This window comes from Rhizobium sp. AG855 (genome assembly GCF_003610655.1).
In the GTDB taxonomy this organism is placed as follows: domain Bacteria; phylum Pseudomonadota; class Alphaproteobacteria; order Rhizobiales; family Rhizobiaceae; genus Allorhizobium; species Allorhizobium wuzhouense.
The window spans coordinates 1-459616 of the sequence record NZ_RAQG01000004.1; the positions used below are offsets into that span (position 1 = coordinate 1).

The 459616-nt window shown below is 60.6% G+C and carries 423 protein-coding genes, 3 tRNA genes, 2 pseudogenes and 3 riboswitches; of the genes and pseudogenes, 232 read left to right on the plus strand and 196 right to left on the minus strand.

Annotation, left to right across the window (positions count from 1 at the left end; all coding sequences use genetic code 11):
* From DFO46_RS24050 to DFO46_RS16910, 5 genes are all read left to right on the plus strand, one after another.
* On the plus strand, positions 1–192 hold a 192-nt coding region (locus DFO46_RS24050), incomplete at its 5' end, for a hypothetical protein (RefSeq protein ID WP_210210641.1).
* A 181-nt stretch (positions 193–373) separates the two neighbouring features.
* Positions 374–1330, plus strand: coding sequence for an ornithine cyclodeaminase family protein (locus DFO46_RS16895; protein WP_120278297.1), 957 nt, complete (start codon positions 374–376; stop codon positions 1328–1330).
* Positions 1327–3798 (plus strand): ATP-dependent helicase HrpB, encoded by a 2472-nt coding sequence (gene hrpB, locus DFO46_RS16900; RefSeq protein ID WP_120278298.1) that lies wholly within the window; start codon positions 1327–1329, stop codon positions 3796–3798. Before DFO46_RS16895 ends, hrpB begins: the two co-directional genes overlap by 4 nt.
* Before the next feature lie 26 nt (positions 3799–3824).
* Positions 3825–5126, plus strand: a complete 1302-nt coding sequence (locus DFO46_RS16905) for an ActS/PrrB/RegB family redox-sensitive histidine kinase (protein WP_110791431.1) — start codon at positions 3825–3827, stop codon at positions 5124–5126.
* An 81-nt stretch (positions 5127–5207) separates the two neighbouring features.
* Positions 5208–5795: an ActR/PrrA/RegA family redox response regulator transcription factor gene (locus tag DFO46_RS16910; RefSeq protein WP_110791430.1), complete on the plus strand. Its 588-nt coding sequence runs from the start codon at positions 5208–5210 to the stop codon at positions 5793–5795.
* Positions 5796–5801: 6 nt separating this feature from the next.
* Here the strand turns inward: DFO46_RS16910 and DFO46_RS16915 are convergent, their stop codons facing one another.
* Positions 5802–6281 (minus strand): MmcB family DNA repair protein, encoded by a 480-nt coding sequence (locus DFO46_RS16915; RefSeq protein ID WP_110791429.1) that lies wholly within the window; start codon positions 6279–6281, stop codon positions 5802–5804.
* A 175-nt stretch (positions 6282–6456) separates the two neighbouring features.
* Between DFO46_RS16915 and DFO46_RS16920 the strand changes: the two genes are divergently transcribed.
* On the plus strand, positions 6457–7122 hold the full coding sequence (locus DFO46_RS16920; protein WP_110791428.1) for a L,D-transpeptidase: 666 nt from the start codon (positions 6457–6459) through the stop codon (positions 7120–7122).
* Between the two features lie 79 nt (positions 7123–7201).
* Here the strand turns inward: DFO46_RS16920 and DFO46_RS16925 are convergent, their stop codons facing one another.
* From DFO46_RS16925 to hslV, 6 genes are all read right to left on the minus strand, one after another.
* On the minus strand, positions 7202–9370 hold the full coding sequence (locus DFO46_RS16925) for a malate synthase G (protein ID WP_183041946.1): 2169 nt from the start codon (positions 9368–9370) through the stop codon (positions 7202–7204).
* 104 nt (positions 9371–9474) lie between these two features.
* On the minus strand, positions 9475–11478 hold the full coding sequence (locus DFO46_RS16930; RefSeq protein WP_120278300.1) for a hydantoinase/oxoprolinase family protein: 2004 nt from the start codon (positions 11476–11478) through the stop codon (positions 9475–9477).
* A gap of 98 nt (positions 11479–11576) precedes the next feature.
* A complete protein-coding gene (locus DFO46_RS16935) occupies positions 11577–12980 on the minus strand; it encodes a cytochrome P450 (protein ID WP_120278301.1) in 1404 nt (467 codons plus the stop codon).
* Positions 12981–13015: 35 nt separating this feature from the next.
* Complete coding sequence (locus tag DFO46_RS16940) at positions 13016–13945, minus strand: DUF1402 family protein (protein ID WP_245422652.1); 930 nt, start codon at positions 13943–13945, stop codon at positions 13016–13018.
* Between the two features lie 180 nt (positions 13946–14125).
* Positions 14126–15433 (minus strand): ATP-dependent protease ATPase subunit HslU, encoded by a 1308-nt coding sequence (gene hslU / locus DFO46_RS16945; protein WP_120278302.1) that lies wholly within the window; start codon positions 15431–15433, stop codon positions 14126–14128.
* A 68-nt stretch (positions 15434–15501) separates the two neighbouring features.
* Positions 15502–16029 (minus strand): ATP-dependent protease subunit HslV, encoded by a 528-nt coding sequence (gene hslV, locus DFO46_RS16950; protein ID WP_120278303.1) that lies wholly within the window; start codon positions 16027–16029, stop codon positions 15502–15504.
* Between the two features lie 200 nt (positions 16030–16229).
* On the opposite strand from hslV, the gene hisB reads away from it, so the two are divergent.
* The 6 genes from hisB to coaA all read left to right on the plus strand — a co-directional run bounded on the left by hisB (position 16230) and on the right by coaA (position 20431).
* Positions 16230–16826, plus strand: a complete 597-nt coding sequence (gene hisB, locus DFO46_RS16955; protein WP_120278304.1) for an imidazoleglycerol-phosphate dehydratase HisB — start codon at positions 16230–16232, stop codon at positions 16824–16826.
* Between the two features lie 83 nt (positions 16827–16909).
* Entirely contained in the window at positions 16910–17560 is a 651-nt protein-coding gene (hisH, locus tag DFO46_RS16960) for an imidazole glycerol phosphate synthase subunit HisH (protein WP_120278305.1), read from the plus strand.
* Positions 17561–17578: 18 nt separating this feature from the next.
* Positions 17579–18313, plus strand: a complete 735-nt coding sequence (gene hisA / locus DFO46_RS16965) for a 1-(5-phosphoribosyl)-5-[(5-phosphoribosylamino)methylideneamino]imidazole-4-carboxamide isomerase (RefSeq protein WP_120278306.1) — start codon at positions 17579–17581, stop codon at positions 18311–18313.
* 9 nt (positions 18314–18322) lie between these two features.
* Complete coding sequence (gene hisF / locus DFO46_RS16970; RefSeq protein ID WP_120278307.1) at positions 18323–19099, plus strand: imidazole glycerol phosphate synthase subunit HisF; 777 nt, start codon at positions 18323–18325, stop codon at positions 19097–19099.
* A 16-nt stretch (positions 19100–19115) separates the two neighbouring features.
* Positions 19116–19439, plus strand: coding sequence for a phosphoribosyl-ATP diphosphatase (locus DFO46_RS16975; RefSeq protein ID WP_110791419.1), 324 nt, complete (start codon positions 19116–19118; stop codon positions 19437–19439).
* On the plus strand, positions 19436–20431 hold the full coding sequence (coaA, locus tag DFO46_RS16980) for a type I pantothenate kinase (RefSeq protein WP_110791418.1): 996 nt from the start codon (positions 19436–19438) through the stop codon (positions 20429–20431). Before DFO46_RS16975 ends, coaA begins: the two co-directional genes overlap by 4 nt.
* A 15-nt stretch (positions 20432–20446) precedes the next feature.
* Here coaA and DFO46_RS16985 read toward each other — a convergent pair whose 3' ends face one another.
* The 3 genes from DFO46_RS16985 to DFO46_RS16995 all read right to left on the minus strand — a co-directional run bounded on the left by DFO46_RS16985 (position 20447) and on the right by DFO46_RS16995 (position 23237).
* Positions 20447–21076: an alpha-ketoglutarate-dependent dioxygenase AlkB gene (locus tag DFO46_RS16985; RefSeq protein WP_120278308.1), complete on the minus strand. Its 630-nt coding sequence runs from the start codon at positions 21074–21076 to the stop codon at positions 20447–20449.
* Between the two features lie 2 nt (positions 21077–21078).
* Positions 21079–21513, minus strand: a complete 435-nt coding sequence (gene arfB, locus DFO46_RS16990; protein WP_110791416.1) for an alternative ribosome rescue aminoacyl-tRNA hydrolase ArfB — start codon at positions 21511–21513, stop codon at positions 21079–21081.
* A gap of 113 nt (positions 21514–21626) precedes the next feature.
* Positions 21627–23237 (minus strand): phosphoenolpyruvate carboxykinase, encoded by a 1611-nt coding sequence (locus DFO46_RS16995; RefSeq protein WP_120278309.1) that lies wholly within the window; start codon positions 23235–23237, stop codon positions 21627–21629.
* A 343-nt stretch (positions 23238–23580) separates the two neighbouring features.
* Here DFO46_RS16995 and DFO46_RS17000 point away from each other — a divergent pair, with 343 nt between their 5' ends.
* The 12 genes from DFO46_RS17000 to trxA (DFO46_RS17055) all read left to right on the plus strand — a co-directional run bounded on the left by DFO46_RS17000 (position 23581) and on the right by trxA (DFO46_RS17055) (position 41152).
* On the plus strand, positions 23581–24309 hold the full coding sequence (locus tag DFO46_RS17000; RefSeq protein ID WP_205908159.1) for a response regulator transcription factor: 729 nt from the start codon (positions 23581–23583) through the stop codon (positions 24307–24309).
* 76 nt (positions 24310–24385) lie between these two features.
* Positions 24386–26140 (plus strand): sensor histidine kinase, encoded by a 1755-nt coding sequence (locus tag DFO46_RS17005; RefSeq protein WP_245408900.1) that lies wholly within the window; start codon positions 24386–24388, stop codon positions 26138–26140.
* The gene (locus tag DFO46_RS17010; RefSeq protein WP_120278311.1) at positions 26137–26598 is read left to right on the plus strand and encodes an HPr kinase/phosphorylase; all 462 of its coding nucleotides are present in this window, start codon (positions 26137–26139) and stop codon (positions 26596–26598) included. The genes DFO46_RS17005 and DFO46_RS17010 overlap by 4 nt, the downstream gene beginning before the upstream one ends.
* 115 nt (positions 26599–26713) lie before the next feature.
* Positions 26714–27115 (plus strand): PTS sugar transporter subunit IIA, encoded by a 402-nt coding sequence (locus tag DFO46_RS17015; RefSeq protein ID WP_110791411.1) that lies wholly within the window; start codon positions 26714–26716, stop codon positions 27113–27115.
* Positions 27116–27119: 4 nt separating this feature from the next.
* Positions 27120–27398: an HPr family phosphocarrier protein gene (locus DFO46_RS17020; RefSeq protein ID WP_110791410.1), complete on the plus strand. Its 279-nt coding sequence runs from the start codon at positions 27120–27122 to the stop codon at positions 27396–27398.
* 162 nt (positions 27399–27560) lie between these two features.
* A complete protein-coding gene (ahcY, locus tag DFO46_RS17025; protein WP_110791409.1) occupies positions 27561–28958 on the plus strand; it encodes an adenosylhomocysteinase in 1398 nt (465 codons plus the stop codon).
* Positions 28959–29201: 243 nt separating this feature from the next.
* Positions 29202–31745, plus strand: a complete 2544-nt coding sequence (locus DFO46_RS17030) for a PAS-domain containing protein (protein ID WP_120278312.1) — start codon at positions 29202–29204, stop codon at positions 31743–31745.
* Positions 31742–33271, plus strand: a complete 1530-nt coding sequence (gene tsaE / locus DFO46_RS17035; RefSeq protein ID WP_120278313.1) for a tRNA (adenosine(37)-N6)-threonylcarbamoyltransferase complex ATPase subunit type 1 TsaE — start codon at positions 31742–31744, stop codon at positions 33269–33271. The genes DFO46_RS17030 and tsaE overlap by 4 nt, the downstream gene beginning before the upstream one ends.
* Positions 33272–33276: 5 nt before the next feature.
* A complete protein-coding gene (locus DFO46_RS17040) occupies positions 33277–34011 on the plus strand; it encodes a nucleotidyltransferase family protein (protein ID WP_120278314.1) in 735 nt (244 codons plus the stop codon).
* Between the two features lie 2 nt (positions 34012–34013).
* On the plus strand, positions 34014–37202 hold the full coding sequence (addB, locus tag DFO46_RS17045; RefSeq protein ID WP_120278315.1) for a double-strand break repair protein AddB: 3189 nt from the start codon (positions 34014–34016) through the stop codon (positions 37200–37202).
* Positions 37195–40758, plus strand: coding sequence for a double-strand break repair helicase AddA (addA, locus tag DFO46_RS17050; RefSeq protein WP_120278316.1), 3564 nt, complete (start codon positions 37195–37197; stop codon positions 40756–40758). Before addB ends, addA begins: the two co-directional genes overlap by 8 nt.
* A gap of 73 nt (positions 40759–40831) precedes the next feature.
* On the plus strand, positions 40832–41152 hold the full coding sequence (gene trxA, locus DFO46_RS17055) for a thioredoxin (RefSeq protein ID WP_110791403.1): 321 nt from the start codon (positions 40832–40834) through the stop codon (positions 41150–41152).
* Between the two features lie 53 nt (positions 41153–41205).
* Here the strand turns inward: trxA (DFO46_RS17055) and DFO46_RS17060 are convergent, their stop codons facing one another.
* From DFO46_RS17060 to DFO46_RS17095, 8 genes are all read right to left on the minus strand, one after another.
* The gene (locus tag DFO46_RS17060; RefSeq protein WP_245422628.1) at positions 41206–42546 is read right to left on the minus strand and encodes a folylpolyglutamate synthase/dihydrofolate synthase family protein; all 1341 of its coding nucleotides are present in this window, start codon (positions 42544–42546) and stop codon (positions 41206–41208) included.
* A 40-nt stretch (positions 42547–42586) separates the two neighbouring features.
* Positions 42587–43483 (minus strand): acetyl-CoA carboxylase, carboxyltransferase subunit beta, encoded by an 897-nt coding sequence (gene accD / locus DFO46_RS17065; protein ID WP_110791402.1) that lies wholly within the window; start codon positions 43481–43483, stop codon positions 42587–42589.
* A 38-nt stretch (positions 43484–43521) separates the two neighbouring features.
* Positions 43522–44361, minus strand: a complete 840-nt coding sequence (gene trpA, locus DFO46_RS17070; RefSeq protein ID WP_110791401.1) for a tryptophan synthase subunit alpha — start codon at positions 44359–44361, stop codon at positions 43522–43524.
* Between the two features lie 2 nt (positions 44362–44363).
* Positions 44364–45584 carry a tryptophan synthase subunit beta gene (gene trpB, locus DFO46_RS17075; RefSeq protein ID WP_110791400.1) on the minus strand — a complete coding sequence of 407 codons (1221 nt, stop codon included), beginning with the start codon at positions 45582–45584 and terminating at the stop codon, positions 44364–44366.
* A complete protein-coding gene (locus tag DFO46_RS17080) occupies positions 45581–46255 on the minus strand; it encodes a phosphoribosylanthranilate isomerase (RefSeq protein ID WP_120278610.1) in 675 nt (224 codons plus the stop codon). The genes trpB and DFO46_RS17080 overlap by 4 nt, the downstream gene beginning before the upstream one ends.
* Before the next feature lie 72 nt (positions 46256–46327).
* The gene (locus DFO46_RS17085) at positions 46328–47086 is read right to left on the minus strand and encodes a SprT family zinc-dependent metalloprotease (protein WP_120278317.1); all 759 of its coding nucleotides are present in this window, start codon (positions 47084–47086) and stop codon (positions 46328–46330) included.
* A gap of 95 nt (positions 47087–47181) precedes the next feature.
* Positions 47182–47613 carry a DUF2852 domain-containing protein gene (locus DFO46_RS17090; protein WP_110791480.1) on the minus strand — a complete coding sequence of 144 codons (432 nt, stop codon included), beginning with the start codon at positions 47611–47613 and terminating at the stop codon, positions 47182–47184.
* A 143-nt stretch (positions 47614–47756) separates the two neighbouring features.
* Positions 47757–49040 (minus strand): polyhydroxyalkanoate depolymerase, encoded by a 1284-nt coding sequence (locus tag DFO46_RS17095; protein ID WP_120278611.1) that lies wholly within the window; start codon positions 49038–49040, stop codon positions 47757–47759.
* Positions 49041–49314: 274 nt separating this feature from the next.
* Here DFO46_RS17095 and DFO46_RS17100 point away from each other — a divergent pair, with 274 nt between their 5' ends.
* Positions 49315–49905 (plus strand): nitroreductase family protein, encoded by a 591-nt coding sequence (locus tag DFO46_RS17100; RefSeq protein ID WP_120278318.1) that lies wholly within the window; start codon positions 49315–49317, stop codon positions 49903–49905.
* A gap of 119 nt (positions 49906–50024) precedes the next feature.
* Here DFO46_RS17100 and gyrB read toward each other — a convergent pair whose 3' ends face one another.
* The 5 genes from gyrB to DFO46_RS17125 all read right to left on the minus strand — a co-directional run bounded on the left by gyrB (position 50025) and on the right by DFO46_RS17125 (position 55338).
* A complete protein-coding gene (gyrB, locus tag DFO46_RS17105) occupies positions 50025–52460 on the minus strand; it encodes a DNA topoisomerase (ATP-hydrolyzing) subunit B (RefSeq protein WP_120278319.1) in 2436 nt (811 codons plus the stop codon).
* Between the two features lie 141 nt (positions 52461–52601).
* A complete protein-coding gene (locus tag DFO46_RS17110) occupies positions 52602–52967 on the minus strand; it encodes a helix-turn-helix domain-containing protein (RefSeq protein WP_110791395.1) in 366 nt (121 codons plus the stop codon).
* Positions 52964–53527: a Smr/MutS family protein gene (locus tag DFO46_RS17115; protein WP_120278320.1), complete on the minus strand. Its 564-nt coding sequence runs from the start codon at positions 53525–53527 to the stop codon at positions 52964–52966. The genes DFO46_RS17110 and DFO46_RS17115 overlap by 4 nt, the downstream gene beginning before the upstream one ends.
* Positions 53528–54643, minus strand: coding sequence for a murein transglycosylase A (locus tag DFO46_RS17120; protein ID WP_120278321.1), 1116 nt, complete (start codon positions 54641–54643; stop codon positions 53528–53530). It abuts the gene before it with no gap.
* Positions 54640–55338: a Tim44/TimA family putative adaptor protein gene (locus tag DFO46_RS17125; protein ID WP_120278322.1), complete on the minus strand. Its 699-nt coding sequence runs from the start codon at positions 55336–55338 to the stop codon at positions 54640–54642. Before DFO46_RS17125 ends, DFO46_RS17120 begins: the two co-directional genes overlap by 4 nt.
* A gap of 148 nt (positions 55339–55486) precedes the next feature.
* Between DFO46_RS17125 and DFO46_RS17130 the strand changes: the two genes are divergently transcribed.
* Both DFO46_RS17130 and secB read left to right on the plus strand, forming a co-directional pair.
* On the plus strand, positions 55487–55981 hold the full coding sequence (locus tag DFO46_RS17130) for an FxsA family protein (protein ID WP_120278323.1): 495 nt from the start codon (positions 55487–55489) through the stop codon (positions 55979–55981).
* 84 nt (positions 55982–56065) lie between these two features.
* Positions 56066–56542, plus strand: a complete 477-nt coding sequence (gene secB, locus DFO46_RS17135; RefSeq protein WP_120278324.1) for a protein-export chaperone SecB — start codon at positions 56066–56068, stop codon at positions 56540–56542.
* A gap of 50 nt (positions 56543–56592) precedes the next feature.
* Here the strand turns inward: secB and dnaQ are convergent, their stop codons facing one another.
* From dnaQ to DFO46_RS17160, 5 genes are read right to left on the minus strand one after another with little or no spacing between them, the layout of a single operon-like run.
* Entirely contained in the window at positions 56593–57294 is a 702-nt protein-coding gene (dnaQ, locus tag DFO46_RS17140; protein ID WP_120278325.1) for a DNA polymerase III subunit epsilon, read from the minus strand.
* Positions 57287–57904: a dephospho-CoA kinase gene (gene coaE, locus DFO46_RS17145; RefSeq protein WP_120278326.1), complete on the minus strand. Its 618-nt coding sequence runs from the start codon at positions 57902–57904 to the stop codon at positions 57287–57289. The genes dnaQ and coaE overlap by 8 nt, the downstream gene beginning before the upstream one ends.
* Positions 57901–58761, minus strand: a complete 861-nt coding sequence (locus DFO46_RS17150) for a shikimate dehydrogenase (protein ID WP_120278327.1) — start codon at positions 58759–58761, stop codon at positions 57901–57903. The genes coaE and DFO46_RS17150 overlap by 4 nt, the downstream gene beginning before the upstream one ends.
* Positions 58754–59353 (minus strand): Maf family protein, encoded by a 600-nt coding sequence (locus DFO46_RS17155; RefSeq protein ID WP_110791386.1) that lies wholly within the window; start codon positions 59351–59353, stop codon positions 58754–58756. The genes DFO46_RS17150 and DFO46_RS17155 overlap by 8 nt, the downstream gene beginning before the upstream one ends.
* Before the next feature lie 36 nt (positions 59354–59389).
* The gene (locus DFO46_RS17160) at positions 59390–60211 is read right to left on the minus strand and encodes a pyruvate, water dikinase regulatory protein (protein WP_120278328.1); all 822 of its coding nucleotides are present in this window, start codon (positions 60209–60211) and stop codon (positions 59390–59392) included.
* A 402-nt stretch (positions 60212–60613) separates the two neighbouring features.
* On the opposite strand from DFO46_RS17160, the gene hemE reads away from it, so the two are divergent.
* From hemE to DFO46_RS17200, 8 genes are all read left to right on the plus strand, one after another.
* Entirely contained in the window at positions 60614–61645 is a 1032-nt protein-coding gene (gene hemE / locus DFO46_RS17165; protein WP_120278329.1) for a uroporphyrinogen decarboxylase, read from the plus strand.
* Positions 61638–62186: a protoporphyrinogen oxidase HemJ gene (gene hemJ / locus DFO46_RS17170; RefSeq protein ID WP_245422629.1), complete on the plus strand. Its 549-nt coding sequence runs from the start codon at positions 61638–61640 to the stop codon at positions 62184–62186. The genes hemE and hemJ overlap by 8 nt, the downstream gene beginning before the upstream one ends.
* A gap of 194 nt (positions 62187–62380) precedes the next feature.
* The gene (rho, locus tag DFO46_RS17175; RefSeq protein ID WP_110791477.1) at positions 62381–63646 is read left to right on the plus strand and encodes a transcription termination factor Rho; all 1266 of its coding nucleotides are present in this window, start codon (positions 62381–62383) and stop codon (positions 63644–63646) included.
* A 58-nt stretch (positions 63647–63704) separates the two neighbouring features.
* Positions 63705–65036: a tRNA uridine-5-carboxymethylaminomethyl(34) synthesis GTPase MnmE gene (gene mnmE / locus DFO46_RS17180; RefSeq protein ID WP_120278331.1), complete on the plus strand. Its 1332-nt coding sequence runs from the start codon at positions 63705–63707 to the stop codon at positions 65034–65036.
* Between the two features lie 36 nt (positions 65037–65072).
* Positions 65073–66935: a tRNA uridine-5-carboxymethylaminomethyl(34) synthesis enzyme MnmG gene (mnmG, locus tag DFO46_RS17185; protein WP_183041961.1), complete on the plus strand. Its 1863-nt coding sequence runs from the start codon at positions 65073–65075 to the stop codon at positions 66933–66935.
* Positions 66932–67558: a 16S rRNA (guanine(527)-N(7))-methyltransferase RsmG gene (rsmG, locus tag DFO46_RS17190; RefSeq protein WP_120278333.1), complete on the plus strand. Its 627-nt coding sequence runs from the start codon at positions 66932–66934 to the stop codon at positions 67556–67558. The genes mnmG and rsmG overlap by 4 nt, the downstream gene beginning before the upstream one ends.
* 15 nt (positions 67559–67573) lie before the next feature.
* Positions 67574–68368 (plus strand): ParA family protein, encoded by a 795-nt coding sequence (locus DFO46_RS17195; protein WP_110791380.1) that lies wholly within the window; start codon positions 67574–67576, stop codon positions 68366–68368.
* An 18-nt stretch (positions 68369–68386) separates the two neighbouring features.
* Positions 68387–69274: a ParB/RepB/Spo0J family partition protein gene (locus DFO46_RS17200; protein WP_120278334.1), complete on the plus strand. Its 888-nt coding sequence runs from the start codon at positions 68387–68389 to the stop codon at positions 69272–69274.
* Here the strand turns inward: DFO46_RS17200 and holA are convergent.
* From holA to leuS, 3 genes are read right to left on the minus strand one after another with little or no spacing between them, the layout of a single operon-like run.
* A complete protein-coding gene (holA, locus tag DFO46_RS17205) occupies positions 69271–70317 on the minus strand; it encodes a DNA polymerase III subunit delta (RefSeq protein ID WP_120278335.1) in 1047 nt (348 codons plus the stop codon). The two genes, DFO46_RS17200 and holA, sit on opposite strands and share 4 nt — an antisense overlap.
* An 8-nt stretch (positions 70318–70325) precedes the next feature.
* Positions 70326–70790, minus strand: coding sequence for a hypothetical protein (locus DFO46_RS17210; protein WP_245422630.1), 465 nt, complete (start codon positions 70788–70790; stop codon positions 70326–70328).
* A gap of 40 nt (positions 70791–70830) precedes the next feature.
* Positions 70831–73452: a leucine--tRNA ligase gene (gene leuS, locus DFO46_RS17215; RefSeq protein WP_120278612.1), complete on the minus strand. Its 2622-nt coding sequence runs from the start codon at positions 73450–73452 to the stop codon at positions 70831–70833.
* A 189-nt stretch (positions 73453–73641) separates the two neighbouring features.
* Between leuS and DFO46_RS17220 the strand changes: the two genes are divergently transcribed.
* Together DFO46_RS17220 and DFO46_RS17225 are read left to right on the plus strand one after the other, a co-directional pair.
* Complete coding sequence (locus DFO46_RS17220) at positions 73642–74301, plus strand: YggS family pyridoxal phosphate-dependent enzyme (RefSeq protein WP_120278337.1); 660 nt, start codon at positions 73642–73644, stop codon at positions 74299–74301.
* Positions 74302–74412: 111 nt separating this feature from the next.
* Positions 74413–76347: a propionyl-CoA synthetase gene (locus DFO46_RS17225; protein ID WP_120278338.1), complete on the plus strand. Its 1935-nt coding sequence runs from the start codon at positions 74413–74415 to the stop codon at positions 76345–76347.
* 90 nt (positions 76348–76437) lie between these two features.
* Here the strand turns inward: DFO46_RS17225 and DFO46_RS17230 are convergent, their stop codons facing one another.
* Complete coding sequence (locus tag DFO46_RS17230; RefSeq protein ID WP_110791374.1) at positions 76438–77145, minus strand: DUF1013 domain-containing protein; 708 nt, start codon at positions 77143–77145, stop codon at positions 76438–76440.
* A 232-nt stretch (positions 77146–77377) separates the two neighbouring features.
* Here DFO46_RS17230 and acs point away from each other — a divergent pair, with 232 nt between their 5' ends.
* Positions 77378–79330 carry an acetate--CoA ligase gene (gene acs, locus DFO46_RS17235; RefSeq protein WP_110791373.1) on the plus strand — a complete coding sequence of 651 codons (1953 nt, stop codon included), beginning with the start codon at positions 77378–77380 and terminating at the stop codon, positions 79328–79330.
* Positions 79331–79483: 153 nt separating this feature from the next.
* Here the strand turns inward: acs and bfr are convergent, their stop codons facing one another.
* From bfr to DFO46_RS24165, 5 genes are all read right to left on the minus strand, one after another.
* Complete coding sequence (bfr, locus tag DFO46_RS17240) at positions 79484–79969, minus strand: bacterioferritin (RefSeq protein ID WP_110791372.1); 486 nt, start codon at positions 79967–79969, stop codon at positions 79484–79486.
* Between the two features lie 225 nt (positions 79970–80194).
* Positions 80195–80542, minus strand: a complete 348-nt coding sequence (locus tag DFO46_RS17245; RefSeq protein WP_348627750.1) for a (2Fe-2S)-binding protein — start codon at positions 80540–80542, stop codon at positions 80195–80197.
* 72 nt (positions 80543–80614) lie between these two features.
* Positions 80615–83989: an error-prone DNA polymerase gene (locus tag DFO46_RS17250; protein ID WP_120278340.1), complete on the minus strand. Its 3375-nt coding sequence runs from the start codon at positions 83987–83989 to the stop codon at positions 80615–80617.
* Complete coding sequence (locus DFO46_RS17255; protein WP_281039961.1) at positions 83986–85557, minus strand: DNA polymerase Y family protein; 1572 nt, start codon at positions 85555–85557, stop codon at positions 83986–83988. The genes DFO46_RS17250 and DFO46_RS17255 overlap by 4 nt, the downstream gene beginning before the upstream one ends.
* A complete protein-coding gene (locus tag DFO46_RS24165) occupies positions 85457–86215 on the minus strand; it encodes a hypothetical protein (protein WP_245422632.1) in 759 nt (252 codons plus the stop codon). The genes DFO46_RS17255 and DFO46_RS24165 overlap by 101 nt, the downstream gene beginning before the upstream one ends.
* A gap of 352 nt (positions 86216–86567) precedes the next feature.
* Here DFO46_RS24165 and DFO46_RS17260 point away from each other — a divergent pair, with 352 nt between their 5' ends.
* On the plus strand, positions 86568–87011 hold the full coding sequence (locus DFO46_RS17260) for a metallopeptidase family protein (RefSeq protein WP_062281683.1): 444 nt from the start codon (positions 86568–86570) through the stop codon (positions 87009–87011).
* A gap of 140 nt (positions 87012–87151) precedes the next feature.
* Entirely contained in the window at positions 87152–87901 is a 750-nt protein-coding gene (locus DFO46_RS17265; protein WP_120278342.1) for an SDR family oxidoreductase, read from the plus strand.
* 31 nt (positions 87902–87932) lie between these two features.
* Here DFO46_RS17265 and ftrA read toward each other — a convergent pair whose 3' ends face one another.
* Positions 87933–88958, minus strand: a complete 1026-nt coding sequence (gene ftrA / locus DFO46_RS17270) for a transcriptional regulator FtrA (protein ID WP_120278343.1) — start codon at positions 88956–88958, stop codon at positions 87933–87935.
* A gap of 68 nt (positions 88959–89026) precedes the next feature.
* Between ftrA and DFO46_RS17275 the strand changes: the two genes are divergently transcribed.
* The gene (locus DFO46_RS17275; protein WP_120278344.1) at positions 89027–89437 is read left to right on the plus strand and encodes a rhodanese-like domain-containing protein; all 411 of its coding nucleotides are present in this window, start codon (positions 89027–89029) and stop codon (positions 89435–89437) included.
* Positions 89438–89494: 57 nt separating this feature from the next.
* Here DFO46_RS17275 and DFO46_RS17280 read toward each other — a convergent pair whose 3' ends face one another.
* Together DFO46_RS17280 and DFO46_RS17285 are read right to left on the minus strand one after the other, a co-directional pair.
* Positions 89495–89749, minus strand: a complete 255-nt coding sequence (locus DFO46_RS17280; RefSeq protein ID WP_110791365.1) for an Atu4866 domain-containing protein — start codon at positions 89747–89749, stop codon at positions 89495–89497.
* Entirely contained in the window at positions 89746–90324 is a 579-nt protein-coding gene (locus DFO46_RS17285; protein ID WP_245408890.1) for a hypothetical protein, read from the minus strand. Before DFO46_RS17285 ends, DFO46_RS17280 begins: the two co-directional genes overlap by 4 nt.
* 123 nt (positions 90325–90447) lie before the next feature.
* Here DFO46_RS17285 and DFO46_RS17290 point away from each other — a divergent pair, with 123 nt between their 5' ends.
* The gene (locus DFO46_RS17290; protein ID WP_120278345.1) at positions 90448–91353 is read left to right on the plus strand and encodes a LysR family transcriptional regulator; all 906 of its coding nucleotides are present in this window, start codon (positions 90448–90450) and stop codon (positions 91351–91353) included.
* Between the two features lie 21 nt (positions 91354–91374).
* On the opposite strand, the gene DFO46_RS17295 is transcribed toward DFO46_RS17290, so the two are convergent.
* The 10 genes from DFO46_RS17295 to obgE all read right to left on the minus strand — a co-directional run bounded on the left by DFO46_RS17295 (position 91375) and on the right by obgE (position 101340).
* The gene (locus DFO46_RS17295; RefSeq protein ID WP_120278346.1) at positions 91375–91908 is read right to left on the minus strand and encodes an RNA pyrophosphohydrolase; all 534 of its coding nucleotides are present in this window, start codon (positions 91906–91908) and stop codon (positions 91375–91377) included.
* A gap of 7 nt (positions 91909–91915) precedes the next feature.
* Positions 91916–93097 carry a divergent polysaccharide deacetylase family protein gene (locus DFO46_RS17300; protein ID WP_120278347.1) on the minus strand — a complete coding sequence of 394 codons (1182 nt, stop codon included), beginning with the start codon at positions 93095–93097 and terminating at the stop codon, positions 91916–91918.
* A gap of 82 nt (positions 93098–93179) precedes the next feature.
* Positions 93180–94499: a S41 family peptidase gene (locus DFO46_RS17305; RefSeq protein ID WP_110791361.1), complete on the minus strand. Its 1320-nt coding sequence runs from the start codon at positions 94497–94499 to the stop codon at positions 93180–93182.
* Complete coding sequence (locus DFO46_RS17310; protein ID WP_245422653.1) at positions 94489–95862, minus strand: murein hydrolase activator EnvC; 1374 nt, start codon at positions 95860–95862, stop codon at positions 94489–94491. Before DFO46_RS17310 ends, DFO46_RS17305 begins: the two co-directional genes overlap by 11 nt.
* Positions 95863–96037: 175 nt before the next feature.
* Positions 96038–96520 (minus strand): 23S rRNA (pseudouridine(1915)-N(3))-methyltransferase RlmH, encoded by a 483-nt coding sequence (rlmH, locus tag DFO46_RS17315; protein WP_120278348.1) that lies wholly within the window; start codon positions 96518–96520, stop codon positions 96038–96040.
* Between the two features lie 107 nt (positions 96521–96627).
* Entirely contained in the window at positions 96628–97038 is a 411-nt protein-coding gene (gene rsfS, locus DFO46_RS17320; protein WP_110791359.1) for a ribosome silencing factor, read from the minus strand.
* A gap of 134 nt (positions 97039–97172) precedes the next feature.
* Positions 97173–97763 (minus strand): nicotinate-nucleotide adenylyltransferase, encoded by a 591-nt coding sequence (locus tag DFO46_RS17325; protein ID WP_120278349.1) that lies wholly within the window; start codon positions 97761–97763, stop codon positions 97173–97175.
* Positions 97764–97800: 37 nt separating this feature from the next.
* On the minus strand, positions 97801–99084 hold the full coding sequence (locus tag DFO46_RS17330) for a glutamate-5-semialdehyde dehydrogenase (RefSeq protein ID WP_120278350.1): 1284 nt from the start codon (positions 99082–99084) through the stop codon (positions 97801–97803).
* On the minus strand, positions 99077–100252 hold the full coding sequence (gene proB / locus DFO46_RS17335) for a glutamate 5-kinase (RefSeq protein WP_120278351.1): 1176 nt from the start codon (positions 100250–100252) through the stop codon (positions 99077–99079). Before proB ends, DFO46_RS17330 begins: the two co-directional genes overlap by 8 nt.
* Complete coding sequence (obgE, locus tag DFO46_RS17340) at positions 100252–101340, minus strand: GTPase ObgE (RefSeq protein ID WP_120278352.1); 1089 nt, start codon at positions 101338–101340, stop codon at positions 100252–100254. Before obgE ends, proB begins: the two co-directional genes overlap by 1 nt.
* 87 nt (positions 101341–101427) lie before the next feature.
* On the opposite strand from obgE, the gene DFO46_RS17345 reads away from it, so the two are divergent.
* Entirely contained in the window at positions 101428–102291 is an 864-nt protein-coding gene (locus DFO46_RS17345; protein ID WP_120278353.1) for an endonuclease/exonuclease/phosphatase family protein, read from the plus strand.
* A 33-nt stretch (positions 102292–102324) separates the two neighbouring features.
* Here the strand turns inward: DFO46_RS17345 and DFO46_RS17350 are convergent, their stop codons facing one another.
* From DFO46_RS17350 to rplU, 4 genes are all read right to left on the minus strand, one after another.
* On the minus strand, positions 102325–102912 hold the full coding sequence (locus DFO46_RS17350; RefSeq protein WP_120278354.1) for a GNAT family N-acetyltransferase: 588 nt from the start codon (positions 102910–102912) through the stop codon (positions 102325–102327).
* Positions 102909–103547, minus strand: a complete 639-nt coding sequence (locus tag DFO46_RS17355; RefSeq protein WP_120278355.1) for a GNAT family protein — start codon at positions 103545–103547, stop codon at positions 102909–102911. Before DFO46_RS17355 ends, DFO46_RS17350 begins: the two co-directional genes overlap by 4 nt.
* A gap of 125 nt (positions 103548–103672) precedes the next feature.
* On the minus strand, positions 103673–103942 hold the full coding sequence (gene rpmA / locus DFO46_RS17360; protein WP_110791351.1) for a 50S ribosomal protein L27: 270 nt from the start codon (positions 103940–103942) through the stop codon (positions 103673–103675).
* A gap of 36 nt (positions 103943–103978) precedes the next feature.
* Positions 103979–104293, minus strand: coding sequence for a 50S ribosomal protein L21 (gene rplU / locus DFO46_RS17365; protein ID WP_110791350.1), 315 nt, complete (start codon positions 104291–104293; stop codon positions 103979–103981).
* Positions 104294–104570: 277 nt separating this feature from the next.
* On the opposite strand from rplU, the gene DFO46_RS17370 reads away from it, so the two are divergent.
* A tRNA-Ser gene (locus DFO46_RS17370) sits at positions 104571–104660 on the plus strand.
* Between the two features lie 228 nt (positions 104661–104888).
* Complete coding sequence (locus DFO46_RS17375) at positions 104889–105977, plus strand: Fic family protein (protein WP_120278356.1); 1089 nt, start codon at positions 104889–104891, stop codon at positions 105975–105977.
* A 140-nt stretch (positions 105978–106117) separates the two neighbouring features.
* Here DFO46_RS17375 and DFO46_RS17380 read toward each other — a convergent pair whose 3' ends face one another.
* Positions 106118–107377, minus strand: coding sequence for a PAN domain-containing protein (locus DFO46_RS17380; protein WP_245422633.1), 1260 nt, complete (start codon positions 107375–107377; stop codon positions 106118–106120).
* 171 nt (positions 107378–107548) lie between these two features.
* On the opposite strand from DFO46_RS17380, the pseudogene DFO46_RS17385 reads away from it, so the two are divergent.
* The 3 genes and pseudogenes from DFO46_RS17385 to DFO46_RS17395 all read left to right on the plus strand — a co-directional run.
* Positions 107549–108148, plus strand: a pseudogene (locus DFO46_RS17385) (site-specific integrase); the annotation flags it as partial.
* A gap of 173 nt (positions 108149–108321) precedes the next feature.
* Positions 108322–109434 carry a site-specific integrase gene (locus DFO46_RS17390; protein ID WP_120278357.1) on the plus strand — a complete coding sequence of 371 codons (1113 nt, stop codon included), beginning with the start codon at positions 108322–108324 and terminating at the stop codon, positions 109432–109434.
* Positions 109435–109601: 167 nt separating this feature from the next.
* Positions 109602–110522, plus strand: a complete 921-nt coding sequence (locus DFO46_RS17395; protein WP_120278358.1) for an RHE_PE00001 family protein — start codon at positions 109602–109604, stop codon at positions 110520–110522.
* A 125-nt stretch (positions 110523–110647) separates the two neighbouring features.
* Here the strand turns inward: DFO46_RS17395 and DFO46_RS17400 are convergent, their stop codons facing one another.
* From DFO46_RS17400 to DFO46_RS17415, 4 genes are read right to left on the minus strand one after another with little or no spacing between them, the layout of a single operon-like run.
* Positions 110648–111568 (minus strand): Kiwa anti-phage protein KwaB-like domain-containing protein, encoded by a 921-nt coding sequence (locus tag DFO46_RS17400; protein WP_120278359.1) that lies wholly within the window; start codon positions 111566–111568, stop codon positions 110648–110650.
* Positions 111569–111570: 2 nt separating this feature from the next.
* Positions 111571–112170, minus strand: coding sequence for a hypothetical protein (locus DFO46_RS17405; RefSeq protein WP_120278360.1), 600 nt, complete (start codon positions 112168–112170; stop codon positions 111571–111573).
* Positions 112155–113054: a hypothetical protein gene (locus DFO46_RS17410; protein WP_120278361.1), complete on the minus strand. Its 900-nt coding sequence runs from the start codon at positions 113052–113054 to the stop codon at positions 112155–112157. The genes DFO46_RS17405 and DFO46_RS17410 overlap by 16 nt, the downstream gene beginning before the upstream one ends.
* Positions 113055–113066: 12 nt before the next feature.
* A complete protein-coding gene (locus DFO46_RS17415) occupies positions 113067–114143 on the minus strand; it encodes a DUF4417 domain-containing protein (RefSeq protein ID WP_120278362.1) in 1077 nt (358 codons plus the stop codon).
* 36 nt (positions 114144–114179) lie between these two features.
* On the opposite strand from DFO46_RS17415, the gene DFO46_RS23950 reads away from it, so the two are divergent.
* The gene (locus DFO46_RS23950) at positions 114180–114317 is read left to right on the plus strand and encodes a hypothetical protein (RefSeq protein WP_183041949.1); all 138 of its coding nucleotides are present in this window, start codon (positions 114180–114182) and stop codon (positions 114315–114317) included.
* 23 nt (positions 114318–114340) lie between these two features.
* On the opposite strand, the gene DFO46_RS17420 is transcribed toward DFO46_RS23950, so the two are convergent.
* From DFO46_RS17420 to DFO46_RS17435, 4 genes are all read right to left on the minus strand, one after another.
* Positions 114341–114691 (minus strand): hypothetical protein, encoded by a 351-nt coding sequence (locus tag DFO46_RS17420; RefSeq protein WP_120278363.1) that lies wholly within the window; start codon positions 114689–114691, stop codon positions 114341–114343.
* On the minus strand, positions 114691–115254 hold the full coding sequence (locus DFO46_RS17425) for a DUF4325 domain-containing protein (RefSeq protein WP_245422634.1): 564 nt from the start codon (positions 115252–115254) through the stop codon (positions 114691–114693). The genes DFO46_RS17420 and DFO46_RS17425 overlap by 1 nt, the downstream gene beginning before the upstream one ends.
* A 432-nt stretch (positions 115255–115686) precedes the next feature.
* Positions 115687–117072, minus strand: coding sequence for a macro domain-containing protein (locus tag DFO46_RS17430; RefSeq protein WP_147412779.1), 1386 nt, complete (start codon positions 117070–117072; stop codon positions 115687–115689).
* A 14-nt stretch (positions 117073–117086) separates the two neighbouring features.
* On the minus strand, positions 117087–118502 hold the full coding sequence (locus DFO46_RS17435; RefSeq protein WP_120278366.1) for a DUF4433 domain-containing protein: 1416 nt from the start codon (positions 118500–118502) through the stop codon (positions 117087–117089).
* Positions 118503–118789: 287 nt separating this feature from the next.
* Here DFO46_RS17435 and DFO46_RS17440 point away from each other — a divergent pair, with 287 nt between their 5' ends.
* The 3 genes from DFO46_RS17440 (at position 118790) to DFO46_RS17450 (ending at position 123966) form a co-directional block, all read left to right on the plus strand.
* Positions 118790–119572: a DUF1837 domain-containing protein gene (locus DFO46_RS17440; protein WP_120278615.1), complete on the plus strand. Its 783-nt coding sequence runs from the start codon at positions 118790–118792 to the stop codon at positions 119570–119572.
* Positions 119559–123062 (plus strand): DEAD/DEAH box helicase, encoded by a 3504-nt coding sequence (locus tag DFO46_RS17445; RefSeq protein ID WP_120278367.1) that lies wholly within the window; start codon positions 119559–119561, stop codon positions 123060–123062. Before DFO46_RS17440 ends, DFO46_RS17445 begins: the two co-directional genes overlap by 14 nt.
* A 136-nt stretch (positions 123063–123198) precedes the next feature.
* Entirely contained in the window at positions 123199–123966 is a 768-nt protein-coding gene (locus DFO46_RS17450) for a hypothetical protein (RefSeq protein ID WP_245422636.1), read from the plus strand.
* Positions 123967–124015: 49 nt separating this feature from the next.
* Here the strand turns inward: DFO46_RS17450 and istB are convergent, their stop codons facing one another.
* The 3 genes from istB to DFO46_RS17465 all read right to left on the minus strand — a co-directional run bounded on the left by istB (position 124016) and on the right by DFO46_RS17465 (position 126872).
* Positions 124016–124810: an IS21-like element helper ATPase IstB gene (istB, locus tag DFO46_RS17455; RefSeq protein ID WP_120278368.1), complete on the minus strand. Its 795-nt coding sequence runs from the start codon at positions 124808–124810 to the stop codon at positions 124016–124018.
* Positions 124800–126320: an IS21 family transposase gene (gene istA, locus DFO46_RS17460; RefSeq protein ID WP_120278369.1), complete on the minus strand. Its 1521-nt coding sequence runs from the start codon at positions 126318–126320 to the stop codon at positions 124800–124802. Before istA ends, istB begins: the two co-directional genes overlap by 11 nt.
* A gap of 72 nt (positions 126321–126392) precedes the next feature.
* Positions 126393–126872: a DNA-binding protein gene (locus tag DFO46_RS17465; protein ID WP_120278370.1), complete on the minus strand. Its 480-nt coding sequence runs from the start codon at positions 126870–126872 to the stop codon at positions 126393–126395.
* Positions 126873–127150: 278 nt separating this feature from the next.
* Between DFO46_RS17465 and DFO46_RS17470 the strand changes: the two genes are divergently transcribed.
* The 9 genes from DFO46_RS17470 to cysG all read left to right on the plus strand — a co-directional run bounded on the left by DFO46_RS17470 (position 127151) and on the right by cysG (position 139458).
* The gene (locus DFO46_RS17470; RefSeq protein WP_120278616.1) at positions 127151–127744 is read left to right on the plus strand and encodes an ANTAR domain-containing response regulator; all 594 of its coding nucleotides are present in this window, start codon (positions 127151–127153) and stop codon (positions 127742–127744) included.
* Positions 127745–127778: 34 nt separating this feature from the next.
* Positions 127779–129050, plus strand: coding sequence for a CmpA/NrtA family ABC transporter substrate-binding protein (locus DFO46_RS17475; RefSeq protein ID WP_120278617.1), 1272 nt, complete (start codon positions 127779–127781; stop codon positions 129048–129050).
* 353 nt (positions 129051–129403) lie between these two features.
* Positions 129404–130702, plus strand: a complete 1299-nt coding sequence (locus DFO46_RS17480) for a CmpA/NrtA family ABC transporter substrate-binding protein (RefSeq protein ID WP_120278371.1) — start codon at positions 129404–129406, stop codon at positions 130700–130702.
* Between the two features lie 122 nt (positions 130703–130824).
* Positions 130825–131721 carry a nitrate ABC transporter permease gene (gene ntrB / locus DFO46_RS17485; RefSeq protein ID WP_120278372.1) on the plus strand — a complete coding sequence of 299 codons (897 nt, stop codon included), beginning with the start codon at positions 130825–130827 and terminating at the stop codon, positions 131719–131721.
* An 11-nt stretch (positions 131722–131732) separates the two neighbouring features.
* A complete protein-coding gene (locus DFO46_RS17490) occupies positions 131733–132530 on the plus strand; it encodes an ABC transporter ATP-binding protein (protein WP_120278373.1) in 798 nt (265 codons plus the stop codon).
* A 5-nt stretch (positions 132531–132535) separates the two neighbouring features.
* Positions 132536–134983, plus strand: coding sequence for a nitrite reductase large subunit NirB (gene nirB, locus DFO46_RS17495; RefSeq protein ID WP_120278374.1), 2448 nt, complete (start codon positions 132536–132538; stop codon positions 134981–134983).
* Positions 134984–134987: 4 nt separating this feature from the next.
* Positions 134988–135323, plus strand: a complete 336-nt coding sequence (nirD, locus tag DFO46_RS17500; RefSeq protein WP_102019279.1) for a nitrite reductase small subunit NirD — start codon at positions 134988–134990, stop codon at positions 135321–135323.
* Between the two features lie 30 nt (positions 135324–135353).
* A complete protein-coding gene (locus DFO46_RS17505) occupies positions 135354–138011 on the plus strand; it encodes a nitrate reductase (RefSeq protein WP_120278375.1) in 2658 nt (885 codons plus the stop codon).
* Positions 137983–139458, plus strand: a complete 1476-nt coding sequence (gene cysG, locus DFO46_RS17510) for a siroheme synthase CysG (RefSeq protein WP_120278376.1) — start codon at positions 137983–137985, stop codon at positions 139456–139458. The genes DFO46_RS17505 and cysG overlap by 29 nt, the downstream gene beginning before the upstream one ends.
* 657 nt (positions 139459–140115) lie before the next feature.
* Here cysG and DFO46_RS17515 read toward each other — a convergent pair.
* On the minus strand, positions 140116–141321 hold the full coding sequence (locus DFO46_RS17515) for a site-specific integrase (RefSeq protein ID WP_120278377.1): 1206 nt from the start codon (positions 141319–141321) through the stop codon (positions 140116–140118).
* Positions 141322–142015: 694 nt separating this feature from the next.
* Between DFO46_RS17515 and DFO46_RS17520 the strand changes: the two genes are divergently transcribed.
* Together DFO46_RS17520 and DFO46_RS17525 are read left to right on the plus strand one after the other, a co-directional pair.
* Positions 142016–143368, plus strand: coding sequence for an LLM class flavin-dependent oxidoreductase (locus DFO46_RS17520; protein ID WP_120278378.1), 1353 nt, complete (start codon positions 142016–142018; stop codon positions 143366–143368).
* A gap of 218 nt (positions 143369–143586) precedes the next feature.
* Positions 143587–144318, plus strand: a complete 732-nt coding sequence (locus tag DFO46_RS17525) for an ABC transporter ATP-binding protein (protein ID WP_120278618.1) — start codon at positions 143587–143589, stop codon at positions 144316–144318.
* Positions 144319–144342: 24 nt separating this feature from the next.
* Here DFO46_RS17525 and DFO46_RS17530 read toward each other — a convergent pair whose 3' ends face one another.
* A complete protein-coding gene (locus DFO46_RS17530; RefSeq protein ID WP_120278379.1) occupies positions 144343–145182 on the minus strand; it encodes a MoxR family ATPase in 840 nt (279 codons plus the stop codon).
* A gap of 378 nt (positions 145183–145560) precedes the next feature.
* On the opposite strand from DFO46_RS17530, the gene DFO46_RS17535 reads away from it, so the two are divergent.
* The 3 genes from DFO46_RS17535 (at position 145561) to DFO46_RS17545 (ending at position 148556) form a co-directional block, all read left to right on the plus strand.
* Positions 145561–145842, plus strand: a complete 282-nt coding sequence (locus DFO46_RS17535; RefSeq protein WP_120278380.1) for a cold-shock protein — start codon at positions 145561–145563, stop codon at positions 145840–145842.
* Between the two features lie 223 nt (positions 145843–146065).
* Entirely contained in the window at positions 146066–146719 is a 654-nt protein-coding gene (locus DFO46_RS17540) for a thiamine diphosphokinase (protein ID WP_120278381.1), read from the plus strand.
* Positions 146720–146723: 4 nt separating this feature from the next.
* Positions 146724–148556 carry an ABC-F family ATP-binding cassette domain-containing protein gene (locus DFO46_RS17545; RefSeq protein WP_120278619.1) on the plus strand — a complete coding sequence of 611 codons (1833 nt, stop codon included), beginning with the start codon at positions 146724–146726 and terminating at the stop codon, positions 148554–148556.
* A gap of 9 nt (positions 148557–148565) precedes the next feature.
* Here the strand turns inward: DFO46_RS17545 and DFO46_RS17550 are convergent, their stop codons facing one another.
* Positions 148566–150344 (minus strand): ABC transporter ATP-binding protein/permease, encoded by a 1779-nt coding sequence (locus DFO46_RS17550; RefSeq protein WP_120278382.1) that lies wholly within the window; start codon positions 150342–150344, stop codon positions 148566–148568.
* A 135-nt stretch (positions 150345–150479) separates the two neighbouring features.
* Positions 150480–150594: riboswitch (TPP riboswitch) on the plus strand.
* 45 nt (positions 150595–150639) lie between these two features.
* Between DFO46_RS17550 and thiB the strand changes: the two genes are divergently transcribed.
* From thiB to DFO46_RS17570, 4 genes are all read left to right on the plus strand, one after another.
* Entirely contained in the window at positions 150640–151665 is a 1026-nt protein-coding gene (gene thiB / locus DFO46_RS17555; protein ID WP_120278383.1) for a thiamine ABC transporter substrate binding subunit, read from the plus strand.
* Positions 151666–151673: 8 nt separating this feature from the next.
* Entirely contained in the window at positions 151674–153320 is a 1647-nt protein-coding gene (thiP, locus tag DFO46_RS17560; protein WP_120278384.1) for a thiamine/thiamine pyrophosphate ABC transporter permease, read from the plus strand.
* Entirely contained in the window at positions 153310–154053 is a 744-nt protein-coding gene (locus DFO46_RS17565) for an ATP-binding cassette domain-containing protein (protein WP_120278385.1), read from the plus strand. Before thiP ends, DFO46_RS17565 begins: the two co-directional genes overlap by 11 nt.
* Positions 154054–154303: 250 nt before the next feature.
* Complete coding sequence (locus tag DFO46_RS17570) at positions 154304–155803, plus strand: M48 family metalloprotease (RefSeq protein WP_245408885.1); 1500 nt, start codon at positions 154304–154306, stop codon at positions 155801–155803.
* A 70-nt stretch (positions 155804–155873) separates the two neighbouring features.
* Here DFO46_RS17570 and DFO46_RS17575 read toward each other — a convergent pair whose 3' ends face one another.
* Together DFO46_RS17575 and leuB are read right to left on the minus strand one after the other, a co-directional pair.
* Entirely contained in the window at positions 155874–156746 is an 873-nt protein-coding gene (locus tag DFO46_RS17575; RefSeq protein WP_120278386.1) for an RNA polymerase factor sigma-32, read from the minus strand.
* A 310-nt stretch (positions 156747–157056) separates the two neighbouring features.
* Positions 157057–158169: a 3-isopropylmalate dehydrogenase gene (gene leuB / locus DFO46_RS17580; protein WP_120278387.1), complete on the minus strand. Its 1113-nt coding sequence runs from the start codon at positions 158167–158169 to the stop codon at positions 157057–157059.
* 177 nt (positions 158170–158346) lie between these two features.
* Between leuB and DFO46_RS17585 the strand changes: the two genes are divergently transcribed.
* On the plus strand, positions 158347–159279 hold the full coding sequence (locus tag DFO46_RS17585) for a pyridoxal-phosphate dependent enzyme (RefSeq protein ID WP_120278388.1): 933 nt from the start codon (positions 158347–158349) through the stop codon (positions 159277–159279).
* A gap of 57 nt (positions 159280–159336) precedes the next feature.
* Here DFO46_RS17585 and leuD read toward each other — a convergent pair whose 3' ends face one another.
* The gene (gene leuD / locus DFO46_RS17590) at positions 159337–159942 is read right to left on the minus strand and encodes a 3-isopropylmalate dehydratase small subunit (RefSeq protein ID WP_120278389.1); all 606 of its coding nucleotides are present in this window, start codon (positions 159940–159942) and stop codon (positions 159337–159339) included.
* Between the two features lie 175 nt (positions 159943–160117).
* Positions 160118–160348 (minus strand): hypothetical protein, encoded by a 231-nt coding sequence (locus DFO46_RS17595; protein ID WP_120278390.1) that lies wholly within the window; start codon positions 160346–160348, stop codon positions 160118–160120.
* 110 nt (positions 160349–160458) lie between these two features.
* On the opposite strand from DFO46_RS17595, the gene DFO46_RS17600 reads away from it, so the two are divergent.
* The gene (locus DFO46_RS17600; protein ID WP_120278620.1) at positions 160459–161379 is read left to right on the plus strand and encodes a CoA ester lyase; all 921 of its coding nucleotides are present in this window, start codon (positions 160459–160461) and stop codon (positions 161377–161379) included.
* The gene (locus tag DFO46_RS17605; protein ID WP_110791321.1) at positions 161376–161582 is read left to right on the plus strand and encodes a DUF1737 domain-containing protein; all 207 of its coding nucleotides are present in this window, start codon (positions 161376–161378) and stop codon (positions 161580–161582) included. Before DFO46_RS17600 ends, DFO46_RS17605 begins: the two co-directional genes overlap by 4 nt.
* A 194-nt stretch (positions 161583–161776) precedes the next feature.
* Here DFO46_RS17605 and DFO46_RS17610 read toward each other — a convergent pair whose 3' ends face one another.
* Genes DFO46_RS17610 through DFO46_RS17645 form a run of 8 tightly spaced genes read right to left on the minus strand, consistent with a single transcriptional unit; the run spans position 161777 to position 169849 of the window.
* Positions 161777–162670: an intradiol ring-cleavage dioxygenase gene (locus DFO46_RS17610; protein ID WP_120278391.1), complete on the minus strand. Its 894-nt coding sequence runs from the start codon at positions 162668–162670 to the stop codon at positions 161777–161779.
* 9 nt (positions 162671–162679) lie between these two features.
* Positions 162680–164434 carry an FAD-dependent monooxygenase gene (locus tag DFO46_RS17615; RefSeq protein WP_120278392.1) on the minus strand — a complete coding sequence of 585 codons (1755 nt, stop codon included), beginning with the start codon at positions 164432–164434 and terminating at the stop codon, positions 162680–162682.
* Entirely contained in the window at positions 164427–165542 is a 1116-nt protein-coding gene (locus DFO46_RS17620; RefSeq protein ID WP_120278393.1) for a branched-chain amino acid ABC transporter permease, read from the minus strand. The genes DFO46_RS17615 and DFO46_RS17620 overlap by 8 nt, the downstream gene beginning before the upstream one ends.
* Positions 165543–165549: 7 nt before the next feature.
* Complete coding sequence (locus tag DFO46_RS17625; RefSeq protein WP_120278394.1) at positions 165550–166413, minus strand: branched-chain amino acid ABC transporter permease; 864 nt, start codon at positions 166411–166413, stop codon at positions 165550–165552.
* Entirely contained in the window at positions 166400–167119 is a 720-nt protein-coding gene (locus tag DFO46_RS17630; RefSeq protein WP_120278395.1) for an ABC transporter ATP-binding protein, read from the minus strand. The genes DFO46_RS17625 and DFO46_RS17630 overlap by 14 nt, the downstream gene beginning before the upstream one ends.
* A 3-nt stretch (positions 167120–167122) precedes the next feature.
* Positions 167123–167875: an ABC transporter ATP-binding protein gene (locus DFO46_RS17635; protein WP_120278396.1), complete on the minus strand. Its 753-nt coding sequence runs from the start codon at positions 167873–167875 to the stop codon at positions 167123–167125.
* A 49-nt stretch (positions 167876–167924) separates the two neighbouring features.
* A complete protein-coding gene (locus DFO46_RS17640; protein ID WP_120278397.1) occupies positions 167925–168980 on the minus strand; it encodes a maleylacetate reductase in 1056 nt (351 codons plus the stop codon).
* A complete protein-coding gene (locus DFO46_RS17645; RefSeq protein ID WP_120278398.1) occupies positions 168977–169849 on the minus strand; it encodes a dioxygenase in 873 nt (290 codons plus the stop codon). Before DFO46_RS17645 ends, DFO46_RS17640 begins: the two co-directional genes overlap by 4 nt.
* Before the next feature lie 98 nt (positions 169850–169947).
* Here DFO46_RS17645 and DFO46_RS17650 point away from each other — a divergent pair, with 98 nt between their 5' ends.
* From DFO46_RS17650 to DFO46_RS17665, 4 genes are all read left to right on the plus strand, one after another.
* Positions 169948–170898 (plus strand): LysR family transcriptional regulator, encoded by a 951-nt coding sequence (locus DFO46_RS17650; protein WP_120278399.1) that lies wholly within the window; start codon positions 169948–169950, stop codon positions 170896–170898.
* A 65-nt stretch (positions 170899–170963) separates the two neighbouring features.
* Positions 170964–171041: riboswitch (SAM riboswitch) on the plus strand.
* Positions 171042–171133: 92 nt separating this feature from the next.
* Positions 171134–172063, plus strand: a complete 930-nt coding sequence (gene metA, locus DFO46_RS17655; protein WP_120278400.1) for a homoserine O-succinyltransferase — start codon at positions 171134–171136, stop codon at positions 172061–172063.
* A 91-nt stretch (positions 172064–172154) separates the two neighbouring features.
* Complete coding sequence (locus tag DFO46_RS17660; RefSeq protein WP_120278401.1) at positions 172155–173339, plus strand: VWA domain-containing protein; 1185 nt, start codon at positions 172155–172157, stop codon at positions 173337–173339.
* A 44-nt stretch (positions 173340–173383) separates the two neighbouring features.
* Positions 173384–174394 carry an aldose epimerase family protein gene (locus tag DFO46_RS17665; RefSeq protein WP_120278402.1) on the plus strand — a complete coding sequence of 337 codons (1011 nt, stop codon included), beginning with the start codon at positions 173384–173386 and terminating at the stop codon, positions 174392–174394.
* Positions 174395–174396: 2 nt separating this feature from the next.
* On the opposite strand, the gene DFO46_RS17670 is transcribed toward DFO46_RS17665, so the two are convergent.
* Both DFO46_RS17670 and DFO46_RS17675 read right to left on the minus strand, forming a co-directional pair.
* Complete coding sequence (locus tag DFO46_RS17670; RefSeq protein ID WP_120278403.1) at positions 174397–175164, minus strand: SDR family oxidoreductase; 768 nt, start codon at positions 175162–175164, stop codon at positions 174397–174399.
* Between the two features lie 85 nt (positions 175165–175249).
* A tRNA-Gly gene (locus DFO46_RS17675) sits at positions 175250–175324 on the minus strand.
* A 275-nt stretch (positions 175325–175599) separates the two neighbouring features.
* Between DFO46_RS17675 and DFO46_RS17680 the strand changes: the two genes are divergently transcribed.
* The 4 genes from DFO46_RS17680 to DFO46_RS17695 all read left to right on the plus strand — a co-directional run bounded on the left by DFO46_RS17680 (position 175600) and on the right by DFO46_RS17695 (position 178109).
* Positions 175600–176103: a prolyl-tRNA synthetase associated domain-containing protein gene (locus tag DFO46_RS17680; protein WP_110791307.1), complete on the plus strand. Its 504-nt coding sequence runs from the start codon at positions 175600–175602 to the stop codon at positions 176101–176103.
* A 62-nt stretch (positions 176104–176165) separates the two neighbouring features.
* Positions 176166–177140: a thioredoxin gene (trxA, locus tag DFO46_RS17685; RefSeq protein ID WP_120278404.1), complete on the plus strand. Its 975-nt coding sequence runs from the start codon at positions 176166–176168 to the stop codon at positions 177138–177140.
* A gap of 86 nt (positions 177141–177226) precedes the next feature.
* Positions 177227–177904, plus strand: coding sequence for an LON peptidase substrate-binding domain-containing protein (locus DFO46_RS17690; RefSeq protein WP_120278405.1), 678 nt, complete (start codon positions 177227–177229; stop codon positions 177902–177904).
* A gap of 7 nt (positions 177905–177911) precedes the next feature.
* Positions 177912–178109 carry a Trm112 family protein gene (locus tag DFO46_RS17695; protein WP_110791304.1) on the plus strand — a complete coding sequence of 66 codons (198 nt, stop codon included), beginning with the start codon at positions 177912–177914 and terminating at the stop codon, positions 178107–178109.
* A gap of 30 nt (positions 178110–178139) precedes the next feature.
* Here the strand turns inward: DFO46_RS17695 and DFO46_RS17700 are convergent, their stop codons facing one another.
* On the minus strand, positions 178140–179432 hold the full coding sequence (locus tag DFO46_RS17700) for a ubiquinone biosynthesis hydroxylase (RefSeq protein WP_281039960.1): 1293 nt from the start codon (positions 179430–179432) through the stop codon (positions 178140–178142).
* A gap of 5 nt (positions 179433–179437) precedes the next feature.
* On the opposite strand from DFO46_RS17700, the gene tesB reads away from it, so the two are divergent.
* The 6 genes from tesB to DFO46_RS17730 all read left to right on the plus strand — a co-directional run bounded on the left by tesB (position 179438) and on the right by DFO46_RS17730 (position 186847).
* On the plus strand, positions 179438–180322 hold the full coding sequence (tesB, locus tag DFO46_RS17705) for an acyl-CoA thioesterase II (RefSeq protein WP_120278407.1): 885 nt from the start codon (positions 179438–179440) through the stop codon (positions 180320–180322).
* A 216-nt stretch (positions 180323–180538) separates the two neighbouring features.
* Positions 180539–180889, plus strand: coding sequence for a P-II family nitrogen regulator (locus DFO46_RS17710; protein ID WP_162750542.1), 351 nt, complete (start codon positions 180539–180541; stop codon positions 180887–180889).
* 27 nt (positions 180890–180916) lie between these two features.
* Positions 180917–182278, plus strand: coding sequence for an ammonium transporter (locus DFO46_RS17715; RefSeq protein ID WP_110791301.1), 1362 nt, complete (start codon positions 180917–180919; stop codon positions 182276–182278).
* A gap of 200 nt (positions 182279–182478) precedes the next feature.
* Entirely contained in the window at positions 182479–185130 is a 2652-nt protein-coding gene (locus DFO46_RS17720) for a DNA translocase FtsK (RefSeq protein ID WP_120278408.1), read from the plus strand.
* 114 nt (positions 185131–185244) lie between these two features.
* Positions 185245–185916 (plus strand): outer membrane lipoprotein carrier protein LolA, encoded by a 672-nt coding sequence (locus DFO46_RS17725; RefSeq protein ID WP_165826201.1) that lies wholly within the window; start codon positions 185245–185247, stop codon positions 185914–185916.
* Between the two features lie 124 nt (positions 185917–186040).
* Positions 186041–186847: an exodeoxyribonuclease III gene (locus tag DFO46_RS17730; protein WP_120278409.1), complete on the plus strand. Its 807-nt coding sequence runs from the start codon at positions 186041–186043 to the stop codon at positions 186845–186847.
* 8 nt (positions 186848–186855) lie between these two features.
* Here DFO46_RS17730 and DFO46_RS17735 read toward each other — a convergent pair whose 3' ends face one another.
* Together DFO46_RS17735 and DFO46_RS17740 are read right to left on the minus strand one after the other, a co-directional pair.
* Complete coding sequence (locus tag DFO46_RS17735; protein WP_120278410.1) at positions 186856–187311, minus strand: cyclic nucleotide-binding domain-containing protein; 456 nt, start codon at positions 187309–187311, stop codon at positions 186856–186858.
* A 128-nt stretch (positions 187312–187439) separates the two neighbouring features.
* Positions 187440–188123, minus strand: coding sequence for a response regulator transcription factor (locus tag DFO46_RS17740; protein ID WP_110791297.1), 684 nt, complete (start codon positions 188121–188123; stop codon positions 187440–187442).
* 147 nt (positions 188124–188270) lie between these two features.
* On the opposite strand from DFO46_RS17740, the gene DFO46_RS17745 reads away from it, so the two are divergent.
* Together DFO46_RS17745 and DFO46_RS17750 are read left to right on the plus strand one after the other, a co-directional pair.
* A complete protein-coding gene (locus DFO46_RS17745) occupies positions 188271–188804 on the plus strand; it encodes a L,D-transpeptidase family protein (RefSeq protein ID WP_110791296.1) in 534 nt (177 codons plus the stop codon).
* A gap of 154 nt (positions 188805–188958) precedes the next feature.
* Positions 188959–189789, plus strand: coding sequence for an aldo/keto reductase (locus DFO46_RS17750; RefSeq protein ID WP_120278411.1), 831 nt, complete (start codon positions 188959–188961; stop codon positions 189787–189789).
* A 58-nt stretch (positions 189790–189847) separates the two neighbouring features.
* Here the strand turns inward: DFO46_RS17750 and DFO46_RS17755 are convergent, their stop codons facing one another.
* On the minus strand, positions 189848–190354 hold the full coding sequence (locus tag DFO46_RS17755) for a nuclear transport factor 2 family protein (RefSeq protein ID WP_120278412.1): 507 nt from the start codon (positions 190352–190354) through the stop codon (positions 189848–189850).
* Between the two features lie 220 nt (positions 190355–190574).
* Between DFO46_RS17755 and DFO46_RS17760 the strand changes: the two genes are divergently transcribed.
* Positions 190575–191372, plus strand: coding sequence for a basic amino acid ABC transporter substrate-binding protein (locus DFO46_RS17760; RefSeq protein WP_120278413.1), 798 nt, complete (start codon positions 190575–190577; stop codon positions 191370–191372).
* 37 nt (positions 191373–191409) lie between these two features.
* Positions 191410–192231, plus strand: a complete 822-nt coding sequence (locus DFO46_RS17765; protein ID WP_120278414.1) for an amino acid ABC transporter permease — start codon at positions 191410–191412, stop codon at positions 192229–192231.
* 9 nt (positions 192232–192240) lie between these two features.
* On the opposite strand, the gene ppk2 is transcribed toward DFO46_RS17765, so the two are convergent.
* Complete coding sequence (gene ppk2, locus DFO46_RS17770) at positions 192241–193146, minus strand: polyphosphate kinase 2 (protein WP_120278415.1); 906 nt, start codon at positions 193144–193146, stop codon at positions 192241–192243.
* Positions 193147–193510: 364 nt separating this feature from the next.
* Here ppk2 and leuC point away from each other — a divergent pair, with 364 nt between their 5' ends.
* The 3 genes from leuC to DFO46_RS17790 all read left to right on the plus strand — a co-directional run bounded on the left by leuC (position 193511) and on the right by DFO46_RS17790 (position 196571).
* On the plus strand, positions 193511–194920 hold the full coding sequence (gene leuC / locus DFO46_RS17780) for a 3-isopropylmalate dehydratase large subunit (RefSeq protein ID WP_120278417.1): 1410 nt from the start codon (positions 193511–193513) through the stop codon (positions 194918–194920).
* Positions 194921–195116: 196 nt separating this feature from the next.
* Positions 195117–195947, plus strand: a complete 831-nt coding sequence (locus DFO46_RS17785; protein WP_110791288.1) for a DMT family transporter — start codon at positions 195117–195119, stop codon at positions 195945–195947.
* A 225-nt stretch (positions 195948–196172) separates the two neighbouring features.
* Positions 196173–196571 (plus strand): VOC family protein, encoded by a 399-nt coding sequence (locus DFO46_RS17790; protein ID WP_120278418.1) that lies wholly within the window; start codon positions 196173–196175, stop codon positions 196569–196571.
* 175 nt (positions 196572–196746) lie between these two features.
* Here DFO46_RS17790 and rplS read toward each other — a convergent pair whose 3' ends face one another.
* On the minus strand, positions 196747–197280 hold the full coding sequence (rplS, locus tag DFO46_RS17795; protein WP_110791287.1) for a 50S ribosomal protein L19: 534 nt from the start codon (positions 197278–197280) through the stop codon (positions 196747–196749).
* Between the two features lie 271 nt (positions 197281–197551).
* Between rplS and DFO46_RS17800 the strand changes: the two genes are divergently transcribed.
* Positions 197552–198298, plus strand: a complete 747-nt coding sequence (locus DFO46_RS17800) for a sulfite exporter TauE/SafE family protein (protein WP_120278419.1) — start codon at positions 197552–197554, stop codon at positions 198296–198298.
* On the opposite strand, the gene trmD is transcribed toward DFO46_RS17800, so the two are convergent.
* From trmD to ffh, 5 genes are all read right to left on the minus strand, one after another.
* A complete protein-coding gene (gene trmD, locus DFO46_RS17805; protein ID WP_120278420.1) occupies positions 198280–198981 on the minus strand; it encodes a tRNA (guanosine(37)-N1)-methyltransferase TrmD in 702 nt (233 codons plus the stop codon). The two genes, DFO46_RS17800 and trmD, sit on opposite strands and share 19 nt — an antisense overlap.
* A 6-nt stretch (positions 198982–198987) precedes the next feature.
* On the minus strand, positions 198988–199566 hold the full coding sequence (rimM, locus tag DFO46_RS17810) for a ribosome maturation factor RimM (RefSeq protein ID WP_120278421.1): 579 nt from the start codon (positions 199564–199566) through the stop codon (positions 198988–198990).
* Between the two features lie 122 nt (positions 199567–199688).
* Positions 199689–200063, minus strand: coding sequence for a 30S ribosomal protein S16 (rpsP, locus tag DFO46_RS17815; RefSeq protein WP_110791283.1), 375 nt, complete (start codon positions 200061–200063; stop codon positions 199689–199691).
* Between the two features lie 66 nt (positions 200064–200129).
* On the minus strand, positions 200130–200450 hold the full coding sequence (locus tag DFO46_RS17820) for a chorismate mutase (RefSeq protein WP_120278422.1): 321 nt from the start codon (positions 200448–200450) through the stop codon (positions 200130–200132).
* Positions 200451–200461: 11 nt separating this feature from the next.
* Positions 200462–202033 carry a signal recognition particle protein gene (gene ffh / locus DFO46_RS17825; protein ID WP_120278423.1) on the minus strand — a complete coding sequence of 524 codons (1572 nt, stop codon included), beginning with the start codon at positions 202031–202033 and terminating at the stop codon, positions 200462–200464.
* Positions 202034–202341: 308 nt separating this feature from the next.
* Between ffh and DFO46_RS17830 the strand changes: the two genes are divergently transcribed.
* From DFO46_RS17830 to DFO46_RS17880, 11 genes are all read left to right on the plus strand, one after another.
* On the plus strand, positions 202342–203427 hold the full coding sequence (locus DFO46_RS17830) for an MBL fold metallo-hydrolase (protein ID WP_120278424.1): 1086 nt from the start codon (positions 202342–202344) through the stop codon (positions 203425–203427).
* A gap of 47 nt (positions 203428–203474) precedes the next feature.
* A riboswitch (TPP riboswitch) is annotated at positions 203475–203595 on the plus strand.
* A gap of 92 nt (positions 203596–203687) precedes the next feature.
* Entirely contained in the window at positions 203688–205526 is a 1839-nt protein-coding gene (gene thiC / locus DFO46_RS17835) for a phosphomethylpyrimidine synthase ThiC (protein ID WP_120278425.1), read from the plus strand.
* Positions 205523–206506 carry a glycine oxidase ThiO gene (thiO, locus tag DFO46_RS17840; RefSeq protein ID WP_120278426.1) on the plus strand — a complete coding sequence of 328 codons (984 nt, stop codon included), beginning with the start codon at positions 205523–205525 and terminating at the stop codon, positions 206504–206506. Before thiC ends, thiO begins: the two co-directional genes overlap by 4 nt.
* The gene (gene thiS / locus DFO46_RS17845) at positions 206503–206700 is read left to right on the plus strand and encodes a sulfur carrier protein ThiS (protein WP_120278427.1); all 198 of its coding nucleotides are present in this window, start codon (positions 206503–206505) and stop codon (positions 206698–206700) included. Before thiO ends, thiS begins: the two co-directional genes overlap by 4 nt.
* A 1-nt stretch (position 206701) precedes the next feature.
* Positions 206702–207478, plus strand: a complete 777-nt coding sequence (locus tag DFO46_RS17850) for a thiazole synthase (RefSeq protein WP_110791276.1) — start codon at positions 206702–206704, stop codon at positions 207476–207478.
* Positions 207475–208080 carry a thiamine phosphate synthase gene (locus DFO46_RS17855; protein WP_120278428.1) on the plus strand — a complete coding sequence of 202 codons (606 nt, stop codon included), beginning with the start codon at positions 207475–207477 and terminating at the stop codon, positions 208078–208080. Before DFO46_RS17850 ends, DFO46_RS17855 begins: the two co-directional genes overlap by 4 nt.
* An 87-nt stretch (positions 208081–208167) precedes the next feature.
* Positions 208168–209076: a diaminopimelate epimerase gene (gene dapF / locus DFO46_RS17860; RefSeq protein WP_120278429.1), complete on the plus strand. Its 909-nt coding sequence runs from the start codon at positions 208168–208170 to the stop codon at positions 209074–209076.
* Positions 209077–209105: 29 nt separating this feature from the next.
* Positions 209106–210365, plus strand: coding sequence for a tRNA (N(6)-L-threonylcarbamoyladenosine(37)-C(2))-methylthiotransferase MtaB (gene mtaB, locus DFO46_RS17865; RefSeq protein ID WP_120278621.1), 1260 nt, complete (start codon positions 209106–209108; stop codon positions 210363–210365).
* Between the two features lie 19 nt (positions 210366–210384).
* Positions 210385–211758 carry a signal recognition particle-docking protein FtsY gene (ftsY, locus tag DFO46_RS17870; protein ID WP_120278430.1) on the plus strand — a complete coding sequence of 458 codons (1374 nt, stop codon included), beginning with the start codon at positions 210385–210387 and terminating at the stop codon, positions 211756–211758.
* A 12-nt stretch (positions 211759–211770) separates the two neighbouring features.
* Positions 211771–212412 carry a septation protein A gene (locus DFO46_RS17875; RefSeq protein WP_110791271.1) on the plus strand — a complete coding sequence of 214 codons (642 nt, stop codon included), beginning with the start codon at positions 211771–211773 and terminating at the stop codon, positions 212410–212412.
* Entirely contained in the window at positions 212409–212999 is a 591-nt protein-coding gene (locus DFO46_RS17880) for a DUF2585 domain-containing protein (RefSeq protein ID WP_110791270.1), read from the plus strand. Before DFO46_RS17875 ends, DFO46_RS17880 begins: the two co-directional genes overlap by 4 nt.
* 3 nt (positions 213000–213002) lie before the next feature.
* On the opposite strand, the gene DFO46_RS17885 is transcribed toward DFO46_RS17880, so the two are convergent.
* From DFO46_RS17885 to ccmA, 5 genes are read right to left on the minus strand one after another with little or no spacing between them, the layout of a single operon-like run.
* On the minus strand, positions 213003–213593 hold the full coding sequence (locus tag DFO46_RS17885; protein ID WP_110791269.1) for a DsbE family thiol:disulfide interchange protein: 591 nt from the start codon (positions 213591–213593) through the stop codon (positions 213003–213005).
* Entirely contained in the window at positions 213590–213769 is a 180-nt protein-coding gene (gene ccmD / locus DFO46_RS17890) for a heme exporter protein CcmD (RefSeq protein ID WP_110791268.1), read from the minus strand. The genes DFO46_RS17885 and ccmD overlap by 4 nt, the downstream gene beginning before the upstream one ends.
* Complete coding sequence (locus DFO46_RS17895) at positions 213766–214533, minus strand: heme ABC transporter permease (RefSeq protein WP_110791267.1); 768 nt, start codon at positions 214531–214533, stop codon at positions 213766–213768. The genes ccmD and DFO46_RS17895 overlap by 4 nt, the downstream gene beginning before the upstream one ends.
* A 59-nt stretch (positions 214534–214592) precedes the next feature.
* Positions 214593–215252, minus strand: a complete 660-nt coding sequence (gene ccmB / locus DFO46_RS17900; RefSeq protein ID WP_120278431.1) for a heme exporter protein CcmB — start codon at positions 215250–215252, stop codon at positions 214593–214595.
* The gene (gene ccmA, locus DFO46_RS17905; protein ID WP_120278622.1) at positions 215249–215896 is read right to left on the minus strand and encodes a heme ABC exporter ATP-binding protein CcmA; all 648 of its coding nucleotides are present in this window, start codon (positions 215894–215896) and stop codon (positions 215249–215251) included. The genes ccmB and ccmA overlap by 4 nt, the downstream gene beginning before the upstream one ends.
* 274 nt (positions 215897–216170) lie before the next feature.
* Between ccmA and acnA the strand changes: the two genes are divergently transcribed.
* Positions 216171–218864: an aconitate hydratase AcnA gene (gene acnA, locus DFO46_RS17910; RefSeq protein WP_120278432.1), complete on the plus strand. Its 2694-nt coding sequence runs from the start codon at positions 216171–216173 to the stop codon at positions 218862–218864.
* A gap of 179 nt (positions 218865–219043) precedes the next feature.
* On the plus strand, positions 219044–219814 hold the full coding sequence (locus DFO46_RS17915) for a thioredoxin family protein (protein WP_120278623.1): 771 nt from the start codon (positions 219044–219046) through the stop codon (positions 219812–219814).
* A 268-nt stretch (positions 219815–220082) separates the two neighbouring features.
* Here the strand turns inward: DFO46_RS17915 and DFO46_RS17920 are convergent, their stop codons facing one another.
* The 9 genes from DFO46_RS17920 to chvE all read right to left on the minus strand — a co-directional run bounded on the left by DFO46_RS17920 (position 220083) and on the right by chvE (position 230839).
* Positions 220083–220715: a 2-dehydro-3-deoxy-6-phosphogalactonate aldolase gene (locus DFO46_RS17920; protein ID WP_120278433.1), complete on the minus strand. Its 633-nt coding sequence runs from the start codon at positions 220713–220715 to the stop codon at positions 220083–220085.
* Between the two features lie 4 nt (positions 220716–220719).
* The gene (locus DFO46_RS17925; protein WP_120278434.1) at positions 220720–221649 is read right to left on the minus strand and encodes a 2-dehydro-3-deoxygalactonokinase; all 930 of its coding nucleotides are present in this window, start codon (positions 221647–221649) and stop codon (positions 220720–220722) included.
* Between the two features lie 10 nt (positions 221650–221659).
* Entirely contained in the window at positions 221660–223174 is a 1515-nt protein-coding gene (locus tag DFO46_RS17930; RefSeq protein ID WP_120278435.1) for an aldehyde dehydrogenase (NADP(+)), read from the minus strand.
* Positions 223175–223195: 21 nt separating this feature from the next.
* On the minus strand, positions 223196–224125 hold the full coding sequence (locus DFO46_RS17935; protein ID WP_110791261.1) for a Gfo/Idh/MocA family oxidoreductase: 930 nt from the start codon (positions 224123–224125) through the stop codon (positions 223196–223198).
* Between the two features lie 10 nt (positions 224126–224135).
* On the minus strand, positions 224136–225881 hold the full coding sequence (gene araD / locus DFO46_RS17940; protein ID WP_110791260.1) for an L-arabinonate dehydratase: 1746 nt from the start codon (positions 225879–225881) through the stop codon (positions 224136–224138).
* A 49-nt stretch (positions 225882–225930) separates the two neighbouring features.
* Positions 225931–226896 (minus strand): AraD1 family protein, encoded by a 966-nt coding sequence (araD1, locus tag DFO46_RS17945; RefSeq protein ID WP_120278436.1) that lies wholly within the window; start codon positions 226894–226896, stop codon positions 225931–225933.
* 10 nt (positions 226897–226906) lie between these two features.
* Positions 226907–228118, minus strand: coding sequence for a multiple monosaccharide ABC transporter permease (gene mmsB, locus DFO46_RS17950; protein ID WP_120278437.1), 1212 nt, complete (start codon positions 228116–228118; stop codon positions 226907–226909).
* Positions 228118–229653, minus strand: coding sequence for a multiple monosaccharide ABC transporter ATP-binding protein (mmsA, locus tag DFO46_RS17955; RefSeq protein ID WP_110791465.1), 1536 nt, complete (start codon positions 229651–229653; stop codon positions 228118–228120). The genes mmsB and mmsA overlap by 1 nt, the downstream gene beginning before the upstream one ends.
* 115 nt (positions 229654–229768) lie before the next feature.
* Positions 229769–230839 (minus strand): multiple monosaccharide ABC transporter substrate-binding protein, encoded by a 1071-nt coding sequence (gene chvE / locus DFO46_RS17960; RefSeq protein WP_120278438.1) that lies wholly within the window; start codon positions 230837–230839, stop codon positions 229769–229771.
* 173 nt (positions 230840–231012) lie between these two features.
* Here chvE and DFO46_RS17965 point away from each other — a divergent pair, with 173 nt between their 5' ends.
* Both DFO46_RS17965 and DFO46_RS17970 read left to right on the plus strand, forming a co-directional pair.
* Entirely contained in the window at positions 231013–231951 is a 939-nt protein-coding gene (locus DFO46_RS17965; protein ID WP_110791256.1) for a LysR family transcriptional regulator, read from the plus strand.
* Between the two features lie 108 nt (positions 231952–232059).
* On the plus strand, positions 232060–232458 hold the full coding sequence (locus tag DFO46_RS17970; RefSeq protein WP_120278439.1) for a DUF2794 domain-containing protein: 399 nt from the start codon (positions 232060–232062) through the stop codon (positions 232456–232458).
* 3 nt (positions 232459–232461) lie between these two features.
* Here DFO46_RS17970 and DFO46_RS17975 read toward each other — a convergent pair whose 3' ends face one another.
* On the minus strand, positions 232462–233013 hold the full coding sequence (locus tag DFO46_RS17975; protein ID WP_120278440.1) for a GNAT family N-acetyltransferase: 552 nt from the start codon (positions 233011–233013) through the stop codon (positions 232462–232464).
* A 433-nt stretch (positions 233014–233446) separates the two neighbouring features.
* Between DFO46_RS17975 and DFO46_RS17980 the strand changes: the two genes are divergently transcribed.
* Positions 233447–234481, plus strand: coding sequence for an aspartate-semialdehyde dehydrogenase (locus DFO46_RS17980; RefSeq protein ID WP_120278441.1), 1035 nt, complete (start codon positions 233447–233449; stop codon positions 234479–234481).
* 171 nt (positions 234482–234652) lie between these two features.
* A complete protein-coding gene (locus DFO46_RS17985; RefSeq protein WP_120278442.1) occupies positions 234653–235474 on the plus strand; it encodes a lytic transglycosylase domain-containing protein in 822 nt (273 codons plus the stop codon).
* Between the two features lie 112 nt (positions 235475–235586).
* Here the strand turns inward: DFO46_RS17985 and DFO46_RS17990 are convergent, their stop codons facing one another.
* Both DFO46_RS17990 and pdxY read right to left on the minus strand, forming a co-directional pair.
* Positions 235587–236240 carry a carbonic anhydrase gene (locus DFO46_RS17990; RefSeq protein WP_110791251.1) on the minus strand — a complete coding sequence of 218 codons (654 nt, stop codon included), beginning with the start codon at positions 236238–236240 and terminating at the stop codon, positions 235587–235589.
* 68 nt (positions 236241–236308) lie between these two features.
* Positions 236309–237190, minus strand: coding sequence for a pyridoxal kinase PdxY (pdxY, locus tag DFO46_RS17995; protein WP_120278624.1), 882 nt, complete (start codon positions 237188–237190; stop codon positions 236309–236311).
* A 189-nt stretch (positions 237191–237379) separates the two neighbouring features.
* Between pdxY and DFO46_RS18000 the strand changes: the two genes are divergently transcribed.
* Both DFO46_RS18000 and DFO46_RS18005 read left to right on the plus strand, forming a co-directional pair.
* A complete protein-coding gene (locus DFO46_RS18000) occupies positions 237380–242167 on the plus strand; it encodes an NAD-glutamate dehydrogenase (protein WP_120278443.1) in 4788 nt (1595 codons plus the stop codon).
* Between the two features lie 98 nt (positions 242168–242265).
* On the plus strand, positions 242266–243594 hold the full coding sequence (locus DFO46_RS18005) for an MFS transporter (RefSeq protein WP_120278625.1): 1329 nt from the start codon (positions 242266–242268) through the stop codon (positions 243592–243594).
* Positions 243595–243682: 88 nt separating this feature from the next.
* On the opposite strand, the gene purH is transcribed toward DFO46_RS18005, so the two are convergent.
* The 4 genes from purH to htpX form a co-directional block, all read right to left on the minus strand.
* Entirely contained in the window at positions 243683–245299 is a 1617-nt protein-coding gene (purH, locus tag DFO46_RS18010; RefSeq protein WP_120278444.1) for a bifunctional phosphoribosylaminoimidazolecarboxamide formyltransferase/IMP cyclohydrolase, read from the minus strand.
* A 103-nt stretch (positions 245300–245402) separates the two neighbouring features.
* A complete protein-coding gene (locus DFO46_RS18015; RefSeq protein ID WP_120278445.1) occupies positions 245403–247079 on the minus strand; it encodes a heparinase II/III family protein in 1677 nt (558 codons plus the stop codon).
* 196 nt (positions 247080–247275) lie between these two features.
* Complete coding sequence (locus DFO46_RS18020) at positions 247276–248667, minus strand: RsmB/NOP family class I SAM-dependent RNA methyltransferase (RefSeq protein WP_120278446.1); 1392 nt, start codon at positions 248665–248667, stop codon at positions 247276–247278.
* Positions 248658–249617, minus strand: coding sequence for a zinc metalloprotease HtpX (gene htpX, locus DFO46_RS18025; RefSeq protein ID WP_120278626.1), 960 nt, complete (start codon positions 249615–249617; stop codon positions 248658–248660). The genes DFO46_RS18020 and htpX overlap by 10 nt, the downstream gene beginning before the upstream one ends.
* Before the next feature lie 122 nt (positions 249618–249739).
* Here htpX and DFO46_RS18030 point away from each other — a divergent pair, with 122 nt between their 5' ends.
* Positions 249740–249946 carry a DUF1674 domain-containing protein gene (locus DFO46_RS18030; RefSeq protein WP_120278447.1) on the plus strand — a complete coding sequence of 69 codons (207 nt, stop codon included), beginning with the start codon at positions 249740–249742 and terminating at the stop codon, positions 249944–249946.
* A gap of 16 nt (positions 249947–249962) precedes the next feature.
* Positions 249963–250451, plus strand: coding sequence for a thermonuclease family protein (locus DFO46_RS18035; protein WP_245422637.1), 489 nt, complete (start codon positions 249963–249965; stop codon positions 250449–250451).
* A gap of 42 nt (positions 250452–250493) precedes the next feature.
* On the opposite strand, the gene DFO46_RS18040 is transcribed toward DFO46_RS18035, so the two are convergent.
* Positions 250494–251240 (minus strand): GntR family transcriptional regulator, encoded by a 747-nt coding sequence (locus DFO46_RS18040; RefSeq protein ID WP_245422638.1) that lies wholly within the window; start codon positions 251238–251240, stop codon positions 250494–250496.
* Between the two features lie 122 nt (positions 251241–251362).
* Between DFO46_RS18040 and DFO46_RS18045 the strand changes: the two genes are divergently transcribed.
* Positions 251363–252049, plus strand: coding sequence for a type 1 glutamine amidotransferase (locus DFO46_RS18045; RefSeq protein WP_120278449.1), 687 nt, complete (start codon positions 251363–251365; stop codon positions 252047–252049).
* Here DFO46_RS18045 and DFO46_RS18050 read toward each other — a convergent pair.
* Positions 252032–252967 (minus strand): LysR family transcriptional regulator, encoded by a 936-nt coding sequence (locus DFO46_RS18050; protein WP_120278450.1) that lies wholly within the window; start codon positions 252965–252967, stop codon positions 252032–252034. The two genes, DFO46_RS18045 and DFO46_RS18050, sit on opposite strands and share 18 nt — an antisense overlap.
* 122 nt (positions 252968–253089) lie before the next feature.
* On the opposite strand from DFO46_RS18050, the gene DFO46_RS18055 reads away from it, so the two are divergent.
* Both DFO46_RS18055 and DFO46_RS18060 read left to right on the plus strand, forming a co-directional pair.
* Entirely contained in the window at positions 253090–254022 is a 933-nt protein-coding gene (locus tag DFO46_RS18055; RefSeq protein ID WP_120278451.1) for a ring-cleaving dioxygenase, read from the plus strand.
* Positions 254023–254085: 63 nt separating this feature from the next.
* A complete protein-coding gene (locus DFO46_RS18060) occupies positions 254086–254694 on the plus strand; it encodes an alpha/beta hydrolase (protein ID WP_120278452.1) in 609 nt (202 codons plus the stop codon).
* Positions 254695–254756: 62 nt separating this feature from the next.
* Here DFO46_RS18060 and DFO46_RS18065 read toward each other — a convergent pair whose 3' ends face one another.
* From DFO46_RS18065 to DFO46_RS18095, 7 genes are all read right to left on the minus strand, one after another.
* Positions 254757–255773, minus strand: coding sequence for a zinc-binding alcohol dehydrogenase family protein (locus DFO46_RS18065; RefSeq protein WP_120278453.1), 1017 nt, complete (start codon positions 255771–255773; stop codon positions 254757–254759).
* A 79-nt stretch (positions 255774–255852) separates the two neighbouring features.
* Positions 255853–256824, minus strand: a complete 972-nt coding sequence (locus DFO46_RS18070) for an ABC transporter permease (RefSeq protein ID WP_110791239.1) — start codon at positions 256822–256824, stop codon at positions 255853–255855.
* Between the two features lie 50 nt (positions 256825–256874).
* Complete coding sequence (locus DFO46_RS18075; protein ID WP_110791238.1) at positions 256875–258428, minus strand: sugar ABC transporter ATP-binding protein; 1554 nt, start codon at positions 258426–258428, stop codon at positions 256875–256877.
* Positions 258429–258528: 100 nt separating this feature from the next.
* Positions 258529–259515, minus strand: a complete 987-nt coding sequence (locus tag DFO46_RS18080) for an ABC transporter substrate-binding protein (RefSeq protein WP_110791237.1) — start codon at positions 259513–259515, stop codon at positions 258529–258531.
* A 189-nt stretch (positions 259516–259704) separates the two neighbouring features.
* Complete coding sequence (locus DFO46_RS18085; protein WP_110791236.1) at positions 259705–260151, minus strand: RbsD/FucU domain-containing protein; 447 nt, start codon at positions 260149–260151, stop codon at positions 259705–259707.
* A 9-nt stretch (positions 260152–260160) separates the two neighbouring features.
* Positions 260161–261180: an aldo/keto reductase gene (locus tag DFO46_RS18090; protein WP_110791460.1), complete on the minus strand. Its 1020-nt coding sequence runs from the start codon at positions 261178–261180 to the stop codon at positions 260161–260163.
* A gap of 28 nt (positions 261181–261208) precedes the next feature.
* On the minus strand, positions 261209–262714 hold the full coding sequence (locus DFO46_RS18095; protein ID WP_110791235.1) for an altronate dehydratase family protein: 1506 nt from the start codon (positions 262712–262714) through the stop codon (positions 261209–261211).
* A gap of 249 nt (positions 262715–262963) precedes the next feature.
* On the opposite strand from DFO46_RS18095, the gene DFO46_RS18100 reads away from it, so the two are divergent.
* Both DFO46_RS18100 and DFO46_RS18105 read left to right on the plus strand, forming a co-directional pair.
* Positions 262964–263851 carry a GntR family transcriptional regulator gene (locus DFO46_RS18100; protein WP_120278454.1) on the plus strand — a complete coding sequence of 296 codons (888 nt, stop codon included), beginning with the start codon at positions 262964–262966 and terminating at the stop codon, positions 263849–263851.
* 3 nt (positions 263852–263854) lie between these two features.
* Positions 263855–264943, plus strand: coding sequence for a mannitol dehydrogenase family protein (locus DFO46_RS18105; RefSeq protein WP_120278455.1), 1089 nt, complete (start codon positions 263855–263857; stop codon positions 264941–264943).
* A gap of 11 nt (positions 264944–264954) precedes the next feature.
* Here the strand turns inward: DFO46_RS18105 and DFO46_RS18110 are convergent, their stop codons facing one another.
* Positions 264955–265878 carry a helix-turn-helix domain-containing protein gene (locus DFO46_RS18110; RefSeq protein ID WP_120278456.1) on the minus strand — a complete coding sequence of 308 codons (924 nt, stop codon included), beginning with the start codon at positions 265876–265878 and terminating at the stop codon, positions 264955–264957.
* A gap of 149 nt (positions 265879–266027) precedes the next feature.
* On the opposite strand from DFO46_RS18110, the gene DFO46_RS18115 reads away from it, so the two are divergent.
* The 10 genes from DFO46_RS18115 (at position 266028) to DFO46_RS18160 (ending at position 278363) form a co-directional block, all read left to right on the plus strand.
* Entirely contained in the window at positions 266028–267260 is a 1233-nt protein-coding gene (locus DFO46_RS18115) for an extracellular solute-binding protein (protein WP_120278457.1), read from the plus strand.
* 85 nt (positions 267261–267345) lie between these two features.
* Positions 267346–268254, plus strand: coding sequence for a sugar ABC transporter permease (locus DFO46_RS18120; protein WP_183041950.1), 909 nt, complete (start codon positions 267346–267348; stop codon positions 268252–268254).
* A complete protein-coding gene (locus DFO46_RS18125) occupies positions 268254–269105 on the plus strand; it encodes a carbohydrate ABC transporter permease (RefSeq protein WP_120278458.1) in 852 nt (283 codons plus the stop codon). The genes DFO46_RS18120 and DFO46_RS18125 overlap by 1 nt, the downstream gene beginning before the upstream one ends.
* On the plus strand, positions 269102–271207 hold the full coding sequence (locus DFO46_RS18130) for an alpha-galactosidase (RefSeq protein WP_120278459.1): 2106 nt from the start codon (positions 269102–269104) through the stop codon (positions 271205–271207). Before DFO46_RS18125 ends, DFO46_RS18130 begins: the two co-directional genes overlap by 4 nt.
* Positions 271200–272291 carry a sn-glycerol-3-phosphate ABC transporter ATP-binding protein UgpC gene (gene ugpC, locus DFO46_RS18135; RefSeq protein ID WP_120278460.1) on the plus strand — a complete coding sequence of 364 codons (1092 nt, stop codon included), beginning with the start codon at positions 271200–271202 and terminating at the stop codon, positions 272289–272291. Before DFO46_RS18130 ends, ugpC begins: the two co-directional genes overlap by 8 nt.
* Positions 272291–274222: a beta-galactosidase gene (locus DFO46_RS18140; RefSeq protein ID WP_120278461.1), complete on the plus strand. Its 1932-nt coding sequence runs from the start codon at positions 272291–272293 to the stop codon at positions 274220–274222. The genes ugpC and DFO46_RS18140 overlap by 1 nt, the downstream gene beginning before the upstream one ends.
* 117 nt (positions 274223–274339) lie before the next feature.
* Positions 274340–275197, plus strand: coding sequence for an SDR family oxidoreductase (locus tag DFO46_RS18145; protein WP_120278462.1), 858 nt, complete (start codon positions 274340–274342; stop codon positions 275195–275197).
* 42 nt (positions 275198–275239) lie between these two features.
* On the plus strand, positions 275240–276046 hold the full coding sequence (locus DFO46_RS18150; RefSeq protein ID WP_120278463.1) for an alkaline phosphatase family protein: 807 nt from the start codon (positions 275240–275242) through the stop codon (positions 276044–276046).
* A gap of 68 nt (positions 276047–276114) precedes the next feature.
* Positions 276115–276831: an SDR family oxidoreductase gene (locus DFO46_RS18155; protein WP_120278464.1), complete on the plus strand. Its 717-nt coding sequence runs from the start codon at positions 276115–276117 to the stop codon at positions 276829–276831.
* Positions 276825–278363, plus strand: a complete 1539-nt coding sequence (locus DFO46_RS18160) for a cryptochrome/photolyase family protein (protein ID WP_120278465.1) — start codon at positions 276825–276827, stop codon at positions 278361–278363. The genes DFO46_RS18155 and DFO46_RS18160 overlap by 7 nt, the downstream gene beginning before the upstream one ends.
* Positions 278364–278378: 15 nt before the next feature.
* Here the strand turns inward: DFO46_RS18160 and DFO46_RS18165 are convergent, their stop codons facing one another.
* Positions 278379–280124: a glucan ABC transporter ATP-binding protein/ permease gene (locus DFO46_RS18165; protein ID WP_120278466.1), complete on the minus strand. Its 1746-nt coding sequence runs from the start codon at positions 280122–280124 to the stop codon at positions 278379–278381.
* Positions 280125–280412: 288 nt separating this feature from the next.
* Between DFO46_RS18165 and DFO46_RS18170 the strand changes: the two genes are divergently transcribed.
* Positions 280413–281150, plus strand: coding sequence for a LuxR family transcriptional regulator (locus DFO46_RS18170; RefSeq protein ID WP_120278627.1), 738 nt, complete (start codon positions 280413–280415; stop codon positions 281148–281150).
* Positions 281151–281265: 115 nt separating this feature from the next.
* Positions 281266–284727 carry a pyruvate carboxylase gene (pyc, locus tag DFO46_RS18175; RefSeq protein WP_120278628.1) on the plus strand — a complete coding sequence of 1154 codons (3462 nt, stop codon included), beginning with the start codon at positions 281266–281268 and terminating at the stop codon, positions 284725–284727.
* An 89-nt stretch (positions 284728–284816) separates the two neighbouring features.
* Here the strand turns inward: pyc and DFO46_RS18180 are convergent, their stop codons facing one another.
* The 3 genes from DFO46_RS18180 to DFO46_RS18190 all read right to left on the minus strand — a co-directional run bounded on the left by DFO46_RS18180 (position 284817) and on the right by DFO46_RS18190 (position 295429).
* Complete coding sequence (locus DFO46_RS18180) at positions 284817–293312, minus strand: glucoamylase family protein (RefSeq protein WP_120278467.1); 8496 nt, start codon at positions 293310–293312, stop codon at positions 284817–284819.
* 286 nt (positions 293313–293598) lie between these two features.
* Positions 293599–294771 carry a pyridoxal phosphate-dependent aminotransferase gene (locus DFO46_RS18185; RefSeq protein WP_110791219.1) on the minus strand — a complete coding sequence of 391 codons (1173 nt, stop codon included), beginning with the start codon at positions 294769–294771 and terminating at the stop codon, positions 293599–293601.
* Positions 294772–294784: 13 nt separating this feature from the next.
* Positions 294785–295429: a TetR family transcriptional regulator C-terminal domain-containing protein gene (locus DFO46_RS18190; protein WP_120278468.1), complete on the minus strand. Its 645-nt coding sequence runs from the start codon at positions 295427–295429 to the stop codon at positions 294785–294787.
* A 145-nt stretch (positions 295430–295574) separates the two neighbouring features.
* On the opposite strand from DFO46_RS18190, the gene DFO46_RS18195 reads away from it, so the two are divergent.
* On the plus strand, positions 295575–296738 hold the full coding sequence (locus DFO46_RS18195; protein ID WP_245422640.1) for a M20 aminoacylase family protein: 1164 nt from the start codon (positions 295575–295577) through the stop codon (positions 296736–296738).
* A gap of 7 nt (positions 296739–296745) precedes the next feature.
* On the opposite strand, the gene DFO46_RS18200 is transcribed toward DFO46_RS18195, so the two are convergent.
* On the minus strand, positions 296746–297609 hold the full coding sequence (locus DFO46_RS18200; protein ID WP_110791456.1) for a DMT family transporter: 864 nt from the start codon (positions 297607–297609) through the stop codon (positions 296746–296748).
* 215 nt (positions 297610–297824) lie between these two features.
* On the opposite strand from DFO46_RS18200, the gene DFO46_RS18205 reads away from it, so the two are divergent.
* From DFO46_RS18205 to DFO46_RS18220, 4 genes are all read left to right on the plus strand, one after another.
* Positions 297825–299015, plus strand: a complete 1191-nt coding sequence (locus tag DFO46_RS18205; protein WP_120278469.1) for an MFS transporter — start codon at positions 297825–297827, stop codon at positions 299013–299015.
* A gap of 104 nt (positions 299016–299119) precedes the next feature.
* Positions 299120–299707 carry a TetR/AcrR family transcriptional regulator gene (locus DFO46_RS18210; RefSeq protein WP_183041951.1) on the plus strand — a complete coding sequence of 196 codons (588 nt, stop codon included), beginning with the start codon at positions 299120–299122 and terminating at the stop codon, positions 299705–299707.
* 108 nt (positions 299708–299815) lie between these two features.
* Positions 299816–301066 carry a flavodoxin-dependent (E)-4-hydroxy-3-methylbut-2-enyl-diphosphate synthase gene (gene ispG, locus DFO46_RS18215; RefSeq protein ID WP_183041963.1) on the plus strand — a complete coding sequence of 417 codons (1251 nt, stop codon included), beginning with the start codon at positions 299816–299818 and terminating at the stop codon, positions 301064–301066.
* A gap of 76 nt (positions 301067–301142) precedes the next feature.
* A complete protein-coding gene (locus DFO46_RS18220; RefSeq protein WP_120278471.1) occupies positions 301143–301808 on the plus strand; it encodes an OmpA family protein in 666 nt (221 codons plus the stop codon).
* Positions 301809–301869: 61 nt separating this feature from the next.
* Here DFO46_RS18220 and DFO46_RS18225 read toward each other — a convergent pair whose 3' ends face one another.
* Genes DFO46_RS18225 through DFO46_RS18235 form a run of 3 tightly spaced genes read right to left on the minus strand, consistent with a single transcriptional unit; the run spans position 301870 to position 304533 of the window.
* Entirely contained in the window at positions 301870–302502 is a 633-nt protein-coding gene (locus DFO46_RS18225; protein WP_120278472.1) for a LysE family translocator, read from the minus strand.
* A 59-nt stretch (positions 302503–302561) separates the two neighbouring features.
* Positions 302562–303617 (minus strand): histidinol-phosphate transaminase, encoded by a 1056-nt coding sequence (hisC, locus tag DFO46_RS18230; protein ID WP_120278473.1) that lies wholly within the window; start codon positions 303615–303617, stop codon positions 302562–302564.
* A gap of 1 nt (position 303618) precedes the next feature.
* Positions 303619–304533 (minus strand): polyprenyl synthetase family protein, encoded by a 915-nt coding sequence (locus tag DFO46_RS18235; protein ID WP_120278474.1) that lies wholly within the window; start codon positions 304531–304533, stop codon positions 303619–303621.
* Positions 304534–304695: 162 nt separating this feature from the next.
* Between DFO46_RS18235 and mtgA the strand changes: the two genes are divergently transcribed.
* The 4 genes from mtgA to DFO46_RS18255 all read left to right on the plus strand — a co-directional run bounded on the left by mtgA (position 304696) and on the right by DFO46_RS18255 (position 307008).
* Positions 304696–305415: a monofunctional biosynthetic peptidoglycan transglycosylase gene (gene mtgA / locus DFO46_RS18240; RefSeq protein ID WP_245422641.1), complete on the plus strand. Its 720-nt coding sequence runs from the start codon at positions 304696–304698 to the stop codon at positions 305413–305415.
* A 71-nt stretch (positions 305416–305486) separates the two neighbouring features.
* Positions 305487–306134, plus strand: a complete 648-nt coding sequence (locus DFO46_RS18245) for a glutathione S-transferase family protein (protein ID WP_120278476.1) — start codon at positions 305487–305489, stop codon at positions 306132–306134.
* A gap of 157 nt (positions 306135–306291) precedes the next feature.
* Positions 306292–306477: a 50S ribosomal protein L32 gene (gene rpmF / locus DFO46_RS18250; protein ID WP_016556742.1), complete on the plus strand. Its 186-nt coding sequence runs from the start codon at positions 306292–306294 to the stop codon at positions 306475–306477.
* Positions 306478–306612: 135 nt separating this feature from the next.
* Positions 306613–307008, plus strand: a complete 396-nt coding sequence (locus tag DFO46_RS18255; RefSeq protein WP_120278477.1) for a hypothetical protein — start codon at positions 306613–306615, stop codon at positions 307006–307008.
* Between the two features lie 46 nt (positions 307009–307054).
* Here the strand turns inward: DFO46_RS18255 and phaR are convergent, their stop codons facing one another.
* Positions 307055–307633, minus strand: coding sequence for a polyhydroxyalkanoate synthesis repressor PhaR (gene phaR, locus DFO46_RS18260; protein WP_110791207.1), 579 nt, complete (start codon positions 307631–307633; stop codon positions 307055–307057).
* 227 nt (positions 307634–307860) lie between these two features.
* Here phaR and DFO46_RS18265 point away from each other — a divergent pair, with 227 nt between their 5' ends.
* Both DFO46_RS18265 and DFO46_RS18270 read left to right on the plus strand, forming a co-directional pair.
* A complete protein-coding gene (locus DFO46_RS18265) occupies positions 307861–309042 on the plus strand; it encodes an acetyl-CoA C-acetyltransferase (RefSeq protein ID WP_120278478.1) in 1182 nt (393 codons plus the stop codon).
* Between the two features lie 153 nt (positions 309043–309195).
* Positions 309196–309921: a beta-ketoacyl-ACP reductase gene (locus DFO46_RS18270; RefSeq protein ID WP_120278479.1), complete on the plus strand. Its 726-nt coding sequence runs from the start codon at positions 309196–309198 to the stop codon at positions 309919–309921.
* Positions 309922–310166: 245 nt separating this feature from the next.
* On the opposite strand, the gene DFO46_RS18275 is transcribed toward DFO46_RS18270, so the two are convergent.
* From DFO46_RS18275 to DFO46_RS18285, 3 genes are read right to left on the minus strand one after another with little or no spacing between them, the layout of a single operon-like run.
* Entirely contained in the window at positions 310167–310421 is a 255-nt protein-coding gene (locus DFO46_RS18275; RefSeq protein WP_110791204.1) for a glycine zipper domain-containing protein, read from the minus strand.
* A 24-nt stretch (positions 310422–310445) separates the two neighbouring features.
* Complete coding sequence (locus DFO46_RS18280) at positions 310446–310598, minus strand: DUF3309 family protein (RefSeq protein WP_110791203.1); 153 nt, start codon at positions 310596–310598, stop codon at positions 310446–310448.
* 12 nt (positions 310599–310610) lie between these two features.
* Positions 310611–311606, minus strand: a complete 996-nt coding sequence (locus DFO46_RS18285) for an alpha/beta hydrolase (RefSeq protein WP_245422642.1) — start codon at positions 311604–311606, stop codon at positions 310611–310613.
* A 377-nt stretch (positions 311607–311983) separates the two neighbouring features.
* Between DFO46_RS18285 and DFO46_RS18290 the strand changes: the two genes are divergently transcribed.
* From DFO46_RS18290 to DFO46_RS18305, 4 genes are all read left to right on the plus strand, one after another.
* Entirely contained in the window at positions 311984–315031 is a 3048-nt protein-coding gene (locus tag DFO46_RS18290) for a helicase-related protein (protein ID WP_120278480.1), read from the plus strand.
* Position 315032: 1 nt separating this feature from the next.
* Complete coding sequence (locus DFO46_RS18295; protein ID WP_120278481.1) at positions 315033–315443, plus strand: RNA-binding S4 domain-containing protein; 411 nt, start codon at positions 315033–315035, stop codon at positions 315441–315443.
* A gap of 192 nt (positions 315444–315635) precedes the next feature.
* Complete coding sequence (fdxA, locus tag DFO46_RS18300) at positions 315636–315974, plus strand: ferredoxin FdxA (protein WP_110791200.1); 339 nt, start codon at positions 315636–315638, stop codon at positions 315972–315974.
* A 384-nt stretch (positions 315975–316358) separates the two neighbouring features.
* Positions 316359–316931, plus strand: coding sequence for a CarD family transcriptional regulator (locus tag DFO46_RS18305; protein WP_110791199.1), 573 nt, complete (start codon positions 316359–316361; stop codon positions 316929–316931).
* Positions 316932–317089: 158 nt separating this feature from the next.
* Here the strand turns inward: DFO46_RS18305 and DFO46_RS18310 are convergent, their stop codons facing one another.
* From DFO46_RS18310 to DFO46_RS18320, 3 genes are all read right to left on the minus strand, one after another.
* Positions 317090–317827 carry a Bax inhibitor-1/YccA family protein gene (locus tag DFO46_RS18310; protein WP_120278482.1) on the minus strand — a complete coding sequence of 246 codons (738 nt, stop codon included), beginning with the start codon at positions 317825–317827 and terminating at the stop codon, positions 317090–317092.
* A 160-nt stretch (positions 317828–317987) separates the two neighbouring features.
* Positions 317988–320534, minus strand: a complete 2547-nt coding sequence (locus tag DFO46_RS18315) for an ABC transporter permease (protein WP_120278483.1) — start codon at positions 320532–320534, stop codon at positions 317988–317990.
* Entirely contained in the window at positions 320531–321244 is a 714-nt protein-coding gene (locus tag DFO46_RS18320) for an ABC transporter ATP-binding protein (protein ID WP_120278484.1), read from the minus strand. The genes DFO46_RS18315 and DFO46_RS18320 overlap by 4 nt, the downstream gene beginning before the upstream one ends.
* Positions 321245–321318: 74 nt before the next feature.
* Between DFO46_RS18320 and DFO46_RS18325 the strand changes: the two genes are divergently transcribed.
* The 7 genes from DFO46_RS18325 to murA all read left to right on the plus strand — a co-directional run bounded on the left by DFO46_RS18325 (position 321319) and on the right by murA (position 327308).
* A complete protein-coding gene (locus DFO46_RS18325) occupies positions 321319–321966 on the plus strand; it encodes an arylesterase (protein ID WP_120278485.1) in 648 nt (215 codons plus the stop codon).
* A gap of 66 nt (positions 321967–322032) precedes the next feature.
* Positions 322033–322626 carry an RNA 2',3'-cyclic phosphodiesterase gene (thpR, locus tag DFO46_RS18330; RefSeq protein ID WP_110791194.1) on the plus strand — a complete coding sequence of 198 codons (594 nt, stop codon included), beginning with the start codon at positions 322033–322035 and terminating at the stop codon, positions 322624–322626.
* 128 nt (positions 322627–322754) lie between these two features.
* Positions 322755–323078, plus strand: a complete 324-nt coding sequence (locus tag DFO46_RS18335) for a 4a-hydroxytetrahydrobiopterin dehydratase (RefSeq protein WP_120278486.1) — start codon at positions 322755–322757, stop codon at positions 323076–323078.
* Positions 323079–323137: 59 nt separating this feature from the next.
* On the plus strand, positions 323138–323518 hold the full coding sequence (locus tag DFO46_RS18340; RefSeq protein ID WP_120278487.1) for a YkvA family protein: 381 nt from the start codon (positions 323138–323140) through the stop codon (positions 323516–323518).
* Between the two features lie 266 nt (positions 323519–323784).
* Positions 323785–324288, plus strand: a complete 504-nt coding sequence (locus tag DFO46_RS18345) for an invasion associated locus B family protein (RefSeq protein ID WP_110791455.1) — start codon at positions 323785–323787, stop codon at positions 324286–324288.
* A 236-nt stretch (positions 324289–324524) separates the two neighbouring features.
* A complete protein-coding gene (gene rlmN / locus DFO46_RS18350; RefSeq protein WP_120278488.1) occupies positions 324525–325760 on the plus strand; it encodes a 23S rRNA (adenine(2503)-C(2))-methyltransferase RlmN in 1236 nt (411 codons plus the stop codon).
* Between the two features lie 237 nt (positions 325761–325997).
* Entirely contained in the window at positions 325998–327308 is a 1311-nt protein-coding gene (gene murA / locus DFO46_RS18355) for a UDP-N-acetylglucosamine 1-carboxyvinyltransferase (RefSeq protein ID WP_120278489.1), read from the plus strand.
* A gap of 18 nt (positions 327309–327326) precedes the next feature.
* Here the strand turns inward: murA and DFO46_RS18360 are convergent, their stop codons facing one another.
* Together DFO46_RS18360 and DFO46_RS18365 are read right to left on the minus strand one after the other, a co-directional pair.
* Entirely contained in the window at positions 327327–327968 is a 642-nt protein-coding gene (locus DFO46_RS18360; RefSeq protein ID WP_110791454.1) for a LysE family translocator, read from the minus strand.
* A gap of 74 nt (positions 327969–328042) precedes the next feature.
* Positions 328043–328906, minus strand: a complete 864-nt coding sequence (locus tag DFO46_RS18365) for an SDR family NAD(P)-dependent oxidoreductase (protein WP_120278490.1) — start codon at positions 328904–328906, stop codon at positions 328043–328045.
* Between the two features lie 100 nt (positions 328907–329006).
* Here DFO46_RS18365 and DFO46_RS18370 point away from each other — a divergent pair, with 100 nt between their 5' ends.
* The 3 genes from DFO46_RS18370 to DFO46_RS18380 all read left to right on the plus strand — a co-directional run bounded on the left by DFO46_RS18370 (position 329007) and on the right by DFO46_RS18380 (position 330877).
* Positions 329007–329255 carry a type II toxin-antitoxin system ParD family antitoxin gene (locus tag DFO46_RS18370; RefSeq protein WP_110791189.1) on the plus strand — a complete coding sequence of 83 codons (249 nt, stop codon included), beginning with the start codon at positions 329007–329009 and terminating at the stop codon, positions 329253–329255.
* Positions 329252–329542, plus strand: a complete 291-nt coding sequence (locus DFO46_RS18375) for a type II toxin-antitoxin system RelE/ParE family toxin (RefSeq protein WP_110791188.1) — start codon at positions 329252–329254, stop codon at positions 329540–329542. The genes DFO46_RS18370 and DFO46_RS18375 overlap by 4 nt, the downstream gene beginning before the upstream one ends.
* Before the next feature lie 111 nt (positions 329543–329653).
* Positions 329654–330877, plus strand: coding sequence for an argininosuccinate synthase (locus DFO46_RS18380; protein ID WP_110791453.1), 1224 nt, complete (start codon positions 329654–329656; stop codon positions 330875–330877).
* 65 nt (positions 330878–330942) lie between these two features.
* Here DFO46_RS18380 and DFO46_RS18385 read toward each other — a convergent pair whose 3' ends face one another.
* Both DFO46_RS18385 and DFO46_RS18390 read right to left on the minus strand, forming a co-directional pair.
* Positions 330943–332133: a multidrug effflux MFS transporter gene (locus DFO46_RS18385; RefSeq protein WP_245422643.1), complete on the minus strand. Its 1191-nt coding sequence runs from the start codon at positions 332131–332133 to the stop codon at positions 330943–330945.
* A gap of 106 nt (positions 332134–332239) precedes the next feature.
* Positions 332240–332668, minus strand: coding sequence for a hypothetical protein (locus DFO46_RS18390; RefSeq protein WP_120278491.1), 429 nt, complete (start codon positions 332666–332668; stop codon positions 332240–332242).
* A 192-nt stretch (positions 332669–332860) separates the two neighbouring features.
* On the opposite strand from DFO46_RS18390, the gene DFO46_RS18395 reads away from it, so the two are divergent.
* From DFO46_RS18395 to DFO46_RS18405, 3 genes are all read left to right on the plus strand, one after another.
* A complete protein-coding gene (locus DFO46_RS18395) occupies positions 332861–334924 on the plus strand; it encodes a M3 family metallopeptidase (protein WP_120278492.1) in 2064 nt (687 codons plus the stop codon).
* Positions 334925–335081: 157 nt separating this feature from the next.
* Positions 335082–336908, plus strand: a complete 1827-nt coding sequence (gene typA, locus DFO46_RS18400) for a translational GTPase TypA (protein WP_110791185.1) — start codon at positions 335082–335084, stop codon at positions 336906–336908.
* A 187-nt stretch (positions 336909–337095) separates the two neighbouring features.
* Positions 337096–337602: a GNAT family N-acetyltransferase gene (locus tag DFO46_RS18405; protein ID WP_110791184.1), complete on the plus strand. Its 507-nt coding sequence runs from the start codon at positions 337096–337098 to the stop codon at positions 337600–337602.
* Positions 337603–337620: 18 nt separating this feature from the next.
* Here the strand turns inward: DFO46_RS18405 and DFO46_RS18410 are convergent, their stop codons facing one another.
* Entirely contained in the window at positions 337621–338247 is a 627-nt protein-coding gene (locus DFO46_RS18410; protein ID WP_245422644.1) for a hypothetical protein, read from the minus strand.
* 126 nt (positions 338248–338373) lie between these two features.
* Here DFO46_RS18410 and ppa point away from each other — a divergent pair, with 126 nt between their 5' ends.
* On the plus strand, positions 338374–338907 hold the full coding sequence (gene ppa / locus DFO46_RS18415; protein WP_110791183.1) for an inorganic diphosphatase: 534 nt from the start codon (positions 338374–338376) through the stop codon (positions 338905–338907).
* Between the two features lie 97 nt (positions 338908–339004).
* Here the strand turns inward: ppa and DFO46_RS18420 are convergent, their stop codons facing one another.
* Positions 339005–339295, minus strand: a complete 291-nt coding sequence (locus DFO46_RS18420; RefSeq protein ID WP_110791182.1) for a YggT family protein — start codon at positions 339293–339295, stop codon at positions 339005–339007.
* Between the two features lie 129 nt (positions 339296–339424).
* On the opposite strand from DFO46_RS18420, the gene DFO46_RS18425 reads away from it, so the two are divergent.
* The gene (locus tag DFO46_RS18425; protein WP_110791181.1) at positions 339425–340672 is read left to right on the plus strand and encodes an MFS transporter; all 1248 of its coding nucleotides are present in this window, start codon (positions 339425–339427) and stop codon (positions 340670–340672) included.
* Here the strand turns inward: DFO46_RS18425 and DFO46_RS18430 are convergent.
* The 6 genes from DFO46_RS18430 to hemC all read right to left on the minus strand — a co-directional run bounded on the left by DFO46_RS18430 (position 340657) and on the right by hemC (position 346506).
* The gene (locus DFO46_RS18430) at positions 340657–341391 is read right to left on the minus strand and encodes a glutamine amidotransferase (RefSeq protein WP_120278493.1); all 735 of its coding nucleotides are present in this window, start codon (positions 341389–341391) and stop codon (positions 340657–340659) included. The two genes, DFO46_RS18425 and DFO46_RS18430, sit on opposite strands and share 16 nt — an antisense overlap.
* Positions 341381–341860, minus strand: a complete 480-nt coding sequence (locus tag DFO46_RS18435; protein WP_110791450.1) for a TerB family tellurite resistance protein — start codon at positions 341858–341860, stop codon at positions 341381–341383. The genes DFO46_RS18430 and DFO46_RS18435 overlap by 11 nt, the downstream gene beginning before the upstream one ends.
* Before the next feature lie 13 nt (positions 341861–341873).
* On the minus strand, positions 341874–343499 hold the full coding sequence (locus DFO46_RS18440) for a heme biosynthesis protein HemY (RefSeq protein WP_120278494.1): 1626 nt from the start codon (positions 343497–343499) through the stop codon (positions 341874–341876).
* Between the two features lie 4 nt (positions 343500–343503).
* Positions 343504–344760: a mitofilin family membrane protein gene (locus DFO46_RS18445; protein ID WP_120278495.1), complete on the minus strand. Its 1257-nt coding sequence runs from the start codon at positions 344758–344760 to the stop codon at positions 343504–343506.
* A gap of 90 nt (positions 344761–344850) precedes the next feature.
* Positions 344851–345573 (minus strand): uroporphyrinogen-III synthase, encoded by a 723-nt coding sequence (locus DFO46_RS18450; RefSeq protein ID WP_120278496.1) that lies wholly within the window; start codon positions 345571–345573, stop codon positions 344851–344853.
* 3 nt (positions 345574–345576) lie between these two features.
* A complete protein-coding gene (hemC, locus tag DFO46_RS18455; RefSeq protein WP_120278497.1) occupies positions 345577–346506 on the minus strand; it encodes a hydroxymethylbilane synthase in 930 nt (309 codons plus the stop codon).
* Positions 346507–346578: 72 nt separating this feature from the next.
* On the opposite strand from hemC, the gene tsaD reads away from it, so the two are divergent.
* The 5 genes and pseudogenes from tsaD to DFO46_RS18480 form a co-directional block, all read left to right on the plus strand.
* On the plus strand, positions 346579–347673 hold the full coding sequence (gene tsaD / locus DFO46_RS18460; protein WP_120278498.1) for a tRNA (adenosine(37)-N6)-threonylcarbamoyltransferase complex transferase subunit TsaD: 1095 nt from the start codon (positions 346579–346581) through the stop codon (positions 347671–347673).
* Between the two features lie 2 nt (positions 347674–347675).
* Positions 347676–348659 carry an NAD(P)H-dependent glycerol-3-phosphate dehydrogenase gene (locus DFO46_RS18465; RefSeq protein ID WP_120278499.1) on the plus strand — a complete coding sequence of 328 codons (984 nt, stop codon included), beginning with the start codon at positions 347676–347678 and terminating at the stop codon, positions 348657–348659.
* 24 nt (positions 348660–348683) lie between these two features.
* Positions 348684–348977, plus strand: coding sequence for a YciI-like protein (locus DFO46_RS18470; RefSeq protein ID WP_120278500.1), 294 nt, complete (start codon positions 348684–348686; stop codon positions 348975–348977).
* A gap of 5 nt (positions 348978–348982) precedes the next feature.
* A complete protein-coding gene (locus DFO46_RS18475; protein ID WP_120278501.1) occupies positions 348983–349414 on the plus strand; it encodes an EVE domain-containing protein in 432 nt (143 codons plus the stop codon).
* Between the two features lie 12 nt (positions 349415–349426).
* Positions 349427–350071, plus strand: a pseudogene (locus DFO46_RS18480) (methyltransferase); the annotation flags it as partial.
* On the opposite strand, the gene DFO46_RS18485 reads toward DFO46_RS18480, so the two are convergent.
* Positions 350068–350424, minus strand: coding sequence for a hypothetical protein (locus tag DFO46_RS18485; RefSeq protein WP_120278503.1), 357 nt, complete (start codon positions 350422–350424; stop codon positions 350068–350070). The pseudogene DFO46_RS18480 and the gene DFO46_RS18485 sit on opposite strands and share 4 nt — an antisense overlap.
* Before the next feature lie 289 nt (positions 350425–350713).
* Between DFO46_RS18485 and sdhC the strand changes: the two genes are divergently transcribed.
* From sdhC to DFO46_RS18570, 17 genes are all read left to right on the plus strand, one after another.
* Positions 350714–351109, plus strand: coding sequence for a succinate dehydrogenase, cytochrome b556 subunit (gene sdhC / locus DFO46_RS18490; RefSeq protein ID WP_120278504.1), 396 nt, complete (start codon positions 350714–350716; stop codon positions 351107–351109).
* A gap of 11 nt (positions 351110–351120) precedes the next feature.
* On the plus strand, positions 351121–351501 hold the full coding sequence (gene sdhD, locus DFO46_RS18495) for a succinate dehydrogenase, hydrophobic membrane anchor protein (RefSeq protein WP_110791169.1): 381 nt from the start codon (positions 351121–351123) through the stop codon (positions 351499–351501).
* A 6-nt stretch (positions 351502–351507) separates the two neighbouring features.
* Positions 351508–353352 (plus strand): succinate dehydrogenase flavoprotein subunit, encoded by a 1845-nt coding sequence (gene sdhA / locus DFO46_RS18500; RefSeq protein ID WP_110791168.1) that lies wholly within the window; start codon positions 351508–351510, stop codon positions 353350–353352.
* Positions 353353–353367: 15 nt separating this feature from the next.
* Positions 353368–354147, plus strand: a complete 780-nt coding sequence (locus tag DFO46_RS18505) for a succinate dehydrogenase iron-sulfur subunit (RefSeq protein ID WP_110791167.1) — start codon at positions 353368–353370, stop codon at positions 354145–354147.
* Positions 354148–354327: 180 nt separating this feature from the next.
* The gene (locus DFO46_RS18510; RefSeq protein WP_120278505.1) at positions 354328–354852 is read left to right on the plus strand and encodes a protease inhibitor Inh/omp19 family protein; all 525 of its coding nucleotides are present in this window, start codon (positions 354328–354330) and stop codon (positions 354850–354852) included.
* A gap of 51 nt (positions 354853–354903) precedes the next feature.
* The gene (zapE, locus tag DFO46_RS18515) at positions 354904–356067 is read left to right on the plus strand and encodes a cell division protein ZapE (RefSeq protein ID WP_120278506.1); all 1164 of its coding nucleotides are present in this window, start codon (positions 354904–354906) and stop codon (positions 356065–356067) included.
* A gap of 179 nt (positions 356068–356246) precedes the next feature.
* Positions 356247–357209, plus strand: a complete 963-nt coding sequence (mdh, locus tag DFO46_RS18520; RefSeq protein ID WP_110791164.1) for a malate dehydrogenase — start codon at positions 356247–356249, stop codon at positions 357207–357209.
* A 45-nt stretch (positions 357210–357254) separates the two neighbouring features.
* A complete protein-coding gene (sucC, locus tag DFO46_RS18525) occupies positions 357255–358448 on the plus strand; it encodes an ADP-forming succinate--CoA ligase subunit beta (protein WP_120278507.1) in 1194 nt (397 codons plus the stop codon).
* A gap of 18 nt (positions 358449–358466) precedes the next feature.
* The gene (gene sucD / locus DFO46_RS18530) at positions 358467–359369 is read left to right on the plus strand and encodes a succinate--CoA ligase subunit alpha (protein WP_110791162.1); all 903 of its coding nucleotides are present in this window, start codon (positions 358467–358469) and stop codon (positions 359367–359369) included.
* A gap of 161 nt (positions 359370–359530) precedes the next feature.
* The gene (locus DFO46_RS18535; RefSeq protein WP_110791161.1) at positions 359531–362527 is read left to right on the plus strand and encodes a 2-oxoglutarate dehydrogenase E1 component; all 2997 of its coding nucleotides are present in this window, start codon (positions 359531–359533) and stop codon (positions 362525–362527) included.
* 57 nt (positions 362528–362584) lie between these two features.
* Complete coding sequence (odhB, locus tag DFO46_RS18540) at positions 362585–363805, plus strand: 2-oxoglutarate dehydrogenase complex dihydrolipoyllysine-residue succinyltransferase (protein ID WP_110791160.1); 1221 nt, start codon at positions 362585–362587, stop codon at positions 363803–363805.
* 12 nt (positions 363806–363817) lie between these two features.
* Positions 363818–364231: an MAPEG family protein gene (locus tag DFO46_RS18545; RefSeq protein WP_120278508.1), complete on the plus strand. Its 414-nt coding sequence runs from the start codon at positions 363818–363820 to the stop codon at positions 364229–364231.
* Between the two features lie 8 nt (positions 364232–364239).
* On the plus strand, positions 364240–364734 hold the full coding sequence (locus DFO46_RS18550) for a hypothetical protein (RefSeq protein WP_120278509.1): 495 nt from the start codon (positions 364240–364242) through the stop codon (positions 364732–364734).
* Complete coding sequence (locus DFO46_RS18555; RefSeq protein WP_120278510.1) at positions 364731–365480, plus strand: SDR family oxidoreductase; 750 nt, start codon at positions 364731–364733, stop codon at positions 365478–365480. Before DFO46_RS18550 ends, DFO46_RS18555 begins: the two co-directional genes overlap by 4 nt.
* Before the next feature lie 24 nt (positions 365481–365504).
* The gene (gene lpdA, locus DFO46_RS18560) at positions 365505–366911 is read left to right on the plus strand and encodes a dihydrolipoyl dehydrogenase (protein WP_120278511.1); all 1407 of its coding nucleotides are present in this window, start codon (positions 365505–365507) and stop codon (positions 366909–366911) included.
* A gap of 128 nt (positions 366912–367039) precedes the next feature.
* On the plus strand, positions 367040–367540 hold the full coding sequence (locus tag DFO46_RS18565; RefSeq protein WP_183041953.1) for a cytochrome b/b6 domain-containing protein: 501 nt from the start codon (positions 367040–367042) through the stop codon (positions 367538–367540).
* 38 nt (positions 367541–367578) lie between these two features.
* Positions 367579–368049 carry a DUF2867 domain-containing protein gene (locus DFO46_RS18570; protein ID WP_120278633.1) on the plus strand — a complete coding sequence of 157 codons (471 nt, stop codon included), beginning with the start codon at positions 367579–367581 and terminating at the stop codon, positions 368047–368049.
* Between the two features lie 13 nt (positions 368050–368062).
* Here DFO46_RS18570 and DFO46_RS18575 read toward each other — a convergent pair whose 3' ends face one another.
* Positions 368063–369157 carry a TraB/GumN family protein gene (locus DFO46_RS18575; RefSeq protein ID WP_120278512.1) on the minus strand — a complete coding sequence of 365 codons (1095 nt, stop codon included), beginning with the start codon at positions 369155–369157 and terminating at the stop codon, positions 368063–368065.
* 76 nt (positions 369158–369233) lie between these two features.
* A complete protein-coding gene (locus DFO46_RS18580; protein ID WP_245422654.1) occupies positions 369234–370160 on the minus strand; it encodes a tyrosine recombinase XerC in 927 nt (308 codons plus the stop codon).
* Positions 370161–370314: 154 nt separating this feature from the next.
* Between DFO46_RS18580 and DFO46_RS18585 the strand changes: the two genes are divergently transcribed.
* From DFO46_RS18585 to DFO46_RS18615, 7 genes are all read left to right on the plus strand, one after another.
* A complete protein-coding gene (locus tag DFO46_RS18585; protein ID WP_120278514.1) occupies positions 370315–372528 on the plus strand; it encodes a primosomal protein N' in 2214 nt (737 codons plus the stop codon).
* Between the two features lie 103 nt (positions 372529–372631).
* On the plus strand, positions 372632–373015 hold the full coding sequence (locus DFO46_RS18590; RefSeq protein WP_120278515.1) for a DUF4345 domain-containing protein: 384 nt from the start codon (positions 372632–372634) through the stop codon (positions 373013–373015).
* A 263-nt stretch (positions 373016–373278) separates the two neighbouring features.
* On the plus strand, positions 373279–373845 hold the full coding sequence (locus tag DFO46_RS18595; RefSeq protein WP_120278516.1) for a F0F1 ATP synthase subunit delta: 567 nt from the start codon (positions 373279–373281) through the stop codon (positions 373843–373845).
* On the plus strand, positions 373845–375374 hold the full coding sequence (gene atpA / locus DFO46_RS18600) for a F0F1 ATP synthase subunit alpha (protein ID WP_110791150.1): 1530 nt from the start codon (positions 373845–373847) through the stop codon (positions 375372–375374). Before DFO46_RS18595 ends, atpA begins: the two co-directional genes overlap by 1 nt.
* A 29-nt stretch (positions 375375–375403) precedes the next feature.
* Complete coding sequence (locus DFO46_RS18605) at positions 375404–376282, plus strand: F0F1 ATP synthase subunit gamma (RefSeq protein WP_110791149.1); 879 nt, start codon at positions 375404–375406, stop codon at positions 376280–376282.
* Positions 376283–376306: 24 nt separating this feature from the next.
* Positions 376307–377770, plus strand: a complete 1464-nt coding sequence (atpD, locus tag DFO46_RS18610; RefSeq protein ID WP_110791148.1) for a F0F1 ATP synthase subunit beta — start codon at positions 376307–376309, stop codon at positions 377768–377770.
* Between the two features lie 68 nt (positions 377771–377838).
* Complete coding sequence (locus DFO46_RS18615) at positions 377839–378246, plus strand: F0F1 ATP synthase subunit epsilon (RefSeq protein WP_062282344.1); 408 nt, start codon at positions 377839–377841, stop codon at positions 378244–378246.
* Positions 378247–378312: 66 nt separating this feature from the next.
* Here the strand turns inward: DFO46_RS18615 and DFO46_RS18620 are convergent, their stop codons facing one another.
* From DFO46_RS18620 to DFO46_RS18635, 4 genes are all read right to left on the minus strand, one after another.
* Entirely contained in the window at positions 378313–379926 is a 1614-nt protein-coding gene (locus DFO46_RS18620; protein WP_120278634.1) for a GMC family oxidoreductase N-terminal domain-containing protein, read from the minus strand.
* 8 nt (positions 379927–379934) lie between these two features.
* Positions 379935–381152: a mandelate racemase/muconate lactonizing enzyme family protein gene (locus DFO46_RS18625; protein ID WP_120278517.1), complete on the minus strand. Its 1218-nt coding sequence runs from the start codon at positions 381150–381152 to the stop codon at positions 379935–379937.
* 27 nt (positions 381153–381179) lie between these two features.
* A complete protein-coding gene (locus DFO46_RS18630; RefSeq protein ID WP_120278518.1) occupies positions 381180–382604 on the minus strand; it encodes an aldehyde dehydrogenase family protein in 1425 nt (474 codons plus the stop codon).
* Positions 382605–382705: 101 nt separating this feature from the next.
* A complete protein-coding gene (locus DFO46_RS18635; RefSeq protein WP_245422645.1) occupies positions 382706–383632 on the minus strand; it encodes a LysR substrate-binding domain-containing protein in 927 nt (308 codons plus the stop codon).
* Positions 383633–383821: 189 nt separating this feature from the next.
* Between DFO46_RS18635 and DFO46_RS18640 the strand changes: the two genes are divergently transcribed.
* The 9 genes from DFO46_RS18640 (at position 383822) to DFO46_RS18680 (ending at position 394210) form a co-directional block, all read left to right on the plus strand.
* Entirely contained in the window at positions 383822–384754 is a 933-nt protein-coding gene (locus DFO46_RS18640; RefSeq protein WP_120278519.1) for an L-lactate dehydrogenase, read from the plus strand.
* Positions 384755–384830: 76 nt separating this feature from the next.
* On the plus strand, positions 384831–385202 hold the full coding sequence (locus DFO46_RS18645) for a metalloregulator ArsR/SmtB family transcription factor (protein ID WP_120278520.1): 372 nt from the start codon (positions 384831–384833) through the stop codon (positions 385200–385202).
* Positions 385203–385225: 23 nt separating this feature from the next.
* The gene (locus DFO46_RS18650) at positions 385226–386164 is read left to right on the plus strand and encodes a LysR family transcriptional regulator (protein ID WP_120278521.1); all 939 of its coding nucleotides are present in this window, start codon (positions 385226–385228) and stop codon (positions 386162–386164) included.
* A gap of 68 nt (positions 386165–386232) precedes the next feature.
* Complete coding sequence (locus DFO46_RS18655) at positions 386233–386712, plus strand: formate dehydrogenase subunit gamma (RefSeq protein ID WP_120278522.1); 480 nt, start codon at positions 386233–386235, stop codon at positions 386710–386712.
* Positions 386709–388265 carry an NADH-quinone oxidoreductase subunit NuoF gene (locus DFO46_RS18660; RefSeq protein WP_120278523.1) on the plus strand — a complete coding sequence of 519 codons (1557 nt, stop codon included), beginning with the start codon at positions 386709–386711 and terminating at the stop codon, positions 388263–388265. The genes DFO46_RS18655 and DFO46_RS18660 overlap by 4 nt, the downstream gene beginning before the upstream one ends.
* A gap of 151 nt (positions 388266–388416) precedes the next feature.
* Positions 388417–391299 (plus strand): formate dehydrogenase subunit alpha, encoded by a 2883-nt coding sequence (gene fdhF / locus DFO46_RS18665; protein ID WP_120278524.1) that lies wholly within the window; start codon positions 388417–388419, stop codon positions 391297–391299.
* Positions 391300–391342: 43 nt separating this feature from the next.
* Positions 391343–392173, plus strand: a complete 831-nt coding sequence (fdhD, locus tag DFO46_RS18670) for a formate dehydrogenase accessory sulfurtransferase FdhD (protein WP_245422655.1) — start codon at positions 391343–391345, stop codon at positions 392171–392173.
* Positions 392151–392495, plus strand: a complete 345-nt coding sequence (locus DFO46_RS18675; RefSeq protein ID WP_120278526.1) for a formate dehydrogenase subunit delta — start codon at positions 392151–392153, stop codon at positions 392493–392495. Before fdhD ends, DFO46_RS18675 begins: the two co-directional genes overlap by 23 nt.
* 62 nt (positions 392496–392557) lie before the next feature.
* Positions 392558–394210, plus strand: a complete 1653-nt coding sequence (locus DFO46_RS18680; RefSeq protein ID WP_120278527.1) for an OFA family MFS transporter — start codon at positions 392558–392560, stop codon at positions 394208–394210.
* A 70-nt stretch (positions 394211–394280) separates the two neighbouring features.
* Here the strand turns inward: DFO46_RS18680 and DFO46_RS18685 are convergent, their stop codons facing one another.
* The 3 genes from DFO46_RS18685 to rocF form a co-directional block, all read right to left on the minus strand.
* Positions 394281–395126, minus strand: coding sequence for an asparaginase domain-containing protein (locus tag DFO46_RS18685; protein WP_120278528.1), 846 nt, complete (start codon positions 395124–395126; stop codon positions 394281–394283).
* Between the two features lie 137 nt (positions 395127–395263).
* Positions 395264–395740: a chemotaxis protein CheW gene (locus DFO46_RS18690; protein WP_062282390.1), complete on the minus strand. Its 477-nt coding sequence runs from the start codon at positions 395738–395740 to the stop codon at positions 395264–395266.
* 189 nt (positions 395741–395929) lie between these two features.
* Positions 395930–396865 carry an arginase gene (rocF, locus tag DFO46_RS18695; RefSeq protein ID WP_120278529.1) on the minus strand — a complete coding sequence of 312 codons (936 nt, stop codon included), beginning with the start codon at positions 396863–396865 and terminating at the stop codon, positions 395930–395932.
* Between the two features lie 122 nt (positions 396866–396987).
* On the opposite strand from rocF, the gene DFO46_RS18700 reads away from it, so the two are divergent.
* The gene (locus DFO46_RS18700) at positions 396988–397413 is read left to right on the plus strand and encodes an Lrp/AsnC family transcriptional regulator (RefSeq protein ID WP_110791135.1); all 426 of its coding nucleotides are present in this window, start codon (positions 396988–396990) and stop codon (positions 397411–397413) included.
* A gap of 109 nt (positions 397414–397522) precedes the next feature.
* Here the strand turns inward: DFO46_RS18700 and DFO46_RS18705 are convergent, their stop codons facing one another.
* The 3 genes from DFO46_RS18705 to DFO46_RS18715 all read right to left on the minus strand — a co-directional run bounded on the left by DFO46_RS18705 (position 397523) and on the right by DFO46_RS18715 (position 404063).
* Positions 397523–401686 carry a translocation/assembly module TamB domain-containing protein gene (locus tag DFO46_RS18705; RefSeq protein WP_120278530.1) on the minus strand — a complete coding sequence of 1388 codons (4164 nt, stop codon included), beginning with the start codon at positions 401684–401686 and terminating at the stop codon, positions 397523–397525.
* Positions 401687–401713: 27 nt separating this feature from the next.
* The gene (locus DFO46_RS18710) at positions 401714–403645 is read right to left on the minus strand and encodes an autotransporter assembly complex family protein (protein WP_120278531.1); all 1932 of its coding nucleotides are present in this window, start codon (positions 403643–403645) and stop codon (positions 401714–401716) included.
* A gap of 154 nt (positions 403646–403799) precedes the next feature.
* Positions 403800–404063, minus strand: coding sequence for a glycine zipper domain-containing protein (locus tag DFO46_RS18715; protein WP_110791443.1), 264 nt, complete (start codon positions 404061–404063; stop codon positions 403800–403802).
* Between the two features lie 319 nt (positions 404064–404382).
* On the opposite strand from DFO46_RS18715, the gene DFO46_RS18720 reads away from it, so the two are divergent.
* The 5 genes from DFO46_RS18720 to DFO46_RS18740 all read left to right on the plus strand — a co-directional run bounded on the left by DFO46_RS18720 (position 404383) and on the right by DFO46_RS18740 (position 410830).
* Positions 404383–404871, plus strand: coding sequence for a (2Fe-2S)-binding protein (locus DFO46_RS18720; protein ID WP_120278532.1), 489 nt, complete (start codon positions 404383–404385; stop codon positions 404869–404871).
* Positions 404872–405012: 141 nt separating this feature from the next.
* Entirely contained in the window at positions 405013–407379 is a 2367-nt protein-coding gene (locus DFO46_RS18725; protein WP_120278533.1) for a xanthine dehydrogenase family protein molybdopterin-binding subunit, read from the plus strand.
* 14 nt (positions 407380–407393) lie between these two features.
* Entirely contained in the window at positions 407394–408194 is an 801-nt protein-coding gene (locus DFO46_RS18730) for a xanthine dehydrogenase family protein subunit M (protein ID WP_120278534.1), read from the plus strand.
* Positions 408195–408417: 223 nt separating this feature from the next.
* Positions 408418–409632 (plus strand): 5-aminolevulinate synthase, encoded by a 1215-nt coding sequence (gene hemA, locus DFO46_RS18735; protein WP_110791130.1) that lies wholly within the window; start codon positions 408418–408420, stop codon positions 409630–409632.
* A 76-nt stretch (positions 409633–409708) separates the two neighbouring features.
* A complete protein-coding gene (locus DFO46_RS18740; protein ID WP_183041954.1) occupies positions 409709–410830 on the plus strand; it encodes a serine hydrolase domain-containing protein in 1122 nt (373 codons plus the stop codon).
* A gap of 3 nt (positions 410831–410833) precedes the next feature.
* Here DFO46_RS18740 and dxr read toward each other — a convergent pair whose 3' ends face one another.
* Positions 410834–412012 (minus strand): 1-deoxy-D-xylulose-5-phosphate reductoisomerase, encoded by a 1179-nt coding sequence (gene dxr / locus DFO46_RS18745; protein ID WP_120278536.1) that lies wholly within the window; start codon positions 412010–412012, stop codon positions 410834–410836.
* Between the two features lie 111 nt (positions 412013–412123).
* Between dxr and DFO46_RS18750 the strand changes: the two genes are divergently transcribed.
* Positions 412124–413965, plus strand: coding sequence for a heavy metal translocating P-type ATPase (locus DFO46_RS18750; protein ID WP_245422646.1), 1842 nt, complete (start codon positions 412124–412126; stop codon positions 413963–413965).
* An 18-nt stretch (positions 413966–413983) separates the two neighbouring features.
* On the opposite strand, the gene DFO46_RS23955 is transcribed toward DFO46_RS18750, so the two are convergent.
* Positions 413984–414343 (minus strand): BON domain-containing protein, encoded by a 360-nt coding sequence (locus DFO46_RS23955; RefSeq protein WP_183041955.1) that lies wholly within the window; start codon positions 414341–414343, stop codon positions 413984–413986.
* Between the two features lie 157 nt (positions 414344–414500).
* Between DFO46_RS23955 and DFO46_RS18760 the strand changes: the two genes are divergently transcribed.
* Complete coding sequence (locus tag DFO46_RS18760) at positions 414501–415001, plus strand: DUF892 family protein (protein WP_120278537.1); 501 nt, start codon at positions 414501–414503, stop codon at positions 414999–415001.
* Between the two features lie 53 nt (positions 415002–415054).
* On the opposite strand, the gene DFO46_RS18765 is transcribed toward DFO46_RS18760, so the two are convergent.
* The 3 genes from DFO46_RS18765 to DFO46_RS18775 form a co-directional block, all read right to left on the minus strand.
* A complete protein-coding gene (locus tag DFO46_RS18765) occupies positions 415055–416134 on the minus strand; it encodes a DNA topoisomerase IB (protein WP_245422647.1) in 1080 nt (359 codons plus the stop codon).
* Positions 416134–416655, minus strand: a complete 522-nt coding sequence (locus tag DFO46_RS18770) for a sigma-70 family RNA polymerase sigma factor (RefSeq protein WP_110791125.1) — start codon at positions 416653–416655, stop codon at positions 416134–416136. The genes DFO46_RS18765 and DFO46_RS18770 overlap by 1 nt, the downstream gene beginning before the upstream one ends.
* A 102-nt stretch (positions 416656–416757) precedes the next feature.
* Positions 416758–417021 carry a hypothetical protein gene (locus DFO46_RS18775; protein ID WP_110791124.1) on the minus strand — a complete coding sequence of 88 codons (264 nt, stop codon included), beginning with the start codon at positions 417019–417021 and terminating at the stop codon, positions 416758–416760.
* A 148-nt stretch (positions 417022–417169) separates the two neighbouring features.
* Here DFO46_RS18775 and DFO46_RS18780 point away from each other — a divergent pair, with 148 nt between their 5' ends.
* The 3 genes from DFO46_RS18780 to DFO46_RS18790 all read left to right on the plus strand — a co-directional run bounded on the left by DFO46_RS18780 (position 417170) and on the right by DFO46_RS18790 (position 418071).
* A complete protein-coding gene (locus DFO46_RS18780; RefSeq protein WP_120278538.1) occupies positions 417170–417532 on the plus strand; it encodes a hypothetical protein in 363 nt (120 codons plus the stop codon).
* 95 nt (positions 417533–417627) lie between these two features.
* A complete protein-coding gene (locus DFO46_RS18785; protein ID WP_120278539.1) occupies positions 417628–417807 on the plus strand; it encodes a hypothetical protein in 180 nt (59 codons plus the stop codon).
* A gap of 72 nt (positions 417808–417879) precedes the next feature.
* Complete coding sequence (locus DFO46_RS18790; protein ID WP_245422648.1) at positions 417880–418071, plus strand: hypothetical protein; 192 nt, start codon at positions 417880–417882, stop codon at positions 418069–418071.
* 18 nt (positions 418072–418089) lie between these two features.
* On the opposite strand, the gene DFO46_RS18795 is transcribed toward DFO46_RS18790, so the two are convergent.
* From DFO46_RS18795 to DFO46_RS18805, 3 genes are all read right to left on the minus strand, one after another.
* Positions 418090–418374, minus strand: coding sequence for a hypothetical protein (locus DFO46_RS18795; protein ID WP_245422649.1), 285 nt, complete (start codon positions 418372–418374; stop codon positions 418090–418092).
* Positions 418375–418449: 75 nt separating this feature from the next.
* Positions 418450–418526: transfer RNA gene (locus tag DFO46_RS18800), tRNA-Arg, on the minus strand.
* An 83-nt stretch (positions 418527–418609) separates the two neighbouring features.
* Positions 418610–419770, minus strand: coding sequence for a M20 aminoacylase family protein (locus DFO46_RS18805; protein ID WP_120278540.1), 1161 nt, complete (start codon positions 419768–419770; stop codon positions 418610–418612).
* Between the two features lie 200 nt (positions 419771–419970).
* Here DFO46_RS18805 and DFO46_RS18810 point away from each other — a divergent pair, with 200 nt between their 5' ends.
* On the plus strand, positions 419971–421029 hold the full coding sequence (locus DFO46_RS18810; RefSeq protein WP_120278541.1) for a D-alanyl-D-alanine carboxypeptidase family protein: 1059 nt from the start codon (positions 419971–419973) through the stop codon (positions 421027–421029).
* An 8-nt stretch (positions 421030–421037) separates the two neighbouring features.
* Positions 421038–422231 (plus strand): GTP-binding protein, encoded by a 1194-nt coding sequence (locus tag DFO46_RS18815; RefSeq protein ID WP_120278542.1) that lies wholly within the window; start codon positions 421038–421040, stop codon positions 422229–422231.
* On the opposite strand, the gene DFO46_RS18820 is transcribed toward DFO46_RS18815, so the two are convergent.
* From DFO46_RS18820 to DFO46_RS23960, 5 genes are all read right to left on the minus strand, one after another.
* On the minus strand, positions 422228–422470 hold the full coding sequence (locus DFO46_RS18820; protein ID WP_120278543.1) for a sulfurtransferase TusA family protein: 243 nt from the start codon (positions 422468–422470) through the stop codon (positions 422228–422230). The two genes, DFO46_RS18815 and DFO46_RS18820, sit on opposite strands and share 4 nt — an antisense overlap.
* Entirely contained in the window at positions 422467–423747 is a 1281-nt protein-coding gene (locus DFO46_RS18825; protein WP_120278544.1) for a murein L,D-transpeptidase family protein, read from the minus strand. Before DFO46_RS18825 ends, DFO46_RS18820 begins: the two co-directional genes overlap by 4 nt.
* Before the next feature lie 167 nt (positions 423748–423914).
* Positions 423915–424868 carry an acetyl-CoA carboxylase carboxyltransferase subunit alpha gene (locus DFO46_RS18830; RefSeq protein ID WP_110791115.1) on the minus strand — a complete coding sequence of 318 codons (954 nt, stop codon included), beginning with the start codon at positions 424866–424868 and terminating at the stop codon, positions 423915–423917.
* Between the two features lie 62 nt (positions 424869–424930).
* Positions 424931–425872, minus strand: coding sequence for a site-specific tyrosine recombinase XerD (gene xerD, locus DFO46_RS18835; RefSeq protein WP_120278545.1), 942 nt, complete (start codon positions 425870–425872; stop codon positions 424931–424933).
* A gap of 17 nt (positions 425873–425889) precedes the next feature.
* Positions 425890–426039: a hypothetical protein gene (locus DFO46_RS23960; RefSeq protein WP_165826195.1), complete on the minus strand. Its 150-nt coding sequence runs from the start codon at positions 426037–426039 to the stop codon at positions 425890–425892.
* Between the two features lie 146 nt (positions 426040–426185).
* Here DFO46_RS23960 and DFO46_RS18840 point away from each other — a divergent pair, with 146 nt between their 5' ends.
* Genes DFO46_RS18840 through DFO46_RS18850 form a run of 3 tightly spaced genes read left to right on the plus strand, consistent with a single transcriptional unit; the run spans position 426186 to position 429207 of the window.
* Entirely contained in the window at positions 426186–426776 is a 591-nt protein-coding gene (locus DFO46_RS18840) for a shikimate kinase (RefSeq protein WP_110791113.1), read from the plus strand.
* On the plus strand, positions 426773–427900 hold the full coding sequence (aroB, locus tag DFO46_RS18845) for a 3-dehydroquinate synthase (protein WP_120278546.1): 1128 nt from the start codon (positions 426773–426775) through the stop codon (positions 427898–427900). Before DFO46_RS18840 ends, aroB begins: the two co-directional genes overlap by 4 nt.
* Entirely contained in the window at positions 427900–429207 is a 1308-nt protein-coding gene (locus DFO46_RS18850; RefSeq protein ID WP_110791439.1) for an HlyC/CorC family transporter, read from the plus strand. The genes aroB and DFO46_RS18850 overlap by 1 nt, the downstream gene beginning before the upstream one ends.
* A 16-nt stretch (positions 429208–429223) precedes the next feature.
* Here DFO46_RS18850 and DFO46_RS18855 read toward each other — a convergent pair whose 3' ends face one another.
* Entirely contained in the window at positions 429224–429505 is a 282-nt protein-coding gene (locus tag DFO46_RS18855; protein ID WP_062282470.1) for a BolA family protein, read from the minus strand.
* A gap of 103 nt (positions 429506–429608) precedes the next feature.
* Here DFO46_RS18855 and DFO46_RS18860 point away from each other — a divergent pair, with 103 nt between their 5' ends.
* The 5 genes from DFO46_RS18860 (at position 429609) to DFO46_RS18880 (ending at position 434921) form a co-directional block, all read left to right on the plus strand.
* Positions 429609–430235: a DnaJ domain-containing protein gene (locus DFO46_RS18860; RefSeq protein ID WP_120278547.1), complete on the plus strand. Its 627-nt coding sequence runs from the start codon at positions 429609–429611 to the stop codon at positions 430233–430235.
* A 58-nt stretch (positions 430236–430293) separates the two neighbouring features.
* The gene (gene cobS / locus DFO46_RS18865; RefSeq protein WP_110791110.1) at positions 430294–431286 is read left to right on the plus strand and encodes a cobaltochelatase subunit CobS; all 993 of its coding nucleotides are present in this window, start codon (positions 430294–430296) and stop codon (positions 431284–431286) included.
* Between the two features lie 12 nt (positions 431287–431298).
* A complete protein-coding gene (gene cobT / locus DFO46_RS18870; protein ID WP_110791109.1) occupies positions 431299–433194 on the plus strand; it encodes a cobaltochelatase subunit CobT in 1896 nt (631 codons plus the stop codon).
* Between the two features lie 49 nt (positions 433195–433243).
* Positions 433244–434233, plus strand: a complete 990-nt coding sequence (locus DFO46_RS18875; RefSeq protein ID WP_120278548.1) for an esterase-like activity of phytase family protein — start codon at positions 433244–433246, stop codon at positions 434231–434233.
* A 121-nt stretch (positions 434234–434354) separates the two neighbouring features.
* Entirely contained in the window at positions 434355–434921 is a 567-nt protein-coding gene (locus DFO46_RS18880; protein ID WP_120278549.1) for a hypothetical protein, read from the plus strand.
* Positions 434922–434988: 67 nt separating this feature from the next.
* Here DFO46_RS18880 and DFO46_RS18885 read toward each other — a convergent pair whose 3' ends face one another.
* Both DFO46_RS18885 and rpmB read right to left on the minus strand, forming a co-directional pair.
* Complete coding sequence (locus DFO46_RS18885) at positions 434989–435627, minus strand: queuosine precursor transporter (protein ID WP_110791106.1); 639 nt, start codon at positions 435625–435627, stop codon at positions 434989–434991.
* A 156-nt stretch (positions 435628–435783) separates the two neighbouring features.
* Complete coding sequence (gene rpmB / locus DFO46_RS18890) at positions 435784–436074, minus strand: 50S ribosomal protein L28 (protein WP_062282487.1); 291 nt, start codon at positions 436072–436074, stop codon at positions 435784–435786.
* 235 nt (positions 436075–436309) lie between these two features.
* Between rpmB and DFO46_RS18895 the strand changes: the two genes are divergently transcribed.
* Genes DFO46_RS18895 through DFO46_RS18905 form a run of 3 tightly spaced genes read left to right on the plus strand, consistent with a single transcriptional unit; the run spans position 436310 to position 438647 of the window.
* Positions 436310–437083, plus strand: a complete 774-nt coding sequence (locus tag DFO46_RS18895; RefSeq protein ID WP_120278640.1) for a DUF3108 domain-containing protein — start codon at positions 436310–436312, stop codon at positions 437081–437083.
* Between the two features lie 32 nt (positions 437084–437115).
* Complete coding sequence (locus tag DFO46_RS18900) at positions 437116–437994, plus strand: EamA family transporter (RefSeq protein ID WP_120278550.1); 879 nt, start codon at positions 437116–437118, stop codon at positions 437992–437994.
* 11 nt (positions 437995–438005) lie between these two features.
* On the plus strand, positions 438006–438647 hold the full coding sequence (locus DFO46_RS18905; RefSeq protein WP_120278551.1) for a lysoplasmalogenase: 642 nt from the start codon (positions 438006–438008) through the stop codon (positions 438645–438647).
* Between the two features lie 7 nt (positions 438648–438654).
* Here DFO46_RS18905 and DFO46_RS18910 read toward each other — a convergent pair whose 3' ends face one another.
* Positions 438655–439077: a cupin domain-containing protein gene (locus DFO46_RS18910; RefSeq protein ID WP_120278552.1), complete on the minus strand. Its 423-nt coding sequence runs from the start codon at positions 439075–439077 to the stop codon at positions 438655–438657.
* Entirely contained in the window at positions 439077–439847 is a 771-nt protein-coding gene (gene gloB / locus DFO46_RS18915; RefSeq protein WP_120278553.1) for a hydroxyacylglutathione hydrolase, read from the minus strand. Before gloB ends, DFO46_RS18910 begins: the two co-directional genes overlap by 1 nt.
* Positions 439848–439935: 88 nt before the next feature.
* Here gloB and DFO46_RS18920 point away from each other — a divergent pair, with 88 nt between their 5' ends.
* The gene (locus DFO46_RS18920; RefSeq protein ID WP_110791101.1) at positions 439936–440688 is read left to right on the plus strand and encodes a class I SAM-dependent methyltransferase; all 753 of its coding nucleotides are present in this window, start codon (positions 439936–439938) and stop codon (positions 440686–440688) included.
* Positions 440689–440815: 127 nt separating this feature from the next.
* Entirely contained in the window at positions 440816–441739 is a 924-nt protein-coding gene (locus DFO46_RS18925; protein WP_120278554.1) for a prephenate/arogenate dehydrogenase family protein, read from the plus strand.
* A gap of 120 nt (positions 441740–441859) precedes the next feature.
* Here the strand turns inward: DFO46_RS18925 and DFO46_RS18930 are convergent, their stop codons facing one another.
* The gene (locus tag DFO46_RS18930; protein WP_120278555.1) at positions 441860–442873 is read right to left on the minus strand and encodes a DUF2125 domain-containing protein; all 1014 of its coding nucleotides are present in this window, start codon (positions 442871–442873) and stop codon (positions 441860–441862) included.
* A 49-nt stretch (positions 442874–442922) separates the two neighbouring features.
* Between DFO46_RS18930 and DFO46_RS18935 the strand changes: the two genes are divergently transcribed.
* Entirely contained in the window at positions 442923–443456 is a 534-nt protein-coding gene (locus DFO46_RS18935) for a gamma-glutamylcyclotransferase (protein WP_120278641.1), read from the plus strand.
* A gap of 12 nt (positions 443457–443468) precedes the next feature.
* Here DFO46_RS18935 and DFO46_RS18940 read toward each other — a convergent pair whose 3' ends face one another.
* From DFO46_RS18940 to ftsE, 4 genes are all read right to left on the minus strand, one after another.
* On the minus strand, positions 443469–444251 hold the full coding sequence (locus DFO46_RS18940) for a 1-acyl-sn-glycerol-3-phosphate acyltransferase (protein ID WP_110791098.1): 783 nt from the start codon (positions 444249–444251) through the stop codon (positions 443469–443471).
* A 77-nt stretch (positions 444252–444328) separates the two neighbouring features.
* The gene (locus DFO46_RS18945; protein ID WP_245422650.1) at positions 444329–445039 is read right to left on the minus strand and encodes a YdcF family protein; all 711 of its coding nucleotides are present in this window, start codon (positions 445037–445039) and stop codon (positions 444329–444331) included.
* A gap of 76 nt (positions 445040–445115) precedes the next feature.
* On the minus strand, positions 445116–446117 hold the full coding sequence (locus DFO46_RS18950) for an ABC transporter permease (protein ID WP_120278556.1): 1002 nt from the start codon (positions 446115–446117) through the stop codon (positions 445116–445118).
* On the minus strand, positions 446110–446769 hold the full coding sequence (ftsE, locus tag DFO46_RS18955; protein ID WP_165826207.1) for a cell division ATP-binding protein FtsE: 660 nt from the start codon (positions 446767–446769) through the stop codon (positions 446110–446112). Before ftsE ends, DFO46_RS18950 begins: the two co-directional genes overlap by 8 nt.
* 201 nt (positions 446770–446970) lie before the next feature.
* Between ftsE and DFO46_RS18960 the strand changes: the two genes are divergently transcribed.
* The 3 genes from DFO46_RS18960 to DFO46_RS18970 all read left to right on the plus strand — a co-directional run bounded on the left by DFO46_RS18960 (position 446971) and on the right by DFO46_RS18970 (position 448760).
* Positions 446971–447621, plus strand: a complete 651-nt coding sequence (locus DFO46_RS18960; RefSeq protein ID WP_120278557.1) for a hypothetical protein — start codon at positions 446971–446973, stop codon at positions 447619–447621.
* An 85-nt stretch (positions 447622–447706) separates the two neighbouring features.
* The gene (gene hpt, locus DFO46_RS18965) at positions 447707–448249 is read left to right on the plus strand and encodes a hypoxanthine phosphoribosyltransferase (protein ID WP_120278558.1); all 543 of its coding nucleotides are present in this window, start codon (positions 447707–447709) and stop codon (positions 448247–448249) included.
* Between the two features lie 151 nt (positions 448250–448400).
* Positions 448401–448760 (plus strand): response regulator, encoded by a 360-nt coding sequence (locus DFO46_RS18970; protein ID WP_110791094.1) that lies wholly within the window; start codon positions 448401–448403, stop codon positions 448758–448760.
* Positions 448761–448856: 96 nt separating this feature from the next.
* Here the strand turns inward: DFO46_RS18970 and DFO46_RS18975 are convergent, their stop codons facing one another.
* From DFO46_RS18975 to argH, 4 genes are all read right to left on the minus strand, one after another.
* The gene (locus tag DFO46_RS18975) at positions 448857–451520 is read right to left on the minus strand and encodes a TIGR02302 family protein (RefSeq protein WP_120278559.1); all 2664 of its coding nucleotides are present in this window, start codon (positions 451518–451520) and stop codon (positions 448857–448859) included.
* Between the two features lie 133 nt (positions 451521–451653).
* Positions 451654–452922 carry a diaminopimelate decarboxylase gene (lysA, locus tag DFO46_RS18980; protein ID WP_120278560.1) on the minus strand — a complete coding sequence of 423 codons (1269 nt, stop codon included), beginning with the start codon at positions 452920–452922 and terminating at the stop codon, positions 451654–451656.
* A 13-nt stretch (positions 452923–452935) separates the two neighbouring features.
* Entirely contained in the window at positions 452936–453124 is a 189-nt protein-coding gene (locus DFO46_RS18985; protein WP_120278643.1) for a lipoprotein, read from the minus strand.
* 109 nt (positions 453125–453233) lie between these two features.
* The gene (gene argH, locus DFO46_RS18990; protein ID WP_120278561.1) at positions 453234–454637 is read right to left on the minus strand and encodes an argininosuccinate lyase; all 1404 of its coding nucleotides are present in this window, start codon (positions 454635–454637) and stop codon (positions 453234–453236) included.
* Between the two features lie 24 nt (positions 454638–454661).
* Here argH and DFO46_RS18995 point away from each other — a divergent pair, with 24 nt between their 5' ends.
* Complete coding sequence (locus tag DFO46_RS18995) at positions 454662–455324, plus strand: TlpA disulfide reductase family protein (RefSeq protein ID WP_120278644.1); 663 nt, start codon at positions 454662–454664, stop codon at positions 455322–455324.
* 309 nt (positions 455325–455633) lie between these two features.
* On the opposite strand, the gene DFO46_RS19000 is transcribed toward DFO46_RS18995, so the two are convergent.
* The 4 genes from DFO46_RS19000 to DFO46_RS19015 form a co-directional block, all read right to left on the minus strand.
* Positions 455634–456515, minus strand: coding sequence for a 3-hydroxybutyryl-CoA dehydrogenase (locus tag DFO46_RS19000; protein ID WP_110791088.1), 882 nt, complete (start codon positions 456513–456515; stop codon positions 455634–455636).
* A 141-nt stretch (positions 456516–456656) separates the two neighbouring features.
* Positions 456657–457586: an electron transfer flavoprotein subunit alpha/FixB family protein gene (locus DFO46_RS19005; RefSeq protein ID WP_120278562.1), complete on the minus strand. Its 930-nt coding sequence runs from the start codon at positions 457584–457586 to the stop codon at positions 456657–456659.
* 25 nt (positions 457587–457611) lie between these two features.
* Positions 457612–458361, minus strand: coding sequence for an electron transfer flavoprotein subunit beta/FixA family protein (locus DFO46_RS19010; protein ID WP_120278563.1), 750 nt, complete (start codon positions 458359–458361; stop codon positions 457612–457614).
* Positions 458362–458543: 182 nt separating this feature from the next.
* Positions 458544–459425 (minus strand): rhomboid family intramembrane serine protease, encoded by an 882-nt coding sequence (locus tag DFO46_RS19015; protein ID WP_120278564.1) that lies wholly within the window; start codon positions 459423–459425, stop codon positions 458544–458546.
* Between the last annotated feature and the right edge of the window lie 191 nt (positions 459426–459616).

Genomic DNA, 459616 nt, shown 5'->3' on the forward strand with positions numbered 1-459616 from the left:
ACAGACGAGATACAAACCCCGTCAAAAAACCATCCCGCCAAGCCTGAACCCGGCAACCAATCAGCATCGCAGCCAATTTTTAAAGAGGTTTTCTCAAGAACGAAGGACTTCGTCGCTAGCAGCGCCGCCGCCCTCGTCAGTGAGCGGATGTATAGATTCCACCTCCCAACACGTCAACACTCGATTTCATAAAAAATGAGAAAAACAAACAAGCGACTGAAATTGAAAGGAATTTTTGGCGCGAGTTGATCCACAGGCGCAAATCGGCTGGTTTTGGCCCTTTCCCGATGCCTCCTGGCAGCATGGGCGAGCCAGCGTTTGCAAGGCCCTTGCAGCTTGCTAGTGTCGGCTTCCGTTTGGAGGTTCCCTTATCATGCGCATTCTCGATCAAGCTGCCACTGCCCAGGCTCTCGCCTTTCCTGCCCTCATTAATGCGATTGGCCAGATGTTCGCCGGTTCCTGCGTCATGCCGGTTCGGCACCATCATACTGTAGACGTTCCTGGCGAGAGCCCCGCGACGCTGCTCATCATGCCGGCCTGGCAGCCAGGTGCGTATATAGGTGTCAAACTGGTCTCGGTTTTTCCGGACAATCATATGCGCAGCCTGCCTGCCATTCATGGCAGCTATCTGCTCTCCTCGGGCAAGACAGGAGAACTGCTCGCCGTCATCGATGGGGGCGAGCTCACTGCACGGCGCACGGCCGCAACGTCTGCCCTTGCTGCACGCTATCTGGCGCGGGCCGATGCCTCGACACTGTTGGTCGTCGGGACGGGCCGACTGTCGCTCAATCTGATCGAGGCCCATAGTCAGGTGCGGCCTCTTACAAAGGTGCTGGTCTGGGGCCGTGACATCACCAAGGCCCAAGCGGTGGCGGATGAAGCCATTGCGCTTGGATACTCCGTCGAGGCTGTCGGTGATCTTGAAGCCGCTGCGCGCTCTGCCGACATCATCTCTTGTGCAACCCTGTCCCATTCGCCGCTCATTCGGGGTGGGTGGCTGAAACCCGGCGCCCATCTGGATCTTGTGGGCGCCTTCAAGAAGGATATGCGCGAAAGCGATGACGAGGCCGTGCTGCGAGCCACGCTCTTTGTCGACACGCGCGACGGCGCCTTTGCCGAGGCCGGCGACCTTTTGCAGCCCCTGGAAGCGGGGCTGATCACGCGTGACGATATCAAGGCGGAACTCACCGAGCTCGTAACAGGAGCCTTGCCAGATCGGCAGTCCGATGCGGAGATCACGCTGTTCAAATCGGTGGGGGCAGCGCTCGAAGATCTCGCCGGTGCGATCCTTGCCTATGAAACCGTATCGGGCGGTCCAAGCACGGCATGACGCGACATCATCTACCCACTCTGCCGATCACAGAACGGCTGACCGCGATCAGCGATCATCTCGCCACCGACAACCGGCTCGTGCTTTCGGCTCCGCCCGGCGCTGGCAAGACAACGCTTGTGCCGCTTCATCTGCTGGAGCAGCCCTGGCGGGGTGATGGGCGGATCCTTCTGCTCGAACCACGACGGCTTGCGGCGCGGGCTGCTGCTGCCCGCATGGCGAACCTCATCGGTGAGAGCGTCGGGGCGACCGTCGGCTATCGCATGCGGCTCGACAACCGGATTTCGGCGCAGACCCGCATCGAAGTGGTGACGGAAGGTGTCTTCGTCCGGATGATCCTCGATGATCCCGAACTCTCCGGCATCTGCGCCGTAATCTTCGATGAGTTCCACGAGCGCTCGCTCGACGCCGATTTCGGTCTTGCGCTGGCGCTCGATGCGCAATCGGCGCTGCGTCCGGATCTGAAGATCGTCGTGATGTCGGCGACGCTGGATGTGGAGCGGGTGACGAGCCTGCTGGGCCAGATGCAAGCGGTGATCAGCGAGGGACGCAGCTTTCCGGTGGAGATCCGTTATCGCGATCGGTCCGGCGACGAGCGGATCGAGGACGCCGTGACTTCCGTCATCCTGTCTGCGCTTGCGACCGAAGCCGGGTCCATCCTCGCCTTCCTCCCCGGTCAGGCGGAGATCCGCCGTGTCGCAGAACGGCTGGAAGGCCGCGTGGCGTCCGATGTGATGGTTACACCTCTTTATGGCAATCTGAGCCAGACGGAGCAGGATGCCGCCATTCGCCCGGCGCCCGAGGGGAAACGCAAGGTCGTTTTGTCGACCTCGATTGCGGAAACATCGATCACCATCGACGGCGTGCGCGTGGTGGTCGACAGCGGGTTGCAACGCCTTCCAGTGCATGAGGCCTCCACCGGTATTACCCGGCTGGAGACGGTGCGGGTCTCGCGTGCGTCGGCCGACCAAAGAGCCGGGCGCGCCGGGAGAACCGAGCCGGGCATCGCGATCCGGCTCTGGCATTCCGGGCAGACGGCGGCGCTGCCAGGCTTCACACCGCCGGAAATTCTCGCGACGGATCTGTCCGGGCTTGCCCTCGACATGGCCCATTGGGGCGTCAGCGATCCGACGCAGCTTGCCCTGCTCGACCAGCCACCTGCCGCTGCCCTTAACGAGGCGCGGCAGTTGCTGATTCAACTCGGGGCGCTCGACAGGTCGCTGCAGTTGACGGCGCGGGGTCGGCAGATGCGGGATTTTGGCCTGCCGGCCCGGCTTGCCGCGATGGTGCTGGCGGCAGCCGCGACCGGGGCGGCAAAACCGGCGGCGGAGCTTGCCGTTCTGCTGACGGAGCAAGGACTGGGTGGCAGCAATGTCGATCTCGACGAGCGGCTGCGGCAGTTTCGTCGCGAGGGCGGAGAATGGGCGAAAAATGCGCGCATGCTCGCGTCGCGGCTGGTCGCCGGATTGTCGAGGGGGTCACAGGCTGCTGAGGCAAGCCCTGAAACGGCCGGGACACTTCTTCTGCATGCCTTTCCGGATCGGATCGCCAAACGCCGCGGCGGGCGCGGACGCTTTGTCATGGCGAACGGGCGCGGGGCGGAACTGCCGGAGACGGAGCGGCTGGCCGGGGCCGACATGCTTGTTATCGCCGACCTGACCGGCAAGGCCGCCCAGGCCAGGATCCTGGCGGCCGCCGAGATCGACCGTTCCCAGATTGAAGAAAGCCTGCCGGGCGCAATCCAGACGCAAGACGAGAGCGGATTCGACATGGCGAGCCGCCAGGTACGGGCTCGGCGTGTGACGCGGATCGGTGCCATCGTCCTCGACGAGATCCCCTTGCCCAAACCCAAGGGTGAGGCTGCGGCGCGTGCGCTTTCAGATGGCCTCCGGTCTCTCGGGCTATCGGCTCTCCCGTTTTCGAAGGCTGGCGAGCAATTGCGCCAAAGGCTGGGGTTTCTTTATCGACTACACGGCCCCCCCTGGCCCGACACGAGTGACGAAGGTCTGCTTGCGCGGCTGGAAGACTGGTTCATTCCTTTCCAGAGCGGTGTGGCGGGGCTTCAGGAGATCTCGGCCAATAGCCTGCATGACGGGCTGATGGCCCTGGTGCCGCATGGACTGCAGCGGGAGCTTGAGCGCCAGGCGCCGACCCATTTTACGGCACCGACGGGGCAAGCACATCCCATCCGCTACGACGGAGCAGAGCCTGTGTTGCAGATCCGCGTGCAGGAACTCTTCGGCTTGCGGAGCCATCCGGCAATCGGCGGCGGCAAATTGCCACTGCTCCTGGAGTTGACGTCGCCGGCTCATCGACCCATTCAGACGACACGGGACTTGCCCGGGTTCTGGGCAGGCTCGTGGCGCGATGTGCGGGCGGACATGCGCGGCCGCTATCCCAAACACCCCTGGCCGGACGATCCGGCATCGGCCGAGCCAACCACCCGCGCCAAGCCACGCGGCACCTGAGCCGTGACAGAGAGAGGCATCTGCGAATGAACATGGACCTTGCGACCAAATTCGGTCCTTCCAGCCGGCGGCTGCGACTGGAGACCCTGGTCAGACTGCGTTGGGTTGCTGTTGCGGGACAGTTGCTGACGGTCGTTCTTGTCGCCTACTGGTTCGATTTCTCGATGCCCCTGATGACCTGCCTGGGATTGGTCGCGGCACTTGCCGCGGCCAACTCCCTGCTTTCCGTCGCCTTCCCCGCAACCTACCGTCTTGAACCAGCCGCTGCCTTTGCCGTTCTGTCGCTCGACCTTTTCCAGATGGGCGCGCTGCTGTTCATTACAGGCGGGCTCAGCAATCCCTTTGCACCGCTGATCTGCATCCCCGTCATCATCTCATTCGCCTCGCAGCCCAACCGGCATTCCATAGCGCTCTTCGTTACCGCACTTGCCTTCATCACGCTTCTCGCCTTCACCCCCTTTCCCCTGCCCTGGTTCGAAGGCCGGACGCCGGAGGTTCATCCGCTGCTGCAACTCGGGATGTGGAGTTCGATCGTCTCGATGATGGCCTTCGCGGCCTTCTATGCGTACCGGGTTTCGCAGGAGGCAACGCTTCTTGCCGATGCGCTGACCGCAACAGAGCTGATCTTGCAGCGCGAGAAGCATCTTCACCAGCTCGACGGCCTGGCAGCCGCAGCCGCGCATGAGCTGGGTACGCCGCTTGCGACGATCAGCGTGGTCGCAAAAGAAATGGAGCGGGAACTGGGGGAAGACGAACGCTACCGCGAGGACGTACAACTCTTGCGCAGCCAGAGCGAACGATGCCGTGACATTCTGAGGCGCCTGACAACGCTGGCATCCGAGGGCGAGGCGCATATGCGCGAGATGCCGCTTTCGTCCCTTATAGAAGAGGTTATCGCCCCGCATCGCGAATTCGGCATCAAGGTCGATTTGATCGAATTGGCAAGCCGCGCCGGCGAACCGGTGGGGACCCGCAATCCGGCGATTCTCTACGGCCTTGGTAATCTTCTCGAAAATGCGGTCGACTATGCGCGTTCGAAGGTCACCGTTACCGTCGATCATTCGCCCACCCAGGTTACCGTGGCCATTGAGGATGATGGCAACGGTTTTTCGCCGGGGGTGTTGCAACGGATCGGCGAGCCCTATGTTACCAGCAGGCAGAGCGACTCCAGGGCCGGAGGGCTGGGGCTCGGTCTGTTCATCGCCAAGACCCTGCTGGAACGCTCCGGCGCAAGCCTGCAGTTCCAGAATGGCGAAACGTCGGGATCCGGGGCCAGGGTCGTCGTGCAATGGCCTCGCGAGTTCATGGAGGCGGACACGCCCTTATGAACGCATATGACTTTACCCCCTCGGCTTTCCTCGCCATAACATCGCGAGCAGAGGCCAATCACAGTCTCAAGGTTGTCGAACATGACTGATGCCGCATCCACCAACGCGAAGGCGACTTCGCAGAACGAGGTCCATGATCTGGGCCCAGACCCGACGCTGCTGATCGTCGATGACGATGCTCCGTTCCTGCGTCGTCTGGCGCGTGCCATGGAGAGCCGCGGCTTTACAGTCGATCTCGCCGGGTCGGTTGCCGAAGGCATTGCCAAGGCCAAGGAAGCGCCGCCGAGTTATGCGGTCGTCGACCTCAGGCTCGGTGACGGCACGGGGCTTGACGTCATCGAAGCGATCCGGGAGCGTCGCTCCGACACCCGCATCATTGTACTGACCGGATATGGAAACATCGCAACTGCGGTTACCGCGGTCAAACTCGGCGCGCTCGATTATCTGGCAAAGCCGGCCGACGCGGATGATATCTTCCTGGCACTGACACAGCGGCCGGGTGAGAAGGCCGAAATCCCGGAAAATCCCATGTCGGCGGACAGGGTGCGCTGGGAGCATATCCAGCGCGTCTACGAAAGCTGCGAGCGCAATGTGTCTGAAACCGCACGGCGGCTCAACATGCATCGTCGGACACTGCAGCGGATCCTCGCAAAACGGGCGCCGAAATAGACCCTGTTAAAGCGGTGTGCGGGCAGCCCATTCGGCAAGCATCAGCCGCTGGGCTGCCGTTCTCGAGAACTCCAGGGTAACGGCCTTCCGGGTTGCTGGGGCAAGCCGGTGCTCGGGTGCTTCCCGATGCATGTGACCGGCATAGCCATCCGAGAGAAGAAGCCCGCAATCCTCCGGGAAAATTTCCAAAGGAACTCCGGGATGCGTGGCGAAGAAAAGACGGTCACAGTAGTGCCGATAGTCGGGCCATTTTCTGTCGACCTTAAAGTCCTCGATCGAGGATTTGATCTCGATGATCCAGATCTCGCCCTTTTCAGACAGAGCGATAAGGTCTGCACGGCGGCCATTCGACAAGGTCAATTCGGGCAGCATCGCGAATCGCAAATTCGCCAACAGCACCTGCACGCCGCGGCGCACCATCATGGCGCGATCGGACTGACGGCCATCAATTAACGGATTGTTAGTGGAAACAGAAAGTAAAGTCATGAATAGGTCCTGCGGGGCCGGGCTTCATGTTGCAAAAAAACAATGACGCGTCATTTTGCACCGCCGAAGACATTCGACGGATACGTGGCCCTTGCATGGGCGACATTAATCCAAAATAAACCATAATCACAGATGGTCACGACACCATCTTCCAGCCAACATTGATGAGCCCCCCATGCGCTTCCGCACACTTTCGATCGCGATCGGCCTTCTGGCAACCGTCGGCCTCGCGAGCTGCACGACGACATCCGGCGAGACCGACAAGGTTGCCGAAACCACCAAGGTCCAGATTTTCAGTGACGCGTATGGGAATGTGACCGATGCAGGCTTCGCCCTGCCGGCGATCCCGATCCAGAAGGTCGACAAGAAATTCCACCGGCAGATCGTCGATTACAAGACGAGCGAGAAGCCCGGCACGATCGTCGTGAACACCCGCGAACGCTTCCTGTATTATGTCCTGCCGCGCGGCCAGGCCGTTCGCTACGGCATCGGCGTTGGCAAGCAGGGTTTTGCCTGGGAAGGTGAAGCCTATATCGCATGGAAGCAGGAATGGCCGACCTGGCATCCGCCGAAGGAAATGGCCGAGCGCAAGCCCGAGATCGCACGCTATGTCGAAAAGGGCATGGATCCCGGCCTGAAGAATCCGCTCGGTGCCCGCGCCATGTATCTCTTCAACGACAAGGGTCAGGACACGCTCTTCCGTCTGCACGGGACGCCGGAATGGGCATCGATCGGTACGGCTGCATCGTCCGGCTGCATTCGCTTGATGAACCAGGACGTCATCGACCTCTACAACCGCGTCAAGCCCGGCCGCAGCGCCAAGGTCATCGTCCAGCAGTAAGACGACCATCACGGACGCAAAATTCAAAGGCCATCGGATCGATCCGGTGGCCTTTTTGCTGTGTCATCTCAAGTCCGAATTAGGCCGACGCCTGGGCCTTCAGTTCAAGACGGCGACGGTGCAGAACCGGCTCGGTATAGCCGTTCGGCTGCTCCCTGCCCTTCAACACGAGTTCCAGGGCGGCCTGGAATGCGATGGAGCCATCGTAATCTGCGGCCATCGGACGGTGGGCCGCATCACTTTCGTTTTGCCGATCCACGACAACCGCCATGCGCTTCATCGTTTCCTCAACCTGATCCTTCGTGATGACACCATGGTGCAGCCAGTTGGCCATATGCTGGGCCGAAATGCGCAGGGTCGCCCTATCTTCCATCAGGCCGATATTGTTGATGTCCGGAACCTTGGAGCAGCCAACACCCTGGTCGATCCAGCGCACGACATAGCCGAGAATCCCTTGCGCGTTGTTGTCGAGTTCGCGCTGGATCTCTTCCGGGGTCCAGTTCGGCCGGGTTGCGACCGGCACGGAGAGGATGTCGGCGAGCTTGGCGCGCGGACGGGACTTCAGGACCTTCTGTACCTCCGCGACGTTGACGCTGTGGTAGTGCGTGGCGTGCAGGGTCGCGGCCGTCGGAGACGGAACCCAGGCGGTGTTGGCGCCTGCCTTCGGATGCGCGATCTTCTGCTCGAGCATGGCCGCCATTAGGTCCGGCATGGCCCACATGCCCTTGCCGATCTGGGCGTGGCCGGAGAGGCCGCATTCCAGACCGATGTCGACGTTCCAGTTCTCATAGGCCGATATCCAGGCCGCCTGCTTCATGTCGCCCTTGCGGATCATCGGCCCGGCTTCCATCGAGGTATGGATCTCGTCACCGGTGCGATCGAGGAAACCGGTATTGATGAAGACGACGCGCTCCCGGGCAGCACGGATGCATTCCTTGAGGTTGACCGTGGTGCGGCGCTCCTCGTCCATGATGCCCATCTTGATGGTGTTGGGTGCCATGCCGACCAGTTCTTCTACCGCCGAGAAGATCTCGCAGGCGAAGGCCACCTCTTCCGGGCCATGCATCTTGGGCTTCACGACATACATGGAGCCGGCGCGGGAGTTCTTGCGGCGGCCGTTCGTGCCGATATCGTGCAGCGCGATGAGAGCGGTGATCGCCGCATCCATGATGCCTTCCGGCACTTCTTTGCCGTGGCGGTCGATGATCGCCGGATTTGTCATGAGGTGACCGACATTGCGCACCAGCATCAGGGAACGGCCGGGCAAGGTGACGGCCTTGCCATCTGTGCCCGTCAAGGTGACGTCATCGCTCAACGCGCGCGTGAAGGTCTTGCCGCCCTTCGAGACTTCCTCGGTCAGGTCACCCTTCATCAGACCGAGCCAGTTTGAATAGACGGTCACCTTGTCTTCCGCATCGACGGCGGCCACGGAATCCTCGCAGTCCATGATGGTGGTGAGCGCCGATTCGAGGCCGACATCAGCGATGCTGGCAGGGTCATCCTTACCGATCAGGCTGTCTGGATCGATGAAGACCAGGGTATGCAAACCGTTCGTGCGGAAATAGAGGCGGTAGGCCTGATCGTTTTCGCGCTTGAAGCCGACATACTGGGCAGGATTGGCAAGGCCGGTACGGCCGGCGGCAGTATCGACAAAGAGCGCACCGTTCTCGAATTCGAAGCCTGTGGCATCGGCCCACTGGCCGCCGGCCAGCGGCAAACTCTTGTCGAGGAAGGACTTTGCCCAAGCGATGACCTTGGCGCCGCGAACGGGATTGTAGCCCTTGCCCTTTTCCGCACCATCAGCCTCGGAAATCACATCCGTCCCATAGAGCGCATCGTAGAGCGAGCCCCAGCGGGCATTGGCAGCATTCAGCGCATAGCGGGCATTCATCACGGGGACGACGAGCTGCGGGCCGGCAATCGTCGAGATCTCCGGGTCGACATTGGCCGTCTCGATCTTGAAGTCGGGGCCTTCGGGCAGGAGGTAGCCGATGTCACGCAGGAAGCCTTCATAGGCTGCTAGATCCGAGGGAGCGCCGTTCTTGCGGTACCATGAGTCGATATCGGCCTGCAGGGCATCGCGCCTCGCGAGCAAAGCACGGTTCTTCGGGGCCAGATCATTCACGATCTTCGAGAAGCCGGCGAGGAATGCTTCGGCTTCGACCTCCGTTCCCGGGATCGCCTGGTTGACGATGAAATCGTAGAGACGCTTGTCGATCGAAAGACCGTGGGTTTCAATTGATGTCATGACGTCACTCCTCGCACTGATATCGTTGTCGCATCGCAGCATCGCTGAAACGCATTTTCAGTCAATCCGTTACAAATACGAAATATTGTTTCCAAAATCGAAAGCTAGCTTCGAGCGTTTCTTGGGCGTCCGGTGGCTGTGGCCGTAATGCGCGCTTCGACAAGCTTACGTCGCCCCTCGATCTCTGGCGCATCGAGTTGCTCCTTGAGGATCAAGAGGACATCGCCTGCCCCGCTCGCCTCGGCTCTTGCCCGGGCCAGTTGGCTCGCCCGCTCACGGGCCTTTTCTAGCGCTGCGTCCTCATCGGTTACCCGCTCACTGTCGCCTCCACCCGTGATGATGAAGAGGCCCTCTTCCGGCGAACTTACCGTTATTTCGACACTGCTACGGACCTGGCCGACCACGGCACCCACGGCGTTGGCTACATCAGCATCATCGGGGACCGCGAAGTCAGAGGTCAGCATTTCGGCAATGGCTGGGTAGTAGACGCCGGCCGATGCGCCGAGGCCGATGAGCGGACGATCGAGCGTCAGGTTGAAGCGCGCTATCCCCGCTTCGCGCTTCAACGCGCGGTCGATCAACACTGACCGCGCGGGATCGATATCGGCCAGTCCATCCTCTGCAAGGACCGCAGACAGAATGACTTCCGCCGACTGGCGTGTGAGGCGGTCGACGATGAGCCTGGCAAGGATATCCGGCGCCGACGCAATCGGCTGACCGGAGCCATCCTTCTGGCGGGTCGCCAGCATCATGCCTAATTCCGCTGCGTTGCGATCCCATTGCCCCTGCCTGCCGAGCACATGCATGGCATCGGACGGCGTAAGTCCGCAGATATGGACAAGGCCGCGGGCGACAAGACGGTCGAGGGTTGCCTTCTGCTGAGTGAAGCTGATCAGTTGGTCGAGCGGCAACGGCACCGAACCGATTTTCTCGAAAAGGGCCGCCTCCTGCGGCTGCAAACCGGCTGCAAGGTGATCAGGCACACCAGTCCGAACCGCGAAACGCCCGTCGTGCCGTCCGAGATGCGGCGCGCGCAGCTGCCGCTCAAGGGCATCGGTGATGGCGGTTCCATAAAGAGCTGCAGCAAGGCTCAAGGGCACGAGACGGCGCGGGCCGAGTTCGATTTTGGCGGCGAGGCCGCGATCGTCGAAGCGGACTTCCGAATCGCCACCAAGGCCGAAGGTGCGCATGGCCACGGCTTCCACCATGGTCCGGTAGCCACCAACCACGGCTCCGTCCTGATCCAGGCGGGGCAATCCCGCTTCCATAACCGCGACATCCGTCGTGGTACCGCCGATGTCAGAGACGACGGCATCGTCGAGACCGGTCAAATGTCGTGCGCCGACGAGGCTCGCGGCCGGCCCGGAGAGAATGGTTTCGATTGGCCGCAACCGGGCTTCGGCGGCCGAGATCAGCGCGCCATCACCCCGAACGACCATCAGCGGCGCATGAATGCCGCGCTCCAGAAGATAGCGTTCCGCCGAGCCGATCAGGCGGTCGATCATCGCGACCAGTCGGGCGTTCAGAAGCGTGGTCAGCGCCCGTCGCGGCCCGCCAAGCTTTGAGGAAAGCTCGTGGCTGCAAGTGACGGGCAGGCCCGAATGCCGGCGAATGATGTCACGCGCCCGTTGCTCATGTGCTGGATTGCGGACGGCGAAATAGCCAGCGATCGCGAAGGATGAGACATTGGCCGAAAGCTCCGGCAGTGCGGCTTCCAGCGCCGCCGAATCAAAAGGCGTTTCGTTACCGTGGACATCGTGCCCGCCAGCGATGAAAAGGACGGGATCATTGCCAAGTGCGTCGGCCAGGCCGTCACGCTTCAGGTCTTCGGGGCCGAAACCGATCATGATCAGGCCGGCGCGACCGCCCTGCCCTTCTACAAGCGCATTGGTCGCGAGCGTCGTTGACAGCGAGACGAGGCCGATCACCGAGGGATCGATCGCCGATTCGGACAGCACGCTTTCGAGCGCGCCGGAAATGCCGATCGACAGGTCGTGGCGGGTGGTGAGCGACTTCGCCTTCGCGATAATCCCATGCGTCTCGCTGTAGATCACGGCGTCCGTGTAGGTGCCGCCGGTATCAATGCCCAGCATGTAATCGGATGTCACGCAGTCTTCCCCTTAATGCCCGCCGGTTTGGCGCCACGTCCCTTATGGCACAGCCCTCGGCCCGATTTCCAGCGAAGGAGCGGCAGGATGACGCCGCATTACGGCTTGCGCGGGGTGATCCGCATGGGTAGCCCGCCGGCGGGCTGGGTTGTGAGCTTCTGTACAGGCCAGGGTTTCGTCTGTGGCGTCGTTTCGAACCGGTACTTCTGCATCAGAACGGCAAGCGCAATCACCGCTTCCTGCAGGGCAAAGGTCGCGCCGATGCAGACCCGCGGACCTGCCCCGAAGGGCAGATACTGGAAACGGCCGATCTTCTCCCGCTCGCCGGGCAGAAAACGGGAAGGATCGAAGATCCGCGGCCGGTCCCAATAGAGTTCGTGGCGATGGAGCGTCCAGGGCATGACGAGTACGGTCGTGCCCTTGGCGATCTCCACCACCTCACCATTGGGCGCCGTATAACGATCATCGGCGATCGCATCTCGGTTGATTGAAGGCGCCGGCGGATAGAGCCGCATCGCTTCCTCAAAAGAGGCCCGCACATTTGGCATCTGGTCGAGCCACTCCACCGGATCTGCGCCAGACGCAATCACCGTATCGATCTCTTGCTCCATGGCATCCCGAACATCGGGGCTATGCGCGACACAATAAAGCGTCCACGCAAGTGCCCGCGCCGTGGTCTCGTGACCTGCCCCGATGAAAGTCAGGATGTTGTCTTCAATCTCTTCCGGGGTCAGCCCGTCAGGACCTTCCAGTTCGAGCAGAAGCGTGAGGAAGTCGTCCGGTGCCTTTTCCCGATCCGTCTGGATCATCGTCCGGCGCTGATCCATCGTGCGGCGAACGAGGTCGCGGAACTTGCGCAAAACACCAAGGCCGCGAAGGCGTGTCAGGCGCGGAATCCATTTGGGCGCTCTCAGCAGATCGAAAGGATCGATACGTCCCATGCTATGCAGGAGATCGTCGACATCCTTGGCAAAATCACCCTTCTCGGAAACGATGCCGCCGGAGAACAGGGTTTCGGAGAGGATCGCATAGGTGAGTTCCGTCATGTCGACGGCGATATCGCGAACCACGCCATCCCCGTTGGACCTGTAACGATCAAGAAAGAGTTCGCTTTGCTCTCGCATCTGGCGAGCGAAACCGCGCGCATGGCGCGGGGTGAAGACGGGCGCCATGGCTTTGCGGGAGCGTTTCCAGACGGGACCTTCCGCCGTCAGCAGGCCATCGCGCAGAATGGGCCTGAGCACGAGCTGTCGGATCTCCGACATTTCGTAGTTCGCCGCATTGTCGACGAGCACATGGCGGATCAGTCCGGGGTCATTGGCGATGATGGTGGTCTGGCCGAAGAAACGAGTGACAATCCACGGCCATGTGTAGGACGGAAGCCCCCAGAGTTCGAGCGGGTTTTTCAAGACAGTACGGATGATTTCCAGTCGGCTGGGCGTCACGGTGCGCGGAACCGGTGCCGGTGGCTCGAAGCCTGCCCTCTTGGGAATACCATCCATGTCTCGCTCCTTAGGGCGTCAGGCCCCTTCAGGAGTTAGAGCAGGCCCTCCAGCTCGTCCAGTCGATCATTGATGAGCCATCCATAATAGTTCTCTTCCGGCCAATTGGCCGCACCGCCCGCCTTGCGTGCGGCGAGCGCCCTTGCCCGCTGCTGCGAACCGCCGATGTTGAAGAGTGTTGCGGTCACACCGGGATTGCTGGAGATATCGACATTGGCGATCGACTTGTAGTCGTCGATGGACTTGCGGATCACTGCTGCCATGTAGGCCAGCGAAATGTCCGGATCCATGATGGCCTTGTAAACGCCAGCGGCATCCGTTTCGTCCAGCTTCGGATAGCCGGACTTCTCGTGCACGAGGTCGGACAACATCAGGGCCGTCAGAGGGTTGATCTGCCCAAGGCCAAACGTCTGGCCGGCGTAGAAAGGCTGGAAGAAAACAGCGCTGAAGCGATTGTTTGGGAAGGAGGTGCCGCCCACCGACTTCCCGCGAAAGCGGTCCTGCCAGACATCTTCTCGGCAGGTCCACAGACGGTAGGAGTCGGTGAACTGGTCACATTCGGCAAATTCAGGTCGCTTTACAAAGGTCGCGATGCCTTCGTCCTTATATGCAAAGCGAAAGCTGTTGCCGGCATAGGATGCAGCCTTCACATAATAGCTTTGCAGGCTGTCATAGGCGTCGACGTTGTAGGTGTGCTCTCCAACGATGGCGCCGATCATGTGAATCGGCGCGATGCCATAGGCGGCAGCCGTCTTCTTGATCTTGCCCATCAGGGCAGAATCCGTGCGCAGAAGATCACGCACCTTTTCATATTTCAGGTCGAAACTGGTCTTGCCGGCCTTGGTGCGGCGGACTGAAGCGCCGGGTATAGGAGGCTGCTCGACATTCCGGTTGCCGGGCGGCACCTTGTCGGCAGCAAGCGAAACCGTGGAACCCGCACCCAATAGAGTGAGGGCAAGAATGATGATCCTGGTGATGCCTAGCACGATGCGCTGTCCCTGGACGCCTGTCCTTGAGCCGACATAGGCGGATTCGCCCGTCCGACAGCGTCAGTCCTTACATAAGTGTCGACTGCATTGTCGACCTGGGCCGCTCTCACTTTGTCGACAACGGAAGAGTGAAAGCGGCCAATAGATGCACAAAGATCACAGGATATAGCGGCTGAGGTCCGTGTCGCTGGCGAGGTCACCGACATGTTTCTGGACATAGGCGGAATCGATCATCAAAGCCGAGCCGCCCCGATCGGGTGCGTGGAACGAGATCTCGTCGAGAACACGTTCCATGACCGTTTGGAGACGACGGGCGCCGATATTCTCGACCGTCTCGTTGAGGCGAACCGCGACATCGGCCAGGGCATCGATGGCATCCTCGGTGAACTCCAGATCGAGTTCTTCGGTTTTCATCAATGCAATGTATTGGCGGATGAGGCTGGCCTCGGTTTCCGTCAGGATGCGGCGGAAATCTTCCTTCGACAGAGGCTTCAGTTCGACGCGGATCGGAAGGCGGCCCTGCAACTCCGGAAGAAGGTCCGAAGGCTTCGACACATGGAAGGCACCGGAAGCGATAAAGAGGATATGGTCGGTCTTCACCGGACCATACTTGGTCGCAACAGTTGTGCCTTCGACCAGGGGCAAGAGGTCGCGCTGCACGCCCTCACGGGAGACCCCGGCACCCATGGCACCTTCGCGCGCTGCGATCTTGTCGATTTCGTCGAGGAACACGATTCCGTCGTTCTCGACCGAACGAACCGCTTCCCGCTGAATGATCTCGTTGTCGATCAGCTTGTCGGATTCGTCGCGGATCAGATCGCCGTAGGAAGCCTTGACCGTGGTGCGGACCTTCTTGGTACGGTTACCCATCGCCTTGCCGAACATTTCGGACAGATTGAGGATACCGATATTGGCGCCGGGCATGCCGGGAACTTCGAAGCCGGGCGCGCCGGAACCGCTGTCGGCCACCTCGATATCGATTTCCTTGTCATCCAGTTCGCCGTTGCGCAGCTTCTTGCGGAAGCTGTCACGGGTGGCCGGAGACGCCGTTGCGCCAACGAGCGCATCGAGAACGCGCTCTTCAGCAAGGGCGTGCGCCTTGGCCTGAACTTCCTGACGTTTCTTGTCGCGAACCAGCACAATGCCGATTTCCACTAGATCGCGGATGATCTGCTCGACATCGCGGCCGACATAGCCCACTTCGGTGAACTTCGTCGCTTCCACCTTGATGAAGGGTGCGCCGGCCAGCTTTGCCAGGCGGCGGGAAATTTCGGTCTTGCCGACGCCGGTCGGCCCGATCATCAGGATGTTCTTCGGCATGACCTCGTCACGGAGATCTTCCGAGAGCTGCTGCCGGCGCCAGCGATTGCGCAATGCGATCGCAACCGCGCGCTTGGCGTCGTGCTGGCCGATAATGTGACGGTCGAGTTCGGATACGATCTCGCGCGGGGAAAAATTGGTCATCTGGTTTGCTCCTGATGATCCTTGGATTGGATCATCGCATGGGTTTTCGTCGCTCGGCCTGCCCAAGGTCAGGCGGCGTCGAGCGATTCAATGACGATGTTGCCGTTGGTGTAGACGCAGATATCACCGGCGATGGTCAAAGCGCGGCGGGCAATGTCTTCGGCCGATCGGTCGCTGTCCATCAGTGCTCTGGCTGCTGCGTAGGCGTAGTTCCCGCCGGAGCCGATCGCGATCGTGCCGTGCTCGGGTTCGAGAACGTCGCCATTGCCGGTAATCGCCAAAGTAATGCTCTTGTCTGCAACGAGCATCATAGCCTCGAGATTGCGCAGATACTTGTCGGTGCGCCAATCCTTGGCGAGCTCGACGGCAGCCCGCATCAACTGGCCGGGATACTGCTCCAGCTTCTTCTCAAGCCGGTCAAGGAGCGTGAAGGCATCGGCGGTCGCACCCGCAAAACCGGCGATCACATCGCCACCCTTGCCGATTCGGCGTACCTTGCGGGCATTGCCCTTCATGACCGTCTGGCCGAGGCTCACCTGGCCATCGCCGGCCATCACCACCTGGCCATCCTTGCGCACGGTTATAATTGTCGTCATTCGTCACCTGTTCGCCCGCCTCGCGGGCCTTGGTTCTGGCAGATGCCTGCCGATTTGTCGGATCCTATGTAAGTTGGCTTTCGACGATTGCAATCTTGCGCCAGCGCTGCCGCATGCGCCTTGCGGCAACGCAATGTAACTTCTGGATATTTGTCCGCCCTGCTGGTATGGGAGGGCCGTTATTTCCATGGAGCGGCCAGATGGCAGAACGTAAAGGCGAGATTTCCCGCAAGACCAACGAAACGTCGGTCTCGGTTTCCGTCCATATCGACGGCACCGGCAAGGGCAAGATTTCGACCGGGGTCGGCTTCTTCGACCACATGCTGGACCAGCTCTGCCGCCATTCGCTGATCGACATGGATATCGAGGCGAAGGGCGACCTGCATATCGATGACCACCACACGGTGGAGGACACCGGCATTGCGCTTGGCCAGGCGATTTCCAAGGCGCTGGGCGACCGCAAGGGCATCACACGTTACGCCTCGATCGACCTGGCCATGGACGAGACCATGACCAAGGCGGCCATAGACGTATCGGGCCGACCGTTCCTCGTCTGGAATGTGGCGTTCAGCGCGCCGAAGATCGGCACCTTCGACACGGAACTGGTTCGCGAGTTCTTCCAAGCGCTGGCACAGAATGGGGGGATCACGCTGCACGTGCTGAACCATTACGGCGCCAACAACCATCACATCGCTGAGACCTGTTTCAAGGCGGTGGCGCGGGCGCTGCGCACCGCGACTGAAATCGATCCGCGGCAGGCAAACCAAATTCCCTCCACCAAGGGCACCCTGGTTTAAGGGCATGCTCTCCTAAGAGAGCGCGCGACCTTGCTCCGGTTGAGGTGTTGACCTCATCCGTCGAGCGGAAAGGACTGGAAGACATGCGTGTAGCCATCATCGACTATGGATCGGGTAATCTGAGATCCGCCACCAAAGCTTTCGAGCGCGCCGCGCGGGAAGCTGGCCTCGATGCTGAAATCGAACTGGCTGACAAAGCCGACCGCGTTGCGTCAGCCGACAGGATCGTGCTGCCAGGCGTCGGCGCCTATGCCGATTGCCGTCGCGGTCTCGACGCCGTGCCGGGCATGCATGACGCAATCACTGAGGCAGTTGAAACCAAGGGGCGTCCCTTCTTCGGCATCTGCGTCGGCATGCAGTTGATGTCGTCCCGCGGGCTGGAGAAGACGACGACCGAAGGCTTTGGCTGGATCAAGGGTGATGTCGTCGAGATGACACCCTCGGACCCCAGCCTCAAGATCCCGCAGATCGGCTGGAATACCTTGACGCTCAACCGCCCTCACCCGCTGTTCGACGGCATTCCGACGGGACCGGATGGGTTGCATGCCTATTTCGTGCATTCCTACCACTTGGCGGCAGTGAACCTCGAGGACGTGATTGCGACGACGGAATACGGTGGCGCGATGACCGCCTTTGTCGGACGCGACACCATGGTCGGCGCGCAGTTCCATCCCGAGAAAAGCCAGGCGCTTGGCCTCAAGCTGATCTCCAACTTTCTGACCTGGGCTCCCTAAGCCGCTAGGACCTTTGCCATGATCCTTTTCCCCGCCATCGACCTCAAGGACGGCCAGTGCGTTCGCCTCAAGCTGGGCGACATGGAACAGGCCACCGTTTATAATCCCGACCCGGCCGCGCAGGCACGCGCTTTCGAAGATCAAGGTTTCGAGTGGCTGCATGTTGTCGACCTCAACGGTGCCTTTGCCGGTGAGAGCGTCAATGGTGCGGCCGTCGATGCGATACTGAAGGCAACGAAAAATCCGGTGCAGCTCGGCGGTGGCATCCGCACGCTCGACCACATCGAGAGCTGGCTGTCGCGGGGCCTTTCCCGCGTGATTCTCGGAACCATTGCCGTGCGTGATCCTGCCCTCGTCATTGAGGCCTGCAAGCGCTTTCCGGGCAAGGTTGCCGTCGGCATTGACGCCAAGGGTGGCAAGGTCGCCGTGGAGGGCTGGGCGGAGGCTTCAGAACTCGGCGTGATTGAGCTTGCCCAGCGCTTCGAAGGTGCCGGCGTTGCGGCAATCATCTATACCGATATCGACCGGGACGGCATCCTGACCGGCATCAACTGGACCTCGACGCTGGAACTGGCCGAGGCCGTTTCCATTCCTGTCATTGCTTCTGGTGGTCTGGCCTCGATCGACGACGTGCGCCGGATGCTGCAGCCGGATGCGAAGAAACTCGAAGGTGCGATTTCCGGCCGGGCGCTTTATGATGGCCGGATCGACCCGCAAGAGGCTCTGGCACTGATCAAAGCCGCTAAAGGCTGAGGACACAAGATGACACTCAAGGCCCGCGTGATCCCCTGCCTCGACGTCAAGGACGGCCGTGTCGTCAAGGGCGTGAACTTCGTCGATCTGATCGATGCCGGCGACCCGGTGCAAGCCGCCAAGGCCTACGATGCCGCTGGCGCCGACGAACTGTGTTTTCTCGATATCACGGCATCCTCTGACAACCGTGACACGATCTTCGATGTCGTGGCGCAGACGGCCGATCATTGCTTCATGCCGCTGACCGTCGGAGGTGGTGTTCGTGCGGTTGCCGATATTCGCAAGCTCCTGCTCTGCGGCGCCGACAAGGTGTCGATCAATTCGGCAGCCGTCAAAAATCCGGACTTCGTTGCGGAAGCCGCCGACAAATTTGGCAACCAGTGCATCGTCGTGTCGATCGACGCCAAGAAGGTTTCACGTGAAAACGAAAGCCCGCGCTGGGAGATCTTTACCCATGGCGGGCGCCAGCCGACGGGGATCGATGCGGTTGAGTTCGCCATCAAGATGGTGGAGCGGGGTGCCGGCGAGTTGCTGGTAACCTCGATGGATCGCGACGGGACGAAAAGCGGCTATGACATCGGCCTGACACGGACGATTGCGGACAGCGTAAGGGTGCCTGTCATTGCGTCTGGTGGTGTGGGAAATCTCGATGACCTGGTCGCGGGTATTCGCGACGGTCATGCGACGGCCGTTTTGGCCGCCTCGATTTTCCACTTCGGCACCTATTCGATCGCAGAGGCAAAGGCCCATATGGCTGCTGCCGGCATTGCCATGCGTCTGGACTGACGCGGAAAGACACGTGATGAGCAATTTCACCCTCGCCGATCTGGAAGCCATCGTTGCCAGCCGCGCTCAGGCGAGCCCCAGTGAATCCTGGACGGCGAAGCTCGTCGCTGGCGGCCAGAGCAAAGCCGCAAAGAAACTGGGTGAAGAGGCAATCGAGGCTGTGATGGCTGCGGTCAAGGACGACCACGAGAACCTCGTCTACGAGAGCGCGGACCTGCTCTATCACCTGATGGTCGTATTGAAAATTGCGGACATACCGCTACAAGACGTAATGCAGGAACTTGAGCGTCGGACCGCTCAGACGGGCCTGAGTGAAAAGGCCAGTCGGCAGGATCCATGACAATAGCTATGCGGGACCCCGAAACGCCAGACGTCCTCGATCATTTTCAGGCGAACGGCTATTCCCCCTATCTTTTCTTCGATTCCGAGGAATGGGCGCATTTTCGTGCAGACACTCCGCTGACGCTGACGGCTGACGAAGTGCATCGCCTGCGATCAATCGATGACCCGATCGATCTGGACGAAGTCCGACGGATCTATCTCTCGCTGTCGCGTCTGTTGTCCTCACATGTGGAATCCTCGCAGTTGCTGTTCGAGCAGCGCAACCGCTTCCTCAGCATGTCGGATGTGTTCAAGACGCCGTTCGTCATCGGAATTGCTGGCTCTGTTGCGGTTGGAAAATCCACGACCGCGCGTATCTTGAAAGAGTTGCTGGCCCGCTGGCCTTCAAGTCCCAAGGTCGACCTCGTGACCACCGACGGCTTCCTCTATCCGAACGCCCACCTGGTCAAGAACGGGATCCTCAATCGAAAGGGATTTCCGGAAAGCTACGATATCGGTGCACTCTTGCGGTTTTTGTCCGCCATCAAGGCGGGACTTCCAAATGTGAAGGCCCCGAGCTATTCGCACCTGACCTACGATGTTCTGCCGAACGAACACCGCGTCATCGACCGGCCCGACATCCTGATCTTCGAGGGCATCAATGTCCTGCAGTCGCGCAACCTTCCCGCCGACGGCAAGATCGTGCCAATGGTTTCCGACTTTTTCGATTTTTCGATCTATATCGACGCAGAAGAGAACGCGATCCATCGCTGGTATGTCGACCGCTTCATGAAGCTTCGCCAAACCGCTTTCCGCGATCCGAACTCCTACTTCCATCGCTACGCAACCATCAGCGAGGGCGAAGCAAAGGAGATCGCCGAAGGGCTCTGGGCCAACATCAACCTCAAGAACCTGCGGGAAAACATCCTGCCGACCCGCCCACGCGCGGATCTTATCCTGCGCAAGGGTAACAATCATCTGGTCGAAACCGTCGCCCTCAGAAAACTGTAGGCTATAGATCGCCGGCTATGGATTGACCCGGCGCAGCGTGAGGTTGATCCGACCACCCGCCTTTAGCAGCGTGGACGTGCCGGGATAAATTCGGTCGACGCCATGGAAGCAGAGACGGCCCTCCCCGCCGAGAATAAAGACATCGCCACTTTCGAGCTTGAGGGATCTCGTTCGGTCCGTCCGGAGGAGGCCACCTATTCGAAACAGGCACGTATTTCCCAGGGAAATAGACAGCACCGGTGCCGAGAAGTCCGTCTCGTCACGGTCCTGATGCAACCCCATCTTGGCCTCGTCAGCATAGAAATTGACTAGGCATGCCTCTGGGTCCTTCCCATAGCCCGCAATCTCCCGCCAGAGGTCGAGCAGCACGGCAGGGATTGGCGGCCAGGGTTCTCTCGTCACCGGATGCGTCGGCTGATACCGATAGCCTCGCTCCTTGTCCGTTACCCAGCCGAGCGGGCCGCAATTGGTCATGCGCACTGACATGGGCCGACCGCTGCCGGGCATCACCGGCACATAGAGAGGCGCGCGCTCCACGATGGCGCGGATCTGTTCGACCAGGCTTTCCTGGGCCGCGCGATCGAGCAAACCCGGAAGATACAGCAGACCGGGGGACAGACTGAGTTCCTTCCCTGCACTCGCCATGATCAATCTCCCGCAGGCTTGCTCCGCATCTTCTTGACGTCGGACCGCCCAGACTTCTCCTTCAAGCGCCGCTCGATGGAGCCCTTTGTCGGCTTGGTCTTCTTACGCGGCGGCGGTGGCGGCTTTGCCGCTTCGAGGATTAGCTCCTTCAACCGCTCACGCGCGTCTTCCCGGTTTCGCTCTTGGCTGCGAAAGCGGCTGGCTTCCAGCATCAAGACACCCTCTTTCGACAGGCGCTTGCCGGCGAGCTTCGCGGCATTCTCCTTGACCCGGTCGCTGAGCGACGGCGAGCCCATGAGGTTGAAGAACAGCTGGACGGCGGTCGACACCTTGTTGACATTCTGACCGCCGGGCCCACCCGCCAGAACGAATTGTTCCGTGAGTTCCCATCCTGCGATCGTGATGCGGCTGTTGATCTGAAGAGGGTCGCTGGCCATGTCGTCGGTTCTTCCTGTGTCCCGACCTCATATCGGCCGGGTCTTTTCCAAAGGCAAGCCCAACGCAAAAAGCCCGGCTCGCGGCCGGGCTTTCGTGCAGTATCAGGCGCCTGTTACTCGGCGGCGATCCGGATGCCGGGGGCAGCATCGCGAACCTTGCCATCGACATGCGGTTCGAACTTGGCGAAGTTGTCGATGAACATGCCGACCAGCTTTTTGGCCTGCGCGTCATAGGCGACGCCATCAGCCCAGGTCGAGCGTGGGTCGAGGATCTTCGTGTCGACGCCAGCGACAGACACCGGAACGGCAAAGCCGAAGTTGGCGTCAGTGCGCATGTCCACCTTCTTCAACTCACCGGTCAGAGCGGCCGTCAGAAGCGCGCGGGTGGCCTTAATCGGCATGCGGTTTCCAGTGCCGTAGGCGCCACCGGTCCAGCCGGTGTTGACCAGCCAGCAATCCACCTCGTGACGAGCGATCAGATCACGCAGCAGGTTGCCGTATTCGGTCGGGTGACGCGGCATGAACGGCGCGCCGAAGCAGGTCGAGAAGGTCGCTTCCGGCTCGGTCACGCCCTTTTCGGTGCCGGCGACCTTGGCGGTGTAGCCGGACAGGAAGTGATACATGGCCTGCTCGGGCGTCAGCTTTGCGATCGGCGGCAAGACACCGAATGCATCAGCCGTGAGCATGATGATTGTCTTCGGATGCGGTGCGCGACCCGTTTCCGACGCATTCGGGATGAAATGCAGCGGGTAGGCGCAGCGGGTGTTCTCCGTCAGCGAGCCGTCATTGAAGTCCGGAACGCGGTTTTCGTCCAGAATGACGTTTTCGAGTACGGTGCCGAAACGCTTGGTGGTGGCGAAGATCTCCGGCTCAGCTTCTGCCGAAAGACGGATGGTCTTGGCGTAGCAGCCACCTTCGAAGTTGAAGATGCCGTTTTCGCCCCAACCGTGTTCATCGTCACCGATCAGGGTGCGCTTCGGATCGGCCGAGAGCGTGGTCTTGCCGGTCCCCGAGAGGCCAAAGAAGACGGCCGCGTCGCCATCAGGGCCGACATTGGCCGAGCAGTGCATCGGCATGACGCCCTTCGACGGCAGGAGGTAATTGAGAACGGTGAAGACCGACTTCTTCATCTCGCCGGCATAGGAGGTGCCACCGATCAGAACGATACCGTTGGTCAGATCACAGGCGATGACGGTTTCGCTCCGGCAGCCGTGGCGGGCAGGATCGGCGCGGAAGCTGGGCAGGTCGATGATCGTCAGCTTCGGCACGAAACTCTTCAGCGCTTGGCGCTCCGGCCGGATCAGCAGATTGCGGATGAAGAGCGAGTGCCAGGCAAATTCGGTGACGACCCGCGTGGGGAGTGCATTGTCCTTGTCCGCACCGCCGATGAGGTCCTGCACGAAAAGGTCCTTGCCGGCTGCATGGGCCAGCATGTCCTGGTGCAACACGCGGAAATGTTCGGGCGAAAGCGGCTTGTTGTTGTCCCACCAGATCTGGTCGGTGGTCTTTTCGTCACGCACGACGAACTTGTCCTTGGCGGAGCGGCCAGTGTGCTGACCGGTTAGCGCTCGCAAGGCGCCATCGGCTGTCAGTTCAGCCTCACCTCGGCGAATCGCTTCTTCATAGAGCACGCCTTCAAGGAAATTGTAGCGAACACTCGCAGCCTTCCCCAAACCAGCTTCCGCGAGACCCGTTGCCGGGTTCCTGATGCCGAATTCCTCCATGATGCGCCGTCCTCTCGTGTGGGCCACAACTCTCCGATGGCCCAAACTTAAATAGATTGCAGGCACAACGCAAGCAGGCCATTCGGAAAAAATCAATGATATCAATTATTTAATCGATTTAAAACCGAAAAGCGCCTTTTTAAATCGTTTAGTTCCCGTTCTATTCCAATGCGTTTTTCTTCCGGTGACCGCTTCTGAGCGACTCCATCAGGCCCCGACACAGACAGAGGGTTTCCGTTTGCCACAATTTGTTCCACCTTTATACTCATGAAGCTGTCACTGAACCGGAGCTGGGCTGGGGTAGAGCCAGGAGCAGCGCTTAGAGATGATGGAGACCTATGTTATGCAGACGATTGCTCTGGTGGATGACGACCGCAACATTCTGACGTCGGTTTCGATCGCGCTCGAGGCCGAAGGCTATAAGGTCGAAACATACACCGACGGCGCTTCGGCGCTGGATGGCTTGCTGGCACGCCCCCCGCAGCTGGCAATCTTCGACATCAAGATGCCGCGCATGGACGGAATGGAACTCCTGCGCAGGCTGCGCCAGAAGTCCGACCTGCCGGTGATTTTCCTCACGTCCAAGGACGAGGAAATCGACGAACTGTTCGGACTGAAGATGGGTGCCGACGATTTTATCACCAAGCCCTTCTCTCAGCGCCTGTTGGTCGAACGGGTGAAGGCCATTCTGCGTCGTGCCGCAAGCCGCGAAAACCTGGCGGCAACAGGCGGCGGCGCAGCAAAACCCGGCAGCGAACAGCAGGCTCGTACGCTGGAGCGTGGACAGCTCGTCATGGATCAGGAGCGTCACACCTGCACCTGGAAGGGCGATGCCGTCACCCTCACGGTTACAGAATTTCTCATTCTACAGTCGCTGGCACAACGTCCGGGCGTGGTCAAAAGCCGTGACGCCCTCATGGATGCCGCCTATGACGAGCAGGTCTATGTCGACGACCGCACGATCGACAGCCATATCAAGCGCTTGCGCAAGAAGTTCAAAATGGTCGACACCGACTTCGACATGATTGAAACCCTCTACGGTGTGGGCTACCGCTTCCGCGAAGCGGCTTGAGGTCCCGGCATCTCCGGGTTCGGACCGGACACGGGCGAAAGGGTGAGGTTTGACCAGACCGGTTGACGATGGGAATCTGGAGGAGCTGGAGGGCGGCTCCGAGCAGCGGCGGCTGTTTTCCCATCCTTTCATCCTCATCCGGCGGATCTTCGGTCATGCGCTGTTTTCGAGCCTGACGCGACGGATCGTCTTTTTCAACCTCGCCGCCCTGATCGTTCTGGTCGGCGGGATCATGTATCTCAATCAGTTCCGCGAGGGGCTGATCGATGCGCGCGTGGAAAGCCTGCTGACGCAGGGCGAGATCATTGCGGCGGCCGTTTCGGCATCGGCGTCCGTTGATACGAACTCCATCACCATCGATCCGGAAAAGCTGCTGGAGTTGCAGGCGGGACAGAGCATTACCCCGGTTCCAAACGACGAGGACCTTGAGTTCCCCATCAATCCGGAACGCGTCGCGCCGGTTCTGCGTCGGCTGATATCGCCGACACGCATCCGCGCGCGCCTGTTCGATGCCGATGCCAACCTGCTGCTCGATTCCCGTCATCTGTATTCTCGCGGCCAGGTGCTTCGCTTTGACCTGCCGCCCGTCGACAATGACACATCCAGCCTGACAGACTGGATTACCAGGATGTTCAACACGATCCTGCAACCCGGCAACCTTCCAATCTACAAGGAGGCCCCCGGAGGCGACGGATCGATCTATCCGGAAGTGATGAATGCCCTCACGGGGGTTCGGGGTGCCGTGGTGCGCGTGACGGACCAAGGCGAACTGATTGTGTCGGTGGCGGTCCCTGTTCAGCGCTCTCGCGCCGTGCTCGGCGTCCTTCTGCTATCGACGCAGGCCGGCGACATCGACAAGATTGTTCATGCCGAACGTCTTGCCATCCTGCGCGTCTTCGGCGTCGCCACACTCGTCAACATCGTCGTGTCGCTCCTGTTGTCGTCCACCATCGCCAATCCGCTGCGCCGTTTGTCAGCGGCTGCTATTCGCGTACGGCGCGGTGCGAAGGAACGTGAGGAGATCCCCGACTTCTCCGTTCGCCAGGACGAGATTGGCAATCTGTCGATTGCACTTCGGGAAATGACGACCGCCCTTTATGACCGCATCGATGCGATCGAGAGTTTCGCGGCCGATGTCAGCCACGAATTGAAGAACCCACTGACTTCGTTGCGCTCGGCAGTCGAAACCCTTCCGCTTGCGAAAACGGCTGAGTCCCGGCAGCGGCTGATGGATATCATCCAGCACGACGTGCGACGGTTGGATCGACTAATCAGCGACATCTCGGATGCCTCACGTCTGGATGCCGAACTGGCGCGTTCGGATGCAAAGCCAGTTGATCTGGAAATCCTGCTCTCCAGCCTCGTCGATATCTCGCGCGAGATCCGTCATGGCAAGAAGGCCGTGCAGATCGACTATGTGATAGACCAGAAGCCAGGCTCCAAGCAGGGCTTCATTGTCAACGGCCACGATCTGCGGCTGGGCCAGATCGTCACGAACCTGATCGAAAACGCTCGGTCCTTTGTGCCTGAAGATGGCGGCTGCATCACCGTGCGCCTATCGCGGACGCGGACACGCTGCCTCATTCAGGTCGAAGACAATGGACCCGGCATCCAGGCCGAAAACATCGACCGGATCTTTGAGCGCTTCTACACCGATCGGCCAGAGGGAGAGAGTTTCGGCCAGAATTCCGGCCTCGGCCTGTCAATCAGCCGTCAGATTGCGGAAGCGCATGGCGGTACACTGAGGGCGGAAAACGTTCTTGATAGCACGCGCGGCCGGATTACCGGCGCCCGCTTCGTCCTCGCGCTACCGTTTGAGGCCGGGACATGAGCGATATGACAAACAATGCGCATGGAACTGCCATCGTGGTCGATGGGACGGGATTGTTCTTCTGCGGTCCCTCAGGCTGCGGGAAGTCGGGTCTCGCCTTCGACTGCCTGGCAGAAGCCACGCTGCGCGGCCTTCCAAATGCTCTCGTGGCCGACGACCAGGTGCTTTTGGCCCGGCAAAACGAGCGGATTGTGGCCAGAAGACCTGATGCGATAAGGGGCCTCATGGAGTTGCGTTACAGCGGAATTGTCGCGGTGAACAGCGTCGAGGAAGCCGAACTCCATTTTGCGATCCTGCCCGTCAATGCCGATGGAAATATGCGCCTGCCGCCCGAGAACGAACGCCTTTCCCTCACACCCGAGATCGATCTTCCTGTCATAAGAGTGCCATTCTGGAGTCGTTTTCCGCTGGCGCTCATCTTCGCACAAATCGCCACGATGCAAGCAAAGCGCTCTTAAGCACGCGGTTTTGGCTTGCACTTCCTGTTTTGATGGACAAGATGGCGTCCTATCGATGGACGAACCACTGGTGTTGCGCTATCTGGCGATTTTTTCCGCTAAGGGGCAGTAGAGAATGATCGGACTTGTGCTTGTCACACATGGCAAGCTGGCTGAAGAGTTTCACCACGCGGTGGAACATGTCGTCGGCCCACAGAAATGCATCGAGACCGTTTCGATTGGCCCCGAAGACGACATGGACCAGCGTCGTCAGGACATTCTCGATGCCGTCCTTCGGGCTGACGATGGCCATGGCGTGATTATTCTGACCGACATGTTCGGCGGCACTCCGTCCAATCTTGCCATTTCCGTCATGAACAATGGTCGGATTGAGGTGATTGCCGGGGTCAATCTGCCCATGCTGATCAAGCTGGCCGGGATCCGTGGGGACAACGACATGGATCGCGCCCTCGTCGAAGCCTCCGAGGCCGGCCGTAAATACATCAATGTCGCCAGCCGCGTTCTCAGTGGAAAGTAACGGAATGACCGCCTCGCTTGCCCGCGACCTGCTGATTGTCAACAAGCGCGGCCTGCATGCACGCGCGTCTGCCAAATTCGTTCAGACCGTCAGCGGCTTTGACGCAGCTGTTACCGTCTCCAAGGATGGCACCAGCGTGGGCGGAGCTTCGATCATGGGCCTGATGATGCTGGCTGCAAGTCCTGGCTGTTCGATCAGCGTGAGCGCCTCCGGCAACGAGGCGGAGGCTGTCCTTGACGCGCTGGAAGCACTCGTTGCCGATCGCTTCGGTGAGGAGATGTAAAGCATCTCCACATAAGGACATAAAGACTTCTTTATGTCTCATTGCCTTCTTTGACGATCCCTGCTAGGAACGACCCAAGCGCCGCGATATGCATTCGCGGGTCGAGCGTTCCTCGGTTCTGCCCCAGGCAGAGACCGGGCCCAGATCCAGCCGGAGACTCTCATGAGCAAACATGACTATGTCATCGCCGATATCGGTCTCGCCGATTATGGCCGCAAGGAAATCAGCATTGCCGAAACGGAAATGCCGGGCCTGATGGCCTGCCGCGCCGAATTCGGCGCCAGCAAGCCGCTGAAGGGTGCACGTATCACCGGATCGCTGCACATGACGATCCAGACGGCCGTGCTGATCGAGACGCTGGTCGAGCTTGGCGCCGACGTGCGCTGGGCTTCCTGCAACATCTTTTCGACCCAGGACCATGCCGCTGCCGCGATTGCCGCCGCCGGCATTCCGGTCTTCGCCATCAAGGGCGAGTCGCTCACCGACTACTGGGAATATACCGACCGGATCTTCCAGTGGACCGACGGCGGCGTGTCCAACATGATCCTCGACGATGGTGGCGACGCCACCATGTACATTCTGCTCGGCGCCCGCGCCGAGGCCGGTGAAGACGTTCTTTCCAATCCGCAGTCGGAAGAAGAAGAAATCCTGGTCGCCCAGATCAAGAAGCGTCTGGCCGCTTCGCCGGGCTGGTTCACCAAGCAGCGTGATGCCATCAAGGGCGTTACCGAGGAAACCACGACCGGTGTGCATCGCCTGTATGAACTGGCCAAGAAGGGCCTCCTTCCCTTCCCTGCCATCAATGTCAACGACTCGGTCACCAAGTCGAAGTTCGACAACAAGTATGGCTGCAAGGAATCGCTGGTCGACGGCATCCGCCGCGGCACCGACGTGATGATGGCCGGCAAGGTCGCGGTCGTCTGCGGTTATGGCGACGTTGGCAAGGGCTCGGCTGCTTCGCTGAGCGGTGCCGGAGCCCGCGTGAAGGTGACGGAAGTCGACCCGATCTGCGCGCTGCAGGCTGCCATGGACGGGTTCGAAGTCGTCACTCTGGAAGACGTCGTTTCTTCGGCTGATATCTTCATCACCACCACCGGCAACAAGGACGTCATCCGCATCGAGCACATGCGCGAGATGAAGGATATGGCGATCGTCGGCAATATCGGCCACTTCGACAACGAGATCCAGGTTGCGGCCCTCCGGAACCTGAAGTGGACCAATATCAAGCCGCAGGTCGATATGGTCGAATTCCCGAAGGGCAACCGCATGATCCTTCTCTCGGAAGGCCGTCTGCTGAACCTCGGCAACGCCACTGGCCATCCGTCCTTCGTCATGTCGGCGTCGTTCACCAACCAGGTTCTCGGTCAGATCGAGCTCTTCACCAAGACGGAAGAGTACAAGCCGGGAGTCTATGTTCTGCCCAAGCACCTCGACGAAAAGGTTGCCCGCCTGCATCTTGAGAAGCTCGGCGTGAAGCTTACGACGCTTTCGGATGAACAGGCTGCCTATATTGGCGTCACGACGCAGGGTCCGTTCAAGGCAGAACACTACCGCTATTAAAATATAGCTGGATAATATCTACATCTAGTGGACGGCGTCTTGACAAAGGCGCCGTCTTCTTTTTTGGGCCTCGGCCTTCCCGACCCATTCCATCGGCGGTATTGTTTTAGGACTTGATTCGTGGACTGCACGAGCGGTCCGCGAGCACGGATGTCTTGTCGACGATGCGGCACATAATGAGACGGAGACAGACCGAGAATGTCGGTAGATCAACGCGCCCCGCATTTGCGGGATACGGCCATTATGGCCGGGAACTCCAGCCTTTTGCGGCATAGTCCAGAACTGCCGGCCCTGCGGGGGAGAACGGTGGCCGCACCGCGGAGCCTCATCGGCTCGCTGCGGCAGCTTCTCGCTTGTGGGAGCATGCTGGCCGGCGTGATATACCCTGCTCTTGCCCAGGCTCAGACAGAGCATTCCATTATCGGCAATCTCAACCGCGTCGATGTCGCGGGCTATGCACTGCTGCTTGGTGCCCTTTCGGCTGCCCTTCTGTCAGCCGGATGGCTTGCCCGGCAACGGAACCGTCTCGAGTCTGAGCGACGTGACCTGCGGTCGGAGTTGTCTGTCAGCCAACACAAAATCTCGCGTTACCAAGCCTTCATTGCCGACAAGAATCGCCGTGTCGTGATCTGGGATGGTCAGAACGGCAAGGCAGAATTTCTCGGTCAGTTGCCGGGTGAAACCGGTGCACCACAGAACGACAGCGATTTTCTCGCTTTCGGTCGTTGGTTGACGCCGAACTCCGCCGGCGAAGTGGAGCGGGCAATCGAGGCTCTCCGCTCCAATGCAAGCACTTTCGATCTGGTCGTGGAGACCATTCGCGGCGAAGTCATCGAAGTTCAGGGACGCCTTTATGGGGGACGGGCCTATGCCCTGTTCCTGGCGCTGAACAACCTGCGTGCAGAACTGGCCGAATTGAAGATCGAACGCAATCGCCTGCGCAATTCGATCGCATCCTTCGAATCCTTGCTGGATTCGATCGAACAGCCTGTCTGGCAGAGAGATCGTGACGGCCGTTTGACCTGGGTGAACCAGGCTTACTGCGAAGCGGTGGAAGCGACCTCGCCGGGTCAGGCCGTTCAGGAAGGTCGGGAAATTCTCGGCACACTTACGCGCGAGAAGATCAAAGCGACGACGACGCCGGAATCCCCGTTCCGCGATACAGTCTCGACTGCGGTGCGTGGCGGACGGACCTTCTTCGAAGTGGTTGACGTGCGCGGCCCTGCCGGATCCTGTGGCATGGCAATCGACGTGTCTTCCGCAGAAACACTGCGTGAGGAACTCGTTCGGACGCTGAAAAGCCATGCCGAAACGCTCGATCATTTGGCGACGCCGGTTGCCATATTCGACGCCGATCGACGCCTGCAGTTCTACAACCAAGCCTTCGTCCAGCTCTGGGGTCTCGATACGCCCTTCCTGGAATCACGCCCCGACCATGCAGAACTCCTCGATCGGCTGCGCTCCGCGCACAAATTGCCAGAGCAACTGAGCTGGAAGGCCTGGAAAGAAAGCTGCCTTTCCGTTTATCGCGCGCTTGAGACACAGACCGATCTCTGGCATCTGCCCAATGGCCAGACACTCCGCGTCATCGCCTCGGCGCACCCGCAGGGCGGCGTCACCTGGATGTTCGAGAACCTGACCGAGCAGGTCAGCCTTGAGACCCGCTACAACACGCTGCTGCAGGTCCAGGGTGAAACCATCGACCACCTTTCGGAAGGTGTCGCAGTGTTTGGCCCGGATGGACGTATCCAGCTGTCCAACCCTGCTTTCCGGGCGCTGTGGGGCATCACGGAAGCCCAGGCTGCTGTGGGCACGCATATCCGCCTGCTCGAAGCTGCCTGCAAATCCTCGTATGACAAGGCGGATGGCTGGAAGGCCTTCGGCAAGATGATCACCAGCTTCGAGGATGAACGCCCGTCGAGCCAGGGCACGCTGGAACTCTATTCCGGCCTCGTTCTCGACTACGCCGTGACACCACTGCCCAACGCCCAGACCATGCTAACCTTCGTCAACATGACCGACAGCGTGCGCGCGGAACGGGCACTCAAGGAAAAGAACGAAGCGCTGCGCAAGGCGGACGAGCTGAAGAACGATTTCGTCCAGCACGTCTCCTACGAGCTTCGCTCGCCACTGACCAACATCATCGGTTTCACGGATCTGCTGAAGACCCCGACGATCGGGCCGCTTAATGAGCGCCAGGCCGAATATATCGACCACATCTCGACCTCCTCTTCGCTGCTGCTGACGATCGTCAACGATATTCTCGACCTTGCGACGGTCGATGCCGGCATCATGCAGCTCGACTATTCCGAGATCGATCTCAGCGATCTGCTCGATGACGTCTCGATGCAGATGACGGATCGGCTGCAGGAAGGCGGAGTTACACTGGAGATTTCGGCACCGGCGCAGCTCGGCCATATCATCGCCGACCGACAGCGCCTGAAGCAGATCCTGATCAAGATCCTGACCAATGCCGTGAATTTCGCGCCTGAGGGCACGGCTGTCAGAATGAAATGCTGGCGCGACGGTGTCGACTTCGTGTTCTCCGTGACCGACCGTGGATGCGGGATGGAAGCCGACATGGTGATGTCAGCCTTCGATCGATTCTCCACCAATCCCAAGGGTGGAAAGCGCAGCGGTCCAGGCCTTGGATTGTCAATCGTGCATAGTTTCGTCAACCTGCATCATGGCCAGGTGTCGATCGACAGTGCGCCGGGTCAGGGCACCACGGTCAATTGCCGCATTCCTTCCGCCAGTATTCCGCAAGTCATCGCCGCAGCCGAATGAAAGACCACCCCGATCTGATCGAGTTAGTCCTGCCTGACGAGACCGCAACGGTCGAGTTGGGAGAGGATCTGGCGCTCGCACTTCAGGCCGGTGACTGTGTCGCGCTTTGGGGAGATCTTGGTGCGGGGAAATCGACCCTCTGCCGCGCGCTGCTGCGTGCGGTGGCCGACGATCCGGATCTTGAAGTCCCTAGCCCGACTTTCACGCTGGTGCAGAGTTATGATCTTCGCCTGCCAGTCTCGCATTTCGATCTCTACCGGCTGGCAGATGTCAGCGAACTTGCCGAGCTCGGTTTCGACGAAGCACTCTCCAACGGTATCTGCCTGGTGGAATGGCCGGAAAGAGCCGGCAAAGCTCTTCCGAAGAGCAGGATCGACATTCGGTTCCAGTTTTCGAAAGAGGGCGGCCGGGTGGTCTTGCTCTCAGGGCCAGAGGCTAAACTGACGAGGCTTCGGCGGATCCTGCAGATCAGGCGCTTTCTTGAGGACAACGGCTTTGACCACGCTTCGAGACGCCACCTGACCGGCGATGCCTCCACTCGCGCTTATGAACATATCTATCCTGCGAACGGCGACGCTCGCCTCGTGCTGATGGACGCCCCGGCACGACCGAATGGGCCGCCGATCCGGGACGGAAAACCCTATTCGCAGATCGTGCACCTGGCAGAGGACGTGTATCCCTTTGTTGCCATTGATGAAGCTTTGCGCATGCGTGGTTTTGCGGCGCCGGCCATTCTTGCAACAGATTGCGCTTCTGGAATTCTGCTGCTCGAGGACCTTGGCACCGAGGGCGTTCTCGACGCAGCGGGGAAGCCGATCCAGGAGCGCTACAGGGCAAGTGCCGCCTGCCTCGCCGCCATCCACGATTCGCCTTTTGAGCGGGAGATCGCACTGCGTGGCGGACGGGTCCACGTCATCCCGGACTTCGACCGACCTGCCATGAAAATGGAAGTCGAGTTGCTGCTTGATTGGCACCTTCCCTGGAAGCGTGACGGCGTTCCTGTCAGCGCGGCAGAACGGGAAAGTTACCTGAATATCTGGGACAATCTGATCGATGAACTGGCGACGGTGGAGAAATCCATCGTGCTGCGTGACTTCCACTCTCCAAACATCATCTGGCGGGGGGAGCGGACCGGCCATGACCGGATCGGTCTCATCGACTTCCAGGACGCGATGATTGGCCCTTCCGCCTATGATCTCGTCTCGCTGGTTCAGGACGCCCGTGTGACGATCCCCCGACCGCTGATGGATCAGTTGATGGCTGACTACCTTGCTCTGCGGAACCGGACGGCGGAATTCGACGAGGCCACATTTCTGAAAAGCTGGGCGATCATGGCCGCACAACGCGCCTGCAAGCTGAACGGGCTGTGGGTTCGCCTGCTGAAACGAGATGGGAAACCCGGATATATGCGGCACATGCCGAGAACGCTCTGGCATTTGTCCGTTGCCTTCGAGCATCCTGTGCTTGCCCCCTTGCGCCGCTGGTGCGCAGAGGCTGGAATCGAACTCCCCGAATCAGCGGCGTAGTTCAAATGACCATCACCCAAGCCATGGTACTCGCGGCCGGTCTCGGTACGCGGATGAGACCCATCACCGAGACGACTCCCAAACCCCTGGTGAAAATCGGCGGCAAGGCGATGATCGATTATGCGCTTGATACGCTGAAGGAAGCCGGCGTGACGACCGTGGTGGTCAATGTCCACCATCATGCCGACCAGATGCAACGGCACTTGGCCTCCATTGATGGACTGGAGATCATCATTTCCGACGAGCGCGAGCGGTTGATGGACTCCGGTGGCGGCTTGGCCCGTGGTCTGAAGCTACTTGATCCAGCCATGCCGGCCTTGGTGATGAACGCTGATCTGTTCTGGATCGGCGAGACCAAGGGTGAACCATCCAATCTCACGCGGCTCGGTAAGCGCTTCGATCCTGAAATGATGGACATGGCGATGCTTTGCGTCGCGGAAAGCCAGACCACCGGCCACAATGGTAAGAATGATTTCTCCATGGCTGCCGACGGCGGCCTGACACGCTACCGCGTGGGCGATCCCGATCCCGTCGTTTATGCCGGCGCTCTAGCCCTGATGCCGGGGCTTCTGGCCGATGCGCCGAAGGAACCCTTCAACCTCAACATCTATTTCGACCGCGCGATTGCTGCCAGACGGCTCTTTGGCGAGCGCTTGCAGGGACATTGGCTGACTGTCGGCACCCCCGATGCGATAGCGCCGGCGGAGGCAAAGATTGCCCTTTCTCGGCAGGAGAGCTGACCGTGGCATCGAAAACTCCCCGCGTTTTTACCATTCCGCCGGGGCGGCCGTTTCTCAAGACGCTGACTCAGGCGCTGCTCGATGGTACCCTAGTCGACGGTTATCGCTACGATCCCGAAGATCCATTATCGCTGGCCAAAGTTACCGTTCTCGTGCCAACGCGCCGCGCGGCGCGCGTGCTCAGATCGGAATTTGTCGACCTCTTGGGGGGCCGTTCCGCGATCTTGCCAAACATCCGGCCGCTTGGCGAAACCGACGACGACAGCGGCTTTTTCGATCAGGACGCCCCGCTGCTGATGGATCTGGCGCCGCCTGTCAGCGGGATCGTGATGCTGCTGGAGCTCGCACGGCTGATCCTCGCCTGGCGCAATCAGCTGCCGGAGATCGTGCGCTCCATCCATAGCGACACGCCCTTGGTCGCGCCGGCAAGCCCGGCTGACGCCGTCTGGCTGGCGCGCGCACTCGTCGAATTGATAGAGGCTGCCGAGACGGAAGGCTGCGACTGGGAGAACCTCAACACCCTGCAATCGGCGGACTTCGGCTCCTGGTGGCAGCTCACACTCGAATTCCTGAAGATTGCAACGACCTTCTGGCCAGAACGCTTGAATGAACTCGTGCGCTCCTCCCCGGCACGTCATCGCGATGCCGTGCTACGGGCCGAGGCCGAGCGCATCAGGCGGACCGGATCAACCGGGCCGATCATCGTGGCCGGATCGACGGGTTCAATCCCGGCAGCGGCCGAGCTGATCGCAGCCATCGCTGGGCGAGAGAACGGCGTCGTGGTGCTGCCTGGCCTCGACCAGCAGATGCCGGACGAGGACTGGCTGAAACTGAACGATCGCAGTTCTTCGTTGATCGCACCGAACCCTGCCCTTCGCGGTCATCCGCAATATGGTCTCGCCCAGCTGCTTCGCCACATGGTGGTGGAACGTGCCGATATTCCGGCACTCGCCGACACCGATCCCGTTCTTCAGGATCGCGCGGAAATCCTGTCGCGGGCGATGGCGCCGGCGGAAGCGACCGACAGCTGGAAGTCCTGGCGCGACGATTTTGAAACAGAGCGAGTGCTGGCAGCCTTTGAGGACGTCTCGCTGATCGAGGCGGCCAATGAACGAGAGGAAGCGACCGCCATTGCAATCGCACTCCGGCTCGCCTTGGAAGAGACGGCCGGCGCGCCGGACAGTCGCGTCGCCCTGATCACGCCCGATCGCGCGCTTGCCCGCCGCGTCATGTCGGAACTCGCCCGGTTTGGCATCGAAGCCGACGATTCGGCCGGAACGCCGCTCACCGGCACGCTTGCAGCCATGCTGACGCAGATCGCAGCCGAAGCCTGCCTCAGGCCCGGCGATCCGGTGCCGATCGTTTCGTTGATTAAGCATCCACTGGCGCGCTTTGGTCTCTCCGAAGGGGACATGCGGAGGGCAGCAGACGCGCTTGAGGTCATCGCGCTTCGCGGCGGCATCCGCTCACTCGACCTTGCCGAGATGGAAGCGCTTTTCGAGCAGGGGCTGATTGATCACCTGGCCGATCGCCACAAGCCGCAATGGCGGCTGTCGGTCCCACCCGAAGATATCGAGCTTGCCCGGGTTCTGGCGAGAAACGTCACTGCTGCCGTCGAACCGCTGGTCTCTGCCGTTGTGCGCTCGGCCGATGGCGCATCGCTGACGCGCCAGTTTACCCTGGCGGAATGGGCCGAAAGAACAGGGCGTGTTCTTGAGGCGGTCTGTATGAACGATCGACGGGACCTCGCGGGCCTCTGGGGGAACGAGGGCGGCGAGACGCTTGCGCAGCTGCTCGGCCAGGTGCTGGAGGCTGATGGGCAGATCGAAGCGGACGGAGCGCAATGGGTCGATATCCTCACCGCTCTGATGGCCGGCCAAGCCGTAAAGCCGAGAGCGATGCGCCATCCGCGTGTGTTCATCTTCGGCACGCTGGAAGCACGTTTGCAGAATGTCGACATGATGGTGATCGGCGGCATGAACGAGGGAAGCTGGCCGAACCAGACCAAGAACAATCCGTTCCTGTCGCGCATGATGAAGACCGATATCGGGCTTGAGCCACCGGAACGCCAGACCGGACAGGTGGCGCACGACTTCCAGATGGCCTGCGGGACACGCAAGCTGATCTTCACCCGGGCACTCCGGCAGGGGTCTGCGCCGACGGTCGCATCCCGTTGGCTCCAGCGTCTGGTGGCACTTGGCGGGCCTCAACTGCAAGAGGCCATGAAGCGGCGCGGCCAGGTTTTTCGCCGCTATGCCGATCTCATCGACCAAGGAGAAAGCCAGGCACCGGCTCAGCGGCCCTCGCCCCGGCCGCGCCTCGAACTTCAGCCTCGCTCCTTCAGTTTTTCCGAGGTCGGGCGTTTCCGGCGAGACCCTTATGCCACCTATGCTCGGCGTATCCTACGGCTCGATGCCGTTGAACCGTTCAATCAGGATCCCGGAGCCGCAGAGCGCGGTACGCTTTACCACCGAATCGTCGATCGGTTCGTGCGTGAGGGCCATGATCCCAGCCGCCTCGACGCCGTCGATCTCCTGCGCACCATCACCGATGAAGAATTTCTCAACGAAGCCCTGCCGCTGCATCTCGATGTGGTATGGCGGCAGAGGTTTTATGCTGTGGCGCCTGAGTTCATCGAATGGGAGCGCAAGCGGCGGCCGGAACTGCGCCGGATCCTGACGGAAGTGCGGGGAAACGTGGTGTTGGAACCGGTCGGGATTACCATCAGTGGCATTGCCGACCGTATCGATCTTAAAGGTGGCGGGCATGCCGACATCATCGACTACAAGACGGGACTGGCACCGAGCGCCGCGCAGGCACGCAGCCTGCTCGACCCTCAGCTGGCGCTGGAAGCCGCCGCCCTGATGGAAGGGGCGTTCAAACCTGCCGGACAGGTGCGGCCGGACAACCTTATCTATGTGCGCCTGAGGCCTGGAGAGCGGTTCATCGTGGATCAGGTGAACAACGAACTCAGCGGACGCGCCGACAACAAGAAATCGGCAGCGGATCTGGCATTGCAGGCAGTCGAGGAACTCGGGCGTTTCGTCGCTGCGCTGCATAGCGGCGAGCGCGGTTATGTGTCGCGACTCATTCCGGCCGAACAGAACAGTTATGGTGGGGAATATGATCACCTCGCCCGCGTCGCCGAATGGTCCACGGCCGATACCGAGGAGGCTGCTGCCGATGACTGAGAGCGGTCTCGATATCGACACGCTGCCGAGCAGCAGTGATCCGGCCGTCTGGCTGGATTGGACCTCGCTGGAGCAATCGCGCGCATCCCATCCCGGCCAATCGGCCTGGGTGTCGGCCAATGCGGGCTCGGGCAAGACGCATGTGTTGACGCAGCGGGTCATCCGCCTGCTGCTGGCCGGTGCACGCCCCTCCTCCATCCTCTGCCTGACCTATACCAAGGCTGCAGCCTCGGAAATGTCGAACCGTGTCTTCCAGCGCCTGGCCGAGTGGGCGACGCTCGATGACGCGGAACTGTCGAAGCGGATCGCCAAAATCGAGCAGAGACAGCCGGACCGCGTGACACTCGCGGCTGCCAGACGTCTGTTCGCCAAGGCGCTGGAAACGCCCGGTGGGCTCAAGATCCAGACAATTCACGCCTTCTGCGAGGCACTGCTGCACCAGTTCCCGCTGGAGGCCAATGTCGCCGGGCATTTCAACGTGCTCGACGACCGCGCTGCCGTGACTGTGCTCTCGGAAGCCAGACGATCGCTGCTGACCGCAACCTCGACGGAAAACGATGCGTCGCTGGCGGACGCATTTTCCAGGGTCTTGGGTATCGCCGATGAAAGCGGGTTGGAAAGCCTGATTGGCGATATCGTGGCCAACCGCCATGCGGTCCGCGAGTTCCGGCGTGTGGCCGACAGGCTCGGCGGGTTGGAGCCTGCCCTTCGGCAGCGTTTCGGCATTTACCCGATGGAGACAGAACTGTCCCGGGCGGAAGACTACTGGCCGCTCGCCGGTCTCGCTGGCCCAAGTTTTGCTCATTACGTCAGGCTTGCGCTGGAGAAGGGCGGCGAGAAGGTTCGCACCGTTGCCGAGATCCTTGAGCGCGCGCTTGTCGAAACCGATCCATTGGCGCGCGCCAGCCTGATCGACAGCGCATTCCTGACGAGCACGGAAAGCCCCAAGGCCGACAGCTCGCTGATTGCTGCAGCGATGACGAAGGTCGCACCGGAGCTCAAGGATGCCGTCATTGCCGCGCGCGAGCACGTCGTTGCCAAACGCGACCGGCTGCGGATCTTCCGGATGTACGAGGCGACAAAGGCCGCACTTACCTTGGGCCTCAGGTTGGATGCCGACTATGAGGATCTGAAGAAACGACGCTCGCAGCTCGATTTCGAGGATCTGATCGTTCGCACAGCACAGCTGCTGACCCGCAGCGATGTCGGCGCATGGGTACACTACAAGCTGGACCAGGGCATCGACCACATTCTGGTGGACGAGGCGCAGGATACGAGCCCCGTCCAATGGGAGGTGATCCGCTCTCTGCGTGAGGACTTCTTCAGCGGGGCGAGCGCAAAAGCGGGTATCCGCACCTTCTTCGCCGTGGGCGACGAAAAGCAGTCCATCTACTCCTTCCAGGGCGCACGGCCGGAGCAGTTTTCTGCTGAGGCTAAGCAAACCCAAGCGGCAGTGTTCCAAAGCGGTCAGGCGTTCAACTCCGTCCGATTGCCCCTCTCCTTCCGCTCCACCGAATCTGTCTTGCAGGCGGTCGACCAGGTTTTCCAGGCGCCAGAAAATCGCCGGGGCCTGAGCGCTGGCGGAGACGACATCGTGCACCAGTCGAGCCGGATCGGGCAGCCGGGTATCGTCGATGTCTGGGACATGATCGCAGCCGAAAAGCAGGAGAAGACCGAGGACTGGACGGCTCCGTTCGACGCCACCCCGGAAAGCGCGCCCTCTGCCGTGCTGGCGCGGCGGATCGCCTTCCAAATCCGCGAGATGGTTGGACGCCAGACGATCATCGAAGATGGGCATGCGCGGTTGATCCGGCCAGGCGATATCCTGGTGCTGGTGCGCAAGCGCGACAGTTTCGTCAATGCGCTGACCCGTGCTCTGAAGCGGCCCTACAACATTCCGGTGGCCGGTGCCGACCGCTTGAAGCTGACAAGCCACATTGCGGTGCAGGACATGCTGGCATTGGGCCGCTTCATGCTGCTTCCAAACGATGATCTTTCGCTGGCAGCGCTTTTGAAGTGCCCGCTCTTCAATCACACAGAGGATGATCTTCTCGCATTGGCTGCGGAGCGGCCGGAGGGGGAAAGCCTCTGGCAGCGGCTGAAGCATGAGGCCGAGCCGAAGGGTTCAGCCTGGCGGCAGACCTGTGAGACACTAAGTCTGTTCTTCGAGCAGTCGCACCAGTTTTCCGTGCACGACTTCTATGCCCGGGTGCTCGGTGCTCATCAAGGGCGCAAGGCCTATCTGGCCCGGCTGGGTTCCGAAGTCAGCGACATCATCGACGAGTTCCTGAGTTTTGCTCTGGCCTTCGAGACCGCCGGCCTGCCCGGCCTGCAATCCTTCATTTCGACGCTGGAGATGGAAGCGCCGGAGGTGAAGCGCGAACAGGACAAGGAGCGGAACGAAGTCCGCATCATGACCGTGCATGCCTCCAAGGGGCTCGAGGCACCGATCGTGTTTCTGGTCGATGGCGGTTCCAAACCGTTCAACAGCAATCACCTCGCGAAATTCCGCCTGTTGGAGGCGGAGGACGGGATTGCGACGCCGTTCTGGGTGCCGGGCAAGTCGCTTACCAATTCGCTGACGCACAGGGACAGCGAGCGGCTGAGGGCCCTTGCGGAAGAGGAATACCGGCGACTTCTCTATGTTGCCATGACCCGTGCTGCAGACCGGCTCATCATTGCCGGTTATCGGGGTGTCAACGATCCGGGCGACATCTGGCATCGGATGATTCTTGATGCCCTGAAATCCGACGAGATGCGCTGCAAACCTGCGGAATATCAGGGACCGGATGGGACGTGGGGTGGCGTGTGTTGGAGCTTGCCGGATCGCGGCCGGGAGTTTCCGGAAGCGTCGGAAACCAGTGAGACCCAGGAAACAGTGGATCTGCCAGCGACACTGTGGCGTCCTCTTCCGCCGCCGGTTGCGCTTCCGCGTCCGCTCAGCCCGTCGACGGCAGGCGGCGTTCTCATCGACGATGACAGCGAGGATATGATCACCGCCTCGGCTCTCTTCGTGTCGGACGAGAAACCCGATATCGCCCTGCAGCGCGGCAGGCTCATCCATCGCATGCTGCAAAATCTGCCTGAGATCCCGGCGGCTGGTCGGCGTGATGCAGCAGAGCGCTATGTGAGCCGTGCGGCACAGTTCTGGCCGGCATCGGAACGGGAACGCCTCGTCTCGACCGTGCTGTCGGTCATTGAGAACCCTCACCTGACCTCGCTCTTTGCGGATGGCAGCCAGCCGGAAGTCTCTGTGATGGGAACGTTGACGCTGCGTGGCGAACAGCGGGCTGTTTCCGGGCGTCTCGACCGGATGGCTGTGCTTGCCGACAAGGTCGTCATCGCCGACTACAAGACCAATCGCAAGACGCCTCGCGATGCGGTCGAAGCTCCCCTCTCGCACCGCGCGCAGCTCGCCATCTACCGGGAGATCCTGCAGCCGCTCTATCCAAACAAGACAATTGAATGCTGGCTGATCTACACGGAAACGGGCAGCGTCATTCCACTCGATGACGACCTGCTTGCGCAGTCTCTTGCCGACCTCCAAACATCGTGAGATACCGCATATTGAAATAACCGCGACGCGGCATCACATATCTAGTCAATTCCAGTTCTATAAGGAGAGCCCCATGGCTACCGTGAAAGTCGACAAATCCAATTTCCAGGCAGAGGTTCTCAACGCGTCCGAACCGGTCGTTGTCGATTTCTGGGCAGAATGGTGCGGCCCCTGCAAGATGATCGCTCCGAGCCTCGAAGAGATCTCGAACGAAATGGCCGGCAAGGTGAAGATCGCCAAGCTGAACATCGATGAAAATCCGGAACTCGCCGCACAGTTCGGCGTGCGTTCGATCCCGACGCTCGCTGTCTTCAAGGGTGGCGAAGTGGCCGACATCAAGGTTGGCGCCGCGCCGAAGACCGCGCTCACCAGCTGGATCGCCGGAGCAGCCTGAACGGCTGCCACACGTCTATCGAGACAAGAAAGCCCGGTTTTGCCGGGCTTTTTTCATGTCGGGATGGAGCCGTTCTGGGCCAGCACATTGCCGGCGAGATAAAGTGACCCGCCAATCATGATGCGCGGCGGGGCAGAGTCCGCACTGCGTATGCGGATGGCTTCCAGCGCTTCGCCCACAGAACTCATAGGCAAGGCCTTCAACCCTGCCTCTGCTGCGGATTGGGCAAGAGCCACCGGATCCAGTCCAACATCCGAACCAAGGATCGGAACGGTATAAACATCGTGGGCGATGTCAGTGAAGGCTCGGAAATATCCGATCGGGTCCTTGGTGTTGATCATGCCGACAATCAGGTGCAGCGGGCGTGCCTGCTTTTCTTCCATTGCAGCCATGGCTTCGGCGATTACTTCACCGGCGCCAGGATTGTGTCCGCCGTCCAACCAGATCTCGGCGCCGACGGGGGCGTGATCGACAAGGGCACCGTCCGTCAGTCTCTGCAAACGTCCAGGCCATTCGACCGACAGCATCGCCTTTTCGGCGATTTGGTCGGTTACGGGGAAGCCAGCGGCTTTTACAGCGCGAATGGCGGTCGCTGCGTTGCCGATCTGATGACGCCCAGGCAGGCGGGGAAGCGGCAGATCCATCAGGCCGAATTCGTCCTGATAGACCAGGCGACCGAATTCTTCATAGCCGAGAAAATCCTGGCTAAACACGGTGAGCGGACAGCCGAGCCGCTCGGCGGTGCTGATCAGCACATCCTTTGCGCCGTCGAATTCCTGGTGGCCGATGACCACCGGCGCGCCACGTTTCATGATGCCTGCCTTTTCCGCCGCGATCAGTTCGACGCGATCGCCGAGGTAAGCCTGATGGTCGAGGGAAATCGGCTGGATGATTGACACAGCTGGCTTTTCGATCACATTCGTCGCATCAAAGCGGCCGCCCAAACCCACTTCAATGATCGCCACGTCGGCAGGCTGTTCCGAAAACAGAATAAAGGTGACGGCCGTGAGGATCTCGAAGACCGTGATTGGTTTGCCGCCATTGGCGTCGGCAACACGGCGCAAGGCATCGGCAAACAACTCATCCTCGACGAGCCTGCCAGCGCCGCCCTTGACTCCGATGCGATAACGCTCATGCCAGCGCACGAGATGGGGCGAGGTATGGACGTGGACCGAAAGCCCCTGCGCTTCGAGAAGGGCACGGCAGAAGGCTGTCGCGGAGCCCTTGCCATTGGTGCCGGCCACGTGAATGACGGGCGGCAGGCGCGTTTGTGGATTTCCCAGCACGTCCAGCAGACGGCGGATACGGTCGAGCGAGAGATCGTATCCCTTGGGGTGCAACCCCATGAGCTTTTCGATCTCTGCGTCGGCCAGGCTGACGATAGGGGCTGTCATCACATGTGTTCCGCTGCCGCGGCCTCGACGGAATGGGGTCTCAGGCCGACGCCTTGGCTGCCGGCACCACAGCTGCAGTGTCGTTTGCCGGACGCTTGGTCATAATCTTGAGAACGCGGGCGAGTGTGTCGGGAATGTCATGTCGCTTGACGACCATGTCGACCATGCCGTGCTCCAGCAGATATTCCGAGGTCTGGAAACCTTCGGGCAGCTTTTCGCGGATTGTCTGCTCGATGACGCGCTTGCCGGCAAAGCAGATTTCGGCACCGGGCTCGGCGATGTGCAGATCACCCAGCATCGCATAGGACGCGGTGACGCCACCGGTCGTCGGATTGGTCAACACGACGATATAGGGCTGGCCGGCTTCCTTCAGCATGTCGACAGCAACCGTCGTGCGTGGCAGCTGCATCAGCGAAAGGATACCTTCCTGCATACGGGCTCCACCGGAAGCCGGGAACATCACCAGCGGGCACTTTTCCTTGATGGCGCGCTCAAAAGCCTTCACGATCGCTTCGCCGGCGGCAATGCCGAGCGAGCCACCCATGAAGTTGAATTCGTGCACGACGGCAACGAGCTTCATACCCTGCACTGTGCCGACGCCAGCGAGGATCGTGTCTTCTTGCTCGGTCTTCAGACGGCTGTCCTTCAGTCGATCGCTGTATTTCTTCGAATCGCGAAACTTGAGCGGATCCTGGGCCACCTTCGGCTGCTGAAGCGCCTCGTACTGGCCACCATCAAACAGGTCGATCAAACGCGCCTTGCCCGGCATCTTCATGTGATAGCCGGAGGCCGGGATGACCCACTTGTTCTCTTCAAGGTCCTTGTGGAAGACCATCTCGCCCGTTTCCGGGCACTTGATCCAGAGATTTTCCGGAACTTCGCGGCGGCCGAGCATAGAATTGATGCGCGGGCGAACATAGTTGGTGATCCAGTTCACGCGGTGTACTCCTGACGTTTCCAGCTCATATGGGAAAGTTATTCGGCAGCAGCAAGGCGTGCACTGCGCACGCCGCTTGCCAGGCCGCGAACCAGCGTGACGACGGCCTGCACCGTATCCGCCGTGGCTTTCCCGTCGGTGGTAAGATTGGTGGCGACCTGATTGACGATGGCCGTGCCGACGACGACGCCATCGGCATTCGCGCCGATCAACCGCGCATGTTCGGCGGTCTTGACGCCAAAGCCGACGCAGATCGGCAGGTCGGTATGTGCCTTGATCCGCTGGACGGCGCCCGATACGCGGGACGGATCCGGCAGTGAGGAGCCGGTGATACCGTTCATCGAGACATAGTAGACGAAACCGGAGGTGTTCTCGAGCACCTTGGGCAGGCGCTTGTCGTCCGTGGTTGGGGTCGCCAGACGAATGAAGTTGATGTCGCGGCTGCGGGCTGGGATGCAGAGTTCGTCATCCATTTCCGGCGGCAGATCGACGACGATCAGTCCGTCGATGCCAGCGGCCAGCGCGTCGTCGAGAAAGCGTTCGACGCCGTAGACATAGATGGGGTTGTAATAGCCCATCATGACGATCGGTGTGTCGTTGTCGGTCTTGCGAAACTCACGGGCGAGATCAAGCGTGCGAACCAGCGTCTGGCCGGCTTTCAGCGCGCGCTGACCTGCCAGCTGGATCGCCGGGCCATCGGCCATCGGGTCGGAGAAAGGCATGCCCAGTTCGATGACGTCAGAGCCGGCTTCTGGCAGGGCCTTCATGATCGCGAGCGAGGTCTCATAGTCCGGATCGCCGCCCATGAAATAGGTGACGAGTGCCGGACGGCCCTCTGCCTTCAAGTCCGCGAAGCGCTTATCCATACGAGCAGTCATGATCAGAGCCCCATTCCCAGAATCTTGCCTACGGTGAAGATGTCCTTGTCGCCGCGACCGCAGAGATTCATGACTATGATCTGGTCTTTGTCCATGGTCGGCGCACGCTTGATGACTTCGGCCAGTGCATGGCTCGGTTCAAGCGCCGGGATGATGCCTTCGGTGCGCGTCAGCAGCTGGAAAGCAGCCAGCGCCTCGTCATCCTTGATCGGCACGTATTCGACACGGCCCATGTCCTTGAGCCAGGAATGTTCAGGGCCAATGCCGGGATAATCGAGGCCAGCCGAAATCGAATGGCCTTCCTTGATCTGGCCGTCGGAATCCTGAAGCAGATAGGTGCGGTTGCCATGCAAGACGCCCGGACTACCAGCTGTGAGCGAAGCGCAATGCTCTTCGCCTTCCAACCCCTTGCCGCCCGCTTCGACGCCGACGATGCGCACGCTGGCGTCATCAAGGAAGGGATGGAACAGGCCGATGGCATTGGATCCGCCACCGACGGCTGCGATCAGCATATCCGGCAGGCGGCCTTCAACGGCCATAAGCTGCTCGCGCGTTTCGCGTCCGATGACCGATTGGAAGTCGCGCACCATTTCCGGATACGGATGCGGCCCAGCCGCGGTGCCGATCATGTAATAGGTGTCATCGACATTAGTGACCCAGTCGCGCAGGGCCTCGTTCATGGCATCCTTGAGCGTGCCGTGACCCGCCGTCACCGGCTTTACCTCGGCACCCAAAAGCTTCATGCGGAAGACATTCGGCGCCTGGCGCTCGACGTCGGTCGCGCCCATGTAGACGACGCAAGGAATGCCGAAGCGGGCAGCAACGGTGGCAGAGGCCACACCGTGCTGGCCGGCACCGGTTTCCGCAATGATGCGTGTCTTACCCATGCGCTTGGCGAGCAGGATCTGGCCGAGGCAGTTGTTGATCTTGTGCGAACCGGTGTGATTGAGCTCGTCACGCTTGAAGTAGATTTTCGCGCCACCGAGCTCTTCAGTCAGGCGTTCGGCGAAATAAAGTGGGCTTGGACGACCGGTGTAGTGCGTATTCAGATGCGCCAGTTCAGCCTGGAATTCCGGATCCGTCTTTGCCTTTTCCCATTCTGCCTGCAGATCCAGGATCAGAGGCATGAGGGTTTCGGCAACAAAGCGACCGCCGAAGATGCCGAAACGGCCGTCTTCGTCGGGACCTTCCCGGAAGGAATTCGGTTTGGGTGACTGGTTCACTTCACACTCCCTGATACCGGCTGTGCGCGACTTGCCTCGGCAACGGCCGCAAAAAACTCGTCCATCATCTGCAGATCCTTGACACCCGGCGCGGATTCTACGCCAGAAGACACATCGATCGCACGCACTCCAGTCTCTCGCAGGGCCTCTGCGATATTGGCCTTGTTCAGGCCTCCGGAAAGCATGTAATCCACGCTGTCGTCAAGCGAACGCAGCAGGCTCCAATCGAATGTAACGCCATTGCCACCAGGCAAATCAGAACCTGACGGTGGTTTGGCATCGAAAAGAAAACGATCGGCAATGCCGATATAGGGCTCGATGCGCCTCAGGTCATCGGCGTCCCGGATGGAAAATGCCTTCATGATCGGAAGACCGGTTACAGCCTTCACGGTGAGAAGGCGTTCCGGGCTTTCGTGGCCATGGAACTGCAGAATATCCGGACGCATCAGCGCGATAATCTCGTCGAGATCGTCATTGTCCGCATCGACGGTGACAGCGACGCTCTTGACCCGGCCGCGAACGCGATCGACAAGCGTGCCGGCGATATCAGGCTCGATGTTCCGAGGGCTCTTTTCGAAGAAAATGAAGCCGATATGGCTTGCGCCACGGTCGGCCGCACGATCGACAGCCTCCGGCGTCTTCAGTCCGCAGATCTTTATATCGGGTCTCATGGCAGCGAAGTCGCACGAAATCAAAAAAGAGTCGAGCCAATTTGCGACACAAGCGGAAAGGTCGCGGGCCAGTCAGGCAAAGTCGATGGCGTGAAGGGCCGACCCGTGGCGCTTCAACCAGGCCTTTGCCTCGTCCATCCGTGGGCAAAGCTCCTTGCAGAGCGCCCAGAAGGCCGGGCCATGATTCATCTCGCGCAAATGCGCGACTTCATGGGCCGCGAGATAGTCGATGACTACAGGGGGTGCCATGACGATGCGCCAGGAGAAGCTGAGCTTGCCATCCCAGGAACATGAGCCCCAGCGGCTGCGAGTATCCTTGAGGGTCATGCTCTTCACCGGCTTGCCGACATTCCTCGCATGGAGTGCCACGAGACGCTCCAGATCACGACGTGCCTCCTTCTTGAGGAAATCGGCAACACGACGGGGCAAATGGTCCTCAAGACCGCTGACACTCAGGATATGGCCGATTTCACTGTCAATCGACTGGGTAAGCCCCCGCAACTGCCCTGTATGGACGATACGATGGGGAATACCTCGAAGCAGGATCTCACCACCATCTTCGATACTTCCAGCTGTTTTCTGTCGCCTGAGCTTGGTGCTAAGCCAGCCTTGGTGCCGATCGAGAAAGTCGTTGATGTCGCGTTCGCGCAGGCCTGGCGGAATCGTCATCTTCAGAGCACGGCCGCCCGGCTCGATGCGCAATGTAATCCGGGTCGCGCGACTGTTCTTGCGAATGGTCAGCGGAATGGACTGTCCGTCAACGGCAATCGCGCGCTCCAGCTGGATTGCCGGGGCTCTTTGCGGTTTCAGCTTTTTCAGCAAGGGAAACATGATGTGCGTTCTAGCCGATTCGTGCTGTTGTCGGTCAGCAAAAAAGGCCGGCGCAAGAGCGCCGACCTCGATCTTATCAGGAGGGGTTCAACCAATTAGTTGCCGGTGAAGCCCTGGGCCGACCCGCCCTCACCTGCCGTCTTCATCTGCTGACGGTCACGCATGAAGCGGTCGAATTCTTCCTGATCCTTGGCCCGGCGCAACTCGCGGGCATAAGTGTCAAAATCGGCCCGCATCTCGTCGAGACGGCGACGTTCTTCATCGAGACGCTCGAGTTCGGCCTTGCGCCAGTCGTCGAAGGCGACATTGCCGGTCGAAGCGGAGGCGCTGTAGCTGTTGGTGCGGCACCAGGCGAAAGCATTGTCTGCCTTGCGGTTGGCTTCCCGCTTGAAGCTTTGGAACTTCTCGCCGAACAGGATGTAGGCAAGCATGGCCAGACCGAGCGGCCAGAAGACCACGAAGCCCAGCACCATCAGGGCGACGGTTGCCGGAGTCCAATCCGGCCGAAGCAGTGCTGACTGGTTCATCATCGATAACCTCGTTTGCGCGAACGGCGGAATGCCGTCCGATGCTTTCGATGTGGGAAATGGCAGCCTGCGCTTCAAGAAAGAAGCGGACCCAATCGGAGAACCGACTGAATCCGCTTGTTAAATTCGAAATGACGAAAATGTCAGAGGGCTTTGCCGCCCTTGATGACGCGCTTGACCGGCGTCGTTGCCTTGGCCTTCTTGCCATGGGTCAGGGCAAACTGGATAATGCGCGGAGCAATCTCGCGGCGGAAACGGGACCCGTTGAAGACTCCGTAGTGCCCGACATCCGGTTGCATGTAGTGCATTCGCATGTGCTCGGGGATGTTGGTGCAGATTGTCTGCGCCGCCTTCGTCTGACCAACGCCGGAGATGTCGTCGTTTTCGCCTTCGACGGTCAAAAGCGCGACGTTGCGGATCGCTGTCGTATCGACACGCTTCGTGCGATGCATCATCTCACCCTTCGGCAGGGAATGCTTGATGAAGACTGTGTCCACGGTCTGCAGATAGAATTCCGCCGTCAGGTCCATGACCGCCAGGTATTCGTCGTAGAAATCGCGGTGCTTCTCGGCCGAGTCCCCGTCGTTCTTGACGAGATGCATATAGAAGTCCTTATGGGCAATCATGTGCCGGTCGAGGTTCATCGACATGAAGCCCGAAAGTTGCAGGAAGCCCGGATAGACCTGGCGCATGAAACCCGGCTGTGGCCACGGCACCTGCATGACGACATTGTCGCGGAACCATTCCAGCGGCTTATCCTGGGCCAGCTGGTTTACGGCCGTCGGGTTGATACGCGTGTCGATCGGACCACCCATCAGGGTCATCGAGGATGGCGCACAGGTATCACCGTCATATTCCATGACTGCCACGGCGGCCAGAACGGGAACAGAGGGCTGACAGACGCCGACAACGTGGGTGTCAGGACCAAGGTGGTGGAGTATGTCGATGACATAGTCGATATAGTCGTCGAGGTCGAAATCACCTTCGGTCACCGGCACCATGCGGGCATCGATCCAGTCGGTGATATAGACGTCTGCGCTCTGGATCAGAGCCTCGACAGTCCCCCGCAACAAGGTGGCATAGTGACCGGACATCGGCGCCACGATGAGAATCCTGGGGCCCTTGTCGACCCCTGCCGACAAATGTCGCTTGAAATGAATCAGATCGCAGAAGGGCTTACGCCACACAATTTCTTCCTCGACCGTGACGGTCTCGCCGTCGACGGTCGTGTTCGGCAGCCCGAATGCGGGCTTCCCATACCGCCGTGTGACCCGTTCGAAGACTTCGAAGCCAGCGGAGAAGGAGCGCCCAACGACCGTGTGCGACCAAGGGTTCAACGGGTTTTTCCAGGCAAGATTCATCGCGTCAGCGGATGCCCGAAATGGTGCCATGAATGCGTGGTTCAGTTCGTAGAGCTGATAGAACATGGGTTCTGTACCTTTTTGCAGGACCATGGCGGTCCGTGTTCATACGCCACACTAACAGACTTTGTGCGCTGCAAAAGCCCGGATTTTTCCTGTGGGCGCTGCAAAACAAGCCTGAGACAGCAGATGATGGGCGAAAAGCCTTAAGGTTCCATCCCCGACATCTGGCCAATTGGAAATCTTGAGTTCACCCGAAAGTGCGGGCTCTGCCCTTTTCGAGGTTTTCGAATTGATGTTTGTTCAGTTCGTCATCCCATGACACGAGTGAAGGAGCACCATGACCACCAGCAATCACCGCCAGTCCGAGTTCAATGTCGATCCGATCTTCCTCGATCGGTGGTCTCCCCGTGCCTTCGACGGGAGCACGATGCCAAAAGAAGACCTTCTTGCCATTCTTGATGCGGCTCACTGGGCGCCGTCGGCATTCAACTACCAGCCTTGGCGTTTCGTCTATGCGCTCAAGGGAACGGCGGAGTTCGAGAGGTTTCTCGACATTCTGGCGGAGTTCAACCAGGGCTGGGCGAAGAATGCATCAGCCCTCATCTTCATCTTCTCCGACACATTGAGCCGCCCGGCGGATGGTTCGGAGCCAAAGCCCTATCGGAGTCATAGTTTCGATGCGGGTGCCGCCTGGGGTCTTCTGTCACTTCAGGCCATCAAGTCTGGGTATTTTGCCCATGCCATGACCGGCTTCAGCTTCGACCGCGCGCTTTCTGAACTTGGTGCACCTGACGGCTTCCACATCAACGCAGCTGTCGCGATCGGCAAGCTGGGAGACAAGGAGGCCTTGCCGGAGGGTCTGCGATCAAGGGAAACGCCGAACCAACGCAAGGCATTGGCAGACGTCTCCTTCGAAGGAGGTTTCTGATCGCTTCTGTCATAGTTTCACGTGAATCACGTTAACCATGGTCGGCGATATATCCGTTCACAAGAAAATGGCCGCGTCTCACGACGCGGCCATTGTCATTTCCGGATTGCTCGAACGGATCAAATGTCGAGGTTTGCGACGTTGAGCGCGTTCTCCTGGATGAAGTCACGGCGCGGCTCAACTTCGTCACCCATGAGGCGGGAGAACAAACCGTCCGCATCGGTCGCATCGTTGACCTTCACCTGGAGCAGTGAACGGACGTTGGGATCGAGCGTGGTTTCCCAGAGCTGCTCGGCGTTCATTTCGCCCAAGCCTTTGTATCGCTGCATGGAGAGGCCCTTGCGGCCCGTTGCAAAGATCGAATCGAGCAAGGCGCGCGGCCCGGACATTTCCGTGCGGCCATCTTTTCGCATCAAAACCGGCGGCGCGGCATAGATGTCGCGCAGGCGTGCCGACATCTGATCCATATGACGGGCGTCGGCGGAACCGATAAGGGCCACGTCGACAGCAGCCACTTCCTTGACGCCGCGGACCATGCGTTCGAAGCGCAAACCACCTTCGTCGGTCACGAAGCCCTGCCAGCCACGCTCGGTCTCTTCTGCGATCATATCAAGTCGACGAGCGACTTCGGCAGCGGTCGCTTCTGCCTGCTGGCGATTTCCAGTCAACTCCGGATTCAGGGCGCCGGCAATGGCCGCCTGTTCGATGACATTGCGATTGTAGCGGGAATGCAGGCTGTCGATCAGCGAGCGGATGCGCAGCGCATCCTGGATCACGTCGCGCAGATCCTGCCCTGCCCTCACCTCGCCATTGGAGAGCGTCAGAGTCGCTTCTTCCAAGCCCATGGTGATCAGGTAGTCTTCCAGCGCCTTTTCGTCCTTCAGATATTGCACCGACTTGCCACGCGCCACCTTATAAAGCGGCGGCTGGGCAATGTAGAGGTGGCCGCGCTCGATCAGCGCCGGCATCTGGCGGAAGAAGAAGGTCAGGAGCAGCGTGCGAATATGCGCGCCGTCGACATCAGCATCGGTCATGATGATGATCTTGTGGTAACGCAGCTTGTCGGCGTTGAATTCGTCCTTGCCGATCGACGTACCGAGAGCCGTGATCAGTGTCCCGATTTCCTGGCTCGACAGCATCTTGTCGAAGCGCGCGCGCTCGACGTTCAGGATCTTACCGCGCAGCGGCAGGATCGCCTGATTTTCGCGCGACCGACCCTGTTTGGCCGAACCACCTGCGGAGTCACCCTCGACGAGGAAGAGTTCAGACTTTGCCGGATCACGTTCCGAGCAGTCCGCAAGCTTGCCAGGCAAAGACGCAATATCGAGCGCACCTTTACGACGGGTGAGTTCGCGGGCTTTGCGGGCGGCCTCACGGGCAACGGCAGCTTCAACCACCTTGCCGACGAGGATCTTCGCTTCGGTCGGATGCTCTTCGAACCAGGTGCTGAGGGCCTCATTGACGAGGTTTTCAACAACGGGGCGGACTTCCGAAGAAACCAGCTTGTCCTTGGTCTGCGAGGAGAATTTCGGATCAGGAACCTTGACTGACAGGACTGCCGTCAGACCTTCGCGGCAGTCTTCGCCCTGCAGCGAGACCTTTTCCTTCTTGGTGATCCCGGAGGAGTCGGCGTAGGAGGTAACCTGGCGGGTCAGGGCGCCGCGGAAGCCGGCCATATGGGTGCCGCCGTCGCGCTGGGGAATGTTGTTGGTGAAGCAGAGGACGTTTTCGTGGTAGCTGTCGTTCCACCACATGGCGACTTCGACCGTAATCCCGTCCTTCTCGCCCTTGATGGCAACCGGCTTGTCGACCAGTGGCTTCTTCGAGCGGTCGAGGTAACGCACGAAGGCTTCCAGACCACCGTCGTAAAGCATTTCTTCCTGACGGATATCGGACTTGCGCTTGTCGGTCAGAAGGATGCGAACACCGGAATTCAGGAAGGCGAGCTCGCGCAGGCGATGCTCAAGCGTTCCGTAGTCGAAATCCACATTGGTGAAAGTCTCGGTGCTGGGCAGGAAGGTGACTTCGGTGCCTGAGCGACCTTCATATTCGCCGATCACTTTCAACGGACCGTCGGCGACGCCATGGGTGAAGGTAATTTCGTGCAGCTTGTTGTTGCGGCGGATCTTCAGGTTGAGCTTGACCGAGAGCGCGTTCACGACCGAAACGCCCACGCCATGCAGACCGCCTGATACCTTGTAGGAGTTCTGGTCGAACTTGCCGCCGGCATGCAGCTGGGTCATGATGACTTCCGCTGCGGACACGCCTTCGCCTGTATGGATATCGGTCGGAATGCCGCGTCCGTTGTCGGTGACTGTTACCGATCCGTCCGCGTTCAAGGTAACGGTAACGATATCGGCATGACCGGCCAGCGCTTCGTCGATGGCGTTGTCAACGACTTCGTAGACCATGTGATGCAGGCCCGAGCCGTCATCCGTGTCACCGATGTACATGCCGGGGCGCTTTCGAACGGCGTCGAGCCCCTTCAGCACCTTGATCGAATCCGCGCCATATTCGGCCGGTCCGCCATTTTCCTCGATCGGCAAGTCGGTCATTCAGCAATCTTTCCAGTCATTTCTCAAAGGTTCCGCTGAACCGAATCAGCGGCTTCAAGCGCCTCGACTATAGGGGTTTTGGCAGGAGTTCCAAAGGCGAGAGCGTCGTTTCCCGTGGATAGCGCGGGGAATCGGACCCGTTCACGGCCGTTTTTTGGCACCATCAACAATATCCTGCAGATTTCTTAGCATGTCCGGCGGCAGGTTGCGAATCACCCGGGCCAGATCATTCGCGAAGGCCGTATATTCGGGTGGCATGCCAGAGGTATCGACCACCACACGAGGGTGAGAAACGGCCGCAACCGAGAAGAGTTCTTCGGCCTCGTCCCAGATGATATTGAAGTAGCCGGCCACTCTTTGCAGGAAGTCGAAATTGGGCACGCCGCGTTTGCCATGCTCCAGGGCCGAGAGATAAGCCGGAGAGACGCCGATTGCGGCGGCCATCTCCTTTTGCGAGACCCCCTTGCGCTTGCGCAGATCACGGACGGCATGACCAAACGGCGTCATCGCCTGCCCTGCCCCTGACGCGAGAGGCGCACATACATGGCACCATCGCCCCCATGCTGGCGTGCGGCCGGTTCGTATGACGAAATCAAGAAGCGAAACTCGGGCAGCGAGAACCAAAGCGGCACCGCGCGCTTCAAGGCGCCTTCGCTGCCGAGTGAACTTCCCTTGCCGGTGATCACCAAGACATGGCGCAGGCCACGTTCATGCGCTCGGATCAGGAAGTCGAGCAGCATGCCATGGGCTTCACTCTGGATCAGTCCGTGCAGGTCGATGCGCGCTTCCAGCGCCAGATGGCCGCGAGACAGCTTTCGCTTTACAGGACGTTCAAGAGGTTGATGGAGACGGACGGCCGTATTCCTGTTGATGGCTGAAGCCTGCAGGTCTTCATTCGGGCCGACCGGGGCGCGCGAGAGCGGGGCCGGCTCTTCATCGGTTATCGGCTCGAACTCCTGCTCGAACGCCACCAAATCCTCCAGACGGCCCGGCATGGGACGCGTGGAGCGGGCTACCTTAGCCCACAGAATTCGATCTTCCGGATTCAGCTTCGTCCCGCCCGACACTCAGACAAACCTCTCCGCCGCCTGCTTCGGAACGAGTATATAGAAATCCGCAGCATTGCGCACCGCGCCCGCCATGTCGCCGGCTTCCGGTCCGGATCCTGTAAAAATGTCGCCACGGGCCGGACCGACAATCGCAGAGCCGGTATCGAGCGCCAACATCAGCCTTGCAAAATCACGGCCGGCGTCCAGCCGGGTCAGTCCGCGCGCATGGACGAAGAATGGGAAGCCGAAGGTATGAATGCTGCGATCGACGGCGAGAGATCGACCGGCGATCAAGGGTACCTTCGCCGCAGCTACGGGTCCGCGTACCAGATCCGGAACGTCCACCTCACGAAAGAAAATGTAGGAGCGGTTATGCCAAAGGATTTCGTCAACGCGGTCCGGATGCGCAGCCAGCCAGGCGCGGATGGACTGCATTGAAATATCCTGCTCCCGGATTTCGCCAAGATCGATCAGGTGTCGGCCGATCCCAGAGAAAGGATGGCCGGCCTTGGCTGCATAGGTTATCCGAGCGAGGTGTCCGTCGGGATATCGCAGTCGCGCCGCGCCTTGGACATGGGTGAAGAAAACATCGACTTTCGACCTGGCCCAGGCAATCTCCAGCCCGCGATTTTCGAGATAGCCGCAATCAATTTCTCTACGGTCGGGATATGGCCTCACTCCAACTGCATCTTCGAGAGCAAAGGCATAACTCGCGTCCATTCCGGACGGTCTGTTGGCATCGGAGACATCGACGAGATCGTGGGGACGGGCATAAAACGGGTATCTATAGACCGCATCCGGCTGATCACTGACATCCACCTCCGGTTCGTAGAAGGCGGTAACGAGTCCCGAGCCCTGTTGCGGAACGATTTGCAGGACCTGGCAATTTGCTTCGAAAAACCTGCGCGCTTCTTCCGTATTTTTCGGAACCGCTCCGACGGCAGCTTCCAACAGAGGCAGCAAATCGCTTGTCGAGAGACCCAGCGAGCCACTGCGATACGGCTTTGCCTTTCGCAAGTGTTCCAGGCAATCCGCCATTGCGGGCCAAAGGACCAATGGATCGTCCTTCTCCCAGCCCGGAAGTTCATTGAAGCCGACCGGCTTCAGTCGGTATCCGACGGACGCCGCGCTCATTGTTCCGCTTCGGTCGCAATCAACTTCCAGTTCGGATCGCGCGAGCGAACGTCGCGGGCAAACGTCCAGACATCATTGACATCGGCCACCGCCTCGGCATCGCCATCAACCAATGCTCCGCTCTTGTCATAGGTCGCCGTGATCAACTGACTGAGGATACGGACGGTGATCTGCTCCTCATTGTCCTTTGCCAAGGCATGGGTGATTTCAGCCTTCTCGATTCCGACGAATGTCGACTTCATGGTCTCGCCGCGACTTTCGCGATCGGCGATGGCGCTTTCAAAACCTTCAAAGACTTCTCGCGACAGAAGTCCCTTCAAGGTCTTCCGGTCGCCCTCGGCATAGGCCAGAACGATCATCTCATAGGCAATCTTGGCACCGTTCAGGAATTCCTTCGGCGCGAACGTCGCGTCGTGGCGCAGCAGTTCGCGGAGCTGATCATTCAGCGGTGTCCCAACTGGCGCGTAAGCATCGATCGCAGCAAAGCGGTCTTCGGCATTCGCTTCATCACGGCGCTGCAATGTCACGACCTTGCCATCGTCGGCGCCCGGCGCCTTGGCCGCTTCCCGCTGAGCCAGGGTTTCAAAAGGCGACTTTTCGTTGCCCGTGCGGCGACCGAGGACGCTGCGAAGCTGAAAAAAGATCAGCACCGCGGCGACCAGGAAGAACAAAGTGACAAAATCGCTAGATCCCATGAATACCGCCAGGCTTGATTGAATTCGCTTTTTCTATCTCCCATATAGACTTGCGCGCCCCATCATTCAAATGGCGTGACGCATTCTTTGCAGCGAGTATGCGCCGGCTCTTGCGGAATATCGATCACGAAGGCGTTTGGAGATCGCGATGCGCCTTCCATTGGTGCTTTTCATCCTTGCACCACTTCTGGAAATCGCCAGCCTGATCTTGGTCGGCCAGGCAATCGGGGTTTTATGGACCCTGGCCCTTGTCGTATTTTCTGCGGCGCTGGGCCTGTTCCTGCTGAAACAGCAGGGTGCTGGAATTCTTCAGCGGCTACAGGAGGAAACCAGACGCGGGGTTGACCCAGGTCGCGAGCTCGTCCACGCAGCCTTGCTTGTGGTCGCCGCCTTCCTGCTGATCGTGCCGGGCTTCGTCGGCGACGTTATCGGTTTGCTCTTGTTCGTTCCGCAGCTGCGGGATCTCTTCTGGCAGATCTTAAAACCTCGGATCATCGTGCGGAGCCATTTCACCAAAAATGGGGATCACGGGCGCAATGGTGGCTTCGAAGCGGAGACGGTCGTGGACCTCGACAAGGACGAATTCACCCGCGAGCCTCGCAAAGATTCACCCTGGAATGGGCCGCGAATCGGCCGCGACTGAGACGCCTGTGGCCTGCTGCGAGGGTTGTAAGGTCAGGGTTCAAATGTTAGATGGCCATAGCAATTCAATTCAAGGACATGGCCTATGGCTGACAACACTCAGGGAACAGCTTCTCCGTCCCTCAACATTCTTGCCCAGTACATCAAGGACTTTTCGTTCGAGAATCCTGGTGCGCCGCGCTCACTTCAGGCGCGTGACAAGGCTCCGGCCATCAATATCAATGTCAACGTCAACGCCAATCCACTGTCCGATACCGATTTCGATGTCGTGCTGTCGCTGAATGCGGAAGCAAAGGAAGGCGACAAGGTCGTGTTCGTGACCGAACTGATCTATGGTGGTGTCTTCCGCATTTCCGGTTTTCCGCAGGAACACATGCTGCCGGTGCTGTTCATTGAATGCCCGCGCCTGCTGTTCCCGTTCGCCCGTCAGATCATCGCGGACGCCACCCGCAATGGCGGCTTCCCACCTCTGATGATCGACCCGATCGATTTCACGCAGATGTTCGCGCAGCGTGTTGCGGAAGAGCAGTCCCGCGCTCAGGCGCAATCTGTACCGAACTGAATATCGCGAACATCGCTGATCAAAACAAAGGGCCCTTCACGGGGCTCTTTTCAATTGGCGTATTTCGACCAGATCGCTTTCGATCCAAGCCCTGATACAAGCTTGGCATGTCCCTCCATTTCCTCGGGGGAAAGACGCGGGGCGAGCGCACGCGGCCGGTCATAGGAAATTTCGATGACCTCGGTTACCTCGACGACCTGGCTGCGCCGCGTGTCCACCGACGTCAAGCCAAGTGCAGCCTGACGGCCTCCCAGCATCTCGATATAGACTTCGGCCAACAGTTCGGAGTCGAGCAAGGCACCGTGCTTTGTCCGGTGCGAATTGTCGATGCCATAACGGCGACATAGGGCGTCGAGGGAGTTCGGGCCCATCGGGTGCTTGCGTCGTGCGAGCGACAAGGTGTCGATGACCAGGTCTGGTGCGACAGGCGGCAGGCCGAGCCGATCAAACTCGGCATTGATGAAACCCATATCGAAGGTGGCATTGTGTGCCACCCATTTGGCTCCGTCGAAAAATTCCTGCAGCTCTGGCACAATTTCCGCAAAGCTCGGCTTGTCCTTCAGGAAAGCGTCGGTGATGCCATGGACGGCCAGCGCATCAGGATGGACCTTGCGGTCACCGGGATTGATATAGACATGGAAGGTTCTGCCGGTCGGAAAGTGGTTGAGCAGCTCGACCCCACCGATTTCGATGACGCGGTCGAACTTGTTTTCCAACCCTGTCGTTTCCGTATCAAATACGATCTCACGCATTGTCCGTCTTCCCTGAACGAGAACTGCGAGCCCGCAGTGTCTCAAGAATAGTTTTCACCTGTCTCCTGGCATCGTCGATACCTATTCCAGTGTCCACGACAAAATCTGCACGCGCGCGTTTTTCGGCGTCCGGCAACTGACGCGACAGGATCAGATCCAGTTTCTCCTGCGTCATTCCCGGTCGTGACAGAACGCGCTGACGTTGGATGTCTTCGGCGCAACTGGCAACGACGATCACGTCCACCCTCTGCTGACCACCCGTTTCGAAAAGAAGCGGAATGTCGAGAAGGACAATCGGCTGGCCGGCGTGCTTCTGCTCGTCAAGAAAAACGCGCTCCCGCTCATGCACCAGCGGATGGACAATCGCCTCCAGCTTTATGAAGTTAGCCGGATTCTTCGCCAGATTCTCCGAAAGTTTCCGTCTATCGACTTCGCCGCCGATTACAGATCCTGGAAACGCCAATTCAATCGCCTGGGCGACGGCCCTATCCCGATAGAGGTCGTGCACCACCTGATCCGCATCATGCACTGGGATGCCTTCTTCGGAAAACAGTCCTGCAGTCGTGGTCTTGCCCATTCCGATCGAACCCGTCAGCCCGATCACAATCATGACTTGGCCCCGATGTCGGCAAGAATGAGTTGACGCAGGGCGTCGGTAACGTTTGGCCATCTGCCGAACCATTTTTCGAAACCGGGCACCGCCTGATGCAGCAACATCCCGAGCCCATCCACCGTTGCCAACCCGGCTTCTTCTGCCTTTGCAAGAAATGGCGTTTTAAGTGGCACGTAGACAATGTCGGTCACTAGGGCACCAACTCGCATGGTCTCGAAGGGAAGATCGGGCGCCTCGCTACCATCCATTCCAAGTGAAGTGGTATTCACGAAGAGGTCCGCATCCTTCATCAATTCCGCTAGTGCCTGTATCGGATGCGCGCTCAACGGCCCACCAAACCGATCGACAAGTTCCTGCGCGCGTTCCGCGGTGCGGTTGACCACCCGGATTTCCCGGATCCCCCTATCCCGCAGAGATTGCAGGATTGCCCGACTTGCACCGCCGGCACCCAGGACGATGGCGACTTCTGCTTTATCCCAACCCGGGCGAGCCGCATCGAGATTGCTTGCAAAGCCAATACCGTCCGTATTGGTCGCGTGAAGTGCACCATCAGCCAGCCAGAGCGTGTTTGCCGCACCCAGTTCCTCCGCCAGCGGATCGACGCGATCTGCCAACCGGCAGGCAGCTTCCTTGTGGGGGATTGTGATATTGCCCCCTACATAGCCGGATTCCTGGAGCTTGAGGCTCTGTATAAAGTCGGGGAACTCGTCCGGATTGACAGCGAGTTTTTCGTAGGATCCGTTGAGACCGAACTGATCAAGCCAGAAGCCATGGATCAGGGGAGACCTCGAATGTTTGATCGGGTAGCCGGCCACAAATGCCCGAGGCGGAATTGTTTCACGTGAATCACGCATGGTTAATTCCCAGTTTACGCAGCTCTTCCAGCAGCGGCAAAAGCGGCAGGCCGAGGATTGTGAAATAGTCGCCGTCGATCGTCTCAAACAGCTGGATGCCCTCGCCTTCCAACTGGTAGCAGCCAACACTTCCGAACAGTTTCTCACCGTTTCGATCGAGATAAGACTCCAGAAACGCGTCGCTGAATTCGCGCATGCGCATAATAGCGACCGATACATGACTCCACATGACCTCGCCGTGTCGGACAAGGCAGACTGCGCTGTTCAAGTGATGCGCCTTGCCGCGCAGGGTTTGCAAGGTTGATTTGGCACCCGCCCTGTCGGTTGCCTTGTGAAAGAGGGTTGATCCAAGAGACATCGTCTGATCACAGCCAATGACGATTGACAGCGGATGCCTAAGAGAGATGGCACGTGCCTTGGCAATTGCGAGGTGCATCGCAATCGATGTCGGCGTGCGATCTGCCTCGGGAATGTCCTGCTCAAGTTGCCTTTCATCGACGCTGGCCGCTTCGGCATCATAGCTCAAGCCGGCATTGTTGAGCAGTTGCCGACGCGCGCTGCTTGCTGAAGCCAGTATCAAGGAAGTCGCCATTCTCGCTCAGGCTCCGTTCGTTTACTTGTAAGGCGCTTAACGCAGCTTGGGACGCAGGGCAACGATGGCTGCCGCGGTCTCTTCGATCGATCGCCGTGTCACATCAATGACCGGCCAGTTGTTGCGCGCGCACAATGCACGCGCGTATTTGAGCTCTTCGGTAATTGACGCCCGATCGACGTAATCGCTTCGATCGTATCCCGGGGTATTTCCCAGCACACGATTTTCGCGCACCTGAGAAATACGGTCTGTCGTCGCAATCAATCCGACGACAAGCGGTCGAGTGGCTGCGAGGAGACTCTCCGGCAGAGGCACACCTGGCACGACTGGAAGGTTCGCAGTCTTGATACCGCGATTGGCAAGATAGATCGACGTGGGCGTCTTGGACGTCCGACTGATCCCGATGATTACAACATCAGCCTGGTCATAGTCCTCCTGCGCCTGACCATCGTCATGGTCCATGGTGAAGTTCAGCGCTTCGATCCGGGCGAAGTAGTCGGCATTCAGCACATGCTGTGCACCAACGCGGCCACGAGATGGTGCGCCGAGATAAGATTGGAACGTCTTGATGATCGGGGCCAAGACGTTGACGCAAGGAAGACCGAGTTCGTGGCATCCTGTCTCGACGAGTGCTGCGAGCTGATGATCGACGATCGTATAGAGAACAATCCCGGGTTCCCGGTCGATCGCTTCAATCAGGGCTTTGACCTGTTTTCGGCTGCGGATCAACGGATAGACGTGTTCGATAGCATTTGAGCCGCGGAACTGCGCAGCAGCTGCACGGCCAGCCGATATGAGAGTTTCTCCCGTGGAGTCAGAAATGAGGTGGAGATGGAAGAAGTTTTTCCGGTTCTCCACGATGTTCTCCTCGGCCTGTTGATAGTTCGGGATAAACACTGGTAGCGGTCCCACCCCGCCGTGGACAAGCGGAAAACCGTCGATTTATCCACAATGCGAAATCGCCCGGTGTCTCTCTAACGCGATCTGTGCATAGCGGTGAAAACGCGCAGTTGCAAAATCGCTTGCACACTTTGCGCACCACAGGACGGGCGTTAAGAATTTCCGAAGCCTCTGACTTCGTTCACGGAATCCCGCTTATCCCCATAGTTCACACTTTGGCTGGTCACTCGGAGGTTCCAAAGGAGCAACTTGCTTGGAAGACGGAATTCCTGTGCAGCGGGTTTAATCCTTGATAGTCACCGACTCTTAGAAATAGAAGAAGATTCAATATCTCTTTTCTTTATTGAAGGGGCATGTGCCTTGAGCAGTCAGAACCGCAAAGTCCTCGAAGTGCTCGACGGGAAAACGGTCACACCACCGCCAATCTGGCTTATGAGGCAGGCAGGCCGGTATTTGCCGGAGTATCGGGAAACGCGGCTGCAGGCCGGAAGTTTCCTCGATCTGTGTTATAACCCCGAACTGGCGGCGGAAGTGACGCTTCAGCCGATCCGACGGTATGGATTTGATGCAGCGATCCTCTTCTCCGATATCCTCGTGATCCCGGATGCCTTGAAGCGCAATGTGCGTTTCACGGAAGGTCATGGACCGCAGATGGATCCGATTGATGAGGACGGCATTGGCCAACTGAAGCCGGATCATGTCGCAGATCACCTGGAGCCTGTGATTGAGACTGTGCGTCGCCTGCGTCGCGATCTACCCAACGAGACGACGCTGCTCGGTTTCTGTGGAGCGCCCTGGACCGTTGCGACCTATATGATCGCAGGCCACGGCACACCGGATCAGGCCCCTGCCCGGCTGTTTGCCTATCGTCATCCCGAGGCGTTTGGACGGCTGCTCGACTTCCTGGCCGATGTCTCTGCGGACTATCTGGTTGCCCAGATTGATGCCGGTGCCGATGCCGTGCAGATCTTCGATTCCTGGGCAGGCGTTCTCGGGGAGGCTGAATTTCAGAAATATGCTGTGGTGCCTGTGCGTCGAATGATCCAATCCGTGAAGGCGCGGCGGCCGGCGGCGAAGATCATCGCATTCGCCAAGGGTGCCGGGATTCTTCTCAAAGACTATCGGCAGGCGACGGGTGCCGATGCAATTGGCCTTGATTGGTCGGTCCCATTGCGTTTTGCCGTTGAACTCCAGAAGGATGGCCCCGTGCAGGGCAATCTCGATCCGATGCGGGTGGTTGCTGGTGGCGTTGCTCTGCGGGAGGGGATAGACGCCGTGCTTCAGGCGCTAGGCCACGGTCCGCTGATATTCAATCTCGGCCATGGCATCACTCCGCAAGCCGATCCGGCTCATGTTACCGATCTCGTCAACCAGGTCAGAAGCTTTGGCTGAGAGTCGGGAAAAGCAAACGGATGAAAGACCCGGGCGCGCGGCTGCGAAACGTGCCGCCGGCGCGTTGGGCTTCTTTGCTTTGATTGGGCTCGGGGTCATGATTGCTGGTCCGGATGTTGCCTATCCCTGGATCAAGGCACTCCATGTCATCGCGATCATCTCCTGGATGGCGGGCATGCTCTACCTGCCGCGGCTTTTTATTTATCACAGCGATTGTAAGCCGGATTCAGATCAGGCGCGAACTTTTGCCGTTATGGAACGACGACTTGTCACCGTGATCATGAACCCCGCGATGATCGTCTCCTGGGTTTTGGGCTTGTATCTGGCCTGGTCCGTTTTCGAATTCCAGGGCGGATGGCTGCATGCCAAGTTGACGGGAGTTGTTGCCCTGTCTGCGGTGCATGGCTATTTCGCCAAATCTGCCCGTTCGTTTGGCGAGGGACGATACGTCAAGACGCCGCGCTTCTGGCGGATGATGAACGAAGCGCCGACATTGCTGATGATCGTCATCGTGATCCTTGCCATCGTGAAACCCTTCTGAGCAATTGAGAGGCGCGGCATTATTTTCAAGACCGTGGGCTTTTCGCTTGCGGTCAAATGCGTGAATCGCTATTTTCGCGCCACTTCTCCTTTTGGCTTGCGTAACATTCAGTCATTTGCGGCCCTCGCATTCGTACCGAATTCCAATCAGCTCGCCGCTCCCCTTAAAATTCCAGAATGACGTGGTCCCTCTTCATGGCTGAAATGAAGCTACAAGAACTCAAGAGCAAATCTCCGACTGATCTCCTGACCTTTGCCGAATCGCTCGAAGTCGAAAACGCGAGCACGATGCGCAAGCAGGAGCTGATGTTTGCGATCCTAAAGATGCTGGCGAGCCAGGATGTCGAGATCATCGGCGAAGGGGTTGTCGAAGTTCTGCAGGACGGCTTCGGGTTCTTGCGTTCGGCCAATGCCAACTATCTGCCGGGGCCGGACGATATCTACATCTCCCCGTCACAGATTCGGCGCTTCTCGCTGAAGACCGGTGATACGGTTGAGGGTCCGATCCGAGGGCCGAAGGAAGGCGAACGCTATTTCGCCCTGCTCAAGGTCAACACGATCAATTTCGAGGATCCTGAAAAGATCCGCCACAAGGTCCACTTCGACAATCTGACGCCGCTTTATCCGAACGAGCGCTTCAAGATGGAGCTGGACGTTCCGACGTCCAAGGACCTTTCCGCGCGGGTCATTGATTTGGTCGCGCCGCTCGGCAAGGGCCAGCGTGGCCTTATTGTCGCGCCGCCGCGCACGGGTAAGACGGTTCTTTTGCAGAACATTGCCCATTCCATCACGGCGAACCATCCGGAATGTTATCTGATCGTTCTTCTCATCGATGAGCGGCCGGAAGAAGTAACGGACATGCAGCGCTCGGTGAAGGGCGAGGTTGTCTCGTCTACCTTCGACGAACCGGCCGTACGTCACGTGCAGGTCGCCGAAATGGTCATCGAGAAGGCCAAGCGTCTGGTTGAGCATGGCCGCGACGTTGTGATCCTGCTCGATTCGATCACGCGTCTGGGCCGCGCTTACAACACGGTTGTCCCCTCTTCCGGTAAGGTTCTGACCGGTGGTGTGGATGCGAATGCTCTGCAGCGTCCCAAGCGCTTCTTCGGTGCTGCACGTAACATCGAAGAAGGTGGCTCGCTGACAATCATTGCGACGGCACTGATCGACACTGGCAGCCGCATGGACGAAGTCATCTTTGAAGAGTTCAAGGGAACCGGCAACTCGGAAATCGTGCTCGACCGGAAGGTGGCGGATAAGCGTATCTTCCCGTCCATGGACATCCTGAAATCTGGAACGCGCAAGGAAGACCTGCTGGTGCCGCGCCAGGATCTCCAGAAGATTTTCGTGTTGCGCCGTATCCTGGCGCCGATGGGCACCACCGATGCCATCGAATTCCTGATCGACAAGCTGAAGCAGACGAAGAACAACGGCGATTTCTTCGACTCGATGAACACGTGATTGACTATGCGGCTCGTTCTTTACGAGCCGCATATGTCGATCTGCGAGGACCGGTCTATTGGCGGCTTTGTCGGATACGATATTTGCGCTGTCGTCAGGCGGGCTGCCCTCCGGGGTTGCCGTCATCAGGATCAGTGGGTCTCAAGCGATCGAGATCCTATCCTGCTTGTCAGATGGTGAGCTTCCTCCGCCGCGTGTTGCGGGGCTTCGTAACCTTCGCCTCCCGGATGGCAGTTTTCTTGATCAGGCTCTGGTCCTGGTCTTTCCAGGTCCAAATTCGTTCACTGGAGAGGATTGTGTTGAGATCCATCTTCACGGAAGTCGAGCCGTTGTTTCTACCACATTAAACTTATTAGCCGGACTCAACGGACTTCGAATGGCGGAGGCCGGCGAGTTTTCCCGCCGGGCATTTCAGAATGGCAAACTGGACCTGGTCGAAGTTGAGGGGCTATCGGATCTCCTCGCTGCCGATACAGAGATGCAAAGACGCCTGGCCATCGAGCAATCCAGTGGCAAATTTTCTTCGGTTTACGAAGGGTGGCGGGAAAAGCTGATCTTCGCGCGTGCCATGATCGAGGCCGAGCTGGATTTCAGCGATGAGGGCGATATTCCGGGATCAATTTCGGACCGCATCTGGTCCGACGTTTCCCAGCTCCTCCATGAGATGGAGGGTGTGCTTCAAAGCCACAAATCAGGCGAAATCATCCGCGATGGCTTCTCGGTGGCTCTCGCTGGTCGTCCAAACGCGGGAAAGTCCAGCTTGTTGAATGCGCTGGTGCAACGGGATGTCGCAATCGTCACCGAAGTTGCAGGAACGACCAGGGATGTCATCCACGCCGAACTGGATCTGGACGGATACAAAGTTCACCTCTTCGACACTGCCGGTTTGCGTGATACCGATGAGGTGGTCGAAAGAGAAGGAATTAAGCGCGCCAGGAAATTAATCAGCGAAGCTGATCTTGTCTTACACCTTATTGACCTAAACGATCAAACCGAAGCGGATCCCATCAATAACCAATGCGTCTGGCGCGTTGGCACCAAGGTTGATGATGCTTTTTCTCCTCCTGCAGCGTCTGGATCTGAGTTCAAGCTGTTGGTTTCGGCAACAGAGGGAACTGGTTTGGACGCTTTACGCGAGGAACTGGCCTCGGAGGTAAAGCGACGGACGGCGGTTTGTAGCCTTGCGGTTCCCAGCCGTTTACGACAGGCACAGAATATTGTATCAGCAGCGGCTTATCTCCGTTCGGCAATTGACGGAGTCCAAAAACCACTGGAATTGCGTGCCGAAGATCTTCGACTGGCGTCAGATGAGCTCGCTCGACTGACCGGCCGAATCGATACCGAAACGCTTTTGGGAAAAATCTTCTCAGAATTCTGCGTGGGCAAGTGATTCACGTGAAACAAAGCCAAAGGACCTGCCATGGCGCTGCTGGATTTTGACGTAATCGTTGTGGGGGGGGGTCATGCGGGAACTGAAGCCGCAGCCGCTTCGGCACGTATGGGCGCAAAAACAGTACTCGTGACCCATAAGCTGGATACGATCGGCATGATGTCTTGCAACCCCGCCATTGGTGGCCTCGGCAAGGGCCACCTGGTGCGTGAGATCGATGCCCTTGATGGTGTCATGGGACGAGCTGCAGATCTCGGCGGTATTCAGTTTCGCATGCTGAACCGAAAGAAGGGGCCGGCTGTCTGGGGGCCGCGTACGCAAGCCGATCGCAAGCTGTATAAACAGGCAGTGCAAGGCCTCCTGAGTGCCCAAAAAAATCTGACTATTCTTGAAGGGAGCGTCGAGCAGTTTGTTCGAGTCGGAACCGAAATAAAAGGTGTTGTCCTTGCTTCCGGTGACATTCTGCATTCAAGAGCAGTCGTCCTTACTACGGGAACTTTCTTACGTGGCCTTATTCACATCGGCGACAAGAAATATGCGGCAGGGCGTGTGGGAGATGCGCCGAGCCTTGGGCTCAGCGCGGATCTGCAAGCACTGGGTCTTTCGCTGGGCCGATTGAAGACTGGCACGCCAGCGCGCCTGGATGGCAATAGCATTGTATGGAACGGCCTGGAAATGCAGGAGGCGGATGAGGTGCCCGTCCCCTTTTCCTTCATGACCGATCGCATCGTTGCTCCCCAGATCGGTTGCGGCATTACCCGGACGACGGCTGAGACGCACCGCATTATTCGCGAGAACATCCACCGCTCCGCGATGTATTCAGGGCAAATCGAAGGTGTGGGTCCGCGATATTGCCCTTCGATCGAAGACAAAATCCATCGCTTCGGTGATCGAGACGGGCATCAGATATTCCTTGAGCCGGAGGGGTTGGATGACAGCACGGTATATCCGAATGGCATTTCGACCTCGTTACCTGAGGATGTGCAAGACGCGCTTATCCACTCTATCCCAGGGTTGGAGGGCGCCCGCATTCTCCAGTATGGCTACGCGATTGAGTATGATTTTGTAGATCCCACTCAGCTCGACCTCTCGCTCGCCGTCAGACGTGCTACTGGGCTCTTTCTCGCCGGCCAGATCAACGGGACAACGGGCTATGAGGAAGCTGGGGCTCAGGGATTGGTTGCAGGCATTAATGCCGCGCTCTATGCATCCCGTCGCGAGACGATCCATTTCAGCCGCACGGATTCCTATATCGGTGTCATGATCGATGACCTGACCACGCGTGGGGTTACGGAGCCGTATCGCATGTTTACATCGCGCGCCGAGTACAGGCTTTCACTTCGGGCCGATAATGCAGATATGCGATTGACTCCAAAAGGTATTGAGCTTGGTTGTGTCGGAGTTGATCGCCGAGATCGCTTCTCAACTTATGCGCAGAAAATTGAAGACTTATCGGCGCGATTGGCCGCGTTGACTGTGTCTCCGAGCGAAATGGCTGGCCACGGCGTTCCGGTCAATCAGGACGGTCGACGCCGCACTGCAGCGGAAATTCTCTCCTATCCGGAGCGCTGTTGGGATGATGTTTGCCGAATTTGGCCTCAACTCAAGGAGGTTGAAACGAAAATCGCGGATGCGGTTTGCATTAATGCGGTCTACGCCGTCTATCTTGGACGGCAGGCGGCAGACATTGCCAGCGCTCAGTCGGAAGAGGCACGGGAGATTCCGGGTGATTTTGATTACGCGAGTCTCTCAGGTCTTTCGAATGAATTGAAACTGAAGCTTAGCCGACAGCGGCCACTAAACGTGGCGCAGGCCGCAAGGATTGAGGGGATGACCCCGGCTGCGGTCGCGCTGTTAATCACCCTGTTGCGCAGAACAAATGAACGGCTGGCATCTTGAATAAGTCAAGCTTAGATGGATTGAATGTTTCACGTGAAACGCGGGAGAGGCTCGACAAATTCGCAGCTCTCTTTGTAAAATGGGCAGGCAAAATCAATCTTGTTGCCCCTTCGACCACGGAAGCTCTGTGGAGTCGACACATTCAAGACTCGTTGCAACTCCGTAACATAGTCAAATCCCCTTGCCGCTGGATCGATCTGGGAAGCGGCGGCGGTTTTCCTGGAGTCGTCACCGCAATCACACTCGCAGAACTGCATGATGGGTGGGTTGACCTGGTTGAGAGCAACAACAAGAAGTGCGGCTTCTTGCGTATGGCATTGATCGAGACATCCGGCCGCGGCACAGTTCACCCTATTCGTATTGAGGAAGCACACAAGAAGCTTGGTGCTCCCGACGTCATTTCTGCTCGGGCGCTTGCTGAACTCGACCAATTGCTGGAGTTCAGTCATCCATGGGCCGTGCAAAATTCGGCTCTGAAGATGCTCTTCCATAAAGGACGGGATTATCAGGTCGAGATTGAGAAAGCGCGTGGTCGTTGGGCTTTCGATCTGGTAATACACCAGAGCGTCGTCGAGGCAGATTCCGTCATTCTGGAGATTACCTCGCTGGAACGCAGGGCCTAACAATTCGGGTGCCAGATGAGTTTCGCGAAAAACCGTATCATCACCATCGCCAATCAAAAAGGTGGGGTAGGCAAGACGACGACCGCCATCAATTTGGCGACTGCCTTGGCGGCGATTGGGGAGCGCGTCCTCATCGTTGATCTTGATCCTCAGGGCAATGCCAGCACGGGGCTGGGCATTGATCGCAGAGACAGGGTCCTTTCTTCTTATGATATTCTGATCGGAAGCCATTCCGTTTCCGAAGCCGTTCTCGACACGGCTGTTCCCAATCTCTCGATTGTGCCTTCCACTATGGATCTTCTCGGCTTCGAGATGGAAATCTCACAGCAAGCAGACAGGGTCTTCCGTCTGCGCAAGGCCCTCAGCCTTGACGATGCTAAAGCCTATAGCTATGTGCTCCTCGACTGCCCGCCGTCTTTCAATCTTTTGACGATGAATGCCATGGCGGCAGCACATTCGGTGCTCGTCCCATTGCAATGCGAGTTCTTCGCATTGGAAGGCTTGAGCCAGTTGCTCGAAACGATCAATCAGGTGCGCCAGACTGTGAATCCGACACTGGATATCCAGGGTATCGTGCTCACAATGTTCGACTCGCGCAACAATCTGGCGCAACAGGTGGTGAACGATGTTCGCGAACATCTGGGAGAGAAGGTGTATACTACGCTCATTCCGCGCAATGTTCGGGTTTCAGAAGCGCCTTCGTATGGGAAGCCAGCAATTCTTTACGATCTGAAGTGTGCGGGCAGTCAGGCTTATCTGCAGCTTGCATCTGAAGTGATCCAGCGTGAGCGGCTGCGAAAGGCCGCTTGAATCTAAAGGGTACGAGTAATGAGTGAAGACGTATCAAAGCGGCGCCTCGGGCGTGGCCTGGCAGCGCTTATCGGAGAGATGGATCAGCCCATCCCTGTCGGCGGTGAAACTCGTACCAGTGTTAGCCCTGATCGCACGTTGCCCATTGAGTTCGTCTCGCGGAGTCCCAAGAACCCCCGTCGCTACTTTGATGAAGCGGAACTACAGGATCTTGCGGGTTCCATCCGTCAGCATGGCATCGTCCAGCCTGTTGTGGTGCGTACAATTGCTGCTACCAACCGCTATGAGATCATTGCCGGTGAACGGCGCTGGCGAGCAGCACAGCTCGCTGGCCTGGTTGAGATCCCCGTCATCATCCGCGACGTTGACGACCGGACAGCGCTTGAGCTCGCGATCGTTGAAAATGTTCAGCGCGCCGATCTTAATCCCCTTGAAGAGGCGCTGGGCTACGACCAGCTGATTGCGGAGCATGGATACACCCAGAACGATCTGGGCGAGATCATCGGAAAGAGCCGCAGTCATGTGGCCAACAGTTTGCGTCTGTTGAAGCTGCCCGAGCCTGTACGCGACATGCTGGCCGAGGGCAGCCTTTCGGCAGGGCATGCGCGTGCTTTGGTCTCGACGCCTGATCCGGTCAGCCTTGCCAAAGTCATTACAGCCAAAGGCATGTCCGTTCGTGATGCTGAAAAATTGGCTCAAAACCACATCAAGTCGCAGGGCGTGCCGCAGCATCCGGAACCCCGTGAGCCTAAAGATTCAGACACGATCGCGCTCGAGCGCAGTCTGTCTGATCGACTGGGGCTCCAGGTGTCGATCAATCACAAGGGCGGCGGAGGTCAGTTGAAGATCAACTACACGTCGCTGGAGCAGCTCGAAGACATCTGCCGCCTGCTTGAGGCGCGCTAAGCGCGCCTGTTGCGCCGAGCCGCCTGGAGTGTGGTTGCGAGAAGTGTCTGAACTGCAGCATCTGCCTCAAGGGAGGCGCGTTGACGCCCGATCAGGATCGTCGATTGCAGCTTCGACGCTTCCTTTCCCAAATCGCTACTGTTCCACGTCCGTAACGTTTTCTCGATTATTGGTTTGCGTCGAAAATGAATGCCGCGTCCGAGGGACTGCATCACCTGAGAGGGCTGCTGCTGCCGTTCGTCCATTTCCAAGCGCATTGTTTCCAGCAGATGAAACTGCTTCATCGTTGATTGCAGTACCAGGAAAATCGCTGTTTTGGAGGCAATGACCTTCTGAACGGCATGGAGGAAGGCATCGACATCGCCGTTCAGAACGGCGTCAACGACCTCGTCCGTTGATGTCGCACTGGCGTCCCCTACGATGTCCAGAACGTGCTGCTCATCGATCAGATCTTGATGCAGGCAATAGAGAACCAACTTACGAATCTCGTTGCGTGACGCTATACGATCGCCTCCGATCGAATTGAGCAACAACTCACGCGCAGCCGGCGTAATGCGCAAGTTGGCGGACGCAAGCTCCTGGTCCACAAGCGCGTTCAACGCGCGAGAGTCATCCTGATAGCAGGCAATCGAGGCAATGGATCTGTTTGTCTCTCCAACTTTCCGAAGAGCTGCGCCCTTCTTCAAGTCGCCTGCCTCTACGATAACGTAGCTGCCCTGCGGCGGATCAGCGCCCAGGAGCTGAAGTGCGTCCACCAGCGGCTTTTCATTGGCAGCTCCGCGGACCCAGATCAGCTTTTCTCCCCCAAAGAGACCAAAGGAGTTCACTTCATCAAGAAGACGGCCGGGGTCACTCTGCATGTCGCCCACATCCAAGCGGATCAAAGCAAATCCATCGGATTGATCGACGCCGGTCAGCGCAGCTATGGCCGATGCCCGTTCAGCAACGAGGCCCTTGTCCGGTCCATACACGATGAAGACGCGGTAGTGCTTCGCTTGCTTCTGCAGAAAGCCGTCGACTTCGTGGGATTTGATCTCGACCATGGCCGCCGTTAGCGGCCCAAAGTCATCGTCAGATCCGCATAGATCACTTCAGCGAGTTCGCGAGCGGCCCTTGTCTCTGCATCGCGGACCGAACGAAGTTTGGCGAACTCCTGACGCGGATAGTCGAACAGGGCAACGGCCTGTCGGCGCCCTGACTTCAGGACTGTGTCATCCGAGATCCGCGTAAGGGTGTAGGTGCCGATTGCAACCGCACGGCCTGCGTTGGCCGTGTCGGCCGCCCGGTCGAGTAGAACACCCTCAACAGAAGCGGTGACATCGAGGTCGACACGATACTGGGGCGTGGAAGACTCAGCGCCGCCTGTCGTGAGGAAAATCAGACGGTTCCGCGTCTCCAGGCCGACTCGGGAGTTCGCCGGCGAGTAGGCAATTGCCGCCAGGGAAGCTCGTGTATGACCGTCAGTGTCCTGATAAAGAGGACGAGCCTGACATCCAGCCAAAAGCATGGCTGCCATAAGCAAAACCGTTCGACGAAGCATTTTTGATTTCCGAGATTCAGAGAACAATATTCACGATCCTTCCCGGAACGACGATGATCTTTTTCGGCGCTTGACCGTTCAATGCGTTACGCACCGCGTCGAGTGCCAACACGGCTTCGCTGACCGCAGTTTGATCCGCGTCTCGGTTGATTGTCAATTCCGCGCGCTTCTTGCCATTGATCTGCACAGGAAGCGTGACTTCGTTCTCTGCGACCAGTGCTTCATCATAGCTCGGCCATGAAGTCTGCGCCACAAGGCCTTCATTGCTCAGGACGGTCCAGCATTCTTCGGCGAGATGCGGCGTCATCGGTGCAATAAGGTGCACGAGAATCTCAGCAGCGTTACGAAGCGCTGCTTTCTGTGTCGTATCGGCCGTGCCGGAAGCAACCTGGGTCAAGGGAGATGCCAGCGTATTGACCAGTTCGTAAATCCGGGCAATTGCCTTGTTGAAGGCAAGCTTGTCCAGATCTGCCTGAACCGCCTTCAAAGTCTTGTGGGCGGCCTGAGAGGCCTCCAACGCTGGACCTTCCTTAGCCGGATTCGGCGAAACGTTCCGCAATTCCGAAGCGGCTTCGGAGATCAGCCGCCAAACCCGCTGAACAAAGCGATGAGCACCCTCGACGCCGGCCTCGGACCAGATCACATCGCGATCGGGCGGCGAATCGGAAAGGACGAAGAAGCGGGCCGTGTCGGCGCCATAGGATGAAATGATATCGTCGGGGTCGACGACATTCTTTTTAGACTTCGACATCTTCTCGATCGAGCCGATGCGGGCCTCCTGACCGTTGGACAGGAGGTAAGCTCTCCGGGCTCCATCCGCCTCTTCGATGCGCAGATCGGCCGGAGCCACCCATTCGCGCGTCAGGCCATCGCCGATGCTGTAGGTTTCGTGGACGACCATGCCCTGGGTAAACAGACCCTTGAAGGGTTCCTTGATGTCGACGTGGCCAGTCTCGCGCATCGCACGCGTGAAGAAACGCGAGTAGAGCAGATGCAGGATCGCATGTTCGATGCCGCCAATATACTGGTCGACCGGCAGCCACTTGTTTGCAGCCGCGACATCCGTCGGATTGTCTTCCCAAGGCGCTGTAAAGCGGGCGTAGTACCAGCTGGAGTCGACAAATGTGTCCATCGTATCCGTCTCGCGACGGGCATCCTTGCCGCAGCACGGGCAGGCCACATGGCGCCAGGTCGGGTGGCGGTCCAGCGGGTTGCCCGGCTTGTCGAAGGTAACGTCATCGGGCAGACGAACGGGAAGATCCGCCTTCGGGACGGGCACGACACCACAATCCTCGCAGTGAATGACCGGGATCGGGCAGCCCCAATAACGCTGGCGTGAAATACCCCAGTCGCGCAGGCGGAAGTTTACCTTGCGCTCGCCCTGGGGGGCGTTACCCAGGGTCTGGTTCGACAGACGGTTCGCGACTTCCTCGAAGGCTTCTGTGGTCGACAGGCCATCCAGGAAGCGAGAGTTGATCATCACGCCGTCGTCGGTGAAGGCGGTGTCTCCAATGGCGAAGGTGGCTGCGTCGTCGTCTTTCGGCATCACTACGGGAACGACGGGCAGATCATACTTGCGCGCAAAATCAAGGTCGCGCTGGTCGCCGGACGGGCAACCGAAGATCGCACCGGTGCCGTATTCCATCAGCACGAAATTGGCGACATAGACCGGAAGCTCCCAGCTGGGGTCCAGCGGATGCTTGACGCGGACGCCGGTGTCGATCCCCTTCTTTTCAGCCGTTTCCAGCGCGGCGAGGGAGGTGCCAGCGTGACGGCATTCGTGGCAGAAGGCATCGACGTCAGGGTTGGTCGCCGAGACTTCGCGGGCCATGGGATGATCGGCTGCGATCGCGAGGAAGGATGCACCGAACAGGGTGTCTGGACGGGTTGTGTAAACCGTGACTTCCTTCTCGGCACTGCCGGATGCGACTTCCCAGCGGACCAGCATGCCTTCGGAACGACCAATCCAGTTCTTCTGCATCAGCCGGACCTTTTCCGGCCACTGGTCGAGTTCATCGAGTGCGTCAAGCAGATCCTGGCTGAAGTCGGTGATCTTGAAGAACCACTGCGTCAGTTCGCGCTGCTCGACCAGAGCACCAGAGCGCCAGCCGCGGCCGTCAATGACCTGCTCGTTTGCGAGCACGGTCATGTCTTCGGGATCCCAGTTCACCTTGGAATTCTTGCGGTAGACCAGTCCCTTTTCCATAAAATCGAGGAAGAGGTGCTGCTGGCGGTGGTAGTAGTCGACGTCGCAGGTCGCGAACTCGCGGGACCAGTCGAGCGACAGACCCATGGATTTCAGCTGGCCGCGCATGGTGGCGATGTTTTCATAGGTCCAGGCCTTCGGATGAACCTTGTTCTTCATCGCAGCGTTTTCGGCGGGCATGCCGAAGGCATCCCAACCCATCGGATGCAGCACGTTATAGCCGCGCGCGCGCTTGTAGCGGGCCACGACATCACCCATCGCGTAATTGCGCACATGGCCCATGTGGATGCGTCCCGACGGATAGGGGAACATCTCAAGCACGTAATATTTCTCGCGCGGGTCCGCGTTGTCAGTCTCGAAGACCTTCTCCTCGGCCCATTTGGCTTGCCAACGGGGCTCGGCGTCGCGCGGGTTATAACGTTCGGTGGCCATGGTTTGCAGTTCCGGAAATAGCGTCAAAAAGGAGGGCTGACCTTCATCATGAAACCGGCCAAGCGTCAAGTTTTTGAGGTGCTTCCCTGATCCTCGATCGCAGTGTCTTGTCAGGCGGCGCAGAGACCCTTAACCCATGGTGCAGATGCCCGAGACACCTATTCGCGGGAATGATGACGAGGATTAGTCATGTCTGTTGAACAGAGACTGGGCGAGGTTCGCTCAAAGATTGCCATAGCAGCTCGCGAAGCGGGTCGTGAGCCGGATTCGATTACGCTTGTTGCTGTCTCAAAGACCTTTGATGCGCCGTACATTCAGCCGGCGATCGATGGGGGACAAAGGGTCTTTGGTGAAAACCGGGTCCAGGAGGCGCAAGGCAAGTGGCCGTCGCTGAAGGCAAAAGCGCCTGATATCGAACTCCATCTCATTGGTCCGCTGCAGTCGAATAAGGCTGCAGACGCAGTTGCGCTGTTTGATGTCATCGAAAGTGTGGACCGCGAAAAGATTGCCCGTGCGCTGGCCGCTGAAATGGCGGTGCAACGGCGCGCGCTGCGCGTTTATGTCCAGGTCAACACCGGCATGGAGCCGCAAAAGGCAGGCATTGCGCCTGATGATGTGTCGAGCTTCGTGACACTGTGTCGCGCGGAACTGGGCCTGCAGGTAGAAGGTCTGATGTGTATTCCACCCGTTGACGAGAATCCCGGCCCGCATTTCGCCCTGCTCGCAAAGCTGGCTGACGAAAACGGTGTGGCCAAGTTGTCGATGGGCATGTCTGGAGATTTCGAAACAGCCATCGGCTTCGGTGCCACCAGCGTTCGTGTCGGGTCTGCCATATTCGGCAGCCGCTGACCTGCAGGTTAGACCTTCGGCATAGCGCTTTGGTCTGGCTTCCCTCCCGCTGCCGGCAATCCTAATATTCCGATAAAGGCCGAACGGCCTCGATACCTCGGGAGGGTTGCCATGCAAGACAGTTATCAGGACACCTATTCAGCCTGGGAAGCGGATCCGGACGCATTTTGGGCAGGTGCTGCGCAGGACATTCATTGGTTCACCCCGCCAACGACAACCTTCGACGGCAGCATTGGCGCCTATGGCCGGTGGTTCGTCGGAGGAGAGACGAATACCTGCTACAACTGTATTGACCGCCATGTCGTGGCGGGGCGGGGCGCCGAGACGGCAGTCATCTACGATAGTCCGATGACCGGCCAGACCGCACGTTACGGTTATGATGCGGTCTTGACCGAGGTCTCGGCGCTTGCTGGGGTCCTTCGCAACCATGGGGTCAGCAAGGGTGATCGGGTGATCATCTACATGCCAATGATCCCCGAAGCTGTTTTCGCCATGCTGGCCTGCGCCCGTATCGGCGCTGTGCATTCCGTCGTTTTTGGCGGTTTTGCCGCGCATGAACTTGCCACCCGGATCGATGATTCGGGTGCCAAGGTAGTGATTGGGGCGAGTTGTGGCCTCGAACCTGGCCGTATCGTTCCCTACAAGCCGCTTCTCGACCAGGCGATCGACATGGCGAAGGCCAAGCCGGACTATTGTCTGGTGTTGCAACGGGACCAATATCACGCGCCGCTGCGCTACGAGCATGGCGATGTTGATCTCGCCCAGGCGATCGAGCAGGAAAAACTGACGGGCACAAAAGTCGACTGCGTGCCGGTGGCGTCAACCGATCCGCTCTACATTCTCTACACATCGGGAACCACGGGACAGCCGAAGGGTGTCGTGCGCGACACTGGCGGTCATATGGTCGCGCTCAACTGGACCATGCGCAATATCTATGGCGTGAAACCGGGCGAGGTGTTCTGGGCTGCGTCCGACATCGGCTGGGTCGTCGGCCATTCCTATATCGTCTATGGCCCCCTGCTTGCCGGCAATGCAACGGTGATCTTCGAGGGAAAGCCGGTGGGGACGCCGGACGCGGGGACTTTCTGGCGCGTCGTCAATGATCATGACGTCAAGGTGCTGTTCACCGCGCCGACGGCCTTCCGAGCCATCCGACGCGATGATCCTGATGGCGAGCACATGGCTCGCTACGATCTTTCAGGCCTGCGTGCGCTCTTCCTGGCCGGCGAGCGTGCTGATCCGGAAACGCTCAAATGGGCGGAAGCCAAGCTCAAGATCCCGGTCATCGATCATTGGTGGCAGACGGAAACCGGATGGGCGATCGCAGCCAATCCCGCCGGCCTCGGACTGCTTCCCGTCAAACATGGCTCACCTGCGAAGCCGATGCCGGGCTATGCGCTTGATGTTCTGGATGACGCCGGCCATCCAGTGCCGCATGGAACGCTGGGGAATATCGTTGCCAAACTTCCCCTCCCCCCCGGCTGCCTCGTCTCCTTCTGGAACGCCGAGGATCGTTTTCGGTCGTCGTGTCTTGAGGAGTTTCCCGGTTACTACAAAACAGCTGATGCGGGGATCATTGACAAGGATGGCTATGTCTTTGTCATGGCGCGCACGGACGACATCATCAATTGCGCGGGGCACCGTCTCTCCACGGGTGGCATGGAGGAGGTCTGTGCCATGCATCCTGATGTCGCCGAATGTGCCGTGATTGGCATCGCCGACGAGTTGAAGGGCCAGATCCCCTGCGGCTTCCTGGTGCTGAAAAAGAACGTCCACCGCGACCATGCCGTTATTGCGAAGGAAGTCGTTCAGCTCGTACGCGATGAGATCGGTCCTGTTGCCGCTTTCAAGATGGTGCTGATGGTCGATCGGCTGCCGAAAACTCGATCCGGTAAGATTCTACGGGGAACCATGCAGAAAATCGCTGATGGATTGCCTTGGAAGATGCCGGCGACGATTGATGATCCCGCCATTCTCGACGAAATAACAGCTGTTCTGCAAGCGCATGGACAAGTCCCGTCAGCCGGCAAGGTTGCCGTCGGCTGACGGCGTTCTTTTTGCGCGTGAGCTTTGCCCAAAAGAAAACCCCGGTCACCAGATGGTGCCGGGGTCCTGATGTCGCGCTCGTTTGAAAGCTTAGTACTGGTCGTCTTCGTCGTCGTTGCGACGGTCGGACTTGAGCGACTGCAGCTTGGCGAAAACGGCGTTGGCGTCGATTTCCTTTTCCTTCTCTTCCTCGCGGCCATAGCCGAAGGGGAGATTTTCGGTTTCGCTGGTCGACTGAAGCGTGGCGCCGAGTTCGGCAGCAGTCGGAAGCGGACGACCCTTGGATGCCTTTTCCACTTCCAGGTCGAGGTCGATCTGGCTGCACAGGCCGAGGGTGACGGGGTCCATCGGCGCCAGGTTGGTCGAGTTCCAATGCGTGCGCTCGCGGATCTGTTCGATCGTCGACTTGGTCGTGCCGACGAGGCGCGAAATCTGGGCGTCCTTCAGTTCCGGATGGTTGCGCACCAGCCAGAGAATGGCGTTGGGACGATCCTGGCGCTTGGAAACTGGCGTGTAACGCGGGCCGCGGCGCTTGGAGTCGGGAACCCGGACCTTCGGCTCGGAGAGCTTCAGCTTGTGGTTCGGGTCCTTCTCGGCCTTGACGATTTCGTCGCGCGACAGCTGGCCGGTGGCGATCGGATCGAGACCCTTGATGCCCTGCGCTGCTTCGCCGTCCGCGATCGCCTTGACTTCGAGCGGGTGCAGTTTGCAGAACTGCGCAATCTGGTCGAATGACAGCGCGGTGTTGTCGACGAGCCAAACGGCGGTCGCCTTCGGCATGAGCAGTGTCTGGGCCATGGATACAATCCTTCTGAACGTCCGCGCCGGTTGTCGCGGGCCGTGGGTTTAAACCACTATTTCCGGGAATTCGGCGTCCTTATAGCGATAATGTAACGAAATTGCAATTCTCCAAGACACGAATGACCTTTGTCTAATTGCTGGCTGAATTTCTCCTGATATGAATAGCCGCGATAGGCCGGGGAGGACGGTCCTGGTCATTTGGAGTGGCCCGTCAACATGGGAGGAATTCATGTCAGCCAAAACCTATCCGGTGCTGAAATCGGCGAAGGCGCAAGCACTGATCGATGAGGACAAGTACCTGAAGTGGTACGAGGAAAGCATCGAGAACCCGGAAAAGTTCTGGGGCAAGCACGGCAAGCGCATCGATTGGTTCAAGCCCTATACCAAGGTAAAAAACACCTCGTTCAAGGGAAAGGTGCCGATCAAGTGGTTCGAAGACGGCCTGACGAACGTCTCCTACAACTGCATCGACCGTCACCTGAAGACGCATGGCGAACGTGTGGCGATCATCTGGGAAGGTGACAACCCGTATATCGACAAGAAGATCACCTATAACGAGCTTTACGAGCATGTTTGCCGGATGGCGAATGTCTTGAAGAAGCACGGTGTGAAGAAGGGCGATCGCGTCACCATCTACATGCCGATGATCCCGGAAGCTGCCTATGCCATGCTCGCCTGCGCGCGCATCGGGGCCGTTCATTCAGTGGTTTTCGGTGGCTTCTCGCCTGAAGCTCTGGCCGGCCGTATCGTCGACTGCGAATCCACCTTCGTGATCACATGTGACGAGGGCGTGCGTGGTGGCAAGCCGGTACCTCTCAAGGAAAACACCGATATCGCCATCGACATCGCTGCGAAGCAGTATGTCATCGTCAATAAGGTTCTCGTCGTGCGCCGCACCGGCGGCAAGATCGGCTGGGCTCCTGGCCGCGACATCTGGCATCACCAGGAGATGCATACGGTCAAGGCCGAATGCCCACCGGTCAAGATGAAGGCGGAGGACCCGCTGTTCATCCTTTACACGTCCGGCTCGACGGGCAAGCCCAAGGGCGTAATGCATACGACCGGCGGTTATCTCGTTTATGCCTCGATGACGCACGAATATGTCTTCGACTACCACGACGGGGACATCTACTGGTGCACCGCCGATGTGGGCTGGGTGACAGGCCATTCCTACATCGTCTACGGCCCACTCTCGAACTGCGCCACCACGCTGATGTTCGAAGGCATTCCCACCTTCCCCGACCAGGGCCGGTTCTGGGAGGTCATCGAGAAGCACAAGGTGAATATCTTCTACACGGCGCCAACGGCGATCCGTTCGCTGATGGGTGCCGGTGACGATTTCGTGAAGCGTTCCGACCGCTCATCGCTCCGTCTGCTCGGCTCTGTCGGTGAGCCGATCAATCCGGAAGCCTGGGAGTGGTATTACAACGTCGTCGGCGAACAGAAGTCGCCCGTGGTTGATACCTGGTGGCAGACAGAAACCGGCGGGATCATGATCACCCCCCTGCCCGGCGCGACTCCGCTGAAACCCGGCTCTGCGACCCGCCCCTTCTTCGGCGTCAAACCTGAACTGGTCGATAACGAAGGCAAGGTGCTGGAAGGTGCGACCGACGGCAATCTCTGCATCACGGACAGCTGGCCAGGCCAGGCGCGGTCGGTCTATGGGGACCATGAGCGCTTCGTTCAGACCTACTTTTCGACCTACAAGGGCAAGTATTTCACCGGTGATGGCTGCCGCCGGGATGAGGATGGGTATTATTGGATCACAGGGCGCGTTGATGATGTACTGAACGTATCCGGGCACAGACTTGGCACCGCCGAGGTCGAATCAGCCTTGGTTTCGCACCATCTGGTCTCGGAAGCTGCAGTTGTGGGCTACCCGCACAGCATCAAGGGCCAAGGCATCTATTGCTATGTGACATTGATGTCTGGTCATGAGGGCAACGAGGCTCTGCGGGCCGACTTGGTCAAGCATGTGCGGTCCGAGATCGGGCCGATTGCCAGCCCGGACAAGATCCAGTTTGCGCCGGGACTTCCAAAGACCCGATCTGGCAAGATCATGCGACGCATTCTGCGAAAGATTGCCGAGGATGATTTTGGAGCTCTCGGCGATACGTCGACGCTTGCTGATCCGGCTGTCGTCGATGACCTGATTGCGAACCGACAGAACCGCAGCGCCTGATCGGCGTTGACATGATCCGGCGTCTTATCGACGCCGGATTTTATTCGCATCTGCGCACTAAAAAGCCCGAAGGTTGATTGCAACCTTCGGGCTTTTGAATTCATGCGTTGATCGATCGGCATAAACGATTGAGAACGTCGTCGCCGAGTTGCTTTACTCGGCCGAATCTGCGGATTCAGCGTTCAGAAGGCCGTATTTCTGTTCACCAATTTTTCCGAGAAGATCCAACTGGGTCTCCAGGAAGTCGATGTGGCCCTCTTCGTCCATGAGCAGCGTTTCAAAAAGCTTCATCGAAACATAATCGCCTGCAGCGTGACAGATGTCGCGCGAGGCCTTGTAGGCGGTGCGGGCGTCATATTCGCCTGCAAGATCGGCTTCCAGCACTTCCTTGACGTTCTGGCCGATGCGCAACGGCGCGACTGTCTGCAGATTGGGGTGACCCTCGAGGAAGATAATACGGTCGATGATCTTGTCGGCGTGCTGCATTTCCTCGATCGATTCGGCGCGCTCTTTCTTGGCGAGCTTCGTATAGCCCCAATCGTTGAGCAGGCGGTAGTGCAGCCAGTACTGATTGACAGCGCCGAGTTCGAGAAACAGCGCTTCGTTGAGCTGCTCAATGACCTTGGGATCACCCTTCATCTTTATCGTCCTTTACGTGATTGGAATTGGGGAACACTAGCGTCGGCAGCCCAATCTGTCGAGACCTCTTTTAGAAGGATTCTAATTTTGGCGGCGCTGCCGCAGATCGCTTCGCAGAGTGGTGACGGACAGGATGCCAGGTTTCAGCTTCTGCGATCCACAACAGGGCAATCACTCATGAAACGCCAATGTGACTAATATAGGAAAAGATAGCGGGGAGTGAACTCAGCCTGCGCGGCGGGCCGCAAGCATGGTCTGGCGACGCTCGGCGAGAGCTGCCTTCTGCTCTTCATGGAATTGCTTCAGACGCTCCATGAAATTGACGACCTCGGTTTCCTCGGTCTTGCGCGCAGCGTGATATTCAGCGGTGGTCTTGATGATCAGGTCAACGACATTTGGGAAACAGCCGCAGCAACGGCCACGTTTACCCATGGCGTGATAGACCTTGCCTGGAACGATCAACTGCCAACAGTCTTCATCCAGCAGTTCATGGATAACTGCCTTGATGTCCTTGTCGGTGATGTAATTGCAGCTGCAGACCAGCATGGGATCGGAGACCGTCAAACATGACACTTACTCTCTCCTTTCTGGTAAACCTAATGCTCTTTGTCAAGAAAATTCGCGGACACGCCAGTTACCCCTGCGTCAATGGAAATTTCTGCCCTTGGGCAGGAGGTCGGCCATAGCGCTTCGCCGTGGATGGCCGGGAGGTGGTGCTGCAACTGCCATAGGCTGCTTCTCCCGCTTGCTCTGGCGCTGATCGACGCCCGGCTTTCTGACCTCGTCAGCATGCGCCAAAGTATCAAATCCGGCCAAATCCTTTTGCAACAGGCCGAGACGTTGCGTGGCATCGACCAGATGATCGGCCACAATGTGAATCACACCATGAGCCTTTTGCAGGCGACCGCGAAGCGAAACGAGGCGGGCGCCCATCACGACAGGCCGGTAACGCTCGAAGATCTTCGGCCAGACGATGACATTGGCCGTGCCCGTTTCATCTTCCAAGGTCATGAAGATCACCCCTTTCGCCGAGCCGGGCCGTTGGCGCACTAGCACAAGGCCGGCCACGGTGACTTTGGCGCCGTGGGGCAGGCTTTCCAGATCCGAAGCCGATTTCAATCCGGCTCTCCGCATGTCGGGACGCAGGAAGGAGATGGGATGAGCCTTCAGCGAGAAGGTCAGCGTCCGGTAGTCGCTTAGAACCTCCTCGCCCGGCAGCATGCGTGGCAAAGTGACCTCGGCCTCCAGCTGTAGATTTTCGAGTGGTCCTGTCTCGAAAAGCGGCAGGACTTCGATGGCCGCTTCTGCATCGAGTGCCTGGGCTGCCCAGAGCGCGTCACGGCGGGACAGACCGAGCGAGGAAAAGGCGTCGGCATCGGCGAGCTTTTCGATTGTGCTCCGGGGAAGGCGGGTGCGAAGCCAGAGATCACGGACAGAGTCGTATCCCCTGCCCCTGCAGGCAATGAGATGGTCCATATCCGCTTGCGACAGGCCCTTGATCTGGCGAAAGCCGAGACGAACGGCCTTCTTGGTTTTGATGACAGTCACCATCGAACGATGACGTGGAGCCATCCGGTTCGGATCAAAAGCAGCGTCTTCCTCGGAACCGGCTTCAAGGCTGCAGTCCCAGGTCGAATGATTGATATCCACGGGTCTCATGTCGACACCATGTTCACGAGCGTCTCGCACCAACTGGGCGGGCGCGTAAAAACCCATGGGTTGGGAATTCAGGATAGCGGCGCAGAAAACGTCAGGGTAATAGGCCTTGAACCAGCAGGAGACATAAACCAGCAAGGCAAAGGAGGCGGCATGGCTTTCGGGAAAGCCGTATTCGCCGAAACCTTCGATCTGGCTGAAACAGCGGGCGGCAAATTCTGGGTCGTATTTGCGTTCGACCATGCCTTCGATCATGCGCTTCTGAAAACTCGAGACCTGACCGGTGCGGCGGAAAGTTGCCATTGCGCGGCGAAGCTGGTCTGCTTCTGCAGGCGTGAAACCCGCTGCCGTAATGGCAATCTGCATTGCCTGTTCCTGAAAGAGAGGCACACCCAGCGTGCGCTTCAGAACGCCGCGTAGTTCCGGGCTCGGATAATCTATCTTCCGGCCAGCAAGTTCGTCCTCCCGGCGCTTAAGATAGGGATGAACCATGTTGCCCTGGATCGGGCCAGGTCGCACAATGGCGACTTCGATGACGAGGTCGTAGAACTTTCGGGGTTTGAGCCTTGGCAGCATACTCATCTGCGCCCGGCTCTCGATTTGGAAGACGCCGAGCGTGTCGGCTCGGCAGATCATGTCATAAACCTCGGGACACTGCTGCCCGTTGACCGAGGCGAGGTTCTCGTGGCGATCATAATGTTGTGCCAGAAGCGCAAACGCCTTGGCGAGGCAGGTGAGCATGCCGAGTGCCAGCACGTCGATCTTGAGGATCTTCAGCGTGTCCAGATCATCCTTGTCCCACTCCACCATGTAACGACCATCGGCCGTATTCATGATCGGAACGACCTCGTCCAGCCGGTCGCGGGTGATGACGAAGCCGCCAACATGCTGGGATAGGTGGCGTGGAAAGCCCTGGAGAGCTTGAGCATAAGCCAGCACCCGCCGCGTGGTCGGATCCTTCAGGTCGAGCCCGGCAGCATTGGCCTGATCTTCGGTAAAATCGCTGGTCCACCAGCCCCAGATCGAACCGGCCAGTGCTGATTGGACATCCTCTGACAAGCCGAAAGCCTTGGCCACTTCACGGCCAGCCGAGCGAGCCCGATAGCTGATAACGGCAGCGGTGAGTGCCGCATGTTCTCGTCCATAGGTTTCATAAATGAATTTGATCACCTCTTCCCGCTTCTCGTGTTCGAAGTCCACGTCGATATCGGGCGGTTCGTCACGTTCGGTGGAAATGAAACGGTCAAACAGAAGCGTGGTGTTTTCCGGGTTGACCTCGGTGATGCCGAGGCAGAAGCAGACCGCAGAATTGGCCGCTGATCCCCGACCCTGGCAGAGGATGCCGACGCTGCGCGCATGGCACACGATGCGGTAGACGGTAAGGAAATAGGGTTCGTAACGCTTTTCCGCGATGAGCTTCAGCTCGTAATCGAGTAGACCCTGAACTTTTTTCGGAATGGTCCCGGAATAGCGGTTTCTCGCGCCTTCATAGGTCAGCCGGCGTAAGGCCAGTGCAGGCGATTCGCCACCGAAACTCTCATCGGGATATTGATGGGCGAGTTCATCGAGTGAAAAACAAAGCCGGCTAAAGAACTTTGCATTGTTGACGATCGCCTCCGGATATTCCTTCAGCAATCGTGCCATTTCGCGACCGCTCTTTAGATGGCGTTCTGCATGAGCGTGGAGCCGGAAGCCTGCCTCGGTCACGGCGACATGCTCACGGATGGCGACCAGCACATCGGCAAGCGGTTTGCGCTCCGGTGCGTGATAAATGGCGTCATTGGTGGCGATGAGTGGCAGGCGCAAGTTTTGGGCGATCAATTCCAGTTCGGCAAACGTCTTGCGGTCGAGACCATCATGACGTGGGGTGAGTGCCACATAGAGTTTTTCCTTCAAGGCCGGCAGAAGACGCTGAAGGCGGAGCTCAAAAGCACCGGCATGAGTGACCTCCGGCAAGGGCGGCGGCATGGCGACAAAAAGGAGATTTCCAGACCATTGCATGAGGTCTGCCTCGTACAGCGTGCACACACCTTTCTGCGAGCGCAGGTTTCCAGCGCTTAAAAGTCGACAGAGGTTGCCCCAGCCTTTGCGGTCGATGGGATAAGCAAGCAGTTGCGGCGTGTCGTCGGCGAAGACGAGACGTGCTCCGGGTCGAAAGGCAAGACCTTTCTGTTTGGCCGAGGCATGCAGGCGAACGACACCGGCGACCGTATTCACATCGGCAAGACCGATGCCCTCAAGCCCGAGGTCAAGGGCCTGTAAGACGAGTTCCTCGGCGTGCGATGCCCCATCGAGGAAGGAGAAATTGCTCTTCAGACCGATCTCGTAAAAACAGGGGCCGGTTGCCGCAAAAGAGGATGTCATGAGAACATCCCCTGAAGAAACCATGTAGGCCGGATCGTTGTCTCTCGTTCGTAGAGTCCCTTTCGGTACAGCCAGTATCGTTGACCTATCGTGTCTTCGATGCGGAAATAGTCACGTGGGGCGGCATCCTCACCATCGGCCCACCATTCGGGCGTCAGCCGCTCTGGACCTTCGGCGCGGGCGATGCGACGCTGCACCCGTCTCCAGCGAAAGCTGGCGGGTGGGCCATCCGGAACGGCGGACATCACCTCTACCTCTTCGGGACGCGCGAGAAGACGCAGCGGTCGTAAACCGCGTACGGGCGGTTTCATGCTTTGTTCGATGGCGTGTCGGCGGCCCAGTGTCTTCAATCCGTCGGTGAGCGGGGCATGGTTCGCTGCGCGATCCGGCCAATGACTGGCGAGTGACACCGGCAGTCGAAGCGCCCTCTCCCCAAGGCGCGCAAACACCTGATCGAGGAAGCGGGCGAGATGTTCACTTCCCTCTTCCTCTTCGACTAGGCCTGCCTGGTGGATTTCAAAGGGTTCACTCAAGAGCACATTGAGACGCAGCAGCTCGAAACCGAAGCCTGCCTCCAGCTCGTCATTGAGGACGGAGAGGCGATCCTTGAACAGCGCCTTTATACGATGAGGATCGCGCAAAGGAGCGGAGGTGCCGACTTCGATGCGAAAGACGCGGCCGTCGACGCGAAAGATCAGCAATTCGAACAGGCGCCCGCCTTCATTGCGGGCTTCCAGCGAAACTTTCAGGCCTGCAGCCAGGCGCCCTGCAAGGTCCAGGATATGATCTTCGGCGACGATCGGTTCTGCCAACCGCCGTTCTGCCGAGAGCAGTGCCGGCATTCGGCGGGGTGAGATGGGTTCTCCCTCCCGACCCAAAACCTGATCCAGCCGCAGCAGGGGCGCACGACCAAAGCGACGGGTGATGGGCGCGCGGGCAGCTCCAATGAGATCGCCGACGGTTTTCAGACCGACTCTTGCCAGATCCATGATGGTTTGCGGCTCAAGACGAAGGGCTGCCATCGGCAATGGGTTCAACAGGGTTGAGGCTTCTGGTCCGGCAATCACACGCGGCCCTGCGAACCGACTGGAGGCCCGCGCAAGACCCGGCGTCGGAGCGACTGACAGCTGCACGGCAAGGCCAAAAGCAGATAGCCGCCCGGCAAGGTCATCGACGAGACAGGTTTCACCGCCGAACAGATGGGCGCAGCCGGTGATATCGAGTGCTAGACCGTCGTCGCCATCCATTGCCACCAGCGGTGTGTAGCGATCACACCAATCGGCGATCGCCTCAAGAAAGGCTCGATCCGCTGCCGGATCGGCTTCGACCACATCCAGACTGGCACAGATGGCCCGGGCCTCTGCCAAACCCTGGCCGACGCGCAGGCCAAAACTCTCAGCCATCTCATCCAGCGCTGTCAACCGCATGGTATTGGCAGCACGGGCGGCACAGACGAGCGGCGTCCTTTCAGGATGCGCGGTTGAGCATGGGGCCGAACGCCACGACAGACCCCAGCGCCTGCGTGCGATGCGATCGGTCGCGAGCCGTGGAAAGTAGAGGGAGAGGATCCGGCGATCCGATGCCGGATGTTCCGGTATCAGCGAGGGGGTGAAGGCGGCGGTCATCAGGGTTCCACTCCAGGATGAGCTCGGTCTGTCCCGGAAATCGGGACTTCTCGGCAAGGATACGAAAAGCAGGAAACCCGATGCTGCCGCCCAGCAGGGTTCCGTTGGCGAGAATACGCGCCGCCGCCGGCGCGGTTTGGACAGACAAACGAAGTGAGGCGCTGGAGGCCTCTTCTTCTCCTGCCTGCCGCAGCACAAACAACCTGCCACCCGTGCCCCGCGCCTTGAGGCTAAGGCGCCGGCTCTCGGTCAGGCCGAATTTCTTTGGATTGCCATGCACCTCCAGCACGACGCTGGAAAAGGCGCGGGAAACCAGTGCGGCTTCCGCCAGCCAAAGCGCGTCTTCGATGCGGCGCGGCAGTGCGTGAACCAGTTCTGCCGGATCCAACCCGAAATCCACGAGGCCGGGGGCATAGACCAGACCCGCCTCTCGTACGACATCCGGATCAGCGATGAAAAGCAGGCGTTTAGAGCCACCCTTTGCCGCCTGATCGCCACCCATGATTGCCAGTGCCAGCGCAAACCCGGTGGTGGTACCGGCCTGCTGAAGTCGTTCACCGCGCAGCTCCACCATCAGACCGGACATCAGCAGTTCCACCATCAGATCGTCGAACCGGAGCGTCGAGGGGAATAAGTCAAAACCCTCACGCCCTGCCCTGCCCTGCGTTCCGGCTTGCCCCTCCTGGTCAAGTCCTGCTGCCAGACGAGCGGCATGGTCCGGCTTTCCCTCAATGCGGGCAATGGTTTGCCGCAGGGCAAAAAGCTCTCCATGCGCCTGAGGGCCAAGGCCCATGACGATCTCTCCTATCCCGGATGTTCTCTATATGTTCCTAGAGATTCCAGAGCTGGACAAAAGAGTCAACCGGATTCGAATAAGAATTTATTCCTCTTCGGGATTTGCTCTCGAAATGATCGGGCAAAACGCCTATATCTTCAACCAGTAAGGAGTAATCATGGCCCGTATTGACCAGAGCGAGGATTGGCGCGAACGCCATGCCCCGACGATCAGCACGTTCGAGTCGCTGGCGATCGAGGCCTATGGCCATCTGCCGCAGGAATTCCGCGACCTGACCAAGGATCTCATCATCGAGATCACTGATTTTCCGACGGATGAAGTGTTTGAGGACATGGCGCTGGAAACGCCTTTCGACCTACTCGGCCTGTTCGAGGGGCGGGGCATATCCGAACGCTTCACCATGGAAACTGGGATGATGCCGAACCGTATCACGCTGTATCGTCGGCCCATCCTCGATTATTGGGCCGAAAACGAGGAGGCGCTGGGGGATATCATCACCCATGTCCTGATCCACGAGATCGGCCATCACTTCGGCCTCTCCGATGACGACATGGAGCGGATCGAGGAAAGCGCAGAAGAAGCCGCAGCGACGGATCGCTAAGCCTCTCCGCTCACGCCCTCACCCCTCACGGCTGACTTGCAAGCAGCATCCTTAACGCGGGACGTGATCCGCAAGAAACGGGTGGGCGAAGCCCGCAGCCGGCGCCTATCACCAATCTCCCAACCAAGGAGATCATCATCATGAACAGTCTTAACGGCAAGGTTGCCATCATCACCGGCGCATCCTCGGGTATTGGTCTCGCGACGGCGCGCCTCTTTGCAGAATGCGGTGCCGCTGTTGTCCTGAACGCTCGGGGTGTGGGTGCCCTTGACGATGCCGCTTCGCAAATCCGGCGGTCCGGCGGCCGTGCCGTGACCGTTCCGGGAGATGTGGCCCAGACCGCGACGCATGCGAAAATGGTGGAGGCAGCGCTTGGCCATTTCGGTCGCCTCGACATCGCGATCAACAATGCCGGTACTGTTGGAAAGATCGCTCCCCTCGCCGAACTTGATACGGAAATGTGGCACGACGTGATCAATGTCAACCTGACCTCCGCCTTTCTGGCTGCGCGCACGCAGATCCCGGCCATGCTGCAGACGGGCGGCGGTGCCCTTGTCTTCCTCTCCAGCTTCGTGGGTACGAGCGTCGGCCTCCCGGGAATGGCGGCCTATGGTGCTGCCAAGGCCGGATTGATGGGACTTGTGAAGGGGATCACGGCGGATTACGGGGCCGAGGGCATCCGGGCCAATGCGCTGCTTCCGGGCGGAACCGATACGTCCATGGCCGGAGACCAAGCGCAGAAGGACTGGGCAGCCTCGCTTCATGCGCTCAAACGGATCGCGCAACCGGAAGAGATCGCCGCAGCCGCACTTTTCCTCGCCGGACCGATGGGAAGTTTCGTTGCCGGCTCGGCGCTCTACGCGGATGGCGGCAATGCTGCGGTGAAGTAGTCATGCTGCGTTTCTGCCCTATGGGCTGGTCTCAATCGACATGCCGGAAACGGGACCGGTAGGCGGCGGGACTCGTTGAAAGGCGGCTGCGGAAATGATGGCGTAATGTCGCCGGGGTGCCGAAGCCTGAGGCAAGGGCAACGTCATCGACAGAGATTGTAGCCTGCCGCTCCAAAAGATCGCAGGCTCGGCGCAGCCGGCGGGTGAGGAGATATTCGCCGGGGCTGCTGCCGGTAAGGTCGCGGAAACGGCGTTGAAATGTTCGCGCGCTCATTCCGGAGCGGGCAGCCATTTGCGCAAGGCTCACTTCCTGATGCAAGTTCGCGTCGATCCAATCGATCAGCGGACCAAGCCGCTGCCCCTCATGTTCTCTGGGCACGGGTGTCACGATGAATTGTGCCTGCCCGCCTTCACGATGCGGCGGTACGACCAGGCGTCTCGCAACGCTGTTGGCTGCGTCAGCGCCAAAATCGCGCCGCACGACATGCAGACACAGGTCAATGCCGGCGGCACTTCCTGCAGCGGTAAGGACGTCGCCTTCGTCGATATAAAGGACATCAGCATCAACGTGGATCTCGGGGTAAAGCGTTGCGATCGCTTCGGCATAACGCCAGTGTGTCGTGGCCCGGCGACCATTGAGCAAGCCAGTGGCAGCCAGCACCGCGACACCGGAACACAGCGACATCAGACGGGCACCCCTCGCATGGGCGGTGCGCAAGGCGTCAAGTAACGGGGCTGGAACGGGTTCGTCGATTCCGCGCCAACCCGGTACGACGATCAGGTCCGCCTCCTCCAGCATACCCAATCCACCTGTCGTTGTGGCGGTCAGGCCGCCTGCGGCGCGTAGGGGGCCCGGCTCGATTGCAGCCGTCGCATGGCGATACCAGTTTGTGCCCATCTCCGGACGGGCCAATCCGAAGACTTCTACCGCAACACCGAATTCGAAAGTGCACAGTCCGTCATAGGCGAGGGTTACAACGCGCGGGCCGGTGAGCGGAGAGCACGACAGGGGAGGCGTCTGTGGTGCGATTGGCGTGATCTTTGTGTATGTTGTCATTCTCGCCAGTTTCGCGGAAAACCTCGAAAAGGCAAGATCCGATCGTGTCCATCCGAAAGGAGCTTTTTATGTCCAGCATTGTCAGTGAAGTGCCCGCCGCCGAATCTGCTCTTGTCGCAGCCCATTATGCCGCTCGGCTTTCCTTCGAGACGGATTGTTGGGACGTGAATCATGCATTGACCACGGGAAAAGCCGACTTCGTGCTGCTTGATGTGCGTGGGTCGAAGCTGTTCGAGGTTGCGCATGTGCCGGGCGCCATCAATCTGCCGCATGGCAAGATGACCGAGCGGAAGATGGCGGAATGGCCTGAGGATACGCTGTTCGTCGTCTATTGCGCCGGGCCTCATTGCAACGGTACTGATCGAGCGGCGCTCAGACTCGCGCGGCTCGGTCGCAAGGTCAAGGTGATGATCGGCGGCATGACCGGCTGGGCGGATGAGGGTTTTGCCGTGGAAACCGGTGTCAGTGCCGCTGCCTGATGATGTGTGAGGCCAAAGGGCGGCTGGGAGGAGCCGCCCTTTTCTGGGCTATCGGGATCAGCGTTCCCGGTGCAAGACCATGCCGGCATGGTAGAGAATACCGTCGCGAAAATCGCCGTCAGCGGTAAAGCCCGTATCGTCCCAGTATTCGATATGGGAGCCGGTAACCTCGTAACGGCCGAGATAGGCGCGCTCACGATTGCCGCGGGCCTCGACATAGCGGTTGTCGGGCAGAAGTTCATGGCGGATATGCCGGTCCTCCGTCACCCACAGGCCTACATACGGATGGGTGGCCCGGGCTTCATCCGTCATGGCGCAAGCTCTCCCTTTCCCAGCACATCGGCAATGGTTTCGGGTTCGACGACCCAGGCATAGTTCAGCTCCTGGCGGATCTTCCAGGCGCCGTCTGTGCAGGTCCAGCCGAGCTGCGAACGGCCATCAAAGGCGAGCACTTCGCCATTCAGCCGCTCCAGACGACCGACAAAGCCGAGCGTGGTGGAGGCAACCTTGCCGTCGAGCAGCTGGTCATGGCCTGAGGTCAGCCCGTGACGGACGGAGCGGGCGGCATTTTGCAGATCTTCCCAATTGGCGCCGTAGCGGGCGGAATCGGTGAAGAGCTGCGTCTTGCCGGGGGCGAAGTTGTCGTAGAACACGCCCTTCGTCTGCTTCAGATCGTAATAGCGCTGCATCTTCGTGCCGAAGACAAAGGCAGGGTCGCCTTCGCGCCGTTCCCAGCCTTCCATGATCCAGTCGCGATGCAGTTCCAGCGGGCTTTCCGCGCCCGATGTGGCGCAAGCGGCGCCAGCGGCTGCTGCGGGTGTGAGAAAAATGGGGAAGGTGGCGAGGACAAGCGCGCCGGTTAGAATCGACCTGGTGTTGGTGGTCATTGGGAAATCCTCTCGTCTTGTGGGTCCGCGCGGATCGCGTCGCCGATGCAAGGGACCCTAGACGGATGGCGCTGTCGTCGGTATCCAGCTGACAATGACCAGATTGGTGAGTGTTTCTTTACAATGATGCTGGATTTGAACCTGCTGCCGCTGTTTCTCGCCGTTGCCGAAGAGCAGAGCTTTGCCGCGGCCGCCCGCCGCCTCGGTATCACCCGTTCCGCTGTCAGCCAGGGTGTTCAGCGGCTCGAAAATGCTTGCGGCATTGCGCTTGTCGTGCGCACTACGCGGAGCGTCAGGCTGACCGAAGCAGGGACAAAACTGCTGGCGATGCTCAGCCGTCCGATGGCGGACATCGGGGCGGCGCTGGAGGATCTCAGCGGCGATACGAGACCCGCTGGACATTTGAAGATTGCCGTCACCTCTATTGCGGACGCCTTTCTCTCCGGGCCGCTGCTCGGCAGCTTTGCCGAGGCGCATCCCGATATCACCATTGATGTGACGGTCACCGACGAGACCTGGGACATTGTCTCGCGCGGCTTCGATGCCGGCGTACGGCTGGGCGAGGTGATCGAAAGGGACATGGTCGCGATCCCGCTGACGGGCGAGCAATGCGAGGCAGTGGTTGCCTCACCCGCCTATCTTGCCAGTTACGGCGTGCCGCAACATCCGACGGAACTTGCCGGGCACCGCTGTATCGCCTGGCGACCGGCACCGGAAGAGGTGCCGGCACCCTGGGAGTTCGAGGAGGCCGGACGCAGCTTCGAGGTGGCGATTACGCTGCAGATCACCACCAACGATCTTCGATTGATGCTGCGCATGGCGGTCGCCGGCGCGGGGCTCACCTATGCCGTCCGCGAGACCTTCGAGCCCTTCATCGCAAGCGGAGATCTCGTGCCTGTGCTGGAAGCCTACCTGAAGCCCTACCCGGGCTTTTATCTCTACTTCCCTAACCGTCGGAACATGGCGCCAAAGCTTCGGGCTCTGGTCGATCATGTGCAGCGCTATCGGCGTGGCCAGAGTTGGGGTTGAAGACAGGCTCCATACTTGTGCTCATCCTACCAGATGGGCGAATTCGGCGATGACCTCTTCATAGACACGGCGCTTGAAGGGGACGATCAGGTCGGGAAGTTCCGTCATCGGTTTCCACGCCCAGGCGTCGAATTCCGGCTCGTGGCCGCCGGGGGGCGGGTTGATGGCGATCTCGCTTTCGTCGCCTTCGAAGCGGAAGGCGAACCAGCGCTGTGTCTGGCCGCGATACTTGCCCTTCAATCCGATGCCGATCAATTCTGCCGGCAGGTCGTAGTGGATCCAGCGTCCTGCTTCCGCCAACAGGGAAACGGTCTTTATTCCAGTTTCCTCATAAAGTTCTCTGAGTGCGGCAGGCAAGGGATCTTCGCCAGGATCAATACCGCCTTGCGGCATCTGCCAGAGTTGTGGAGAGCCGTCATACTCGGAATTGCCGATTGGGATACGGCGCCCGGACCAGATGAGGCCGGCTTTATTGAGGACCATGATGCCGACGCAAGGGCGATAGGGCAGATCCTCAGCCTTGACCTCAGGTCTTGTGGTTTCGTTCTTGCTCATGATGTCCTCAAGGTCTGTTTTCATTGGCGAGCGCCGAAACGCCGACGAATTCGATGCCGCGGGCTACCGCCTCGTTTCGCCATTCGGCAACGGCTGCAATGGTTTCGTCAAAGGCGGCACCGACGCCGATCGCCTGGCCATTGCGACGGGCAATACGTTCCAATTCGTCCAACTTGGCGAGGATCGCCGGGCGATCCACCTGACCATCGATAACGACGTCGGCATAGGCATGCGGAAAGCCGATCGCCTTGGCAAAATCGCCTGACAACGACCGCGCTGTCGAACCGTCATCCAAGAACATAAGGCCGCGATTGCCAATGTCGCGCATGACAGGGTCCATGGCCTTGTCGTCGGCGAGAAAGCGGGCGCCCATATAGTTCATGATGCCGGTATAGTTGGTAATCTCAGCCATGGCCTTGTGCAAATTCGCAAGGTTACCAGCTGCCCGCTCTTCCGCGAGAAGTGTACCGCGACCGGGATCATTGGATGGATAATCAAAAGGCTCCATCGGAACCTGCAGGACGATCTCATGACCCTTGCGGCGTGCATCCTGCATCCAGCGCTGCAGGCTGTTTCCGGTGGCAGCAAATGCGAGGGTAATGTCTTCGGGCAAATCGCGGATAGCCTTCTGGCTGCCCGTCTGGCTGAGGCCGATGCCGCCGATGACGATGGCTATGCGGGTGCCGCGCGCACCTGACCAGGGGCGGGCGTAGAAATCGAAAGGTCTCAGACCGCTCGAGGATATGATGGGCAGGTCGCCTTCGGCAGTTTGCTCAATCAGGTCTTCATTCGGCTGCCCGGCCAGCCGTGGATCCTGGGTCGTATTGGCACCGATGATGATCGGACCCTTGCGGCCGGTCGGGGAGAATGTCGTGACGACGTTGCCATCTGAGGTCTTGGTGTGACGGACATTGGCGCCATCCTGGGGACCGCTCGTCCTGATGCCGGCGTTTTCGCTTGCAGGGGGGGCGTCCGTTGGCGCTTCAGCGATTGGACCAGGCTCGGCTTGTGCCGCCGTCAGGCTGACCGGCGGATCGTGCCGCAGATGCAGGGGTGAAAGGGTTGTCCAAACAGAAAGACCGGCCAGGACGATGGCCGCGAAACCTGACGACAACGTCGAAAGGCGGAGGTACCGCTTTCTGCGGCCTCCGCCTTTTCGCTCAAGACCAAGCGGCCCATGCAAATCCATACGAGACTTCCAAGATCCTGACGGCTCTCAGACCCGACGCCTGCGCAACAAAACAGCCTGCGCAGGCGGTGGCTCCAGGTGTTTACTGCAGCGATGCCTTCTGCGGATCTGCCGGGAAGGCTGGGTCCGTCTTGTTGCCGCGCAGCAGGTCCAGTGCGTAGTTCAGCTGGATGTCATCCTTGGCTTCCGGCGGGACATAAGCGACGGAGCCTGAACCTTCCTCGGTCTCGGCATTGCCCTTGATATGACCGGGGAGAGAGGATTCGCCTTCCGTGCGCACCTTGCCCTGCAGATCTTCCGGCAGCGGCTGTTCAACCTTGATATCAGGCGTGATGCCGGTGCCCTGGATCGAGCGACCCGATGGCGTGTAGTAGAGAGCCGTTGTCAGGCGCAGCGCGCCCTTGTCGCCCATCGGGATGATGGTCTGAACGGAGCCCTTGCCGAAGGAACGTGTACCAAGCACGGTTGCACGCTTCAGATCCTGGAGGGCGCCAGCGACAATCTCGGATGCCGATGCGGAGCCGCCGTTGACGAGCACGATAACCGGTTTGCCATCTGTGAGATCGCCTGCGGTCGCGTTGAAGCGACGAGTGTCCTGCGGATCACGTGAGCGGGTGGAGACCACCTCGCCACGCTCCAGGAAGGCATCCGAGACGTAGATTGCCTGATCAAGCAGACCGCCCGGATTGAGGCGAAGATCGAGTACATAGCCCTTCAGCTTGTCGGCCGGGACTTCCTTCTTGATCTTCTCGATCGCTGCTTCCAGGTCGTCGTAGGTCTTTTCGGTGAAGGATATGACGCGGAGATAACCAACATCGCCCTCGACGCGCGACTTCACGGCGCGAATCGGGATGATTTCGCGATTCACGGTGATATCGATCGGCTTGTCGGCACCCTTCCGCAGAATCGTCAGTTTGATCGGTGTATTGACCGCGCCGCGCATTTTCTCGACCGCTTCCTCAAGCTTCAGGCCACGAACGGATTCACCGTTGATCTCGGAGATGAAGTCGCCGGCCAGGATGCCGGCCTTGGCGCCAGGCGTGTCGTCGATCGGGGTTATGACCTTGACCAGCTCTTCTTCCATCGTGACTTCGATGCCGATGCCGCCGAATTCGCCGCGGGTCTGGGTCTGCATGTCGGCCGCATCCTTGGCGTTCATGTAGACGGAGTGCGGATCGAGCGAGGTGAGCATGCCGTTGATGGCGCTCTCGACCAGCTTGTTCTCATCCGGCGGCGTGACGTATTGGGCGCGGATGCGCTCGAAAACGTCGCCGAAAATCGACAGTTCCTTGTAGGTGGAATTGCCAGCAGCCTGTGCCGGAATCCCTGCGGAGTAGATGAGGCTCATCGCGGTTGCGCCCATCAGAGCGCCAACGAGGAGAAGAGAGACCCTACGAATCATTCTGTGCCTTTCCAGAATCGCCTCCGACCCACCAGGGGCGGGAATCAACCGGTTTACCGTCTTTTCGAAGTTCAATGTAAAGTGTCGGGCGATCTGTTTCCAGCGCCAATCCAGTGGCGCTTGCCACTCTTTTCTCTCCCATGGTCGCCAGCGGCTCCCCTGACAGTACAAACTTGCCTTGGCTCGTGCTGATCCGGTCCATGCCTGACAGCACCATATGATAGCCGTCGCCCGTGTTCAGAATGATCATCTGGCCGTAGCTTCGGAAATTTCCTGCAAAAACAACCCATGCATCCGCCGGCGCGGTCACAAGCGATCCCGGCTGCGATGCGATAACCACACCTTGAGCCTGGTGGCCGGTTCCGTCCGGATCGCCGAACTGCCGCAGTGTTTCTCCGGCAACCGGTAGTTCCAGTTTCTGCTTCAATTCGGAGAAAGGATATGCGGGCGCAATGCGGTTTTTATCGGGCAATTCGGAGCGTGCGATCTCGCGTGTCCGGGCCTTATGCTCCTCGCTCATCTGGTCGCGTTTTGCCTCTTCGGCCTTGGCAAGTTCAGCTGCCTGTCGCACGGAGGTGATCTCGTTTTCAAGCGAGCGGATGAGGGCTTCCATGGTCGAAGCCCGTTCTGCAAGCGCCTCTGATTGCTTGCGTTCCGCTTGGAGCTGCAGCGAATTGGTGCGCGCCAGCCGATCGTTTTCCGCAATCAACAGATCCATGCGTCGCTCTTCTTCCTGACGGCTGGCCATGGCGGTTACAAGACCGTCCATTTCCTGTTTCCCGCTGTCTCGAAGGACAATCAACTCTTTGAGATCGTCGGCAAGCTTTTCCGTTTCGTGCCGGATGCCAGGAACCACCGCGCCCAGCAGGATGGCTGTACGGACCGAGCCGAGTGCGTCTTCGGGGCTGACGAGCAAAGCCGGAGGTGGATTGCGGCCCATGCGTTGAAGCGCGGCCAGGACTTCGGCCAGAACAGAGCGGCGTTCGCGGAAGGACTTTCGGATCGCATCCTCTCTGACACCGATCGAGGCGAGCCTTTTTTCTCCTTCACTGATCTGTTTTTCGATATCCTTGCGACGCTTTGCCGAGTCGATCAAAGCCGTCTTCAGGCTATCGGTGGTCTTGCTCAGCGCTTCGATGCTCTTCTCAAGCTCGGCAGCCTTCTCGCCAGACACCTGCATCGTGCGGGCGATTTCCTGCAGCTCACCGCTGACCTGGTCTCGTTTGGCCCTGAGTTCGAGCGTCGCATCGGTGGTCGCCGCCTCGGACGGGGTCTGGATGGCGGTGTCCACACTGGGCGGCACCGAGCCTGTCGATGTTTCCGGTTCGGCCGCCGTGCGCGCTTCCTGGGCCTCGATAGAGATCGGGAGCGTGGTCAGTCCACACGCCAGGAAAAGAGCGCGCAAAGTTGCGAGGCGCGATACGCGCCAAGGCAGTTTCCTGGTGTTTTTGGTGGCAAAGGCGTGCAAGGACGTTTCCCGGTTCGGCCGGAAAATACGCTGATTTGCTTTGAAGGCAAAGTGGCTTGCGCGCACAAGCTCAGACGCGGTGATAAGGGTGCCCGGTCAGAATGGTGACGGCGCGATAGAGCTGTTCGGCAATCAGGATCCGCACCAACTGGTGCGGCCAGGTCAGGCGCCCGAGATTGAGAACCAGGCGTGCCTTGTCGCGCAAATCCGGGTCGATGCCATCGGCGCCACCAATGACGAAAGCCATGTCTTTCTGGCCATTGTCAGCAGCGTCGCCGATAAATTTGGCGAATTCGGCACTGTCGAAGGCCTTGCCGCGCTCATCAAGAACCACGAGAAGCGCGCCATCAGGGATCTGGCGGGAAAGCTCCATGGCTTCCTCGCGCTTTCTGGTGTCGGCATTGCCGGCGCGGCTTTCGTTCAACTCGACCGAGCGTGTAAACTCCAGCCCGCATTGCGGACCCGCTTTGGCGAAGCGGTCCAGATATCGGGACGCGAGTTCCTTCTCCGGTCCAGCTTTCAGCCGGCCAACGGCGTAGATGCCAATTTTCATGCGGCAGCCTCAAGTTTTTCGGTCACAAAACCAGCTGTATCGGCAGGATCAACGCCTGCCGTGTCAATCCGGCATCGAGACCGTCCTTCAGGACGGCTGGCCGTTCTTCAGTGCAGGCGGTCCTCGATGTCCGGAGCCGACCACATCTTTTCGATGTTGTAGAACTCGCGGATTTCCGGACGGAACACATGCACGATGATGTCTCCGGTGTCGATCAAAACCCAATCGCCGGTCTCAAGGCCTTCGACACGGGCGGAGCCCAGTCCTTCGTCCTTCAAGTCGGAAATGAGGTGTTCGCTGATCGCCGAGACATGCCTGTTCGAGCGTCCGGATACGACCACCATGTAGTCGCCCAGCGCCGATTTCCCGGCAATGTCGATGGAGACAATGTCTTCTGCCTTCGAGTCCTCAAGACTTGCGAGGACCAGCTCAAGCGCACGGGCTGCGGCATCGGCGCCACGTTCCGGGCGTTTCGGGACGGCGACGGGCGCACGTCCGCGGGTGTGTACTGTTGTCAGAGTTCATCCTTTCTTTGGCAAAACAGAACAGCACGTCTGCGATTCCCGTCAGGGACCGCAATCAGAAGGTGGCACTGATCTGCCGTTGTTTCAAGAGATTCGGTGGTTTTGCCTGCTGCTGATGCAGTTCTGCCTCAGCTGTTATCTGTGGCGGCCCTGAGTGCCGTCGAGCTGAGGGTTGAACGTGGGCCGTGAATGAAGGTCCAGGCTGGTGCTTTCTTGCGCCAAAGAACACCAGCATCCTCCTCGTCGACACGGGCATAGTCGAAAGTTCTTGCCATCTTCGATGAGAGATAGGCCAGCGTCGAGCCTGGACGGTCTATGACAGCAATCGGGAAGGTGGTTGCAATCTTTTGCCACCGCTGCCACCGATCGAAACTGGCGAGATTGTCGGCCCCCATGATCCAGATGAAATGCACATCGGGGTTGCGCGCGCGGACGAATTCCAGGGTTTTTGCCGTATAGCTCGTGCCCAGCGCCTGCTCGAAGGCGGTCACCTTGATGCGAGGATCTTCCGCCAAAACTTCACAACTGGCGAGCCGTTCGGTGAGGGGGGCGAGTTGGCTGTGGCTTTTCAACGGATTGCCCGGTGTTACCATCCACCAGAGCTGGTCGAGTCCCAGTCGTCGCAAGGCGATCTCGGCCACGAGCAAGTGACCCTGGTGCGGCGGGTTGAAGGAGCCGCCGAAGAGACCGACAACCATCCCTCGCTCGACATGCGGCATGACCCGATAGCGATGGCTAATGGCCGCCCCCTCCACGTCAGGGACGAACCTGGCCGGTGCCGCGAACACGGTATTTGAAGGATGTGAGCTGCTCGACGCCAACAGGTCCCCGCGCATGCATCTTGCCGGTGGCGATTCCGATCTCGGCGCCCATGCCGAACTCGCCCCCATCGGCAAACTGCGTCGAGGCATTGTGCAGCAGGATGGCGGAATCGATTTCGTTGAAGAAACGTTCGACCACAGCGGGATCCTCGGCAATGACGGCTTCTGTATGGTTGGATGAATAGCGCGCTATGTGATCGATCGCTCCACCGATGCCGTCGACGATGGCGACGGAAATGATGGCGTCGAGATATTCGGTGCGCCAGTCGTCTTCGACAGCAGGCTTCAGGCCTGGCACTACCCTCAGCACGGTTGCAGATGCCCGGACTTCGCATCCCACCTCAGTCAACGCCTCGATCAGTGGCTGCAAATGCGTGCCGATTGCGGCGCTGTCGACGAGCAGTGTTTCCGCCGAGCCGCAGATGCCGGTGCGACGCATCTTGGCATTGACGACGATCTTCCTGGCCATCTCAAGGTCGGCTGAACTGTCTACATAGACGTGGCACAATCCTTCAAGGTGCGCGAAGACCGGCACCCGCGCTTCCTCTTGGACGCGTGCGACAAGGCTCTTGCCGCCGCGAGGCACGATCACATCGATTGATCCCTCCAGACCGGATAGCAGCGCGCCGACGGCCGCGCGATCCGTTGTCGGTACGAGCTGGATTGCATCGGCGGGCAGGCCCGCAGCCTGAAGGCCCTTCACCAGGCATGCATGTATGGCGCGCGAAGAGTTGGCAGAGTCAGATCCACCGCGCAGCACAACCGCATTGCCTGCTTTCAGGCACAAGGCGCCAGCATCGGCGGTCACATTCGGGCGGCTTTCATAAATCACCCCGATCACGCCGAGTGGGGTCCGAACGCGCTCGATATGAAGGCCGTTCGGGCGGTCCCATTCCGCGATGATGGTGCCGACAGGATCCGGAAGCTGTGCGATCTCGCGCATAGACTGTGCGATTGCCGCGACCCGAGCGGAGTTCAGCGTCAGCCGATCGATGAAGGAAGCGGCAAGACCGGTCTCTGCAGCATTCTTCAGGTCGGCTGCATTTGCGGCAATGATATCCGGTTCGGCAACAAGGAGTGCGTCGGCCATGGCGAGCAGGGCCTTGTTCTTCACTGCGGTCGATGCCGTTGCAAGCGGTCTTGCAGCCGCACGTGCGCGGCGACCGATATCCAGCATCAAGGCACCGACTGAATTCTGCTGTGAGACTGTGTCAAGCATGGGCCGCATCCTTTCGCTCCCCGGCAGCGGCTTCGCGCTGGCCGACGTCGGTCATGACGAGATCATCGCGGTGAATCATGGCGGCACGGCCGGCATATCCAAGGATTTTCTCGATTTCGTTAGACTTCCGGCCGCAAATGCGCCGCGCTTCTTCTGCGTCATAGCCGGCAAGGCCACGGGCTATCTCGCGCCCTTCCAAGCCGATGATCGACACCGTATCCCCCCGATGGAAATTCCCCGCGACGGCTTTGACACCTGCCGGCAAGAGGCTCTTGCCGGATTTCAGCGCGCCTTCTGCTCCTGAGTCCACCGTGATCATTCCTGCAGGCTGCAACTGCCCTGCAATCCAGGTCTTGCGCGCAGTCACCGGCGTGCGTGATGCAGCGAACCAGGAGTGACGGGCGCCATTCTCTATGCCCGCCAGCGGGTTCATCGTCTTGCCGGAGGCGATGATCATGGCGCAGCCGGCACTGGTCGCAATCTTGCCGGCATCGATCTTCGTTCGCATGCCGCCGCGCGACAGTTCCGAAGCCGCACCGCCTGCCATGGCTTCGATGGTGGGCGTGATTTCTTCAACGGTCTCGAGAAACCTGGCATCCGGATCGAGATGCGGCGGTGCCGTGTAGAGGCCATCGATATCAGACAGCAGAACGAGAAGGTCAGCGCCAGCCATGGTGGCGACACGCGCCGCGAGCCGGTCATTGTCGCCGTAGCGGATTTCCGTCGTGGCCACGGTGTCGTTCTCGTTGATGATCGGGACCGCACCGATCTTCAACAACTGTTGAAGGGTCGCACGCGCATTGAGATAACGGCGTCGTTCTTCGGTATCGCCAAGCGTGAGCAGAATCTGACCTGCGACGATCTGATGGCGCGAAAGGCTTTCCGCCCAGTGGCGGGCGAGCGCGATCTGGCCGACCGCGGCGCATGCCTGGCTTTCCTCGAGTTTGAGCGCGCCCGACGGCATCGAGAGCACGGAACGGCCAAGTGCGATTGCGCCGGAGGACACGACGAGCACGTCGGTGCCGCGCGCCTTCAAGGCAGAGATATCGTCACAGATGGCGTCGAGCCAGGTCTTGCGGATGCCCGTTGCCCGATCCACGAGCAGGGCAGACCCAATCTTGATGACGACGCGCTTGGCGCGGGACAGCGAGCGGATCCGGGTAGACATCAGTCTTCGCTTTCTCCGTCGAGGTCCCCTTCGAGATTGCCCTCACTGTCACGGTTCTTCCGATTCTTGTCTCGCTTGGCGGGAAGAGGTGCATTGCCCTGGGCAGCGACGATGATGTCGCGCAAGGCGCGCAGCGCGTCCGTCATGCCCTTGCCGGTGATCGCCGACAGCAACAGTGGCGTCTGGCCGCAGGCCTTCTTCAGTTCGGCCGCCTTCTTTTTCAGCTCCGCGTCATCAAGCACGTCGATCTGTGACAGGGCGACAATCTCCGGCTTGTCTTCAAGCCCGCCACCATAGGCATCGAGTTCGTGGCGAACCGTCTTATAGGCGAGGCCAACCTTCTCTTCTTGTGCGGAGACGAGGTGCAGCAAGACGCGGGTGCGCTCGACATGGCCGAGGAAGCGGTCGCCGATACCCACTCCTTCATGAGCGCCTTCGATCAGGCCCGGGATATCGGCCAGAATGAACTCACGTTCGTCAACTGTCGCCACGCCCAGATTGGGATGGAGCGTGGTGAAAGGATAGTTTGCAATCTTCGGCCGCGCACGGGTAACGGCAGCGAGGAAGGTCGACTTGCCGGCATTCGGAAGGCCGACTAGACCGGCATCTGCGATCAGCTTCAGCCTGAGCCAGACAGTCTTCTCTTCACCTTCAAGGCCTGGGTTCGCCCAGTCTGGCGCCTGATTTGTCGCTGTCTTGAAATGGGCGTTGCCGAAACCGCCATTACCACCCTTGGCGATGCGGAAACGCTGGCCCTCGACCGTCAGGTCGACAATGAGGGTTTCTGCGTCTTCCTCGAAAATCTGTGTGCCGACCGGGACTTTCAGGGTCACGTCGTCGCCATTGGCGCCAGTGCGGTTGCGGCCCATGCCGTGGGTGCCGGTCTTGGCCTTGAAATGTTGCTGGAAGCGAAAGTCGATCAGCGTGTTCAGTCCGTTGACCGTTTCAACCCAGACATCACCGCCACGACCGCCATCGCCACCATCCGGTCCGCCGAATTCGATGAACTTTTCGCGCCGAAACGACACAGCACCGGCGCCACCGTCGCCCGAGCGAATGTATACCTTAGCCTCGTCGAGAAATTTCATCTTGTTGCCGTCAATTCTTCTGTCAGGGTCTGTATGGAGAGTTGCGGCCATCGATATAGCCGCTTTGAGCGGAGGTCAAAGAGTATCGTGAAGTTCGTGAGCTACAACATCCAGTACGGCTTCGGTCAGGACGGGCGTTTCGACCCCGATCGCATTGCCGACAGCATCCGCGACGCGGACGTGATTGCGCTGCAGGAAGTCACCCGCGGTTATAGCAGGAACGATTACGTGGATCTCGTCGAGACCTTTTCTGCGCTCTTTCCGACCCATTTTGTCGCCTTCGGTCCGGCCTGTGACGTACTCGTTGACTATGCCATTGTGGATGGACGCCTGCGCGAGCGGCGCTTCGAGTTTGGTAACATGGTGTTGTCGCGTTATCCGATCCGCGCCAGTCGCAATCTGCTTTTGCCGCGCAACCGGACCTTCAACAAGTTGAACCTGCAGCGAGGTGCGCTGGAGACCGTGATCGACACCCCCGGCGGTGCTTTGCGCGTCTACTCCGTTCATCTCGATCATGTCTCGCCTGACGAGCGGTTGGCACAGATTGCCTTCCTGAAGGATCGTGCCTGCAGATATCTCGACGAGGGCGGAGTCTTGACGGGCGCGGTTGAATTCGCCGTTGCCGATCCGCCGCTGCCGCAAGATTTCCTGATCATGGGGGATTTCAACATGGAGCCCGAAGGGGCGGAGTACCTCGCCATGGCCGGCCGCAACGACGCCTATTATGGGCGAGCGCCTCGTGCAGGCTTCCCTACGGATGCGCAGGGGCACCTGAAATCCCGTCCGGCGGACGGATATACTTGGATCAGCGAAGATGGCGCGCGGCGCATGCATCTCGATTACTGCTTTGTCAGTGGTGGCCTTGCCAGTCGTCTGAAGGCCTGTCGGGTGGATACCTCCGCGCGTGGGTCAGACCATTTTCCTGTCTGGGTCGAACTTGCACAGATATGAAGTCCGGGCGCTGGGCGCCCGGAACATTGTCGGCTATGGACGTCTCTCACGTCCGGCGAAGTCGGCCTGTGACAGCCGAAATTCGACCAGCGGTCCCATTGTATTGCGGGCTTTCGAGAATATGTCCCTCACTCCGATGGTCTGGAAGCCGCAGGCCCCCAGCAATCGGAGTGATGCGGCATTGTCGGCAAAGGCGCCGCCGAAGACCTCGGCTCCCGGCATCCGCCGGAAAAATCGGTCGAGTGCTGCCTCGACCGCCTCGGACATGATGCCCTGGCCCCAATAGAAGCGGTTCAACCAGTAGCCAATGTGCCAGAGGCCATGGCGGAGCTCAAGCGAGACCACACCGATATGCACGCCATCGAGCGTGAGCGCGAAATGCCAGTCAGGCGCCAGGTCCGATGTCACCATATTCAACCAGTCGCGACCGTCCTCGCGGTCGTAGGGGACCGGCACACGGGTCAGCATGCGGGCAATGGCGAAGTCACTCAGCGAGTTCGCAATCGCATCCGCATCCTGCATCCGGTGAGGCCGAAGCACGAGGCGGGCTGTTTCGATGACCGGGCAGGGGCCAGGCATCGACGGAGCGACCGTCGGTCTTTCTGCCAGCATAGCGCTCATCGCATCTCCCCCCAGCTCTTCAGGGACAGCCAGGTCTTGCGGTCAAGCCTGTACCATTCGACGGGGACCGAGCCGCCCATGGCCAGATTGCCGACCATGCCGGTTCCCTGGAACTGGAAGCCGCACTTATGGATGACGCGGCGCGAGGCGATGTTGGTCACCCGGCAGCGCGCATCGATACGGCTCACCCATTCACGGGAGCGAAACGCCATATCGATGAGCGCATGGGCCGCTTCCGTCGCATAACCCTTGTTCCAGTAGGGCTCGCCCAACCAATAGCCGAGTTCCAATATGGTGTCGTCGACGGGATTGGGTTCCAGCGCGCAGCAACCGAGGAATTCGCCGTTGTCCGCTTTCGTAATGGCATAGACGCACTTGCCGATCTCGCCGATATTCGTGCGTCGCACGAAGTCGGCCGCGTCTTTCGCCGTGTAAGGATGCGGCATGCGGGCCACCATGGTGGCGATTGCGGCGTTGTTGGCGAGATGGGCAAGGGCGTCTATGTCTTCGATGTGGGGTGCGCGCAGGACGAGCCTTTGCGACAATAAGACAGGGCAATCGCTCCTCGGCCGATCGGGCCTTGGCCGTTCTTCGGGCGACCGTGATTGGTCATCCCTCAACATCAGACTTTGCATGGTTCAGTCTCCTTCGTTGGACAAGAAAAAAGGGGAGATGGCGTCCCATCTCCCCTTTTTCTGAACTGAACCTGGTGCGGTCAGCCGGGTCGATGAGACGCCGGCTGTTTTAGAGCGCTACCGGCTTATTCCGCTGCTTCGGCTTTCGGCATTACAGACACGAAGACTCGACCGTTCGACTTCGTACGGTAGTCCACATTGCCGGCCGTGAGTGCAAAGAGGGTATGGTCCTTGCCCATGCCGACATTCGCGCCCGGATGCCACTGGGTGCCGCGCTGACGCACGATAATGTTGCCCGGAATGACGACTTCGCCACCGAACTTCTTCACGCCGAGGCGCTTGGAATTGGAATCGCGACCGTTGCGCGAGGAACCGCCAGCTTTTTTGTGTGCCATGGGAGTTCTCCTTTAAACCTTGTAGTTAGACGCGCTTCAGGCAGCGACGATGTCAGTGATACGCACCACGGTGTGGTGCTGACGATGGCCGCGCGAACGCTTCGAGTTCTGGCGACGGCGCTTCTTGAAGGCGATGACCTTCTTGCCGCGCATCTGCTCGACGACTTCGGCCGTAACCTTGGCGCCAGCCACGAAGGGCGCGCCGATGGTTGCGGTTTCGCCTTCGCCGACGACGAGAATCTCGGTGAATTCGATGGTTGCGCCAGCTTCGGCTTCCAGCTTTTCGATGGTCAGCACGTCGTTGGCGTTTACGCGGTACTGCTTACCGCCGGTCTTGATGACTGCGAACATTTTTTATCCTTTCATGTTCGTTCCGGCTCTCCTCTTGCGAGGGGCCGTCTTTTTGCCAGTCGGAGGAGCGGGACTGAAAAATCCCCGCCGGTTAAGCTTCGCGGATCGCGAAGAACACAAGGCACAGTTCGCCTACGCTTTGGGTCGAGCGTCGCATACGTGAGGGCACCCAAGGTGTCAAGACAAAAGCAGGAAAAACCGTCACATTCGCTCTTGCGTGGGGGGTGAGTTGCCGCTATGAGACAGCCCGCGCCACCGTGCGCCGACCAATGTGACCGGAGAGGTGGCTGAGTGGTCGAAAGCACCGCACTCGAAATGCGGCATACTCGCAAGGGTATCGTGGGTTCGAATCCCACCCTCTCCGCCATAATGAACCTGGGTAGCCAGCGTTTCTCCGTTAAATATAGATCGCCTTGACAGTTGAATGTCTCTGCTTGTGCTAGGCAGGGCCACAACCGGGGCACTGCTCGGTCAATTCTGGTGCGCCAGCTAATCCGCTTTGTTCGCTTCTGATGTGTAAGCCAAACCCATTTCGTTTAACGTATGGGCGTGACGTGTTAAAAGAATGCGTATTTTTTAACGCATCGAGTCGCACATGTTAAAGTCATCCTACCAGTTGCCGGATCTCACAGAGATTGACGGATTGGAGACCGTCGAGGTTCTAAAGGCCCTGGCTTCTGCCAACAGATCTCTTGCTGAGCTGAAAGGGCGCGCGGCAGCAATACCCAACCAAGGCATTCTGATCGACACCCTTGCTCTTCAAGAAGCAAAAGCCAGTTCCGAAATCGAAAATATCGTCACCACCCAAGACGAGTTGTTTCAGGCCGATCTGTTTCCTGAAGGGCCTGAGTCGCCGGCTGCGAAGGAGGTCGCGCTCTATCGTGATGCGGTGAAATATGGATTTGCACAGCTGAGCCAGTTCGAGGGCTTGATTACCAATTCAACAATTATTGGCATGTTTCAGCTTCTCAAGCAGCGAGATGATGGGTTTCGGCGGACGCCAGGAACGGCTTTGAAGAACGACCGCACCGGACAAGTTGTCTATGTTCCGCCGCAGGACCAGCGGGAAATTGTTGCGGCTATGGATGCCCTGGAGCGCTTCATCAATGATGATCGCTTGTCGTCGCTCGATCCCCTCATCAAGATGGCACTCGTTCATCACCAATTTGAGAGCATACATCCATTTCCTGATGGAAATGGCCGGATCGGCCGAATTCTGAATGTGCTCTATTTGACGCGAGCCGATCTGCTCGAAATTCCGATCCTATATCTCAGTAGAGCGATCAATAATTCGAAGAGCGAATATTACCGCCTTCTGCAGCATGTGCGTGATACTGGAGAGTGGGAAGATTGGTTAGTTTACATTCTCAGAGCGGTTGATGAGACAGCGAGGACGACGCTAGATCTTGTCGAAAATATTCGTGACCAGATGTCTTCAATGAAGAGAAGGCTTCGGGAAGAGCTACCGAAACTCTATTCTCAGGACCTGTTGAACAATCTCTTCCGGCACCCATACACGCGGATCGAGTATCTTCAAAATGATCTTCGCGTCACCCGACAGACCGCAGCAAAATATCTAGACACTCTTGCGGAGCATGGCTTTCTTGAGAAGCATCAAAGTGGCAGGAATAACTACTACATCAATGAGCCATTGGTTGCTTTGTTTTTGAGCGTATCCGAATAGAGCGCGAGGTCCCAAAGCAAATAGCCGGAATAACCCTTGGCACCCCGCTGGGGGCATCCTACGCGTGACCTTCAATATCCGTTGGAGGTCACATGGCAACGATCCGGAACCTCAGAGGACGCTGGCAAGACCGGACGAACTCAATCCAGACTGATTATTTTAGCGGGCGAAAATGTTTCCAGCTTCTTCAGCCCTGATACCATGCCCCTGCCGAATATCGGGGTGCCGATCGCACCCTTCAACCAACATTCTTTTTTCGGCTTTATGTAAGTGAAGGCGACGCAGCTCTTTTCATCGATGCAAGCCAATCGGCAATCGAGAGGTGTCTTCGCCGAGCGTTCCGGCCGCCGTGAGAGATCGCCACCTGGTAGGTCGATGTCGTCGTAGAGAGCCGACTGAGGATCGATCGTTCCAAGCGTCAGGCTTGATGGGTCTTCTTCGGCCGCGCTGAGAAAGCGACCCGAGAAGGCGACGCTATTGCCATCGGCTCGTCCAGTGCTGGACTTCAGGAAGCAATTCGGCCCTCTTTTGATCTTGGGATTGGCGTTGAAGGTGAACGCCTTGCATTGGCCATCCATGACCAGGCAGCTTTTTGCGCACATTGCGGCGTCGTCAACTCGCAGCGAAGAAATGTCGTCACCGAATAGATCCAGTCCAGTGTAAATCGCGATCCGGTTGGGTCTCTTGGTGAACTCTTCAAGCGGAGAAAGCCTGGATTCAGTTTGAAGATCCGAAGTCATTGGCAACTCAGCCGTGGCGCTTGATGCAGTGGACGGCTGGGTCGCGGTGCCGGACGGTGCCGGCACGTCAACCACTGTTGCGGTTCCGCTTGGCTCATCTCCTGACCGGTTCAGATGATAGCGCTCGATTTCTTCCGAGGTGAAAACGTGCATGTCGTCTGGCGGCGTTTTGAACATCACATGCATGACGTCCATTGGAGTTCCGAACCGGTTCAGAACCTCGATTATGTCCGAAATGGCCAGCTGGGCTCCAACGAGATCCGGTGCGTCTGACGATATCTGGTGGACACCCAACTCGCCGTCGACTTTTCGCTCATTGCCTGCAAGGAAGACGAAGGAGCATGCGGAGTAACACTTGCTCCCCTGCGGGATATATGTGGCAAGCTTACGCTGATGGATATCGTCGGCAATCAGAAGGCCCATCTGCACATTGCCGCCTGGGCTGTTGAGGGTAACAAGCTTTGCATCCGGTGCCGTTTGAAGCGCGCGGCGAAAGCTGAGCGCTGAATTGACATCGATATCGCCGTTTAATGTGATGACGCTTTTGTTGGCATCGTCGACGATGAATGGCCCGAACGTCTTCTCGGCGGCCGACGCGCTGCCCGCTGAAACGAGAGACAAAAGAGCGACGGTGACGACAGCTCGAAATCTAATACGCATGAACGCAGCCCCTAACCCGACCTCATCAAACTATATTGGCTAAGCAGGAGCAAGCTACATGCGCCATCTACTTTTGATTGCAGTTAACTAAGACCTGGTCGTGCCGGGATAATCCTTGGCTCCCCACCGAGGGCGTCCTACGCGTGATCTTCAATAACCATTGGAGATCACATGGCGACGATCCGGAAGCTCAGAGGACGCTGGCAAGCCCAAGTGCGTCGTCGAGGCATGAAGCCTCGGTGCAAGTCCTTTGACACCAAGCAGGAGGCCGAGAAGTGGGCGCGCGATCTGGAAGCCCAAGTCGATCGCTTCGGCGCTGCCCCAGACACCAAGATCCTCGAAAGCACGACGCTGGGACAGCTCCTGGAGCGTTACCAGCGCGAAATCTCGCCCACCAAGCGCGGGTCAGTGCAAGAGATCCAGCGGATCGACGTTCTGCGTCGTCATGATCTCTCCTACCGGACGCTGATCGGACTGAGCCAGCAGGACATTGCGTCGTTCCGTGACGAGCGCCTGCAATCTGTAGCTCCATCTACGACCGTCCGGGAGCTAGCTATCCTGAGCCACGTCCTTGAGGTCGCTATCCGCGACTGGGGTCTGCCGATTGCAAAGAACGTGGTGAAGCTGGTTCGTCGTCCGGTGATCCGCAATGAGCGCAGCCGGAGACTGACCAGTGACGAGGAGCAAAGGCTTCTCGATGGCTGCGACGGCGGGCATACGCCATACTTCAAAACGCTGCTGATCCTCGCCATCGAGACTAATATGCTTCGTCATTTCAGTCGTGGATTGTGCAAATCCGACAGACTCGAATCCGAGCGCATCTCCCCAATCCTGGATGTCCAGCACTCAAGCGAAGCCGGCAGCAACAACCGCGCTGGCTACGGCTTCGCTCGCAAACCTCTCAGGCAATTTCAAATTGCCACATCTCATTGAAAGTCACACTAATGAACGCATCAGTAGACAACGCTAAAATTATCTATCTGTACCAGGGTGAGCTGAAGCATACAAAAGGCTTCCACCCCAAAACGATCGACGACATCCTGCGTCACATCTGGCAGTTTGAAAAACATACTGAATCTACAGATTTCAGGTCTGTGACCCGAAAAATGATCGAAGATTTCAAGGACGATTGGATCAGTCGCGCAGACAAGAGCGGGAAAGGCGGTTTGTCTGCTTCAACGATCGTTCATACATTTGGGCACCTGAAAGCATTCTTCGAATGGCTCGCTGTCCAAGATGGGTATAGGCGATCGATTACGGCGCAGCTCTACAATCACTTCAACTCGCCCATGTATCTTTCAGAGCTGGCCAGTGCGGCGGCACCAAAGTTTGTCCCCGCTCCCGAACAGATCAGGCTTATGCTCGACGGCATGCCGACCCAGCATCTTGCTCATCGAAGAGATCGGGCGATGATTGCTGCCCTTTTCCTGTTTGGGGTGCGTGACGGGGCTTTGATCTCTCTTTGCATCAAGCATGTCGATATCGACCAGAAGCGTGTTTTCCAGGATGCGCGAGAAGTGAAAACAAAATTCTCCAAAACAAGTATCGTTGATTGGTTTCCAGTAGGCGAAGATATCGAGCGTATCATCATCGACTGGATCACTGAGTTAAAGGCGATGGGTGCGTCGGAGGATGATCCCTTGATCCCAACGGCGCCATTCAAGCCTTGGATCGGCAGGCAGCGAATTGAGTTGGAGTTTCTAACTACTGCCGCGCCTGTGCGTCGGGTTGTACAAAAGGCAGCAGCTGCTGCGGGTGTTCCGCGCTTCAAGCCGCATGCCATTCGTTCAACTGTTGCGAAGCATTGCGACGAATTGGCTGGGTCCATGCGGGACTTCAAAGTGATTAGCCAAAATTTCGGTCATGAGCAGATCAGCACCACCACGAAATATTATGGCGAAGTGGATCCCGACACCAAGCAGGCGCTATTCAAGAAGATGCGAGCGAGACTGAATAGCCCCGACGCAGGCGATATCTTGGACGATATTGAGCAAGCTGGCCCAGAGACGCTCGATCTTATTCGGGCGGTCTTGAAGCACGCTTCAATTAGGCAATAGGAATATAGCCGGTGCGGCCTTGATCTCCATTTGCGGCCGCACGTTCCGCCATTCCGAAACCTTGCCGGGGCATGCCGGGCTTAGCGATGCTGCCGCTCAAAGGGCCAACTTATCCCTGGAGACCAGAGATAGCTACCAGCTATCAGAAGGATTTGTAGAACGGTGAAATGGACGCCACCCGCGATATTCGCACACCCACCCATGAGCTGACAATCGCCCGCGATGTGCTGCGAACCCGTCGGCGCATCGCCGGCCAATCCCCCGACTGGGCTTTCTCCGCCGACGGTATCCGCTCGCTGCGGAAAACCTCGGAGATCGGGGCGGGCGGCGCGGACGAGGCTACGACGAGCGGAGTCATTTGGCCGGCGATCGCGATCGACGCGGAAGGGGAGGGAGATGACGCCGACGACGCGAAAAATCTCCCTGGCGTCGACTATGCTGCTATCGATGCGCTGCTCGCGCGCTCTGACGCTGCGATCGAACGAGCCAAAAAGCCCGGCCGGGCTCCGGCCGATCCGCTGGTCTATGATCTCGACTGGGACGAGGATGCGCGGCTGGAGGAATGGCGTGCTGTGTTGCGCCAGGCCGAAAACTTGCCGGGGGTGCTGCAGGCCATCGTCGCCCTCGATGCCTGGAACGAGCTGGCCGTGCTGCAGCACGCCCCTTGGCTCGGCCGGCTATTTGTCGCCTCCATCCTGCGCCAGGCCGGCATCACGACCGGCGCGCACCTAGCCGCCATCAATCTGGGCCTCAAAACCATTCCGGTCGGTCGGCGCCGGCATCGCGATCGGGAGACCCGGTTGTTCGCCATCGCTCACGGTTTGTTGTCGGCGGCCGAAATCGGCATGAAAGAGCATGATCGGCTGACTCTGGCGAAAACGATGATGGACCGAAAACTGGAGGGAAGGAGGACGTCGTCGAAACTGCCGGAGCTGGTTGAGCTGGTGATGGCAAAGCCGCTCGTTTCGGCCGGGATGGTGGCGAAGACGCTCGACGTCACGCCGCAGGCGGCGCGACGGATCGTTTTGGAGCTCGGCCTCAGGGAGATGACGGGGAGGGGGAGGTTTCGGGCATGGGGAGTGCCGTAGATCACCATTCCGGCTACTCGGTTTCGGGATGTGGTTTTGGATAGAGGCCGCTAGCGCCCCAGACAAATCGGATCACTGCGAGATTGCGGATCGCAACAATGTCGCTACCACAAGCCGCACACCACTCAGTGAACCGGGGTTGTATCCGGAACGTCGTAGACGTTTTCAGAGAATGGCGATGTTAGGCGGTGGTCCAGAAACGCGCGGATGATGTCTACACATGACTCTTCGGTGGGGTCAATTCGACCTTGCGCATCGAAAACTAGTAATAATCCGAATTGCTGGTGTGTCTGTCTCAATCTATTCATGAATGCCGCGTTCCGGTAGTGGCCTTTCTGTCTAATAGCGCATACCCGCCGCAGATGAAGCTTATTCGTTCCCACGAAAGTGACTAGAGGGGCGATGCTGGAGAATAAGGAAGAAAAATCTTGCTCCGCCTGCAAGGCGATAAAGTCGTCTGCGTGAGCCTGCTTGTAACTCAGCACCGATTCGAAAGCCGCTTTATTCGTCATTAGCACGTCGTCCTCGAAAATAAAAAAGTCGACATGGCGAGACACTGAAAAGCTCGGTGACTCTTGTAGCGTTAGCTCATCGTCTTCAAAGAGAACTGTCAGATAATTGACTGCTTTTTTCGACTTCCATGACGCGTCCGTTTTTCGAATCGCGTAGAGGATAGAATCACCGCTAACGAGTTTGATGGCGTAAAAATCACTGTTTTGAACATCTTTCAAATTGCGCACTTTCTTTGTGGCAATCTCCGCGGCCATCTGTGCCGTCAGCAGCCCGGCGTGTGTGAGCAGGCCATCGATCCGGAGCGCGCTGTCCTCGTTATTTTGAGCCAGCAGGCCGTATTCATTGACTTCAAGAATTCGAGCCCGCTCTTGAATGACCGCTTCCTTTAGGGCGCCATCGAGTGCCTCGTCTGTTTGCACCCAGCGCCCTGTGAAAACAGGTGCCGCTCCCGGGCGAAATGATTTCTTGAAGACCCAAAGAGCGACGGTCGCTGCATTGATATCGAAATCCGTAAATGCTTGCGGTACAGCCATTTTCAATCATCCATGTTGCGAGTGGGCTTAACGATGAGAATATCTTGGATAGCAACCTGCCGATGACGCTCGCGGGTCGCGACTGCACCGTAGACAAGCGCATTGCTGGTATGTTCCGTCGCATCCCCGACGAATCGGTACGAGACATCATAAAGCCGCCACCCAAACGCGATCAGGATCGGGTTCAGAATGATTTGCCCCGAACGATATGTGATCCAAAACATCCAGCCCAGGAAGATGAGAAAGCCTACGAATTTCCCTGTCTCTTGATAGTCGATGCTCATAAAAGACACGACGTACGGCAATGTGTAGTTCATGAGATCGGCCGGCACGTGCTTCACTTCTGTCAGTTGAATTTCGTGCTTCGGCTGGACGAGCGTCAGGGCAACCAGTGTGACGATGAAACACAGAATGCAGGCCCCAAAAATTCCAAGTGCAAAGCCCGGGTTATTCAGCGGCAGCGAGCATCCCTGCTCCCAGAACTTCCAACATATTGCTTGATTCAGGCGCTTGTAATCGACGTTCTGCGCAAGCAGAATAAGGCTAAGGGGCAGGTACGAACCGACGAAGATGAATATCGCGCTAATCAGGCGAAGTTGCATACGGCACCCTCCTCATTTCTTCCGCAATAAAACCGGGTGTTCTGGCCCTTTCCTGTAGCGCATGGGGCATTTTCGCGCCAATATTGCATTAACGTCGATTGATTCATCCTATCCGATGGCTGGTCAAGGGCACGTCCAGTGTCGCCAGTGGTGGCATGGGGGTCGGGATTGTGTTGCGTTGCGAAAAAGAGCATTGGGGGATTTGCAAGGACGGCATGCAGGCGGCACGTGACATTGAGGGCAGCTTTGAGAATGCTGATGATCTGCTTTGGCAGGCTGTCTCTGGCCGACTTCCACAAGCCGGCGACATCCGCATCCGAAAATCGGGAAGAATTGGTCCTCTGATTGAACTGGCCATGGCTCGCCGCCTCTTGCCAGACGCATATCGAGCCGTGGCGTTCGAAGCGCGTTTCGTCGGGATGGTGGATCAAGCACTGGATCACGGCACCATTACCGGTAACGGGATTAATGACGTCGCGGGCGTTTTCCCCCTGTTCCGTCACGACCCTCAATCCGACGATCAGTCTCTCTGGGATCAATGGGCCAAACGCGCGGAGAATGCCGCAGCCGCGCGCAATATTCCGCGAAGACTTGTTGAAGGTCTTCTTGGTGCGCTGGGGGAGCTCCAAGACAACGTCTATACCCATAGCGGCCGGATTGACACCGGGCTTGCCGCCTATGCAGTAAGTGGCGATGCGTTTGAGTTTGTTGTTGCCGATGCTGGAAGGGGTGTTCTGGCAAGCCTCAGACAAAACGCCGAGTTCACACAACTTGAGCATTCTGGCCAAGCGCTGCGTGAAGCCATATCCGACGGCGCCTCGAGGTTCGGGCGCCAATCGGGACATGGCTATGGGATCGGTCAGCTTTTTCGTGCGCTGGCGCATGAGAACGGTGACCTACGCTTTCGTAGCGGGGATCATGTCCTCACGCTTAGTGGTGACAACTTGAGCCCGAATGGCAAGCTGAGCATTGTCAAAAAAGCTGATCTGCCCGGCTTCATCATTTCGGTTCGGTGCTACACCTTTCGTGCGCTGAACAAACCGCATCGGCTTTGACGGCTCTTGCATCGCCATTTCCATCGCCATGCGTATGACCTTGACGTTGTGAGCCAGAAGCTCGTCGAGGGGTGCCCCCACTTCCGTCGGTGACGGCGCCCAGTGCAAGCGCCCTGCCTCGTTGAGGTACGCGCGGCGCCGGCGCTGCGTTCGTGAAAACGATTGGGTTTCAAGGAGCGTTACTCGGCGGAACGCTTGCGTCAGCTGCGGCAGGATGTGGAGCCCGCCGCGGACGACCATATCGAGCGGCCGGCCAACCCGGCGTGCAAGCAACATCAGCTGCGAAGTATGGAAGGTGATGCGTTCGCCGCGGCCACAGCCGGTCGCGAATTCAAAGGCAACCACGCCGATCTCAGGGCGTTCCCGGATAAGCTCGGCCCAGCGCTTATAGTCGTGCTCGGTACGCGCATTCACATGGAGCGCCGCGGGCAGACCCGCCGCGGCAAATTCGCTCCAAACCATAAAAATGCGCTTCATGGCGTGGAGATTGTCTGTTCTTGGTACGTCAGTGAGAACGCTGTAGTTCGGCGCCGTCACCATCGTGATTCCAAGTTTGCGAAGTTGCGCTACTAGCACAGGGCGGTTGTCTAATTCCCACCAGCGCTCGATGATGGGGTCCTTGTCCACCCCGCTCACGATTATCGCAGCCTCGGCTGGCACCAGAAATCGCGCCGATAGTTCGTCCCGTGTGCGAACATGCAACTGTCCCCTTCCCAAATCGACAAGTTCGCAGAGGGGGATGGCCACGACCGCCTCGTTTAGCGGTATGGATCGGCTGTATTTGTGATGAATGAGCGGCACGACGGGCGGCAGGCTAGGTAGCGGCAGTTCTTCAAGACGTGGCAATGTGCCCAGGTCGAGACCGTCGATTTCGCGCATCCGCGCAACGAAATGGGTCGGATTGAAGCGGCAAACCATGTCGCACTTCGTCTTGTCAGTGCAGGTGCACAGGTCATGGCAGTCGAGAAATATCCCGGCTTCCGTGTGCAGGCCGCCGCAGATGCCGAAGTCTTTGCATCCGCGGCAGCCCAATGCTGGCGTATGAACGGCTGGATCATCCCAAAGTCGCTGTGGCTGCCGAAATATGCGTGACGGTTCATGGGCAGGACGTACGCTCATCTAAAATTTACCTCCGCCGTATCGCCAAAAAGGCCAACATGCGTCACGCGAGCCTCGATGAAGCCCTTGCCCGCTATGACGGCCGCAGAAATTTCACTGTTGGGGTTGCGAATACGGCCGACCGGGTGGAGCCCCATTGTCACCGCAAATTCATCACTGCCGCGTTCAACGATGCAGGTATCGCCAAGGTTGAGACGTGTGCCGGGAGCCAGCTCCACCGTAACGCTGTGGCTAGTCTCCGTGATCGAAAGGTCGAACAGCGTCGGTCTCTTTAGACGATCAAGGCCGCCATTCCAGCGCTTTTTCCACGGCTTGCCGGTATTGCTGCGTATGTAATCAAGACCCATCAGCCAACCTCCAACAGCGGCATAAAGTTCTTCGTCTTGCCAATTCGACGTTCAACAACAAGGCCCTTTGCCGCTAGCGACGCAAGGCGGTTGTTCCAGGCAGTAGGTTTAATTCCCCCATCTTCACCAAGCGCTGCGAGCTGAGGCGCGGTTGCTTCTCCAAGGCGTTTGATATGTTCAAAGGTCGCACGAAGGACGGGCTCAAGCTCACCCACCAGCTTGATGTCAGCCAGAGCACCAGCGTGATCGCGGGTGCATGACCAAAAAACGTCGCCTCGTTGCCGCGCAAAGAAATCCAGCTCCTCAACGACCGGGGCGCCTAGGTTCACGAGCACGGGATAAAGGTTCGCCTGGCCACTTCGGGCAAAGTCGCGAAAACCGACGACGCATTCACGCAGAAATGAGGACGTGGCCACTTCGATGCCGGCAAAGTCGAGAAAGACGATCTCGCCGCTCGCTTCAGGCTGGACTGCCGCGATGAGATCGGACAACACCTTCCGACCAGCCAAGCTGCCCGTCAGTATGCTTCTCTTGCCAGCTAAATCGAACACTGAAATCAACACATTCACTTCCTTCATTTTCAAAAATGAAAATAGTGAGGCGATGTGAGGACGTCAAGAGGGTCATTAAAGAAGTCTTAAAGGCCCTCCAAGCGGTCCGTCTGAAAGGATTGGATGTCCGGTCTGGCGTCCAACGTGTCCATAATAATCGGACCGGGGGAGGAGCCTAAGATGCTGGAAGAACGCCCCGTTTCGCTTGGAGGCTGCAATCAGCAAGCCGACGAAATCATTACTACGATATAGGCGGTTAAGCCGCTGTTCTCTCGGATGTAGCTTAGTTGTCCTCGATACACGGCCGGATGCCAATGTCCAAAGGATTAGGACACACTGATCGCGGCTTTCTAGAATATCAGGGACCCAGACGGACTCAGAGATAAGGCACTATTCGCGCCAGTTGGCGTTGTCGAAGCGCCCAGCGAGGTGATGACGCAACGCCTACTCGGCTGGCGGCAATGCTGGGCTGAAACCCAAATCAATAAGGCGGCGCCGCTCTTCTTCACTTCGACCGGGCGGCAATCTCACTGTTACCGCCAGATCATGGAGATCCATGTCGGCCAGAGCCCGCAGCAGAGCTGGCGTCAGTGTCTTCGAGTCGTCGAGCTGGACCGAAAGCACCTCACCATCCTGAACTGGCTTGGCGGGCGACAAATTCATTTGAGGATTGTTCCGCGGTAAACTCACACAGAACGGCTCAAGCAGGTGCTCAAGGTTGGGTGTACCTGTATCGCCGCGACGCCCGATCGCTGCTGCGCCGGCGGCTTGCAACGCGTCTCGCGTCGATTCTAAGGTTTCTTCATAGCGGACGAAGGAAATGAACGTCCTTTGCCATCTATCTAAGCCTTTTCCCGTTAGCCATTCCGGTTCCGGATCGGATATCAGCAGTGCCGATGCATTCAGTCGCAAGAGCTCCATGGTTTGTCCAAGGATTTGTCGGCTCCACTTCGCATTGGCAGGCGCGATAGAGGCGAGATTGATCAAGCGTTCTTTTCGCGCCGACTTAGCGATGGCAGGTCGCGCAGAAACACCGAACGGCAATAGGAGCAGCGTATCGATCCCGTGCTGGATAAAGAAATCCGCAATTTCATCGCTGACTTTAGAACCATGAATCAGCGCAACCGTCACATCGGCTCGAACCCGATTAAGCTCCCCAGCAATTGCCTTGAGTGCATGGACCTCTCGATCACCGGGCGATCGCGATGGTATAAGCGCTATCCACTTTCGGGATATGGCGGTCTCGTTGCCTTGGAAGTATAACGGTAGCGGCGTCTCCAATGGCAATGACTGGGTTTGATCCAGCAGTGTGTAGCCGAGGCGCTCTGCGCTGGCTCTTTCTTCGTCAGTTACCCCCGACGAAGACGATTGCCTTCCAGCGCGCACTGAGGCAGCCGGTTCGAACACGAAGACATGCGCGTCGACGCCTTCGAGCTTCTCACGGATCATTTTGGAGACGCGGCCCCAATCCAACCCACCATTGCCGCAGCCAAGCGCTGGGAGCCCGATGGAGACCGGTCCCAAGGTGTCGAGATAAGACCGCAGATCATCCAAGCCCGTCTCGATGTCTCCATATCGAGACGGCTCACGCCAATGTCGCTTCGTTGGGAAATTGATGATCCAGTCACCAGAAAGGGATTTCCAGACGTGCATTTTCCCGGGCCGAACTTCGCCGTTCTTGCAGTCGCGTTGGTAGTCCCGGAACATCGCAGGATAACGCTGCTTGAACGCAAGAGCAACGCCGGCTCCCATCACACCGACGCAGTTGACGGTGTTGACGCGAATGTCGACGGAAACGTCGAATATATCGCCTTCTACGAATTCAAGCATGATCAACCGCTATTTTAGAGAGTAGAAAGACACCGTGCGTACAACTGATCCGCCGCAGGCTGATTCCACCACTGCTCGACAAGTGACATAGCGTCTGCCTTTCCCAATGCAAACAGCATGTCCAGCTCATCCTTGTCATCCACGACATCAACGATTTGGCTTTCATCCCTGTTGCGGCCAAGTACGTCGCCAACCAGATCATGATAACATACAAGCTTAAGCAATGTTTTCGCCGTCGCCGGTTTGATGACGCCGATCTTCTCGGTCAAAATATCAGCCATCATGGGCATTGCGCCGACGGGATGATTTGGATCGACCCTTTGTAATCCTCCATTTGCTGCCCAGCGCGACCGGGGCCCCTTGCCGATATCGTGGAGATAGGCTGCAAGTTCGACCAGCTTTCTAGGCCGATCATCCAGCGCTAAATATTCGGGCGAGGCGACCAGGCGCTGCACGACATCCAGCGTGTGGACGTCCACGGTGTGCTTGTGCATGCCGTTGGCCGATTGTAGCCCAACCAGCTCAGCGGTTTGCGGCAAACAAGCAAAATCCTGGCGCAACATGTCACGGAGAGCGGTTATGTTCTTGAAGGGCGCCGTTGCGGAATGGTTGCCTGCATTTTTGACGACATAATCGCATGCGGCTGCATATATGGATGCAATCTCGCGCGGTCCGGTCACGGCGCTGGATCGGCTTTTATTGGCGAAATCCTTGAACCAATGGCGACGCTCTGGCCTTTCGAACTCGATTGGCGGGAATGGCCGCCCGTTCACGGTTTGCTCAACTCGCTCTTTCATTCCTTCGTTCCAGACAACGCACCTTGTAGCCGCTGTCACCGGCACCTGACCGTGAATCAGCACCTCCGCCATACGTCGGTGGTGGTGATCATCGCTTTCTTTCCCCCATTTTAGGCTGTCGATCGCAGACCAGTCCAACTGATCAAGTTGTGCAGGATCCGAGTAAAATTGCGGAGGCACCGCGGTATTTGCTGACGCATTGGTGAACACGGCATTCGCACCGTCGAGCAACCCAATCGGGAACTCAAAATAGAGGATCTCGTATTGATCGACGTTCTTCGCATTGATCACACTTAGGAGCATTGGGCTGCACGACCCGAAGTAAAATGGCACGTAGTCATGGACACAGCCGCCCGGAGGGCACTGGACAGCCATGGTGGCGCGCCGCGCTTGTATTCCAACAGCAGCGATGGAGCGGTGCTTCTTCGGAAATAAAGGGTGGTTGGTTGCAAGGAACCCGTTTTGCAATAGCCCGCCTAGATTATCGATATGGGAAAAGTGATAAAAGTAGCGATGCGCATGCTGAGCAGGTATCGGCAAATTAACCCCCATCGTCCTTGCACTTTTAACGATATATAGGAGTTGCAGTTCGCTTTCGCTAGGGTTTTCAAACGGGCGGAACACCAGCCTCATCGATCCCTCACATGCCCGTCGTCAGCGGGGTGGTGGGCCGTGTCGAGCGCGCCGTATGCCGGCACGCAGTCACTGCCTTAGTTGCGAAAATTCAAAGCCTTTGCCTGTATGCTTGGTCGTAAAGTTGGTCGGTCGCGGCTGCTGGCTCTCTTCTGAGTTCATCTGGCGGGTGGCGGGACCTTTTCTTTATAGTTTCTGCGGGACTGGGAGGAAGTCGATGTAGAATTCTTGAGACATGTATGCTTGATCTCAATAAGGCCGCGTTGGGAATGATTGTGGGGGAACGTGTGGGGCTTTATGAACGATGGTGCGATGCCACTAGGGTAGACGATAAACGCAAGCGTTATTGGACCTATACCGAGAGGGACGGCGGCCGCGATGAAATCCGCGACGACCTCACCGAGATCATTCGCTCGCATTACGACCGGCTGGAGCGCATTGCCGACGACGTAAGGCGGCTCGGCTACGAGGTCGCTGCTACGATTCTCAGGGAGGCGATGCCGCAAACGCCTAAGGGCCGCTCGGGCGATCTCGGCGAGATTCTCGCGACCGAATTGGTGGAGGAGGAGATCGGCCTGCGAGTTCCTGTTCGCCGCCTTCGCTACAAGGATGGCCGCAACATGGCCATGCGTGGCGATGACTTCATCGGCGCCGGGTACGACGAGGCTGGCGAAAAACTCTGGCTCCTGAAAGGTGAAGCCAAGAGCAACGAGAAACTCGGCAAGGCCACCGTTACGACCGCCCGCAAGGTGCTCGACCGAGACAACGGGCGCTGCACGCCAGATTCCTTACTGTTCGTCGCCAATCGTCTGCTGGACAGCAACGACCCGGACGACAACGCGCTGGGCCGCAGCCTCCGTGACGAGGTGGGCCTGAAGTCTCTCCGCGCCGATCGCATCGACCATATGCTTTTCACTGTTTCGGGCAATGGCCCGCACGCTTCGCTGAAGGAGGACCTCGACGCCACTGGGACCAACCGAGACCACTACGTGGTGAACATCCACGTCGAAGATCACCAGGACTTCATCGCGGCGATGTACCAGGAGGCGGAAGACCTTGGAGACGATTGACGAGCTGACCACGTTCCTAGAAGCCGCAACCGTCGACGGCATCCTCGGGCGCCTGCTCTATCGCGGCGCAGCCTGGTCGCTAATGCGCGAGGAAGGCGTGTTGCCGGCGAATGTGCCGCCGCTCGGTGTGACGATCGAGACCGATCTTGCAGAACACGGTTTTGCCCTGCTTCGAGGTGCGATGGCGCTGCGCGCTCAGGCTGGTCCGTCGGAATTGACCAGCAAGGCGTTCGAGCGCGCCGCCAATGCCTTCGAAGCCCTGGTACGCAACGGCGATCCGGGGGCGACCGATCGCGGTTTCCGCCGGACGATCGCCGCCGCTGCCTATCATCTGGCCGGATTCTCGGCCGTTGCCTATTCGCTCTTTAATGAGACTGTGGACGACCTCAATGTATCGCCGGGCGAGGCGGCAATCAGGCATCTGATCCTGCGCGATCTCGGCCAAATGCGTGCCTTCGTTCGTGATTGGTTGGATGATGCGGCCCACGGAGATGAGCAGATCGCCGAGGCGCTGACAGGCGAAGACCCCGACATAGACGAGGTTCTGTCGACCATCCTCAACGCGACGATCTGTCGGGCTCTCGCCCATTTTGATTTCGCGCTTGAGACAGGTGAACCCGAGCCGATTGAGAACGCACGGGCATTGCTTCGGACCGCCGTCAGTCTGGCGGACAACGCCGAGAATGTTCCGCTGTGGTGGATCTCAAACATCTCCCGCCATCTCATCGACGATCTCTGGCAGCATTCGCTGCACCAGAACCTGCCGACCGAGCCTCCAGAAGGAACAGAGGAGAGATACCCAGATCTGCGCCGAATGTTCATCTCGTCCCTTTTCGCCCGCAAGACATCAGAGGTAGAGCTATGGCCATCACAGCGCGAAGCCGCCCGGCGTTCCACGGACGTCACTGACGATTTGGTCGTCGCTTTGCCGACCAGCGCCGGCAAGACACGGGTGGCTGAGATCGCCGCGTTGATGACCCTGTCATCGGCTCGGCGAGTCTTGATCGTTACGCCGCTACGTGCCCTGTCGGCGCAGACCGAGCGATCGTTCAGAAAGACATTTGCGCCGCTCGGATTCAGCGTCTCCTCGCTTTACGGCGCCAGCGGCCTCTCGGCTGGCGATGAAGATGCGTTGCGCGCCCGTGAGATCATCATCGCAACGCCCGAGAAGCTCGATTTCGCGTTGAGGAGCGACCCATCGCTTATCGACGATGTCGGCTTGATCGTCCTGGACGAAGGACACATGATCGGCCCGAGCGAGCGCGAAATCCGCTACGAGACGCTCGTGCAACGCTTGCTCCGGCGCGCGGACGCGGGCGGACGACGAATCGTCTGTCTCTCCGCCATCTTGCCGAGTGGCGATGAACTTGACGATCTAACCGCATGGATACGCTCAGACGAACCGGGCGGACCGGTTCGGTCAGACTGGCGCCCCACGCGCCAGCGGTTCGGCGCCCTAACCTGGCGGGGCAAAAACGCGCTGCTGCGGCTGGACCTTGATGAGAACGGTCCCTTTCTCGACAAATTCGTTGCAGAAAAGCCTCCGCTCGGGAGAGAGAAGAATCCCTATCCGCGCCAGAACTCGCATCTCACTCTATTCGCAGCATGGGAGTTCGCAGGCCAAGGCAAGCGAACCTTGATCTTTTCCACCCAGGCGAATTGGGTAGAGAGCTATGGCAAACAAGTCGTGGACCTCTGCAAGCGCGGTTATCTTCAGTCTCTTCTGGAGGATGAAGCGTCGATCGCGCGCGCCTTGGAGGTCGGAAAGGAATGGCTGGGTGAGGATCATCCCGCCGTTGCCTGCCTGAAAGTCGGCGTTGCCATTCACCATGGCCGGTTGCCGAGTCCATTCCTGCGTGAGCTGGAGTCACTGCTGTCTGAGGGGGCGCTGAAGGTAATCGTCGCATCACCGACGCTGTCGCAAGGCCTCAACCTGAACGCCGCCGTTCTGTTGGTGCCGACGTTGTATCGGGCGTCCGAAAGGATCAAAGGAGAGGAGTTCGCGAATGTCGCAGGTCGCGCCGGCCGCGCCTTCGTGGATGTCGAAGGCCTCATCGTTCACGTCATGTTCGACAAGGTTGATTGGCGAAAGAAGGAGTGGCGAAAGCTCGTTGCTTCAGCCAAAGCCCGCACGCTCAAGAGCGGCCTTATCCAAATCGTCGCTGAGATTCTAGAGCGCCTGTCCCGAGAAGGGATTCTTGATCGCGAGGATGCCTGGGAATATCTCGCCAATGCCCGTGAAGCTTGGAGATCGCCCGACGAGGAGGCCTCCTTGGCAGAGCGCCTGGCTGCTTCGAGACAAAACGACGCCGACGTAGTCGACGTCGACAGTGATGATGACGAGGAGGAGGAGACGATTGAAGAAGAGCCGCTTTCTCAGATCGTTGAACGCCTCGATGCAACCGTATTTGGCCTGATAGAAGCACTCGACTCCGATAGCGCCGACCTGCCTATACTCTTGGATGAGGCGCTGAAAGGATCGCTCTGGGCTCGCCAGATCGCCCGCGAGGACGAGGAAGTCGCTCCGCTGCACAAGAAGGTTTTGGAAACACGCGCCGCCCTCATCTGGAAGACCACAACGGTGCCTGCCAGGCGGGGACATTTCGCTATGGGCGTCGGGCTTGAAGCCGGTCTTGCCATCGATGCCATGGCTGATGTGCTGGCCGAACTTCTTGACCGAGCCGATGCGGCGGCGCTGGCGGGCAACATCGACATCCTCGTCGATGCCCTTGGTGGACTAGGCGAGCGCGTGCTATTCATGAGGCCATTCATTCCTAGTAAGGCAAACGCGCTCCCGGCGAACTGGAAAGCTGTCCTACGCAGTTGGGTGGCTGGCGAGGATGTTGCCTCGATAGGACCGCAGAATATGCGCGTCGTGGAAGAGGCTTTCATGTATAGATTGGTCTGGGCGCTGGAAGCTGTGCGCACCCGCCGCATGTCGCTCGGTTGGTCGCCGGAAACCGTAGCCGGGGGCGCCGCAGCATCCGTCGAAACTGGTGTCCCGCAACTCATGATGTCGATGTTGATCCGCGCTGGCCTTCCATCGCGGCGTGCGGCCATGGCAGCGATCGAGGATGCCAAGCCGGTCTTTGTCACTCCGGCCGAGATGCGAGTCTGGCTCGAATCCGACGAAATCACGGCTTACACCGACGCCGGCAACTGGCCGACGCCTGAGACGGCCGCACTTTGGGCTCGTTTCCGAACGGAAGCACTGAGTGGCGGCATCCAGAAATGGTCGGTCGAGCACTACAGTCGTCTGCTCGACATCGCGGCCGCACCGCCTGCCGGTCTCTATCGGATCAACACCGATGACGGTGATGGGCGGACCTGGCTGACCACCCCTGACTATCAGCGGATCGCTGCGTTCAAGAAACCGGCAGTCGATCCCAAGCCCAGCCTCTTTTCAGGCCGGTTGCCGGGAAACACGAGACTGGTGGAGGCGTTGCGTATTGGACGAGGTAAACTGCGCTGGCCGAAGGCGGATGCCTGATGGGGGCGGTTGTCATGTCTTGTCTTTTGGGGTGCTGATCGTCAGCGCACGCTCACTTCGATGGGGGAGGGCGCGGCGTGCTGTGACGGCAGCGACTTGCTCACGGTAGTCTTGGCTTTGAATAAGGAAACAGGGCATGGCGGCTAACCTTCATAGCCTACTCGGCACCCTGCTGCAGGGGATGACTCATGCCCAGTTGAGCGAGGAGCCGTCACGGATTGCCGGACTGGTTGTCCCAAACGAGGAGGGCCTCTCGAAGCGGCAGCGAGTCGACCTGGCCCTGTCGAGCCTTTCAGAGGTGCAACTAGCGCAGTTCGCGCTGAAATTCGCTGCCGACCATGGAGACGTCGCCCTCGACGAGGCCGGCCGAAAGGTACTCGAGGCCGGCGAGCCGCCCCTGTCCCAAATCACACGGCGAGACGTTGCACGCGCCCTCGGAGACGATCTCGCGGGCGAGCGTGGCACGGTGGAGATCGTCGGACGCTACTTCCCTCTCTCCTCGCCCATCGACGACTTCCTTGGTAGCAGCGGTCGAAGCTTGCGGGACCAGATCGCTCGGCACATGGATCAAAACCCTGGCGACTGGACGGTGGAGCATCTGTTCTTTGAAATTGGCGCGTTCGACTGCTCCAGAGCGCGGTTCGCCGCATTGCTCGAAGAAGCCGTTCATCCCCTCTCGCGGTCAGGAGACGAGCAGCTTCAGACGATCGCTGCCCTTAACAAGATTCTTGAACGCGACGGATACGAGCTGGCGCAGGACAGCGAACTCTCCGGCCACCCGATCTTCGGGTTTCGTGCCATCGCGCGGGGGGGGTGGCGGCCGGCCCAAAAACTTGATCTTTGCCTCGCGGGGGTTGAAGCCAGAGATCGGTTTTGCCGACTGTTGGTTTCCACGCGGAAGTGAGCCGGTTTTTCCACCGAGAAGTGAGCCACCTCTAAGTATGGTTTTCTGATCAGGGTTTGGTCAAGGGATTGGTTTTTTCTCCTCTCTTCTGTGCTGCGGCGGCCGAACTGGCCTTGAAGCGGAAGCTGTCGTTGCCGGTTTCCAGGATATGACAACGATGGGTCAGGCGGTCGAGTAGAGCAGTCGTCATCTTGGCGTCGCCGAAGACCGTTGCCCATTCGCTGAAGCTAAGGTTGGTGGTGATCACGACGCTGGTGCGCTCGTAGAGCTTGCTCAGCAGGTGGAAGAGCAGCGCTCCGCCTGAGGGACTGAACGGAAGGTATCCGAGCTCATCAAGGATCAGCAGATCGAGACGTACCAGCGCCTCAGCGATCTGGCCTGCCTTGCCTTTAGCCTTCTCCTGCTCCAGCGCATTGACCAGTTCGATGGTCGAGAAGAAGCGGACCTTGCGGCGATGATGCTCGATCGCCTGGACACCGAGGGCTGTCGCCACGTGGGTTTTGCCTGTACCCGGTCCGCCGACAAGCACGATATTCTGCGCCCCGTCGATGAACTCGCATTTGTGCAATTGGCGCACCGTCGCTTCGTTTATCTCGCTTGCGGCGAAGTCGTATCCGGAGATGTCCTTGTAGGCTGGAAAGCGGGCGGCCTTCATATGATAGGCGATTGACCGGACCTCACGCTCGGCCATCTCGGCCTTCAGCAACTGAGACAGAATCGGTACGGCTGTATCGAAGGCTGGCGCTCCCTGCTCGATCAAGTCCGTGATGGCTTGGGCCATACCATACATCTTCAGGCTGCGCAGCATGATGACGACGGCGGCACTGGCAGGATCATGACGCATGACGGCCTCCCACGATACGGACGCGCAAGCCATCATAGCGTTCGACATTGGCTTTAGGTTCACGAGCCAAGGTCAGCGCTTGGGGTGTATCGATGTCAGGACCATCGGTCGTCTTACCGTCAGTCAACCGATGCAGCAGATTCAGCACATGCGTTTTGGTTGCCACGCCTTGATCCAGAGCCAGTTCCACAGCCCTGAGGACGACCTGTTCGTCGTGATGAAGGACAAGGGCAAGGATATCGGCCATCTCACGATCACCGCCGTGACGGCGAAGCATCTGATCTTGCAACTGTCTGAAGGCCAGTGGCAATTCCAGAAAGGGTGCACCATTGCGCAGGGCACCGGGCTTGCGCTGGATGACGGCAAGGTAATGTCGCCAGTCGTAAATCGTTCGCGGCGGCTTGTGGTGGCTCCGCTCAATGACCCGCTCATGCTCGCACAGGACATTGCCCTCGGCCACAACGACCAGTCTCTCGGGAAAAACCCGCAGGCTGATGGGCCGGTTCGCAAACGATGCTGGTACGCTGTAACGATTACGCTCGAAGGTGATCAGGCATGTCGGCGAGACGCGCTTGCTCTGCTCGACGAAGCCGTCAAACTTGGCGGGGAGCGACATCAATGCTGCCCGCTCATCAACCAAGGCATTCGCGATCGTGCCGGATAAGGTGCCATGCGCCGTCTCCCGCCACAGGTCCTGGCAATGCTGTTCCAGCCAGGCATTCAACTCCGCCAAATTTGGGAAGTCCGGCATCCGTTGCCACAGTCGCGAGCGAGCATCCTGGACGTTCTTCTCGACCTGCCCCTTCTCCCAGCCTGCCGCCGGATTGCAGAACTCAGGCGCAAAGACATAATGGTTCGTCATTGCCAGGAAGCGGATGTTGACCTGCCGTTCCTTGCCCCGGCCTACGCGATCGACCGCCGTCTTCATGTTATCGTATATGCCGCGGCCAGGTACGCCGCCGAAGACCCGGAAGCCGTGCCAGTGGGCATCGAAGAGCATCTCGTGCGTTTGCAGCAAGTAGGCCCTGACCAGAAAAGCCCGACTGTGCGACAACTTGATATGGGCGACCTGAAGCTTCGTGCGCTCGCCGGCGATCACAGCATAGTCTTCACTCCAATCGAATTGGAATGCTTCGCTTGGGCGGAAAGATAACGGAACGAATATGCCACGGCCCACCGTCTGCTGCTCAGCCCGCCACTCACGGGCAAAAGCGGCGACCCGACCATAAGAGCCAGTAAAGCCGAGCGCCACCAGATCAGCATGAACCTGCTTCAGCGTTCGGCGCTGCTTGCGCGATCGCCCGGCCTCTGTCTTCAGCCAGGCCGCAAGCTTGTCGGCAAAAGGATCAAGCTTGCTCGGTCGTTCCGGTACCGTGAACGTCGGCTCGATCGTACCAGCGCTCAAATACTTCGCGATCGTGTTGCGTGACAGCCCGGTGCGCCGGCTGATCTCGCGGATCGACTGCTTCTCGCGCAGCGCCATCCGACGGATGATATTTAAAAGTCCCATGTGGATCACTCCGTTGCCCCCGTCGCTCACCGCGTTGGGGGAAGGTTCACATGGCTCAATTCTCAATGGAAATTATGCGCCTAACCGGCTCACTTCTGCGTGGAAACCAACACCATAGGTCTCGATCAGGTCCTTTGTGTCCTCGGCTAGCCCTTCCATCGCCGTCTGTCGTTTGTCGAGCTTCGACTTCAACGCGAGCACATCCTTAAGGAGGGCGCGGCGGTGTTTGCCGACGTAGCGGAATGGCAGATCGCCCCGGTCCATGCGCAAGACGACGAGCGGACGGGAGATACCGAGAATGGCTGAAATTTCGCTCGGGCTCAGTTCCTGGTCCTCGGCCAGCACGGCAACGCGCTCTCCGCGCAGCATGTGCGCCAGAAGGGCTTCAACAGCCGCGGCGGCCGATTGCGGGATCGGGAGCTTCCGCTCTTTGCCACCTGCATCACGAACGTGGAGTTCCAGCCTGTCGCCGGCAACCAACTTTGGTAAGGGCGTTGCTATTTTTCGGTCGCGATCTGACAGTCTCGCGAAGTGAACAATCTGGCTGACCATGGCGATATCTCCTTGGCCGTCAATATAGCGAACAAGACCCCTAACTGCAATAACTGAAAGCACCAGTTGGCCACAATCGTGGTGATGGGAGCCAAAAATCTGGCGTGAAAATTGCTTGATGAGGGGAGATGTAAGTGGGAGACCGCATTGTCCGTACACACGACCACTCATGCAGTTGCAAGGAAGCCACGGCGCGTTTTGGACGCAGCAGTGGCTCCAGAGAGATGTCTGCGAACCACGCGGCACTCGTGGTTGTCCGTGGCAGCCGTGGCGTGAGCATGTCAAAATCTTCAACTGATCTGACGATCCTTGTCATTGACGAGAATGCCATTCGGGCCTCGATCATCGAAGAAGGGCTGAACGAAGCCGGGCATCTGAATGTCCGGGTGATCCATGAGATGCAGGGTGTCGCGCGGCTGATCGAGACGATGGATCCTGATGTCATCATCATCGACATCGAGAACCCCAATCGTGACATGATGGAGCATATGTTCCAGCTCACCCGGATGATTTCGCGGCCGATTGCCATGTTTGTCGATCGCTCGGATACTGCCGCCATTGAGGCTGCCGTCGATGCCGGCGTATCGGCCTATGTGGTCGATGGGCTGAAGAAAGAGCGTATCAAGTCGATCCTCGACATGGCGGTGAGCCGCTTCAATGCCTTCAGCCGCCTTCAACGCGAACTGGTCGAGGCGCGCAATGCGCTCGAGGAGCGCAAGGTCATCGAGCGCGCCAAGGGCATCCTGATGAAAATGCGGGGCTTGAGCGAGGAGCAGGCTTTCGCTCTGCTTCGACAGACCGCCATGAATGAGAAGAAGAAGCTGGCCGACATCGCCCAGAGCGTCGTGACGGCCGCAGGACTGCTGCTGTGAGCGCGGCGTGGATCGGAGAATGCTGGTGAGCGAGATGGTTTCAACCCAATCCGGCGATACTGTCATCCATGCGCCCGTGAGTGTGCGTGGCAAGGAGCAGAGAACGCTAAGGGCAGGGTACATCCCGTTGATGGATGCCTCGATCCTGATCGTCGCGGCAGAGCTTGGCTTTGCTGAAAGGGAGGGACTGCGCCTCGAGCTGGTCAGGGACGTTACCTGGGCGAATGTCCGCGACCGGCTTGCCTTCCGCCAGTTTGACATTGCCCACATGCTCTCGCCGATGCCCGTCGCATCCATGCTCGGGCTTGGCTCCAATCCCTCGCCGACGATCGCGCCCTTTTCCCTCGGTCGCGGCGGAAATGCCATAACCTTGTCCGCCCGAATCTTCGAACGGATGAAGACTTTGACGGGGCTGGCAGATGATGCCGATGCCTTGGCCAATGCCAGGGCGCTGGCGGCCTTGCTCGCCGACATGCGAACGCGGGGCGAACCGGTGCCCACACTCGGGATGACCTATCCCTTCTCCTCGCATAATTACGAGTTCCGCTACTGGCTGGCAGCGGGCGGCATCGATCCTGATCGGGACGTGAAGCTGGTGGTGGTTCCGCCACCGCTGACTTCGGATGCGCTCGCGGCCGGCGCGATCGATGGCTTCTGCGTCGGGGCGCCCTGGAACATGATTGCGTCGGAACGGGGCACGGGGCGCATCGTGGCTGCCAAGCAGGATATCTGGCCTCTGGCACCTGAAAAGGTGCTCGGCATGCGCCCCGACTGGGCCGATGCCAATGCCGATACGGTCTCCCGTCTGATCGTCGCGCTCGATCGGGCGGCGCGCTGGTGCGATGACCCCGATCACCACAACGAGCTTGCCGAGATCCTGAGTGCGCCGGAATACATCGCGGCGCCCACGAGCATCATTCGCCGCGTTTTAAGTGGCGAGTTCAGTCTCGATGCGCAGGGGACAAAACGGGTCGTCCCGGATTATTTCCTCTTCCATCGCGGGGCCGCCAATCATCCGCGGCCAGATCAGGCAAGCTGGATCTATAGCCAGATGCTTCGCTGGGGTCAGGCAGACTTCAGTGATGAAGGCATGATGCATGCGCGGAGCGCTTTCCGGCCTGACCTCTACATCACAGCGTTGGGGCAGGATGCCGCCATACCGGATGCGGCGAGCGAAAAGGCGTCCGGTGGCTATGATGGCTTCATGGATGGCAACCACTTCGATCCAGATGATGTGGAGGCTTACGTCGAGCGATTTCCGGTCCGATCAAGCTTGTCGTCGAGCCCGAGGACGGTCGATAGCTGATGCGCTGCGGTGCACAAACCTGAGGCATTTGCACGAAAAGCCAGGCCCTCGAACGAGCAGGCTGATCTTGTGACCGTCGAGAGGCGGTCGCACCTGCCCTTGAAACAGCGCTTGTTTTTCGGACGCTTAACCGTCGCCAGGTGAAACTGGCACGGCCTTTGCTTCACTCTCTATGTCCACGGTCAACGGCGATCGCGGGACGGATGAGCGCCTCAGAGGCGCAGATAACCATCAGACAATGACGTCGCAGGCTTCTTGCTGTCCGGCTCCTCCCGCCAGGACCCCGCAGGAAAGCACGCGGCGTTTTTTTCGTTTCCGGATCTCCGTCAACAGACAAAGAGGGGCAAACAGCTATGACCAAGACCACAGCAACGAGCATCAGCCGGCGTCAGATTCTCAAGATCGGCTCTGCCGCAGCACTGGCAAGTGCTGCCCGCCTTGCGTTTCCGTCGGGCGCTTTCGCCGCAACCGCCGGGCCTGAAGTGACCGGTGTGAAGCTCGGCTATATCGCGCTCACCGATGCCGCACCGCTCATCATCGCGCAGGAAAAGGGGCTGTTTGCGAAATATGGCCTCACCGAAGTGGAAGTTCTCAAACAGGCTTCCTGGGGAGCCACCCGCGACAATCTCGTGCTTGGCGGTGAAGCGAACGGCATCGACGGCGCCCATATCCTGACCCCGATGCCCTACCTGATTTCGACCGGCAAGGTTACCCAGAACAACGTGCCGGTGCCGATGTCGATCATTGCCCGCCTCAATCTCGATAGCCAGGGCATTTCCGTTGCCCAGGAATATGCCGAGACCGGCGTGCAGCTCGACGCCTCCAAGCTCAAGGAGGCCTTCGCCGCCAAGAAGGCAGCAGGGAGCGAAGTCAAGGTCGCCATGACCTTCCCAGGCGGCACCCATGACCTCTGGCTCCGCTACTGGCTGGCCGCAGGCGGCATCGATCCGGACAAGGATGTATCCACCATCGTCGTGCCGCCGCCGCAGATGGTTGCGAATATGAAGGTCGGCAACATGGACGCCTTCTGTGTTGGCGAGCCTTGGAACGAGCAGCTCGTCAACCAGGGCATCGGCTTTACCGCCTGCACCACCGGCGAGCTTTGGAAGGGCCATCCGGAAAAGGCCCTCGGCCTGCGCACCGACTGGATCGAAAAGAACCCGAACGCCGCAAAGGCGCTGATGATGGCGGTGATGGAAGCCCAGATCTGGGCCGACAGCATGGACAATAAGGAAGAGATGTCGACGATCCTCGGCAAGCGCCAGTGGTTCAATGTGCCTCCGAAGGATGTCGCCGGCCGCCTCAAGGGTACGATCAACTACGGCAATGGCCGTCTCGCCGAGAACACCGGGCTCGAGATGAAGTTCTGGAAGGACCACGCGTCCTATCCTTTCAAGAGCCACGACGCCTGGTTCCTGACCGAGAACATCCGCTGGGGCAAGTTCGCACCCGACACCGACGTCAAGGCGTTGGTCGACAAGGTCAACCGCGAAGACATCTGGCGCGCGGCAGCCGCTGATCTCGGCATTGCTGCCGCCGACATCCCGGCCTCGAGCTCGCGCGGTCCAGAAACCTTCTTCGACGGCAAGGTCTTCGATCCGGAAAACCCGAAGGCCTATCTCGACAGCCTGACGATCAAGACCGGAGCCTGATTTCATAGTCTCCCCCGCGGGGGAGGCTGTGGCCACGCATGGCCGGATGAGGGGAGCGACGCTCGGCGCATTTGCCTCCCCTCATCGCTGGCTACACACCAACCGCCCAAGAGGATCAAACCATGACCGCAACCGCCCGCAAGGCCCACACAGAGGCGACGGCCTCGTCTGTGAACAGGACCGGCACCGTCGTCGTGATGGCGCAACGTCCTGCTCGCGGGATCGATATGCGCAAAATGCTGGCACTTGTCTGTCGCAACATCCTGCCGCCGTTGGTGGTGCTCTTCGCGTTGCTTGCCATATGGCAGCTCGCCTGTTCCCAGCCCGGTGCCACCCTGCCGTCGCCGACCCAGGTCTGGGCTGACAGCTATGACCTCATCGCCTATCCTTTCTTTGACTTTGGCTCGCAGGATATCGGGCTTGCCTGGCGCGTTCTCGTCTCGCTCGAGCGCGTCGCAATCGGCTTTGGCCTCGCGGCCATCGTCGGAGTGTTTCTTGGCGCGGTCGTCGGTCAGTCGGTTTGGGCCATGCGCGGTCTCGACCCGATCTTCCAGATCCTGCGCACGGTACCGCCGCTCGCCTGGCTGCCATTGTCGCTCGCGGCCTTCCAGAATTCCAATCCGTCCGCGATCTTCGTGATCTTCATCACCTCGATCTGGCCCGTGATCATCAACACCGCCGTCGGCGTGCGCAACATTCCGGACGACTATCGCAATATCGCCCGCGTGCTGCGCCTAAACCCGATGGAGTTCTTCATCCGCATCATGGTGCCGGCCGCCGCCCCTTACATCTTTACCGGTCTTCGCATCGGCATTGGCCTGTCCTGGCTTGCCATCGTTGCCGCGGAAATGCTGACCGGCGGTGTCGGCATCGGCTTCTTCATCTGGGATGCGTGGAATTCCTCGCGTCTCTCCGACATCATCGTGGCGCTCGCTTACATCGGCGTGACCGGCTTTGTCCTCGACAAGCTCGTCGCGCTCCTCGGCAACGTCATCACCTGCGGCACCGCGAAGAACTGAGGAGAGCGACCATGACCGCCTATCTCAAGATCGACCACATCGACAAAAGCTTCGAACGTGGCGGCACGAAGACCGAAGTCCTGAAAGATGTCAGCCTCAACATCGGCAAGGGTGAATTCGTCTCGATCATTGGCCATTCCGGCTGTGGCAAGTCCACACTGCTCAACCTGATCGCGGGCCTGACGCGGGTTTCCGCAGGCGCCGTCCTCCTTGAAAATGTCGAGGTCAACGAGCCCGGTCCCGAACGCGCCGTCGTCTTCCAGAACCACTCGCTGCTGCCCTGGCTGACGGTCTACGAAAACGTCAATCTGGCCGTTTCCAAGGTCTTTGCCGGCAAGAAAACGCGAGCGGAGAAGCATGAATGGGTCATGCGAAATCTCGATCTCGTGCAGATGGCGCATGCCAAGGACAAGCGTCCGGCGGAAATCTCCGGTGGCATGAAGCAGCGTGTCGGCATTGCCCGGGCGCTTGCCATGGAGCCAAAGATTCTGTTGCTCGACGAGCCCTTCGGAGCTCTCGATGCTCTTACCCGCGCCCACCTGCAGGATGCGGTGATGGAGATCCACGCCCGCCTCGGCAACACGATGATCATGATCACCCATGATGTCGACGAGGCGGTGCTCTTGTCCGACCGCATCGTGATGATGACCAATGGCCCCGCCGCCCGCATCGGCGAAGTGCTTGACGTGCCGATCCCACGGGTGCGCGATCGCATCGCGCTCGCCGCTGACCGCACCTACCTCAAATCCCGCGAAGCCGTGTTGAAGTTCCTCTACGAACGCCACCGCTTTGTCGAAGCCGCGGAGTAACATCAATGGCTGAAAAACTCGTCATCATCGGAAATGGCATGGCGCCCGGCCGTATGCTGGAAGAACTGTTTGAAAAAGCACCCGGCCATTTCGACGTCACGATCTTCAATGCGGAACCGCGCGTCAATTACGACCGCATCATGCTGTCACCGGTACTATCAGGCGAAAAGGCATATGAAGACATCGTCATCCACAATGACGACTGGTACGCCGCCCATGGGGTGACCCTCTACAAGGGCGCCAGGGTCACAGAGATCGACCGCCATGCGAAGACGGTCACCTCGGCGAATGGCATCAGCGTCGCTTACGACAAGCTTGTCATTGCGACAGGCTCGCTGCCCTTCATCATCCCTGTGCCTGGCCATCAACTGCCCGGCGTGTTGCCGTATCGTGATCTCGACGACGTCGACGCCATGCTGAGGATCGCTGAAGGCAAGGGGAGGGCGATCGTCATCGGCGCCGGCCTTCTGGGTCTGGAAGCCGCTTATGGACTGAAGCAGCAGGGTATGGATGTCACGGTCATCCACCTGATGCCGACGATCATGGAACGCCAGCTCGACCCGGCCGCCGCCTATCTCCTCGAAAAGGCGCTTACCGAACGCGGCATCGACATCATCACCAAGGCCAATACCAAGCAGATCCTGGGCACCGAAAAGGTAGAGGGCATCGAGCTGGAAGATGGCCGCGTGATTGCAGGCGACATGGTGATCATGGCGGTCGGCATTCGCCCGGCATCGAGCCTCGCCAAGGAGGCTGGCATCGCCGTCAACCGCGGCATCGTCGTCGACGATGGCATGATGACCTCGGACCCCAATGTCTTTGCGCTTGGCGAATGCGCCGAACATCGCGGAACCTGCTACGGCCTCGTCGCACCGCTCTATGAAGCCGCCCGGGTCCTCGCCGACCGCCTAACCGGCGGCACCAGCGAATATCATGGCTCGGTCGTCAACACGAAACTTAAGGTCACCGGCATCAATCTGTTCTCCGCCGGCGACTTCGCAGAAGCGCCGGACCGCGAGGAAATCGTGCTGCGCGATGCCGCGGCTGGCATCTACAAGCGCCTTGTGCTGAAAGACAACAAGATCCTCGGCGCCGTGCTCTACGGCGAAACGGGAGATGGCTCCTGGTTCTTTGACCTGATGAAGCGCGGAACCGATATCTCGCAGATGCGCGACACCCTGATCTTCGGCCAGTCCTATCAGGGGGGCACTCCGCTGGACCCTATGGCGGCCGTTGCAGCCTTGCCGGATGATGCAGAAATCTGCGGCTGCAACGGCGTCTGCAAGGGGAAGATCACAGCGACGATCTCCTCCAAGGGCCTGACCTCGCTCGATGACGTGCGCGCCCATACCAAGGCATCCGCGTCCTGCGGCTCCTGCACAGGACTGGTCGAACAGTTGATGGCCCTGACGCTGGGCGACGGCTATAATCCCGCCGCCGTCACGCCGATGTGCTCCTGCACCGAACTTGGCCATGACGATGTGCGCCGTCTGATCAAGGCCAAGGGGCTGAAGACCATTCCCGCCGTCATGCAGGAACTGGAATGGAAGACCTCTTGCGGCTGCGCCAAATGCCGCCCGGCGCTCAACTACTATCTCGTCTCGGATTGGCCGGACGAATATGCCGACGATTATCAGTCGCGCTACATCAACGAGCGTGTCCACGCCAACATTCAAAAGGATGGCACATATTCCGTCGTGCCCCGTATGTGGGGTGGTGTCACCAATGCCGCCGAGCTTCGTGCCATCGCCGACGTCGTCGACAAGTTCGAAATCCCCATGGTCAAGGTGACTGGCGGCCAGCGCATCGACCTGCTCGGTATCGAGAAGGAAGACCTGCCCGCTGTCTGGGCCGATCTCGGCAAGGCAGGCTTTGTCTCAGGCCAGGCTTACGCAAAGGGCCTGCGCACCGTGAAGACCTGTGTAGGCTCCGACTGGTGCCGGTTCGGCACGCAGGATTCGACCGGCCTTGGCATCCGCATCGAGAAATTCATGTGGGGTTCCTGGACACCGGCCAAGCTGAAGCTCGCCGTATCCGGCTGCCCGCGCAACTGTGCCGAAGCGACCTGCAAGGATATCGGCGTCATCTGCGTTGACAGTGGCTTCGAGATCCATTTCGCCGGTGCCGCCGGCCTCGATATCAAAGGCACCGATGTTCTGGGCCTCGTGAAGTCCGAGGACGAGGCGCTGGAGCATATCGTGGCACTCACCCAGATGTATCGCGAGCAGGGGCGCTATCTCGAGCGCATCTACAAATGGGCGAAACGCATCGGCCATGACGAAATCCGCCGTCAGATCATGGAGGATGCCGACAAGCGCCGTTCCTACTACGACCGCTTCGTTTTCAGTCAGAAATTCGCCCAGGTCGACCCCTGGTCCGAGCGCGTCTCCGGCAAGGACAAGCATGAGTTCAAGCCTATGGCGACCATCAACTACAATCAGGCTGCGGAGTGAGGCGATGAACGGAAACTGGATCGCAATCGGCACCATTGACGATATCCCGCTACGTGGCGCGCGCTGCGTGAAGACCCCCCAAGGCAAGATCGGTGTGTTCCGCACAGCCGAGAACGAAGTCTTCGCCATCGAGGATCACTGCCCCCACAAGGGCGGTCCGCTCACGCAGGGGATTGTCCATGGCAAGGCGGTGACCTGCCCACTGCACAACTGGGTCATCTCGCTGGAAACCGGCCGCGCGCTCGGGGCTGATGAAGGCGAGGTCAAGACCATCCCCGTCCGCAACATTGACGGTCATCTCTCCATCATGCTCGACAGCATGCTGGTCGCGGCCGAGTAACTGGGATGATAAACACGCGGAGCCGCAGACATGGCCTGTGAAACCAAGACGACCTGCCCCTATTGCGGTGTCGGCTGCGGCGTAATTGCCGCTGTCGATGACCAGGGCAAGGTCAGCGTGCGAGGCGATCCGGACCATCCTGCCAATTACGGTCGTCTCTGCTCCAAGGGATCTGCGCTCGCCGAAACGCTCGACCTTGAAGGGCGCGTGCTTTATCCGCAAATTCATGGCCAGCGCGCCGGCTGGGACGAGGCGCTCGATCTCGTCGCCTCGACCTTCCAGCGGACGATCGCCGATCACGGCCCCGATTCCGTCGCGTTTTACGTCTCCGGGCAGTTGCTGACCGAGGACTATTACGTCGCCAACAAGCTGATGAAGGGGTTCATCGGCTCTGCCAATATCGACACCAATTCGCGCCTGTGCATGGCATCCTCGGTTGCCGGACATCGCCGTGCCTTCGGCGCCGATACTGTACCCGGCTGCTATCAGGACCTGGAGCTTGCAGACCTGGTGGTCCTCGTTGGCTCCAACATGGCCTGGTGCCATCCGGTCCTTTACCAGCGCCTGGCGGCGGCCAGGGCTGCCCGTCCTGCCATGAAGGTGGTCGTGATCGATCCCCGTCGAACCGCGACCAGCGACATTGCCGACCTGCATCTTGCTGTCCGGGCTGACGGTGATATCGCCCTGTTCAATGGCCTCTTTGCCTATCTGGCGGAGACAGGTGCGATCGACGAAAACTATGTCGGAAAGCACACCTCCGGGTTCGGCGAAGCGCTGCTCGCCGCTTCACGCCAAAGCATGGCAGATCTGTCTGAGGCGACGGGCGTCTCCGGTATGCTGCTGCGCCAGTTCTTCCGCCTCTTCGCGCAGACTGAAAAGGTCGTCACCTGCTACAGCCAGGGTGTGAACCAGTCGTCGGTCGGCACAGACAAGGTCAACGCCATTATCAACTGTCACTTAGCGACAGGGCGGATCGGTCGACCCGGTATGGGGCCGCTGTCACTGACCGGTCAGCCGAATGCAATGGGTGGCCGTGAGGTCGGCGGGCTCGCCAACATGCTCGCGGCCCATATGGCCATCGACAACCCAGAGCACCGCGAGCGCGTGCAACGCTTCTGGAAGTCGCCAGTCATCCCGGGGCAAGCTGGCCTGAAAGCCGTCGACATGTTCGAGGCGGTCGCCGATGGGCGGATCAAGGCGATCTGGATCATGTCGACCAATCCTGTGGTCTCCATGCCCGATGCCAATGTGGTCAAGGCAGCGCTTGAAGCCTGTCCTTTCGTGGTGGTCTCCGATATCCAAAAGGATACCGACACGGCGCGTCTTGCAAATGTTCTGCTTCCGGCCAGCGGCTGGGGTGAGAAATCCGGGACCGTGACGAATTCCGAACGGCGGATCTCCCGGCAGAGGCCATTCCTCTCCGTTGCAGGCGAGGCCCGCGCCGATTGGTGGCAGTTGGCGGAGGTCGGCAAACGCTTAGGCTTTGATCCTGGTTTCGGCTATCGCGGTCCGGCCGATATCTATGCCGAGCATGCGGCGCTCTCCGCTTTCGAGAACGAGGGCGAGCGCGATTTCGACATTGGTGCCCATGCCGATATCAACGCGGAAGACTATGACGCGCTTCTGCCGTTCCAATGGCCTTTGCGGCAAGACGGATCATCGACTGCCCGCTTTTTCGCCAACGGTGGGTTCTTCACTGCGGATCGGAAGGCGCGCTTTGTGCCTGTAACTGCACCGGCGACTGAAGAGGCCGATAAATGCCATCCCTTCACTCTCAATACGGGCCGGATCCGCGATCACTGGCACACGATGACGCGAACGGGGAAGAGCGCCCGGCTCTCCGCACATATCGCCGAACCCTACTGCGAGATCCATCCGGCAGACGCGGATGAAGCCGGTATCGGCGATGCCGATTTGGTGAATGTCGAGGGTGCTAACGGCAGATCGATCATCGTGCGGGCCCTGCTGACCGAACGCCAGAGGCGAGGCTCGATCTTCGTTCCCATGCATTGGACAGGCGAGACAGCACCCAGTGCTCGGGTCGATACCCTGGTCTCCTCCCGCGTCGATCCGATCTCGGGTCAACCGGCGCTGAAGATGTCGCGCGCGTCCGTCACCCGCCACGCGGCGAAGACCCACGGCTTTCTCGTATCGGCGAACCGTCCTGTTGATCTCCCGTTTGCCTACTGGTCGATCGCGAAAGCTGAAGGCGGCTACCGCGTGGAATTTGCAGGTGATCCACCTGCCGAGGGTTGGGAGACCTGGCTGCGGCGCAGCCTGCAGCTTGAAGATGGTCATGAATTCTCAGGTTACATCGACCAGCGAGCCGGTGACTACCGCTTGCTCGCCTTCGAGAGAGATAAGCTTCAAGCGGCGCTGTTCGTCTCGTCTGACCCTGTCTCGGTCTCGCGACAATGGGCGGTCGATCAACTTCGGGAGCGCCATCCGGACAACAGTGTGCGCTTGATGGTTATTGCCGGTCGACCGGCTGCCGGCCGGCCGGACAAGGGGGCGATCGTCTGCTCCTGTTTCTCGGTTGGCATCAACCAGATCAACACTGCGGCACGAGGCGGCTGCCGGTCGGTGGAAGCCATCGGTGCTGCCTTGAGTGCTGGAACGAATTGCGGCTCGTGCCGCCCCGAAATCAGGAGAATCCTGGATGCCACGCAATCCATTGCCGCCGAGTGACGGACAGGAACGTATTTCGGCGCTCGCCAAGCTTCCAGTGTTCTGGAACCTTCAAGGCAAGCGGACGGTCATCGCCGGCGGATCGGATGGCGCCGCCTGGAAGGCCGAGCTGTTGCAGGCCTGCGGCGCCAAGGTCGAGCTCTATTGCGAACCCGATGATCTCTGCGAGACCATGACGGCGCTGATTGCGCGCACCTCCCTGATCCACCATGCCCATCCCTGGCATTGCGGCATCTTCACCGGGGCCTCGCTGGCGCTCGCGGACTGCGAAACCGAGGACGAGGCGCGTGCCTTCTTCTGTGCGGCGCGTGCGGCGGGCGTGCCCGTCAACGTGATCGACAAGCCAGCCTTCTGCCAGTTCCAGTTCGGCTCGATCGTCAATCGCTCGCCGGTGATCGTCTCAATCTCCACCGATGGCGCTGCCCCCATCCTCGCCCAGGCCATCCGCCAGCGGATCGAGACACTGCTCCCTCCATCTTTGACGCAATGGGGAAGCCTTGCGCATCGGCTCAGAGATGCGGTCAATCGCCGGCTTGCGTCCGGTGGGCCAAGGCGGCTCTTCTGGGAGCGTTTCGTTGCGCAAAGCCTGATGACGAATGAACCGCCGACGGAAGAGACTGCGGACGAATTGCTGGTGACGGCGGAGCATATCGCGTCTGCTCCGTGCTCGGGATCGGTGACACTGGTTGGGGCAGGGCCCGGTGATGCCGAACTTCTGACGCTGAAGGCCATGCGGGCATTGCAGGCAGCCGACGTCATCCTCTTCGACGACCTCGTCTCGCCCGAGGTTCTGGAACTGGCGAGACGAGAGGCGAAACGCTTCCTCGTTGGCAAGAGAGGCGGTCGGGAAAGCTGCCGTCAGGACGACATCAACGAGATGATGGTGCGCTTCGCCAAGGCCGGCAAACGTGTCGTCCGGCTGAAATCGGGGGATCCGATGATCTTCGGTCGCGCGGGCGAAGAAATTGCAAGACTGGAAAGCGAGGGGATTGCCGTCGACGTCGTGCCGGGCATCACCGCGGCTTCTGCCATGGCGGCGTCGCTAAAGACCTCGCTCACCCACCGCGACCACGCCCAGCAGGTTCGTTTCGTGACCGGCCATTCCCGGAACGCCGAATTGCCGCGAACCCTGGACTGGCCCTCGCTCGCCAAAGCCAACCAGACATCCATCTTCTACATGGGTGGGCGGATGGCAGGGCAGATCGAGCAACGGTTGAGCGAGAACGGCATGACGTCCGACACGCCGGTTGTCGTCGTGTCCTCTGTCAGCCGCACGCAGGAGCGCCGCTGGGCCGGGCCCCTTGGAGGCCTGCCAGATGCCATGCAGACAATCGGCGTCGATGAACCTGTTCTGATAGGTGTCGGGGCGGTTTTTGGTGCGATAGCGGGGCGACGCTTTCTTTCTCATGAAGTCAGCACGCAAGAGCAAATGTCACGAATGATTTGAGCAGTGGCAGCCGAGGCCTTCAGTTGGGTAGTCCGTAGTGTAATGGCCTGTGCGAGTCGAAGGATCTGTTCGCCATGCGCGGTGCGCCGAGGCATCGCATCGACAAGCGTGTCCAGATTGAGGGGGGCATGCTCAGCTCTAAGTTACAGATCCCGCCATGCATTGCCTTTAGCGGCCAACATTTAGTTCGCGCGAAAACTACAACAAGCGCCTTCTGCCTCAGGTGCAATTCAGCTTAGTAAGTTTGTTCTATGGCGCCTAAACGGTCGTTGAATTATTGGCCTGGCCAAAAAAATGCCAATGATGAGGGTGCAACAACAGAGTCGATGGTTCGAACCAGCTCAAGGCGACTAAGTAAGCAGACCTATTCGCTTGTGCTGTAGGCGTGGTGGTTTGAACTGCCCCCGATTGAAAAAGCTGGCCGGCAGCGCCATTCCAGACCCCGCTGCCGTTTCACCTTGGGGAACAACTTAGCCAAAGACCAGCTTCGCTTCCTCATCTTGCTTGATGAGGAAGCGCGATCGGAAAACAGCGTCAGTTCACGCACCGCCGTCATCTTGCGCCGGGTGACTAGCCAGCGCTCCGATCAACCCATGGTTCCATAATGTTTGAGCCCGGGCAATACTCAAAGTGGTCGTGATCGGAATTCCGCTGCCGCTATGTTTGAACACAGTACTTTTCCCAATCCAACATCATGGGACGGCGCTGATCGAGAAGATCGGTTCGGTGGTAGGCAGCTTCGACCGCATTCTTAACGGTGTGGGCCAACGCCCTTTCAGCCAGGTCACGTGGGTAGCCGTTCTCGGATGCCCAATCGCGAAAGCTCGATCTGAACCCGTGTGCGGTCGCATTTCGCCCAGGGGTATCGCTTTCTACGTCATGGTCGTGCAGGAACTTCGTCAAGGCCATGTCGGTAACGGGCTTCTTCGTTCGCGACTGGAACACTAGTCCTACTCCGCGTTCCGATTGTTCAAGCCGTGCTTCAAGGATCTCGATGGCTCGAGGCCCCAGCGGAACGCGATGGGCAACCTTGGCCTTCATCCTCGGTGCAGGCACCGTCCAGATAGCTTGTGCGAAGTCGATCTCTTGCCATTCCATGTGCCGAAGCTCGCCGGAGCGGCAGGCGGTCAGGATGACAAGCTCCAGCATCTGTCGAGTGGTGTTGGCTTCGCCGGCACGCAGGACGTCATCGAAGAATGTCGGCAGCGATCTCCAGGGTAGGGCGGGTTGATGCTGGACCCGTTCGCGCTTGCCGGGCTGCTTGGGCAGTATCTTGTCTACCACGCCAACGGGACTTGCCACGATAAAACCGTTCGCAGCCGCCCAGTTCATGACGGCGTCACAACGCTGCTTCACCCGCGATGCTGTCTCGGGCTTCTCCAGCCAGATAGACTTGAGGCAGGCTGCAAAGTCGGCCGGGCCGAGCTCGTTGACGCGTGTCTTTCCAATCTTCGGGAAAACGAACCGTTCAAGTGTGCTGATCCATTGATCCCTGTGCTTCTTGTTACGAAAGCCTTCCGCCTTGTCAGCGTGGTGTTGGCGTGCAGCTTCGGCAAAGGTTGGAACCGTAGCGAGCCGAACGGCCTCTCGCTCCTGCTTGCGACGGATCTCCAGGGGATCATTGCCGCCATCAATCTCGCCCCGCGCCTCGAAGGCTTTCGTCCGGGCCTCCCGAATGGATGTCGTCGGATAACTTCCAAGACCCATTTCACGACGTTTGCCGGTGGCCGGCGATAGAAACCGCAAGATCCACTTTCCGCTGCCGGGGCTTCCTCCCGGCACTAGATAGAGCCCGGTGATGGTGCCGTCTGATACGGGTCTGTCGGTCGGTTTCACCTTCCGGGCCTTGGCGTCGCTGAGCATGTTTAACTCTCCTTCATGCGCTTCATGAAGGTTTGCTAGCCCGCCACTCAGCCCGCCACAAGAGCCGCGATTTGATGTTACGGGATGGTACGAGATGGTGTGTGGATAAGGAGAAAATTAGAGAAATGACTAACGAATACAATACGATATGAGAGGATATGGATTTGAATGAGCTGCGCCAAAAAGCGGCCACCCTCTCCGCCATTTTTGGACCTATTGGGGATGTCGCGTCCCCCCGATTATCTGACGTCTCGATCATTAAGATGAACGCTGTGGCAGGCACTGCCTTTCTTCGACGTCTTCTTGGTCCCAGATTATTTGCAGCTTAAAGTCACGGCGATGTCTGTGGCAGAAGCCGTGATTGCCCACAGAATGGAATCCGGTGATCGCTGCCCCGAATTTCCCGGGGTCGGGCTTGGACAACTGTATCCACGCATCAGAAGGGCACGCTCCCTTTGCCAAGAAGGTGTCGCATCCGTACCTCTGATCGATCGCAGGGGGGCGTGGCGCGATTGTGAACTGTTCGGCGCGGCATCTTATCAATTTTTCTTTTGACGCTGAAAAACCTGAGACCGCCCGGCCTACCGCAAAATCCTTTGCCGTGCTGCCGAATTTTAGCAATCTTATTTCTATATAGAATTGATAGACAATATAAGCTCGGCTCATTCGATCACATGAACGAGAGGACGAGCCAATGACGCGCAAGATCAAACTCGGGGCATTTCTTCCCGGTGGCGGCCAACATATTGCCTCCTGGCGGCATCCGGATCAGCCGGTTGACGGAGCCGTCAGCTTCGAGTTTCACAAACAGCTGGCATTGACCGCCGAGCGCGGATTGTTCGACGCCTATTTCCTCGCGGATGGCCTGGCCGTGGGGTTTGGCGGTGCGCGTGAAGGTGGCAATGCAAGGGTCGCAGGCTTCGAGCCCGTCACGCTTTTTTCGGCCCTTGCCCCGTTCACCACCCATCTCGGTTTTATCGCGACCGCCTCGACCACGTATGAAGAACCTTTTACCACCGCGCGAAAATTTGCTTCGCTCGATCTCATCTCCGATGGTCGCGCGGGGTGGAACGTCGTCACCACGACGGGTGACGCAACTGCGCAGAATTTCAATCGCGATCAGCAACTGCCGCATGCCGAGCGATACAAGCGCGCCGCCGAGCACGTCGACGTCGTCAAGAAGCTCTGGGACAGTTTCGAGGACGATGCCTTCATCCGCGAGAAGGACACTGGCGTCTTCTTCGATCCCAGCAAGCTGCATGACGCCGATCACCGGGGCGAGCATTTCAAGGTCAAGGGACCGCTCAACGTCTCGCGCTCCCGCCAAGGGCATCCCGTCATCGTCCAGGCTGGCCAGTCAGACGACGGTCGTGGTCTTGCTGCCGCAACGGCGGAAGTGATCTTTACCGCTCACCAGCATATCGAGACCGCACAGGAGTTCTACCGCGACATCAAGAACCGTGCACGCGGCGTCGGGCGCAATCCCCACCATGTCTTGATCATGCCCGGTGTTTCTCCCTTTATCGGTCGTAGCGAAGAAGAGGCACGCGAAAAATATGATCGCCTGACTTCGCTGATCCTGGAAGAAGACGGCATCGGCCTGCTCAACGGTCTGACAGGCGGTACGCTCGATCTGAAGGGCTTTGATCTCGATGGTCCGCTGCCGCCAGCTCCGCCGACCGAGGGCATGAAAAGCCGCCAGGCGCTGATCCGACAAATCGCAGACGAGAATAATTTTACCATTCGTCAGCTTTATCAGTGGGTTGCCTCGGCGCGGGGCCATTTTACCATCGTCGGCACGCCCGTGCAGATCGCCGATACACTGCAGGAATGGTTCGAGAATGAAGCGGCTGATGGCTTCAACATCCTGCCACCATGGCTGCCGACAGGTCTCGACGATTTCGTCGAACTCGTCATACCCGAGTTGCAGCGCCGCGGGCTGTTCCGCACCGCCTATGAGGGCCGAACCCTGCGTGAGAACCTCGGCCTGCCGTTCCCCATCAACCGCTACACCGCCGACCGCTCGGTCGTCCAGGCTGCCGAGTGAGGTCCGCCATGTCCTATGAAGATATCCAGCACGCAAGGGCCTACGGGATTCGTCTCTCGCCGGCTACGGTGCCCGCACAGCGCTGGCTGAACAACACGGCAGCGCTCATCACGCCTTACCTCGCCCGCTATGGCCTTGTGATCGTTTTCCTGATCCTCTGGCAGGCTTCGTCCAAACTCGGATGGGTCAACGCCTCGGTCTTTCCGCCGCTCGACCAGATCCGCCACCTCTCCAAGACCTTCACCCTCAACGGAAAGCCGCTGCCGATCCTGAAAGATCTGAACCTGACCATTTCGTCCGGCGAAAGCCTCGCTATCGTGGGTGCCAGTGGCTCCGGCAAGACGACACTTCTTCGGATCCTTGCGGGGCTGGAAGAGGCTGACGCAGGTGATGTGTTGATCGCCGGTCGGCGTATTCGCGGCGTCGGTACCGAACGGGCCGTGATTTTCCAGGAGCCGCGCCTTTTGCCCTGGCTGACTGTCATCGACAATATCGGCTTCGGTCTTGAAACGAGAGGAGTGTCCCGCGATGAGGCGCGTTTCATTTCGCAGCGTTATGTCGACCTCGTTGGGCTCAAGGGCTTCGAAACCGCCTATCCCCGCCAGCTTTCGGGCGGCATGGCACAGCGAGTCGGAATCGCCCGCGCGCTTGCCGTCCAGCCGGAAATCCTCCTGCTCGACGAACCGCTTGGCGCACTTGATGCGATGACCAAGATCGGGATGCAGCAGGAACTGGCCCGGATCTGGAAGGAGGAGGACGTGACGACTGTGCTGGTGACCCACGATCTCGAAGAAGCAATCTTCCTTGCCGACCGGATACTGGTGCTCCCCCGCGAAAAGGGCGGAGAGCCGCAGTTCATCGACATCGATATTCCGCGCCCGCGTGATCGCAGCACTCCGCACTTCGTTCGGCAAAGAGAAGAACTTCTGAGGCTGTTCGGTCTCCACTGAGTGGCTTCGATTGGCCTCTCTGTTCTACCGTTCGCGACGGGCCATGAAGGCAAGACGTTCGAAGAGATGAATGTCCTGTTCGTTCTTGAGCAGAGCGCCATGCAGCTTCGGGAGTGACTGTTTCGGATCTCCGCGCAAGTCTGCGGGATCGATGTCCTCTGAAACCAGGAGCCGGATCCAGTCGAGCGCCTCGGATGTCGACGGTTTCTTCTTCAATCCGGGTGTCTCGCGGATTTCGTAGAACTGCGTAAGGGCGTTGCGGATCAGGGTCTTCTTGATGCCGGGGTAATGGACTTCCACAATCCGCTCCAGCGTCTCTGCATCCGGGAAGCGGATGTAGTGGAAGAAACAACGGCGCAGGAAAGCATCGGGCAGTTCCTTTTCGTTGTTTGAGGTGATGATGACGATCGGACGCACACGCGCTGCCACGGTCTGGCCGGTCTCGTAGACATGGAATTCCATGCGGTCGAGTTCCTGGAGCAGGTCGTTGGGAAATTCTATGTCGGCCTTGTCGATCTCGTCGATCAGCAGCACCACCTTCTTTTCCGCTGCAAACGCCTGCCAGAGCTTGCCACGGCGGATGTAGTTGTGGACGTCGTTGACGCGCGCCTCACCCAACTGGCTGTCGCGTAGCCGCGAGACCGCATCGTATTCGTATAGCCCTTGCTGTGCCTTGGTCGTGGACTTTACGCTCCATTCCAAGATGTCGAGGCCGAGTGCCGAGGCCACCTGACGGGCGAGTTCGGTCTTGCCCGTGCCGGGTTCTCCCTTGACGAGCAGGGGCCGCTCCAGACGGATCGCGGCGTTCACAGCAATCATCAGATCCCTGTCTGCAACGTAATCGGCGGTTCCCTCGAATTGCATGGATCTATCTTGTCCCTCTCGCTGCCACGCCGATACCTGATTGCCGAGGCTAGCGAGGCGGCGGCTGGGGTGCAAGCTGCTGCACTGCGGACTGGAGGGAGGGTGAGATATAACTTGTATTTCCCCACAGATCTGACAGGCTGAAATAACAGAGTTTTTGCCTGTCCTTCTATGCTATGCCCACTCCTCTAGGACAGGTTTGGGCCTGAGGCATTCATCCAGGCGCCTCCACTGCCGATCCATCCGCTGCTTCATGCAGAGATCGTCAATTCGTGCCGCAACACACAAGTCGTGCCTTTCTCCGATGAACACACCGGTCTGCCTTCTAGCCGATCGGGCTTACCGTACCGCAGCGGAGGACGTGCGGAGGAGGCTCGCATGAGCAGACATAAATATCTGGTCGGCGCCATGATCGTCCTCAAGGACGGTCCCGTCCGTCTCGCCCGGACGACCGGGGTCTGCAAAATACTCGCAACCCTGCCGGAGACCGGCGGCGCTCTGCAATATCGAATCCGCTTTGAAAGCGAGGGGTTCGATCGTTGTGTAGCGGAAGACGACATCGACCCGGACCGCAGCCATGGCTGCGTGCCGGAACCAACGACGAAAAGCAAGGAACAGGTATCATGGCTAAAGGCCAGCAGCGTTCGAACCGCGAAGTAAGAAAGCCGAAGAAGGACAAGGAGAAGCCGTCATCCGCGCCGGTCTCCACCTTCAATACCCAGATGAAGAGCGCCGAGACGTCGGGCGCGAAGAAGCGGTAGTCGCGGGGCGCTGGCAGTTCTCGATGCCTGCCGGCCTGTTCTCTTTCATTGGCTTCCCGCCTCGTACCAGCATCGAGCATTCGCCTTTCCCTTTTGCCTGAAGATGCGCTAAGGGCAGGCGCATGAAACCTGCGTCCTTTACTATCCTCCTTGGCGGACATCTGACTGTGACGGACCGCCTTAAAGCGCTGACTGCGGGCAGCCGTGCGATCGCCGCCGACAGCGGTATGCGGCATGCATCCGCTCTCGGGATTGTGCCTGAGCTTTGGGCCGGCGACTTCGACAGCAGCGATGCGGCTCTTATCGCACAATGGCCGATTGTCGAGCGCAGAACCTATCCCGCGACCAAGGCGGCTACCGACGGCGAAATTGCTGTTGCCGAAGCCATTGCACGCGGTGCCACGCGTCTCATTGTCGCCGGTGCGCTCGGCGGCGAGCGGTCCGACCACGCGCTCCAGCACCATCTGAATGCTCTCGGCCTTGTCGAAGATGGATTCGAGGTCGTGTTGACCTCCGGTGAGGAAGAGGCCTATCCCTTTGCCGACGAAAGTGAGCTCGAACTGGAACTGCCCAAGGGAGCTCTCTTCTCGGTGCTGGGTTTTACTGCGCTTGAGGGGCTGACAATCCGCAACGCACGTTATCCGCTCACCGATTTCTCGCTGGCCTTCGGGTCGTCGCGTACCATTTCCAATGTTGCCGAAGGTCCAATTTCGGTCTCGCTCACCCGTGGCCGCGCTGTTCTTCTGGCGCGCCCTTACGATTTTTCCGGAGCCTGAAGCCTTGGCGCCTCCCATTCTGAAACTCGACGACATCTTCCTGTCTTTCGGTGGCACGCCGCTGCTGAATGGAGCCGGACTGCAGGTGGAACCCGGAGACCGTATCTGCCTGGTGGGACGTAACGGTTCGGGCAAATCGACGCTGATGAAAATCGCAGCCGGTCTTGTCGAGGCTCAATCGGGCGAAGTGTTTCGCCACCCCTCTTCGACGATCCGTTACCTTGAACAAGCGCCGGATTTTGCCGGCTATGCCACCGTGCAGGCCTATGCCGAAGCGGGGCTGGGACCGGGTGACGATCCCTATCGCGTGACCTATCTGCTCGAGCATCTCGGCCTTACCGGTCAGGAAGATCCGACACGCCTCTCCGGCGGCGAGGCGCGGCGCGCGGCGCTTGCCCGCGTGCTGGCGCCGGAGCCTGATATCCTGATGCTCGACGAGCCGACCAACCACCTCGACTTGCCGACGATCGAATGGCTGGAAGGCGAGCTGCAGAAGACGCGAAGCGCGCTTGTTCTGATTTCCCATGACCGCCGGTTTCTTGAGAAGATATCAACTGCCACCGTCTGGCTCGATCGCGGCCTGTCACGGCGCCTCGCCCGGGGCTTTGCCCATTTCGAGGAGTGGCGCGACAAGGTTCTGGAAGAGGAAGAAATCGAGCAGCACAAGCTTGGCCGGCAGATCGAACGCGAAGAGCACTGGTTGCGCTATGGCGTGACGGCAAGACGCAAGCGCAACATGCGGCGCCTTGGCAACTTGCAGGCTTTGCGGGCCGATTATCGCGGTCATAAGGGGCCGCAGGGCACGATCCAGGCTGCCGTCAGCGAAGGCCGCGAGAGCGGTAAGCTCGTCGTCGAGGCGGAAAAGATCACCAAGGCCTATAGTGAGCGGACCATCGTCGCCCCCTTCTCGATCCGCGTACATCGTGGCGATTGTATCGGCCTGATCGGTCCGAATGGTGCCGGCAAGACGACGCTTCTCAAGATGTTGACTGGCCAGTTGCAGCCTGACGACGGCGTGATCAAGCTCGGCACCAATCTGGAAATTGCGGTTCTCGACCAGAAGCGCGAGGACCTCAATCCGGATGATTCGCTTGCCCATTACCTGACCGATGGCCGGGGCGAGAATCTGCTGGTAAACGGCGAACAGAAGCATGTTACCGGCTACATGAAGGATTTTCTTTTCCAGCCGGAACAGGCGCGCACGCCGATCCGCAATCTCTCTGGCGGCGAACGCGCGCGGCTGATGCTGGCGCGGATCATGGCGAAGCCTTCCAACCTGCTGATCCTTGATGAGCCGACCAACGACCTCGACATCGAGACGCTCGACCTGTTGCAGGAAATCGTGGCGGGTTATGCTGGCACGGTCATTCTTGTCAGCCATGACCGCGACTTCCTCGACCGAACCGTGACATCAACCATCGCGCCGGCCAATCCGGATGCGCCTGACGGTCGCTGGATCGAATATGCCGGCGGCTATTCGGATATGCTGGCCCAGCGCAAGGGCGTCGAGGACGAGCGCAAGCGTGCGGAGAAGGCCGAGAAGGCCAAGACCCAGGACGCGGGCGGCGGAAAGCCGGCGGAGACGGGCTCGAAAGGCAAGGGAAAGCTGTCCTTCAAGCAGAAATTCGCGCTCGAAAACCTGCCGAAGGAAATGGAGAAGGCGGAAAAGGAGATCGCTGCACGCGAAGCGAAGATGGCTGATCCCAACCTCTTCACGAAGGATCCAGCGACCTTCAACACGTTGGCGGCGGAAATGGAGAAGCTTCGTGCCGACATCACGCGGTGGGAAGAGGAATGGCTGGAACTCGAAATGCTGCGCGAGGAACTTGAGGGGTGAGTTTCAGATTCAGGATGCGAGATCCGTCACGCGCTCAAGATGCACCAGCCTCGCGTCGGTGGCCTTAGCGAAAGCGGCGGAACGGCCGATGTAGAGCAGGGTCGTGCCGGTCATTTCTCCGAGCAGCGCTGCCAGACGAGCCTCTGTCTCCGGCTCCAACCCCTCCAGCACGTCGTGCATCACGATCCAGCGTGGTTTGCGCAGGAGAATGTTGGCGAAGGCAAGCGCCATCTGTTCGTCTTTGTCGAGAAGCCGTTCCCAGCGCGCGCGCTCATCGAGTCGCGTGCCGAGATGCTGCAGTCCGACCTTCTCCAATGCAGCCTTTATGTCAGCATCGGCAAAATTTGTAGACGCTACGGGATAGGCGAGCAGGCTGCGCAACCTGCCTTCCGGCAGGTAGCCAATCTGCGGCACGTAGAGGATGTCCGCCGTAGCGGGGAGAAGGATCTTTCCCGTTCCGAAGGGCCACAGGCCCGCAAGGGCATTGAAGAACAGCTTGCGATTGACCCCCTGGTCGCCATTGACCATCACATGCTCGCCGGGAACGATGTCCACATCCCGTTCGACGAGGCGAAAGGCGCCCGGATTGCCTTCGCCTGGTATGCGTGGCCCGATGACGATGCCCTTCAGACTTAGTGTTCCGTCCTTTGACGCACCGATCTGGATTCTGGGGGCATCCAGCGCCTCGTTGTCCATGGCAGCCAGAGCGGCACGGAATACCGTGACGCGGAGCAGGGCTGCGCGCCAGTCGGCAATCTGGCCGAAATTGTCGACATACCAGCGGAGAGCCGAATAGACCTGGGTGAAGGCCGCTGCCGCCATCATCAGGCCACCGAACGTGATGGTGCCGGAGAAATAGGCGGGCGAGGCGATCAGGATCGGGACGATGATCGCCAGCCAGCCAAAGCCCGCCGTCACCCAGGTGAGATTGGTGAGTGCCAGGGCCAGATGCCGTATCGATCCCAAAACGCTGTCCAGCGTTTGATGGATGTGACGGCTTTCGGTCTCTTCGCCTCGGGCGACGGCAATGGCCTCGAGGTTTTCATTCGCGCGCATCAGCGAAAATCGCAGATCGGCCTCGCGGGCATAACGTTCGGCGTTGAGGTTCGACAGCTTATGTCCGACAAGGCGGCTCAAAAGCGATGCAGCAAGCGCATACAAAATCGCGCCCCACACCATGTATCCGGGAATCCGGAAGCTCCATTCCCCAAGCTTGAAGACGATGTCGCTCGACAGGCCCCAGAGGACTCCGATGAAGCTGACCAGAAGGATGGTCGCGTTGAAGAGGCCGATCGACAACGATGTCGTCATTTCGGCGAGCTTGCGCGCATCTTCGTGCAGGCGCTGGTCCGGATTAACACCGAGTGGGCTCGTCATCGAAAGGCGGAAAGCGCGGCGCCCCTTGAGCCACTGATCGATGACGTCGCGCGTCAGGCCTTCCCGCATGTGTAGCGCTGTCATCTGGTTCAGCCATGCCTGCACGACGTTAAGGACAAGAAGCGCGCCCGCGATGGCAGCGAAATTGCGTAGCTCCTGGAGGAATGCCGGCAGGTTCCTCTGCTCCAGGGCATTGTAGAAGGGCGCATTCCAGTGGTTCAGCATCACCGTGCCATAGGCCGTGGCCAGGATGACCGCGACGAGCGCAAAGGCGAAGGTCAGAATGCGGTTGCGGATGGCCGAGTGCCAAAAGCTGTCCAGCGCAATGGCCATCTGGCGGCGGAAGCTTGCTTCGACGGAGGCGATGGTCTGATCAACGGAGGGCGACTTTCCGCTCATTTCACTCGTCATGCCTTCATGCCTTGGCTCGTTCAACTATACTCTCATTGTCTGCCTAGCATGGCGAGATTGCGTTTCGATTACCAGCGATGCGGCCGCGCAGTTTGAGCCACCTTGCACTCGGCGGCCCACCGCGCTATTTCTCCTTCTGCTCTAACGGGGTGCCCTTCGATCTTTCCGGATCGAAATGCTGAGAGGCGAAAGCCAACCCGCGGAACCTGATCCGGTTAACACCGGCGGAGGGATTAGACGCGTCGAAAGAAAACGCCCTATCCCCGATATCGATGAACTTTTGGAGGAGGGCGTCATGCCGTCATGTCTATCTAAAATTTTCCGCGCGGGCCTTGCCGCAGCCGCTTTGTCCGTCGGCCTCTCCATGCCGGTGCAGGCGGCCGACAAGGTTTTGACCGTCTACACCTATGAGAGTTTCATCTCCGAATGGGGTCCGGGGCCGAAGGTGCAGGAAGCCTTTGAAAAGATCTGCGCATGCAAGGTCCAATTCGTCGGCGTGGCGGATGGAGTTGCGCTCCTGACCCGGCTCAAGCTCGAGGGTGAAAGCTCCAAGGCCGATGTCGTGCTCGGGCTCGATACCAACCTGGTCGAGGAAGCCAAGCAGACCGGATTGTTCGACACGTCCGGGATCGACGCCTCAAAAGCGAAGGTTCCTGGCGGCTTTGCCGATGACGTCTTCGTGCCTTACGACTACGGGCATTTCGCCGTGATCTATGACACGCAGACGATCAAAACCCCGCCGAAAAGTCTGAAAGAACTGGTCGAGGGTGACCCCAGCCAGAAGATCGTCATCGAGGATCCGCGCACGTCGACGCCGGGTCTCGGCCTGCTGCTCTGGGTGAAGTCGGTCTATGGTGACAAGGCGCCTGACGCCTGGGCGAAGCTCAAGGGTCGCGTGCTGACCGTGACTCCAGGCTGGTCGGAGGCCTATGGCCTGTTCACCAAGGGTGAGGCGCCGATGGTGTTGTCCTACACCACGTCGCCGGCCTATCACATGGTCGCAGAGCAGACGGATCGCTATCAGGCGGCTGACTTCTCCGAAGGACACTACATCCAGATCGAGGTTGCCGGCATCCTCAAGAATGCACCGGAAAAGGTGCTTGCACGCCAGTTCCTCGCATTCATGCTGGAGCCCGGCTTTCAGGACACGATCCCCACCAACAACTGGATGATGCCGGTTGCCGCCACGTCCGAACCGCTGCCGGATGCCTTCGGCAAGCTCGTCCAACCGAAGACGACCTTCCTGATGAGCCCGGCAGAAGTGGCAGCCAATCGTCAGGCCTGGATCGACGAGTGGCTCAGGGCCATAACGCTGAACTGACGGGCCTGATGCTGCGCCCACTCCATCAGCTGAGACGCACGAGGCTGCCCGCTCTTGTGGGCGGTCTTCTCGTCTTGATGGCAGTATTGAGCTTTGTCGGCGTGGCGGTCGTCATGCTGCTATCCGGGCGTAAGGGTGGGCTGCTGCAGGCGTTCTCTGATCCGGTTGTTCGCTCGGTGCTGGGCTTCACGCTGTGGCAGGCTCTTCTCTCCACTTTGATTTCCGTCGGACTTGCCTTGCCCGTCGCCAGTGCGCTTGTCCGTCAGCCGTCGTTTCCTGGTCGACCATGGCTTATCCGGCTGATGGCGGTGCCGATGGGCATGCCTGTCCTGATCGGCGCACTTGGCCTGATTGGCGTGTTTGGCCGAAACGGCCTGGTTAATCACGTGCTCGCGGGTGTGGGGTTTTCTCAGCCGATCTCGATCTACGGACTTTCCGGAATTCTGATTGCCCACGTCTTCTTCAACCTGCCGCTTGCGACGCGTCTGATGCTGTCCGCGCTGGAACGTGTGCCGGCGGAATACTGGCGTTCGGCCGCCAGCCTGGGTTTTTCACCCCTGTCCACCTTCCGTTTCATCGAATGGCCGGTGCTTGCGCGGGTCATCCCAGGCGCCGCCGGTCTGATCTTCATGCTCTGCGTCACGAGCTTCACCCTCGTGCTTGTCTTTGGCGGCGGGCCGGCCGCGACCACGATCGAGGTCGCGATTTATCAGGCGCTGCGCTTCGACTTTGATCCGGCGCGCGCGGTCTCCCTTGCATTGGTCCAGATTACGGTGACTGGTTGCGTTCTCGCGGTCCTCAGTCTTTTGCCCGCAGCTGCTGATGTGGGCACGACCAGCGGCCGAGGCTTTGTCCGTTTCGATGGCCGGCACCCTGCCATCCGAATGATGGATGTGATGGTTCTGTTGTCCACCAGTCTGTTTCTCTTGCTGCCGCTTGGCCAGGTTGTCGTCTCCGGCTTGCAGGCCGACCTACTTCAATTGGTGGCCCAACCCGCATTCAGGCACGCAGCGTCGACCAGCCTTCTCGTCGCATTGGGCGCGGGTCTCGTCGCCACTTTTGGCGCCTATGGCATCATTGCAGCGCATAGCCAGCTATCCACTGACCATTCCGCATCTTTGCTCGCCCGCGTCTTCTCCATGAGTCTCGCGGGGGCTTCATCGCTGGTTCTGCTCATTCCAACCAGCGTCCTTGCCACTGGCTGGTTTCTGGCGTTGCGATTGCGGGGCGATGTGGCCGTCTTTGCGCCTGTTATCGTCATTGGCATCAACGCGTTGATGGCTCTGCCCTTTGCCGTTCGCGTGCTGGGGCCTGCCTTTTTTGAGCATCGCGCCCGTACCGGCCAACTTTCCGAAAGCCTGGGTCTGTCGGTCGGTCAGAGGTTGCGCTTCATCGACTGGCCGGTTCTGAGGGGGCCGCTCTTGACCGCGCTCGCCTTCGCGATGGCGCTTTCTTTAGGCGATCTCGGTGCCGTCGCGCTCTTCGGCTCTGAGAATATCTCCACCTTGCCGACGCTCATTTACGCGCGGATGGGCAGTTATCGCAGCAACGATGCCGATGGTCTTGCCCTGATCCTCGGTCTAATTTGCCTGGTCCTGGCACTGATCGGAGCGCCCCAAGCCATGAAGAAGAAGGAGCAGAACGATGCCGCCTAACGCGTCTGCCTCTGTCCGACTCGACAATGTTCGCCTCCTGCTTGGTAAGACCCGCTTTCATTTCGACTGCGAATTCAGGAGCGCCGCAGTCACTGCTGTCGTCGGGCCCTCGGGCGCGGGGAAGTCGACACTGCTGAACCTGGTATCTGGCTTTGAGCGCCCGGACAGCGGCGTGGTTCAGATCGGCGGAACTGATGTTACCCGTCTGGCGCCGGCAGAACGACCGATTTCCCTGGTCTTCCAGGACAACAACCTGTTTTCGCATCTGGATCTCTTCACCAATATCGGGCTCGGCATTCATCCCGCTCTCAGGCTGCGGCCAGCGGACCGCATGGCCATATCCCAGGCGCTCGAACGCGTTGGCCTCGCAGGTTACGAGCGACGCCTGCCCGGATCCTTGTCTGGCGGAGAGCGCCAGCGCGTGGCCTTTGCACGGGCGCTTGTGCGCCTACGCCCTGTGCTCCTGCTTGACGAGCCATTTGCCGCGCTCGACCCGGGCCTCCGATCCTCCATGGTCGAACTGCTTGCCGCTCTTCACGAGGAGACCGGCGCCACCGTGCTTCTGGTGACGCATGATCCGCGTGACCTTGAGCGCCTTGCCAGTCGCGTGGTTTTCATCGATGCCGGGAGCGTGCTGGTTGATGCGCCCACTGCAGCATTTCTTGCACGGTTCGATCTTCCTCCCGTCCGTGCCTTCCTTGGCGTAGCTCCTTCCGGGGAACCTTCGCCTTAATTTGGTCGTTCGCTCCTGTCATGCGGCCAGTGAATGGTTGCCCAGCGCGGCAGGGGCTTGGTCAATGCGGTTGCGGCCACTATGGTCTAGAGGATGCGACAGTTTCGCTTTATGGAAATGAGCCCATGGATCGATTCCAAACGATTCTGGAGCCAGGCAAACGGATGCTGCACCCGAGACCTGCCGACAGGGCGGAACCTCGGGCACAGGGTGAAGGGGCAGGATGCAGTTTTTCAGCCGGAACAGCGCGATGGCTGCCGATAGTGATCGGCGGCGCCGGCCTGCAAGGCTTGCGTCGACGGTGGCTGCGTTCGTTACGAGCGGGGTGATCCTGTCTTCCTGCCAGTCGCTGTTCGAGCAGGCCTATGAGCCTTCCGTCTCGCCTTCCAGCAATCCGCAGATCGTCGAGGAAGTCCAGAAGGGCGATCCCCGGGCCCAGATGGGTGCACGCGAGCATCCTCGCATCGTTGCATCGTATGGCGGGGAATATTCCGATGCGAAGACAGAACGCCTCGTTGCCCGTATTGCCGGGGCCCTGACGGCTGTCTCGGAAAACCCGAACCAGTCCTACCGGATCACCATTCTCAACTCGCCTGCGATCAACGCCTTTGCCTTGCCTGGAGGCTATCTCTATGTCACGCGCGGCCTGCTTGCGCTGGCCAATGACGCCTCTGAAGTCGCGGCCGTACTCAGCCATGAAATGGCGCATGTGACGGCCAATCACGGCATCGAGCGGCAGCGCCGAGAAGAGGCGGAAGTGATTGCGAGCCGGGTCGTCGCCGAGGTTCTCTCCAGCGATCTGGCCGGCAAGCAGGCGCTTGCTCGGGGCAAACTGCGTCTTGCCGCTTTCTCACGTCAGCAGGAACTGCAGGCCGACGTCATCGGGGTGCGAACCTTGGGCGAAGCTGGTTACGACCCTTATGCAGCTGCCCGGTTCCTCGATTCCATGGCCCGCTACAGCCAGTTTACCTCCGTCGATCCAGACGCTGACCAGAGCCTGGACTTTCTGTCGAGCCATCCGAACGCGCCGCAGCGCGTCGAGCTCGCCAAGCGCCATGCTCGCGCCTTCGGCCCCGAAGGCACTCACGGCGAAACGGGTCGTGACTATTATCTCAACGGGATCGATGGGCTTCTCTATGGCGACAGCCCGCAGGAAGGTTTCGTTCGCGGCCAGACTTTCCTGCATGGGCAGCTCGGCATTCGCTTCGACGTGCCCGTCGGTTTCCAGATCGACAACAAGGTCGAAGCTGTGCTCGCCACCGGTCCAGGTGATGTGGCCATCCGCTTTGACGGTGTGGCCGACAATCAGAAGATCAGCCTGCCAAACTATATCTCCAGTGGCTGGGTTACTGGCCTGCTGCCGGATACGATCCAGACGATTTCCGTCAATGGTCTCGAAGCCGCGACTGCAAAGGCTTCTGCTGACCGGTGGGATTTCGACATTACCGTCATTCGTATCGGACCGCAGATCTTCCGCTTTCTGACCGCTGTGCCGAAGGGCAGCCCTGCTCTCGAAACCACGGCTGCGCAGTTGCGCGCATCCTTCCGACGTATCACGCCCCAGGAGGCCGCGTCGCTGAAGCCGTTGCGGGTGCGTGTCGTGACCGTTGGCTCAGGAGATACCGTCGGGACTTTGTCTGCGCGCATGATGGGAACAGAGCGAAAGCTTGAACTCTTCCGCTTGATCAATGCTCTCGGTCCAACATCGACTGTAGCGCCTGGCATGCGGGTCAAGATCATTTCCGAGTAGGAAAAGGTCGACGCAAACGAAACAAGCCGGCGTTTCCGCCGGCTTTAGCCTTCCAAATCAATAGTATCGGTCAATAGGCCATCTCGTAGCGGGCGGCGGTCGGTGCCCTGTCGGTGAGGGCCATTTTGAGCTTTTCCAATGCACGCGTTTCGATTTGTCGAACACGCTCCTTTGAAATGCCGAGCTCCACACCGAGCTCCTCCAGCGTTGCCCCGTCTTCGGTCAGGCGGCGGGCCTTGATGATCCGATTTTCCCGCTCGTTCAAACGGTTCAGGGCATCTTTCAGCCAGCCGTTCCAGCGTTCTCCATCAATGATCGAGGTCACCTGTTCGTCCGGCAAGGCTTCTTTGCTTTCCAGCATGTCCAGCTGTTCGGTTCCTTCTCCGTTGCGCCCGGCAACTGGCGTCTGAAGCGAAGCATCATTTCCGGAGAGCCGGGCATCCATAGACTGCACATCCGAGAGGCTGACGCCGAGCGCGGTGGCAATTTCCTGATGGATCGCCTGATCCGAGAGACGATTATCGCCCTGCGCAAGCTTGGCGCGAAGGCGGCGGAGGTTGAAGAACAGAGCCTTTTGACTGGAACTTGTGCCGCCCCGGACGATCGACCAATTGCGCAGGATGTAGTCCTGCATGGATGCTCGGATCCACCAGCCGGCATAAGTCGAGAAACGCACTTCACGGCCAGGGTCGAAGCGGGCTGCGGCTTCCAGCAGGCCGATATATCCTTCCTGGATGAGATCGTTCAGCGGCAGGCCGAAACCTCGGAATTTTGACGCCATGGCGATGACAAGCCGCATGTGGGCTTGGGCAATCCGGTTCCGGGCACTCTGATCGTCGTGTTCTTTCCAGCGGATAGCGAGATCGAGCTCTTCTTCCCGTTCCAGATAGGGCTGGGACATCGCGTATCTGATGATGTGTCTGTCAGCGGATATGGCCTTCATCGAAACATCTCCCTGGGTCTTGGGGGGACCGCACGCCGGCAGCCCGTTTTCCGGCATTTCCTGTTGAACGGCCCAAAGCCGCTCATGTTCCAACCGATCCCTTTTGTGGATGGCTGGCATTGGCCTGCGAATGCTTTCTGATGAGGTTTACGCAAGCACTGGCGTGTCGGATTGCCGCCTGACCAATGGTTGGCGACTTCGGAAGGCCCTATCACGGAGAAGTGAGGTCGCTGGTCCCCTCAATCGGTCGACCAACGAAAAACGGCGCGGGTTGCCCCACGCCGTTCAATCGGTTTTGCCTTCAGTCAGATCAGGCGGACAGTGCCTTGAACTCTGCAAGGATCGCGTCACCCATCTCGACGGTCCCAACCTGGCGCGCACCGTCCGCCATGATGTCGCCGGTGCGGATACCCTTGTCGAGGACGTTGGCGATCGCCTTTTCCAGGCGGTCGGCTTCGGTCACCATGTTGAAGGAGTAGCGCAGGCACATGGCAAAGGAGGCGATCATCGCGATCGGGTTGGCGATGCCCTTGCCGGCGATGTCGGGAGCCGAGCCATGGACCGGCTCATAAAGCGCCTTGCGCTTGCCAGTCTTGCCGTCGGGAGCGCCGAGCGAGGCGGAAGGCAGCATGCCGAGCGAACCCGTCAGCATCGCAGCGACGTCGGAGAGCATATCGCCGAAAAGGTTATCGGTGACGATGACGTCGAACTGCTTCGGTGCACGGACGAGCTGCATGCCGCCGGCATCGGCCAACATGTGGTCGAGCTGGACGTCGGCAAACTTTTCCTTGTGTGTGGCGGTCACGACCTGGTTCCAAAGCACACCGGACTTCATGACGTTGCGCTTTTCCATCGAGCACACACGGTTGTTGCGGGTGCGGGCCAGTTCGAAAGCGACGGCCGAGATGCGTTCGATCTCGTAGGTATCATAAACCTGGGTGTCGACGGCGCGCTTCTGGCCGTTGCCGAGGTCGGTGATCGTCTTCGGCTCGCCGAAATAGACGCCGCCGGTCAACTCACGCACGATCAGGATATCGAGCCCTTCGACCAGTTCCGGCTTCAGCGACGAAGCGTTGGCAAGTGCCGGATAGCAGATTGCCGGACGCAGATTGGCGAAGAGTTCTAGATCCTTGCGCAGACGCAGCAGGCCGGCCTCCGGGCGGACGTCATAGGGGACGTCGTCCCACTTCGGTCCACCGACGGCGCCGAAGAGCACGGCATCTGCGGCCAGCGCCTTGGCCATGTCTTCTTCCGAAATCGCCACGCCATGCGCGTCATAGGCCGAACCGCCGACGAGGCCTTCATCGGTCACGAAGCCGGCACCCTGTTCCTCGTTCATGTAGGCGATGATCTTGCGGACTTCGGCCATGGCCTCGGGGCCGATGCCGTCACCGGGCAGCAGGAGAAGATTGCGAGCCGTCATGGAAACCCTCCACTCGAAAAAGAAGTCGCGGCTTCTTACGCGCCGGGCAGGGCCTTTTCAAGCGAGATAGGCCGGAAACGGTACGGTTCAGAGCGGGCGGTCGATGTTGGGACATGGTTGACCCGGCAGGTTCCTAGGTCCAAAACGCTGCATCCCTCCAGCCTGTTCGAGTGCCGCATGCCGCTTTCGCCCCTCCATATCGAAACACCTCTGCTTCGAACCGCCGCCGATTACAGTGAAAGCGGTCTGCCGCTGTGGTTGAAGCTCGATGCGCTGCAGCCCTCCGGTAGCTTCAAGCTACGCGGTGTCGGTCTCCTCTGCCAACATGAGGTCGCCAAGGGCGCCCGCGAGATCTTCTGTGCGTCAGGCGGCAACGCCGGTATCGCTGCCGCTGTTGCTGGGCGCGCGCTCGGGGTGCCGGTGACGATCTTCGTTCCGGAAACCACGTCGACCGAGGTTCGCACCCGCATCTCTGCTACCGGAGCAAAAGTGTTGGTACATGGGTCGGTCTTCGACGAGGCCAATGCGCATGCCGTCGCGCTCGCGGCCGAGCGCAAGGCGGCCTATGTCCATCCCTATGACCATCCGCTCCTCTGGGAGGGCCACGCCACTCTGATTGATGAGGTGGTTAAGGCTGGCGCCGAATTCGACTGTGTCGTGACGAGTGTCGGCGGTGGTGGTCTGTTGGCCGGCATTGTGGAGGGCCTCACGCGCAATGGGTTGCATGAGGTCCCTGTGATCGCGGTCGAGACGGAAGGGGCAGCTTCGCTTCATGCGGCTGTTCTTGCCAATGAACGTGTTACATTGCCGGCAATCACCTCCATTGCCAATTCGCTCGGTGCCCGTCAGGTCGCTCAGCATGTCTTCGATCTTCTGGATAAACATCCAATCGAAAGCGTCACGGTGACCGATGCTCAGGCGGTCAAAGCCTGCCTGAAATTTGCCGACGCGCAACGGATCCTCGTCGAGCCCGCCTGCGGCGCGGCCCTGGCTGTTGCCGACGTGCATGCCGATTTGCTTTCGCGTTTCAAGGCAGCGCTCATCGAGGTCTGCGGCGGTATAGGCGTGTCGCTCGCCGCGCTCGAAGCCTGGCGCGCACGCTTCCTCTGATCAAAGAAAAAAGCCGGGCACAGGCCCGGCTTCATCATCTCATTGCTTCAGTTCGCTTCAAGCCCAGGGGCGCTCAGCCGCGTTCGCCTTTTCGAAATTGGCGATGCTGTTCGCCTTTTCCAGCGTCAGGCCGATATCGTCGAGGCCATTCAGCATGCAGTGACGCTTGAAGGCGTCGAGCTCGAACGAAATCTTGCCGCCATCGGGACCGGTGATTTCCTGGGCTTCCAGATCGACGGTCAGCACGGCGTTCGAGCCGCGGCTTGCGTCGTCCATCAGCTTTTCGAGGTTCTCCGGGCTAACGACGATCGGCAGAATGCCGTTCTTGAAGCAGTTGTTGTAGAATATATCGGCAAACGAGGTCGAGATCACGCAGCGAATACCGAAATCAAGCAGAGCCCAAGGGGCATGTTCGCGCGAGGAGCCGCAACCGAAGTTGTCGCCGGCAACGAGGATCTGGGCGTTGCGGTAGGCAGGCTTGTTCAGCACGAAATCCGGGTTTTCCGAACCGTCTTCCTTGTAGCGAGCCTCGGCGAAGAGGCCGGTGCCAAGGCCCGTACGCTTGATCGTCTTGAGGTAATCCTTGGGGATGATCATGTCCGTGTCGATGTTGACGACCGGAAGCGGTGCAGCGACACCGGTGAGCTTTACGAACTTGTCCATCAGTCTGCCTTCAATCTGGCTTCAATGCTGTCGATGCCTCGCCCTTAGAGCAAAACCGCAGAAAATTGAAGGAGAATCTTGAGGCTGCCTCAGCGGCACCTGAAGTGCGAGCCGGCGCGCTAAAAGTTTATCACCCGAAATGCGGGTGATTGCAGTAGGCAGGACTTGTCTGCGATCAGAGGTCGATGATCGTGCCTTTGCCGTCGTTCCAGACGCGAACGTCTTCTCGACGCTTCGCCTTGGCGTAGACAGGCGCACGCTTCGTCTTGCCCATAAGCATGCGGGCACCGAGCGTTACGGTCAGGAGCGCACCAATCACCAGCGTCAGCGAAACCGCGAAAGCGGCTGCGAGACCGACAAAGGCAAGGGCCGCGATGGCGTAAGCGGCGGAACGGAAAATCTGCATGATCGTGTCCTTTCTCGATGACCAAGGTGGTCCTTATTCTCAAGCAATGCAAGGCCCTTTCACCCAATTGTCATCTTGCGCGGCAAGCCAAAGCTTGCCAGAACGCTCGTATGACATCCGAGGCTACTTCTTTTCGCGCGCATCATACGTCCCGGCTCCGCCGCTCGGTGCTGACGGTCCCGGCAATCAACGAGCGGGCCATGGCTAAGGTAGGCAGTCTGGATTGCGACGCCGTCATCTTCGATCTTGAAGATTCCGTCGCCGATGACCGGAAGGCCGAAGCGCGTCGCAATGTCCTCAAATTCCTGCAGAATTCGGCCCTTGGCCCTTGCGAACGCATCATCAGGACCAACGCAACGGACACCCCGCATTTCCGCGAAGACATGGCGCTCGTCCTCGAGGTTTTGCCAGACGCCGTTCTGCTGCCGAAGGTGGAGGAGCCGGTTACGGTCCAGGACGTTGCGGAAGTGCTTTCCGAACAGGATGCGGCGGAAGGTCTCAGGATCTGGGCCATGATCGAAACGCCCCGTGGCGTTCTCAATGCGGCGGCCATTGCCTCGTCCGGCCGGACCAGTGACAGTCGGCTGGACGCCTTCGTTGTCGGACTGAACGATCTGCGCAAGGCGACCGGCATCCCCGCAGCCCCAGGGCGCACATATCTCGTCCCTTATCTCATGCAGGTGGTGCTCGCCGCCCGCGCCTATGGCCTTGATGTCATCGACAGTGTGTCGAACGATTTTCGCGACCTAGAGGCCTTTGCGGAAGAATGTGCTCAGGGCAAGGCGATGGGTTTCGACGGGAAAATGCTCATACATCCGGCCCAGGTCGACGCTGCCAATTGCCACTACGGCCCATCCGAAACCGCCATCGCGGAGGCCCGCCTCGTCGCCGGCGCTTTCGCCGATCCTGCCCATGCTGGGCTCAATGTCATCAACATCGATGGGCGCATGATCGAACGGCTCCATGCGGAGCAGGCCGCTCGCTTGCTTGCCAAGGTCGCCCAAATCGACGCCAGAAAGGAAATGTCATGAAAGTCTACCGCTTCCTCACCGGACCGGACGATGCGAGCTTCTGCCACCGTGTCACCGATGCCCTGAACAAGGGCTGGGAGCTTCACGGGGCGCCCAGCCTCAGTTTCAATGTTGCGGAGAACAAGATGTTCTGCGGTCAGGCGGTGGTAAAGACCGTGCACGGCAAGGAATATCACCCGGATATGAAGTTGGGTGAGCAGTAAGATCGCTGTCGGCTGGCCGGGAAATGGGGCGAAAGGGCAAGTGCCCTCGGTCGCCTCCGGCCAAGGCGGGACGCTCGACGTCTTGAAACGTCTCTGCGTCTCCGCCATCCGGGACGAAGGACCTCAAGGTTAGCGTAGCATGAGGGCAATCGGCGGATGACTTCCTGCATGAGGCCCTTTGTGAGGAAAGGGCTTCATGCAAGCGCCTGATTCTCACGGGCAAGCACGAAGTCGTGGTGAACTGCCCAGAAACTTCCTTGGAAAGCGTAGCTCTCTGCGCGTACCGGGTCCTCAATCCTTTCGAATTTCGCGAGGAGGCTCTCCTTCACGCCGAAGACCGCATCCGAATGGATGTAGGGATCATCCGGATCGAAGATATGGGTGACGAGCGTCTCGTAGCCCTCGGCCTTGATGATGTAGTGCAGATGCGCTGGGCGATAGGGATGGCGGCCAAGCTTGCCGAGCAACTGCCCAACCGGACCGTCATCGGGGATCGGATAGAATTTCGGCTTCACCGCGCGGAACCAGTAATGCCCGTCAGGCCCGGTGCGGAAAACGCCGCGCAGGTTGAAGTCGGGCTGGATGCCCTTCTGTTGCACGTCGTAGAAGCCCTCGTCGTTCGCCTGCCAGACATCGATCACGGCATCTGCAATCGGCTTTCCCTCGGTGTCGAGGATGCGGCCCTCGATCACCATGTCCTCGCCCTTGGCATCGAGGCAGATATTGGCACCCATTGGCAGTTCAGGCGCGTCGGCCACGTGGAAGGGGCCAAGCACCGTGCTTTCCGAGGCGCCGGAGGGTTTGCGGTTGTTGACCGCATCCACCAGCATCGAAACGCCTAGCACGTCTGACAGCAGGATGAATTCCTGCCGCCATTCGTTGCACATCTGACCGGTGCGGGTCAGGAAGAGGATCGCCTCCATCCATTCGTCCTGGCTCGGCTCCAGTTCCTTGACTGCCTCGTGCAGCTTGCGGGTGATGACCTCCATCACCTGCTTGAGACGTTCGTCCTTGGCATTGGCATTGCGCCCAGTGACGACCTCGACGGAGGTCTCCTCAGTGAAGTAGCCCTTTTCATGCGCTTCCATGATCGTTCCTCACCGGTCCAGAATCGTTTTCAGGACGCGTCGCAGTTCGCTTTCGGGGTCCTTGGCGGCGGCTTCCGCGCGCCAGGCGACGTGATGGTCGGGGCGAACGAGCAGTGCACCTGAATCGCGGATTTCGCGGGCGCGTGCCCAGTCGCCAGAGAAGTCCTGCCAGGTCTGGCGGGGGCCGATATTGTGGACGGTGATCGGCAGGCCAAACTCCCTGGACAGGGCCATTGCGGCAGCGACCCAGCCATCGCCGCCGATGCCGGTCAGAACGGTGAAGACGCCATGACCGGTCAGGTCAAGGCTCGAGACCTTTTCGCCTTCCGGTCCGAAGAGCCAGACATGCGGCAGGCGGGCGCCGGGCCAGCTGGTCGGCTGGTAATGCAGTTCGGCGTCTTTCTCGAAGGCTGGTTCCGGCTGGCCATCGGTCACGACAGCGCCGGACTTGTAGCGCTGGTTCATCTCGACACCATGGGCGTCGAACTCATAGACCTTGGCGGCGATCGCCTGGCGGATCGCCTCACGCTGCTTTTCCGCATCTGATGTGTCGTTGCAGCGGGCGTCCATGTTTTCCTGCATCTTCACCGGGTCGACGGAATCGAGCAGGCCGAGCGCCTTGAAGATCGGGCCGAATTCCTCGATCGACTTGTTGGCGCGGGTGACAATCTGCTTGGCGACCGGGGCGCGTTCGGCCTGGTAGCTGTCGAGCAGGCCAATGCCGGCCTGGCCGCGGATGACGGCGGCAAGCTTCCAGGCGAGGTTGAAGGCGTCCTGGATCGAGGTGTTGGATCCCAAGCCGTTGGACGGCGGATGACGGTGGGTCGCATCGCCCATGCAGAAGACGCGACCGTTCGACATCGTGGTTGCGTACATGTTGTTGACGGTCCAGGTGGAGACCGACTTGATCTTCGGCTGCAGGTCCTGGACGCCGACGAGGTCGCGTACGACCTTGGTGGCGAAGGCATCATCGACGGCGGGTGCCGGCTGGTTGATGTCGTAGCCCCAGACGATCAGCCACTCGTTCCACGGGCGTACCATGCGGACGAGGCCCATGCCGATGCCGCCGACATCGGCGCCGGGCTGCAGCACCCAGTAGAGCACCGAGGGGCGGTGGGCGACGTAGCGCGAGAGGTCGCATTCGAAGAGGATGTTCATCGAGCCGGCGACGCCCATCTTGCCTTCGAAGGTGAGGCCGGCATGTTCGGCAACCTTGGAGTTGCCGCCGTCGGCGCCGACCAGGAATTTCGAGCGGATGGTGATGTCCTTGCCCGTCAGCCTGTCGCGGCAGGTGGTGGTGACGCCGTCTGCATCCTGCACGTGGCTCAGATACTCCGTCGACATGCGTGACTGCGCGCCGCGTGAACAGGCCGTCTTGAAGAGCAGCGGCTCCATATAGGTCTGCGGCAGGTCGTTCATCCGGCCGGGCGAGGACAGGAGATGTTCGGCGCGCGAGAGCGGATGGTTGCCCCAGCTCTGCATGCGGCCGATTTCTTCGCCGGCGACCGCCGTGCAGAAGACGTTCTGGCCCATCAGATCCTGTTCGGTCGCGAACATGTAGGCTTCGTCCTCGACGTCGCGGCCGAGATCGCGCAGCACCTCCATCGTGCGCTGGTTGGTGATGTGGGCGCGCGGCGTGTTGGCGAGCCAGCGGTAGCGGTTGATGACCATGGGCTCGAGGCCGCAGCTCGCCAGCAGTGCGGCGGTTGCCGAGCCGGCCGGCCCGGTGCCGATGATCAGGACGTCGGTGGTGATGTCAGCCATGTGGCCCTCCCTTTGTCGTTTGTTCAAGCGATCCACCCCTCAAGGTGCGGCGGACCGGAAAGAGTTCGATGCCGGTACGGTCGGTGATCAGACCCCAGATCCCGCGCGGCGCAAACAGCATGGTGATGATGGCAATCGCCCCGAGCAGCAGCAGGTACCAGGACCCGTAGCTCGACAGCGCGTTCTGCATCAGGAAGAAGATGATCACGCCGAGGATCGGGCCTTCGATGGTGCCGATGCCGCCGATAATGACGATGAAAAGCACATAGGCCGTCCAGTCGGTGAGCGAGAAGGCGGCATCCGGGGAGATGCGGGCTTTCTGCAGGTAGATCAGTGCGCCGACGACGCCGGTGATGAAGGCGGTGGAGAGGTAGATGATGAGTTTCAGCTTCTGGGCGTCCACCCCGAGCGCGCGGGCGGCCGTCTCGTTGTCACGTACGGCGGCCAGGCCCAAGCCCTGCTTGGAGCGCAGAAGGCGGTAGACGAACCAGATGGTCAGTACGAGTACGAGCAGCGCCAGCCAGAAGGCGATGGCGTCGGCGGCTGCTGCGGTTCGCATACCGAACCAGTCTTCGAGAAACGACACACCAAACATCTCGCGCGTCGCTTCACGGGGCAGCGACGTGCCGGTGCCGCCACCAAGCGCTTTCCACTGGGCAAACAGCAGGCGGCCCACTTCGGCGATAACCCAGGTGCCGATGGCGAAATAAGGGCCGTAGAGGCGGAAGGCGAAGAAGGCCGTTGGTATCGAGACCAGCGCGGCGAAAAGGCCGGCGAGCGGGATGGCGAGGATCGGATCAAGGCCGAGCAGGGTGACGAAGCCGAAGAGCGCATAGGCGCCGCAGCCGACATAGAGCTGCTGGCCGACGGAGATCAGACCGGCATGACCCGCCAGCAGGTTCCAGCTCTGGGCGAGCGCCAGCATGGTCAGGATGAAGAACAGGTCCTGAACCACGCCGCGCGAGACGACAAAGGGAGCCGCTGCCAAAAGCAGCACGAAGAGGATGGCTGCGATCGAAAACAGCGTGGAGAGGCGGGTGCGCGTCTCGACCCGCCAGGATGGTGAGGGGCGCATGACATTCGACAGGATGTCTCGGTTCGTGGTCATCGTCACCTCAATCGACGGCGCGCGGGAAGAGACCCCGCGGACGGAACAGCAGGACCAGCAGGAAGGCGATGTGGCCCGAGAGGATCTGCCATTCCGGATTGATGGCGGCTCCCAGCGTTTGTGCGACACCCAGAATGATGCCGCCGGCAAGCGTGCCCCAGAGCGAGCCGAGACCACCGATGATGACCGCCTCGAAGGCATAGATCAGACGCGCCGGTCCGGCCGTCGGGTCGAAATTGGCGCGCGTGCCGAGATAAAGCGCTGCGATGGTGACGATCACCATGGCGAGACCGGTTGCGATGGCGAAGATCTGGTTCGGGCGGATGCCCATCAGCCCTGCCGTCACCACGTCGTCGGAGGTTGCGCGGAAGGCGCGGCCCAACGCCGTCCGATAGATCAGCTGGTTGAGACCGACGATCACCAGGATCGCGGAGGCGAAGGTCAACAACGGCATGACGCCGGCATTGATGCCGCCGAGCGAGAGAGACGCCTGCTCCAGCGCGCCTGCGGGGATGCGCTGGCTGTCGGCAGTGAAGGCTTCAAGCAGGCCGTTCTGGATGACGATCGACAGACCGAAGGTGACGAGCAGCGGCGGCAGGATGTCCTTGCCGAGCGTCCGGTTGAGTAGCTGATACTGCAGCAGGTAGCCGATCCCGAACATCAGTGGACCGGCGATCAGGGCCGCAATGAATGGATTGAGCCCCAGCGTCGATACGAGCAGTAGGATCAGGAAAGCGGCAAAGACGATCAGATCGCCATGGGCAAGATTGACGAGCCGCATGATGCCGAAGACGAGCGACAGGCCTGCGGCGAAGAGGGCATAGAGCCCGCCGAGCAGAATGCCCTGGAGAATGGTATCAAGCCAGTTCATGGGGTTCCGCTCCGAAATAGGCCGCATGGATATCCGCGCGGTCGAGCTCTGCCGGGCGCCCTTCGAGCGTGACCCGGCCTTCCATCATGCAATAGACGCGGTCTGCCACCTTCAGCGCCTGAGCGATGTCCTGCTCGACGATGACGATGGCCGCACCCGTTTCGCGGATGCGCGGGAAGGCGGCGTAGATGTCCTTGATGACGACAGGGGCGAGGCCGAGGCTGAGTTCGTCGCAGAGCAGCACTTCGGGATTGGACATCAGCGCCCGACCGATCGCGACCATCTGCTGCTGGCCGCCAGAGAGTGCCGTCGAAGGATTGCGGCGGCGCTCCTTCAGGATCGGGAAGAGCTCATAGACGGTTTCGAGCGACCACGGACCATTCACCTTGCGGCCGTGGCGACCGACGAGCAGGTTTTCCTCGACCGTGAGCGAGGGGAACAGTCGACGACCTTCGGGCACCAGCGCGATGCCGCGGGCCATCACGTCGGGGGAACCAAGCGCGCCGATCGGCTGGCCACGATGCAGGATGGCTGTGGGTTCGTTGCGCAGGACGCCTGCTATCGAGCGCATCAATGTCGATTTGCCCGCACCATTGGCACCGATGACCGCGATCGTCTCGCCCGGATCGAGGACGATGTTAACGCCGAACAGGGCCTGGAAGTCGCCGTAGAAGGCAGTGAGGTTCTTCGTTTCGATGAGGCTCATCTGTCAGACCTCCATGCCCAGATAGATTTCGCGCACTTCGCGCGAATTCATGATGGCCTGCGGATCGCCATGGCCGATGACCCGTCCAAAGTTCAGGACAAGGATCTTCTCGGCGACCGCGTTCAAGGCATGCAATACGTGTTCGATCCAGATGATCGCCATGCCGCGCTGGTGGACCCGCTTGATCGTGGCGACCAATTGCCGGCACTCGCCTTCGGTCAACCCGCCGGCGATCTCGTCGAGCAGCAGAAGCTTGGGCTTGGTGGCCAATGCGCGGGCCAGTTCCAACCGCTTGCGCTCGAGCAGAGTGAGGCTGCCGGCCGGGCGGTTGGCCTTGGCGATCAGGCCGGTCTCGACCAGGATTTCGGCACAGAAATCGGACACCTCGGCTTCGCTGCTTTCGCTGCCGAAGGCGCCGGCGACGAGCAGGTTCTCATAGACCGTCAGCCGCTCGAAAGGCTGCGGGATCTGGAAAGTGCGGCCCATCCCGGCAAAGCAGCGCTGCATGGGCGGGACCTTGGTCACGTCTCTGCCATCGAAATTCACGGTGCCCTTGGCGACGGAGAGATTGCCGGTGATCAGATTGAACAGCGTCGACTTGCCGGCGCCGTTTGGTCCGATGATGCCCAGCGCCTCGCCGGGTTCGACGGAAAAGCCGATGTTTTCGGCGACAACGAGCGCGCCGAAGGACTTCGATACGCCATTCAGTTCCAGGATCGGCGTGGACCGTGCTCCGTCAGACCTGTTTCCTCCCATCATCGTCTCTCCTCCCAAAGAGTTCGGCTTGCTTGAGATGTCATGTCGATCAGTCGGGTCTGACGCCCTCCCAGGCCTTTTGCAGAAGTGTGCGAATTGACGCCCTGTCGATCGGACGCGGGTTCCAATAGGGGTTTTCGGTGGCGATATCGGCGGCGCGATCAAGATCGGCTTCAACGAGCCCGAATTCCTTGAGCGACAGCGGTGCGCCGATCGACTTGGCAAAGTCCCAGAGACCACCCCCGATCGAGCCACCGAAGAGTTCGGCGGCAGCGGCGAGTTCCGCTTGCGCCGCCTCGGCGTTGAAGGCGGCGGTGTGCGGCAGCATGACCGCATGGGTTTCGGCATGTGGCGCATCGAAAGAGCCGCCCAGCGTGTGGCAGATCTTGTGGTGCAGCGCCATGCCGACGGTGCCGAGCACGATGCCGCAAAGCCAGGCGCCGTAAAGTGCCTCCGCGCGGGCTTCCGTGTCTTGAGGGCTTCTGACCAGCACGGGAAGGCTGGTTGCAAAGGCGCGCAAACCATCGAGCGCCATCAAGGTTGAGATCGGATTGCGGTCCTGGGCGTAAAGCCCTTCGACCGCATGGGCCATGGCGTTCAGACCGCTGGTAACGCTCATTGGGACCGGCAGACCAAGGGTCAGGTCCGGATCATAGATGACGACTTCCGGCAGAATCCTTGCGTGTCGCACCGTCGTCTTCCGGCCCCCTTCGGTCTGGCCGAGGATCGGAGTGACTTCAGAGCCGGCATAGGTTGTGGGGATGACGACCTGCGGAAGATCGGTGCGGTAGGCGATCGCCTTGCCGAGCCCGGTGGTCGATCCGCCACCAAGAGATACGACGCAATCGGCGCCGGTCTCAGCAACGATCTTAAGGGCAGTTTCCGTCACCTCGACTGGGGTATGCATCACGGCGCCAGCATAGACGCCGACGGACAAGGCGCCGAGCCGTTCGGACAGGGCCTCTGCATCCGCCTTCTGGTGCGGTGTTGCGAGTACGAGCGCGCGGCGGCAACCGAGTGTCTCGACTGCACTGCCGACCTCCGCGCTCCTGCCCGCACCGAAGAGTATGCGGGCGGGGTTACCCGTATAGGTAAAGCGCGTCATTTGCTCCTCCCGGGCCGCGCTCTGACCATGACGAATGTCACGCTGACCTTCGGTCCAGGCTGGTCATCTGCGACACTAGATTCAAAGGGGCGTACCAGTTCCTTGCGAACGCCGAACAGCGCATCCTCCCCAAGCTTTGGGTCACTTGCATCATAGATGTGGGTTGTGATCGTTTCGAAACCCGGCGCGCGTACGACGAAGTGCAGATGGGCTGGGCGATGCAGAGGATAACCTGCTTGTGCCAGCAGTCGCCCGACCGGCCCATCATCGGGAACGCCGTAACCGGACGGTCGAACGGTCCGATATTGGAAGCGACCGTTCTGGTCGGTGCGAAACGTGCCTCTCAGATTGAACTCGGGTTGCAGGTCCGGCTGTTGATTCTCGTAGTAGCCTTCCGCATTGGCCTGCCAGGTAACAATCTCTGCGGTTGGAATCGGTAGGCCATCGAGGTCTTCGACACGGCCTTCGACCAGCAGCGGCTCTCCGATGCCGTCGAGCGAAATCGAACTGCCGAGCGCACGTTCGGGCGTATCTGCGCGGAAAAACGGTCCTCTGATCGTGTTAGGCGTAGCGCCTGAGGGGCGACGGGAATTGATTTCTTCCACGAGCGCTGAGGCTCCGACGAGATCGGAAAACAGCACCCATTCCTGCCGGCGTTCGTCAGAGGCATGACCAACCTCCGTCAAGAAGTCGATCACCTTGCGCCACTGCTCCTGGGTTGGGCGGAATTCCTTGATCAGTTCGTGCACATGGCCGACCACGGCAGACAATAGGCGAGCCGTTGCGTCGTCAGTCGCGCCAAATCGGCTTGCGAAGGCCTCGGCAGAGGTCGTTTCGTTGAAGGTGATGAGGTCTGCGGCCCGCGACATGCATCTCCTCCCAAATCCGCATTGCTGGTCAAGGTAAAGCTAGCAGCACCCGGATGCACGATTGATGATTTGTTTGGGAGGCAATATAACAATTCGTTATGAAGTTCGATGAACGACACCTCATTCAGCTGGCTGCCGTTGTAAAGACGGGCGGGGTCACCGAAGGTGCTGCTATGCTGGGGCTTGCACAGCCTGCGGTGTCGCGAACGCTTTCACTCTTGGAGAAGCGGATCGGCGAACCACTCTTTGTCAAAGGCAGGCGTCCGCTCCAGCCGACGCCGCTGGGGACCGCGCTTGCTGAACATGGTCTCGCCATGCTGGCAGCATCCCGCAAGGCCTCTGATTTGATGGAGAGCTTCCGGGTCGGAAAGAGCGGCGTGGTGCGTGTGGGTGGAAGCCCCTTCTTCATGGACTCGCTCATTGCAGGCATGTGCGCGGAGTTCCAGGCCACCCATCCGGATGTGCGGATCGATCAGTCCTACGGTTACTTCCCTGACCTGCGCGCTGCCCTCAAATCGGACCAGATCGATCTTGCCATTTGTCCGATCGATATCTTGGATGAAGGTTCGGGCCTCGCCTTTCAGCAGATCCTGCCCGGTCGCAACGTGATTGCCTGCCGAGTGACGCATCCGCTCCTCCTCAAACGTCGGCTGCAACCTTCGCATCTTCTCGACTATGCCTGGGTGGCCCCGCCACCCGGCAGCCCGTTGCTTGCGGATCTCAGGGCCCTGCTCCTCTCCTTTGGAGCGACGGAGATCCGGATCCGTTATTCGGGCGGTTCGCTCGCCAGCGTGGTCAACTATCTGAAGGCCGCCGATGCGTTGACCGTCATGCCGCACAGCGTTGTCTTTGCCCAGCGCAAGGAAAAGGCGATCACGGTATTGCCGATCAACATTCCGCATCCTGACAGGGCGCTTGCCATCCTGCGCCGTGTTGATGCAGCTCGCTCGCCTGCCGTCGAGCAGTTTGCAAGCTTCGTTCGATCCAGCTTCAACGACCTGAAGCACCTCATCAAGAGACACGAGGAAGCTGTAGTGTGGGGGAACTGATCCTGCGGGGTAGCTATGCTTCCGACCTTGCCCATTGATTCGCGCCGGAGACGGGCGTAAAGAAAATCCTGTTCCGTGGTGATTTGGCCGGCCGGCTTGCAGCCACGTAAAATAAGTCGCTAAAGGGCCGAGGCGAGTTCGAAGACTTTCCGAGGACCGGTGGCGATATGGAAGCTGCCGGTATTTTTGTTTCCGCGGTCCTCGAACCGCCGTGACAAGGAAAGTCGAGAGTAAGATGCCGATCAGGATCCCCGATACGTTGCCCGCTTTTGAAACCCTCGTGCATGAGGGCGTGCGGGTCATGACCGAAACCGTGGCCGTTCGCCAGGACATTCGCCCGTTGCAGATCGGCCTGCTCAACCTCATGCCTAACAAGATCAAGACCGAGGTGCAGTTCGCCCGGTTGATCGGCGCATCACCGCTGCAGGTGGAGCTGACGCTGGTCCGTGTCGGCGGTCACAAGGCCAAGAACACGCCGGAAGAACATCTCCTCTCTTTCTACCAGACCTGGGACGAGGTGAAGGATCGCAAGTTCGATGGCTTCATCATCACCGGCGCACCGGTCGAGACGCTGCCCTTCGAGGAGGTCACCTACTGGCAGGAACTCGAGGATATCCTCAACTGGACCGAGACCAACGTGCATTCGACCATGAACGTCTGTTGGGGCGGCATGGCCGCGATCTACCACTTCCACAGGGTGCCGAAGCATCCGTTGAAGGAAAAAGCGTTTGGCGTCTATCGCCATCGCAATCTCGCTCCGTCATCGGTCTACCTCAATGGCTTCTCAGACGACTTCCAAGTGCCGGTGTCGCGTTGGACAGAAGTCCGCCGGGCGGATATCGAGAGGGTGCCGGATCTGACAATTTTGCTCGAATCAGACGAGATGGGCGTCTGCCTGGTCCAGGAGAAGCGGGCAAACCGCCTCTACATGTTCAACCATGTCGAATACGACTCGACCTCGCTGGGTGACGAATATTTCCGTGACAAATCGGCCGGTGTTCCCATCAAGTTGCCTCACAACTACTTCCCGCACAATGACGACACGTTGACACCGCTCAACCGCTGGCGTGGGCACGCACATCTGCTGTTCGGTAACTGGATCAACGAGATCTATCAGATGACACCTTATGATCTGAACGAGATCGGGAACGATCTGAAGCGCTGACCGTCGGGGTGAGATGCTAGGATTTTGTCGGGACAGGCGGCCTCCTGTGTGACAGGATGCCGCCACCTCTGAACCGAGCCAAACCTGTCAGATGTTCCTGTCGTTTTTTCTGCGCCTGAAAGAAGAGAAGGTTCCCGTGACCCTGCGGGAATATCTCACCCTGCTGGAAGGTCTTCAGGCGGGCGTCGTCGATTTCGACACAGAGGGCTTCTACTATCTGGCCCGAACCACGCTGGTGAAGGACGAGCGCTTCATCGATCGCTTCGACCGGGTGTTTTCCGCGATCTTCGCCGGCGTTCTGGGCGAGGCCGGCACAGAAGGCGCCGATCAGCATGCGATTCCCGAAGCCTGGTTGCGCAAGCTTGCGGAAAAGCATCTCTCGGACGAGGACAAGAAGCTCATCGAGTCGCTCGGCGGTTTCGACGGGCTGATGGAGACGCTGAAGCAGCGCCTTGCTGAGCAGAAGGAGCGCCACCAAGGCGGCAACAAGTGGATCGGCACGGCGGGCACCTCGCCCTTCGGCGCCTATGGTTACAACCCCGAAGGCGTCCGCATCGGCCAGGACGAGAGCAGGCACCGCCGGGCTCTGAAGGTGTGGGACCAACGGGAGTTTCGCAATTTCGATGACCGCGTCGAACTCGGCACCCGCAATATCAAAGTGGCCTTACGGCGATTGCGCCGCTTCGTGCGCGAGGGGGCTGCTGACGAACTGGATCTTAGCGGCACCATCCGTTCGACTGCCGAGCACGGTTATCTGGACGTGAAGACTCAGCCAGAGCGCCGCAACGGTGTGAAGCTCCTGATGTTCTTCGATATCGGCGGCTCAATGGACGATCACGTTCGAGCGGTTGAAGAGCTGTTCTCGGCTACACGCTCAGAGTTTCGGCATTTGGAGTATTTCTACTTTCACAATTGCCCCTATGAGCGGGTCTGGAAAGACAATGTGCGGCGTCATTCCGACACGATCCCGACGCTCGACGTGATCAGGACTTTCGGATCGGACTACCGCGTGATCTTCGTCGGCGATGCCGCGATGAGCCCTTATGAGATCACCCATCCCGGAGGTTCGGTGGAACACTGGAATACGGAAAGCGGTGCGGTCTGGCTCACGCGGCTGACCGAGCATTTCCGCCGGCATCTCTGGATCAATCCTCTTTCGGAGACCCGTTGGGATTATACCATGTCTGTCGGCCTGATTCGGCGGCTGATTGGCGAGCGCATGTTCCCGCTCACGCTCGGTGGCCTGGAAGCCGCCGCACGCGAATTGGCGCGGTAACGACGATAAAAGACTTTGATGACACTCGGTGAGGAAACGACAGGATGACGAAATCAGTATTCGGCGCAATGCCCACAGGAGAGGCCGTCGAGAAGGTGGTGTTGACGGGGGGAGGCCTGACGGCTTCGATCATCACTTTTGGCGCCGTGTTGCAGGATCTTCGTCTCGACGGACATGATGCGCCGCTGGTTCTCGGCTTCGAAAACCTTGCAGACTATCTCGCTCATTCGCCCTATTTCGGTGCGACCCCCGGCCGTTGTGCCAACCGCATTGGTGACGGGCGTTTCACGCTTGATGGTGTCGATTACCAGCTGGAGCTGAATGAAAAAGGCATCACTCACCTGCATGGTGGTTCGGACGGGATGGGGCGTCAGAACTGGACGATCCTCGACCATGGGGCCGATTTCGTCGTGATGGAGGTTGTCGATTCGGATGGTCGAGCCGGTTATCCCGGCACGGCAAGGATCCGCGCGACATTCGCACTTAAGGAGGGCGGCGTCTTCTCCGCTCTTTATGAGACGGTTGCCGATAAGCCGACCATCGCCAATGTCTGCCACCACGCCTATTTCAATCTCGACGGGCGGGCCGATATTCTCGGCCACGACCTGATGATTGCCGCTGACCACTACACGCCCGTAGACGCGCGCCTCATTCCCACTGGCGAAGTCCGCTCCGTCGAAAACACGGCCTTTGATTTCCGCGAGATGCGGCCAATCCGTCTCGACGTGGAGGGAGAGCAGTTCGGCTATGACCACAACTTCTGCCTTTCAAGCACTCGTACTGCAAAGCGGAGCGTGGCGCTTGCACGGAGCGTGAATTCCGGTGTGTCGATGGAGGTTCTGACGACAGAGCCCGGCGTCCAGTTCTACGCCGGTGTCTATCTCGATGTGTCAGTCCCCGGCCTCGATGGGCGCAGATACGGGCCCTATGCCGGTTTCTGCCTCGAAACACAGATCTGGCCCGACGCGGTGAACCATGCCGCCTTCCCGACCAGCGTCCTGCGACCTGGCGAGGTGCTGCGCCAGGAGACGGACTACGTGTTTTCAAAGAACTGAGGTCAGATGGCCGTGAAGCCGTTGTCGACGAAGAGGTGGACGCCGTTGACGAATTGCGATTCGTCACTGGCAAGGTAGAGGGCGGCGCGTGCGACGTCCTCTGGTTCGCCGATGCGGCCCTGCTGTGCAGCAATCGCGGCTTCGGAGACGTCGACCCCGTGCGCTGTCAGTTCCGCTACTTCCCGCATACCGTGCGGCGTGCGGATGAAACCGGGGCAGACAGCATTGCAGCGGATATTGCGGTCTCGGAATTCCACCGCGATCGCCCGCGCAAACATGTGTACGGCGCCCTTGGTCGTGTCATAGAGTACCTCCATGGGGGTCGCCGCCACTGCCGAGATCGAAGATGTGCAGACGATTGAGCCGCCTCCGGCTGCAATCATGCCCGGCAATACCGCGCGGGTCATCAGAAACATTGAGCGGACGTTGACCGCATGCAGCCAGTCCCATTCCTCCAAGGTTGTTTCCAGGAAAGGTTTGATGACGATGGTGCCTGCATGGTTGAAGAGGACTGTAACAGGGCCCAGGGCTCCCTCCACCGCTTTGACTGCGGCGTTCACCTGCTCTTCGTCTGACACGTCCGCCTGAAAGACCTCGGCGATTCCGCCCGACGCGCGAATCATGTCCGCCGTTTCATCGGCTGCGGACTTGTTGCGATCGATGATCGCGACCTTGGCGCCTTCGCTGGCAAACAGCTTGGACGATGCGCCTCCCATGCCGGTCGCCCCGCCCGAGATAATTGCCACTTTTCCAGCCAGACGTCCTGCCATGTCATATCTCCCAATGGTTGGGCAGAATAGACAACGGGACGCCGTGGCGTGTCCAGTCAGTCTCTGATCAGTTCGGAAGAGAAAATGGAGCGGGTGAAGCGATTCGAACGCTCGACCCCAACCTTGGCAAGGTTGTGCTCTACCCCTGAGCTACACCCGCTCATAACCGCGATCCTGGGGTAGTGTCTGGATCGTGGGCCGTCCGTCTTGCGGCGACGGGCGGTATATGGCCCAATCGATTTTCAAATGCAACAGGGAAATGACGAGTCAGCACGAAAAAAAATCGAAAAGGTCGCAACGGGCTGACAAAGCTCAGCTTTTCCGGGCTTTTCGGGTGCTGAGAACGTTGCATGACGTCGATCCTGCGCCTATTGCTCAGAGGGAAACCCAGCAATTGGGCCGAATGTGCCCGGACAATCCATAGCGAGGCCAGACATGACGACACCCAGAACGGCGGATGATCTCTTCCGCTTTCTCGATGAACTCGGAATTGCCCATACGACGAAGACTCATCCACCCGTCTTCACCGTTGCCGAGTCTGTTTCCTTGCGTGACGAAATCCCCGGCGGTCACACCAAGAACCTTTTCCTTAAGGACAAGAAGGACAATTTTTTCCTTTTGACCGTCGAGGAAAATGCCTCGGTCGACCTGAAGGGCGTGCATGCGATCATCGGTGCTGCCAGCAAGGTTTCCTTCGGCAAGCCTGAGAAACTCATGGAGTATCTCGGTGTGGTCCCAGGATCCGTCACCGCGCTCGGCGCGATTAACGATACCGGGAAAAACGTTACTTTCGTGCTCGACCAGGACCTGATGGAGCATGACATCATCAACTGCCATCCCCTGTCCAACGATGCCACCACATCGATCGGTCGCGACGACTTGATCCGCTTCATGGAGGCGACAGGGCATACGCCGCTTGTCTTGAAAGTTACGGCCTGACATACGATCTTAGCGGCAAGGATGGCGGCTTCTTGAGGTCGCGAAACAGGCGGAGATACACGATGAGCGACTACGGCAATCCCTACGGTGGCTATGGCAACCAGACGATGACAGCCAAGGCACAGTTGGGTGATGCGCCTCAGAGTCCTCCCCCGGCTGGCGAACTCATCAAGGACACGACGACAGCGAACTTCGCTCGTGATGTCATGGACGAATCACGCAACCAGCCGGTTCTCGTTGATTTCTGGGCGCCATGGTGCGGTCCCTGCAAGCAGCTGACGCCTGTGATTGAAAAGGCCGTCAAGGAAGCCGGTGGCCGCGTCAAGCTGGTGAAGATGAACATCGACGATCATCCTTCTGTCGCCGGGCAACTGGGTATCCAGTCGATTCCGGCCGTTGTCGCCTTCGTCAATGGACGCCCCGCCGACGGCTTCATGGGCGCGCTGCCGGAGAGCCAGGTGAAAGCCTTCATCGACAAGATCGCCGGTCCGGCGGGTGCCGATCAGGCTGCCGAGATTGCGGCGGTGCTCGAAGAGGCTTCTGGTCTTCTTTCGACCGGGGATATCGACGGCGCAGCCCAGCTCTTTGCCGCAATCTTGCAGGCTGACCCCGATAACGTTCAGGCGATTGCCGGTCTGGCCGATTGCATGATCGGCGCCAATGAACATCAACGGGCGCGCGGACTGTTGACCCAGTTGCCTGAGGAACTTTCCAAAGCGCCGGAGGTGCAGGCACTGCTGAAGCGTCTCGATCAGATCGACGAGGCGCGCAAGCTCGGCGATCCCGTGGCGCTCGAACACACGCTTTCTCTGCATCCCGATGACCACGAGGCGCGCATGAAGCTCGCCAAGATCCGCAATGTGGAAGGCCGTCGTGAGGAAGCGGCAGAACATCTGCTGCTTATCATGAAGCGTGATCGGACGTTCGACGACGACGGTGCCCGCAAGCAGCTCCTGCAGTTCTTCGAGGTCTGGGGTACGAAGGATCCGGCAACGGTCATGGCGCGGAGAAAGCTCTCGTCGATCCTCTTTTCGTGAGCCGCTGCCGGCCTTGAGTTTTGGCCGACGCGACCCAGATAGAAGCAGGAAAGAACGCCGGAATTTTCCGGACAGGATGTGCTTCGATGCAAGTGGGAAATGCCAGATATCTGACTGCGGAAGATCTACCAGAAACGGTGCCGGTCTTTCCGATTTCCGGTGCCTTGCTTCTGCCGGGCGGGCAATTGCCGCTGAATATTTTCGAGCCGCGGTATCTCGCGATGCTCGACGCGGCCATGGCCGGAAACCGCTTGATCGGCATGATCCAGCCGGCATTGACGGAAGTGCAGGCGGATATTCTGCCGGAGCGTCCGGCGCTGGCGCCCGTCGGGTGCATCGGCCGCGTTACGTCTTTTACGGAGACTGGCGACGGTCGCTACATCGTGTCGCTCGCTGGCGTCTGCCGCTTCCGGCTTCTGGATGAGGTGTCGAGTTCCAAGCCTTATCGCAGCTTCCATATTGCGCCCTTTGTGGCCGACCTCACCTCTTCGGAAGACGAGACGCAGGTCGACCGCTCCGGACTTCTGTCGGCGTTTCGGGCCTATCTCGAAGCCAACAAGCTCGAAGCGGACTGGGAAAGCGTCGAGCGGGCGTCCAACATCACGCTGGTGAACTCCCTGTCAATGATGTCGCCGTTCGGCCCGGCGGAAAAGCAGGCGCTGCTCGAGGCGCCTGATCTCAAGACACGCGCCGAAACGCTCATTGCCATCACGGAAATCGTACTTGCCCGGAATTTCGGCGAGGGCGATACCATGCTTCAATAGGTGCATGATGGATGACAAGACGATCAGCCTGGTTGATCCGAAGATGCTGGAGCTGCTTGTCTGCCCCTTGACCCAAGGGGTGCTCAAGTTCGACCGTGAAAAGAATGAGCTCGTTTCTGAAAAGGCGCGGCTCGCCTATCCGATTCGCGATGGAATCCCCATCATGCTGGTTTCCGAAGCACGCAAGATTGAAATGCCGATCTGACTTGGAATGGCGGCCGGCGGGCCGCCCTCCTCAGATCTGCTGGCCTGCGAGAAGGCGCGGATTGTTGTTTCCCGCAGAGCCCGCCGCTTCGCGAATGAAATAGTTCTTCAGCGCCGGAAGCCCCTCGACTATGCCGAGGCCGAAATCCCGCAACACTCTGATTGGCGTGATGTCGTTGGAAAACAGGCGATTGAGTACGTCGGTCGTGACACCCATGCGGAAGGTGTCGAACCGCCGCCAGATCTGATAACGCTCCAGCACGTTGATCGAACCGATATCCAGCCCAAGTCGATCGGCTTCGACGACGGTTTCGGCCAGTGCAGCAACGTCCTTGAAGCCGAGGTTGAGTCCTTGTCCGGAAATTGGATGAATGCCGTGTGCTGCATCGCCTGCCAGCGCCAGGCGTGGGGCGATGAAAGCCCGTGCCAGGGTCAGGCCGAGCGGGAAGGCGCGGCGGTCGGGGGTTGCGCGGATCGTGCCGAGCTTATGCCCGAAGCGCCGTTCGAGTTCGGCCTCGAACACCAGGTCATCGGATGCCACCAGGCGATCCGCATCCTCGGTCCGTTCCGTCCAAACCAGCGAAGAGCGATTGCCTTTCAGTGGCAGAATGGCAAAGGGGCCGGCTGGCAGGAAGTGCTCCTCTGCTATGCCCTCATGTGGTCGTTCATGCTCGACTGTCGTCACAATGCCCGACTGCCCATACTGCCAGGTAACCGTCTTGATGCCAGCGAGGTCCCTGAGTTTGGAGCGGACACCGTCGCAGGCCACAATAAGCCGGGCGTTCAGCTTGCTGCCATCAGAAAGAGTGAGTTCAGCGGAAGGGCCCGTGTCGCGAAAATCGGTGGCGCGAAGACCGTGGCGAATCGTAATGCCACGGTCGGTGCATGCCCCCCTCAGTGCCGCGACCATGCTGACGTTCGGAATCATATGGGCGAAGGGGCGACCGTCTTCGACTGCACCGTCAAAGGTCAGGAAGACAGGGCGCACGGGATCAGAGGTTTTCGAATCGGTCACGATCATTCGGTTGATGGGTTGCGCATCCGGCTCGATGCGGTCCCAGATGCCGAACACATCGAGCATTTTGGTCGCGGCCGATATGATCGCCGAGGCGCGGGGATCTTTCTTCCAGGCATCTTCGGGGGCCGCCTCGATCACTTCCACAGCCAGATGCGGCGCGGCCTGCTTGATCGAGACTGCAACGGAAAGACCGACATAGCCACCGCCGACGACAACCACATCCAGCATGGCGAAATCCTTTGCTCTTGTAGACGCTAGGTCTCCTATATAGATCAGCCTTGAACGGGTGCCTATAAGCGGAGCCATGCATTATGTCGCAGCCAGCCGAACAGACGAAGCCGATGCAGGACCTGATCGGGCGCCTCGACCTGGAAAAGCTTGAGGAAAACCTGTTTCGCGGCAGCAGCCCGCAAAATGGCTGGCAACGGGTTTTCGGTGGCCTCGTGATCGCTCAGGCTCTGATGGCGGCTCAGCGTACGGTCGATCTGGACCGGTTCGTCCACTCGCTGCATGCCTATTTCATGCGTCCCGGCGATCCTTCGATCCCGATCGTCTATCAGGTCGAGCGCATCAGAGACGGTGCTTCGTTCACCACGCGGCGTGTCGTCGCAATCCAGCACGGCAAGGCCATCTTTTCCATGTCGGCCTCCTTCCAGCTGGAAGAGCCAGGCTTCGACCATCAGATCGGCATGCCCGACGTGCCTCCTCCGGAGCAGCTGATGGGTGAGGCGGAGTTTCGCGCGGCATTCCTTGCCCAGGCGCCTGATACGGTCAAGAAATACTGGGGGCGTGAGCGTCCCATCGAGATTCGCCCGACGTCGCTCGTGCATTATCTGTCGAAGGAAAAGCTGGAGCCCGAGGCGCATATCTGGGTCCGTGCTTCGGGTATCGTGCCGGATGAGAGGCACTATCAGGCGGCGATTCTTGCCTATCTCTCGGATATGACGCTGCTCGACACCTCGCTTTACGCCCATGGTACGTCCATTTTCGATCCTGAACTCCAGGTCGCCAGTCTCGACCATGCCATGTGGTTTCACCGTCCCTGCCGTCTGGACGACTGGTTGCTCTACACCCAGGACAGCCCGAGCGCCGCGGGCGCCCGAGGAATGACGCGTGGGAGTATTTTTACCCGTGAAGGCCATCTCGTCGCCTCGGTTGCGCAAGAGGGCCTGATCCGCAAACGGGCAAATGACTAAACTGTCATCAAAATCGAAAAGCTGCATAATTTTTGTGCGCACATTGTGCGCTCATCTGCACGTTTATTAGTGCCGCTTTACGAAGCCTTTACTTTTCAATGGGTTGCCAGTCGTCATCAAACTGGCACGCCATTTGAATGTCCCTGCTCGGTCGCTAGCGAAACAGTTCCTGCCAGCGGCAAGGAGAGTCGGCTCCGAGCCGAGGACAAGCAAAGGATGGGAAACCAGATGAAGATTGTGATGGCTATCATCAAGCCGTTCAAACTGGACGAGGTGCGCGAAGCGCTGACGGCTGTGGGGATCCAGGGCCTGACCGTGACCGAGGTCAAGGGTTATGGGCGCCAGAAGGGACATACCGAGATCTACCGCGGCACCGAATACGCCGTGAGCTTTCTGCCGAAACTGAAGATCGAGATCGCTGTCTCCACCGAACTGGCGGACAAGGCTGTCGAAGCGATTGCTTCCTCCGCCAAGACCGGACAGATCGGCGACGGCAAGATCTTTGTCTACTCGATCGATCAGGCCGTGCGCATCCGCACCGGCGAAACCAATACCGAAGCTCTGTAAGAACGGCTGTTAGGGGAGTTGTTACTGATGTCATTTGCCAAGTTGAATTCCAATCTCGTGCGCCTTGGCGCCGCGTCGGCAGCCCTGCTGGCGCCGGCCATCGCCTTTGCGCAGGAAGCTGCACCGGCCGCCGCAGCTGCGGCAGCTGCTGCCCCTGTTCCGAACAAGGGCGACACCGCCTTCATGTTCCTGTGCACCATCCTGGTCCTGTTCATGCTGGTCCCGGGCCTGGCCCTTTTCTACGGCGGTCTCGTTCGCGCCAAGAACATGCTGTCCGTACTGATGCAGTGCACGGTCATCGGTTCGGCGATCATGCTTGTCTGGGTTGTTTACGGTTACTCGTTCGCCTTTGGCGGTTCGACGAACGCCTTTTTCGGCGGCTTCGGTAAGATGTTCCTCGCCGGCGTTACGCCGGACAGCACCGCGGCGACCTTCTCCGACGCCGTCATTCCGGAATACATCTTCATGCTCTTCCAGATGACCTTCGCCGCCATCACGCCGGCCCTGATCGTCGGTGCCTTTGCTGAACGCATCAAGTTCTCGGCTGCAGTTCTGTTCTGCCTTCTCTGGGTCACTTTCGTCTATTTCCCGATCGCCCATATGGTATGGGACGCCAATGGTCTGATCTTCGGCTGGGGCGCGCTCGACTTCGCAGGCGGTACCGTCGTTCACATCAATGCCGGTGTTGCCGGTCTGATCGGCGCGATCATGGTCGGCAAGCGTACCGGCTACGGCAAGGATATGATGGCTCCGCATTCAATGACGCTGACGCTCGTCGGTGCTGCAATGCTCTGGGTGGGTTGGTTCGGCTTCAACGCCGGCTCCAACCTCGAAGCTTCGGGCGGTGCGATGCTCGCCACCGTCAACACCTTCATCGCGACCGCTGCTGCCGTCGTCTCGTGGGTTCTGGTTGAAGCATTCACCCGCGGCAAGGCCTCGATGCTCGGCGCCGCTTCGGGCATGATCGCCGGCCTCGTTGCCATCACCCCGGCTGCCGGCATTGCCGGTCCGATGGGTGCCATCGTCATGGGCCTGATCGTGTCGCCGCTGTGTTACTTCTTTGTGGCTGTGGTGAAGAACAAGTTCGGTTACGACGACAGCGCCGACGTCTTCGGCGTACACGGCATCGGTGGCCTCTTTGGCGCTCTGGCAACCGGCATCTTCGCGTCGGCTTCGCTGGGGGGCATCGGCTATGCGGAAGGTGTGACCATGGCTGGTCAGTTCATTACCCAGCTGAAGGCCGTCATCGTTACCCTGCTATGGTGCGGCATCGGTTCGATCATCCTCTACAAGATCGTCGACGTCGTCGTCGGCCTGCGCGTCCCGGTCGAAGCAGAGCGCGAAGGTCTGGACCTCGCATCGCATGGCGAGGCTGCCTATCACAGCTGATCTGCGATCAATCGATCCTAAAAATGCGAGCGCCCGGGCTTCATGCCCGGGCGTTTTGCGTTTCAGCAACGCCGCATCGATTCCATGCATGGTTAATGCGCCATTAACCGACCGTACCTTAGGGTGAGGACTGGCCATGAGGGTGCTGCGCGCCTTGCAGCATCCCGGCACACACGCCAACAGGACGGACATCGAGACCCATGAGCAGAGGCCATACGACAGCGCTTCCGGATCATCCGACCCGATTTGCGTTCACCGCATTCCTGTTTCGACAGCTGTTCGCCTTGCTCGGCTTCGCTCTTTTCTTCGCACTCGTTCTGGCGGTCGCTGCATTGGCAACCTGGAACGTGTCTGATCCCAGCCTGTCCTATGCGACCGAAAATCCGCCGACCAATATGCTCGGCCTGTCCGGTGCCGTGTTTGCCGATCTGATGATGCAGTTCTTCGGGCTTGGCAGCCTGCTCGCCCTCCTGCCGGTGCTGGCCTGGTCGTTTGCGCTGATCGGTGGGCGGAGACTGCATCGTATCCCGGCGCGAATCGCTGCCTGGCTTGCGGGCGCTCTGGTGGCTGCGGCTGCCGTTGGCTGTTTTCCGCCGCCGACAACCTGGCCGTTGCCGAGCGGCACCGGCGGCGTTCTCGGCGACCTCATCCTGCGCTTTCCGGCACTCTTTATCGGCGCTTATCCAACCTCGACCTTTGCCATGGTGCTTGGCACCATCCTGGCGCTTCCGGCGGCCTGGCTTCTTCTGTTCGCTGCGGGGATATTTGGCAAAGCGCCAGAGGTTTCAGATCAGGATGTCGTGCCTGCAAAGATTTCGCCGAAGACCAAAGTTGAGCCCAACCCGCTGGATGAGGACGAGGAGGATGAAGACCAAGGTCCGCTGTCGCTCTATCTCGGTGCTTTTACTCACAACTGGTATCTGATGCGGGGCCGCATGCGTCGCCTCTTCGGCATCAAGTCTCCGGACCGCCATTCGCGCGAATTCGACCAACCGTATGATTTCAACGATGATGAATTTGGCACGCTGAATGAGCCGGTGCGTGCCAAGCCGCCGGTGTTGAACAACCGGGTCGAGCCGGTTCTCGACGGTGCACCTGCTCGTGCGACTGGTCGTTCTATTGTGTCTCCTCCGCCGATGTCGAGCAGCGCGTTCGATGATGACGAGGACGACTTCGATATCGATGATATGCCACGGCCGTCTGGCATTCTGCCGGACGACCGCGGACGTCCTGTGGCTCCGGCCCGTGGCGTTGCGGGATCGCCCCGCGTTGCGGCCCCTGCTGCTCGACCGAAGGCAGGCGCCCGTGTGGAACGCGATGCGCAGGGTTCTCTGTTGAAGCCAGACGGCTTTCAGCTTCCATCGGTTCATCTGCTGGCCGAGCCGCGCGCCGTCACACGTGACGCGACGCTCTCGGCCGAAGCGCTCGAACACAACGCCCGCCTGCTCGAGGGCGTGCTCGACGATTTCGGGGTCAAGGGCGAGATCATCCATGTCCGCCCCGGCCCCGTCGTCACGCTTTACGAACTGGAGCCTGCGCCGGGTATCAAATCGTCCCGCGTCATTGGCCTTGCCGATGACATTGCCCGCTCGATGAGCGCGATTGCGGCTCGCGTTGCCGTCGTTCCCGGTCGCAACGCAATCGGCATCGAATTGCCGAACCAGACCCGCGAAACCGTCTATCTGCGCGAACTGATCGCGTCGCGCGACTTCGATGGCAACAAGGCGAAGCTGGCCATGGCGCTCGGCAAGACGATCGGCGGCGAGCCGGTGGTCGCCGATCTCGCGAAAATGCCGCATCTTCTCGTCGCCGGTACGACCGGTTCCGGTAAGTCGGTGGCGATCAATACGATGATCCTGTCGCTTCTCTACAAGATGACGCCGGAACAGTGCCGCCTGATCATGATCGACCCGAAGATGCTCGAACTTTCGGTCTATGACGGCATCCCGCATCTCCTTTCTCCCGTTGTCACCGATCCGAAGAAGGCTGTGGTCGCGCTCAAATGGACCGTGCGCGAGATGGAAGAGCGCTACAAGAAGATGTCGAAGATCGGTGTGCGCAACATCGACGGCTTCAATGCCCGCGTCGCGCAGGCCCAGGAGAAGGGCGAGGTTCTGACCCGGACCGTCCAGACCGGCTTCGACCGTCAGACGGGCGAGGCAATTTACGAGACGGAAGAATTCGATCTTCAGCCGATCCCCTATATCGTCGTGATCATTGACGAGATGGCCGACCTGATGATGGTTGCGGGCAAGGATATCGAAGGTGCTGTGCAGCGGCTTGCCCAGATGGCGCGTGCCGCCGGCATCCACGTCATCATGGCGACCCAGCGTCCCTCCGTCGACGTCATCACCGGTACGATCAAGGCCAACTTCCCGACCCGCATTTCCTTCCAGGTGACGTCGAAGATCGACAGTCGGACGATCCTGGGCGAACAGGGCGCAGAGCAGCTGCTTGGCATGGGCGACATGCTCTACATGGCCGGTGGCGGTCGCATTCAGCGCGTCCATGGTCCGTTTGTCTCCGACCACGAGGTCGAGGAGATCGTCGCTTACCTCAAGACCCAAGGTTCGCCGCAGTATCTGGAAGCCATCACCATCGATGATGAAGATGACGAGGATGGCGGGGGTCCGGCCGGGACCGGCAATCTGGCGGATTCGGACGATCCCTACGATCAGGCCGTGGCGATCGTCCTGCGGGACGGCAAGGCTTCCACCTCCTATGTTCAGCGTCGTCTGGGCATTGGCTATAACCGCGCCGCTTCACTGATCGAGCGCATGGAGAAGGAGGGCATCATTGGCCCTGCCAACCATGCCGGAAAACGCGAAATCCTGGTTCCAACGGAAGAGTGATGTTCCGGATGATCGCTCTCAAATGGAACAACGAGCGGTCTGGACGAGTTGCCGCAGCGGCATAGGCGATCACGGCCATGAAGCCGCCGCCTTTTTCGGCAAGACCGAGAGCATATGAAGGAGTATCGCATGATTGACAAAACTGAACGCGATGCCGGGATGCCGGTGCTGGCCAACCGTCGCCAGTTCGTGCTTGGAACCGCCGCATTCATGGCATGCGCGGCCCTGCCGTTTCCCAGCTTTGCCGCAACCAATGCAGCCCAGCAGATTGCCGACCATTTCTCCAGCGTGAAGACCATGATGGGCGAGTTCGTGCAGTTCGGTCCGCGTGGTGAACAGACCGGCGGCAAGTTCTTCATTGAGCGGCCAGGCAAGCTTCGCTTCAACTACGAGAAGCCCTCGCCGATGCGAGTCATCTCGGATGGCAAGAACGTGGTCATCGGCAATACCAAGCTGAAGACCTGGGATCTCTATCCTCTGTCCAAGACACCGCTGAGTCTTCTTCTGGCCGACAGAATCGATCTCGGCAACAAGCTGGTTCGCGACGTCAAGGAAGAGGCCGACCTTACCACGATTGTGCTCGGTGACCGGACGATCTTTGGCGATTCGACGATCACGCTGATGTTCGATCCGAAGAATTTCGAACTCCGGCAGTGGACGATCACCGATGTGCAGAAGAAGGACACCTCGGTGATGATCTTCAATGTGCAGAACGGCGTGCAGCTCGATCCCTCCGTGTTCGAAATCCCTTACGCCGAAGTGCATGGGCAGAAGCGCGGCGGCTGAACGCTTTCGTGGCTTGCTGAATTGTGGAGAAGGCGGTGCGGGCAAGCCCTCGCACCGCCTTTTTCTGTTCAGGTCGGCGGTTTTGCCATAAGAGGCAAGAGTAACCGACGAAAACAGGCGCCCCATGACCCTTGCGATCACCACCTGGAACATCAATTCCGTGCGGCTGCGCCTGCCGATCGTCGAAGATTTCCTCCGCCAGGCGAACCCCGACATTCTGTGCCTGCAGGAGATCAAGTGCCAGAACGACCAGTTTCCGGTCGAGCAGATTGCGGCGCTGGGCTACTCCAACATCGTGATTCACGGTCAGAAGGGCTATCATGGGGTTGCCATCTGCTCGAAGCTGCCGCTGACGGAAGACCACCGGCAGGATTATTGCGGTGTCGGCGACAGCCGGCACATTTCCGCGATCTTTGAATGGGCGGGACGGCGGATCCGCCTTCATAATTTCTACGTGCCTGCGGGCGGCGACGAGCCGAACCGCGAGATCAATCCGAAATTCGGCCACAAGCTCGATTTTGTCGAGGAGATGAAGGCGCTGTCGGCTAATGCCGAGCCCGACACGGGCGCAATCCTGGTCGGCGACCTGAATATTGCTCCGCTCGAACACGATGTATGGTCTCACAAGCAGATGCTCAAGATCGTAAGCCACACGCCGGTGGAGACCGAAGGGCTGCTGGAGGTGATGCGGCAGGGTGCCTGGGTTGATCTGATGCGTCAGCATGTGCCGGCATCCGAAAAGCTCTACACGTGGTGGAGTTATCGCGCCAAGGATTGGGCTGCTGCCGATCGTGGCCGTCGCCTCGATCACATCTGGTCATCCGCTGATCTTTCGCCGCTTCTATCGCGGATCGATATCCTGAAGGAAGCGCGCGGCTGGACCCAGCCATCCGACCATGTTCCCGTAACGGCGTATTTCAAGGCTGCATAGTCGGCTATCTAGCTGAATTTTGGCGCCAGTGCCGCAGAGCCGTCCATCAGGTCTCCCAGCGACTTGCGGATCCGGGTTTCCACATGCCGTGCCATGCTAGGATATTCCTCCAGCAGGCGGTGGAAGAGCGAGCGCGTCACGCGGATGACATCGACATCTTTGGCCGCAACAGCCGTGAACTTGCGCTCAACCATGGTGACCAGTGCCAGTTCCGAGAGCATCACACCCGGTCCGACGCTCGCTTCGAGCTTCGGCTTGCCGTCGCGGCCGATGACAAAGAGATCGAGCTTGCCGCGCACCACGACATAGGCGCATTCGGCGGGGGATTTTTCACGGAAAAGAGCCTGTCCCGACGCGACCTGTCGATGTTCGGCGCCGAAGGCGATCAGGCGGATCTGGTCTGTATCGAGACCGGAAAACAGCGGCACCGCCGAGAGAAGCTCGATATCGTCGCTGAGAGCCATGCACGTCCCCTATTCGTCGCCCAGCCGGCGCCTAAGCCGTGCCTGACGTCAGTCCTAACGCAAAACGGGGACGGACACGACCCTCCGGTCAGTCTCATCCCCGTCTGTCATTGGGCGGTCCTGAACCTTCAGGGTACGATCTTGTAGCCGCCGTTTTCCGTTACCAGAATCTCGGCATTCGACGGATCGCGCTCGATCTTCTGGCGAAGCCGGTAGACATGGGTTTCCAGCGTGTGGGTCGTCACTCCGGAATTGTAGCCCCATACCTCTTCAAGCAGAACGTCGCGGGTCACGACCTTCTGGCCGGCGCGATAGAGGTAACGGATGATTGCGGACTCTTTCTCCGTCAGGCGAATTTTCTTGCCGTCTTCGGTCGTCAGCAACTTTTGGCTCGGCTTGAAAAGATAGGGTCCCACGCCGAAGGTTGCGTCCTCGCTTTGCTCGTATTGGCGAAGCTGGGCGCGGATGCGCGCAAGCAGAACGGCGAAGCGGAAGGGCTTGGTCACGTAGTCGTTGGCCCCGGCTTCGAGACCCAGAATGGTGTCTGAATCGGTGTCGTGACCGGTCAGCATGATCACTGGTGATTTGAAGCCGCCCTTGCGCAGCAGCTTCACTGCTTCCCGGCCGTCCATGTCCGGCAGGCCGACGTCCATGATCATGAGGTCAACCTGCGCGGTCTTGGCTGTCTGCATGGCGCGCGCCGCATTGCTTTCCTGAAGCAGCGAAAACTCGTCATAGAGCGAAAGCTGCTCGACCAGGATCTGCCTCAGATCATCGTCGTCATCCACCAGCAGAATGGTCCGCGTCGTCATTCGTCATCCTTCCAGAGTGGTCAATCGCGGGCGCTTGTTGCACCGTTGAAGGCCATGTAAGCCTAGGCCGCAGGCATTGAAGTGCTATGAATACAACATTCTTCACGAACAAGGCAAAATCTCGTGAGCAGCAGGCCGAAAGCCTCGATGAAACAAGGAAAAACCATCGCAAAATTGGTGGTGCGTGCCGCGCCGCTCGATGCCAGACGTGCGATCCTGCAGGCCGGGAGCCTCCGCATACCAGCTGCAATCGGTCGCAGCGGTCGCACGAGCCACAAGCGGGAAGGGGACGGGGCGACGCCAATTGCCACCATGCCGCTGCGCTTTGCCTATCATCGCGGAGACCGGATATCCTTCCTTCGCACCCCACTGCCGCTCTCGCGTGTTCGAGAGACAATGCTGTGGTGTGACGCGCCGGACCATCCGAGTTACAATCGACCGGTCAGTGCTCCATTCCAGGCAAGCCACGAAAAGCTCGCTCGCGATGACCGGCTCTACGATGTCTGTGTGGTGATGGACTGGAACATGCGGACCAGAAAACGGGGCTGCGGTTCGGCAATCTTCTTTCATATCGCCCGCCCCGACTATGCGCCGACCGAAGGCTGCGTCGCGATCAGCTCCCGTGACATGCAACGCCTTCTGCCGCATCTGGGTCCAAATACGCGGCTTCAGGTTCTCTGATGCTCCCCGCGTAAAATCACGCGCCGCAGTCTTTCAATGCTGGTGAAGCTCCCTACCTTAAGCACGCGTGTCCAGGCCTCATGCCTGCAGAGCCCGTCCGTCACCTGCGGACCAGCGTTCCCCCGCCTTCGATTTCGTTTTGGAGATTCCCATCATGACCGAACAATCATTTATTTCCCTCAATGACGGCAACACGATCCCCCAGGTCGGCCTTGGGGTCTGGCAGACGCCGAACGATGAAGCAGCACCGGCCGTCAAGGCTGCGCTCGACGCGGGGTACCGGCATGTCGATACAGCTGCGGTCTACGAGAACGAAGAGGGCGTTGGCGACGGCATCCGGCGTTCTGGACTCGACCGGAAGGACGTCTTTCTCACGACCAAGCTCTGGAACAACGATCAGGGCTACGAGCAAACCCTCAAGGCCTTTGATGCGAGCCTGAAGCGGCTCGGGACCGACTATGTGGATCTCTACCTCATTCACTGGCCCTCAGCGCATCGGGGCCTGTTTGTCGACACCTGGAAGGCCTTCGTGAAACTCCGGGAGGAGGGACGGGCAAAGTCAATCGGTGTGTCGAACTTCTATCCGGAGCATATCGAGCGGATCGTTGCCGAGACGGGCGTGGTGCCGGTGCTCAACCAGATCGAGCTGCACCCCGATTTCCAGCAGCGCGAGGCTCGAGCCTTCCACGAAAAGCACAAGATCGCGACGCAGTCCTGGAGCCCTCTTGGCCAAGGCAAGCTGTTGGATCATCCGGAGATCGGGAAAATTGCCGAGCGCCTCGGGCGCACACCGGCGCAGGTTGTCATCCGCTGGCACATCGACAACGGTCTGATCGTCATTCCGAAGTCGGTGACGCCATCGCGCATCATCGAGAATTTCAAGGTCTTCGATTTCAAGCTTTCCGCCGAGGATTTGCAGGTGTTCGGTCGGCTGGATCATGCCGGAGCCCGCATCGGGCCAGATCCCAAGACCGCCACCTTCTGAGTTCGAACCAAGTTCAAATGGAGGCTGCGTCGCAATCTACGGCGCAGCCTCATTTTTTCTACTCTTTAACGGCAGCATCCCAATGTTCGTCGGCTTTGCCGTCGACGATCCGCCAGGTGTCATACCAGGTGGTTGTGTAAGTCTTGGTCGGATCCTGCGGATCCTTTTCCTCCCGGACGGTCGCGACGGTGACGAGATCACCCTCAGCGGTTACGAAGACGACAGGAGTCGTCAGCTTGTCCGGGATCGGCTTCTTTTCGACCTTCACCACGTTTGTAAAGAAGTTCACCACCGTGTCGCGCCCCGAGGGGACCGTGGGATTGTGTTGCAGGTAGCGTTCGCTCAGGAATTGGTCGGCCTTGTCCCAATGGCCCGCTTCCAGCAGGTCGCGCATGATGTGGTAGACCACCTGCTTGTTGGCATTCAATGCCGGGTTTGGGCTGGTGAAAAGAGCCTCCTTGTCGGCGGCGGCGACGACAGCCTCCTGCGCCTGGGCTGCGGGTGAGGCCGCAAGCGGCGCAAGGAGGCTGAGCGACATCAGGACATATGCGGTTCTTCCAATCATGGGATCATCCTTCAGAGGGTTGGAGAGTACACATATGTTCCACGCGCCTCCGGTCAAAGGAGGCAGATTTTTCTGTGCTGGTCTGGAATACAGAACTACGCTTCGTTTCGCTTCTGTTAAAGTGTCAAGGTGATGGGCGGAACGGAACCGCTCCGGCTGGTCCCTTGCCAGCAGGGAACAAGATGTGACACTCTGCACCCTTACAATTTCGGAGGTTTCCATGCTGTTTCGCCGCGCTGTGCTTGCCGGTCTGTCCACTCTCGCGCTTCTGCCCTTCACCGCCCACGCCGACGCTTTGCCGGATCTCGGCGGTAAATCCGTCGTCGTCGTGACGGAGAACGCGTATCCGCCGCTGCAATTCGTCGACCCGAAGACGGGCCAGCAGATCGGCTGGGAATATGATGCGATGAACGAGATCGCCAAGCGGCTGAACTTCAAGGTGGAGTACCAGAACACCTCATGGGATGCGATGATTCAGGCGGTGTCGGACAACCAGTACAATATCGGCATGACCGGCATCACCATCAAGGATGATCGCAAGGAAAAGGTCGATTTCTCCGATCCGTACATGCGTTCGCAGCAGCTGATGCTGGTTCGCGGGGACGAAACCCGCTTCACCGATGCCAAGAGCTTCGCGGCACTCGAAAGCGGCCTCGTCGGCGCACAGCCGGGCACGAGCCCGTTCTATACGGCTGTTTACGAGGTTCTGGACGGCAATGAGCAGAACCCGCGCATCAAGCTGTTCGAGACCTTCGGTGCAACGGTGCAGGCTCTGAAAGCTGGTGATGTTGATCTCGTCCTGACCGACAGCACGGCCGGAAACGGCTATGTCGCGGCCTCCAACGGTGCCCTGAAGATCGTGGGCGAGCCGCTCGGCACGGAAGATTTCGGCTTCATCTTCCCGAAGGGCTCCGATCTGGTGGCGCCGGTCAATGCGGCAATCGCGGCCCTCAAGGCTGACGGCACGCTGGATGCCCTGAACAAGAAGTGGTTCCTCGACTATAAGATGGGCGAATGAGCCCCTTGGCCGCCCCTGTCACGAAGGTCAGCGGCTGATGGCGTTCCAAACTTTGCCCCAGGGTGATCCGAAGGGCGACCGGCCGTGGTGGCTGGTCGCCTTCGTCGTGTTGGCCGTTGCGCTGGGTTTGGTCATTTTCGCCAGTGATCTCTACGCTCAGGTTTTCAATACGGTTGTAAAGGGGCTTGGCGTCACGGTTTTCGTGACGCTGGTCGGATTTCTGCTGGCTGCGGCCTTGGGTCTTCTTGTCGCCCTTCTCGGCATGTCCGACAGTCAGATCCTGCGCCAGATGGCCCGCTTCTATGTCGAAGTGGTGCGCGGCATTCCGATCCTGGTTCTGTTGTTCTATGTCGCCTTTGTCGGTGCGCCAGCCTTCGTTGCGGCATTCAATCTGCTTGTCAGTCCGCTGATCAATGCGGGCTTGATCGAGCCCATGGTCGTTCGCGATTTTTCCCTGATGTGGCGCGCCATCATTGCCTTGATGATCGGCTATTCTGCCTTCATCGCGGAGATCTTCAGGGCCGGTATCCAGTCGATCGACAAGGGGCAGATCGAGGCCGCCAAGGCCCTGGGCTTGAGCCGCAGCCAGCGTTTTCGGCTGGTTGTCTTCCCTCAGGCGATCCGGGTAATCTTCCCGCCGCTCTCGAATGATTTCGTCGCGATGGTCAAGGATTCCTCTCTCGTCTCAGTGCTCGGCGTGGCCGACATTACCCAGATGGGAAAGGTCTACGCCTCGGGCTCCTTCCGCTTCTTCGAAACCTATTCGATCGTCGCCTATGTCTATCTGGTGCTGACGATCGGGTTGTCGATTGTGCTGCGCGACTTCGAGAAGCGGATGCGCAACCGCGCGAAGCACTGAGCCGGATCCTCAATAGAGGTCCGGCACGTACATTTCTGGCGGCACCGGATGGCGGATGTAATCGGCGTTGCGGACACGGGCCGGCAACTCGATTTCCTGCTTTGGTACGGTTTCATACGGGATCTGCGACAGGAGATGGGCAATCATGTTGAGCCTTGCCTTCTTCTTGTCGACGGCCTGCACGACCCACCACGGCGCCTCGGGAATATGGGTGCGTTCCAGCATGTCTTCCTTCGCCCGGGTATAGGCTTCCCAGTGGACGCGGCTCTGCAGGTCCATCGGTGAGAGCTTCCACTGCTTCAGAGGGTCATTGATCCGCATGCGGAAACGAAATTCCTGTTCCTCGTCCGTGATCGAGAACCAGTATTTGAGCAGGATGATCCCCGACCGCACCAGCATACGTTCGAACTCGGGAACCGAGCGGAAAAATTCCTCTAGTTCGTCCTGGGTGCAAAAGCCCATGACCCGTTCGACGCCTGACCTGTTGTACCAGGAGCGATCGAAAAGAACCATTTCGCCGGCGCTCGGCAGGTTCTGCACATAGCGCTGGAAATACCACTGGGTGCGTTCCCGCTCCGTCGGCGCTGGCAGGGCCACAACGCGGCAGACGCGGGGATTGAGGCGCTGCGTGACACGCTTGATTGCGCCGCCCTTGCCGGCCGAATCGCGGCCTTCGAACAGCACGACCACCTTGAGCTTCTTGTACTGAACCCAGTCCTGCAGGCGCACCAGTTCGTGTTGCAGCTTGAACAGGTCGCGGAAATAAAGCCTGCGGTCGATTGTTGGCTCCGACATCCCCTCGCTGATGAAATCTTCGATGCGCTCCTCTTCCATCTGGAGCTCCAGCTCCTCGTCGAAGCTGTCGACAATCTCGTTCTTGATGCGGTTCAGGTCGTCCTGGGTCGATGCGGACATCGAGTGATCCTCCGTGTGGTGGTCCACATCAACCATGCTTCGACAAAGCCCGTATGACAGACATGTCACAGAAAGAGGGGGCGTGAAATTTGAGAGGGCTGCGGCGCAGTCTGCCGTCATGGCGAGATTGCCGTTTCGCCTTAAAACTGCTATGGCACGCCTCATGGGATCGAAATTCGGATGCCTCGGAAACCAGTTCATCGTGCTGCAGGATCACAAGCGTCTGCCGGCACGCTTTTTTGCGCGCATTTCCGGCGCACTCGCCAGCCTTCGAGGCTGATTGCGATCCGCCGCTTTCGCGGCATTGACGGCTCCTTCACAAAACCAAGAATTTTCTTTTCCTCAGTCTGGATGGAACGCACCCATGAGCGCACCCCGCACCCTTTACGACAAGATCTGGGACGATCACGTCGTCGATCAGCAGGACGATGGCACCTGTCTTCTCTACATCGACCGTCACCTCGTGCATGAAGTGACGAGCCCGCAGGCTTTCGAAGGCCTGCGCATGACGGGCCGCAAGGTGCGCGCCCCGGAAAAGACGCTGGCAGTTGTCGACCACAACGTTCCGACCTCCCCGGATCGCCACCTCGGAATCAAGAACGAGGAGAGCCGCATCCAGGTCGAGGCGCTCGCCAACAATGCTGCCGAATTCGGCGTTGAGTATTACTCGGCGTCCGACAAGCGTCAGGGCATCGTCCACATCGTCGGCCCGGAACAGGGCTTCACGCTGCCCGGCATGACCATCGTCTGCGGTGATAGCCATACCTCAACGCATGGTGCCTTCGGCGCGCTTGCGCATGGTATCGGCACCTCCGAGGTCGAGCACGTTCTGGCAACCCAGACGCTGATCCAGAAGAAGGCCAAGAACATGCTGGTGCGTGTCGATGGCGTTCTGCCTGACCATGTCACGGCCAAGGACATCATTCTCGCGATCATCGGGGAAATCGGCACCGCCGGCGGTACCGGCCATGTCATCGAGTTTGCCGGCGAAGCCATTCGCGCACTGTCGATGGAAGGTCGCATGACCATCTGCAATATGACGATCGAGGGTGGCGCCCGCGCCGGCCTGATCGCGCCTGACGAAAAGACTTTCGAATACATCAAGGGCAAACCGCGCGCACCGAAGGGCGAGGCGCTTGAGCAGGCGATTGCCTACTGGAAGACCCTGCACACCGACGAAGGCGCGCATTACGATCGCGTCGTCGTGCTTGACGCCGCCAAACTGCCTCCGATCGTCTCCTGGGGTTCTTCACCGGAAGACGTCATCTCGGTTCAGGGCGTGGTGCCCAACCCGGATGAAATCCAGGACGAGAACAAGCGTACCTCCAAGTGGCGTGCACTCGATTATATGGGTTTGACACCTGGAACCAAGATCACCGATATCGCCGTGGATCGCGTCTTCATCGGCTCCTGCACCAATGGCCGTATCGAAGACCTGCGCGAAGTGGCCAAGGTCGTCGAAGGCAAGACCGTTGCCCCGACCGTCTCGGCTATGATCGTACCGGGCTCGGGTCTGGTCAAAGAACAGGCGGAAGCTGAAGGTCTGGACAAGATCTTCAAGGCAGCCGGCTTCGACTGGCGTGAGCCGGGCTGCTCGATGTGCCTTGCGATGAACGACGACCGGCTGAAGCCGGGCGAGCGCTGCGCTTCGACCTCGAACCGCAACTTCGAGGGCCGTCAGGGCTTCAAGGGCCGCACTCATCTGGTCTCGCCTGCCATGGCTGCTGCTGCTGCCGTTGCCGGCCATTTCGTCGATATCCGCGACTGGCAGTAAGCCCACTGGAGCTTGCTATGACTTTGGACCGCCCGCCTCGTTGCGGGCGGTTTCTTTTTTGCGTGAAGCGCTTCTCTGGATTGCAACGATGATGGAAGGCGCTATCGTCGCGCTGTCATAAATTTGTCATGCTGCGCTTCCGGATTTTTCTCATGTCATCACCCACCAGCCTTGTCTCCCGCTGCAGGTCGCGGTCGTGAGTACCGTTGCCGTCTGCCTGGCGCTGATCGCGGCGATCCTGCATGCCAGCTGGAATGCCTTCCTGCGCACTGGTGCCGATCGGCTTTGGTCAATCACCATCATGAGCCTTGCCGGCAGCATCATCACGCTGCCCTTTCTCTTGATGTTGCCGTTGCCGGCTGCCCCGGCTTGGCCCTACATTCTGCTCTCGGCCTGCCTCCAGGTCGGCTACAGCCTTTTCCTGGTGGCTGCGTACCGCCACGGAGAACTTGGCCAGGTCTATCCGATCGTGCGCGGCACGGTGCCGCTCCTGGTCACGCTGGGAGGCTTCCTGTTCTTCGGTGAAATCCTCGGACCGTTCCAGACGCTCGGCGTCGTGCTGATCGCTGCCGGCATCATGAGCCTTTCGCTCGGCAAGACGCGGGCCGCGACCTCGTCGATCCTGTTCGCGCTGACCACCGGTCTGATCATCGCCTGTTATTCGACGGTGGATTCGCGTGGCGTGAAGCTGGTTGAGCAGCCGATCTCCTATGCGCTCTGGGTCCTCTTCCTCTTCGGGGTCATGATCACGCTCGCCTATATCGTCACGCGGCGGGGCTTGCGCATCGATCTGCAGGCATCGGCCACCTGGAAGGCTGCCGGTGGCGGTGTCGTGGCGATGCTGGCCTATGGCCTAGTTGTCGTCGCCTACGCCCATGCACCGGCAGGATTGGTGACGGCAGTGCGCGAGACCAGTGTGGTTTTCGCCGTCCTGATCGGCGCTTTGGTGCTGGGCGAGCCACTGACGGTGCGGCGGCTGCTGGCCTGCCTGATTGTCGCCGGTGGTGCGATCAGCGTCAGCCTGTAACGCTTGAGGCTCAAGCTTGGGGCTTGAGTAGCGACGGAACAGAAAACCTACATAAGGGATGCAGGTTTTGTAGAAACATAACGGCAAGGAGTTTGGCGGCTATAGGTTTCTGCACGGGTATCTATAAGTATCGGTGGCGTATCCGGGTTGTTGCCGATCAGCTCCGTGCAGTCACATCAACCGGGGGTTTGATGCAAAGGCTAGCACCCCGAAATCGGAGGACGAATGCTACATCATGCTTCATTAGGTGTTTCCGATATCGAGCGCGCCGCTGCATTTTACGACGCGGCTCTTGGCTCTCTTGGATATGTGCGGGTTTGGGAAGATCTGCGGCCGGGAGAAGCCGACCAGGCGGTCGGCTATGGGTCCGAGGGCGGCGGCGATAAGCTTGCCATCAAGTTTAGGCCAGAGGGGCAGCGTCCGCCGGGCCCAGGCTTTCATCTTGCTTTCGCAGCGCCAGACAGGAAGTCAGTCGTCGCTTTTCATAAAGCAGCGCTTAAGCACGGAGGTAGAGACAACGGTGGTCCAGGACTGCGAGCCCACTACGGACCAAACTATTACGCCGCCTTCGTGGTCGACCCAGACGGACATCACATCGAGGCCGTGTTCAACTCGGCACCTTGACCCACGGATGAGAGCAACGATTCAGCGAAGCGTATCTAGGTTTTCTGCTCCGTTGCTACTCAAACTCCAGCTTCAGCAGCCAAAATCACCATCCGACGTCCAGACATGCAAAAGGCCCGGACGAGCCGGGCCTTCGCAAAGACTATTATGCAGGACGAAAGTCCGACTGGTCGGCTTATTCAGCCGATGTTTCTGCTGCTGCTGCTTCAGCGGCAGCGGCCTTTTCAGCGGCTTCTGCTGCTGCCTTTTCGGCGGCCAAAGCCTGTGCTGCTGCGACCTTTTCAGCTTCCAGACGTGCCTTTTCTTCGGCAACGGCGGCGCGCTCGGCGTCGTTCAGCTTGCGGGCGCGGGTGCCGGTGTTCTCGACGATACGAGCCGACTTGCCGCGACGATCGCGCAGGTAGTAGAGCTTGGCGCGACGGACCTTACCGCGGCGAACGATTTCGACGCCTTCGACCAGCGGCGAGTAGACCGGGAATACGCGCTCGACGCCTTCGCCGTAGGAGATCTTGCGAACCGTGAAGCTCTCGTTGATGCCGGCGCCCGAACGAGCGATGCAAACGCCTTCATAGGCCTGCACGCGGGTACGGTTGCCTTCCTTGACGGTGACGTTGACGCGCAGCGTGTCGCCCGGGGAGAATTCCGGAAGCTTGCGCTTGGCTTCGATCTTGGCGGCCTGTTCGGCTTCCAGCTGCTGAATGATGTTCATGTCTAACCTCAATTTCTTCTGAAACAGCCAGAGCGCTCAACGATCATCCCTTGGGTCTAGCCTCAGGATCTTGCCTCGAAAGGCGGGAGCGGATACGCGGTTCTTTGTTTTGGCAGACGGGCTTTTGCCCATGTCCGAGGGCGCCATTACACCATGACGGCCTGCTTGTCACCCCTGGTGATGTAAATTCTCCTGATCCGCAGGGTGTTGCGCCTTGCTGGGCAAGGGTTCTGTCCCTAAGACTTGCCCTCCTGTTGGAGACAAAGCCTGCATGTCCATAACCATGATCGTCATCCTGTTCGTCGCAGGCTTCCTCTCCGGCGGCGTCAATGCGATCGCCGGCGGCGGTACGTTTCTGACCTTCGGCGCCCTCACGCTTGCCGGGCTGCCGCCAATTGCCGCGAACGCAACCTCTTCGGTGATCCAGTTTCCCGGCTATATCACCTCGACACTTGCCTATCGACGCGAGTTCAAGGGGCTTTGGCGTGGGGCTGTCCTGCTTGCGATCGTCTCGGCCATCGGCGCGGTCTGCGGCTCCCTGTTCCTGATCTCGCTGTCCAATCCGGCCTTTCGGTCAATGGTACCCTGGCTTCTCCTCGGCGCCACGGCGGTCTTTGCCGCCGGGCCGAAGCTTAGACCGAAGACGCAGGGCGAGGGGCACGCCGCAAGTCCTCTAGGACTGGGTCTTCAGGGTATCACGTCGTTCTATGGCGGGTTCTTCGGTGCCGGGATGGGCATCATGATGCTGGCCTCGCTCGGCCTTGCGAGCGGCGGCGACTATCATCGGCTGAATGCGCTCAAGAATTTCTTGTCGATCGTGATTGCGGCTGTCGCCATCATCATCTTTGCCAGTGCCGGGGCGCTGTCGTGGCTGCATGCACTGGTCATGATCCCGACCGCCGCGGCCGGTGGCTATGCCGGTGTTGCGGTGGCAAAGAAAGTGCCGCAGGACGTGCTTCGCTGGATGGTGGTTGCGGCGGGCCTGGGACTTGCCGTCTATTACTTCGTTACCGGCTGAGCGGACACGTTCGCCAAGAGATCCGGTCGGCGCTCGCGGGTGAGTTTCACGGCCTGATCGTGCCGCCATTTTTCAATTGCGGCGTGATTGCCTGATGTCAGAACCTCAGGGATCTCGCGGCCTTCGAAGACCTGGGGTCTCGTGTAATGCGGATGCTCCAAGAGCCCGCCTTCGAAGCTTTCATGCACACCAGACAGCTGGTTCCCCATGACGCCCGGCAGGATGCGAACCACTGAATCCAGCAGCGTCAGGGCGGCAGGCTCGCCGCCGGACAGAATGTAGTCGCCGATCGAGACTTCTTCGAGCTGGCGGGCCTCGATAACGCGCTGGTCGACCCCTTCGAACCGGCCGCATACGATCAGGACACCGTCACCAGCTGCAATCTCGCGAACACGCTCCTGCGTCAGAGGGCGGCCGCGCGGGCTCATCAGCAGGCGGGGTCTTCCATCGTCGGCTATGGAATCGATCGCGCGCGCCAGGACGTCCGGCTTCAACACCATGCCGGCGCCACCGCCGGAGGGCGTGTCGTCGACGCTGCGATGTTTGTCCTCGGCAAAGTCACGGATCTGGACTGCCTCAATGGACCAGTCGCCACGCTCCAGCGCGCGGCCTGCCAGAGCGTGGCCGAGGTGCCCCGGAAACATGTCCGGATAGAGCGTCAGGATCGAAGCTTTGAAGCCCATCTGAAATCAGCGACCGCCATTGGGGCGGGGCTTGCCACCGCCAGCACCATAGGGTTTTTCTTCGCCGTCGTCCTTCAAGCCCGCAGCGATCGGATCGACCAGCAGGCGTCCGCCTTCAAGGTCGATTTCCAGCACGGCTGCTTCGGAAAAGGGAATGAGAACGGGACGCTTGCCCGGGCCCTTCAGTTCAAGAAGGTCGCCGGCTCCGAAGTCGTAAACGGCCGTGACGGCGCCGTAGTGATTGTTCTCCGCATCGTAGACTTCGAGCCCTTCGAGGTCGGCGTAATAGAACTCGTCGTCGTCGAGATCCTCGTCGGGCAGGGCGTCCCGATTGACGAACAGTTCCGTGCCGTTCAGGGCTTCGGCGGCATTGCGGTCATTGACGCCACGGAAGCGAACGATCGCCACAGTTTTGCCGTCGCGGATCTCCAGGATCTCGAACTTCCGGCCATCCGCGCTGTAGAGTACGCCGTAATCGGCGAGCCCGAGCTGATCCTCGGTGAAGGTTTTCACCCGAACGTCGCCACGCAACCCCTGGGCGGCGCCAATGACGGCCATCAATATCGGATTTTCCAGCGTGCTCATGGGGATATGCAGTCCTGAAACAAGTTCTCGTCGTTCACTCTTTTAGGCGGAACGAGGGGGAAAGAAAACGCAAAAACGGGCGGTGGGAGACCCACCGCCCGCCTGAAACGATCTAAGATCGCTTATTCTGCAGCGGCTTCGGCAGCAGCGGCAGCGGCGTCAGCAATCTTCTGAGCCTTTTCAGCGGCGCGTTCCTGAGCCTTCTTGCCCGGCTTTGCCTTGTCCGGGTTGCTGCGAACTGCGCGCTCGGCCAGACCGGCTTCAGCGAGGAAGCGCAGGACGCGGTCGGTCGGCTGGGCGCCCTTGGCGATCCATTCCTTGATCAGGTCGGCGTTCAGTTCAACGCGCTTTTCGTTGTCCTTGCCGAGCATCGGGTTCCAGGAACCAACCTTCTCGAGAAAACGGCCGTCGCGCGGCGAGCGGGCGTCGGCAACAACGATCTGGTAGTAAGGGCGCTTCTTGGAACCACCGCGGGCGAGACGAATCTTGAGGGACATGCACTTAACTCCTTGGTTTGTCATAAGGGCCGCCGAAGCATGCCCGTTTTCTTGTTGAGGCCGCCGTCAGGCGGTCTTTTCGGTGACACCGCCATGTTCGGCGGCAATGGCTTCATGATGCCGGATGACTTCGGTGATGATGAAGTTCAGGAACTTCTCGGCGAAATCCGGATCCAGATGCGCGTCCTGGGCCAGGCGGCGCAGGCGAGCGATCTGGTATTCTTCGCGCGCCGGATCGGCCGGCGGCAATTCGTGGGTGGCCTTCAGCACACCGACGGCCTTGGTGCAGCGGAAGCGTTCCGCCAGCATGTGGACCAGCGCCGCGTCGATGTTGTCGATCGACTGGCGATAGCCGGAAAGCTGCTCCTTGACGGACGGATCGATCATCAGGGCTCTCCTTACTTCTTCTTCGGCAGGCCGGGAAGGCCCGGGAAACCGCCACCACCGAGGCCTGGAAGTTTCGGCGCGCCCAGGCCGGGCAAGCCACCGCCGCCGAGACCGGGCAAACCGCCCGGCTTGAGGCCGGCGGCTTCCGCCTGCTTGGCCAGCGCTTCGAGCTGCTTCGGGTCCATCTTCGACAGATCCGGCATGCCCATGCCGCCACCCATACCACCGAGACCCATCTTCGAAGCGAGACCGCCCATCATCTGCTTCATCATGCCGCCGCCCTTCTTGCCGCCCATGGCCTTCATCATGTCGGCCATCTGGCGGTGCATCTTGAGCAGCTTGTTGATGTCGGAGGCGTCGGTGCCGGAACCGCTTGCGATCCGTTTCTTGCGGGAATGCTTGAGGATGTCTGGATTGGCGCGCTCGGCCTTGGTCATCGAAGAGATGATCGCGAGCTGGCGCTTGAAGACCTTGTCGTCGAGGCCAGCGGCCGAAATCTTGTCCTTCATGCCGGCCATGCCCGGCATCATGCCCATGATCCCGCCCATGCCGCCCATGGCCTGCATCTGCTTGATCTGCTCGGCGAGGTCGTTGAGGTCGAACTTGCCCTTGGCCATCTTCTCGGCCATGGCGCGGGCTTTTTCGGCATCGATATTTTCGGCGGCCTTTTCGACCAGCGAGACGATATCGCCCATGCCGAGGATACGGTCGGCGATACGGCGGGGATGGAACTCGTCGAGTTCCGTCATCTTTTCGCCGACGCCGATCAGCTTGATCGGCTTGCCGGTGACGGCACGCATCGACAGGGCTGCACCGCCGCGGCCATCGCCGTCCATGCGGGTCAGCACGAGACCGGTGATGCCGACGCGTTCGTCGAAGTTGCGCGCGAGATTGACGGCGTCCTGGCCGGTCAACGAGTCGGCAACGAGCAGGATTTCATGTGGCTTGGAGCGGGCCTTGATCTCGGCCATCTCGATCATCAGCGGCTCGTCGATATGCGTACGGCCGGCGGTATCGAGAATGACGATGTCATGACCGCCGAGCTTCGCGGCCTGAACGGCGCGGCTGGCGATATCGGTCGGAGACTGGCCGGCAATAACAGGCAGCGTGTCGACGCCGGTCTGCACGCCAAGCTGGCGAAGCTGTTCCTGGGCGGCCGGACGACGCGTGTCGAGCGAGGCCATCAGGACCTTCTTCTTCTCGCGATCCGTCAGGCGCTTGGCGATCTTGCCGGTGGTGGTCGTCTTACCCGAACCCTGCAGGCCGACCATCATGATGACGACGGGGGCTGCGGCATTGAGGTCGATGGAGACACCTTCCGTGCCGAGCATCTCGACCAGTTCGTCATGGACGATCTTGACGACCATCTGCCCGGGCTTGATCGATTTGAGAACCGCCGCACCGACAGCCTTTTCGCGGACCTTTTCGGTGAAGGCGCGGACCACTTCGAGAGCGACGTCAGCTTCGAGAAGGGCACGACGGACCTCGCGCAGAGCGGCCGAGACATCCGCCTCGGACAGTGCGCCACGGCCGGTCAGTCCATTCAGAATGGATCCAAGTCGGTCCTGGAGGTTCTCAAACATCGGCTCTTCCTTGCATGGTCAGGGGAAACCCAAACCTCGGTCTTCTCCACGCGGAAAACAAGACGCAAAGCCAAAAAGCACCCGAGGGCGCATCGCGCTGTCGGGTGTTGACCTCCGGGATCTCTTTACACCTTTTCGGGTCCCGGTCGGCGGCTCGGAGTACTCGTCTCTTCGCAGATTGCGGCGGATAAACAGGAAAACAGTCTGGAAGTCAAGCGAACTCCCGATTTTGCGGCATTCCGAGCCCGTTTGGCGATCTGCAACAGGCCTATTGTCGTAGAATTGACGAAACCACATATGTGTAAGCCATGAACAGACGCAGCTTTCTCAAATGGTCGGGCTTCGGGCTCGTTGCCGCAACGCTGGGAGGTCTCGGCATGCGCGAAGCGCAGGCGGGCAATCGCTACTATTCTGGTCCCCTCTCGGATCATTTCGACGGCAAGGTGTTCTTCAACCCGGGTGGGGAAGAGCCCCGCGGTTTCACCGATCTGCTCCGCTGGCAATTCGGTGGGGGCAAGATCGACTGGCCCAAGGCGGTGGCGACAGCGAATTTCGTCACGACCAAGCCGGAACCGCGCGTCGAAGGGAGCCGGCTTGTTGTCACCATGGTCGGCCATGCGACCCTGCTCATCCAGACGGCGGGCCTCAACATCCTGACCGATCCGGTCTGGTCGGAACGCGCAAGCCCGGTCTCCTTTGCCGGGCCGAAACGCAACAATCCACCCGGCGTTGCCTTCGACGATTTGCCGAAGATCGACATCGTGATCGTGACGCACAATCACTACGACCATCTCGACATCGCGACCCTGAAACGTCTGATCGAGCGGGGCAGCCCGCGCCTCGTCACGCCCCTCGGCAACGACACGATCATCCGCAGCGATGTGCCTCAGATGGAGGCAAGCGTTATGGATTGGGGTGACCGGATCGAGATTGGCAATGACGTCATTATCCATTGCGAGCCCTGTCACCACTGGTCGGCGCGCGGCATGGGCGACCGGCGGATGGCGCTCTGGGCGGCCTTCGTCCTGGAAACACCAAGCGGCAAGATCTACCATATCGGCGATACCGGTTTTGCGGACGGAATCCACTATCGCGAGATTCGCGAGAAGCATGGCGACATCAGGCTCGCCATCATGCCGATCGGTGCCTACGAGCCGCGCTGGTTCATGAAGGCGCAGCACCAGAACCCGGAGGAAGCGATCGCAGGCTTCGGCTTGAGCGGTGCGGCTTTCGGCATCGGTCACCACTTCGGCACCTTCCAGCTGACCAATGAAGGCATTTATGATCCGCCGAATGCGCTTGTAGCGGCTATGTCCTCGGCAGGCGTCGGAACCGAGCGCTTTAAGGGCTTGATACCCGGCCAACAGTTCGAGGTTCCGCGTGCGGTTGCCTGAGCGTCACGTTCCGCGTTGACAGCGACCACGCTTTTGACCACACTTCACGCATTCACCAGGGGTGTCCCGACAAGGGGCTGAGATATCGCTACGCCACAATGGCAGCGCGGTGACCCGTTGAACCTGATCCAGTTCATACTGGCGTAGGGACGGTGCAAGCGCTGCAAAAACGACGATTCGAACACCCGAATCCCGTGGCGTCTTTCCATCATTCCGGCTGACATGACTGGGTCTCCAACCTGAACACTTGGAGCTCCACGATGAACATTGCCCCTGACTTCAACAGGCCCGTCGTCACCACCGGGCCGCTTCCCGCCTCGACCAAGATCTTCTTAGCAGGAGACATCCATCCGGACATTCGCGTCCCCCTGCGCCAGATAGCCCTGCACCCGACCTCCGGCGAAGCGCCTGTGAATGTCTATGACTCCTCCGGCCCCTATACCGACCCGCAGGCGACCATCGCCATCGACCAGGGGCTTGCCCGCCATCGAACGGCCTGGGTCGAAGCGCGTGGCGATGTCGAGACCTATGACGGACGCGATGTAAAGCCTGAGGACAACGGCTTCGTCTCGCTGGAAAAGATGACGCCGGTGTTTCCCGTGAATCATCGCCCGCTTCGCGCCACGGGCGGCAAGGCCGTGACGCAGCTTTCCTATGCCCGTGCCGGCATCATCACGCCGGAAATGGAATATGTGGCCATTCGTGAAAACCTTGGCCGGAAGGCTGTAAGGCAAGCGCTCCTCCGCGACGGCGAAAGTTTTGGCGCCGCGATCCCCGATTATGTGACGCCCGAATTCGTCCGGCAGGAGATCGCGCTGGGACGGGCGATCATCCCGGCCAACATCAACCATCCGGAACTCGAGCCGATGATCATCGGCCGGAATTTCCTAGTGAAGATCAACGCCAATATCGGCAACTCGGCCGTCACGTCCTCCATGGCCGAAGAGGTCGAGAAGATGGTCTGGGCGATCCGCTGGGGTGCCGATACGGTCATGGATCTCTCGACAGGCCGCAACATTCACAACATCCGCGACTGGATCATTCGCAATTCGCCGGTTCCGATCGGCACCGTGCCGCTCTACCAAGCGCTGGAAAAGGTCGGCGGCATTGCAGAGGACCTGACCTGGGAGGTCTATCGCGACACGCTGATCGAACAGGCCGAGCAGGGCGTCGACTATTTCACCATCCATGCCGGCGTTCGACTGCATTACATCCCGCTGACCGTCAACCGCGTCACCGGCATCGTCTCGCGCGGCGGTTCGATCATGGCCAAGTGGTGTCTGCACCATCACAAGGAGAGCTTCCTCTACGAGCATTTCGAGGAGATCTGCGACATCTGCCGCGCCTACGATGTCTCCTTCTCGCTGGGCGATGGCTTGCGCCCCGGCTCGATTGCCGATGCCAATGATGCCGCCCAGTTTGCCGAACTGGAGACGCTGGGCGAGCTGACCAAGATTGCCTGGGAGAAGGATTGCCAGGTGATGATCGAGGGTCCCGGTCATGTCCCCATGCACAAGATCAAGGAGAACATGGACAAGCAGCTGAAGACCTGCGGCGAGGCCCCCTTCTATACGCTGGGACCGCTGACGACGGATATCGCACCCGGCTACGACCACATCACCTCCGGCATCGGTGCCGCGATGATCGGCTGGTTCGGCACGGCGATGCTTTGCTATGTCACGCCGAAGGAGCATTTAGGTCTGCCCGACCGCGACGACGTCAAGATGGGTGTCATCACCTACAAGATCGCGGCGCACGCCGCCGACCTCGCCAAGGGTCATCCGGCAGCCCAGTTGCGCGACGATGCGCTGTCCCGCGCCCGCTTCGAATTCCGCTGGGAAGACCAGTTCAACCTGTCGCTCGACCCGGAAACGGCGCGCTCCATGCATGACGAGACACTGCCGAAGGAGGCGCACAAGGTCGCGCATTTCTGCTCGATGTGCGGGCCGAAATTCTGCTCGATGCGCATCTCTCATGACATCCGCGCCGAGGCCCAGAAGGAGGGCCTGACCGCCATGGCGGAGAAATACCGCGCTGGCGGCGATCTCTACATGACAGCGGACGAGATCGAAGCACTCGAAACGGGGGAGCGGTCATGACCGTTCTCGTAAAAGGCGCCGGTGTTGCAGGGCTGGCGACGGCGCTGGAACTGGCGCGCAGGGGTGTCTCCGTCGAGGTCGTGGAGCGCCGGCCCGATATCGGGCTTGGCGCCTCCCATTGGGCGGGCGGCATGCTCGCTCCCTATTGCGAGCGGGAGGCGGCGGAAGAGATCGTGCTGACATCAGGTCTTGCCGCCGCCGACTGGTGGGACGAGGCCGTGCCGGGTCTCGTCCAGCGCCGAGGCACGCTCGTGCTGGCCAATCCCCGCGATCTTGCCGACCTCAAGCGCTTTGCGACGCGCACGCGCGGCCATCGCTGGCTAGGCGAGGAAGAGATCGCAGAGCTGGAGCCTGATCTTGCGGGGCGCTTCGGCACCGGCCTCTTCTTTTCAGAGGAGGCCCATCTCGATCCCCGCCAGGCCTTGCGGGGTCTTTATCAGGCGGCGCGGAAGCTCGGTGTCTCCTTCCGCTTCGGGGAGGAGGCAGGTGATGCGGGAGACTATGCGAGGGTCGTCGATTGCCGGGGGCCACAGGCGATCGGTGAGATCGAAGGCCTGCGCGGGGTGCGCGGCGAGATGCTATATCTCGAAACAGGTGACGTCACCCTCTCCCGTCCCGTGCGCCTTCTGCATCCCCGCCACCCGCTCTATATCGTGCCGCGCGGCAACGGGCTGTTCATGCTGGGCGCGACCATGATCGAGACTGAGGATGACGGGCCGATCACGGCGCGTTCGATGATGGAACTGCTCAACACAGCCTATGCCCTGCACCCGGCCTTTGCCGAGGCGCGCATCGTGGAAACCGGCACCGGTATCCGCCCGGCTTTCCCGGAGAATGTGCCCCGCCTTATCGAAACCTCCGAAGGCCTGGCAGTCGCCGGCATGCACCGCCACGGCTTTCTCCTGGCTCCAGCACTGGCGCGTGAGGCGGCAGAGAGGCTGACGACCTCAAACGCATCTGAGAGAAGGAGGAGCGCATGAAGCTCACCGTCAACGGAGAAGCCCTGGAGCTCGATGCCGGCAATCTCGCCGATCTGCTCGCCAAGCTCGACTATGAGGGCGACTGGCTGGCCACCGCCGTCAATGGCGACCTGGTGCACCGCGAGGAGCGCGCCGCCCATCCCTTGAAGGAGGGCGACCGGATCGAGATCCTTTCGCCCATGCAGGGAGGCTGAGATGGCCCTGGAACTCTATGGCAAGACCGTCTCCTCACGCCTCTTGCTCGGCACCGCGCGCTACCCCTCGCCCGCAATCCTGGCGGAGGCCGTGCGGCGCTCGAAGACCGAGATCGTCACCGTCTCGCTGCGCCGAGAAACCGCGGGCGGCAAGGCGGGCGGCGCCTTCTTCCAGCTGATCCGCGATCTCGGCGTTCACGTCCTGCCCAACACCGCCGGCTGCCACAGCGCCCGCGAGGCGGTGCTGACGGCAAAGATGGCACGCGAGGTCTTTGGCACCACCTGGATCAAGCTCGAGGTGATCGGCCATCACGACACGCTGCAGCCCGACGTTTTCGAACTGGTGGAAGCGGCAAAGATCCTTGTGACCGAAGGCTTCGAGGTCTTCCCCTATACCACAGACGATCTGGTGGTCGGGGAAAAGCTGCTTGCCGCCGGATGCCGCGTGCTGATGCCCTGGTGCGCCCCGATCGGCAGCGCAATGGGGCCGCAGAATCTGCCGGGGCTCAGATCCATGCGGGCGGAATTCCCCGACGTGCCGCTGATTGTCGATGCGGGCATCGGTCGCCCGTCCCATGCGACTGAAGTGATGGAACTCGGCTATGACGCCGTGCTGCTCAACACCGCCGTCGCCAGCGCGGGTGATCCGGCTGATATGGCCGAGGCCTTTGCCAAGGCGATCGAGGCAGGACAGATCGCCCATCAAGCCGGCATGCTGGAGCCGCGCGACATGGCCGTGCCATCCACCCCCGTCATCGGAAAGGGGGTCTTCGCATGAAGCTCGATCCCTTTTACCTCATCGTCGACAATGCCGACTGGATTGAGCGGCTTGTGCCGCTGGGGGTCAAGCTGGTGCAGCTGCGGATGAAGGATACCGAGGAGAGCGTGCTTCGCCAGCACATCCGCCGCGCCCGGCAATGCTGTGCCGACCACGGCTGCCAGCTCATCGTCAACGACTTCTGGCAGATCGCCATCGACGAGGCCTGCGACTTCGTGCATTTGGGACAGGAGGATCTGGCGACGGCGGATCTCGCAGCCATCCGCAGCGCGGGCCTGAAGCTCGGTCTCTCGACCCATGACGAGGTGGAACTCGAAACCGCACTGGCCGCCAAGCCTGATTACATTGCCCTCGGCCCCGTCTATCCGACGATGCTGAAAAAAATGCCCTGGGCGCCGCAGGGTTTGGAACGGCTGACAGCGTGGAAGGAAAAGATCGCTCCTCTGCCCCTGGTCGCCATTGGCGGGCTTCGGCCCAACCGGCTTCCCGGTGTCTTTGCAGCAGGTGCTGACAGCGCCGCGGTGGTCACCGACATCACGCTCAATGCCGATCCTGAGGCGCGAACCCGGGAATGGCTTGAAGTGACCGAACCATGGCGTTGACCATGCATGCGCGGTTTTGGTCGCTCCACTGGTAATTCGGCTGCATTTCCGCCATATAGGCTGAAAATGCAGCTTTGTGGAGTGAAGATGTCGGATCGGGTCGAATTCGCGAGGATGAACGGGCTTGGCAACAAGATCCTGGTCGTCGACATGCGCGGTCGCACCGACCGGGTGACGCCGGCTGCGGCAATTGCGCTCGCTGCCGACCCGGCGACCGCCTTCGACCAGATCATGGCGATCCATGATCCCAGGGTCGACGGCACCGACGCCTATATCGACATCCTGAATTGCGACGGCTCGAAGGCCCAGGCCTGCGGCAACGGAACGCGCTGCGTGGTGCAGGCGCTTGCCGCCGAAACCGGCCGCAAGAGCTTCACCTTCCAGGCGATCGCCGGCATCCTGAACGCGGTCGAGCATCAGGACGGGACGATCTCCGTTGACATGGGCAAGCCGGTCTTTGCCTGGGACAAGATCCCGTTGTCTGAAGAATTCTACGACACCAGCCGCATCGAGCTGCAGATCGGTCCGATCGACGCGCCGATCCTGCATTCGCCCTCGGCCATGTCGATGGGCAATCCGCATGCCGTCTTCTGGGTCGATCGCGATCCGATGACCTATGACCTTGAACGCTTCGGTCCGCTCCTGGAAAACCATCCGATCTTCCCGGAAAAGGCCAATATCACGCTGGCCCAAGTCACCTCGAAGACATCAATGGTGACGCGCACCTGGGAACGCGGCGCTGGCCTGACGCTCGCCTGCGGCTCCGCTGCCTGCGCCGCAGGCGTATCCGCCGCGCGTACCGGCCGCACCGAGCGCAAGTTGACGATCACGGTGGCGTCGAGCCCCAATCGCGGCACGCTGACCATCGACTGGCGTGCCGACGACAAGGTCGTCATGACCGGTCCCGCGGAATGGGAGTGGTCCGGCACGGTTGATCCGGTGACCGGAAGCTGGCAGCGCGATGTGAGCGCCGATGCAGAGGCCGCCACCCTGTGACCTCCGCGCGACAAGGCGCCGTCGAGGTCATGACCTTCGGCTGTCGCCTGAACACCTATGAATCCGAGGTGATGAAGGCGGAAGCCGCCAAGGCCGGCCTCGATAACGCGATCCTCGTCAACACCTGTGCGGTCACCTCGGAGGCCGTGCGTCAGGCCCGCCAGGCAATCCGCCGGGCGCGGCGGGAGAACCCGGAAGCGCGCATCATCGTCACCGGTTGCGCTGCCCAGACCGAAGCGCAGAATTTCGCCGCCATGCCCGAGGTTGACGCCGTGCTTGGCAACGAGGAAAAGCTCAAGGCCGAACACTATCGCCGCCTGCCGGATTTCGGCGTTTCGGCTGAAGAGAAACTCGCCGTCAACGACATCATGAGCGTGACCGAGACGGCACCGCAGATGGTGGCGCATATCGACGGTCATGTGCGCGGCTTCCTCCAGGTGCAGAACGGCTGCGATCATCGCTGCACCTTCTGCATCATCCCCTATGGACGCGGCAATTCGCGCTCCGTGCCGATGGGCGCCGTCGTGGAGCAGGCGCGCAAGCTCGTCGAGAACGGTTATCGCGAAGTGGTGCTGACCGGAGTGGACGCCACGAGCTATGGCGCCGATCTCCCAGGCACGCCGACGCTTGGCCTTCTCGCCAAGACGCTTTTGAAGCAGGTGCCGGAGATCGTGCGGCTTCGCCTCTCCTCGATCGACAGCATCGAGGCGGACAGTCATCTCTTCGACCTGATCGCTGACGAGCCGCGTTTCATGCCGCATCTGCACCTGTCGCTGCAACACGGCGACGACATGATTCTGAAGCGCATGAAGCGAAGGCATTCGCGTTCTGATGCGATTGCCTTTGCCGAACAGGTCCGGCGCCTGCGCCCCGGCTTTGCCTTCGGCGCCGATATGATCGCCGGTTTCCCGACGGAGACCGAGGAGATGGCGGCAAACTCGGCGCGCCTCGCCGAGGAAATCGGCATCGCGCACCTGCATGTATTCCCTTACAGCCCGCGTCCAGGGACCCCGGCGGCTCGCATGCCGCAGCTTGACCGGGCGCTCGTCAAGGCGCGTGCCGCTGAGCTTCGGGCCGTGGCCGAAAGATTGCAGGCTGTGCATCTGGCTTCGCATGTCGGCACCTGCCAGAAGCTGCTGGTCGAGCGCAACGAAATGGCGCATACGGAAGACTTCACCCTCGTCGCAGCGCCCGGCATGAAAGCCGGCAGCCTCGTCGAGGTCTCGATCGGCGGCCATACAGGCCGCCATCTGACGATTGCAGCGGCAGCGGCAAGCGCTGCTGCCTGACACACGGAATAGAGTGACCATGGCCCTCGGCTTCATCAAGAAAGTCTTCACCTTCGGCAAGGAGAAGCCCGCAGAAGCGCCCGTTGCGCCGACGGAGCTGACAGCCGAGGAAATGGCTGCGATTTCGGCCGAAAGCGAGCCTAGGGATCGCGACGAAGATTTGCCCGTGGCCGAAGATCCGGTTCTCGCCGAGGAAATGGATACGGCCGGCGGACCGTCCGACGATCTGTCGCCCGAAGATCTCTCCATGGTGCCGCTCGAGCTGCTTGAGGCGGAAGCTGAGGAAGAGGTTGAAGACGCTTCGGTTCAGGAACTCCCAGCGAGCGAATCGGCACAAGAGGAGGAGCAAGAGGTCCTCGCCGAGTCCGCGACCGAACCCGTCGTCCCCGTATTGCCCAAGGGGTTCGCGGCGGCTGAGGCGAGAGCTCCGGAGCCCGAGTCTCCTGCCCCGGCCGAAAAGCTGAGCTGGTTCCAGCGGCTGAAGGCGGGCCTCTTCCGCACCTCCTCGCAGCTAACGAGCCAGATCACCGCCCTCTTCACCAAGCGCAAGCTGGACGACGAGACGCTGGAGGAGCTGGAAGACCTGCTGATCCAGGCAGACCTCGGCGTCGAAACGGCCCTGCGCGTCACCGACACGCTGGCCTCCGAACGCTACGGCAAGGATGTGACCGGCGAGGACGTCACCAGGATCATGGCGACAGAGATCGTCAAGGTGCTGAAGCCGGTTGCCAAGCCGCTGGCCCTTGATCTCAGCCACAAGCCGCATGTGATCCTCGTCGTCGGCGTCAACGGCACCGGCAAGACGACGACCATCGGCAAGCTCGCCGCAAAGCTCTCTGGCTCGGGGCTGAAGGTGATGCTGGCTGCCGGCGATACCTTCCGCGCAGCCGCCATTGAGCAGCTGAAGATTTGGGCGGACCGCACCGGCTCGACCTTCCTCGGCACCAAACTCGGCGCCGATGCTGCAGGTCTGGCGTATGAAGCCTTCGAAAAAGCCAAGGCTGACAAGGCCGATGTCCTGATCATCGACACCGCCGGCCGGTTGCAGAACAAGGCGGAACTGATGGCGGAACTGGAAAAGATCGTCCGCGTTCTTGGCAAGCTCGATCCGGATGCGCCGCACACCGTGCTGCAGACGCTCGACGCGACGACAGGCCAGAATGCCCTCCAGCAGGTCGAGATCTTCCGCAATGTGGCGGGCGTCAACGGCCTGATCATGACCAAACTCGACGGCACGGCCCGTGGCGGCATCCTTGTTGCCATCGCCGCCAAGCACAAGCTGCCCGTCTATTTCATCGGCGTCGGCGAAGGCATCGACGACCTCGAACCCTTCGAGGCCGAAGACTTCGCCAGCGCCATTGCCGGCATCGCGCGCCGAGCGCCGGAAATTTGAGGGAACGACATCATGTCGGATACATCCACCGATACCCACGCTTCCAAGGCTGACAAGCAGCATCCGCTGCTGAAGATGGCGCTCGAGCTTGGACCGTTGATGGTCTTCTTCTTCGGCAACCTGCGTGGAGAATGGCTGTCACGCACCTTTCCTGAACTGACGGCGATCGGCGGACCACTGCTGATCGCGACCGCTCTGTTCATGGTGGCGACGGTGATCTCGCTTCTGGTGTCGAAGATCGTCTTCAAGCATCTGCCGGTCATGCCGCTAGTATCCGGCGTGGTCGTGATGGTCTTTGGCGGCCTTTCCATCTGGCTGCAGGATGAGACTTTCATCAAGATGAAGCCGACCATCGTCAACACGCTGTTCGGTGTCGTGTTGCTCGGCGGCCTCGTATTCGGAACTTCTCTACTCGGTTATGTCTTCAATGCGGCGTTTCAGCTTGATGCTGAGGGCTGGCGCAAGCTTACGCTGCGCTGGGGTGTCTTCTTCCTCTTCCTCGCGGTCCTGAACGAAGTCGTCTGGCGCAATTTCTCCGACGATGTCTGGGTCAGCTTCAAGGTCTGGGGCACAATGCCGATCACCATTCTTTTTACATTGGCGCAGATGCCGCTGATCATGAAGCACTCTCTGGAAGACAAGGAACAGAAATGATCGACACCGCCAGCCAGACGGACAGCAATTCCACCACCCGCTTCTGGCTGATCGTGACAGGTGTCATCATCCTGATCCAGATCGTCTCTCAGTATCTGATGGGTCGCATCTGGATCTGTGAATGCGGCTACGTGAAGCTCTTCGAAGCGGGCGTGAACACCCCAGGCAATTCGCAGCACCTGTTCGACTGGTACACGCCGTCTCACATCATACACGGCTTCCTGTTTTATGGCTTGGGTTGGCTTGTCCTTCGGAAGAAGCCGCTTACAGCGAAACTCGCACTCGCGGCCCTCATCGAAGCGGGATGGGAGATCCTCGAGAATTCACCCATCGTCATTGACCGCTATCGCACGGCGACGATGGCGGTCGGCTATACCGGCGACAGCATTCTGAATTCCGGGATGGACATGGTTTCCATGATCGCCGGTTTCTTCTTTGCGGCCCGCGTACCGGTCTGGCTGACCGTCGTCATCGCACTCGGCTTCGAGGTGATCACGGCATTCGTCATCCGCGACAATCTGACACTCAATGTCCTGATGCTGGTCTGGCCGATAGAGGCCGTGAAGACCTGGCAGGCTGCGCTCTGACGATCAGGAGCCCTTCAAGGCCTTTTCGATCGCCGGCATGAGCTGAGTCTGGAAGGTGTCCGGATCGAAGGGGCCGACCTTCTTATAGAGGATCGTTCCGTCGGGGCCGACAAGATAGCTTTCCGGGATTCCGTAGACGCCCCAGTCAATCGCTGCCTTGCCGTTTGGATCGACCCCGATCGCGGCATAGGGATTGCCGAGTTCTCCAAGGAAGCGGAGCGCGTTGTCGTTCCGGTCCTTGTAGTTGATCCCGACCACGTTAACACGAGGGTCTTTGGAAAGCTCAAGCAGCATTGGGTGCTCCTGGCGGCAGGGTACGCACCAGGAGGCGAAGACGTTGACCAGCGTCAGCTTGCCGGAGATCGCCGTTGTGGTCAGCGCTGGCCGCTCCGAACCGTCGAGTGCCGTGAGTTGGAGCGGCGGCGCCTTCGTGCCGAGCAAAGCCGATGGGATCTCTGAAACGTCCCGGCCGGATTGAAGCTGGGTCATGAAGATCGTGGCAAGGCCCGCAAACAGGACGAGCGGCAACGCTGCGATCAGATAGCGTCCCCGCCCCTTTGCGCTGGAAACGTGCTGCTCGGATTCTTCAGTCATGCTTTGCTGTCCTGCGCGGAAGATGGTTGCGCGGAGCGACGGCGAATACCCTGTGCCTCAAGCGCCTTCAATTCGGCCTGACGTGCCCGACCATCGAGATAGACCCAGGTCGTCAAGCCGAAACAAATTCCTGCCGTCAGAAGATAGGAACCAATGACGTAAAACGCGTGGCTCATGCGGCGTTCTCCCGGCCGGCCAGGCGGGCGGCCAATCGCCGCTGCGCCCCGATCCGGCGGCGCCAGATTTCATTGCGCATAGCCATCATATGCAGCGTGAAGAAGAGGAGGGTGAAGGCCAGGGCCATGATCAGCAACGGCCAGAGAAATTCCGGATCAATGGTCGGTCCATCGAGACGCATGACGCTCGCAGGCTGGTGCAGCGTATTCCACCATTCGACCGAAAACTTGATGATCGGGATGTTGACGAAGCCGACCAGGATCAGCACCGAACTGACGCGCGCTGCCTTGGAGGGGTCGTCCATGGCGCGGTTCAGCGCGATCAAGCCCAGATACATCAGGAAGAGCACGAAGACAGAGGTGAGGCGGGCATCCCAGACCCACCATGTTCCCCACATCGGCTTGCCCCATAGAGAACCGGTAATGAGTGCAATCAGGGTAAAGGCTGCGCCAAGCGGTGCGGCGGCTTTGTGGCTGACATCGGCCAGCGGATGGCGCCAGACCAGGGTTCCGATCGCTGAGAGCGCCATCACGGAATAACACATCATCGAGAGCCATGCGGCGGGCACATGCACATACATGATGCGTACCGTGTCGCCCTGCTGATAGTCCGTCTCCGATGAGAAGCCGAGGTAGAGCCCTAAGACGAAAAGCAACACGGTCGTTCCGGCAAACCAGGGCAGGATTTTCCCGACCAGCGCAAGAAACCGCGTGGGGTTGGCGAGATCGCCGATTTTGGTGATGGCAAGGCTGTTGTCGGTCATGGCCCGTTCTAGCGTGTCTCTACTTCCCCTGCAATTGATCCTGGTCAATCCGGGTTGGCTCAGTCAGCCGAGTTTCGCAAGGCAGCAGCGGCGCCAACGGGGCCGATCACGGCGAAGAGAAGGGTGATGGCTGTCAGAAACAGGAATGGAGGCATGAAAGGCGCGGGATCTTCCACGGCCGCATAGGATGCGCTCACTCCGAAAATCAGGATCGGCACGGCCAATGGCAGGACCAGGATCGAGACGAGGAGACCGCCGCGGGGCAAGGCGACAGCCACGGCAGCACCCGCCGCGCCGATAAAAGTGATTGCCGGTGATCCGACCAGCAGGGTGAGCATCACGGCACCGATGGCAATTTCATCCATGTTCATAAAGAGACCCAGGAGGGGAGAGGCAAGGACAAGTGGCAGCCCCGTTGCCACCCAGTGGGCGAGGCACTTGATCAGAACGGTCAGCACCAACGGCGTCTCCTGCATCAGCAGGATATCGAGGGACCCATCGTCGCGCTCTGCCTGAAACAGGCGATCGAGCCCAAGCAGGGCTGACAATAGTGCGCCGATCCAGACGATGGCCGGGCCGATGCGGGACAGGAGATTAAGATCCGGTCCGACCCCGAAGGGTATGACGGCGACCACCGTGGTGAAAAAGAGGACGCCCACAAAGGTGCCGCCCCCAGCGCGAACCGAGAGCTTCAGATCCCGGAGGAAAAGCGCCATCATGCGGAATACTCCATGTCGACGCCATCGAAGCCCAACATTTCCAGTGTCTGCGCGCCTTCCATGCCAAGCGGCTGATGCGTGGCGGCAATCACGATGCCCCCCGCTTCGCGGTGGCGCTTCACAAGGTCTTCGAACATCGCATCCGCTCGGCTATCCAGGGCTGCGGTTGGTTCATCCAGAATCCAGATCGGTCGATACGCGACGAGAAGCCGCGCCATGGCGAATCGGCGCTGCTGTCCGGCCGAGAGATAACCATACGGGAGATGGGTGATCCCACTGAGCTCTACGGCATCTGCCGCCTCTTCGATATCGAGGCTTTGTCCTCCCTCGATGTCACCCAGGAAGGATTTCCAGAAAGCCAGATTTTCCGCGACCGTCAGTTCCCGCTTCATGCCATTCCGATGACCAAGATAGTGGCTGAATTCCCCGGCCGGGCGGGCCTCTGCATCCCTGTCCGACAGGCAAATGGCGCTGCCTGTTTCCGGGCGTAACAGACCGGCGACGACGCGCAACAAGGTTGATTTTCCCGAGCCGTTCCGGCCTGTCAGGACCAAGGCATCCCCGGAAGCCAACGTAAAGGAAACATTAACAAAAATCAGATCCTCCCCCCGGCGCGCCGAGAGGCTTTCGGCTTCGAGCCTGATCATGGTCGCTTTCCGGCAGGATGAGGCCTGCCTCATAAAAAATCTTTTTTTCGCCCTTTGTCGGTCTGGCACCTTTCTTAGAAATTATCTATAAGACCTGCAACCACGCCAGCGGCCGGCGTGAAGTTCATCCTTGTGCCGAACTTGTAGATCGTCGAAAGCGATTTCCACGGGCGGACAGCGGAAATGGTCGTACCCGCATCCTGATGTGCATGAAGTGCATAGGCGTCCGCACGAATGTGTTGGCTATCAGAATCAAGCGGGGTTTCTATCCGTGGCTAAATCTCTCGACAGCTTCAATTGCCGGTCGGTCCTGACCGTCGACGGCAAGGACTATGTCTATTACAGCATCCCGAAAGCCGAAGCGAACGGCCTTGCCGGCGTTTCAAAGCTTCCCTACTCGATGAAGGTCCTTCTCGAGAACCTTCTGCGCAACGAGGACGGTCGCTCCGTCACCAAGGCCGACATCGAGGCCGTCGCCGCATGGCTCGTCAACAAGGGCCTGACCGAAGCCGAAATCGCCTATCGCCCGGCTCGCGTTCTGATGCAGGACTTCACCGGCGTTCCGGCCGTTGTCGACCTCGCTGCCATGCGTGACGGCATCAAGAACCTCGGCGGTGATCCGGAAAAGATCAATCCGCTGGTTCCCGTCGACCTCGTCATCGACCACTCGGTCATCGTCGATGAGTTCGGCACGCCGACCGCCTTTGCCCGTAACGTCGAACTCGAATACGAGCGCAATGGCGAGCGCTACCGCTTCCTGAAGTGGGGCCAGCAGGCATTCAAGAACTTCCGCGTCGTTCCCCCGGGCACGGGCATCTGTCACCAGGTCAATCTGGAATATCTCGGCCAGACCGTCTGGACCAAGGATGAGGACGGCGAAACGACGGCCTACCCAGACACCTGCGTCGGCACGGACAGCCACACGACGATGATCAATGGTCTGGGCGTTCTGGGCTGGGGCGTTGGTGGTATCGAAGCCGAAGCAGCCATGCTCGGCCAGCCGGTCTCCATGCTGCTGCCGGAAGTCATCGGATTCAAGCTGACCGGCAAGGTGAAGGAAGGCGTCACCGCGACCGACCTCGTCCTGACCGTCGTGCAGATGCTGCGCAAGAAGGGCGTTGTGTCCAAGTTTGTCGAATTCTTCGGCCCCGGCCTCGATTCGATGTCGCTCGCCGACCGCGCAACCATCGGCAACATGGGCCCGGAATACGGTGCAACCTGCGGCTTCTTCCCGGTCGATGGCGAAACCATCAACTACCTGACCATGTCGGGCCGTACCAAGGATCGCATCGCGCTGGTCGAGGCCTATTCCAAGGCACAAGGCATGTGGCGCGAAGGGGATGGTTCGGACCTCGTCTTCACCGACACGCTTGAACTGGATCTCGGTGACGTCGTGCCGTCGATGGCCGGCCCCAAGCGTCCGGAAGGCCGCCTGCCGCTCGAAACCATTGCGCCGAACTTCGCAACCGCACTGGAAAACGACTACAAGAAGCCTGGCCAGCTGAACAATCGCTTCGCGGTTGAAGGCGCCGACTATGACATCGGTCATGGCGATGTCGCCATTGCGGCCATCACCTCGTGCACCAACACCTCGAACCCGAGCGTGCTGATTGCGGCAGGGCTTCTGGCACGCAATGCCGTCGCCAAGGGCTTGAAGACCAAGCCATGGGTGAAGACTTCGCTGGCACCGGGATCCCAGGTCGTCGGTGAGTATCTGGCCAAGTCTGGCCTTCAGACCTCGCTCGATGCCCTGGGCTTCAACCTGGTCGGCTTCGGCTGCACCACCTGCATCGGCAATTCCGGCCCGCTGCCGGCGCCGATCTCCAAGACGATCAACGACAAGGGCCTGATCACTGCTGGCGTCCTGTCGGGCAACCGCAACTTCGAAGGCCGAATCTCGCCTGACGTCCAAGCCAACTACCTGGCATCGCCGCCGCTGGTCGTCGCCTACGCGCTCGCTGGCACGGTCCAGAAGGACCTGACGACCGAGCCGCTCGGTGAAGACCAGAACGGCAACCCGGTCTATCTCAAGGACATCTGGCCGACCTCGCATGAGATCCAGGAATTTATCCTGAAATACGTTACGCGCGAACTCTACGAGTCGAAGTATGCCGACGTGTTCAAGGGTGACGCCAACTGGCAGGCCGTCCAGGTACCCGCCGGCCAGACCTACGCATGGGACGACAAGTCGACCTATGTGCAGAACCCGCCTTACTTCGTCGGCATGGGCAAGAGCGGTTCCGGCCTCAAGAACATCAAGGGCGCCCGCGTCCTCGGTCTCTTCGGTGACAAGATCACCACCGACCACATCTCGCCGGCCGGCTCGATCAAGGCAGCCTCGCCGGCAGGCGCATACCTGACCGACAATGGTGTCGCGGTTGCCGACTTCAACCAGTACGGCACGCGTCGTGGCAACCACGAAGTGATGATGCGCGGCACCTTCGCCAATATCCGCATCCGCAACCACATGCTTGGCCCGAACGGCAAGGAAGGTGGCTACACCATCCACTATCCTTCCAAGGAAGAGCTGTCGATTTATGATGCAGCGATGATGTACAAGCAGGAGGGTGTTCCGCTCGTCATCTTCGCCGGTGTGGAATACGGCAATGGCTCGTCGCGTGACTGGGCTGCCAAGGGCACCAATCTGCTTGGCGTCAAGGCGGTCATCGCGCAGTCCTTCGAGCGTATCCATCGTTCGAACCTCGTGGGCATGGGCATTGTGCCCTTTACCTTCGAGGACGGCACCAGCTGGGCTTCTCTGAACCTCAAGGGTGACGAGATCGTCACGATCGAGGGTCTCGAAGGCGAGATCAAGCCGCGTGAGAAGAAGATCGCCAAGATCACCTACTCAGACGGCACCGTGAAGGAAGTCCCGTTGCTCTGCCGCATCGATACGCTCGACGAAGTCACGTATATGAACAATGGCGGCATCCTGCAGACCGTTCTGCGCGACCTCGCTGCCTGACATTTTTTGATTGAACATGCGAGGCCGCCGGGCAACCGGCGGCCTTTTTTGTATCTGGGCGTCTGGAGGTGGCGGTGACGAAAGTTTCACCCCATCGTGACTTTGCGCATGGGGGCTAAGGAGCTATCAAGTGCACCACTAAGGTTGAAGCCCAAGTCAGACAAATGCTGCAGGTGAACATGCAACCCGTTTCTAAGTGCCAGCGGATCTACCGTGCCACGTGCCTAGCGTTACTGCTGGCGGTGTCGCCGTTCCAGGCGCAGGCCGGGACCTTTGTTCAGCCGAAAGGCGTAATCGAGCTTTTCACCTCGCAAGGATGCCGCTCCTGCCCGCCTGCCGACCGTGCTTTCGAGCAATTGGTGCGCCAGGGCGATGTTGTCGCCCTTTCCTATCATGTCGACTATTGGAACTACCTGGGCTGGGCTGACACATTGGGAACGGCCGAGAACACGGATCGCCAATATGCCTATGCCAAGACGTTCGGCCGTAGCGGTGTTTATACACCCCAGGCGGTCCTGAATGGGCGAGACCACCTCAAGGGAACCGACTCCGCCGAATTGAACCGGCGGCTGGATGGGATGCAGGCTTCCGGGCAGGGCTTGGTGGTGCCGGTCAAGGCGTCGCAAAACGGCGACCAGCTGTCTATCTCGGTGGGCAGCGGCACAGGTAAGGCGAATGTCGTCGTGGTCTATTTTCGTGAGCACCAGACGGTAGAAATGCTGAAGGGCGAAAATGTCGGAAAAAGCGTGGATTATTGGCACAGCGTAACCGATGTGCAGACCGTCGGCATGTGGAATGGCGAGCCGATCGATATCACCTTGCCCGCGCGAGTGATCAATTCCGATAAGAGCGACGGATGTGCCGTATTGCTTCAGAGCGCCGACGAGGAGGGGAATCCTTCCGGCATCGTTGGTGCAACCGTCATGAAAGGGCGGCCGACAAATTTCTGATGTGAGGGGAAACCTGGTGTGGTCCGGCCCGAAGCACTGGGGGGCTGGGGGTAAGGGGTCAATGCGCCTGACCGGACCGTTTTGGCGCACCGCGCCAACCAAGTTAGTTATACTTTATCGCAAAAAACGGCGCGCGTTTGTTCAAAATGCGGCCTGCGCAAAATATCTGCTTCGGTGCGTGACAAATGTCACAGTGACTGTCCGCGCAAGACAACAAAAAACGCCGCCGGGTGTTCCCAACGGCGCTCAGTGGCGGATCTGATTCTGATCAGTTCAGCAGCGCATCGTAAGCCGCAACGGCTTTGACGGCTCTCTCGCCGATCACGTTGGACGAATCGCCCGGCTTGTAAAGGCTGGAGCCGAGGCCAAATGCACGAACGCCGACCTTCCAGTAATCCGAAAAATTGGTTTCCGAGACACCACCCACCGCGCCAATCGGCAGCTGCGGCGGAAGGATGGCCTTGATAGCGGAGATGCCGCCTGGGCCGAGTGCGCTGGCGGGGAAGAACTTCAGCGCCGCAGCGCCGCTCTTGGCGGCAAGCAGGGCCTCCGTGGCTGTAAACACACCCGGCATGGTGACCATGCCGTGGCTGACCGCACGACGGATGACGTCCGGCTCTACATTGGGGGTGATCAGAAGATTGCCGCCGACCCCATGAAGGCGATCGACTTGGGCGACTTCCAGCACTGTACCGGCGCCGATCAAGACATTGGCCGGTGCAAGCTTCCGAGCCTTTTCGATCGACAGGAAGGGGTCGGGCGAGTTGAGCGGAACTTCGATCGCTTCAAAGCCGGCATCTACGAGGACGTCTACGGCAGACTCGATTTCTTCGGGTTTGATGCCACGCAGGATGGCCACCAGATTGCGGCGAAGGGACGGCCAGGCAACGGAGGATGTCATCGTTCTATTCCTTGAATTCGTGGTCGAACAGCGAAATGGCGCAGGCCAGCAATCCGCGGCGGACCAGCAGTCCGCCATCCAGCATGATGGCCTCGCCACCGGCTCTCGCAATCGCGCGGGCATAAAGGCGGGTCAGTTTGCCGGTGCCGATCAGATAGGCTTTTCCGTAGCGCTTGAGATCCGACTGAATCGCAGCAATTTCTGCGCCGATCAGCAGTCCCGATAGGCGCGCCGCCGGATTGGTCTTCGTGCCCTGCGAGAGCAGGCCCTCGGCCCGGATGGAGAAGAGGGTTGATGTCAGGGCAAAACCCGATGCCAGGGCGGCATCCACCGCTGCGTCGAAAATGTCTGGATCCGCTTCGGCATCACCATCTTCTGGTACGGACAGCCGCAGAATCGATTGCCGGCTAATCAAATGGAAGAGCTCTCCCGTCATCACGGTCGAGAAGCGGCTGATGTGTCCGTTTTCAACGAGGGCCCACTTTGAATGCGTGCCTGGCAGGCAAAACAAGGCATTATCCAGGCCTTGCTCCAGAGCTCCTGCGAGCTGTGTTTCCTCGCCTCGCATGACATCATAGCGGCCATCTTCACGCTGGCAGACGCCCGGCAGAATATATACGGGACGGCTGGCACCTTCCGGGACGACAGCGTGCTGGAAGAGACCGATCAAAGGGGCTGGCGTTGCCACATAGGGCGCCTCACGCCAGCCGGTGCGTGCACCGGCCATGCCGGCAATGACCACGGGCAGGTCTTGCGCGGCTCCGAGGGCCGAGAGATGGCCCTCGAGTATTGCGGGATAGGCTGTGCGGTCCAGGCCACCCATGCCTTCTGCCGATTGCCGCTCGGCGAGGACCGCGCCCTGGCTGTCGACCAACCAGAGGCGGAGATTGCTGGTACCCCAATCGACCAGGGCGGCAAACGGTTTCGCGGTCACTGCGTCTGCCTCAGGCCAGATCGACCGGCAGCAGGGCTACCGGAATGTCCTGGAAGCAGACCGGCCGCAGGAAGCGACGGATCGACAGCGTGCCGACCGAGGTCGCTCCAAAGTTGGTGGAGGCCGGGTAGGGGCCGCCATGCACCATCGAATCCGCCACTTCGACACCGGTCGGGAAGCCGTTGGCGAGCACGCGGCCAGCCTTGCGCTCCAGGATCGGCATCAGCCGCTTACCAAGCGCCTCGTCACCCTCGGCGAGATGGATCGACGCGGTGAGCTGGCCGGAAAGGCTGCGGGCCATTGCAACCATTTCGTCTTCGCTATCCGCAATCACGATCAGTCCAAGCGGGCCGAACACTTCTTCGCCGAGCACGTGGTTGTCGAGCCAATCCTTGGCTGTGGTCTGGAACAGGTAAGGCGTGGCATTGCGCAGGTCACAGGTGGAGGTGAGAACCGAGCGAACGCCTTCCGTGCCGGCGATCCTGGTTGCACCCTTGCGATAGGCATCAGCGATGCCGTCGGTGAGCATGGTCTGCGGGCCGACAGCCGAGAGGGCTTCGGTCGCCGTTTCGACATACTTGTCGGCGTCGGCGCCCTTGAGCAGCACGACGATGCCTGGATTGGTGCAGAACTGGCCGGCACCCATGGTCAGCGATCCAACCCAGCCCTTGGCAATGGTCTGGCCCCGGGTGGCGATGGCGTTTGGCAGCATGAACATCGGATTGACCGAACCGAGCTCGCCGAAGAAGGGGATCGGTTCCGGACGCTGAGCGCAGAGATCGAAGAGTGCGCGACCGCCGCCGAGCGAGCCGGTGAAGCCGACAGCCTTGATCAGCGGATGCTGAACGAGCGCCTGACCGACGTCACGGCTGCCGCCATGGACGAGCGAGAAGACGCCCGGATGGACGCCTGTGCGCTTGATCGCGGCATCGATGGCGGACGCCACGATTTCACCGGTGCCCGGATGGGCATCGTGTGCCTTGACGACGACCGGGCAACCAGCGGCGAGCGCGGCAGCCGTGTCACCACCGGCCGTGGAGAAGGCGAGCGGGAAGTTGGAAGCACCGAAAACGGCAACCGGGCCGATCGGGCGCTGGATCATTTTCAGGTCCGGGCGTGGCAGCGGTTTGCGGTCGGGCAGGGCTTCGTCGTGGCGACGGTCGAGATAGTCGCCGTTGCGGATATGGGCGGCGAACAGGCGCAACTGGCCGACCGTGCGGCCACGCTCGCCGATCAGGCGGGCTTCCGGCAGGCCGGTTTCCTGAGAGCCGATTTCGGTGATGGCGTCACCGCGTGCGTCGATTTCTTCGGCGATTGCTTCGAGGAAGGCGGCACGTTCTTCACGGGTCGAGTAGGCGTAGGTTTCAAAGGCCTCTTCGGCTGCCTTCGCGGCCTGATCGACCAGTGCGGGTGTACCCTTCGAGAAGGTGTGAGGCGCGCCCGTTGCGGGTGACGAAGCAAAGGTATCCGTGCTGGCAATCCAGTTGCCGGCGATCAGGTGTTTTCCAGTCGGCGTATAGGCCATGGGAGGGGCCTCCTTTTTATATCAGTCTTCAAAATGAGCGACGACTTTCCGCTCTCCGCAGAGGAACGAATCCGCCACGATGCGCAGCGGCTGATAGTCGGTGTCGCTCTGGCGAGAGCGGATAAGCTTGGCGAAGCGCTCGTAGATCCCGGCATATTCACGATCCGGACCCGACGCCTGCTCCTTGCCTCCGATATAGAGTTCCGAGCCGCCCTTTGAAAGGCGCAGCTCGCCTTCATTTGTCTGAACGGTGATGTCCCAGGTCTGGGGACCTTCCTGTCGCCAGTCGAATTCGGCCGTAATAGGCGCGCCTTCAACGGTCCGCATGGCGATGGAAGCGGCGATGGGCTGCTTCTTGTTCTCCGGGAACTCCAGTGTCGATTTCTGCACCAGGATGTGCCCAGGCACGATCTCGGTCAGGATCGACAGGGCGTTGATGCCCGGATCGAAGACGCCGAAGCCACCCGGCTCCCAGATCCAGGCCTGGCCGGGATGCCAACGACGCACGTCTTCCTTCCAGACGATCGAAATCGACTGGATGATCTTGTCCGACAGCCACTGCTTTGCCGGCTCGACGCCGAGGGCGAAGCGCGAATGCCAGGTGGCGAAGAGCGTGACACCGGCCTTGGCAGCGATTTTGCTGAGGGCCTCTGCTTCTCCCAGCGTGGTCGCCGGCGGCTTTTCCATCAATACATGGCGGCCGGCCGCGATCGCAGCCTTTGCCATGTCGAAGCGGACTTCGGGCGGTGTGCAGAGCGAGACGACCTTGATATCCGGGCGCGCGGCCAAAAAAGCATCGAAGTCGGTGAAGTTTTCAGCACCCTCGACCTTGCCATGGCGGCTCACGCCGGCGGCAACGACGAAGTCGTTACCACCAGCGATCGACGGAATGTGCTGGTCGCGGGCGATCTTGCCGATGCCGACAAGTGCGAGCGGAATACGATCTGCCATCGTCCGATCCTTAATGTGCGTCCTTGCCGACCGGCGAGCCGCGGCAACCCTTCAGGAAGTCGAAGTCTGCGCCAGTGTCAGCTCCCTCGACGTGATCGTGGAAGAGACGGGCGTAACCGCTTGCCGGCGGCTCGACCGAGGGGCGCCAGTCGGCCAGACGGTGCTGCATTTCCTCTTCCGAGATGTCGAGATGCACCTTGCGGGCATCGACGTCGATCTCGATGAAGTCGCCATCACGAACGATCGCGAGCGGACCGCCACGGGCAGCTTCCGGCGAGGTGTGCAGGAGGACGGTGCCGTAGGCGGTGCCGGACATGCGGGCATCGGAGATGCGGACCATGTCGGTGATGCCTTTGCGCAGCACCTTGGGCGGCAGGCCCATGTTGCCTACTTCGGCCATGCCCGGATAGCCGCGCGGGCCACAGTTCTTGAGGACCATGACGCAGGTCTCGTCGATATCGAGCGCCTCGTCGTTGATTTTTGCCTTGTAGTCGTCGATGTCTTCGAAGACCACGGCGCGGCCGCGATGCTTCATCAGGTGGGCGGAGGCTGCAGACGGCTTCAAGACGCAGCCCTTCGGGGCGAGATTGCCGCGCAGAACGACGATACCGCCCTGCTGGGTCAGCGCCTTCTCAACCGGGAGGATGACGTCCTCGTTCCAGTTGCGGACGTCCTTCACTTCGTCCCAGATGCTTTCGCCGGAGACGGTCAGTGCATCCTTGTGCAGCTTGCCGGCTTCGCCGAGGCGTTTGATCACGACGGGCAGGCCGCCGGCATAGAAGAACTCTTCCATCAGGTACTTACCCGACGGCATCAGGTTGACGATCGTCGGGATATCGCGGCCGAGGCGGTCCCAATCGTCAAGCGTCAGGTCGATGCCGACGCGGCCAGCCATGGCGAGCAGGTGTACGACAGCATTGGTCGAGCCGCCGATCGCGCCATTGACGCGGATCGCGTTTTCGAAGGCTTCCTTGGTCATGATGTCGGAAGGCTTCAGGTCGTCCTTGACCATCTGCACGATGCGGCGGCCGGAGAGCTGCGCCATGACCTTGCGGCGGCTGTCGACGGCCGGGATCGCGGCGTTGCCTGACAGCGCCATGCCAAGCGCTTCAACCATGGAAGCCATGGTGGAGGCGGTGCCCATGGTGTTGCAGGTGCCGCTGGACCGCGACATCGAGGCTTCCGCTTCGACGAATTCTTCCTGGGTCATCTCGCCAGCCTTCACGGCTTCGGAGAATTTCCAGAGATGCGTGCCGGAACCGACGCGTTCGCCACGGAAATAGCCGTTCAGCATCGGGCCGCCGGTGACGACGATCGAGGGAATGTCGGTCGATGCAGCGCCCATGACGAGCGACGGTGTGGTCTTGTCACAGCCGACGAGCAGGACAGCACCATCGATCGGCTGGCCGCGCATCGCTTCTTCAACTGCCAGTGCCGCGAGGTTGCGATACATCATGGCCGTCGGGCGGAAGGTGTTTTCCGACGCCGAGAAAACCGGGACTTCAACCGGGAAACCGCCGGCTTCCCAGACGCCGGCCTTTACCTTTTCGGCCAGTTCGCGCAGGTGGCCGTTGCACGGCGTCAGGTCCGACCAGGTGTTCAGGATACCGATGACGGGGCGACCGTCGAACAGGTCGTGCGGGTGTCCCTGGTTCTTCATCCAGCCGCGATGGTAGATGGTGTCGCGGGACGTGCCGCCATACCAGTGCTGGGATCTCAGTTGGCGCGGCCAGGCCGCCGGTTTGAACTTGCTCATGGCTTTTGTCCTGTCTCTGGGAAATGGGCGGGTCGGAAGACCGATCCGCTCAGAGCATCTTCACCTTGACGGTCTCTGCGGCAGCCTTTGCCAGGCGGTTGCGCAGCGGAAGACCGAATTGCGGGGACACGATTTCGAAAACGTCACCTTCTTCAGTGACGAAACCGTCCGCGACCGAGAGCGTCGCCGTGCCGTACATGTGTACATGCAGATCGCCCGGCTGGCAGAACAGCGCATACTTGAAGTGGTGGTATTCCAGGTTCGCGATCGTGTGGGACATGTTGGCCTCACCCGACAGGAACGGCTTTTCCCAAACGGTCTTGCCAGCCCGCATGATGCGCGACGTGCCTTCGACATGGTCGGGCAGGGCGCCGACGCGCAGTTCCGGACCGAAGGAGGCCGGACGCAGCTTGGAGTGTGCGAGGAAGAGGTAGTTGATCTTTTCCGTCACGTGGTCGGAGAATTCGTTGGCGATCGAGAAGCCGAGGCGGTGCGCCGTGCCATCTTCGCCGATGATGTAGTAGCCAGCCATTTCGGGCTCTTCGCCGCCATCGAGCGCGAAGGAGGGCGAGACAAGATCTTCGCCGGGAGCTACCGCGTTGAAGCCGTTGCCCTTGTAGAACCATTCCGGCTGAACGCCGATTTCACCGGGCTTCGGCTTGCCGCCTTCGATGCCCATGCGGAACATCTTCATGGAGTCGCTCATGCCGGCCGTGTCGGCATGCATGCTGTCACGTGCCGAGGCGGATCCGGTGTGGGTCAGGCCCGTGCCGGTCAGATACATATGAGCTGCGTCTGGATGACGGACCGGGCAATCGAGCTTGCCGTCTGCGACGAGCGCCAGAAGGTCGACGGCTTCGCCGGCGCCCTGCTTTTCGATCAGGTCTGCTACCGTCGTTCCAGCAGCAATCGCTGCCTTGGCGAGATCGTAGGTGGTGTTGTAACCGGGGACAAGGCGCGCGGCCTCACCCTGGCGGCAAATGACGCCGCCAGTCTTCAATTGCGAGAGAAACATAAGCCTATCCTCAGACTGCTTTGTTCTTGTTGTAAACGTCGAAGAAGACAGCAGCCAAAAGCACAAGGCCCTTGATGAGCTGCTGGTAGTCGATGCCGATACCCATGATCGACATGCCGTTGTTCATGACACCCATGATGAAGGCGCCGATGACCGCACCGGTGATCTTGCCAACGCCGCCGGACGCCGAGGCACCGCCGATAAAGCAGGCCGCGATAACATCGAGCTCGAAGCCGACGCCAGCCTTCGGGGTTGCCGAATTGAGGCGAGCGGCGATGATCATGCCAGCCAGTGCAGCAAGGACGCCCATGTTGACGAAAGTGAGGAAGACCAGGCGCTCGGTGTTGATACCGGAAAGCTTGGCTGCCTTTTCGTTGCCGCCGAGTGCGTAGATGCGGCGGCCGATGGTCGTGCGGGTCGTGACGAAGGAGTAGAGTGCGATCAGAACGCCCATGACGACCAGAACGTTCGGCAGGCCGCGATACGTGGCGAGCTGATAGCCGAGGAAGATCGCGACGGCGCTGATGATGCCCATCTGGACGACGAAGAAGACGAAAGGCTCGTTCTCGCTGCCATGTTCATCGTTCAGTCGGCGGTTCTTCATGCCGGAATAAATGGCCAGTGCAACGAGAGCGATCACTGCAATGATCGCAACATGGTTTGCGATACCCGAGACGGCAGGATCAGTCAGCGGCAGGAAGTCCGGGATGAAGCCGGTCGACAGCAGCGTGAATTCCTTCGGAAAGGGGCCGATCGGGCGGCCGCCGAGCGCCACATAAGTGAGGCCGCGGAAGACGAGCATACCGGCCAGCGTCACGATGAAGGACGGGATTTTCTGATAGGCGACCCAGTAACCCTGGGCCGCGCCCATGGCGGCGCCGAGAACCAGACACAGGGGCACAACCAGTGCGAAATGCCAGCCCCATTTGACCAGCATGATCGCCGAGATGCCGCCGATGAAGGCGACGATCGAGCCGACCGAAAGGTCGATATGGCCCGCCACGATAATCAGCAGCATGCCCAGCGCCATGATGACGATGAACGAGTTCTGAAGCACGAGGTTCGTGATATTGACCGGACGGAACAGGACGCCGTCGGTCAGCACCTGAAACAGCAGCATGATGACGACCAGCGCCAGCAACAGGCCGTATTCACGGATGTTCTTTCGCAGGTATTCACCCACGGAGACCTTGGGGGTTTCGGTTCTTGTATCGATGGCCATTAGTGTTTCTCCCCAGAGCGCATGATGGCACGCATGATGGACTCTTGGCTTGCTTCTTCCTTGGACAGTTCGGCCACGATGCGCCCTTCGTTCATGACGTAGATGCGATCGCAGGTGCCGAGCAGTTCGGGCATCTCCGAGGAGATCATCAGGATGCCCTTACCTTCGGCGGCAAGCTGGTTGATGATGGTGTAGATTTCGAACTTGGCGCCGACATCGATGCCGCGTGTCGGTTCGTCGAGAATGAGAACTTCCGGATTGGTGAACAGCCATTTCGACAGAACGACTTTCTGCTGGTTGCCGCCCGAAAGGTTGACTGCTTCCTGATAGATTGAATGCGACCGGATACGCAGCTTCTGACGATAGTCGGTCGCGACCTTGGCTTCCTTGCGGTCGTCGATGACGGCACCGTTGGAAACACCGGCCAGATTGGCCAGCGTGGTGTTTTCCTTGATGTTGTTCTGTAGGACGAGGCCGAGATGCTTACGGTCTTCCGTCACATAGGCGAGGCCTGCGTCGATCGCCTTGGGGATGGTCGACACGTCGACGGGTTTGCCGTTCATCCGCACTTCACCGGTGATCTTGTGACCCCAGGACTTGCCGAAGACGCTCATGGCGGTTTCGGTGCGGCCAGCACCCATCAGACCCGCGATGCCCACGACTTCACCTGCACGCACGTTGAACGATACGTCATGCAGGAACTGGCGGTCGCGGTGGTTCTGGTGGAAGACATTCCAGTTCTTCACTTCCAGAAGAACGTCGCCGATCTTCGGGTCGCGTGGCGGATAGCGGTCTTCCATGTCACGGCCGACCATGCCCTTGATGATCCGGTCTTCCGTGATCTCCTGGGTATGACAGTCGAGGGTCTCGACGGTGCCGCCATCGCGCAGGATGGTAATCTGGTCAGCAACCTTGCGAATTTCGTTGAGCTTGTGGGAGATGATGATCGATGTCATGCCCTGCTTGCGGAACTCCATCAGCAGGGTGAGCAGGGCATCCGAATCCGTTTCATTGAGCGAAGCGGTCGGCTCGTCGAGAATGAGAAGGCGGACCTTCTTCGACAGCGCTTTGGCGATTTCGACCAGCTGCTGCTTGCCGACGCCGATATCGGTGATGCGGGTGGAGGGGCTATCCTTCAGACCCACCTTCGCCAGCAGCTCTTTCGTCCGCGCAAAGGTCTGAGGCCACTGAATGACGCCGCTGTTGGCGATTTCGTTGCCGAGGAAGATGTTTTCGGCAATCGATAGGAGCGGCACGAGGGCCAGTTCCTGGTGAATGATGATGATGCCAAGCTCTTCGCTGTCGGAAATCGTGCTGAAGCGGCGCACTTCGCCATCATAGAAGATGTCGCCGTCATAGGTTCCGGCCGGGTAGACGCCGCTGAGTACCTTCATCAGGGTTGACTTGCCGGCTCCGTTTTCGCCGACGAGCGCGTGGATTTCGCCCTCGCGCACCTTGAAGCTGACATTGTCCAGCGCTTTCACGCCCGGAAATGTCTTTGTGATGCCGCGCATCTCGAGAATGATGTTGTCCATGGGCAGAATTCCGGCAGCCATTGGCGACACAGGTCAAGCCAAAGGCGCGAGCTCCTTCAATGCGTATAGAAAATGGGCCCGCGATAACTCGCGGACCCGAGAGTGACCCGAAGGATTACTTGTCGATCTGGTCGGCCGTGTAGTAGCCGGCGCCGACGAGAACGTCCTTGGCATTGGCCTTGTCAACGGCGACAGGCTTCAGCAGGTAGGACGGAACGACCTTCACACCGTTGTTGTAGGTCTTTTCGTCGTTGATCTCAGGGGTCTTGCCGCCCATGATCGCATCAACCATCGAAACGGCAACCTTTGCCAGTTCGCGGGTGTCCTTGAACACGGTCGAGTACTGTTCGTCAGCCAGGATCGACTTGACGGAGGGCAGCTCGGCGTCCTGACCGGTCACGACCGGCATGGTCATGTCGCCAGAACCGTAGCCAACGCCCTTCAGAGCCGACAGGATGCCGATGGACAGGCCGTCATAAGGAGACAGGGCGCCATGCAGCTTGTCTTCGGTGTAGGTCGAGGACAGGAGGTTCTCCATGCGGGCCTGGGCGACGGTGCCGTCCCAACGCAGGGTGCCGACCTGATCCATGCCCATCTGTCCCGACTTGATGACGATCTCACCGCTGTCGATCAGGGGCTGCAGGACCGACATTGCGCCATCGTAGAAGAAGAAGGCGTTGTTGTCGTCCGGCGAACCGCCGAAGAGTTCAACGTTCCAGGGCTTGGTGTCCGGGAACTTGGCCTTGAGGCCTTCTACGAGGCTGGTGGCCTGGAGAACGCCGACCTGGAAGTTGTCGAAGGTGGCGTAGTAGTCGACGTTGCCCGAATCACGGATCAGGCGGTCATATGCGATGACCTTAACGCCGGCATCAGCAGCCTTCTGCAGGATGTCGGACAGGGTCGTGCCGTCGATGGCGCCGATGACGAGAACCTTGGCACCCTTGGTGACCATGTTTTCGATCTGGGCGAGCTGGTTCGGAATGTCGTCGTCAGCGAACTGCAGGTCCGGCGTATAGCCAGCTTCCTTGAACAGCTTTTCCATGGTCTCGCCGTCGGAGATCCAGCGGGTCGACGTCTTGGTCGGCATCGAGATGCCGACAACGCCCTTGTCCTGTGCATAGGCGAAGGGTGTAAAGGATGCGATACCGATTGCAAAAGATGCAATCAGGGCTCCAAGTTTCTTCATGGTAACCTCCCTGGTCATACCGTGCGAGGCCAAGCTCCTCCTGGCACTCGCTGAAAAACAAGAACGAGCGGCTGACGCAGCAGCCCCCAGCTCCGTTGGGACTCTTATCGCGCCCCATATACCGATCAAATGAATATTTTGACTTTCTGCATACCGTGGTTGATATATCGTTCATGGCAGAGAACCACATTTACAGATTGCAGCCCAAGCACTTCAGCCTCGTCAGCTCGATTGCCGAGCTTGGACAATTAAGTCTTGCAGCTCAATCACTTGCTCTCACGCAGCCTGCAGCTTCCCGCATGTTGGGCGAGATCGAGCGGTATGTCGGTTCTCCGATCTTCGTGCGGACGCCGAAAGGCATGGAGCCGACCGCAGTCGGCAGTGCGCTGATCCGGCGAGCACAAAACGTGCTGGAGGAAATACGCGAAGCAGCGCGGGAGGTGGACGCGATTCGCCGAGGCTTGACGGGCAAGGTGCGCGTTGGTGCGGTGACCGGCGGTGCCGTTGGCTATGTCGTGCCAGCGATCAAGGCGCTGAAGGCGGAAGCTGCCACCGTCGATATTCATGTCGACGTGGCCTCCAGCAGCGAGATGATCCGCGACCTCTTGTCGGGGCAGTACGATTTCGTACTCGGACGTATCCCGCCGGGGATTGATGCACGCCAGTTCCATGTCGAGGGTGCGACGATGGAAGAAGTCGAAATCGTCGTTCACCGCACGCATCCTCTGGCCAACGTCGATCGTCTCAACGTTTCCGACATGGCACATTTTCCCTGGGTGATGCAGGCGCCGGGCACTCCATTGCGTCACGCCGTGGAGAGTGTGTTCATCGAGGAAGGCGCGCCCATTCCACGCAACATCGTCAATACGACGTCCCTTCTGGTGATGATCGCCATGCTCGCTTCGTCCAACGCGATCGCGCCGATGTCGCGTGAAGTCTCGGATCTTCTCTGTCGGCAGACGCCAGTCGGTGACCTTTGCACGCTCAAGCTCGATACGCCGATCGTGGTCACGCCCTACCACCTGATCACGGTGAACGGTAAGCGCCTGTCACCAATTGCGGCCCGGCTCCGGGATCTCTTGCTGAGCCGGTTCCTCAACCGCGGACGTTGAGCATAACGGGTGCGCCCGTGGCTCACGAAAGGCTCGCAAGCTTGCAATTTTGGCTATGTCAGGCACACTGTCATCTGTCCGTCATGAATGAAAGCTCGAGGAGCATTGATGACCGAGCAGACCGAAGGGCAGCGCCATGAAGTCGATGGTGCCGACAAGAGCCCGGCGAGCGTTGTCGACCTGGGAATATATCGACAGTCTCTCGATCCACTCCCCGTCACCTTTCATCGCCGCGAACTGGATGCAATCCTTTGGATTTACGGCCGCATGGTCGGGGAAGGCGATTGGCGGGACTACGCGATTGACCACCTGAAGGACAAGGCGGTCTTCTCCGTCTTCAAGCGCGCCGGCGAATTTCCGCTTTACCGGATCGAGAAAAATCCGAAGCTAGCTGCCAAGCAGGGGGCATTTTCAGTGGTCGCCACCGACGGACGAATCTTGAAACGTGGACATGACCTGAAGCAGGTTCTCAAGGTCTTCGACAAGAGCCTGAAAGCCCTCGACTAACCGTCAGGCAAGTGTTCCGGGATAGCTCGATAGGTCCGGCTTGGTGGCCTGGGCTTCGCCGAGCGGTCGTTGCATGAAGATGGTGTCCAGCCATTGCCCATGCTTGAAGCCCGTGCCATCGAGTCGTCCGGCGAATGTGAAGCCGCAGGAGCGGTGGACCGCGACCGAGGCTTCGCTCGCACCTCCGACGACGGCGACCATCTGGCGAAAACCGAGCGCTTCGCAGCGCGCCACGAGTCCCTCCAGGAGCGCCTTGCCGACACCAAGGCCACGCGCCTTTTCAGCCACGTAAATCGAATCCTCGACCAGCCAGCGATAGGCCGGCCTCGTGCGAAAGGCTGATGCATAGGCATAACCGAGAAGCGTGCCAGCTTCGTCTATAGCGGCCAAATAGGGATAGCCTTTGGCGGTAATCGCTGTGAAACGGCCCGTCATCTCAGCGAGATTTGGTGGATCAAGTTCGTAACTCGCCGTCCCCGTCAGCACGGCATCCTTATAGATGGCCGTGACTGAAGGAAGGTCTTCGAGTGTCAAGTCGCGGATAGCGAGGACCATGCAATGCTCCGAGCAGAAACGCCTTCTTGTTCCATGGGTGGGAAATCCGGGCAAGCCCGCGAAATGTCATGGGGACAGGCGGATAGCACGCCGGGTCGCTTCCAATCGCTCCTGGGTTCGCGATTTCGTCACCGGCGTTCCTCGCGCGGCTTGACTCGCCGCAAAAACCTTGTAATCCCTCGCCGCGAAGAGGAATTCGGTTCATGCACGCTTTCGGGCAACCCTTCGCGGTCTCAAACCACCTGCAGCACGCCGCTGCCGGTGGCGCATGCATTTCTCTCGCATCCACGACCAAGGCCAAAACGACGACGAAAACCGTCTGACGTCTTCGGCCACCGCTCTCTCCCCGGCACGGCCGGGGACAAGGAAGGTTGCGCACCCGTCGCAGTCCTCCTCCTCACCATCCGCGGAGAGACAGAAAGAGAGCATTGACATGGGTTTCAAGATTGCAGTCGTAGGCGCCACCGGCAATGTCGGTCGCGAAATGCTGAACATCCTCTCCGAACGCGGCTTTCCGGCTTCGGAAGTTGTCGCACTGGCGTCCGCCCGTTCGCAGGGCACCGAAGTCTCCTTCGGCGACAAGGTTCTCAAGGTTCAGAACCTGGAGCACTATGATTTCTCGACGACCGACATTTGCCTGATGTCCGCCGGCGGCACCATCTCGCAGAAGTGGTCGCCGAAGATCGGCGCCCAGGGTTGCGTCGTGATCGACAATTCGTCGGCCTGGCGCTACGACGCCGACGTGCCGCTGATCGTTCCGGAAGTCAATCCGGACGCCGTGGTCGACTTCAAGAAGCGCAACATCATTGCCAACCCGAATTGCTCGACCGCTCAGCTCGTTGTGGCGCTGAAGCCCCTGCATGACTTTGCCAAGATCAAGCGTGTCGTTGTCTCGACCTACCAGTCGGTGTCCGGTGCCGGCAAGGAAGGCATGGACGAACTCTTCACCCAGACGCGCGCCGTCTTCGTCGCCGATCCGGTGGAAGCCAAGAAGTTCACCAAGCGCATCGCTTTCAATGTCATTCCGCACATCGATAGCTTCATGGAAGACGGCTATACGAAGGAAGAGTGGAAGGTTCTCGCCGAGACCAAGAAGATGCTCGATCCGAAGATCAAGGTGACCTGCACCGCTGTGCGCGTTCCGGTCTTCATCGGCCATTCGGAATCGGTCAACATCGAGTTCGAGAACGAGATCACTGCTGATCAGGCGCGCGAAATCCTGCGCGAAGCGCCGGGTTGCCTCGTCATCGATAAGCACGAGAACGGTGGCTATATCACTCCCGTCGAATGCGCCGGTGAAGACGCGACCTACATCTCGCGCATTCGCGAAGACGCGACGGTCGAAAATGGTCTCAATATGTGGGTCGTGTCCGACAACCTGCGCAAGGGTGCCGCCCTGAACGCGATCCAGATCGCCGAACTGTTGCTGAACCGTGGCTTGATTACGCCGCGTAACGCCTCCAAGTGATGGCGTGACACTTCCCGCCCGGCCTCCGGCCGGGCGGGAAATCGTTCTGTCTCATCGGAATGTGATTCATTTTGAAGCAGGGTTGGTGCTTCATTAGGGGTTGATTGATGACAGGATCATGTTTCGCTGCCATGGTGCGCCCCACTCAAAACAGTCAATGACGAGGCCTGAATGCGTCTGAACTTTACTTTGTCCGCAGCCCTGATTTCAGTGGTGTCCGTATTTGCTGGGTCCGGTTCGGCCTTGGCTGCCGCCTGCAGCAATACTTCCGCCGGGTTCGAACAGTGGGCTGAGGCCTTCAAGGAACAGTCCGCCGGTAGCGGGTTGAGCCCGCGTATGTTGGACCAGGTTTTCAGCTCCATCAGCTACAGCCGCAGCACGATCAGCGCTGACCGTGGTCAGAAGAGCTTCAAGCTGTCTTTCGACCAGTTTATGCAGAAGCGTGGCGGGCAGACGATCATCAACCGCGGCAAAGGCATGAAGAAGAGCAATGCCGCTCTCTTCGCGCGGATTGAACAGCGTTATGGCGTGCCCGCCGGTCCGCTGATTGCGATCTGGGGTATGGAGACCGGTTTCGGTTCTTTCCTCGGCAAGGAGCATACGCTTTCGGCGGTCGCAACGCTTGCCTTTGACTGCCGCCGCAGTGAATTCTTCACCGACCAGTTCCGTGCTGCGCTCGAACTCGTACAGGCCGGCAATCTTGACATCAATGCCAAGGGTGCTGCCCACGGCGAAATCGGCCAGACCCAGTTCTTGCCGCGCAATGTCGTCCGCTTTGGCGTCGATGGTGACGGCAATGGCCATATCGACCTTGTGCATTCCAAGGCTGATGCGCTGGCATCGACCGCCAATTTCCTGAAGGGTCATGGTTGGCAGGCCGGTGCTGGCTACCAGCAGGGTGAGCCCAATTTTGCGGCCATCCAAGGCTGGAATGCGGCCACCGTCTACCAACAGGCTATTGCCTATATCGGTGCCCGCATCGACGCCGAATAAGCTGACTGAGGCGCGACGGGACCCTGTCGCGCCGGCTTGTCTGCGCAAACACCTTCCGTCCAGATCGTGGGTTTCTGATCGATGTGAGCGAAGAAATTCGCCTTCCGTCGCCTCAGGCGGTTTCTTGACCGTCCAGGCGGACGAAGTCACGCGTCTGAGGGTCCATCAGCCAAAGTTCGCCATTGCTGATATCAAACCAGGCACCATGGATACGCAGCTTTCCGCGCTCTTCCAGGATCTTCACGCAGGGAAATGTTCTGAGATTGCTGATCGAGTTGCGGATCGAGATCCGCTCCAGCGCAGTCTGACGTTCCACAGCGGTCATCACCGAATTGCCCTGGATCTGCTCGGCGGCCGGCGCCACGAGGTTCATCCACTTGCCGATGAAGTCACCGGGAGAAAGCGGTTCGGCATTGGGGTCGAGAGCCGCGCTGATGCCGCCGCACCGGCCGTGACCCATGACGATGATATCCTTGACCCGCAGTGCCTGCACAGCAAATTCGAGGGCAGCCGAGGTCGAATGATATTGACCGTCGGGCTCGTAGGGCGGCACCATGTTGGCGACGTTGCGCACGACGAAGAGCTCGCCAGGATCGGCATCGAATATCATTTCAGGTGCCGCGCGGGAATCGCAACAGGCGACAACGAGCGTATGGGGTTTTTGTCCCTGCTCTGCGAGGACACGATAGCGTTCGCGCTGGTCGACATAGCGACCACTCATGAAATTGCGATAACCGCTGAGGAGTGTAGACGGAAAGCTGCTCATGGCTATCCGCTTACAGCGCATGCGCCTTCAAGGCAACCGTGCGTGTTTTCGAAGGGTATCCGTCCGGTTCAGCCTGGTTTGCGCGGCCGCTGAGCCGGGTGCATGAGCCGACGCATCTGGACCATTGCCATCGGGGTGGACAGGCTGCCGGAGTCGCTCTCCAGGGTTAGCTCGTCTCCGCCGCGTTTGGTGGTTCTGGCCAGAACTTCAAAAACGCTGGCTGTTGCGAGCTGCAGGGCTCTCTCCTCATCCAGGCCTTCCAGGATGCGGGCCAGGAAGACGGCCGCCAAGAGATCGCCGAGCCCATTGGGTGGGTCATCGATCAGGCGGTGTTCGGCAAGGATTGCGTTGCGGCCAGACAGGAGCAGATTGCCGGTGCCACCCGTCATCATCGGCACGGCCGAGGTCACGAGCATGCGTGGAGGGCCGAGCGAGAGCGCCGCTTCCATGATGGCCTGATTGCTATCCAGCGTGCTCCCGACCATCCATTGCAGTTCGTATCGGTTGGGTGTGGCGATGTCGGCGAGCGGTATCAACTGATCCCGAATGGCTGTTGCCGTCTCTTGAGGCACATAAAGCCCGCCCAGGTCTCCCATGACGGGATCGCAGACATAGATGAGATTCGGGTTGGCGATCTTTGCCGCCTTGATCAGCCTGGCTACGGCTGCCGGCTGCGCCGGGCTTCCGAAATAGCCTGTCAGGATCGCGGAGACTTCCCCGAGCCAGGGGGCGTCAACGAGGTCGTCAATGGCGCTTTCAAAATCGGCGTCGCTGAACCGCAGCCGTGTCGAGGGTCCCTTTCCCGGGTGCCAGGGCATCACGATCGTCGGCATGGCCCAAACCGGGTGCCCCATTGTCTCAAGCGCGAATACGGCGGCCCGGTTGCCGACCGATCCCCTGACAACATGGCTGGAAATCACGATGACGGCGTTTTGCAGAATTTCATGCATTTTTGGCACTTTCGACTGGAAAATCGACTTTTCGACGCGGCTCGAAGCATTTTTCACGGAAAAATTCGGAATTTTCTCGTGAATCGAAGGCAATTTCGCCGGAATTGCCCTCATTTTTGATTCATACATACTTTCGCAAAACATTTGCAGAATCATGACGGCCAACAGCCGCTGCCGAAGGAGAGGCATATGACCAGGACGGGCAACCCCAAGCGCGATCAACTGCTTCGATCCGCTGATGAAAGCGCCGCCGCGCTCGGAGTGGCATATATCGCCCCCTCCACGATTTTCGGCCGAGCGAGCAATGACGACCTCGACCGTTACCCGGCCGATATGCTTGCTCATGCGGCGGTACGCGCTGCAGAAGATCTTGCTGCGTGGAACCGCCAGAAGCCGCATATCCGCATTGAAAGCCTCGCTCCGGTGCGGCCCAACGACATTCCGGTCAGCGTGCTCTCGATCGTCGATCACAACAAGTCCTTTCTCTATGACTCGCTGATGGGGGAGGTGACCAGCCTCTACCGCGATATCTACATGGCCATTCACCCCATTCTCGCGGTGACGCCTAAGGGTGACATATCTCTGTCAAACCCGGATTCGGATCCGGAAGGTGCGATCAAGGTCAGCTATATCCAGCTGCATCTCGCCCCCTTGAACGACGAGCAGGCTGCAGACCTCATCCGCCGTATCGATCATGTGCTGGCACAGGTGAAAATGGCCTCCTCCGACTGGAAGCCGATGCTGGGTCTTCTCGAAGACGCGCTGTCGGAACTGCGATCTCTGTCGGCGGGTCGCAGCGAAGCCGAGCGTGACGAGGCTGTCGCTTTCCTTGAATGGTTGCGCAACAACAACTTCACCTTCCTCGGCATGCGCGAATACACCTATTCCGGCGAAGGAGAGAACGCCACCGTCGAACGCGACCGGGGCAGTGGGCTCGGCATTCTCTCGGATCCGGATGTGCTGGTCCTGCGCCAGGGCCAGAACCAGGTGACGACAACGCCGGAAATCCTGGCCTTTCTTCAGGGGCCTGATTTCCTGATCGTGACCAAGGCAAACGTAAAGTCCGTCGTGCATCGGCGGGCCTATATGGACTATGTCGGGGTCAAGCGCTTCGGGCCAAATGGCAAGGTCGTCGGCGAATTGCGCATTGTCGGCCTCTTTACGGCGACGGCCTACACCCGTTCGGTCAACCAGATCCCTCTCCTGCGCGCCAAGGTCGAAAAGGTCGTCTCTCACTTCGACTTCGATCCACGCAGCCATTCCGGCCGCATGCTGCAAAACACCCTGGAAAGCTATCCGCGCGATGACCTGTTCCAGATCACGCCGGAACTGCTGGCGAAGTTCTGCGAGCAGATCAACGATCTGTCGGAGAGGCCGCGCGTGCGCGTTCTTCCCCGCATCGACCATTTCGATCGTTTTGTCTCATTGATCGTCTATGTGCCACGCGAAGACTATAATTCGATGGTTCGAGAAAAGATCGGCGACTATTTCCGCTCGGTCTACCAAGGCCATGTGTCGGCCTATTATCCTGCCTTCCCCGAAGGTGGTGTGGCGCGTGTACATATCATCATCGGTCGGCGCGAGGGGGCGACGCCGCAGATCGAGCAATCGACGCTGGAAGATGCCGTTCGGCGCATCACCGCTCGCTGGAGCGACAGGTTCACTTCCCTTGCCGGCGCCGGTGCGCCCAATCTCGACGTGACCGAGGCCTTCCAGGAGGCCTTCACGCCGGAGCAAGCGGTCAACGATCTTCGCCATATAAAGGCCTGCCTCGCCGGGGCGCCGCTGTCACTTGAGTTTCATCAGGTGGACGGGGACCATGGACCTCTGCTCTATCTCAAGATCTTCCACGCCGGCGATCACCTGCCACTGTCGCGCCGCGTACCTCTTCTCGAAAACCTCGGCTTCGGCGTCATCAGCGAGCGGACCTTCGACATCGGCATCGCGACTCCGGATAGCGGGCGTCAATCCGTCGTGCTGCACGATATGGAACTCGCTGCGCCGGCATCCGTGCATTTCGACATACGCCAGCATGGCAAGCTGCTGGAAGATACGTTTCTTGCCGCCTTTACCGGCATGGTCGACAATGATGGCTTCAATCGCCTGGTTTTGGCTGCCGGGCTCGATGCCCGCGAGGCCTCGGTCCTCAGGGCCTATGCCGCCTATCTGCGTCAGGCCGGCGCCGTCTACCCACTGAACTACATTGCGGAGACGCTGGTCAAGCATCCAGCCATCGCAACGGATCTCGTCTCCCTCTTCCGAAACCGCCTCGATCCGGCCATAGCGGAAAAGGCGCGCAATAAACGCAATTCCGAGCTTTTGACGTCGCTAGAGACAGAACTGGGTGCGGTTCGCAGTCTGGACGAAGACCGCATCCTGCGGCGCTATATCAATGCGATCGAAGCGACGTTGCGGACCAACTTCTTCCAGAAGGGCTACCAGCACAGTGAGCGTCCCATGCTCGCCTTCAAGTTCGATCCGCATCACCTGGAGGGCCTGCCGGAGCCGAGACCGTTCCGCGAAATCTTCATCTACGGCGTCGAAGTAGAGGGTGTGCATCTGCGTTTCGGCAAGGTGGCCCGCGGCGGCCTTCGCTGGTCCGATCGCGCGCAGGACTATCGCACCGAGGTCCTCGGGCTCGTAAAGGCCCAGCAGGTCAAGAATGCCGTTATCGTCCCCGTCGGGGCGAAGGGTGGCTTCTTCCCCAAGCTCCTGCCGCCGCAGAGCGACCGGGAAGCCTGGCTTGCCGCCGGCACCGAGGCCTACAAGACCTATATCCGGACGCTCCTGTCGATTACCGACAACATTGTTTCCGGCAAGATCGTGCCGCCGGCCGACACGCTCCGGCCGGATGGCGACGATCCCTATTTCGTGGTCGCGGCCGACAAGGGAACGGCGACATTCTCCGACACGGCCAACGGTCTCGCGCAAGCCGCCGGCTTCTGGCTGGATGATGCATTCGCCTCGGGCGGGTCGGCTGGCTATGATCACAAGAAGATGGGCATTACCGCCCGTGGTGCCTGGGAAACCGTCAAGCGGCACTTCCGCGAGATGGATATCGACATCCAGACGACACCGTTCACCGTCGCAGGCGTCGGCGACATGTCGGGCGACGTGTTCGGTAACGGCATGCTGTTGTCGGAGCATATCAAGCTGATTGCGGCCTTCGACCACCGTGACATCATCATCGACCCCACTCCGGATCCCGCGATCTCCTTTGCGGAACGCCGCCGAATGTTCGCACTGCCACGCTCGAGCTGGCAGGATTACGACCGGGCAGCGCTGTCGAAAGGCGCGATGATCATCTCGCGCTCGGAAAAGTCGGTCACGCTGACGGCTGAAGCGGCAGCAGCGATCGGTTTGACGGCGACGACCGTGACGCCGTTCGACATCATGACGGCCATTCTGCAGGCGCCGGTCGATCTGCTCTGGTTCGGTGGTATCGGGACCTACATCAAGGGACCCATGGAAACGGATGCCGAGGTGGGTGATCGTGCAAACGATGCAATCCGCATCAATGCCGGTGATGTCCGTGCCAAGGTGATCGGCGAAGGAGCCAACCTCGGTGTGACCCAGAAGGGTCGCATCGCTTATGCGTTGAATGGCGGCCGCTGCAATTCAGACGCCATCGACAATTCTGCCGGCGTCAACTCCTCCGACGTCGAGGTCAATATCAAGATCGCACTTAGCCCGGCCATGCAGGACGGTCGCCTGCCACGCGAGAAGCGCAACGTCCTGCTTGCGACGATGACCGAGGAAGTTGGCGAGCTCGTCTTGCGCAACAACTATCTTCAGTCCCTTGCCATATCGCTGACGGAGGGCAAGGATGCTGGCAATCGGGAAGAACTTAGCCGGCTTATGGACTATCTTGAGGCACAGGGCAGGTTGAACCGGAAGGTGGAAACCCTTCCCGACAGCGCAGCAGTGGCCGAGCGTTATGTCTCGGGCAAGGCTTTGACCCGGCCTGAGATCGGTGTTCTGCTCTCCTATGCCAAGATCGCCCTGTTTGATCAATTGATCGAGTCGGATCTGCCCGATGATCCGTACTGCGAGACGACGCTTTTCAACTACTTCCCTGCGGAGATGAGAGACACCTTTGCCGCCGATATTGCCGGACATCGGCTTCGGCGCGAGATCATCGCAACAGTGCTGGCAAACCATGCCATCAACCGCGGTGGTCCGGCCTTTGTCGTTTCTGTCGGTGATGCGACGGGCGGGCTGCCCGGCGATGTGGTCAAAGCAGCACTCGTGACGCGGGACGCCCTTGGGCTCACAGCTGTCTGGGACAGGCTCGATTCGCTGGATGCGAGGATGCCGGGTCAGACGCAGAACCGCCTCTATGCCATCGTATCCGAAGTCTACACCGCCATGACCCGCCTGCTGATCGACACGGGCCTTGCCAAGGGAACGGTCAGCGAGGCGGTCGCGCAGCTATCCGCTGCGGTGCAGACGGCAACGCCTGTCTTTGCGGAAGCGCTTCCGCCCCTTCTTCGTCAGCATTTCGACGAGCAGATCGCCGAACTGGTGGAGGCCGGTGCGCCGGAGGCGATCGCTACCGAGGTGGTCAACCTGCAGACCCTGCAGCTTCTGCCGGAAGTGCTGCAGATCGCGGAGCGGACGGGGGCTGATTTTGCCGCCGCAATGCATGGTTTCTTCGCCGTTTCGGAAGCGTTCCGGATCGGTCGCATTATCGAGAATGCGCGGCGGCTGCAGCCATCGGATCATTATGACAACCTCGCTCTGACGCGCAGCCTCGACCGGATTGGTCAGGCACGGCGGCAGATCGTCTGCAAGGCTCTTGCCGAGCATTCGGGTGATGCAGATCCGGTTGCGGCGTGGCTGGCCGCGGACAAGGTCCATGTGGAGCGCATCGGCAAGGAAATCTCCGCCATTGTCGACAGCGGCGAACCCAGCATTTCCAAGCTTGCCGTGGCGGCTGGATTGCTCGGCGATCTTGCGCAGGATCACGCGAGGTGACACTGTCCGGAGCAAAATGAGCTCCGGGGGTGATTGTGACGACGACTGAAAATGCAAAGTCCAGCCCGGGCACCATCGATAAAGGTGTCGCGGGCTGGATGTTTTTTGACTGGGCGGCACAGCCGTTCTTTACCGTCATTACGACCTTCATCTTCGGCCCCTATTTCGTCGCGCGCATGACCGCAGATCCGGTCAGCGCCCAAACGGCCTGGAGCAATGCGGCGACCATCTCCGGGATTGCAATTGCAATCCTGGCCCCGGTGCTGGGTTCGATTGCGGATCAGTCCGGTGCCCGCAAGCCATGGATCGCCTTCTTCGCGGTGATCAAGATCGCCTGTCTGATGCTGCTCTGGACGGCAGCGCCCGGCTCGTCCGTCGGTTTTGTCATGCTGCTGATGATCCTTGCCAGCGTGGCAGCCGAATTCTCGATCGTTTTCAATGATTCCATGATGCCGCGGCTGGTCAGCCAGCAGGACGTTGGACGCATCTCCAACATCGCCTGGGGACTTGGCTATCTTGGTGGCATGATCGTCCTGATCTTTGTGGTCCTTTTTCTCTCCGCAAATCCGTCAACCGGTGTGACGCTGCTGGGGGCACAACCGCTTTTCGGCCTTGATCCGGCGCTCGGGGAGGATGCCCGCGTGACCGGTCCTATTTCCGCCGTCTGGTATTTCATCTTCATCCTGCCGATGTTTTTCTTCACGCCCGACGCAGCAAAGGGCAAGGCACTGGGCGCGGCCGTCCGATCCGGTTTCAAGGAGATCGGGCACACGCTGGCCGAACTTCGAAATCGCACGCCGATACTGCGCTTCCTCCTCGGACGAATGATCTATCAAGACGGTGTCAATGGGCTTCTTATCCTGGGTGGCGTGTTTGCGGCGGCGATGTTCGGCTGGTCGACGATGGAAGTCGGCATATACGGCATCATCCTCAATGTCGTTGCCATCTTCGGCTGCCTGTTAGCAGGACGGATTGATCGTCTGCTCGGCTCGAAAGTTGTGGTCGTCACCAGCCTCAGCCTGCTCATCCTTGCAACGCTCGGGATTATCTCCACCGGCGTCGACTTCACCCTGTTCGGCTTTGTCAGCCTGCCGGTGAGCACCACGGATGGCCTCTTCGCCACACCGGCCGAGAAGGCTTATATCCTCTACGGCTTGTTGATCGGTGTCTCCTTCGGGCCGGTTCAGGCGTCGTCGAGATCCTATCTGGCGCGCAGTGTGGCGCTGCATGAAGCCGGACGTTATTTCGGCATCTATGCGCTTTCGGGCCGTGCGACCAGCTTCATGGCGACCCTGTCATTCTCGCTGCTGACGGCTTGGTCCGGATCGGCCAGGGTCGGTATGGCAAGCATGCTCATCTTCCTGACGGTCGGCGTCGTCATACTCTGGAAAACCCCCTATCCCGCAGCCAATGCCGGGGAAAGCTGATTGGAATACGCGAATGAGAAAGGGGCCGGAAGAGTGATCTTCCGGCCCCTTTCGAGTGTCTGCGTTGGTGGGTGCTGCTGATGCCTGATCAGTGGCGGAAGTGGCGCACTCCGGTGAAGACCATGGCGACGCCATGCTCGTCGGCTGCCGCAATGACTTCCTCGTCGCGCATCGAACCGCCTGGCTGGATGACCGCAGTCGCGCCAGCTGCGATTGCTGCCAACAGTCCGTCGGCAAAGGGATAGAACGCTTCCGAAGCCACGGCGGAGCCTTTCGTCAGCGGTGCGGCCAGACCGAGCGCCTTGGCTGCGTCTTCAGCCTTCAGGGCCGCGATACGGGCGGAATCGACACGGCTCATCTGGCCGGCACCTATGCCCGCTGTCTGTCCGTCCTTCGCATAGATGACGGCGTTCGATTTCACATGCTTGGCGATCTTGAAAGCGAACTTCATGTCTTCGAGTTCCACTGCCGTGGGTGCACGCTTCGTCACAACCTTCAGGTCGAGATCTTCCACCATGACGTTGTCACGAGTCTGGACCAGCAGACCGCCCGACACCGTCTTGGCCACCAGGCCGCGGGCACGTGGATCGGGCAAGGCGCCGGTGGTGAGCAGACGGAGGTTGGGCTTGGCTGCGATGATTGCCTTGGCCTCGTCGGTGACGTCAGGCGCGATGATGACCTCGGTGAAAAGTCTGACGATTTCGGTGGCGGTGGCGCCATCCAGAATTTGGTTCAGCGCAATGATGCCGCCGAAGGCCGAAACGGAATCACAGGCCAGCGCACGCGTATAGGCCTCGACCAGGCTCGATCCGGTCGCCACGCCACACGGGTTTGCGTGTTTGATGATGGCGCAGGCCGGGCCATTTTGCGCCGGGAATTCCGCGACCAGTTCGAAGGCTGCGTCGGTGTCGTTGATGTTGTTGTAGGACAACTGCTTTCCCTGCAGCAACTTGGCCGTCGCCACACCTGGACGGTTGTCGCCGGTCACATAGAAGCCTGCTGCCTGATGCGGATTTTCGCCGTAGCGCATGGCTTCCTTCAGCGTGCCACCAACAACGCGATAGGCAGGCATCTCGATTTCGAGGGCTTCGGCGAACCAGTTCGAGATTACTGCATCATAGGCGGCCGTGCGGGCATAGGCTTTTGCGGCCAGCTTCTGGCGCAGCGCATAGGTGGTCTGGCCGTCGTTTTCCGAGAGAGCGGCGATTACCGCCGGATAGTCGGCAGCATCGGTGACGACGGTGACATAGGCATGGTTCTTGGCCGAAGCGCGGATCATGGCCGGGCCACCGATGTCGATATTCTCCACCGTCGTTGGGTAGTCGCCACCTGCAGCGCGGACCTGCTCAAAGGGATAGAGGTTGATGACGGCTAGATCAATGGCCTCGATGCCGTGCGCCTTCATGGCTTCGATATGCTCCGCGTCGTCGCGGATCGACAGCAGGCCGCCATGCACCTTGGGATGGAGGGTCTTCACACGGCCGTCCATGATTTCTGGGAAGCCTGTGATTTCGGAGACATCGATCACCGGAAGGCCTTCGGCTGCGAGTGCCTTGTGGGTTCCGCCCGTCGACAGAAGACGCACGCCGCGCTCATGCAGACCGCGCGCAAACTCGACGATGCCGGTCTTGTCGGAGACGGAGAGCAGGGCCGTGCGCACGCGCACGAGGTCTGGTGCAGGGATCTTCTTTGAAACGACGGCCATGGTTCATCTCCGAGCTTGCGAGGCGCGCCCGAAATGTGACGTGGGCACGATGCGGGCGCCCTAGCACAGCTTACCGAGAGAAGAAACCGTCACGAGGCCTCTGTCAGGCGTGATGGGCGAGAAACCAACGGATCTCGGGTCCTGCGAACCGGATTTCGAGCTGACGCGACGGGCGGATCCCCGAGACGTCGGCGAAAAAGACATCTTCCTCGATGGTCAATTCCCCGACCGGAATGGAGAAATCCCAGCTTTCGCCATCTGGCGCAACAAGCCTGACCTTACGTGGATCAACCTGCTCCAGCACGATTGAAGGATGGAGGTGGAATCTGGCAATCGCTTCGGCGGGGGGCAGATCCGGGATCGGTTGTCCATCGGATTGCAGCAGACGGTCGCGACCGGCGATTTTGGTTCCAGGCTGATTGATGCGGATTTCGCGTTCATGCAGAAGGCCGAAACGTTTGCCATAACCATCGTGACGCGCGGAGAGCCTGTCGCTACCATCCGGGCCGGACTGCCGATCAATATCGATCACGGTTGGGCCGCCTGTCAGGATCGGGCCAAGATAGTCCGATTGTGTCATCCTTGCCGAGGAGACATCGCCAATGGAGACGGTGCTGTGGGCCGCGGTGGTCCGGGCCAGCTGCCGCAGCTTCTCGCCAGCGAAGCGTGGCAGCCCGCTGTTGATGATGAAGCGGTTTCGACCGGACGAGAGTTCGAAGGAGAGGCAGCCGGCATGCGCTGTGCTCGACAATCTCAGGGAGTGCGGTTTTCCTGTGTCAACCAGCAGCACCGTGCCGCCTCCGGACAGCCGGTGATAGCCGCCGTGCGGCAGAGCCTTGAAAGGCTGGCCTGCGGTCTCGTCATACCGCAGGACGCTCATGAGATCGGTCGCGAGAGTGGAGCTTGCGCCGTTGAAGAGTGCGAGATCGCCTCCGCTGTGGCGAAAGAAGCGCACTGCCGGATAGATGCGGTCGATCACCGGGATCAGTTTCTGCGGCAGATCGTGGCCGAGATTGATGTATGTCTGGCGCAGCGGCAAAAGGTCAAAAAGAAGGTCGACACAGGCCTGCGGGTTACGCGACACATGGGTGCCGTCGGGCAAAATCTGTCGCTCGAGCTCCCGATCGAGTTGACGTCCGGTACGCCGCACGATCGACGATCTTGCTTCGGTCGAGACAGAGGCCATTGCAAGTGCGATCCGGGCCAGGAGACGCGGCAGGCCCTCAGGCAGGAAATCCACGCGGCGCTGCAGGTAGCGCACCTGGTGGCTCAGCGAGCCGATGAAACGGCGATAGAATCCGGCATCCGCTTCCTGCAAGACAACGGGTGAATGCGACAGCCAACTGATGATGCGGCGGGAAACGACTTCCGCGTCCCAGGCGATCCCGGTGGTACGATTGCCGTGAATGCTGATCCATTGATCGACAATCCATCGGGCGTTGTCGCAAGCCATTGCCGTCTTGTCGGCTCTGATGTGGCGCAACCAACTGAAGCCGTGGAGCCGCACCGCGAATTGTCGGCTCGGAAGCTCAACTGAAAACGGAGAATCTTGCCCTGCATCGAGAACGCGGCCCGCCAACGGGTAGCGTCCCTGCAAGATCTCCTCCGCGACGAAGGGATCTACGGCACGCAGATCGGTCGGGGCAACCACGACCCTGTTCACGCGGAAGCCCCCGATGCCGACCAGCGGCGAGACGGCCGATGCCACCGCCTGCCGAGTCCGACGCCAGGTTTCGTCGAGATACAGGCCAATGAGTTTCCGACGGTCGGTTATCCGCATTCGTGTTCCTGTTACCGCAATCTTCCTGATCGGGCACTCCGTTCACCAGACCGGTGCGGACGCCAGGACTTGATGTGGGCGCTAAGGCTGGACGCATCGCCGCTGGCGCCATCGTGGCTGACTTAGCCACGAAGCATGCTCCGGCAGTGCCGGAAATGCCCGCCGGTATATTCCAACAAGTTTATTCAAAGATTCGTTAAGTTTTAGCAATCACGCAGGCGTAGAAGCCGTCCAGGCCCCCTTTGTCCGCCAGCATTGCCGGGGTGGTGCGGAATTCGCCTCGTGGCGTAATCGCCTCTTCGAGCCCCCGCCAATTGGCGGGTTCTACCGGCACGATCCGCAGGTCTGGATGATCTGCGAGCACCTTGTCGATCAGCATCTCGCCCTCAATCGGGTCGATCGAGCAGTTCGAGAAAACAATCCGGCCGCCCTTTTTCAGCAAGGTAATCGCATGGCGCAGCAACCGCTCCTGCAAGGTCGCGAGCTTGGCGATATCGGCACTGTCCTTGGTCCAGAGGACATCCGGGTGGCGGCGGGTGGTGCCGGTCGAGGAGCAGGGGGCGTCGAGAAGAATTGCGTCGAAACCTTCTTCGTCTTCAATTTCCAGAAGGTTGATGCAGCGGGTCTCCGCTTGAAGTTTCAGTCGCTCCAGGTTCGCAGCGAGCCGGCGTAACCGGGATTGCGACTGTTCAATCGCGGTCACCGTCGCGCCCGCGAGCACGAGCTGCGCCGTCTTGCCACCCGGTGCAGCGCAGAGATCGGCGACACGTTTGCCGTCCAGGCTGCCGAATAGTTGCGCCGGGATAGAGGCGGCGGTGTCCTGCACCCACCATTCTCCAGCCTCGAAGCCTTCCAGGGCCGTGATCGTGCCCTTGAAGGGATCGAGCCGGACGGTGCCGGTGGGGAGGACGCGGCCTCCCAACGTTTTCGCCCAGGTTTCAGGATCAGATTTGACGGTCAGGTCGATCGTCACCGGTTCCAGCTGGGCTGCGGCGATGGCGAGCGCATGGTCCTCGCCGTAGATGTCGATCAGCCGGTCGAGAAACCAGTCCGGCATGCAGGGAACGTCGGAGACATACTCAAGAAGCGCCTGCTTCTCGCGGCCGATGCGGCGCAAAATGGCGTTTACAAGTTTGGCGAAGCGGCGGTTGCGCGGATCCCGGTTTGCCTGCTCAACAGCAAGGTCGACGGCCGAGTGGTCGGGAATGTCGAGATAGAGCATCTGCGTGGCGGCAACGATCAGAAGATGATGCAGGGCGCGGGCGCCTTCCGGGAGAGGGCTGTCGAGGAGTTCCTTCAGGATCAGTTCGATGCGCGGCAAATGCCGCAGCGCCGTCTGCAGGATGGCTCGCACGAGACTCCTGTCCGCATCATTGAGGGCGGTGAAGGCAGGATTGCCATGTTCTGCATCCAGCATTCCGTCCAGAGACGTCTTGCGGTCGATGACCGCGGCAAGAATGCGGCTGGCCGCCATGCGAGCGTCGAGACCAGGCTTCGCCTCAAGTTCCGGACGCTGGCGTTCACTGCCGCTCCTCGGTCCGTGACGCTTCGAATTCGGCTTGCCTGTGCTTTTGTCGTTCAAGACCACGGTCCCCTGGATGAATCGGTCGGCCCTCGACCCCAGCCTGTAGTGGGAACGGAACGCGCTTTGCGCGTTGCCTTAACAGCGGGTTCGGGCGACGTCGATCCCCTTGCGTCGATATCGGTCATTGCGAGCAAGGCCTCGATGCGGTTGCGGGTGTCTGGATGGGTTGAAAAGAGGTTGTCCATCCGCTGGCCGCTCAAGGGGTTGATGATGAACATGTGAGCGGTCGCGGGATTGCGCTCGGCATCAATGTTTTCAATATGGGATGCGTCGCCGGCGATCTTCTGCAGGGCGGATGCAAGCCATCGGGGATTGCCGCAGATTTCGGCGCCTCTGCGGTCCGCCGCATATTCGCGGGTCCGGCTGATCGCCATCTGGACCAGCATGGCGGCCAGCGGAGCCACAATCATGGCGATGAGCACTCCAATGAACCCAAGCGGATTGCGGTTGTCACGGTCGCCCGAAAACAGGAACGCAAAATTCGACAGCATGGAGATGGCGCCGGCCAATGTCGCCGTGATCGTCATCGTGAGCGTATCGCGGTTCTCGATATGGGCAAGTTCGTGAGCCATAACGCCTGCGACTTCTTCAGGTGTCAGGCGCTGCAGAAGCCCTGTCGATGCAGCGACCGCAGCGTTTTCCGGGTTGCGGCCGGTCGCGAAGGCGTTGGGCTGAGGGCTGTCAAACACATAGACCTTCGGCATGGGCAGACCAGCCTTGGCGACAAGGTCTCGCACCAAGACATAGAATTCCGGTGCCGTGCGTTCATCAACCTGCTGGGCGCGGTAAGCACGCAGGACCATGCTGTCGGAATGCCAATACGAAAAGAAGTTCATGCCCGCTGCGACCAGAAAGGCGATCATCATGCCGCCACGGCCGCCGATCAGGAAGCCAACCCCCATGAAGAGGGCTGTCATGAAAGCGAGCAGCATCGCAGTGCGCATGGTGTTCATGTGAAAGTCCTCCGGCGGATGATGCGGCAACGCGAACATTGCCGTTTTCGCCTTTTGATTTAAAAAGCGGATGCTCCAATTTCAATGCAGGAGCGGAAATAGCGCATCCGAGGTTGCTTACCATGCAAGACGAGCAAGACAGTACACCCCCCGTTGAAGAGGCGACACGCGCATTGAGCCCGGCGGCTCTGCGGGCGCTGGCGGAAGCGGAGGAGCGCCGCAAGAACTCAGAGCAGGCGCAGCCCGCTTCGGAGATCGGTGGACGCGGCGGCGCGGATCCTGCTCGTTTCGGCGACTGGGAGATCAAGGGTCGCGCGATCGACTTCTGATAAGAAAAAATACCTATTGAACTTGGTAATCTTCGGGAATATGTTCCTTTTTATGGGCAAATTCTCGGTTTCTGCGATTTATTTCCTGATCCTCGGCTTCGGAACCAGTTCTGAAGCCGCAACTCGTTTCATTGATGGCCCTGTGGAGGCCCAAGTGATCAGGGTAATCGATGGTGATACCGTCCTGGTCGACGCGATGCCCTGGCCGGATCATCACATCAGCACCTATGTACGCCTGCGCGGTATCGATGCACCTGAGCTTAAGTCCAAATGTGCAGCATTTCGAAATGCTGCGCGGCAGGCGCAAGAGCAACTGATGACTTTAATGGTGGGACAACCACGGGTGACGCTGACGGCAATCTCCGGTGACAAATATTTCGGACGTGTGGTCGCTGATCTCAATCTCGACGACGGCAGACGTCCCGCAGATCTTCTTCTCGAAGGCGGACTGGTGGAGCCGTATCACGGCAAGACGAAGTCCAAGCGGCCCTGTCCGGATTCATGAAGGCGGGTGAACAACGTGCCCATCCAGTCCATACCCAGCCATCTAAACTTTCGGCGAGGTCGCGCCGTCATTGAAAAAGTGGCGTCCGAGGTGGCCGATCCCATCCTGGATATCGGCGATGATTGCAGCTTTCAGGCCGCCGGCATCCCTGGATCTGATCGCTTCCATCGCCTCGGCGTGCCGGTCGATCCTGTAGCTTTCTTCCAGGTTTGCGGTTGCGAGGCGCATGAAGGGACCGAGGCGCAGCCAGACGGATTCCATCAGGTCTAGGAGGACCGTGCCGGCTTTGGGTTCGTACATTGTCCGGTGAAAAGCGAAATTCAATTCGGTAGAACGCAACAGGTCATCTGCGGCATAGGCGTCGCCGATATCAGAATCAATCTTTTGAAGAAGAAGAAGGCGATCTTCGTCGATATGCGGCAAGGCGCGCTCAGCAGCGAGAGGCTCCAGCGCCAGACGTGCTGCGATGATTTCCTCGAATTTGGCCGGCGTCATGCGGGGTACGCGGACGCGGCGGTTGTCCAAATGTTCAAGTGCGCCTTCGGCCACCAAGCGATGCAGCGCTTCACGGACAGGCATGGTGCTCACACCGAGATCGGCTGCGACACCTTGCATCGTGATGGCCAGGCCCGGTGCTACAGCGCCGCACATGACGCGCGCGCGCAATGTCCGGTAAACTCTTTGCTTGACCGATTCCTCCGTCTTGCGATCGCCTGCTACCATTTCGTGTTCAGATCCGTGCTTGAATGCCATCTCTATAAAGGGCCGGCGAAGCGTTGATACAAGCATATTTTACCTTGTCCCCATCGCTTCCCTTGAAATTTGATCAAACTCGCATTTGTTATAATTATCAGGCATAGCGCTGCTTCGCTGCGCGTGGGAGATGCCCCGACCAGGGCTAAGGATCAAAGATGACAGAAAAGACCATCGGCATTCTCGTAACCGGCCATTCTCCGGCGGAGTTGGCAGAGACCTACGGCAACTATGCCGACATGTTCGCCCGCCTGCTAGGCGGCTTCGATTTTGCCTTCAAGCGCTACTTCGTGGTCGACGGAGAATTTCCTGCGTCACCACGTGACGCCGATGGTTGGCTGCTGACGGGCTCCAAGTTTGGCGTTTACGAAGATCACGATTGGATCCGCCAGCTTGAGGATTTCATTCGACAGGTGCATGCCGAGAAAGTGCCCATGGTGGGGATCTGTTTCGGCCACCAGGTGATGGCCAAGGCGCTTGGTGGTCATGTCGAAAAGTTCAAGGGCGGCTGGTCTGCCGGTCCCGTGTCCTACAAGCGGTCCGACCTCGACGAAGAGCAGGTCCTGCTGGCTTGGCACCAGGATCAGGTTCTTCGTGTGCCAGATGGCGCCGAAGTGGTCGGTAAGACCGATTTTTGCGAGAATGCTGTTATCCGCTATGGCGATTGGGGCCTCTCCTATCAGCCGCATCCGGAGTTCTCGCCACGCTTTTTCGAAGGCCTTGCGGAGGCCCGCAAGTCTGCCATTCCTGAGCCGCTCTTTGAGCGGGTCAAGAAGGTCGACGTGCCGATCGCAACCGACAGGATCGCTCGAGAGATTGGCGAATTTTTATCCCGTGACCGTTGATGGAGCTGAGGGCGGTTGTTCGCCGTCCCAGCTTTCCTTGATGAAGGCTTCGAAGAAGTCCGAAAAGGTCGCCACCCTAAGGGGTAACTGCTCATAGGGCGGGTAGTAAAGCGTCAGCCAAATTTCCGGTGTGCTCCATCCCGGCAGCACTTCGACCAGTTTGCCCGCGTGCAGGTCTTCCTCGACGATGAAGCGCGGCAGAAGCGCTATTCCCTCGCCGGCAACAGCGAGCCGGCAGAGGAAATCTCCGTTGTTGATCGAGAAACGGCCTTTGGCTTCGACCGTTCTCACCTGGCCGGGTCGGCTTAGCTCCCAGGTCTCAGTTTTTAGTTGGTCATGGTAGCTCAAACACTCCAGTGTCGTCAGATCCTCGGGCGTTTTCGGCGTGCCGTGACGATCGAGGAATGACGGGGAAGCCACAAGCAGACGCGACACGGGGCGGATCTTCCGCCAGATTGTCGATTTATCCGTCGGTGGACCCGAAATGCGGATCGCCAGATCGTAATTCTCCTGGACGATATCGATGAAATGGTCCGAGAGCTCGATCGCGACGCTGGTACGCGGATGGATGATCGAGAACTGCGACAGTACCGCCGGTAGAACCTTCATGCCCAGCGACATCGGCGCCGATACACGAAGGGAGCCTGCCGTCACCTTTTGAAGGTCCTTGGTCTCCTCCGTTGCGCGGGCCAAGCCTTCAACGAGAGGGGCGACACGGGCCGCATAGGCTGCGCCAGCGGACGTAAGGGAGACCTTCCGCGTGGTCCTGAGCAGGAGTTGAATGCCAAGCTGATCCTCGAGTGTGGAGATGGTGCGTGTGACCGAAGCTGGAGTCATGCCGAGAAGGCGCCCCGCCGCGCTGAAGCTGCTCTGGTCAGCGACAGTCAGAAAGGTCCTGATGGCTTCGAGTTCGCCCATCGATTATTGCTCCAAATGAAATAATATCCCCAATATTACAGCTATTCTCCTCGGAAAAGCTATGGCCCATATTCGGTCCAACAGAACAAAGCCGGCGTGATCGCCGGGAAAGGATCAGAGCCATGCTTACCCAGATCAAAGGCCTGCATCACGTCACCTCCATGGCCGCGGATGCCCAGGAAAACAACGACTTCTTCACCAAGACGCTCGGCCTGCGTCGCGTCAAGAAGACCGTCAACTTTGACGCTCCCGATGTCTATCACCTGTATTATGGCGACGAAGTCGGTAATGCGGGATCGGTCATGACCTATTTTCCATTTGCCAACATGGGCAAGGGGGGTCGCGGAGCGGGTGAAGTCTCTGAGACCGTGTTCTCTGTGCCGAAGGGCACACTCGGCTTCTGGCAGGAGCGCCTGCAGAAGGAAGGTGTGAAACAGCTCGGCTCCTATTCGCTCTTCGGGGAAGACCGTCTGCGCTTTGCCGGTCCCGATGGTGACGGTTTTGCGCTCGCGGAAGTCGATGGTGACAACCGTCTTCCCTTCGCGGGTGGCCCGGTTGCGGTATCGGAAGGCATTCATGGCTTCCGCGGCGTGACCATGCGGCTTCGCGATGAAGGTGCCACCGGAGAGCTCCTGACATTCATGGGCTATCAGCCGATCGACAGGCAAGGTGAGTTCATCCGTTATGCCGTACCTGGCGGTAACGGTGCCGACTATATCGATCTCGAAGTTCTGCCGGGTGCTTCGCGTGCCATGCAGGGTGCCGGTTCGGTCCACCACGTCGCGTTTGCAGTCGAAGACCGCGCGGCGCAGCTCGAAGTGCGAAAGGCCCTGCTCGATACGGGCTACCAGGTGACACCGGTCATCGACCGTGACTACTTCTGGGCGATCTATTTCCGCACGCCGGGCGGCGTGTTGTTCGAAATCGCCACGAACGAACCGGGCTTCAACCGCGACGAAGACACCGCCCATCTCGGCGAGGCGCTGAAGCTGCCGACCCGCTATCAGCCGCATCGCTCGCAGATCGAAGCACATTTGCCCCCGATCCAGGACTAATCACACACGGCAGGGACGATGCCTGAGTTTAACGGCATCGTCTCAGCCGCAGGAGGGCCTCTCATGGCAAACGACAGTTACATCCACCACTATCATGCGCCCCAGGCTGCCGCCCCGCTGGTTTTTACCTTCCACGGCACGGGTGGCGACGAACACCAATTCCCGGGGCTTGTTCATCGCATCCTGCCGGAGGCAGGCATTGTCTCGCCGCGCGGAGATGTCTCGGAATACGGGGCTGCCCGCTTCTTCAAACGCACCGGTGAAGGCGTCTATGATATGGCCGATCTCGCCCAACGGACCGTCCAGATGGCTGCTTTCGTCCGCGCCCACAAGGAGAAGCACCCGGGTCGACCGATTTACGGCCTCGGTTATTCCAACGGCGCCAACATTCTGGCTTCTGTCTTGTTCGAGGCACCAGAACTCTTCGACCGAGTTGTGCTGATGCACCCGCTCATCCCGTTCAATCCTCCGGCGCAGCCGGGGCTTTCGGATGTTGCGGTGTTCGTGACTGCCGGCCAGCGGGATCCAATCTGCCCACTGCCTCTTACCGAGCGACTAGCTGGCTATCTGGGGGCGCAAGGCGCGTCTGTGCAGACATTCCTTCATTCCGGCGGTCACGAAATCTCGCAAGCCGAAATCGATGCCGTCGCGGGCTTCCTGCAGAAGGCGTGACATGTAGACTTGAACGCAAAAGGCCCGCAGCAGATCTGCGGGCCCTTTGGTGTCATTGAAGCTCACCCGATCTGGATCAAGGCCTTGATAAGGCCTGACTTCTCTCTCGCCCAGCGCGGCAGATCCGTTGCAAGATCCGGAAGCGTCGTGCGGTGGGTGATCAGTTGGTCGATCGGTACGAGGCCATCCGCAATCGATTTGCGGACATGGTCAAAGTCTTCGCGTGTCGCGTTGCGGCTCCCAATCAGCATCATCTCGCGCTTGTGAAATTCAGGGTCTGAGAAAGTGATGTCTTCCTTCACAACACTGACAAGGACGAGGCTGCCGCCATGGGCGACGAAACGGAAAGCGCGCTCCATGGATGCGCGATAGCCTGTGGCATCGAAGACCACATCAAAGCCATCCCCCCCTGTCAGTTCCGCGACTGCTTCCTCAAGCGTATCATCAGCCAGCAGCCCCGATGCAAAGTTCAGGCGATCTGCTGCCATCGCCAGGCGCTCGCGGCTTGTGTCGAGCAGCGTTACCGCGTGGCCGGCAATGCGGGCAAAGATCGCGGTGCCGAGGCCAATGGGGCCGGCGCCGATGACAAGCGTGCGTGAACCCGAAGGCGCCATGGAACGGCGAACGGCATGTGCGCCAATGGCCAGGAACTCCACCGTAGCGGCGGCTTCCGGCGATAGGTCGTCTGCCGGATAAAGATTGCCGGCTGGAACCGTGATCTCCTCGCACATAGCGCCATCGGTGTGTACGCCCAGCACGCGAATGTTGGTGCAGCAGTTGGGCTTCTGCTTTCGGCAGGCGATGCAGGTGCCACAGGCGATGTAGGGATTGACGATGACCTTCGTGCCGGCGGTCAGGTGAACGCCTTCCCCCGCTTCCAAGACCGTGGCCGAGATCTCGTGACCCATCACGCGCGGGTATTCAAGGAAGGGATGCTTGCCTTCGAAGATGTGGTAGTCGGTCCCGCAAATGCCGACATGGCTGATGGCGATGCGCGCTTCACCCGCTTTCGGGTGCGGCGCCGAATCGCGATCGACGATTTCTAGACGGCCAGGTTCGACACACAATGCGGCCTTCATGCTGGTTCCTTTCGGCTGCCCGGCAAGGGTTCGGAGAAAATCGGGGATGTCATTCGCGACATCCCCGCCTCGGGAATTCTCACCGGCTTCCGCGACGGCGGAGCTGGTCGAAATAGACGATGAGGATGATCAGGGCGCCGGTGATGATACGTTGCCAGAACGAATTGACATTCATCAGGTTGGCGCCGTTGTTGATGGTCGCCAGGATGAAGGCGCCGAGAAGCGGACCCTGGACCGAGCCGACAGCGCCGAAGAGGCTCGTGCCGCCGATCACCGAGGAGGCGATGGCCTGGAGTTCCCAGCCCTCAGCCTGGGTGGCATTGCCAATCCCGATGCGTGAGGCGAGCAGGATGCCGACGAAGGCTGCGCAGGTCGAGGACAGGATATAGGCCATGTAGATGGTCCGGTTGACGTTCACACCGGATAGCCGCGCAGCTTCGCTGTTGGAGCCGACGGCAAAGAGATAACGGCCCCAGCGGCTCAGATGCAGGAAGACATAGGCCGGGATCGCCACCACGATGACCATCCAGAAGAGGCTCGGTACGCCCAGGAAATCGGCGCGGGCAAAGTTGGTGAAGGCCTCGTCACTGATCGAGATGGTTGACCCATTGGTGATCAACAGGCCGATGCCGCGCAGTGAGGTCAGCGTCGCCAGTGTTATGATGAAGGGTGGCAGGCCCATGCGCACAATGCCAAAGGCGTGGAACATGCCAATGGCAACGCCCATCAACAGCGTCAGAACGATGGCCAGCCAAACGGGCAGGCCGACAGAGAGCAGCCAGGCGATGATGACACTGGCAAAGCCGACCACCGCTCCGACTGACAGGTCGATGCCGGCGGTGATAATGACGAAGGTCTGGCCGACGGCCAGGATCGCTGTCATTGCGCCCTGACGCAGTAGATTGCTGATGTTATTCGGCGTCCAGAAGCTGTTTGTGGCAAAGCCGAGAAGCAGCCAGAGGAAGAGCAGAAGTCCGAGCAGCGTGAGGCTGAAGAGGATGCTCATGCCCCTCTTCGGTGCAACCTTGGTCTCGGTGGTGTCGATGCTCATTTCTGTCCTCCCAGTCGTCTTTTCATGTCTTTGTGTTCGGAGATCTCGTCTCAGACGCCGATCGCCTCAGTCAGCACGTCTTCATGCGATGCAGTCCGGTAATCATGGCTCGCCACGAGTTTGCCCTGGCGGAAGACGTGAAGGCGGTCTGCCAATTCGTAGACCTCGGGCAGGTAGGACGAGATCAAGATGATGCCGGCGCCCTGTTTGAGGAGTTCGGCAAAGAGGCGGTAGATTTCAGCCTTGGTCCCGACGTCGACGCCGACGGTCGGTTCATCGAAGATGAAGAGGCGGGCGCCATGGCTCAGCCACTTGCCGATGACGATCTTCTGCTGGTTGCCCCCGGACATTGCCGAGGCGAGCACACCGCGTGTCGGGGTCTTGATCTTGAGGTCGTTGATCTGCTTGTCGGCATTGCCTGCTTCGAGCTTCGGGCTGATGGTCAGGCCCCGGCTCAGGCGGCCGAAAACCGGCAAATTGATGTTGAGGCCGATCGGCAGGTTCAGGCAAAGCCCCTGGTCGCGTCGGCTTTCAGGCGCCAAGGCAATGCCGAGGTCCATTGCCTTGCGTTCGGTGTCGATGGTGACCTTCTTGCCGTCCCAGAAGATGTCACCGGCTGTCGGCTTGTGGCGGCCATAGAGCCCGAGCGCAAATTCGCTGCGGCCAGCGCCGATCAGGCCATAGAGGCCGACAATCTCGCCTGAGCGGACGGCAATCGACACATCCGAGAAGCCTGGGCCGGACAGGCCTTTGGTCTCCAGGATGGTCGCGCCGATCGGCAGCTTTTCCTTGTGGTAGATCTGCTCGATCGAACGATTGATCATCAGGGAGATGAGTTCGGCATCGTTCGTCTCGCCGATCAGCCGGGTGCCGACATGGGTGCCGTCGCGCAGGACCGAGACGCGGTCCGCCAGTTCGAAGACTTCTTCCATGCGGTGGCTGATATAGACAATCGTCACACCTTCGGACTGCAGGCGGCGGATGAGGCGGAAGAGCTGGGCCGATTCCTGGCGCGTGAGGTAGGCGGTCGGCTCATCGAAAATCAGGAAGCGGATACCGCGCATGGCGGCGCGGGCTGTGGCGACGAGCTGTTGCTGGCCGATCGTCAGATTGCCGAGGGTTTCCCCGGCCGGTAGGTTGAAGCCTAGGTCGTCAAGGACATTCTGGGCGGCTGTCGTCATGGCACGCTTGCGCATGATGCCGCCTGATGACATCTCGTCGCCGAGGAACATGTTTGCGGCGACGGAGAGATGCGGGCAGAGAACGACCTCCTGGTGCACCGCATTGATGCCGCGCTGGATCGCCTCGTTCGGCGTAGCAAGCGCAACCGGCTTGCCGCACCAGCGGATTTCGCCTGAAGTGCGCGGAATGACGCCGGTCAGAAGTTTGATGAGCGTGGATTTGCCGGCCCCGTTTTCGCCGACGATGGCGTGGATCTCTCCGGCGAGGAAGGTGACGGTCGCGGGCTTCAGCGCCTCGACGGCCCCATACTTCTTTTGCAGGCCGATGAGCTCCAAGATCGGCGTTCCCGGCGGAATGCGATCGGTCTCCAGCAGTTCCGGCTGGCCGTCGTGCCGGTGGCTCACATCGTGCAGCGAAGTCATGTCATTCCTCCCGTCCTATGGCGAAAGCGGCCGGCGCCTCCTGCGCCGGCCGTTTCCGGTCCGGCACGCGCAGCAGGTGCCGCGCGTGCCGAGATCTCGATCAGTTGACCTTCGGGTTCAGAAGGGCGTCGATCTTCGGATCGGCCATATTGGCCTTGGTCACCAGGTTCGCGCCGGTGTCGACGAAAGTTTCGACCTTTTCGCCCTTCGACACGGCGAGAGCGGTTTTCACGCCGTCGTAGCCCATGCGGTACGGATCCTGGACGACTAGGCCTGCGAGAACGCCTTCCTTGAGGAAGCCGACGGTCTTCTCATCCGAATCGAAGCCGATGACCTTGATCTTGTCACCGAGCTTGTTTTCGGCGATCGCCTGGCCGACGCCCTGGGCCATGATCAGGTTCGAGGCGAAAACACCGACAAGGTTCGGGTTGGCAGTGATCAGGTCGGTCATCATGTTGAGGCCGGTGGTTGCCTGGCCGTCAGCATATTTGTCGGCGACAACAGTCAGACCCGGATACTTCGTCTTGATCTGATCCATGAAACCTTCACGGCGCTGATCGAGCGAGCCGACGCCCGGCAGGCTGGTGATGATGGCGATTTCGCCTTCTTCCTTGCCTGTTGCTTCCTTGATCGCCGCAGCAAGACCGTCAGCGGCGATGCGGCCGCCCTGGACGTTGTCGGTGGTCAAGAACGAGGTGAAGGCCTTGGAATCGGCGCTGGAGTCGATACCGATGATCGGAACGGACTTAGCGGCTTCATCGATCGGCTTGCCCAGCGCCTTGAACTCGGTCGGCGAGATGACGACGGCGGCCGGCTTGCCGGCGACGGCGTTTTCGAGAATGCTGATCTGGCCGTTGATGTCGGATTCAGATTGGGCACCCAGTTCCGGTACGCTGACACCGAGATCCTTGCCTGCGGCGCGGGCGCCGGCGAGCACGATCTGCCAGTAGAAGGACGTGGTGTCCTTGACGATGATCGGGATGGTCACGTCCTGGGCGAAGGATGCGGCCGGCATCATCGACGTCATCATTGCTGCGCCGGCGATCCCCATCAGGGCGCGGCGAGTCATGCTCTTCAGAATGGTCATTGTGGTTCTCCTCTCAACGCGTCCTGTTCCTCCGGTGAGATCGGCCCGCAGTACGCAACCAGGTCGATCTTTATCGATAAAAAACATTTTATCGAGGCACGCTACTCCAGCAATCTGGAGAATGCAAGGGGCAAAAGACGGCTCCTCCGAACCCCTCAGGCCCTGAAAATCAAGGCTTTCGCGCGCAGCTCACACCCTGTGCACTTCCTCCGGGTAGACGACGCCCTTCTTCAGGATAACGTTGCCGTAGATCCTCAATTCTGTCGTTGCGACGATATAGGCGGCTGTCTGCGCGCGTTCGTAAAAGGCGAAGCGTTCGAGACTTTCGAGCCTGAAATCGCCGGCCAACCGCGTGATCAGCGACTGGAATTCGGTGCAGATTTCGGGGACAGCATGCGGGTCGCCGACGACCTGCATGCGCCAGGCCGCATCTTCCACGAACTGGTCGAGCGGCATGTGAGCCAGGATCGCTTCAAGGACTTCCACAGCGCCGACGCCATCGGCACGGATGACCGGCGGACCGATGGTTGAGGCCGGGAAGTTGCCATCGGCAATGACGATCTCGTCTCCGTGTCCCATTGTGGCAATGGCGTGCAGCAGATCGGGACCAAGCAGGGGATGGATGCCTTTCAGCATGGCGTTCTCCTATTCCCGTACCGGCGCATCGCCGAGCGGTGGTGCGACGAGCGTGTGGGCGTCAAACGGGGTGAAGGCGGAAGCCGGCAATTCTTCGGTTGTCAGGGCCATGTTCCGGTCCAGGCTTTCGGGTTTCGCTGTGCCGATGATGACGGAGGCAACTGCCGGATGGTGGAGCGGGAACTGCAGAGCAAACTGTGCGAGCGGCTTGCCGGCCTGGGCGGCAAGCGCTTCCATGGCCCGGACCTTTTCCAGAATCTCTTCCGTGGCCGGTGTGTAGTCGAAATGCGCGCCCGGGACGGCGCCTGTTGCCAGGATTCCGGAGTTGAAGACGCCGCCTGCAGTGATCGAGGTGCCGCGTTTTTCGCACAGCGGGAGAAGTTCCTCGACGGCAGAGCGATCGAGGAGCGAATAGCGGCCGGCCATCAGAATGACGTCGATGTTGATATCGGCCATCATCTCCAAGCATGCTGGCACTTCGTTGACGCCAAGGCCGAAGGCCTTGATCGCGCCCGAGGATTTCAGCTGGTCGAGAGCCTTGTAGCCGCCGTCGCGCAACTGCTTCACATAACGGTCGTTGACTTCGCGCCCGTGGGTATAGACGCCGATATCGTGGACATAGAGGATGTCGATGCGGTTCAGGCCAAGGCGTGCATAGCTGAAGTCGACCGAACGCATGATGCCGTCATAGCTGTAGTCGTAGACCAGCTTGAAGGGGAGCGGATCGACGAAGCCGACATTCGGGATCTGGTCCTTCGGCACGGGCGCCAGCAGGCGACCGACCTTGGTTGAGAGCACATAGCTGTCCTCCGGCTTGTCGCGCAGGAAGTCACCGACATAGCGTTCCGCCTGACCGAAACCGTAATGCGGCGCCGTGTCGAAATAGCGGATTCCGTGATCCCAGGCCGTCTGCAGCGTGGCGATGCCGACATCGCGGGGGCAGGGGCGGTAGAGGCCACCAAGCGGTGCCGTGCCGAAGGAGTATTCGGTCACTTCGAGGGCGGTTTTGCCGATGCGTCTCGTCTTCATGCTGATATCCGGATCCCTGTTGTCGAGGTCAGAGCGTGGCACCGAGGTGCCATGGCACGAATTCATTGTCTCCGTAGCCGAAGAGCTCGCTCTTGGTCTTTTGACCCGAAGCGGTCTCGATGATCAGGTCGAAGATGTCACGGCCGAGGCCTGAGACGGTGGCATCGCCCGTGGCAATGACGCCGCAGTCGATATCCATGTCTTCCTCCATGGACTGGTAGAGCGCGGTATTGCTCGTCAGCTTGATCGAGGGCACGGGGCGTGAACCGAAGCAAGAGCCGCGGCCCGTGGTGAAGGCAATCACGTTGGCGCCGCCGGCCACCTGGCCTGTCGCCGAGACCGGGTCGTAGCCGGGCGTGTCCATGAAAACGAGGCCGTGTTCGGTGACGCGTTCGGCGTAGTTGTAGACGGCAGTGAGCGGCGAGCGTCCGCCCTTTGCGACGGCGCCGAGCGACTTTTCGAGAATGGTGGTAAGGCCACCCTTCTTGTTGCCGGGTGAAGGATTGTTGTCGAGCGAGGCGCCGTGCTGGGCAACATAGGCCTCCCACCAGGAGATCAGCCCGTCCAGCTTGACCGCGACCTCCTCGTTGACCGCACGGCTACGCAGGAGGTGTTCGGCGCCGTAGATCTCCGAGGTTTCGGAGAGGATGGCCGTACCACCGGCACCGGCCAGGATATCGACGGCAACGCCGAGCGCCGGATTGGCGGTGATGCCGGACAGGCCATCCGAACCGCCACATTGCAGGCCGACGATGATCTCGCTGACGGAGATCGGTTCCCGGCGCATCGTGCCGACTTCCGCTGCGATCTCCTTCAGGATCGACAGGGCATTTTCAACCGCACGACGCGAGCCGCCGGCGTCCTGGATGTTGAAGTGACGCTTCGACGCGCCGGTGCCGCTCTGACCGTAGAGCGTCAGCTGGTTCACTTCGCAGCCGAGCCCCACCATCAGCACGCCGCCGAAATTCACGTGTCTCGTGTAGCCGGCTATCGTTCGGTGCAGTGTGCGCATGCCGTCGCCGGTCGAGCTCATGCCGCAGCCCTGGTCGTGGACGATCGGGACAAAGCCGTCGATACCCTCGTAATGCGGCAGGATCGTCCGGTTTGCCGCATCTGCGATGGCGCGACAGACCGTGGTGGAGCAGTTCACGCTGGCGATGATGCCGATGTAGTTGCGGGTCGCCGCACGCCCATCGGCGCGGCGATAGCCCATGAAGGTGCGGGTCTTGTCAGCAGTCGTTGCGGCTTCCGGCTGGGCGAGGCCACTCACAGAAAGGCGATCTTCATCGAAGGCGAGATTGTGGGAATGGACGTGCTCACCAGCTGCGATGTCTATGGTCGCGCGGCCAATGGCCTGGGCATATTTAACGACCGGCTCGCCCTGGCGGATTGCGCGGACCGCCACCTTGTGGCCAGGATCAATCTTCGTTGCTGCCGGTGCACCGCCCGGCAGAATATGGCCAGCTTCGATGGCAACTGTGGTCACGGCAACATTGTCGTCCTGCGAGAGCAGGATGCAGGCTGGTTTCGACACCCGATGTTTCTCCCATGTGTCCGGCGATACCGGATCCTGTGTTTTGTCTTTTATCGGCAATAGACAGTTTCCCGTCAATGGGTATGATATCGATAAAGAACAATTTGCTCCAGCACGGAGCAGGAGGAACTGAGGCCCGAGACAAAGGGAGGACGGCCGCCACATTCGGCGGTTTTCGTTGCACGCGGCCGCGACTTCGGCCAAGAGGCGAATGTTTCAAATGCCGCCTTCCATCAACTAGGCAGATCCATGGCCAAGCAGAATACCGTCTTCAAAGACGCCTATAACCGTACGCTGAAACTGATCGAGGAAACGGATGCGCTTCCCTCGGAGGCGGAGCTTTGCGGTATGCTGAGCGTCAGTCGCACGACCGTGCGCGCGGTCTTGACCCGCCTCGGCGAAGTTGGGTTGGTCGCTTGGGACAAGCGTTCAAAAACGGTCCTGCGGCGACCAGTTGTCGGAGATTACTTTCCCGATGAAGAGACAAATTCCCTGTCCGATATCATCGAGCGAAGCTTCATGCGCCGTATCCTCGCCGGTGGTGCGCAGCCGGGTATGCAGATCAACGAGCTGGAACTCGCGCGCGAGATTGGCATCGGTACCACCAGTGTGCGAGAATTCCTCATTCGCTTCAGCCGGTTCGGGTTGATCGAAAAGCGTCCCAACAGTCATTGGGTGCTGAAGGGTTTCACACGGGAGTTCGCGCTCGAACTTACAGAAGTGCGCGAGATGTTCGAGCTTCGGTCGGCAATGAGCTTCGTCAAGCTGGCAGAAGAGCATCCGGCCTGGGAAGAATTGAGGGAAGTCGAAGCGCAACATCATGCGCTGCTGGGCGACATCGACAACCGCTACACGGACTTTTCCGAACTCGATGAGCGCTTCCACCTGCTGGTCCAGAAGGCATCAAGCAACCGCTTCATCATCGATTTCTACGACATTATCGCCATCGTCTTTCACTACCACTATCAGTGGAACAAGACGAATGCGCGTGCGCGCAACCAGCGCGCGCTCGAAGAGCATCTCGATTACATCCGTGCTCTCTTTTCGCGCGATCCCTCATCAATCGAGAGGGCGTGCCGTCAGCATCTGAAATCGGCGCGCGAGACATTGCTACAATCCATCCAGGAGACCGCCTGAGCCATGACGACACCCATCCTGCAATTCGGTACCAGTCGGTTCCTTCAGGCCCATGCCGATCTCTTCGTCAGTGAAGCCCTGGAGGTGGGAAAGGCGCTTGGATCGATTACCGTGGTCCAAACGAGCGGCGATCCCGCGCGCGCCGGTCGGATTGGTGCCTTGTCTGCTGCAACCGGCTTTCCCGTTATCATCCGGGGCCTTGAGGATGGCATGGCCATCGAGCGCGAGCTGCGTGTGCGATCGGTCACCAGGTCTCTCTCAACCGCCAGCGACTGGGCTGAAGTAGCCCGTGTCTTCGTCGAGGAGGCGAGGGTCGTGATCAGCAATACCGGAGACAAGGGCTATGCCCTCGTCGACGGTGACAGCCTCGATGGCGTGCCGCGATCGTTTCCCATGAAGCTTCTGGCGCTTCTTCATGCACGCTTCCGCAGCGGCGGCGCATCGCTCACCATTCTGCCATGCGAGCTGATCTCGCGGAATGGCGAGGTTCTACAACGGGTGATCTTGGACCTTGCAAACCGACATGTTGCCGATGTGAACTTCCAGTCCTGGCTGTCGGATCGTGTCATCTGGGGCAACACCCTGGTCGATCGCATCGTCTCGGAGCCGATCGAGCCGGCAGGGGCGATCGCTGAACCCTATGCAATATGGGCGATCGAGCGTCAGCCGGGGCTCACACTTCCCTGCGAACATCCCTCCATCAAGGTCGTTGAGGATCTGACGCCCTATGAAAGGCTTAAGCTGCATATCCTCAATCTTGGTCACACCGTTCTTGCCGATCGCTGGCAGAGAGAAGGGCGGCCCGAGGCCGAATGTGTGAAGGATATTCTTGCGGATAGCGCGATCCGTTCCGATCTTGAACGCATATACCGTGACGAGGTGGTGCCTGGTTTCCGGGTCCACCACCTCGGCGAGGAAGCCGAAGTCTATGTCGAGACGACACTGCAGCGTTTTCTCAATCCCTATCTCGACCATCGCCTGCGTGATATCGCAGGAAATCATGCGGAAAAGATCGTCCGCCGCATCATCGGGTTCCAGCAATGGTGCCCGGGTGTTCCGATGCCGCGATTGTCTGAAATCGCGGCCCGCTAGAAAGTTCGCACTCAGGCCGGAGGCAGGCCCTTGGACCGCATCCGGCGGCGAAACGCGGTCGGCTTTTCCATGAAGCGGCCGCTAAATGCCTCGTAAAAGCGGGACACCGAACCGAAGCCGCTTTCGAAAGACACGTCGGTGATCGAAAGATCCGTCGAGATCAGCAGTGATTGCGCGGTGTCGAGGCGATGGCGCACAATCGCCTGATTGATCGTATGGCCGACGGCACGCTTGAAGATCGACATCGCGTAGTTCGGATGCAGGTTTACGGACCGACCGACGTCTTCTGCGGAAATGTCTTCCAGCGCATGTTCGGCGACGTAGCGAAGCATGCGTTCGATGTGATCGAAGCGCTCGCTTTCGCTGGCATTGAAGCTTGCTATGGCGGAACCTTCTTCGCGCAGGTCGCGCCAGCCGTCGCGCTCGATCCTGAGAACGCGCGCGGTGAGTTCGTTGCGGACGATTTCTGCGAGACCTTTGTCACCCGACAAAAGTTCATCGCGCCACCGCATGAAGATATCCCTGTCATAAGGCCTCAGTTCCAGCGCCTCGATCATTGCGCCGCGGAAGACGGCGTCCCGAAACCGCTCGAGATTGGCAAGGCCGAGAAAGACCGACATCGGGATGTAGAGGCAGATGAAGGTTGTCTCTTCGCGGCGATCGATCACCTGGTGGGGTATCATGCCCCAGAACAGGCAGAGGCGCCCCTCGTCGACGGTCAACTCGCGACCGTCGAACCAGTAGGTCATTTGGCCGGACAGCACGAAATTGAGTTCAACCTGGCTGTGCATGTGAGGGCCTGCCATGCGGTGGACCGTCAGGCATTCGCCGGCGCAAAATCGATGATCTCCGAAGATGACAAGCGGGTGTCGTGGGTCATGTTCCGGATGCACCGGAACGGATTCATCTAACAATAGAGGCTTCAGTTGTTCCAATCTTAGGATCCCGGAAAAGTTCTGCCAAAACTCGGTAGAATATTACGGGTTTGGGGAGGATGATCAAGCCGAGCTGAGAATTCTGCTCGGGTGGGATCCCGCGCGCAAGCTCCGCACATGCCATGCATCACGGTCATAGGGAGGAAAACATGACCTTTTTCAAAAGCCTGAGCAGCCTTGCTCTGGGTGCTGCCCTTCTGTCGTCCACCGCGTTTGCCGGTGAAATCGTGCTCAATTCCGACCATTCCGATCCGGCGCCGAAGAAGGCGATGGAAGAGCTGATCGCCGATTTCCAGAAGGCCAATCCTGATATCACGGTCAAGTGGAACAACTTCGACCACGAAGGCTACAAGTCCGCCATCCGCAACTTCCTGACTGCCGACGCGCCCGATGTCGCCGCCTGGTATGCCGGCAACCGCATGGAGCCCTTCGTCAAGGCCGGTCTGTTCGAAGACGTCTCGGATGTCTGGGAAGCCAATGGCCTGAACGACCAGCTGAAGTCCGCGTCCGCCTCGATGACCATCGACGGCAAGAAGTGGGGCGTCCCCTACACCTACTACCAGTGGGGCATCTACTATCGTAAGGACATCTTCGCCGAACAGGGCATCACCCCGCCGAAGACCTGGGCCGAATTCCTGGCGGCTTGCGAAAAGCTGAAGGCTGCCGGCGTCACCCCGATCACGATCGGCACCAAGGCTCTGTGGCCGACCGGCGGCTGGTTCGATTATCTCGATCTGCGCGTCAATGGCTACGAGTTCCACATGGAGCTCACCTCCGGCAAGGTTCCCTATACGGATCCGCGCGTGAAGGCCGTGTTCGAAAAGTGGGGCGAGCTGGTCAAGGCCGGTTACTTCAACGAGAACCACGCCGCGATCGACTGGCAGGATGCCATCCCGCAGATGGTTCAGGGCAAGGCCGCCATGTATCTGATGGGCAACTTCGCCGTTGCCACCATGAAGGACGGCGGCTTGAAGGAAGAGCAGATCGGCTTCTTGCAGTTCCCGGAAATCACCGCCGGTATTCCGATGTCCGAAGAGGCTCCGACCGATACCTTCCACATCCCGTCGGGCGCGAAGAACAAGGAAGATGCGAAGAAGTTCCTCGCCTACCTCGCTTCGCCGGAAGCCCAGACGAAGATGAACGCGACGCTCGGTCAGCTGCCGGTCAACAACAAGGCCGAAAAGCCGGCGGATCCGTTCCTCAAGGCCGGCTTCGAAATGTTGTCCAACGCCCACGCACTCGCGCAGTTCTATGACCGTGACGCGAATGCCGAAATGGCAAAGGCCGGCATGGAAGGCTTCCAGGAGTTCATGGTCAAGCCCGACAACCTGGACAAGATCCTGGAGCGGTTGGAGAAGATCCGCGCCCGCGTCTACAAGTAAGCCTTAGAGCTCCCTGCGCCGGATGCTGTGGTCTTCTTGGCCGTGGCATCCGGTTGCCTCTCCCCGTTTTCTCAGAGGTGCCGCCATGCGCAACACCGTTCCGTCGACTTCCGGCTTCTGGAAGCGCAACCAGCAGACACTGGCGCCGTTTCTCTTTCTGGCGCCGGGCCTCCTGATGTTCCTGGTCTATGTGCTTGTGCCGATCTTTGAATCGATCTGGATCAGTTTCCACGACTGGGACGGTCTGGGTGCCATGACCTGGATCGGCTTCGGCAACTATGTCGAACTGATCGACGACGACACCTTTTACACGTCGCTCTACAACAACCTGATCTGGCTGGTGCTCTATCTCCTGTCGATTCCGGCGGGCCTTGCGGCAGCACTCTTCCTCAACCAGACGGTCACCGGCATCCGGCTTTACAAGTCGCTGTTCTTCTTCCCTTTCGTCATCAGCCAGGTCGTCGTCGGGCTGATGTTCACCTGGTTCTATGCGCCTGATTTCGGCCTGTTCTCGAAGCTGACGGAAATGCTGTTCGGCGAGCAGATCGCAGTGCTCGCCGACGAGCGCTACGTGACTTACGGCATCATCATTGCCGGGCTCTGGCCGCAGACAGCCTATTGCATGATCCTGTACCTGACGGGTCTCAACAACATCAATCCGGAGCAGGTTGAAGCCGCCCGCATGGACGGTGCCAAGGGGCTGAAGCTGCTCTGGTATGTGATCCTGCCGCAGCTGGCACCTGCGACCTTCATCGCGATGGTCGTCACCGTGATCGGCTCGCTGCGCTCTTTCGACCTCGTGTCGATCATGACGGCTGGCGGTCCTTACGGTTCAAGCTCCGTCCTCTCCTACTTCATGTATGAGCAGGCGCTCTCCGAATACGGGTTCCGTATGGGTTACGGCGCATCGATCGCAGTCGTGCTGTTCCTGATCATGATGGTTTTCATCTCGCTCTTCATCGTCCGCATGCTCGCTCAGGAAAGGAACGCCTGATGTTCCCCACTCCGATACAGAAGGCCTCGCCGTTTGCGCAGATGGCCTACAAGATCCTGCTGCCGGTCGCGCTCTTCCTCTGGCTCCTCCCGCTGATCGGCGTCGCCATTACCTCGGTGCGCCCTGCGAGCGACCTTGCCGCCGGCAACTATTTCGGCGTTCCCTCGGGTTTTGCCGGTTTCGAGAACTATTCAGCCGTCTTCAACAATTCGCCGATCGGTTATTACATCCTGAACTCGTTCAAGGTAACGATCCCGACGGTGATCGGCGCCGTGGCGCTCTCCTGCCTCACCGGCTTTGCGCTCGCCGTCTACAAGTTCAAGGGCAATCTCGTCCTGTTCTTCATGTTCGTTGCCGGCAACTTCATCCCGTTCCAGATCCTGATGGTTCCGGTGCGTGACATGACGCTGAGGGCAGGTCTCTACGACACGACCATGGGCCTCGTGCTCTTCCATGTCGCGTTTCAGACCGGGTTCTGCACGCTCTTCATGCGCAATTTCATCAAGGGACTGCCCTTCGCACTCATTGAATCGGCCCGCGTCGAGGGTGTCTCGGAATGGCGGATTTTCCGCTACATCGTGCTGCCGCTGATGCGCCCGGCGATCGCCGCGCTCTCTGTCCTCATCTTCACCTTCGTCTGGAACGACTACTTCTGGGCGACGGTTCTCGTGCAGGGTCAGCATGCCATGCCAGTGACCGCCGGCCTTTATTCGCTGAACGGCCAGTGGGTTGCCGCCTGGCATCTCGTATCTGCCGGATCGATTGTTGCGGCCCTGCCGCCGGTCGCGATGTTCTTCCTCATGCAGCGCCACTTCATCGCTGGCCTCACACTCGGAGCGACCAAAGGATGAGCGAAATCGTCATCATCGATTCGGGCCAGCTGGCGCTGAGCCTGCGCCTGCCGGAACTCGGCATGCCGGAAATCCTGTCTTTCGGCTCGGAACCTGTTGAACCCGACCCCCTGTTCGAAATCGAGCGTTCCAGCCGGGTCAACGGCATGGATATCGCCGTGCCCTCGAATGTGCTCCTGCCGGCGGGCGGCATGGGCTTCTTCGGCTGGCCGGCGATTGCAGGTCACCGCGGGGGCCGTGACTTCGTGGCGCAGTTCGGCGGCTGGACGGTCCTTCGCGACGGCAATCAGACGGTGCTGAAAGCTGTCGATTCGGTCGCCAGGCTCGGCATTGCCATCACGCTCACCGCGCATGTGTCAGGCCTGATCTCGATGGCGACGGAGTTAAGCAATCTCGGCGACGCGGAGTATCAGCTGGATCGCTGCATGGCGGCGACCTTCCTGGCACCTGCCGGCAATGTGCAGGTGATGAGCTTCACCGGCATCTGGGGTCGCGAATTCCAGACGCGGCGCGAATTGCTCGGCAATGGCACCTGGATTCAGGAAAATCGTCGTGGCCGCACCTCGCATGACCGCTTCCCGATGCTGTTCATCGAGAGCGAGACCCAGATCTTCGGCGTGACGCTGGGCTTCAGCGGCAACCACCAGATGGTGATCGACCGGACTGATGACGGACGGCGCCTCGTGCATCTCGGTGAGCTGTTCGAACCGGGCGAGATGATCCTCGCACCGGGCGAAAGCTATGAAAGCCCGACGGCCTATGTCGGTGCCGATAGCGAAGACTTCCACGCCTTCGTGCGCGAAGAGCTGACCACCTGGCCCGGTGGCACCATGAGCCCGCGCCCGGTGACGCTAAACACCTGGGAAGGCAATTACTTCGACCACCAGATGGACTCGCTGAAAGCCCAGGCGACGGCTGCTGCCGAGCTTGGCATCGAGCGCTTCGTGCTGGATGACGGCTGGTTCGGCAAGCGCGACAACGACACCACGAGCCTTGGCGACTGGGATATCGATGCGCGCAAATACCCCGATGGCCTGAAGCCGCTGGTCGATCATGTGACCGGTCTTGGCATGCAGTTCGGCATCTGGTTCGAACCTGAGATGGTGAACCCGGTTTCCGAGCTCTACAAGGCGCATCCCGACTGGGCGCTGACGATCGAGGGTCGTCCGATCCTGGAATCGCGCACCCAACTGGTGCTGGATCTGACCCGTCCCGAAGTCTCTGACTATCTCTTCGGCAAGATCGATGCCGTGCTCTCCAATCATGCCGTTTCCTACATCAAGTGGGACATGAACCGCGATCTGACGCATGCGGCCGGTCGCGACGGCAAGGCGAAGACATCAACCCAGACCCGCGCCGTCTATGCGCTGATGGACCGGATTCGTGCCGCTCATCCCGACGTCGAAATCGAAAGCTGTGCATCCGGTGGCGGTCGTATCGATTACGGCGCGCTCGCCCGCACGCATCGTGTGTGGACCTCGGATTGCACCGACGCTCTGGAGCGGCTGGAAATTCAGCGCGGCGCAACCGTCTTCGTGCCGCCGGAGATCTTGGGATCCCATATCTCCGCATCGCCGAACCATCAGACGGGCCGCCGTCACAGCCTGTCCTTCCGGGCGCTCGTGGCGCTTGCCTACCACCTCGGTGTCGAGCTCAATCCGCTGGAGCTTTCGGACGAAGAACGCGATGAACTGAAGGTCTATATCGAGACCTACAAGCGACTTCGCGGGCTCTTCCATGCGCCTGGCGCTTCGTTCCGGCTGGAGCCGCTCGACGGACGGTATGTCTGGGGTGCGGCAAGCGCCGAGCGTATCGTCGTTATCGTCGCGCAAGGGCCGCAGATGGTGGGCGAACAGCCGGCACCGCTCAAGCTGCCCGAGAGCGTGACGCAGATCGGCGGGCGGTGGAGCATCTCGCAGATCCTTCCGGTCGAACCGGAATTCATCCGCATTTCCGAGGGGCAGAAGAGGCTTCTGTCAGGCGCGATAAACTTCGATCTCACCAATGCCGGCCTGTCCGGCCTGCCGCTGCCGATGCTGCGGCCCGAAAGCGCTTTGCTCCTCGAACTCATTCCTTCAAAGGGAGGCAATACCCATGGCTGACGTGAGCCTGCGCGGCGTCAAGAAACAATTCGGCGCCTTGAGCGTCATCAAGGGCGTCGATCTCGACGTGAAGGACGGCGAGTTCTGCGTGTTCGTCGGTCCGTCCGGCTGTGGCAAGTCCACGCTTCTGCGGATGATCGCCGGTCTCGAGGACATCACCGAGGGTTCGCTTGCGATCGGCGGCAAAGACATGACCAGCATCGGTCCCTCCGAACGGGGTGTGGCCATGGTCTTCCAGTCTTATGCCCTCTATCCGCATATGACGGTCTCGGAAAACATCGGCTTTGGCCTCAAGATGACCGGTCATTCGAAGGCCATGATTGCGGAGCGCACGGCTGTTGCCGCCAAGCTCTTGCAACTGGAGCCGCTTCTCGATCGCAAGCCCGGCCAACTCTCGGGTGGTCAGCGTCAGCGCGTCGCCATCGGTCGCGCCATCGTGCGCAATCCGGAAGTCTTCCTGTTCGACGAGCCGCTCTCCAACCTCGATGCAGCCCTTCGCGTCCAGATGCGCACGGAGCTTTCCAAGCTGCATCAGGATCTCAAGGCGACGATGATCTACGTCACGCATGACCAGGTCGAAGCCATGACCATGGCCGACAAGATCGTGGTGCTGTCCGCCGGCAAGATCGAGCAGGTCGGTTCGCCGCTCGAACTCTATCATCGCCCGAACAATCTCTTCGTTGCCGGCTTCATCGGCTCGCCGAAGATGAACTTCCTGAAGGTGCAGGTCTCTGCGGCTGAGGGGGCTGCCGTGGTCCGCCTGCCTGGGGCCGATATTTCGATCCCGACGCATGGGGCGAGCGTTCCCGCGGGCGAGATGACCTTCGGCCTGCGTCCCGAGCATATCGATGCGACCGGCAAAGGCGATGTTGTCATCGAAGCGACCGTCAAGCTTGCCGAATATCTGGGGTCTGAGACGCTGTTCTTCGTCACGCTTGCCGATGGCTCGGAGCTTGCGGTGAAGGCCGATGGCTTGGCCAGCGAGAAGCCCGGCCAGACGCTGCGCCTCGGCATCAATGCCAAGGCCTGCCATCTGTTCGACAAGGACGGCAAGGCCGTCATCAATGGGGATCTGACACGATAATGCTGGGCGTCTGCTACTATCCGGAACACTGGGACGAAAGCCGGTGGCAAACCGACGCGCGCCGGATGCGCGAACTCGGCATTTCCTTCGTGCGTATCGGTGAATTCGCCTGGTCTCGTCTGGAGCCCTCGCGCGGTGATTTCACGTTCGAATGGCTCGATCGGGCGATCGACGTGCTGCATGAAGCGGGCCTGAAGGTCGTGCTCGGTACGCCGACCGCGACACCGCCCAAGTGGCTGGTGGACGAATGCCCCGATATCATTCCCTATGATGAACAGGGCCGCCCGCGCGGCTTCGGGTCGCGCCGTCACTACACCTTCTCCTCGGAAACCTGGTGGAAGGAAAGCGCGCGCATCGTCGAGGTGGTCGCCAAGCGCTATGGCGAGCACCCCGGCATTGTCGGCTGGCAGACGGACAATGAATATGGCTGTCACGATACGACGGTTTCCTGGGGTCCTGAAGATCTGAAGAGCTTCAAGCGCTGGCTGCGGCTGCGCTACCAGTCGACCGATCAGCTCAACGAGGCCTGGGGTTCGGTCTTCTGGTCGATGGAGCTTTCGAGCTTCGACGACGTGGTCCTGCCGAACCTGACGGTGACGGAGCCGAACCCGGCGACGCGTCTCGACTTCTGGCGTTTCCATTCTGATCAGGTCGCGGCCTATGACAAGATGCAGTGCGAGATCATTCGCAAGCATTCGCCGGGCCGTTGGGTCACCCATAACTTCATGGGCTTCGTCTCCGATTTCGACCACTTCAAGGTGGGCGACAATCTCGATCTGGCCTCCTGGGACAGCTATCCGATCGGCTTCGTCGAGAAGTTCCCCTTCACCGAAGAAGAGCGCAATCGCTGGGCGGAAACCTCGCATCCTGATATCGCACCCTATCACCACGATCTCTACCGCGCCGTCGGCAAGGGACGGTTCTGGGTGATGGAGCAGCAGCCGGGTCCGGTGAACTGGGCGCCGTGGAACCCTGTTCCGAAGCCCGGCATGGTTCGGCTCTGGACTTGGGAGGCTCTGGCGCATGGGGCCGATGTCGTTAGCTATTTCCGCTGGCGCCAGGCACCATTTGCGCAGGAGCAGATGCATGCGGGTCTCAACCTTCCCGGTCTCGACGAATGGTCGCCCGGCGGCAAGGAAGCCATGCAGGTGTCGGACGAGCTGGTGGCCCTCGGTGCCCTTCCCGAAACGGGCCAGGCGCCGGTCGCTCTGGTCTTCGACTATCAGAGCTACTGGTCGACGATGATCCAGCCGCAGGGCAAGGATTTCCGTTACGAGGAACTCTGCTTCCGCTGGTATGAGGCGCTGCGCCATCTCGGCCTCAATGTCGATTTCGTCCGTCCGGGCGCTTCGCTTGAGGGTTATCCACTGGTCGTCGTGCCCTGCATGACGGAAGTCACTGAAGCGGCACGCGCCGAGCTTGAGAAGGCTGGGGGTGTCCTGGTGATCGGTGCGCGCACGGGTTCGCGCGACCGCAATTTCCGCATTCCGGAAAACCTGCCGCCGGGTCCGCTGGGCGCACTCACGGGCAATCGCATCATTCAGGTCTCCTCCATGCGTCCGGGTCTTTCGGATGGCGTTTCCGGTGCGGCTTCGGGTCATGCGATCCGCTGGCGCGAATATCTGGAGACCTCGGCCTCGGTGCTCGCGACCTTCGACAACGGCGATCCGGCTCTCACCGAGAAGGGCAATGTGCTCTATCTTGCCTGCTGGGCGGACTCCGGGCTGTTGGCCGAGGTGCTGGAACTGGCAACGAAGAAGGCAGGCGTTGCGACGCTGCGCGTGCCCGACTTCATCCGTATCCGTCGCCGTGGCGACCTCGTCTTCGCCTTCAACTACGGAACCGAGGACTGGGCGCTGCCAGCAGGTGCGGATCCGTTGCTCGGCGAGACTATTTTGAAACCGCAGGCGGTTGCCGCCTGGCGCACCTGAGATAAAGCATTCGGGGCCGGCATCACGCCGGCCCTTTGTTTTTGGTACCACCGATTTCCGGAACTCATCCATGGCTCGCCGGTTTGACCCTCGAACCCACACGAGGAGACAGACAAGATGGCCGATTATCCGACGCCTCCGTTTTCGCAGGACAAGGTCCCGATGCCGGGCCGAACCGCAGACATGAATCCAAGGCCCGACCATGGCGAGGAAAGCTACAAGGGCTCCGGAAAGCTCGAGGGCCTGAAGGCCATCATTACCGGAGGCGACAGCGGGATCGGGCGCGCGGTTGCCATTGCCTATGCGCGGGAAGGTGCCGATGTCCTGATCTCCTATATCGAAGAAGACGAGGACGCACAGGATACCGCGCGTTGGGTGGAAAAGGCCGGTCGCAAAGCCGTCCTGGTGCGCGGCGACATCCAGAATGCCTATCATTGCCGCGAGATTGTGGACACGGCGGTTCGCGAACTCGGTGGCGTCGACATTCTTGTCAACAATGCTGCCCATCAGGCGACATTCGAGGACATCACTGAAATCCCGGATGAGGAGTGGGAACTCACCTTCCGCGTCAATATCCATGCGATGTTCTATCTGACCAAGGCTGCTGTGCCGCATATGAAAAACGGCGGTTCGATCATCAACACGGCGTCGATCAATTCCGACAGTCCCAGCCCGCATCTTCTCGCCTATGCGACGACCAAGGGTGCGATCCAGAACTTTACCGCTGGGCTTGCGCAGATGCTGGCAGAGAAGAAAATCCGGGCCAATGCCGTGGCACCCGGTCCGATCTGGACGCCGCTCATTCCGTCAACGATGCCGGAGGACAAGGTGAAGAACTTCGGCAAGCAGGTGCCGATGCAGCGTCCCGGCCAGCCGGCGGAATTGCAGACGGCCTATGTGATGCTCGCGGATCCGCTCTCCAGCTATGTGTCGGGTGCGACGATCGCGGTCACCGGCGGCAAGCCGATCCTCTAACTCGGCCTTGCCTTTGGCGCGCGGCGTGGCAAGTTGCGCGCCATGAACAAAGTGATCCTGATCGTTCTCGACGGGCTGCGTCACGACGTGGCCCGCACCTGTCTCGGCTATATGGAAAGCCTCGTGGCTGCAGGCCGGGCCGATGTGCGCAAGCTCACCTGCGAGTTGCCAGCCATGTCGCGGCCGCTCTATGAGACCTTGCTGACGGGGCGCAAGCCCGTCGACCATGGCGTGGTGAGCAATGGCGTCGTGCGTCGCTCGGTGGGTGACAATCTCTTTGCGCGGGTTCGGGCCCAAGGTGGCGTGACGGCTGCGGCCGCCTATCACTGGGTGTCGGAGCTTTATGTGTCCTGCCCGTTCGACCGGTATCGCGACCGCATTCTCGTCGATCGCACCGGCGATATCACCCATGGCGTCTTCTACTGGGATGATGCCTATCCCGACAGCCATCTCTTTGCCGATGCCGAATGGCTGCTCCGGTCGAAATCGCCGGATTTTCTCCTCCTGCATCCGATGAATGTCGATGATGCCGGCCACAAGCATGGGGGCGACAGCATCGGCTATCGCAATGCCGCCCGCATGCAGGGCGATCTGCTTGCACGGCATGTACCGGATTGGGTCGAGGCCGGTTACAGCGTCATCGTGACGGCCGATCACGGCATGGGGGATGACGGCAATCATGCAGGGCCGACACCGGAGGAAACGGAAGTGCCCTTCTACACGGTGGGCTTCCGGATCGAGAAAGCGGCCCTGTCGCAGCAGATCCAGATTGCCGGCCTTGTCTGCCGGTTGATGGACATCGATCCGGGTCAGATGCCCGCCTTCGAAGGCACCATCGAGCGCCTCTGAGACAATCTGTGCCTGATCCGGTTTGGCTGCCTGCCGTAATGGGTAGCACAGACCTGCAGGAGATCCAGATGTCCGATTTTTCCGGAATGACGTCGCTCAATCCCGGCTACCGTGCGCTTGTCCTCGGGGCGAGCGGCGGTATTGGTGGCGCCTTTGCCGCCGCTATCAAGGCCGACCCCTCCTGCGGCAGTGTAGTCGAACTGTCGCGCAGCCGCGACGGGTTCGGCATCACGGACGATGTGTCTGTCGGCGCTGCGGCAGCCCGGTTCTCGGAAGCAGGCTACAAATTCGATCTCATCCTCTGTGCGACGGGTGCGCTTGTCATCAATGGCAACGGGCCGGAAAAGACCATCAAGGCGATCCAGGCGGATGTGATGGCGGCGCAGTTTGCGCTGAACGCAATCGGCCCGGCGCTGGCGCTGAAACACTTCGCGCCTCTTCTTTCCAACGAAGGCAAGAGCGTGTTCGCCACGCTGTCGGCACGGGTCGGCTCTATCGGCGATAACAAGCTTGGCGGCTGGATCTCCTATCGCTCGGCGAAATCGGCTCTGAACCAGATCACCCGCACCTCGGCGATTGAAATTGCCCGTCTCAGACCAAAAAGCGTGGTCGTCGCTTTGCATCCCGGCTCCGTCGATACCGGATTTTCCGGCGGCTTCTCCAAGACGCATGACAAGATCCACCCGGCAGACAGTGTAGCCATGATGCTTTCGGTGCTCAATCGCCTGCAGCCGGCGCAGACCGGTGGTTTCTTTGCCTATGACGGCCAGCCGATCGAATGGTGAAGGCATCGCGCATCCATGTGGTTCTCGGTGACCAGCTTACTCATTTGCTTTCTGCGCTTGCCGATGCCGATCCGGAAACCTCGCTGGTGCTGATGGCGGAAGTCATGAGCGAGGCGACCTACGTGCAGCATCACAAGAAGAAGATCGCCTTTCTCTTTTCCGCGATGCGGCACTTTGCCGAAGAGTTGCAGGAGAAGGGTTTTTGCGTCCGCTATGTTACGCTGGATGATTCCCAGAATACGCAGAGCCTCAGAGGCGAACTGGCCCGTACCCTTGCCGAGAGCGGTGCCTCTGCTGTCATCACCACGGAATGCGGGGAATGGCGTCTGGCCGAGGAGATGCGGGGCTGGGAAACGGATCTCGGTGTGCCGGTCGAGATCCGCGAAGACGATCGTTTCCTCTGTTCGATCGAGGACTTCCACACCTGGCGCAAGGGTCGCAAGCAGCTTCGCATGGAGTACTTCTATCGCGACATGCGCCGGCGTCACCGGGTGCTGCTGGAGGGTGACGATCCTGTTGGCGGCAAGTGGAATTTTGACTCCGAGAACCGCAAGCCGCCAGCTGCTGGGCTGAAAGGGCCCAAGCGGATCAGCCATGCCAAGGACGCCATCACGAACTCGGTGCTGGCGCTCGTCGACGAGCGCTTTGCCGGCCACATGGGTTCGCTCGATAGCTTCCATTTTGCCGTGACCGCTGATCAGGCGGAGATGGAATTGCAGCAGTTCATCGACGAGATCTTGCCCAACTTCGGCGACTACCAGGACGCGATGGTCAAGGGCGAGCCCTATCTCTACCATTCCCTGATCTCCTCCTACATCAATGCCGGACTGCTTTTGCCGATTGATGTCATTCGCAGGGCCGAGGCAGCCTGGTTCGAGGGGCGGGCGCCGCTCAATGCGGTTGAGGGTTTCATCCGGCAGATCCTCGGCTGGCGCGAATATGTGCGCGGCATCTATTGGACGGAGATGCCCGATTATGCGGGCTTGAACCATCTCTCGGCCTCCCGCCCGCTGCCGCAGATGTACTGGACGGCAAAGACTGACATGGCCTGCATACGGGGTGCGATCGGGGACACGATTGAACATGCCTATTCGCATCATATCCAGCGACTGATGGTCACCGGCAACTTCGCGATGCTCGCCGGGATCGATCCGGCAGAGGTCTGCGACTGGTATCTCGCCGTCTATTCCGATGCCTATGAATGGGTCGAATTGCCGAACACGCTCGGCATGGCGCTTTATGGTGACGGCGGGGTCATGGCGAGCAAGCCCTATGCCGCAAGCGGCAAATACATAGACCGGATGAGCAATTTCTGCGGTGACTGTCGTTACGATCCCAAGCTGACAACCGGGCCGAAGGCCTGCCCGTTCAACGCCCTCTACTGGGATTTTCTCGATCGCAACACGGAAAAGCTGGGGCGCAATCCACGCCTTTCCAACATGTACGCGACTTGGCGCCGAATGGACCCGTTCAAGCAGGACGCGATCCGCAAACATGCCGTCCGACTGCTGGAGACGCTCGATACGCTCTGAGCGATCAAGCCGACCTCAAATGGCTGGGCTTGGCTCTTCCTTGAGCAGGCCACTGGTCCGAAGCAGCGAGCTGAATCGGCCGCCAAGCGCACTCAACTGGTCGTAATTGCCCATTTCGATGACCTTGCCGTGGTCGAGGAAGACGACGAGGTCGGCCTCGCGGATCGTCGAGAGCCGGTGGGCGATGATGAAGGTCGTGCGGTTCTTGCGCAGCCGGTCGATCGCCTCCTTCACGCGTGCCTCGGTCTCGACGTCGAGCGCGCTGGTTGCTTCGTCGAGCACCAGGATCGGCGCGTTCTTGAGGATCGCCCGGGCAATCGCGATACGCTGGCGTTCGCCGCCCGACAGGCGGTTGCCGCGTTCGCCGACATGGGTGTCGTAGCCGATCATGCGGCTTTCGATGAAGTCGGTCGCGGCCGCTGCCTCGGCGGCCTGGATGATTTCTTCCTCGGTCGCGTCCTCGCGACCCAGACGGATATTGTCCTTGATCGAGCGGTTGAGCAGGCCTGCGTCCTGGAAAACGGTTGCGATGGCGTGGCGGAGCGACTTGCGGGTCACTTTGGAAATGTCCTGCCCGTCGACCAGAATCTGCCCGGACTGCGGCTCGTGAACCCGCTGCAGCAGATTGATCAGCGTGGTCTTGCCGGCACCTGTCGGACCGACAATCGCCACCGTCTGCCCCGCCTTCACGGCAAAGGACACGTCCCGGACACCCTGCGTGGTCGACGCGAAATCGAAACACACGTCGCGGAATTCGACATCGCCACGCACATTTTTGAGTTCGGTTGCGCCGGCGCGCTCTTCCCGCTCCTGGACAGCATCTTCCAGAAGATAAAAGTCTTCGAGCTTCGAGCGAGCCTCGAAGATCTGGTTGACGAAGGTGATCATCTGGTCGAGGCGGGCGATGAGCAGGCCGGCAAAGCCGGTAAAGGCAATGATATCGCCCACCTTCAGTTCACCGCGCTGAACAAGCAGGGTTCCGATCACGAGGATAACCAGCATCGAAAGCGTCGAGGCAATGCGATTGAGCGCGCCGGCCAGCGCCCACCAGTCGAGGACCGGATACTGGGCCGACAGCAGCTTCGTCGTATATTCCTTCAACGCTCGAGTCTCGGCCTCGATCCGGTTGTAGCTGTGCAGCACTGAAACATTGCTGATCGAATCGCTCACATGGGAAAAGACCGTATGGTAGTGACCCTCGACCGAAGCCTGGCCCTCCTTCGTCTTCACCATCACTGTGCGCCCGATGATGACATAGAGGATGGCAAGGACCACCAGAACCGAGGTCAGGCGCATGTCCATGGAGAAGGCGGTCGGTAGCAGCAGCGTCAGGGCGACGGCTGTTGCCAAATGTGTGCGCATGAATTCCAGCCAGAGACCGAAGAGGGTCTCGCCGGCGCGAAGCAGCGTATGGAGGGCATTCGACGTGCCGCGCTTGTGGTGCCAACTCAGCGGCATCGAAATGATCTTGGCGAACGATTCCGTCAGCAGGTCCGCACGACGACCATGCGCCAAGCGATCGGCCTGGCGTGCGACCAGAACATAGGCGACCGTGTTGAAGACTCCGAAGCATCCCCACAGGATCAGGATCTGAGTTGCGTCCCGTTTCTCCGAGATCGCATCGATGATCCGTCCGAACAGGATCGGCTCAATGATGGTGACGGCGGCCAACACAATGTTCGCGATCACGACCAGGGATACGCGAAGCCTGTAGGTCGCGAGATATTTCAATGCTTTGAAGTAAACCTGGAGCAGGGACACGCAATTACCTCCGGCTGGCGCGGCACGCGCCAATGCTGGGATTTACCATGTCGCTACCGCATCGGGTAGCGAAGCCTCGACTGCCTAACGCCGAGGAAGGCCGTGCGCAAGATACTGTCTGACAAACAGGAATTTGACACACTAATGGTTGCAAGATTCAAGCGCTCAGTTTTAAACTTCATCGGGCTCATTTTGACAATGAGCGCTCATATTGCATCCGGCATTCGACAAAGCGTTCGCTCGTGGCTTTTTAATGTTATTTCAGTGCTTATCTTTTGGGGGGGATTGGTGAATATAAACCAGTTGCTGCATTTTTTGGTCGTCATCGACGAATGCCGTTCTGCTTCCGATATCGTGTCGGAACTCGAAAAGCTCGTCCGTTCGTATGGCTTCGAATACTACGGAATTGTTCGCCAGCCCAAACCGGATGAAAACCCCATGCAATTGGTGCTGGCAGGTCATTGGCCCGATGGCTGGCCGCAACTCTATATTGCCAAGAAATATGTGTTGATCGACCCCACCATTCGTTATCTTGGTCAGGCGAGAGGTGGCTTTCGCTGGCGCGATGCTTTGCATGCGTTTCGTTCTGACCCTCATCGCAAGCGCATGGAGCGTATGCTGTCCGATAGCGTGCGTTACGGCCTGACGGACGGCTATATTTTCCCCGTCCATGGGCGTGGCGGATTGATGGGCAACATGACCGTTGGCGGCAAGCCGATCGATCTGTCGCCGATCGAGATCAGCCTTTTCGACGCGGTTGCCAAAAAGGCTTTCTGGCGTCTGCTTGAGTACAAGCATGGTGACCTGGCGGAAATCACCAAGCCTGTCGATACGCGGATGACACGTCGGGAGATGGAAGTTCTGAACTATCTTGCTGATGGTTTGACATCAAACGAGATCAGCCGAATTCTGAAGATCTCAAACCACACCGTCGACTGGTACATGAACGGCATTCAGGACAAGTTGAACGCCAAAAATCGTCAGCACGTGGTTGCCCTGTCCTTCAGACTTGGGCTTGTGACCTGACGATTCGGGATTTTTATTGGCTTCGATCAAGGGAAATTGAACTTCCTAAAACAACGCGCTATGACTTTTGTTCGCAGGTGCACAATGCCCTGGCATGTCGTTTGGGGAGATCGAATTGCCAATATCCAAGATCCTTGTCGCCAACCGTTCGGAAATCGCCATCCGTGTCTTTCGTGCGGCCAATGAGCTGGGCCTGAAAACGGTCGCCATCTGGGCCGAAGAAGACAAACTCGCGCTGCATCGGTTCAAGGCGGACGAAAGTTATCAGGTCGGGCGCGGTCCGCATCTGGCACGGGATCTCGGACCGATCGAAAGCTATCTGTCGATCGAGGAAATCATCCGGGTTGCGAAACTTTCCGGGGCTGATGCCATTCACCCGGGTTATGGCCTTCTTTCTGAAAGTCCCGAATTTGTAGAGGCCTGCAACGATGCAGGTATCATTTTCATCGGACCTCGAGCCGAAACCATGCGCCAGCTTGGCAATAAGGTTGCCGCCCGAAATCTGGCCATTTCAGTCGGCGTTCCCGTTGTTCCTGCGACCAATCCGCTGCCGGACGACGAGGCCGAGATCCATCGCCTTGCCGAAGAGATCGGCTACCCGGTTATGCTCAAGGCCTCCTGGGGCGGCGGCGGGCGCGGCATGCGCGCCATTCGCGACCCGAAGGACCTGCTGCGCGAGGTGACGGAGGCCAAGCGCGAGGCAAAGGCTGCCTTTGGCAAGGACGAAGTCTATCTTGAGAAGCTCGTCGAGCGCGCGCGACATGTCGAAAGCCAGATCCTCGGCGATACCCACGGGAACGCCGTTCACCTGTTCGAGCGTGATTGCTCTATCCAGCGGCGAAACCAGAAGGTGGTTGAGCGTGCGCCAGCACCCTATCTGTCGGACGTGCAACGCCAGGAACTGGCGGACTATTCGCTGAGGATCGCCAAGGCGACCAACTATGTCGGTGCCGGCACGGTCGAATATCTGATGGATGCCGATACCGGCAAATTCTACTTCATCGAGGTCAATCCGCGCATCCAGGTCGAGCATACCGTCACCGAAGTCGTGACGGGCATCGATATCGTCAAGGCGCAGATCCATATTCTGGATGGCTTTGCGATCGGCACGCCGGAATCCGGCGTTCCACATCAATCGGATATCCGGCTGAACGGCCATGCTCTGCAGTGCCGCATCACCACGGAAGATCCGGAGCAGAACTTCATCCCGGACTATGGTCGCATCACCGCCTATCGCTCGGCGGCCGGCTTCGGCATCCGTCTCGACGGCGGCACAGCCTATTCCGGCGCGATCATCACGCGCTATTACGATCCGCTTCTGGTCAAGGTCACAGCCTCCGGCAGCACCCCGCAGGAGGCGATCAGCCGTATGGACCGCGCATTGCGCGAGTTCCGTATCCGCGGCGTCGCGACCAACCTGACCTTCCTCGAGGCGATCATCGGTCACCCGAGCTTCCGGGACAATTCCTACACGACGCGCTTCATCGATACGACGCCGGAGCTTTTCCAGCAGGTCAAGCGTCAGGACCGTGCCACGAAACTTTTGACCTATCTTGCCGATGTGACCGTCAATGGTCACCCGGAAGTGAAGGGACGCCCGAAGCCGCCGGAAGATGCGGCAAGACCCGTCATTCCCTTCATCGACAAGCAGATCCCGTCGGGCACCAAGCAGTTGCTCGATGAGCTCGGTCCGAAGAAATTCGGTGAATGGATGCGCAGCCAGACGCGCGTGCTGATGACCGACACGACGATGCGCGACGGGCATCAGTCGCTGCTGGCAACCCGCATGCGCACCCACGACATCGCGCAGATCGCTGGCACCTATGCCCGCGCACTGCCGGAACTGTTGTCGCTGGAATGCTGGGGTGGTGCCACCTTCGACGTGTCCATGCGTTTCCTTACGGAAGATCCGTGGGAACGCCTGGCTCTGGTACGTGAAAGCGCGCCGAACCTGCTTCTCCAGATGCTGCTGCGTGGCGCCAACGGCGTCGGCTACAAGAACTATCCCGACAATGTCGTGAAGTACTTTGTTCGCCAGGCGGCGAAGGGCGGCATCGACCTCTTCCGTGTCTTCGACTGCCTGAACTGGGTCGACAACATGCGCGTGTCGATGGATGCGGTGGCGGAAGAGAACAAGCTCTGCGAGGCGGCGATCTGCTACACCGGCGACCTGCTCAATTCGGCTCGTCCGAAGTATGACCTGAAATACTACACCGCACTGGCTGCCGACCTGGAAAAGGCCGGCGCGCATATCATCGCCGTCAAGGATATGGCAGGCCTGCTGAAGCCGGCGGCCGCCAAGGTGCTGTTCAAGGCGCTTCGCGAGGCGACCAGCCTGCCGATCCATTTCCACACGCATGACACGTCGGGCATTGCGGCTGCGACGGTGCTTGCGGCTGTTGATGCCGGCGTCGATGCCGTCGATGCCGCCATGGACGCCTTCTCCGGAAACACCTCGCAGCCCTGCCTCGGTTCGATCGTGGAAGCGCTGCGCGGTTCCGAGCGCGATCCGGGCCTCGACCCGCACTGGATCCGTCGCCTGTCGTTCTACTGGGAGGCGGTGCGTACCCAGTATGCGGCCTTCGAAAGCGATCTGAAGGGTCCAGCGTCCGAAGTCTACCTGCATGAAATGCCGGGTGGCCAGTTTACCAACCTCAAGGAGCAGGCCCGTTCGCTGGGCCTGGAGACCCGATGGCACGAGGTGGCACAGGCCTATGCCGACGCCAACCAGATGTTCGGCGATATCGTCAAGGTCACGCCGTCCTCGAAGGTGGTCGGCGATATGGCACTGATGATGGTGAGTCAGGATCTGTCGGTGGCCGATGTCGAGAACCCGGCCAAGGACATCGCCTTCCCGGATTCCGTCGTGTCGATGCTGAAGGGCGATCTCGGTCAGCCCCCGGGCGGCTGGCCGGAAGCGCTGCAAAAGAAGGCTCTGAAGGGCGACGCAGCCTATACGGCCGTGCCGGGTTCGCTTCTGCCGGATGCCGATCTCGATGCCGAGCGCAAAGTGATCGAGGAGAAGATCGGGCGCGAGGTCTCCGACTTCGAATTCGCCTCCTACCTGATGTATCCGAAGGTCTTCACCGACTATGCGCTCGCGGCCGACACCTATGGTCCGGTCTCGGTCATTCCGACGCCGCAGTACTTCTACGGCCTGCCGGCTGGCGAAGAACTGTTCCTCGACCTGGAAAAGGGCAAGACGCTTGTCATCGTCAACCAGGCGATCGGCAACACCGACGACAAGGGTATGGTCACCGTGTTCTTCGAACTGAACGGCCAGCCGCGCCGCATCAAGGTGCCGGATCGCGTCCATGGTGCCTCGGGTGCTGCCGTCCGCCGTAAGGCGGATCTTGCTAACGCTGCCCATCTGGGTGCGCCGATGCCCGGCGTCATCTCGACCGTTGCCGTCGCCGCGGGTCAGGCCGTGAAGTCGGGTGACGTGCTGCTGTCGATCGAAGCCATGAAAATGGAAACGGCGCTGCATGCCGATCGCGATGGCACCATTTCGGAAGTCCTGGTGCGGATCGGTGACCAGATCGACGCGAAGGACCTGCTGATCGTCTATTCCGCCTGATAGACTGGGTCAGTGACCTACATCAAAACGCAAAAGGCCTCGCCGGATGATCCCGGCGAGGCCTTTTCGTTTTCGTTCAATGGTTGGCTTTACGTCGTCTTGGGACGGCGCGTGGCTTTCTTTGGCTTTGCAGGCGTCGCGGCAACCGTTTCCGTCGGCTGTGGTTCACCGTCGATTGTGATATCGTAGCCACTCGCCGTCCGCTTGACGTCGATCTCCACCTGACGGCCATCGAAGGAGACCGTCGACTTGTAGCCCTGCCAATGGTCCGGCAGGGCGGGATCAACATGGATGGCACCGGCCTTGCGGGTGACGCCGAGGATGCCTTCGACCGCAAAGCGGTAAAGCCAACCGGCAGATCCCGTATACCAGGTCCAACCGCCACGCCCGGCATAACCCTCGCCGCCGTAGATGTCTGCGGCCACGACATAGGGCTCGACCCGGTAGCGCTCGGCTGCGTCAGCATCTAGCGCGTGGTTGATCGGATTGAGCATCGTGAAGACGCGCCAGGCGTCCGCAATGCGGCCCGCCTTCAGCAGTGACAGGCCGAGCCAGATGGCCGCATGGGTGTACTGGCCACCGTTTTCACGTACGGCCGGCGGGTACGCGCCGATGTATCCCGGATCGAGCGTCGATTTCTCGAAGGGCGGTGTGAACAAGCGAACGATATCGTGTTTCTCATCCACAAGGCGTGACACGGCTTCATCCAGGGCTTTCGCCGTATGCTCCTGATCGCCGAGACCCGAGAGTACACTCCAGGACTGGGCCAGAGAATCAATCTGGCACTGGAGTGATTCATTCGAGCCAAGCGGTGCGCCGTTGTCGAAATAGCCGCGCCGATAATGCGTGCCGTCCCAGCCCACCGTTTCGAGCGCCGCCTTCAGCGTATCGACATGGGCGGCCCAGCGCTGGCGGCGTTCCTTGTCGCGGCGCTTGTCGGCATAGGGCAGGAAGTTGGTGAGCGTGCTGGCGAGGAACCAGCCGAGCCAGACGCTTTCGCCCTTTCCTTCGATGCCAACCCGGTTCATGCCGTCATTCCAGTCGCCGCCGAGGATCAGCGGCAGATCATGCTCACCGGTGCGTTCGACAGCGAGGTCGAGCGCTTTGGCTGCATGTTCGTAAAGGCTGACCTTGGTTTCGGAGGTGCCGGGCTGGAAGAAGGAATCGTGCTGTCCGGCTTCGAGGGCGGCACCCTCGATGAAGGCGAGTTCCTCATCGAGAATGGTCTCGTCGCCGGTCGCCGCGACATACTGGTCGATGGCATAGGCCAACCACACCACGTCGTCGGAGATCATGGTGCGGACGCCGGCGCCGGTGCGCGGCAGCCACCAATGCTGCACATCGCCTTCCGGGAATTGCCGGGAGGCGGCGTTGAGGATCTGCCGGCGCGCAAGCTTTGGATCCGTCAGCAGGAACGCAAGCGTATCCTGCAGCTGATCGCGGAAGCCATAGGCGCCGCTTGCCTGATAGAAGCCGGCACGGGCGAAGATACGGCAGGCGAGTGCCTGGTAGGGCAGCCAGCCGTTGACCAGGTGATCGAAGGCCTTGTCTCCCGTCTGGACCGAGACCTGGCCTGCAACGCCCTTCCAGAAGGTGCTGTTCTCCTCAAGCACGGTCTTGAACCCGGTTGTGCGGACCTGCTTGATGAGGTCGATCGCCCCCTCCATAGTGTCGGTCTCACCGAGGAAGAAGGTCAGTTCGCGCGACTGGCCAGGTGCCAGTTCGATGTCGAAAGCGAGCGCAGCACACGGGTCGCTCTCGCTGTCGACCACGTCGGACAGTTTCGACAGGCGGGCAACCGCCTGTGGCAGCTTGATCGAACCGTTTCTGCCGATGAACTCACGGCGGCTGGTTGTGTAGCCGATGGGTTGATCAGGGCCAGCGAGGAAGGCGAAGCGGCCCGGATAGTTGATCTCGTAAGGGTTTGAGGCCAGCAGCGCCCCGGTCTCTGGGTCGTAGGACGACAGAACAAAGGGCGCCGTTCGGGCTGCATTGTTGCCGAGGACCCATTCTGCATAGCCGTAGACCCGGAAGGTTCTTGCGGCATCGCTGGCGTTCTTCACCCGGACTTTGGCCAGCTTGACCGGCCGATTGCGATCTACCGTCTGGGTCATCTCGATTTCGAGATCATCATGAGTGCTGGCGAATGTCGAATAACCCAGGCCATGGCGGGTTTCGAACTGTGCCGCCGGATCGGCATTCAGTGCGCTGACAGTCGCATAGGAACGGCCAGTCCCAAGATCGGTGACATAGAAGGCTTCGCCGGGGCGATTGACGACCGGGTCATTCGTCCAGGGTGTCAGCTGGTAGTCACGCGAATTCTGGCTCCAGGTGAAGGCTGCACCCTCGGCCGAAACGTGAAAACCGAACTGCTCGTTGGTGATTACGTTGATCCAGGGCTGCGGTGTCGCGGCTGTTCCGGACAGGCGGACGATATATTCGCCGCCATCCCTGGAGAAGCCTCCCGTACCGTTCCAGAAGTCGAGATTGCTGCCGTCAATCGCGGCTGCTTCCGATACCGGTGCCGACAAGGTGGGCGGCAGACCTGCCCAGTCGCCGTCGCTGTCGGCGGCGCGCGGTGCCGCGAACAGCGAGACGGCGCGGTTGATCTGGTCGACGATCTTGCCATTGCGGGTGTGCAGCACGACGCGGGCGGCTGCGAGCAATGCAAGTGTCGCGCCTTCGTCCATCAGGTCATCGCGGACAGTGAAGACATGCGGACGGCCTGGCGGCAGACGGTGCTTCAGGTTCTCGGCCAGATGGTCGAGCGCGTGCTGCATATCCTGCGCATAGGAGGTGGCGCGCTCGTTGATGATCGCGAGATCCGCGACCACGCCGCGACGGCGCAGATATTCAAGCGCGCTCATCGCTTCGCGGGCGATGTCCATGTCCATGTCGTCGTTGATGCGCAGGGCAAAGATCGGGTGGTCGCCCGAGATCGCCATTGGCCAGAGCGCCGACTGCGACCTGAGGCCCTTGCGGACCGTCTCCGGATCAGCTCGCAGATGGGTGTCCGGATAGACCAGATAACGGCCGAGATGCTGGAAGGCGGCAGCCTGCTGCGAGGTGATGCCAATGTGGCGCAGCTCGACCTGGGTGCGGGTCCAGGCATGGATCAGCTCATGGCTGAAGGCGTCCGGGTGGCGATAACGTTCGATCGCCTTGTCGATCTCTTCGCGGTTCGGAGCTGCCATTGTCCAGAAGATGACGGAGACCTTCTTGCCCGCCGGTACACGCACGACGCGGCGCAGGCTGAGGATCGGATCGAGGGTGAAGCCTTCGGTTCCGGATAGGGTAGAGCCCGGATCGAAGGCAGCCGCTTCGCCGAGTGTCCGACCACGGCCGAGGAAGCGGCGACGGTCCGTCTCGAATTCGGTCGGGCGGCCCTGACCGGCGCTGTCGACCACGAGGTGGGCGACGCACATATCCGGATCGCCCGGGCTGCGCTTGTTGCGCTCGGCGCGGATGACATCGCGTCGACGGCCGAATTCGGTCTTGACGAACATGCGCGAGAACAGGGGATGGGCGCTGTCTGTGTCGTCATAGGCCAGCACCGGCTCAAGATAGGAGGTCACTTCGATGAAGCGGTCCTCGGTTCCGGTGTTGAGGATGGTCAGGCGGCGCCCTTCTGCATCATGTTCAGTGCCGACGATGCATTCCAGGGTGGTTGCGATGTCGCCGACGGTCTTGAAGAACTCGGCCTTGTCGTCACCGAAGATGACCTTGCTCTTCTCGTCCTCGGCACGGCGCGGGGCAGCCGTTGCCGACCACCACTGATTGCTCGCCATATCACGCAGGAAGAGGAAAGTACCCCAACGATCTTCCGTCGGATCGGGTTTCCAGCGGGAGACCGACTGGCCGTTCCAGCGGGAGAAACCGGAACCCGTTGCCGTCAGCATGACCGAGTAATGGCCGTTCGACAGGAAGACGAGTTCGCGGTCCTTTGTGGCAGGATCGTTGATCGTGCGGATTTCGGCGCGCAGCAGGTCTGCCTGGCCCTTGCCCGGCGTCTGCGGCTCGTATTTCGCGCTCATCACGGGGATTTCGCGCGGGGCCTTTTCCTGCAGCAGCAGTTCGGCAGCCTCAATCACCGGATCGGCATGGAAGAGGGCGCGCAGGCGTCCGTTGAAGGCGACGTTGGCGATGGCCGCGATCGACATGCCATGGTGGTGGGCATAGTAGTTGTAGACGACCGCACATTTCTTGCCGTCGGGCAGACGGGTTGGCGTGAAGTCGACGGCATCGTGGAAGCCGTAGGCACCGAGCGCGCCGAGCTTGCGCAGCCGCTGCAGATTTTCCAGCGAAGCTTCCGGATAATACTGGCTGGCCAGAATCGAGGCATAGGGCGCGATGACGGCGTTCTGGCCGAGACCACGCTTGAGGCCGAGCGTCGGGACACCGAAGTTGGTGTACTGGTAGTTCATATCATGGTCGCGGGCGTTGAACGCCGCTTCCGAGATGCCCCAGGGGATGTTCAGGCGACGGCCGTGATTCATCTGCTCGACGACCACAAGATTGTTGGTCTGGTTCAGCACGCCACCCTGACGCTCCTGCATGACGAGCGGCGGCATCAGATATTCGAACATCGAACCCGACCAGGAGATCAGGGCGGCGCGGGCGCCGATCGGCACGACCTGACGGCCGAGGCGATACCAGTGTTCGGTCGGCAGATCACCCTTTGCAATTGCAAAGAGGCTGGTCAGGCGGCATTCGGATGCCAGAAGGTCATAGCAGGCTTCATCGAGTTCCCGGCCGTCGACGCGGTAGCCGATGGACAGCAGGCGCCGTTCGGGCCGGAAGAGGAAGGTGAAGTCCATCGAGAATGCGATGCCGCGAGCCTTCTCGGAAAGCTGGCTGAGGCGCTGGCGCAGTGGATCGATGTTCGACAGGTCGAAACTGGTGTCGGCGATATGGGCTTCGCAGACCGAGACCAGCGACTCCGTCCACCGGACAACTTCGGCGCTCTGGTCCGAGCGCAATTCGTGATGCAGGTTGGCGGCAAGCTTCTGCACGTCGCGCGCCAGCACCGCGAGATTGATGATGCGGATGGAGGCAAATTCGTGCTCGCGCTTGACGGCAGCCAGCGCAGTGTTGAAGCCGATGATGCGCTCTTCCAGGCGACGACGCAGAGGGCGAACGGTCTTGCGGTCGTCGGGCAGCTTTTCCAGGACTTCGAACAGAATGCCGCCGACATCGCCAATGCCGTCGATATTGCCTTGCAGATGCGCAGACGGGGCTTCTGCCCATTCGCGGCAGGCGGATGCGATTGCGATCAGATGACCGGCGAGGTTACCGCTGTCGACTGCCGATATGTAACGCGGGCCCAGCGGCTTCAGGGTGTCCGTATAATACCAGTTGTAGAGATGGCCACGATACTTCTCCATCCGGTCGATGGTGGAAATCGTCTGCTCCATGCGCTCGATGGTCTGCTCGAAGCTCAGCCAGCCGAAGTGGCGGGCGGATACAACGGAGAGCAGGTACACGCCGATATTGGTCGGCGAAGTGCGGTGGGCGACCAGAGGTTCCGGCGTTTCCTGGAAGTTGTCCGGCGGAAGGTAGTTGTCGCCGGCGGTGGTGAAGGTTTCAAAATAGCGCCAGGTCCGCCGCGCGATTTTGCGCAGTTCGGCAGAGACGTGGTCCGGGACTTCAAGGCTGTCTTCGGTTTCCGCCGACTGGCTGACATACCAGGCGACCATGGGAGACAGGACCCAGAGAAGCGCGAAGGGCAGGCCGATCAGATAGCCGTAACCGCCTGGCAAGGCAGCAACCCCGACCGAAAGGATGGCGAGGATCGGCGCATGGCGCATGCTCTGGTAATAGGACGCGATCGAGCCCTGAGCGGCCGACTGGACGCTGGCCGCCGTGCGCCACTCGAGCAGGAGCTTGCGGCTGACCAACATGCGGTACAGCGAACGTGCGATCGCATCGGCCATCATGCAGGCATTGTCGGCAATAAAGACGATGCGCAGCGCAACCTGTGCATTGATCGAGCGCACTTCCGACCAGAGGGTCTGGAAATGGGCCGCCGGCACGATGTCGGTCTGGCGCGGAATGATACCGGAAAGGAGCGAGAGCGTCGGGGCAACGAAGAGGCTGAAGATCAACAGCAATTGCCAGATCGTGGCGCCCACCGGCTCCATGGTGGCCCAGCCGAGAACGGACGCCATGAACCATGCGATCGGAGTCAGCGAGCGACGCAGGTTGTCGATCATCTTCCAGCGACCGAGCGCGGTGATGCCGCGGCTGGGATCGCCGATATAGGGCAACAGCTGCCAGTCGCCGCGTGCCCAGCGATGCTGGCGCGAGCTTTCCACTTCGTAACGGGTCGGGAAGTCTTCGACCAGTTCGACATCGGTCACGAGCGCGCAGCGCGCAAACGAGCCTTCCAGCAGGTCATGGCTGAGCACGGAGTTCTCGTCGATGCGGCCCTTGATGGCGGTCTCGAAGGCGTCGACGTCGTACAGACCCTTACCCGTGAAGGTGCCTTCGTCCGTGATGTCCTGATAGACGTCGGAAACGGTGAAGACGTAAGGATCAAGCCCGCGGTTCATCGAGAAGATGCGCTGGAAGACGGAGGCGTCCTTGCCAGTGGTCAGCGACGGTGTGACACGCGGCTGAAGAACGCCATAACCGCTGACGACGCGCCCACTTTTGGGATCGATGACCGGGCGGTTGATCGGATGATGCATCTTGCCGACTAGCTTGGTCACGGCATCGCGCATCAGCCGGGTGTCTGCGTCCAGCGTCATGACGTAGCGGACATTTTCCGGCACCATGTTGGCGCCCGGCAGGTAGGATGTGTCGCGGTCACCCCGCAGTAGGAGGTTCAGCTCGTGCAGCTTGCCGCGCTTGCGCTCCCAACCCATCCAGCAGCCTTCGGCCGGATTGTGGAGGCGGCGGCGATGCAGGAGATAAAAACGCGTCTTGCCGTCCTGGTTATAGCGGCTGTTCAGCTGTGCGACTTCGCGTTTCGCATAGTCGAGAACTTCGAGGTCGGCAGGCGTCTCTTCGACCTGACTGTCCTTCCAGTCACTCAGCAGGGCGAAATAGATCTCGCCGTGCGGGTTGGTCAGGTGGTGCACTTCGACATTGCGGATCAGTTCGTCAACGTCGTCACGCTTGGAAATCATGCAGGGGACGACGACCAGCGTGCGGGCTTCTTCCGGAATACCCTGCTTGAACTCGTAGCCGGTCAGCCGCGTCGGCTTCATGAAGAAGGTGATCAGGGTGTTGAACAGCCCCGTTGCTCCTTCGGATACGGGCAGCGAAACCATGACCAGCAACACGAAGATCAGGGGCGTCGAGACCCCAGCCTGACCGAGGAAGTGTCCGATGATTGCCAGTGCCGCGATGGTCAGGCCAATTACCGGAGCTGCAATCGAAAGCCAGTTCAGAGACCTGATGGCGGAGGTCAGAATGCGGGAGACGGGCACGCGGTAACCGATGGCCGCCTCAAGCTCCTCCCGATGCGAACCGACGAGATAGTTTCCGACGTCGAGCTTGCCATCTGGCCCAGCGCTTGCCGTTGCCAGGTCGATGGCGGTCTGGGCAATCTCGATTTCGCTGAGGTCAGACCGGCGGGCCAGCTTTTCGATGGTGTTGCGATAGGCATTGCGCGAACCGAAATCGAGCTCGCGGTAGTCCGTGTGCTGACCAAGGATGTGGTCGACCTGGCTGACCTCTTCCACCCAGACCGACCATTCCTTGTCGTCGATCTCGCGCAAGCCGCGCACGATGTTGCCCATCGTGACATTGCCGGAGGACAAGCGATTGTGCTCGGCGTCCATCGCCTCTTGTGCGGTCCGCCCTGCAGCTTCCAGCCGGCCTTCGAGCCATTCGACGGCAAAACTCGTATTCTGCGAACCGTTGCGCAGACGATAAAGGAATTGGGTGGCGAAGGTATTGTCGTCCGCCAGTGGCTCGATCTGGCGCAGATAGGCGGCGGCCGCGACCGGGTCGTTGAGGCGGATGATTTCGTCGGCGACCTCGTTTGCCTTGCCGCGCATGCGGCGTGAGCGATCTACGCGCGTCGAAATGCGCCGAAGGTTTTCAACCAGTACGAAACGCACGATCGAGGGGAGCGCCCAAAGCTCGCCGATCTCCAGCGTCTGGTGTCGTTGATAACCGTCGACCAGCGCCGTCATGCTTTCTTGGCTGACGGTGGAATGGGTGTGGGCAACATAGAGCCAGGCCATGGCCATGGTGCGCGGGATCTCGCGCGAACCGACCTTCATCGTGGGCAGTTGCCGGTAGAACTTCTTCGGGAAGTCCCGGCGGACCTCCTGAATGGCCTCTTCGATGACGTAGTGGTTGTCCAGCAACCACTCGGCCGCCGGCGTGATGGTGGCGCCGGCCTCGACATCAGCGGCTGTGGCTCTGTAGACGCGCAGGATTTCCCGCTCGTTCTCCTTGTGGCGGGCGAAGAAATCGAAGTCGATCAACCCCGGTAGTTCGTCAGCGCCGTTCAGCGCGAGCGAAGCCGCGCTCTCCTGCAATTCCTCGATGGTGAAATAGGCAGATCTGATGGAATCGTTGTGATCGATCTGCTTGGTTTCGAGGTCGCGCGATGGGACATGCAGCGTCATGAAGGATTGAATCTCGGTTCAAATGTGGTTGATGGATCGCTCAGGCAGACCGCAGTCGTCGGAACAGTTCACGAAGCCGGGCTTTTGGATGACAATCGAGGCAGAAAAACGCCGCAATGCGTCTGAGACCTTTGGCGGTTGAACTCTATCGACTGGCTTCGGGTTCCCGGACGTTGAATTGGCGTTTTTATGCCTTATTTCAAGCGGGTGGCCAAGCCCCCCGCTTCAGGCTCGATGTCACCGCATAAAGGACGGCCTCCCCCATCCAAGCGCGCCGTGAACTAACTCAGGCAGCCAGTCTTTCCGCCAAGCATAGCATTCTTCGTGCCGCTTCCTCCAGGCTTGTTTCCGGAACGGTCAAGGAGATGCGAACGAGGTTCCGGGCGCCTTCGCCAAAGGATGATCCCGGCATCACCGAGACCTTTTCCTCCTGCAGGAGGCGCGTGGCGAAGTCGTGGCCGGTCAGGCCTGTGCCCGACACATCAAGCACGATGAACATGCCGCCTTCGGGGCGATGCGGTCGAAGTGCAGGACTGCCTGAGAGGCGATCTACCATCAGGTTGGCCCGGGATTGGTAGTTGGCACGCATGGTCGCCGACGTCCCGATGGGCTGGGTCAGAGCCATGGCCGTCATGTCGGCGATAAACGGCTGGACGCCGAACAGCATAGTTTCGGACACGGGTAGCAGGTGGTCGAAGAACTCTGCAGGGCCTGCTGCCCAGCCACTTCGGAAACCCGGAGCGGCGTGTGATTTCGAGATCGAGGAGACGACAATGGTACGGTCAGCCAGAGCCGGGTTGTCGAACGGCGAGGCGAAACGGTCATCAAAGGTCAGTTCTTCATAGACCTCGTCACACACGATCCACAGGTCGTGGCGGCGGCAGACTTCGCCGATTGCCGCAATTTCCGCTGCCGACAGAACAGCGCCGGTCGGATTGTGGGGTGTGTTGAGAAGAAGCGCACGGCTTCTCGGCGTGATCGCCGCCTCAAGGTCGGCAGCGTCAAGATGGAACCCATTTTCGGCCCGAAGGGGTACCGGGACAAGGCATCCGCCTGTCGCGGCTGCGACGCCCTCATAGGTCGCATAAGAAGGGTCGGCGGCCAACACCTCATCTCCGGCGTCGAGCAGTCCCATCATGACGACGAAGAGAGCGCTCTGTGTCCCAGGAAAGCACAGGATGTTGCGCGCCGTGATGCCTTCCCTGCGCTTTCCATATTTGCTGACCAGCGCATCCACGACCGACGGTTCGCCACGGCCGTTTGAATATCGCGTGCGGCCGGCATTCATGGCACGGGCGCATTCAGCCAGAAGTGCCGGATCCGGCGGCATGTCCGGTTCGCCGATGGTCAACTCAATGACGGGAATGCCTGACGCTGCCATGCGACGGCCTTCGATATGCAATGCCCATTTGCCCGAGCCCAATCCGGCCAGGCGTTTCGTCACGGCGGCGTATTTCATCAAAATTTCCGTTTCAGTTCATGCCCACAGCAGGTCTCAAGGCAATCCCGCCCAAAAGTGCCTCGACGGCGTCGAGCGCGATCTGTGGCAGGCGGTCTTCGTCGAAGAGATCGCTTGCGAGGGAATTTTCGAGCCAGAGGCCGTCGATCAAGCCGTTGATGGCGATCGCCAGATGCCGGCATTCCGATGGCGTAGGTTGGCGGCCATGGCCGGAGAGGAGCGAAGCGACGAGATTTTCGAGGATCTCCAGGAAAAGCATGTAATTTTCGCGGTGGATCCGTGCCAGTTCCTCGTCCGACCGCACTCTCCCGATGAAGGCGGCCCAGAGAGAAAGTGCCTTGGGATCGGCGATCGGCGGGCTCACATTGGCGACGATGAAGCGGTGAAGGCGGTGATGTGCGTCCTCACCGGCATCGGCCATCGCATCGACCGCCGTCCTGGTCATGGTTGCCAGCATTTCCCGGTAGGCTGCCTGGACCATCTGGTCCTTGCCGGTGAAGTAGTGACGGATCAGCCCGCCGGTGACGCCGGCCCTTGCCGCGATATCGCGGACGGTCGCGCCTTCCAGTCCGTGCTCGGAGATGCTGTCCAGCGTGGCGGTAATCAGATCCTGGCGACGTTCGGCCTCTCCAGCCCGCTGGAATGTGCGTCGTGTCATCGGCATCTCCCAACAGTTCGCAATGAGGACAAGCGGGCCGGTCTTGGCCTTATGCCTTTTTATACGGTTGAACAACAAGGTCGCAAGTGCGAAAGTCGGCGCCGTCCATTGAAGGTAGAGAACGTCCGATACGAGGAAGTATTTTATGTCGATCCAGTTTCCCAATGTCATGGCGGACGTGCTGGCGACGCGCCGCCACCTGCACCAGTTTCCCGAGATCGGATTGTCGGAATTCAAGACGTCGGACTATGTCGCCGACCGGCTGCAGGCACTCGGCTATGCGGTGACGCGTGGACTTGCCGGAACGGGGGTGGTCGCCACCTTGCGCCATGGCGACAGTCCGCGCAGCATCGGCATTCGCGCGGACTTCGATGCTCTTCCCATCTTGGAGGAAACAGGGTTGGACTATGCCAGCAAAGTGCCGGGCGTCATGCATGCCTGCGGCCATGACGGGCATACCGCCATGCTGCTTGGCGCGGCGCAGATCCTGGCGGAACGGCGAAATTTCGATGGTACCATCCATCTGATCTTCCAGCCGGCTGAGGAGAATTTCGGTGGCGCAAGACTGATGATCGAGGACGGATTGTTTGAAAAGTTTCCGTGCGATGCGGTTTTTGCCCTGCACAACGATCCTGATATCGCCTTCGGCCATATCGCCGTGCGGGAGGGGCCAATCATGGCGGCGATCGACGAATGCAAGATCACTGTCAATGGGCGTGGCGGACATGGTGCAGAGCCGCAGTCGACGGCCGATCCAATCGTCTGCGGCGCTTCCATCATCATGGCTCTTCAGACCATCGTGTCGCGCAACATCCACCCTCTGGACCCGTCAGTGATTACTGTCGGCGGCTTCCATGCAGGGGCCGCCAGCAATGTCATTCCCGAACGGGCCGAGATGGTCCTTTCCATCCGGTCCTTTGATGCCAAGGTCCGAGACCAGCTGGAACAGCGGATCCGGGCCGTGGCTGAAGGGCAGGCGGCCAGCTACGGCATGGGTGTCACGATCGACTACCAGCGCGGCTACAATGCGACGATCAACCACAAAGCCGAGACCGATTTCGTCCGCGACCTTGCGGTCAGTTTTGCGGGTGCCGACAAGGTCTTCGACCTGCCCCGCCCGATGATGGGCAGCGAGGATTTCGCCTATATGCTCACGGAGCGTCCGGGCAGCTACTTCTTCCTCGGGACCAAACGCACGGAGAGCGACCCGCCGCTGCACCACCCGCGCTACGACTTCAACGATGATGTGCTGCCGATCGGCACGACCTTCTGGGTCGAGCTGGCCGAGCGCTATCTGCAGGCGTCTTGAGGTCTGCTCAGGCGGAGGCCCGCCGCCTTTCGGCGAAGAGGATGATGACGCCGGCAGTTGCGATCAACACGGCCCCAGCAATCACGTTCGGGCCGGGAATATCACCCCAGATCGCGTAACCCAGTGCAAAGGCCCAGATCAGCGCCGTATACTCGAACGGTGCGATGATCGAGATCGGCGCGCGTCGCATGCTCTCGAAATAGGCGAGTTGCCCCAGTCCTCCGATGAGCCCGACGGCGATCAAAAGGATCTGCGCGCCGCCCGCTGGCATGGTCCAGGTGCTGAGCGCCACCGGAGCCGTAAGCGCCAGGAAGAAGACGTTGGTCATTGCCATCTGCACCATGCTGCTGGCGTCCTGCGACGTCCGCCGCAACAGGATGGTGGCAATCGCCCAGCAACAGGCTGCGAGGATGGCCAAGTAGACCGGCCAGCCGTCCGCCATGCCGGTCGGATCGCTCGCCACGATCACGCCGACGAAGCCGGTGATCACGGCGGCCCAACTCGCGAACGAGACATGTTCGCCCAGCATCGGGATCGACAGGACAACTGCCACGATCGGTGCTGCGAAGTAAAGCGTCGTGAGGTCTGCGAGCGGCAGGAACTTGGCCGCATGGAAATAGCAGAGCCAGGCTGCGAGGAGAAACAGACTGCGGACCATCATCGGCCGCCTGACCGGGGAGGCGATGGTCTCGCGCACCAGACCGCGACCGCCCATGAACAGGCAGCCGATCAGGATCGCAATGCTGCGGCAGAACAGGATTTGCCAGACGGTCGTGGTTTCCACCAGCAGCTTGATCATGGCGTCATGCATAGCAAACAGGAAATAAGCCAGGCTGGACAGGAGGATGCCGGCGCCAATGGTCGTCTTCACGAGGTCATGACTTTCAACGAAGGAATGATCGCTGCGGCAGGCAACCGACGCAGGCGTGGCGCCATCTGTCGCGGCAATCCGCGGCTGTGTCAATCTGCCCGCGCGGCATCAGCGATCATCATGGGCGGAAACAAAATGTTATGCGCGGAAGGCGGATGAATGATTGTCGTCTAAATCGATTTAAGTAGAGTTCCGCCGGTTGCATGGAGGACGAGATGAACGACACACTATCGATGAAGGCATCGGCCGGGCCGGCTCCCATCGTTACCCGGGAGAGGGCAGCTGTGGCACTGCTGTTTTTCCTCAACGGCATGGTCATGGGTGCGTGGGCGCCAAAGATCCCGTTCTTCTCGCAGGCGCTGGGCCTCACTGAATCGATGCTGGGCATCATGCTGTTCGTCTTCGGTGTGGGTTCGCTGGTGATGATGCCGGTTGCTGGAATGCAGATTGCCCGGCTCGGGTCGAGCCGCGTCGTGCAGATCACAACGCTCCTCTACATTCCGACGATCGTGTTGCTGACCCTGGTGGACAGCATCTGGACCGGCGTCATTGCGATCTTCCTCTTCGGCGGGCTGACCGGGGCGATGGATGTCGCGATGAATGCCAATGCGGTCGAGGTCGAGCGGCAGATGCGGCGTTCGATCATGTCGTCCTGTCATGCATTCTGGAGCTTGGGTGGACTGTTCGGGGCTGCCACTGGCGGAGCGTTGATCGCGATGCTCGGCGTCCTGGGCCATGTCCTTCTGTTGGCAGCCATCTGTGTGGTGCTTTTCCTCGTGGCACGCCCGATGATCCTTGTCGACGCGCCGCATCCCAGCGACGAACCGGCACGGGCAAGGCTGCCGCTGACGCCGCTTCCCTGGTTGATCGGTCTCATTGCATTGTTCTGCATGGTTCCGGAAGGAACGGTTCTCGACTGGAGCGCCCTCTATCTGCGCAACGAACTCAATGCATCGACAGAATTTTCCGGCTTCGCCTTTGCCGCGTTTTCTCTGACGATGGCGACGTGCCGCTTTGCGGGTGACTTCGTGCGCGATCGGTTCGGCGGGGTCAAAACGCTGCGGGTATGTGGGGTGCTGGCGACGCTGGGTCTGCTGATTGCCGGCCGCTCGGACAGTGTCACGCTTGCCCTGATTGGGTTTGCCATTGCCGGCATCGGCATTTCCAACATGGTGCCCATCGCCTTTTCGGCGGCAGGCAACATCCCAGGACTGGCGCCAGGAGTCGGCCTCTCGGTCGTCACCACCATGGGTTATTCAGGTATCCTCTTTGCGCCATCGCTGATCGGTTTCGTCGCGGAGCATACGACGCTGTCCACTGTTTACACTGCTATCCCCGCCCTGTTGCTGGTGGTGCTCGCCCTGTCCCATCTCGCCCGATATGCCGACAGGGTCGCGGAAACCTGATCCTCGGTCGTTTCGAGGTGAGGGCCGTCGCAGGGCTTGGCGACTGAATCAGTGCCTCAAAAAGGGCGGTTGACGAGATGACGAAAATCGTCAATGTGTCAAGAATGTCAGAGATCAGTGTAGGCGAGCGGCGGGCGCTCATTCTCCAGGCGGCGTATGGAACCTTCGTCAGCTATGGGTTCAAGCGAACGACCATGGACGATATCGCCCAGGTCGTCGGCCTGTCGAGGCCGGCGCTCTACATCCATTTTCGCAACAAGCCCGACATCTTCCGGGCTTTGATGCGATCGATGATGGAGGAGGCGCTTCTGAAGGTCAGATCCAGCCTCGAACAGGATCTGCCGCTCGAAGATCGGCTTTTCCTCGCCTTAAGTGAAGGTATCGTCGCCCCGCAACGCCAGATCCTGGCGACGGCGCATGGCGCTGAACTGTTCGACACCAGCCACGAGTTCGGGGCGGACCTCTTTCTCGACTGGATGAAGGCAGTCGAGGAGGAAATCGCGCGGGAGCTCAGCCGGTCCGAAGCGGCGCGGGTCATCACATTTCCGTCAGGCCTGTCGTCCGAGATCGTCGCGTCTCTTTTGATCGACGCGGTGGAGGGCATGAAATGCCGCCGTCAGGATATCGAAGAGTTGGATGACACCATCCCGCACCTTCTGAAACTGGTTCTTGGCGCCATCCAGCCGCGCTGATCATCCGCCATCGTGGCCGGCGGGATCGGTTGACAAGCGGCGTGCTTTGATCCACCTCCAGAGCATCATTCGAAGGTGCGTAGAGATACAGCCATGTTCGCAGGAACCATACCGTCCGCCGATGCCTATGACCCGAAGCCACGACGATCCTCCGTCGCCGTCGATGTCGGCGGGGTGATCATCGGAGGCGGCGCACCTGTCGTCGTCCAATCGATGACGAATACCGATACCGCTGATATTGATTCAACCGTCGCGCAGGTGGCAGCTCTGTTCAAGGCTGGCTCCGAAGTGGTTCGCATCACGGTCGATCGCGACGAGAGTGCAGCAGCAGTGCCGAAGATCCGCGAGCGTCTTTTGCGGCTGGGCATGGACGTGCCGCTGATCGGCGACTTCCACTATATCGGCCACCGGCTGCTGGCCGATCATCCTGCCTGCGCCGAAGCCTTGGCCAAATACCGGATCAATCCGGGCAATGTCGGCTTCAAGGACAAGAAGGACAAGCAGTTTGCGGAGATCGTCGAAATGGCGATCCGTTACGACAAACCGGTACGCATTGGCGTCAACTGGGGCTCGCTGGATCAGGAGCTGCTGACCCGGCTGATGGATGCCAATGCCGAAAACGGTTCACCGCTGTCGGCACGCCAGGTCACGCGTGAGGCGATCGTGCAGTCGGCACTGCTGTCGGCGGAACTTGCCGAGGAAATCGGCCTGCCGCGCAACCGCATCATCCTGTCGGCCAAGGTCAGCCAGGTGCAGGACCTGATCGCCGTTTACCAGATGCTGGCCGATCGTTCCGATCACGCGCTGCATCTGGGGCTGACGGAAGCCGGCATGGGCACAAAGGGCATCGTCGCTTCGTCGGCTGCCATGGGCTACGTCCTGCAGCATGGGATCGGCGACACGGTCCGTGTGTCCCTGACGCCGGAACCGAACGGGGATCGTACCCGTGAAGTTCAGGTGGCGCAGGAGCTGCTGCAGGTCATGGGCTTCCGGCAGTTCGTGCCGGTGGTTGCGGCATGTCCCGGATGTGGCCGCACGACATCGACCGTTTTCCAGGAACTTGCCCAGAAGATCCAGGATGACCTGCGCAAGAACATGCCGGTCTGGCGGGAAAAATATCCGGGCGTTGAAGGACTGAACGTCGCGGTCATGGGCTGCATCGTCAACGGTCCGGGCGAAAGCAAACATGCCGATATCGGCATCTCGCTCCCGGGAACTGGCGAAAATCCGGCAGCGCCTGTCTTTATCGACGGTGAGAAGGCGATGACGCTGCGTGGCCCGAACATTGCCGGCGATTTCGAAGCCTTGGTCGCCGACTATATCGAGAAACGGTATGGGCGCCGCTCGGCGGCAGAATGAGGCTGCACGGCAACTTTTTGTTGCCGTAATTTCACTGTTCAGGAATCATCAGCCTGTTCTTGGAGGGACATCGAGCATGATCAAGAAGATTGCCATCGTCGCGCTGTGCGCGACCTATCTGAGTGCCTGCACGACGACGGATCCCTATACGGGCCAGCAGAAGGTTTCGAATACGGCCGGTGGTGCAGCACTTGGTGCGGCCGTCGGTGCTCTGGGTGGCCTGGCGGTGGGCGGCTCGCCCGTCGGCCGGCGCAATGCCGCATTGATAGGTGCCGGTATCGGAGCGCTCGCGGGTGGTGCCATCGGCAATTATATGGACCAGCAGGAAGCCGAACTGCGCGCCCAGCTTGAGGGCACGGGTATCTCTGTTACGCGCGTCGGCGACCGCATCATCCTGAACATGCCGTCCAACATCACCTTCGCCACGGACCAGGATGCGGTGATGCCGCAGTTCTACCCGACCCTGAATTCCGTCGCGATCGTGCTGCGCAAGTTCGACAAGACGCTGATCGACATCAATGGCCATACCGACTCGACCGGCAGTCTCGCTCACAATCAGGCTCTGTCGGAGCGTCGCGCCATGTCGGTCGCTGGCTACCTCAATGGCCAGGGCATCGACCCGCGTCGCGTCTCCTCGCTTGGCTTCGGTCCGAGCCAGCCGATCGCGTCCAATGCGACGGCCGACGGCCGGGCTCAGAACCGCCGCGTCGAGATCCAGATCTCGCCGCTTAAAGAGGGTTGATCTGTCCGCATCCGTCAAGACTTCACGAAAGGCGCCGCCACGAGCGGCGCCTTTTCTCGTTTCAGCGCTGCAAAAGTAGCCTGGCCCCTGCCGCCGCAAACAGGACGGCGAGTGTACCGTCAATATAGCGACGCGCGGAGCGATATGCTTTGAGCGCGCCGGGCAACGAGAGCAGCCAGGCATAACCCATGAAAACCGTGAAGCCGGTCATCAGGCATCCGGCCACGATCACGGCAACCGTCACGCCAGTGGCACCAACCGGCAAACCGAGCGACAGGATCGCAAGCCAGGCGAAGATCGCCTTCGGGTTCGTCAAGTGGATGGCGTAGCCGCGCACGAAGGTGTGCCCATAGCTTGCCCCGACCACACCTTTGGCCAGGGGATCTGTTGCACTCGCCGCCGAGCGGAAGGCGCGCCAGGCAAGGTACAGCAGATACAGACCGCCGACGATCCGCATGACCGTGAGCGCATGGGCGTAGTGGGTCAAGACGGTGGCGAGACCCGCAGAGGCGGCCAGAGCCCAGGTCATGGAGCCGGAAAAGACGCCAGCTGCCATGGCAAAGCCGTGGCGCCGTCCCTGGCCAAGAGAGGTGGAGGCGATGGCCATCGTGGCCGGACCGGGGCTGAGTACGGCGACGAGATAGACCAGATAGGCGCTGAAAACCTGCGGCAGGTTTTCCAGGATGGCTTGCATGGGACGCTCCGGCAAAAGGAAAGGTATGAACCTTATCCTCGGCGCATCCCGTGCACACGTCAGATGATTTGATCGATCGCAGTCAAAAACTGATGGCATTCCTCTGTGGTGCCGATGGTCACCCGGAGGAAGTCGGAGATGCGCGGTTTGCCAAAATGCCGGACAAGCACTGCGCGCTCGCGCAGACCCCGTGCCAGATCGGCGCCCTGGTGCGCGGGATGGCGGGCAAAGACGAAGTTCGCCGAGGATGGCAATACTTCGAAACCCCGTGCCTGAAGTTCCGCCGTCACCATGTCGCGGTTTGCGATGATCTGGTTGCGGGTCTGCTCGAACCAGGACTTGTCTTCGACTGCAGCGGTGGCGGCGGCCTGGGCGAGTGTGTCGAGCGGATAGGAATTGAAGCTGTCCTTTATCCGTTCCAGCGCTTCGATCAGCGGACGTTGGCCGAGTGCGAAGCCGACGCGAAGGCCCGCCAGCGAGCGCGATTTGGAGAAAGTGTGCACGACCAGCAGGTTCTCATAACGGGGAATGAGGCTTGCTGCCGTCTCGCCGCCGAAGTCGACATAGGCTTCGTCGATGACCACCACCTGATCCGGGTGGGCGGCGACGAGGGCCTCGATCTCCGAGAGAGGCAGTGCAATGCCTGTCGGGGCGTTCGGGTTGGCGATGATGACGGCGCCGCAAGGACGGTCGTAGTCACCGATGCGGATACGCATGCCTTCGTCGACCGGCACCTCCTCGACGGTGATTTCGAAGAGCCGGGCGTAGGTCTTGTAGAAGCTGTAGGTGATATCGGGATAGAGCAGCGGCTTGTTGTGCTTCAGCAGCGCTGCGAAGGTGAAGGCGAGAACCTCGTCCGAGCCATTGCCGACAAAGACCTGCTCCGCATCAAGGCCAAAGTTTACAGCAAGGGTCTCACGCAGGCGCGAGGACGATGGGTCCGGGTAGAGCCGAAGACGGTCTCCCGAAGCGGCGGCAATTGCCTCCAGCACGTGCGGTGAAGGGCCGAACGGGTTTTCATTGGTGTTGAGCTTCACCAGGCCCGGGATCTTCGGCTGTTCGCCAGCCACATAGGGCTCAAGCTCATGGACGGCGGTCGACCAGAAACGGCTCATGTCAATTCTTCCTGTATGCGATGAAACGGGCTGCTTCGGTCAGTGCGGTCGCTGCCTCTCCATAGGTGGCGAGTTCCTCGCTGGCAGCATCCACCAGGCGCTTGAGTTCGGCCTCAGCCCAGGCTTGACCCTTGAGCGCAACGAGCGTGCCCTTACCTTTGGCCGCATCCTTGCCGGTTGCCTTGCCCATGGTGGCGGCGTCCGCCGTCAGATCCAGCAGGTCGTCTGCCAACTGGAAGGCGCGACCAATCACTTCGCCGAAACGGCGCAGCTTTGCCCGGTCCTCGGCGCTGCGGCCCGAGATGATGGCGCCGGCCTCACAGGCAAAGCGCAGGAGGGCGCCAGTCTTCATCGACTGGAGCAGCACGATGCCGGCTTCGTCGGGCGCTTGTGTTTCGGCTGCCAGATCCAGTGCCTGACCGCCGGCCATGCCGCCAATGCCGGCTGCGCGGGCGAGTTCCAGGATCAGGGCCGCCTTTGCGCTATCCGGCAACGGTGTTTCGGGGGCCGCGATAATGTCGAAAGCATAGGTAAGCAGGCCGTCGCCGGCGAGAATTGCGGTCGCGTAGTCATAGGCGATGTGCACGGTCGGCTTGCCGCGCCGCAGGTCGTCGTCGTCCATGGCCGGGAGGTCGTCATGCACAAGCGAATAGCTGTGCAGGCATTCGAGCGCACAGCCGACCTGCAGGGCCGCTTCCTCATCGCCGCCGAACAGGCGGGTTGCTTCAAGCACGAGATAGGGCCGCAGGCGCTTGCCACCGTTCAATGCGCCGTAATGCATCGCTTCGATCAGTCTCTGCGGACGTGCGATTTCGCCAGCGCGGGGCCGCGCATCAAGGAGCAGGCCCAGGCGCGCTTCCACCGATGCTGCATGGCGCGCAAGATTCTGCTCGAAGGAGGTCGAAGACGGGCTCATGGGGGCTATTTCGCACGGGACCCCTGGAGTGGCAACGGGAAATTCCGTCACAGGCCTGGGAGTTTGACCCTCGTCTACTGGTCAATCGCCGAGAGGATGCGTATGACAGGCGAGCCCCCGAGATGAGTGGATCGATCTTCTTTGACAGCGGACGTGCAGACCTTGGAGCAGGAGAAAGAGGAAGCCCCGGTTGAGGAAGGCCAGGAGCGCTCGAAACTATGGCGTCGTATCGCCATCGGTGTCGTCGCCTTTGTCTTTGCGCCTTATGTCCTCATCCTGCTTTACCGCTTGGATTTCATCCATCCGGTATCCACCCTCATGCTTGCCGATCTCGTGACATTGCAGGGGTATGATCGCCGCTGGGTCGATTTCGAGGACATCTCTCCCAATGTGGTGCGGGCTGTGATGATGTCCGAAGACGGACAGTTCTGCAGCCATGATGGTGTGGATTGGGGCCAGTTGAAGGGTGTCGTTGACGATGCGATCGCCGGCGAGGCGACCCGTGGTGCCAGCACGATCCCGATGCAGACGGCGAAGAATCTCTTTCTCTGGAACAGTCGTTCCTTCATCCGCAAGGGGCTTGAACTGCCCCTGGCGCTTGCCGCCGATGCCGTCTGGCCGAAGGAAAGGACGATGGAGATCTATCTCAATATCGCCGAGTGGGGTCCCGGCATCTACGGCATCGAGGCTGCGGCCCGATATCACTTCAAGACATCTGCGGCGAAGCTCAGCGCTCGTCAGGCGGCGCTGCTTGCCGTCGCGCTCCCCAATCCGATTGATCGCGTTGCCAGCAAACCGGGCAAAGGCATGCAGCGTCTCGCGAATGTCGTTGACCGGAGGGCGAAGCGCTCGGGCGAATACATCACCTGCCTGTATGAGTGAGATCAGCAAGTCTCGTTGGTCGTTCGGCGGCAATACGTCTAACGTATCCGTGACCTGAACCGGAGGCGCCGATGTCCGACCTGACCCTCTACATTGCCAACAAGAACTATTCGTCGTGGTCCTTCCGGCCCTGGATCGCGTTGACCGCGGCGGGGATCCCTTTCCGTGAAGTGCTGATCCCGTTCGGTCCCGGTGCGACGAACCCGCAGTTTCGCGAATTGTCGCCCACAGGGCGGGTACCGGTCCTGCACCATGGCGGGATCAGAGTTTGGGAATCGCTCGCCATCATCGAATATGTCGCCGAACTCTTCCCCGATGCAGGGCTTTGGCCGAACGATCCAGAATTCCGCAGCATGGCAAGGTCGGTGTCGATGGAGATGCTGTCGGGTTTCCATGCGCTGAGAGGCGCCTGCCCGATGAACATGCGCCGGCCCGTGCGGGCCATCGAACTGCCGGTCGGGGTCGAAGCCAATGTACGGCGGATCGAGGCGATCTGGCGCGACATGCGGCAGATGTCCGGCGGCCCCTTCCTGTTTGGCCCGTTCAGTGCCGCCGATGCGATGTTCGCGCCGGTGGTCAATCGGTTTTCAGCCTATGATCTCGTCAGCGATCAGGATACATTGGACTATATGGCGGCCATCAAGGCCCATCCCGCCTGGATGGCATGGGAGACGGCTGCACTCGCCGAAAGCTGGATCGTGCCCGAGGACGAAGCCTGAGGCGTAGTTCAGAAGGGCTCGAAAAAATCAAGCCGGGGACTGGTCAAAGCCCTCGCGGACATGTATAAGCCCGCCAAAATCCGAGTTCGCGACAGGTTCTGTCCGGCCTCATCGAGGCCGCTAAACCTGTTTTGCACCGTCACGTGGAGTAACGAAAATGGCTGTACCGAAGAGAAAAACAAGCCCGTCGAAGCGCGGTATGCGCCGTTCTGCGGACGCCCTGAAGGCCGCGACCTATGTCGAGGACAAGAATTCCGGCGAACTGCGTCGCCCGCATCATATCGATCTGAAGACCGGTATGTATCGCGGCCGTCAGGTTCTGACGCCGAAGGAAAGCGCATAATTTCTGCGCCACTTCCTGATTGTTAAAGGCCGGCCATTGCGCCGGCCTTTACTTTTTTAGTCAAGGCATTGTTAACTCATGCTGGAGTGGGCTGCCCGACAGGGCAGGGGAGCTCCTGGTTAGGAAGGATGCCTGATGTTTATCGCAATACCCCTGATGATCGTGCCGTTCGTCTTTTACAATGCCGTCATGCTGGGGAGTGGCCTGCCGTCTTTTGCCGCGACACTGGTGACAGTGCCCATGCTGTCGGGCGCCATCTGGACAATGACACTCAGTGATGTGCTGGTGCTGACCGCGCTGGTCGCGCTGTTCTTCGAAGTCTTGAAGGCGACGATGAGCAATCGCGGTTCACTTATCAATCACATGCTGTCGATGCTGGTTTTCGTGGTTTTCCTCGTCGAGTTCCTATTGGTCCGCGACGCCGCCACCCAGCTGTTCTTCACGCTGATGGTGATCGCCTTCATCGACGTCGTCGCAGGGTTCACCATATCCAATCGCGCGGCGGGCCGCGACGTATCGATCGGGCTCTGATCTCTCCGCGAATTGAAAAGGCCCCGGAGAGGGGCCTTGAACAAAATCAGAGATTGTCGAGCTTGCTTTGAAGCGAGCGCAGTTGCTCCTTCAACTCATCGATATCTTTGGCCTCCGCCTTGCGGGTCTCCTTGGCTGGCTGCTGGCCGCCAAGGAAGGGTGAGAACATCTGCATGGCCTGCTGGAACATCTCAGTGTTGCGCTTGACCTGCTCTTCCATCAACTGGATCGGCATCTGCAGGTTCTTCGACAGCGGGTGATCGCCGAAGGCCTTGGTCATCTGTTCGCGCATCTGGGTCTGCTGCTCGGTGAAGGCTTTCATCGAGTGTTCGAGAAAGCTCGGGACCACCATCTGCATCTGATCGCCGTAATAGCTGATCAACTGGCGCAGGAAGGAGATCGGAAGCAATGTATTGCCCGTCTTCGACTCCTGTTCGAAGATGATCTGGGTCAGGACCGAGTGGGTGATATCTTCGCCGGACTTGGCGTCCTGGACGATGAAATCCTCGCCCTTCTTGACCATCTTGGCCAAGTCCTCAAGCGTCACGTATGTGCTCGTGCCGGTGTTGTAGAGGCGTCGATTGGCGTATTTCTTGATCACGATTTCGCCATCGGCTTTGGCCATTGCTGTCTCCTAACCCGTCGTTTTTCGGTTATTTTTGCTCTTCCCGGGGACGAATGTAAGCGCAAATGAAGGCCGGTGACAATCTCTTTGTGCAATGCACGAAACCGATTTGACGAAAGACAGGATCCTGCAACCAAAGAACGATCCGGCCGGGTTTATCCCGTTTGACACCGGCTGCAGTCTTTGACAGTTTCTTTCGAAACACAAACATTTCGGAGGAGACGTCCATGACCAGTCCGTCCATCGTCATCGCCAGCGCAGCCAGAACCCCAGTTGGCTCGTTTAACGGTGCGTTGTCCTCGGTTGCCGCGCATGATCTCGGCGCGGTTGCCATCAAGGCCGTGCTGGAGAGAGCGGGCGTCGAGGCTGGCGAAGTCGATGAAGTGATCCTCGGGCAGATCCTGACGGCAGGCCAGGGTCAGAACCCGGCGCGTCAGGCTGCGATGAAGGCCGGCATTCCGCAGGAAGCGACGGCCTGGGGCCTCAATCAGCTCTGCGGTTCCGGCCTGCGCGCCGTTGCCATCGGCATGCAGCAGATCGCCATGGGCGATGCCAGGATCATTGTCGCCGGTGGCCAGGAATCCATGTCGCTTGCGCCGCATTGTGCGCATCTGCGCAACGGCACCAAGATGGGTGACCTGAAGATGGTCGACACCATGATCAAGGACGGCCTGACGGATGCCTTCTACGGTTATCACATGGGTACGACGGCCGAAAACGTCGCGCGCCAGTGGCAGCTGACCCGCGATGAGCAGGATGCCTTTGCTGTTTCATCGCAGAACAAGGCTGAGGCCGCGCAGGTCGCCGGTCGGTTCAAGGACGAGATCGTGCCGGTCATCGTACCGGGCCGCAAGGGCGACGTCACCGTCGATCAGGACGAATATATCCGTCTGGGTGCAACGCTCGAAAGCATGCAGAAACTCAAGCCGGCCTTCGACAAGGAGGGCACTGTTACTGCCGGGAATGCTTCCGGTATCAATGACGGTGCCGCCGCCGCCTTGCTGATGAGCGAAGCAGAGGCCACACGTCGCGGTCTCACGCCGCTCGTTCGTATCGCTTCCTGGGCAACCGCCGGCGTCGATCCCAAGATCATGGGCACCGGGCCGATCCCGGCATCGCGCAAGGCACTCGAAAAGGCTGGCTGGAAGATTTCCGATCTCGACCTCGTCGAAGCGAATGAAGCCTTCGCCGCCCAGGCCTGTGCGGTCAACAAGGATCTGGGCTGGGATACCTCGATCGTCAACGTCAATGGCGGCGCCATTGCCATCGGTCATCCGGTCGGTGCTTCCGGTGCACGCATCCTCAATACGCTGGTGTTCGAGATGAAGCGCCGTGGCGCCAAGAAGGGACTTGCGACCCTCTGCATCGGCGGCGGCATGGGTGTCGCCATGTGCCTTGAGGCCTTCTGATCTGGGCAGCCTTGATGGCATCGGCTCAACATTGACACATCACCAATCTCTGTCCCGGTCTGCAGCCGGGATGGCTAAGCCATGCCGTTGCGACGGGAACCGTAACGGTTGATTCAGACGGGAAACCCTTACAGAAAAAACGGGGAGGACAGCATGAGCAGAGTGGCTTTGGTGACCGGGGGGACGCGTGGCATCGGCGCGGCAATCTCAATCGCTTTGAAGAATGCCGGCTACAAGGTGGCCGCCAACTTCGCGGGCAATGAGGAGAAGGCGAAGGCTTTCGAGGCAGAGACCGGCATACCGGTGTTCAAGTGGGACGTGTCCAGCTATCAGGCCTGCGTCGACGGGATCGCTGCTGTCGAGGCTGCGCTGGGTCCGGTCGAAGTGCTGGTCAACAATGCCGGCATCACGCGCGACGCCATGTTCCACAAGATGACGCCGGATCAGTGGAACGAGGTCATCAACACCAACCTTACCGGCCTCTTCAACATGACCCATCCGGTCTGGACCGGCATGCGTGACCGCAGCTTCGGCCGCGTGATCAATATTTCGTCGATCAATGGCCAGAAGGGCCAGATGGGCCAGGCGAATTATTCCGCCGCAAAGGCGGGCGACCTCGGTTTCACCAAGTCGCTCGCTCAGGAGGGGGCTGCGAAGGGCATTACAGTCAACGCCATCTGCCCCGGCTATATCGGTACAGAGATGGTTCGCGCGATCCCGGAAAAGGTCTTGAACGAGCGTATCATCCCGCAAATCCCGGTCGGTCGTCTCGGCGAACCGGAAGAAATCGCCCGCTGCGTGGTCTTCCTTGCGTCCGATGATGCCGGCTTCATTACGGGATCGACCATCTCGGCCAATGGCGGTCAGTTCTTCGTCTGATCGACCGTGTCTTTCGCGAAACCGTTAAGATTGGGGTCGAACGGATTGCGCCCGAAGTCTTAATATCCACTGCGTCCTATGGTTAACCAACTGTAATTCCACAGGATATAGTGGTGAACGAAACAGGAAAATCCCTGTGTCTGCGATTCGTCGCCGATTCGTTCCGGCTTTGATCGAGACGTTAACAGTCTCATGAAAAAGGCCGCCGAACCAAGGTTCGGCGGCCTTTTTCATGGATCGATCCGTTAGCGGCAACGCGCTTCGTAAGTGCGGCCGTAGCGGTCACGGTAGACGCAGTAGCCGGAGCGTTCCTGCGAGTTGCCAATCAGGGCGCCAGCGACACCGCCGACTGCCGCGCCAACGGCTGCGCCGCGGACGTTGCCGGTAGCAACGCCACCGATGATGGCGCCGGAAGCGGCGCCGATGCCTGCGCCACGCTCAGTCTGCGTGCAAGACGCCAGCGGTGCGATCAATGCGATTGCCAAAATGATCTTCTTCATCGTCCTATCCCTTTTTTACTCGCGTTAAATCCGACCCATCAACATCAGGATGATGAGAATGAGCAGCACCAGTCCAAGACCGCCCGACGGGCCGTAGCCCCAGCTCCGGCTATGCCCCCAGGTCGGCAGCGCGCCGACAAGCAGCAGAATTAGAATGACGATGAGAATTGTACTCATGTGGGGCCTCTCCTAAGCCGATGTGGAACATTGCGTTCTGTGCGACTGAACGCGACTGAAGCCAGTTTGTTCCCTTCGTTGTGTCGCTGCCGCCAGAAGCCGGAGCGTGTCATCGACAGCCGACCGTGCAAATGAGGTCCCCCGGACGCCGGGCTGGACGTGGATCGCTTCCATCGTATCGATGAACGAGCCAATAATCCGCTCCGTCCTTTCCTGGTGCTCCACCATCGGCAGATGGCCGCAATTGTTGAGGATGACGGTCTGAACGCGCTTCATCAACCGGGAAACACGCAACTGATGAGCGGGCGGAACGATTGCATCATTGTTGCCGACAATATTGAGAACGGGGACGGTGATCTTGGCCAGATCGTGGAGCAGGCTCGTGTCGGACATAAAGCGGATACACGCCGCTATGTCTTCGGGTCGCGCGCGGGCCAATTGCTGGCGGACTTCCTCCATCGCCTCGGTCGCCTTTTCGTTCTGCCAGGGGCAGTTCTTGTCGTAGACGCATTCGATGGAACCCCAGCGGAATTGTTCGGGTGTTGCGATCCAGCGGTTGAAGAATTGTCGAAAGAGATATGGGCCGACATGCGGCACGCGCAGGAGACGGGCCGCCAGCCGCTCCTGCCCCTCGAAGCGGCCACAGGCAAAGGCGCCGATCAAGATGACGGATTTCACGAGTTCGGGATAATCGCGTGCGATCAGCAGGGCCACGAAGCCGCCCGTGGAATGACCGACAAGATTGACCGGTTCGCCGCCGAAATCGCGTCTGATTGCGCTTGCATAGGCACTGGCAACCTCTTGTGCCTGGGGTGACTGGCCCGGCTTGTCGAGATGCCATGGGTGATGACCGGGCAGAGGATAAGCGAGCGATTGACCATGACGCACGGCGGCTGGCGCATAGGCCTCCCAAAAGGAGGGGGCCATGACCATGCCGTGAATCAGGACGAAATTTTGCTGGATCTCTCCGGATCCGATCCAGTGGGCAGGTGGGGGTGTCAGCGTCATCATAGGGTACCTCGACGCCCAAAACGCTGTGATGAAGACCGAGGTTCCACGAGGGCTATCAGCTTGTCGCCGGGCATTTGCGGTTGCCCTAAGCGATTCCGATGATTCAGCATTTTGTGTCGAAGTGCCCGACTCATTTCGACATCTAGCCGTGAACAAAGCCGGACTCAGCCGAGTCAACGATTCGTCGCCGATTCGTTCGCTCAGTGTTCCACCGTGGAAAATTGATTCCGATCAGACAGTTGTCAGGTTTTTCCGGGGCTTTCTGACTCGCGACTTGCCTTTGCCCGTGTTCGTCGCCATGTGTTGGCCAAGGGCAGCCTGACGTCGAGGAGACGGGCGTCCGACAAGTGGAGCGGTCATTGAATTCCCACCCCATGATTTTGAGCGGTCGCGGCGTTTCTGCTGTGCTGGGGCCGACGAATACCGGTAAGACCCATTTCGCCATCGAACGCATGGTCGCCCATGGGTCGGGTATGATCGGCCTGCCGTTGCGCTTGCTGGCGCGCGAAGTCTACACGCGGGTGGTCGAGCGGGTCGGCGTAAAAAACGTTGCTCTGGTGACCGGCGAAGAGAAGATCAGCCCGCCGAACGCCCGTTTCTCGGTCTGCACGGTCGAGGCTCTTCCGCGCGAAACAAAAGCCGCGTTCGTCGCTATCGACGAGATCCAATTGGCGGGTGACCTCGAAAGGGGGCATATCTTCACTGATCGCCTCCTGCATCTGCGCGGTCGCGAAGAGACGCTGCTGCTCGGGTCGGCTACGATGAAATCGATCCTGCTGCAGCTGCTGCCGGGGATCACGATCGTCGAACGCCCGCGCCTGTCGCAGCTTTTCTATGCCGGGCAGAAGAAAATTACTCGCCTGCCGCAGCGCACGGCCATCGTCGCCTTTTCGGCCGACGAGGTTTATGCGATCGCCGAGCTCATCCGCCGCCAGCGTGGTGGTGCCGCCGTGGTCCTCGGGGCCCTCAGTCCCCGGACCCGCAATGCGCAGGTCGGCCTATATCAGGAGGGTGACGTCGAATATCTCGTTGCCACAGACGCGATCGGCATGGGCCTTAACCTTGATGTCGATCATGTTGCCTTCGCGCAGGATAGAAAGTTCGATGGATACCAGTTCCGCAATCTGAATTCCGGCGAGCTCGGGCAGATTGCAGGGCGTGCCGGGCGCCATATCAAGGATGGCACTTTCGGGGTGACCGGGCGGGTCAATCCCTTCGATGACGAACTGGTGGAGCGGTTGGAGACGCATGTCTTCGATCCGGTCAAAGTCTTGCAGTGGCGCACTGCGCAATTCGATTATTCGTCGATTGCAGGCCTGCAACGCAGCCTCGACGCCGTTCCGAGGATCGAAGGATTGACGCGGGCCCTTCCGGCGACGGACCAGCAGGCGCTGGAGTTCCTGTCGCGCTATCCGGAGATCGCCGATATCGCAGACCGGCCGGAGCGTGTCGAAAAACTCTGGGAGGCCTGCGCACTGCCCGACTATCGGCGCATTACACCGGCACAGCATGCAGACCTCATCCAGAGCCTTTATTTCGATCTGGTTCGGCGCGGTACGGTGAATGAAGATTTTCTCGCCGATCAAGTGCGTCGGGCCGATCGTACGGATGGTGAGATTGATACATTATCGGCGCGAATCGCGCAGATAAGAACCTGGACTTACGTGTCGAATCGGCCCGGCTGGCTTGCCGATCCGACACACTGGCAAGAAAAGACGCGGGAAATCGAAGACCGATTGTCCGATGCGTTACATGAACGGTTGACGAAACGCTTTGTTGATCGCAGGACATCTGTGCTCATGAAGCGCTTGAGAGAGAATGCAATGTTGGAAGCTGAAATCAGTGTGAACGGCGATGTCTTCGTGGAAGGCCATGCCATGGGACAACTCTCCGGTTTCCGGTTCACGCCGATTTCCGGCATGGAAGGTCCGGATGCCAAGGCTGTTGAGGCTGCGGCCCATCGGGCATTGGCACTCGAATTCGAGGCGCGAGCCGCGCGGCTGCATGCATCCGGCAATGGCGACCTTGCCATCGGCTCGGACGGCTTGGTGCGCTGGGTCGGCGATCCGGTCGCCCGCCTTGTCGGCACCGACCACATCCTTCACCCGCGCGTTATTGTTTTGGCCGACGAGCAACTGACGGGTGCCGCCCGTGATCACGTGGCAGCCCGTATCGAGCGCTTCGTCAATCATCACATCTCGACCGTGCTGAAGCCGCTCGACGACCTCTCGCGTGCCGAAGACCTGCAGGGTCTGGCCAAGGGTCTCGCCTTCCAGCTCGTCGAGAACCTGGGCGTCCTCTTCCGCCGCGATGTCGCCGACGACGTCAAGTCGCTTGATCAGGATGGTCGCGCTTCCATGCGACGCTACGGCGTGCGTTTCGGTGCCTATCACATCTTCATGCCGGCGCTGCTCAAGCCTGCTCCGGCGGAACTGATCACGCTTCTCTGGGCCCTGAAGCATGATGGCCTGGACAAGCCGGGTTATGGTGATCTCATTCCGGTGCTTGCCGCCGGTCGTACTTCTGTGGTCACCGATGCCAGCTATGAGCGCATGTTCTACAAGCTCGCTGGCTTCCGCTTCCTCGGCAAGCGCGCCGTGCGCATCGATATCCTGGAGCGTCTGGCTGATCTGATCCGTCCTCTGTTGCAGTGGAAGCCGGGCTCGAACGCCCGTCCGGATGGCGCCTATGACGGGCGACGCTTCGTCACGACGACTGCCATGCTGTCGATCCTTGGGGCAACCCCTGACGACATGGAAGAGATCCTGAAGGGTCTCGGTTACCGTGCCGACAGCGTGAGTGCCGAAGAAGCAGCCGCCTTCCTGGCCGCCCACAAGCCGAGCGCTTCGGAAACTGCCGAGGCTGCGAAGCCCGAGGCTGACACCGTTGACGATGCCGACCAGCCTGCAGTGGATGCAGAGCCGGAGCCGGCGGTGTCCGAGCCGGCAGCCGAAGCGGCTGCTCCGGAAAATGTCACGGTCGCTGAAGAGGGTGTTGCAGGCGCAGAGCCTGCCGATGCTGCCGAGCCTAAACCGGTTCTTCTGTGGCGGCCGGGTGGTCGCAACGACAACCAGCGTCCTGCCGGTCGGCCTGCCGGTGATCGTCGCGGGGCCAATCATGGCCAGCGTGCCGCTGCGGGCGATGGGCAGGCAACGGGTGAGCCGCGCGGTGACAATCGCCGCGATAACCGCCGCCCGGACGGCCGTCGCGACCAGCCGGAAGGCGGACGTGGCAAGTTTGCCGGCAAGGGCGAGCGTCAGGACCGCGGTGATCGCAAGGATCGCGGCCCGCGGCCGGAGCGCGATGCCAACAAGTCGCAGCCCGCGCGCTTCGAAGCCAAGCCGCCGCGCAAGGAGAAGCCAGTTGATCCGGATTCGCCCTTCGCCAAGCTGGCCGCGCTTAAGGAACAGATGAAGAAGTGACATGGACGAGAAGCAGCCACACAGCGGTTCGCGTCAGCGCATCGACAAGTGGCTCTTCTTCGCCCGTGTGGCAAAATCACGCAGCCTTGCCCAGGAGCGGGTGTCAGCCGGTCATGTGAAGGTCAATGGCGCGACCGTTCGCCAGCCGAGCCATGGATTGAAGATCGGCGACAGGCTGGAGATTGCCATGCCCGAGCGCGATCTGGTTCTGGTCGTCAAGCTTCCGGGTGAGCGCCGGGGACCTTATGAAGAGGCTCGCCTTCTCTATGAGGACCTCACTCCTCCGCGCGAGAAGGGGCCGTTCTCGCCTTTGGACCAGGCGGTCCGTGCGCCAGGATCGGGACGACCAACCAAGAAAGAGGCGCGCGCGCTTCGAGATCTCAGGTCCGGGCCCGATTGGGGTGACGATTAGAAAATTTGTCCGCCTGCGGCAGAATAGCGGATTGTTTATCCTTGCCTTGATTCCGATTACACAGTAGCTCACAACCCTGTCCGACAGAAATCCCGGTGGGGCACGAGCCTCCGTTTTCAGCCACCAAGGCCAGACGGAACAACGTGTTCGTTCTCTTTCCTGCCGTTTGCGAACGTCATCCTGGAGTGCCGCATGACCTATATCGTCACTGACAACTGCATCCGCTGCAAATACACCGATTGTGTCGAGGTCTGCCCGGTCGACTGCTTCTACGAGGGCGAAAACTTCCTCGTCATTCATCCGGACGAATGCATCGACTGTGGCGTTTGCGAGCCGGAATGTCCGGCAGAGGCGATCAAGCCGGATACCGAACCGGGTCTCGACAAGTGGCTGAAGATCAATGCGGACTATGCGAAGATCTGGCCGAACATCACGGTGAAGAAGGATCCGATGCCGGAAGCCAAGGAAATGGACGGCGTCGACGGCAAGTTCGAAAAGTTCTTTTCCGAGCAGCCTGGTTCCGGCGACTAAACTCGCGACAGATGCCGGTATACGCTTCCTGCGCATGCCTTAATTTTCATCGCTGAGACCAGAATCTGGCGCCGAGTGCGCCAGCTTTATGGCGCGTTGCACTAAAATATTGATTTCCTCGTCTTTTTGTGATAGCGTCTTGGAACTGTTCCACTTTGTGGCACTTGTGTGCCCTAAGCCATCACGAAAGCAACTTCACCACCGACGCGGTCTACGTGACATAGACGACACTTTCGTGTCGTGTCGCCGTCGCGACGAGGGTGATGTTTTTCTGTGACGGAAAGGATCAGGATGGCAGACCTTGCGGCTTCTCCATCTCATCCGGGCCTGACCGACCCGGCGCCGGCATTATGCCGGGAGCAAAACAGGGAGTGTTTGAATAGAATGACGACCCAGCAGAAGAAAAATTCCTCGGCGCGCCATGGTTTCAAGACCGGCGAGTCGATCGTCTACCCTGCCCACGGCGTGGGTACCATCACCGCTATCGAAGAGCAAGAAGTGGCGGGCATGAAGCTTGAGCTTTTCGTCATCGATTTCGAGAAGGACAAGATGCGCCTGAAAGTTCCGGTCGCCAAGGCCGTGAGCATCGGCATGCGCAAGCTCTCCGAGACGGACTTCGTCGAGCGTGCGCTGAAGGTCGTCCAGGGCAAGGCCCGCGTCAAGCGCACGATGTGGTCGCGCCGCGCTCAGGAATATGATGCCAAGATCAATTCCGGTGACCTGATTTCCATCGCGGAAGTCGTGCGCGATCTCTATCGTGCCGAGAACCAGCCGGAACAGTCCTATTCCGAGCGTCAGCTCTATGAAGCTGCCCTCGACCGTATGGCCCGCGAAATCGCGGCCGTGAACAAGATGTCCGAGACGGAAGCCGTTCGCCTGGTCGAGGTCAACCTCGCCAAAGGCCCGAAGCGCGGCAAGACCATCGAGGAAGACGATACGCAAGAAGAAGCTGCATAAGCCTCTCTTCGTTCAACTGCATTCCTGAAAAACCTCCGGTGTGAGCCGGGGGTTTTTTTGTGCCTTGCTGGCTGCGGACGTCATTTTAACACGCCACCATTCAGGCAAAGAAAAACCCCGCCGAAGCGGGGTTTGACTTATCGAACTCTTCTTGAAGATCAGTTCCGGTTTCCGAGGAAACGGAGCATGAAGAGGAAGAGGTTGATGAAGTCGAGATACAGGCGCAGGGCACCCATGATGGCCAGACGGCCGGCGGCATCGCTCGAATGGGCCTCATGATAGGACTCCTTGATCGACTGGGTGTCGTAGGCGGTGAGGCCCGCGAAGATCAAGACGCCGATCACCGAGATGGCAAAGTCCAGAGCGGAGGAGGCCATGAACAGGTTGACCAGCGAGGCGATGATCAGGCCGAACAGACCCATCATCAGGAACGAACCCATGGCCGACAGGCTACGCTTGGTGGTGTAGCCATAGAGTGACAGGGCGCCGAACGAAGCGGCCGTCACGAAGAAGGTCTGGACGATGCTGGCGCCCGTGTAGATCAGGAAGATCGACGACAGCGACAGGCCCATCAGGGCCGCATAGACCCAGAAAGTCGTCTGTGCTGCGGACACGCTCATCTTTTCGATGCGGAAACTCAGGAAGAAGACCATGGCGACCGGCGCCAGGATCACCAACCACTTGAGCGGGCTCAGGAAGATGGCCTGACCAAAGCCGGTTAGCTGTCCATTCGATACGGCGAGCTGAAAGGTTGCGAAAGCTGCGATACCGGTGATGGCAAGGCCCAGAGCCATCAGGTTATACACCTTCAGCATATAGGCGCGCAGACCTTCGTCGATCATCGTGGCCGACTGGGCTTGGCCCGTGCGGCTCTGATAGTTGCGAAGTTCGGACATGGTTTCCTCTCTCAAAGCTTCGATGTTTGACGATGGGGTCCGAATGACCCCCGCGCCGCTGCGAAGCCCAGCATGCGTGACATCAATATGAGATGGAAAGGCCCGGGGAACAAGACCCGTTGCCTTAAATCGCGGTAATCATTGGGATGCGGGGTCCGACTCAAAGCTCCCGCAGAACAGGGGCCGCCTTCTGGCCGAGAATCCGCCAGGTGCCGGCAAGTCCGATTCCGATGGTGATGACCAGAGAAATCACGATCGTCATGGCGGCGACGTCGGGCAGGAAAGTCGACGGCAGTTTCATGATCTGGCTCAGCACATACCAGGCAATGCCGCCGCCGGAGACGAGGGCAAAGACAGCCGTCGCCGCACCGAGCAACATGTACTCATAGGTAAAGGCACGGATGAGCATGGCGCGCGTGGCGCCAAGCGTCTTCAGGATGACAGCATCATGAGTGCGTGCGCGGTTGCCGGCGGCCAGCGCGCCGGAGAGTACCAGCACCGATGCGATGAGGGCCACTGCTGCTGCCGCGCGAATGGCGGTCGCCAGCTGCCCGACGAGCTTGTCGACCATGTCGAGCGCGTCCTTGACGCGCACCGTCGTGATTGTCGGGAAGCGTTGTGTGACTGCACGCAGAACCGAAGCCTCGTCGGTTGCCGTCGCGTTCGGCTCGATCAGGGTTGCCAGCCAGGCATGCGGGGCGCCGGCAAAGGTGTTGGGCGAGAAGACCATGACAAAATTCATCGACAGGCTCTCCCATTGCACCGCGCGGAAGTTCGAGATCTTCGCGGTGATGTTGCGGCCGAGCACGTTGACGGTGACCGTGTCGCCGATCCTGAGGCCCAGTTCCTTCGCTTCCTGGTCGGAGAAGGATACCAGGGGCTCACCGGTATAGTCCTTCGGCCACCATTCGCCTTCGGTCACACTGCTGTTTTCGGGGATGTTGGTCGCATAAGTTAGGCCACGATCTCCGCGCAGAACCCAACGGCCGCCGGGTGGCACATCCATCTTGGCGACATCCGTGCCGTTCAGCTCAAGGATGCGGCCGCGCAGCATGGGGACTTCGACCAGTTTGCCTTCCGGGGCCAAGCCCTCGACCAGCGTGCGGAAGTCTTCCACTTCACTGCCCTGGATATCGACGAAGAAGAAGTTGGGGGCGCGTTCCGGCAGGCTGCCGGTCAGCTCACGGCGCAGATTGCCGTCGATCAGGGCCAAGGCCACCAGCAGGCTAAGGCCGAGGCCGAGTGAGAGGGTGACGGAGGCCGTCAGCGAGCCGGGGCGGTGAATGTTGCCGACTGCGAGCCTCAGCGCTGCCGAATGGCTTCTCGGGCTGTGGCGCGCCAGCCAGGAGATCAGGTAGGCGACGAGACGCAGCAGGACAAAGCCCGCCGCCATGGCGGCGAGGAAGATCGCGGCGATGCGGCGCTGGTCCGAGGTGAAGATCGCCAGCGCAGCCAGGGCGCCAAGGGAGAGCGCCATCGCCAGCAGATAAGGCCAGGACGGAAGGCCTGAGGCTTCAAAACCCTGTTCGCGGAACAGGGCAGTGGCCGGCACCTTGCGGGCATGGCCGAGTGGCAGGATGGCAAAGGCGAAGGTCACCAGGATGCCGAAGATCGCTGCCAGCGCCAGAGCCTGCGGATAAAGCCTTGGCTCGGACGAGATGGGCAGGATGCCGGCGAGATAACTCGCGGTGATTGGCGGGGCGATGGCGCCGAGCAGGAGGCCGGCGACAATACCCACCAGGGCCACCAGGGTGATCTGGATGAGGTAAACCAGAACGACGACGGATGCCGGGGCACCCAGACATTTGAGCGTGGCGATGACCGTGCGCTTGGAATCGAGAAAGGCGCGCACGGCATTGGCGACGCCAACGCCGCCCACCACCAGAGCTGTCAGCCCGACAAGTGTCAGGAACTGCGAAAAGCGTTCAACATTTTCTGTGAGGGCCGGGGCCGCCCGGTCGCTGCTGCGGATCGACCATCCGGCCGCCGGGAATTCCGCCTGAGCCTTGGTGCGGAGTGTCTCTGGGCTGGTCGCCGGATCGTTGTAGCGGATCTTGTAGGCGTGCTCGACGAGGCTTCCGGTCGCGATCAAGCCGCTGGCAAAGAGGGCCTTGCGGCTGGTCAGCAAGCGCGGCGCAAAGCCGAAGCCGTCGGACACGGCATCCGGCTCCGTGACGATTGTGCCGGTGATGCGGAAGCGCGCATTGCCGAGAAGGAATTCGTCGCCGACCTTGCTGTTCATGCGCTCCAGCAGAAGCGGTGCGACAACGGCGCCGTAGACATTGCCGTCTGCAGCCAGAAGATCGGCAAGAGGTCGATCCGGCTCGGCAACAAGGCGACCGTAAAGCGGATAGGTCTCGTCCACAGCTTTGACTTCTACCAGCGACTGATCGGAGGCATCGGCCAGACGCGCCATGGAGCGAAGGCCGGTCGAGGCAGAGACGGTCCCGAAGCTTTGCAGAAAGGCGAGTTCGGCTGGTGTTGCTTCGCGGTTGTCCAGTTCCACCCGGACGTCACCCGCCAGAAGCGAGCGGCCTTCTGAGGAGATCGCATCGGTGATCGCCGTGGAGACGGAGTTGACGGCCGCGATCGCGCCGGTGCCGAGCGCAATGCAGGCAAGGAAAATGTAAAATCCTTTCAGCCCGCCGCGCAACTCACGCAGCGCGATGCGAAAGGCGACCGACAGCCGCGTGGTGAAACCAGTCATGCGGACACCGTCGTCAGACGGGCCTGTTCGGCGTGGCTGTCGCCGGCGATCTGGCCGGAGGCGACGCGGATCTGGCGCGAGCAACGGGCGGCCAGCGTCGTATCATGGGTTACCAGCACGAGCGTCATGCCGCGTTCCTGCTGCTTGGCAAACAGCAGATCGGCAATCTGCCGGCCGGTATCGGTGTCGAGATTGCCTGTGGGTTCGTCTGCGATCAGGACGGCTGGCGAGGGGGCGAGCGCGCGGGCGATGGCGACGCGCTGCTGTTCGCCGCCGGAAAGCTGCCCCGGATAGTGGCTCAGTCTTTCGCCAAGGCCGACCGCCTGCAATTCCTTGCGGGCGATGTCGAAGGCATTCTTGACGTTGGCGAGTTCCAGCGGGATCGCGACGTTTTCCAGCGCCGTCATGTTGGCGATCAGATGGAAAGACTGGAAGACGATGCCGATGTTGCGGCCGCGGAAATCAGCCAGCCGGTCCTCGCTCAGCGTGTGAATGGGCGTATCGCGGACAATAATCTCGCCGCTGTCCAACCGTTCAAGGCCCGCCAGCACCATCAGCAACGTCGACTTGCCCGAACCGGAGGGGCCGACAATACCGACAGCTTCACCTTCATCGATCTTCAGATCGATGCTCCGCAAAACGTGAACGGAGGCGGCGGCATTGCCAAGGGTGAGATCAGCGCTTTTCAGTTCGATGATGGTGTTTCTCACACTCGGCCATCCTATATCGTTGAGATCAAGGGTTTGCCGGTGATCGGCACTTCGGGCAATCTAGGAAGGACAGCATGACATTTAAAGCTGCGCTGCTTCATTTCGCCGTGATCCTCATGGCAACGCTGGCGGGTGTCACGGCCTCGCTCGCAGAGCCGCTGAAAGTGGTGGGCTTCGGCGACAGCCTGATGGCCGGCTACCAGTTGCCGCAGGACGATGCATTGCCGGCACAGCTGCAGCGCAATCTCGTTGCCAAGGGTCACGACGTCGTCATCAAGAATGCGGGGGTCTCCGGCGATACCACATCCGGTGGATTGGCACGGGTCGACTGGTCAGTGCCCGATGGAACCGACGGCGTGATCCTGGAACTCGGCGCCAATGATGCCCTGCGCGGCATTCCTCCCGAGCAGACGGCGCGCAATCTCGACCAGATCATCACGCGTCTCAAGGCCCGGAACATTTCCGTCCTGCTGATCGGCATGCTGGCACCGCCCAATATGGGCGGCGACTATGCCGAGCGCTTCAATGCGATCTATCCGGATCTCGCCAAGAAATACGATCTGCCGCTCTATCCCTTCGTTTTGGACGGCGTGATCACCGAGCGGAAGCTCCTGCTTGAGGATGGCATGCATCCGAACACGGAGGGTCTTGCCGTCATGGCCGAACGCATGCTTCCCCTCGCCCAATCTTGGGTGTCCAGCATCAAGGGTAAGCCGAATTAATCGCTTGCGCCTCTTGTCATTGCATGATTCGCTGTAAGCACCTGCAAAAGATTCGGGGAGCTCTCCATGCCGAGATTGTTCACTGCCCTCGAAATTCCGCGCAACGCCGCCATGAGCCTCTCATTGCTGCGCGGTGGCCTCCCCGGGGCTCGCTGGATCGATGTCGAAAACTATCACATCACCCTGCGCTTCATCGGCGATGTCGATGGCCGCACGGCGGACGAAATCGTCGATCGTCTCGACCGGATTGACCGGCCCGAATTTTCGCTCACCCTGAACGGCATCGGCTCCTTCGGCTCGAAGAAGCCGCATTCGATCTGGGCGGGCGTATCAGCCGCTCCCGAACTCTACGCTCTCCAGGGCGAGATCGAGCGCATCTGCCAGCGGCTGGGTCTCGCGCCTGACCCGCGCAAGTTCACGCCACATGTCACGCTCGCAAGGCTGAAGGCCTCCCGGCTCGATGATGTCGTGCATTATCTGGGCGGGCGGGGTGACTTCCACACTTTGCCGTTCAAGGTCTCCCGCTTCGTTCTGCTTTCCTCCAAGGAATCAGTCGGTGGCGGGCCTTATCTGACAGAAGAGATCTTCCCGCTGCATGAGCCGGCTGGTGCATCCAGTTTTGTGGGTCGAAGCCTGCAACCGGAAAAGAGCCTGCTGTAAATTCGCGCCTTAGCGCGCCGACAAGCGCATCTTGATCCTGTCATGCTCGACCCGACATGGCAGACAGTGCCATCGCACCCTGCCATCCAGGCATGGTGGTGGACGCGAGTTTGGCAGGAGGCAGATCCATGATCAGACAAAAACTCGATGACGCCGCGGTGTCGGCCAGACTTGCCGAGCTGCAGGGCTGGACCTTGGTGAAAGACGGAAGCGCTATTGAGAAGCATTTCGTCTTCAACGATTTCCGCCAGGCCTTCGGCTTTATGACCCAGTGTGCACTCGCTGCGGAAAAGATCGACCACCACCCGGAATGGTCGAATGTCTATCGCAAGGTGCATGTCCAGCTGACGACACATTCCGCACATGGTCTGACGGAACTGGATTTCCAACTTGCCGTTCTCATGGACATGGCTGGTCGGGACGCGGGCGTGAGCGTTTTCGCTGCCGATTGAATTTTCCCGTGGCGGATCACATATGATTGATTGGGTCCGCACGAAAGGATCGTTGGCTCATGGATGACGTGAAGATCGGTGAAATCCTGCTGCCGGGTGATGAAGACACCCAGCAGAAGCAGGAGGAGAAAGTACGGCGCCGGTTCTGGCCCACGTTCCGGAAGGCAGCGCGTCAGATCCCGTTTTCGCGCGATGTGGCGGCCGCCTATTACTGCGCGATCGACCGCGAAACCCCCTTGCGTGTCCGGGGCATCCTGCTTGCGGCTCTGGGGTATTTCGTATTGCCGATCGATGCCGTACCGGACGTCCTGGCCGTGATCGGCTTTACCGATGATATCGCCGTCCTCACGACGGCCTTCGCGCTGATCAACCGGCACATCAAGGAGCGGCACTACGAGGAAGCCGATCGAGTGCTGGCGGATGACGAAAAGCCGGCGTGAGAGGCGCGCCGCTTTCCGGAAAACCGTTTCCAGCCCAACTCTTGCCCGATTCTTTCCTTCTACATCCGAACGAGGAGGGCGCGGTGCAAAGCCGCGTCTCGCCGTATCTTGCGACGGCTGATCAGAACGACGACACAGAGTGCGACAAGAAACTGTGTCCCGTTCATGGTTTGGTAAGGTAAATTAAGTCAAACTGAACACAGGTTTTGACGATGAGCGCCCGGCCGTTTGGCTGGGCGATGGATGGAAACAACCGGCAGGAAGACATGTTCGTAAGAAGTAGCGTAGCCGCACTGGCAATCATCCTGGCGAGCAGCGGTCTCGCCAATGCTCAATCGCCGACACGGATCGAGCAATTCAAGGCCTGGGGTGCCTATTCCTACAAGTCCAATGGCGGCACAGTCTGCTACGTGCTGTCCGTGCCGACGACCAAGGAACCCGCAAGCGTCAATCACGGCGATATCTTCTTCGTGATCTCGCAGCGCCCGGGACAGAATATCTCCTATGAGCCGCAGGCGATGATGGGCTATCCCATGAAGGGCGATTCCAAGGTCAATGTGACGATCGATTCCAAAAATTTCGTCATGTTCGTCAAGGATACCTCTGCCTGGGTCGAAAACGCTGCAGAAGAGCCGGCACTGGTTGCAGCCATGAAGGGCGGCTCGTCGATGACGGTCAAGGCCACTTCAGCTCGCGGCACGCCCACGAGCTACACCTATTCGCTGTCCGGCATTTCGGCAGCCCTGCAGAAGATCCAGGGTTGCAAGTAACAGCGTCGGGTCTAACCATTCCGAGGGCCGGCAGGTAACTGCCGGCCCTCGCCGTTTTGGCCATGCGCCCGGCTTGCCCGCCTCGGGGTGACGAACGGCAAAAAAGCTGCTATTGGCCGCTGCAAATTAGGGCATCGGGCGTCGTCCCCTGTCCGCACGATCCATGAATTCATACCTGCCAGCCGGGAAGCGCTCGATCGGAGCATGCTTGCCGCTATGGTCCAGAGGTCCAGACGATGACTGTCACCGTGACGCTTCCCGAGCGTAGCCAGACTGCCGCCCCGGTTCGCCCCGCTGCTTCCGTCGAGAAGCCGAGCCTGATCGGTCTCGATCGCGAAGCCCTGGGTGCGGCGCTCAGGGACAAGGGCGTGCCGGACAAACAGATCAAGATGCGGGTTGCGCAGATCTGGAACTGGATCTATGTGCGCGGCGTCTCGGATTTCGATCACATGGCCAATGTCTCGAAGGACATGCGTGAGATGCTGAAGACGCATTTCACCATTGCGCGGCCTGAGATCGTCGAAGAGCAGGTCTCCAATGATGGCACCCGCAAATGGCTCCTGCGCTTCCCCCCGCGCGGTGCCGGCCGTCCTGTCGAAGTCGAAAGCGTCTACATTCCGGAAGAGGGCCGGGGCACGCTGTGCATCTCCAGCCAGGTCGGCTGCACGCTCACCTGTTCGTTCTGTCACACCGGAACGCAGAAGCTGGTACGCAATCTGACGGCGGAAGAAATTCTGGCGCAGCTTCTCCTGGCGCGCGACCGTCTCGGAGACTTCCCGGATCGGGAAACGCCCGTCGGAACGATGATGCCGTCCAGCGACCGCAAGGTGACCAACATCGTCATGATGGGCATGGGCGAGCCGCTCTACAATTTCGAAGAGGTGAAGAAGGCGCTTTTGATCGCCACCGATGGCGACGGCCTTTCGCTCTCGAAGCGTCGTGTCACACTCTCCACCTCGGGCGTCGTGCCGGAAATCTATCGCACAGGCGAGGAAATCGGCGTAATGCTCGCCATCTCGCTGCATGCCGTGCGTGACGAGCTGCGCGACATGCTGGTGCCGATCAACAAGAAGTATCCCTTGAAAGAGCTGATCGAGGCCTGTCGCAACTATCCGGGCCTCTCGAATGCCCGTCGCATCACCTTCGAATATGTGATGCTGAAAGACGTCAACGACAGCCTGGAAGATGCCAAGGGCCTGATCCAGCTCCTGAAGGGCGTCCCGGCGAAGATCAACCTGATCCCGTTCAATCCGTGGCCGGGCACGAATTATCAGTGTTCCGACTGGGCAACGATCGAGAAGTTTGCCGATTTCATCAATCAGGCCGGCTATGCCTCACCGATCCGCACACCCCGTGGGCGCGACATTCTTGCCGCCTGCGGCCAGCTGAAGTCGGAATCAGAGCGCATGCGCAAGACCGAACGCATGGCCTTCGAGGCGATGATGATCGCCGGCCACGGCGAGGATGACTGACGCATTTGAGGGGCAATTTGAGGCCCTCCACATTTGACGCTTGGATCCTGACGCTCATCACATCAGCCGCTTCCCAAACCTGCCCCCACAGGACCCGATAACGGCGCCTGCCGAGATGCGGATGTCATTGTTGCGACTCAATCGGCTGTAACACCCGAGTTTTCAAGCGGCGCTGCGGCGACCATACCGCCCAAAACTAGCGCCTCCGTCAGATATTCAACGAATGGGGACATTGCCATGGGGGAAATCAAGGCGCGCGAGCAGGTCAAATATGTCGTTCAGGGCGGTGTGCGACTCAAGGGCGAGATCACGCCGAGCGGCAACAAGAATGCGGCGCTGCCGATCATTGCTGCCGCGCTCCTGACCTCTGGCATAGTGACGCTCTCGAATGTGCCGCGCATCCGTGATGTCGAGGCATTGGTCGAGCTGATCCGCTCCGTCGGTGCCAGGGCTGATTGGACTGGAGACAATACTCTGGTGATCGAGGCCGCCGAACTGCGGCCGGCCGATCTTGATCCGGAACTGTGCTCGCGCATTCGTGCATCGATCCTGCTTGCCGGTCCGATGCTGGCGCGCTGCGGCGGCATCGCCCTGCCACCACCAGGCGGCGATGTCATCGGGCGTCGGCGCGTCGACAGCCATTTCCTGGCGCTACAGCAGCTTGGCGCGACAATCGAGGTGAATGGGCATTATGTCTTTTCGACCGAGGGACTGGTCGGTGCCGATGTGTTTTTCGACGAGGCCTCGGTCACGGCGGCCGAAAACGCGCTCTGCGCGGCTGCACTGGCCCGCGGCACCACCATTTTGCGCAATTGCGCCTCCGAGCCGCACGTCCAGGATCTTGCCCATTTTCTCAACGCGATGGGCGCGAGGATCGAGGGGATCGGAACCAATACCGTGACCATTCATGGCGTCGAGCGACTGGGCGGGACCGCGCACCGGATTGGCCCGGATCATATCGAGGTCGGTTCGCTGATCGGCCTGGCCGCTGTCACGAAGTCCGAGATCACCATTCGCAGGGCCGGTGTCGAACATCTGCGTTCGACCTTGATGACCTTTGAGCGCCTCGGCATCCGCTGCCAGATCGAGGGTGACGATCTCTTCGTGCCGAGCGCGCAAGCGCTGAAGATCCGCTCCGATTTCGGCGGCCATGTGCCGAAGATCGAGGATCAGCCCTGGCCGGCCTTCCCGGCCGATACGATGTCCATCGCCATCGTTACGGCTACCCAATGCGAAGGCATGGTGCTGATGTTCGAAAAGATGTTCGAAAGCCGGATGTACTTTGTCGACAAGCTGATCGCCATGGGCGCGCGTATTGTTCTGTGCGATCCTCACCGTGCTGTCATTTCGGGCCCGGCCCGATTGACCGCCGCGCGGCTCGAAAGCCCTGACATTCGCGCCGGCATGGCCATGTTGATTGCTGCCATGTGTGCCGATGGCACTAGCATGATCGAGAATGCCCAGCAGATCGAACGCGGATATGAGCGCATCGACGAGCGACTGAATGCACTCGGCGCAAAGATCACTCGCATCCCGCGACGTAGCTGAAGGGTTGCGCGTTTCCACTCACTTCGCCTGGGTCATGAGGATCTTCACGGCGAAGATCGAGAAGACGCCGGCAAAGGTGTAGTCGATGCCGCGCAGGACCTTGCGGTTGGCCTGCAGCCAGGTCGACATGAAATCTGCCCCATAGACGATGCCGATGCCGATCGGCAGCGACAGCACGATCGACCATAGCCCGAGGAAAAGCAGCTTGCCCGTGACATTTGGGTCGGTTGCTGTGACGAACTGCGGCAGGAAGGTCATGAAGAAGATGATGACCTTGGGGTTCAAGAGGTTGACCCAGAGGCCGTTGAGGAAGGCCCCCTTCTTCGAGACGACGGCATCCCCTTCCGCTTTGATGACGAAGTTTGAGCCATGGCGGACTGCCTGCAGGGCGAGCCACAGCAGATAGGCCGCCCCGCCTGTTTTCAGCAGCAGGAAGGCTGTCGGGGAGGCGACGATGAGGGCCGAGATGCCGAAGGCGACCAGCATGGTGTGAATCGCAATGCCAAAGCTGGTACCCGCCAGCGTCATCAGACCGACGGCGCGACCGTCGCGCAGGGATCTGCTGATCCAGAGCGTCATGTCGGGGCCGGGCGTGATTGCGAGCAGGAGCAGGGCGAGGCTGAAGGCCAGAAAGACGGGCAGGCTGGGAATGAAATCCATTGAGGGCACCGCATTGCGAAACACCCGCCAGGCGCGGGTGCTTCTTCTCTAGCGGGCTTCCTGGCGATTGCCAATCAGTCGCGTGGCATCGACAGATAGGTCTTGAAGGCATCGGCGTGATCGGGATGCCAACGCGAGAGCGGCGGGCGGTTCTCGATGATGTCGCCGGCGGCCCAGGCAATGCGCTTCTCGTCCAGCGCACGGTTCACTTCGTTGTCCGGGCAAAGAATGTAGAAGTCGCCGCGGTCGAGGCTTTCGAACATGAAGTCGACGGTCTCTTCGGACGTCCAGGCGCCAGCGGGCTTCTCGGTCCTGCCATTGGCAGTCAGTGATGTGAAAACGAAGCCTGGAATGAGCAGATGGGCGGTGACATTGCAGTCTGGCGTGTTGCGAAGCTCGTGCTGCAGGGCTTCGGTGAAGGCCTTCACGCCGGCCTTTGCCACATTGTAGGCCGGGTCTCCCGGCGGCGTGGTGATGCCCTGCTTGGAGCCGGTGTTGATGATCACGGCCGGATCCTTGTGGGCGACCATGCCGGGGCCGAAGGTGCGGCTGCCGTTGATCACGGCCATCAGGTTGACGGCAAACACGTTTTCCCAGTTCGCCTGGGGGCCGAAGAGCGCGCTGCCGGGCTGGATGCCGGCATTGTTCATCAGGATATGCACCCGACCGAAGCGCTGGATGACGGCACGCTCCAGTGCTTCGAGTTCATCGAGCTTCGACACGTCGGTGCCGATGGCGACGACATCGGTCTCGCCGCTTGCCGAGAGTGCGGCCACCTGGAGGGCGGCATCGGCCAGCCTGTCGCCTTCGAGGTCGACCAGGACAACACAGAGGCCCATGCGTGCAAATGCCTTGGCAGCGGCCAGTCCGATGCCGGATGCGGCCCCGGTGACCACGGCGACATTGCCCTTCGCGAATGCGGGATGCTGGATCGTCATGGCAAACTCCTTCAAGACATGCAGTGTTGTCGATGATGGCGATATGGTATCCTAGCCAGGCATCGTCAACGTGACAGCCGTCGATGGAGGATTGCTGCCGATGAACAAGATGACCACTGTGACCGTTTCCGGAGAGCTGGCTGACTTTATCGAGGCCAGGATAGTCGCTGGCGATTACGCCTCGGAGGCCGAAGTGATCGAAGCCGCTCTTGCGCTTTTGCGCGACGATGTGGATGGCCTTGCCGCCATCAAGGCCGCCATCGAAGAGGGCGAGGCATCGGGGGAGCCGCAGCCTTTTGACTTTGACGACTTCATTGATCGCAAACGCCGCCAGTCAGCTGCGGAATGAAGCGCCTGATCGTTTCACCACGTGCAGCGCGGGATATCGATGGGATCTTCGATTACACTGAAGAGCAATGGGGGCTGGATCAAGCAATCACTTATACGCTCGGGCTCAAGTCCAGCTTGCAGGAGATCTGCGAGGGTGGACGAAGGGGTCGGAAAATTCCGCAACTCACCAAGGCCTATCTGATCGTAACTTACCAATCCCATTACCTCGTGTATCGTGAAACCCGGCAAGCGATTGTTCTCATCCGCATCCTCCATCAGCGCATGAATATTGGCCGCCATCTCTGACGCTCTCAGCCCCTCTTGCCCTTGCACGCCAGCGGAATCTCGCTAAAAGTGCCGCCATTCTTGATCCAGGCGGGGTTTGAGCCTCGCACCCTCCAGACGGAACGCATCGACATGGCACTCCCCAAAGACGTGAAGAAAGTCGTCCTCGCCTATTCCGGCGGCCTCGACACCTCCATCATCCTGAAATGGCTGCAGACCGAACTCGGCGCTGAAGTCGTCACCTTCACCGCCGATCTCGGCCAGGGCGAAGAGCTCGAGCCGGCGCGCAAGAAGGCCGAGATGCTCGGCATCAAGGAGATTTTCATCGAGGACGTGCGCGAAGAATTCGTCCGCGATTTCGTCTTCCCGATGTTCCGCGCCAATGCCGTCTATGAAGGCGTCTACCTGCTCGGTACCTCGATCGCCCGTCCGCTGATCTCCAAGCACCTGATCGATATCGCCAAGAAGACCGGCGCCGATGCGATTGCCCATGGCGCGACCGGCAAGGGTAACGACCAGGTCCGTTTCGAGCTGTCGGCCTATGCGCTGAACCCGGACATCAAGATCATCGCGCCTTGGCGCGACTGGGCGTTCAAGAGCCGTACGGACCTCCTGAACTTTGCCGAACAGCACCAGATCCCGGTTGCGAAGGACAAGAAGGGCGAGGCGCCGTTCTCCGTTGACGCCAACCTCCTGCACTCTTCGTCCGAGGGCAAGGTTCTCGAAGATCCGGCCCAGGAAGCGCCTGAATACGTGCACATGCGCACGATTTCCCCGGAAGCCGCACCGGACAAGGCGACCATCATCAAGGTAGGCTTCGAAAAAGGGGACGCCGTCTCGATCAACGGCGTTCGCATGAGCCCGGCAACGCTGCTCGCAGAACTCAACAATTACGGCCGCGACAACGGTATCGGCCGTCTTGACCTCGTCGAGAACCGCTTCGTTGGCATGAAGTCGCGTGGTGTCTACGAGACCCCCGGCGGCACGATCCTCTTGTCAGCTCACCGTGCGATCGAATCGATCACACTCGACCGCGGTGCAGCGCACCTCAAGGATGAGCTGATGCCGCGTTACGCTGAGCTGATCTATTACGGCTTCTGGTTCTCGCCCGAGCGCGAAATGCTGCAGGCCCTGATCGACAAGAGCCAGGAGCATGTCGAAGGCGAAGTGACGCTGAAGCTCTACAAGGGCAATGTCATGGTGATCGGCCGCGAATCGTCGAAGTCGCTCTATTCCGACCAGCTCGTCACCTTCGAAGACGACCAGGGTGCCTATGACCAGAAGGATGCCGCCGGCTTCATCAAGCTCAATGCGCTCCGCCTGCGCACGCTCGCCAAGCGCAATCTCGGCAAGTAAGCCTGACATTGAAGACATGTCCAACCCGTCTGCCCCATGGGCAGACGGGTTTTTTCTTGTCGTGATCAGGATTGTTTCGACAGGATGTTGAGCCAGAGGAAGCCGGCGACAGCGCAGAATTCCATCGTCGGTATGATGATGCCGAAGGCATGCAGCGGATCGCCCATGGCGGCTGCCGCGATGCCGCCGAGAAATCCTGCACTCATCTGCAGAAAGCCGGTCATGGCCGAGGCGGAACCGGCAATTTGCGCAAAGGGCGCCATGCTGACGGTAACCACATGGGGTGTGAGAAAGGCGATCCCGAAGGTGCAGATCGCAACCGGGCCCATGATCGTCAGATAATGGGGCTCAACGAAAGCCACCGACAACGCCATGGCGAGGCCACCGAGACCACACAGGCCAATACCGATCCGCGCCGCATGGGGTCCACCGAGGCGCGAGTCCACCAGCTTCAAAGTGAGCGACCCGAGCAGATATGATCCGGACTGCATCAGCATGCCGAGACCAAACTGCGTGGGGGTGAGGCCGACACGATTGATCAGGATGAAGGGCAACATGGTCGATTGCGCGTATAGCGCTCCAATGGCCCCACTGAGAACGAGGGATGCGGCCAGGAAACGTGTATTGCCCGCGACCTCCAGGTAAGCACGGGCGAGACGTATAGGCCGCAGTCGGCTGAGATCACGCGCAACCGTCTCCCGCATGAACAGGAGTGTGCAAAGGCCTGCCAGCAGGCCAAAGCCGACGAGGAGCAGGAATACGGCGTGCCAGTCGAAAGCCGCTAGAGTCAGTCCGCCGAGCGTTGGTCCCATGGCGGGACCGATGGCGAGAAAGATACCGATGGTGTTGAGGATCCGGGCGGCGTCTACGCCGACGTAGAGGTCTCGGACAATGGCGCGCCCAACCACCACGCCGACTGATGCGCCTATTCCCTGGATGAGCCGTGCGGCAAGGATGAATTCGATCGATGGCGCCAGTGCCGCCAGTAGCGAGCCGGCGATGTAGATCGCAAGGAAAATCAGGGTCGCCGTCTTGCGACCGAGAGCATCGGACAAGGGTCCGGTCACGAGTTGTGCCAGCGCAAAACCACCGAAAAAGAGGGAGAGGCTGAGCTTTACCGACGCTTCCGTCGTCGAAAAGGCCTGGACCAGTTGTGGCATGGCTGGCGTATAGATCGCCATCGAGATCGGGCCAAGCGTGGTGAGCAGCGCACCGAGAAAAGTCGTTCGCCGTTCACTCATCGACACTGTCGTCATGTCCATCGCCTTGATCATCGAAATCTGCGCAGGCAGCGCTGTGATCACTTAGGGCGAAATGGAGATCGTATCGAGCTTAAAAATTTCCCACGATGAAAAGCGGGAATCAGCTCGTTCGAGAGAAGAAGTCCAGGACCTTGGAATAGGAATCGGCCATATCCATATCGCCGATCATTTCGGCCAGCGACTGCTGGGTCCGGTAATATTCGGCGTAGTCGAATTGGGTGTCATCCGTCAGTGTCGAAAGGTCTGCGACGTTTCCGTTTCGGTCTACCGCCTGCAAAGGCAGCTCCGTCGACAGCTCGCGGAACGTCCCTTCGTCGATTTCGTCTTTCTGGAAGCTTTCAGTCGCGATTTCCCGCAGGCGGCGCGGTGTCATGCTGGCAAAGACGGACAGCGCTTCCTCAAAGACGTCCTGGTCCTTGGATGCAGTCGCCTTCGGGGCGAGTTCCGACATTCTCACATTCGGCTGGGCACTGCTTTCCCGCAGTTTCAGCGGTGAAATGCCAACCGGCTGAATTGGAAATATTTCCATGGCGGTGACCGTCCTTTCATAGGATGAATCGATCTATCGCTTTCTCCGAAAATTCGTCAATCGTGATGTTCCGCTCCAAAGGAAAAATCTATTCTTGTTCACCGCTTTTTGCATGCTTGCCACGGCGCCGTCGCAATAGCATATCCAAGATAGTTGCTTCGCCGATCCCAGGTGCCGCCGAAGGAGGTTTTCATGACAGGTTCACCCGCGTTCAATCCCGCCGTCACGGAATGGGGTGGTCCTCACGGATTGCCGAAGTTCGAACAGATTGGCGATGCCGACTATGCGCCGGCCTTAGAGGACGCGCTTGCCCAGCACGACGCGGAAATCGAAGCCATTGCGGGCAATCCAGAAGCGCCCACCTTCGCCAACACCATCGTTGCTCTGGAAGTGGCCGGGGATGCGCTGTCGCGTGTCTCAGCCCTGTTCTGGAACCGGGCCGGTGCCCATACCAACCCTGAGATACAGGCGCTGGAGCGCGAGATCGCACCAAAGATGTCGCGCCACTATTCGAAGATTGGCACCAACATGCCGCTGTTCCGGCGCATCGACGCTCTTTGGGAGCAGCGTGACACGCTGGGACTGACGCTTGAACAGACCCGGGTTCTGGAACGGCACTGGAAGGGGTTTGTCAAATCCGGCGCCAAGCTGGAGAAAGCGGAGCAAGAGCGGCTTGCCGCCATCAACGAACGGCTTGCCAGCCTCGGCGCCAGTTTCGGCCAGAATGTGCTGGCGGATGAATCATCCTGGGTCCTGCCCTTGTCAGGTGAAGACGATCTCGCCGGTATTCCGGGCTTTCTGCGCGATGCCATGGCGTCTGCTGCTCAGGCGCATGACGGTGGACATTCTCACGTCGTCACGTTGTCGCGCTCGATCATCGAGCCCTTCCTCACCTTCTCCGAGCGTCGTGACCTGCGTGAGATTGCCTTCAAGGCCTGGACATCGCGGGGCATCAGCGGCGGAGAGACCGACAACCGCACGATCGTGACCGAGACGCTGGCGCTGCGTGCCGAAAAGGCAAAGCTTCTCGGCTATGCCGATTACGCCGCTCTCAAGCTCGACAACACCATGGCCGAAACGGCCGAGGCCGTGAACGGGCTCCTGATGCAGGTCTGGGACAAGGCTGTCGTCCAGGCTCGTGACGAAGAGCGGGCTTTGGCGGAACTCATCGCCGAAGAAGGGCGCAATCACGAGGTCGCCCCCTGGGACTGGCGGCACTACGCGGAGAAGCTGCGGACACGGAAGTTCGATTTTTCCGAAGCCGAGCTCAAGCCCTATCTGCAGCTGGAGAAGATCATCGAAGCCTGCTTCGACGTGGCGGGCCGCCTCTTCGGCATTCATGCCGTGCCACTCACCGATGTCGTCGGCTATCATCCGGATGTGCGGGTTTTCGAAATCCGCGACCGAGAGGACAGGCTCGTCGCTCTTTTCCTCGGCGACTATTTCGCCCGTTCCTCGAAGCGCTCCGGCGCCTGGATGAGCAGCTTCCAGGCGCAGCACCGCCTGCCGCTCGCCAATGGCAGGCTCGGCGAGATCCCGATCATCTACAATGTCTGCAATTTTGCAAAGCCGGAGCCGGGTAAGCCTGCCCTTCTATCGCTCGACGATGCGCGCACCCTGTTCCACGAATTCGGCCATGCGGCGCACGGCATGCTATCAAACGTCACGTATCCGACCGTGTCGGGTACAGGCGTATCGCGCGATTTCGTCGAGCTTCCATCGCAGCTCTACGAGCACTGGCTGACGGTGCCCGAGATACTCAAGACCTATGCCGTGCATTTCGAAACGGGTGAGCCGATGCCGCAGGCGCTGCTCGACAAGGTTCTTGCGGCCCGCAACTTCAATGCCGGCTTCAATACGGTCGAGTTCACTTCGTCGGCTTTGGTCGATATGGCCTTCCACACGCGCCCTGTTGTCGAGGACCCCATGGCGGTGCAGGCCGAAGTGCTGGAGAAGATCGGCATGCCGGCCTCCATCGTCATGCGCCATGCGACGCCGCACTTCCAGCATGTCTTTGCCGGTGACGGCTATTCCGCCGGATATTACTCCTACATGTGGTCGGAAGTGCTCGACGCCGATGCCTTCTCGGCCTTTGAGGAGACTGGCAATGCCTTTGATCCCGAGACGGCACGCAAGCTGAAGGACCACATCTACTCCGTCGGCGGATCGGTCGATCCGAAGGACGCCTATCAGGCCTTCCGTGGCAAGATGCCGAGCCCGGAGGCCATGTTGAAGAAGCGAGGCCTTGCCGCCTGACACGGCTTAACCCGCGCAATTGGCAGCGCTGGCGGTAACCATCGCCGGCGCTCCGGGCGTTTCCCCCTTTCGCAATTGCAAAAAACAGGGTATGAGCGCGCCAAAGTAAATCGGCGCTTCCTCCTGTCTAGCGCCCCAGCCGCCAGAGATCCAAATCATGAAAATGCGTAACATCGCGATTATCGCGCACGTCGACCATGGAAAAACGACCCTCGTCGACGAGCTCCTGAAGCAGTCCGGCTCGTTCCGCGAGAACCAGCGTACTGCCGAGCGCATGATGGACTCGAACGACCTGGAAAAGGAACGCGGGATCACCATTCTCGCCAAGGCGACCTCGATCGAGTGGAAGGGTCACCGCATCAACATCGTCGACACCCCCGGCCACGCCGACTTCGGCGGTGAAGTCGAGCGTATCCTGTCAATGGTGGATGGCGCGATCGTTCTCGTCGACTCCTCTGAAGGCCCGATGCCGCAGACCAAGTTCGTTGTCGGCAAGGCGTTGAAGGTCGGTCTGCGCCCGATCGTCGCGATCAACAAGATTGACCGTCCGGACGGCCGCCACGAAGAAGTCATCAACGAAGTCTTTGACCTCTTCGCCAACCTCGATGCGACCGACGAGCAGCTCGACTTCCCGATCCTCTACGGTTCGGGCCGCGATGGCTGGATGAACGTCAACCCGGAAGGTCCGAAGGAACAGGGCCTCGCCCCGCTGCTTGACCTCGTGCTCGAGCACGTGCCGGAGCCGACGGTCGAAGAAGGTCCGTTCCGCATGATCGGCACGATCCTCGAAGCCAACCCCTTCCTTGGCCGCATCATCACCGGTCGTATCGCTTCGGGCTCGATCAAGTCCAACCAGGCCGTCAAGGTTCTGGCTCAGGACGGCAAGACGATCGAAACCGGCCGCATCTCCAAGATCCTCGCATTCCGCGGCATTGAGCGCACGGCCATTGATGAGGCCCATGCTGGTGACATCGTCGCGATCGCTGGTCTCTCCAAGGGCACGGTTGCCGATACCTTCTGCGATCCGTCCGTAACAGAAGCCATGAAGGCGCAGCCGATCGACCCGCCGACGGTCACCATGTCCTTCATCGTCAACGACAGCCCGCTGGCCGGCACCGAAGGCGACAAGGTCACGAGCCGCGTTATCCGCGATCGTCTGCTCAAGGAAGCCGAAGGCAATGTTGCCCTCAAGATCGAAGAAGCCGAAGGCAAGGATTCGTTCTTCGTTTCCGGCCGTGGCGAATTGCAGCTCGCCGTTCTGATCGAAACCATGCGCCGCGAGGGCTTCGAACTGGCCGTTTCGCGTCCGCGCGTTGTCATGCACAATGACGAAGCGACCGGCCAGCTGATGGAGCCGATCGAAGAAGTCGTCGTCGACGTCGACGAAGAACATTCCGGCATCGTCGTGCAGAAGATGTCCGAGCGGAAGGCTGAAATGACGGAACTGCGTCCTTCGGGCGGCAACCGCGTTCGCCTGAAGTTCCTGGCGCCGACCCGTGGCCTCATCGGCTACCAGTCGGAACTGCTGACCGACACGCGTGGCACGGCGATCATGAACCGCCTGTTCCACGACTACCAGCCCTACAAGGGCCCGATCGCCGGTCGCGTTAACGGCGTGCTCCTGTCGAACGGTTCGGGTGAAGCCGTGGCTTACGCCATGTTCAACCTGGAAGATCGCGGCCCGATGATCATCGAGCCGGGCGAAAAGGTCTATCAGGGCATGATCATCGGCATCCACACTCGTGACAACGATCTGGAAGTCAACGTTCTCAAGGGCAAGCAGCTGACCAACATCCGCGCTGCCGGCAAGGACGAAGCCGTCAAGCTCACCCCGCCGATCCGCATGACGCTCGACCGCGCATTGTCGTGGATCCAGGACGACGAGCTGATGGAAGTGACGCCGAAGTCGATCCGTCTGCGCAAGATGTTCCTTGATGCCAACGACCGCAAGCGGTTCGAAAAGCAGCGTGCATCGCAGGGCTGAACCTGCGGAAAAACTGGTTATTATGAAACCCCGGTCAGCTTGGCCGGGGTTTTTGTCTGTGTAACCGCCACCTGTGCGCTTGCGAGAACGGTTAAAAAAGCGTTAAATTTCGGAAAGGACAGATAAACTGTCTCTCGCGGTGGCCGGCATGACGTCGGTGCCGGTCCAACGAGGCGGAAGTGACGTTATGAAGACGTTGTCGATAGACATGCGCTTGGCAGGCCCGACGGATGCGGCGGCGATTGCCGATGTTCATCGCAGTGCCTGGCAACATGCCTATTCCGGGATCATTCCGCACCGTGCGCTCACGCGCATGATCGAGCGCCGCGGCGAGGCCTGGTGGCGCAAGGCCACGCGGGGGCCCGCCACGATCCTCGTCGTCGAAGTGGCCGGGATTGTTGCCGGTTATGCTTCGCTTGGCCTGAACCGGGCTCGCGCCCTGCCGCACGAAGGCGAGATTTACGAGCTTTATCTGCGTCCGGAATATCAGGGCGTCGGTCTCGGTCATTCCCTGTTCCACGAAGCCCGCCGCCTGTTGAAGTCACTCGGCTGCGAGGGCATGGTGGTCTGGTGCCTGGAAGACAGCGAGATTGCCGCGAACTTCTTTCGCTCGAATGGTGGCGTCGATGCCGTCGAGGGCATGGAGGATTTCGACGACGTGCACCTGAAGAAGCTCGGCTTCATCTGGAACTGACGCCGTCTTGTCGTCCTCTCATTCGACCACGTAACCTGCCGGCCAGCTGAACGTCCGTTCACTGACGAGTTCACCGCGTTTACCCACCCATTCCGGTTCCTGCATGCCGCAGGCAAAGTCCGCTGCCGTGTCGTCGGCCATCTGACGGGCTTTTTCATTGGCATCCGGATTGGCCTTGGCATCGACAAGCGCCACCATGCAGGAGCCGCCATAGTCCACCGTCCCGACGCGCGAAACGACCAGGATCTCGCCGCGCGATGCGCGGGTCGAGCTTCCGTCCGGGCCAGGATTGTCGATGAACCAGCGGAGGATCGCAGCAAACGGCTTGCCTTGATCGTCGAGCCGCCACTCGACCTTCGTGTTGATGTGGTTGAAGGCGGAGAAGCTCTCGAAAGCGCCGTCGATCAGTTCCTGATCGACATGGCCATAGAAGACACTCTGGCGCAGGTCGCCTTCCTTGAAATAGACCGGATAATCCCGATAGCCCTTGCATTTGAGGGAACCACCCATCGGATCCTCAGACAGTGTCTGGCAGTTGTCCAGGTCAAGGTCGGTATAGACGCTCTCGTTGGCTGCGGCAGATGTCGGTTCCATCGGCAAGCTCATTGCGAATATGACGATCGGCAAGATCCAATTGGTCTTCATGATACGTTTCCCCTCCCTTGGCACCTTCGGCCGTTGTGTCACCCAAGCTTCACCCAAAGCCGTGTTGCATTGCGCCATATTTCGCATTAGGTAGCGCGAGAATTCAACACTCTACGGGGTCCAGACATGCGTATCGATGCAATTGCCATTGGCAAGAACCCGCCGGAAGACATCAACGTCATCGTTGAGGTTCCGGTTGGCGGCCAACCGATCAAGTACGAAATGGACAAGGACGCCGGCACGCTCGTCGTCGACCGCTTCCTCTACACCCCGATGACCTATCCGGGCAATTACGGCTTCGTGCCGCACACGCTCTGCAAGGACGGCGATCCGCTGGATGTCCTGATCTGCAACACCCGTCCGCTGGTGCCCGGCTGCGTGATCAATGTGCGCCCGATCGGCGTCATGATGATGGAAGACGATGGCGGCATGGATGAGAAGATCCTCGCCGTTCCGGTGCCGAAGCTGACGCGCCGCTACGACAAGATCGCCAACTACACCGACCTTCCGGAAATTACGCTGAAACAGATCCAGCACTTCTTCGAGCATTACAAGGATCTGGAGCCCGGCAAGTGGGTGAAGATCGGCGACTGGATGGATGTCGATGCCGCCAAGAAGATCATCCTGGAATCGATCCAGCGCGCCAAGGACGAGAAGTAAGCCGGAAACGGCGCCTCACGCGATTGAAGTTTGAAAATCCTCCGGGTCGTTCCGATCCGGAGGATTTTTTGTATTGGGTCAGATCATCGTTCCGCGATCAGGCAACCAGCGGGAAAATGCTGTTCCACAGGAAGGACCGCAGGAAGAAGATGATGAGAAGGACGATGATCGGCGAAATGTCGATGCCGCCGAGATCGGGCAGGACGCGGCGGATCGGGCGCAGAACGGGTTCGGTGACATTGTAGAAGAACTGGCCGAGCGACGCGACAAAGCGATTGCTCGAATTGATCACGTTGAACGCGTACAGCCACGAGAAGATCGCGCTCCCGATCAGTATCCAGGTAAAGATGCTCAGGGCGAGGTCGATCGTCTGAAAGAGGGCAACCATTCAAGTCTCCATTTCTTGGTTGACAGAGATGTAGACATTGGCGACTTAACGGACAAGTGGAAGGGGCCCACGCAATCCGAATCATGTTTAACGCAGGGGCCTTCTCCCGCAGCTCAAGGTTTTTCGACCATGCACCCGTCCTCGGCCGACGACCGTTTCGCGGCGTTCCGCCACTCCTCCTACGCGCGCTTCTTCTTTGCCCGCTTCCTCGGTGCCTTCGCGACCCAGATCCTCAGCGTCTCGGTCGGCTGGCAGATGTATGACAAGACGGGGAGTGCCTTCTATCTCGGTCTGATCGGGCTGGTGCAATTTCTGCCGTCGCTGCTCCTGATCCTGGTGACGGGCTCCGTCGCCGACCGCTACAACCGCCGCGCCATCGTGGCCGCTTGCATGGTGCTCAGCGCGATATGTGGCGGTGCCCTGCTGGCGCTGACGATCGCGGATGCCTTCGAGCCGACGATCGTCTTTGCCATTCTCGTCGTCTTCGGTATCGAACGCGCCTTTGCCGCGCCCGCCGTCCAGTCGCTCAGCCCCAATCTGGTGCCGCCGAAGGATCTGTCGAATGCGGTGGCGTGGAACTCGTCCTCGTGGCAAACGGCGTCGATCGTCGGCCCGGTCGCGGGCGGCCTGTTGTACGGTGCAAGCCCGACGATTGCCTATTCCGTCTGCTTCCTGTTCTTCGTTGCGGCGGCTATTCTCGTTTTCACCATTCCGCGCCCGCCGCAGCGCGTTTCCAACAAGGCGGTGACGCGTGACAGCCTGCTTGCGGGCTTCCGCTTCATCTTCGGCGAAAAGGTCGTGCTCGGCGCGATTTCGCTCGATCTTTTTGCCGTCCTTCTCGGTGGCGCGATTGCGTTGATGCCGGTCTTTGCGCGCGACATCCTGACACTTGGGCCCTGGGGCCTCGGTCTCCTGAGGGCCGCACCCGGTGTCGGCGCCATCGCGGTCGCCATTGCGCTCGCGAGCTTCCCGATTCGCCACAATGCCGGGACCTTCATGTTTGTTGGCGTCGCCCTGTTTGGTGTCGGTACGGTGCTGTTCGGTCTTTCCGAAACCGCATGGGTGTCGATCCTGGCGCTGATGTTGATGGGGGCGGCCGACATGGCCTCTGTCTATGTGCGCGAGACGCTGATTGCACTTTGGACGCCGGACGAAGTGCGTGGACGTGTGAATGCCGTCAACATGGTCTTTGTCGGGGCGTCCAACGAACTTGGTGAATTCCGCGCAGGCACCATGGCGCATTTCATCGGTCCGGTTCCAGCCGTCGTTATCGGTGGCTTCGGAACGCTGGCGGTTGCCGTGATATGGGCTTTGGGCTTCCCGCAATTGCGCAAGATCGACGGTCTTGAGGCGCCGGAACGTCACGAGGCGCGTTGAGGCGCCTCGAAAATCAGATCGAGAAAATCGGATAGCCAAGCCTTGAGCGGCCCGTCGAAGATCATCCGGCCTTCAAGATGCTCGCGGCCCTGTTGCGCATTCGGCAGCACGAAACGGTGCGCCCCATGCACGACCCAGCGATGCATCATGGCGCGCGTCAGTTCCGCGTGAAATTGCACGGCCCAAGCATTTTCACCATAGCGGAAGGCCTGGTTGGGATAGATGTCACCGGTCGCCAGCAGCTTGGCGCCATGGGGAAGCGAGAAACCCTCCCGGTGGAAATGATAGACCATTTTCGGCCATGGCATCAGAAGGCGGCCATGCTCCGTGGGTCGGATCGGGTACCAGCCGATTTCGGTGCGCTCTTCGCGATCCGCCTCGACCTTGCCGCCGAGATGACGCACCAGCATCTGGGCGCCAAGGCAGATGCCGAGGAAGGGTTTGTTTTCCTTGAGCGGCACGTCGAGCCAGCTGATCTCCTGCCGGACGAAGTCATCGGGATCATTGGCGCTCATCGGACCGCCAAAGACCACGGCGCCGGCGTGACCGGCCAGGGTGTCCGGCAGTGACTGGCCAAGAACGGGCCGCCGGATGTCGAGTGGATAGCCTTTCTCTTCCAGCATTTGCCCCACCCGTCCCGGGCTGGATCGCTCCTGATGCAGGACGATCAGGACTGGCTGCTTGATTGGGCTAGTTCCGGTTCGTCGGTCAGAGGGCATCGTCGGTGGCTCCAAGGCCGGCCCTCTGGGCGGCCTCCTGCCGTTGGGTGATGCGCTCGCGACCCGAAACGCCCAGGAGATCGGCGACGCGCCAGATCGCGTGATCTTCCATCTCGCTGCGTTTCCCGTCGGCATAGACGATGTCCCAGAGAATGCCGACCAGTTGCTGCCGCTCCGTTTCGTCCAGATGGCGTTTCAGATCATTGGTGAAGCGGTAATAGTCCACCGCCTCGTTTTCTGCTTGTTGGCCCGCAGCTAGAACGGCGTCGAGCTGATCACCCTCCAGGCCATACTGCTCCTTGAGAATCGCACGCAGCTTGTCGCGCTCGACATCCTGCACGACACCATCGGACTCCATCACCTGGAAACAGAGTGCTGCCATGGCCACGCGCGGGTCATCATGAGCAAAGATTGCCTTCGGATGATCCTGCATGACGGACTGAAAGAAGGTCTGGAGGCGATCGAGCAGCATCGGGTTCCTGTCAGAACAGCTTGAGGCGGGTCTTGGGTTCGGCAGTGGCGAGCGACGGGTCCTTGACGCCAGGGTCATCCGGCGGTCTGCCGAAAAAGGGCTCCGGGCTCTTGACCTCAATCGGTGCTGCGGCTGCCGTCTCGGCAGGCGCTCTGGGTTTGCTGCTCTGGACATCGGCATTCGGTTTGGGGGTCGACTTCGCCCGGTCGACCACAACAACGTCCGGCTCGATTACCTCTATGGGGTCCGATTCTGCTATTGTCTTGTCGCTGATGGGTGGCAGCGAAGCAAGCGCCTGCTCTCCCTGAGACAGACTACCCTCTTCAACCGGGCCTTCGAGCTGGTCGAAGGGCATCTTCCATTCGAAGGCATCAAGGCGACCCGTGACGGGCGAGATTGGCATCCAGCGTTCAGACACATGGCCGTCGGCCACCCATGCCGGGTCCCGAGGCGCCTTCAAAGCCTGGCCCATCCAGTGGCGGATGCGGCCCTGGTCGCCCGTCTCGGCTTCCTCGATGTCAGCCAGCAGCAGATAGACGCGTTCGCGCGATCCCATGCGGGCGGCGGCTTCGGCCTTGGCCCGAGCACGCTTGAAATCCTGCGCATCAAGGGCCGCTTCGGCGACTGCAAGCAGGGATTCGTAGTTGTTCGGCTTCAGGGCTTCCAGCTTTTCCGCTTTCTTCAAACGGTCGGCGGCACTGTCACCGCTTCTCGCTCGCAGATAGGCGGCGGCGATTTCCGGATGGGGCTCGATCTTCCAGACTTGCTCCAGCGTGCTTGCCGCCTTGCGCAAATTGTCTTCGCGGACATAGGCTTTGGCAGCCACGATGGCCGCAGGAACCAGATCCTTAGCCAGCTTAAGAGCCTTCAGCGCGCTATCGCGGGCAGCCGCCGGTTCGGCCTCCAGCTGGTCCTGGGCGCGTGCCGTCAACAGCACGGCCTTCAGGCGGTCGGCCTCATGGCGATCGAGAACATTGGCGATGCGCTGCTGGTCCAGCAGGCGGATCGCGTCGTCCCAATGGCCGGCGCGGCAGCGATATTCGAGTGTCGCCTTGGCAGCCCACGGAAGATAGGGCGCGTGTTCGGCGGCTGTCTCGGCATATTGTCGGGCGGCTTCATGTGCGCCCAGACGGTTCGCCTCGACAAACAGGCCGCGCAAGCCCAGTTCGCGGGTTTCGGAGTCTTCTGACATTTCCTGATAGAGCCGGCGCGCTTCGTCGTGACGCCCTTCGATCAGGGCCGTCTGGGCGTCGAGCACGCGGATCAGCGGCTCCTGATCGGCACGGATCAAGCCACGGGCGCGGGCGCTCATCTTGCGAGCCAGCAGCGCGTTGCCGGCACCGGCTGCGATCAGCCCGGTCGACAGGGCCTGGTAGCCACGGTCACGCTTGCGGGCGCGGAAGAAGCGGCGCACGGAATGTGGCGATGTCCACAGTGTGCGGATCACCCACCAGAAGGCCATGACGAGGGCGACCAGAGCAACGAGCGCCGTGACTGCAACGAGCAAGGTCGTCTGGTAGCTCTGACCCTGCCAGACGAGCGAGATGTCGCCGGGGCGATCAGCAATCCAGGAAAAGCCGAAGCCGGCGGCAAGGATGAGGGCGAGGAAAAACAGAACCTTGAAGATCGTCGTCATGCCATCAGCCCCCATTTCCGGCGACGGTCTTGGACAAGGCGCCCGCAACCAGGTCTTCCGCCTCGATGCGGTTCTTCAGGGACTGGGCGAAGTCTGCCGATGCCGTCTTGCCGGCTTCCGGCAAGGTTTCCCATTCAAGCGAGGCCCCCTTCAGATCGCCGTTCTGCAGCTTGTTTTCAACGCGGGCGACGATGGCTTCGGGCGTCTCGCCTTCGACATTGCCAACGGGCCGCACTTTCACGAGAGACTTTGCGCTGGCAATCAGACGGTCCGTCCAGCCTTCGCCCACCTCCGGCTGGTTGATAGCGGTGAGGATGTCATCCGAGATCTGGCTGAAATCGCGCGACAGGTCCGAGCGGGACGGCAGGCCGGCGGAGGCCATGCGGGAGAGAGGCGCGATGGCAGGATCTTCGGGAGAGACGCTTTTCAGCGCGTCGAGCTCGGAGAGGAAAGGGCCACCGCGATCGATTGCGGTCTTTAGGCCAGCCAGTGCAATCGCACGGGCCATCTCGACGTCGCTGCGCGGCTCTTCGATCTTGCGCTCGGCCTCGGTCAGGCGCGTCTGGCTCTCGTTCAGAGCCTGAGCATTGCTGGCGATCTGGTCGCGTAATGCGGTGATCGACTGCTCGGCACCGGCAAGTTGGGTTCGCAGTTCCTCAACGACCGCCGGATCCACGCTCGGGGCCGATTGAGTGTCGTTCGCCTTCGCCTCCAAAGCGGCAATCCGCTCGACCAGGGCCGGATCCGTCGCTCGCGCTTCGGGAGCAGACGTCAGTCTGGCAATGTCTGCCTTCAGGGTTTCCAGTTCTGCATTGTCGATCGTGGGCGCGGTCGCCTGTTGTTGCGGGCCAATGCCGGGAATGACGCCGGCATATTGCATGCTGCCGGCGAGAGCCAGGGCGACCAGGCCGCCGAAGATGCCCGAGGCAATCAAGGCGGAAGTCGACGGTGAGACTGTCGGGGGCGTTTTGGATGCTGAGGGCTCCCCAGCCGATGAAGGCTCGGTTGTGGTGCCGCTCTCGGGGGCGATGGTCTGCGCTTCCAGTTCGGCGGGCGGCACGTCAACTGGTGTGGGCTCGACCGAGCTATCCGTTAGGGGATCGGGATCGACAGCTCCTTGGACCGGAGCAGCAGTCTCGTCCGTTCCGACGCCGACAGCGGCTTCCGTCTCGGTTGTCCGTGCCGTTTCCTCGGCCGTCAGTTCGATCGTGACCGGATCGTCCGGGGACTTCGATCGACGGGGTGGCTTTCCGGAAACCATGGCAACCTCTTCATTTCCCTAGATGGGTTTAAACGTAGTCAGTCCGTGCGGTGATGGGAAGGGTGCAGAACCATTTCCTTGTTCCCCGCTCTAGAGCAGATCAAGAAGTAAGTCCTCTCGAGGTTCCATCGGCCACACTGCATGAGCGCGAAAATCTTTCGGCAAGGCGGAGGCAATCTTGTGGCTAAGGCAGAGGAAGCGGATGTTTTTCATCGCGCCTGGAGAGGTCGGGAGCGATTCGATCAGTGCGACAAATTGCCGTGCGGTCTCCGAAGAATAGAGAAGGATGCAATCCGGCCGGGGTGTCAGGACCTCCTCTATGTGGTCTGTCTTCCATCGCTCAGGAACCATTCGATAACATTCGACAATCTCAATGCCGCGTGACGCATTTTCCAGGTTCTGCTCGAACTCAGGCGAACGGGGGGTGCCTGCGAGGTAGAGGATTGGATGTGCCGTGTCGCCAGAAACGGCTGCCAGAAGGCGGCGCGCCAGGGCTTCGCCGTCGCCACCGCCCGTTTCGACTTTGATGAAGCCGAGATCCCGGGCGGCGGTGGCGGTCGCCTCGCCAACAGCAAAGAGTGGCAGATGAAGATAACGCGACCTGTCGTCCTCGGACAGCCCGGCCAGCGCTCGGATGGCCTCGGCGCTTGTCACGGCCAAGGCGGCTGTCTGAGGTGACGGCCCTTGCCGCAGACCGTTGAGTCGATGTTCTGCCCGCATCAGCGGTAGCAGCACCGGCTGATGGCCGCGTTTCCTCAGTTCTGCGGCGGTGCGTTCGGCCGCAGGCATGGGGCGCGTCACCAGAACGCGCATCGCTCAGGCCCAGCTGTCGAAGAAGTCGGTGCCAGCCTTGCTGCGGACGGTCCCGCCGGCCGTCGCGCCGAGCACGGCGGCATCCGTCCGGCTTCCTTCGATTTCCACATCGTGCCAGCGACTACCATCGGGCGTGAGAATCATGCCTGCGAAGCGGATTGCATCGGCGTCCACGGTCGCATGGCCGGCGATCGGTGTGCGACAGGAGCCGTCCAGCGCCCCCAGAAAGGCACGTTCGCAGCTGACGGCGTCGAAGGTTTCCCGGTGGTTGATCGCTTCGAGCAGGTCGTTGACCCTCGCATCTCCGATGCGGCTTTCGATGCAGATCGCGCCCTGCGCGGGTGCCGGGGGGAAGTCGCTGGGATCGAGCAGTTCGGTCGGGATATCAGGTTTTCCGAGCCGCTTCAGTCCGGCAAAGGCGAGCAGCGTTGCATCCACCTCGCCATCGGCAAGCTTGCGCAGTCGCGTGTCGACAAGGCCGCGGAAGGTGATGACGTTGATATCCGGACGGATGCGTCGAATAAGCGCTTGCCGGCGGAGCGACGAAGAGCCGACGGTTGCACCATGCGGGAGTTCCTTCAGCGTCGGCGCGGTTCGTCCGACGACGGCGTCGCGCACATCCTCGCGCGGCAGGAAGGCCGACAGGAAAAGCCCATCCGGCAGTTTCGTCGGCATGTCCTTGGAGGAATGCACGGCGAAATCGAGGTCGCCGGAAATGAGCTGCTCCTCAAGTTCCTCAGTGAAAAGGCCCTTGCCGCCGATCTCGGAGAGGGCACGGTCGGTGATCCGGTCGCCCTTGGTCGAGAGGACGACGATCTCGAACATTTCCTCGGGAAGGCCATGGGCCACCATCAGGCGCGCGCGTGTCTCAGAAGCCTGCGCGAGCGCCAGCGGGCTGCCGCGCGTGCCGATACGGAAAGGTTTTGTTTGCATCCGAACTTGTCCGTTGTTACCGACAGGTTTCGTAGACCGGTTTCTCCGCAACCGCAATCAATGACAGGCTCCATGGCATCCAAACTGCGCATTCTGGGCATCGAAACCAGCTGTGACGAGACGGCAGCAGCCGTCGTCACGCGGATGGAAGACGGGTCTGCCGTCACCGAGGCCGACGTCGTCTTGAGCCAGTTGGACGAACACAGCGCCTATGGCGGCGTCGTGCCGGAAATTGCCGCGCGCGCCCATGTCGATGCGCTGGATACCCTGATCGAAGAAGCGCTGCAGCGCGCCGGCATCACGCTTTCCGAGGTTGATGCGATCGCCGCCACCTCCGGTCCGGGATTGATCGGCGGATTGCTGGTCGGGTTGATGACGGGCAAGGCGCTGGCCATGGCAGCAAACAAGCCGCTCTATGCAATCAATCATCTCGAAGGTCATGCTCTCACCGCGCGGCTGACCGATGGCGTCGCCTTTCCCTACCTGATGCTGCTCGTCTCGGGCGGACATACACAGCTCGTTCTCGTGAAGGGTGTCGGCGACTATGAGCGCTGGGGAACGACCATCGACGATGCGCTGGGCGAGGCCTTCGACAAGACCGCGAAGCTGCTGGGCCTGCCCTATCCCGGTGGCCCGGCGGTCGAGCGGGCGGCGGCCACAGGCGATGCAAAGCGCTTCGTCTTCCCGCGTCCACTGGTTGGTGAGGCGCGGCTCGATTTTTCCTTCTCCGGTTTGAAGACCGCTGTTCGCCAGGCTGCCGAAGGTATTGCCCCTGTGACGGATCAGGATATCGCCGATATCTGCGCGTCCTTCCAATATGCAATCTCCCGCACACTGAAAGACCGGATCGGGCGCGGCTTGCAGCGGTTTGCCGAGACATTTCCGGATGTCGATCAGCCTGCGCTCGTCGTTGCTGGCGGGGTCGCTGCCAACAAGGTGGTCCGGCAGACGCTCGACGAGCTCTGCGCTATCAATGGCTTCCGGTTTGTCGCACCGCCCCATCACCTATGCACCGATAATGCCGTGATGATCGCCTGGGCGGGGCTGGAGCGCATGGCGCTCGAGATGCCGGCCGATGAACTCGCCGTCGCGCCCCGGTCGCGCTGGCCGCTTGATGCGGATGCCAAGGCGCTGCTCGCCTACGGCAAGCGGGGGGCCAAGGCGTGAGTGTGTTTCCCGCCATTACTGTCGTTGGCGCGGGCGCCTTCGGCACGGCACTTGCTGCTGTCATTGCACAGACAGGCAAGGCGCAGACCCTGCTCTTGGGGCGCGACCCCACTGTTATGGCGGATCTCGCGCAGCTTCGTCGTCACGACGCCGCCTTGCCGGGCATCACGCTGCCGTCGAGCCTCCATTATTCCGCCAAGGCCGAAGACCTGGCGTCGGCCGATGTCGTGCTTTTTGCCATGCCGTCGCAGGCGCAAATCGCCGCTGCCGAGACCTACGGCCCGCATCTGAAGGCCGGTGTGCCCGTGGTGATCTGTGCCAAGGGCATCGAGAAGCAGACCTCGCGCCTGCTGACCGAAGTTCTGGAAAAGGCGCTTCCCAATCATCCGATCGCCGTTCTGTCTGGACCAGGATTTGCCGCCGATATTGCCAAGGGCCTGCCGACAGCCATGGCGGTTGCGGCGCAAGATCTTGCGGCGGCAGAAGAGCTGGCAAAGGCCATCTCCGGCCAGACTTTTCGCCTCTACGCGTCCGACGACCGGATCGGCGTGCAATTGGGCGGTGCCTTGAAGAATGTGCTCGCCATCGCCTGTGGCATCGTCGAGGGCATGGGACTGGGTGAGTCCGCCCGCGCTGCGCTCATCGCGCGCGGTCTTGCCGAAATGTCGCGGCTGGTCGAGGCGATGGGTGGACGCGGGGACACCGTGCGCGGCCTGTCCGGGCTCGGCGATCTCGTCTTGACCGCCACCAGCCACCAGTCGCGCAATTTGCGCTTTGGCCTGGCGCTTGGACGGGGTGAAGCGATCGCCGCTCAGGGCGGGGCGCTTGTCGAGGGCGCATTTGCTGCGGCCGTTGCCGCACGGCTTGCTGAGGGGCATCAGATTGAAATGCCGATCACATCGGCCGTTGCCGCCATCATCGATGGCCGACTGGATATTCCGACTGCCATCACCCAGTTGATGTCGCGGCCGATCACCACTGAATAGAAGCGCTTCCCTAGGAGAGACAAGATGCTGTTTGCCGTCATTTGCGCCGATAAACCCGATCACCTCAAGCTTCGTATGGAAACTCGCCCGCCCCATGTCGAGTGGCTGAATGGTCTCAACGCCGCCGGCCAGCTGAAGATTGCCGGTCCTTTTCTCGATGCCGCCGGCAAGCCCTGTGGCTCCATGCTGCTGATCGCGGCTGACGATATCGACGCCGCCCGTGCGCTGGCCGCACAGGACCCTTACGCCAAGGCCGGCCTGTTCGAGACGGTCGAGATCAAGCCCTATAACTGGGTCTTCAACAATCCGGAGGCATAAGCACGATGGCATTCTGGCTGTACAAGTCCGAGCCCTTCAAGTGGTCCTGGGAAATGCAGAAGGCCAAGGGTGAGGTCGGCGAGGAGTGGACCGGCGTGCGCAATTATCTCGCCCGCAACAACATGCGGGCGATGAAGATTGGAGACAAAGGCTTCTTCTATCACTCCAACGAAGGGCTCGAGGTCGTCGGCATCGTCGAGGTCTGTGCGCTGTCCCATCCGGATTCGACGGCCGAGGGCGATGCGCGCTGGGACTGCGTCGATATCCGCGCGGTCTGCGATATGCCGAAGCCGGTCAGCCTCAAGGACGTCAAGGCGAACGAGAAACTCGCCAAGATGGCCCTCGTCACCTCGATGCGGCTTTCTGTTCAGCCGGTGACGGATGACGAGTATTTCGAGGTCTGCCGCATGGGTGGTCTCGAGAATCCTCCGCTCTGAGCGACCAGACCCGTGAAGACCGATCCGGAGCAATTCATCCTCGGCAATACCAGCCCGATCGCGCCGCCACATGTGCCGGAGATCCGGCTCCATCTGGCAAGTGAGGTGCATGACCTCTGGCTGAAGACGGAGGAAGATCTGGAAGCGATCGGCCTGCCGCCGCCGTTCTGGGCCTTTGCCTGGGCGGGAGGCCAAGGGCTGGCCCGTCATGTCCTCGATTATCCTGAGATTGTCCGGGGCAAGCGGGTGCTTGATTTCGCCAGCGGCTCCGGGCTCGTGGCAATCGCTGCAGCGATCGCGGGTGCCAGCGAGGTGCTGGCCGCCGACATTGATCCTTGGGCGCGGACGGCTGTGCGGCTCAACGCCGCGCTGAACGGTGTCACGCTTGCCTTCACCGATGACGACCTGATCGGACTGTCGGTGGATGTTGACGTCGTGCTGGCCGGAGATGTGTTTTACGACAGCGCCTTCGCGCAATCCCTGACGCTGTGGTTCGAGCAACTGGCGAAATCAGGATGCGAGGTTCTGGTCGGCGATCCGGGCCGCAGCTATCGCCCCACAGCGCGGCTGGAGCCGCTGGCCACATACATGGTGCCGGTGACTCGCGTCCTGGAAGACGCCGAGATCAAGAAGACGACGGTCTGGCGCTTCGTCTAGCGGCGGGGCCTGATCACACAGACCCCAGCTTCGAAAGAGCAGGCGCTATCTTCGTTTTCCGCCGAGATTTCAATGATCTGGACCGCGGGTGCGGGGGCAACTGCCGAGCGGTGGGCCGAGCGTCTGTCGAAGGCGAAAAAGATACCGTTGCCCCTGATGCGCACAGCGGACAGGTTGCCGACAAACGTGCCGACGCCGGGCACGACCGATGGCAATCCGCTGCCGCTGATGATGCTTTGGTCGTGGTGATGCCGGTGCGCATACCGATCCGCCATGTTGTCTTCCGCCGAAGCGGCGGTCGCGGCAAGAAGGATAGGGAGTGCGGAGGCCAGGGCTACGCGAAACAGATGCATCGGGTCACTCTCCGGATCATGGTTAACCAGGTGTTAACGCAGCATGCCGCATAAAGTGGCTAAAGTCATCCAATGACTTGGTTTTTTCGTAGTGAAAGTGGCGTCGATGCGTGATGCTAAAGTTCTATTCACGCGAATCGATTAAATTGAAATCGTCAAGCGAATGTGCTTGTCGTCCGGGGTTTCGAGGATTAAACGTCCCCCTGATGCGATGCACCACAAACGTTATGATGCATTGCAAACAGTATGTCCGTATCATCGGACCGCATCGAGACGCCGCGAGGTTTAGATGGCGAATGTGACAAAAAACCGGCCTCTGTCGCCGCACCTGCAAATCTACAAGCCTATTCCCACCATGGTCATGTCGATCCTGCACCGCATCACAGGCGGCGCTCTGTATTTCGGCACCGTCCTGGTTGCGTGGTGGCTGATCGCTGCTTCAACCGGCGCTGACTATTTCGAATGGGTCAACTGGTTCATGGGCACAATCCTGGGTCGCCTGATCCTGTTCGGCTTCACCTGGGCGCTGCTGCATCACATGCTGGGTGGGATGCGCCATCTAATGTGGGATGTCGGCTACGGCTTCGACAAGCATTTTTCTACGAAGCTCGCCAAAGCGAACATCATCGCGTCAATCGTCCTGACCCTGGTCGTCTGGGTCATCGCCTACATCATCCGTACCTGAGGCATTTTTCCATGGATATGCGCACTCCGCTCGGTAAGGTCCGTGGCCTTGGCTCCGCCAAGGACGGGACGGAACACTTCTGGCGCCAACGAATGACCGCCGTCGCCAACATCCCGCTGATCCTCTTCTTCGTCGGCTTTCTGGTGATGTACAACGGCGCCCCGTATGCCGAAGTCGTCGGCGCATTGTCGCACCCGCTGGTCGCGGTGGTCATGGCCCTGGTCCTGATCTCGGCGCTGATCCATATGAAACTCGGCATGCAGGTGATCATCGAGGACTATGTCCATGCAGAGATCCCCAAGCTCCTGCTCCTGATGCTCAACACATTCTTTGCGATCCTGATCGGTGGCCTCTGTCTTTTCGCCATCTTGAAGATCGCTTTCGTAGGGTAATTCAACATGGCAACCATTCATAACTTCGCCCAGACCGGCAAGGCCTATACCTATGTTGACCATTCCTACGACGTGGTCGTGGTGGGTGCCGGCGGCGCCGGTCTTCGCGCGACGCTCGGCATGGCCGAACAGGGCTTCAAGACGGCCTGCATCACCAAGGTCTTCCCGACCCGTTCGCACACGGTTGCGGCCCAGGGCGGTATTGCCGCTTCGCTCAACAACATGACGCCGGACTGCTGGCAGTGGCACCTTTATGACACCGTCAAGGGTTCCGACTGGCTCGGCGACGTTGACGCCATGCAGTATCTCGCCATGGAAGCGCCGAAGGCGGTCTATGAGCTCGAGCATTACGGCGTTCCCTTCTCGCGTAACGAGGAAGGCAAGATCTACCAGCGCCCGTTCGGCGGCCACATGCAGAACTACGGCGAAGGCCCGCCGGTCCAGCGCACCTGTGCTGCGGCCGACCGTACCGGTCACGCCATCCTGCACACGCTCTACGGCCAGTCGCTGCGCAACAACGCGGAATTCTTCATCGAGTATTTCGCGCTCGACCTGATCATGTCGGATGACGGCAGCCGCTGCACCGGCGTCGTCGCCTGGAACCTCGACGACGGAACGATCCATCGCTTCTCGGCCAAGATGGTCGTGCTGGCAACCGGTGGTTATGGCCGCGCCTATTTCTCGGCGACCTCCGCGCATACCTGCACCGGCGACGGTGGTGGCATGATCGCCCGCGCCGGCCTGCCGCTGCAGGATATGGAATTTGTCCAGTTCCACCCGACCGGTATTTACGGCGCCGGCTGCCTGATCACGGAAGGTGCGCGCGGCGAAGGCGGTTACCTCGTCAATTCCGAAGGCGAGCGCTTCATGGAGCGCTACGCGCCGTCGGCCAAGGATCTTGCCTCGCGTGACGTTGTTTCCCGTTGCATGACGATGGAAATCCGTGAAGGCCGCGGCGTCGGCAAGAACAAGGACCACATCTTCCTGCATCTCGATCACCTCGATCCGGCCGTCCTCCACGAGCGCCTGCCGGGCATCTCGGAATCGGCGAAGATTTTTGCCGGTGTCGACGTGACGCGCGAGCCGATCCCAGTGCTGCCGACCGTGCATTACAACATGGGCGGCATTCCGACGAACTATTGGGGCGAAGTGCTGAACGCCGATTCAAGCAATCCGGAGCGGGTCATTCCGGGCCTGATGGCTGTCGGTGAAGCGGGCTGCGCCTCGGTTCACGGTGCAAACCGTCTCGGCTCCAACTCGCTGATCGACCTCGTGGTCTTCGGCCGCGCCGCTGCCATCCGGGCTGCCGAAGTGATTGACCGCACGTCGCCGATTCCGGCTCTCAACATTGCCGCCTGCGACAAGATCATGGACCGCTTCGACAATACGCGTCACGCATCCGGCCAGACGCCGACTGCCGTGCTGCGCGACAAAATGCAGCGTGCCATGCAGGAAGACGCGGCCGTGTTCCGCACGCAGGAATCGCTGGAAAGCGGTTGCCAGCGTCTGTCGGCCATCTGGAAGGAGCTGCCTGACATCAAGGTCACCGACCGCTCGATGATCTGGAACTCCGATCTGGTCGAGACGCTTGAACTGCACAACCTCATGGCCAATGCGATCACCACGGTCTATGGCGCCGAGGCCCGCAAGGAGAGCCGTGGTTCGCATGCACGCGAAGACTACACTTCAGGCCCATTTGCCGGCCGCGACGACGAGAACTGGCGCAAGCATACGCTCGCCTGGGTCTCCGAAGCGGGTGACGTCAAGCTGGACTACCGTCCGGTGCACACCGAGCTCATCGCCGAAGGCATCGATCCTTACAAGATCGCGCCGAAGGCCCGTGTGTACTGATTTGAGGAACTCATCATGGTTGAACTCGCTCTCCCCAAGAATTCCCAGGTCACCGAAGGCAAGGTTTGGCCGAAGCCGGCCGGTGCCAAGAATGTGCGCGAATACCGGATCTATCGTTGGAACCCCGACGATGGGGCCAATCCGCGCATCGATACCTATTACATCGATGTCGATGATTGCGGCCCGATGGTTCTGGATGGCCTTCTCTACATCAAGAACAACATCGACCCGACGCTGACGCTGCGCCGGTCCTGCCGTGAGGGCATTTGCGGGTCCTGCGCGATGAATATCGATGGGACCAACACGCTTGCCTGCACCAAGGGCATGGACGACATCAGCGGTACGGTGAAGGTCTATCCTCTGCCGCATATGCCTGTCGTCAAGGATCTAGTTCCCGATCTCAGCAACTTCTATGCCCAGCATCGCTCGATCGAGCCCTGGCTGAAGACGGTCTCGCCGCCGCCGGCCAAGGAGTGGAAGCAGAGCCACGAGGATCGTCAGAAGCTCGACGGTCTCTACGAGTGCATTCTCTGCGCCTGCTGCTCGACCTCCTGTCCGAGCTACTGGTGGAACGGCGACCGTTATCTTGGGCCCGCTGTTCTGCTGCAGGCCTATCGCTGGCTGATTGATAGCCGCGATGAAGCGACCGGCGAGCGCCTCGACAACCTCGAGGATCCCTTCCGCCTTTATCGCTGCCATACGATCATGAACTGCGCGCAGGCATGCCCCAAGGGCCTCAATCCGGCCAAGGCAATTGCCGAAATCAAGAAGATGATGGTCGAGCGTCGCAGCTGATCGCCGTTCACGACATTGCGAGGCCGCCCGGAACCTGTTTCGGGCGGCCTTACTTTGTCCGTATAGTGCCGGCTATAGATCGCGCGCGATAGGAACTTGATTAACCATATCGACGTAACATATTTCTAACCCAGTTGTACGGCAGGTTGCGACGCAGGTCGCAAAAGCGGGAGCATAATGATGAAATTGAGCCATGCGGTCACCGGCGCAGCCATTCTTCTGGCGCTGGTAGGTTGCCAGAGGACCTCCTATAGCGACATGAATTCGGGCAACAGCGCTCTGCCGCCCCTTCAGGCGCAGCCGGTTCCTTCCGTTCAGTCAGGCCAGCTGCCGCCGCCCGGTGGCGCCAATGCCTCGCAGTTCCCGGCAGCACCCGCCAACACGGCCGCTGCCGTTGGAACCGGTGCGGCTCCCGGAACCGCGCTCGATGTGACCAAGGAATCCATGGTCGGCAACTGGCGTGTTCAGAGCGCAGGCTCGAGCTGCGACATGTTCCTGACGCTGACCAATCTCGGAAGCGGCTCGCGTGGTGGTACCCGCGGTTGCGCCGGCGAGCTGACCGCCATGGGCTCCTGGGAGGTCGCGGGCAAGCAGGTGCTGCTCAAGGATCGCAACGGCAACACCATCGGCAGCCTCTACAAGACGGCGGATGCCCGTTTCGACGGCACCACCAGCTCTGGCCAGCCGGTCAGCCTGAGCCGCTGATTTCCTCCCCATACTGCGGCGGCCGCCCGGCCGTCGCTGAGGCCTGATCCCATGCAGCCCATTCCCGATTATGCGCTCAGCGTCGTCGAACAATTGCGCGCGATGACGGAGGCCGGCACCCTGCAGGCGGATCCTGCCCAGCTCCAGGTTGCCGGCAAGCTCGACCGGATCCTGACAGAGCTCAAGGCCCGCAAGCCTGCCGCAAAGTCGAGCGCGCTCGGCTGGATGTTCGCCCAGCGCCGCAAGCCGCAGACCCCCATCATGGGCCTCTACGTTCACGGCAGCGTCGGTCGTGGCAAGACCATGCTGATGGACCTGTTCTTCAAGCTCGCGCCGATTGAAAAGAAGCGCCGCGCCCATTTTCACGAATTCATGGCCGATGTGCACGGCCGCATCCATGCGCATCGGCAGAAACTCAAGGCGGGGGAGACCAAGCAGGCCGACCCTGTCCCGCCTGTGGCAGCGGCTCTGCGGGATGAGGCTCAGCTCCTTTGCTTCGATGAGTTCGCCGTCACCGACATCGCGGATGCGATGATCCTGGCGCGCCTGTTCACCGAATTGTTCGCGCGCGGCTGCATTCTGGTTGCCACGTCGAATGTGGAGCCCGACAATCTCTACCGGGACGGACTGAACAGGGGGCTGTTCCTGCCCTTCGTCTCCCTGCTTCAGCGATATGTCGAGGTGTCATCGCTCGACTCGCCGACCGACTACCGCCTTGAAAAGCTGGAGAGCCTTCCTGTCTATGTGGCGCCGCTTTCCCCTGAAACGTCGGCGAGTATGGATCGCGCCTGGGGGCGCGTCATCGGGGGGAAGCCTGAAGTTCCCGCGACGATCGAGATGAAGGGGCGGGTTGTCGAGATCCCGAGAGCTTCTGGACGGCATGCACGCTTCACCTTTGACGAACTCTGCGCGCGTCCGCTGGGCGCCTCCGACTACCTCGCCATTGCAGAACGCTTCGATGTCGTCTTCGTCGAAAACATCCCGCATCTGGGGCCGGAGAAGCGGAACGAGACGAAGCGCTTCATCATCCTGATCGATGCCCTTTACGATGCCCGCGTGCGGCTCTTTGCCTCGGCAGTCGCCATGCCAGAGGCGCTTTTGACGGCGAAGAAGGGTACCGAAGGGTTTGAATTCGACCGCACCGTTTCGCGCCTTTTCGAGATGCGCAGCGCCGACTATCTCGCGGATCACGAGCGCATGCGCGGCAAAACGTGACGGATGCATGACATAAATTTTGACGTTTACGTAAGAATTTTACGTTCTAACCGATTGAAATTTATGAACGGAAAATTATCGATTGCGATTCTATTGGGTTGGGTCTATGCGGTCTGTCCACAAGGGCAGGCTAACACTCCGTCTTGACCTTGGTTTTGGATCTAAAAGGAAGCTCTGCAATGGCGCGCAAAAAGATCGCTCTTATCGGTTCTGGAATGATTGGTGGAACGCTGGCGCATCTCGCCAGTCTGAAGGAACTCGGCGATATCGTCCTGTTCGACATTGCTGACGGCATCCCGCAGGGCAAGGGTCTGGATATCGCCCAGTCCGGTCCGGTCGAAGGATTCAATGCCAAGCTTTCCGGCGCAAGCGACTACGCTGCGATCGAAGGCGCTGACGTCTGCATCGTGACTGCCGGTGTTGCCCGCAAGCCCGGCATGAGCCGCGACGACCTGCTCGGCATCAACCTCAAGGTCATGGAACAGGTCGGCGCCGGCATCAAGAAATATGCTCCGAACGCCTTCGTCATCTGCATCACCAACCCGCTCGACGCGATGGTCTGGGCGCTGCAGAAGTTCTCCGGCCTTCCGGCCAACAAGGTCGTCGGCATGGCTGGCGTGCTCGACTCCGGTCGTTTCCGCCACTTCCTGTCGGAAGAATTCAACGTTTCCGTCCAGGACGTCACCGCCTTCGTTCTCGGCGGCCACGGCGACACGATGGTGCCGCTCGCTCGCTACTCCACCGTCGGCGGCATTCCGCTCACTGACCTCGTCAAGATGGGCTGGGTCACCAAGGAGCGTCTGGAAGAAATCATCCAGCGCACCCGTGATGGCGGCGCCGAAATCGTCGGCCTCTTGAAGACCGGTTCGGCCTATTATGCGCCTGCTGCTTCCGCCATCGAGATGGCCGAGTCCTACCTCAAGGATAAGAAGCGCGTCCTGCCTTGCGCTGCCTATCTCACCGGTCAGTACGGCGTGAAGGACATGTATGTCGGCGTGCCCGTCATCATCGGCGAAGGCGGTGTCGAACGCATCATCGAGATCGACCTGAACAAGGCCGAGGAAGAAGCCTTCCAGAAGTCTGTCGGTGCCGTCGCCAGCCTCTGCGAAGCCTGCATCAATATCGCCCCGGCTCTCAAGTAACAGCCTTTCGGCCCGCACAGGGCGGCCCAAGACAGGGACACGACGATGAACATTCACGAATACCAGGCCAAGGCTCTTCTGAAGAGCTTTGGCGCACCGGTCGCCGAAGGTGTGGCGATCTTCTCCGCGGAAGAAGCCGAAGCTGCTGCCAAGCAGCTTCCCGGCCCGCTCTACGTGGTCAAGAGCCAGATCCATGCTGGTGGTCGCGGCAAGGGCAAGTTCAAGGAGCTGCCGGCGGAAGCCAAGGGCGGCGTGCGCCTCGCCTTCTCGATCGACGAAGCCAAGGCGCATGCCAAGGAAATGTTCGGCAACACGCTGGTGACCGCCCAGACGGGCGAAGCCGGTAAGCAGGTCAACCGCCTCTACATCGAAGACGGCGCCGACATCGCCCGCGAACTCTACTGCTCGCTGCTCGTTGATCGCTCGGTCGGTCAGGTAGCCTTCGTTGTTTCGACGGAAGGTGGCATGGACATCGAAGCTGTTGCCCATGACACGCCGGAAAAGATCCACACGATCGCGATCGATCCGGAAGCCGGTGTGACGGCTGCCGACGTTGCCAAGATCTCGGCAGCGCTCGAACTTTCCGGCGCTGCTGCCGAAGACGCCAAGTCGCTTTTCCCGATCCTCTACAAGGCCTTCTCCGAAAAGGACATGGCGCTGCTTGAGATCAACCCGCTGATCGTCATGAAGAACGACCATCTGCGCGTGCTCGACGCCAAGGTCTCCTTCGACGGCAACGCTTTGTTCCGTCACGACGACGTTCGCGCGCTGCGTGACGAAACGGAAGAAGACTCCAAGGAAATCGAAGCCTCCAAGTGGGACCTCGCCTATGTCGCCCTCGACGGCAATATCGGCTGCATGGTCAATGGTGCCGGTCTCGCCATGGCGACGATGGACATCATCAAGCTCTACGGCAAGGAGCCGGCGAACTTCTGTGACGTCGGCGGTGGCGCCGGCAAGGACAAGGTCGCGGCTGCCTTCAAGATCATCACGGCCGACCCGAAGGTCGAGGGCATCCTCGTCAACATCTTCGGCGGCATCATGAAGTGCGACGTCATCGCCGAAGGCGTTGTCGCCGCCGTGCAGGAAGTGGGCCTCAAGGTTCCGCTCGTCGTGCGCCTCGAGGGCACCAATGTCGAACTTGGCAAGAAGATCCTGAACGAATCCGGCCTCGCGATCACTGCGGCCGACGATCTGGACGACGCTGCCAAGAAGATCGTCGCGGCGATCAACGGCTAATCTCAAGGGACCTATCTGATGTCTATTCTTGTAAACAAGAACACAAAGGTCCTGGTTCAGGGCCTGACCGGCAAGACCGGTACCTTCCACACCGAACAGGCGCTTGCTTACTACGGCACGCAGATGGTCGGCGGTATCCATCCGAAGAAGGGTGGCGAAACCTGGACCGGATCGAAGGGCGAAAGCCTGCCGATCTTCGCCTCGGTTGCCGAAGCCAAGGAACGCACCGGTGCCGACGCATCGGTCATCTACGTTCCGCCGGCAGGCGCTGCTGACGCCATCATCGAAGCGATTGACGCCGAGATCCCGTTCATCACCTGCATCACCGAGGGCATCCCGGTCATGGACATGGTGAAGGTCAAGGCCAAGCTCGACAAGTCGAAGTCGCGCCTGCTCGGCCCGAATTGCCCGGGCATCCTGACGCCGGAAGAATGCAAGATCGGCATCATGCCGGGCTCCATCTTCCGCAAGGGTTCGGTCGGCATTGTGTCGCGCTCGGGAACATTGACCTATGAAGCCGTGTTCCAGACTTCGAATGAAGGTCTCGGACAGACGACCGCCGTCGGCATCGGTGGCGACCCGGTCAAGGGCACCGAATTCATCGACGTGCTGGAGATGTTCCTGGCCGATCCGGCCACGACCTCGATCATCATGATCGGCGAAATCGGCGGTTCGGCTGAAGAAGATGCGGCGCAGTTCCTCATCGACGAAGCCAAGAAGGGCCGCAAGAAGCCGATGGCCGGCTTTATCGCCGGCCGTACGGCTCCGAAGGGCCGCACCATGGGCCATGCCGGTGCTGTCGTTTCCGGCGGCAAGGGCGATGCGGAATCGAAGATCGCCGCCATGGAAGCAGCCGGCATCAAGGTTTCGCCCTCGCCGGCGCGCCTCGGCAAGACCCTGGTCGAAGTCCTCAAGGGCTGAGACTGACGACAATCAAGCCAGGCGAAGGATTGATCCGTCAATCCTTCGCCTGGATTTCGCATCTTTGAGGCGATTCGCATTCGAGGCGATCGTGAGCGGCGGGTCGGGCATCCGGCCATCAATTCAAGTCGGGAGGCGAGCCGAGATGCTCGCGAAACACCATGGGTAGGCAAGAAGCCAACGAGCAGTTTCTGATCACGTCCTTCCTCGACGGGCAGAATGCGGCCTATATCGAACAGCTTTACGCACGTTACGAAGAAGATCCCTCGTCGGTCTCCGACGAATGGCGGGCCTTCTTCAAGGCGCTGGCCGACAATCCGACCGATGTGAAGAAGGCCGCCAAGGGCGCCTCCTGGCAGCGCAAGAATTGGCCGATCGCCGAAGGCGGCGATCTCGTCAACGCGCTCGACGGAAACTGGGGCGTGGTCGAGAAGGCCATCGAGAAGAAGGTCCAGGCGAAGGCCGAAGCCACCGCTGCCTCGACCGGCAAGCCGGTCTCAGAAGCCGAGGTGCTGCAGGCGACGCGCGATTCGGTTCGCGCCATCATGATGATCCGTGCCTATCGCATGCGTGGTCACCTGCACGCGAAGCTCGACCCGCTCGGTCTCGCCGTTCCGGTCGATGACTATAACGAGCTGTCGCCGAGCAATTACGGCTTCACCGAAGCCGACTACGGCCGCAAGATCTTCATCGACAATGTGCTGGGTCTGGAATACGCCACGATCCCGCAGATGCTCGACATCCTGCAGCGCACCTATTGCTCGACGCTCGGTGTCGAGTTCATGCATATCTCCAATCCGGAAGAAAAAGCCTGGATCCAGGAGCGCATCGAAGGCCCCGGCAAGGGCGTCGAATTCACGCCGAACGGCAAGAAGGCCATCCTGCAGAAGTTGATCGAGGCCGAAGGCTTCGAACAGTTCATCGACGTCAAATACAAGGGCACGAAGCGCTTCGGTCTTGATGGCGGTGAGTCGCTGATCCCGGCGCTCGAACAGATCATCAAGCGCGGCGGTCAGGACGGTCTCGAGGAAGTCGTTCTCGGCATGGCCCATCGCGGCCGTCTGAACGTGTTGACCAACGTCATGCACAAGCCGCACCGCGCGGTGTTCCACGAGTTCAAGGGTGGATCCTTCAAGCCCGACGAAGTCGAAGGCTCGGGCGACGTCAAGTATCACCTCGGCGCCTCCTCGGACCGTGAGTTCGACGGCAACAAGGTGCATCTGTCGCTGACCGCGAACCCCTCGCATCTTGAAATCGTCAACCCTGTCGTCATGGGCAAGGCCCGCGCGAAGCAGGACCAGCTGGCCAAGGTCTTCGATGGCGACATCATTCCGCTGAAGGAGCGCGCCAAGGTTCTGCCGCTGCTGCTGCATGGCGATGCGGCCTTTGCCGGCCAGGGTGTCGTTGCGGAAATTCTCGGTCTGTCGGGCCTGCGCGGTCACCGCGTCGCCGGCACCATGCACTTCATCATCAACAACCAGATCGGTTTCACCACGAACCCGGCCTTCTCGCGCTCGTCGCCTTATCCGTCTGACGTCGCCAAGATGATCGAAGCGCCGATCTTCCACGTCAACGGTGACGATCCGGAAGCCGTCGTCTACGCGGCCAAGGTCGCGACCGAATACCGGATGAAGTTCCACAAGCCTGTCGTCGTCGACATGTTCTGCTATCGCCGCTTCGGTCACAACGAAGGCGATGAGCCGAGCTTCACCCAGCCGAAGATGTACAAGGAAATCCGCGCCCACAAGACGGTCGTCCAGGTCTATGGCGAGCGCCTGATCGCGGAAGGCCTGATCTCCGAAGGCGAACTCGAAAAGATGAAGGCCGACTGGCGCGCGCATCTCGAACAGGAGTTCGAGGCTGGCCAGAGCTACAAGCCGAACAAGGCTGACTGGCTGGATGGCGTCTGGTCTGGTCTCCGGACCGCCGACAACGCCGACGAGCAGCGTCGCGGCAAGACCGCCGTGCCGATGAAGCAACTCAAGGAAATCGGGCGCAAGCTGTCGACCATCCCCGAGGGGTTCAAGGCGCATCGCACCATCCAGCGCTTCATGGAAAACCGGGCGCAGATGATCGAAACGGGCGAAGGCATCGACTGGGCGATGGGCGAAGCGCTTGCCTTCGGTTCGCTGGCCATCGACGGCCACAAGATCCGTCTCTCCGGTCAGGATTGCGAACGCGGCACCTTTTCGCAGCGTCATTCGGTTCTCTACGATCAGGAAACCGAGGATCGCTACATCCCGCTCGCCAATCTGGCGCCGAACCAGGCCCGCTACGAAGTCATCAACTCGATGCTTTCGGAAGAAGCGGTCCTCGGTTTCGAATACGGCTATTCGCTGGCCCGTCCGAATGCGCTGACGCTCTGGGAAGCCCAGTTCGGCGACTTCGCCAACGGTGCCCAGGTCGTCTTCGACCAGTTCATCTCGTCGGGCGAACGCAAGTGGCTGCGCATGTCGGGTCTCGTCTGCCTTCTGCCGCATGGCTATGAGGGTCAGGGTCCGGAACACTCTTCCGCCCGCCTTGAGCGCTGGCTGCAGATGTGCGCCGAAGACAACATGCAGGTCGCCAACGTCACAACGCCGTCGAACTACTTCCACATCCTGCGTCGCCAGATGAAGCGCGACTTCCGCAAGCCGCTGATCATGATGACGCCGAAGTCGCTGCTGCGTCACAAGCGTGCAACGTCGAGCCTTGCCGAAATGGCCGGCGAAAGCTCGTTCCACCGCCTGCTGTGGGACGATGCCGAGGTTATCAAGGACGGCCCGATCAAGCTGCAGAAGGATGCCAAGATCCGTCGCGTCGTGATGTGCACGGGCAAGGTCTACTACGATCTGCTCGAAGAACGCGAAAAGCGCGGCATCGACGATATCTACCTGCTGCGTATCGAACAGCTCTATCCGTTCCCGGCCAAGGCGCTCATCAATGAGCTCTCGCGCTTCCGCAATGCGGAGATGGTCTGGTGCCAGGAAGAGCCGAAGAACATGGGCGCCTGGTCGTTCATCGATCCGTATCTGGAATGGGTGCTGGCGCATATCGATGCCAAGTATCAGCGGGTCCGCTACACCGGTCGTCCGGCTGCCGCCTCGCCGGCAACGGGCCTGATGTCGAAGCACCTTGCCCAGCTCGAAGCCTTCCTTGAGGACGCACTGGGCGGTTGATCCGCCCGGTTGCTCCCTCACAGACCGAAACGTTCTCTGACCAACGGAATTGAGATCATGGCCACTGAAATCCGCGTACCCACCCTCGGCGAATCCGTCAGCGAAGCCACCATCGGCACCTGGTTCAAGAAGGTCGGCGACACCGTCAAGGCCGACGAACCGCTCGTCGAACTGGAAACCGACAAGGTGACCGTCGAAGTCCCGTCGCCGGTCTCGGGCGTTCTGACTGAAATCGTCGCCCAGAACGGCGAGACCGTCGGTCTTGGTGCACTGCTCGGCCAGATCGCCGAAGGTGCTGCCGGTTCTGCCGGTGCCGCAGCGCCGGCTCCGGCCGCAGCTCCTGCCCCTGTTGCCGCTGCCGCTGCTGCACCCGCCGCCCCCTCTGCTATGCCGGCTGCTCCGGCCGCTGCCAAGCTTGCTGCCGACAACAACATCTCGACGTCCGATGTCGACGGCTCCGGCAAGCGCGGCCAGGTTCTGAAGGGTGACGTTCTGGCTGCTATCGCCAAGGGCCCTGCCGCATCGGCTCCGGCCGCTGCTCCGGCTGCTCCGCGCCCGGCCTCTTCGGCTGACGACGCATCGCGCGAAGAACGCGTAAAGATGACCCGTCTGCGCCAGACGATCGCCAAGCGCCTCAAGGACGCCCAAAACACGGCTGCCATGCTCACCACCTATAACGAGGTGGACATGAAGGCGGTCATGGACCTGCGCAACCGCTACAAGGACATCTTCGAGAAGAAGCATGGCGTTAAGCTCGGCTTCATGGGCTTTTTCACCAAGGCCGTCACGCATGCGCTCAAGGAACTGCCGGCGGTTAACGCCGAGATCGATGGCACGGACATCATCTACAAGAACTACTGCCACATCGGCGTCGCCGTCGGCACCGACAAGGGTCTGGTCGTTCCGATCGTGCGTGATGCCGACCAGATGTCGATCGCCGAAATCGAGAAGGACATCGGTCGTCTCGGCAAGGCTGCCCGTGACGGTCAGCTCTCGATGGCCGACATGCAGGGTGGTACCTTCACGATCTCGAACGGTGGCGTCTACGGTTCGCTGATGTCCTCGCCGATCCTGAATGCGCCGCAGTCGGGTATCCTCGGCATGCACAAGATCCAGGAGCGTCCGGTCGTTGTTGGCGGCCAGATCGTCATCCGCCCGATGATGTATCTTGCGCTGTCCTACGATCACCGCATCGTCGACGGCAAGGAAGCGGTCACCTTCCTCGTCCGCGTCAAGGAAAGCCTTGAGGATCCGGAACGTCTGGTTCTCGACCTCTAAGGAGACATCACGATGGAGCCGGTATCCGCTTCCGCCTCTCCGCTCGTCCTGCTCCTTGCCTGGAGCGTGGTTCTCTTGATCGCGCATGTCCTTCTGCAGGGCGTGCTCGCGACTAAGGAACTGGGGTCTGCGTGGAATGCCGGCCCTCGTGACGACAACAAGCAGCCGGCGGGGAAACTTGCCGGCCGTGCCGCGCGGGCGTCCTCGAACTTCCGCGAGACCTATCCGGCCTTCGTCGCGCTTGCGGCTGGCCTCCTCTATACCGGCGAAATCTCGGGTCTCGGTCTCACCGGTGCCATCGTCTGGTTTCTTGGGCGGATCGTCTACTATCCCCTCTATCTGGCCGGGATCCCCTATATTCGCTCGCTCGTCTGGCTGGGATCCATGGTCGGCCTTGGCCTGATGTTCCTCGCGCTGGCGTTTTGAGGTGCGGCATGGGCGCGACGCTTTCCGCATCGGTTCTTGCTGCTGCGCTTGCGCTCTCGAACGCCGCTTCCGCTGCTGATTGCCTGATCGAGAAAGCAACCTATCGAGAAGCGGAGACGGGGGTCGAACTCGTCTTCGCCGCCGCCAGCGGCGAGAACACGCCCGTTACCCATGGTTTTTCGGCGACAATCGGCAAGGCGAGACTCGACGGTCATGTGATGTATGACCCGGAGATCGAAAGGCCTGTGGGCATGCTGATGAACAACTGCCCGGAGGGTGACGTGACGGGTGCCGATCTCGCGGCCTGCACGGTCTGGAAGGGGATCATCTACGGTATCGATACCAAGACCGGACATGTGGATCTTCTGCCGCCTGAAGGTGGCAATGCACCCGACGCCCTTCTTCTGCCCGGCTTTGGGCCGGCTGTCCTGTCGTCGCCCGTCGGCAAGGGAATGGAAAGCGGCCCTTGGGATGTTTTCGAGTTCAAAGGATGTGCGTCATGAGCGGTCGTCCCCTCCTTCTCGTGACCGGCGGCAGTCGTGGCATTGGCGCCGCCGTCTGCCGCAAGGCGGCAGCACAGGGCTATGACCTGCTCGTCAACTACCGCTCTGACGTGTCCGCGGCCGAAGAGGTTGCTGCCGATTGCCGGGTTCTGGGGGCCAATGCCGAGGTCGTGCAGGGCGATACCGCCACGGAAGACGGCATCGCGGCGATCTTTGCCGCCGTCGATCGTCTGGGACGGTTGGCCGCCCTGGTCAACAATGCCGGTGTCGTCGATCAGACGGCGCGGGTTGAGGACTTCGACCGGGCGCGGCTCGACCGGATGTTCGCCGTCAATGTCATCGGCAAGATCCGCTGCGCCACGGAAGCCGTGAAGCGCATGTCGACAAAGCATGGCGGGCAGGGCGGCGTGATCGTCAATATCTCGTCCATGGCTGCGGTCCTCGGGAGTTCGGGACAGTATGTCGACTACGCGGCTGCGAAGGCTGCAGTCGATACCTTCACCGTCGGGCTCTCCCGCGAGGTCGCAACCGAGGGCATACGCGTCAATGCGATCCGTCCCGGCATCATCGATACCGAAATTCACGCATCCGGCGGCCTGCCGGACAGGGCGCGCGATCTCGCCCCCATCGTTCCCATGCAAAGACCGGGAACGGCGAACGAAGTGGCCGACAGCGTTCTTTATCTCCTCTCGCCTCAGGCATCCTATGTGACGGGTGCCATCTTGAATGTCAGCGGCGGTCGTTAACCGTCGAAAACGAAGGAAGCTCTCATGTCTTATGATGTCATCGTTATCGGCTCCGGCCCCGGCGGCTATGTCTGCGCGATCAAGGCAGCGCAGCTCGGCATGAAGGTTGCCGTCGTCGAGAAGCGCGCCACCTATGGCGGCACGTGCCTCAACATCGGCTGCATCCCGTCCAAGGCCCTGCTGCACGCCTCTGAAGTCTTCCACCACGCCGCCCACGGCATGGCGGATCTCGGCGTCGAAGTCGGCGCACCGACCCTCAACCTTTCGAAGATGATGGCGCACAAGGATGCGACCGTGAAGTCGAACGTCGAGGGCGTCTCCTTCCTGTTCAAGAAGAACAAGATCGACGGCATCCAGGGCACCGGCAAGATCCTCGGTGCCGGCAAGGTCGAAGTCACTAACGACGCCGGTGAAGTCCAGGTTCTCGAGACCAAGAACATCGTTATCGCCACCGGCTCCGACGTCGCCGGCATTCCGGGCGTGGCGGTCGAAATCGACGAGAAGGTCATCGTGTCGTCGACCGGCGGCATCGCGCTCGAAAAGGTGCCCGCGAAGATGATCGTCGTCGGCGGCGGTGTCATCGGCCTTGAGCTCGGCTCGGTCTGGTCGCGCCTCGGCGCCAAGGTGACGGTCATCGAATATCTCGACACGATCCTCGGCGGCATGGACGGCGAAGTCTCCAAGCAGTTCCAGCGCATGCTGGTCAAGCAGGGCATGGAATTCAACCTCGGGGCCAAGGTCACCGGTGTGGTGAAGTCCGGCGCGGGCGCCAAGGTCACGTTCGAGCCGGTCAAGGGCGGTGAAGCCCAGACGCTCGACGCCGATGTCGTGCTCGTCGCCACCGGCCGCAAGCCGTACACGGCTGGTCTCGGCCTCGAAGAAGCGGGCGTTGCGCTTGATAACCGTGGTCGCGTCGAGATCGACGGCCACTACCGCACCAATGTCGCCGGCATCTATGCCATCGGCGACGTGGTCAAGGGCCCGATGCTCGCCCACAAGGCGGAAGACGAAGGCGTGGCACTCGCCGAAATCCTCGCCGGCCAGCATGGCCATGTGAACTACGACGTCATTCCGGGCGTCGTCTACACCCAGCCGGAAGTGGCTTCCGTCGGCAAGACTGAGGAAGAGCTGAAGGCCGCCGGCATATCCTACAAGGTCGGCAAGTTCCCGTTCACGGCCAATGGCCGTGCTCGCGCCATGCAGGCCATGGACGGCTTTGTGAAGGTGCTTGCCGACAAAGACACCGACCGCGTCCTGGGCGTTCACATCATCGGCCTCGGCGCCGGCGAGATGATCCACGAAGCCGCCGTCCTGATGGAGTTCGGTGGCTCGTCGGAAGATCTCGGCCGCACCTGCCATGCACATCCGACCATGTCGGAAGCCGTGAAGGAAGCCGCGCTCGCGACCTTCTTCAAGCCGCTGCACATGTAAACTGTTGCGGAGCTGGAATGGTCCGCCATGATATTTTGATAAGATTGAAGGCCGTCGCTTGCCCCCCAAGCGGCGGCCTTTATCATACGCAGGCACTGCCTCTTTCCCAATTGACGAAAGGCAAACCCATGCCCGCGATGACGCCGACATCCTATTCCATCCTCCAGAAAGCCCTGCACTGGTCGATGGCCCTCCTCATCCTCTTCAACCTGCTCTTTGCCGATGCGATGGAGGAAGCCGTCGAGGCTTACGAGCGCGGAGAAGTCCCCTCGGCCGAAGACCTCTCCTCCGCCAATCTCCACGCCTATGTCGGCATCACCGTGCTCTGTCTTGGGCTCATTCGGCTTGCCGTGCGCCTGATCCGTGGTGCCCCGGCGGCGCCTGAAGAGGAGCCGCCGATCCTGCGGCTTGCCTCAAAAGTAGCCCATTGGGCTTTCTATGCGCTGTTCATCCTCCTGCCGTTCAGCGGCATCGGCAAATACTATTTCGGCAACGACGTCGCCGGCGAGGTCCATGGCGGACCGCTGAAGCTGCTGATGTGGGCACTGATCGTGGTTCACATTGCCGCAGTGCTGGTGCACCAGTTCTACTGGAAGACCTCCGTCGCACAGCGTATGACGAAAGGGTGAAACGCGGCGCCCTGAGGTCGCCGGATCTTGGGGCGCGCATGTCTGACATATCCGCCGAATCCGTGACTCTGCCGCACCGGGCACTGCCCTTGGCGAACTGGGCCGATTGTTACACCGTAACCATCTTCGATCCCGAAGCGAAGGCTCTCGATCTCGCCCGAGCGATGTTCGAGCGGGCACCGCGCTGGATCGCCTTGCTTCTTGCCCTGCGAAACAGCATCGTTGTTCTGTTCGGCTTGAAATCTGCCGAACTCGGTGTCGCCGATGGCGAGACCGTCGGGGCTTTCCCGGTGGTCAGCGCCCGTGAAGACCAGGTCGTACTCGGCTTCGACGACAGGCACCTGAATTTTCGAATCGTGTTGGATGTCACGCCTGCCGGTGCTCAGGCGCGAAAGCTTGCCGTCACAACACTGGTCGAGCGACACAATCTCTTCGGGCGGATCTATATCTTTCTCATCACGCCGTTCCACAAGCTGATCGTCCGGACCATGCTGGCGCGGATGGCCTAAGCGGCTTGTCGGCTCAGCTTCCGGCCTGCGTGACCGTGAAGCCCTGATTGCGGAAGAGTTCGACGAGCCCTTCCTCTCCCGGCAGATGGAGTGCACCCACGGCGATGAAGGCATTGCCTTTTTCCAGGTGCCGCAGGCTCCCCTTGGACATGACGATGTTACGGTCCCGCACGATGCGATCCTCGAAGGCGGCGTAGCTGTTTTCGGCGCCGGTCTCGGGCATCGGGGCGACGGCCTTCAACATGGGCATGGTCATGCCGACGTCGCCGTTGAGGTAGAGTTCGGTCATGGTTTCGGTGACGTCTTCCATCTTGTCGCCGAGCGCGATCGTCTCGATCAGAGCCTCGAAATGGAAGTTCAACGGCAAATCGGCCATGGCCTGCAGCTGCTCGACCATGGTTTCGAGCCCAGCGACCGGCTTGCCGGCCTTGACGGCGTCTTCGGCGATCTGCTTGTCGAGGAAGGAGGCACCTGCCGCCTTGCGCGCCATTTCGCAGGCGGGCAGGGCGACGAAACTGGCAAGAATCCAGGGTTTCATCCGCGACACCGTGCCGAGCGCCAACCCGCGCTCCTTCAAGCCAGCCTCCAATGCCTTCAGGTCTTCGGCATCGATATGATCCTTGATGCTGGTGCCATCGGTAAACATCGTGAGTTCCGGATGCATCAGAAGCGTCGCGCCAGCTTTCTGCTCGTCGAGAACCTCGTCCGATTCGATCACCACGATATCGGCGGCCGCCGCTGCCTCGCGGGCACCGGGCGGCATGGTCAGGACACGCGGATCGGTCACATGCATGGTGCCGAGCAGCCAGGACGGCGCCACGCCCGGCTTTTCGATCTTCCAGAAGATGCCTTTGCCGTTTGGAACCTTCGCTGCCTCGTCGCGGATCTTCTGCAGTTCCGCAGGATTCTCCTTCTCCATGGCGACCAGCAGGTTGTGGCCGTGGCAGCTCGTATCCGTCGCCGCATGGGCGGGGCTGAGCGTTAGGAGGGTGCTTATCAGCACGACAAGCAGCAGGAGCGGCAGCGCACCCGCGAGCCAGACAAGCGCATCCGCCGCCGACGGGCGCGGCAGACGGGTTCGCAGCGGGAAGAACGGTTGCGTGCTCATGATGTCTCCTGTGTGGATCGGGACAATAGAAGTGCCGATCCTCACGTTGGCTTAATGATCGTGGTTAACACCGGCATCACGCGCGCGGATGCGCGCGGTCGTAGATGTCCAGCAGCCGCGTGCTGTCCACGCCCGTATAGATCTGCGTCGTCGACAGGCTGGCGTGGCCCAGCAGTTCCTGGATCGTGCGCAGGTCGCCGCCGCTTCCCAAGAGATGGGTGGCAAAGGAATGGCGCAGCGCATGGGGCGTCGCCGAGTCCGGCAGGCCGAGCGCCGAGCGCAGCCGTTGCATCTCCCGCTGGATGATCGCCGGCTGCAGCTTGCCGCCGCGCGCGCCGCGAAAGAGGGGTTCCGCCTCGTCGAGGTGATAGGGGCAGAGCTTGCGGTAGGTTTCAACGGCCTCGCCGACAACAGGCAGGAGCGGCACCAGCCGCGTCTTTCCACCCTTGCCGGTGACACGCAGACTGGTGGCCTTGGCGTGGAAGGCGGAGGGCGTCAGGTCGAGGGCTTCGGAGATACGCAGTCCGCAGCCATAGAGAAGAGAGAGGACGGCGGCGTCACGGGCGGCAATCCAGGGCTCCTCGTTCATCTGTGTGGCCCGGTCGACCACGGTGACGGCCTGGCTGCCGGACAGCGGCTTGGGAAGGGACTTCGGTTGCTTGGGGGACCGCACCGCCGAGGCGCCGGCGGCATTGACGAGGCCCTTGCGCTCGAGGAAATGGAGAAAAGAGCGAAGTCCGGCGAGATGCCGGCCGAGCGACCGGGCACCGGCGCCCTCCTTGCGGCGCGAGGCAAGAAAGGCGCGTAGGTCAGCGGGCCGCAGGTCCTTGATATCGTCGAGGCGCGCGGTCCCGCCGATGTAACCCGAAAGAAATTGCAGAAATTGGCGCGTATCGCGCTCATAGGCCTCCAGCGTGTTGCCGGCCAGGCGGCGTTCCGCGCCCAGCCTGTCGAGCCAGGCAGCCCGTTCGCCAAGAAGTCTTTCGTCTGCCGGGATCACAATGAAGCCTTGGGTGTTGAGAGGTCCTCGTCTCCCACGATGGCTTGAGAGGGTTACCGAAAGCCTAACGTTTGCTGTCACCTTTCGCTGTCGAACCGCTTCAACCCCAACAATCGGCTGTTTCCTTTCCCGGCCGACGGGGGCAAGTTGCACGCCGATGAAGGACGATTCGAACACCCTTTTCGGCGAACTCTTCGACAGTCCGCGCCGCAAGGTCGTGCCGGTGCTGGTGCCCATGCCGGCACCCACCGCCTATAGCTATGCCGTGCCGGATGGCGCCACCGTGGAGCCGGGCATGATCGTCCAGGTGCCGCTCGGGCCCCGCCAGGTGGTCGGCATCGTCTGGGACGGCGAAGATGGTTCCACCGTCGATCCGAAGAAGCTGCGGGAAATCACGAAAGTCTTCGATTGCCCGCCGCTTGATCGGGACATGCGCAGCTTTCTCGACTGGGTAGCCACTTACACGCTGTCTCCGCCCGGCTACGTCGCCCGCATGGCGCTGCGCGCGCCAGCGGCCCTCGATCCGGAGCCGATGATCGAAGGCTTGCGCTACAGCGGCTATCAGCCGGAGAAGATGACGCCGGCCCGGCAAAAGGTTCTGGCGCTCGCCGGCGATGGACTGTCCTGGACCAAGAGTGGCCTCGCGCATGCGACCGGCGTCTCGACCAGCGTCATCGACGGTCTCGCCAAGCAGGGCGTGTTCGAACAGGTCTTCCTGCCGCCGCCACCGATCGTCGCTGCCCCCGACCCCGATTATGCCGAGCATCGCCTGGCCGGGCCGCAGCTGGAGGCCGCAGACGCGTTGCGCGAGCAGATCCGCAATGGTGGCTTCTCCGTCTCCCTGATCGACGGCGTCACCGGCTCGGGCAAGACGGAGGTCTATTTCGAGGCGATCGCGGAAACGCTGAAGCAGGGCAAGCAAGTGCTGATCCTGCTGCCGGAAATCGCGCTGACAGCGAACTTTCTTGAGCGCTTCCAGGATCGCTTCGGCGCAAAACCCGGCGAATGGCATTCGGATCTTGCGACACGGACGCGCGAAAAGGTTTGGCGCCAGGCGGCAACCGGCGAGATCCGCGTGGTCGCCGGTGCCCGCTCGGCGCTGTTCCTGCCCTTCGAGAACCTCGGCCTCATCATTGTCGACGAAGAGCATGACCCCGCCTTCAAGCAGGAGGACCGCGTCTTCTATAATGCGCGCGACATGGCCGTCGTGCGGGCGCGCATCGCCAACTTTCCTGTAGTCCTGGTGTCGGCGACGCCCTCGGTCGAGAGCCAGGTCAATTGCATTGCAGGCCGCTACAAGCGCATCCATCTTCCGACGCGCTTTGCTGACGCGGCGATGCCGGATCTGCATCTGATCGATATGCGTCGGCATCCGCCGGAGCGCGGCGGTTTCCTCTCGCCGATCCTCTTGCGCTCGGTCGGCAAGGCGGTCGAGCGGGGAGAGCAGGCGCTGCTCTTCCTCAATCGGCGCGGCTATGCGCCGCTGACGCTCTGCAGGGTCTGCGGCCACCGCTTCCAGTGCCCGCAATGCTCAAGCTGGCTGGTCGAACACCGCTTCCGTGGCCAGATCCAATGCCATCAATGCGGCTATCACGAGCCGACGCCGAATGCCTGCCCGGAATGCGGGACGCTCGACCACCTTGTCGCCTGCGGTCCGGGCGTCGAGCGCATTGCTGAAGAGGTCGAGAAGCATTTCCCCGATGCGCGCACGCTGGTGCTGTCGTCCGATCTCGGCGGCGTGAAGCGATTGCGGCTTGAGCTGGAGGCGATCGCGAAGGGCGAGGCGGATATCGTCATCGGCACGCAGCTCGTCGCGAAGGGGCACAATTTTCCGCTGATGACTCTCGTCGGGATCATCGATGCCGATATCGGCCTGTCGAACGGCGACCCACGCGCGGCCGAACGCACCTTCCAACTCCTGTCCCAGGTCACCGGCCGCGCCGGGCGCACGGGGCGCAAGAGCCTGGGGCTGATGCAGACCTTCCAGCCGCAGCATCCGGTGATGCAGGCACTCGTCTCCGGTGACGCTTCTGCCTTCTACGAGCGCGAGATCATCGAGCGGGAGCGGGCGCAACTTCCCCCCTATGGCCGGCTGGTGTCGATCATCGTGTCGGCCGATACGCGAGCGGAAGCCGAAGGCCACGCCCGGGCACTGCGCCAGACGGCACCTGTCGAACCGGGCATTACCATCCTCGGCCCGGCGGAAGCGCCGCTGGCGCTGATCCGGGGAAGACACCGCTTTCGCCTACTCGTGCATGGGCGCCGGAGCAGCGACATGCAGACCTTCGTGCGTTCTCTTCTGGAGAAGGGGCCGAAGGAGCGTCGCTCGATCCAGGTGCAGGTCGATGTCGATCCGCAGAGCTTCCTCTGACATTGCCCTGCCGGTCTGAGACAAGAAAAGTGCTGAAGGGCGATACCGTGCGCTGTGGAATCGTGGCATAAGCCGCGCGACTTCATTCATATCAGGATCTCTCATGGAGTTCTATTTTCCGACCGAAACCGGCGAGCAGCTGGCGTTCCTTGCTGCGGCCGCCGCTGCTCTCATCGGCTGTTTCGTGCTGTTTGCTCCCGGTCTCACGCTCAGACTGCTTGGACTCGCCATCGCCGGCGATCGGCCGGAAGGCTTGGGTGCGGCCCGTTCTGCAGGCGGATTGATCGTCGGCTTTTCCGGCACGGCATTGCTTCTCGCCCAACCCACCGTCTATCTCGCCTTCGGGGCCGCGATCGGGCTTGCAGCCTTCGCCCGCATCCTGTCCATCATGTCCGACCATGGGGGCACATGGCGCAATATGCTTCTTCTGGTTGTGGAGCTGATGCTTGCTGCTCTCCCGCTTGCTTATGTCTTTGGTCTGACGTGAAGATCCGCTTTCCCGTTCGAACGGCGCGGGATCCCGCCAATTTGACGCAGATCCGGACAAAATTCGGTCCCAGGCCTTGCTCTGAAGGAGCAAACCGTTAATACGCGTGTTGCGAGTCTGGATACGCTATGCTAGACGAACCGCGAAATTCGGAAAACGCAAGCGAAGAAGGCTCGCGTTTTTGAGGAAAACAAAACGATTTCAGGGCTTTGTCCTGCCTCTATCGAGGTGTCGGACATCCTGGGTCAAGATCAGGGAATTTTTTGCCCGTGGCAGACGCATCCCAAGTGATTTCTGGCGTGGCCGAGCGTTACGCATCGTCTCTTTTCGAGCTTGCGCTCGAAGCCGGTGCGCTGGACGCCGTCTCGGCTGATCTCAACCGCTTCCAGGCGATGATCGATGAGAGCGCCGATCTGAAGCGCCTCGTCCTGTCGCCCGTTTTTACGGCCGAGGATCAGGTTAATGCGATCACCGCGATCGGCGAAAAGGCCGGATTCAGCGCGCTGGTCCTGAACTTCCTCAAGGTCGTCGCCGGCAATCGCCGCCTGTTTGCCGTCTCCGGCATGGTGGCTGGTTATCGCCAGGCCGTTGCCCGTCACAAGGGTGAGGTCACGGCCGATGTCATCTCCGCTCATGCCCTCACGGCTGAGCAGGAAACTGAACTGAAGGCGGCGCTGAAGAGCGTTACCGGCAAGGAAGTCTCGATCGCTGTCACGGTCGATCCCTCCCTGCTCGGCGGCCTGATCGTCAAGGTCGGCTCCCGCCAGATCGACACGTCTCTTCGCACCAAACTTTCCACCCTTAAGCTTGCACTGAAAGAGGTTGGCTGATGGATATCCGCGCCGCGGAAATTTCCGCAATTCTGAAAGATCAAATCAAGAACTTCGGCAAGGAGGCGGAAGTCTCTGAAGTCGGTCAGGTTCTGTCCGTCGGTGACGGTATCGCCCGCGTCTACGGCCTCGACAATGTCCAGGCCGGTGAAATGGTCGAGTTCCCGGGCGGCATCCGCGGCATGGCGCTCAACCTCGAAGCCGACAACGTCGGTGTGGTTCTCTTCGGTGCCGACCGCGGCATCAAGGAAGGCGACATCGTCAAGCGCACCGGCGCGATCGTTGACGTTCCGGTCGGTCCGGAACTGCTCGGCCGCGTTGTTGACGCGCTCGGCAATCCGATCGACGGCAAGGGTCCGATCAACGCCGCGAAGCGTTCGCGCGTTGACGTCAAGGCTCCGGGCATCATCCCGCGCAAGTCGGTTCATGAGCCGATGTCGACCGGCCTCAAGGCCATCGACGCTCTGATCCCGGTTGGCCGTGGCCAGCGCGAGCTCGTCATCGGTGACCGTCAGACCGGCAAGACCGCCATCATTCTCGACACCTTCCTGAACCAGAAGGCCGTGCATGACAGCGGCGCCGACAACGACAAGCTTTACTGCGTCTACGTCGCTATCGGCCAGAAGCGCTCGACCGTTGCCCAGTTCGTCAAGGTGCTCGAAGAGCGCGGCGCACTGCAGTACTCGATCATCATCGCTGCGACCGCATCCGACCCGGCTCCGATGCAGTACCTCGCACCGTTCGCCGGTTGCGCGATGGGTGAATATTTCCGCGACAACGGCAAGCATGCCCTGATCGCTTATGACGACCTGTCCAAGCAGGCTGTCGCTTACCGCCAGATGTCGCTTCTTCTGCGCCGTCCGCCGGGCCGCGAAGCTTATCCGGGCGACGTCTTCTATCTGCATTCGCGTCTGCTTGAGCGCGCTGCAAAGATGGGCGACGCTGCCGGCGCCGGCTCGCTGACCGCTCTGCCGGTCATCGAAACCCAGGGCAACGACGTGTCTGCCTTCATTCCGACCAACGTGATCTCGATCACCGACGGCCAGATCTTCCTTGAAACCGACCTGTTCTACCAGGGTATCCGTCCGGCCGTTAACGTCGGTCTGTCGGTTTCGCGCGTCGGTTCGGCCGCTCAGGTCAAGGCGATGAAGCAGGTTGCCGGCTCGATCAAGGGCGAACTCGCCCAGTATCGCGAAATGGCCGCCTTCGCCCAGTTCGGTTCCGACCTTGACGCCGCCACCCAGCGCCTGCTGAACCGTGGTGCGCGCCTGACGGAACTCCTGAAGCAGCCGCAGTTCTCGCCGCTCAAGACGGAAGAACAGGTTGCCGTGATCTTCGCCGGCGTGAACGGTTATCTCGACAAGATCGCCGTGAACCAGGTTGGCAAGTTCGAACAGGGCCTGCTCTCCTACCTCCACTCGGAAGGCAAGGCGATTCTCGACGCCATCCGCACCGAAAAGGCGATCAGCGACGATACCAAGGGCAAGCTCAAGGCCGCTCTCGATACCTTCGCGAAGAACTTCGCCTAATTCAGGCTCAAGCCAAGGACGGATAACGGATGCCTTCACTTAAGGATCTGAAAAACCGGATCGCCTCCGTCAAGGCGACGCAGAAGATCACCAAGGCGATGAAAATGGTCGCCGCGGCGAAGCTGCGTCGCGCTCAGGAAGCGGCCGAGGCTGCGCGTCCCTATTCGCAGCGCATGGGCGTCGTCCTGGCCAATATCGCTCAGGCGGTCGGCACGGACGATAGCGCACCGCGCCTGATGACGGGCACCGGCAAGGACGACGTGCATCTGCTCGTCGTCTGCACGGCTGAACGTGGTCTGTGCGGCGGCTTCAACTCGTCGATCTCGCGTTTCGCCCGTGACCATGCGCGCAAGCTGCTGGCCGCCGGCAAGACGGTGAAGATCTTCTGCGTCGGCAAGAAGGGCTTTGACAGCCTGCGTCGCGAATTCGGCAGCATGATCGTGGAACGCGTCGACCTGCGCGAAGTCAAGCGCATGAGCTTCGCGGATGCGGATGCCATCGGTCGCAAGATCATCGGCATGTTCGATCGCGGTGAGTTTGACGTCTGCACGCTGTTCTATGCCGAGTTCAAGTCGGTGATCAGCCAGGTCCCGACCGCTCTCCAGCTCGTTCCGGCCGCTCCGCCGGTTGCAGCTTCCGAAAGCGGCGCGACTGCGCTTTACGAATATGAGCCGGATGCGTCGGCGATCCTTACGGATCTGATCCCGCGCAACATTTCGGTTCAGGTCTTCCGGGCCCTGCTCGAAAATGTCGCTGGTGAAATGGGCGCCAAGATGAGCGCCATGGACAATGCGACCCGCAATGCTGGTGAAATGATCAACAAGCTGACCTTGTCCTACAACCGTCAGCGTCAGGCCCAGATCACCAAGGAACTCATTGAAATCATTTCGGGCGCGGAAGCGCTCTGAGGTTAAGGAAAGAGGGTAAGATACATGGCTAAGGCAGCTACCCCCAAGTCTAAGGCGGTCAACTCCGCAGCCGGTGCTCTCGGCAAGGTCACGCAGGTCATCGGCGCCGTCGTCGACGTCGCATTCGAAGGCGAACTGCCCCCGATCCTGAACGCGCTGGAAACCGACAACGGCGGCAACCGCCTCGTTCTCGAAGTCGCGCAGCACCTCGGCGAAAACCAGGTTCGCACGATCGCCATGGACTCGACCGAAGGTCTGGTTCGCGGTCAGCCGGTTTCTGACACGGGCGCTCCGATCTCGGTTCCGGTCGGTCCGGAAACGCTCGGCCGCATCATGAACGTCATCGGCGAGCCGGTTGACGAAGCCGGTCCGCTGGTCACCGCTTCCAAGCGCGCGATCCACCAGGAAGCTCCGGCTTACGTCGAACAGTCGACCGAAGCCCAGATCCTGGTCACCGGCATCAAGGTCGTCGACCTTCTGGCGCCTTACGCCAAGGGCGGTAAGATCGGCCTGTTCGGCGGCGCCGGCGTTGGCAAGACCGTTCTGATCATGGAACTGATCAACAACGTCGCCAAGGCGCATGGTGGTTACTCGGTCTTCGCTGGCGTGGGTGAACGTACCCGCGAAGGCAACGACCTTTACCACGAAATGATCGAATCGGGCGTCAACAAGCACGGCGGTGGCGAAGGCTCCAAGGCTGCTCTCGTTTACGGCCAGATGAACGAACCGCCGGGCGCCCGCGCTCGCGTCGCTCTGACCGGTCTGACGATCGCTGAAGACTTCCGCGACAAGGGCCAGGACGTTCTGTTCTTCGTCGACAACATCTTCCGCTTCACGCAGGCAGGTTCGGAAGTGTCGGCTCTGCTCGGCCGTATCCCGTCGGCCGTTGGTTACCAGCCGACGCTTGCCACCGACATGGGTCAGATGCAGGAACGCATCACCACCACGACCAAGGGCTCGATCACCTCGGTTCAGGCCATCTACGTTCCCGCCGACGACTTGACCGACCCGGCTCCGGCCACCTCGTTCGCCCACTTGGACGCAACGACGGTTCTGTCGCGCTCGATCGCGGAAAAGGGTATCTACCCGGCCGTTGACCCGCTCGACTCGACCTCGCGTATGCTTGACCCGATGGTTGTCGGCGAAGAGCACTACGAAGTTGCTCGTAAGGTCCAGACGACCCTGCAGCGCTACAAGTCGCTCCAGGACATCATCGCCATCCTCGGGATGGACGAACTGTCGGAAGAAGACAAGGTCACGGTTGCTCGCGCCCGTAAGATCGAGCGCTTCCTGTCGCAGCCGTTCTTCGTCGCTGAAATCTTCACTGGTTCGCCGGGCAAGCTGGTTGCGCTCGAAGACACGATCAAGGGCTTCAAGGGCCTGGTCAACGGCGACTACGACCATCTTCCGGAAGCCGCCTTCTACATGGTCGGCTCGATGGACGAAGCGATCGAAAAGGCCAAGCGCCTGGCTGCAGAAGCCGCCTGAGAATGGAACGTCGGCACGCGGGGTGATCCTCGCGTGCCGCTCCTCCCTTCATGAGAGAGTGAACGATCATGGCCGACAATTTCAATTTTGAGCTCGTTTCGCCCGAGCGTCTGCTGCTCTCCGCCCAGGTGAGCGAAGTCGTGATTCCGGCAACGGATGGCGAAATGACCGTCATGGCCAATCATGCGCCGACCATGACCACGATCAAGCCGGGCATCATCAGCGTGAAGCTCGCTTCCGGTCAGGTCACGAAGTATGTCGTCTTCGGCGGCTTTGCCGATGTCCTGCCGACCGGTTGCACGCTGCTCGCCGAATCGGCCGTGCCGCTTGCCGAGATTGCACCTGATACGCTCACCAAGCGTATCGATGAAGCTCGCAAGGAACTCGACGGCGTCGAGCATCACGAGCATCGTACCCGCCTTGAGCAGTACCTGGCTGAGCTGACCAACCTGAACGGCGTTCTGGTCGCGGCCTGAGCGCGTTCTAAACAACAGCATTCGATGAAGCCGGATCTCTGATCCGGCTTTTGTCGTTTTGCGACCTCAGCGGTGATCTTCGAGGATCATGTCAGCCGCCTTTTCGGCCACCATCATGGTCGGCGCATTGATGTTGCCGGCTGTGATGTTGGGGAAGATCGAGGCGTCGACGATGCGAAGGCCCGACAGACCGTGCACACGCAGCCGGCTGTCTACCACCGATCTGGTCGCGTCCGAGCCCATGCGGCAGGTGCCACAAAGGTGGTAGATCGAACCGCTGTTATGGCGAAAATAATCCAGCAGTTTCTCATCGCTATCCGCACTGCCAGAGGGGGAGACTTCGTCTTCTATCCAGGCCTGCAGTGCAGGTGCGGATGCGATTGTGCGCATCAGGCGGCTGCCCTGCAGGACTTCGTCGATATCGTGTTCCGTCGTCAGGTAATTGGGTCGGATCAGAGGCGCTGCCAATGGGTCAGCTGAGGCGATGCCAACCGAACCCCGACTGCTCGGGCGGCAGGCATTGAAGGCCATCAGAAAGCCGGGATAGGGCTCGGGCGTCAGCCCCGCGCGGGGATTGTCAGGAATGCGATAGGAAAGCGGATTGAAGTACAGCTGGATATTCGGTCGCTCTTCCTCGGGCCGGCCACGGAAGAAGCCGCCAGCCTGATTGACACTCATCGCAAAGGGGCCGCTTCGGCGCAGCAGATAGGTGAGGCCGAACTTCGCCTGGCCCAGAAGACTGCCGAAATCACCGTTCAGCGTGGGGCGCTTCGAGCGATAATAGAAGCTCGCGCACAGATGGTCCTGCAGGTTTTGCCCGACGGCTGGCAGGTGGTGCTGTGTTCGGACGCCGTGGGCGAAGAGAAGCGCGCCGTCCCCGATGCCGGACAGTTGCAGAAGTTTCGGCGTATCGACGGCGCCGGCGCTGAGGATAACTTCGCGGCGCGCGCGAAATGTCCGCGTCTGGCCGTTCTTCAGGACTTCGACGGCTCTCGCGGTGCCATCGGGGCCGAGAACGATCCGTCTCGCCAGGGCGTTGCGCTCGATCTTCACGGACCCCTTGCGCAAAGCCGGCCGCAGATATTCCGCACTCGAATGAGAGCGTTGGCCGCGCCGGGTGTTGATGTCGTAGACACCTGCACCCTCGACGCTCGCACCATTGAAGTCAGGATTTTCCGGCAGGCCCAGCTCCCCACAGGCGTCCAAAAAGGCATCGCTCACGGGATGGGTCGCGCCGCGCATCGGGGTTACATGAATAGGCCCCTTGCCACCGTGCCAGTGGCTCTCACCGCGGGCATGGGTTTCGAGCTTACGGAAATAGGGCAACACATCATCATATCCCCAACCGGGATTGCCGGCTGCCCGCCAGTCGTCGAAATCGCTCCGGTCACCGCGCACGAAGATCATGGCGTTGATCGAACCCGAGCCGCCCTGCACCTTGCCACGCGGCGCATAGATGCGCCGGCCGCCGAGCTCGGCTTCCGGCTCCGTCCGATACATCCAGTTGACCTTGGGATTGTAGTAGCTCTTGGCGTAACCGACGGGGATCCTGAACCAGAAGGACTTGTCCTCCCCGCCCGCCTCGATCAGGAGAACCGTGTAGCGTCCGCTCTCGCTCAACCGGCTGGCCACGATGCAGCCGGCCGAACCGGCGCCGACGATGACGAAATCGAACTCCATCGGTGTCATCAACCCTTGGCCGGTGCGAAGGCTTTGATATCAATCGGTTCGGGCGCCATCTGCAGATGCAAGCGGTCGCCAGTGTAGGGCGTGTGGCGGGCGATGACCTCGTGGTTCAACTCGATGCCCAGGCCCGGCTCGCGTGAGGGAATGAGATAACCGTCGTCGAAGCCGAGCTTCACCTTCAGCACCTCAGCATGGAAACCGCCAAAATCCATGATCGCCTCGTGGATGAGGAAGTTCGGGCAGGTCGCCGCGAGTTGTATGGAGGCGGCTGCCCCGACCGGGCCGTTGTAGAGATGCGGCGCGATCTGCGCATAAAAGGACTCGGCCATCCCGGCGATCTTCTTCGCCTCCAGCAAGCCGCCGACGCGTGCGACATTCATCTGCAGGATGGAGGCCGAGCCAAGCTGCAATACTCTTTGGAATTCGTATTTCGTCGTCAGGCGCTCGCCGGTCGATACCGGGATCGAGGTGGCACGGGCGACTTCCGCCATCGCCGCTTCCTGGCCGGGTGGCACCGGTTCCTCGAACCACAGCGGATCGTATTTCTCCAGCCGCTTGGCGAGCCGGATGGCGGAGGAGGGGACCATCTGGCCATGGGTGCCGAAGAGGATATCGGCGCGGTTGCCGATCGCGTCGCGAATCTTCCGGCAGAACTCCTCGCAGCGATCCATGACGGGAAGCGACAGCTGGTGGCCGGAATAGTTGGTATAGGGGCCAGCAGGGTCGAATTTCAGCGCGGTGAAACCGGCATCGACCATGCGGATCGCCTCTTCGGCCGCAAGGTCGGGGTCGTTGTAGTCGTATTCGCCGGCGGCGTTCTTCGGATAGAGATAGGTATAGGCGCGCAGCTTTTCGTGCACGGTGCCGCCGAGAAGATCGGCCACCGGCCGGCCGGCCGATTTGCCGATGATATCCCAGCAGGCAATTTCGAGACCGGAGATGATCCCGACCATGGTTGGATCCGGTCGCTGGGTGAAACCGCTCGAATAGGCCGCGCGCCAGAAGCGCTCGATCTGGTGCGGGTCGTGACCTTCCAGATAACGGCTGAAGACGTCTTCGACGAGGATCGCAATGCCTGAGGGGTGGAAGGCGGTCGAATAGATTTCACCGACGCCCGTGATGCCGCAGGCCGTCTCCAGCTCGACGAAGATCCAGTACATGCCGCCGATATGGGGGGCAGGCGTTGCAACGACGTGTGTCTTCAGCGATGCGATCTTCATGGATGCCCCCTTGGTGGCGCGCAAAAATCAGTGTTTGAGGATGACGAGGCGTGTCTGGGTGAATTCCAGCATGCCGTGTTTGCCGTCGTCGCCGCCGAGGCCGGAGCGCTTCCAGCCGGCGTGGTAGCCTTGGTAGGGATCGGCGGGGAAGCGGTTGACGTAGAGTTCGCCCGCCTCGATCTCGTTCGCCGCCTTCATCACCTTGCGATAGTTTTCGGAGAAGACCACCGAGGCAAGGCCGAACTGATGGTCGCTCGCCATGGCCAGCGCCTCGTCGAAATCGGTATAGGGGATGACCGCCAGAACGGGTCCGAAGACTTCTTCCTGGACGATCTCCATGTCCTGGCGGCAGTCTGACAGCAGTGTCGGCGGATAGAAATAGCCGCTCCCCTCCGGCAGGTAGCCGCCCGTCTCGATCACGGCTCCTTCGGCCTTGGCCCGCTCCACCATGTGATGCACCCTCAACCGCGCCGCCGCATTGGCGAGCGGTCCCATGTAGGTCGGGTCTCCCGCTCGGTCGCCATAGAGACGGCGTTCGAAGGCGTCTCTCAGTTTTTCGAGCAATGTCCCGTGGATAGAGGCGTGCACGTAGAGACGTTCCACCGAGGTGCAGACCTGGCCGCAATGCGCCGTCTTGGCTGCCAGCACGCTCTTCGTCACCACATCGAGATCGGCATCCGGCTCGACGATGACAGGTGTCTTGCCGCCCAGCTCCAGAGAAGGCTTGGCGATGTTGGCCTTGCAGCAGTCGAGCACGACCTGGCCGGCCGCAACGCTGCCGGTCAGCGTTATCATACCGATTTCGCGGCGCTTGCACATGACCTCCGCCACCTCGTGGCTCATGGTCATGATGTTGACGAGCCCGGCCGGCAAGCCGGCCTCGGCGATGCATTCGGCAAAGACGAAGGCGGAGGTCGGCGTGTTGTTCGACGGGCGAACGACAACGGCATTGCCGGCAATCAGTGCCGGGGCGATCTTGCGCACCAGCGTGTAAACAGGGAAGTTGAAGGGGATCAGGCAGGCAACGACGCCGATCGGCGCGCGTTTGAGCATCAGCGTCTCGTCGGGGGTGTCGCTCTCTATCACCTCGCCCTCGATGCGGCGCGCCCATTCGGCGTGATAGCGCATCAGTTCGACGCCGTAGATCGCCTCGCCGGTGGCATCAGCCAGGCTCTTGCCGGATTCTTTTGCCAGTGCCTCGCCGATCCGGCCGGCATTCTTCTCGATGATATCGGCCAGATGGCGCAGCGCGTTGCCGCGTTCGATCGCCGGAAGCCGGCCCCAGGACTTCTGGGCCAGCGCCGCATGGTGAACTGCGGCAATCACCTCCGTCTCGGTTGCGCAGGGCACTGCGGCGAAGACCTCGCCGGTGGCCGGATTGCGCACCTCGATCGACTCGGGCGAGCCGGGTTCTCCAAAGGAACCACCGATGAAATTGCGCAATATGGACATGGCAGTCGCTCCGACGGCGGATTTCTGCCGCCAGTAGGGCGCTGGGTCGACTGCTTCGCAAGCGAGTTATTCTCGGTCGAAACATTCGTTTTTCGAATGTTTCAGCCTGCCGCGAGACGCAGGGCCGGCAGGCCGCCGGCGGTGAGTTCCGAGCGCAGCCAGGCATGGAAGGCTCTCACATGGCCGGAGGCGGGCTGGTCCGCCCGTGTCACCAGCCAGTAGGATTCGTGCCCTTCCACCTCGACATCCAGCACCTGCACCAGATGCCCGGCCTGCATCAAAGGTGCCACCATGGACCGATCTGCCACGGCCACGCCGAGCCCGTTGCAGGCCGCCTCGATCACCAGATCCAGCAGGTCGAATTCGAGGCCGCCGCGGGTGTCGGTCTGGCCAAGGCCCGCCGCGTCCAGCCAGCGCTGCCATGTCAGGTAACGCTGATCGGCCGAGGCCAGGACATGCAGGAAGGTGAGGCTGGACAGATCGACCGCGTCGCTCCCCGTGCCCGGCGCCAGAAGCTGTGGCGCGCAGACGGCAATATGCCGCTCCGTCATCAACCGCTCGGATTTCATCGCCGACCATTCGCCATCACCGAAGCGGATGGCACAGTCGAGAATGCCGCGTTCGGCCAGATTGTCATGGAGATCGGTCGTGATGCTCAGATCGATGCCGGGAAGAAAACTGCGCAGGCTGGCAAGGCGCGGCATCAGCCAGCGCTTGGCAAAGGTCGGCGGGACATTCACCCTCAGTCTCTGCGGATTGCTCCTCTCCGTGATGTTGCGAACGGTCAGCTCGACATTGTGGAACGCCTGCTGCAGGGCTGCGAGCAGTTCCATGCCTGACGGCGTGAGATCGAGAAAATGGTGCCGGCGGATCACCAGTGGCTCGCCGAGCTGGTCTTCGAGATTGCGGACCTGGCGGCTGACCGCGCTTTGCGTCAGGTGCAGCAGCTCGGCGGCGCGCGTGAAGCTGCGGGTCTGGCCAACCACTTCAAACACCTTCATCGCCGATAGTGCGGGCAGTCGTCGCATTCTCTCTCCCTGGGGCCGCTCACCCGTTCAACTGCGGCATTTAATCAGAGGAGATGTGGGGGCGTCACGCGGATTCTGCGGTTTTGGGTTCCCGCTGGTCGCATCGCAAAAGCGGTTGCAACCGATCTCCTGCCAGTGAGATAACCGAAGTCTGTAAACCGCAGTTGTGGCGGCAGGGGAGATCACGTCATGAAGGTGGGCATCGTCGGTGCGGGAATGGTCGGGAGTTCGGCGGGCTATGCGCTGGCGCTCATGGGCCTTGCGAGCGAGATCGTTCTGATCGATCAGAATGCAGCGCTTGCCGTAGCGCAGGCCGAGGACATTGCCCATGCCGTGCCCTTCATGTCATCGACCGTCGTCAATTCCGGTCACTATCGTGATCTCGAAGGAGCAGGAGTGGTCATCCTCGCCGCCGGCGTCAGCCAGAAACCGGGCGAGACCCGTCTGGAACTGCTGGAGCGCAACGCCGCCGTCTTCCGGGCTGTGCTCGCAGAGGTGCTGCCGGTGGTGCCAGATGCGATCCTGCTGATCGCGTCCAATCCCGTTGACGTGATGACCCAGATCACAACGCGTCTGTCCGGCATCGATCCGCGCCGGGTGATCGGCTCGGGTACCATTCTCGATACGGCGCGATTCCGGAGCCTGATCGGCCGTCATCTCGGCATCTCGCCGCAATCGGTCCACGCCTATGTGCTGGGCGAGCATGGTGACAGCGAGGTCCTCGCCTGGACGAGAGCGCGCGCCGGATCCGTGCCGCTCTCCTCCTTTGCTGCGCAAGTCGGCTCGCCGTTGACCACAGAGGTGCGGGCGCAGATCGACGACGGGGTGCGCAACGCGGCCTACAAAATCATCAACGGCAAAGGGTCGACCTATTACGGGATCGGCGCCGGGCTTGCCCGGATCGTCAAGGCGATCGCCCGCGACCAGCGCGACGTTCTTTCCGTGTCGATATCCACGCCCGAGGTGGCGGGAGTGCGCGACGTTGCGCTGTCGATCCCGCGTGTGGTCGGTGCCGAAGGGGTTCTTGCCGATCTCTTCCCCGATCTCGACGACGAGGAATACACCGCCCTGAACCGCAGTGCATCGCTTCTGAAGGAGCGCGCCGACGCCATCGCTTTGTAGCCACTTCAGCCTGCATGCTCGGAGTATGGACAGCCCTTCACCGCCTCTTCCCCACAGCCCCGATACTGGATGCGTCATGACCGAAACGCCGCCGCTTACGCCACAGGATCTCGATGACTTTCTTTCGAAAGCGCGCGCGGCGAGCGCACTGTTGAAGGCGCTTTCCCATGAGACACGTCTGTTGATGCTCTGCATCCTCTGCCAGGGCGAGAAGACAGTCGGCGAGATCGAGCAGTTCCTCGGCATCCAGCAGGCGGTGGTCTCCCAGCAGCTCGCGCGGCTGCGCAGCGATGAGGTGGTCCAGACGCGGCGCAGCGGCCGGCAGATCTACTACCGGATCGCAGATCCCCAGCTCGCCGAACTGATCTCTGTGCTCTACAAGATGTATTGTGGCCCGAAGCCTGAGGCTGAGGGTGGGGCTGAAGCTGTCGCTGAGCCTTTGGCCTGAAGGGCGTTCGAAGAGCGGGATACATGATCGACAAGCTGGAATTCTTCATCGCGCTTGCCCGCCAGCAGCATTTCGGCCGCGCGGCGGAAGAGTGCGGCATAACGCAGCCGACGCTCTCGGCCGGTATCCGGCAACTTGAGGAGCAGCTCGGCGTCATGCTGGTGCAGCGTGGCTCGCGCTTTCTCGGCCTGACCCCGGAGGGCCAGCGGGTGCTCGAATGGGCACGACGGATCGTCGGCGATACCAGGACCATGCGCGAGGAAATGCGGGCGGCGCGGCGGGGTCTTGCCGGTCATATCCGGCTTGCCGTCATTCCGACTGCGCTTGCCATGGTGCAGAAACTCACCGAACCCTTCCAGGCCCGGCATCCGGACGTGACCTTTTCCGTTCTGTCGCGCACCTCTTTGCAGGTGTTGAGCCTGCTGGAGAATCTCGAGATCGATGCCGGCATCACCTATCTCGACAATGAGCCGCTTGGCCGCGTCACCAGCGTGCCACTCTATTCCGAACGTTATCACCTGATCACCGGTGTCGGAACGCCGCTTGCCGATCGCTCCAGCGTCGCCTGGAGCGAGGTGGCGGACCTGCGCCTCTGTCTGTTGACCGCCGATATGCAGAACCGGCGGATCATCAACCAGCATATGGCGGATGCTGGTGTGGCGCCGAAGCCGACGCTCGAATCCAATTCGATGATCGTGCTGTTTTCGCATATCCGTACCGGCAAATGGGCCTCGATCATGCCGAGAAACGTGGCTGAGTCCTTCGGTTTCGGTGAAGAAATCCGCATGATCCCGATCACCGCGCCGGATGCCGAACACCTTGTCGGACTGGTCGCCACTCACCGAGAGCCCTTTACACCGCTGGTCTCCGGCCTGTTGCACGAGGCCCGTCTGCTGGCGACGGCCCATGCCTTCGATAGAAATCTTCTATCGACCGACGGAAGCGGCATATTGACCTCATAAGTGTCGAACCCTCATCATCTTGCGATGAACGACCCCGCGTGGAGCTCTGGCGGGTGAGGAGGACAGACATGAACATTCGTGTGGCCGCGGACGACCAGTCCGCCCGCATTGCGGCAATCGTGGCCGAGTTGCAGCATCTGGAAGGTCCGATGCTGCCGATCCTGCATCGTGTGCAGCAAGAGTTCGGCTTCGTGCCTGAAGCCGCCAAGCAGGTCATTGCGAACGCGCTCAACCTTTCGCGCGCCGAGGTCCATGGCGTCATCACCTTCTATCACGATTTCCGCGCCGATCCGGCCGGGCGGCATGTGCTGAAGCTCTGTCGCGCCGAGGCTTGCCAGTCGATGGGCTGCGAGTCTCTTGCCGACAAGATCAAGGCCAAGCTCGGCATCGACTGGCACGAGACGACGGCGGATGGTGCCGTCACCCTCGAACCGGTCTTCTGTCTCGGCCTCTGCGCCCAGGCGCCGGCCGCCATGCTCGACGGCGAGCTGCATGCCCGTCTCGACGAGCACTGTCTGACCGACATTCTGGCGGAGGTGCGCACATGAGTGTCACCGTCTTCGTTCCCCGTGATGCGGCGGCCTTGGCCGTCGGCGCCGACAAGGTGGCGGCTGCCATCGCACGCGAAGCCAAGGCTCGCGGCCAGGATGTCACCATCGTTCGCAACGGTTCGCGCGGCATGCTATGGCTGGAAGTGCTGGTCGAAGTCCGCACCGATCACGGCCGTGTGGCCTATGGTCCGGTCAAGGCCTCCGACGTGCCGTCGCTCTTCGATGCCGGCTTCCTTGATGGCGGCGATCATCCGCTTGGCCACGGGCTCACCAAGGAGATCCCCTTCCTCAAAGGTCAGACACGGCTGACCTTTGCCCGCTGCGGTGTGACCGATCCTCTGTCGCTTGATGACTACCGTCACTATCAGGGTTTGAAGGGTCTTGCGAACGCCATCGCCATGGCACCTGTCGATATCGTCAAACAGGTCACCGACAGTGGCTTGCGCGGTCGTGGTGGTGCGGGCTTCCCGACGGGCATCAAGTGGAAGACGGTGGCGGACGCGAAGGCCGATCAGAAATACATCGTCTGTAATGCCGATGAGGGCGACAGCGGCACCTTTGCCGACCGGATGATCATGGAGGGCGATCCCTTCGTGCTGATCGAGGGCATGGCGATTGCCGGCATCGCGGTTGGCGCTACCAAGGGCTATGTCTATACCCGCTCCGAATATCCGCATGCCATCGCCATGATGGAAGAGGCGATCGAGATTGCGAGGGCTGCGGGCATCCTCGGCGCCTCGGTCATGGGTTCTGCTTACGCCTTCGACATGGAAGTGCGCATGGGTGCCGGTGCTTATGTCTGCGGCGAGGAAACCTCTCTGCTGAACAGCCTCGAAGGCAAGCGCGGGATCGTGCGCGCCAAGCCGCCGCTTCCGGCGCTCCAGGGCCTGTTCGGCAAACCGACCGTCGTCAACAACGTCATGTCGCTCGCTTCCATCCCAGTCATCATGGACCGCGGCGCGCAATTTTATCGCGACTTCGGCGTCGGTCGGTCGCATGGCACGATCCCGATCCAGCTTGCCGGCAATCTCAAGCATGGCGGCCTCTACGAGACCGCCTTCGGCCTGCCACTCGGCCAGCTGATCAACGAGATCGGCGGCGGCACGATCTCCGGCCGCCCGGTTAAGGCTGTGCAGGTCGGCGGCCCGCTCGGCGCCTATTTCCCGCCGGCGCTGTTCGATACGATCTTCGACTACGAGGCGTTTACCGCCGCCGGCGGCCTGATCGGCCATGCTGGTATCGTGGTCTTCGACGACAGCGTCGACATGCTGCAGCAGGCACGGTTCGCCATGGAGTTCTGCGCGGTCGAAAGCTGCGGCAAGTGCACGCCCTGCCGCATCGGCTCGACCCGTGGCGTCGAGACCGTCGACAAGATTGCCCAAGGCATCGAGCCGGAGAAGAACAAGGTGCTGCTGGAGGATCTCTGCAACACCATGAAATTCGGCTCACTCTGCGCGCTCGGCGGCTTCACGCCCTATCCGGTCATGAGTGCCATGACGCATTTTCCGGAGGATTTTGCGCCGGTGCCGGTTCGGGAGGCGGCGGAATGATCGTCAATTCTCTCTCGTCATCCTCGGGCTTGTCCCGAGGATCTACCGACATTGCCATGCGGGAGACGTTCATTGCTGAACCGGCTCCCGAAGTTCAGACGCAGCAGATCCTCGGGATAAACCCGAGGATGACGGCGGAAAGGTAAGCGTCATGCCCCTCATTCCTGAAACCGACTACGGCACACCGGCCTCGCGTTCCGAAAACATGGTGACGCTTACCATCGACGGCCGCGAAATCTCGGTGCCCGAGGGCACCTCGATCATGCGCGCCTCAATGGAGGCCGGCATTCAGGTGCCAAAACTCTGTGCCACCGACATGGTGGATGCCTTCGGTTCCTGTCGCCTCTGTCTGATCGAGGTGGAGGGCCGCAACGGCACGCCTGCCTCCTGCACCACGCCGGTCGCGCCCGGCATTGTCGTCCATACCCAGACGGAGCGGCTGAAGGCCATCCGCAAGGGCGTGATGGAGCTCTACATCTCCGACCATCCGCTTGACTGTCTGACCTGTGCTGCCAATGGTGACTGCGAGTTGCAGGACATGGCCGGTGCCGTGGGTTTGCGCGACGTGCGCTATGGCTACGAAGGTGAGAACCACGTGAAGGCGCGGTCGTCCGAGGGCGGCATGAATGCCCAGTGGATGCCGAAAGACGAGAGCAATCCCTATTTCACCTATGACCCCTCCAAATGCATCGTCTGTTCGCGCTGCGTGCGGGCCTGCGAAGAGGTGCAGGGTACGTTCGCGCTGACCATTGAGGGCCGTGGCTTCGACAGCCGCGTGTCACCCGGCGCGCATGAAGCCTTCCTCTCGTCGGAATGCGTCTCCTGCGGCGCCTGCGTCCAGGCCTGCCCAACGGCGACGCTGACGGAGAAGTCGGTGATATCAATCGGCCAGCCGGAGCATTCGGCCGTCACCACCTGCGCCTATTGCGGCGTTGGCTGTTCCTTCAAGGCGGAAATGCGCGGCGAAGAGCTGGTGCGCATGGTGCCGTGGAAGGATGGTCAGGCAAACCGTGGCCATTCCTGCGTCAAGGGCCGCTTCGCCTATGGCTATGCCAGCCACAAGGACCGCATTCTCAACCCGATGATCCGCGAGAAGATCACCGATCCCTGGCGCGAAGTGACCTGGGAAGAGGCCTATGCGCATGTGGCCTCCGAGTTCAAGCGCATCCAGTACCAGTATGGCCGCGAAGCCATCGGCGGGATCACCTCGTCGCGCTGCACCAATGAAGAAACCTATCTCGTCCAGAAGCTCATCCGCGCCGGCTTCGGCAACAACAATGTCGACACCTGCGCCCGCGTCTGCCATTCGCCGACCGGTTATGGTCTCGGCCAGGCCTTCGGCACGTCCGCTGGCACGCAGAACTTCGATTCTGTCGAACATTCGGACGTCGTCCTCGTCATCGGCGCCAACCCGACCGATGGCCATCCGGTCTTCGGCTCGCGGCTGAAGAAGCGGCTGCGCCAGGGCGCCAAGCTGATCGTCATCGATCCCCGCCGCATCGATCTCGTCAAGACGCCGCATGTGGAAGCGTCTTACCATCTGCCGCTGAAGCCCGGCACCAATGTCGCCGTGTTGACGGCCATCGCCCATGTCATCGTCACCGAAGGTCTGTTTGCCGAGGCTTTCATTCGCGAGCGCTGCGACTGGTCGGAATTCGAGGACTGGGCCGCCTTCGTCGCCGAGCCTGAACATTCGCCGGAGGAAACCGAGAAGTTCACCGGCGTGCCGGCAGCCGACCTGCGGGGTGCTGCCCGCCTGTTCGCCACCGGCGGCAATGGCGCCATCTATTACGGCCTCGGCGTCACCGAACACAGCCAGGGCTCGACCACCGTCATGGCGATCGCCAATCTTGCCATGGCAACCGGCAATATCGGCCGGCCCGGCGTCGGCGTGAACCCGCTGCGTGGGCAGAACAATGTCCAGGGCTCCTGCGACATGGGCTCCTTCCCGCATGAGCTGCCGGGTTATCGCCACGTCTCCGACGACGCCACCCGCGAGACCTTCGAAAAGCTTTGGGGTGTCGAGCTCAGCAACGAGCCGGGTCTGCGCATTCCCAACATGCTGGATGCTGCCGTCGATGGTTCGTTCAGGGGTATCTATATCCAGGGCGAGGACATCCTGCAGTCCGACCCGGATACCAAACACGTCTCGGCCGGCCTTGCCGCGATGGAATGCGTCGTCGTGCACGACCTCTTCCTGAACGAGACGGCGAACTATGCCCATGTCTTCCTGCCAGGCTCGACCTTCCTCGAAAAGGACGGCACCTTCACCAATGCCGAGCGCCGCATCAACCGCGTGCGCAAGGTGATGAGCCCGAAGAACGGCTATGCGGACTGGGAAGTGACCCAGAAGCTCGCCCAGGCCATGGGCCTAACCTGGAACTATAGCCATCCGTCCGAGATCATGGACGAGATCGCGGCAACGACGCCGAGCTTCGCCGGCGTCTCCTACGACTATCTGGAAAAGATGGGTTCCGTGCAGTGGCCCTGCAACGAGAAATTCCCTGTGGGGTCGCCGATCATGCATGTCGACGGCTTCGTGCGTGGCAAGGGCAAGTTCATCCGAACCGAATATGTCGCGACCGACGAACGCACTGGTCCGCGCTTCCCGCTGCTGCTCACCACCGGCCGCATCCTGTCCCAGTACAATGTCGGGGCGCAGACACGGCGCACAGAGAATGTCGTCTGGCATGAGGAGGATCTCCTGGAAATCCATCCGCATGATGCCGAACAGCGTGGCGTCAAGAATGGCGATTGGATCAAGCTTGCCAGCCGTGCGGGTGATACGACGCTACGGGCGCTGATCACCGATCGCGTGGCCCCGGGCGTGGTCTATACCACCTTCCATCACCCGAACACGCAGGCCAATGTCATCACCACCGACTTCTCCGACTGGGCGACCAATTGCCCGGAATACAAGGTGACCGCCGTGCAGGTGTCGCCGTCGAATGGTCCGACCGAATGGCAGGAGGGCTACGAGGAACTGTCGCGTCAGTCGCGGCGCATCGCCGGCAAGCTGGAAGCGGCGGAATGACGGGGATGCTGATCGCATCTTTCGGTCGAAGGGCTTCGACATGATGCCCTCGTCCCGCCCATTCGCGAGCCTTCAGGTGCGTGACGGTGAGCCACGTACGGGCAGCCGGATGGTTCCGGAAGAGGTGCCTGTCGCCTTCTCCTATGGCGGATCGACCCATGCCGTGATGATGGCAACCCCAGACAATCTCGAGGATTTCGCCCTCGGCTTTTCGCTCGCCGAGGGCATCATCAACAGAGCAGACCAGGTCATCTCGATCGAGCCCATCGAAGCCGATACCGGCATCGACCTGCAGATCACGCTGGAGGACCAGACGGCCGAGGCACTGACCTCGCGGCGGCGGCGCATGGCGGGGCCTGTTGGCTGCGGGCTTTGCGGCATCGAGTCGATCGAGCAGGCGACGCGGCCTGTGCCTGCCATCGCTGACCATGGTTTTCGTATTGGAGGCGGAGAAATCGTCGAGGCGATGGGCCTGCTCGGGAACCAGCAGGTTCTCAATCGCGAAACGCGCGCCGTGCATGGGGCCGGCTTCTACATCCCCGGCCAGGGTCTCGTTGCCCTGCGCGAGGATGTCGGCCGGCACAATGCGCTCGACAAACTGGTCGGCGCCGTGCTTCGCGGCGGCTGGAATTCATCCACTGGCGTCGTGGTCGTCACCAGCCGCCTCTCGGTCGAGATGGTGCAGAAGGCCGCCATTCTCGGCTCACCCGTCCTGGCCGCCATCTCCGTCCCCACCGCCCTCGCCATCCGCACCGCCGAACAGGCGGGCCTGACATTGATCGGGATCGCCAGGGGCGACGAGTTTGAAGTCTTTACCCGCGCCGATCGCCTGATCGAAGGAGCCGAACGCCATGTCGCACAGTCATATCGATGAAAAGCTTGTCCGCATGGCAAACCAGATCGCGACCTTCTTCCTGTCGCAGCCCGAAGATGTGCGGATTGAGGGGGTGGCGACCCACATCAACAAGTTCTGGGAGGTGCGCATGCGCCGCCGCTTCTTCGAACTGCTCGACATGCCGGATGCGGGCTTCCTGCCGCTGGTGATTGCGGCCTCCAAAGAAATCAAACGCCCTGGGTCGGCGGATTCCGGTGCCGTGGGCGTCGGGGTAGATGCCGCCACCGGCGCGCCGGGAGGCAAAGGTGTGGCAGCCGGAGAATCGCTGTCGGAACCCAGCATTCCGGAGACAACGGCATAAGTTTACAGGTTTTGGGGCTTGGGGGAGGTCCAAATAGGCTTTTTGAGGAGGAGGAGTACTAAATGGCTGTTTCTGGTGTTAGCGCTGACAGCGTGAGAGATGTCGGCATTCTGGACAAAGAACGAATCATTGCAAAACCGGGTTTCAATCGCTGGCTGGTTCCGCCGGCGGCCCTTGCCATCCATCTGTGCATCGGCATGGCCTATGGTTTCAGCGTCTTCTGGCTGCCGCTGAGCAAGGCGATTGCCAACCCCGATCCCAGCTGCTCGGAATTGACGTTGTTGAGCGCCTTGTTCACCACCGCCTGCAACTGGCGGGTCGCGGATCTCGGCTGGATCTACACACTCTTCTTCGTCTTTCTCGGCTGCTCGGCCGCGATCTGGGGCGGTTGGCTCGAGCGGGTCGGCCCTCGCAAGGCGGCCTTCGTATCGGCCTGCTGCTGGTGTGGTGGCATATTGATCGCGGCGGTTGGCGTCATGACCCACCAGCTGTGGCTGATGTGGGTCGGTGCCGGCGTCATCGGTGGCATAGGCCTCGGCCTTGGCTACATTTCCCCGGTGTCCACCCTGATCAAATGGTTCCCGGATCGGCGCGGCATGGCAACCGGCATGGCGATCATGGGCTTCGGCGGCGGTGCCATGATCGGCGCCCCACTCGCCAATATGCTCATGACGCTGTTCAAGACCGACACGTCGGTCGGTGTCTGGCAGACCTTCGTGGTCATGGCCCTCATCTATTTTGTCTTCATGATGGGTGGTGCTTTCGGTTATCGGATCCCGCCTGCCGGCTGGCGCCCCGAAGGCTGGACAGCGCCGGTGTCGAAAAGCACGATGATCACCACCCGCCATGTGCACCTGCGCGATGCCCACAAGACGCCGCAGTTCTGGCTGATCTGGGCGGTCCTCTGCCTGAACGTTTCGGCCGGTATCGGCGTCATCGGCGTTGCCTCGCCGATGCTGCAGGAAATCTTCGCCGGTTCGCTGATCGGCCTGCCGGATCTGACCTTCTCGCAGCTCGACACCGCACAGAAGGCGCAGATCGCGGCCATCGCCGCCGGCTTCACCGGCCTCCTGTCGCTGTTCAACATCGGAGGCCGCTTCTTCTGGGCGTCGATGTCCGACAAGATCGGGCGGAAGAACACCTATTTCTGTTTCTTCATCCTCGGCATCATTCTCTACGCTGCGGCACCCACTCTGGCCGGCCTCGGCTCCAAGGCGATGTTCGTGCTTGCCTTCGGCATCATCCTGTCGATGTATGGCGGCGGCTTTGCGACGATCCCGGCCTATCTTGCCGATATCTTCGGGACGCAGTTCGTCGGTGCGATCCACGGCCGCCTGCTCACGGCCTGGGCGACAGCCGGCATCGTCGGCCCCGTTGTGGTCAACTATATCCGCGAAGCACAGATCTCGGCAGGGGTCGCCCCCGGACCTGAACTCTATACCGGCACCATGTATATCCTGGCCGGCATGCTGGCGGTTGGCCTGATTGCCAATGCCTTCGTGAAGCCATTGTCGGACAAGTGGTTTATGTCGGATGCTGAAGTGGCCGCTCTGCAGGCGAAGACGGCAGCTGCCAATGCCGGGCCGTCCGGTTCCTTCGGGATCGGCAGGGGTGGTCTTGACGCCAAGGCAGCGATTGCCTGGGCGGTTGTCGGCCTTCCGCTTCTGTGGGGCGTCTGGATCACGCTGCGCAACAGCCTTGCGATCTTCGGCTGAGTTTCAGCTACCAATCCGAAAGAAGAGGCGGTCCGGATGCGGGCCGCCTCTTGCCGTTTTCGGGGGCTGCTCAGTTCAGCCAGAGATGAATGAGGGCGGCTTCCGGCGTTTGCGCGCCACCGTTTTCTATGCCCGTGCTCCACAATCCGGCGCCGGCGGCATAAGCACCGGGCGCCAGGCCGCCGGCTTCGCACTGGCTGACGGCGCGCAGCCGCTTTCCAGCCCTGACCGCATCGGCCAGAACCTTCAACAGCGAGGGATCGGCCATGGCCGTGCCGGACCCAAAGACCCGCAACACGGCTCCGTCCAGCTGCGAAAGCGATGCTTCGATCATCGCTGAGGGCATGCCGGGGGAGAGCGTCAGGATTGCCAACCTGCGTTCGGCAAATCGCCGGTGCAGCGGCGCTGACGGACTTGATTGCTGTTGCGCGCGGAACGCGTCGACTTCGTGGCTATGATGTTTGACCAGGCCGCCGGCTTCAAGCAGCTTACCGGCAAAGGCGAGAAACACGCCCGATTCGGTGCGGGTTGCCGCCTCGACCGCCAGCGACAGGTTTTCTTCGGCATCTCCACCGGTCCCGAGCGGATGCATGGAGCCGCAGAGAATGACGCGGCGTTCCTCGCCTGCCAACGCCTGCGCGAGCGCCGCGCCGGTGAAAGCCATGGTATCCGTCCCGTGGGCGACGATGACAGAGGCGCCGGGATGGCTGCGGATCACATCCAGCATCTCGTTCCAGTGAGTGGGGCCGACATCGGCACTGTCGAGCAGCGGGTCGAAGACATGGCTCGTGAGCGTCGTATCCCGCCCAAGCCTTGCTTCCAGAGCCGCCTCGACGAGGCCACGCTGGGGAGCAAGTCCGTCTAGCGTCTCCGCCATGCCGATGGTGCCGCCGGTATGGATCAAAACGAGCTGCATGGTGACGCCTCCGGTCTGTTTGGCGTCTGGTAGGGCAAGTATCCAGTCAGATCAACAGGTCTGCAGATCGCAGGTCCCAAAATGAAAAAGGCAGCGCCTGCTGGCACTGCCTTTTCTGAAAATTGGGGTTCGGTCGATCAGGCGGCCAGGTCTTCCAGGTCGCTGCCCTTGAACATCTTGGCGAGGTTCAGGAAGCAGATCATGCCGTTCTCGTTGGCGATGATGCCTTCCGAGAAGGTCTTGTCGAAGGAGGCCGAGACTTCCGGAACCGGCTGAACCTGGCTCGACGGAATGGTGAGGATGTCCGAGACGCGGTCGACAAGCATGCCGATGACCATGTTGTGCACTTCGGCAACGACGATCGCCGAGCGTTCGTTGGCAACCGTGCTCTTCATGCCGAGCTTGTAGGCGAGGTCGATGATCGGAATGACCGAGCCGCGCAGGTTCATGACACCGATGACGTCGGCCGGGGCGTGCGGGATCGGGGTCGAGGGCGCCCAGCCGCGGATTTCGCGGATGGTCGTGGTCTTGACGCAGAATTCCTGATCATGAAGCCGGAAAGCAATGATCTCGAGTGTTTCGCCGCCGAAGCTGGTGGAACTGATAGTGGCCATGTGAACTTTCCAACCTTCCTGTACTGTGACACGTGCCATGACATCTCGTGTGTCTGGCACTCGCCATCCGTCCGCGCGTCGCGATGCCTGGGAGGCGCCGTGAACATGCTTTGGACAGACAATACGCGAAGAACGTTGCGTAATTCTAAACTGCCCGCTCACCATGAAAGGCGGCACGCCGGGTGCCTTTCAGGCACCCCTTGTCGGGCGATCCAGGATGCGTTTCCCGAAAAGGCTCGCGGCCAGATCCACCATCACACGCGCGCTGCGTCCACGGTCGTCAAGAAAAGGGTTCAATTCAACCAGATCGAGCGACGAAACCAGGCCGCTGTCATGCAGCAGTTCCATGATCAGATGCGCCTCCCGGAATGTCGCCCCGCCCGGCACGGTCGTGCCGACGCCGGGGGCAACGTCCGGATCGAGAAAATCGACATCCAGGCTGACATGCAGCAGGGCATCGGCAGCGCGAACGTCCGAAAGGATGCGCTTGATGATGCTTCCCATGCCGTCCTCATCAATGGCGCGCATGTCAAAGACATTGACCTCGTTGTCCGAGATCAGCCTGCGCTCCTCTTCATCGACGGAGCGGATCCCCACCTGATAGACATTGCGGGGATCGACGAAGGGACGATCCTTGGGAAGGATCGGTGCAAATTCCGCCTTGCCGCAGAAGAAGGCGACCGGCATGCCATGAATATTGCCCGAAGGGGAGGTGTCCGGCGCATTGAAATCCGAGTGGGCATCGAGCCAGAGCACGAAGAGCGGCCGGCCGAGTTCCTGCGCGTGGCGCGCCATGCCGGAGACACTGCCCATGGACAGGCTGTGATCGCCACCCAGCAGCACCGGCACCGAACCTTCGGATGCCGCCTCATAGGTCTCGGCTTCGATCGCGCGGGTGAAGGCGCCGACGACGTCGAGCTTGCGGGCGCGTTCCATTTCCGGCAGGTCCCGGGCGGCTGCGGGGCGAAGATCGCCACGGTCCTCGACGGTGTAACCGAGGTCGCACAAGGCCTGTGCAATGCCGGCGATCCGGAGTGCCGCCGGTCCCATGGCGCAGCCGCCTCGACCCGAACCTTCCTCAAGGGGGACACCGATCAGGCTGACGGTCTTGCTCTTGTTGCTCATGGTCGTCCTCGCTTCTCACTGGCCGCGATCATCGGGCATTCGGCTGTAGTCAAAAAGATGGAACATCGTCACAAAGCGCTATAGTTTGCACAAATCGCAACCATCATGTGACGATCTGTAAAATGGATGATCTCGATCGCAATATTCTTGCCGCCCTCAGACAGAATGCGCGGCTGCCGGTCGCTTCGCTCGCCGCGATGACCGGTGCGTCGCGCGCAACGGTTTCGGCGCGGATCGACAGACTGGTGGCCAATGGCACGATCGCGGCCTTTACCATTCTGACCGGTCAGGAAATCCAGTCGAGTGGTGTGCGGGCCATCGTGATGATCGAGGTGGTGGGCAAGTTCGCCGATCGCGTCGCCCACCAGCTGCGCGGCCTGCCACAGGTCAAGAGCCTGCACAGCACCAATGGTCGCTGGGACTTCATCGCCGAGCTGGAAGAGCGCGACCTCGCCGGTTTTGACGAGACGCTGCGTCGCATCCGCCTGATCGAGGGCATCAACCTGACGGAATCCAGCATCCTTCTGAAGACGAGCAAGGTCGGCTGAGCTCCGCAGAGAGCATGTCCAGCAAAGGTGCGAAGCGGTTTTGCGTCCGCGATTGCGTAAAGACAAAGAGATAGAGCATGGAAGGCGAGACCGTTCTCGCCGGAAATGCTCAATATTCCTTCTCGTAGAAGATACCACCGCCGGCGCCTTCGCCGCCAGCCTCCCCCTTCAGCTTCACGCCCCGACCGATATCGAGATTGATGACGGCCTTGGCCCCGCCATTGCCGCTTTGCCGCAGTTCGAGATAGGTGCGGTCGTTGAGGTATTTGCCTGCGCTGATGCTGGTCTGGCCCGTCTCATCGGTGGAAACGTCGAGGTCGTCGATGCCGAGCGAGGTGCGCAGCGACTGGAAGAGCGAGGTGCCTCGTCCACCGGCCAGCTGGGCCGCCGCATCGGCCAACTGGGCGATCTGCAGCGGCGAAAGCCGGGCCATCGACTGGCCGAAGATCAGTTGCGCCAGGATTTCGTCCTGGGGCAGGGCGGGTGACGAGCCGAAGGTGACGGACGGATTGCTGGCCAGCCCCGTCAGCTTGATCGTAATGGTCGCACCGCCCGAAGTGGTCGTCGCCTCAAGGTCGATCAACGGCACGAGATCGCCCCCGAAGGTGATGGTCGCCTGGGTGATCGTCAGACGCTTGGTCAGGATCTGCATGCGGCCACGGCGCAGTTCAAAGGCGCCGGAGACGCTGGGGGCAGCGGCTGTGCCGGTCAGCTTGATCGTGCCGCCCAGTTCCGCATCGATGCCGCGCCCTCGCACAAAGGTCTGTGTCGGCGACGCGATCGTGAGGTCGAGCACAATCGGAGAGTTCGACTGCCTGCCTTCGGCGGGATCTTGTTCACTCTGCTGACGCAGCACGTCGGCTGGAGCATTGCGGTGCTGGATGTCCAGTTCCCGAAGGCTCGCAGGTTTGCTTTCCGACAGTGTGATGGAGGTGCGCGAGAGGTTGACCGTGCCTGCCAGCGTCGGTCCGGCCAGCAGCGGACCCTTGAGGGTCAGCCTCGCATCGGCCGTGCTGGTCACGGTGTTGCCGTCGACATAGACCGCCTTGTCGAGATTGATGGCAAGGTCTGCGGGAAGGCCCGCCGAACGGATGTCGATCGAACCGCTCGCGGTGACGCGGCCGCCTGTCGCGAAATTGCCCGTCAGGCTGCCGATTTCGGCGCGGCTGCCCGTGAGGTTGATGGTGGTTGCGATCTGCTCCACCGCAAGGTTCCGGCGCACATCGACGACACGGGCTCCGCTCGTGACGATCGTTCCGGTGATGCTGGGTTCCGCTGAACTTCCGCCGACCGTCAGGTTGACCCGCGCCGTCCCGTTCGCCACCAGCCCTTGCGCGGCCAGCCGGTCATTGATGGCATTCAGGGGTACGTCGCCTTCAATGCGCAGCTCAAGGTCGACACCGTTGGTCAGCGAGACGGTACCGGTGCCGCCCAGTCCGATGCCGGCGCCATTGACCCGGCTATCGAGCGTCAGGCGCTGATTTTCGAAGCGTCCGTTGGCGGTGAGGCTGAGCGGTGCAAGGCCCGCCGCCCGGCTCTGGGCAATGGTGGCCCCCTGCCAGTCGAGACGGTAGTCGACAACTGGGGCCGCCGTCGTGCCGCTGATGTCGACGCGACCGGAGATCGATCCTTCCGGGGTGATCTGAGGCGCAAAGGCATTGGCGAGCGACGCTGGAAGGCCCGCAATGTCGGCCTGCAGGTTCAAGCGTTCGCCGATATCGCCCGAGACCGTCACCCGGCCTGATCCGGCCGCGATGGTGGTGGGCGGGAGCGTGACGGTGCCGTTGTCGATGCGGATCGTCGTCGGCTTGCTCAGAGACAGGGCTATGCCGCGCGGCGCTGCCTGCAGCGCGTCCAGCACGACGGCCATGCCGTTGGGTGTCTGAGAGAGGCTGCCACGCAGGTTCACAGGGGCCTTGTCATATTGGGCCGAAAGGTTGAATTGCGTGGTGTCGTCTGCCCGATCGATCTTCAGATCGATCCCTTCGATCCGGTTTGCGCCGGCGGTCACCGCATCCGCCGTCACCTTGCCTTCGACGGCGAGGGCCGCGATGTCCGTTGCATTGAGGTTGATGGCAGGGCGATCAATCAGGACACCCTCGCGGGTGATCTTGGTTCCGCTCGCCTTGATCACGGCCGAGGTTTTGCCGGCATTCGATGCAAGGGCGACGGTCCCCTTCAAATCACCTCCGACGTTCTGCCCGGCCAGCGCCGCAAGAAGGCTTATGTCGGGAAAATCGAAGTCGATCTCGCCGCTCGGCTTGAAATCGGCACCCAGGGACAGGGCTCCCTTCGCCGTGTTCGGGCCGATTTCCAGCGCCAGTCCCTCGACCTGCGTCAAGCCATCTGCGCTGACAACCTTGCCGGTCGCCTGGACAGGTTTCCCGTCGATCTGGCCGCTGATGCTGATGTCGCCTTGCGGTGCCGTGGGGCTTGCCAGGCCTTGTGCCGTCAGCGTGAGGCCGGAGACCTTATAGCCGGCTGCGATGCCCTGCTCGACCGCCAGATTGACGGTTGCCTCGATAGCGTCGAGCGGGCCGGAAGCGGAGAGATCGAAGTTCGCGGCACCCTGGATGCGGTCGACGAAGCTGCCGAGATCGTTCAGCTGCCCTGTCAGATCGGTTGCCAGTGCACCCTGAGGGTCAAGCGAGAGGCTGCCCTGCACCTGGCCGAGATTGGTCTGCAGGTCGATGTTTCGCAGGCTGATCGCCTGCGGGGCTGCATAATCGAGACGTGTGGAGAAAGTTACGGGCCGATTGAGCTTGGATGCGATTGCAGCGGGCATAAGGCCCGGCTCCGCTGTCAGTTGCATCTCTCCGGAGAAACCCTGGTTTTCCAGGCTGTAGAGGCCGCTGACCGTGCCGTCCAGTCCGTCGCTGTCGAACGCCATTTTCTCGATCGAGATTGTATCGGCCGCGATCGTCAATGGCGCCGTCAGGCGAAGAGGTGCACGCACATAGGGTTTGATCCGGGGATCGTTGACGTCTGCCGACTGGACAGTCAGGTCGACGAGCATCGGACCCTGGCGTGTCGCGAGGTCGAAGGCATTGCTGGTCGCCTTCAGGTTCACATCCGAAATGCTGCCCTGCGGAAGCGTGAGGCTCGCCAGATCGAGGTCTGCGGAGAGCGCTGCAGCATCTGCCGGACCGCGCAGGCTGACAGTGGCTTTGCGCAGCCGCATTTCCCCCGGAATGTCACGGCCCGGGGCGGTCAGCAATACCGGTTCGCCGGTGGCGCGGGCTTCCAGTCTCAGGTCGTTGTTGCCGTCTGGATCATAGCGCCCGGCACCTGTGACGATTGCCGAAGCTGTCGTGAGCGTCCCGGTGTTCACCGTCACCGTGCCATTGGTGCCGAAAGCGATATCGGCGTCGATGGCCGTCTGACCGGCGAAGATGGCGCGCAGTTCCGGCGGCATGAGGCTGGCGAAGTTGCCACCACCGCTAGCGCTGATCGTCCGCGTGCCGTCCTCGGCCAGTTGGTGCCTGGCGTCGACCGACACGGTCTGTTCGCCGGACAGTTCCGCCGTGATCTTGCCCGCCCAGTCGTTGAGAGGGCCGGCGCCGTCGATGTTGATGGCGAGTGGCGGTTCCCCCGGCAATTGCAGCACCTGACCCAGCAGCCCGGCCGCAGGCTCCTGGTAATCGAGGCGGATGCGCAGCTGGTTTTCATTGGGCGCGTAAAGCAGGGCTGCGACAACACTGTTGCCGGGATCATCGCGCCGGGTCGCGGTGAGGCGGCTGGCTATGGTGTCGCCGTCAATCTGAACCGCACCTTGCGCGCTCAGTGACAGATCGCGCTTAGCCAGCGCGGCACCAAGCTGAACCGACGGCAGGTCCACCTTTCTTACGTCGATGTCGATGGGAAGCTGGAACGGCTCGTCGCTGGCGGGTTTTTCCTCCGCCGTCGGCTCCGGCGCGCGTGTCACGTCGACGTTTGCAGCAGAAATCAGCTCGGCGGAAAACCGCTTGCGGAACAGGTCGGATGGCGTCCAGTCGAGCGAGAGCCCACCGATCGTCGCATAGGTACCCCGGGTGTCGGCCAGCGTTACCTGCTCGATCGTGAGAGGGTTGCTGAATAGTGGCGACGCACCCGTGACCTCGATCTGTGTATTCTCGGTAGACGCGAGTTCGGCGATCCTTGCGAACAGAAAACTGCTGCCGGAGCGCGAGAAACCGGCGACCAGAACCGCCACGATGACGATGGTCAGCGCGGCTGCCGTCAGGGCGCCAAGCAGTTTGATCGTCCAGGTGAGGATGCGCTTCAGCCAGGTCATAACGTGTTTATCGTTCCTCTGCGTCGGTCAGAAGCTCTGGCCGATGCCCGCATAGATGCCATAACGACTGCCGCCGTCATAACGTTTCAGTGGCATGGCGACATCAAGGCGAAGCGGACCGAAAGGGGTCATGTAGCGCAGGCCGACGCCGGCACCCATGCGCAGGTCCGAAAAGTCGGGAACGGTGTCGTCGGCCACCGTCCCGACATCGAGGAAGGGCACGATGCCGATCGTGTCGGTGATGCCGATGCGCGCTTCGACGGAGGCGGTGGTGTACGAACGCCCGCCCGTCCCGTCTCCGGCAGCATTGTAGGGCGTGATTTCCTGGAAGGAATAGCCGCGCACGGAACCCCCGCCACCGGCGAAGAAGCGGCGTGTCGCGGGAATGTCGGAGAGGTCGCCGCCACCGAACAGGGCACCCGCAGAAAGCTTGCCGGCAAGCACCACCCGGTCTTCCGCGCCCAGCCCAAGATAGGCGGAGATCGATCCCTCCACCGAGGCAAACGCCGTCTGGCCGAAGAAGTCGTAGCTCGGCGTGACGGTCACCGTGCCGTAATGCCCCTCGGTCGGATTGAGCCGGTTGTCACGCGTATCGCGGATATAGCCGACCGGCACGCCGAAGGTCAGATAGGTGTTGTCGTCACCGAAGGCGTCGTCGATGCTGTCATAAGCCAGCGAAACGCCGGCACTCACCGTGTCGGCATCCGTCAGTTCATAGGCGAGCGCCACCTTCCCGGTCACGGTCGCCGCATCGTAAAAATCGGTCTTCAGCGTGCTGCCCTTGATGCTCGCCTCCAGCGTGGCCGACGGAAAGAAGGCGCCTGGCTTGATGAAGGTGATGCCGGCCGTATAGTCGAGCGAGCTCAGGTCGGTCACGTCGCGGCTTTCGCCGAGACCGCGAACGGCGCCCTCGATGCGCAGCGATTCGGCATTGCCGAAGAGATTGCGATGGCCCCAATAGCCTTCGAGGCCGGCGCCATCCAGAGAGGAATAGCTGGCGCCGAAGCCGAAGTAGCGATGCTTGCCTTCGGACACGACGATGCCGACCGGCAGGCTTCCGTCGTCGGCCAGCGTTTCGTCTTCCTTGAGGGTCACGGACGAAAACACGCCGAGCGCGCGCAGCCGTTCGGCCGCCTTGCGCAGCTGTTCTGGATCGTATTTCTGGCCGGGGCGCAGGCGGGAATAGCGCTCGATGAAGTCGGCGTTCACCGCGCGCGCACCCTTGACACTGACGGTCCCAAGCGGGGCGACCGGCCCTGCATCGACCGCAATGGTGACGTCGACCGTCTTGGTGTCGTGGTCCGCCACCACGTCACGGCGACTGATACGGGCCAAAGGACGGCTCTCGGCCTTCAGAGTGTCCGCCATCTTCTGGGCGGCTTTCAGAATCACCAGCGACCCGGCGGGTTCGCCTGGCGCGAGATCGAAATCCGCGGGGTCGAGGCGGCTTGCATCGCCTTCCAGGGAAACCTTGCCCAGGGTAAATTCCGCACCAGGCTCGATGGACACGGTGACCGGGACAGGCCGCGACCGATCGAAGGTCGGATTGGGCGGCAGCTGGTCGATGTCTCGCCCGTCGATCGTCATTTTGACGATGCCGCCATAGAGCGCCCTTTCGTAGAGCGTCGCAATCAGCCGGTCACGGTCGTCGCGGGCCTTGATGACCAGGCCAAGATCGCCGGAGACGGGTTTCTCTTCATCTGCGAGCAGAAGCGAGGTGCGCTCCAGCGATTTGCGCAGGTCGCGCTGATCGGTGCCGGCATCGAATGTCAGGGTGTAATCGACGGGGTCGATGATGTCGCGGTCGGCCTGTTTTTCGCCAAACAGATGGATACCGAACAGCTCGAAGGCGCCGGCCGGGGCGGCGCTCAGCAGAAGCGGGCTTGCAACGGTCAGAACCAACCCGAGCCGGAACGCATGACTAAACTTCGGCAATATCGATCCACTCGGTCTTCGCATTTCGCTACATCGCGATCTGTCAGGCACTCCCCTGCCTCAGAACAACTTAGGCGGAAAGACCCCAAAAGGGATACCCTCTTTTTCAGCAAAGGGCGAAAAAGGCGGGAAGTGTTGCCTCCCCGCCCTTCGATCTCATGGGTAGTCTGCGTCCGCGTCAGTAGTTGCGCGGGCAGGCGTCGATGTAGCGGTTGCCGTAGCGGTCACGGTAGTAGCACTGGCCGGGCTGTTCCGACACATTGCCGATCACGGCACCCGCAACGCCACCGATGGCAGCTCCGACGGCTGCGCCGCGGACGTTGCCGGTGGCGATGCCACCAATAATCGCGCCGGAGGCCGCGCCGATACCTGCGCCGCGTTCGGTCTGGCTGCAGCCTGCGACCGAAAGGCCGACCAGCATCAGCACAAGAGCTTTCTTCATCTTCATCTCTCCAAGTTCCACGCGCCCGGTCGAACCGGTCTTGTTTTTACAGCTTGCCACCCGCCCAAGGGCTCCCCGAACGGCGGTCGGCTGCCGTCAGCATAGTCCTGGACATTGGAAAGTCCATGGTCGTGGCTCACAGCACGACGAGGTGGCTCTCCTGCATGAGCCATCGAAGATGAACCCAGGATTTACAGGATGTCTGATGCTGCGATGCGGCACATAAAATTTTCGATTGCGGCGCTTTGGACGGTTGCACATGTCACACAAAACTCACACGATACTCCTCGTGTCCGGGAGAGACACGAGGAGGAACAACATGGCTAAAGTGACACTGACGGTGAATGGCCGGACAGTGAGCGGAGAGTGCGAGGATCGCACCCTGCTCGTGCATTTCATTCGCGAGAAGCTTGGTCTGACGGGAACGCATGTGGGTTGCGACACGACCCAGTGCGGCACCTGCGTCGTTCACATGGACGGCAAATCGATCAAGAGCTGTTCGATCCTGGCCGTCCAGGCCTCGGGATCCTCGATCACCACGATCGAGGGGCTTTCTTCCGGCGGCGAGCTGCATCCGGTGCAGGCGGCCTTCAAGGAGCATCACGGCCTGCAATGCGGCTTTTGCACGCCCGGCATGGTGATGACGGCGCTCGACATGATCTGTCGTCACAACGGCGCGCTCGACGAGGCCACCGTCCGCCACGATCTCGAAGGCAATATCTGTCGCTGCACGGGCTACCACAACATCGTCAAGGCCGTGCTTTCGGCCAACGAAGCGATGACCGCCGGCCGCCAGGCCGCCGAGTGAGTGGGAAGGAAATGGGATTTAGCCAATAGCCAGTAGCAGCAGCGACCCTGAAGCATCCTGAGCTGTTTTCTACTGCCTACTGCCTACTGCCTATCCCCTACTGCCTAAAACCTTATTCCTGTTTCTCTGGAGGAGAAGACAATGGGTGTTGAAGGAATCGGCGCGCGTGTGGCGCGCAAGGAAGACAAGCGCTTTTTGACCGGCAAGGGCCGGTATACTGACGACATGGTCGTCCCGGGCATGAAATATGCCTATTTCGTCCGGTCGCCCTATGCCCATGCCAAGATCAAGTCGATCGATGTCGCTGCCGCCAAGGCCATGCCTGGCGTCATCGATGTGCTCGACGGCAAGCAGCTCTTGGCCGATGGCATCGGCAATCTGATCTGCGGCTGGATGATCCATTCCAAGGACGGCACGCCGATGAAGATGGGCGCCTGGCGTCCCCTCGCACATGAAACTGTGCGGTACGTCGGCGATGCCGTGGCGATCGTCGTTGCCGACAGCATCGGTGAGGCGCGCGATGCCTCGGAGGCCGTGTCTGTCGAGTATGAAGAGCTGCCGGTCGTCACCGGTGCGGTCGACGCGCTGAAGCCTGGTGCGCCGCAGCTTCATCCCGAAGCTCCCGGCAACCTGATCTTCGACTGGGAGATCGGCGACAGCGCTGCCGCCGATGCCGCGATCGCCAGTGCCGCCCATGTCACCGAGATCGACATCTTCAACAACCGTCTCTCGCCGAACCCGATGGAGCCGCGCTCCACGCTCGGCATCTACGACACAGCGGAAGACCACTTCACCTGCTACACGACCTCGCAGAACCCGCATGTCGCGCGTCTCGTGATGAGTGCCTTCTACAATGTGGCACCGGAGCACAAGCTGCGCGTTATCGCACCCGATGTCGGCGGCGGCTTCGGCTCGAAGATCTACATCTATCCGGAAGAGGTCGTCTGTCTCTGGGCGTCGAAAAAAACCGGTGTGCCGGTCAAGTGGACGTCTGATCGTACGGAAGCCTTCCTCACCGATGCCCATGGCCGTGACCATGTCTCCAAAGTGAAGATGGCCTTCGACAAGGACCACAGGATCATCGGGCTGAAGGTCGACACGATCGCCAATCTCGGCGCCTATATGTCGCTCTTCTCGTCTTCGGTCCCGACCTATCTCTATGCGACGCTGCTCTCGGGCCAGTATGCGATCCCGGCGATCCACGCCAATGTCCGCACCGTCTATACCAATACGGTGCCGGTCGATGCCTATCGCGGTGCCGGCCGTCCGGAGGCGACATACCTTCTGGAACGCACCGTCGAAACCGCCGCTCGTGAACTCGGCATCTCGCCGGCAGAACTGCGCCGCAAGAACTTCGTGCGGACCTTCCCGTACCAGACGCCCGTGATCATGTGCTACGATGCGGGCGATTACGACGCCTCGCTCGAAGCCGCCATGGGGGCTGCTGACTGGAACGGTTTCCCGGCCCGGAAGGCAGAGGCGGCGCGGCGCGGCAAGCTGCGTGGCATCGGCATGAGCTGCTATATCGAGGCCTGCGGCATCGCGCCGTCGGCGGCGGTCGGCTCGCTCGGTGCTGGCGTGGGCTTGTGGGAATCCGCTGAAGTCCGCGTCAATGCGGTCGGTACGGTCGAAGTGCTCACCGGCTCGCACAGCCATGGCCAGGGTCACGAGACCACCTTCGCCCAGCTCGTGTCGGAACGCTTCGGCCTGCCGATCGACAATGTCTCCATCGTCCACGGCGACACCGACAAGGTGCAGATGGGCATGGGCACCTATGGGTCTCGTTCCGGTGCCGTCGGCATGTCGGCCATCGTCAAGGCGCTCGACAAGGTCGAGGCCAAGGCGAAGAAGATTGCAGCGCATCTGATGGAAGCCGACGAGAGCGACATCGTCATCGAAAACGGCGAGTTGAAGGTCGCCGGCACCGACAAGACGCTGCCGTGGTTCCAGGTGGCGCTCGCCGCCTACACCGCCCACAACCTGCCGTCCGGCATGGAGCCGGGCCTGAAGGAAGGCGCGTTCTACGACCCCTCAAACTTCACCTTCCCGGCCGGCTGCTACATTGCGGAAGTCGAGGTCGATCCGGACACCGGCAAGACTGAGATCGTTCAGTTCGTCGCGGCGGACGACTTCGGCAATATCATCAATCCGATGATCGTCGAAGGCCAGGTGCATGGCGGCATCGCGCAGGGCATCGGGCAGGCACTGCTTGAAGGCGTGCATTACGATCCGCAGACCGGGCAGCTTCTGACTGCGAGCTACATGGATTACGCCATGCCGCGCGCCGATGACCTGCCGTCCTTCAACGTCTCGCACCAGAACACGCCTTGCCCGGGCAATCCGCTGGGGATCAAGGGTTGCGGCGAGGCCGGTGCCATCGGTTCGCCGCCGGCGCTGATCAATGCGATCACCGATGCCATCGGCAATAACGACCTCAACATGCCGGCGACGCCGCTTGCCGTCTGGAGCGCGCTCCAGGCCAATGCGACCCGTCAGGCCGCCGAATAAGGAAGGAGAGAACCATGCAGCTCTATTCCACCAGCTACCATCGCGCCTCCTCCGTCGACGATGCCGGAAAGCTCCTGTCCGGTGCCGAGGACGGCAAGTTCATTGCCGGCGGCCAGACGCTGATCGCGGCGCTCAAGCAGCGTCTCGCCCAGCCGTCCGATCTCGTTGACCTCAGGCATATCGAGGCCCTCAAGGGCATCAAGGTCGAAGGTCGTCGCGTCACCATCGGTGCCGCCGTGACCCATGCGGAGGTCGCCTCGTCGGCGGCCATCCGCGCGGTCTGTCCGGCGATCTGCCATCTCGCCTCGCTGATCGGCGATCCGCATGTCCGGCATATGGGCACGATCGGCGGGTCGGTCGCCAATGATGATCCGGCTGCCGACTATCCATCGGCGGTGCTGGCGCTCGGTGCGACCGTCATCACCAATACCCGCGAGATCGCGGCCGACGATTTCTTCGTCGGCCTGTTCGAAACCGCGCTCGCAGACGACGAGATCATCACGGCCATCCGCTTCGATGCTCCGGAAAAGGCGGGTTATGCCAAGTTCGCCAATCCGGCCTCGCGCTATGCGATGACCGGTGTCTTCGTCTCGAAGGGGGCAGGCGGCGTGCGCGTCGCCGTCACCGGTGCGGGCTCCAATGGTGTTTTCCGCCATGCGGGGCTTGAGGCGGCACTCTCGGCCAACTGGTCCCCCGATGCGGTTTCCGGCGTCGCAATTGATTCGTCCGACCTCATGTCGGACCTGCATTGCACCTCCGAATACCGGGCAAATCTCATCCGCGTCATGGCCAAACGCGCCGTTCAGGCTTCCTGACCGACGCGCGAGCGATGCTCTGCAACGAAAGGACGGCGCTCTGCCGTCCTTTTTGTCTGGAGTTGACGCAGATCAAGTTCGATACGGCAGAAAGCGTTAGGATTTATATGTGAGCATTCTAAAATTCGCGCCTTTTGTCGCAGTTTAGAATGAATGTACAATACCGGGGTTGACCGCGCTGCCCGAGATACCCAAAAGGGTATCAAATACTGGAGTGACAGGAATGGATTTCGAGGCGTTTTTCACGGAGCAGCTGGCTGGACTTCACGAGGAAGGCCGCTACCGCGTCTTCGCTGATCTCGAACGCCAGCGTGGCAATTTTCCCCGCGCCACCCGCTACACCGAAAAAGGCACCCAGGACGTTACCGTCTGGTGTTCGAACGACTATCTCGGCATGGGCCAGAACCCGCTCGTCATCGAAGCCATGAAACAGGCGATCGATGACTGTGGCGCGGGTGCGGGAGGCACCCGGAATATCTCTGGCACCAACCACTACCACGTTCTTCTCGAGCGCGAATTAGCCGACCTGCACGGCAAGGAATCGGCGCTGATCTTCACCTCGGGCTATGTCTCGAACTGGGCGGCCCTTGGAACGCTCGGCGCCAAGATCCCGGGCCTCATCATCTTTTCGGATGCGCTCAACCACGCATCGATGATCGAAGGCATCCGCCATTCCAAGGCCGAGCGCGTCATCTGGAAGCACAACGACGTCAAGGATCTGGAAGCGAAGCTCGCTGCTGCCGATCCGCGCGCGCCGAAGATGATCGCGTTTGAATCCGTCTATTCGATGGATGGCGACATCGCGCCGATCAAGGAGATCTGCGATCTCGCCGACAAATATGGTGCGATGACCTATCTCGATGAAGTGCATGCCGTTGGCATGTACGGTGCCCATGGTGGCGGCATTGCCGAACGCGAAGGCCTGATGCATCGCCTGACGGTCATCGAAGGCACGCTCGGCAAGGCATTTGGCGTGATGGGCGGTTACATCGCTGCCTCGACCGCGCTCTGCGATTTCGTCCGCTCGTTTGCTTCCGGCTTCATCTTCACGACGGCCCTGCCGCCGGCCCTTGCTGCCGGTGCCGTCGCCTCGATCCGTCACCTGAAGACCAGTCAGGTCGAGCGTTTCGCGCATCAGGAGCGGGTGCGTCGTCTGCGCTTCATGCTCGACAAGGCTGGCATTCCGCATATGCCGAACCCGAGCCATATCGTGCCGGTCATGGTCGGCGATGCCGCCAAGTGCAAGTGGATCTCGGACCTCCTGCTCGACAACTGTTCCATCTATGTGCAGCCGATCAACTATCCGACGGTCCCGAAAAAGACCGAGCGGCTGCGCATCACGCCGACCCCGCTGCATACCGATGCCGATCTCGAACATCTTGTCGGCTCGCTGCACCAGCTCTGGTCGCGCTGCGCGCTCGCCCGCGCGGTCGCTTGATCGCAGGCAAAATCCTTCGCATAACGATGCGGGTTCCGGAAACGGAGCCCGCATTTTCTTTGGGAGGTTTGAGCACGTGAGCATTGCCAGACGCGTCAGTGACCTGGTCGACCGGGTGATCGAGGAAGAACGCATCACCGGTGCGGTGGTGTTGGTCTATCAGGATGGGAAGCCGATCCTGGAAAAAGCTGCCGGTTTCGCCGATCGTGAGGCGGCTGTGCCGGCGCGCCTCGATACGATCTTCCGTTATGCCTCCGTCACCAAGCCGTTTGTTGCCGTGACGGCGCTGGTGATGGTCGACAAGGGGCTGCTTGGTCTCGATGATCGTGTTTCCGACTATCTTCCCTGGTTTCGCCCGAAGGCGCCTGATGGCCGCGAAGCGGCAATCACCCTTCGCCATCTGCTGACCCACACCTCCGGTCTCATCTACGATCCCGCGCTCGAACTTCTGCCCGAGGGCCAGCGCATGACACTCGGTCTTGGCAATACGGATCTCAGCCTCGAGGAGAATTTCAGCCGCCACAACGGCATTCCGCTCGCATTCGAGCCGGGCACGCGTTGGGCCTATTCCTTTGCGACTGATATCCTGGGCGGTGTCGTTGCCGCTGCCCATGGAGGCACACTGGAGGCGGCCGTGGTGCACCATGTCGCCGGACCGCTCGACATGGTCGATTCGCGCTTTCACGTCACCGATCCACAGCGTCTGGCGGTTCCCTATGCCGATCATCCGCAACGCCCCGTCCGCATGCCGGACCCTTGGGTGAGCGGTGACGAGGAAGCATGGCGCACCGTGTTTTCACCCGCCCGTATCTTCAACCCCAGGGCCTTCCAGTCCGGTGGGGCCGGCATGGCCGGAACGGCGGAAGACGTGATGCGGCTTCTGGAAATGCTGCGCAGTGACGGATCGTCGTTCCTGAAGCCTGAAACGGCCGGTGCCGCGCTGTCGAACCAGATCGGCGATGTCGAGGGAGAACCCGGTTATCGTTTCACCTTCGTCGGCGGTCTCGTCGTCGACCCTGCTGCTGCCATGACGGCTCTGCCCAAAGGGGCGATCCAGTGGGGCGGTGTCTATGGCAATACCTGGTTCATCGATCCGGCGGAGCGATTGACGGTGGTCAGTCTCACCAACAACGCCCTTGAAGGCTGCACCGGGGCCTATCCGGAAATGCTGCGGGCTGCCGTCTACGATCGCAGCTGAGGCTCAGAGGCGGTCGATCACCCCGGCCGCCTTTCGCCTTGCCTCGCGGTCGGCGGCAAATACGTCCGCGATCGATGCCGGCTCGGCCATCCCGGCCAGATCGTCCATCACCCGTTCCACGACATCGGCCATGGCGAGGAAGCCGATGCGCTCCTCGACGAAAGCGTTGAAGGCCGTTTCTTCCGCCGCGTTCAGGATCGCCCCCTGCAATCCGCCGCGCTCCAGTGCAGTTCGCGCCAGCCGGATCGCCGGAAAGCGGGTTTCGTCCGGGGCCTCGAAATCGAGCCTTGCCAGCTTGGCGAAGTCCAGCCGGTCGACATTCAGCGCCGGGCGCTTCGGATAGGTGAGGGCATAACCAATGGCCGTGCGCATATCCGGCACGCCGAGCTGGGCGATCACGGAGCCGTCGGTATAACCGACCATCGAATGAATGATCGACTGCGGATGCACGACCACTTCGATCTGGTCCGGCGCCACGTCGAAGAGGTGCTTGGCCTCGATCATCTCCAGTGCCTTGTTGAACATCGAGGCGCTGCCAACCGAAATCTTCAGGCCCATCGACCAGTTCGGATGGCTGCGCGCCGTTTGCACGGTGACATTGGCCATCTGCTCGCGGCTATGGGTGCGGAAGGGGCCACCGGAGGCCGTCAGCACGATCCGCTCCAGCGCGTGCCGCTGATCCTGCTCCAGGCACTGGAAGATTGCCGAATGCTCGCTGTCGACAGGGATCAGGCGCCCGCCACCCCTCTTTACCGCCTCGACGAAAAGGCTTCCGGCGGAGACCAGGCATTCCTTGTTGGCGAGCGCAATATCGGCGCCACGGGCTGCGGCCTTGAGCGTCGGTGCGAGACCGGCCGTACCGACGATCGCCGCCATCACCCAGCCGGCGTCCATCTCGGCCGCTTCATCCAGACCGCTGCTGCCTGCCGCCACAGCGGTGCCTGAGCCGGACAGAAGATCTTTCAGCGCCACATACTGGCTTTCATCGGCGGTAACGGCGAGCTTCGCGCCGAAGCGGCGTGCCTGTTCAGCCAGGAGCTCGAGATTGCCATTGCCGGTGAGCGCCATGACCTCGAAGCGGTCGCGTCCGCCGAGCTGATCGACGACGTCAAGCGTATTGACGCCGATCGACCCGGTCGAACCGAGAACGGAAAGGCGGCGGGGCCGGTCGCTGTCGATCATGCTGCTTACGTCCGATTGCTTCATGCTCAGATGGCTCTACAAGGGAATAGCGGGACCAGCAAGAGAGAGCCTTTTCGGCCATGCGCCGAATGCGCAGGAGGTCGTATGTCAATGTCGCAGCAGATGACGCGGTTGCGCGAAAACGGCCCCACTCTGCTGGCCGTCCTTTCGCTTCTGTGTCTTGTGGTCGGCGGTGTGATCCATCTGTCGGGTGCCCCCCTGCCGGCCCGCTTTATCTGGGCTTCGGGCGCATTCGCCGTGCTGGTGGTGCTCGTCTTCGACATGGTCCGCGCTTTGCTCAGCGGCCGGATCGGCGTCGACGCCATTGCGGCCCTCGCCATTGGAACGGCACTTCTTCTTGGCGAAAACCTCGCGGCGGCGATTGTCGCCGTGATGTATGCCGGTGGCCAATTGCTGGAAAGCTATGCCGAAGGCCGGGCTCGACGCGACATGACCGCCCTGCTCGGACGCGTCTCGCGCAGCGCCGTGGTCCATCGCGGCGAAACGCTCGAAACGGTGCCGATCGAGGCGCTCGTGCCGGGTGAAGTCATCCTGTTGCGCCGCGGCGAAGTGGTCCCGGTCGATGGCCGGCTGATGGGCGCGAATGCCGTGCTTGATCTCTCGGCCCTCACAGGCGAACCCATGCCTGTGAGTTTCGATCGCGGGCGGGAAATTCCGAGCGGTGCCACTGTTGTCGGCGATGCCTTTGATCTTCTTGTGTTGCGTGGTTCGGCGACCAGCACCTATGCCGGGATCGTGCGACTGGTGGAGCAGGCCCAGCAGAGCCGTTCCCCCATGGCGCGGCTTGCCGATCGCTACGCCCTCTATTTTCTCGGCCTGACGCTTTGTCTCGCCGGTGCCGCCTATGGCTGGAGCGGCGATCCGGCCCGCGCCCTCGCCGTGCTTGTTGTCGCCACCCCATGTCCGCTCATCCTTGCCGTGCCGGTGGCGGTCATATCCGGCATGTCTCGGGCCGCCGCCCGGGGCGTTCTGGTGAAGATGGCCGGGGCTCTGGAGGCGCTTGCGGCCGTCACCACGGTGGTTCTCGACAAGACAGGCACGGTCACTTCGGCCCGGCCGGCGGTCGGTGCGGTCCTGCCCGCGCAAGGGTTTTATCGCGACGACGTCTTGCGGCTCGCGGCTTCCCTCGATCAGGCCTCCGCCCATGTCGCCGCCGAGGCGCTCGTTCGGGCTGCGCTGGACGCAGGGCTTGCGCTGTCTCTGCCGCAGGATGTCGTCGAGCAGCCGGGGCAGGGGTTGTTCGGCCGGGTCGATGGTCATGAGGTGCTGCTGGGGGGGACGCGGTTTGTGCGCAGCAGGCTGCCGCCGGATGCGGATTTTTCGCGCGACGGTCTGCCGCCAGGTGCCGCCGTGGTTGCCGTCGGCATCGATGGGCGGGCCGCCGGCCTCATCACGCTCACCGATCCGGTGCGGCAGGATGCGGCAGAGGCGATTGCCGCCTTTCGCGCCCTCGGCATCACCAGGATCGTCATGGCTTCCGGCGACCGCACGGATGTCGCGAAAGCGGCAGCCGGCGCGCTCGGTCTCGATGCGGTAGCGGGGGATCTGAGCGCTCCCGACAAAGTCGCGCTCGTGCTTGGGGAAAAGCTGACCGGCGTGGTGATGATGGTGGGCGATGGCGTCAATGATGCCCCTGCGCTGGCGACGTCGCATGTCGGCGTCGCCATCTCCGTCCGGGGCTCGGCCGCCTCGTCCGAAGCGGCCGATGCCGTGCTTCTGGCCGATGATCTGAGACGCCTCCCGATGGCATGCCACATCGCGCGCCGCTCGCGGCGCATTGCCCGACAGAGTGCCGGTGCCGGCGTGGTGCTCTCCGGCATGGCCATGGTGGCCGCAGCCTTCGGCTTTATGTCGCCGGTCCAGGGTGCGCTGCTGCAGGAGGTGATCGACGTCGCGGTCATCCTCAATGCCCTGCGCGTCCTGAAAGACTGATCCACACTCCAAAGCGGCTCAGGCCTGCGTCATCACGCTGCCTTCGCCGGAGATGCGGGTCTGCAATCGGTTCTGCACCTGCGTGACACCGGTTGTTCGTGAGGCGCAATCTTCGGCTCTCGATCTTTCGGCCGCGTCGGTGACCATTCCGGTCAGGATGACGATACCGTTCTCGACGGCGATCTCGATCGCGGATGCGTCCAGCGCGGGATCCTCCATGAGGGCGTTGCTGATCGCTTCAACAATCGCGCCGTGGCGGTCGCTGCCGGTCGTCACCGCTGTATCTTGCGTCCGGTCCACGAAGCCGCTGTCTCCCGGCGCGTAGTCGCCGGTGGGTGCAAGACGGCGCTCTCCATGCTCGGTGGTTCTCTCGGTCATTTTCTCCTCCATTGCATCCGGCAAGGCGCCTGGCCCCGCACCTTCGCCAACCGCGATCGCCAGCAAACGTTCCGGCGCCTGCAAGAAAAATACCCAGGAACAAAGGCAACGGCGGTCGGTTGTGCTTTTGCATTCCCAACAACGAGGAGACACACCCATGGCGACCAAGACACTTGACGATCTTTTCCATGAAACGCTGAAAGACATCTATTATGCCGAGCGCAAGATCCTCAAGGCTTTGCCGAAGATGGCGCGCGCAGCGCAGGACGAGAAGCTGAAGGATGCGTTCCAGCAGCACAAGGACGAAACCGAGGGCCAGATCGAACGCCTGCAGCAGGTTTTCGAACTCATCGGCAAACGTCCGCGCGGCAAGACCTGCGCCGCGATCGAGGGCATCCTCGAAGAGGGCGAAGAGATCATGGAAGAATTCAAGGGCTCTCCCGCCCTCGATGCCGGTCTGTTGGCTGCCGCCCAGGCGGTCGAGCACTACGAGATCAGCCGTTACGGCACCCTGAAGGCCTGGGCCCAGCAGCTCGGCTATACGGAAGCCGTCACGCTTCTCAGCGAAACGCTGTCGGAAGAATCCAAGACCGACGCCTCGCTGAGCAAGCTTGCACAGAGCGCGGTCAATTCGGCCGGCCAGAAGAAGGCTGCATGACGTCTGCTCACCAAGACCCTGCAAAAGGCCCGGCTCGTCCGGGCCTTTCTGTGTCAGCCGTTCGAATTCGGTAGAGGCCCGGCTTCCAGGAACGCCATCAGCCTGTTCTCATCGGCACGCAGCAATGTGTGACCGGAAGAACGCGCAATCAGAGCCTTTACGGTAGACAGATCTGCCTCCCGGTCACTCAGCGCGAGGATCGCCGGATGCACGTAACTCGACCGGCAGATGCTCGGCGTGTTGTGCAGGCGGTCGGAGGCGATCTGGCACATCTGCCGAATGGTCGGCCGCTCGTCCGCCTGGATCATTTTCCAGGCTTCGCCGAAGGCCGCAACGCTGCCGCCCCAGGTGCGAAAGGTCTTGGCAGACAGTGCATGGCCGGCAATCTGCGCGAGATAGGCATTCAGGCGACCTGAATCGATGCGGTGGAGCGCGCCTTCGCGGTCGCGCCAGGAAAACAGATCCCGACCCGGCAGGTCCGCAATCTCCTCGAGGATCTTCTGCAGTCTGGGATGGCGCAGTTTGCGGCGGACCCGCTTGCCGCCCTTGGCGGTGAAACTCAGGCGTATGCCGTCCTGCTCGAAGGTCAGGTGCCGTTTCTGCAGCGTGGTCGCACCATAGGTCTTGTTCTCCTCGACATAGGTGCGGTTGCCGACACGCATATAGGTGACGTCCAGGAGACTGACGAGCGCGGATAGGAGAAAGGGCGTTTCCTGCGACCGGTCTTCCAGATCGCGCAAGACCCGCCGGCGGATCGACGGCAGCGCATGGCCAAAGGTCACGAGGTCGTCGAATTTGCGACTGCTGCGCCAGGCTGCCCAATCGGCATGGTAGCGGTACTGCTTGCGGCCTCTCGCGTCCAACCCGGTTGCCTGCAGATGGCCGCGCGGCTCCAGCGAGATCCAGACCCTCTCATAGGCCGGCGGCAAGGCCAGACGGCGGATGCGGGCGAGGATCGCCTCATCGCCGATCTTCGTGCCGTCGGGAAGATGATAGGAGAAGCCAGCGCCACGTCGGCGCCGGGCGATACCGGGGCTGTTGTCGGTCACATAAACCAGGCCGATCTCCTCGAGTTCGGCGCGATCTTCGGACACGGTCGTTTCGAGCGCTGCGTCGTCGGTTTGCCGCATCATCAGACCGGGCTGTCGCCGCCCATTTCGCCCAGTTCGCGACGAAGCTGCTGGCGGGCGCGGTTCAGGCGGCTCTTCACCGTACCGACGGCGCAGCCGCAGATCGCGGCTGCATCTTCATAGCGTTCGCCGAGCATCACGATCAGCACCAGCATCTCGCGATGATGCGCCGGCAGGCGATCGAGCGCGCGGCGAACTTCCTCGGCCTGCACGGTCCATTCCTGCGTCGCATCGGTCGTCAGCTTCGACGTCAGGCTTTCCGGCAGGCCCACCGTCTCGCGACTGCTCTTCTTGAAGCGCGTGCAGAAGGTGTTGCGCATGATGGTGAACAGCCAGGATTTCAGCCGCGTTCCCGGCTCGAACTTGTCGAGGTTCGCCAGCGCCTTTGTCAGGGTTTCCTGGACGAGGTCATCGGCCTCTTCGGGCTTCGGACAAAAGGTTCGTGCAAAGGCCCGCAGTGCCGGAATGAGTTCCACGACTTCGGACTGTGCGGCAAGCTCGGCTCTGCGTGTGCGGGTATTCAAGTCACGCTCCTCCCATGGAACTCAACGCTGTCATGCCAATCCACTCCAGCGAGACCCGATCCGTCCCGGATGCAGAGGTGTCCGGCAGAAGCAGCACGGCGATCAGCTTCGGCTGACGAACTTGTTGAAACGGCTGATCTTGCCGTCGGCAGTCCGATCCTGATGAAGGAAGGCAAGATCGCTTTTCTCGAAAACAGAGAAAAACTCCTCCCAATCCATCCGCTCCAGGCGTTCTTCCTGCTCGCCAAAATCGACCCTCAGGAGACCTCCCTCAGGGCTGTCCTTGACGCGCGAGGGTGTCCCTTCCCGCTCTTCGATCCAGCGGCGGATCTCTTGATGATCCGTTGTCTGGCGTGCGCTGCTCATGGCTGCCTCGTGCTGAAAACACTCCTGAATTCTCCTGACATCAACGTGTGGTCGTGGCGCCGGTTCCGTTGCCCACGAGGTTTTTCGATTGGAACTTCTCCCCTCAGGCGCGGTTTGCTTGTCATTCTGGAACAAGAAAGGGCGAGTCATGACACATCTGGAGAACGCCGACGGACAGGGACAGCTTCTCATCGGCGAGCGACTTTCGCCGGTGTCCTATCGTGTTGTTGCGGAAGAGGCGGATGGCGGTCTCGCCGTCAGGGTTGATCTGCAGGCCCCGCGGGACTGGTTGATCAAGCAGGGTTTCAAACGCCGGGCAACGCTGGTTCTCGCGTCGGGTGACCGGGTCGAGGTCGTGCATGAGGACGAAGTCGATGTGTCCGACAGTCTCGCCATTGTGCTTAAAACCGAGCGTCTGGTCTATGACGGCGGCAAGGCGCTTCTGGAGGCATTTCCGGAGCTTCGATCCGAGGGCGCCGGTGAGAAACAGCCGGGAAACGCATCTTTATGAGATCCGAAGGTCGCCGGATGGCGTATAGACATACTGCGCTCCCAGACGAAATTCGTGCCGAGCGGCCTCAACATGCACATACAGCGGAGAATTGAATGTCACACACGGCGGCAAGCTCTATTCCGGGCAGGCGCGATCGCACCGGCGGCGTGGTGCGGGACAAGCTCGATCTGTTGATGGCCGAACTGGAGCGCGAAAAGGTGCCGCAGCGCCTGATCGATATGGCTCAGGATCTGCAAAAGGCCTTGGACGAAAAGCTCACCAAGGAAGGCTGAGCGCCCGGAACCTTTCTCGCCGCTGCCGGTTGGCATCAGGACCCCCTCTTCACAACCAGCGAGGTCTTCCTGATGATCAGCAATCTGTTCTGGCTCTTGGCGGTGATCGTCGGTCCCATTCTTCTGGGGGGTGCCATCGCCTACGCTCTCCTGCGGCAACGGCGCCTCACTTCTGACGAACAGAAACGCAGCGACGCCGCTGCCGAAGAACTCTACAAACATGATGAAAACGCGGATACCCGCCATCTTGGCGGGCGCGGTTGAGCCGGACGCCTCCGCGTCTCAGCTAAACGTGCCGTTGGCCGGATCGTATCGTTTGCCTTCGGCCATCAGCGTCAATTCGACCAGCTCGTCCTCGTCTCTCACCCCGTTTTCCACGAGATAGAAGAGGAGCGCCGTTGCGTTCTCCTCGCCTTGCCCGTCAAGAATCGCCGGCGCGCCATCATTGATCCGCGTCACGGCTTTCTCGACAATATCGGCGGCATCGGTCGTCAAACTGCGGGATATTGAAGCCATCGCATTCCCTCCCGATATCAGCTGGCGAAATTGGACACTCGGCGCCAGCATGGTATGGTTCCATGCTGGCGATATTGAGGGGGAATGCAACCCCAGATTCACACAGGGAACTTCTTGCTGACGCAATGGTGATCCCGCCGCGATTCGAACGCGGGACCCCCAGATTAGGAATCTGGTGCTCTATCCTGCTGAGCTACGGGACCACTTCCTCCTCCATACAAAAGCCGGGCGGGCAAGCCAAGCGGTTTTCCGCTCGGTCGAACTGGCCATCGTCTTTTGTGTCCATTCAGCGAGGAAGGCGGCGCTCGGCGAGGCGGACCCAGTAGGAGATGCCGGCCGACAGGATCTCGTCGTTGAAGTCATAGGCCGGGTTGTGCAGGCCGGCCGTGTCGCCGTTGCCGATCATGATATAGGCGCCGGGGCGCGATTGCAGCATGAAGGCGAAGTCCTCACCGGCCATGCTCGGATCGACCTCGGTGTCGACATGTTCGGGGCCGACCACCTCAATGGCGGCCTCTGCCGCATAGTCGGTCTCCCTCGGATGGTTGACCGTGACCGGGCAGGCGCGTTCGTAGTCGTATTCGACCTGCGCGCCGTGGGCGGCGGCAATGCCGGAGGCGAGTTCGCCGATGCGGCGCTCGGCAAGGTCACGCACCTGTTCATCCAGCGAGCGCACGGTGCCGGAGATGAAGGCCTCCTCCGGAATGATGTTATGCGTCGTGCCGGCATGAAACTGCGTGACCGAGACGACCACCGAGCGCAGCGGATTGGCGTTGCGGGCGGCTATCGTCTGCAGGGCGCCGACGATCTGGGCGCCGATGACGATCGTGTCGGCGGTGTTGTGCGGCTCGGCCGCATGGCCGCCGCGACCGATGATCTTCAGCGCAAACTTGTCGGGGGCTGCCATGATGCCACCCTTGCGGATGGCGAAGCTGCCGGCCTTCTTGCCCGGCATGTTGTGCATGCCATAGACTTCCGCGATGTCGAAGCGCTCCATCAGGCCGTCCTCGACCATCGCGAGCGCGCCGCGTCCACCTTCTTCCGCGGGCTGGAAGATGACCGCGACGCGACCGGCGAAGTTGCGCGTGTCGGCCAGATGCCTGGCGGCACCCAGTAGCATCGCCATATGCCCGTCATGGCCGCAGGCATGCATGCGGCCTGCGGTCGCGGACGCCCAGGGCTTGCCCGAAATCTCCTCCAGCGGCAGGGCATCCATGTCGGCCCGCAGGCCGATGGTGCGACCGGTGCCGGTGCCCTTGATGATGCCGACGACGCCGGTGCGGCCGATGCCGGTCACGATTTCGTCGACACCGAATTCCTGCAGTTTTTCCGTGATGAAGGCCGCCGTGTTCTCGACGTCATAGAGGATTTCGGGATGGGCATGGAGATGGCGACGCCATGCGGTGGCCACCGACTGGAGTTCGGAGGCACTGTTCAGTATCGGCATTGCATTATCCTGGAGGCTTTCGATCACATGATTGTCGGGCCCGAATGTGCGCCTTTCAATTGACGTATTCAATGGGCTTTGCCATTGCTTGCACTCCCATGGCATGGCAATGCCAGCACTCCTTACCCGCGAACAAGAGGTTCCCAATCGTGTCAACGAAGTGCCCGGGCAGGTTCTCCGTCAGAGCAGCCCTCCGCCGAATGGTCGCTGTTGCAGCCCTCGTCGCCGTTGCCGCACCCGGCGTCGCCGCCGCCAATCCGGTCGTGGTCGTCGATGTCGCGAGCGGCCGCGTGATCGCCCATCAGGAAGCGTTTCGCAAGTGGTATCCCGCCTCGCTCACCAAGCTGATGACGGCCTATGTGACCTTCAGTGCCATCCGCAGCGGCCAGGTCTCGCTCGATACCGTCGTCGTCATGAGCAAACATGCAGCCGACCAGCCGGCCAGCAAGATGTATTTCAAGCCGGGCTCCAAGCTCACCCTCGACAGCGCGCTGAAGCTGCTGCTCGTCAAGTCGGCCAATGACGTGGCCGTGGCGATCGCCGAGACGGTGGGGGGGACGGAAGGCGCCTTCGTCGCGCGGATGAATGCGGAAGCGAAACGCCTCGGCATGAGCTCCAGCCGCTTCATCAATCCGAACGGATTGCCGGGCAAGGGCCAGTATACGACGGCGCGGGATCTGGCCCTGCTCGCCGCCGCCATCCGCCGTGAATTCCCCGAACATGCCGGCTATTTTACGCTCGAAGGCGTCACCACCGGCAAGAAGGAATACCCCAATTATAATCTGCTGATCGGTCGCTTTCCCGGCGCCGACGGCATGAAGACGGGCTTCATCTGCGCCTCCGGCTTCAACCAGGTGTCGTCTGCCACGCGCAATGGCCGCACCGTGATCTCCGTCGTGCTCGGTGCCGACAGTCTTGGCGCGCGTGCCGACATGTCGGCGGATCTGCTGCAGAAGGCGCTGACCACCAATGTCGCCGGGAACCGGCTGGAAGCGCTGGCGCCTTATGGCGAGGGCCAGGATCAGGTGGCCGATATCAGCGCCGATATCTGCAATCCCAAGGCCGCCGCCGTGCGCAGCGAAGGTCGCGACGAAGGCGGTCGCATGAAGCTCCTGTCGGCCTATATCCGCGAAATGGACCATCCGCCGGTCATGAGCTTTGCCGGGCTGATCCCGGGCAGCGAGCCGGTCGACAGCAAGAAAGCGCCCGCTGGCGAAATCGCCAATGTGCCGATCCCCAAGCCCCGTCCGAGTTTGTGAGCGATTTCATGACGACTGACCGCATCCCTGTTTCGATCCTTACCGGCTTCCTCGGGGCGGGCAAGTCGACCCTGCTCAACCGGCTCCTCAAGGACCCGGCGATGAAGGATGCCGCCGTCATCATCAACGAGTTCGGCGAAGTCGGGATCGACCACCTGCTGGTCGAGGCGTCGAATGATGCGGTGGTGGAACTGGCCGACGGATGCCTGTGCTGCACGGTGCGCGGCGAACTGGTCGACACACTCGCCGAACTGATCGACGGCATGCAGACGGGGCGGTTGAAGCCTTTGTCGCGTATCGTCATCGAAACCACCGGCCTTGCCGATCCCGCACCCGTCATGCAGTCGGTCATGGGCCATCCGTCCATCGCCCAGCATTTCGATCTCGATGGCGTCGTCACCGTGGTCGATGCCGTCAACGGGCTGTCGACGATCGAGAGCTTCCCCGAGGCCTATCGCCAGGTCGCCGTCGCGGACCGGCTGATCCTCACCAAGAAGACGCTCGCCGATGCGGAGACGATCGACCGCATCACGACCCGGCTGAGAGCGCTCAATCCGCGCGCGCCGATCACCGATGGCGACGAGGAGGGTGCCGCCCAGGCCTCCATCCTGATTAACGGTCTCTACGATCCCGTTAGCAAGATCCCCGATGTCGACCGGTGGCTGCGGGACGAGATGGCGGCTGCCGATGATCACCATCATCACGACCACGATCACCACGGCCACGACAACCATGATCATCATCACCGTCATCATCATGACCATGACCATGACCATGGCCATGAGCACCACCACCATCATCACGCCCATGACGTGAACCGACACGGCGATCAGATCCGCTCCTATTCGATTCTGCACGACCAGCCGATCGATCCGATGGCGATCAACATGTTCATCGACCTGTTGCGCTCCACCCATGGCGACAAACTCCTTCGAATGAAGGCGATCGTCGCGCTGACCGACCGGCCGGACAAGCCGCTCGTGCTGCATGGGGTTCAGTCGATCTTCCATCCGCCGGTCCGCCTGCCGGCCTGGCCGGAGGGCTCTGACCGCAAGACGCGGCTGGTGCTGATCACCAAAGATCTCTCGGAAGATTATGTGCGGGATCTGTTCGGCGCCTTTACCGGCAAGGTCGCGATCGACCGTCCCGACCGCGCCGCCATGACCGACAATCCGCTGTCGGTGCCGGGTTTCAAGTTCTAGGCTTTCTGAGCGCCACCCTTGCGGATGCGGAAACGATGTCCGGTCTCGATCTTCTCCTGGGCGAGAAGGTCGTGGCCGTCCTCGCCGCAGAAATGCGGGATGTCGATGCCGGCCAGCGGGTCGCTGGTCTCGATCAGCAGTTCCTCGCCGGGTTTCATGTCCGCCAGCCTGCGCCGCGTCTTCAGGACGGGCAGGGGGCATTTCAGCCCCTTGAGGTCATAGAGGATGGCGGCGGTCATTCCGACTGCCAGAGCTTCCAGAAGGGCTTCTTGCTGGTCGGCGCTTCCGGAGCGGCTGCGGCTTGCGGCGGTGCCAGCGGGTTCGGCTGCGGCACGGGAATGTTGCTCGCAGTCTGCGTGCCCGGAGCCGCTTGCGCGGTCGCTGCCTGGTTTGCCACCGGGGCTGCATTGCCGGGCGTCGACATCGGTGCGGCCGTGCCATTGCCCGATGCGTTGTTCGCCATGCGGTTTACCGCGGCAGCGCCGTCGGGTGCGCTGAGGGTCGCGGGATCCACATCGTCGATGTCAAGCAGCTTGCCCGCCTTCAGCGCCGATCCGGTCGGGGCAAAGGCGAGATCCTTGGCACGCGACCGGCGCAGGTCGGCGACGAGCGCCTTGCGCTCGGCTTCGGTCGGGTCGTACCAGATCTTGCCGTCGAACTTTTTCAAGGCCTTGTCATAGGCCTTGTCATAGGCGGCATTGTGGCCGGCCATGGCCATTTCGAGCGCCGGCGGCGTCGACATCGGCGGGCAAGCGGCCTGGGCCGCGAAGCTCTGGCCCTCAGCGGCCACCTGGTTGAAAACGTATTTCTTCTCGCAGACATTCACTTCGGGGGGACGCTTGGTCACCTCGAACTGGTCATAGCCCACCTTCAGCATCTTCCAGAACTCGATGTGCTGGCTGTGGCGGTGGCGCGCCATGTTCTCGGCCGTCATGCGGAAGGGAAAGGCCTGCAGCTGGATCGAGGTCTGGCCGCCCTTGAAGGCGTCGCGGGCGAAGGCATAGATCTCGAGGATCTGCGCATCCGTCATCGAATAGCAGCCGGATGAAGAGCAGGCGCCGTGGATCATCAGGTTCGTGCCGCTACGGCCATTGGCCTGGTCGAAGCGGTTCGGGAAACCCGTGTTGATCGCGAGGAAATATTTGGAATTCGGGTTCAGGTGATAGGGCGTCAGCGGATAGAAGCCCTCGGGCGCCTGACGGTCGCCTTCCTTGACCTTGGGGCCAAGGCGGCCCGACCAGGCGCAGATGTCATAGGAGGCGATCAGGTCGAAGCGGTTGTTGGTCTTCGCCTTCCAGACCTCCAGCTTGCCCTCTTCCTTGAAGATGCGCAGCATGATCGGCGAATTGCGCTCCATGCCCTTCTTCTGGATTTCGGCAAGGATGCGGCCGGGCAGCGGCTGCTCGACCTTGTTGGAGACCTTCGGCGTATCGTAGGTCGCACTTTCCAACGTGTCATTGCAGCCCGCGAGGGCAGCAGCAAAAACCAGGAGCAGGGCCGTTGATGTCAAGCGCATGCGTAAACGCTCTTTCCAGAACTGATAGACAGGCTCAAGGAGCCCGGGATCAATAGTTTATAATGTCTTTCTTCACAAATTATAAACCACCGGAAACCGGCTGGCCTCACCCGCCTTCTGCCGCTAGGGCGGCAAAACGGCGGAGTGATGGCAAATAGCCTGCAGCGTCAGAGATTTCGGCCGATCTCGAGGAATTTCTGCCGACGGTCGGTGCGCAGCTTGTCGCCCGGCTGCGCAGAGAGTTCGGTGAGCGCCGTGAAGATCACGTCGCCGGTGGCATTGATCACCTTTTCCGGGGCGCGGTGCGCGCCGCCGACCGGCTCAGGAATGATGCCGTCGATGATGCCGAAACCTTTCAAGTCTTCCGCCGTGATCTTCATGCTGGTCGCGGCTTCCTTGGCGCGGGTCGAGTCGCGCCAGAGGATCGAGGCCGCCCCTTCCGGTGAAATGACGGAATAGATCGCGTGTTCGAGCATGTAGACGCGGTTGCCCGTGGCGATCGCGATCGCGCCGCCGGAGCCGCCTTCGCCGATCACGACAGAGATCATCGGGACCTTGAGGCCCAGGCACATTTCGGTCGAACGGGCGATGGCTTCCGCCTGGCCGCGCTCTTCCGCACCCACGCCCGGATAGGCGCCGGCCGTGTCGATCAGCGAAATCACCGGCAGTCCGAAACGATCGGCCATTTCCATGACGCGGATCGCCTTGCGATAGCCTTCGGGACGAGGGCTGCCGAAATTGTGCTTGATGCGCGACTTGGTGTCGTTGCCCTTTTCCTGGCCGATCACGGCAACAGGCTGGCCACGGAAGCGGGCGAGGCCGGCCTGGATGGCGGCGTCCTCGGCAAACTTGCGGTCACCGGCCAGTGGCGTGAATTCGGTGAACAGCGCTTCGGCATAGTCGACGAAATGCGGCCGCTGCGGATGGCGCGCGACCTGCGTCTTCTGCCAGGCGTTCAGCTTCGAATAGATGTCCACCATCGCCTCGTCGACGCGGCTTTCCAGCCGGCTGATCTCTTCCGAGGTGTCGATGCTCTCGTCCTCTTCCGCGATCTTCTTCAGTTCGCGGATCTTGGCCTCGAGGTCGGAGATGGGTTTTTCGAAGTCGAGATAATTGTGCATGAACTCCGTTCCGATCGTTCGTCCCTGGCGCGCGCCGCCCGCAGGAACCGGCTTTGCCGGTCCTAATCGGGGTTTTTGGCCTGTTTTGCAAGGGGGTGATGTGTTTGCACCAGTTGCTGCAGCCGCTCGTCCAATACATGCGTGTAGATTTGTGTCGTGGAAATGTCGCTGTGGCCAAGCAGTTCCTGCACCACGCGCAGGTCGGCTCCATTGCCGAGAAGATGGCTGGCAAAGGCGTGTCTCAGCACATGCGGCGAAACGGCCGCGGCCGACAGGCCGGCCCTGACAGCGAGATCCTTCAGTTCGCGGGCAAAGACCTGACGGGGCAGATGCCCTTCCTTTGAGGCAGCGGGAAAGAGAAAGGAACTCGCGGCATGGACCGGGTTTTCCACCCGGATCGCCCCATAACGGGCCAGCGCCTCGATTGCCGTGCGCGACAGCGGCACCAGCCGTTCCTTGTTGCCCTTGCCCTTCACCACCAGGAAGCGTCCTTCCTGGGTCAGGACCTTGGCCGGCAGCGACACGAGTTCGCTGACACGCATGCCGGTCGCATAGAGCAGTTCCAGCAAAGCCAACAGGCGTATGCGCTGTGGCTGTTCGGGTCCTTCCTCAAGGCTCTCTTCCTCGGCCAGCGTCAGCATGCCGTTCACATCCTCGACCGTCAGCACCTTGGGCAGGGGCCGGGCCTTCTTCGGCGCATCGAGGATCGCGGTCGGGTCGTCGCCGCGCAGGTTTTCCGCATAGAGAAACTTGTAGAACTGCCGCATGGCCGACAGGCGCCGAGCCTGCGACGTCGGCTGGAAACCGCGCCTTGAGAGGTCGGCCAGATAGGCCACGAGGTCGTCCCGGCTGGCATTGCCGACCGATACCTTTCGCCCCGACAGAAAGGAGGCGAGGTCTTCCAGGTCGCGTTCGTAAGACAACAGCGTGTTGGCGGCCGCCCCCCGCTCCGCACTCAGCATTTCGAGAAAGGCGTCCACACGGGCCCGGCTCAGATCCGACACGCCTGTCTCCTTTTTCGCTATTCGGCGGGGTTGATGCGTTCGGAAGGAATGCGCACGGTCACATCCCGTTCCCTCGGCTCGACGAAGACGGCGAAGGACCACATCGTCGCATAGACCATGCCGACAATGGTGGCGCAAAGGAAGAGAAAGCGGAAGAGTGTGGGCATGAACAGTCCTTTGGGCTCGCGCAGTCCTAGATAGGGAGAAGCGTGGCCAAGATGCAAGGCCGGGACAGTGTGGCCCGTTTGCCGCCTACGGCTTGACGCTCGCCCCCTATTTGTCAATAGGTCATGAAACAGTTGCGAACAGGCCGATGACCGATACGATCTTCAACCTAGCTCCCTCGCCCGGTGAGCGCGCCAAGGCAGCGCTGGGGCGCCGCAACCTCGTTCTCGTCGGTCTGATGGGGGCCGGCAAGTCGGCGATCGGGCGTCTCGTCGCCCAGCAGCTCGGTCTGCCCTTCATCGACACCGATACCGAGATCGAACGGGTTTCGCGCATGACGATCAGCGAACTCTTTGCCGCCTATGGCGAAGAGGAGTTCCGGGCGCTGGAAACCCGCGTCATCAAGCGGCTCATGCGCTCGGGTCCGCGCGTGGTCTCCACCGGCGGCGGCGCCTTCATCAACGAGAAGACCCGCAAGCAGATCGAGCGCGGGGGGCTCTCCGTCTGGTTGAACGCCGATCTCGACGTCCTTTGGGACCGCGTCAACAAGCGGGATCATCGGCCGCTCCTGAAGACGGAAAACCCGAAACAGACACTCAAGGACCTGATGGACAAGCGGTATCCCATTTATGCACTGGCTGATATCACCGTGCAGTCGAGGGACGAACGCAAGGAGGTGATCGCCGGTGAAGTGCTCACCGCAGTCATCGATCATATCGGCAAGGACAAACGCCCATGACAAAGCTCGAAACGACCGAACGCCTGGTGCATGTGCCGCTGGGCGAGCGCTCCTATGACATCCTGATCGGTCCCGGCCTGATGGCGCGTGCCGGCGGCGAGATCACGAGCCGCATCAAGGGCCGTCGTGCCGCGATCGTCACGGACGAGAATGTCGGCGCGCGTTATCTCGACGGTCTGATGGACAGCCTGCAGACCGACGGCATCGAAGCGGTCTCGGTGACGCTTCCCGCCGGCGAAAAGACCAAGAGCTTCGACAGCCTCACCAATGTCTGCGACGTGCTGCTTGAAGCGCGCATCGAGCGTAACGATACCGTGATTGCGCTCGGCGGCGGCGTCATCGGCGATCTCACCGGCTTTGCCGCCGGCATCGTGCGCCGTGGCGTGCGTTTCGTGCAGATCCCGACCTCGCTGCTCTCCCAGGTCGACAGTTCGGTCGGCGGCAAGACCGGCATCAATGCCCGCCAGGGCAAGAACCTTGTCGGCATCTTCAATCAGCCGGACCTCGTGCTTGCCGATACCGATGTGCTCGACACGCTGTCCGAGCGCGAATTCCGCGCCGGTTATGCCGAGGTCGCCAAATACGGCCTCATCGACAAGCCCGATTTCTTCGAATGGCTGGAGACGAACTGGCGCGAGGTCTTTGCCGGCGGCGCCGCCCGCATCGAAGCGATTGCCGTGTCCTGTCAGGCCAAGGCCGATGTGGTCGCCGCCGACGAGCGCGAAAACGGTCGTCGCGCACTGCTCAATCTCGGCCATACCTTCGGCCATGCGCTGGAAGCCGCGACGAAATACGACAGCAGCCGCCTCGTGCATGGCGAAGGTGTCTCCATCGGCATGGTGCTGGCGCATCGCTTTTCGGCGCGGATGAATCTGGCAAGCCCCGATCTTGCAACCCGAGTCGAGGCGCATCTGCGCGAAGTGGGACTTCCCACCCGCATGGACGAAATCCCCGGCGAGCTGCCACCGACCGAAATCCTGATGGACGCCATCGCCCAGGACAAGAAGGTGAAAAGCGGCAAGCTCACCTTTATCCTGACACGGGGCCTCGGGCAGTCGTTCGTTGCCGATGACGTGCCGGCCTCGGAAGTCGAGCGCTTCATCGAGGAGATGCGCGCACCATGATGGAGATCCAGGCTTTCCTGTCGAACCTGTCTGACTACTGGCTGACGCTTCTCGCCATCCTGGGGCTGATCTGTGCCTCGGCCTTCTTCTCCGGGTCCGAGACGGCGCTGACCGCAACGTCGCGCGCTCGCATGCACAGCCTGGAGGTCAATGGCGACACCCGTGCAGGCGTGGTCAATTTGCTGATCGAGCGGCGCGACCGGCTGATCGGGGCGCTTCTGATCGGCAACAACCTGGTCAACATCCTTGCCTCGTCGCTGACCACCAGCCTGTTCCTCGGCCTGCTCGGCGATTCCGGTGTTGCGATCGCCACCTTGCTGATGACCGTGCTTCTGGTCATCTTCTCGGAAGTCCTGCCGAAGAGCTGGGCGATTTCGACGCCTGAGCGTTTTGCCCTGTTCGTGGCGCCGCTCGTGCGCCCCTATGTGGCGGTTGTCGGCCCCCTGTCGAGCGTGGTCAACTGGATCGTGCGCAAGTTGCTCGGCATCTTCGGCGTCTCCATTTCCGGCGAGGCTTCGATGCTGTCGGCGCACGAAGAACTGCGCGGCGCGGTCGCGCTGCTCCATCGCGAGGGTGGCGTGGTCAAGGCCGATCGCGATCGTCTGGGCGGCGTTCTCGATCTCGGCGAGCTCGAGGTCTCCGACATCATGATCCACCGCACCGCCATGCGGGCGGTCAATGCCGACGAGCCGCCGGAAGTCGCCATCCGCATCATTCTCGAAAGTCCCTATACGCGCATGCCCGTCTGGCGCGGCGCGACCGACAACATCATCGGCGTCATTCATGCCAAGGACCTGATCCGGGCGCTCGCCGAACCCAATGTCGAACCGCACGACCTTGACATCGTCAAGATCGCCCAGAAGCCGTGGTTCGTGCCCGACACCACCAATCTGAAAGACCAGCTCAACGCCTTCCTGCGGCGCAAGACGCATTTCGCCGTTGTCGTGGACGAATATGGCGAAGTGCAGGGCGTGGTGACGCTGGAAGACATCCTCGAGGAGATCGTCGGCGATATCTCCGACGAGCACGATCTGGAAATCCAGGGCGTGCGTCAGGACAGCGATGGTTCGATCGTGGTCGATGGCGGTGTGCCGATCCGCGATCTCAACCGCGCCATGGACTGGCAGCTGCCGGATGAAGAGGCGACTACGATCGCCGGCTTGGTCATCCACGAATCGAAGACGATCCCGGAAGAACGCCAGGCGTTCACCTTCTACGGCAAGCGCTTCATCGTGCTGAAGCGGGAGAAGAACCGGATCACGCGGTTGCGCATCCGGCCAATCGAGACGACCGAAACTCCGGCCTGACCGTCAGGCTGCGGCCTTACCAGCGGGTGGCTTCGCCCGGTGCTGCGGGTTCGATAGCGAGCGCATGCAGGCCCGCGTCGATTTCGGGTTTGAGAAGATCGTTGACCGCCCGGTGACGCGCCAGCCGCGTCATGCCGGCAAAGGCGTCGGAGACGATCCGCACCCGCATATGCGTCTCGCCGGTACCGGTGATGTCAGGCTGATGGCCGGCGTGATGCGCGCTTTCGTCGATCACGACGAGCCTTTCCGGCGCGAAGGTCTCGGTGAGTTTCGCCTCGATCCGGTCGCGGAGGGACATGGGAATTCTCCTGGGCACTGCTTCGGCCAAAGCCCCACAAAGCGCTGAACATTCCCGTTTGTCAATTCTTGTCGCGCCCCTGCCCGCACCCCATAATCACCGCATGAAACTCGACTCGAAATACTTCGATCCGATCCGCACCAAGCGTCGACGGACGGCGGAGCCGGAACAATCCGATCCAACCTGCCAATGGGACGGCTGCAACAAGCCGGGTGCCCATCGCGCCCCCGTGGGTCGTCATGCCGAGGGCCAGTTTTTCCTGTTCTGCTTCGAGCATGTGAAGGAATACAACAAGGGCTACAACTACTTCTCGGGCCTCTCGGACACCGAGATTGCGCGCTACCAGAAAGAGGCGATCACCGGCCATCGCCCCACCTGGACCGTCGGTGTCAACAAGGCTGCCAAATCGAGCCCGATCCACTCGACAATGCGCTCCGGTTCGGCTGCGTCACAGGCGCGCATGAAGGACCCGTTCGGCTTCATCCAGCAGGGTCGCGGCGGCGCCTCGCGCTATCAGGCCGCCGACCGGAAACTCAAGACCTTGGAGACGAAAGCGCTGGATACGCTTGGGCTTACCGTCAGCGCTACACCGACCGACATCAAGACCCGGTACAAGGAGCTTGTAAAAAAACACCATCCCGACGCAAATGGCGGAGACAGGGCTTCCGAAGAGCGTTTTCGCGCTGTCATTGAAGCCTACAAATTGTTAAAGCAGGCCGGTTTCTGTTAATCCGAACACACAGCAGCGATGAATGCGGCCGGTCGGTGGCGCCCGGCATGGAGAGACGATGAGCAAAATGGATCTTGATATTACCAATCTCCCCGACACCACCGTGTCGGTTCGCGAGGTCTTTGGTATCGACAGCGATATTCGGGTGCCTGCCTATTCCAAGGGTGACGCCTATGTGCCGGACCTCGATCCGGACTATCTTTTCGACCGTGAAACCACGCTCGCCATCCTCGCCGGCTTTGCCCACAATCGTCGCGTCATGGTCTCCGGCTTCCACGGCACCGGCAAGTCGACCCATATCGAGCAGGTCGCCGCCCGCCTCAACTGGCCGTGCGTGCGCGTCAACCTCGACAGCCATGTCAGCCGTATCGATCTCGTCGGCAAGGACGCGATCGTCTTGAAAGACGGCAAGCAGATCACCGAATTCAAGGACGGCATCCTGCCCTGGGCCTATCAGCACAATGTCGCGCTCGTCTTCGACGAATATGATGCCGGTCGTCCGGACGTGATGTTCGTCATCCAGCGCGTGCTGGAATCGTCCGGCCGCCTGACGCTGCTCGACCAGAGCCGCGTCATCCGTCCTCACCCCGCCTTCCGTCTGTTCGCCACCGCCAACACGGTCGGCCTCGGCGACACGACCGGCCTTTATCACGGCACGCAGCAGATCAACCAGGCGCAGATGGACCGCTGGTCGATCGTCACCACGCTGAACTACCTGCCGCATGACAAGGAAGTCGACATCGTCTCGGCCAAGGTGAAGAGCTTCGGCTCGACGGCCGAAGGTCGCGATACCGTCTCGCGCATGGTCCGCCTTGCCGATCTGACGCGCGCCGCCTTCATCAATGGCGACCTCTCGACCGTCATGAGCCCGCGTACCGTCATCACCTGGGCTGAAAACGCCGAGATCTTCGGTGATGTCGCCTTCGCTTTCCGCGTCACCTTCCTCAACAAGTGCGACGAATTGGAGCGTACGCTGGTAGCCGAGCAGTATCAGCGCGCCTTCGGCGTGGAACTCAAGGAAAGTGCGGCCAATATCGTGCTTGGCGCATAAGGACTGAACAGCATGGCAGTGCGGGGCGATAATTCGAAGGCCAAGGCCGGCGGCGTGGTGGACATGGAGCCGATGCGCCGTGCCATCACCGGCTGCGTACGCTCGATCGCGGGCGATCCGCAGGTCGAGGTCGCCTTTGCCAATGAACGTCCTGGTCTCGCCGGCGAGCGCATCCGCCTGCCGGAACTCTCCAAGCGCCCGACGGCGCATGAACTCGCCGTGACCCGTGGTCTCGGCGATTCCATGGCGCTGCGGCTCGCCTGCCACGATCAGAAAATCCATGCCAGCATGGCACCGCAAGGCACCGATGCCCGCGCCATTTTCGATGCCGTCGAACAGGCGCGCGTCGAGGCGCTGGGCTCGATCCGCATGCCCGGCGTCGCCTCCAACATCCAGTCGATGAACACCGAGAAATACGCCAAGGCGAATTTTTCGACGATCAGCCGCCAGGAAGATGCACCGATCGGCGAAGCCGTCGCCATGCTCGTGCGTGAAAAGCTCACGGGCCAGAAGCCGCCGGAAACTGCCGGCAAGGTGCTCGATCTCTGGCGTCCCTTCATCGAGGACAAGGGCGGTGCCGATCTCGACAACCTCGCCTCCGTCATCGAAGACCAGCAGGCCTTTTCCCGTGTGATCCGCCACATGCTCTCGTCCATGGAAATGGCCGAGGACATGGGCGACGAAGAGGAGCAGGGCGAAGACGACCAGTCGACCGACGAGGAGCAGCCGCGCAGCGGCGAGCAGGACCAGGAAAGCGCCGAGGAAGAAGCCGGCCAGGATTCGGCGCCTGCCGAAGACAGCGAAGCCTCGCAGGAACAGCTCGACGACGGCGAAATGGATGGTGCCGAGATCTCCGAAGAGGAGATGTCAGACGAAGGCGACGACGACAGCGAAACGCCCGGCGAAATGCGCCGTCCGGCCACCCCCTTCGACGATTTCAACGAGAAGGTCGACTACAAGATCTTCACGCCGGAGTTCGACGAGGAAATCACGGCTGAAGAACTCTGCGACGAGGCTGAGCTTGAGCGGCTGCGCGCCTTCCTCGATAAGCAGCTCGCCCATCTGCAGGGTGCCGTCGGCCGGCTCGCCAACCGGCTGCAGCGCCGACTGATGGCGCAGCAGAACCGCTCCTGGGATTTCGACCTCGAAGAGGGTTACCTCGACCCGGCGCGCCTGACGCGCCTGATCATCGATCCCATGCAGCCGCTCTCCTTCAAGAAGGAGAAGGACACCAAGTTCCGCGACACCGTCGTGACGCTGGTCATTGACAATTCCGGCTCGATGCGCGGACGTCCGATCACGGTTGCCGCCTCCTGCGCCGACATTCTCGCCCGCACGCTCGAGCGCTGCGGCGTCAAGGTCGAGATCCTCGGCTTCACCACCAAGGCCTGGAAGGGCGGGCAGGCACGTGAGAAGTGGCTTGCCGGCGGCAAGCCGCCAGCGCCCGGCCGCCTGAATGATCTCCGCCATATCATCTACAAGTCGGCGGATGCGCCCTGGCGCCGGTCGCGCCGCAATCTCGGCCTGATGATGCGGGAAGGCCTGCTCAAGGAAAACATCGACGGTGAAGCGCTGATGTGGGCGCATAACCGCCTGATCGGCCGCCGCGAGCAGCGCAAGATCCTGATGATGATTTCCGACGGTGCACCGGTTGACGATTCGACGCTGTCGGTGAACCCTGGCAACTATCTCGAACGTCACCTGCGCGCCGTCATCGAGCAGATCGAGACGAAGTCGCCGGTCGAGCTCCTTGCCATCGGTATCGGCCACGATGTCACCCGCTACTATCGCCGCGCCGTCACCATCGTCGACGCCGACGAACTGGCAGGCGCGATGACCGAACAGCTCGCTTCGCTGTTCGAAGACAAGTCGACGGGTGGCACGGGACGGGCGCGTCTGCGTGCCTGAGCGCGGTCGGCTCCGTCGTTTCACGTCTCATCTGGCGTTGAGTGCCTGCGTGGCGCTTTTGGCCGCCTGCTCCAAACCGGCGGATATTCCTGCCGGTGAAACCCTTGCGATCCCCGTTGAAAGCAGTGCCTTCGTCGATCTCGACGGGGTGACGACGGCGCTCGGCGGCGCACCCAAACTAGCGCCCGGCCTTACCTTCCTCGGCGGCATGGAGCTATCCTCCCCCGAGCCGCTGTTCGGTGCCTTCTCCTCGATCCGTTTCCGCGACAGGGAGCGTTTTCTCGGCGTTTTCGATACGGGCTATTTCATCGAAGGGCGCATCACGCGCGATGGCGCTGGCCGCCTGATCGGTCTGGCAGATGTCCGTCTCGCCCCCTTGCTCGATGCCGACGGGCGGATCAGTCCGTCCAAGTATCTGGTCGATGCGGAAAGCCTGGCGCTCGATGGAGACCGCGCCTATGTCGGCTTCGAGCAACGCCACCGCGTCGTTGCCTACTCACCCGTGTCAGATCTTGGCCAGGCGCGACCCTCGGCCCCGCTGCCGCTCCCATTCGATGTCACCCGGCTGCGCAGCAATGGCGGGATCGAGGCTCTTGTATTGTCGCCAACCGCCAGCCCGCTTGCCGGCGCGCTCCTTGCGCTCTCGGAGAAGAGCGTGGACGAGAACGGCAACAATTACGCCGGCATACTCTCTGGCCCGCTTCAGGGCGAGTTCCGTGTCAAGCCGCATGATGGCTTCGAGATCACCGACGGCGCCTTCCTGCCTGATGGCGACCTGTTGCTGCTGGAGCGTCGCTTCTCGATCGCAACCGGCGTCGGCATGCGTCTGCGACGCATCGCGGGCGCCACAATCCGCCCCGGTGCCGTGGTCGATGGTGAAATCATCTTCGAAGCCGACAACCGCTCGCAGATCGACAATATGGAAGGCATGGAGGCGATCGTCGCCGAGGACGGCTCAATCCATCTGATCGTCGTCTCTGATGACAACCACTCCATCCTGCAGCGGACGCTGATGCTGGAATTCCGGCTGGCAAACTAGAACGGCTGGAAGACTTCGTTAACGCCGTTTGACCGTTGTTAATTCGGCGCCATCTGTGGCTCTTGCGCCGCCCCCTCGCTGCGGCGATAGTTCCGATACCGAGGCAAGCGACGAGCCCATCTTGAGCGACACCGGCGCAGATATCCTTGTCAGCCAGTCCATCCCCGCACCGCTGAGGATTGTGTTCGCCGTGGTGTCCGCCGCGCTCGCAATCCTGATTGTCACCGAACTCTCGCCCGGGCTCTGGCCGATTTCGTTTGTCACACCCTTTTTTGCGGTGATCGTCGGTGGCGGCCTTGTCGTGCTGGCCGGGCTCTTCCTGACTGCGGTCACAGGCCTTGGTGAGACCTGGCATTTCCGGCCCGGATTGGTTGAGATCGATCAGCGTCTTCTGACGACACGACAGGTCTTCGTCGTGGAGCCGGGATCGGGGGATTGCCGGATCCTTCGACAGGAAATCAGCGATTCCGCGCCGAGCTGGCACATCGTCATCGATCGCGCAGCCGCGCCTATGACGGTGCCCGGCGATCTCCTGGAGCGCGCCGCTACTTGGCTCATTTCGTCTGCGCGCAAAAGGCAGGGGCCCGGTCTCGTCTCACCGGGATTTGGTTCGGAGCAAGCGGCCGAGGAGGCGCTGGCACTGCTTCTGGCGAAAGGCGTGACGGTGTCTTCGGACACGGTCTCCTGACAAGAAAAAGGCGGGATCTTCACCCCGCCTGTTCTTCCCATTCGTCTGGCTTGCCGCTCCCGCTTGATCAGGCGGTCCGTTCGACCTGCGGCATTGGGCGCAGTACGCTCATCAGCGCGCCATAGGGCAGTAGCATCACCACGCCGATCAGCATCTTCACGCTGAAGTCGGCCATCGCCCAGGAGATCCAGCGCGGCGCTTCCGCGCTCATCACGCCGAGGATCGGGGCTGCAGAAATGGCGAAGTCGTCATTCGGGCCGATGAAGCCGAAAACCGGGGCGAAGGAGAGCGAGAAGAAGATCACCGTATCGAGCACAGAGCCAATCACCGAACCCATCAGCGGCGCCTTCCACCAGGACTGACGGCGCAGCCGGTTGAAGACGGAGATGTCGAGCAGCTGGCCGACCAGGAAGGCGGAGCCGGAGGCGACAGCGATGCGCGGGGTTGCCAGCAGAACGGAGAGGATGACGCCGGCGATGAAGCCGACAAAGACCACCTTGCGCGCCGCCGTCGGGCCGAACTGGCGGTTGGTCAGGTCGGTAACGAGGAAGGCGACCGGATAGGTAAAGGCGCCGAAGGTCAGGAGATCGGCGAGATTGATGTTGCCCAGCGTTCCCTGCAGCGGAAACTGCACGAGGAAGTTCGAGGCGACGACCACGATCGTCATGAGAAGGCTGTAGGCGATAAAATAGCGTGCGCTCAGCATTTTTTTATCCTGGGTGATGCCACCAGTTGGAGGGACAAGACTGTTTGTTCGAAAGGATCACGATATCGGCGGCTTGACGGCCATCATGTTCCCAAACGAAAAGGCTTGCCCGGATGCCCGGCCAAGCCTTGCTCGTTCAATGACCGAAAGCGTTTATTACGCGGCTTCGGCGGTCTTCTTGGCGATCTGGCGGCGCAGCAGACGGGCGCGCATGCTCAGTTCGTTTTCGGAAGCCTTGAGAAGGAAGGCGTCGAGGCCACCGCGATGCTCGACCGTGCGCAGGGCAGCAGCCGAAACGCGCAGACGGAAACGCTGGTTGAGAGCGTCCGAGATCAGCGTGACGTCGCACAGGTTCGGCAGGAACCGGCGCTTGGTCTTGTTGTTCGCGTGGCTTACATTGTTGCCCGACTGGACGCCCTTGCCGGTCAATTCGCAACTGCGGGACATGGTACACCTATTGTTTTTCTAGGCCATCGCATCGCTACCGGGCAAATGCCGGTGAGGCAATCCAACAGCGTCTGATTGGAAAGTTGCGGTTCTATAGTCAGTGAGAACCGGCCCGTCAAGCCAAACCTTGGATTTTCCCGGCTGACGCCCGTTCTTACGTTATTTTGTTGCCATAGTCCAACGGCATGTATGCGCCTATATCCACGCCGAAGCCCCAGCGTTGTCCCATATGGAGATGGTGTCCTTGCGTCGAACCGGTCTCGCCCTCGCTTCCTTTCTCGTTCTTTCGGCCTCCGCGTCGGCGGCCGACTACCGCTATGACACCGCCTACAGTGTCTCGCTCGGCATCCTGCCGATCGCCCGGCTCACCTTCCGAACGGAGGTGAAGAACGACCGGTACGAGATTTCGGGCCGGTTCCGCTCTTCGGGGCTTGTCGATATCGTGCGCGAGGTTTCTGCCGACAGCAGCGTCTCCGGCGTCTTTGCCGGCAACCGTTTGAAGCCCGATCTCTACCGGCTCGATTACACGAGCGGCAAGAAGAAGAGCCACTATACGATTACCTATGGCAATGGCAGCGCTATCGACACGAAGGTCGAGCCGCCGCCGAAGCCGAGGCCGCAGTCCTGGGTTCCGGTCACCGATGCCGACCTCAAGTCCGTTCTCGATCCGATCGGGGCTCTGCTGATTTCCGGCGATGGCGATGTCTGCTCCCGCACTTTGCCGATCTATGACGGCGAAAGCCGCATGGATCTGGTGCTGTCGCCTGTCGGCAATGCGCCGTTCACCGCCGGCAAGGCGCGTGGCGAGGCGATTGTCTGCTCCGTCCGCTACGTGCCCGTCTCCGGTTACAAGAAGGGACGCAAGGACATCGAGTATCTGAAGTCGGTCACGGGCATGGAGATCTGGTTTGCCAAGACCGCGACGCTGAAGCTATATGCTCCTGTCTATGCCAAGATCCCGACCCGCTACGGCACGGTGCATGTCTCGGCCGAGGCCTTTGACGGATAACGCAGGGGGCAGACCCCGGGCAGGGGTTGAGCATGAAAACCAGGGCAACGCTGATCGGTTTCACCGCGATTCTGATGTGGTCCTTCCTTGCCCTGATGACGGCCGCTTCCGGCACGATGCCGCCCTTCCAGCTGTCGGCGATCACCTTTGCCATTGGCAGCCTGCCGGGCCTCGCCCTGTTCGCCGCGCGGCCCGAACGCCTGCAGTCGTTGCGACAGCCCCCCAAGGTCTGGCTTGCCGGCGTCGGCGGCCTGTTTGGCTATCACTTCCTCTATTTCACCGCGCTTCGAAACGCACCGGCCGTCGAGGCTGGACTGATTGCCTATCTCTGGCCCCTGCTGATCGTCGTGGGGTCGGCACTTTTGCCGGGTGAAAAGCTTGGCTGGCACCATATCGTCGGCGCCATCGCCGGGCTTGCCGGCACCGTGCTGATCGTTGCCAAAAACGGTCTCGCCTTCGATCCGGCCTACAGTCTCGGTTATGTCGCCGCCTTCCTCTGCGCTTTCACCTGGGCCGCCTACTCGCTGATCAGCCGCAAGTTCGAGGCCGTGTCGACCGATGTCGTCACGGGCTTCTGCCTTGCGACGTCCATCCTGTCGCTCGTCTGCCATCTCGGCCTCGAAACCACCGTCTGGCCTGAAACGGCGACACAGTGGGTCGCCGTGGTCGGGCTTGGCCTCCTGCCGGTCGGACTTGCCTTCTACGTCTGGGACTATGGCGTCAAGAACGGCGACATCCAGATCCTCGGCGCATCGAGCTATGCAGCCCCGCTGCTTTCGACCCTGATCCTGATTATTTTTGGGTTTGGTGATATTAGCGCCAGAATTGGCCTCTCCTGTGTCTTAATCACCGGTGGTGCCATGCTTGCTGCCAAGGATATGCTGCTGCGCAAGAAGGATGTGGCGAGCTAGGCGGAGGTGCAATGGACAGTGCGACCGGCATTCTAGCGCTTTCGGTCGCACTCGGCGTCAGCTACCATTGGATCCTGTCGCGGGAGAAGACCCTGCTGCGCGCCGCCTGGAAGACGCTGCCGGTTACCCTTCTGGCGGTCTATGCCCTTGGCGTCGGCGCTCACCCCCTGCTTGTCGCCGCCTTGGTGTTCGGCGCGCTCGGCGATCTCTCGCTCGCGTTCGAAGGCGATCGAGCCTTTATCGGCGGTGTCACAGCCTTCCTTCTCTCGCATCTCGCCTATCTGGGTCTGCTCGCCGGTGTCACCGATCTTAGCCTGGTGCAGGCTGAACCCTGGCGCCTTGTCGGCGGACTGATCGTTGCCGGCATCACGGTGGGCGTGCTTGTGCGGATCTGGCGGCCGGCGGGTGTCATGGCCTGGCCCATCGCGATCTACGTCGTGGTTTTCATGGTTCTGGTCTGGATGACACTCGGGCTCGAAAATCCCTTCGTCTTCGTCGGGGCCGCGCTTTTCATTCTGTCCGACATCATCCTGAGCATCCGGAAATACTGGACGGGGCCAAACCACCCGATCGACGGGGTGGCCGCGCATGTGGTCTGGGTGACCTATTACGCCGCCCAGCTGATCCTCACACTCACCCTTGTCCGCGTCTGACGCGGTCTCAGCGGCCGGGTGCCCAGTCGGGCGGGGCCATTTCGAAGACGGAGAAGTTGAAGCCGGGTGCCACAGTGCAGCCAACCAGCGTATAGGCACCGAGGCTTTCGGCAGACTGCCATTCATCCGCCTCGATGATCGCCTGGGGCCGTTCGCCGGCGAGGATATCAGGGCCAAGCCGCACGGTCTCCTGCCTCACCCCGTCCTTCGAGCGGTGCAGGGCGAGTGCGGCGCCGGCGTAATAATGCCAGGCTTCCGAGGCATCGCGCACCCTGTGCCAATGCGAGCGCTCGCCGGCCTCCAGCAGATAGTAGATCGCCGTCGAATGGCCGCGCGGGCCACCATTCGCATCACGAAAGGTCTGGACATACCAGCCGCCCTCGGGATGGCGCTGCATGCCGAGGGCCTCGATGATGTCTTTTGCCTGCATCAGAAATTGTCCTTGCGCTTGCGGATCTCGGCGAAGACCTCGTCATTGGCCGCCGTTTCCATGCCGAGGTTCCGGCGGATGTCCGGATCGCCGGCCCGCAGGAAGGGATTGGTCTCCTTTTCCAGCCCGATCGTCGTCGGGATGGTGAAGTCGCCGCGCTTTCGCTGCGCCTCGATCACCTCGGCGCGCGTCTTCAGCCGCGTGTTGTCCGGGTCGATGGTCAGCGCGAAGCGGGCGTTGGAGAGGGTGTATTCGTGGCCGAAATAGACGATCGTCTCGTCGGGCAGCGCTGCCAGTTTCTGCAGCGAATGCCACATGTCCATGGCCGAGCGCTCGAAGAGCCGGCCGCAGCCGAGTGCAAACAGCGTGTCGGCGGCAAAGAGCAGCATGTCTTCGGGCAGATAATAGCAGATGTGACCCGCCGTGTGGCCCGGTGTCTCGATGACACGCACCGGATGGGTGCCGAACATGAACTCGGCACCATCGCTGACGGTGCGGTCGATGCCGGGAATGGCGACCGCTTCATTGAGCGGACCGATGATCTCGCAGCCATAGGCTTCCTTCAGCGCGAGGTTCGCCTCCACATGGTCGCCATGATGATGGGTGGTGAAGATATGGGTGATGGCCCAGCCTCGCTTCGCCGCCGCCGCCTGGATCGGCGCCAGTTCCGGCGCGTCGATGCAGGCCGTCAGCCCGGATTCCGGGCAGTGGAGCAGCACGCCGAAGTTGTCGCTTCGACACTGGAAGACCTCGATCTGCAGTGATTTCATTGTTGTACCGTTTCTTGTCCCGCCTCTTTGGCGCGAATGTAGCCTGTTGCGCCTTGAGTTCCAATCGCCGGCTGCTAACAATAAGTTCATGCATGTCGATATCGTCGATCTACGCCAGTTTTATTACACCATGCTCGGGCGTGTGGCGGAGCAGTCGATTGCACTGGCATTGTCGTCCGTCTGGGCCCGTCTGCCGCAGGAGCGCCTCGTCGGCCTTGGATACTGCATCCCCTTTCTTGAACGCTTTCGCGCCGATACCGAACGGACCATGGCCTTCATGCCGGCAGGCCAGGGTGCCGTGAACTGGCCCGTGGGCGAGCCGTCCGCCACCACGCTGGTCTTTGAAGAAGAACTGCCGCTGCCCGACAGTTCCGTCGACCGGGTGCTGATGGTGCACTCCCTGGAATTCGCCGAGAACCCGCGCGAGACATTGAAGGAAATCTGGCGGGTGCTGGCGCCCGGTGGACGCCTCGTCATCGTCGTGCCCAACCGGCGCGGTGTCTGGGCCCGCATGGAGCACACACCCTTCGGCTCGGGTCGACCCTATTCGCGCGGCCAGCTGACGGCGCTCTTGCGCGAGACCAATTTCACCCCCGGCGCCTCGGCCGAAGCGCTGTTCTTCCCACCGTCCAAGATCCGCGCGATCCTCCGGCTCCGGCGCGGCTTCGAACGGGTTGGACGCATCCTCTGGCCAGCCTTTTCCGGCGTCATCGTTGTCGAGGCGCAGAAGCGTCTCTATCAGGGCCTGCCAGTCGCCTCGCGCGCCTCACGCCGCGTCTTTGCGCCCGTGCTCGCGCCGCAGGGCATCCCGACGACGCGGAGCCGGCCGCCGCAGCCGTGACCGGCTCTGCGCAAGAGCCTCCCGTGCCCGCCCGCCTCGACAAACCGCCGTTTCCGCTTTATTGCCAGCGCGGTAAAGGACACCCGGTCGCCCCGTGTCCTCAAAGCGAATTCATGGAACTGCGCTGATGTCTGAAATCCTGTTTGACCGCATCGCCCTGATCGGTATCGGCCTGATCGGCTCCTCGATTGCCCGCGACATCAAGAAGCTCGGGCTCGCCCGCGATGTCGTCATCTCGACGCGCAGCGCCGAGACGCTGAAGCGCGCGGAGGAGCTGGACCTCGGCACGGCCTATACGACCTCGTCTGCAGATGCCGTGAAGGACGCCGATCTCGTGATCGTCTCCGTGCCCGTGGGAGCATCAGAGGTCGTCGCGCAGCAGATCGCCCCGCATCTGAAAGCCGGCGCGATCGTCACCGATGTCGGCTCGACCAAGGCCTCCGTCATCGCGCAGATGGCGCCGCATATGCCTGATAATGTCCATTTCATCCCCGGCCATCCGCTCGCCGGCACCGAAAAATCCGGCCCGGATGCCGGCTTCTCCGGCCTGTTCAAGGGGCGCTGGTGCATCTTTACGCCGCTGCCGGACACGGACCGCGCTGCGCTCGACCGGCTGAGTGCCTTCTGGATCGCGCTGGGCTCGATGATCGACGAAATGGAACCGCAGCACCACGACAAGGTGCTGGCGATCGTCTCGCACTTGCCGCATATCATCGCCTACAACATCGTCGGCACGGCCGATGACCTGGAAACGGTGACGGAATCGGAAGTCATCAAATACTCCGCCTCGGGTTTTCGCGACTTCACCCGTCTCGCCGCGTCCGATCCAACCATGTGGCGGGATGTCTGCCTGCACAACAAGGATGCGATCCTGGAAATGCTGGCGCGGTTTTCCGAAGATCTCGCCTATCTGCAGCGAGCGATCCGCTGGGGCGAGGGCGACAAGCTGTTCGAGCTTTTCTCCCGCACGCGCACGATCCGCCGCTCGATTGTCCAGGCGGGCCAGGACGTGGATTCCCCGGACTTCGGCCGCCACGCCCTCGACAAGTGATGCCTCTGTCGCTCCTGCTCAGAGCCATTCCAGCGAGAGTGGAGACCGGTTTCGCGCCCGGAATTGCTTGATAACAAAGAGATAGATCATTTCAGTGTTTCCGTGAAATACGGAAGTGATCTAAAGCGGTGGGAGCTGGCCGAGCGGAATGAAGCCGAGGGAAGCGACGCCGTTCTGGATGGTGATCTCGGCCGAGCCGTCGTCCTTGCCGAGCGTCAGAACCCGCAGCACCTTGGCGAGGTCGTCAAAGGTTTCTTGCTGGTCCGGATAGGCGGTTTTCAGGGTATCCCTCCAGGCGCGGATCTTTTCGATCTCCACCCGGATCGAGCCGGAAATCAGGCCGTCATTGCCCACGGAAAAGGGGCCGCGCAGAGTCAGCACCCGTCCTTCTCCCGCGTCGACCACCATGCGGCGCAGTTCGCCCTTGGTGCCATAGAGCTCCTGGCGATGGGCAAGGCGCGGATCGAGCAGGCCGCCCCGATCGGCAAAGGTCGCATCAATGCTCGCAGAGACCGGGGGCAGCGCAATCGCCGTTCCGTTGACAGCCACCACCGTATCGTTGATCAGCGCCGCATAGTCGAGATTGCCCTCGTTCTGGCGCACATGCGATTCCAGATGCGGGGTCGTCACTTCGATCTGCAGCCCCGTCACCGTCGAGGTCACCTTGGTCTTCAGATCCGTCCATTCCATCGAGCTGCGCTGCAGGCCTGAGAAACCGGCGCGGAAGCTTGCGCGCAGATCGCTCCATTCCAGCGTCGAATTGAAGCCGAGGGCAGAGCGGATTTCCGCCGGCCCGTCCATTTCCCAGACCACCTGACCTGGATTGTAGACCTGGGCGGCGGCGCGCACGGGACCGGATGAAGCGGATATGCCCTGGAAATTGTCGTCGAAGGACAGGCGGTCGCAGTTCAGCCGGAAGCGGGAGGGATAACCGCCCATGGTGGCATTTTCGCAATTGGCACTGACGCCTGCCGGATTTCCGCCGGAAAAGAAGCCTGTGATGCGGTTTCGCAAAAATTCGGCGGCAAAATGCCAGGCCACGCTATAGACAGCGATGAAGAGGACGATCAAAAGGCCGAGCAGCAGCACCTTGCGACTGGTCGGGCTTTGCGGCGCTGTCGACGGCACGGCCATGGAAGTCTCCTCGCTGCGAGTTTTTCTGTTTCTTGGATTGGCCTGCGATATGGACGAATTTTGGGTCTTTGGCTACGGCTCGCTGATGTGGAACCCGGGCTTTCCCTATGAGGAAAGGCTGACCGCTCGCCTCGGTGGATATCGCCGTTCGCTCTGCGTACGTTCCTATGTCCATCGCGGCACCCAGGAGCGGCCCGGCCTCGTGCTCGGCCTCGATCGCGGTGGCTCGTGCAAGGGCGTCGCGTTTCGCGTCTCTGCCCAGACCTGGCCCGAGACACTCGAATACCTGCGTGAGCGCGAACTGGTGACCAGCGTCTATCTCGAACGCTTCGTGCGTCTGGCGCTTGCCGACGGGCGCCAGGTCCAGGGGCTTACTTACGTCATCGACCGTGCACATCCACAGTATGCAGGCGCCGTCACGGTCGATGAGGCCGCGCGCGTCGTGCATGGCGCGGTCGGCCGCTCGGGTGCCAATCCGGTCTATGTCGCCAACACCGTCGAACACCTGCGCGAACTTGGCATTCGCGACCAGTGGCTCGAAAGCGTCGTTGCCGCTATCGCAACCCTCGACCAGCCCGGCTGACATCCAACTCGCTCAGGCCGCGCCCAGTTCCTTCAGCCGCTGCACTGCCGTTGGCGGCAGGGGCAGCTTCGGATTGTCGCGCGCCGTCTGCACCAGCAGTTCGTCGCTCGCCTGTTCCAGATCATGCAGCAGCTTGTCGTGGAAGGCGTCCGGGTCCATCCCCGGCTGGATCGCGGGCAGGATGCGCACGGTGAAATGGCCGGGGAAACGGAGGAACTTGCGCCGCGGCCAGAAGAGACCGGGATGCATGGCGACCGGCACCACGGGAACGTTCAGGTCGCGATAGAGGCGTGCGATCCCGTATTTGTATTCCGGCGGAGCGCCGGGCGGCCTGCGCGTGCCCTCGGGATAGATGATCAGCTGGCGTCCGGTCGCCATTTCCAGCTTGGTCCGCTCGATCACCTGAGCCATGACCTTGCCCTTGGCGCCGCGGTTGACGGGGATCATCCGCTGCTTGGCAATGTACCAGCCGAAGATCGGGATCCAGGTCAGCTCGCGCTTGAGGATGTAGACCGGGTCGTCCAGCCAGGGCAGCAGCGCATAGGTGTCCCAGAAGGACTGATGCTTCGGTGCCAGGATGTAGCCGCCCTTGGGAATGTTCTCGAGGCCCTCGACCGTGAAGGTCGTGCCGACGATCGTCTTCATCAGCCAGTGGTTGGCTTTCGCCCAGTTCTTCGGAATGAAGTAGGCACGCTTGCGCGGCAGCAGGAAGTAGATCGGCGACAGGACAATCATCCGGAGGATGAGATTGGCATAAAAGGCGGTGTTGAACAGGATGGAACGGAAGGCAATCATGAAGGGGCTCTCTCGACGTGCAGGTCGTGCTTAGACCAAAAGCGTCGCCAGCAAAAGCAGAAGAGCGCGAAGAGGCGTCAGGAGTTGCGGCCAGATTCGGTGATTTCGCCATCGGGCCGCAGTCCCTGATCGCGACTCCAGCCGGTGATGCCCCTGACATAGGCGATGATGGTCTTGCCGTATTCGAACAGCATGGTGCGCATGGCGTCCGGCTCGCTGTACCAGGCCCGTGTCTTCAGATCGGACGCAACGACCGGATAACCGACGAATTCCGTGCCGGGGTCGCTACGCCGCAGTTCCATGAGGCTGCGGGAAAGGTGATAGTTGCTGGTGACGACCAGCACCGAGCGATAGCCCTTGTCGCGGATCCACGATGCCGTCTCATTGGCGTTGCCGATCGTGTCGATCGCGGAGTAGCCGATGTCGACGCAGCAGTTGAAGATGTCAGGCGAGGCGCGGGTCGCGCGGCGGATCTGGCCCGCCGTCGTCCGCGGATTGACGCCTGAAATCAGCAGCCGCTTGCCGTAACCCCGCTTCAACAGGTCGATCGCCTGCTCGATCCGCTGATAGCCTCCGGTCAGGACGACGATCGCATCGGCCTTGGCGACCTCCGGCGGGCGCATATTGGTGACCTGATCGGCAAAGACGAGGAAGCCGGCGACAACCGCCGCAATCATCAGCAGGACCAGGATTCCGCCATAGCGCAGCACCCGCCGGATGATGCCACGGCGGGCAAATAGTCCGGTGTTCTGGCCGCGCAGGGGCTCGTTTTGCGTCATCCGGTCCATGCTCATCCACCGTGAATCGCCGGGATGTCCCACACCGAACAGGCGGCTTTAAGGCGAGTCAACACGCAATAATTCATCAGTCATCCAGCAGCCCGTCGGTGCGGGTCGGGTCCGAGCGGATGAGGTCGATTTCGTAGATCGTGCGCATGACCGTGATCCGCGCCGTGATCGTGGTCAAAAGGGCAATCACGATCATCGTCGCGAAGATGCCGAGATAGCCCGCCCAGCCGATGGTGAAGGTACCGAAGAGCGCCGTGGCCTGGTCGCTTTCGGGGGTGGCCAGCGACCGGCTCTGCCAGAAACTGGCGACGGCAAAGAGACCCGCTGCCAGCACGCCGCCGGCTGCCGCCCCCTTGAGGCTGATCTTCAGGAAGTGCTTCTGGAATTCCTGCGCCACGAAGCTTCCCTCGGCGCCGACGAAATGCAGGACCTCGATGATGTGGCGGTTGCCAGACAGCGCGCCGCGCGTCGCGAACACCACTGTCAGCACCATGGCGGTGAAGACGAGGATCAGCACGCCGGCGCCGATCATCACGGTCGTGCGGGCCATCTGCACCAGGCGGTTCACCCAGGTGCGGTGGTCGTCGAGAAAGGCCTGTGGCACTTCCTCTTTCAGCAGCGCACGCATCGCTTCGAAATCCGGCGGATTGCTCTCGTCGATGGTGACGACGATCAGCCGAGGCACCGGCAGGTCCTCGAGATTGAGGCCGGTGCCAAGCCAGGGCTCGAGCAGGCGTGCGGTCGCGCTGTCGTCCATGATCTGGCCGTCACGGGTGCCGACAAAGGTCAGCGCCAGATCGCGCGCCTTGACGAGTGCGGCGCCCATGTCCAGCCCGTCTTCGGGCTTGATCTGGATGGTGATCTCGCGAGAGATCTGGCTTTGCCAGCCGGTCGCGGTGGCGCGCACCATGGAGACGGCACCGAGCGTCAGGCAGGCGAGGAAGGCCATTATGGCAATCACCACCATCAGCGCATTGCCCTGGATATTAGAGGGCGGCAGGATCGGCGCGGTCGGCCTGACCGTCATCTCGACGCGGCGCTTCTGCTGCTTCGGCTCGGGCGGGGTCTGGTCATTCATAGATGTCGAGCCGCCCGTCGGTGAGGATCATGCGCCGCGCATCGACCTGGTCCATCAAGGCGAGATCATGGGTCGCGATGATCACGGCGGTTCCCAGCCGGTTGAGTTCGAGGAAGAGGCTGAGCAGGCGTCTCGCCATCGGTGGGTCGACATTGCCGGTCGGCTCGTCGGCCAGCAGGATTTCCGGCCGGTCGATCAGGGCGCGGGCAATCGCCACGCGCTGCTTCTCGCCGCCCGAGAGCACCGGCGGCAGCACGTTGATGCGCTCGCCAAGCCCGACCCATTTCAGAAGCTCGATCACATCCTGCTTGTAGCTCTGCTCTTCCTTGCCGCGCACCCTGAGCGGCAGCGCCACATTCTCATAGGTGGTGAGATGCTCCAGCAGTCTAAAATCCTGGAAGACGATGCCGACGCGGCGGCGCAGCATCGGAAGCTCGGCGCGGGGAATGCGGGTGATGTCGCGGCCGAAGCTGCGGATCAGTCCGCGCGTCGGCTGCAGCGACATGAACAGCAGGCGCAGCAGCGTCGTCTTGCCGGCGCCGGATGGGCCGGTCAGGAACTGGAACGAGCCTTTCGGTACGTCAAAGGTGACGTCGCGGAGAATCTCCGGTCCCATCCCATAACGCAGGCCGACATTTTCGAAGTGGATCAACGGCTGGGCCCAGTCTGACGTGTCTGAGGTCTGGGGCTCGTAAACGAGGATCGTCAACGGCCGGTAAACACATGCCGGGAAAGTTGCCCTCCAGGGGCGTCTTTCCGAAGCATTAACCATTTGAATTTACGTCTGGTGTGGATTCGTTTCAACCGCCGAGTTTCGGGGTGCCCGATTTTGGCTGTGCGAAAGGTCTAACCGATGCGTGCATTCCGTCATCAGTCGCAGGCTGCCACGCCCGAGGCGGATCTCCTGCCGCCGGACCGCGCGCGCCGCAAGTTCGACCGCAGCCCTTTCCCGTCCTCGACTGCCGAAGTGATCGACGCGCAATTCGTCGTTGTCCGGGAGGTGCGAAAGGACGCGCCGCCCACCCGCGTGGCCGGTAGCCCGTCTCCGGTTGCCGAGCTGCAGGCCCGCATCCGCACCGCCTTCGTCACCGTCGAAACCCGGCTGCAGCGCCTCTCCGACATGTCCTTCGCGCTGATCGTCGCCATCGCCTTCGTGTCGATCTTCTCGCTGGCCGGGCAGTTTGTCTTCGGCGGGTCGGTCCATCCCGAGCTTGAGGCCCGTCCGCTCGATCTCACCCATGTGAACCTCACCCCGCAGGACAAGAACGGCATGCGGGTGCTGCTGATCAGCGCCATCGTCGAAAACCGGACCGATCGTGAGGTCGCTCTGCCCCGCGTGCGTGCCGATCTTCTCGTCGGCGGCCAGGTGATTGCCAGCACCTATGTCGAGCCGCCGGTCGGCTTCCTCGAAGGCGGGCAAAGCCGCGGACTTGCCGCCCGGCTCCAGCATCCTGGGGGAAAAACGCCGGAACTCCGGCTTTCCTTCGAAGATGCGGGTGCCTGACGCATTCGACTGTGCTAAGGGCAGTGCCTTTCCGGCGGAGCTTGCCGGGTGAGGCCATTTCCGGCCCGGCATCAAGGAGACCGCCATGCCCGTCGTTCGCGGAAAGAACATCGAACCGCTTTTCACGCCCGAGCAGATTGACGCCCGCAATCGCGAACTGGCCACCGAGATCATGAAGGGTCCCTGCGACGACCTCCTGGTCATCTCGGTGCTGAAGGGCTCCTTCATCTTCGCCGCCGACCTCATTCGGGCGTTGCATCAGGTGGGCCTGGCGCCGGAGGTCGAATTCATCACCCTGTCCAGCTATGGCACAGGCACGGTGTCGCAGGGCGTCAAGATCATCAAGGACATCGATTCGGACGTGAAGGGCCGAAACGTGCTGCTGATCGACGATATTCTGGAGTCCGGCCGCACGCTGCTGTTCGCCAAGGAACTGATGTATCAGCGGGGTGCCGCAAATGTCACGATCGCCGTGCTCCTCGACAAGAAAGTGAAGCGAAAAGAACAATTTGAGGCAGATTACGTCGGCTTCGAATGCCCCGATTATTTCGTCGTCGGCTATGGCATGGATGTGGCCTATGCCTTCCGCGAACTGCCCTTTGTCGGTGTCGTCACCGGCGACGCCTGAGCCGTCCCAAAGTGCGACATCCTTCCTGATCGGGGAAGAGACTTGTTAACCATGGCGCCGGACTGATGGTCCGGCGTTTACCACTCGACAAGGAAAGTCTGGTGATTTGCCTGCCTGAACAGTGAATCCATGATGGAGGCAGATTTCAACCATGGCGAGAATTCTTATCACCGAAGACGAAGACTCGCTGCGTTCCTTCGTCGCTCGCGCCCTTCGCCTGGATGGCCATGAAACCCATGAGGCCGCCGATGGCGCCGAGGGTCTGGAGAAACTCGCCGAGGCGGATTACGATCTCCTCCTCTCGGATATCCGCATGCCCGTCATGGACGGCATCGAGCTTGCCCACCGCGCCTCGTCCGATTTCCCCGACATGAAGATCCTGCTGATGACCGGCTATGCCGAACAGCGCGAACGGGCCGATGATCTCGCCTTGAAGATCGTGGACGTGGTCTCGAAACCCTTCGCGCTTCCGGATATCCGCAGCGCCGTCGCCCGGGCCCTTGCCGGCTGAGTTCTTTCGAAACGATCGACACGCTGAGCGCCGCCTCGTCCATGACGCAGGCGGCATTCTGTTGACGGTAACGGGGCAAGCGCCCCGTTCTTTCCCTCACTGAATATCCAGCAACCGCTCCAGATAGCGCCGCTCGATCTCCGGGCTTGCGTTCTGGCCAAGTTTCTCGCGGATCGCCTCCAGGATTTCGCGGGCGCGCTGCACGTCGATCTCGTCGGGCACCTTCACCCGCTCACCGAAGTCAGGGCCATTGGTGGCGCGCGGGCGGCCGAGCGGATCGCGGCCGTCCTGGTTGCCCTGACCCTGGCCCGTCTGCTGTCCCTGACCCTGCTGGCCCTGCATGGCCTGCATCATCTGGTTCATCATGTCGCGCGCGCCCTGGCGCAGCGCTTCCATGGCGCGGCCCTGGCCCTGCACGGCGCGGTCGCCCTGGCTCTTGCCGAGCGCTTCGCCCGCACCTTGCATTTCCTGCTGGGCCTCGCCAAAGCCCTTGCCGGGCTTCATGCCCAGGCCTTTCAGGCCCTCCTGCAATTTGCCGAGCTCCTTGCCGAGGCCTTCCTGCTGCTGGCGCAACTGGCGCAGCGCGTCGCGCAGCTGGTCCGCCGTCATGCCGTCGAGGCCCTGCTGACCCTGTTGGCCTTGCTCGCCCTGCTGTCCCTGCTGACCGGGATCCTGCTGTTGGCCCTCGGCGCCTTCCTCTCCCTGCTGCGGGTCGCCGCGCTGCATGCGGTCGCGCAAGGCCTGGTCGAGGCGGAAGGTCTCGTCCATCAGCTGTTGCTGCTGCTGCATGATCTCGCCGAGCTTGTCGATCTGGCGGCGGGCTTCGCTGTTTTCCTGCTGCTGGCCCTGCTGCGGACGCCCGGCCTGGAGATTGTTCATCATGCGCTGCAATTCGGACAAGAGTTGCTGCGCCTGATCGCGATTGCCGGAGCGGGCAAGGTTTTCCAGCTGGTCGAGCAGGTTGTCGAGGTCCTTCTGGCGCAGCATGTTCTGCGCATTCTGCTGCGGTTCGCCCTGCTGGTTCGGCATACGCTCGGCCAGTGCCGTCATGAACTCCTGCATGGCGGCGCGCAGCTCGTCCATCAGCTTCTTGATCTCTGCGTCCGTCGCACCGTTTTGCAGCGCGTCCGCCAGCGCCTGCTGGGCGTCGCGCAGCCGGCGTTCAGCGAGCGACAGGTCACCATCCTCGATGCCGAGCGCGATTTCCCAGAGATAGTCCGCCGTGTCCTTCAGCGCCTCCTCGCCCTTGGCCAGCGCCATGCGGGCGCGGGCGCTCTCGATCAGAATGAAATGGCCGAGATTGGGAATGGTCTCGTCGGCGCGGATGACCAGCGCTTCATTGAGCGCAATCGCCTGCGGCATGTCGCGGGTGTCGAGCGCAAAGGTCTGGCGCTGTTCGGCAACGGCCCCCGCCAGCGGCTCGGCAAAATTTCGCGAAGGCAGCACCATTTCGACCGGCTCGCTGCGGCCGGTCTGGCCGGCACCGTCGGTTGCCACCAGCGTGATCTTCACCTTGCTGCCAGCGAGTGGATGTTCGGTGATGTTGCGGCTGGCGACGCTCTTCATCTCGCGCGCATTGTGGCGCGGCAGATCGAGCTTGTAGTCTGGAAGCGGATAGAGTGGCGTGGCGCCAGGTTTTTCCTCGACCGGCGTGATCTCCGCATGGGCCTTTTGCAGGCCGTAGTCGTCCTTGGCGGTAAACGCGATCTCCAGCGCCCCGTTCAGCGCCCGGCGCGGTTTGCCGTCAAAGGCGATCTCGGGCGCCTTGTCCGGCGTCACGCCGATCGTCCATTGCCGGTCGGCGACACGCAGCTGGCCGGCTTCGGCGAGGTTCAGTTCGTGTGTGCGAGCGGTGGGCGGAGCAGGGGGCGTGCCGGGCGGCGCAGACGCCGTCGGCGGAGCTCCCGGTGCCGGTGTCGTTGCCGCACCATCTGCGCTGGATGCCTTGGCATCGCTGGCCGCAACCTCTGTCACCGCGCCGTCGCTCTGCTTAACGAACAGCACCTTCTCATCACTTGCGCCGCCGCTGATGCGCACGGTCATCTTCGAATTCTGCGGCACCACGAGGCCAGCCGTCTGCGTGCCCAGTCCCGACAGGAAGATCGGCGGCTGGCCGGTATAGGCCGGCGGAGTGATCCAGGCATCGATGCGGATTGCCGGCTGCTCGCTCTCGGGCACATGGCGACGGAAGGCATCGGCAATGGTCCCGGCGCCGTTTGAGCCGGAATAGGCCAGCGCCGTGACGAAGAGCAGCGCCGGTATGGCGCGCAGCGCGTAGCGGTCGTAACGGGCGATATCGGGCTGCGGCAGGCCCGTGTCGAGGGCTGCAATGCGCTCGGCCATGCGGCGCTGGTGCTCCTGCCACAGCGCGCGGGCAAAGGGCGTGTCGGCGGCAAGCCCATCATCCTGCACGGCCACCGGCTGGTGGGGCAGGCCGTTACGCTCTTCCAGAAGCCTGTCGGCCTCGCGGGCGGTTGGCCATGACAGCCGGAAGAAGGGCAGGAAGGAGGCAACGAAAGCGAAGACGAGCAGGAAGACCAGGCCGAGGCGCACCACCTCCGGCAGTTCGCGGAAGACGCCGAACCAGGCGAGCGAAACGAAGAGGGCTGCAATGCCGGCGACCGGCAGAAACAGCGGCAGCACGCGCTCGGCCAGCAGGACGGTCCTTGCCAGAACGCGTTTGGCTCCGACGCGGCGCGCCAGAGCGGGGTCGTTCTTCAAAGCGCCTTTCCTTTGGCCGGCCGGGCGGGAAAAGATCATCCGTCTGGTCTCCGAGAGCGCCGCCGACATGTCGGGGCTCGTGACATCAGAAGATAGCAGTCTTTGTGGCGAAGACGAGGGGACGCGCCCCTTGCGGGGGCGTTTTCCCGTCTCATCGCTCGATTGTGAAGGATCAGGCCAGCCAGTCGGGCACGGAATCCAGCGCGATCAGGTCCTCGTAGCTCGGCCGCTTGCGAATCACGTGGAATTCGCCGCCCTTTACCAGCACTTCGGGAACAAGCCGGCGGGTGTTGTAGGTGCCGGCCTGGACCGCACCATATGCGCCGGCCGAGCCAACGGCGATGAGGTCGCCCGGCTTCGGCTTCGACATTTCGCGGTCAAGCGCCAGATAGTCGCCGGTCTCGCAGACGGGGCCAACGACATCGGCCTTGATGCGCGGGGCGTTTGCCGCCTGCAGCACCACCGGCTTCACCTCGTGATAGGCCTCATAGAGTGTCGGGCGGATCAGGTCGTTCATCGCGGCATCGACGATGACGAAGGTCTTGTCGCCGCCATCCTTCACATAGATGACCTCGGTCACAAGGATGCCGGCATTGCCGACGATCAGGCGGCCGGGCTCCGTGACGATGCGGCAGTTGAGGCTTGCCAGCTGGTCCTTGACGATCCTGGCATAAGCATCCGGTTCCGGGGGCGGGTTGTTGTCGTCCTTGTAGGGAATGCCGAGGCCACCACCGACATCGACATGGTCGATCGAATGGCCGTCGGCGCGCAGGTTCTCGACCAGTTCGCGCAGCAGACGGAAGGCGTCCTCAAAGGGCTGCAGATCGGTGATCTGGCTGCCGATATGCATGTCGATGCCGGAGACCTGGATGCCCTCAAGCGTCGCAGCGCGAGCGTAGACGGCACGCGCCCGCTCGTAGGAAATGCCGAACTTGTTTTCCTTCTTGCCGGTCGAAATCTTGGCATGGGTCTTGGCGTCGACATCAGGATTGATGCGGAAGGAGACATGCGCCTTTTTGCCGGCCTTGATGGCGCGCTGGTTCAGCACTTCCAATTCCGGCTCGCTCTCGACGTTGAAGCAGTAGATGCCGGCTTCAAGGCCTAAATCCATCTCGCTCGGCGTCTTGCCGACGCCTGAAAACATGATGCGGCTTGCCGGAATGCCGGCTGCGAGTGCCCGGCGGAGTTCGCCTTCCGAGACCACGTCGACACCCGCACCCAGTTGCCCGAGCGTCTTCAGCACCGCCTGGTTGGAATTGGCCTTCATCGCATAACAGACCAGCGCATCGACGCCGTCGAACGCCTGGGCGAAGACCTTGTAGTGCCGCTCCAGCGTCGCGGTCGAATAGCAGTAGAAGGGCGTGCCGACGCTGCGGGCAATCTCGGGGATGGCCACGTCTTCGGCGTGGAGTACGCCGTCGCGAAAGTCGAAATGGTTCACGGCAAAAGACCTGTTACAGAAGCGGATCGAGGAGGAAAGGCTTGTCCGCCACGGGCGTCACCTTGCTGTCGCGCTTGTTCTGCTGGTCAACCGGCGTGCTCGGCAGGTCGAGGTCGCCCTTGCGGCCGCAGCCCGTCATGACCAGCATGCCGACCATGAGCAGAGAGAGCGCGATCGTCGGAGATTTCAGCGTTTTGAACATGACCCAGTCCATCGAAATGTTGTTCCTCTAGGCTCTAGCGAAAAAAGGGGCGCTTGTGCACCCCTGATCTCGTGATGTGTCCTGCAAGTGGCCGTGATCGGTCACCCGATCAGTTGCGCGCCCGCCACCAGGCGATCTGCTTCCTGACTTCCGACGGTGCCGTGCCGCCAAAGCTCTTGCGGCTGGCGACGGAGGCCTCGACGGTCAACACGTTGAAGACGTCTGCGGTGATCGCCGCATTGATGCCCTGCAGCTCTTCCAGCGAAAGCTCTGCGAGATCGCAGCCCTTCTTCTCCGCCAGTGCTACGGCATGGCCCGTCGCGTGATGGGCGTCGCGGAAGGGAAGGCCTGCTTCGCGCACCAGCCAGTCTGCGAGATCGGTTGCGGTCGAATAACCCGAGCCGGCGGCTGCCTTCATCTTGTCGGTGCGGATGGTCATGTCGGTGACCATGCCGGTCATGGCGGCAATCGCGAGTTCCAGGCTTTCGGCCGCGTCGAAGACCTGTTCCTTGTCTTCCTGCATATCCTTGGAATAGGCGAGCGGCAGGCCCTTCATGACGGTCAAGAGCGCAATCAGCGAGCCGTTGATGCGGCCGGTCTTGGCGCGCACCAGTTCGGCCGCATCCGGGTTCTTCTTCTGCGGCATGATCGAGGAGCCGGTCGAAAACGCGTCCGACAGGCGGATGAAGCCGAATTGCGGCGTCGACCATATGACGATTTCTTCGGCCAGGCGCGACAGGTGCACGGCTGCAATCGAGGCAATCGACAGGAATTCCAGCGCGAAGTCGCGGTCCGAAACAGTGTCGATCGAGTTGCGGGTCGGCTCGCGGAAGCCGAGCGCCTTGGCCGTCATGTGGCGATCGATCGGATAGCCGGTGCCGGCGAGCGCTGCCGCCCCGATCGGGCTTTCGTCCAGATGCTCAATGGCATGGCGTACGCGCTGGCGGTCACGGCCGAACATCTCGACATAGGCCATGCAGTGGTGACCAAAGGTCACCGGCTGCGCCGTCTGGAGATGGGTAAAGCCCGGCATGACGGTGTCGGCATGTTCGTCGGCGCGGTTGAGGAAGGCCGCGATCAGGCCTGACATAGCCTGTTCCGTCTTCTGCAGTTCTTCCTTCACCCAGAGACGGAAATCGAGCGCAACCTGGTCGTTGCGCGAACGGGCGGTGTGCAGCCGGCCGGCAGCCGGGCCGATCAGGTCGGCAAGGCGCGCCTCGATATTCATATGGATGTCTTCGAGCTTGCGCGAGAAGACGAAATTGCCAGCCTCGATCTCTGACAGGATCGTGTCCAGGCCGTGAAGGATCTTGTCTTTATCTTCGGCCGAGATGATGCCTTGGTGCGCCAGCATGGTCGCATGCGCCTTTGAGCCGCGGATATCCTGGGCATAAAGCTTCTTGTCGAAACCGATGGAGGCATTTATCTCCTCCATGATCGCCGATGGCCCGGAGGCGAAGCGACCGCCCCACATCTTGTTGGAGGATTTGGTGTCCTTAGAGTCCTCGGCCATGGAATGCCCGTCCTGGAGAATGACATGACAGAAAAGAAACCCTCGGGTCTCTTCCCCACCAAGCTGGTTGCGATTGCGGCGGTTGCCGGCATCGTCGCCGGCGCGGCTGCGGTATACGTGAGAGAGACCACGTCTGGCAATGCCGAGACGGCCCAGAATGCCACGCCCTGCGCCGGTTCGCTCGGCCAGGCGCGGGCGCTCGAACCCTTCTTCAAGGGCGATGTCGCCGCCATGGTGCCGGTCGATGCAGCGCAGGCGGTCGAGGGTCTCACCTTCACCGACGCATCCGGCAAGGCGATGAGCACCGCCGACTTCGCCGGCAAGACCACGCTGATCAACCTCTGGGCCACCTGGTGTGTACCGTGTCGCGAAGAAATGCCCGCCCTCAACGGGTTGCAGAAGGCGCTCGGCAGCGACCGCTTCCAGGTCGTCGCGATCAACATCGACACCGGCGACGCGGAAAAGCCGAAAGCCTTCCTCAGCGAGACCGGCGTCGATGCGCTCGGCTTCTACCGCGATGCCTCGATGGGCGTGTTCAACACCCTGAAAAAACAGGGCCTCGCCTTCGGCCTGCCGGTCACCCTGCTCGTCAATGACAAGGGCTGCCTGCTCGGCCACATGAACGGCCCGGCTGCCTGGGATGGCCCGGATGCCCGTGCGCTGGTCACGGCGGCGCGGGGAGTCTGAGCGCGCCTCTAGACGACAGCTCAGGTTGCGATATTCTCTCTCCGGTTGTGCGGTGAAAGCAGACGCGTTTTGCCAGGCGCATCGGAGAGGATCGGCCACTCCGACCAGGGCGAAGGCCTCGCCGTACAACTGGAGTGTGAGCTATGTGGCCAAAACCATTTAGCATCACGTTTACGATACGGAAAACCCGCACGGGCTGGCAGGCTAGCGTGCGGGTCACATTCCTTAAGTAAATAGAGGGGCGGGCGAAAGCTCGCCTCTCACTCCATCACTATAGTCGCAAATGGCCGGGTCAGCAAGGCGATCCGCTCAGCGGGTCGGTACCGGCACTTCGCCGCGATAGTCGTAGAAGCCGCGGCCGGACTTGCGACCCAGCCAGCCGGCCTCGACATATTTGACCAGCAGCGGGCAGGGGCGGTATTTCGAATCGGCCAGTCCGTCATGCAGCACCTGCATGATCGACAGACAGGTATCGAGGCCAATGAAATCGGCAAGCTGCAGCGGACCCATCGGATGGTTTGCGCCGAGCTTCATCGCCGTATCGATCGCCTCGACGGAACCCACGCCTTCATAAAGCGTGTAGATCGCCTCGTTGATCATCGGCAGCAGGATGCGGTTGACGATGAAGGCGGGGAAGTCTTCGGCGACCGTGATCGTCTTGTCGAGCGAGGAGACGAAGGTTTTTGCCGTCTTGAAGGTGGTCTCGTCGGTCGCGATGCCGCGCACCAGCTCGACCAGCTTCATCACCGGCACCGGGTTCATGAAATGGATGCCCATGAAGCGTTCCGGCCGGTCGGTGGCAGACGCCAGGCGGGTAATGGACAGCGACGAGGTGTTCGTCGCAATCAAGGCCTCGGGCTTCAGGACGGGGCAGACGGTGGCGAAAATCTTGCGCTTGACGCTTTCGTCCTCGGTCGCAGCCTCGATGACGAGATCGGCGGGCGCCAGGTCGTTGACATCTGCGGAGCCTGAAATCAGCGCCAGCGCCTCCTTGCGCTGTTCGTCTGTGATCTTGCCGTTGGTCACCTGGCGGGCGAGATTGCCGTTGATCGTGGCCAGCCCCGCTTCGATACGCTCCTTGGACAGATCATAGATGGTGACCTTGTAGCCGGCAGCGGCGGAGACCTGTGCGATGCCGCAGCCCATCTGGCCGGCACCCACAACACCCACATTGCTGATCTTGTCCGTCATCGTCTCGCTCCTCACCCGTTCCAGTCTTCACCCAAGAAAATGGCACCCAAGAAAATGCCGGGCCCGCTTATCGCGGACCCGGCTGATTGATAGACCGCAAACCAGTCTTTGACCAGTCCTTTCGCAGCTGCGAGATGGCGCTCAGAGCGCCTTCTCGAGCTCCGGCAGGGCTTCGAAGATGTCGGCCACGAGGCCATAATCGGCGACCTGGAAGATCGGGGCTTCCTCGTCCTTGTTGATCGCGACGATCACCTTCGAATCCTTCATGCCGGCCAGATGCTGGATCGCGCCGGAGATGCCGCAGGCGATGTAGAGCTGCGGGGCGACGACCTTGCCGGTCTGGCCAACCTGCCAGTCGTTCGGGGCGTAGCCGGCATCGACGGCCGCGCGGGAGGCACCAACGGCAGCACCCAGCTTGTCGGCGACGGGCAGGATCACTTCCTTGAACTTTTCCGAGGAGCCGAGCGCGCGGCCGCCGGAGATGATGATCTTGGCCGAGGCCAGTTCCGGGCGGTCGGACGACGACAGCGCGTCGGAGACATGGCTGGAAACGCCGGGGTTGGCAGCGGCCGAGACGGTCTCGACGGCAGCCGAGCCACCTTCGCCGGCAGCCGTGAAGGAGGCGGTGCGCACCGTGATGACCTTCTTGGCATCGGTCGACTGCACCGTCTGGATGGCATTGCCGGCATAGATTGGACGCTTGAAGGTGTCGGTGGAGACCACTTCGGTGATTTCCGAAACCTGCATCACGTCGAGCAGGGCCGCAACACGCGGCATGACATTCTTGCCGACCGAGGTCGCGGGCGCGATGATCGTGTCGTAGGAAGCGGCCAGCGAGACGATCAGCGTTGCCAGCGGTTCTGCCAGGTTGTTGCCGAGCGACGCGTCGTCGGCGAGCAGCACCTTGGAGACGCCTGCAAGCTTGGCAGCCGCGTCTGCGGCAGCCTTGGCGCCGGCGCCGGCCACCAGCACTGCCACATCGCCGCCGATCTTGGTCGCGGCCGTCAGGGTCTTCGCGGTCTGTTCGGAGACGGTCGCGTTGTCGTGTTCTGCGAGAAGAAGAATAGCCATTTTATGTTTCTCCTGTCCGTTCCGCTTACAATACGCCGGCTTCGTTCTTGAGCTTGTCGACAAGCTCTGCCACCGACTTCACCTTGATGCCCGCCTTGCGGCCACCCGGCTCCTCGGTCTTCAGAACCTTGAGGCGCGGCGCAACATCGACGCCGAAGTCGGCCGGCGTCTTCTTGTCGAGCGGCTTCTTCTTGGCCTTCATGATGTTCGGCAGCGAGGCATAACGCGGTTCGTTCAGGCGCAGGTCGGTGGTGACGATGGCCGGCAGCTTGACCTCGATCGTCTGCAGGCCGCCGTCGACTTCGCGGGTCACGGTCGCCTTGTCGGCGCCGAGGTCCAGCTTGGAGGCGAAGGTCGCCTGACCCCAGCCCATCAGGGCTGCCAGCATCTGGCCGGTCTGGTTCGAATCGTCGTCGATCGCCTGCTTGCCGACGATGACGAGGCCCGGAGCTTCCGCTTCCACCACGCCCTTCAGGAGCTTGGCAACGGCGAGCGGCTCAACCGTCTCGTCGGTTTCGATCAGGATGCCGCGGTCGGCGCCCATGGCGAGTGCGGTGCGGATGGTTTCCTCGGCCTTGGCCGGGCCGATCGACACGACGACCACTTCCTCCGCCTTGCCGGCCTCTTTCAGGCGCAGGGCTTCTTCGACGGAGATCTCGTCGAAGGGGTTCATGGACATCTTGACGTTGGCGAGTTCGACGCCGGAACCATCTGGCTTGACGCGGATCTTGACGTTGTAATCCACAACCCGCTTGACTGGGACGAGTATCTTCATGGGTTCCTTCCTTCAAATCTTCCGCCGGAAAATGCGCTCAAGCGCGCTCCGCCGTTTGTCGATTGGCGACATCGATACGCATTTTTCGTCCAAACACAACGCTTGAACCCGAATGCTTCGCTCTTGCAACAGGAATAATTGACGTTGACGTTCACGTCAACAAGCGCATCCGCGACGGAAGGTCATCGGCCCCAATGCGGAACCCTGCGCCCAACCACTCCGGGAGAGGGCGTCCCGCCCGCCTCCGCATCGGCTTCGGCCGTGTTGGCTGGGCGGGTTCCGCCCGCGCCGGGCTGCGCCGGCTGGGGGCGCTGACCCCAGGGGCCGGCCATGAAACCATCGACCGGCCGCGCCCTATGCTCGACCGCCCTCGGGGTGACGATGCTGCGGTCGAACAGCGGCACGCCTGGACGTCGTAAAACGATCACCAGCAAGGCACCCGCCAGGATCCCGCCGACATGGGCGCCCCAGGAGACATTGCTGTCTGCGTCGATGACAAGCATGACGAATTGCTGGCCGATCCAGAACAGGAGCGGAATGAAGGCCGGCAGCGGCAGGGGAAAGCGCATCAGCACCAGAACCCAGACCCTGACCTTGGGATGCAGCATGACATAGGCGGCCACCACGCCGGAGACCGCCCCGGAGGCCCCGATCAGCGGCGCCTGGCTCGTCGGCGCCACCAGGCCATGGACGAGGGCGCCGGCTGCCGCACAGGCGAGATAGAAAAACAGAAACTTGAAATGCCCCATGGCGTCCTCGACATTGTCGCCGAAAACCCAGAGGAACAGCATGTTCGAGCCGAGATGCAGCCAGCTGCCATGCAGGAAGGCATAGGTGATATATGTCGCCCCCTCCGGCACCAGTGTGAGCGAGGGATCGAGCGTCGCGCCGCCCAGCAGGATCGCCGGAATGAAGCCGAGGCCATAGACCCCCAGTTCATAGGCCGCATCCGGCACGACACTCGCCAGCGCATAAGAGATCACATTGGCCGCAATCAGCCCCAGCGTCACATACTGCCGCCGGATATGCTTCAGCGCGTTTCGGTCATGCAGGGGAATGAACATCACGCCTCGTCGGGGTTTGGGTCGGGAGAAGTTAGCGCAGGATTGGATGCGGGGACATGGGGCAGCAGGCGACCGGCGGTTTTCGCCTCTCCCCTTTGTGGGAGAGGTTACAAAATCGAGGGCTTAGCCCGCTCAGGGCTAAACTTCAGATTTTGTTGGTGAGGGGATCGGTTTCGTTGCCGCGACATAAC

What these genes read in the sequence shown, in the direction of transcription:
- DFO46_RS17635 (WP_120278396.1), bottom strand. Translation starts at nt 167,875, where the DNA reads ATGGGAGGAAACAGGTCTGACGGAGCACGGTCCACGCCGATCCTGGAA.
- DFO46_RS17855 (WP_120278428.1), top strand. Translation starts at nt 207,475, where the DNA reads ATGAAGCTCGATCCCTTTTACCTCATCGTCGACAATGCCGACTGGATT.
- proB (WP_120278351.1), bottom strand. Translation starts at nt 100,252, where the DNA reads ATGTCTACCCGGATCCGCTCGCTGTCCCGCGCCAAGCGCGTCGTCATC.
- DFO46_RS17225 (WP_120278338.1), top strand. Translation starts at nt 74,413, where the DNA reads ATGCAAGACAGTTATCAGGACACCTATTCAGCCTGGGAAGCGGATCCG.
- DFO46_RS18620 (WP_120278634.1), bottom strand. Translation starts at nt 379,926, where the DNA reads ATGGAGTTCGATTTCGTCATCGTCGGCGCCGGTTCGGCCGGCTGCATC.
- DFO46_RS18790 (WP_245422648.1), top strand. Translation starts at nt 417,880, where the DNA reads ATGATCAGCAATCTGTTCTGGCTCTTGGCGGTGATCGTCGGTCCCATT.
- DFO46_RS18765 (WP_245422647.1), bottom strand. Translation starts at nt 416,134, where the DNA reads ATGATGCGGCAAACCGACGACGCAGCGCTCGAAACGACCGTGTCCGAA.
- DFO46_RS17350 (WP_120278354.1), bottom strand. Translation starts at nt 102,912, where the DNA reads ATGAGCGCTATGCTGGCAGAAAGACCGACGGTCGCTCCGTCGATGCCT.
- mmsB (WP_120278437.1), bottom strand. Translation starts at nt 228,118, where the DNA reads ATGGCCATCGATACAAGAACCGAAACCCCCAAGGTCTCCGTGGGTGAA.
- araD (WP_110791260.1), bottom strand. Translation starts at nt 225,881, where the DNA reads ATGAGCAAGTTCAAACCGGCGGCCTGGCCGCGCCAACTGAGATCCCAG.
- DFO46_RS17465 (WP_120278370.1), bottom strand. Translation starts at nt 126,872, where the DNA reads ATGGTCAGCCAGATTGTTCACTTCGCGAGACTGTCAGATCGCGACCGA.
- DFO46_RS17300 (WP_120278347.1), bottom strand. Translation starts at nt 93,097, where the DNA reads ATGGATTTGCATGGGCCGCTTGGTCTTGAGCGAAAAGGCGGAGGCCGC.
- DFO46_RS17650 (WP_120278399.1), top strand. Translation starts at nt 169,948, where the DNA reads ATGAAGTTCGATGAACGACACCTCATTCAGCTGGCTGCCGTTGTAAAG.
- DFO46_RS17520 (WP_120278378.1), top strand. Translation starts at nt 142,016, where the DNA reads ATGACGCGCAAGATCAAACTCGGGGCATTTCTTCCCGGTGGCGGCCAA.
- sdhD (WP_110791169.1), top strand. Translation starts at nt 351,121, where the DNA reads ATGGATATGCGCACTCCGCTCGGTAAGGTCCGTGGCCTTGGCTCCGCC.
- DFO46_RS17930 (WP_120278435.1), bottom strand. Translation starts at nt 223,174, where the DNA reads ATGGCCTATACGCCGACTGGAAAACACCTGATCGCCGGCAACTGGATT.
- DFO46_RS19010 (WP_120278563.1), bottom strand. Translation starts at nt 458,361, where the DNA reads ATGAAGATACTCGTCCCAGTCAAGCGGGTTGTGGATTACAACGTCAAG.
- DFO46_RS18080 (WP_110791237.1), bottom strand. Translation starts at nt 259,515, where the DNA reads ATGACCATTCTGAAGAGCATGACTCGCCGCGCCCTGATGGGGATCGCC.
- DFO46_RS18645 (WP_120278520.1), top strand. Translation starts at nt 384,831, where the DNA reads ATGACCGAAACGCCGCCGCTTACGCCACAGGATCTCGATGACTTTCTT.
- DFO46_RS18120 (WP_183041950.1), top strand. Translation starts at nt 267,346, where the DNA reads ATGCGCAACACCGTTCCGTCGACTTCCGGCTTCTGGAAGCGCAACCAG.
- thiO (WP_120278426.1), top strand. Translation starts at nt 205,523, where the DNA reads ATGACCGTTCTCGTAAAAGGCGCCGGTGTTGCAGGGCTGGCGACGGCG.
- DFO46_RS18345 (WP_110791455.1), top strand. Translation starts at nt 323,785, where the DNA reads ATGTTCGTAAGAAGTAGCGTAGCCGCACTGGCAATCATCCTGGCGAGC.
- DFO46_RS18575 (WP_120278512.1), bottom strand. Translation starts at nt 369,157, where the DNA reads ATGAGCACGCAACCGTTCTTCCCGCTGCGAACCCGTCTGCCGCGCCCG.
- DFO46_RS17570 (WP_245408885.1), top strand. Translation starts at nt 154,304, where the DNA reads ATGGCTGCCGATAGTGATCGGCGGCGCCGGCCTGCAAGGCTTGCGTCG.
- DFO46_RS17615 (WP_120278392.1), bottom strand. Translation starts at nt 164,434, where the DNA reads ATGGCTGACATCACCACCGACGTCCTGATCATCGGCACCGGGCCGGCC.
- cysG (WP_120278376.1), top strand. Translation starts at nt 137,983, where the DNA reads ATGCCACGCAATCCATTGCCGCCGAGTGACGGACAGGAACGTATTTCG.
- ppk2 (WP_120278415.1), bottom strand. Translation starts at nt 193,146, where the DNA reads ATGTCCGCATCGACCCAGGACGACCTGAACCGCATCAAGAACGAGATT.
- DFO46_RS17410 (WP_120278361.1), bottom strand. Translation starts at nt 113,054, where the DNA reads ATGCGCCAGCGCACGAAAAAGCTGACCGATCCCATAGCCATGTCCCGA.
- DFO46_RS18050 (WP_120278450.1), bottom strand. Translation starts at nt 252,967, where the DNA reads ATGGGCGAACTCGAAGCCATCAGGACCTTTCTGACTGTCGCTGACCAG.
- DFO46_RS18000 (WP_120278443.1), top strand. Translation starts at nt 237,380, where the DNA reads ATGACCAGGACGGGCAACCCCAAGCGCGATCAACTGCTTCGATCCGCT.
- DFO46_RS18140 (WP_120278461.1), top strand. Translation starts at nt 272,291, where the DNA reads ATGCTGGGCGTCTGCTACTATCCGGAACACTGGGACGAAAGCCGGTGG.
- DFO46_RS18425 (WP_110791181.1), top strand. Translation starts at nt 339,425, where the DNA reads ATGCACCCGTCCTCGGCCGACGACCGTTTCGCGGCGTTCCGCCACTCC.
- thiP (WP_120278384.1), top strand. Translation starts at nt 151,674, where the DNA reads ATGCTGCGCCCACTCCATCAGCTGAGACGCACGAGGCTGCCCGCTCTT.
- DFO46_RS17250 (WP_120278340.1), bottom strand. Translation starts at nt 83,989, where the DNA reads ATGACATCCTCTTTTGCGGCAACCGGCCCCTGTTTTTACGAGATCGGT.
- thiS (WP_120278427.1), top strand. Translation starts at nt 206,503, where the DNA reads ATGAAGCTCACCGTCAACGGAGAAGCCCTGGAGCTCGATGCCGGCAAT.
- DFO46_RS18220 (WP_120278471.1), top strand. Translation starts at nt 301,143, where the DNA reads ATGATCAAGAAGATTGCCATCGTCGCGCTGTGCGCGACCTATCTGAGT.
- DFO46_RS18475 (WP_120278501.1), top strand. Translation starts at nt 348,983, where the DNA reads ATGGCATTCTGGCTGTACAAGTCCGAGCCCTTCAAGTGGTCCTGGGAA.
- istA (WP_120278369.1), bottom strand. Translation starts at nt 126,320, where the DNA reads ATGGGACTTTTAAATATCATCCGTCGGATGGCGCTGCGCGAGAAGCAG.
- DFO46_RS18485 (WP_120278503.1), bottom strand. Translation starts at nt 350,424, where the DNA reads ATGCATCTGTTTCGCGTAGCCCTGGCCTCCGCACTCCCTATCCTTCTT.
- DFO46_RS17725 (WP_165826201.1), top strand. Translation starts at nt 185,245, where the DNA reads ATGAAGGAGTATCGCATGATTGACAAAACTGAACGCGATGCCGGGATG.
- DFO46_RS18045 (WP_120278449.1), top strand. Translation starts at nt 251,363, where the DNA reads ATGACAGAAAAGACCATCGGCATTCTCGTAACCGGCCATTCTCCGGCG.
- pdxY (WP_120278624.1), bottom strand. Translation starts at nt 237,190, where the DNA reads ATGCATGAAATTCTGCAAAACGCCGTCATCGTGATTTCCAGCCATGTT.
- DFO46_RS18920 (WP_110791101.1), top strand. Translation starts at nt 439,936, where the DNA reads ATGCATGTCGATATCGTCGATCTACGCCAGTTTTATTACACCATGCTC.
- thiB (WP_120278383.1), top strand. Translation starts at nt 150,640, where the DNA reads ATGCCGTCATGTCTATCTAAAATTTTCCGCGCGGGCCTTGCCGCAGCC.
- DFO46_RS17695 (WP_110791304.1), top strand. Translation starts at nt 177,912, where the DNA reads ATGGATGACAAGACGATCAGCCTGGTTGATCCGAAGATGCTGGAGCTG.
- DFO46_RS18885 (WP_110791106.1), bottom strand. Translation starts at nt 435,627, where the DNA reads ATGCTGAGCGCACGCTATTTTATCGCCTACAGCCTTCTCATGACGATC.
- DFO46_RS18255 (WP_120278477.1), top strand. Translation starts at nt 306,613, where the DNA reads ATGTTTATCGCAATACCCCTGATGATCGTGCCGTTCGTCTTTTACAAT.
- ntrB (WP_120278372.1), top strand. Translation starts at nt 130,825, where the DNA reads ATGACCGCAACCGCCCGCAAGGCCCACACAGAGGCGACGGCCTCGTCT.
- DFO46_RS17150 (WP_120278327.1), bottom strand. Translation starts at nt 58,761, where the DNA reads ATGCGTGATTCACGTGAAACAATTCCGCCTCGGGCATTTGTGGCCGGC.
- DFO46_RS17475 (WP_120278617.1), top strand. Translation starts at nt 127,779, where the DNA reads ATGGTTTCAACCCAATCCGGCGATACTGTCATCCATGCGCCCGTGAGT.
- thpR (WP_110791194.1), top strand. Translation starts at nt 322,033, where the DNA reads ATGCCGAGATTGTTCACTGCCCTCGAAATTCCGCGCAACGCCGCCATG.
- DFO46_RS17745 (WP_110791296.1), top strand. Translation starts at nt 188,271, where the DNA reads ATGAAACAAGGAAAAACCATCGCAAAATTGGTGGTGCGTGCCGCGCCG.
- DFO46_RS18395 (WP_120278492.1), top strand. Translation starts at nt 332,861, where the DNA reads ATGACAGGTTCACCCGCGTTCAATCCCGCCGTCACGGAATGGGGTGGT.
- DFO46_RS17095 (WP_120278611.1), bottom strand. Translation starts at nt 49,040, where the DNA reads ATGTTCTATCAGCTCTACGAACTGAACCACGCATTCATGGCACCATTT.
- DFO46_RS18205 (WP_120278469.1), top strand. Translation starts at nt 297,825, where the DNA reads ATGAACGACACACTATCGATGAAGGCATCGGCCGGGCCGGCTCCCATC.
- DFO46_RS18590 (WP_120278515.1), top strand. Translation starts at nt 372,632, where the DNA reads ATGGAGTTCTATTTTCCGACCGAAACCGGCGAGCAGCTGGCGTTCCTT.
- DFO46_RS18060 (WP_120278452.1), top strand. Translation starts at nt 254,086, where the DNA reads ATGGCAAACGACAGTTACATCCACCACTATCATGCGCCCCAGGCTGCC.
- sucC (WP_120278507.1), top strand. Translation starts at nt 357,255, where the DNA reads ATGAACATTCACGAATACCAGGCCAAGGCTCTTCTGAAGAGCTTTGGC.
- DFO46_RS17990 (WP_110791251.1), bottom strand. Translation starts at nt 236,240, where the DNA reads ATGAGCAGCTTTCCGTCTACACTCCTCAGCGGTTATCGCAATTTCATG.
- DFO46_RS17700 (WP_281039960.1), bottom strand. Translation starts at nt 179,432, where the DNA reads ATGGCTCCGCTTATAGGCACCCGTTCAAGGCTGATCTATATAGGAGAC.
- DFO46_RS17420 (WP_120278363.1), bottom strand. Translation starts at nt 114,691, where the DNA reads ATGGGTCTTGATTACATACGCAGCAATACCGGCAAGCCGTGGAAAAAG.
- rpmA (WP_110791351.1), bottom strand. Translation starts at nt 103,942, where the DNA reads ATGGCACACAAAAAAGCTGGCGGTTCCTCGCGCAACGGTCGCGATTCC.
- DFO46_RS18570 (WP_120278633.1), top strand. Translation starts at nt 367,579, where the DNA reads ATGTCTGACATATCCGCCGAATCCGTGACTCTGCCGCACCGGGCACTG.
- DFO46_RS18625 (WP_120278517.1), bottom strand. Translation starts at nt 381,152, where the DNA reads ATGAAGATCGCATCGCTGAAGACACACGTCGTTGCAACGCCTGCCCCC.
- DFO46_RS17080 (WP_120278610.1), bottom strand. Translation starts at nt 46,255, where the DNA reads ATGAGACCCGATATAAAGATCTGCGGACTGAAGACGCCGGAGGCTGTC.
- sdhA (WP_110791168.1), top strand. Translation starts at nt 351,508, where the DNA reads ATGGCAACCATTCATAACTTCGCCCAGACCGGCAAGGCCTATACCTAT.
- DFO46_RS17755 (WP_120278412.1), bottom strand. Translation starts at nt 190,354, where the DNA reads ATGATTGGAAGAACCGCATATGTCCTGATGTCGCTCAGCCTCCTTGCG.
- tsaE (WP_120278313.1), top strand. Translation starts at nt 31,742, where the DNA reads ATGAAAGACCACCCCGATCTGATCGAGTTAGTCCTGCCTGACGAGACC.
- DFO46_RS17275 (WP_120278344.1), top strand. Translation starts at nt 89,027, where the DNA reads ATGTCCAGCATTGTCAGTGAAGTGCCCGCCGCCGAATCTGCTCTTGTC.
- DFO46_RS19015 (WP_120278564.1), bottom strand. Translation starts at nt 459,425, where the DNA reads ATGTTCATTCCCCTGCATGACCGAAACGCGCTGAAGCATATCCGGCGG.
- DFO46_RS17125 (WP_120278322.1), bottom strand. Translation starts at nt 55,338, where the DNA reads ATGGGATCTAGCGATTTTGTCACTTTGTTCTTCCTGGTCGCCGCGGTG.
- DFO46_RS18605 (WP_110791149.1), top strand. Translation starts at nt 375,404, where the DNA reads ATGCCTTCACTTAAGGATCTGAAAAACCGGATCGCCTCCGTCAAGGCG.
- DFO46_RS18615 (WP_062282344.1), top strand. Translation starts at nt 377,839, where the DNA reads ATGGCCGACAATTTCAATTTTGAGCTCGTTTCGCCCGAGCGTCTGCTG.
- DFO46_RS18005 (WP_120278625.1), top strand. Translation starts at nt 242,266, where the DNA reads ATGTTTTTTGACTGGGCGGCACAGCCGTTCTTTACCGTCATTACGACC.
- DFO46_RS18970 (WP_110791094.1), top strand. Translation starts at nt 448,401, where the DNA reads ATGGCGAGAATTCTTATCACCGAAGACGAAGACTCGCTGCGTTCCTTC.
- DFO46_RS18370 (WP_110791189.1), top strand. Translation starts at nt 329,007, where the DNA reads ATGAACAAGATGACCACTGTGACCGTTTCCGGAGAGCTGGCTGACTTT.
- DFO46_RS17325 (WP_120278349.1), bottom strand. Translation starts at nt 97,763, where the DNA reads ATGCCGCATGTCGAGCGAGGGATGGTTGTCGGTCTCTTCGGCGGCTCC.
- DFO46_RS18280 (WP_110791203.1), bottom strand. Translation starts at nt 310,598, where the DNA reads ATGAGTACAATTCTCATCGTCATTCTAATTCTGCTGCTTGTCGGCGCG.
- DFO46_RS17575 (WP_120278386.1), bottom strand. Translation starts at nt 156,746, where the DNA reads ATGAAGGCCATATCCGCTGACAGACACATCATCAGATACGCGATGTCC.
- DFO46_RS18125 (WP_120278458.1), top strand. Translation starts at nt 268,254, where the DNA reads ATGTTCCCCACTCCGATACAGAAGGCCTCGCCGTTTGCGCAGATGGCC.
- DFO46_RS23950 (WP_183041949.1), top strand. Translation starts at nt 114,180, where the DNA reads ATGGCAGTCGAGAAATATCCCGGCTTCCGTGTGCAGGCCGCCGCAGAT.
- cobS (WP_110791110.1), top strand. Translation starts at nt 430,294, where the DNA reads ATGAGCAAAATGGATCTTGATATTACCAATCTCCCCGACACCACCGTG.
- DFO46_RS17630 (WP_120278395.1), bottom strand. Translation starts at nt 167,119, where the DNA reads ATGAGCCTCATCGAAACGAAGAACCTCACTGCCTTCTACGGCGACTTC.
- mtaB (WP_120278621.1), top strand. Translation starts at nt 209,106, where the DNA reads ATGACCTTCGGCTGTCGCCTGAACACCTATGAATCCGAGGTGATGAAG.
- hisB (WP_120278304.1), top strand. Translation starts at nt 16,230, where the DNA reads ATGGCAGAACGTAAAGGCGAGATTTCCCGCAAGACCAACGAAACGTCG.
- coaE (WP_120278326.1), bottom strand. Translation starts at nt 57,904, where the DNA reads ATGATTGTGATCGGGCTGACGGGTTCGATCGGAATGGGCAAGACCACG.
- DFO46_RS18055 (WP_120278451.1), top strand. Translation starts at nt 253,090, where the DNA reads ATGCTTACCCAGATCAAAGGCCTGCATCACGTCACCTCCATGGCCGCG.
- rlmN (WP_120278488.1), top strand. Translation starts at nt 324,525, where the DNA reads ATGACTGTCACCGTGACGCTTCCCGAGCGTAGCCAGACTGCCGCCCCG.
- DFO46_RS18210 (WP_183041951.1), top strand. Translation starts at nt 299,120, where the DNA reads ATGTCAGAGATCAGTGTAGGCGAGCGGCGGGCGCTCATTCTCCAGGCG.
- DFO46_RS18705 (WP_120278530.1), bottom strand. Translation starts at nt 401,686, where the DNA reads ATGACCTGGCTGAAGCGCATCCTCACCTGGACGATCAAACTGCTTGGC.
- DFO46_RS17935 (WP_110791261.1), bottom strand. Translation starts at nt 224,125, where the DNA reads ATGGCAGATCGTATTCCGCTCGCACTTGTCGGCATCGGCAAGATCGCC.
- obgE (WP_120278352.1), bottom strand. Translation starts at nt 101,340, where the DNA reads ATGAAATTTCTCGACGAGGCTAAGGTATACATTCGCTCGGGCGACGGT.
- DFO46_RS18065 (WP_120278453.1), bottom strand. Translation starts at nt 255,773, where the DNA reads ATGAAGGCCGCATTGTGTGTCGAACCTGGCCGTCTAGAAATCGTCGAT.
- DFO46_RS17645 (WP_120278398.1), bottom strand. Translation starts at nt 169,849, where the DNA reads ATGTCGCGGGCCGCAGACCTCATCACCTTCAACGAAACGACCTCTGCC.
- DFO46_RS18040 (WP_245422638.1), bottom strand. Translation starts at nt 251,240, where the DNA reads ATGCTTGTATCAACGCTTCGCCGGCCCTTTATAGAGATGGCATTCAAG.
- DFO46_RS18410 (WP_245422644.1), bottom strand. Translation starts at nt 338,247, where the DNA reads ATGAAGACCAATTGGATCTTGCCGATCGTCATATTCGCAATGAGCTTG.
- DFO46_RS17290 (WP_120278345.1), top strand. Translation starts at nt 90,448, where the DNA reads ATGATGCTGGATTTGAACCTGCTGCCGCTGTTTCTCGCCGTTGCCGAA.
- DFO46_RS17470 (WP_120278616.1), top strand. Translation starts at nt 127,151, where the DNA reads ATGTCAAAATCTTCAACTGATCTGACGATCCTTGTCATTGACGAGAAT.
- tsaD (WP_120278498.1), top strand. Translation starts at nt 346,579, where the DNA reads ATGGCATCCAAACTGCGCATTCTGGGCATCGAAACCAGCTGTGACGAG.
- DFO46_RS18245 (WP_120278476.1), top strand. Translation starts at nt 305,487, where the DNA reads ATGTCCGACCTGACCCTCTACATTGCCAACAAGAACTATTCGTCGTGG.
- leuB (WP_120278387.1), bottom strand. Translation starts at nt 158,169, where the DNA reads ATGACGGCTCGCAATCTTCTCCTGCTGCCCGGTGACGGCATCGGCCCC.
- DFO46_RS18895 (WP_120278640.1), top strand. Translation starts at nt 436,310, where the DNA reads ATGGTGTCCTTGCGTCGAACCGGTCTCGCCCTCGCTTCCTTTCTCGTT.
- zapE (WP_120278506.1), top strand. Translation starts at nt 354,904, where the DNA reads ATGCAGCCCATTCCCGATTATGCGCTCAGCGTCGTCGAACAATTGCGC.
- DFO46_RS18680 (WP_120278527.1), top strand. Translation starts at nt 392,558, where the DNA reads ATGGCTGTTTCTGGTGTTAGCGCTGACAGCGTGAGAGATGTCGGCATT.
- metA (WP_120278400.1), top strand. Translation starts at nt 171,134, where the DNA reads ATGCCGATCAGGATCCCCGATACGTTGCCCGCTTTTGAAACCCTCGTG.
- trpA (WP_110791401.1), bottom strand. Translation starts at nt 44,361, where the DNA reads ATGACTGCTCGTATGGATAAGCGCTTCGCGGACTTGAAGGCAGAGGGC.
- DFO46_RS17355 (WP_120278355.1), bottom strand. Translation starts at nt 103,547, where the DNA reads ATGCAAAGTCTGATGTTGAGGGATGACCAATCACGGTCGCCCGAAGAA.
- DFO46_RS17130 (WP_120278323.1), top strand. Translation starts at nt 55,487, where the DNA reads ATGCGCCTTCCATTGGTGCTTTTCATCCTTGCACCACTTCTGGAAATC.
- dxr (WP_120278536.1), bottom strand. Translation starts at nt 412,012, where the DNA reads ATGATCGACAGCGACCGGCCCCGCCGCCTTTCCGTTCTCGGTTCGACC.
- DFO46_RS18235 (WP_120278474.1), bottom strand. Translation starts at nt 304,533, where the DNA reads ATGAGCCCGTCTTCGACCTCCTTCGAGCAGAATCTTGCGCGCCATGCA.
- hisC (WP_120278473.1), bottom strand. Translation starts at nt 303,617, where the DNA reads ATGAGCCGTTTCTGGTCGACCGCCGTCCATGAGCTTGAGCCCTATGTG.
- hemC (WP_120278497.1), bottom strand. Translation starts at nt 346,506, where the DNA reads ATGCAAACAAAACCTTTCCGTATCGGCACGCGCGGCAGCCCGCTGGCG.
- murA (WP_120278489.1), top strand. Translation starts at nt 325,998, where the DNA reads ATGGGGGAAATCAAGGCGCGCGAGCAGGTCAAATATGTCGTTCAGGGC.
- DFO46_RS17415 (WP_120278362.1), bottom strand. Translation starts at nt 114,143, where the DNA reads ATGGTTTGCCGCTTCAATCCGACCCATTTCGTTGCGCGGATGCGCGAA.
- hemA (WP_110791130.1), top strand. Translation starts at nt 408,418, where the DNA reads ATGGATTTCGAGGCGTTTTTCACGGAGCAGCTGGCTGGACTTCACGAG.
- DFO46_RS16895 (WP_120278297.1), top strand. Translation starts at nt 374, where the DNA reads ATGCGCATTCTCGATCAAGCTGCCACTGCCCAGGCTCTCGCCTTTCCT.
- DFO46_RS23955 (WP_183041955.1), bottom strand. Translation starts at nt 414,343, where the DNA reads ATGACCGAGAGAACCACCGAGCATGGAGAGCGCCGTCTTGCACCCACC.
- DFO46_RS17390 (WP_120278357.1), top strand. Translation starts at nt 108,322, where the DNA reads ATGAACGCATCAGTAGACAACGCTAAAATTATCTATCTGTACCAGGGT.
- DFO46_RS18585 (WP_120278514.1), top strand. Translation starts at nt 370,315, where the DNA reads ATGAAGGACGATTCGAACACCCTTTTCGGCGAACTCTTCGACAGTCCG.
- DFO46_RS17540 (WP_120278381.1), top strand. Translation starts at nt 146,066, where the DNA reads ATGAAACCTGCGTCCTTTACTATCCTCCTTGGCGGACATCTGACTGTG.
- DFO46_RS17285 (WP_245408890.1), bottom strand. Translation starts at nt 90,324, where the DNA reads ATGACCACCAACACCAGGTCGATTCTAACCGGCGCGCTTGTCCTCGCC.
- aroB (WP_120278546.1), top strand. Translation starts at nt 426,773, where the DNA reads ATGACAAAGCTCGAAACGACCGAACGCCTGGTGCATGTGCCGCTGGGC.
- DFO46_RS17260 (WP_062281683.1), top strand. Translation starts at nt 86,568, where the DNA reads ATGGCCCGTATTGACCAGAGCGAGGATTGGCGCGAACGCCATGCCCCG.
- hpt (WP_120278558.1), top strand. Translation starts at nt 447,707, where the DNA reads ATGCCCGTCGTTCGCGGAAAGAACATCGAACCGCTTTTCACGCCCGAG.
- DFO46_RS18130 (WP_120278459.1), top strand. Translation starts at nt 269,102, where the DNA reads ATGAGCGAAATCGTCATCATCGATTCGGGCCAGCTGGCGCTGAGCCTG.
- DFO46_RS18675 (WP_120278526.1), top strand. Translation starts at nt 392,151, where the DNA reads ATGTCGCACAGTCATATCGATGAAAAGCTTGTCCGCATGGCAAACCAG.
- DFO46_RS18655 (WP_120278522.1), top strand. Translation starts at nt 386,233, where the DNA reads ATGAACATTCGTGTGGCCGCGGACGACCAGTCCGCCCGCATTGCGGCA.
- DFO46_RS17480 (WP_120278371.1), top strand. Translation starts at nt 129,404, where the DNA reads ATGACCAAGACCACAGCAACGAGCATCAGCCGGCGTCAGATTCTCAAG.
- DFO46_RS18270 (WP_120278479.1), top strand. Translation starts at nt 309,196, where the DNA reads ATGAGCAGAGTGGCTTTGGTGACCGGGGGGACGCGTGGCATCGGCGCG.
- DFO46_RS18105 (WP_120278455.1), top strand. Translation starts at nt 263,855, where the DNA reads ATGACGACACCCATCCTGCAATTCGGTACCAGTCGGTTCCTTCAGGCC.
- DFO46_RS18975 (WP_120278559.1), bottom strand. Translation starts at nt 451,520, where the DNA reads ATGATCTTTTCCCGCCCGGCCGGCCAAAGGAAAGGCGCTTTGAAGAAC.
- purH (WP_120278444.1), bottom strand. Translation starts at nt 245,299, where the DNA reads ATGGCCGTCGTTTCAAAGAAGATCCCTGCACCAGACCTCGTGCGCGTG.
- DFO46_RS18960 (WP_120278557.1), top strand. Translation starts at nt 446,971, where the DNA reads ATGCGTGCATTCCGTCATCAGTCGCAGGCTGCCACGCCCGAGGCGGAT.
- DFO46_RS18825 (WP_120278544.1), bottom strand. Translation starts at nt 423,747, where the DNA reads ATGCGCTTGACATCAACGGCCCTGCTCCTGGTTTTTGCTGCTGCCCTC.
- DFO46_RS17400 (WP_120278359.1), bottom strand. Translation starts at nt 111,568, where the DNA reads ATGGCTGTACCGCAAGCATTTACGGATTTCGATATCAATGCAGCGACC.
- ftsY (WP_120278430.1), top strand. Translation starts at nt 210,385, where the DNA reads ATGGCCCTCGGCTTCATCAAGAAAGTCTTCACCTTCGGCAAGGAGAAG.
- DFO46_RS17405 (WP_120278360.1), bottom strand. Translation starts at nt 112,170, where the DNA reads ATGCAACTTCGCCTGATTAGCGCGATATTCATCTTCGTCGGTTCGTAC.
- DFO46_RS17550 (WP_120278382.1), bottom strand. Translation starts at nt 150,344, where the DNA reads ATGACGAGTGAAATGAGCGGAAAGTCGCCCTCCGTTGATCAGACCATC.
- DFO46_RS18380 (WP_110791453.1), top strand. Translation starts at nt 329,654, where the DNA reads ATGGCACTCCCCAAAGACGTGAAGAAAGTCGTCCTCGCCTATTCCGGC.
- DFO46_RS18775 (WP_110791124.1), bottom strand. Translation starts at nt 417,021, where the DNA reads ATGAGCAGCGCACGCCAGACAACGGATCATCAAGAGATCCGCCGCTGG.
- DFO46_RS17220 (WP_120278337.1), top strand. Translation starts at nt 73,642, where the DNA reads ATGTCTGTTGAACAGAGACTGGGCGAGGTTCGCTCAAAGATTGCCATA.
- DFO46_RS17885 (WP_110791269.1), bottom strand. Translation starts at nt 213,593, where the DNA reads ATGACTGAAGAATCCGAGCAGCACGTTTCCAGCGCAAAGGGGCGGGGA.
- DFO46_RS18015 (WP_120278445.1), bottom strand. Translation starts at nt 247,079, where the DNA reads ATGCGGATAACCGACCGTCGGAAACTCATTGGCCTGTATCTCGACGAA.
- DFO46_RS17100 (WP_120278318.1), top strand. Translation starts at nt 49,315, where the DNA reads ATGACCACCAGCAATCACCGCCAGTCCGAGTTCAATGTCGATCCGATC.
- DFO46_RS17600 (WP_120278620.1), top strand. Translation starts at nt 160,459, where the DNA reads ATGACATCCGAGGCTACTTCTTTTCGCGCGCATCATACGTCCCGGCTC.
- leuC (WP_120278417.1), top strand. Translation starts at nt 193,511, where the DNA reads ATGAGCGCACCCCGCACCCTTTACGACAAGATCTGGGACGATCACGTC.
- DFO46_RS18195 (WP_245422640.1), top strand. Translation starts at nt 295,575, where the DNA reads ATGTCGATCCAGTTTCCCAATGTCATGGCGGACGTGCTGGCGACGCGC.
- DFO46_RS18830 (WP_110791115.1), bottom strand. Translation starts at nt 424,868, where the DNA reads ATGCACAATTATCTCGACTTCGAAAAACCCATCTCCGACCTCGAGGCC.
- leuS (WP_120278612.1), bottom strand. Translation starts at nt 73,452, where the DNA reads ATGGCCACCGAACGTTATAACCCGCGCGACGCCGAGCCCCGTTGGCAA.
- DFO46_RS17380 (WP_245422633.1), bottom strand. Translation starts at nt 107,377, where the DNA reads ATGCGTATTAGATTTCGAGCTGTCGTCACCGTCGCTCTTTTGTCTCTC.
- DFO46_RS18420 (WP_110791182.1), bottom strand. Translation starts at nt 339,295, where the DNA reads ATGGTTGCCCTCTTTCAGACGATCGACCTCGCCCTGAGCATCTTTACC.
- rplS (WP_110791287.1), bottom strand. Translation starts at nt 197,280, where the DNA reads ATGAACATCATTCAGCAGCTGGAAGCCGAACAGGCCGCCAAGATCGAA.
- DFO46_RS17595 (WP_120278390.1), bottom strand. Translation starts at nt 160,348, where the DNA reads ATGCAGATTTTCCGTTCCGCCGCTTACGCCATCGCGGCCCTTGCCTTT.
- DFO46_RS18430 (WP_120278493.1), bottom strand. Translation starts at nt 341,391, where the DNA reads ATGCCCTCTGACCGACGAACCGGAACTAGCCCAATCAAGCAGCCAGTC.
- DFO46_RS17750 (WP_120278411.1), top strand. Translation starts at nt 188,959, where the DNA reads ATGACCGAACAATCATTTATTTCCCTCAATGACGGCAACACGATCCCC.
- DFO46_RS18335 (WP_120278486.1), top strand. Translation starts at nt 322,755, where the DNA reads ATGATCAGACAAAAACTCGATGACGCCGCGGTGTCGGCCAGACTTGCC.
- nirB (WP_120278374.1), top strand. Translation starts at nt 132,536, where the DNA reads ATGGCTGAAAAACTCGTCATCATCGGAAATGGCATGGCGCCCGGCCGT.
- DFO46_RS23960 (WP_165826195.1), bottom strand. Translation starts at nt 426,039, where the DNA reads ATGCCCACACTCTTCCGCTTTCTCTTCCTTTGCGCCACCATTGTCGGC.
- DFO46_RS17730 (WP_120278409.1), top strand. Translation starts at nt 186,041, where the DNA reads ATGACCCTTGCGATCACCACCTGGAACATCAATTCCGTGCGGCTGCGC.
- DFO46_RS17030 (WP_120278312.1), top strand. Translation starts at nt 29,202, where the DNA reads ATGGCCGGGAACTCCAGCCTTTTGCGGCATAGTCCAGAACTGCCGGCC.
- DFO46_RS18760 (WP_120278537.1), top strand. Translation starts at nt 414,501, where the DNA reads ATGGCGACCAAGACACTTGACGATCTTTTCCATGAAACGCTGAAAGAC.
- DFO46_RS18640 (WP_120278519.1), top strand. Translation starts at nt 383,822, where the DNA reads ATGAAGGTGGGCATCGTCGGTGCGGGAATGGTCGGGAGTTCGGCGGGC.
- DFO46_RS17915 (WP_120278623.1), top strand. Translation starts at nt 219,044, where the DNA reads ATGCAACCCGTTTCTAAGTGCCAGCGGATCTACCGTGCCACGTGCCTA.
- mdh (WP_110791164.1), top strand. Translation starts at nt 356,247, where the DNA reads ATGGCGCGCAAAAAGATCGCTCTTATCGGTTCTGGAATGATTGGTGGA.
- trxA (WP_110791403.1), top strand. Translation starts at nt 40,832, where the DNA reads ATGGCTACCGTGAAAGTCGACAAATCCAATTTCCAGGCAGAGGTTCTC.
- DFO46_RS18780 (WP_120278538.1), top strand. Translation starts at nt 417,170, where the DNA reads ATGACACATCTGGAGAACGCCGACGGACAGGGACAGCTTCTCATCGGC.
- ahcY (WP_110791409.1), top strand. Translation starts at nt 27,561, where the DNA reads ATGAGCAAACATGACTATGTCATCGCCGATATCGGTCTCGCCGATTAT.
- DFO46_RS17640 (WP_120278397.1), bottom strand. Translation starts at nt 168,980, where the DNA reads ATGACGCGCTTTACCTATACGGGTAACCCCGCCCGCATACTCTTCGGT.
- gloB (WP_120278553.1), bottom strand. Translation starts at nt 439,847, where the DNA reads ATGAAATCACTGCAGATCGAGGTCTTCCAGTGTCGAAGCGACAACTTC.
- DFO46_RS18550 (WP_120278509.1), top strand. Translation starts at nt 364,240, where the DNA reads ATGGGCGCGACGCTTTCCGCATCGGTTCTTGCTGCTGCGCTTGCGCTC.
- DFO46_RS17195 (WP_110791380.1), top strand. Translation starts at nt 67,574, where the DNA reads ATGAGTTTCGCGAAAAACCGTATCATCACCATCGCCAATCAAAAAGGT.
- rlmH (WP_120278348.1), bottom strand. Translation starts at nt 96,520, where the DNA reads ATGAAAATTGGCATCTACGCCGTTGGCCGGCTGAAAGCTGGACCGGAG.
- DFO46_RS17875 (WP_110791271.1), top strand. Translation starts at nt 211,771, where the DNA reads ATGTCGGATACATCCACCGATACCCACGCTTCCAAGGCTGACAAGCAG.
- DFO46_RS16985 (WP_120278308.1), bottom strand. Translation starts at nt 21,076, where the DNA reads ATGGCGAGTGCAGGGAAGGAACTCAGTCTGTCCCCCGGTCTGCTGTAT.
- dnaQ (WP_120278325.1), bottom strand. Translation starts at nt 57,294, where the DNA reads ATGCGTGAGATCGTATTTGATACGGAAACGACAGGGTTGGAAAACAAG.
- DFO46_RS16920 (WP_110791428.1), top strand. Translation starts at nt 6,457, where the DNA reads ATGCGCTTCCGCACACTTTCGATCGCGATCGGCCTTCTGGCAACCGTC.
- DFO46_RS18090 (WP_110791460.1), bottom strand. Translation starts at nt 261,180, where the DNA reads ATGAAGACGAGACGCATCGGCAAAACCGCCCTCGAAGTGACCGAATAC.
- DFO46_RS16910 (WP_110791430.1), top strand. Translation starts at nt 5,208, where the DNA reads ATGACTGATGCCGCATCCACCAACGCGAAGGCGACTTCGCAGAACGAG.
- DFO46_RS18555 (WP_120278510.1), top strand. Translation starts at nt 364,731, where the DNA reads ATGAGCGGTCGTCCCCTCCTTCTCGTGACCGGCGGCAGTCGTGGCATT.
- DFO46_RS18275 (WP_110791204.1), bottom strand. Translation starts at nt 310,421, where the DNA reads ATGAAGAAGATCATTTTGGCAATCGCATTGATCGCACCGCTGGCGTCT.
- DFO46_RS17970 (WP_120278439.1), top strand. Translation starts at nt 232,060, where the DNA reads ATGACCGAGCAGACCGAAGGGCAGCGCCATGAAGTCGATGGTGCCGAC.
- DFO46_RS18900 (WP_120278550.1), top strand. Translation starts at nt 437,116, where the DNA reads ATGAAAACCAGGGCAACGCTGATCGGTTTCACCGCGATTCTGATGTGG.
- hrpB (WP_120278298.1), top strand. Translation starts at nt 1,327, where the DNA reads ATGACGCGACATCATCTACCCACTCTGCCGATCACAGAACGGCTGACC.
- DFO46_RS17015 (WP_110791411.1), top strand. Translation starts at nt 26,714, where the DNA reads ATGATCGGACTTGTGCTTGTCACACATGGCAAGCTGGCTGAAGAGTTT.
- DFO46_RS18815 (WP_120278542.1), top strand. Translation starts at nt 421,038, where the DNA reads ATGACGACTGACCGCATCCCTGTTTCGATCCTTACCGGCTTCCTCGGG.
- hisA (WP_120278306.1), top strand. Translation starts at nt 17,579, where the DNA reads ATGATCCTTTTCCCCGCCATCGACCTCAAGGACGGCCAGTGCGTTCGC.
- DFO46_RS18910 (WP_120278552.1), bottom strand. Translation starts at nt 439,077, where the DNA reads ATGCAGGCAAAAGACATCATCGAGGCCCTCGGCATGCAGCGCCATCCC.
- DFO46_RS18700 (WP_110791135.1), top strand. Translation starts at nt 396,988, where the DNA reads ATGGATGATCTCGATCGCAATATTCTTGCCGCCCTCAGACAGAATGCG.
- DFO46_RS17230 (WP_110791374.1), bottom strand. Translation starts at nt 77,145, where the DNA reads ATGGCCCAGACACTGCTCATGCCGAAGGCGACCGCCGTTTGGCTCGTC.
- gyrB (WP_120278319.1), bottom strand. Translation starts at nt 52,460, where the DNA reads ATGACCGACTTGCCGATCGAGGAAAATGGCGGACCGGCCGAATATGGC.
- DFO46_RS18160 (WP_120278465.1), top strand. Translation starts at nt 276,825, where the DNA reads ATGGTGAAGGCATCGCGCATCCATGTGGTTCTCGGTGACCAGCTTACT.
- DFO46_RS18285 (WP_245422642.1), bottom strand. Translation starts at nt 311,606, where the DNA reads ATGACGCTGACACCCCCACCTGCCCACTGGATCGGATCCGGAGAGATC.
- DFO46_RS17060 (WP_245422628.1), bottom strand. Translation starts at nt 42,546, where the DNA reads ATGACAGCCCCTATCGTCAGCCTGGCCGACGCAGAGATCGAAAAGCTC.
- sdhC (WP_120278504.1), top strand. Translation starts at nt 350,714, where the DNA reads ATGGCGAATGTGACAAAAAACCGGCCTCTGTCGCCGCACCTGCAAATC.
- DFO46_RS18660 (WP_120278523.1), top strand. Translation starts at nt 386,709, where the DNA reads ATGAGTGTCACCGTCTTCGTTCCCCGTGATGCGGCGGCCTTGGCCGTC.
- DFO46_RS17690 (WP_120278405.1), top strand. Translation starts at nt 177,227, where the DNA reads ATGCAAGTGGGAAATGCCAGATATCTGACTGCGGAAGATCTACCAGAA.
- DFO46_RS17375 (WP_120278356.1), top strand. Translation starts at nt 104,889, where the DNA reads ATGTTAAAGTCATCCTACCAGTTGCCGGATCTCACAGAGATTGACGGA.
- DFO46_RS17430 (WP_147412779.1), bottom strand. Translation starts at nt 117,072, where the DNA reads ATGCTTGAATTCGTAGAAGGCGATATATTCGACGTTTCCGTCGACATT.
- DFO46_RS17830 (WP_120278424.1), top strand. Translation starts at nt 202,342, where the DNA reads ATGAACAGACGCAGCTTTCTCAAATGGTCGGGCTTCGGGCTCGTTGCC.
- DFO46_RS18785 (WP_120278539.1), top strand. Translation starts at nt 417,628, where the DNA reads ATGTCACACACGGCGGCAAGCTCTATTCCGGGCAGGCGCGATCGCACC.
- DFO46_RS18725 (WP_120278533.1), top strand. Translation starts at nt 405,013, where the DNA reads ATGGGTGTTGAAGGAATCGGCGCGCGTGTGGCGCGCAAGGAAGACAAG.
- DFO46_RS18840 (WP_110791113.1), top strand. Translation starts at nt 426,186, where the DNA reads ATGACCGATACGATCTTCAACCTAGCTCCCTCGCCCGGTGAGCGCGCC.
- DFO46_RS18115 (WP_120278457.1), top strand. Translation starts at nt 266,028, where the DNA reads ATGACCTTTTTCAAAAGCCTGAGCAGCCTTGCTCTGGGTGCTGCCCTT.
- DFO46_RS17625 (WP_120278394.1), bottom strand. Translation starts at nt 166,413, where the DNA reads ATGAACTGGCTTGATACCATTCTCCAGGGCATTCTGCTCGGCGGGCTC.
- DFO46_RS18305 (WP_110791199.1), top strand. Translation starts at nt 316,359, where the DNA reads ATGACGACCCAGCAGAAGAAAAATTCCTCGGCGCGCCATGGTTTCAAG.
- fdhD (WP_245422655.1), top strand. Translation starts at nt 391,343, where the DNA reads ATGCCCTCGTCCCGCCCATTCGCGAGCCTTCAGGTGCGTGACGGTGAG.
- DFO46_RS18145 (WP_120278462.1), top strand. Translation starts at nt 274,340, where the DNA reads ATGGCCGATTATCCGACGCCTCCGTTTTCGCAGGACAAGGTCCCGATG.
- rho (WP_110791477.1), top strand. Translation starts at nt 62,381, where the DNA reads ATGGCTGAAATGAAGCTACAAGAACTCAAGAGCAAATCTCCGACTGAT.
- dapF (WP_120278429.1), top strand. Translation starts at nt 208,168, where the DNA reads ATGTCGGATCGGGTCGAATTCGCGAGGATGAACGGGCTTGGCAACAAG.
- DFO46_RS18180 (WP_120278467.1), bottom strand. Translation starts at nt 293,312, where the DNA reads ATGACGCTGCATGTCCCATCGCGCGACCTCGAAACCAAGCAGATCGAT.
- DFO46_RS17980 (WP_120278441.1), top strand. Translation starts at nt 233,447, where the DNA reads ATGGGTTTCAAGATTGCAGTCGTAGGCGCCACCGGCAATGTCGGTCGC.
- DFO46_RS17975 (WP_120278440.1), bottom strand. Translation starts at nt 233,013, where the DNA reads ATGGTCCTCGCTATCCGCGACTTGACACTCGAAGACCTTCCTTCAGTC.
- DFO46_RS18565 (WP_183041953.1), top strand. Translation starts at nt 367,040, where the DNA reads ATGCCCGCGATGACGCCGACATCCTATTCCATCCTCCAGAAAGCCCTG.
- DFO46_RS17585 (WP_120278388.1), top strand. Translation starts at nt 158,347, where the DNA reads ATGCCGCTTTCGCCCCTCCATATCGAAACACCTCTGCTTCGAACCGCC.
- rpsP (WP_110791283.1), bottom strand. Translation starts at nt 200,063, where the DNA reads ATGTCCCTCAAGATTCGTCTCGCCCGCGGTGGTTCCAAGAAGCGCCCT.
- ccmB (WP_120278431.1), bottom strand. Translation starts at nt 215,252, where the DNA reads ATGATGGCGCTTTTCCTCCGGGATCTGAAGCTCTCGGTTCGCGCTGGG.
- DFO46_RS17435 (WP_120278366.1), bottom strand. Translation starts at nt 118,502, where the DNA reads ATGAGGCTGGTGTTCCGCCCGTTTGAAAACCCTAGCGAAAGCGAACTG.
- DFO46_RS17040 (WP_120278314.1), top strand. Translation starts at nt 33,277, where the DNA reads ATGACCATCACCCAAGCCATGGTACTCGCGGCCGGTCTCGGTACGCGG.
- DFO46_RS18635 (WP_245422645.1), bottom strand. Translation starts at nt 383,632, where the DNA reads ATGCGACGACTGCCCGCACTATCGGCGATGAAGGTGTTTGAAGTGGTT.
- ccmD (WP_110791268.1), bottom strand. Translation starts at nt 213,769, where the DNA reads ATGAGCCACGCGTTTTACGTCATTGGTTCCTATCTTCTGACGGCAGGA.
- DFO46_RS18375 (WP_110791188.1), top strand. Translation starts at nt 329,252, where the DNA reads ATGAAGCGCCTGATCGTTTCACCACGTGCAGCGCGGGATATCGATGGG.
- DFO46_RS19000 (WP_110791088.1), bottom strand. Translation starts at nt 456,515, where the DNA reads ATGACGGACAAGATCAGCAATGTGGGTGTTGTGGGTGCCGGCCAGATG.
- trmD (WP_120278420.1), bottom strand. Translation starts at nt 198,981, where the DNA reads ATGGGCTTCAAAGCTTCGATCCTGACGCTCTATCCGGACATGTTTCCG.
- DFO46_RS17610 (WP_120278391.1), bottom strand. Translation starts at nt 162,670, where the DNA reads ATGGAAGCGCATGAAAAGGGCTACTTCACTGAGGAGACCTCCGTCGAG.
- fdxA (WP_110791200.1), top strand. Translation starts at nt 315,636, where the DNA reads ATGACCTATATCGTCACTGACAACTGCATCCGCTGCAAATACACCGAT.
- DFO46_RS17680 (WP_110791307.1), top strand. Translation starts at nt 175,600, where the DNA reads ATGACGACACCCAGAACGGCGGATGATCTCTTCCGCTTTCTCGATGAA.
- DFO46_RS17765 (WP_120278414.1), top strand. Translation starts at nt 191,410, where the DNA reads ATGGCGTTCCAAACTTTGCCCCAGGGTGATCCGAAGGGCGACCGGCCG.
- DFO46_RS18325 (WP_120278485.1), top strand. Translation starts at nt 321,319, where the DNA reads ATGACATTTAAAGCTGCGCTGCTTCATTTCGCCGTGATCCTCATGGCA.
- DFO46_RS18360 (WP_110791454.1), bottom strand. Translation starts at nt 327,968, where the DNA reads ATGGATTTCATTCCCAGCCTGCCCGTCTTTCTGGCCTTCAGCCTCGCC.
- DFO46_RS17740 (WP_110791297.1), bottom strand. Translation starts at nt 188,123, where the DNA reads ATGACGACGCGGACCATTCTGCTGGTGGATGACGACGATGATCTGAGG.
- atpA (WP_110791150.1), top strand. Translation starts at nt 373,845, where the DNA reads ATGGATATCCGCGCCGCGGAAATTTCCGCAATTCTGAAAGATCAAATC.
- DFO46_RS17790 (WP_120278418.1), top strand. Translation starts at nt 196,173, where the DNA reads ATGCTACATCATGCTTCATTAGGTGTTTCCGATATCGAGCGCGCCGCT.
- DFO46_RS18340 (WP_120278487.1), top strand. Translation starts at nt 323,138, where the DNA reads ATGGATGACGTGAAGATCGGTGAAATCCTGCTGCCGGGTGATGAAGAC.
- fdhF (WP_120278524.1), top strand. Translation starts at nt 388,417, where the DNA reads ATGCCCCTCATTCCTGAAACCGACTACGGCACACCGGCCTCGCGTTCC.
- typA (WP_110791185.1), top strand. Translation starts at nt 335,082, where the DNA reads ATGAAAATGCGTAACATCGCGATTATCGCGCACGTCGACCATGGAAAA.
- atpD (WP_110791148.1), top strand. Translation starts at nt 376,307, where the DNA reads ATGGCTAAGGCAGCTACCCCCAAGTCTAAGGCGGTCAACTCCGCAGCC.
- DFO46_RS17820 (WP_120278422.1), bottom strand. Translation starts at nt 200,450, where the DNA reads ATGATCGATCCGTCCGTCAAGGAGCAGCTTTCCGGCTATCGCCAGTCG.
- coaA (WP_110791418.1), top strand. Translation starts at nt 19,436, where the DNA reads ATGACAATAGCTATGCGGGACCCCGAAACGCCAGACGTCCTCGATCAT.
- DFO46_RS17760 (WP_120278413.1), top strand. Translation starts at nt 190,575, where the DNA reads ATGCTGTTTCGCCGCGCTGTGCTTGCCGGTCTGTCCACTCTCGCGCTT.
- thiC (WP_120278425.1), top strand. Translation starts at nt 203,688, where the DNA reads ATGAACATTGCCCCTGACTTCAACAGGCCCGTCGTCACCACCGGGCCG.
- DFO46_RS18290 (WP_120278480.1), top strand. Translation starts at nt 311,984, where the DNA reads ATGATTTTGAGCGGTCGCGGCGTTTCTGCTGTGCTGGGGCCGACGAAT.
- DFO46_RS17715 (WP_110791301.1), top strand. Translation starts at nt 180,917, where the DNA reads ATGTCATTTGCCAAGTTGAATTCCAATCTCGTGCGCCTTGGCGCCGCG.
- DFO46_RS18070 (WP_110791239.1), bottom strand. Translation starts at nt 256,824, where the DNA reads ATGAGCATCGACACCACCGAGACCAAGGTTGCACCGAAGAGGGGCATG.
- DFO46_RS18440 (WP_120278494.1), bottom strand. Translation starts at nt 343,499, where the DNA reads ATGACGACGATCTTCAAGGTTCTGTTTTTCCTCGCCCTCATCCTTGCC.
- DFO46_RS17120 (WP_120278321.1), bottom strand. Translation starts at nt 54,643, where the DNA reads ATGAGCGCGGCGTCCGTCGGATACCGACTGAAGCCGGTCGGCTTCAAT.
- DFO46_RS16975 (WP_110791419.1), top strand. Translation starts at nt 19,116, where the DNA reads ATGAGCAATTTCACCCTCGCCGATCTGGAAGCCATCGTTGCCAGCCGC.
- DFO46_RS18795 (WP_245422649.1), bottom strand. Translation starts at nt 418,374, where the DNA reads ATGCTGGCGCCGAGTGTCCAATTTCGCCAGCTGATATCGGGAGGGAAT.
- DFO46_RS17565 (WP_120278385.1), top strand. Translation starts at nt 153,310, where the DNA reads ATGCCGCCTAACGCGTCTGCCTCTGTCCGACTCGACAATGTTCGCCTC.
- DFO46_RS17530 (WP_120278379.1), bottom strand. Translation starts at nt 145,182, where the DNA reads ATGCAATTCGAGGGAACCGCCGATTACGTTGCAGACAGGGATCTGATG.
- hisF (WP_120278307.1), top strand. Translation starts at nt 18,323, where the DNA reads ATGACACTCAAGGCCCGCGTGATCCCCTGCCTCGACGTCAAGGACGGC.
- DFO46_RS18310 (WP_120278482.1), bottom strand. Translation starts at nt 317,827, where the DNA reads ATGTCCGAACTTCGCAACTATCAGAGCCGCACGGGCCAAGCCCAGTCG.
- DFO46_RS18450 (WP_120278496.1), bottom strand. Translation starts at nt 345,573, where the DNA reads ATGCGCGTTCTGGTGACGCGCCCCATGCCTGCGGCCGAACGCACCGCC.
- DFO46_RS17265 (WP_120278342.1), top strand. Translation starts at nt 87,152, where the DNA reads ATGAACAGTCTTAACGGCAAGGTTGCCATCATCACCGGCGCATCCTCG.
- DFO46_RS18630 (WP_120278518.1), bottom strand. Translation starts at nt 382,604, where the DNA reads ATGTCCATATTGCGCAATTTCATCGGTGGTTCCTTTGGAGAACCCGGC.
- DFO46_RS17895 (WP_110791267.1), bottom strand. Translation starts at nt 214,533, where the DNA reads ATGACCGACAACAGCCTTGCCATCACCAAAATCGGCGATCTCGCCAAC.
- DFO46_RS17155 (WP_110791386.1), bottom strand. Translation starts at nt 59,353, where the DNA reads ATGGCGACTTCCTTGATACTGGCTTCAGCAAGCAGCGCGCGTCGGCAA.
- DFO46_RS17330 (WP_120278350.1), bottom strand. Translation starts at nt 99,084, where the DNA reads ATGCTTGACACAGTCTCACAGCAGAATTCAGTCGGTGCCTTGATGCTG.
- DFO46_RS18405 (WP_110791184.1), top strand. Translation starts at nt 337,096, where the DNA reads ATGAAGACGTTGTCGATAGACATGCGCTTGGCAGGCCCGACGGATGCG.
- DFO46_RS16905 (WP_110791431.1), top strand. Translation starts at nt 3,825, where the DNA reads ATGAACATGGACCTTGCGACCAAATTCGGTCCTTCCAGCCGGCGGCTG.
- DFO46_RS16915 (WP_110791429.1), bottom strand. Translation starts at nt 6,281, where the DNA reads ATGACTTTACTTTCTGTTTCCACTAACAATCCGTTAATTGATGGCCGT.
- holA (WP_120278335.1), bottom strand. Translation starts at nt 70,317, where the DNA reads ATGGTCGAGATCAAATCCCACGAAGTCGACGGCTTTCTGCAGAAGCAA.
- DFO46_RS18155 (WP_120278464.1), top strand. Translation starts at nt 276,115, where the DNA reads ATGTCCGATTTTTCCGGAATGACGTCGCTCAATCCCGGCTACCGTGCG.
- DFO46_RS18385 (WP_245422643.1), bottom strand. Translation starts at nt 332,133, where the DNA reads ATGACGACAGTGTCGATGAGTGAACGGCGAACGACTTTTCTCGGTGCG.
- odhB (WP_110791160.1), top strand. Translation starts at nt 362,585, where the DNA reads ATGGCCACTGAAATCCGCGTACCCACCCTCGGCGAATCCGTCAGCGAA.
- DFO46_RS17280 (WP_110791365.1), bottom strand. Translation starts at nt 89,749, where the DNA reads ATGACGGATGAAGCCCGGGCCACCCATCCGTATGTAGGCCTGTGGGTG.
- DFO46_RS17210 (WP_245422630.1), bottom strand. Translation starts at nt 70,790, where the DNA reads ATGGCAGCCATGCTTTTGGCTGGATGTCAGGCTCGTCCTCTTTATCAG.
- DFO46_RS17720 (WP_120278408.1), top strand. Translation starts at nt 182,479, where the DNA reads ATGAGCAGAGGCCATACGACAGCGCTTCCGGATCATCCGACCCGATTT.
- bfr (WP_110791372.1), bottom strand. Translation starts at nt 79,969, where the DNA reads ATGAAGGGTGATCCCAAGGTCATTGAGCAGCTCAACGAAGCGCTGTTT.
- DFO46_RS18950 (WP_120278556.1), bottom strand. Translation starts at nt 446,117, where the DNA reads ATGAATGACCAGACCCCGCCCGAGCCGAAGCAGCAGAAGCGCCGCGTC.
- DFO46_RS16935 (WP_120278301.1), bottom strand. Translation starts at nt 12,980, where the DNA reads ATGGATGGTATTCCCAAGAGGGCAGGCTTCGAGCCACCGGCACCGGTT.
- DFO46_RS18930 (WP_120278555.1), bottom strand. Translation starts at nt 442,873, where the DNA reads ATGGCCGTGCCGTCGACAGCGCCGCAAAGCCCGACCAGTCGCAAGGTG.
- DFO46_RS18750 (WP_245422646.1), top strand. Translation starts at nt 412,124, where the DNA reads ATGTCGCAGCAGATGACGCGGTTGCGCGAAAACGGCCCCACTCTGCTG.
- DFO46_RS18390 (WP_120278491.1), bottom strand. Translation starts at nt 332,668, where the DNA reads ATGGAAATATTTCCAATTCAGCCGGTTGGCATTTCACCGCTGAAACTG.
- DFO46_RS17450 (WP_245422636.1), top strand. Translation starts at nt 123,199, where the DNA reads ATGGCGGCTAACCTTCATAGCCTACTCGGCACCCTGCTGCAGGGGATG.
- DFO46_RS18945 (WP_245422650.1), bottom strand. Translation starts at nt 445,039, where the DNA reads ATGGACCGGATGACGCAAAACGAGCCCCTGCGCGGCCAGAACACCGGA.
- DFO46_RS18100 (WP_120278454.1), top strand. Translation starts at nt 262,964, where the DNA reads ATGGCCAAGCAGAATACCGTCTTCAAAGACGCCTATAACCGTACGCTG.
- DFO46_RS18935 (WP_120278641.1), top strand. Translation starts at nt 442,923, where the DNA reads ATGGACGAATTTTGGGTCTTTGGCTACGGCTCGCTGATGTGGAACCCG.
- cobT (WP_110791109.1), top strand. Translation starts at nt 431,299, where the DNA reads ATGGCAGTGCGGGGCGATAATTCGAAGGCCAAGGCCGGCGGCGTGGTG.
- DFO46_RS18860 (WP_120278547.1), top strand. Translation starts at nt 429,609, where the DNA reads ATGAAACTCGACTCGAAATACTTCGATCCGATCCGCACCAAGCGTCGA.
- DFO46_RS17620 (WP_120278393.1), bottom strand. Translation starts at nt 165,542, where the DNA reads ATGACCACGAACCGAGACATCCTGTCGAATGTCATGCGCCCCTCACCA.
- DFO46_RS18510 (WP_120278505.1), top strand. Translation starts at nt 354,328, where the DNA reads ATGAAATTGAGCCATGCGGTCACCGGCGCAGCCATTCTTCTGGCGCTG.
- rpmF (WP_016556742.1), top strand. Translation starts at nt 306,292, where the DNA reads ATGGCTGTACCGAAGAGAAAAACAAGCCCGTCGAAGCGCGGTATGCGC.
- arfB (WP_110791416.1), bottom strand. Translation starts at nt 21,513, where the DNA reads ATGGCCAGCGACCCTCTTCAGATCAACAGCCGCATCACGATCGCAGGA.
- ftrA (WP_120278343.1), bottom strand. Translation starts at nt 88,958, where the DNA reads ATGACAACATACACAAAGATCACGCCAATCGCACCACAGACGCCTCCC.
- DFO46_RS17305 (WP_110791361.1), bottom strand. Translation starts at nt 94,499, where the DNA reads ATGATTCGTAGGGTCTCTCTTCTCCTCGTTGGCGCTCTGATGGGCGCA.
- DFO46_RS18545 (WP_120278508.1), top strand. Translation starts at nt 363,818, where the DNA reads ATGGAGCCGGTATCCGCTTCCGCCTCTCCGCTCGTCCTGCTCCTTGCC.
- DFO46_RS17660 (WP_120278401.1), top strand. Translation starts at nt 172,155, where the DNA reads ATGTTCCTGTCGTTTTTTCTGCGCCTGAAAGAAGAGAAGGTTCCCGTG.
- DFO46_RS17010 (WP_120278311.1), top strand. Translation starts at nt 26,137, where the DNA reads ATGAGCGATATGACAAACAATGCGCATGGAACTGCCATCGTGGTCGAT.
- leuD (WP_120278389.1), bottom strand. Translation starts at nt 159,942, where the DNA reads ATGGACAAGTTCGTAAAGCTCACCGGTGTCGCTGCACCGCTTCCGGTC.
- DFO46_RS18810 (WP_120278541.1), top strand. Translation starts at nt 419,971, where the DNA reads ATGGTCGCTGTTGCAGCCCTCGTCGCCGTTGCCGCACCCGGCGTCGCC.
- DFO46_RS17395 (WP_120278358.1), top strand. Translation starts at nt 109,602, where the DNA reads ATGGACGCCACCCGCGATATTCGCACACCCACCCATGAGCTGACAATC.
- tesB (WP_120278407.1), top strand. Translation starts at nt 179,438, where the DNA reads ATGTCGCAGCCAGCCGAACAGACGAAGCCGATGCAGGACCTGATCGGG.
- DFO46_RS17085 (WP_120278317.1), bottom strand. Translation starts at nt 47,086, where the DNA reads ATGTTTCCCTTGCTGAAAAAGCTGAAACCGCAAAGAGCCCCGGCAATC.
- acs (WP_110791373.1), top strand. Translation starts at nt 77,378, where the DNA reads ATGTCAGCCAAAACCTATCCGGTGCTGAAATCGGCGAAGGCGCAAGCA.
- araD1 (WP_120278436.1), bottom strand. Translation starts at nt 226,896, where the DNA reads ATGTTTCTCTCGCAATTGAAGACTGGCGGCGTCATTTGCCGCCAGGGT.
- rpmB (WP_062282487.1), bottom strand. Translation starts at nt 436,074, where the DNA reads ATGTCCCGCAGTTGCGAATTGACCGGCAAGGGCGTCCAGTCGGGCAAC.
- DFO46_RS18470 (WP_120278500.1), top strand. Translation starts at nt 348,684, where the DNA reads ATGCTGTTTGCCGTCATTTGCGCCGATAAACCCGATCACCTCAAGCTT.
- secB (WP_120278324.1), top strand. Translation starts at nt 56,066, where the DNA reads ATGGCTGACAACACTCAGGGAACAGCTTCTCCGTCCCTCAACATTCTT.
- DFO46_RS18850 (WP_110791439.1), top strand. Translation starts at nt 427,900, where the DNA reads ATGGAGATCCAGGCTTTCCTGTCGAACCTGTCTGACTACTGGCTGACG.
- DFO46_RS16925 (WP_183041946.1), bottom strand. Translation starts at nt 9,370, where the DNA reads ATGACATCAATTGAAACCCACGGTCTTTCGATCGACAAGCGTCTCTAC.
- rocF (WP_120278529.1), bottom strand. Translation starts at nt 396,865, where the DNA reads ATGAGCAACAAGAGCAAGACCGTCAGCCTGATCGGTGTCCCCCTTGAG.
- DFO46_RS18505 (WP_110791167.1), top strand. Translation starts at nt 353,368, where the DNA reads ATGGTTGAACTCGCTCTCCCCAAGAATTCCCAGGTCACCGAAGGCAAG.
- trxA (WP_120278404.1), top strand. Translation starts at nt 176,166, where the DNA reads ATGAGCGACTACGGCAATCCCTACGGTGGCTATGGCAACCAGACGATG.
- DFO46_RS19005 (WP_120278562.1), bottom strand. Translation starts at nt 457,586, where the DNA reads ATGGCTATTCTTCTTCTCGCAGAACACGACAACGCGACCGTCTCCGAA.
- DFO46_RS18075 (WP_110791238.1), bottom strand. Translation starts at nt 258,428, where the DNA reads ATGACTTCGCTGCACGATGTGAGCCACCGGCACGACGGCCAGCCGGAA.
- DFO46_RS17735 (WP_120278410.1), bottom strand. Translation starts at nt 187,311, where the DNA reads ATGGCTCTCAGCGACGATATCGAGCTTCTCTCGGCGGTGCCGCTGTTT.
- DFO46_RS17000 (WP_205908159.1), top strand. Translation starts at nt 23,581, where the DNA reads ATGCAGACGATTGCTCTGGTGGATGACGACCGCAACATTCTGACGTCG.
- DFO46_RS18365 (WP_120278490.1), bottom strand. Translation starts at nt 328,906, where the DNA reads ATGACGATCCAGCATCCCGCATTCGCGAAGGGCAATGTCGCCGTGGTC.
- DFO46_RS18720 (WP_120278532.1), top strand. Translation starts at nt 404,383, where the DNA reads ATGGCTAAAGTGACACTGACGGTGAATGGCCGGACAGTGAGCGGAGAG.
- htpX (WP_120278626.1), bottom strand. Translation starts at nt 249,617, where the DNA reads ATGAACACCATGCGCACTGCGATGCTGCTCGCTTTCATGACAGCCCTC.
- DFO46_RS17850 (WP_110791276.1), top strand. Translation starts at nt 206,702, where the DNA reads ATGGCCCTGGAACTCTATGGCAAGACCGTCTCCTCACGCCTCTTGCTC.
- DFO46_RS17020 (WP_110791410.1), top strand. Translation starts at nt 27,120, where the DNA reads ATGACCGCCTCGCTTGCCCGCGACCTGCTGATTGTCAACAAGCGCGGC.
- DFO46_RS18185 (WP_110791219.1), bottom strand. Translation starts at nt 294,771, where the DNA reads ATGAAATACGCCGCCGTGACGAAACGCCTGGCCGGATTGGGCTCGGGC.
- ugpC (WP_120278460.1), top strand. Translation starts at nt 271,200, where the DNA reads ATGGCTGACGTGAGCCTGCGCGGCGTCAAGAAACAATTCGGCGCCTTG.
- DFO46_RS18940 (WP_110791098.1), bottom strand. Translation starts at nt 444,251, where the DNA reads ATGATTGCCTTCCGTTCCATCCTGTTCAACACCGCCTTTTATGCCAAT.
- DFO46_RS18730 (WP_120278534.1), top strand. Translation starts at nt 407,394, where the DNA reads ATGCAGCTCTATTCCACCAGCTACCATCGCGCCTCCTCCGTCGACGAT.
- mmsA (WP_110791465.1), bottom strand. Translation starts at nt 229,653, where the DNA reads ATGGACAACATCATTCTCGAGATGCGCGGCATCACAAAGACATTTCCG.
- DFO46_RS18225 (WP_120278472.1), bottom strand. Translation starts at nt 302,502, where the DNA reads ATGCAAGCCATCCTGGAAAACCTGCCGCAGGTTTTCAGCGCCTATCTG.
- DFO46_RS17665 (WP_120278402.1), top strand. Translation starts at nt 173,384, where the DNA reads ATGACGAAATCAGTATTCGGCGCAATGCCCACAGGAGAGGCCGTCGAG.
- DFO46_RS17920 (WP_120278433.1), bottom strand. Translation starts at nt 220,715, where the DNA reads ATGACATCCTCCGTTGCCTGGCCGTCCCTTCGCCGCAATCTGGTGGCC.
- rimM (WP_120278421.1), bottom strand. Translation starts at nt 199,566, where the DNA reads ATGAGCACGCTGGAAAATCCGATATTGATGGCCGTCATTGGCGCCGCC.
- DFO46_RS18030 (WP_120278447.1), top strand. Translation starts at nt 249,740, where the DNA reads ATGCAAGACGAGCAAGACAGTACACCCCCCGTTGAAGAGGCGACACGC.
- DFO46_RS18905 (WP_120278551.1), top strand. Translation starts at nt 438,006, where the DNA reads ATGGACAGTGCGACCGGCATTCTAGCGCTTTCGGTCGCACTCGGCGTC.
- hslV (WP_120278303.1), bottom strand. Translation starts at nt 16,029, where the DNA reads ATGACGACAATTATAACCGTGCGCAAGGATGGCCAGGTGGTGATGGCC.
- phaR (WP_110791207.1), bottom strand. Translation starts at nt 307,633, where the DNA reads ATGGCCAAAGCCGATGGCGAAATCGTGATCAAGAAATACGCCAATCGA.
- DFO46_RS17090 (WP_110791480.1), bottom strand. Translation starts at nt 47,613, where the DNA reads ATGAACCAGTCAGCACTGCTTCGGCCGGATTGGACTCCGGCAACCGTC.
- DFO46_RS18690 (WP_062282390.1), bottom strand. Translation starts at nt 395,740, where the DNA reads ATGGCCACTATCAGTTCCACCAGCTTCGGCGGCGAAACACTCGAGATC.
- DFO46_RS18150 (WP_120278463.1), top strand. Translation starts at nt 275,240, where the DNA reads ATGAACAAAGTGATCCTGATCGTTCTCGACGGGCTGCGTCACGACGTG.
- DFO46_RS18085 (WP_110791236.1), bottom strand. Translation starts at nt 260,151, where the DNA reads ATGCTGAAAGGCATCCATCCCCTGCTTGGTCCCGATCTGCTGCACGCC.
- ppa (WP_110791183.1), top strand. Translation starts at nt 338,374, where the DNA reads ATGCGTATCGATGCAATTGCCATTGGCAAGAACCCGCCGGAAGACATC.
- DFO46_RS18650 (WP_120278521.1), top strand. Translation starts at nt 385,226, where the DNA reads ATGATCGACAAGCTGGAATTCTTCATCGCGCTTGCCCGCCAGCAGCAT.
- DFO46_RS17605 (WP_110791321.1), top strand. Translation starts at nt 161,376, where the DNA reads ATGAAAGTCTACCGCTTCCTCACCGGACCGGACGATGCGAGCTTCTGC.
- DFO46_RS17110 (WP_110791395.1), bottom strand. Translation starts at nt 52,967, where the DNA reads ATGACGCCGTTTGGTCATGCCGTCCGTGATCTGCGCAAGCGCAAGGGG.
- istB (WP_120278368.1), bottom strand. Translation starts at nt 124,810, where the DNA reads ATGCGTCATGATCCTGCCAGTGCCGCCGTCGTCATCATGCTGCGCAGC.
- DFO46_RS18535 (WP_110791161.1), top strand. Translation starts at nt 359,531, where the DNA reads ATGGGTAGGCAAGAAGCCAACGAGCAGTTTCTGATCACGTCCTTCCTC.
- DFO46_RS18685 (WP_120278528.1), bottom strand. Translation starts at nt 395,126, where the DNA reads ATGCAGCTCGTTTTGATCCATACCGGCGGCACCATCGGCATGGCGGAG.
- DFO46_RS17505 (WP_120278375.1), top strand. Translation starts at nt 135,354, where the DNA reads ATGGCCTGTGAAACCAAGACGACCTGCCCCTATTGCGGTGTCGGCTGC.
- DFO46_RS18265 (WP_120278478.1), top strand. Translation starts at nt 307,861, where the DNA reads ATGACCAGTCCGTCCATCGTCATCGCCAGCGCAGCCAGAACCCCAGTT.
- DFO46_RS18190 (WP_120278468.1), bottom strand. Translation starts at nt 295,429, where the DNA reads ATGACACGACGCACATTCCAGCGGGCTGGAGAGGCCGAACGTCGCCAG.
- DFO46_RS17710 (WP_162750542.1), top strand. Translation starts at nt 180,539, where the DNA reads ATGGGAAACCAGATGAAGATTGTGATGGCTATCATCAAGCCGTTCAAA.
- chvE (WP_120278438.1), bottom strand. Translation starts at nt 230,839, where the DNA reads ATGAAGAAACTTGGAGCCCTGATTGCATCTTTTGCAATCGGTATCGCA.
- sucD (WP_110791162.1), top strand. Translation starts at nt 358,467, where the DNA reads ATGTCTATTCTTGTAAACAAGAACACAAAGGTCCTGGTTCAGGGCCTG.
- DFO46_RS17880 (WP_110791270.1), top strand. Translation starts at nt 212,409, where the DNA reads ATGATCGACACCGCCAGCCAGACGGACAGCAATTCCACCACCCGCTTC.
- DFO46_RS17295 (WP_120278346.1), bottom strand. Translation starts at nt 91,908, where the DNA reads ATGAGCAAGAACGAAACCACAAGACCTGAGGTCAAGGCTGAGGATCTG.
- DFO46_RS17515 (WP_120278377.1), bottom strand. Translation starts at nt 141,321, where the DNA reads ATGCTCAGCGACGCCAAGGCCCGGAAGGTGAAACCGACCGACAGACCC.
- DFO46_RS17985 (WP_120278442.1), top strand. Translation starts at nt 234,653, where the DNA reads ATGCGTCTGAACTTTACTTTGTCCGCAGCCCTGATTTCAGTGGTGTCC.
- DFO46_RS18995 (WP_120278644.1), top strand. Translation starts at nt 454,662, where the DNA reads ATGACAGAAAAGAAACCCTCGGGTCTCTTCCCCACCAAGCTGGTTGCG.
- DFO46_RS17670 (WP_120278403.1), bottom strand. Translation starts at nt 175,164, where the DNA reads ATGGCAGGACGTCTGGCTGGAAAAGTGGCAATTATCTCGGGCGGGGCG.
- DFO46_RS17490 (WP_120278373.1), top strand. Translation starts at nt 131,733, where the DNA reads ATGACCGCCTATCTCAAGATCGACCACATCGACAAAAGCTTCGAACGT.
- DFO46_RS18295 (WP_120278481.1), top strand. Translation starts at nt 315,033, where the DNA reads ATGGACGAGAAGCAGCCACACAGCGGTTCGCGTCAGCGCATCGACAAG.
- ffh (WP_120278423.1), bottom strand. Translation starts at nt 202,033, where the DNA reads ATGTTTGAGAACCTCCAGGACCGACTTGGATCCATTCTGAATGGACTG.
- DFO46_RS18820 (WP_120278543.1), bottom strand. Translation starts at nt 422,470, where the DNA reads ATGACCGCCGCCATCCTCTATGACCTCAAGGGGCTGAAATGCCCCCTG.
- lpdA (WP_120278511.1), top strand. Translation starts at nt 365,505, where the DNA reads ATGTCTTATGATGTCATCGTTATCGGCTCCGGCCCCGGCGGCTATGTC.
- DFO46_RS18855 (WP_062282470.1), bottom strand. Translation starts at nt 429,505, where the DNA reads ATGTCCCTCCGCGACCGGATCGAGGCGAAACTCACCGAGACCTTCGCG.
- DFO46_RS24165 (WP_245422632.1), bottom strand. Translation starts at nt 86,215, where the DNA reads ATGGTGGAACTGCTGATGTCCGGTCTGATGGTGGAGCTGCGCGGTGAA.
- DFO46_RS18925 (WP_120278554.1), top strand. Translation starts at nt 440,816, where the DNA reads ATGTCTGAAATCCTGTTTGACCGCATCGCCCTGATCGGTATCGGCCTG.
- rplU (WP_110791350.1), bottom strand. Translation starts at nt 104,293, where the DNA reads ATGTTCGCAGTCATCAAGACCGGCGGTAAGCAGTACCGCGTAAACGCC.
- DFO46_RS17535 (WP_120278380.1), top strand. Translation starts at nt 145,561, where the DNA reads ATGAGCAGACATAAATATCTGGTCGGCGCCATGATCGTCCTCAAGGAC.
- DFO46_RS18315 (WP_120278483.1), bottom strand. Translation starts at nt 320,534, where the DNA reads ATGACTGGTTTCACCACGCGGCTGTCGGTCGCCTTTCGCATCGCGCTG.
- DFO46_RS18715 (WP_110791443.1), bottom strand. Translation starts at nt 404,063, where the DNA reads ATGAAGAAAGCTCTTGTGCTGATGCTGGTCGGCCTTTCGGTCGCAGGC.
- DFO46_RS17965 (WP_110791256.1), top strand. Translation starts at nt 231,013, where the DNA reads ATGGCAGAGAACCACATTTACAGATTGCAGCCCAAGCACTTCAGCCTC.
- DFO46_RS16995 (WP_120278309.1), bottom strand. Translation starts at nt 23,237, where the DNA reads ATGGAGGAATTCGGCATCAGGAACCCGGCAACGGGTCTCGCGGAAGCT.
- addA (WP_120278316.1), top strand. Translation starts at nt 37,195, where the DNA reads ATGACTGAGAGCGGTCTCGATATCGACACGCTGCCGAGCAGCAGTGAT.
- DFO46_RS18985 (WP_120278643.1), bottom strand. Translation starts at nt 453,124, where the DNA reads ATGTTCAAAACGCTGAAATCTCCGACGATCGCGCTCTCTCTGCTCATG.
- DFO46_RS18710 (WP_120278531.1), bottom strand. Translation starts at nt 403,645, where the DNA reads ATGCGAAGACCGAGTGGATCGATATTGCCGAAGTTTAGTCATGCGTTC.
- hslU (WP_120278302.1), bottom strand. Translation starts at nt 15,433, where the DNA reads ATGACCAATTTTTCCCCGCGCGAGATCGTATCCGAACTCGACCGTCAC.
- argH (WP_120278561.1), bottom strand. Translation starts at nt 454,637, where the DNA reads ATGGCCGAGGACTCTAAGGACACCAAATCCTCCAACAAGATGTGGGGC.
- DFO46_RS18445 (WP_120278495.1), bottom strand. Translation starts at nt 344,760, where the DNA reads ATGGTTTCCGGAAAGCCACCCCGTCGATCGAAGTCCCCGGACGATCCG.
- DFO46_RS17800 (WP_120278419.1), top strand. Translation starts at nt 197,552, where the DNA reads ATGTCCATAACCATGATCGTCATCCTGTTCGTCGCAGGCTTCCTCTCC.
- DFO46_RS17200 (WP_120278334.1), top strand. Translation starts at nt 68,387, where the DNA reads ATGAGTGAAGACGTATCAAAGCGGCGCCTCGGGCGTGGCCTGGCAGCG.
- hisH (WP_120278305.1), top strand. Translation starts at nt 16,910, where the DNA reads ATGCGTGTAGCCATCATCGACTATGGATCGGGTAATCTGAGATCCGCC.
- DFO46_RS18805 (WP_120278540.1), bottom strand. Translation starts at nt 419,770, where the DNA reads ATGCCGATACTGAACAGTGCCTCCGAACTCCAGTCGGTGGCCACCGCA.
- nirD (WP_102019279.1), top strand. Translation starts at nt 134,988, where the DNA reads ATGAACGGAAACTGGATCGCAATCGGCACCATTGACGATATCCCGCTA.